Source organism: Sodalis praecaptivus, assembly GCF_000517425.1.
GTDB classification, from domain to species: domain Bacteria; phylum Pseudomonadota; class Gammaproteobacteria; order Enterobacterales; family Enterobacteriaceae; genus Sodalis_A; species Sodalis_A praecaptivus.
Map to the genome: position 1 here is coordinate 1,436,499 of NZ_CP006569.1, position 461,373 is coordinate 1,897,871.

Consider the following 461,373-nt stretch of genomic DNA (forward strand, 5'->3'; position numbering starts at 1 on the left):
ATTTTTTCCGCGAGCTGGAGCGCGCGATCCGTGAAAGTATTCCCACGCCCAAGATGATGATCCTTGGCTTTCCGTCGAACCCCACTGCGCAATGCGTTGAGCTGGACTTTTTCGAGCGCGTCGTGGCGCTGGCGCGTCAATATAATGTACTGGTGGTGCATGATTTGGCCTATGCCGATATCGTTTACGACGGCTGGAAGGCGCCATCCATCATGCAAGTCCCTGGCGCCAAAGATATTGCGGTAGAATTTTTCACGCTGTCGAAAAGCTACAATATGGCCGGCTGGCGTATCGGTTTTATGGTAGGGAACCCGGCACTGGTCAACGCTTTGGCGCGTATCAAAAGCTATCATGATTACGGCACCTTCACGCCGTTGCAGGTGGCGGCTATCGCCGCGCTGGAAGGCGACCAAGAATGTGTGCGCGCTATTGCCGAGCAGTACCGTCAGCGGCGAAATGTGCTGGTGCGCGGCCTGCACGAAGCGGGCTGGATGGTGGAAAACCCTAAAGCGTCGATGTACGTCTGGGCCAAAATCCCCGATCATTATGCCGCGTTGGGATCGCTGGAGTTCGCTAAAAAGTTGCTGGCCGAGGCAAAAGTGTGCGTATCGCCCGGGATCGGTTTCGGCGATTACGGCGATACTCATGTACGTTTCGCGCTAATTGAAAATCAGGATCGCATACGGCAGGCGGTGCGCGGCATCAAAGCCATGTTCCGCGCCGATGGGGTGCTTAAGGCGCAGGCGGTGAAGCAACCGGGCGCCGTAAAAACGGGTTAACGACGCTTCAGGTTAATGGTGCCTGAGGTGCGTAATCATCACCCCAGGCTCTCGGTGAGTCACTCGCGGCAACACGGTCTGCGGCGCCGCGAGTGTGCCGCTTATTCAAGCAATAGAAAGAAGGTACCTACCCACAAGCACAGCATAAATGAAATGCCCATCACAAAATATCTCACTGTACCAATTCCTTACTGATACCACGCAGGCTTTGATTCTGCTATGGCAGGGGTTGAAGGGACATCATCGACAGTTGCCCGCCCGCCGGCGCATCCTGTTCCGGGCGACGCGCTGAAAAAGCGCCACAGGATCGGCGCATAATGTACTCCCGACGCCAAGCAAAATTCAATAGATTCAGTCGGCTGCGGCCCGCAATTCGCAAAAAAAGATATTTGCGCGTCGCGCTTCGTTGCGCCATGTGATTATGCTGCCGCGGGCGCTAGCGCCGTTATTTCCTGTCAAATCGGCGTCGAGCGGGCCCCCCGACGTTATGGGGTAAAATATTTGAGCCCGGCAATACCGGCAATTAGCAGACACAGGCTGATAACCCGACCGGCGGTCACCGCTTCTCCCAGCAAACTCATGCCCACGAGCGCAGCGCCGACGGCGCCGATGCCGCTCCAGACGGCGTAAGCGGTACCCGCCGGCAAGGTTTTCATGGCCCACGATAACAGCAAGAAGCTGATACACAGGGCGCCAATGACAATGAGACTAGGGAAGGGGCGGGTGAAACCCTGGGTATATTTCAACCCGATGGCCCAAATCACTTCAAATAGGCCGGCGATAAATAATATGAACCAAGACATGGGACGCGTTCCGTTTCGGTCGGGTCGTCCCGTGGGGTAAGGCAGGAGGCTCAGGTCGTCCTGAGCGCCGTGATAACGATTGCAGATTAGCACAGTGGCAGTGGTTGCAGCAACGTGGGTTTTGACGCACTCAGCGCGAGCGAGGCTAAGAGGGGCAGAAGCACAGGACAATTGTTAATGAGGCCCAAGCGCGGGAGCAGGAAGGATAGGCAATATGACTTCGGTATCACCGAAGCGATGCTCTATGAACCTCGGGGAAAGCCCTAAAGCCATCAAAGATGGGATTTACACTAGCTTAAGGGAAAAGCTTAAGGAAAAGACCCATTCCGACATTAAGCGAAACCGGCCTGGGGTAAATTTCCATCGGAACCTGGGGTTCCATCGGAACCTGGGGTAAATTCTATCTGAACCCCGGTCTGCGGCGTCGGAACAAGCCGCACGCCGCCTGTATATTATTTTTCGCCTAAGTGGCTGACGGTCCCTCCAATTCATTGGCTATTAACGACCGCCGCACGGAAAATTAGACGAAAAAACCGAGTTTAGGAAACCGATAGGGCGATATTAAGAATTACGCCCACCGCTATGGCTGTGTTGCCCGCCTTTTTTACCCGCTTCAGATGCCTTTTGTGGATCATTTTTAAAATTGCCGCCGCTCGAGCTGCTGCTGCTTTGTCCACCTTTCCGACCGGCTTCGGATGCTTTCTGTTTATCTTCTGCGAAGTTGCCTGAACCGCCACGATGTTCTGCCATGGTTAATCTCCAACTTATATAAGAAAATCAAGAATTCATCGTATCCCAAAAAATTGCTGATAATAGTCTTTTTTTGGGATTCATATTGATGCGGTAATAAATCACTCAACATCAATGTTATTAATAGTAGGTAGGGGTAAGTAGGTTAGCAAATTCATGAAGTGCCTTTAAGAATAATCCCACTAAACATAGTAACCATTTGATTTTATGACAATTAAAATTGGCTGTCATAATTTATTCAGCGTAATCAGATAATTAAAAACGCAGAATTTTATTAATAAATTTTAATAAAACCTAACGTTTATTGAGCGAAATAAAAGACATTAACAAAAGGGGTAAAAGGATCCTCTGAAAAACAGCGGGTTAAAGGCAAGGGTAGGCGCGCCAGTTATATTTCAAGGTGTTTCACGCGCGAAAAATTTAGGGGCAAAAAGGCGGGTATTTAACGGCAGGATGCGTTGCTGCGATGGATTATCACGGCAAAAGTAGGGCTGCAAAACGGAGCTACTGATGTCAATAGGGCCTGCGGCCGAAGGTTTTATGGATCCTTTGGCTTACGGCTTAAGCTAAAGCACGCTTATCGACCTCTAATCATGACATTGATTAGTGAACACATCGCGGCCATGGGGACAAACATCGCCGGCGTTGGGTAAATTGAACAGGATCCCCCCCATGCCGCTGCAGCCCGTCAATAATAGAACGGTGAGTAGCAGCCAATATGCTTTCATCGGATCTCCTGTTGCCATCGTTTCCAGGAGCAGCATAACATGCGACGCTGGCCATTATGCTACTTTCATCGGCATTGTATCTCAACGGGACGCAGGGTTATTTGCTACAGATACCGTTTTTACCCGGTGTGAGGATATTGACCAACGCCCAAGCGGGGTAGAGGCTAATGGCTGAGCAAGAACCTGCATGGCGCGGCGGTGAGATAAACGCGCAAGCGTCAAAATAAATGGTTACGCTGTGAAAAGACTGCCCGATGATGCCGGGCAAAGGTCGTGCATAATTCCCAGGATGGAAGGGATGACTCAAGTTGTTATCTTACCCGCAACCCGGATGGGCGACTCTCAGGTATTTCGCCTATTTTCGGGCCTAGCGCATCACCGTGATGTTATCGTTACGGTTTTTCAGCGCTCGCTAGCTGACCGACCTGCCTAGCTTGCTGCTTGTGGTGTTCGAGTAACGATGCGACCTGCCGAGCAACGAAAGCGACAGGGATCGGTGCATATACAATTAAGAGATGACGGGAAAACGTCAGTTAACATCTTCACAGTAACCTGAATTAAACGTCGCGGCCGTCCGTGGCGTCATCGTCGCCGGAGAATTGATAAGACTCAAAAAAGGGATCGCTCCCATGGGGGCCAAAAAAGCCTATGGCACTGAGTTCATCGAAATTCATTGCCAGGGTGCCATTATCAAACAATAGGCTGGTTTGCCCTGTGGCCCGCAGTATTTTCACGAACGCTTTAGCCGTCACGCAATGTTTTTTTTTATTTCCTTGAGAGCCGCGCTCAGCAGCCGTTCTTTATAGACTTTCGCGTAAACAATCTTTGGCATAGTACCTCCTGTTGCGATGAATAAGGAGTGTACGATCCGTACAGGGATAGCGGCTTGCAGAATCCGCCGGCGTTCGCGCGTAATAACTGTTTTAACCAGATGTGACGCGTTATATATCGTGCCAGAGCGAGATAGTCGCACGGCGGCTCACCGAGCAGGCGTTAACAGCGTTTTAGCGGCACGGTTGTCTGCGCCGGCCGTGAACATCCACTTTAGGCGCGGGTAGTCTGGTGACGCAAGCACAAAAAAGCAACGCTCGCCCGCGCGGGTTTTGGCAGGCGAGGGGCACTTGTCCGATCCACGGCTTACCACAGAAAATTGACACCTGGTTTAAGGAGTTTTTTAGGAACATAACAATTAAGCCCCGTCTCATGGCAATACTCGATAAGGCCATTTAGAGAAGTTGCCTGGACTTTACGATAGATTTTACACAAGCTGTTTTCAATCGTACGATGAGAAACGAATAATTTTGCAGCGATTTTCTTTACACTCATTTTTTGGATTGCATAGAAAATAATACGGTGCTCTTTTTCTGTAAAGAGGGTGACGGGCGGCGTAAGGGTAATAATGGAGGGCTTGATAGGGTTGTGAAGCTCACCAAGAGAGATGAATTTAAACTTCTGTGCGTACCAAATATTTCCTAATATCTCTCCGCGCTTATCAAAAAGTGGAAATTTGATGATATGATAAGGTGCTAACTGGGCGTCCCGGCCATAATAGGAAGTTGCAATGATTTCCGCACCGGCGGGGCTCGTTTCGGCTTGGCGATCGTGGGCGGTAAATTCAGGCGCCAGCTCTGACCAAGGACAGGGACATTCGTCGTCGCTGCGCCCTGCAAAATCGAACCCGTCGGGAATATTGAGGAACGCCATACCGGCCTGATTGGTATAGAGATTGTGTGAGGTGCTATCGCGAATACCCCATGGCACATGACAACGCTCCATAAATGAAACCAACGGAATCGTGTTGAGCGAATCAAGAATTAATTTTTTTCGATTCGCGTCAGATTTTTGCACCATGCAATGCCTCCCGTTGCAATGATTTATTCAGATAATCAATTTTATCTTTACTGTGGGAGCAAAAATCACATATTTTCCACTTTTCGTAAAGACTATTTCGCCATGAAACGAGGAAGGTAATAATAATGCGGTAAGTATAAGAACAGGCGTCGGCGAGGGGGACTGGGTGAGAGACGGAGTTAATTACTTGCCGCCTGGCTTGATGAAGCGTTATGACCGCAATGGATGAATGATGTTTCGCACCGCGGATATCATGTTCAACCCACGGTTACGGCGTATAACCCTTGGCAAGTCGGGTTTTATTTCCTCGCCGCGCTGCGTGACAGCATCGTATAAAATAAAACGGTTTAGCAGATGCCGACTGCATGCGGCTAACAGAGCCTTTCATTTGTGTCTGAAAGGCCCTGAACATTATCAAACGTGACGGGTTACCTTGACCGCGATGACGGTCATCACCACAGCATAGGCGACGAAAGCAAATACTACAGCCATAATGACACCTCATAGAATGTGTATGCGTATTTTAGCGCTCTAACATTAGCGGCATTGAACAAAAGGTGTCACGGTTGCACCATAAATGTGATGCAGTTAATGAAACGATAAACGCTGCCGTCCCGATTCATCCTGGCGTTGCCTTCTGCCTTGTGCCTTGTGCCTTCTGCCGATGTGGCGATGGGGCCGTTGTGTTGACGATCGCGATTGTAGGGTGGCGGATCTTGAACGCGTGTTGGTGATATCAAGGCCCACGCGAGCTGAGCGGTGAGCGACTCTGTCGATCGGTTGCGGGCTTTCCCCTGCTCTGTATTAAACCCATTACACACGCCTAAGCATTTCATCTCCAGTGAAGGCAATGTCAGAGTGCTTCATTAGTTTTTATTTGGCCAACATCACGGAGGCGGATGGCCTCGAGGGGAAGTCATTACTATAGGGTGGTGCTTACAGGAGATATTCCGGCTTCAGGGGCGACCTCATCAACGCCGAGGAGGGACGCGATATTCACAACAAACTGGCGATAACGGCTGAATATTACGCGCTGGCGAGATCGAGCAACGTTCGCTCAGCGACAGTTTACGAGTAAGTAGAGAAGTGGTGTCATAACAACGATGCGGGCTGCAGAGAGTTTTCAGCGCCACATCAACCTTAGCCGCTAGTGGACTATTTCCAGCGCCAGCGGAGCGACGCTCAGGTCAGGACCCTTAGTGCACCTGACTTCTTTTCCATTATGGAAAATGAAATAATAAAAATTTGCGGAACTATCTGCGATCAGCGTGTCATGGTTAAGAAAGCGATATATCCGCTTTTTTCCATAGCTATCTTCTAGCACATTTGGCAATGGCGCAACGAAGAATTCATCATCCCACATTAATGTCGTAATTCTATAATGCGTGTGCATCACCGTCATCTCGTTGCGTCCGGGGCAAAGCAAGGTGTATTTTGATATGGCGTGAGCTGATAACGAAAAGAAATATAACAAGATGAGAAAATAGGCGGTTTTAATCATGTTGTCATCCTTGTATGTTTTTACCATAAAATAAAAATGAGAAGGTTTTGGTGTGATAAAATGTGTAGGGTATTTTATAATTCGTTATCGTAAAAAATAGCGTTAACGGTTTTTTCTGCCGCTATAGCGTTAAGGACGATAGAGTTGATGCATGATAACCTATTAGATCGAGAACGCAACGCGCTTCATTGACTTAATACTCGGTATTTACCCAGTATTAGTCCCCGTTAGTGATAAAAAGACCCGCTAGAGTAACTTGTATTATGTTACCCCTTCTTATTTTTATGTATTAATGAAAATCTTTCTAGAACGAGGTCATCGCGCATTTCATATAGGTGGCGATGGCCGTACTTAACCCGCAGGACCGACCCCTTTTCAAAGGGGTGGAGGAATGCTTTCTCTTTCTCAACTGTCGTTCTGGTTCGAGAGGGTCAGATCTCATTGCGCGGCATTAAAGGCGAGTCAGGTTCTAGAAAATACCACCGTTGAAAGTAAGCCCCACGTTGCTCAGTGCTTGTAACCTATGCTGCCATAGCGCGTTTCGACAATGGCGCCAAAGTCTTTACATTAGCTCTATTGCGGTCATGAGCACATCTGTCTTCGCCGCCAAATCCTTGACGCCTTGCTAAGACGAAAGCCCAACTCCCGGCCAGTGTTGTAGCTTTGATGATAACCGCTTATAAGCGCGCTAGACATGGCAATCATGCTGCACCCTAAGTTGAAATAGCATCATAGAGATCAATAGCTTGCCAGCCGGATCATGGGTGGAAAAGTGATATATATCTATGATTGCCGAAGGCACAGTCTTATTACCCATGTGTTCCCTTTTTTTGGCCAATTATGGAGATTGATAATGGTCTTCGGGTTAATATTAATCAATCCTCAAAAGCGGCTATCTGTTATGAATTACATTGATATCGAGAATATTGACCTCAATCTTTTAAGAGTTTTCGAGGCGCTCATCGAAGAGGGAGGAGCGGGCCGGGCAGCCATCCGCCTGGGTTTAACACAACCCGCAGTGAGCGCCGCTCTCGGGCGATTGAGGCGAATATACGCCGATCCGTTATTTGAACGGACGGGACGGGGGTTGCGCCCAACGGTGAGAGCAAGGGAACTTGCACCTCTCATTGAAGAAGCCCTGACCCAATGCCGGCAGGCACTGGCATTGAGCACCGTCGGCAAGGAGCGGAAGGGGCGTACCATGACCGTGGGATTATCGGATGACGGCGAAATAGCCTTTGGCCAAAAAATACTCAGCAGCGTAGAGAAAACGCTTCCGGGACTCCATATTATTTTCAGGCAAACTCACAGCGGCCTGGCCCAAGAGATGTTAATGCGCCATCAAATAGACATTTCCCTCACCGCCGGTGGCCTGGCTTCGCATAGGGTAATGAGTCAACGCTTAGGTAAAAGGAATTATTTATGTGTGGCAGATAAAAATACCCCCGTACCTGTAACGGTTGAAGACTATGCTCAACGTCCTCATTTGCTGGTATCCTCCGGCGGTTTTGTCGGTGTGGTCGACGAAGCGTTAAATGCTATAGGCTTTAAAAGAAGTATAAAGGTCTCCACGACGCATTTTGCAGCGGTGCCTTTTCTATTGCATGAGACAGCGCTGATTACGACTATCCCTTCACATGCGGCGCGAGCGATTGAGAGCAATACGCAGCTGAAAACATTTCCATGTCCCATAACCATGCCTTGCTATGAGCTGGAAATAGGGACGAGAATGGGCAGTAAGCATGATAGTGTGTTGCATGCGTTAAAAGCCATTCTCGTTGAGGTATGTGAAGCGCCAAATGTGTTGACATAAACCTCGTGTGTCTATTTTGCTTATACCAGGGCAAGCTCGCTTCGATTAAATTACTACCGTTACTCTTTATTATCTGCACTTGCACGTAGAGTAGCGACTGCAACGATTACGTCAAAAAGGGCAGTTGTGCGGTTTTTTTTTGAATTGACCTTACACCGCGTTGCGATATAAATCAGATTTATGGTAGTTATACTGAAATCGGTGTTGATTTATCGCGCTGTTGTTAGTTAGGCTGCTGTGCTTTGACTTAACGGGTCAAATACATGCACGCTATCTTCTATGTATGATTAGTGCTATGGCGTCATGTAAATAAAATCACTCGGTTCATAATAAGTAAGCAGGCGTAGTATGGAAGAATTGAAGGCAACAGAGTCCATTGGTAGCAAAAGGAAAAACAATAACAAGAAAAAACAAACGTTTTTCAAAAAAGCTCTATTAGTGCTGACTTGCCTGATGGCGTTAGCACTGATCTACTTGTTTGACTTAGCCAAGGATATTGATAATAAAATCAATGAAAAAATGCGTTACGGCTTTTGGGATTTGCCCGCCCAAGTCTATGGCAAATCCTATACCTTCACCGTCGGCGATAAGCTGAGTCAGGAAAAGCTCACTCGGATTTTGCAGGGAGCCCGCTATCGCAATACTCGCGCCTTACATAGCCCTGGCGATTTTAGCGTCGAGGGGAACCAGGTCTATATCTATTTACGCCAATTCTCCTATCCCAACGCCATTTCTGAAGAAAAAAAGGTTGAGATGACTTTTGCCGCGGGAACGATAACTCAGATCGTTGATGTGGAATTGAATTCGACGCTGGATGAGATGACCATCGAACCCCGGTTAATTGACGTTATTTACTCACCTAGTGATGAACAGAGGATATTTTTATCTCTGAAGTACTTCCCTGATGATATGGTAAAGATGCTTATTACCACAGAAGATAAAGATTTTCATCATCATTACGGAGTCAACCCGCTCTCTGTGGCGAGGGCCTTTTATAACAACATCAGAGCAGGAAGACGGGCGCAAGGCGGTAGCACCATCACCCAGCAGGTTATCAAAAATATGTTTCTATCACATGATAGAACAATCAGACGAAAGCTGATAGAAGCATTCATGGCGGTCATTTTAGAACTGAAGTTCAGTAAGAGTAAAATCTTAGAACTTTACCTTAATGAGATATACCTTGGACAGAATGGTTCCTACGGCATTTTTGGCTTTCCTCTTGCAAGCATCCATTACTTTGGGCGTCAGGTCAATGAGCTCTCTTTAGAACAGCAGGCGCTGCTGATAGGGATGGCAAAAGGTGCTTCATTATATAACCCGTGGTCAAAGCCCGCCGTGGCGAAAGCAAGAAGGGATCTGGTTTTGAAACTTGCAAAAGATAACCGGGTTATCACTCATAAGGACTATGCAGCCTCCATAGCAAAAGAGCTTAATGTGCAAGCAAAGGGCGCCGTATTCACTAAACATCCTGCGTTTATGAAAATGCTAAAAGAGGAAATCAGGCACAGTAACGCTATCGCCATGAGTGATTTATCAGGTGCCAAAATCTTTTCTACCCTAGACCCCGTATCACAAGAGGATGCAGAGCAGGTTATTTTGACAATGATGCCCATGCTTGAGAAAAAAACAGGTATTGAAGATCTGCAATCCGCTATGCTTGTTGTCGATAGAAAGAAAGGTCATCTTTTGGCCGTTATTGGCGACAAGAATGTTGACTACAATGGTTTCAATCGCGCATCAGATAGTAAGCGTCAGGTCGGCTCTCTCATTAAACCAGCCGTGTATCTGGCGGCGTTGAGTCATCCGCACTATTTTGGCCTAAATACCCTCGTTGAGGATGAGCCAATCAACGTCGATCTGGGTCAAAAAAAATCCTGGTCACCGAGAAACCCGACAAGAACTTATCAAGGGAGCGTGATGTTAATGGATGCGCTCGCTCACTCTATCAATGTTGCAACTGTCAATATTGGCATGTCAGTTGGTATTGATAAAGTAGCGGAAACCTTACGCCTTATTGGGATACCCGAACCAAGAATACAAAAAAATCCTTCTATGTTGTTAGGTACCTTGGACATGGCGCCAGTGGAGCTGACAGAGGCTATACAGACGATCGCTAATCTTGGTAAGCATACCGGTATCCATAGTTTACTTTCCATCCAAGATAAAGACGGCGAGGTGATTTATCAAAGAACCGAAAACACTGAACAAGTCGTCCCGCAACAGGCAGCGTGGCTGACACTGTATGCGATGCAAGAGTCGGTGCGTGCGGGCACTTCAAGGAAATTAGGCACAGGGTTTAAAAATGATGATCTTGCAGGTAAAACGGGATCCTCAAGTGGCTTACGCGATAGCTGGTTTAGCGGTATCGATGACAATAAAGTGGTGCTGACATGGATAGGTCGGGATAACAACCAAACAACGAAACTTTGGGGAGCCAGTGGCTCGTTAGTCTTGACTAAAGAATTCCTCAAAATCAATGGCGTCAAGAAGTTACAGATGACTAACCCTGAAGATATTTACCTGGTCGATGTGAGTTCTCGTGGTGATATTTTATGCAACAGCGAGGCTTTAGCCCAGCAAGAATCGGCCAGTTCCAAACGCCAAATCCCCATATGGGGGAAAGACATGACGACGATATGCCATACCCTGCCGCAATTTCTTCCTGTATCTACCAATAAGGCATACGCTCATGAAGTGTTGGACTCCCTTTTTTAGAGCGAGAGCTTATTAAGCTGTTGTGTTGGACGAGAGAGGCGCCTGGAGGGGCTATTGCAACCACAGGCTTACTGATATTGATAAGCGCCCCAGCGGGGAGGGGTATTGAGGCATAAAAGAGGGCTCATTGTTCTCATTGTCTCGTGCTCACATTGGCCAAGCTAAAAAGTTGTAAGTGCTACCTAATAGTGACTTATCTCGACGTGTGTGAAACGGGAAGTGATATTTCCCTTGCTGAAAACTACAGTTAGGTATGCATGTGCAGTCTTGCGGTGCAGAAATAGGTTCTGAATAAGGGCGCAGGGCGTCGCGTCGAATGCGCAGGTTAGCGCCAGTGCCGCAAGGTATTGCATTCGCTCAGGTTGCCGCATTGTCAGTGCCGGCATGAGAGCAGGGGCAGTGCGGGCGGTTGACTCACGGCCCCGCCTGTACTCTGCAAAGTCGCAATAACTGGAGTAAATGAGCGCTATGTGATGCGCCAGCGACTGCTACGCGAACGGCCAGCGCTAAACTATCTGGATAGGTTAATAGTTTGCTAGACGGAGAGTCAGTTAGAAAATGAACTGCTGGGAGGACATGCTGCGCATATCGGTGGGATCGCATACATCATCTACGACGCGAGGATAAAGAAACTTGATGCTAATCCGTGCAATAAGGAATTAGCCCGCTTAAAAATGGCGGGCTAACGGTGCATTAACTTTTTCATGGGCATTACCAACAAAAGTTTACGCCTTCTCTAAGGAGTTTTTTTGGTACGTATTTATCTAAACCTACATTATGGCAATACTCTATTAGGCCATGTATGGAATTCACGTCAATTTTTTCATAAATCCTTAGTAATCTATTCTCTACCGTTCTATGAGAAAGAAATAATTTGGTTGCTATTTCTTTAGCCGGCATGCGTTGTACAGCGAAAAATATTATCTCAAGCTCTCTCTCGGTAAAGATGTCAACAGGGGGGGTAAGCGTAATCACTGATGGCTTCATGTTTGAAAAGAAATCAAACACTGAAACAAAATTAAGTTTTTTTGCATAGTAGATAGTGCCTAATACTTCACCACAAGTATTGTATAAAGGAAATTTTGGACAAAAGTAGGGTTCCAACGTAGGGATCTTGCCATAATGACTGCAAGAGATAATTTCCGCGACACTCTTATCCTCTTCAGCCTTTCTATCCTGCGCCTTAAATTCCTCACTGAATTCAGACCATTTGCATGGAAATTCTTCATCCTTTTTATCTTCAAAGTTAAAACCTGACGGGATTGATAGGAAATCTTGGCAAGCCTCATTCATATAAACATGCTTTGATTCCGTGTCTTTTATGTTCCAGGGTAACGTTGACTTTTCAAGAAATGATATTATAGGTAGCTTGCTAAGTGATTCGAGCCTAAATGTCTTGGCTGAGGCCGTGATTTTATCGTCCATAGGGTCATCTCCTTTAACTACTCCGTTGAGTTTGAACAGCCAAGAGTAAAAGTCACATATTTAAGCACATGGGGAAAGAGTACATTTCCCCACTAATACAGGATGTTGATGTCAGATTATCAAGCTAAAAATTATCGTGGAAAGTTTTGGGACCCAGCTGGCTTGTGTGCCGGGGTGGGCTTACAGTTATGCGTGAAATGATGGAGCAGGGGGTTGATCTCAACGGGCTAGTCAGCGCCAGCGCTGCTGCTTACTACATGGGAGCGGGTGGCAGCTCTATCAATGCGGCCATCCGAGAAGGGGCGCTGTTGGTGGTTGATTGCTCTTTAACGCCGGTTTACGGCAGCATAGTGATAGCTGCTGTATATGGGCGCTACGTGATGCGCCAACTGCTACTGCGGAAGTTGCCGGCGCTGCAACACTTAGACAGGCTAAATGATTTGATAGACGCGGAATCATTAGAGAATGCGCAACAGGACGGAGATGCAGCAATTTTTGGCGTGATCATGTATATCATCAACGAGGCACAGACCCACGAGCTTGATATTGATCCTTGCATTTAAGACAAAAAATCTATAAAAAACTATTAACTGGTACATCGTGAAAAGGTCAAGCGTAGCGCGGCACCTATTGCTTCGGGTTTACTATCGATAGGAATGGTAATGTTATCAGCATCAGTAAAACCATCGCCATTCCAGTAGTCAAGTTTGACATGATGCGTTGGCATCATGATAATATTTTCATTTGTGGCTTCAATACTGCAATAATGCAGGTTTTTATAAATTTGTTTTTCGTTTTTGTAATTAAACTTAGACATAAGCATAGTGACCCATTCTAAGTAATTTTTTTTCATAATTGATTTGTCATATAACTCTTTGTCATATAAGGTATCTGGGTGTACCCAAACATCGTCACGCGGCTCAGGCAACACAAGACGACTGTAAGATAAAGCATCAACGATGCATTTCCCTAATTCCAAATTGGTATCGTCTAGAGATTTGATATGTTGGCTTCCATTTGGATCGCGCCTACTTGTTCTGTATCCTGAAAAGGTTTCAATACAAATAAAATCAGCGTTTTTAAGCGCGCGTGCCCAAGATTTTTTTTAAAACTGATGTCTTCAACCATATCATTTAACCTTCACTATTGTCACTTTAACCCCGTTATTAGCACCGTATTGAATTGCTTTGTCAATCTGCTCCCATTGCAACTCATTAGTTTTCTCAGGAATGGCTACCATAACTTCACGTGATGTTATCTGGTTTTTATTGAATTGAATATCATTTTTTGCATCAATTGGAATTTTATTGTATCATCAATGTTATTCTTGATTGAACTGTATATCCTCTTCGGATCGTTAATCTTGCTGTTTGACAAGGTATTTAAGGTCTTAACACTAACCGCCGAGCCGGTAGCTTCATCAAAATAATCAAATGTCTTAAACGTATCAGGTGTACGGGTGCTTTTAGAAAAATACTTGTTACCAACAAATTTCTCAAATGGATCACCTTGATCAAACTTGATGTTCCCTCCCCATTTCATGCTTATTTCTTCAATCTTAACGGTTGGGTATTGCGAAGACCAATGGGTGGACTTTTTCAGTATATTTTCACTTAGATTGATGCCAGCCTCTATAGCCTTGCTTCCAGCTTTTACCGCACTCGTACCACCCATGACGATGCTTGCTAGGTCTACTATGGGTGTCGCGCCCTCCAATCCCGCTTTAAAAAAACCTGCTGCGGTGCCCTGTTCTTGTGCTGTCGACATAGCGTCAAAATGTGAACGCCATGACTCCTTATAGGATTCAGCGATGTTTCCCAATATGTTGCCGCTATTAGCCAAATCCTTTAGCGCCTTCAGTGTGTTTTCATAATCCATACCGGCTTTGACTATGCTATCAACGGCGTTGTATAACGACACAGGAATGCTGGCAAGCATGCCACCGGCATAAGCCATGATTCGCATGGTTTCAATTGATGCCCAATGGGTTTGTGTTGCTATCTGTTGAGAAAGGGTAGGCGCGCTCGCCAATTCTTTTGCTTTCAAAGACAGTTGTGATGTACTGAGAAAGCGAAATTTATCTGACAATGAGTCCGTGGTTAATACAGGCTCAACGTTTTTGTTTGCAACAACATTTTGGGACATGAGCAAAGCCCTACGCGTTTCCTCATGCGCTTTGTCTTGACGTTCTTGGCGCACACGTGCCAACTTATTTTTGGCCGCATCATAAATAAAACGCGCCCTGTCCCGCTGCATAAGGCGATCATGGTAGATAATCTCGCTATTGGTTAAATCATCAATGGCGCGGGTCATTCTCGCTTCATCAATATGCTGCAACAGGCATAGCGAATGTTTATTCTCTTGATTAACGTGGATTTGATGCTTCCAGTGCTTCACGTCATGCTCAGCTTCGTGCGTAAGTACCGTGGCATGATTTAGCCAAAGGTGGGCCGCATGCTCAGGATCGTGAAGCATGGTCAATATCGATACATTGCGCGATGATCTGTTGGGAGAAAGGATGGGTTTTGCCCTGCTCGTCAAGTCGATTAATTTCCGCTACTTTCCGATTGTGTGCCGCAGTTTCTTGAGCGCGCACAGCCTTTTCGGCGGACTTGCGACGTTCACTCTCCCGCTGTTTTTCTCTTTGCTGTGCTTCTTTTAGGATCGCTGAGTGTATACGATGAGAATTATGATGAGGTATATTATGCACTGAATGAAATCGCGGAAAAGGCCGCCTAGAAACAACGTTATTCGTATAATGAGCAATGCAATGACCTGGCTCAGACCCATAGAAATTAGGAGCGCAAGTCCTCGTCAACCCGTTGCCAAGATAAGTAGAACTGCCGGGGAAATTATTCATGATTCAATCACGAAGTAATTATAAGTTAAAGATTACCAGTTATTATTATTTATTTTGGCTCTTCAGCATTAAACAGTAACTCAAGAATTGGCTAATACACGGAAATGTCTTATTAATCTTATCAATAATCGTTCGTGATTGATGAGTCTAATGAAAAGGTAACAGATTTACGAAATAAGTGTGTTTATGTATGGTGGATAAACAGTGCATTAATGTTTTTTTACCAGCAAAAATTAACGCCTTCTCTGAGGAGTTTTTTCGGTACGTAATTATTCAATCCGACATTATGACAATATTCAATTAGACTCTTTATCGAGTTTGCGCCGGCTTTTTCATATATCTTCAATAGTCTATTCTCAACCGTTCTATGAGAAATACATAGCATAGGTGCAATCTCTTTAGCGGGTATTTTTTGAATGGCATAGAAAATTATATCAAGCTCTCTTGCGGTGAAAATGTCCACTGGAGGATTAAAGGTTATTACCGACGGCTTGAGACTTTTGAAAAAATCAAAAACTGATATAAATGTGAATTTTCTGGCAAAAAATATAGTGCCGCTAGCATTTCCATCATCGCCATAAATGGGGAATTTGATACAGTACCACGGCTCTAGAACTGAATTGCGCGTATAGTAAGAGGTAGATATTATCTCGGCTCCTGACTTCATCGTTTCAGCTTTTCGGTCATGAGCTTTGTACTCTGCGGCCAATTCAGACCACGGGCATGGAAAATCCTCATCATACCTTCCTTCATAATCAAAATTATTAGGAACGTTATGAAAATCCTTAGATGCCTGGTTCATATATACAAAGCTGGATTTGTTGCACTTTATCCCCATTGCAGCATTTGAATGTTCCATGAAATTGAGCAGGGGTATTCCTGTAAGCAGGTTTGATTTTATAGTAAGGTCATCCATAATAATTCTCCGTTTAACAAAATTAGAGAGAAAAATCCAAGAGTTAGGATTACATTATTTTTTATTCAAGTAAAGAGTACATTCCCCCATTAATACAGGAAGTGAATACCTAATTATCAAGCTTAAAATTATCTCTAAATCTGTGGTATTGATTTTATTTGTCTATCAACTGCATCGAGCCGGCTCGCTTGCAGAGGTGGCAGGGGTCAATGGTTTGTTGGAGAAAAAGAAAAATATCACGATCGTGATGATGACACGCTGGAGTGAAGTGCTATTCAGCCCATCAAGATAATCAGCATACCATTGCATCAATTCTCTTCGCTTATCGAGATATTGTGCAGGGTTGTATATGCCTCGGATGTTGTTGCTTTCTGAGTGAGCTAACTGGCGCTCAATGGCATCTTTAGGCCATCCATTCTCGTTTAGTAGCGTGCTGAGTAGGAGTCGGAAAACATGCCCGCTTGCAATCCCTTAATAACCTAAAGGACGAATAACAAGCAAAACGGCATTTCCGCTGATAGATTTCTTCTTATCGTTCTTACCAGGAAACACTAATGCCGAAATTTCTGTTATTGGTCTCAATATTTTCAGAATCGCAATAACCTGAGCTGACATGGGTACGACGTGTCTACGTCACCCCTTCATGACTTCGGCATCGATAGTCATCATCCTGTTGGTAAAATCGACGTAGCCCCATTTCATACTGCGCAATTCATTAATACGCAAAACGGTATAGTGAAGCACTTGTGTAGCTGACCTTGAAACTGTGCTACCCAAATAGGGCGATAATGCTTTGTTGAAATCAGGATTTGTTTTACTTGCAAAAAGGAATAATTACTTTTCCGGTAACCCTTCATTGCGTCAGCCAGATCGGGGGCAGGATGGTATTTGGCTCTGCCCGTAATAACTGCATACCTAAAAACTTCCCCGCATCTTCTCCTGGCCTTAGTTGCCCTCTCCATTGCGCCACGGTCCTCGAACCTACGGATCACCCTTAGCAAAACTAAAGGATCAATCCCGTTATGCGCATATGGGCTATGGATGGGAGAATGTCATCAGTGAACATGCACTTTAGCTCAAGAGCAAAGCCATATGACCATACCCGCATCTTATGCTCATACCATTCTTGATATATCGAAGCAAAATTCTCTTTTTCGGCAACATCCTTTTTTTCTTGATATCTGGCTGATGCCTGCGCACAAATCTCGCTTTGCCTGAAAAGCTGCGCCCCTTGTTTCAGACGAACTGACTTCAGGATACTTACTTACAGTATAAGTTTTTTCTCTGCCACCCAGTTGATAAAGCAGCTGTCAGACTTTGTTACCGCTAGCCGGCACGTAGAGATAGAGACTGCTACCATCTCAAATCCGGTAGGGCTTCTCTTTAGGTTTGGCCGTTTCAATCTGTTTGATGGTGAGCATTGGGTAAAAATCATTTACCCAAAACTAAGCGTGGCGGTCAACGAACGGTAGTGAACTGTTGCAAACGATAAGTTGCGGCGTAAGCGCGATAGAGGGAGGCTTTGGGGACTGTTACGTACTTTTGCGGGCTGTGTAATGGTGTCCCCGACAGGAATCGAACCTGTAACTAGCCCTTAGGAGGGGCTTGTTATATCCGTTTAACTACGGAGACACGTCGAGCGGCGGCCAGTATAGCCTATCTGGACCCGGAAATAAGCACCCGGCGGCGCGTTTGCTCAATTCATGGTCAAAGCGCGGCGTTACCCGCCTCATGGCGAGAAACCTGTAAGCTTGCGACGGTATCCAGGCCGCTGGCGCGGGGGAAACCGCGACGACGTAGCGCTGAACGCAGCGGCGTGTTATCGCAACACGCGCCAGAGAGGGGCTGACGTTGACGCGCGACGCGTGCCTCAGCCGGCCGAGGGGCATCGCGCGCGCTGCGCGACTCAAGCCGTGGGCGTCACGCGAAGGGCCTGCCGCGGTGCCGAGGGGGCAGGGGCTAATCTTGCTTGGCGGAGGCTGTTTTATTGCCGCTGGCGGCAGATGTCCGCCGGTGATGGCTCAAGTCGTTGCGTATTTGGGCGTGGCTTATCAACGCGAAAATAAATGTACCGCCAACGATATTGCCCGCCAGCGTGGGCAGTGCGAACGGATAGAAAAATTGCCACCACGGGATATCGCCGTTGAAGACCAGATACAGGATTTCGACCGATCCCACCACGATATGGGTCAAATTGCCGATGCCCATTAAGTAGGTCATCAGGATAATGATGAGTAACTTATTGTGTTTTGCCGAGGGCATCATCCAGACCAGCGATGCGATGATCCAGCCGGAGATAATGGCGTTGCAAAACATCTCCCCAGGGGTGTTGGCCATCACCTCTTGGGAGAGCGAGACAAAAGCCGCGCGCGTAGCGCTGTCAAACACCGGCAGGTGAATAAAGGCGAAAGCCATCAACGCCGTGCCTATCAGGTTGCCTACCAGCACCACGCCCCAAAGCCGCATCAGAATAGCAAAATTATGGCGGGTCGGTTTGTGCATAAACGGCAGCACGGCGGTCAAGGTGTTCTCCGTGAATAGCTGCTGGCGCGCCATAATGACAATCACAAAACCAATGGTGTAGCCCAGATTTTCGACAAAAAAACCGATCGCGCCTTCAGGGAGCCGCGCATGAAAAATGCCTTTTGCCATTAGCGAGGCGCCCATCGACAGGCCGGCCGCCAGGGCGGACCACCCTAATGCCAGACTGTCACGTTCAAGCTCTTTCTCTCCTTCCTGGCGGATCTCTTCATGTACCGCGGCGGCGGGGGAAGGAAGGTTCTCCTCCTCCACCTCAATGTCGGTTCCTTCTTCATTCTCCTGGCTTTCGACTTCATGGTCTTTGCCGACGGCGTGGGAAAGCGCGTCGTCCCGATGCGGGCCAGGGGCATTTTGCTGAGGGGCGACAAGATTTTTTTCGCGTTTCTGGTGCATAAATGGGTCTCTTTAGCAGCGGCGAGGATAGCAAACCTCATAAGCGTAGCGGTTAGGGCGCAATCAGTCGCGTGCGTGCGGTGAGGGCGTCGAAAAAAATATGTCCCGCTATAATTTGGGGTTAATGAGTAACAAAATTTTAACGTTACTGGTTTTTCATGCGTTTTATTGATCTAATACAGGCTTTCGATAATAGGCAGGCGGGTAGCGTCGGCGACGGCCTTTTTCCTGTGGCGCCCCGTGTTATGATGCGGGCCATTGTTAATAAAGAGTTTAATTTCTAATGCTGGCAATCCACAATCTGGCCTGTGTCCGCGATGATCGCCCCTTATTTAGCGGATTGAACGATGAGATCGGTCCCGGTGATTGGGTGCAAATAGAGGGCGCGAACGGCGCCGGCAAAACATCGCTGCTGCGGATCCTGGCCGGTCTGGCGCCGCCGGATGACGGCGAGATCCGCTGGCGCCAGCGCCCGCTGCGTCAGTGCCGGAGCGACTATTATCGTGAGCTGCTATATATCGGCCATCAGGCGGGCATTAAGGCCGCCCTGACGCCGTGGGAAAATCTGCTATTTTATCAAGGCATCAATGGAGCGCGACATGACGCCGACATCGGGCGGGCGCTTGAGCAGGTTGGGTTGTTGGGCTATGAAGATGTGCGCGCGGCGGGGTTATCGGCGGGGCAGCAGCGGCGTATCGCCTTGGCTAGGCTATGGTTGACGCCGGGGACGCTTTGGATCCTGGATGAGCCGCTCACGGCGCTCGACCTTCAGGGGGCCAAGGCGTTGACCAGGCAGTTTGAGCAGCATTGCGCCGCGGGCGGCATGGTGATTCTGACCACCCATCAACCGTTGCCGCCCTCGGCGTGCCGGGTACGTAAGATAGCGTTGGACAGGGCGGAGACGGCGTCATGTTCTGGTTAGTGTTGCGCCGTGAGCTGCGGCTGGCGTGGCGCCATGGCAATGAGCTGGCGAATCCGCTGTGGTTCTTTCTTATTGTCATTACGTTATTTCCTTTGGGAATCGGGCCGGAGCCGGCGTTGCTCAAACGTATCGCGCCGGGCGTCATTTGGGTGGCGGCGCTATTGGCCTGTCTGCTCTCCCTTGAACGGTTGTTCCGCGACGATGCGCAGGACGGCTCGCTGGATCAATTGCTGTTATTGCCGGCGCCGTTGCCGCTTACGGTACTGGGTAAAGTCTGTGCCCATTGGCTGGTCACCGGCCTGCCTCTGTTGTTGATGTCTCCGCTGGCGGCGCTGTTGTTGTCGCTTGACCTGGCTACCTGGTGCGCCCTGGCGCTGTCGCTGCTCTTGGGGACGCCGACGCTGAGTTTGCTCGGCGCGATAGGGGTGGCGTTAACGCTGGGCGCGCGCCGCGGCGGGGTGTTGCTCAGTTTACTGCTGCTGCCGCTGTTTATCCCGGTGCTGATTTTTGCGACCGCCGCCGTGGACAATGCCGCGTCAGGGTTGCCCGTGGACGGCTATCTGGCGGTGCTGGGGGCGTTGCTTGCCGGCAGCGTAACCCTGGCGCCGTTCGCTACCGCCGCGGCGTTGCGGTTCGGCGCGCCGTGATGGCCGGCGGACCTTGCAAGTCACCTTATTATGCCGATACCCCGGACAAGGGGTTTGCCTTGTTAATTGTGAGCAATAATTATCATGTGGAAAGTGCTTCATCAGTGGGCCAAACCGGAACGGCTATACCAAATTTGCGGGTGGTGTCTGCCCGGGCTTGCCCTTGCCGCGGCCATCACGTTGCTGCTTGGCTGGGTCTGGGGCTTTGGCTTTGCGCCGCCAGATTATCAGCAGGGTGACAGCGTGCGTATTATGTATTTGCACGTGCCGGCCGCGATGGGATCGATGGGCATATATGTCGCTATGGCGATAGCCGCCTTTATCGGTCTGGTATGGCAAATGAAAATGGCCGATTTGGCGGCGGCGGCAATGGCGCCGGTGGGGGCGGTGTTTACCTTTATCGCGCTGGTAACGGGATCCGCCTGGGGCAAACCCATGTGGGGGGCCTGGTGGGTATGGGATGCGCGCCTTACCTCGGAGTTGGTGCTGCTGTTTTTGTATTTGGGCGTGATGGCGTTGTATCACGCCTTCGACGATCGCCGTACCGCCGGCCGCGCCGCCGGCATCCTGATCCTGGTCGGGGTCGTCAATATTCCCATCATTCATTTTTCGGTGCAGTGGTGGAATACCCTGCATCAGGGCTCCACCGACATGCAGCAAACCATTGATCCCAGCATGCGAACGCCGCTGCGTTGGGCCATTGTCGGCTATCTGTTGCTGTTCATTACCGTGACGCTGATGCGTTTACGCACGCTGATTTTATTCCAGGAGCGTAAACGTCCTTGGGCCATCGCGCTGGCGCATAAGGAGCGTAGGCGATGAACGCGGCATTTTCTTCCTGGCCGGCCTTTCTGGTGATGGGCGGCTACGCCTTTTACGTTTGGCTAGCGGTCGCCGTCACGCTGCTATCGCTGGCGGCGTTGCTGGGACATACCCTGGTGGCGCGCCGCCAACTGCTGCGCGCCATCCGTCGGCAGCAGGCGCGCGCCGAACGGAGGCGACAGGGCGCCCTGCGCGCTACGCCGGCGATCCCCCCGGAGAAAGTTCAGTGAACCCACGTCGTAAAAGCCGCCTCTATCTGGCGATGGTGGTCGTTTTCGGAGCGGCGGTGACGCTGGCTCTTACGCTGTACGCGCTGCGCGCCAATATTGATCTGTTTTATACGCCTAGCGAAATTCTCGGCGGTAAAGGGGAAGATCACCAGTTACCTCACGTCGGCCAGCGCTTGCGTATCGGCGGTATGGTCATGCCCGGCAGCGTAAAACGCGATCCGCAAACCTTGCAGGTGACCTTCAAAATTTATGATGCCGCCGGCGCCGTGGCGGTCAGCTATGTCGGTATTTTGCCCGATCTATTTCGTGAAGGGCAGGGGGTAGTGGCGCAGGGCATCCTGGCGCCGGGGAATAGGGTGGAGGCCCGGGAAGTGCTGGCGAAACATGATGAAAAATATACCCCGCCGGAAGTGGCCAGCGCCATGTCCCCGGCCCGTCGGCCGGCGGCGCTGTTGACGGCGGCCGCGCCGCCCGCCGCGAGGGACGCCAGCGGCGCCCCCCTTCGATCGCCGGCGCAGAGCGGGGAGCAGCCATGATCCCGGAACTCGGCAATTTTCTCCTGTGCCTCGGCACCGGCCTGGCGCTGCTGCTAAGCATCTATCCTCTGTGGGGCGCCAGCCGACAGGATGCGCGCATGATGGCGGTGGCGCGGCCTTTGACCTACGGCGTGTTTCTTTCCCTCGCCGGCGCCTTTGTCTGTCTGGTTCAGGCGTTCATCGTTAACGATTTTACCGTCGCCTATGTGGTGAACAACTCGAACAGCAGCCTGCCCCTTTACTACCGTATCGCCGCCACCTGGGGCGCGCATGAGGGTTCGCTGCTGTTGTGGGTGCTATTGCTGAGCGTCTGGATGCTGGCGGTGGCGCGGTTTAGCCGCAACATGCCGGCGGAAGCCGTTGCGCGGGTGCTGGCGGTAATGGGGATGATCGCCTGCGGTTTTCTCGCCTTTATTCTGCTGACTTCTAACCCGTTTCGCCGTACGCTGCCGGATTTTCCCATTGATGGGCACGACCTTAATCCCGTATTGCAGGACATCGGTCTGATTTTCCATCCACCTTTACTCTATATGGGCTACGTGGGGTTTTCAGTGGCGTTTGCCTTTGCCATCGCGTCATTGATTGCCGGCCGTTTAGACACGGCCTGGGCGCGCTGGTCGCGCCCCTGGACGCTGGCGGCATGGATTTTCCTCACCATCGGCATCGTACTCGGCTCCGCCTGGGCCTATTATGAACTCGGCTGGGGCGGCTGGTGGTTTTGGGATCCGGTGGAGAATGCCTCGCTGATGCCCTGGTTGACCGGTACCGCCCTGTTGCACTCGCTGGCGGTCACCGAAAAGCGCGGGACGTTTAAAGCCTGGACGGTACTGCTGGCCATTGCCGCCTTCTCTTTATGCTTACTGGGGACGTTCCTGGTGCGATCCGGGGTGTTGGTCTCAGTGCATGCTTTCGCGTCGGACCCGGCGCGCGGGATGGTGATTCTGGCCTTTTTGGTGTTGGTCATCGGCGGTTCACTGCTGCTGTACGCCATCAAAGGGGGGCAGGTTCGCAGCCGCGCGCAAAACGATGTGTTTTCACGCGAGACCTTCTTGCTGGGCAATAATATTTTGCTAATGGCCGCCATGCTGGTGGTGCTGCTCGGCACGCTGCTGCCGCTGGTGCATAAAGAGCTGGGCATGGGCAGTATCTCTATCGGCGAACCCTTTTTCAACAGGTTGTTTACCTGGCTTATGGCGCCGATGGCGCTCCTGCTCGGGATTGGCCCGCTGGTGCGCTGGCGGCGCGATGAGGCGCGAAAGCTGCTTAAACGTCTGCTGCTGGCGATGGTTGCCACCCTGATATTGTCCATCCTGCTGCCTTGGGCGCTAGAGGACGATATCCGCGGTATGACGGTGGTGGGACTGATGATGTCGCTCTGGGTGATTATCCTGACGCTGCTGGAGCTGCACGAGCGCGCCACCCATCGGCACGGTTTCTGGCGCGGTCTCAGGCATTTGACCCGCAGCCATTGGGGCATGGTGCTCGGCCATCTGGGCGTGGCGGTGACGGTAATCGGCATCGCCTTCAGCCAGAATTACAGCGTGGAGCGCGATGTGCGTATGCGTCCCGGCGACAGCGCGACTATCCGCGATTATCAGTTCGTTTTCCGCCGGTTGGAGACGCTGCGCGGGCCGAATTATACCGGTGCCGCGGCGGTCATTGACGTCAGCCGCCGCGGTCGGCCGGAAGGGACGCTACAGGCAGAGAAACGCTTTTATACCGTCGCGCGCGCCGTGATGACCGAAGCGGCGATAAGCGGCGGCATCACCCGCGATCTGTATGCGGCGTTGGGCGAGGAGCTTGACGGCGGGGCCTGGGCCGTGCGCCTCTATTACAAGCCGTTCGTGCGCTGGATTTGGCTGGGCGGATTATTTATGGTCGCCGGCGGTATTTGCTGTTTGTTGGACCCGCGCTATCGGGCGGGTAAAAAGGCCCGTCTGACGGGAAGCGGGGCGCCCGTATGAGCCGCAAGCTGCTGTTTGTGCCTTTAGCGCTGTTTTTGCTGTTGACGCTCGCTTTCACCGTGCAGCTGACGCGCAGCGCCCACGGCGACGATCCCACGCGCCTGGAGTCGGCGTTGATAGGAAAACCGCTACCGGCCATGACCCTGGCGTCTTTGGCAAACCCGAGTAAAACCTACGATCAAGCGCTGCTGCGCGACGGGCGTCCCTGGCTGCTTAATGTCTGGGCCACCTGGTGTCCCACCTGTCGCGCCGAGCATCAATTTCTTAACGGCCTCGCCGCGCGGGGCGTGCGGATCCTCGGCATCAATTACAAAGACAGTCGCCCGCAGGCCTTGGCCTGGCTGAACACGCTCGGCAACCCCTACACCCTAAACGTGATCGACGGCGACGGAATGCTTGGTCTGGATCTTGGGGTGTATGGCGCGCCAGAAACCTTTCTTATCGATGGGCAGGGGATTGTGCGCTATCGTCACGCCGGCGATATGAACGACCGGGTCTGGCGGCAGGAGGTTGCGCCGCTCTACCGCCAGTATGGCGGGGGAAAAGAATGATGCGCGCAGCAATTTTGGCGGTGTTGGGCGGCCTGCTGCTGAGCGCTTACGCTGCGGCGGCGGTTGATATTCATCAATTTAGCAGCGTGGCGCAAGAACAGCAGTACCGCGAGTTGATAGGCGAATTACGCTGTCCGAAATGCCAGAATACCAGCATCGCCGATTCAAATGCCGTCATCGCCGGCGATATGCGCGATAAAGTTTATCACTTGATGCTGCAAGGCCAGAGTAAGCAACAAATCATCGACTATATGGTGGCGCGCTACGGCCGTTTCGTCACCTATACGCCGCCGCTAAATCCGCTTACGCTCTTGCTGTGGCTGGTGCCGTTGCTGTTTGTGGCGGGAGGGGCGACGATAGTCATCGCTTCGGCCGCCCGCCGCAAGCCCGCCATCAGCGCGCTGTCGTCGGCGCAACGGCAGCGTTTGGCGCGATTAATTCCGCCTGCCGATAGGGATGCGCCATGATAGCTTTCCTTCTTCTGGCCGTCCTGCTATTGCTGCTGGCCTGCGCGCTTTTCGTGCTACCGGCGCTGCGCTATCGCGGTGAAACCGAAACCGTTAGCCGCGATCAACTCAACAAGCGCTTCTATCAGCGCCGGCTCCACGAGCTGGCCCACGACGAGCGCGAGGGGGTGGTGAGCGAACGGGCGCGACACATCGAGGATTTGCAGCGTGCGCTGCTAACGGATATTCCGGCGGCGGCGCCGCCGCCGCGGTCCCCGCTGCCGCGTTGGGTGCTTATCCCGGGGGTGGTGGTGCTGTTGGCGGTGGCGCTGGGGCTGCATGGCCTGACCGGCGGTGCGAGTCAGGTACTACGCTGGCGGCAGACGGTAAACGAATTTCCGGCGCTGCGCGCGCGGGTCTTAACTACCCAAGGGCCACCCTTAAGTGCCGAGGCGCTTAGCCGTTTCGCCGTCGGTCTGCGCGCCGAGCTGCAACAGCATCCGGCGAACAAACAGAACTGGCTGATCCTCGGCCGTCTCGGCGTGGTGCTCAATAACGCCGATATGGCGACCCAGGCGTTCGCTAAGGCCTGGCGCCTGGCGCCGGGGGATGATGCCATCGCGCTGGATTACGCCTCGGTGCTGACCCGTTCCGCTGATCCGGGGGACAACGGCGCGGGCAATCGGCTGCTGCGTGAGATTACCGCTAAACAACCGCATAACCTACAGGCGCTGGATTTACTGGCGCTGAATGAATATCAGCAAGGCCATGATGCCCAAGCGATCGCGCTGTGGCGCGAGGTGCTGGGGCGCCTGCCGGCCGCCGACCCTCGCGCTGACGCCCTCCGGCAGCACATTGAGCAGGCCAAGGCGCAGGGCGGGCTGGAGCAGGGCGCTTTGAGGGTTGTCGTTACCCTATCGCCGGCCGCCGCGGCCGCGTTGCCCCCCAGCGGGACGCTATTTATTTCCGTCAGCGATGGACAAAGTCCAATACCTGTAGCGGTAAAACCTTTGCCGATGAGTCGCTTTCCGTTATCGTTATCGCTCGACGATAGCAATGCCATGATCCCCGAACGTTTGCTTTCCGCCCAGCGGCAGGTAAAAGTACGGGTCCGACTGGCGCGCGACGGCACCGCACAACCGCAACGCGGTGACTGGTTCGGCGAAAGTACGACGCAGCCATTTAACGGTAACGGCCGGGTAGCGGTTGAGATAGACCAGCAGCTTCCCTAGCGATGGCATAAGAAAATACAACGGAGTTTTATAATGAATTTCCGCCTGTCAGGTGTGGCGTTTGCCAGCGTCCTGCTTCTGGGGTGCGCTACTCATCAAAATCAGGACGACCAAGGCCGGTCGGATCCTCTGGAGGGTTTCAACCGCAGCATGTTTAATTTCAACTATAACGTGCTGGATCCCTACGTGGTGCGCCCGGCGGCGGTGGCCTGGCGGGATTATGTGCCGAAGCCGGCGCGTAACGGGTTGAGCAATTTTTTCACCAACCTGGAAGAGCCCGCCACCATGGTCAACTACTTTGTCGAGGGCAAGCCCTACAAAGCGATGGTGCATTTCAACCGCTTTTTCCTTAATACCCTGCTTGGCATGGGGGGCTTAATCGATGTGGCCTCTATGGCGAACCCAAAACTGGCCAAAGAGGAGCCTCGGCGCTTCGGCAGTACGCTGGGTCATTATGGCGTCGGTTACGGCCCGTATGTGCAGTTGCCCGGCTACGGCAGTTTCACGCCCCGTGAGGACGTCGGCGGGCTGGTGGATGATCTCTACCCGCTGTTGAGCTACCTGACCTGGTGGATGTCCGCCGGCAAATGGGCGTTGGAAGGCCTGGAAACCCGCGCCCAACTGCTGGATTCGGACGGCCTGCTGCGCAATTCGCAGGATCCTTACGCCATGGTGCGCGCCGCCTATTTCCAGCGCCATGATTTCCTGGCCAGCGACGGCGTGTTGACGCCGCAGGAAAACCCGAACGCCGCCGCGATCCAAGGCGATCTTAACTCGATAGATGCCCAATAAATGGAGCTGCCCCCCGTGGTCGATGGGCTAACGCCCGGACGGCAGGGGGGACCGCGCGCCGGCCGGGGAGGGCGCGTGAACGAGGGCCGGGCCGACTGACGGGGTGACGACCCGCCGGGGGCGGTGATGTTAGCGCGGTGCGCAGGGTATGACGTTCCGTTTACGCGCTTGCTACATCGGTAACGCGCTGGAAATAGCGAGCGATTTCCGTTTACCTCGGGCGATAAAAACGCGTCTTTGACGGCCCTATTGTCCGCCGGATCGGCTGTTAACCCTGGCGCAAGGGGCGTATAATTGTTCCCTATAATGAGTAAGATTGATGACTAGCGCCACCCCGGATCGCCGGGCAAGGAGAACACAATGGCTAATTCACTGAACAAATGCAGCGCAAATGAAACGGCAGCCTGCTGCTGTGTTGACGTTGGCACCATCATTGATAATGAAGATTGTAAGGCGAGCTTTAGCCGCGAGTTTGCGGTTCGCCAGCAGGCGGAATCGATGTTGGCCACGCTGACGGAAAAAGCCCGCGCGGTGGAATCCGATCCTTGCCAAATCGATGCTAGGATTGAACCGCAGGACGACGGTTTCGTGCTGGACGCGGATTTTACTTTTTGCTGTCAGGCGGAAACGCTGATTTTCCAACTGGGTCTGCGTTAACGCCCGCGTCGAACCCCGCGGCTGAACGCTTACGGCGCGGCGGGGAACCGTTTTTGTTCCGCGTTGAGAATATTCCCACGGTGTTTATGCACCATTCGGCTAAAGTGTTGTCATAGCCTGATAGTCATCGTAAAGGCGCGGCGCGTTTTCACCCCGAAATCGCGGCTCGCGTGCGAATGACCCTGCGCGTGATATTGACTCCCGGGGTGGAGTTGATGTAAAAAACAGCGTTTTGGTCAGATGAGACTGCTCATCTGGCACGGTCGTTATACCGCCACCGCGGGTGGATGGCGGCACGACCCGTGCGTCAGTGGCAGGCTGTGGGCATTCCCCAGCCGACCGGGCGCGTTTTTCCCCAACAACAACGGTGCATTATGCAAGTTCTAATTATGCGGCATGGCGATGCTGTTTCCGAGGCCGCCAGCGATGCGGAAAGACCCCTGACCGATCGGGGCCGTGACGAATCCGGCCTGATGGCGCGCTGGCTTAGCGGCCAAGTGGCGGATATCGATCGGGTGTTGGTCAGTCCCTATTTGCGCGCTAGGCAGACGCTCGATACCCTGCAGGCATATCTGGTGTTGCCGGATGGACATGAAGTGTTGCCGGAGCTGACGCCGGGCGGGGATGCCGGACTGGTATGCTGCTATTTGCAGGCGCTGGCGAATGAAGGGCTGAACCGGGTGCTGGTCATCTCCCATTTGCCGTTGGTGGGATATCTGGTGGCGGATTTATGCCCCGAGGAGCAGCCGCCGATGTTCGCCACTTCCGCCGTGGCGGGCGTGGATCTGGACGCCGTCAGCGGCAGCGGCAAGCTGTGCTGGCAAGTAGGGCCAACGCAACTGCTGTCGAAAGTCTGAACACAGGGCGTGCGGGCGCGGCGGAGGTTGTCCCTGAGAAGTGGATTATGACCTTTCCCCCTGCTAGACGCGTCGCCGCGACGTTTTCGGACGCTGACGCCGCTAATCGACAATGCTATCACTAGGCTTACCTCGAACGGGTTTGCCGCGCTCTGCTTATCGGTTTACCGTCCTGTCGCGCCGGTGCAAGACCGAGTGGCGTTTTGGCTGAGATAGCCGCTTTCTGCGGCCGTTATCTTCCCCGACGCGGGTTAACAGGCCCGTCGTCAGCGTCAGGATCGGCAGCAGAAGTCTTATCTAGGCGGGACAGACCGCCCTTTTCTTACCGCTTACCGTATTTTGTGCGCCAGACTTGCCCCCCCCCCCTGCCGGTGCGTCTTCGTTCATCTTTTTAAGAAGCATTAACCCTCAAACCGTCCCCCCACAAAGCTCACCCCGAACGCGTTTTTGAGCAACCGTATTCGCGATAAAGCGCGGTTTGCGCGGTGAATCCGCGGGTGCCATCACCGCCGTGGTCAGGGGCAGGCCGTCGGTACCGTGCGGTCTAGGAAGGAGATGAGGGGGACGACTCACTTGAGCGAAACGATATCTGTACATATTCTCATTTATAACAGGAAAGTTAAATAAAAAGTATATAAATCATATCGTTAACAATGATTAATACAATCGTAAAGAGCGTGCAAATTTTGTGTGTATTTACAGATTAAATTAATTATAATGGTTTCTCATTGTCAAAGTTGCGAAGAAGAGATGACATTTTTGACAAGCGGGAAAACAGGGGTTTCAGGGGGATAAACTGAAAATTCAGGCAATCAAGCGCTGCGGACCGTTCCGTTTATTATCCCGTATTCCAGATAATTCGCTCACACAAACGGTAAAATTTTGTTTGGTCGGGTTACTCAATACCGCGCTGACAGCGGCGGTTATTTTCACCCTTATTCATGTTGGTACCAACATTTACCTGGCTAATTTCATCGGTTATGCGGTTGGTATAGTTTGCAGTTTCATTTTTAATTGTCTCTTTACCTTCTCAACCTCCCTTTCTTTTCGCCGTCTAGGCAAATTTTTAGTCACGTGTTTAGCCGCCTATCTTGTTAATGTCGGCGTTATCTGGTTAGTCGTGCATAGTAATTCGAGTTTGATTTATTCAAGCCAAATTGCCGGTATGGCATCCTATACCATAACAAGTTTTTTATTATCTAAATTATGGGCTATGAGATGAATCTTAGCACTCCACCTTTGTTAGCAATTGTCGTGCCTTGTTATAATGAAGAAGCGGCCTTTCCCTTTTGTTTACACTCCTTGATGGAAGTGGTGACGGGTTTACAACGCAGCAATAAGATCCAACAGGGTAGCCACCTGTTATTTGTTGACGACGGTAGTCGAGACAGTACATGGCAATTGATTTGCAGCGCGGCGGCAGAAAATAAAGCCGTGCACGGCTTAAAGTTATCGAGAAATTATGGCCATCAGGCCGCATTATTGGCGGGCCTTAACCTGGCCAACGCGGATGTTATCATCAGTATCGACGCAGATCTGCAAGACGATACCCAGTGTATCGAACAAATGATTGACTGCTATCTAAAAGGCAATGAAGTCGTCTACGGCGTGCGTTCGCGACGAGACAGCGACAGTTGGTTTAAGCGAACCTCCGCTACCCTGTTTTATCGGGTCATGGCCGCGATGGGGGTTGAGCAGATTCAAGATCATGCCGATTTCAGACTTCTCAGCCGGCGTGCATTAAAAGCATTACTGACATTAAAAGAGAAAAATATTTATCTGCGTGGCATGGTGCCGTTGGTTGGATTTAAAAGTGAAAAGGTCTTTTATTCACGTGCGGTGCGCGTGGCTGGCGATACGCATTATCCTCTGACCAAGATGATCTCTTTGGCGGTTAGAGGGATCACGTCTTCTTCCATCTATCCCTTGCGCATTATCTTCCACACCGGCTTTATCATCTGCCTGCTGTCAGCGTTGATGATTATCTATACCCTCTGTCAAAAAATAATCGGCAATACGGTTGAGGGATGGACATCGATATCGCTTGCTATTTTGTTTTTCGGCGGCGTGCAGTTACTTTGTCTCGGTGTGGTGGGGGAATACATCGGCAAAATATACACTGAAGTCAAAAACAGGCCGCTTTTCTTCGTAGAAGAAGAAATAAACTCTGAAGTTACTACCAAGGACAGTGAAGCAGCGCAGGCGGCTGATGCTCTCCAGGTAACGTATAATACTTTAAATAATAATGCTAAATAGAAGACGACCCGTAATGAGTAATCTTAATTCTTCCACAGCACCGAAGACACAATTACTGAACGGTAAGCTTGCCATGCTCATCGCCGTTTTGTTGATTGGGTTTGCTATCGGATTTATCCATCAGCATTACATCTATCCTATCTATTTTCATGGCGACTCCGCGGCTATGCAGGTGCTTGCGCGCGCTATCGTAGAAAAACATAGCCTGCTGCCGAAGGATTTTTCCTATGGCAATCAGATTATTTTCCTCCGTTCTAGTTATTTCATCGCGCTTGTCATGCTGCTGGGGATGTCTGGCTATAAAGCTTATATCGTCGGCTCTGCGCTCAGTATTGCCTTTTGGTTTGTTATTACTTACCTCGCTCTCTCCTCGGTGTTCCCGCGTCGTTCTAAAGCGCTGGCGCTCGCTGTGGCGTTGTTCATCCCGTTGGGTTACAACGATCTGGATATGGTATTAGGGCAACAATCGCATTTGGCAAATATTGTATTAGCGCTTGTCGCGGCGATTATGGCGTTTCAAGCATCGCAGCGCCCGTGCCGACGCTATTTGATTTTGAGTTTTTTGCCCATAGCGCTGATGGCTTTAGAAGCACCCATTAGAGGTGCATTGGTGGCACTGCCACTGATTGTGGTGTTATTCATTTGTTTCGGTGTCCGCAGAAGCATTTATCCTTCGGCGTTATCATTAGCGGGCATCATCGTCGGTTTTGTTGGCAACGCGCTATTGCTTAGACACACCGGCCCCCTCGAAGTAAATTATTTGCAGTCGTTAACGTTGTATAATTTGCCCGCTGTCATGGCTAACCTATCACAACTCGTGATTGTCCTGCTTAGCTCAACAATGGCCACGGATGTTTTTGCAGGGATGAAGATAGTCAGCGTGGGTTTCCTGCTGTATATCCTAAGCATCGGAATACTACTCTGTTACGTGGCCGCATTTATTTATGGCATCGTAAGGGCTACGGAAAGAGTGAGGGTAAAGCTAGCCGCCGTTAATGATAATGAGCCTAGTTTGCTGGACTTTTTCTTTATTCTCGCAGCGATAGGTATTGTCATCGGTTTATTCGCGGTGGCAAGCCTGAATCCTGACTCCCCCCGCCACGTGCAATGGGCTATGTCGCTGCTCAAAATAACGTTATTCCTGTGGCTTTATGAACAATTATCCCGCATTATCAAAACCAAAAGCACGCTGGCGATCATAACAATCATTGTTGCTCTCTTGACATCGTGCTGGTATCCCGTAGTCAGCAATAAACACCTTAGTCTCAGCATTCATATCACGTTCCATCGCAATCGCGATTTCAATCGTGAAATTCTCACGTTGATGCGCCAGAATAATATCTATCAAATTTATAGCGCAGACTTTTGGGGGATATTACCGCTGAATGCGATTGATAATCGGGTAAACGCCGGTGAACTTGCCATGAATGGCGACAACTTTGTTCCTCGACATTGGCTGTCGCGCCCAAGTTGGTTCTGCGCCACGGGGGAGGTGTTTTACTATTTAAACCAGGATGTCGAAGCAGACAGGTTGATAAAAGATCGGATAGTGAAGCGCCATGGCGAATTACTTCTCACAAAAGGGGATGTGTCGATTTGGAAAGGACCCGTGATTTGGGAAAACGACCGGCAATGCGTTAACTGACCCCCGATCGACTACGGGCGCAAACGCTAGCGCCCGAACCTCGCACCGGGTGGCTTCGCTATCGCAACCCTCATCTTTTAGGACGCCAGCTCCACCAGAATCAATAGCGCCGCGCTGCCGCCAAATTCCTTCGGCGCCTGATGAAAACCTTTTATATCAGGATGTTGCGCCAGCCAGAGGGGCGTCTGTTGCTTCAAAATATGTTTGCCGTGTCCATGCATGACGCAGGCGCAATACACATGTTCTCGCCGGCAGGCGGCGATAAGCGCGCCCAGTTCCTGTTTTGCCTCCGCCTGCGTGAGCCCGTGCAGATCCAAAAACAGCTCCGGCGTATAGTCACCGCGCCGCAGCTTTTTCACCTCATAGGGGCTCACGTCCGGGCGGACATAGCGCGGCGGCCCCTCTTCCTGAAGCAGCGGCTGGAATTCATCGGAAAAGTAAAAACTGGCGTCCACCTGCTCCTGAATCAATCGTCGCGGGGGCAGGGCGGATTTCGCGCGCCGCGGCGGGGGCGGTCTTACCCGGTCCTGGGGCAGCGGCTTGGCGCCTACCACCGTCTGCCTGAACAGCAGCAGATCATCCTCCGCCAGTGTAAATCGTTTCTTCATTGTTTCGCTCTGCGCCTAGCATTTATCTCAGTTTACCCTTTCCTTACCGTTGACGGCGAAAAAAGTGGCGCCGTTTCCCTCCAAGGCTTACTGGCTGCTGCTTTGTCCGTCACTTCATGGCACACTAGCGCTTGTTGAAGAAAGTGAAGGCCGCGGAGGGCAGATTGGACAAAATTTTTGTGGATGAAGCGGTAGCGGAGATGCATACCATACAGGATATGCTGCGCTGGACGGTCAGCCGGTTTAACGCCGCGCAGCTCTATTACGGCCACGGTACCGACAATCCCTGGGATGAAGCGTTACAGCTGGTGTTGCCCAGTTTGTTCCTGCCGCTGGATCTGCCGCCGGAGATGCACGGCGCGCGCCTGACCTCCAGCGAGCGTGCCCGCGTGGTTGAGCGGGTGATCCGCCGGGTCAATGAGCGCATACCCGTGCCGTACTTGACCAACAAGGCCTGGTTCTGCGGACTGGAATTTTATGTTGACGATCGCGTGCTGATCCCGCGTTCGCCCATTGGCGAACTGATTACCGATCGCTTTCGCGATCTGTTGCCCCATCCCCCGGCGCATATCCTTGATATGTGTACCGGTAGCGGTTGCATTGCCATCGCCTGCGCCTACGCCTACCCCGAGGCGGAGGTGGACGCGGTGGATATTGCCCCCGGCGTATTGGTGGTGGCGGAGCAAAATATCCAGGCGCACGGCGTTGAGCATCAGGTCACCCCGATTCGCTCTGATTTATTCCGTGACTTACCGCCGCTGGCCTATGACGTGATCGTGACCAATCCTCCCTATGTGGATGAAGAGGATATGAACGATTTGCCGGCGGAGTTTCATGCTGAACCGGTGCTGGGCCTGGCCGCCGGCAGCGATGGCCTCAAGCTGGTGCGGCGTATTCTGGCCTGTGCGCCCGATTATCTTGCCGAGAATGGCGTGTTGATTTGCGAAGTGGGCAACAGCATGGTGCATTTGATGGCGCAATACCCGCAGGTGCCGTTCCGCTGGCTGGAGTTCGCCCAAGGTGGCGACGGTGTATTCATGTTGACGCGGCAACAGTTGATCGCCTGCGGCGAACTTTTCAAGCTGTACCGTGATTAAAACCCCTGGCCCGGCCGCAGAACTCGCGTGCGGCCGTGGCGTGTCTGTTTTATATATCAGGAATTGGTAAGGAGTCCCGATGGCAGGGAACAGTATTGGACAATTTTTCCGCGTTACCACCTTCGGCGAATCCCACGGGCCGGCCCTGGGCGGGATCGTCGACGGCGTACCGCCGGGTATCCCGCTTAGCGAGGAGGATCTGCAGCGCGATCTCGACCGCCGGCGGCCCGGCACGTCGCGCTATACCACGCAGCGGCGCGAGCCGGACCGCGTGAAGATCCTCTCCGGCGTATTCGAGGGTGTCACTACCGGCACCAGCATCGGGCTGCTTATTGAGAATACCGATCAGCGCTCGCAGGATTACAGCGCTATCAAAGATCTCTACCGTCCAGGCCACGCCGATTACAGCTACGAACAGAAGTATGGCCTGCGGGATTATCGCGGCGGCGGTCGTTCATCGGCGCGGGAAACGGCGATGCGCGTCGCCGCCGGCGCCATCGCCAAGAAATATCTAGCGCAACACTGCGGCGTGCAGGTGCGCGGTTTTCTGGCGCAAATGGGCGCTATTCGCTGCGATCTCAAAGATTGGGCTCAGGTGGAACAAAATCCCTTCTTCTGCCCGGATGTCGACCGTCTGGAGGCGCTCGATGCGCTGATGCGCGATTTGAAAAAAGCCGGGGATTCCATTGGCGCCAAGGTTACGGTCGTAGCAGAGAATTTGCCCGCCGGCCTGGGTGAGCCGGTGTTCGATCGCCTTGATGCCGATCTGGCCCACGCGCTGATGAGCATTAACGCGGTGAAAGGGGTCGAGATAGGCGATGGCTTCGCGGTCATCGGCAAGCGCGGCAGCGAAAACCGCGACGAGATTACCCCCGAAGGTTTTCAAAGCAATCACGCCGGCGGCATTCTTGGCGGCATCAGCAGCGGCCAGCCGGTTATCGCTCATCTCGCCCTGAAGCCCACCTCCAGTATCACGGTGCCCGGTCGGACGGTGAACCGCAGCGGCGAGGCGGTGGAAATGGTGACCCGCGGTCGTCACGATCCCTGCGTCGGCATTCGCGCGGTGCCGATCGCCGAGGCCATGATGGCGATCGTGTTGATGGATCATCTGTTGCGCCAGCGTGCGCAGTGCGCGGACGTTGTTGCGGCGGCGCCGATATGGTGACCATGATGCGTAGGCTAATCCCGGTCTGGCTGGCGCTGGCGGCATTCGGCGCGGGCGCCGCGCAGACGCCGTGGCAAAAAATCGAGCATCCCATCGCCGGCGCGCCCAGCGCCATCGGCAGCTTCGCCAACGGCTGTATTATCGGCGCCCAGCCGTTGCCGCTGGAGGCGGGGAATTATCAGGTGTTACGGCCGGATCAGCGGCGCTACTTCGGCCATCCGGATCTGCTGTTGTTCATCCAGCGCCTGAGTAATCAGGTGAAACATTTGGGGCTGGGAGAGGTGCTGGTCGGTGATATGGCGATGCCGGCCGGCGGCCGGTTCAGCAGCGGGCACGCCAGCCACCAGTCGGGACTGGATGCGGATATCTGGCTACAGACGCCGCGTCAGCGCTGGAGCGCCTCCCAACTGCTGAAACCCCAGCCGCTGGATCTGGTGTCGGCCAACGGCCGCGGCGTAGTGCCGCGCCTGTGGCAGCCGCAAACCGCCGCGCTGATTAAACTGGCGGCGGAGGATGACCAGGTCACCCGTATTTTTGTCAATCCGGCCATTAAAAAGCAGCTGTGCCTGGATGCGGGCAGCGATCGCGACTGGCTGCGCAAGGTCCGGCCCTGGTTCGGTCACCGGGCCCATATGCACGTTCGGCTGCGCTGTCCGCCGGGCAGCCGCGACTGCGTCGATCAGCCGGCACCGCCGCCGGGCGACGGTTGCGGCGCCGAACTGGAGAGCTGGTTTCTGCCGGCCAAACCCGGCACCGGCGCACCGGTGAAAAAAACGCCGCCGCCGCTGCCTGCCGCCTGTCAGGCGCTGCTCGACCAACATCGGGTATTGCCCTGAAAAGTAGGCCGCCGCGCCAGCGTCGCCGGGGCCAGTGATGGCCCCGCGCTACCGTCATTAGGGAATTGAGTATGGATTGGTTCGTGGTTTCGCCCTGGCTGCTGGCGGGGCTGTTTTTGGTCGCGGTACTGGCCGGGTTTATCGATACGCTGGCCGGCGGCGGCGGGCTTATCACCATCCCGGCGCTGCTGGCCGCGGGGCTGCCCCCAACGCAGGCGCTGGCGACCAATAAATTACAAAGCGTGGGCGGCAGCTTCTCCGCCAGCCTGTATTTTGTGCGTCGCGGGACGGTGAAGCTCGCCGATCAGAAACGCAATATCGCCATGACTCTGCTGGGAGCGGCGGCGGGCGCCGTTCTTATTCAACATGTGCGCGCCGATTTGCTGCGCCAACTGCTGCCGCTGCTGGTGATAGCGATAGGTCTCTATTTCCTGCTGATGCCGCGTATCGGCGCCGAAGATCGGCAACGCCGGTTATCCGGCTGGCCCTTCGCCCTGGCGGCCGGCGGCTGCGTGGGGTTTTACGATGGCTTTTTTGGGCCCGGCGCCGGCTCATTTTACGCTCTGGCTTTTGTTATGCTAAGCGGCTATAACCTCGCCACCGCCACCGCACATGCCAAGGTGCTGAATTTTACCTCCAATTTCGGCGGTCTGATGCTGTTTGTCCTTTCGGGCAAAGTGATATGGGCGGTCGGTCTGGTGATGCTGGCGGGACAAATTCTGGGCGCACGGCTTGGCGCCCGCATGGTGCTGGCGAGAGGGCAGCAGCTGATCCGGCCGATGATCGTGGCGGTGTCGCTGTTGATGAGTATCAAACTGATTTATGACAATCACGGCGCCGCTATTGCGCACTGGCTGACCGTGTGGCTGTAAAGGTAAAGCATGTCCGTACAAACCCATCATTATCAACAGTTGATTGACGCCTTCGACGGCTGTTTTGCCGACACGTTGAATACGCGGTTAATTAAAGGCGACGAAGAGCCCCTCTATTTGCCAGCCGACGAGGCGGCGCCCTATCATCGCATTATCTTCGCCCACGGCTATTATGCCAGCGCGCTGCACGAAATCGCCCACTGGTGTATCGCGGGCGCTCGCCGCCGGCTTTTGGTCGATTTCGGCTACTGGTATTGCCCCGACGGGCGCGATGCCGACACGCAGGCGCAGTTTGAACGCGCCGAAATCAAACCGCAGGCGCTGGAGTGGATGTTTTGCATCGCCGCCGGCTTCCCCTTTCATGTCAGCTGCGATAATCTCAATGGAGATTGTGAGCCTGATCGCATTTTATTCCAGCGGCAGGTGCATGCGCAGGTCATGTTGAATCTGGAAAACGGGGTAGGGCCACGCCCGGCGGCGTTTATACAGGCGCTGCATCGCTATTATCAAACGCCGCCGCTGGCGCAACAGCAGTTCCCTTTGCCATCAGAGCTAAACGAATAGCATTACAACATCATCAAGAGGATGAGTATGATCGCGGATTTTGAAGCGCGCATTCTGGCGCAGATCGATGAAATGGTCGAGCATGCCAGTGACGATGAACTGTTCGCCGGCGGCTATCTGCGCGGTCATCTGACGCTGGCGGTCGCGGAAACCGAACAGAACGGCGAGCATACCCTGGAGGCGCTGCATAGCCGAGTGCAGGAAAGTCTTGAGCGCGCCATCAGTAAAGGGGAGCTGTCGCCGCCGGATCAGATTTTGGTCAAAACCATGTGGCAAACGCTCTATCAGCGCGCCGCGGGCTGAGTCGCGCCACCGTGACGCTGACCCGCCCCCGGTTTCGCGTCGCATGGGACGGCGGTGGAGCAGTAGCGCGGTTTCGCGCCGCGCAGGACGCCGATGGACGTCGATGGGGCAGTAGCGCGGTTACGCGTCGCGCGGGGCGCCGATGGACGGCAGTGGAGCAGTAGCGCGGTTTCGCGCCGCGCGGGGCGCCCATGGACGGCGGCGGGGGAGTAGCGCGGTTTCACGTCGCGCAGGACGCCGATGGACGGCGGTGGGGCAGTAGCGCGGTTTCGCGCGGCAATCAGCGGCGGTAGCGGACGTCCAAGGTTCAGCCGTCCCGCGCAGCGGCTTACAACAACGGCTGTTCAGTAGGAGAGGGTGAATGTAGCCCTCCTTGCGCCCAGCGCCTGCTTCACCCGCTTATGAGTCCTCTGCGCGCGGGGAGGTAGGCCGCCGCTGGACGATCTCTCTCCCCTTCAATAATTTGCGTATCCAGAAACGGTTGGGATTCAAGGCCTGTGCCACGGTGCGGTTAACCGGCAAGGGCTCGCCGAATATCTGGGCCGCCACGATTTCCGCCGCCAGCGGCGCGCTGCACAGGCCGCGGGAACCCAATCCCCCCAGCATGAATAAATTGGCATACCCCGGGGCCGCCGGCAGCGGCGCACGGTCCGGTGGCTGCTGCGCCAGGTTAGCGTAGGCGCGCAAGGTCGCCTCGAAATCCGGCACGTTGCCCACTAACGGCAAATGGTCGCGGACCGCGCTGCGAACGCCGCAACGCGCCTGCTGGCCGCTGATATCCACCGCGTCCAGCCAAGGCGCCTCCGGCAGGCAATCCCGCAATCGTTGCAGATTTTGCTGCTGTTCGCTTTCACGGTAATCCGTACCGGCGTCGCCGCGTTGATAGCTGGCCCCCAAGCAATGGCTTGCGTTGCCGGGGCTTTGCGGCGTGAGATAACCATCAAAACACAGGACCTGGCGCAGCGCCGCCAGCGGCGCCGTTGCCGGTATATGACTCACTTGACCGCGCGCCGCATAAAGCGGCAGCAACGCGGTAGGGGCCAGTGCGCTCATCCCCTGTCCGTTGGCCAACACGACCGTGGCGTGGCGCGCTTCGACTCCGTCGGCGAACCTCAGCCTCCAGCCGCCGCTGCCGTCGGCGCTTAGGCCGTTGACCGGCCTGCGGTAGTGTGTTTGCAGCCCCTGGCGCGCGGCAAGCTGTAGCGCGCCGGCGGTCAACTGCGCCGGATTGAGCCAGCCTCCCGCCGGATACATTAGGCCGTCCCGGCCGGTTTCTACCCCGACCAGAGCGGCCATGTCCTTACGCGCCACCGGCCGCACCAAGGTGGTTGGCCAGCCGGCGCCAAGGATCTGGGCAATTTTGGCGGCGCTTTTCTCGTCCCAGGCCAGCTGGGTGACACCGCACCAATGATGTTCAAAGACCAGGCCTTGCGCCGCCAGCTGTTGATAGCAGCGCAGCGCATAGGGAAAGGCGGTGGCGTAAAATTGGGCCAAGGCATCATACCGGTGATTGAGCAGCGGATAGAGTGCGCCCTGACGATTGCCGGACGCGCCTTGCGCCGGTTGACCGTCGGCGCAATAGAGCGTGACGCGGGCGCCGCGCCGTTGTATCGCCAGCGCGGTAAGCGCGCTGGCGATACCGCCGCCGATAATCGCTACATCGTCAGGAACCGCGGCCGCGGGACGGGCGTACCAGGGCGCCGCGCCGGGGACGGGACGCGGCAGGCGCGTGCCGGTAAGCATCTCCCGCTTACGGCCGAACCCGTTAACCTTCGTCACGGCGAATCCGGCCTGCTGAAGCCCGCGGCGAACAAAGCCGGCGGCGGTAAAGGTAGCGAAACTGCCGGTCGGCGCCGCTAACCGGGCCATGGCGGCAAACAGCGTTTCCTGCCACATGTCGGGGTTTTTCGCCGGCGCGAAGCCATCGAGAAACCAGGCGTCGACGCCACCGTTAAGGCTGGGATCCAGCGTCGGGATCAGCGCGTTTACATCGCCGAAGCCGATATCGAGAATCACTCGGCCTTGCGCCAGCTCCAGGCGATGATAGCCGGCCAGCGGCTGCGGCCAGAGGGTTTGCAGTTCGCGCGCCAGCGGCGCCAGTTCTTCCCAGGGCTCAAGCGCGCTGCGCAAATCCTCAGGAGCGAGGGGGAATTTCTCAAAGCTGATGAAGTGCAGGCGCCGCGCGCCCGTTATTAGCTGTTGCCGGCAATGTTGGTCAAAAGCATGCCATAACGCCAGAAAATTGAGGCCGGTGCCGAACCCGGTTTCCGCCACCCTGAAAACCGGGCGCGGATGATGGCTAAAGCGGGCGGGCAAGCCGTTTCCGTTGAGAAAAACATGGCGCGTTTCCGCCAGACCATCCTGATTGGAAAAGTAAACGTCATCAAATTTTTGGGATACAGGTGTACCCTGTTCGTTCCAGCGCACGACGGCGGGTACAATAGCGTGGCGGTTCACGGCAGCAGGCTCACGGCAGGGAAAGTGGCACGATTCTAACCACGCGGGCTTTCCGGTGCAAATTTTGCTAACATCCGCTGATCGGACTTGTTCAGCTTACATCTGTAAGCTAAAGTGCGTGACTGAAACTCAAATATTATTACAAGAGGTATTAAATGAAACGTGCTGTGATTACCGGCCTGGGGATCTTATCAAGTATCGGTAACGACCAAAAAGAAGTCCTGGCCTCGTTGCAACAAGGCCGCTCCGGGATTACCTTTTCCCAGGAATTGAAAGATTCCGGCATGCGTAGCCATGTCTGGGGCAATGTCAAACTCGATACTACCGGGCTGATTGATCGCAAAATGGCGCGCTTTATGAGTGATGCCTCTGTCTACGCCTTCCTGTCCATGGAGCAGGCGATTGCCGATTCCGGCCTAACCCCCGACATGGTCTCCAACGATCGTACCGGCCTTATCGTGGGCTCCGGCGGCGGCTCACCGCGCAATCAGGTTGCCGGATCCGACGGCATGCGCGCCCGCGGTTTGCGCGGCGTGGGGCCCTATATGGTCACCAAAGCCATGGCCTCCGGCGTATCGGCGTGTCTGGCGACGCCTTTTAAAATCCGCGGCGTCAATTATTCCATCAGTTCCGCCTGTTCGACCTCCGCGCACTGTATCGGCAATGCGGTGGAAATGATCCAGCTCGGCAAACAAGATGTGGTCTTCGCCGGCGGCGGTGAAGAGCTGTGCTGGGAAATGGCCTGTGAATTCGATGCCATGGGGGCGTTGTCCACCCGCTACAACGAAACGCCGCAGAAAGCGTCGCGCACCTATGACGTTAATCGCGACGGCTTTGTTATCGCCGGCGGCGGCGGTATCGTGGTCGTGGAAGAGCTGGAGCACGCCCTGGCCCGCGGCGCCCATATCTATGCCGAAATCATCGGTTATGGCGCGACCTCCGACGGCGCGGACATGGTAGCGCCGTCCGGCGAAGGCGCCATCCGTTGTATGCAGATGGCGCTGAAAGAGGTAGATACGCCGGTGGATTATCTTAACGTGCACGGCACCTCCACCCCGGTCGGCGACGTGAAAGAGCTGTGGGCGATTCGCGAAACCTTCGGCAGCCAGCATCCGGCGTTCTCCTCCACCAAAGCGATGACCGGCCACTCGCTGGGCGCAGCAGGGGTGCATGAGACGATCTTTACGCTGCTGATGTTGGAGCATGGTTTCATCGCCCCGAGCATCAATATTGACGAACTCGATCCGCAGGCGGAAGGGATGAATGTCATCACCGAGCCGACCCAGCGCACCTTGACTACCGTGATGAGCAACAGCTTTGGTTTCGGCGGCACCAACGCCACGCTGGTGATGCGGAAATACCGCTGAGCCGCGTCGGATGCGGACGCGCCGTGGGATAGCGGCCTTCGCGGCCCTTTTGCCGCACACCGGCGTAAGCCTTCACGCTAACCAACGCTTCCCTCTCTACCGTGACGGCCTCGGCAGGGAAAGGGCGTTGGTTTTTTTATGCTCTCTATGCCGTTAATTGTCAGGAGCAAGCCCGCACTATGCACGCTGAACCGACTACATTGGGCACCATTCCGGCGAATAAGACGCTGTTCTCGCTGTGTAGCGCGGTGTTTCTGTGTTATTTGACCGTGGCGTTGCCGCTACCGGTTATCCCGCTTTACGTCCATGACGAGCTGGGGCTCAGTAATACCCTGGTGGGCGTCGCGGTCGGTGTTCAGTTCCTGGCCACGGTACTGACCCGCAGTTACGCCGGCAGGCTCGCCGACCAGTTCGGCGCCAAGCGATCGGCGCTACAGGGGATGGCGGCATGCGGACTGGCCGGCGTGTTCTATCTGCTTTCCGCCCTGCTGCCGTTGCCGGTTTATCCGCGCTACGGGCTGCTGCTGATAGGGCGCGTGATGCTGGGTTTTGGTGAGAGCCAATTGCTGACCGGCACCCTAAGCTGGGGGTTCGGTTTACTGGGGCAGGCGCGGGCGGGTAAGGTCATGTCGTGGAACGGCGCCGCAATTTATGGCTCGCTGGCGGTGGGTGCGCCGGTCGGTCTGCTGCTCTATCACCGCTCCGGTGGTTTTATTACTCTCGGGTTAACGACGCTGCTATTGCCGCTGCTGGCCCTGGCCTGCAATGCCCGCGTTGCGTCGATTCGACCGCATCCCGGCAATCGGCCGTCCCTCAAAGCGGTGCTCAGATTGATTTGGCTGCCGGGGATGGCGCTGGCGCTGCAGGGGGTGGGTTTTGCCGCCATCGGGACCTTCGTTTCACTGTATTTCAATCTGCGGCATTGGGATCATGCCGGTTTCGCTTTCAGCGCCTTCGGTATTGCTTTCGTCGCCCTGCGCTTTTGGGGCAGCCATTGGCCGGATCGCTTAGGCGGCGTACGGCTGACGCTCATCTCGCTGGCGGTGGAGGCGCTCGGCCTCGCGCTGCTGTGGCTGGCGACCGATCCCGGTTTGGCGCTGCTGGGGGCGGGCTTGACCGGCGCCGGATGCTCATTGATATTCCCCGCCATGGGGGTGGAAGTGGTGAAACGAGTACCGGCGCAGGCGCATGCGACGGCGGTAGGCGGCTACAGCGCGTTTCAGGATGTCGCCTATGCCCTGACCGGACCGCTAACCGGCATGCTGGCGACCGCCTTCGGTTACGCCTCGGTATTTGGCGCCGCCATGCTATGCGCGCTGGTGGGCGTTGTCGTAACGCTGCTTTTCGCCCGGCAGCGATGGCTGGACAGCGGCGACTCCGGCCTTTGACCGGCACCTGGGCGCGCGCGTCAACGGCGCGCCGGCCTACCAGGGTAACGGCCTCCCGCGCGCCGCTCTGGCGCTTCGGCGCGCGGTGCTAACCGCGCAAAACCGCGTTTGCCGCAGCAAAAAGGCGTTGTCGCCCGCGTCGGCTCGCCGCAGGCCGGCGCGCGTTGCGCCCCGCGCAGTAACCCTCTCAGCCGCGCTCATCAGTCAATCTTTCCCCGCGCCTATCCTGTCGCACCGCGCCCGGCTATGAGCGGGCCAGCAGCCAGACAACCAGCAGCACCACGGCGACGAACACCCCGATCACCAGCGGCGAACGCGCCGCGCGGACGGGCCGCGGCTCGTGTTCCGTCGCGATGAGCGGATGGGTCACCGGCTGGAGCAGCCGGACATCGGGGGTTTGGTGCTGGCTTTGGGTGCGGCTCAGGCGATAAATAAACAGATACTGCATCACCGCGTTGACCTGGGCGCTGGTTAAGGGCGTCTGGCTGTCGGCGGCGAAATGTTGCCGGCAGTATTGTTCCACCGCCTGCTGCTCCTCGCCGTGAATGGGGTGCTTGAGCACCGCCGTGAGCGTCGCCAGCGTGGGATGCCCCTGCTGCGACAGCGTAAGATGGCTTTGTAAAAACTGGCTTAACAGCGGGAAATGGCGGGCGGGAATCGGATCGCCGGATTTCAGCCCCATCATGCGGTGCAGACTTTCCCAAAGCTCGGTCGGCGTTTCGCCGGTCAACGCCGCCAGCCTTGTAATGAGCTGACTGATGGCCTGGTGTTCCGCCGGCAGCAGGGTGCGATCGGTCATGGCGGCCTGCTGCGGCGCTGGAATATCCAATTGCCCGCTTTGCAGTAATTGCAGCACCTGACGCAGTTGGCCGGCGTCCAGTTGGCTTAATACGGTGTGGCCGAACTGGCTGCGAATATAGTCACTGACCGCCTGCCGATTATTGCCCTGGGGCAACAGATCGGTTAGCTGCTGCAACAGCTGTCGACCGGCGAGCGTCTCCTGCGCCGTCAACAATCGCCCCTGTAGCATCTGTTCGGCGGCGATGAAATGCCGCACCCGTAACTCGCCGTCGCCGGCAATGTGCAGATGATGGAACAGCGCGGCCCAAATTTCCGCGGGTTTACTGGGACTCAGGGCCAAGATGCGGGTAATCAGCCGCTCAAGCGTGGTGCGCTGGGCGGTGGTCAACGGCTGATCCGGGCCGGTTGGCGGCGGCGTCTGACCCCGTGGCGGCGTACCGGGACCGGTAACTGGTTGCATAGTACATGTCCTCTCGGGATGGCAGACGGTGAAAATCCGACGCGGCGGCGCGAACGCGCGCGGCTGTTGGGGGCTGATCATAGCAAGCCCCCGCCGGCAGCGGTAGCCTCTGGCGCCGAGATGGCATTTTCTGCCGGACTGGCATCATTAGACCGTGCCCCCGCAAGCTTAGCGGGTTGCGCCGGCGGCAATGGCAAAATGAAGCGTGATAGGGTTGGGATTCTTGTGCATTCGGTGGCAGAATATTCCCCCTTTAACGTTTGATGGCAGGGTTCTGCCGGAGCCTGATGTGAAAATCCTGGTGGATGAGAATATGCCCTACGCCGAGGCGTTGTTCGGTCGCTTGGGCGACGTACAGGCGGTAGCGGGCAGGGCTATTCCCGCGCCGGCGCTGGCGCAGGCCGACGCGCTAATGGTGCGTTCGGTGACCCGCGTCGACGGCGCCCTGCTCGACGGCAGCCGGGTCGCGTTCGTCGGTACCGCCACCGCCGGCACCGATCATGTGGATGAGGATTGGCTGGCGCAGGCGGGAATTGGTTTTTCCGCGGCCCCGGGCTGCAATGCGATTGCGGTAGTGGAGTATGTTTTTTCCGCGCTGCTGTGGCTGGCCCAGCGCGATGGTTTCGCCTTGCGCGATAAGACCGTCGGCATTGTCGGCGCCGGTAACGTCGGCGGCCGTTTACAGCGGCGGCTGAATGCGTTCGGCGTGCGTACCCTGTTGTGCGATCCGCCGCTGGCGGAAGCGGGGGCGCCGGGCGACTGGCAGCCGCTGGAAAAGCTAGTGGCTGAGGCGGATGTGCTGACTTTCCACACGCCGCTCACCCGCGCCGGCCGGCATGCGACCTGGCATCTGGTCGACGAGACGCTGCTGGCGGCGCTGCCGGCCGGCCGTATTATCATTAATGCCTGCCGCGGCGCGGTTGTGGATAACGCCGCTCTGCTGCACGCGCTGGAGCAGGGTAAGCCTCTGGGTGTGGTGCTGGACGTCTGGGAGCCGGAGCCGGCGTTGTCGCTGCCGCTACTGGCCCGCGTTGATATCGGTACCGCTCATATCGCCGGCTATACGCTGGAGGGCAAGGCGCGCGGCACGACGCAGGTCTTCGATGCCTACAGCGCCTTCGTTGGCAGCGACGCGCGCGCGAGCCTGGCGGCGCTGTTGCCGCCGCCGGCGGTGGAGCGTATCCGTCTGCGCGGCGCCATTGACGAAGAAGCGCTGCGCCTGTTGGCGCATCTGGTCTATGATGTGCGGCGTGATGATATGCAGTTGCGTCGCGCGGCCGGTCTGCCGGGCGAGTTTGATCGCTTGCGTAAACACTATTATCAGCGTCGGGAGTGGTCGTCGCTCTGCGTAGAGACCGACGACGACGCCGGCGCGGATACCCTGCGGCAACTGGGATTCCAGGCCCGGCCGGTCGTCGGTTAAGGCTGCGCAGGGCGCAGGAGGCCTTTGCCGTCGGTTCAGGCCGCGCAACGCCCCTGAGGCCTTTGCTGCCGGTTAAGGGCGTGCAACGTACAGGACGCCTTTGCTGCCGGTTAAGGACGCGCAACGCCCAGGACGCCTTTGCTGCCGGTTAAGGGCGCGCAAGGCCCAGGACGCCTTTGCTGCCGGTTAAGGGCGTGCAACGTACAGGACGCCTTTGCTGCCGGTTAAGGGCGCGCAAGCCACAGGACGCCTTTGCTGCCGGTTAAGGCCGCGCAACGCCCAGGACGCCTTTGCCGTCGGTTAAGGCCGTGCAAGGCACAGGACGCCTTTGCTGCCGAGTGAGACCGCGAGGCGCCGGCGCGCCCGTACCCGCCCGTGCATCCTCGGGCCCGTGGCGGGCGGCGCATGCGCCAAGGGTGTCCCACCACATTTTGATGACGGATGCCGCCGCCGCAGAGCGCCGCGGGGCATCCCAATAACGGGAGATGAGATGATGTCTGACGGCTGGAATATCGCCCTTCTTGGGGCAACAGGCGCAGTCGGTACGGCGCTGCTGGATATTATGCAGGAGCGCCAATTCCCGTTCGGGGAACTTTTTTTATTGTCCAGCGAGCGTAGCGCCGGTGAGACGGTGCGGGTCAACGGGCAAAGTTTCCAGGTCAGCGAAGCGGCGCAATTCGACTGGTCGCAGGCGCAGTTGGCGTTTTTTGTCGCCGGCGCTCAGGCCTCGGCGCTGTACGCGGCTGATGCCGCCGCCGCCGGCTGTCTGGTTGTGGATGTCAGCGGCCTGTTCGCCCTGGAGCCGGACGTCCCGCTCGTGGTGCCGGGGGTCAATGACGATGTGCTGGCCGATTACCGCAACCGTAACCTGGTGGCGGTGGCGGATGCCTTGACCAGCCAATTACTGCTGGCGGTAAAACCCCTTACCGATTTGGCGGGCCTGAGCCATCTGCACGTCAGCACGATGCTGTCCGCGTCCACCCACGGTAAGGCGGCGGTAGACGATTTGGCGGGCCAGAGCGCGCGCCTGCTGAATGGTTTGGCCGCTGAGCCCGGTTTCTTTCCGCGTCAGCTGGCGTTCAATTTGCTGCCGCTGCTGCCCGATGACGCGGGATCGGTGCGCAGCGAGCGCCGTCTGGTAGACGAAGTGCGCAAAATCCTGCGCGATGAGGGGTTACCGATTTCGGTCAGCAGCGTGCAGGCGCCGATATTCTACGGCCATGCACAGCTGGTGCATCTGGAAACGCTGCGGCCGATGGCTGCGGAAGAGGCCCGCGTGGCGCTGGCGGCCTGCGAGGGGCTGACCCTGAGCGACGAGCTGGACTACCCGACGCCGGTGGAAGATGCCTCGGGGAACGTCGCGCTGAAGATTGGCTGTTTGCGTAACGATTATGGCATGCCCGATTTACTGCAATTCTGGTCAGTGGCGGACAATGTTCGCTTCGGCGGCGCGCTGATGGCGGTACTCACCGCGGAAAAACTGATGGCCGAGGCCAGCGCATGGTAACGGCGCAAACGGCGCCGCTCCCCGAGGTGGACGAAGCGATGCCGGCGGCGGCCAACGATGGCGCGATGAGGCTGGCGCTCGGGATTGAGTATGACGGCAGTGCGTACTACGGCTGGCAGCGGCAGCAGGAAGTGCCCAGCGTGCAGGCGTGCCTTGAGCGTGCGCTCTCGACGGTCGCCGACCAGCCTGTCGCGGTCCACTGTGCCGGCCGTACCGATGCCGGCGTGCACGCGACGGGGCAGGTGGTCCATTTCGACACCCGGGCGCGCCGGCCGGACGCCGCCTGGACGCTGGGCGTCAACGCCAATCTGCCCGCCGATATCGCCGTGCGCTGGGTGGCGCCGGTGGCGGACGATTTTCATGCGCGTTTCAGCGCCACCGCCCGGCGCTACCGCTATATTATTTATAACCATCGCCTGCGTCCGGCGCTGCTCGGCCGCGGGCTGACGCACTATTACCACCCCCTTGATGCGCCATCGATGGCGCGCGCGGGCCAATGTTTGCTGGGGGAGAACGATTTCACCTCTTTTCGCGCCCTGCAGTGCCAATCGCGCACTCCCTGGCGCAACCTGCACCATTTGCACGTCACGCGCCAGGGGCAATATGTGGTGGTGGATATCAAAGCGAATGCTTTTGTTCATCATATGGTTCGTAATATTGTAGGCAGTCTGCTGGAGGTAGGTTGCGGCAACCGGCCGGAAAGCTGGATAGCCGAACTGCTGGCGTGCCGCGACCGGACGCAGGCCGGCGCTACCGCCCCGGCGGAGGGGCTTTATCTGGTGGCGGTGGAGTATCCATCGCGTTTCGCCCTGCCTGCGCCGCCGCCGGGGCCGTTATTTCTAGCGGAGTGACCGCTAATGTCTATCGCGTTGCGTTACCGGGATAACTGAATGGAATATATAAAATTTACTATCGATTTTATTTTACATATCGATGTCCACCTGGCAGAACTGGTGGCGCAGTACGGTGTTTGGGTGTATGCCTTTTTGTTTCTGATTCTGTTTTGCGAAACCGGTCTGGTGGTCACGCCTTTCCTGCCGGGGGACTCGCTGCTGTTTGTCGCCGGCGCGCTGGCGGCTTTACCGAGTAACGGGCTTGATATTCATGTAATGGTGCTTTTGATGGTCCTGGCGGCGATCGCCGGCGATGCGGTCAATTATACCATTGGCCGCCTGTTCGGCGAAAAGCTGTTCAGCCGCCCCGACTCGAAAATATTCCGCCGAAGCTATTTGGAAAAAACCCACCAGTTCTACGCCCGCCACGGCGGTAAAACGATTATCCTGGCGCGTTTTGTGCCTATCGTGCGGACTTTCGCGCCGTTCGTGGCCGGCATGGGACATATGCGCTACCGCCATTTCGCGCTGTATAATGTCGCCGGCGGCCTGCTGTGGGTTCTACTGTTCAGCTATGCCGGCTATTTCTTTGGCAATATGCCGATGGTGCAGCAGAATCTGAAGTGGCTTATCGTGGCGATTATCCTGCTCTCGGTGCTGCCGGGCGTAGTGGAAGTGTGGCGCCAGCGCCGACTGGCCGCCAACGGTAAAAGTGAGTAATTTCCCGATGCCGGCGGGCAAAATGTGTACAAAGTACAGAGTTTTCTGTGCCAAGTCGCTGGCCGTTATGGTTTAATGGGCAACCTTTGGCGCGCCATCCCCGGCGGGGAGCGCGCAAAACGGCGGCCTTCTCGCCGCGGTAAAAGGTCAAGTAGATATAGCGGACTGGCGGATGCCAGGTTCAAACAGAAAGGTTATCGATGAGCTGGATTGAACGAATTCTCAATAAGAGCACTATCACCCCGGCGCGCAGGGCGAACATTCCCGAGGGCGTATGGACCAAATGTGATAGCTGCGGCCAGGTGCTGTACCGCGCGGAGCTGGAGCGCAATCTGGAGGTCTGCCCCAAGTGCGATCACCACATGCGTATGACCGCGCGCGCGCGCCTGCACGCTTTCCTGGATAAAGGAAGCGAGTCAGAACTCGGTAGCGAGCTGGAGCCGAAAGATATCCTGAAGTTCAGGGACTCGAAGAAGTATAAGGATCGCCTGGCGGCGGCCCAGAAGGCCACCGACGAGAAAGACGCGCTGGTGGTGATGAAAGGCACGCTGTACGGCATGCCGGTGGTCGCCGCGTCCTTTGAATTTGCCTTTATCGGCGGGTCGATGTCCTCGGTGGTCGGCGCGCGTTTTGTGCGCGCGGTGGAGCAGGCGATGGCGGACGACTGTCCGCTGGTATGCTTTTCCGCCAGCGGCGGCGCCCGCATGCAGGAAGCGCTGATGTCGCTGATGCAGATGGCCAAGACCAGCGCCGCGCTGGCGCGGCTGCGCGAACGGCGGTTGCCCTACATTTCGGTGCTGACCGATCCCACCATGGGGGGCGTTTCGGCCAGTCTGGCAATGCTGGGGGATTTGAACGTCGCCGAGCCGAAAGCGCTGATTGGCTTTGCCGGTCCGCGCGTGATTGAACAGACGGTGCGTGAAAAACTGCCGGCCGGCTTTCAGCGCAGTGAATTTCTGCTGGAAAAGGGCGCCATTGATCTCATCGTGCGTCGCCCGGAAATGCGTCTGCGCCTTGCCAGCCTGCTGGCGAAACTGACCAATCGGCCGCAGCCGCAGGATCCATTGCCGCACGAACCGCGCCCTGATGCGGTCCCGGAGGATCATCAGGACGGGGCCTAAACGGGCGGCGCAAGCCTGCCCGTGGCCATCTGCCGGGGCGGGGCAGGCTTAGTGAGAACCCAGCATAAGCCAATGAACGGACGTATGGAAAATCTGCCTATCCCTCAAGCCACGTCGCCACTGGCCGCGTGGCTTCATTATCTTGAACGTCTGCATGCCAAACCCATCGATCTGGGCCTGGAGCGGGTAAGCCATGTGGCTACCGGCCTGAATCTGCTGCGCCCGGCGCCCTGGGTCATTACCGTCGGCGGCACCAACGGCAAAGGCACCACCTGCCGGCTGCTGGAAGCCATCTTGCTGGCCAGCGGCATGCGGGTCGGGGTCTATAGTTCGCCGCATTTACTGCGCTACACCGAACGGGTGCGTATCCAGGGCGACGAATTGCCGGAAGCCGCCCATAGCGAGGCGATGGCGGTTATCGAAACCGGCCGCGGCGCTACCTCCCTCAGCTATTTCGAGTTCGGCACGCTCGCGGCGCTACAGCTATTCCGGCAAGCGTCGCTGGATGTGGTGATCCTGGAGGTCGGGCTGGGGGGACGGCTGGACGCCACCAATATCGTTGACGCCGACGTCGCCGTGATTACCTCCATTGCCCTCGATCATACCGATTGGCTGGGGCCGGATCGCGCCAGCATCGCGCGGGAAAAAGCCGGCATCTTCCGGCGCGGCAGGCCGGCGATTGTGGGTGAGCCCGATCGGCCGGCGACGCTCGACGCCGCCGCGGCCGATAGCGGCGCCGTCTTGTATGCCCGCGACCGCGATTGGTGGTGGCACCAGGACGGCCAGCACTGGCGCTGGTGGGACGGCTTGCGCGAGCTCACGGCGCTGCCGCTGCCTGCCATTCCCCTGGAAAATGCCGCCACCGCGGTGGCCGCCGTCGGCCGCCTGCCGTTCGCGGTGTCGGAGGCGGCGGTGCGCCAGGGGTTGCGCGAGGCCGCGCTGCCGGGACGTTTCCAGTGTATCGGCCGAGCGCCGCTAACGATACTGGACGTGGCGCACAATCCCCACGCCGCCGGCTACCTGGCCCGGCGTCTGGCGGCGCTGCCCCGCACCGGCAAGGTGCGGGCGGTGGTTGGCATGCTGGCGGATAAAGATATCGCCGGCACGCTCGCCTGTCTGCGCGGGCAGGTGGATGTCTGGTATTGCGCCTCCCTCGATGGGCCGCGCGCCGCCAGCGCCGCACAGCTGGCCGCCCATCTTGACAGCGACGCGCAACGGTTCGAGGATGTGCTAAGCGCCTGGCATCAGGCAATAGCGGACGCCGCGCCGGAGGATTGTGTGCTGGTTTTCGGCTCTTTCCATACCGTGGCACCGGTCATGGCGCTGGCTGATAGGGAGAAATATTGTGGCGAGTAAATTTCAGAACCGCCTGGTGGGGACCATTATCCTTGTCGCCCTCGGCGTCATTATTTTGCCCGGCCTGCTAGACGGTAAAAAGAAACACTATCAGGACGAGTTCGCCGCCATTCCGCTGGTGCCGAAGCCCGGCGACAGCGATGAGCTTGATGCAACGCCGCCGGCCAGCCAGCAACTGCCGAGCCAGCCGCCGGAAGGGGCGGGGGAGGCGGTAGAACAATCCAGCCGGCCGGCCAACAGCGGTCAGCCAGCGGCGCCGCTGCCTGATGCCGCCAGCGGTTCCCGCCAGCCGGAAACGCTGGCGCCGCCGGAGATGAAAACCACGCCGCCCGCGCCGGTTAAACCCGAGCCCAAACCGGTCGCGCGGCCTGAGAGCAAACCGCTAGCCAAACCGCAGGCGCCGAAGGTTGAGGCGCCCAAAACGCCGGCGCCGAAGCCCGACAATGGGCCGGCCGCCGAGCAGGCGCCGAAAGGGCAGGCGTGGGTGGTGCAGTTGGGCGCGCTGAAAAACGCCGATAAAGTGTCGGAGATTGTGGCTAAGCTGCGGCTGTCGGGCTACCGCGTTTATACCTCGCCGTCGGCGCCGGTTCAGGGGCAGATTACGCGGATATTTGTCGGCCCGGATGCATCCAAGGAAAAACTGCAATCCGCGCTCGGCGAATTGAATCAGTTGAGCGGCCTTAACGGCCAATTGCGGCCCTATAGCGTACGCTAGACTTTTGCCGTTCCTAATCGCGGGTGCGGCCCGATGCCTGCGACCGATATAAAGCGCTGCTCTGGCGCGGCAGGATGCTCAGCCTTCCACGGGGGGCGCTGGGCGTCTGGCCGGTGAATCGCTTCGCGCTATCTCATTGCGGCGATTGGCTTTTTTTAATCGCCGTTATTTATTTAAACGGGGGGGATAAATCCCCTACGCAAACGTTTTCTTTTTCTGTTAGAATTCGCCGCGAACCAGCTGACCGGGCGAATGATCAAGGGATGCATGCATGATCTGGGTTGATTACGTCATTATCGGCATCATTGTTTTTTCCGCTTTGGTGAGTCTGATTCGCGGGTTCGTGCGCGAGGCATTATCTTTAGTCACCTGGGCCTGTGCATTTTTTGTCGCCAGCCATTACTATAGTTACCTTGCGATATACTTCACCCGTTTTGAAGAGCAGATGGTACGCAACGGCATTGCGATTGCCCTGCTGTTCGTGGCGACCCTGATTGTTGGGGCGATCGTCAATTATGTGATTAGCTCACTGGTGGAGCGGACCGGTTTATCCGGCACCGACCGGGTCCTTGGCGTCTGCTTCGGCGCGCTGCGGGGCGTTCTAATCGTGTCGGCGGCGCTGTTCTTTCTTGACACCTTCACCGGTTTCTCCCACAGCCAGGAGTGGCAGCAGTCCCAGCTGATACCGCAGTTCAGCGGTATCATCAGATGGTTTTTTGACTATCTGCAAAGCACGTCGAGTTTCTTACCGAGGCAGTAGTTGTCCCGGTAACGCTGATGAGGAAATGACCACATGTGCGGTATTGTCGGAATCGCCGGTTTTATGCCGGTAAACCAGTCTATCTATGATGCATTAACGGTGCTGCAGCACCGTGGGCAGGATGCGGCAGGCATTGTTACCATCGATGCATTAAATTGCTTTCGCCTGCGTAAAGCCAATGGACTGGTTAAGGATGTTTTCGAGGCCCGGCATATGCAACGCTTGCAGGGCAATATGGGGGTGGGCCATGTCCGCTACCCGACCGCCGGCAGCTCCAGCGCCTCCGAGGCGCAGCCGTTTTACGTCAACTCCCCGTTCGGCATCACCCTGGCGCACAACGGTAACCTGACCAACGCCCACGAATTGCGTAAAAAGCTGTTTGAAAACGGGCGGCGCCATGTCAATACCACGTCCGACTCGGAAATTCTGCTTAACGTTTTCGCCGCTGAGCTGGATCGTTTCCCGGATTACCCGCTGGAAGCGGACAACATCTTCGCGGCGGTGGCGGCGACCCATCAGCAAATTCGCGGCGCCTACGCCTGCGTCGGCATGATAATCGGCCACGGCCTGTTTGCGTTTCGCGATCCCAACGGCATCCGCCCTCTGGTTATCGGTAAACGCACGCTGGCGGACGGGCGCAATGAGTATATCGTGGCCTCCGAAAGCGTGGCGCTGGATACGCTGGGCTTCGATTTCCTGCGCGACATCGCGCCGGGCGAGGCGGTGTACGTCACGGCAAAAGGGCAGCTGTTTACCCGGCAGTGCGCCGAGAACCCCCGGCACCATCCGTGCCTGTTCGAGTATGTCTATTTCGCCCGGCCTGATTCGTTCATCGATAAAATTTCGGTCTACAGCGCCCGCGTGCGCATGGGCCAGATGCTGGGCGAAAAAATCGCCCGCGAGTGGGAAGATCTCGATATCGATGTGGTGATCCCGATTCCAGAAACCTCCTGCGATATCGCGCTGGAGATCGCCCGCATCCTGAATAAGCCGTATCGTCAGGGATTTGTGAAAAACCGCTACGTCGGCCGCACCTTTATCATGCCCGGTCAGCAGGTTCGCCGGCAGTCGGTGCGCCGGAAGCTTAACGCCAACCGCGCCGAATTCCGCGACAAAAATGTGCTGTTGGTGGACGACTCCATCGTGCGCGGTACGACCTCGGAGCAAATCGTTGAAATGGCGCGCGAGGCGGGCGCCCGTCACGTTTACCTGGCTTCCGCCGCGCCGGAAATCCGCTTCCCGAACGTCTACGGCATCGATATGCCCAGCGCGTCAGAGCTCATTGCCCACGGTCGCGAGGTCGACGAAATCCGGCAGCTTATCGGCGCTGATGCGCTGATATTCCAGGATTTGGCCGATTTGGAACAGGCGGTGCGGGAAGATAATCCCGACGTGGAACAATTTGAATCCTCGGTCTTTAACGGTATTTACGTCACGCGTGACGTGGATCAGCGCTATCTTGATTATTTGGAGTCGCTGCGCAACGACGATTCCAAAGCTCTGCGCGCCCAGACCGAGGTCGAAAACCTGGAAATGCATAACGAAGGTTGATCGCTAGCGCGCGGGTGCAGTAGGCTGTGCCGCTGTACCCGCGCTTGACGGCAATTGGTCATCTCTACCCGGGCGGTCAAACGCGCCGGGTTTTTTTTTCGTCTTTCCTACTGGCGGGAGTTGAGGTATGAAACGTCTGATTGTTGGTATCAGCGGCGCCAGCGGCGCCGTGTATGGCGTCCGCCTGCTACAGGTGCTGAGCACGCTGCCGGAGATCGAAACCCATCTGGTCATGAGCCCGGCCGCGCGGCAAACCCTGGCGCTGGAGACGACTTATAGCCTGCGCGAAGTGCAGGCGCTGGCGGATGTGGTGCATGATTCCCGCGACATTGCCGCCAGCATCAGCTCTGGTTCATTCCAGACCCTCGGGATGGTTATCCTGCCCTGTTCGATGAAAACCCTCTCCGGTATCGTCAATAGCTACAGCGATGGGCTGCTGACGCGCGCGGCGGATGTGGTGCTAAAGGAGCGGCGCCGGTTGGTGCTCGGGGTGCGTGAAACGCCGCTGCATCTGGGCCACCTGCGCCTGATGACCCTGGCGGCCGAGCTCGGCGCGGTCATCATGCCCCCGGTCCCGGCCTTTTATCATCGGCCCGCCCACATCAGCGACATCATTGACCAAACGGTCAACCGCACGCTGGATCAATTCGATCTGGTGCTGCCGCAAGATCTGTTCCAGCGCTGGCAGGGCGGCTGACGCCTGCGGCCAGCCATATATTCAATTAAATAATTATTCGCATGATAATGGTGCATGAAAATAACATTGCACCAATAATGAACATGCTGGGTAAATGGATGGTGCAGCGTCGCCGACGGCGGCCGTGCGCGGCGGGTGGCGTGCCTGATGCAGCACGCGATCGCGGCGCAAAGGGGTGGGTTACGGCGGGTCTCGCCGCGTTCAGCGCCATGCGCCCAGACAGCGCGATACATGGCATGAAATGTGCAATGGTTCCGGCGGAAAAGGACACACGCTATGCCGGGCAACGAATAATTATACTGAGGGTCATTTATGAAAAAGCTGGTAAAAGTTCTTCCTTTAGTGGCGGCGCTGGCTTACGCGGGCAGCGCGTTTGCCGCAGTACCCAAAAACATCAAAATTGGCACCGATCCGACCTATGCCCCTTTTGAATCGAAAAACGCCAGCGGCGAGCTGGTCGGTTTCGACATCGATTTGGCCAAAGATCTGTGTAAACGTATTGAGGCCAAGTGTACCTTCGTCGAAAGCGATTTCGATGCGCTGATCCCGTCGCTGAAGGCGAAAAAAATCGACGCGATTATCTCCTCGTTGTCGATCACCGAAAAACGCCAGCAGGAGATCGATTTTACCGATAAGCTTTACGCCGCCAACGCGCGCCTGATCGCCAAAGCCGGCAGCCCGATTACTCCGACGCTGGACTCTCTGCGCGGCAAACGCGTGGGCGTTCTACAGGGGTCGACCCAGGAAGCCTACGCCAATGCCATGTGGCAGCCGAAGGGCGTGGATGTGGTCGCTTATCAAAACCAGGATCTGATCTACGCCGATTTGACCTCCGGCCGTATCGATGCGGCATTTCAAGACGAGGTCGCCGGCAGCGAAGGCTTCCTGAAACAGTCCGCGGGCAAAGGTTATAGTTTCGCCGGTCCAGCGGTGAAAGACGACAAATTCTTCGGCGTCGGTACCGGCATGGGGTTGCGTAAAGACGAAACCGATTTGAAAGCGGCGCTGAATAAAGCCTTTGCCGACATGCGCAAGGATGGGACTTACGAGAAATACGCTAAACAATACTTTGATTTTGACGTCTACGGTGGTTAACCCTGTCATAGAGCAACGGCCCGTGGTCTCACGGGCTACGCCGGTATTTCTCCTCCGCCAGGACAGGTATGATCGATGCTTTTTGGTTATTCGCAATTAATTATCAACGGCGCGCTGGTGACGCTTGAGCTGGCGCTCAGTTCCGTTTTACTGTCGGTGGTGATCGGTCTTATCGGCGCCGGCGCCAAACTTTCCCGCAGCCGCGTGCTGGCGGGCTGCTTTGAAGGCTATACCACTCTGATTCGCGGCGTGCCCGACCTGGTGCTCATGCTGCTGATTTTTTACGGTTTGCAAATCGCTCTGAACAGCCTGACGGAAGCCGTCGGATGGGATCAGATCGATATCGACCCGATGAGCGCGGGTATTATCACACTGGGCTTTATCTACGGGGCCTATTTCACGGAAACCTTCCGCGGGGCGTTTTTGGCGGTGCCGCGCGGGCAGATCGAAGCGGCTACCGCGTTTGGCTTCAGCGGCGTGCAGACCTTCAGGCGCATTCTGTTTCCCGCCATGATGCGCTTCGCGCTGCCCGGTATCGGCAATAATTGGCAGGTCATTTTAAAGGCCACCGCGCTGGTGTCGTTGCTCGGGCTGAATGATGTGGTGAAGGCCACCCAACTGGCGGGCAAGGGTACTTATCAACCGTTTTATTTCGCCATCGTCGCCGGCGTGGTGTATTTGTTGTTCACCACCCTCTCCAACGGCGTACTGCTGTGGCTGGCGCGGCGCTATTCGTTGGGCGTGAAGAAGGCGGAATTATGACGGAAATTCTGCAACAATACTGGCATGCGCTGCTGTGGAGCGATGGCTACCGTTTCACCGGGCTGGCGGTTACCCTGTGGCTGCTGATTATTTCTGTCGCGCTGGGCGGTCTGCTGGCGGTACTGCTGGCGGTGGCGCGGGTTTCGCCGCGGCGCTGGATAAGTTTGCCGGTGTGGCTGTTTACCTATATTTTTCGCGGCACGCCGCTGTATGTACAGCTGCTGGTATTCTACTCCGGGATGTACAGCCTGGAAATCGTGCGCGGCACCGATCTGTTAAACGCGTTTTTCCGCAGCGGCATGAACTGTACCCTGCTGGCGCTGACCCTGAATACCTGCGCCTACACCACCGAGATTTTCGCCGGCGCCATCCGCGCGGTACCCCACGGGGAGATCGAGGCGGCGCGCGCCTACGGTTTCACTCCGTTCAAACTCTACCGCGCCATCATTTTGCCCTCCGCGCTGCGCACGGCGCTGCCGGCCTACAGCAATGAAGTGATTTTAATGCTGCACTCCACCGCGCTGGCGTTCACCGCCACGGTGCCGGATATATTGAAAATAGCCCGCGATATCAACTCGGCGACCTATCAGCCGTTTTATGCCTTTGGCATTGCCGCGGTGATGTATCTGATGATCTCTTTTGTTTTGATTAAGCTGTTTAAACAGGCGGAAAAGCGCTGGCTGCGCCATGTCAAACCGCAATAACCCACGTGCAGGATACGTTTATGCCAGAAATCAAATTGTCGATCCAGGAGCTGCACAAACGCTATGGCGACCATGAAGTATTGAAAGGCGTGTCGCTGGAAGCGCGCGCCGGCGATGTGATCAGTATTATCGGATCCTCCGGGTCGGGCAAAAGTACCTTTTTGCGCTGCATCAACTTCCTGGAAAAGCCCAGCGAAGGATCGATTGCCGTGAATAACGAAAATATTCATATGGTGCGCGATCATGACGGTCAGCTAAAAGTGTTCGACAAGAAACAGTTGCAGCTGCTGCGCACGCGGCTGACGATGGTCTTTCAGCATTTTAATCTCTGGAGCCATATGACCGTGCTGGAAAACGTCATGGAAGCGCCGGTGCAGGTGCTGGGCCTCAGCAAAAACGACGCGCGCGAGCGCGCGGTGCGCTATTTGGACAAAGTCGGTATCGATGAACGGGCGCGCGCCAAATATCCCATCAACCTCTCCGGCGGGCAGCAGCAGCGCGTTTCCATCGCGCGCGCGCTGGCAATGGAGCCGGAAGTGCTGTTGTTTGATGAACCCACCTCGGCGCTGGACCCGGAGCTGGTCGGCGAAGTGCTGCGTATCATGCAAAAGCTGGCCGAAGAGGGCAAGACCATGGTGGTGGTGACGCACGAAATGGAGTTCGCCCGCCATGTTTCCAATCACGTCATCTTCCTGCATCAGGGGGTTATCGAAGAGCAGGGGCCGCCGTCGGCGGTATTCGGCAGCCCGAAGAGCCCGCGGTTGCAGCAGTTCCTCTCCGGGGCCCTCAAGTAACCGCGCCGATGGTTATACGGCGTTGACGATTTCCGTCAGCGCCGCTTCCAGTTCGCTGAAACAAAAAGTGAAACCGGCCTCGGTCAGCCGCCGCGGCATTGCCCGTTGGCCGCCGAGAATCAGCGAGGCGCCTTCGCCGAGAAACAACTGCACCGCCCGCGCCGGCACGCGGGTGAAGGCGGGCCGGTGCAGGACCCCCGCCAGTACGCTGCTAAAATGTTCATTGCGCACCGGATAAGGCGAGCAGACGTTAAACGGGCCCGCCAGGCCGTCGGTGGTCAGCATGAACAGCAGCGCGTTGACGATATCGTCGATGTGGATCCAGGACATAAACTGGGTGCCGTCGCCGATGGGGCCACCCAGCCCGACTTTGTACAGCGGCAAGAGCCTGCCCAGCAGGCCGCCGTCGGCGGCCAGCACCACGCCGGTGCGCGACAGACACACGCGGGTTTTCTCGCTGCGCGCCCGTAGCGCCAAATCCTCCCAGCGCGCGCATAGTGTGTGGGCGAAATCGATAATCGGCGGTTCATCCTCGTCCACCAGCGCATCATCCTGATCGCCATAATAGCCGGTGGCGGAGCCGGAAATGAACACCGACGGCGGATTGTCGCTCTGGCGTATCAGCAGGCTCAATTGGCCGGTAACGTCCCAGCGGCTCTGGCATAGCTTGTTTTTTTGCTCGTCGGTCCAGCGGCGCTCGGCGATAGGCTCGCCGGCAAGGTTTATCACCGCATCGAACTCGTTGAGGTGCGACAGCGGCGCCAGCGTCGTCATGGTGGCAATCTCCGGCCCCAGCGTCTGCTGCGCGCGCTGGGCGTCGCGGGTCAACACGGTAACATGGTGCGATAAGGTCTGTAGTCTCATAACCAGGTGCCGGCCAATCAGCCCGGTCCCGCCGGTCACTAAAATTTTCATGGTGGTGTTCTCCGCCCGACGTTAATCGCTGCGTGCGGACCGCGGGCGGCCGTGGGCAGCGATAGCAAAACTCCATTCTGCCTAAAGCATAGGCCACGGCGGCGGTAAATGCCCAAAGCGGACGCAGCGTCGGGATCTGCGCCCGCTACCGCCGGGCCGGCAGGGTTTAGCCGTTGGCTCGCCGCCAGGCGCGCTCCACCGCCGGACGGGTGCGAGTCTCGTTAAACCAGCGCTGTACCGCGGGATAGTCCGCCAGGTTGATATCTTGTTTCTCATGGGACACCGCCCAGGGGTAAGTGGCGATATCGGCAATGCTGTACTGCTCACCCGCGATATAGCGATGGTCCTGCAACTGCTTGTCCAACACGCCGTACAGCCGTGCGGTTTCGGTACGGTAGCGATTGATGGCGTAAGGCACTTTCTCCGGGGCGTACTGGCTGAAGTGGTGGTTTTGGCCAAGCATCGGACCGAACCCCGCCATTTGCCAGAAGAGCCATTGCAGGGTGGTGTGCCGTTCACGCAGTTCATGCGACAGCAGCTGGCCGGTTTTTTCCGCCAAATAGAGCAGAATGGCGCCCGATTCAAACAGGCTAAACGGCGCGCCGCCGTCCGCCGGCTGGTTGTCGACAATCGCCGGGATTTTGTTATTCGGCGAGATGGCCAGGAAGGCCGGCTTGAATTGATCGCCGGCGCTGATATCCAGGCGGTGAAGCTGATAAGGCACCCCGGTCTCTTCTAAAAACAGCGTAATTTTATGGCCGTTGGGCGTGGGCGCATAATAAACGTCGATCATAAAGCCTCCTCTAGGATAACGCGAGTGGCTTAACTGTAGTGCAAAAGCGCAGGGGATAAAAGCGAATAAGCGGCGGGGTGTGAGCGGGCTTTATGGCGCAATAACGCCGCAATCGGCCGCCGGCGACGGGATAGCGCTGACGCAGACGGGGTGAAGTTTGTTAAGCTTGGGCTGCTGCGCCGTCTGTGCGGGCGGCGGGCCGACACGCGCAACAGGAGAAGAGAATGAGATTGATGATAGCGTCAGATATTCATGGTTCGCTGGCCGCCACGCGCCGGCTGCTGGCCGCGTTTGACGTAAGCGGCGCCCGCTGGCTGGTGCTGCTGGGCGATTTTCTGAATCACGGTCCGCGCAATCCGCTGCCCGAGGACTATCGACCGGCGGACGTCGCCGCCGCGCTTAACGCTTATCGCCAGCGCATTATCGCGGTACGCGGCAATTGCGACAGCGAAGTGGATGAAATGCTGCTCGACTTTCCCTCTAGCGCGCCCTGGCAGCAGGTTCTGCTGGGGGAGACGCGGCGGCTGTTTTTAACCCACGGGCATCTCTATCATCCGGCGCATCTGCCGCCGCTGGCGCCCGGCGACGCGTTCTTGTACGGCCATACCCATATTCCGCAGGCGGAGCGAGCGGGGGAGCATATTCTGTTCAATCCGGGGTCGGTCAGCTTGCCCAAAGGCGGCTTTCCGGCGAGCTACGGTCTACTGGCGGACGGCCGGTTACAGGTACTGTCATTAGATGGCGGGGAAACTATTGCGCAAGTCGCAATAACCTTCTAAGTTATGACAAAATACGTCAGTGGGTTTTTCCGTTTAACCATACCGCGCGGGCAGCCCGCGCCATTGCATAAGGGTGTCATAGGATGGAGCAACAGAGTCAGTCTGCCGGTGAGGAATGGGTCGACATTGTCAATGAAAACAATGAAGTCATCGCCCAGGCCAGCCGCCAGCAGATGCGCGCGGAACGTCTGCGTCACCGCGCCAGTTATATTGTGGTGCATGATGGTGCGGGCAATATTCTGGTTCAGCGTCGTACCGCCAGCAAAGACTTCTATCCGGGCTATCTGGATGCGACCGCCGGCGGCGTGGTGCAAAGCGGTGAGGGGATGCTCGATTCCGCCCGCCGTGAGGCGGAAGAAGAGCTGGGCATCGCGGATGTGCCGTTCGCTGAACACGGGCAATTTTATTTCGAGAATGACGCCTGCCGGGTGTGGGGATCGCTGTTTAGTTGCGTGACCCATGGCCCGTTCGCGCTACAGGAGAGCGAGGTGGAGGCGGTCAATTGGCTGACGCCGGAGGAAATTACCGGCCGCTGCGACGAATTCACCCCAGACTCCCTGAAAGCGTTGTCGCTGTGGCTGAGCCGCAATAATGCCCAGAGCTTTGGTAAGCCCCTGGCCGCGCAGACGTCGGACGATAGCGCGGCACCGTAGCCAGCGAGGGGGGCAACCTTCGCGCACGGGCTAAATGTAGGCGGGCGTAGCGGCGGTAGCGCACGGGCTGAGCCGGCGCAAGCGCTTGGTAAAGCCTAACTCCCCGATGGGGTTGAACCGGCGCAAGCGCTTGGCGAAGGCCGGACTTTCATTGGTTCTGAGCAGGCGCAAGCGCTGGGGAAGGGTGAGTCGGTCCGCGCAGGGCAAAAAAAACGCCGGCCTCAGGCCGGCGTGGTCATATCTGGCGCCGCAAACGCGGAATTAGCCTTCCGCCTGTTTCGACTGAATGGCGGTCAGCGCGACCGTATAAACGATATCGTCCACCAGCGCGCCGCGCGAGAGGTCGTTGACCGGCTTACGCATCCCTTGCAGCATCGGGCCGATTGAGATCAGGTCCGCCGAACGCTGTACCGCTTTATAGGTGGTATTACCGGTGTTCAAATCCGGGAAGATAAAGACCGTCGCCTGACCCGCTACCGGCGAGTTGGGTGCTTTCGACAGCGCGACATCGGCCATAATGGCGGCGTCATACTGCAGCGGACCGTCGATGACCAGATCCGGGCGCTTTTCCTGCGCCAGGCGCGTAGCTTCACGCACTTTCTCGACGTCGCTGCCGGCGCCGGAGTTGCCCGTCGAGTAAGAGATCATCGCTACGCGCGGCTCAATACCGAAGGCGGCGGCGGAGTCGGCCGACTGAATGGCGATTTCCGCCAGCTGCTCGGAGGTCGGATCCGGGTTGATGGCGCAGTCGCCGTACACCAGCACTTGCTCAGGCAGCAGCATGAAGAACACCGACGACACCAGCGAACTTCCCGGCGCAGTCTTGATGAGCTGTAGCGGCGGGCGGATGGTATTAGCGGTGGTATGCACCGCCCCTGACACCAGGCCGTCCACCTCGCCCTGCTCCAGCATCAGCGTGCCCAGCACCACGTTATCTTCCAGCTGTTCGCGCGCCACCACTTCGGTCATGCCCTTGCTTTTGCGCAGCTCGACCAGGCGCGCGACATACTTCTCGCGCGCCACTTCCGGATCGATGATTTCGATGCCGTCGCCGAGCGTAACGCCCTGTACCGCGGCCACGCGCTGAATTTCATCGGGGTTGCCCAACAGCACGCAGTGGGCAATACCGCGCTCGGCGCAAATGGATGCCGCTTTGACGGTGCGCGGCTCGTCGCCTTCCGGCAGCACGATGCGTTTACCGGCCTGACGCGCCAGTTCGGTCAACTGATAGCGGAACGCCGGCGGCGACAGGCGGCGCGGACGTTCGGAGCTGGCGGACAGGGATTCGATCCAGGCATTATCGATATGGCCCGCGACATAGTTTTGCAGTTTTTCCACCCGGCTATGGTCGTCGGCCGGCACTTCCAGGCTGAAGCTCTGTAGGCTAAGCGAGGTCTGCCAGGTATTGGTCTGCACGGTAAACATCGGCAGACCGGTCTGGAAGGCGCGTTCACATAACTGCTGAATGCGCGGATCGATGTCATAGCCGCCGGTCAGCAGCACCGCGCCGATTTCCACGCCGTTCATCGCGGCGAGGCAGGCGGCGACCAGCACATCGGGACGGTCGGCGGAGGTCACCAGCAGCGAACCGGGGCGGAAATGCTCCAGCATGTTCGGCAGGCTGCGCGCGCAGAAGGTGACGGATTTCACGCGGCGGGTCTGAATTTCCCCTTCGTGGATAATGGTGGCGCCCAAATGGCGGGCCATGTCGATAGCGCGGGTGGCGATGAGATCGAAATTCCACGGGATGCAGCCCAGCACCGGCAGCGGGCTGTTTTCAAACAGCAGGCTCGGATCCACGTTGGCAACGCTGGCCTTGCTGGAATCGTCGAAAATTTCCGACAGATCCGGACGGGTGCGGCCTTGTTCATCCACCGGCGCGTTCAATTTATTGACGATAACGCCGGTAATGTTTTTATTTTTGCTGCCGCCGAAGCTTGAGCGTACCAGCTCGATGCGTTCTTTCAATTGGTCCGGCGAGTCGTTGCCCAGCGAGAGCACGAAAACGATTTCGGCGTTCAGCGTGCGGGCGATTTCATAGTTCAGCGCGGTGGCGAACTGATGTTTACGCGTGGGCACCAATCCTTCCACCAGCACCACTTCCGCTTCTTGGGTGTTGGCATGATAGCGGGCAATGATCTCTTCCATCAGCACGTCTTGCTGGTTGGAGCCCAGCAGGGATTCCACATAGCTCATGGCCAGGGGTTCGGCGGAGGGAATAGTGGAATTGGCGCGGATAATACGGGTGGTGGCGTCGAGGGTGTCCTCACCGGATCGGGGCTGCGCGATGGGTTTGAACACGCTTAGGCTCACGCCTTTTTGCTCCATGGCGCGGATCACGCCGAGGCTGACGCTGGTCAGACCGACGCTGGTGCCGGTTGGGATCAACATGATTGTACGGGACACGGCTAAACCTCTTTCAACGGTTGCTCGTTAGTCAAAAACAGCCCCGCCGGACAAAGCCGGCGGGGAGATGAGAATTACGCGGTCAGACGCGCGGCGTCCTGGGCGATGACCAACTCCTCGTTGGTCGGGATGACGATAGCCGGGCGGCTGGCGTCGGTGGTGATCACGCCGGCGTGGCCAAAACGCGCGGCCAGGTTGCGTTCATGATCTACCTCGAAGCCCAGCAGCGCCAGTTTTTTCAGCGACAGCTCGCGCACCATCGCGGCGTTCTCGCCGATGCCGCCGGTGAAGATCACCGCATCCAGCCGTCCGTCCATTAGCGCGCTATAGGAGCCGATGTACTTGGCCAGACGGTGGCAGTAAACATCCATGGCGCGGCGGGCGTCGGCTTTATCGCGGTAGTTGTCCTCGACATAGCGACAGTCGCTGGTCACGCCGGTCAGGCCCAGCAGACCGGACTCTTTGGTCAACAGGGTGTTGATACGGGCGACGGACATGCCTAATGCATCGTGTAAATGGAACACGATAGCCGGGTCGATATCGCCGCTGCGGGTACCCATCACCAGGCCTTCCAGCGGCGTCAGTCCCATGGACGTATCCACGCACTGTCCGTTGCGGATGGCGGAAACGGAGCCGCCGTTGCCCAAATGGCAGGTAATCACATTAAGCTGGTCAACCGGCTTGTTAAGCATCTTGGCCGCTTCGCGGCTGACATAAAAGTGGCTGGTGCCGTGGGCGCCGTAGCGGCGGATAGCATGTTCTTGATATAAAGAGTAGGGCAGGGCATAAAGATACGATTCTTCCGGCATTGTCTGATGGAAAGCAGTATCAAAAACCGCTACGTTCTTTTGTGCCAGCTGCGGAAACTCTTTCAGGGCTTCGCGGATACCGATAAGATGCGCCGGATTATGCAGCGGCGCGAACGGGATGGAATCCTCGATGCCTTTTAATACATCGTCATTGATAATGGCGGACTGGGTGAACCGTTCGCCACCGTGTACGATGCGGTGACCGATGGCGGTTAATTGTGCGGACAGTTCCGGTTTTTGTGCCAAAATAGTATTAACGATAAAGTGCAGCGCTTCACTGTGCGCGCTGCCGGCACCCAACGCCGCTTCTTGCTTGGCGCCGTCCATCTTCCATTTGATACGCGCTTCCGGCAGATTGAAGCACTCGGCGAGACCGGAGATATGTTCTTCACCGTTGGCGGCATCGATAATGGCGAATTTCAGAGATGAACTGCCACAGTTAAGAACCAGTACTAGCTTACTCGACATGGAAGTACCTACTTGTTATGCGTGGTTAATAATTCGTCAAACAGGCTTTAATCGTAGCGCATTCCGCCGCTGACATTTATGATTAACATCATGGATGCGGTGAATTCGCGGTTATGATGTCGGCAATGCGCTCACGCGGCCCTGATACGTTAGCCCTAGGCGGCTTTGCCCCTGGCTGTCGCGGTCGACCTGAACGCGGGCGGCGGCGCATGCTAAGCCCCGCAGCGCGGAATAGGATAACGAGAGACCGCGGTAAAGACAAAATATATTTAAATGTTATAAAATGCTTAGTGAAATTGCGCGAAAATTTTAATCATTGCTCATAAAGTTGAGGTCCGCTATGTCGACACTCCCTTCCGGTTCGGTAAGTTGGTACAAAATTTTCCAGCGCGGACAACACTATATGAAGGCCTGGCCCGCCGAAAAAAGCCTGGCGCCTATCTTCCCTGAACACCGTGTGGTTCGCGCCACCCGTTTCGGCGTGCGCTACATGCCGGCGGTCGCGGTCTTTACCCTGAGCTGGCAAATCGCCCTCGGAGGGCAGCTCGGTCCCGCGGTGGCGACCGCCATCTTTGCCTGCAGCCTGCCGATGCAAGGCCTGTGGTGGCTCGGCAAGCGGTCGATTACGCCGCTGCCGCCTTCGTTACTGAACTGGTTCCACGAGGTGCGGCAAAAGCTCAACGAGGCCGGCCAGGCGCTGGCGCCGGTGGAAGGGGTACCGACCTATCAGATGTTGGCCGAGGTGTTAAAAAGGGCGTTTAAGCTGCTCGATAAAGCGTTTCTGGATGACTTGTAAAGTCTAAAGGCCGCATTTGTACCCGCCGCCATAAATATTTCATCCGGTCATGGTTTACATCAAACAAAGCGGGGTTTGCACTACCCCGGCGTCCAGCGCTATGCCATGCTGACGCCTGCGAACTTTCCTGGCGCGGCCAGGCTTTTAACACCAGGAGTGCTTTATGGACATGACCAACGCCCAACGGCTTATCTTGTCAAATCAGTACAAAATGATGACCCTGCTTGACCCCGACAACAGCGAGCGCTATCGCCGGTTGCAAACCATCGTCGAGCGCGGCTACGGTCTGCAAATGCGCGAGCTGGACCGCGATTTCGGCGCCTTGAGCGAAGACGTTTGCCGCAGCATTATCGATATCATGGAAATGCATCACGCCATGCAGGTGTCCTGGTCCAATTTGAAGGACCGCCAGGACATCGACGAACGCCGCCTGGCGTTTCTCGGCTTTGATGCCGCCACGGAAGCCCGCTATCTTGGCTATGTCCGTTTCATGGTATTTACCGAAGGGCGCTACACCCACTTCGACTCCGGTACCCACGGTTTCAACGCCCAGACAAAAATGTGGGATAAATATCTGCGTATGCTGGCGGTCTGGCAGGCCTGCCCGCGTCAATATCACCTGAGCGCGGTGGAAATTTCGCAAATCATCAACGCCTGAAGACGAAGTTAAGGAGCGGCTTGTGCGCGGTTTAGGCTTTTTGTTTGACCTGGATGGGACTTTGATCGATTCGTTGCCGGTGGTGGAACTGGCCTGGGGCAACTGGGCGCGGCGCCACGGCGTGCCGGAGGCAGAGGTGTTGGATTTCATCCACGGCAAACAGGCGATTACCTCATTGCGCCACTTTATGCCGGGGCAAAGCGAAGAGACGATACAGCATGAATATCGTCTGCTGGAACGCTTTGAAGCCGAAACCATCGACGGCGTAAGCGCGCTGCCGGGCGCCCGCGAGCTGTTGAACGACCTTAACCGCCTACAGCTACCCTGGGCGATTGTGACCTCCGGATCGCTGCCGGTCGCCTCCGCCCGGGTGCGCGCGGGGCGGCTGCCAACGCCGCCGGTGCTTATCACCGCGGAGCAGGTGCCGCGCGGCAAACCGCAGCCGGATCCTTACCTGCTCGGCGCCAAGACGCTGGGCCTGCGGCCTGCGGAGTGTATTGTGGTAGAGGACGCCATCGCCGGCATCCAGTCTGGGCTGGCGGCGGGTTGTCCGGTGATAGCCGTTAATCCGCCGCCGGAAACGCCGCAAAAAGAGGCGGTGGGCATGCTTATCGATTCGCTGCACCAATTAGCGGTGACCCGGGAAGGGGACTACGCCCTGGTGAGTCGCCGCGAGGCCGCCTGATCGCGCAAAAAAATGGTTTGAACCCCGCCTCGCCGGGGTTTTTTTATGGCATGCTGTGGACGAAATGTCTGCTATCAGGACTGGGATGTTGGCATGAACGACGAACTCCTTTGGGTGCTTGGCCTGCTGCTGGCGGCGGTGGTGCTGTTTATCACTGGGAAAGTGCGCATGGATGTGGTGGCGCTCTTGGTCATTGTCGCCTTTGTGCTGAGCGGGACGCTGACCCTGGCTGAAGCCACCGCCGGTTTCAGCGACCCTAACGTACTGCTTATCGCCGCGCTGTTCGTCATCGGCGACGGGTTGGTGCGTACCGGTATTGCGCTGTCGGTGGGGGACTGGCTGGTACGGATGGCGGGCAACAGCGAGCTGCGCATGCTGTTGCTATTGATGGTCACGGTGTCCGCGCTGGGCGCGTTTATGAGCTCAACCGGCGTGGTAGCCATTTTTATTCCGGTCGTGCTCAGCGTCGCGCAGCGCATGAAAACCCCGCCGGGACGGCTGATGATGCCGCTCAGTTTCGCCGGGCTTATCAGCGGCATGATGACGCTGGTGGCGACGCCGCCCAATATGGTGGTCAATAGCGAACTGTTGCGCAACGATCTGCCGGCGTTCGGCTTTTTCGCGGTGACGCCGATAGGCTGCCTGGTGCTGGTGCTGGGCATCGGTTATATGGCGGTGGCCCGTTTCTGGCTGACGGCGCCTGATGACGGCCGCGCCGGCGAAACCTGGCAGCGCCGCACTTTCCGCGATCTTATCCGCGATTACCGACTGGCGGGACGCGCCAGGCGCCTGGCGCTGCGCGCCGGCTCGCCGCTTATCGGTCGCCGGCTGGATGATTTGCGCCTGCGCGATCGCTATGGCGCCAACGTGGTGGGCATTGAACGCTGGCGTAAGTTCCGCCGGGTGATGGTCAGCGCCGGCGGTAATACCGAGCTGCGCCCGCGTGATGTACTGCTGATCGACATGTCCGCCGCCGAAATGGATTTGCGTCAGTTTTGCAGCGAACAGCAACTGGAGCCGATGGTGCTGCGCGGCGAATATTTTTCCAGCCAGGCGCGCGACGTGGGAATGGCGGAGGTCAGCCTGATCCCGGATTCCGCCCTGTTGGGCCATAGCCTAAGAGAGGTGGCGTTTCGCAGCCGCTACGGACTGAATGTGGCGGGCATCCGCCGCAACGGCGAGGCGCTGCCGGGGGTGCTGATCGACGAGCCGTTACAGCTGGGGGATATCCTGCTGGTGATAGGCGACTGGAAACGCATCCGGCAGTTGCAGTCGCGCACGCGCGATTTCATCCTGCTCAATCTGCCGGCCGAAGTGGACCAGGTCGCGCCGGCGGCCAGTCAGGCGCCCCATGCGCTGTTGGCGCTGGTGCTCATGGTCGGCATGATGATAACCGATCATATTCCTAATCCTATCGCCGCCCTCATCGCCTGTCTGCTGATGGGCAAGTTCCGCTGTATCGATATGAACAGCGCCTATAAAGCGATCCACTGGCCGAGCCTCATTCTGATTGTCGGCATGATGCCGTTTGCGCTGGCGCTGGAGAAGACCGGCGGCGTGGATGTCGTAGTGCGCCTGCTCATGCGCCTGTCGGGCGGGGCGGGGGCGCATATGATGCTGCTGAGTCTGTTTATTCTGTGCGCGGTGACCGGGCTGTTTATTTCCAATACCGCCACCGCGGTGTTGATGGCGCCCATCGCGCTCGGCGCGGCGCATCAGATGGGCGTCTCACCGTATCCGTTCGCCATGATTGTCGCCGTCGCCGCCTCGGCGGCGTTCATGACGCCGGTCTCCTCGCCGGTGAACACGCTGGTGCTGGGGCCGGGGGGCTACAAGTTCAGCGACTTTGTTCGTATCGGCGTGCCGTTCACCCTGCTGGTGATGGCCGCCAGCGTGCTGGTAGTGCCGCTGCTCTACCCTTTCTGACGGGCCAGCGGCGGGTCATCGCTTCAGGCGAAGGCGCGTTTTAGCAGGGTGACGCTACAGCGGCGAATCCTGGCTAATTTCGTCCAGCGACAGGCTGAAGCTTGGGATAAACACCGCCTGGAAATAGTCCATCGCGGGGCTGCGCCGCTCGTTCAGCGTTTTTTCCAGGCGCGCCATCGCTAGGGTAAATTCGGTATTGCCGGCGGAAATCTCCTCCAGACACTTGAGATAGGCGCACAGCGCATCGGCCTGCTTGACGACGGCTTTCTCCGCCGGCAGGTAGTGTTGCTCGTCGATGAGCAGACGAAAATCCTCGCGCAGGGCTTCCGGGACCATATCTATCAGCTTTTGCTGAGCGATTTTTTCAATGTTTTTGTACTCGTGGGCGATTTGGGCGTTGTAATACTTAATGGGCGTCGGCATATCGCCGGTCAGCACTTCGCTGGCGTCGTGATACATTGCCAGCAGCGCGATACGCTCGGCATTCAGGTCGGCGCCGAACAGGCGATTATTGATGAGCGCCAGAACGTGGGCGACAAACGCCACCTGCAGACTGTGCTCCGAGACATTTTCGGTACGCACATTGCGCATCAGCGGCCAGCGGTTAATCAGTTTTAGGCGTGACAGATGGGCGAAGAAGTGGCTTTGGGTCATATACGTTTCCAGAAAGACGCGACAACGGAAACGCTATTGTGCGCACCCAGCGGCGGATATGCAAATCTCCCGATGCCAATGCCAATGCCGATGCCGATGCCAATGCCAATGCCAATGCCAATGCCAATGCCAATGCCAATGCCAATGCCGATACCAATGCTGATGGCGGGTAATAGGGATGCCAATGCCGATACCAATGCTGATGGCGGGTAATAGGGATGCCGATGCCGATGCTAATGCTAATGCCAATGTCGATATCAATGCCGATGGCGGGTAATAGGGATGCCAATGCAGGGCGGCGCTGCCTGCTCCACGACGCCGGAGACAACATTGGGCATGCAGCATGCCTGGCACCAGCGCGGTCAGGCAAAGCGTATTCGCCGGCGCGCAGCCCTAACGCCCGGCGCAGACCCGCGGCAGCCCTAGGTGTCTTCGCCGCTGCGGCATCGGCAGCACGCAGCCCTAACGCCCGGCGGCGACCCGCAGCAGCCCTAGGTGTCTTCGCCGCTGCGGCGTCGGCAGCACGCAGCCATAACCGCCGGCGCCGACCCGCGGCAGCCCTAGGTGTCTTCGCCGCTGCGGCATCGGCAGCACGCAGCCCTAACGCCCGGCGGCGACCCGCAGCAGCCCTAGGTGTCTTCGCCGCTGCGGCATCGGCAGCACGCAGCCCTAACCCCCGACGCCGACCCGCGGCAGCCCTAGGTGTCTTCGCCGCTGCGGCGTCGGCAGCACGCATCTCTAACGCCCGGCGCCGAGCCGCAGCAGCCCTAAGTGTCTTCGCCGCTGCGGCATCGGCAGCGCGCAGCCCTAACGCCCGGCGCCGACCCGCGGCAGCCCTAGGTGTCTTCGCCGCTGCGGCATCGGCAGCACGCAGCTCTAACGCCCAGCGCCGAGGCGCGGCAGCCCTAGGTATCTCCGCCGCTGCGGTATCACCGGTTGGGCGCTATATCGGCTTGCCGTGGGCTTATTGGTGATAATGCTGCATAAAGCGGCCAAATTTGCCGATGGCGGTTTCCAACTCGTCTACCCGCGGCAATGTGACGATGCGCAAGTGATCCGGCCAGGGCCAGTTAAAAGCGCTACCCTGAACCAGCAGTACTTTTTCCTGTAACAGCAGATCGAGCACCAGCTTTTGATCGTCATGGATATTGAAGCGTTTGGCATCATAGCGCGGGAACATATACAGCGCGCCGCTCGGCTTTACGCAGGAGACGCCGGGGATGTCGTTGATAAGCTCCCAGGCCCGGTTGCGCTGCTCATAGAGCCGCCCGCCGGGTTGAATAAACTCGCTGATGCTCTGATAACCGCCCAGGGCGGTCTGGATCGCATGCTGCATCGGCACATTGGCGCACAGGCGCATCGATGCCAGCATCTCCAGCCCTTCGATATAGCCTTTGGCGTGTTTCTTCGGGCCATTGAGTACCATCCAGCCTTGCCGGAAACCGGCGACGCGGTAGGTCTTCGACAGGCCGTTGAACGTGACGGTCAGGAGATCCGGCGCCAGCGCCGCGATAGAGTGATGTTCCGCGGCGTCGTAGAGAATTTTGTCGTAAATCTCGTCCGAGAAGATAATCAGATTATGCTGTCGGGCGATTTCAACCAGCGACATCAGCATGTCTTTACTGTAAACCGCACCGGTCGGATTATTCGGGTTGATAATTACCAGCCCGCGCGTGCGGGGCGTTATTTTGCGGCGGATATCGTCCAGGTCGGGAAACCAGCCCGCTTCCTCATCGCACAGATAATGCACCGCGTTGCCGCCCGACAGCGCAACCGACGCCGTCCACAGCGGGTAATCCGGCGCCGGGATCAGCATTTCATCGCCGCTGTTGAGCAATGCCTGCATGGATTGCTGAATCAATTCCGAGACGCCGTTGCCGATATAGACATCCTCTACGGTGAGATCCAGCATCTCGCGCGCCTGGTAATGTTGCATAATGGCCTTGCGCGCGGAATACAGCCCCTTGGAGTCGCTATAGCCCTGGGCGGTGGGCAGATTGCGAATCACGTCCACCAGGATCTCGTCCGGCGCTTCAAAACCGAACGGGGCCGGGTTGCCGATATTCAACTTAATGACTTTGTTGCCTTCTTCTTCCAGGCGTTTCGCCTCTTTCAGCACGGGGCCACGAATGTCATAACAAACGTTTTCCAGTTTGCTGGATTTTTCTACGGGTGCGACCACGATATTAACCCTTCTGCCAGATAGCGTATTCCCACCATGGATACGCATGATCTGCTTAATGTACTCTTGTCCCGCGCGCTTTTGAAGGATGAAACCGCGCGGCGCGGGGGATTTGCGCGCCGCCGGCGACGAAAATGTAAGAAGGGGTATCCCTATTTAAAATAACCCTTATAAAATGCGGGATAATAATTCTCCAGAATAATGCAAGCTGCGGCCCGCGCGATGAAATTAAACGCCGGGATCGCTCGTTTTTTATACAATCTTACCCACGAATAGGTTATGGTGTGAAGCAAAAGCCGGGCCTCAGCGGCGATACGCGGCCAGTAAGGGCGAAAAGCCGCGATTGTGCCGTTGCCGATCGGCGGGTGGCGTGAATGCGGTCGCGGTGGTCCGCCTAAGCTATTGGGCAGGCAAATGCCGAAATCGCCGCCTCGTTGAGGAAGCATTTCATTTAGTTCGTCGTCTAGCGCACGAGGCGAAATTTAACTTCTTGACCGTCGCGGGGTTATTTATGGTATACCTTTACAGGCGGCCACATTTAGAAAAGAAGAACACTTTTTTTCGTTTAAACAACAGTTAAGAGAAATTTATGTAAATAAGCGGCGCCGTAAGATAAAAATAACGCTTAATCATTAATATCTAACATTTATTGTCATTGCTGACCCAGCGTTTAATTAATTAAATTAACGTTTGTTGTAAGCCACCAGCTTATTTTGTTTTATACATCAAGGGGAACAAATGTTATCCTTAAGAAAGCAAATGTATTGACCGCATTGGTGCTTAGTTTCAGTTTCGCGGCAGTCTTTTATTTAAGTGGTAGCGTGATTGTTGAAGAATGAACCATCCGGCACAAATAGTGCATATCGTTCGAGGCGCCTGGCCTTACGGACGGCACGATATGCTCATGGCCGGTTTTGACAATACGATGGAGTTACCACCTTTTGCAACGCCAGGACAGTAGTTTGTAATTAGAATTCAAACAGTGAAGACAATATATGACCAATGCAAATCGTCCCGTACTCAATCTTGATCTCGATCTGTTGAGAACGTTTGTTGCCGTCGCCGATCTTAACACCTTCGCTGCGGCAGCGGCCTCAGTTTGCCGCACGCAGTCTGCGGTTAGCCAGCAAATGCAGCGATTGGAACAGCTTGTGGGGAAAGAGCTTTTCGCCCGTCATGGTCGTAATAAGCTTTTAACTGAACATGGAATTCAACTGCTTGGCTATGCCCGCAAGATTTTACTGTACAATGACGAAGCCTGTACCTCCCTTATGTTCAGCAATATCCAGGGTGTGCTGACCATAGGCGCGTCCGATGATACGGCCGACACCATCCTGCCCTACCTGCTTAACCGCGTTACCCGAATTTATCCCAAACTGTCCGTGGATGTCTGCGTGAAGCGCGGTCCGCAAATGGTGGAAATGCTCAACAACGGCGAAGTGGATTTGGCCATCAGCACCCAGAGCGATCGCTACGCCTTCGCCCATCCTGCCGTGACGCTGCGCACCTCGCCCACGCTTTGGTATTGCGCGGCGGATTATCGCTTCACGCCCGGCGAGGTGGTCCCGCTGGTGGTGCTGGACGAGCCTAGCCCGTTTCGCACGCTGGCCGTGGAAAGCCTTGATACGGCGGGAGTGCCGTGGCGTATCGCCTACATCGCCTCGACGCTCGCCGCCGTGCGCGCGGCGGTCAAAGCCGGCATGGGCATCACCCTGCGGCCGGTGGAGATGATGAGCCCCGAGTTACGCGTGCTGGGGGTGAGCGACGGTCTGCCCGAGCTGCCCGCCACGCGCTACGCGCTGTGTAAAAATCCCCACGGTGAAAACGAGTTGGCGTTGGCGATTTTCAATGCCCTGCAGTCGGGCAGCGATACCTATACGCCCAAACCCCCGCCGTCGCTGGAAGGGGAAGGGGAAAGCCCTTCACTGGAAGATGAATGATTGTTACGACTTAAAATAAGCTCCTGATCAGGGAGCTTATTTTTTGCAAATAAGATAATAACCTCTGTTTCCCGCTTTTTAGGCTTTCAACCCGTTAAAACCCGCTCTTTACCTCCCCGGTGCCTCCTGGATATTTCCTCGTGGCTTACGCCCGCGCTCGCTGTCTATTTAACGGGCATATCAATAAATTAGAAACACCATTTCAAATCTAGTCCCTGCAAAAAGGTGGTTATTTGCACAATAAAACCCTAGAAAATCTGTTGAAATGTGTCCTGGATCATAAAAAGGGTTTACCACAAACGTCGATCCATAGGATTTTTTGCGAAAATGGTATAATTGAGCGCAGCTTTTCCTAACAACAGGTCCGCAGGCCGAAATCCCGTTTTACTGACTGACACGATTTAGCTCATTTCTTGCGCATCCTATGTTAAGCGGCTATTGCAGGTGTAAATTAACATGGAGTTCATGATGTCTAAGTTGACAAAAGGTTATAAAAAGGAGTAAAAAACCCCACACAATGGCTGTGTATCTCATTACCACACGGCTTTTACGGTTTCTTACTTCCTTCCCGTAAATCGATGTGATGCGTAAAACTGCCTATGTCTAAGAGCAGCCTGCAAATCGCCACTTTTGATGAGTAGCATAGAGAATGTCGATAACCACTGAAATTACCGCTCATTATTGGGCTTTCGCCGTATTCCTCCTGGGTGCGCTGGGACTGTGCGCCTTTATGCTCACCGGCGGCTTCCTGCTGGGCGGCCGCGCCCGCGCGCGCTCGAAAAACGTGCCGTTTGAATCCGGGATCGATCCGGTGGGCACCGCAAGACTGCGCCTTTCAGCTAAATTTTACCTGGTGGCGATGTTTTTCGTCATTTTCGACGTTGAAGCCCTCTATTTATACGCCTGGGCCACCGCCATCCGCGAAGCGGGCTGGGTAGGCTTCATCGAGGCAACCATTTTCATTCTTATCCTGTTGGCGGGTTTGGTTTACCTGGTGCGCATTGGCGCGCTTGACTGGACGCCGGAACGCTCCCGGCGTTTGCGCCGGGCAGGCCCGATTGGCGAAACCCCCCGTCATCAAGAGTAACAGCGAGGCAGCAAAATGGATTATACCCTCACCCGCGCGGAGCCGGACGGCGACAACGAGCGGTATCCCCTGCAAAAACAGGAAATCGTGGCGGATCCGCTGGAGCAGCATGTCCATCGCAGTGTTTATCTCGGCAAGCTTGAGAGCGCGCTGCACAATGCGGTGAACTGGGGACGCGGCAATTCGCTTTGGCCCTACAACTTCGGCCTCTCCTGCTGCTATGTTGAAATGACCACCTCGTTTACCGCCGTGCACGACGTGGCGCGGTTCGGGTCGGAAGTCATCCGTGCCTCACCGCGCCAGGCGGATTTCATGGTGGTGGCGGGCACGCCTTTCACCAAGATGGCCCCCGTCATCCAGCGGCTGTACGACCAGATGCTGGAGCCGAAATGGGTTATCTCCATGGGGGCCTGCGCCAATTCCGGCGGCATGTACGATATTTATTCCGTGGTGCAGGGGGTCGATAAATTCCTGCCGGTGGACGTCTACATTCCCGGCTGTCCGCCGCGCCCTGAGGCCTACATCCAGGCGCTGCTGCTGCTCAAGGAGTCTATCGGCAAAGAACGCCGTCCGCTCTCCTGGGTCGTGGGCGATCAGGGCGTCTATCGCGCCAATATGGAGTCGGAACGTCAACGTAAGCACGGTGAACGCATCGCGGTCACCCATCTGCGCACGCCCGACGAAATTTAACGCGCGGATACGCATGCCGGCCGCGGCGGATAAGCGCGGCGGCATGCGCCGGCACAGCCAAATGTGGTGAAGATAACTATGACAGAGTTGATGACGCAGAATTCCGCCCTGCCGGCCTGGCAAACCCAGGATCATCTTGATGATCCGGTGATTGGCGAGTTGCGTAACCATTTCGGCCCGGACGCGTTCAGCGTGCAGCCGACCCGCACCGGAATTCCGGTCGTGTGGGTGAAGCGCGAGCAGATCCTCGAGGTGCTGACCTTCTTGAAAAAGCTGCCGAAGCCCTATGTGATGCTCTATGACCTGCACGGGGTGGACGAGCGCCTGCGTACCCACCGCCAGGGCCTGCCGGCGGCGGATTTTACCGTTTTCTACCATCTGATTTCCATCGATCGCAATCGCGATATCATGTTGAAAGTGGCGCTGCTGGAAAAAGATCTGCGCCTGCCCACCTGTACCCGCATCTTCCCCAACGCCAACTGGTATGAGCGCGAAACCTGGGAAATGTTCGGCATGACCTTCGACGGCCACCCGCACCTGACCCGCATCATGATGCCGAAGAGCTGGGAAGGGCATCCGCTGCGCAAAGATTATCCGGCGCGCGCCACGGAATTCGATCCTTTCGTCCTCACCAAGCAAAAAGAAGACTTGGAGATGGAAGGGCTGACCTTCAAGCCGGAAGAGTGGGGCATGAAGCGCGGCACGGAAAACGAGGACTTCATGTTCCTCAACCTGGGGCCGAACCACCCCTCCGCCCACGGCGCCTTCCGCATCATCCTGCAGCTCGACGGTGAAGAGATCGTCGATTGCGTGCCCGATATCGGTTATCACCACCGCGGCGCCGAAAAGATGGGCGAGCGCCAGTCCTGGCATAGCTATATCCCCTATACCGACCGCGTCGAATATCTCGGCGGCTGCGTCAACGAGATGCCTTATGTGCTGGCGGTAGAAAAGCTGGCCGGCATCGTGGTGCCCGATCGCGTCAACGTGATCCGGGTGATGCTGTCGGAGCTGTTCCGCATCAATAGCCACCTGCTGTACATCAGTACCTATATTCAGGACATCGGCGGTATGACGCCGGTGTTCCTGGCGTTTACCGACCGGCAGAAAATTTATGATGTCGTCGAGGCGATTACCGGTTTTCGCATGCATCCCGCCTGGTTCCGCATCGGCGGTGTGGCGCACGATCTGCCGCGCGGCTGGGAAGGGCTGCTGCGGGAATTCCTCGACTGGCTGCCGAAGCGTCTGGACAGCTATGTCAAAGCGGCGCTGCGCAACAGCGTGCTGCGCGCACGCGCCGAGGGCGTGGCCGCCTATGGCGCGAAAGAGGCGCTGGACTGGGGCGTGACCGGCGCGGCGCTGCGCGCCACCGGCATCGATTTCGACGTGCGTAAATGGCGTCCCTATTCCGGTTATGAAAACTTCGACTTCGAGGTGCCGGTAGGCGATGGCGTGAGCGACTGCTACAGCCGCGTGATGCTAAAAGTGGAAGAGATGCGTCAAAGCCTGCGCATCCTTGAGCAGTGCCTGAACAATATGCCGGCGGGGCCGTTTAAGGCCGACCATCCGTTGACCACGCCGCCGCCGAAAGAGCGCACCCTGCAGCATATCGAGACGCTAATCACGCACTTCCTGCAGGTTTCCTGGGGACCGGTGATGCCGGCCAACGAATCATTCCAGATGATCGAGGCCACCAAGGGCATCAACAGCTATTACCTGACCAGCGATGGCAGCACGATGAGTTACCGGACGCGCATCCGCACGCCCAGTTTCCCTCATTTGCAGCAGATCCCCTCGGTTATTCGCGGCAGCCTGGTATCGGATTTGATCGTATATCTGGGCAGTATTGATTTCGTTATGTCAGATGTGGACCGCTAATTATGCAGCAACAGCAAGATACCCCCAAGCATGCGGCGGCGGCGGGGCTGGACGCCGCCACCGAAACGTTCGAGCTGAGTCGCGAGGAGCGCGAAGCCATCGAGCATGAGAAGCACCATTACGAGGATGCGCGCGCCGCCTCGATCGAAGCGCTGAAAATCGTGCAGAAGAACCGCGGTTGGGTGCCGGACGGGGCTATCGCGGCCATCGCCCAGGTGCTGGGCATTCCCGGCAGCGATGTCGAAGGGGTGGCCACGTTCTACAGCCAGATTTTCCGCCAGCCGGTAGGTCGCCACGTTATCCGCTATTGCGACAGCGTGGTCTGCCATATTACCGGTTATCAGGGAATTCAGGCCGCCCTTGAGCAGTCGCTGAATATCAAGCCGGGCCAGACAACGCCCGATGGCCGGTTCACCCTGCTGCCCACCTGCTGTTTGGGCAATTGTGACAAGGGGCCGACCATGATGGTGGATGACGATACCCACGTGCATCTGACGCCGGAAGGCATTGGTCCGCTGCTGGAGCAATATCGATGACCAAAACCATTGTCCGCTTGGCGGAAACGCACCCGCTGACCTGGCGGTTGCGTGATGACCATCAGCCCGTGTGGCTGGATGAATATCAGAGCAAAAACGGCTATGCCGGCGCGCGTAAGGCTTTAAGCGGCATGGCGCAGGACGATATCGTCACGCTGGTGAAAGACGCCGGCCTGAAAGGACGCGGCGGCGCCGGCTTTTCCACCGGCCTGAAGTGGAGCCTGATGCCGAAAGATCCCGCCATGAACATTCGCTATTTGCTGTGCAATGCCGATGAAATGGAGCCGGGGACCTATAAAGACCGTCTGCTGATGGAGCAATTGCCCCATTTGCTGGTGGAGGGGATGCTGATCGCCGCCTTCGCGCTGAAAGCCTATCGCGGCTATATCTTCCTGCGCGGCGAATATATCGAGGCGGCGGCGAACCTGCGCCGCGCGATAGCCGAGGCCACCGAGGCCGGCTGGTTGGGCAAAAATATTCTGGGCAGTGGTTTTGACTTTGAGCTTATCGTCCACACCGGCGCCGGCCGCTACATCTGCGGCGAAGAGACGGCGCTGATTAATTCGCTGGAAGGCCGCCGCGCCAATCCGCGCTCAAAACCACCGTTTCCCGCCAGCGCCGGCGCCTGGGGTAAACCCACCTGCGTCAATAACGTCGAAACCTTGTGCAACGTGCCGGCTATCCTTGAGCATGGCGTGGATTGGTATCAGGGCATCACCGCCGGCAAAAGCAACGACGCCGGCACCAAGCTGATGGGCTTCTCCGGCCGGGTGAAGAACCCCGGCCTCTGGGAGCTGCCGTTCGGTATTACCGCGCGCGAGATCCTCGAGGATTACGCCGGCGGTATGCGCGATGGCTTGACTTTGAAAGCCTGGCAGCCCGGCGGCGCCGGCACCGATTTCCTGACCCAGGATCATCTGGATCTGCCGATGGACTTTGAGAATATCGGCAAAGCGGGCAGCCGGCTCGGTACCGCGCTGGCGATGGCGGTAGACAACGAAATCAACATGGTGTCGTTAACGCGCAATTTGGAAGAGTTTTTTGCCCGGGAATCCTGCGGCTGGTGTACGCCGTGTCGCGACGGCCTGCCGTGGAGCGTCAAACTGCTGCGCGCGCTGGAAAGCGGTCAGGGCCAGCCGGGGGATATTGAGACCCTGGAGCAGCTGTGTCGCTTCCTTGGCCCCGGTAAAACTTTCTGCGCGCATGCGCCGGGGGCGGTGGAGCCGCTGCAAAGCGCGATTAAGTATTTCCGCTCCGAGTTTGAGGCGGGCATCAGCGCCGAGTTACTGGGCAATACCCGCGCCATTGCCGGCGTGCAGCCCAACTTATTAAAAGCGCGCTGGTAATTGTCCATGCGGCACGAGCGGGTCAGGCGGGCGCACGCGCTTTGCACCCTGAACGCATTTTTGATTAACGCCCGTCTTTGGCGGGCCTCACCTGAGCATGCTGACTATGGCTACCATTCATGTAGACGGCAAAGAGTACGAGGTTAACGGGTCTGACAACCTGCTGGAAGCCTGTCTGTCCCTCGGCCTGGATATTCCTTACTTTTGCTGGCATCCGGCGCTCGGCAGCGTCGGCGCTTGCCGCCAGTGCGCGGTCAAGCAATACCAAAACGCCGAGGATACCCGCGGCCGGCTGGTGATGTCCTGTATGACGCCCGCCGCCGACGGGACCTTCATCTCTATCGCCGACGATGAAGCTAAACAGTTCCGTCAAAGCGTGGTGGAGTGGCTGATGACCAACCACCCGCACGATTGCCCGGTGTGCGAAGAGGGCGGCAACTGCCACCTACAGGATATGACGGTCATGACCGGCCAGAATTTCCGCCGCTACCGCTTTACCAAGCGTACCCACCGCAATCAGTATCTCGGGCCGTTTATTTCCCATGAAATGAACCGCTGCATCGCCTGCTACCGCTGCGTCCGCTACTACAAAGATTACGCCGACGGCGGCGATCTCGGGGTGTATGGCGCCCATGATAACGTCTATTTCGGCCGTCCTGAGGATGGGGTGCTGGAGAGCGAGTTTTCCGGCAATTTGGTGGAGATCTGCCCGACCGGCGTGTTCACCGATAAAACCCACTCCGAGCGCTATAACCGTAAATGGGATATGCAATTCGCCCCCAGCGTCTGTCAGCAGTGCAGCATCGGCTGCAACACCAGCCCCGGCGAACGCTATGGCGAACTGCGCCGCATAGAAAACCGCTACAACGGCAGCGTCAACCATTACTTCTTGTGCGACCGCGGCCGCTTCGGCTACGGCTACGTCAACCTGAAAGATCGCCCGCGCCAGCCGCTGCAGCGCCGCGGCGACGATTGGATCGCGCTGAACGCCGATCAGGCGATGCAGGGGGCCGCCGATGCGCTGCGCCATGCGCGCAAAATGATCGGCATCGGCTCACCGCGCGCCAGCGTCGAGAGCAATTTCGCTCTGCGTGAACTGGTGGGCGCCGAGAATTTCTACACCGGGATCGCCGGCGGCGAACAGGACCGGCTGGCGCTGATGCTCAATGTCCTGCGCAACGGCGGTATCCGCACGCCCTCGCTGCGCGAAATGGAAAGTTACGACGCCGTGCTGGTGCTGGGGGAGGATTTGACCCAGACCGGGGCGCGTATTGCGCTGGCGGTGCGTCAGGCCGTGAAGGGCAAGGCGCGCGAAATGGCCGCGGCGCAGAAAGTGGCCGATTGGCAGATAGCCGCCATCATGAACATCGGCCAGCACGCCAAACACCCGCTGTTCGTCACCAACGTTGACCGCACGCGTCTGGATGATATCGCCGCCTGGAGCTACTGCGCACCGGTGGATGATCAGGCGCGGCTGGGTTTCGCCATCGCCCATGCGCTGGACGAGACGGCGCCGGCGGTAACCGGCCTTGATGAGTCGCTCAAGGGTAAGATTGACGTGGTGGTGCAGGCGCTGGCCGGCGCCCGCAAGCCGCTTATCATCTCCGGCAGCAATGCCGGCAGCGAGGCGGTGATCGCCGCCGCCGCTAACGTCGCCCGCGCTCTGAAGGGGCGGGGGAGCGATGTGGGGATTAGCTTTATCGCCGCCGGCGCCAACAGCATGGGGCTGGCGATGATGGGGGGCGGCAGCCTGGACGATGCGCTGGACGCGCTGGAGCAGGGGGCTGCGGATAGCGTGATTGTGCTGGAAAACGACCTTTACCGCCATGCGCCGGCCGCGCGCATCGATGCCGCGCTGGCCAACGTCAATAACCTTATCGTGCTCGACCACCAGCGCACCGCCCTACAGGAGAAGGCCAATCTTATCCTGTCGGCGGCGAGCTTCGCCGAAAGCGACGGCACCCTCATCAACCAGGAGGGCCGCGCGCAGCGCTTCTTCCAGGTCTATGATCCCGCCTACTACGATGATCAGGTCGTCATGCTGGAAAGCTGGCGCTGGCTGCATTCGCTGCACTCCACCTATTTGAACCGCCAGGTGGATTGGACCCAGCTTGACCATATTATCGATGCCGCGGCCGCGGCGCTGCCGCAGCTGGCGGGGATCAAGCACGCCGCGCCGGACGCCGGTTTTCGTATTCACGGCCAGAAACTGGCGCGCGAGCCGCACCGCTACAGCGGACGCACCGCGATGCGCGCCAACATCAATGTGCATGAACCGCGCGTGCCGCAGGACCAGGACACCATGTTCGCCTTCTCCATGGAGGGCAACAATGCGCCCCAGGCGCCGCGCCAGCAGGTGGCGTTCGCTTGGGCGCCGGGCTGGAACTCCCCCCAGGCCTGGAATAAGTTCCAGGATGAGGTAGGCGGCCATTTGCGCCACGGCGACCCCGGGGTGCGGCTTCTGGAAGCGGGTGAGGGCCGGCTGGATTATTTCAGCGCGATTCCACCCGCGTTCGCGCAGCCCGAGGACGGCAGCTGGCGGATCGCGCCCTATTGGCACCTGTTCGGCAGCGAGGAGACCTCGCAGCGCTCTCCGGTCATCCAGGAGCGGATGCCGGCGCCCTATGTGGCGGTGAGCCAGGCGGACGCCGCCCGGCTGGGCGTCAACAGCGGTACGCTGCTCGCCTTCACCTGCGCGGGTCTGGAGCTGCGTCTGCCGGTGCGGTTCAGCGATAGCCTGAGCCCGGGACAGGTGGGGCTGCCGCTGGGTTTGCCGGGCATTCCGCCGATGCTTGCGGGACAGAGCGTTGTTAATTTGCGGGAGGCCGCGCTATGAGTTGGTTGACACCGGAGGTCATCGATATCCTCCTGACGGTGGTGAAGGCGGTGGTTATCCTGCTGGTGGTGGTCACCTGCGGCGCCTATATGAGTTTTGCCGAACGGCGCCTGTTGGGGCTGTTCCAAAACCGCTACGGACCCAACCGCGTAGGCTGGGGCGGATCGCTGCAACTGCTGGCCGACGTGTTGAAGATGATGTTTAAAGAGGACTGGATCCCGCCGTTCGCCGATCGGGGTATTTTCACCCTGGCGCCGGTTATCGCCTTTACCTCATTGCTGATTACCTTTGCCATTGTGCCGGTGAGCCCGACCTGGGTGGTGGCCGATTTCAATATCGGCGTCCTGTTCTTTTTGATGATGGCCGGGCTGGCGGTTTACGCGGTGCTGTTCGCCGGCTGGTCGAGCAACAATAAATACTCCCTGTTGGGCGCCATGCGCGCCTCGGCGCAGACGCTGAGCTATGAAGTGTTCCTCGGTTTATCGTTGATGGGGGTGGTGGCGCAGGCCGGCTCGTTTAATCTTGGCGCGATCGTCGAGTCGCAGGCGCACCTGTGGAACGTGGTGCCGCAATTCTTCGGCTTTGTCACCTTTGCTCTGGCGGGGGTCGCGGTATGTCACCGCCACCCCTTCGATCAGCCGGAAGCCGAGCAGGAGCTGGCCGACGGTTACCATATTGAATACTCGGGGATGAAGTTCGGCCTGTTTTTCGTCGGCGAATACGTCGGCATCGTGACCATTTCGGCGCTGATGGTGACGCTGTTCTTCGGCGGCTGGCAGGGGCCGTGGTTGCCGCCGTTTATCTGGTTTGCCATAAAAACCGCTTTCTTTATGATGATGTTCATCCTGATCCGCGCGGCGCTGCCCCGTCCGCGCTACGACCAGGTGATGGCGCTGGGCTGGAAAATCTGCCTGCCGCTGACGCTGCTCAACCTGTTGGCGACCGCAGCGGTCATCTTGTACAACGCGCATTAAGGGGTGGATGAATCATGACGTTAAAAGAGTTAGCGATTGGCTGCGGGACCACGCTGCGCAGCATCTGGATGATAGGCATGCAGGCGTTCAACAAGCGCGAAACCCGCATGTACCCGGACGTACCGGTCAATCCGCCGCCCCGTTTCCGCGGCCGTATCGTGCTGACGCGCGACCCTGACGGCGATGAGCGCTGCGTAGCCTGTAACCTGTGCGCGGTCGCCTGCCCGGTGGGCTGCATTTCGCTGCAGAAAGCGGAGACCAAAGATGGCCGTTGGTATCCGGAATTCTTTCGCATCAATTTCTCGCGCTGTATTTTCTGCGGCCTGTGCGAAGAGGCGTGTCCTACCACCGCCATCCAGCTCACCCCGGATTTCGAGATGGGCGAGTTCAAGCGCCAGGATCTGGTGTATGAAAAAGAGGATTTGCTGATTTCGGGGCCGGGTAAATATCCCGAATACAACTTCTACCGCATGGCCGGTATGGCGATCGCCGGCAAGGATAAAGGCGAGGCGGAAAACGAAGCCAAACCCATCGACGTAAAAGGCTTGCTGCCCTAAGGAGACTGGCATGGAACTGGCGTTTTATCTTTCCGGCCTGGTGGCGGTGCTGGCGACGTTACGCGTCATCACCCATACCCAACCGGTACATGCGCTGCTGTACCTGATTATTTCGCTACTGGCCATCGCCTGCGTATTCTTTTCGCTGGGGGCCTACTTCGCCGGCGCGTTGGAGATTATCGTTTACGCCGGCGCCATCATGGTGTTGTTCGTGTTCGTGGTGATGATGCTCAACATGAGCGTCGGCCGCGATAAACAAGAACGCGCCTGGTTGCGTCCCCGGGTCTGGATCGGGCCGTCGCTGTTGTCGCTGGTGCTGCTGGCGGTGCTGGTGCGCGCGCTGGCCGGCGCGGGCGATCACGGCATCGCGGGGGATCTTATCGCGGCTAAAACCGTCGGCATCGCGCTGTTCGGTCCTTATGTGTTGGCGGTGGAGCTGGCCTCCATGCTGCTGCTGGCGGGGCTGGTGGTCGCGTTCCATCTGGGCCGCGACGAGCGCGACAGTGTCGATGCGCTTTATAAGGGGCCGAAGATGACCGACGCCATCAAGAGAAGAGGGGAGGAGCAAGCATGATCCCGTTATCACACGGTCTCATCCTGGCCGCTATCTTGTTTGTGCTGGGCCTGACGGGGATGATGATCCGCCGCAATCTGCTGTTTATGCTCTTGGGGCTTGAGATCATGATTAACGCCTCGGCGCTGGCGTTCATTGTGGCCGGCAGCTATTGGGGCCAGGCGGACGGGCAGGTGATGTATATCCTGGCGGTTACCCTGGCCGCCGCCGAGGCCAGTATCGGCCTGGCGTTGCTGCTGCAATTGCACCGTCGCCGCCGGACCCTAGATATCGACACTGTCAGCGAGATGCACGGATGAACCTACTCTATTTAACCCTAGTATTCCCCTTGGCGGGTTTCCTGCTGCTGGCGTTCTCCCGCGGTCGCTGGTCTGAAAACCTGGCGGCGACGGTGGGCGTTGGCAGCGTTGGGCTGTCGGCGTTGACCACCGTTTGGGTGGCGCTGGATTTCTTCGGCGCGCGCGGCGACGGCGCGGCGGTGTTTACCCAAACGCTGTGGCACTGGATGGCGGTGGGCGATTTTCAAATTCCCATCACCCTCAGCCTGGACGGCCTGTCGCTGACGATGCTGTCGGTGGTCACCGGCGTCGGCTTTTTCATTCATCTCTACGCCTCGTGGTACATGCGTGGGGAAGAGGGCTATTCGCGCTTTTTTGCCTATACCAATCTGTTTATCGCCAGCATGCTGGTGCTGGTGCTGGCGGACAACCTGCTGCTGATGTATCTCGGCTGGGAAGGGGTGGGGCTTTGCAGCTACCTGCTGATCGGCTTCTATTACAGCGAGTCGAAAAACGGCGCCGCGGCAATGAAGGCGTTTATCGTCACCCGCGTGGGGGATGTGCTGTTGGCGTTCGCGCTGTTTATCCTTTATGACCAGCTCGGAACGCTGAATTTCCACGATCTGATGGTGCTGGCGCCGCAAAAACTGGCGGAAGGCTCCCCGGCCATCACCTGGGCGACCCTGATGCTGCTGGGCGGCGCGGTGGGGAAATCGGCGCAACTGCCGCTGCAAACCTGGCTGGCGGACGCTATGGCCGGTCCGACGCCGGTGTCGGCGCTGATTCACGCCGCCACCATGGTGACCGCCGGCGTGTATCTTATCGCCCGCACCCACGGCCTGTTCCTGATGGCGCCGGAGGTGTTGCATCTGGTGGGGATCGTCGGCGCGGTGACGCTGGTGCTGGCGGGGTTCGCCGCGCTGGTGCAGACCGATATCAAACGGGTGCTGGCCTATTCCACCATGAGCCAGATAGGCTATATGTTCCTGGCCCTGGGCGTTCAGGCCTGGGACGCGGCCATTTTTCACCTGATGACCCACGCGTTTTTCAAAGCGCTGCTGTTCTTGTCCTCCGGTTCGGTGATCCTCGCCTGCCACCACGAGCAAAACATCTTCAAAATGGGCGGCCTGAGAAAGTCGATTCCGCTGGTGTATATTTGCTTTTTGGTGGGCGGCGCGGCGCTGTCGGCGCTGCCGCTGGTGACCGCCGGCTTCTATTCCAAGGATGAAATCCTCTGGGGAGCGCTGGCCAATGGCCATAGCGTACTGATGCTGGCCGGCCTGATGGGGGCGTTCCTCACCTCGGTGTATACCTTCCGCATGATCTTTATCGTGTTCCACGGCAAGGCGCAAATCCAGGCTCACGCCTGCCGCGGCATCAGCCATCATCTGCCGCTGGTGGTACTGATGGTGTTGTCCACCTTCATCGGTGCCTGGATTACGCCGCCGCTGGCGGGCGTCCTGCCGGCCGGGGAGTTCGGTCATGACGGTAAACTGGCGCTGGAAATCACCTCGGGCGCGGTCGCCATCATCGGTATTGGCCTGGCGGCGGCACTGTGGCTCGGCCAGCGCCGTTGGGTCAACGCCGTGGCCGCCAGCGCGCCGGGACGTTTCTTCTCGGTCTGGTGGTTCCACGCCTGGGGATTCGACTGGCTTTACGACAAGGTCTTCGTCAAACCCTACCTGGCCATCGCACGGCTGCTGGCGCGCGATCCCCTTAACGCGGTGATGAATCTTCCCGCGCTGCTGGCGCGCTGGGCCGGACGCGGCCTGACGGTGAGCGAAAACGGGCAGTTGCGCTGGTATGCGACGTCGTTGGGTTTGGGTGCGGTTGTCGTGGTGGCGCTGTTGGTATTCGTTTAAATACCCCGAGCTTCGTTTCCGGCTTAGGGCGGGGCGGCGGGCAGAATGCCGCTCCGCTGATACGCAAGTTTATTGATTTTACAATTAGGGACGCAAAACGCCATGCTACTACCTTGGCTAATTCTTATCCCCTTTATCGGCGGTCTGCTGTGTTGGCAATGTGAGCGTTTCGGTACCCGGGTACCGCGCTGGATAGCCTTGATTGCCATGGGGCTGACACTGGCGCTTTCATTGCTGTTGTGGCAGCAGGGCGGATACACCCTGGCGATGGCCCAGGGGTTGCCGCAATGGCAGGTGGAGTATCTGCTCCCCTGGATCCCGCGCTTCGGTATTAGCATCCATCTGGCGCTGGACGGCCTGTCGCTGCTGATGGTGGTGCTGACCGGGCTGCTCGGGGTGCTGGCTATCCTCTGCTCCTGGCGGGAAATTCAGCGCTACCAGGGCTTCTTCCACCTTAACTTGCTGTGGATCCTGGGCGGCGTTATCGGCGTGTTCTTGGCCATCGACATGTTTCTCTTCTTTTTCTTCTGGGAAATGATGTTGGTGCCGATGTATTTTCTCATCGCGCTCTGGGGGCATAAAGCCTCCGACGGCAAGACCCGTATTACCGCCGCGACCAAATTCTTTATTTATACCCAGGCAAGCGGCCTGGTGATGCTGGTGGCGATACTCGGCCTGGTGCTGGTGCACTATAACGCCACCGGCGTCTGGACCTTCAATTATGAAGACCTGCTGCGCACGCCGATGTCGGAACGGCTGGAATACCTGCTGATGCTCGGGTTCTTTTTGGCCTTCGCGGTCAAAATGCCGGTGGTGCCGCTGCATGGCTGGCTGCCGGACGCCCACAGTCAGGCGCCCACCGCCGGTTCGGTGGACCTGGCGGGGATATTGCTGAAAACCGCGGCCTACGGGATGCTGCGCTTTAGCCTGCCGCTGTTTCCTCACGCCTCGCACCAGTTCGCCCCCATCGCCATGTGGCTTGGGGTGGTGGGCATCTTTTACGGCGCCTGGATGGCGTTCTCGCAGACCGATATCAAGCGCCTCATCGCCTATACCAGCGTGTCCCACATGGGCTTTGTGTTGATTGCCATCTACAGCGGCAGCCAGCTGGCCTATCAGGGCGCGGTGGTACAGATGATCGCCCACGGTCTGTCGGCCGCCGGCATGTTCATTATATGCGGTCAGCTGTATGAGCGCCTGCACACCCGCGATATGCGGCAAATGGGCGGTCTGTGGGGCCGGCTGAGCTTTATTCCGGCGCTGTCGCTCTTTTTCGCCGTCGCGACCCTTGGCATGCCGGGCACCGGCAACTTTGTTGGCGAGATTACCATTTTGTTCGGCAGTTTCCCGGTGGTACCGGTGATTACGGTGATTTCCACGTTCGGTCTGGTGTTCGCATCGGTCTACTCGCTTATCATGATGCAGCGCGCGTATTACGGCCCGGCTAAATCCACCGAGCCGCTGCCGGGTATGACGCTGCGCGAACGGCTGATCATTTTGCTGCTGGTGGTGCTGCTGGTGCTGCTCGGGTTCTTCCCGCAGCCGATTATGGATACCTCGGCCGCCGCCATGAGCAATATCCAGCACTGGTTCGCCGCCGACGCCGGTTCCACTATTTCAACGACAAGGCCGTAATTCGCCATGACAATAACTCCTCAACAACTGATCGCATTATTACCGCTGTTGATCGTCGGATTGACGGTGGTGGTTGTGATGCTGTGCATTGCGTGGCGACGCAACCACTTTATCAACGCAACGCTGACGGTCATCGGGCTAAACCTGGCGCTGCTGTCGCTGTGGTTCGTGGCGCAGAATGGCCCGATGGACGTGACGCCGCTGATGCGCGTCGACGGTTACTCCATGCTCTACACCGGGCTGGTGCTGATGGCCAGCCTGGCGACCAGCACGCTGGCCTACGCCTGGCTGGCGGGCTATCCGGGCAACCGCGATGAATTTTATCTGCTGGTGCTGATTGCCGCGATGGGCGGGATCCTGCTCGCCTGCGCCAACCATTTGGCGGCGCTGTTCCTCGGTATTGAGCTGATTTCGCTGCCGCTGTTCGGGATGGTGGGTTATGCGTTCCGCCAAAAGCGCTCGCTGGAAGCCAGCATTAAGTACACGCTGCTGTCCGCGGCGGCGTCCTCCTTCTTGCTGTTCGGTATGGCGCTGGTGTATGCCAGCACCGGTCACCTGTCTTTCGCCGGCATTGGCCAAACACTAAACGACGGCATGTTGGCGCAACCGGTGCTGCTGGCGGGTTTGGGCATGATGATCGTCGGCGTCGGCTTCAAACTGTCGCTGGTGCCGTTCCACCTGTGGACGCCAGATGTTTACCAGGGCGCGCCCGCGCCGGTGTCCACCTTCCTGGCGACCGCCAGTAAAATCGCGATTTTCGCGGTGGTGATGCGCCTGTTCCTCTACGCGCCGGTGACCCATAATGAAGTGGTGCGGCTGGTGCTGGCTATCATTGCCTTCGCCTCCATGCTGTTCGGCAACCTGATGGCCCTGAGCCAAAGCAATATCAAGCGGGTGCTGGGCTATTCGTCCATTGCCCATCTGGGTTATTTATTGGTGGGATTGATTGCGGTGCAGGCCCACACGCTGGCGCTGGAAACCGTCGGCGTTTATCTGGCGGGTTATGTGTTCGCAAGCCTGGGGGCGTTCGGCGTCGTCAGCTTGATGTCCAGCCCCTACACCGGCGAGGATGCGGATTCGCTGTATTCCTACCGCGGTCTGTTTTGGCATAAGCCGCTGCTGTCGTCGGTGCTGACGGTGATGATGTTATCGCTGGCGGGCATCCCCATGACGCTCGGCTTTATCGGCAAGTTCTACGTCATCGCGCTCGGGGTGAATAGCCATCTGGGCTGGCTGACCGGCGCGGTGGTAGCCGGTAGCGCCATCGGGCTGTTTTACTACTTGCGTATCATGGTCAGCCTCTACCTGTCGCCGCCGGAAAACCTGCGGCGCGATACTCCTTCCAACTGGGCGCTGACCGCCGGCGGGGTTGTGGTACTGATCTCCTCGCTGCTGGTGCTGCTGCTCGGGCTGTATCCGCAGCCGCTCATCACGCTGGTGCAGTTGGCGCAGCCCATTCTCTAACCTAGCGCCGCGGGGCGTTTCCTCGCGGCCTCCCCCTGCCAAGTGCGACATCAGCGATACGCGCGTTTTTTCGGATTGCTCCGGCGAGAATAGTCCTCCGGCGGGGGCATTTTTTGCCTATAGTTAGTCTGACGCCTTTCATCAGAACACGGAGAATAGTGATGACTACACCTAACGATCCCCTTCAGCCGCACGAAACGCATGTCGACGATGACGTGCAGCTCCTGTCCGAAACGCTGGAAGAGGTGCTGGCTTATTCCGGCGATAAAACCGATCAAAAGTATGTCGAGCTGAAGACCCGCGCGCAGCAGGCCCTGGATGATGTTAAAACGCGGGTGAGCCAGGCGTCCGACACCTACTATCTGAAAGCCCGGCAGGCGGTGAGCGCCGCGGATGACTATGTGCAGGAAAACCCCTGGCATGGCGTTGGCATTGGCGCCTCGGTTGGGCTGGTGGTGGGGCTGCTGTTGGCGCGCCGATAACCGCGGACGGCTTGGCGGCAGCGCTAAGGCACTACGGCCGCGGCGCCGTCGATCCCGCATTTCAGCCTGAATGCGCGCAGCGTCACATGTTCGTGACCTGCGCGTTTTTTTTATGTGCGCCGCACAGGGTTGGTCACACATCGCACTTTGCGTAGTCTCAAGGCGCGCAGCGTCACCTGCCCGTGACCTGCGCGTTTTTTATGTCCGCCGCGGCGCACGGCGGGTTTGGTAATCGCTGGCGCCATACGTATAATCCCTCTCATTATTCCGGTATTGAAATAAACGGCCCGCTATGCTGTCACTGCTTGTTTCCACCCTGCTTCAACACCTCGATGCCGGTTCGCTGCCGGCGGCGCCCGGCGTTCGGCAAGTGATGCTGCCTTGGGCGGACGGCGCGGCGGCGCCGATGCTGGATTGGCTCAACGCGTGGCCGCTGTATCCGCAATGCTATTGGCAGCACCGCGACGGTCATGAAGAGGTGGCGAGCTGCGGAGCGGTGCGCCATTTCTCGCGCCTTGGCGATGCGCAGCGCTTCCTGGCCGCGCAGCCGGCGGTAAGGGATTTGCGGATTTGGGGGCTCAATGCCTTTGGTGCCGACGCCGGTGAGCCGGAAAGCGCACTGTTTCTGCCGCGCCTGAGCTGGCGGCGTCTGCGGGATCGGTATCAGATAATAATGACGTTTTACAGCGAGACGTCGCTGGCCGCCGACGCCGCCGATTTTCTCGCCTGGCTTGAGGCCCACGGCGCCGACGCGCCGGCGCCCCTTCCGCCGCTGACGGCCACGGTGACCGGCGTGACGCATCTCCCCGAGCTGCCGGCGTGGCGACGCCTTGTCGCGCAGGCGCTGGAACAATTCCGCCAGGGCGGGCTGGAGAAAGTGGTGCTGGCCCGGCGCTCCACGCTGCGCGTGGATATGCCCCCTTCGCCGCTGGCGCTGATGGCGGCCAGCCGCCAGGTAAACCACCGGTGTTTCCATTACCTGATGGCCTGGTCGGCCCATGAGGCCTTTTTGGGATCCAGCCCGGAGCGGCTTTATCACCGCGAGGATCGCAGTCTTAATACCGAAGCCCTCGCCGGCACCGTCGCCTGCGATCCGGATCCCCGGCAGGCCGCCGAGCAGGCGGCGTGGCTGATGGCGGACGAAAAAAATCAGCGCGAGAATCTGCTGGTGGTAGACGATATTTGCCAACGATTGCGGCAGGCCGCGCGGGCGCTGGATGTCAGCGGCCCGGAAATCATCCCCCTGCGCACCGTACAGCATTTGCGACGGGGGATTCAGGGAGATTTGCAGCACGCCGACGACAGCCTCTGCCTGGCGCTGCTGCAACCGACGGCGGCGGTGGCCGGCCTCCCGCGGCAGCCGGCGGCGGCGTTTATCCAGCGTCACGAACCCTTCGCCCGCCGCTGGTACGCCGGGTCGGCAGGCTACCTGACCCTTGATGAGAGCGAGTTTTGCGTGGCGTTGCGCTGTGCCCGGGTGTCAAGTCACCAGATCTGGCTTTATGCCGGCGCCGGTATTGTGCCGGGATCCGATGCCGATCAAGAATGGCAGGAAGTCGAAAATAAAGCCGCCGGTCTGCAATCGTTATTTACCGGTGCGGCGCGGGAGTAGCAAACGCCGCAAATCGGTGTTTACATCAATATCCGCTCCCGCAGAGGACTTACAATAGGGTGTCACCCTCACCACCTAAGCGCCAGGCCCATCATGTCCCGTATTGTGTTTAACCGTCGCTGGGCGACGTTACTGCTGGAAACCCTGACCCGACACGGCGTAGGGCATGTTTGTATCGCCCCCGGTTCGCGTTCAACGCCGCTGACGCTCGCCGCAGCCGCCCATCCGCGCCTGACCCTCCATACCCATTTCGATGAGCGCGGGCTCGGACATCTGGCGCTCGGTCTGGCGAAAGCCAGCGGCCAGCCGGTGGCGGTGATTGTCACCTCGGGCACCGCCGCCGCCAATCTCTACCCCGCTTTGATAGAAGCCAGCCTGACCGGCGAGCGGCTGGTGCTGCTTACCGCGGACAGGCCGGCCGAACTTATTGACTGCGGCGCCAATCAGGCGATCCGCCAGCCCGGTATGTTTGCCGGTTTTGCCGTTCGCGCGCTGGATTTGCCGCGACCGACGCCGGCTATTCCGGCGCGCTGGTTGGTCAGCGCCGTGGATGCGCTGCTAGACGAGGTCGCCCACGGCGGCGTGCATATCAATTGTCCGTTCGCCGAGCCGCTGTACGGCGCGCAACAGGAGCAAGCGGACGATTGGTCGCAGGCGCTCGGCGACTGGTGGCAGAGCGAGCAGCCTTGGCTGACGGCCGCGACGTCGCCGGTGCTGCGGGCCGAGGCGGATTGGCCGGACTGGCGCCAGCGCCGCGGCGTGGTGATCGCCGGCCGGACCGGAGCGGCGCAAGGGGAGGCGATTGCGCGCTGGGCGCGGACGCTCGGCTGGCCGCTGCTCGGCGATGTGCTCTCCCATACCGGCCAGCCGTTGCCCCATGCCGATCTTTGGCTTAACGCTTCGGCGGCGCAGGAGATACTTGCCCGTACCGAGTTGGTGGTGCAGTTTGGCAGTAGTCTGACCGGCAAGCGTCTGCTGGCCTGGCAGGCCGATTGTCCGGCGCAAATGCTGTGGCTCGTGGATCCGCTGCCCGGCCGGCGCGATCCGGGCCACCACCGCGGGCGGCGTATTTTCGCCGATGTCGCGCCCTGGCTGGCGCGCCATCCGGCCGTGGTCAATCCCCCCTGGGCGCCTGCCCTAGATGACCTGGCCGCCGCCGCGGCGCGGCGGGTGCGTCAGGCGCTGCTGCCGGCGGCCGCGGCCCGGTCCGTCGTCGGCGTTGACCCGGCTTATTGCGCCGCTGGCGAGGGGCAACGCGGCGCTGAGTCGGTGTATCCTGGCGCGAGCAGGGGGGCGATTCACGCCGGATCGGCTGGCGGGGCCGCTACCGCATCGGCGGCCTGGGAGACGGCGCCGGTCTGCGAGGCTCGGCTGGCCTATGGGTTGCCGGCGCTGTTGCCCGCGAAGGGAGGGGTCTTCCTCGGCAATAGCCTGACTGTACGATTAGCGGATGCGTTAGCGCAACTGCCGGCCGGCTATCCGGTCTGGGGCAACCGCGGCGCCAGCGGGATTGACGGTTTGCTGGCGACCGCCGCCGGCGTCGCGCGGGCCACCGCCCGGCCGCTGCTCGCGTTACTGGGGGACCTTTCGGCGCTGTACGATGTTAATTCGCTGGCGCTGTTCCGCCATTGCCCGGCGCCGGTGGTGATCCTGGTGGTGAATAATAACGGCGGTCAAATCTTCTCGCTGCTGCCGACCCCGGAGACGGTACGCCAGACCTATTATGTCATGCCGCAGCAGGTGGACTTCCGCCACGCGGCGGCGCTGTTCGGTTTAGACTATCAGCGGCCGCGCGATATGGGCGCGCTGCGGACGGCCCTGGATACCGCCTGGCGCAGGCAGCCGGCGGCGGGGGCGGCGACCCTGGTCGAGCTGGTGGTGCCGGCGGAGCAGGGCGCTTCCCTGCTGCGCGAGCTGGTGGCGGAGATGGCGCGATGACACCCTGGGCGGTGCGGCACAGGCAACCGGGCAGCCGTCGGCGGCCTTGTCTGGTCTGGCTGCACGGCCTGCTCGGCTCGGGCGACGACTGGTTGCCCGTTCTGCCGTATTTTGCCGGCTGGCCGCAGGTGACGCTGGATCTACCGGGCCACGGCGACAGCGCCGCACTGCCGCCGCAGCCGTTTGCCGCGCTGTCGACGGCGCTCAGCCAGACCCTGCGCGCCCTGGACATTGGTGAGTATATCGCGATCGGCTATTCCCTCGGCGGGCGTATTGCGCTTTATCACGCCTGCCATGGCCAAGATCCCTTTCTGCGCGGGGTGTTTGTCGAAGGCGCGCATCCCGGTCTGACGGAGGCAACGGCGCGCCGGCAGCGGCTGCGGCACGATACGGCCTGGGCGCGCCGCTTTGCCGGCGAGCCGCTGACGACGGTGTTGGCCGATTGGTACCGCCAACCGGTATTTAGCGATTTAACCCCGTCGCAGCGCGCGGAGGTGATCCGGCTGCGCGCCGGTAATCGCGGCGCAAGCGTGGCGGCAATGTTGATCGCCGGCTCGCTGGGCCGCCAGCCGGATCTTCTGGCGCCGTTGCGCCGTTTACCTTTGCCGTTCGGTTATCTGTGCGGCGCCCAAGACGCCAAGTTCTCGGCGCTGGCCGAGCAGGCGGGCCTCCCCTGGTGGCCGGTAGCGGCGGCAGGGCATAACGCCCATCGCGGCAACCCGCGGGCGTTTGCTGAACGACTTCACTCTTTGCTGGCTCCGTTTGAATAAAGGAATGCATGATGCTTGAACCTAATGAAGACTCCTGGTATGCCCCCGTCGACTGGCGTGATTGCAGCGGCGACTTCACCGACATTCGCTATCACAAATCCGCGGACGGGATCGCCAAAATTACCCTTAACCGTCCGCAGGTGCGTAATGCCTTCCGGCCGTTAACGGTCAAGGAGATGATGCTGGCGTTGAGCGATGCGCGCTACGATGAGGGCATCGGCGTGATCATTCTCACCGGGGAGGGGGAAAAGGCCTTCTGTTCCGGCGGCGATCAAAAAGTGCGCGGCGATTATGGCGGTTATCAGGACGACGGCGGCGTGCATCATCTGAACGTGCTCGATTTTCAGCGCCAGATCCGCACCTGCCCCAAGCCGGTGGTGGCAATGGTCGCCGGCTACGCCATCGGCGGCGGCCACGTACTGCATATGATGTGCGATTTAACGCTGGCGGCGGACAATGCGGTCTTCGGCCAGACCGGACCGAAAGTCGGCTCGTTTGACGGCGGCTGGGGCGCGTCCTATATGGCGCGCATTGTCGGCCAAAAGAAAGCGCGGGAAATCTGGTTTCTGTGCCGCCAGTACCATGCCGAGCAGGCGCTGGAAATGGGGCTGGTGAATGCCGTCGTGCCGTTGGCGCGCCTGGAAATCGAGACCGTGCGCTGGTGTCGAGAGATGCTGGCCAATAGCCCCATCGCGTTACGTTGCCTGAAGGCGGCGCTCAACGCGGATTGCGATGGTCAGGCCGGTCTGCAGGAGCTGGCGGGGAATGCGACCATGCTGTTTTACATGACCGACGAGGGGCAAGAAGGCCGCAATGCCTTTGTCGAAAAGCGCCAGCCGGACTTCAGCCAATTCAAGCGTAATCCGTGATGCGCCGGGCGACGCTGTACCGCTATCGTCTCCCTATGCAGCCCGGTGTGGTATTGGGAAACCAGCGTTTTGCGGAGCGCGAGGGGCTGCTGGTCGCTCTGGATGACGCGGGACGGCGCGGCGTGGGCGAAATCGCGCCGCTGCCGGGGTTTAGCCGCGAGAGCCTGGCGGATGCCGGCGCGGCGGCGCAGCGCTGGCTGGCGCGCTGGACGGCGGGGGAGGCGTCGGCGTCGACGCTCGACGCCGCCCCGCCCTCGGTCGGTTTTGGCATCAGCTGCGCGCTGGCGGAGCTGACGGACGCGCTGCCGCCGCAGGCGGACTATCGCAGCGTGCCGCTGTGTACCGGCGACCCCGACGAGGCGCTGGCGCATCTGGCGGCGATGCCAGGCGCGCGGGTGGCCAAGCTTAAGGTGGGGCTGTATGAGGCGATCCGGGACAGCCTGACGGTGAATATGCTGTTATCGGCCTTGCCCGATTTGCGCCTGCGGCTGGATGCTAACCGCCGCTGGACGCGCGATCGCGCCTTGCAGTTCGCCCGCTATCTGGCGCCGGACTGCCTGTCCCGCATCGATTTTCTTGAAGAGCCCTGCGGCCGCCCTGACGATTCGCTGGCTTTCGCGGCGCAAACCGGCATCCCCATCGCCTGGGACGAGAGCGCGCGCGAGCCGGGCTTTACCCTGCATGCCGCTCCCGGGGTGGCTGCGTTAGTGGTGAAGCCCAGCCTGACGGGGACGCTGGCGCGCTGCCGCCAGACGCTGGAGTGCGCCCGGGCGCTTGGTTTGACGGCGGTTATCAGCTCCGGCGTGGAATCGAGTCTGGCGCTGACCCAGCTTTCACGCCTGGCGCAGTGGCTAACGCCCGCGGTGACGCCGGGGCTGGATACGCTGTCGTTGATGCAGGCGCAATTGGTGCGGCCCTGGCCGGGCTGTGATTTACCGCTGCTGTCTTGGGCGCAGTTGGAGCCCATCGGGACAATGCCATGAGCCAAGGCCACGGGAGCGCGATCGATGCCTGAGCATTTTGATGATTGGCCCTGGCGCCAATGGGCGCAACGTTATCCGCATGCGATCGCCCTGCACGGGCCGCAAGGGGAGCTGAGCTGGCGGCAGGTGGCGGCGGCCGTGCAGCGGCAGGCGGCGAGCTGGCGGCGGGCGGGCGTGGTCGAGGGTTGCGGCGTGGCGCTGAGGGGGCATAATTCCCTGGCGCTGCTGTTCGCCTATCTGGCGGCGCTAGAATGCGGGGCGCGGGTGGCGCCGCTTAATCCCCGCCTGCCGGCGGAGCTGTTGGCTCGCCGGCTGCCGACGCTCGATCTGGCCTTTGGCTGGAGCAGCGAGCCCGCGGCGTGGCCGTCAGGCATGGTGCCGCTCGAGGTCGACGTTGCGCGGCTGCTGTTGTCAGACCCGTCCGCCGCCGAGACGCAGCCGCCGCTACCGCCGGCGGACACGCCATGGGATCCTAAGCGGCTGGCTACCCTGACGCTGACCTCGGGGTCGAGCGGGATGCCCAAGGCGGCGGCGCACCGCTATGCCGCCCATTTATGCAGCGCGGCCGGGGTGGTCACGCTGCTGGATTTCCAGCGCGCGGGCTGCTGGCTATTGTCGCTGCCGCTGTATCATGTTTCCGGTCAGGGCATCGTCTGGCGCTGGCTGTATGCCGGCGCGCGCCTGGCGGTGCAAGACGGCGTGCCGTTGGCGCAGGCGCTGGCGGGGTGCAGCCATGCTTCCCTGGTGCCGACGCAGCTATGGCGGCTGCTGGACGGATCCCCTACGTCGCTCACGCTCAGCGATGTCCTGCTCGGCGGCGCGATGATCCCCGCCGAGCTCACTACGCGGGCCGAGGCGCAGGGCATCCGATGCTGGTGCGGATACGGACTGACCGAGTTCGCCTCCACCGTTTGCGCCAGACGCGCGGACGGCGCGGGGGGCGTCGGTCTGCCGCTGGCTGGACGCAGTTTGCGGCTAGTACAGGGCGAGATTTGGCTGCGCGGGGCCAGTCAGGCGGCGGGTTATTGGCATCAGGGCACGTTGCTGCCGCTTGATGAGGGCGACGGCTGGTTTCACACCCGCGATCGCGGCACGCTGCACGCTGGTGAATTGCGCATCGCCGGCCGGCTGGACAATTTGTTTTTTTGCGGCGGCGAAGGCGTGCAGCCCGAGGATATCGAACGCCTGCTCGCCCGCCATGACGGCGTGCGCCAGGCGTTTATTGCGCCGCTGGCTGACCCGGAATATGGCCAGAGGCCGGTGGCGGTGGTGGATTCCGACGTCCCGCTTGCGGCGCTGCGCGCCTGGCTCGAGCCGCAGCTGTCACCGTGGCAGCGTCCCGTCGCTTGGTATTACTTACCGCCAACGCTCAATCAGGGCGGCATAAAAATCCCGCGGGGCGCTATCCACGCTTGGCTGGCGCAAACCCCTGCGCCGTAAGCGTGGGACGGCGTGTTTTGTTCCGCGTCGTTCTCAGGCAATTATCGCATTTCGTGAAAATCCCTTGAACAGGTGTTGTGTTTGTCGATGCCGCTTTTTAAAGTGGCGGTACAGGATCACAGGAGAAGAGCATGCTTAGGGTAGAAATGCTGTGCACGGGCGATGAAGTGTTGCACGGGCAGATTGTCGACACCAACGCCGCCTGGCTGGCGAACTATCTGTTCGAGCAGGGGATGCCGATGTCGTCGCGCATGACCGTAGGCGACAATCTGTCGGCGCTGGTGGCGGCGATGACCGAGCGCAGCCTGCGGGCGGATGTGTTGATCGTCAATGGCGGCCTGGGTCCGACCAGCGACGACCTCAGCGCGCTGGCCGCCGCCACCGCCGCCGGCGATGAACTGGTGGAGCATGCGGAGTGGCTGGCGAAAATGGCGGCCTATTTCGCCGAACGCGGCCGCGACATGGCGCCCAGTAACCGCAAACAGGCGCTGATTCCCGCCAGCGCCGAGCTTATCGATAATCCGGTCGGCACCGCCTGCGGTTTTGCGCTACAGCTCAACCGCTGTTTGCTGTTTTTTACCCCGGGCGTGCCCTCGGAATTCAAGGTCATGGTGGAGCGCGAAATCGTGCCGCGGCTGCGCGAGCGGTTCGATTTGCCGGATCCGCCGCTTTGCCTGCGCATGACCACGTTTGGCCGCGGCGAAAGCGATCTGGCCAATGAGCTCGACGGCCTGCCGCTGCCGGAGGAGGTGGTGCTCGGCTACCGCTCCTCGATGCCGATCATTGAATTGAAGCTGACCGGCCCGGCCCACGAACGCGAGGCGATGGAGCAGGTATGGCAGCAGATTCGCGCCGTGGCCGGCGACAGCCAGCTTTATGAGGGGACCGACGATTTGCCGACCCGGCTGGGGCATCAGTTGCCGCAACGGGGGTTGACCCTGGCGCTGGCGGAGCAGTTCACCGCTGGGATGGTCACCTGGCAGTGCCGGAGCGCCGGCGTGCCGGTGACGGGCGGCGAATGGTGGCCTGAAGCAGCTCAGAGCGCTGGGCCGAGCGTCGATTTAGCGGCGCTGGCGCAGCAGGCCGCGCAGCTGGCGCAGCGTCACGGCGCCTCGCTGGGGCTGGTGGTAGGCGCTTTGGCGCAGGATCATTTCAGTGTGGCGCTGCATACGCCGGGGCGGGATTATGCGCAAACTATCGTTCTGCGCAATAATTTGGCGCGCCACCCGCTGCGCGCCCGCCAGGAGGTGGTGGCGCTGATGGCGTTAACGATGCTGCAACGCTGGCTGCTGGGGCGGGAGGTCTATGTAGAATATGGCTGGGTGCGCCTTGCCGCCACGCTTTAGAACGCGCTGGGACCTGCGGCGCCACGGGGCGGTCACGGCGCCGCCAAGGCGTTTACATCCTAATAAATAAAAGGGGGCAATCGTCCGGCGACGCCCCCTTATGCATCCTAATGCGTCCTACCGTGCAAGCTTAATCTACAATGCCGTAATAACCCTTGGTGCGGGCTTAACCCTTGGCGCGGGTCTAAACCATGGCGCAGACTTAAGCCGCGGCGCGGGCTTAATCCTCAGCGGGGGCTTAACCCTTGGCGCAGGCTTAAGCCACGGCGCAGGCTCAACCCTGGGCGCGGGTTTAAGCCATGGCGCGGGCTTAACCCCCCGCGTAGGTCAATTCCTTCGCAATGACTTATCCCGCAGCGGCGGTGGACGGCGACGCGAAATCTTCCGCATCCACATCATAGCCCGACGGCTCCCAGCGAAGGGTCAGCAAGGCAAGTAGGCCCGCCAGCGGCGCCAGCGCAATTACCCAGAAAACGCCGGTGCCGAGCAGCGCCGTGAGTACCGGGAACAAAAACAGCGACAGCGTTGAACTGGCACGCATCAGCGTCTGGTTAAAGCCGACACCCACGCCGCGCAGCGAGGTGGGGTAGCTTAGCGAGGCGAACGTCATGCTGTGCGAACCGGGGCCGACCCCTTGTCCGAACAGGAACAACGCCAGCATGGCGATGGCGAGACCGGCCTGAATGCCATCGTGGGGACGGCCGATAAGCGCCAGCCCGATGAGCGACAATAGCTGTAGAGCATAGCCCAGCACGGTCATGGGCCAGGCGCCGAAGCGGGGGACAAAACGCACCGCAAGCAGCCCGCCGACAAACGCGAACAGGAGATTCAGCGCCAGCGAGAACAGAATGGTGCTCAGCATGGACTGCTCGAGGAAACTGCTGAGGATGACCGGTAGACCAAACGCCACCGCATTATAAGCAAACGAGGAGGCCACGGCGATAAGGGTGGCAAGCACCGTCCGCCGCAGGTAAACGCCACGCAGCAGCGCGGCGTAATTGCGCAAACCGGCTTTGGCGCGGCGGTTGATCTGCGGCGCCGGTGCGTCCGTTGCCACCTCGGCATTGATTCCGTAGGAATGGCGCAAGATTTTCGCCGCCCCGGCCAAATCGCCCTGGTTAGCGGCCCAGACGGGCGATTCGCTCATATAGCGGCTACGGATGGCGATAATCACCAGCGCCGGTACGGCGCCGAAGCCGAGGATCAGCCGCCATAGCCAAGCGGTATGCCCTTCCGGCAGTACCCCGTACAGCAACAACACCAGAAGATAGGAAACGCTGATAGCGGCATACCAGGTGGGGCACCACATGGCAATGCTGGCGGCTTTGTTACCCCGTCCGCGCAGGCGGGAAAACTCTGCCAAAAACGCCATCGCCACCGGCAAATCAATCCCCACGCCCAGGCCCATCACAAAGCGTGCCGCGGTGAGTACCCATTCATTGGGGGCGAAGGCGCAGGCCAGCGCCGCCAGCACAAAAAACAGCATGTCCGCCATGAATACCCGATAGCGGCCAATTTTATCGGTCAGATAACCGCCGAAGAACGCGCCGACGATAGCGCCAAACGTAATGGCCGATGCCACCATGCCGGTGGCGGCCGGAGTCAGGTTGAACTCTCGCGCCACGTCCTTGATGCCGAACGCCAGCGCACCGAGATCGTAGGCATCGAGAAACACGCCGCCGAGCGCGATGGCAATAATGATGGAGGCATGGGAACGATTATCGGTGTGATGATTGACCAGGCTAGAAACATCGCTGGCGCTGCGAATCACATGCCGCTCGCCGGTGGCGCTATGGCCATCGGCCAACGTGGCGACATGCGCCGTAGTGAGAAGTAAAGACATAGACGTGAAGGCTTAGCTAATAAGTTTGCGGTAGCCAAGCATACCGATTGGCGCAGGGAAAACCAATTCCGTTACGGAATAAGTTACAACTAACGGTTTAATCGGTCCTTTCGTCGCCCTTTATGTCAGGAGCGTGATGTCGGGAGAAAGCTGCTTCAGCCACGTCGGCAGCGGATGGGATGGATTGGGGGTGATGATCAAAAGCGACAGGTCGGGAAGCCGCGCAAAATCCTCCGTTGACGCGTGCTGGATAAGTTTCGCAGACACCCGCAGGGTATGGAGGCTGGGCGGCAGCCCCCGTGGCCATTGAGTAAAGCCGTCACCCGTCAACGCTAAGCTGGTTAACGCCGGCAGGTGTTCTTGGAGATTGTCCAGACTTGCAGGCGACATCGGGGCATGCTGGGAAAGGCTGACGTGCGTCAGCGTTTTGGGTAATTGCTGAGGTAAGCGCGGCATGTCACAGCCTTTGAGGCTGAGATGGATGTCACAGCCTTTGAGGCTGAGATCGGCCAAATGAGGGGTTCGCGCCGCCAGATTGTCGAGCGCGTTGTCCGCTAATTGCGGCGAATCAATGATGCCGAGCGTCGCCAGCGCGGGCGGAAAATGGTCGGGAAGACGCTGAATGCGCGTTGCTTGAAAGACTTCTACGGTCTGGGGAACCTCACCTTCACACTGCACGTCAGGATAGCCGCGGACGTTAAGTGCGATAAGCGCTTCCCGCGGATTGACCGAGCATAACAGAGGATTCGGCATCGGCTCGAGAGGTGTCTCGGGCGTGAGCGGCGTCGTACGCCGCGGCGTAACACGCAAGCGGTGTGCGGGCGGTTGGGTTGCGGTGACGCTCTCGCCTTCCGGCTGGCGGAGCAGGGCGTGCGCTTTGTCTTTGTCACCGGCTTGCGGCGTGGTTTCAGTAAGGTGCGGGGGCGTATGGAAAGGGAACGTCTTTTCATAAGCATAATCGGCGTCCTCCTGGTAATCCGCCTGCACGGTATAACACGCTTTTTGCAAGTTCAGCGATAACACCGGTTTAAAGTCTTTATCGGTTAGGGTGAACTTCAAATCATTTACTTGGGTAAAATGAAGCCTGTCGCCGCAATTTGCCATCCCCTGCAATTGTTCAAAATAGATTTTGATGTCGCGTTTTGTGATGTCGGCGGGGGGATGACAGAGTTCATTTAAGATGAAGAGACATTTTTGGGTGTCGCCGTTAAAGAAAAAGTCTTTGATCTTTTCCCAGAGGGTCATCGTCGGTAATGACTCACCGTTATTTTCCATAATTTTCCCAATGCGCGCCGCGCTGAGGGTATTTGCAAAAAAAGCATTTCCGATACTTATTGCCATAACGCACCCCTACTGGTCTATCAGTTTGATGAAAATGACTGCCGGCATTTTCATGCATTTCTAATCATTCGCTAATACGGTGTTTTGCGTATCATGGCGCTGCGCGCAGCGGGAAAATCAATTTCATGGCGCATTTATCCCGTGCAATGGCGGCAGGCGCATTGGGGCTGGGCGGGAAGAAGGAGAAGCCTGTGGGGGAAGGGGAAGACGTCGGAGGAAAAGGGGGAGACGTTAAGGGAAGGGAAGACGTCGGAGGGGAAGAGGGAGACGCGGGAGGGAGACGTTAACGGAAAAGTGAGATGTTTAGGGGCAGGGGGAGACGTTGAGGGTGATAGGGAAGCCGGAGGGAAAATAAGGGCCTCCGGCCCTGCGGCCGGGACTACAACTCCAGCTCGATATCGTCGACCGGCAGGCAGCAGCAGGGCAGAATTTCCCCGCGGCCGACAAACGCCAGCGGCTCCTGGTGGTATTTCACTTCTCCCGCCAGCAGGCGCAGGCGACAGGCGCCGCAGTAGCCGGAGCGGCACTGGAATTCCACCGGCACCTGATGCGCCTCCAGCGCGTCCAGCAGCGAACGATGCGCCCCGCCGCAGGAAAGCGCTGAGCCGTGTTGGCGCAGGTGGATAACAGGCTGGGCCATGTTACAGCTGGAAGTCGCTGAGGTCGTCGCTATTAACTTCGGCATCAATCTGCCCCACCAGATAAGAGCTGACTTCCACCTCCTGCGGCGCCACCTGAACGTTATCCGACACCAGCCAGGAGTTAATCCACGGAATCGGGTTGGAGCGGGTGGTAAAGGGCAGATCGAGACCCACCGCCTGCATGCGGATATTGGTGATGTATTCCACATACTGACACAGAATATCTTTGTTCAAGCCGATCATCGACCCGTCGCGGAACAGATAGCTCGCCCAGTCTTTCTCCTGTTGCGCCGCCAGCAAGAACAGATCATAGCTTTCCTGCTGACATTCGCGCGCAATCTCGGCCATTTCGGGATCGTCCTCGCCGGAGCGCATCAGGTTAAGCATATGCTGGGTGCCGGTCAGGTGCAGCGCTTCGTCGCGGGCGATGAGGCGAATGATTTTGGCGTTGCCCTCCATCAATTCGCGCTCGGCGAAGGCGAACGAGCAGGCAAAACTGACGTAGAATCGGATCGCCTCCAGCGCGTTGACGCTCATCAGGCACAAATAGAGCTTTTTCTTAAGCTCATGCAGATTTACCACCACCGTTTTGCCGTTGACCTGGTGCGTGCCTTCCCCCAGCAGATGATAATAGCTGGTCAGCTCGATAAGACCGTCGTAATAGCCGGAAATATCCTTGGCGCGTTTCAGGATCTCCTCATTGGTGACGATATCGTCGAACACCAGCGACGGATCGTTGACGATGTTGCGGATAATGTGGGTGTAGGAGCGTGAATGGATAGTTTCTGAAAACGCCCAGGTTTCCACCCAGGTTTCCAATTCCGGTATTGAAATCAGCGGCAGCAGCGCGACATTGGGGCTGCGGCCCTGGATGGAATCCAGCAGCGTCTGGTACTTGAGATTGCTGATAAAAATATGTTTTTCGTGCTCCGGCAGCGCTTGATAGTCGATGCGATCGCGCGATACATCCACTTCTTCCGGACGCCAGAAGAACGACAATTGTTTCTCAATCAGCTTCTCAAAAATGTCGTATTTCTGCTGATCGAAACGGGCGACATTCACCGACTGACCGAAAAACATCGGCTCCAGCAGTTGGTTATTTTTAATTTGTGAAAACGTGGTATAGGCCATGGGGACTCCCGTTACACGCGGGCGGCATCGTTACCGCCCGCGTCCATGTTCAAATCTTGCAGGCGCCGCTTTCGCAATCGTCCTGCTGCGTCGACTGCATGTCTTCCTGAGCGTCTTCCGCCCCGTCGCGGGTATTCTGGTAATACAGAGTCTTCACCCCGAACTTGTACGCGGTCAGCAAATCCTTTAATAGCTGCTTCATCGGGACTTTACCGGCCGGGAACCGGGACGGGTCATAATTGGTATTGGCGGAGATGGCCTGATCGACGAATTTCTGCATCACGCCCACCAAGTGCAGATAACCATCGTTGCTCGGCATTTCCCACAGCAGCTCATAGGCTTCCTGCAAACGGATGGACTCCGGCACCACCTGGCGCAGAATACCGTCTTTAGAGGCTTTAATGCTCACCAGGCCGCGCGGCGGCTCGATACCGTTGGTGGCGTTGGAAATCTGCGAAGACGTTTCCGAGGGCATCAGCGCCGACAGGGTAGAGTTACGCAAGCCGTGCTGCTTGATATCCGCGCGCAGCGCTTCCCAATCGTAATGCAGCGGTTCGCTGACGATGCTGTCGAGATCTTTTTTGTAGGTGTCCACGGGCAGGATACCCTGCGCATAGGTGGTCTCATTAAACCACGGGCAGGCGCCGCGCTCACGGGCCAGATCATTTGAGGCTTTTAACAGGTAGTACTGAATGGCTTCAAACGTACGGTGAGTCAGGTTATTGGCGCTGCCGTCGGAGTAGCGTACGCCATGCTTGGCCAGATAGTACGCAAAGTTAATCACCCCCACGCCGAGGGTGCGGCGACCCATGGCGCCGCGCTTGGCCGCCGGGATCGGATAGTCCTGATAGTCGAGCAACGCATCGAGGGCGCGCACCGCGAGCGTCGCCAGTTCGCCCAAATCATCCAGGCTATCGATTGCCCCGAGGTTGAAGGCCGACAGAGTACACAGGGCGATTTCGCCGCTGTCGTCATTAACATCCTCAAGCGGCTTGGTGGGCAGGGCGATTTCCAGGCACAGGTTGGACTGGCGGATCGGCGCCACCGCGGCGTCGAACGGGCTGTGGGTGTTGCAATGATCCACATTCTGCACATAGATACGGCCGGTAGAAGCGCGCTCTTGCATCATCAGCGAGAACAGTTCCACCGCCTTGATGCGGCGCTGACGGATGCTGCTGTCCTGTTCATACTGGGTGTACAGCCGCTCGAACTCATCCTGATCGGCGAAAAAGGCGTCATACAGCCCCGGGACGTCGGAGGGGCTAAACAGCGTAATGTCCTCACCCTTGACCAGGCGCTGGTACATCAGTTTGTTAAGCTGGACGCCGTAATCCATATGGCGCACCCGGTTGGCTTCCACGCCGCGGTTGTTTTTCAGCACCAGCAGGCTTTCCACTTCCAGATGCCACATGGGGTAGAACAAAGTGGCCGCGCCGCCGCGCACGCCGCCCTGCGAGCAGGATTTGACCGCGGTCTGGAAATGTTTATAAAACGGAATACAGCCGGTGTGGAAAGCCTCGCCGCCGCGGATCGGGCTGCCCAGCGCGCGGATGCGGCCGGCGTTAATGCCAATCCCCGCACGCTGGGAAACGTATTTCACAATCGCGCTGGAGGTGGCGTTAATGGAGTCGAGGCTATCGCCGCATTCAATGAGCACGCAGGAACTGAACTGACGGGTCGGGGTGCGTACGCCGGACATAATCGGCGTCGGCAGCGAAATTTTAAACGTCGACACCGCGTCGTAGAACCTTTTGACGTAGTCGAGGCGGGTCGCGCGCGGGTAGCCGGAAAACAGGCAGGCGGCCACCAGCATATAGAGAAACTGCGCGCTCTCGTAAATCTCGCCGGTTACCCGGTTTTGCGCCAGATACTTCCCTTCAAGCTGTTTGACGGCGGCATAGGAGAAGTTCATATCGCGCCAGTGATCGATAAACCCGTCCATCTGCTCGAATTCGTCGGCGCTGTAGTCCGTTAGCAAATGTTTATCGTATTTGCCCATCTCGACCAGACGCGAGACGTGATCGTAGAGTTTCGGCGGCTCAAATCGGCCGTAGGCTTTTTTGCGCAAATGGAACACCGCCAGCCGGGCGGCGAGATACTGGTAGTCGGGCGCCTCGCGCGAAATCAGATCCGCCGCGGCTTTGATAATGGTTTCGTGGATATCGGCGGTTTTGATGCCGTCGTAGAACTGGATATGGGAACGTAATTCCACCTGGGAAACGGAAACGTTTTCCAACCCTTCGGCCGCCCAGTCGATGACCCGGTGGATTTTATCGAGGTTAATGGTTTCTTTACGTCCGTCGCGCTTGGTGACTAGCAGACTCTGGTTCATGCGGCTTTATACCTGTCTGTGTGACCCGCAGACGCCCTGCTGGCGCGCAGGCAAAATAGTGCCTTGCCAGGGGCAAATCACTATATATGGGGTCTTTTCGTTAGTTTGGTAACAAGATAGTGACAAAGCCACCGCAATGCAAGTGAGTAACTTGCCAACTTTTGTGGATAACGTTGGGGAGAAACGGTCAGCAAACGGGTAAGCCGCTATTGTGCCTGCGCTTCGCGCTTGTCAATTACGGGGGATAAATTTTTCTAAAATAATGCGATCGTTGCTTAATTGAACGCCGTCTGTTTTTGACGGCGCCGCACGCGGGCGCCAACGGCCCGGCAGTTGACGGATCCCGGGGAGAAACGGCAGCTCCAGACGCGTTAGGCGGCCCAACAGGGAGGATTACGTCGTCGTCGTCGTGACGGGCCTCCCCGGGAGGCGGTCAACGCCCTCGACCTGACGAAGACGTCTGAAGGAAGCGCGCGCGCCTGTGCCGCGGCGGCCTGCGCCTTACGCTTGCCGGCGCGTATGCAGCATATAATTCACATCCACGTTACCGCCCAAATAGAAACGATCCCGCAGCGGATTGTAATGTAAACCGATAATATGCTGCTCGCGCAGCGGGGTGTCGTCCACCCAACCCAGTAGCTCGGCGGGTTTGATGAATTTATTGATATCGTGCGTACCCCGCGGCACCAGGCGCAGCACATATTCGGCGCCGACGATGGCCATAAGCCAGGCCTTCGGATTACGGTTCAGCGTCGAAAAAAACACCTCGCCGCCCGGTTTCACCAACCGCGCGCAGGCGCGGACGATAGACGCCGGATCCGGCACATGCTCCAGCATTTCCATACAGGTCACCACATCATAGGCGCCGGGATGCGCCTCGGCGTGCGCCTCGACCGTCTCTTGGCGATAATCCAGGGCCACGCCGCTTTCCAGGGCGTGCAGCCGGGCCACCGCCAGCGGTTCTGCGCCCATATCCAGACCGGTCACCTTCGCCCCTTCGCGCGCCATGCTTTCCGCCAGAATGCCGCCCCCGCAGCCGACGTCCAGCACGTTTTTTCCAAACAGCCCGCCGGCGCGTTCGAGAATATAATCCAAGCGCAGGGGATTGATGCGGTGCAGCGGCTTGAATTCGCCGTCAAGATCCCACCAGCGGGCGGCGACGGCGTCGAATTTGGCGATTTCGCCCGGATCGACATTTTCCTGACGGGGCGGGGCGTTATGGTCCGCTTCTTTACTTACTTCGGGGGTCATGTAAAAGCTCCTTATACATATATCGGCTAAGTATACGCGCAACCGGGCCGTACGGCAGCCCGTTTGCCCGCAAAAGCCTGCATTAGCGGCGCGCGGGGAGCGTCGGCGGCTGCCGGTGGGGACATGAGATGATTCCGCTACGCCTTTCAACGGTGACTGTGCCCTTTCACAGAAAAAAGATGGTATACTTTGACACCTTTAAATCCGGGTAGAAGCTTCATTTAGTAGAGGGATAGCGGCTCCATGAGCGACCTTGCCAGAGAAATTACACCGGTCAATATCGAAGAAGAGCTGAAACGTTCTTATCTGGATTACGCCATGTCCGTCATCGTCGGACGCGCGTTGCCGGATGTGCGGGACGGACTCAAACCCGTACACCGTCGCGTGCTGTTTGCGATGAGCGTGCTCGGTAATGACTGGAATAAACCTTATAAAAAATCGGCGCGCGTTGTCGGCGACGTCATCGGTAAATATCACCCCCACGGGGATACCGCTGTCTACGACACCATCGTGCGTATGGCACAGCCGTTCTCGCTGCGTTACATGTTGGTGGATGGCCAGGGCAACTTTGGTTCCGTTGACGGCGACTCCGCCGCGGCGATGCGTTATACCGAAGTGCGCATGGCGAAAATTGCTCACGAATTGCTGGCGGATCTGGAAAAAGAGACCGTCGATTACGTGCCCAACTATGACGGCACCGAGCAAATTCCCGATGTCATGCCCACCAGGATCCCCAACCTGCTGGTCAACGGCTCTTCCGGCATCGCGGTGGGGATGGCCACCAACATTCCGCCGCACAACCTCGCGGAAGTCATCGACGGCTGCCTGGCCTATATCGACGATGAGAACATCAGCGTCGAGGGCCTGATGGAGCATATCCCCGGTCCCGATTTTCCCACCGCCGCCATCATCAATGGCCGGCGCGGCATCGAAGAGGCATACCGCACCGGGCGCGGCAAAATCTACATCCGCGCGCGCGCCGAGGTAGAAACGGACGGCAAAACCGGCCGCGAAACCATCATCGTGCATGAAATTCCCTATCAGGTGAATAAAGCGCGCCTGATTGAGAAAATCGCCGAGCTGGTCAAAGAAAAGCGCGTCGAGGGCATCAGCGGCCTGCGCGATGAATCCGACAAAGACGGTATGCGCATCGTCATTGAAATCAAACGTGACGCGGTTGGGGAGGTGGTGCTTAACAATCTGTACTCCCTGACCCAACTGCAGGTGTCGTTCGGTATCAATATGGTGGCGCTGCATCAGGGGCAGCCGAAAATCCTGCCGCTGAAGGACATTTTATCCGCCTTTGTGCGCCATCGCCGTGAAGTGGTGACCCGCCGCACTATTTTTGAGCTGCGCAAGGCCCGCGAGCGTGCCCATATACTGGAAGCGCTGGCGGTGGCGCTGGCGAACATCGACCCGATTATCGAACTGATCCGCCAGGCGCCGACGCCGGCGGAAGCGAAAGCCGCCCTGGTGGCGCGTTCGTGGGCGCTGGGCACCGTCTCCGCCATGCTGGAGCGCGCCGGCGACGACGCCGCCCGGCCCGAGTGGCTGGAGCCGCAGTACGGCATTCGCGACGGCCAATATTATCTGACCGAGCAGCAGGCCCAGGCGATTTTGGATCTGCGACTGCAAAAACTGACCGGTCTGGAACACGAAAAACTGCTTGATGAATATAAGGAGCTGCTGACCCAGATAGCGGAACTTATCCGCATCCTGCAGAATCCGGACCGCCTGATGGAAGTGATCCGCGAAGAGCTTGTCGCCATTAAAGAGCAGTATAGCGATCCGCGCCGCACCGAGATTACCGCCAATACTTCGGATATCAATATCGAAGACCTGATTAATCAGGAAGATGTGGTCGTCACTCTGTCTCATCAGGGTTACGTGAAGTATCAGCCGTTGACGGACTATGAAGCGCAGCGCCGCGGCGGAAAAGGCAAGTCGGCGGCCAGCATCAAGGAAGAGGACTTTATCGACCGGCTGCTGGTGGCGAACACCCACGACACCATCTTGCTGTTCTCCAGCCGGGGACGGATGTATTGGATGAAGGTCTATCAGTTGCCGGAAGCCAGCCGCGGCGCCCGCGGCCGGCCGATAGTCAATCTGCTGCCGCTGGAGTCCAACGAACGTATCACCGCCATTTTGCCGGTGCGTGATTATGAAGAAGGACGCCACGTCTTTATGGCGACCGCCAGCGGCACCGTGAAGAAAACCTCGCTTATCGAGTTCAGCCGCCCGCGCAGCGCCGGGATTATCGCCGTTAATCTTAACGATGGCGATGAGCTGATCGGGGTGGATCTGACCGACGGCAGCAACGAAGTCATGCTGTTCTCCGCCTATGGCAAAGTGGTGCGTTTCCCGGAAAATCAGGTGCGCAGCATGGGGCGGACCGCGACCGGCGTCCGGGGGATCAATCTGGCGGACGGCGACCGGGTGGTGTCCCTGATCGTGCCGCGCGGCGAGGGGCCAATATTGACGGTCACCCAGCACGGCTATGGCAAGCGTACCGCGCAGGCCGAATACCCGACCAAGTCCCGCGCGACCCAAGGCGTTATCTCCATTAAGGTGAGCGAACGCAACGGCGAAGTGGTGGGGGCGGTGCAGGTGGATGACTGCGACCAGATCATGATGATAACGGACGCCGGCACGCTGGTGCGCACGCGGGTTTCCGAGGTGAGCATCGTCGGGCGCAACACCCAGGGCGTGACGCTTATCCGCACCGCGCAGGATGAGCACGTGGTGGGGCTGCAGCGCGTCGCCGAGCCGGTGGACGATGAGGATTTGGATTCGGTGGCGATCCCGGATGCGGCGCCTGAAGACGACCTCATGGATGCCGATGAAGCGGATGACGGCGTAAGCGATGACGATGATGTCGACGGTGAACGCGAATAACACCCTTGACCGGCGACGCGCCGGTGCGTAAAGGTGACAAACAAGTGCCAGCGCGGTTGCGCTGGCCTTTTTGATTCTGGCTGGTTTTCTTTATCTGAACGGTACGGGTTTGAAATATCTCACTTCGTTTCGCACTACGGTCAAAATCTCCCGCTACCTGTTCAGGACGCTGGCGCTAATGCTGTGGGCGCTCGGCGCGCTATTATCCTTCCTTTATTTTGTCAGTCTGCTGCATCAGCGGGAATCCGTGCTGCGGCAGGAATACGACAATAGCTACGAGCAGGCGCAGAATTATATCCGGCACTCGGCGGATATCACGCGCCAGCTGAGATACATGGCGGAAAACCGGCTGACCGGCAGCCTGGGCGGGCTGGATAGGCTGGACGCCAACGCCGGCGGCAAACTCACCCAGCCGCGCTACAGCGCGCTAATCCCCAATGGTGATTGCGCCAAAGAAACGCCGCGTTTTCATGCCGCGGTCAGCGCGCTGACCTATTTTCTTAGCTATTGGAAAGACAATTTTTCCGATGCCTACGATCTCAACCGGGTGTTTTATATCGGCGGGGAGAGCCTGTGCCTGGCCGATTTCAGCATGCGCAGCGTAGAGAACGGCAACGACGCCGTGCCGAAAAGCCTGGTGCGCCAGGTCATCAAATTTCGCAATGCGCGGCTCAGCGACCGGCAGGGCACGCAATATTGGGTTGCCCCCGGTAACCGACACGACAGCGGCAGCTATTATGTGCTTATCCCCCTTTATAGCGGCAATAAGCTGGAAGCGCTTATCGGCATCGAGCAAACAATAAGGCTGGAGGATTTTGCCAGCGCCAGTAATCTGCCTATCGGCATTACGCTGCTGGACCAAAACAATCTGCCGCTGCTGAGCCTGACCAGCGGCGAACGCAGCGCCGCGGCGCTGGGTATCTTTCCGTCGCAGCCGGCGTTTTTTGGCTATAACCATGGTTTTGCCAATCTGGTGATGAAAAAACCGCTGTCGCAAACCGCGCTGAGCATGGCGTTTTCGCTGCCGCGCAGCGCGGTGATAGACAATCTCAACATGCTGCTGTTTAAACTGGGGCTGCTGAATCTCTTTTCCGCTGCGGCGCTGATGTGTTTAACCTGGCTGTTTGAGCGCAGGATGCTGGCGCCGGCGGAAAAGAACGTTTATCAGTTGGAAGAGAATGAACAGTTTAACCGCAAAATCGTCGCCTCTGCGCCGGTGGGCATCTCCATTCTGCGCATCAGCGACGGCGCCAATCTCATTAGTAATGAGTTAGCGCATAATTATTTAAGCATGCTCACCCATGAGGATCGCCAGCGCATTACCCATATCATCAGCGGGCAGCAGGTTAATTTTGTCGATGTCATTACCAGCAACAATACCAACTTGCAAATCAGCTTCGTCCATTCCCGCTATCGTAACCAGAACGTCGCTATTTGTGTGCTGGTGGACGTCAGCGCCCGCGTGCGAATGGAGGAGTCGCTGCAGGATATGGCGGCGGCCGCCGAGCAGGCCAGCCAGGCCAAATCGATGTTCCTGGCGACCGTGAGCCACGAGCTGCGCACGCCGCTGTATGGCATTATTGGCAACCTGGATCTGTTAAAAACCAAGGTGCTGCCGGACGGCGTCGACAGGCTGGTCATGGCGATGAGTAACTCCTCGGCGCTGCTGCTCAACATCATTAGCGACATCCTTGATTTCTCCAAAATCGAATCAGAGCAGCTGAAGATTGAACCGAAAGACTACTCCCCCCGCGAGACGGTGAGCTATATCGTTGGCAATTACCTGTCGCTGGTGGTGAAAAAGCGCCTGGGATTGTACTGCTTTATCGACCCCGACGTGCCGGACAGCCTGCGCGGCGATCCGGTGCGTTTGCAGCAGGTACTGTCCAATTTATTGAATAATGCCATTAAATTTACCCGCAGCGGCAGTATCGTGGTGGCGGTGTACTGTCGGGACGGCTATTTGCAGTTTAGCGTGCGCGATACCGGCGTCGGCATGCAGCCGCGGGAAGTGATGCGCCTTTTCGATCCGTTTGTGCAATTGGGCGACGGCGGCCAGCGCCCGACCCAGGGTACCGGCCTGGGGCTGGCAATTTGTGAAAAACTGGTCAATTTAATGGACGGTGATATCGCCGTGGAGTCCGAACGCGGCATCGGCAGCCGTTTCACCATCCGGCTGCCGCTTTATCAGGCGGTCACCCGGCCGGCACAGACACAGGATGCCGCTGGGCACACCTGCTGGTTGGCGGTGCGCAATAGCGCCATGGGACGCTATTTGCAGCTGTTATTGCGTCATCAGGGGCTGACGGTGCTGGACTATCATGACGAAGCGTTAAGCGTCGACGATATTTTCCTGTGCGATGACCCGCAGCAGCCGGAAGGGACGGCGCGCGCCACGATTTGCTTCTCCAACGAGCATATTGGTCCGGCGGAGGAGATCCGCCCCGGCTATTGGCACGTCAGTCCGGCGTTCACCGGGGATCTGCCGCTGTTGCTCAACTACCTCTATCGCAGCGAACAGGCGGTATGTCCAGCGTTGCCGGCGCCGCAGGTGATGCTACCCGCGAGCGTTGACAACGACGATATCCTGATTTTGGTGGTGGACGATCACCCCATCAACCGTCGGCTGCTGGCGGATCAGCTGGGTTCGCTGGGCTATCAGGTCATAACCGCCAACGACGGGCTGGATGCGCTGAATGTCATAAGCCGGCAGGCGGTGGACATTATTTTGAGCGACGTCAATATGCCGAACATGGACGGGTATCAATTTGCCCGCGCGCTGCGTACCCAGGGCAGGGTGACGCCGGTAGTCGGCGTCACCGCCAACGCGCTGGCGGAGGAAAAACAGCGCTGTCTGGATGCGGGTATGGACAACTGCCTATCAAAACCGGTGACGCTGGAGGTGCTACAGCCGGTGCTTACGGCCTACAGCCAAAAGGTACGCCAGGCGCGAAAACCGGCTGAGGATTGAGGGCGAAAGTTGCCGCGGGCGGTATAAAACCCGCCGCGCACGCAGCGGTCGAGAGCGGAGCGCTCCCAGGAGCGATGGTCGGTCAAGGTGGATGCGAAAGTGTGCTGTGTCGCTGTGCTGCATCATCTGGCGCAAGTAACGTGAAGACGCTTATGCCGCATCATCTGGCGCGGGTAGCCTGAAGATGGCTATGCCGGATAACGCGAGGCGGGTGCGATGGGCGCCCGTGGCGACGCCCCTTAAGGCGGCGCGGCGGCAGGCTATGCCGCGCGTCCGAAAAGGGGGATTACTCTTTATCCACCGGAGCCATGCTTACCGACGAGAGGTAATTCAACAGGCCGATATCGTTTTCCACGCCCAGTTTGAGCATGGCCGATTTCTTCTGGCTGCTAATGGTTTTGATGCTACGGTTCAGTTTTTTGGCGATTTCAGTCACCAGAAAACCCTCGGCAAACAGCCGCAGCACTTCGCTTTCTTTGGGTGACAGGCGTTTGTCGCCGTAACCGCCGGCGCTGATGCGTTCCAGAAGCTTCGCGACGCTCTCGGGCGTGTATTTCTTGCCTTTTTGCAGCGATGCCAATGCCTTGGGCAGGTCGGTAGGCGCGCCCTGCTTCAGCACGATACCGTCGATATCCAGCTCCAGCACCGCGCTCAAAATCGCCGGGTTGTTATTCATGGTCAGGACAATGATCGCCAGGTGCGGATAATGGCGTTTGATGTATTTGATTAACGTGATGCCATCACCGTACTTTTCTCCCGGCATGGAGAGATCCGTCACTAAGACATTCGCATCCAATTTGCCAAGACTATTAATAAGGGCGGTGGAGTCCTCGAATTCGCCAACAACGTTGACCCATTCGATTTGCTCAAGGGATTTCCGAATGCCGAACAAGACGATCGGATGGTCATCGGCAATGATGACATTAAGGTTATTCATAGTTAAGGCTACCTTGCATGCTGCAGCATTTTAGTGACAAAAACATCAATCTGATGGATTTCTGATCCCATCTTCGCTATATCTTGTTGTTTAATATATAACTCAAGTGACTCACAGGCACGTTTGCCAGGCTCTAGGCCGAGCATCGCGAAAACCCCTTTCAAACGATGAGCGGTTTGCGCCAGCGCGTTCAGATCGCCGCTTTCCGCTTCAGTATACAACCTCTTTACGTCGTCGGGTACTGTCTCAACAAACAGGGCATAATAGTCGCTGTCCTGTAACCGGTTTTGGTAACCGCCGGCGCTCATCGGCTCGCCGGTCGCCTGATCCCGCTCGTCCTCCGGCTCCCCCAGCCGCTGCTCTATCAGCTGCAAAATCGCCTCAAGCATCGGTGCGCTAAAATTGTAATTTACCTTGATACGCCGGGTGGTGAGCGCCATGACACCCTGAGCGTCGCCGTCCAGCAGCAGCGCATAATCCTCCATGCGCGCCGGGTCGTCCGTCATCAGTAAATCATGTTCCTGGCCGAGATGGTGTTCATCGACGTAGACGCATTCGGCGCCCCATTGTTCCAGCATGCCGCTCACGATAGCGCGTATTTCTTCGTTGCGAATGTCCAGTAAGACTAATGTATCTTCCAGCAACTTCTCGGCTTCGTCTCCGGCGTCGCCCTCCAGCGGGGCCAGCGGCAAGCTGAGGGTATAACGCGTGCCGATATCCACCCGACTTTGTATCGCCAGCCGGCCGCCCATGCGGCGGCAGAGCTGATCGCACAAGAACCAGGTCAATCCGGAACCGCGCTGATACCGGTCCTGCTGCGCCGCGCTGACAAACGGCTGGCTGAGGTTGGCCAGCTCTTGCTCGCCGATGCCGCTGCCGGTGTCGCTGAGGGCAAAGGTAATCGCGCCGCCGGCGTCATCGCCGCTCACCCGCAAGGTGATTTTGCCGAAATGGGTGGTGGTGATGGCGTAATCGAGAATTAGCGCTATCACTTTGCTCACCGCCTGCGCGTCCCCCGTATAGTGCCGGTCGAACGGCAGCAGGTAGTGATGAAACAGCCCCAGCCCTTTTTGACTCAGCAGCGGTAACCGGTCCCGCAGCACATCGTCGCACAGCTGATGCAGATTGACAGGCGCGCTCGCCGGTTGCCACTCCTGCAGCTCCAGACGGGTAAGCAGCTGTAGATTATCCGTGAGCCCCATCAGGCGTGAAGACTCCTGGCGCAGCTGCGCCAATAACGCCACCTGCTGCTCCTCCTGGCTGGCGGTGATACGATCCACCAGCAGCCCAATCGCGGCCAGTGGCGCGTTCAGTTCCTGCTGAATGTTGTTGAGTATCGCCTGCCGCGCCTCATGATTTTTATCCAATTCCCGCTGGGCCTGCTGCAACTTTTTATTGACCAACACCTCTTTGTCCTGATCAAGCAATTGGAACAGCCAGGTCTGCGGGGCGATCTGGCTCTTGAACATCCGAATTTCATACACTTCGTTGTTCACCGTGGCCTGGATCACGCCCTGATGGCCTTCGGCCAGATTAGCGATTTTCTGTAAACTCAGATGGGGTAGAAGGTGATCGGCGATTTTATTACTCGCCACCAGGGTGTTGTCGCTGAAATTATAAATCAGCAGGCCCAGCGGCAGATTGGCGATCACTTCCTGTCCCAGCGTTTGATGGGATTTTAGCTGCTGTACCATATCCGTGTTGGGGCGTAATAAGTTTTTGCGCACCAGATAAATGCCGAGCAGCGCGAAGGCCATTAACACCAGGTCGATAAGCACCAGCCACAGATTATTATGCAGCAGGTCAAGCGCCAGACTGATAAGCGAAACCCGGTAGGTTATGGAGAGCGGCGCATTGGATAACGGCGCGGTTATTTCGAGCATGGCGCCGCTCATTCGGCTGTAAACGCGCGGCGTCTGGGCGTCATCGATATCGTCATCGTCCGCCTCGCTGTCCGTGGCGTTTCTGTCGGGGGTGCGATTGAGAGCGAAATTGGCGCGCGCCATATTCAGCGGGATAATATCGTTGATGGGCAAATCGAAGGCGATAATGGTCGCCAGATGGCCTGGCTGATTGAATATCATGCGCTGCGTGAAATAGTAGTCGTTGAGAAAACGGTATTTGCGCAGGGGAGAGAAACTTTCGCGTTCATCCAGGATGTTGGCCTGCTGCAGCATTTCGCCGCGGCGCGAATCCACCAGCGAGCCGATATAGCTGTCGCGAAAGCGAGGATTCGTGTCGCGCAGCGGCTGCGTGGAGATGAGTGTCAGGCTGTTGTCGCTGCCGTTGAGGTAGTACAGGGTGAAGCTGTTATTCTCGGCCCCCCACAGAACGTCAAGATAGCGCGACATCGCCAGCGCGCGGGTGTAGGTCGCGCTTTCATGGCTGCCGAAAATCATCGCGTCGGTTTTCTTATGGGGTTTATCCACAAAATAGACGTCTGGACGCAGCCGCACCTCCTGAGCGCCGTTGGGCTGCAGCGCCTGCGGGTCGTTTTTGCCGGTAGCGTCATAAAGCTGATAGGCCGCGACGCGATATTTGTCGATGCGTTTTTGCATGGAGCCGGCAATGGTGCTCAGACTATGCTGCTTTTCCACCACATAGGTACTGAACACCTGATAACCCAGGACCCATAGCGATAGCAATAATAAGAGGATAAATACCAGAAAACCGCGCAGCAGCGCAGTCGAGGTTAACGCGATTTTTTTAATTTGCATAACGGCCCGGCTCGGATTGTCCTTTAATGGGTCACGCGGCGCGCGCTGGCGCTGACCAGCAGTAATAATACCGCTACACAGCCAAAAGCGACATACAGGCTGGTTAATTGGGCGATGAAACCAATCAGCGCGGGACCGGTCAACAAACCGGCATAACCGACCCCGGAAACGGCCGCCAGCGCCAGGTGAGGCGGCATGGCCCGCTGGTCGCTCGCCGCGCTGAACAGCAGCGGCACCAGATTGGCGGCGCCGAAGCCCAGCAGTAGAAAGCTTAGCAGCGTCACCGCCGGCACGTCGATGGCGATAGCCAGCAATAACCCCATTGCGGCGCACAGGCTGCCGCCCATTAGCATGCGAAAGCGGCCGATGCGGTTGATCAGCCGATCGCCACAAAGCCGACCGAGGGTCATACTGATGCAGAACAAGGCGTAACCCAGCCCGCCGGACGCGCTGTCCATGCCCCGTTCATGGGTAAGGAACAGAGCGCTCCAGTCCAACATGGCGCCTTCGGTTAAAAACAGCACGAAGCACAGCAAACCGATGGCCAGCACCCGTCCGTGGGGACGGACGAACAGCGGCGCGCTCGGGTTGTCGCCCGCGACGGTCACGAGGTGACCGGCGGCCATTGTCAGCAAAATGACCAGCGCCGCCACGACCACCAGTACGCTCGCAAGCGGCGTCAGGCCGCACGCCAGGAGCGCGCTGACCAGACCGGCGCCGGCAATGCCGCCGATGCTGAAAAAGCCGTGAAAGCCGGACATCATGGCGCGGCCGCTGGCTTTCTCCACCGCTACCGCTTGAATGTTCATCGTGATATCCAGCGTGCCCAAACCGGCGCCGAACAGCAGCAGCGCCAGCGCCAGCAGCGGCGCACTTTCCAGCCATGCCAGCATCGGCAGCGTCACGCCCAGCACGCAGACCGCCGCGACGATCGGCCGTTTGCAGCCCAGCCGGTGCGCCCAGGGCGCCGCCAGGGGCATCGCCAGCAGCGAGCCGATACCCAGACAGAGCAGCAGCAGGCCGAGGGAGGCATCGTTAATCGCCAGCCGCGCTTTGGCGAAGGGCACCAGCGGCGCCCAGGCCGACATGGCGAAGCCGGCGATAAAAAACACCACGCGGGTGGCGACACGCACCGGATAGGTGGCGTGAAGTTCGGGGGGGAGGGCAATGGTCATCATAATGGGCCGCGAGAATGAGTCCTGGTTAGAAACGCGGCCAATGCGGGCCGCAATCGAATATTTGCTGCTTACTGCGACGGCATCAATCCTCCTTTGGCCGCCGTAGCGTGGGCGTTTCCCCGTAGGGAGCGGGCGCGTGCCGCCATCAATTGCCGTCGCGCCCGGCACGGCGCGAACCGACGCTGCTGTTGCCGGGCGGAATCGTCGCGGCCGGCTTGGCGCCCGCCGTTGCTGAGCCTGCCGCGGTGGCTCGCGCTTATGTCGCGCCGCCGCGGCGTTCCAGCCATAGCGCGATCATCGCCACGATAAAGGCCTGCTGCGCCGCGGTAAGCGCCACGCCGCGCGGTATGCCGTACCATTTCTCAAGACAGCCGCGGCAACAGGTGGCGGTGGCGTGCTGGGCGACAAACACCGGATGACCCCGCCACGGCGTTTGCTTACCGTCTTTGGCCGGCAGCGCCGGCGCCAGCCGGCTGGCGATAAAATCCCGCGCATGGCTTAGCACGACCGCCATACCCTTGGCGCGCAGATAAGCGTCATCGCGCGGGTTTAAGGCGAAACGGCGCCGAAAGGCTGATTGCTGTAGGCGTTGCCACAGCTGTTCTTGATTCCTTTCGTCTTGCATCATCGTTTTACCTTGCTCCGACTGGCTCCGTTTGGTATGCGCAGGGCGCACAGTGTAGCACGCCGTACGCCGGCAAACGATGGAGGGCAGTCAGACAATTTACGCTACCCCTCTCGCCCCTCGCGCGATAATGCGGCGTGAGGGGCGCAGCAAAACGCTGGCAGGAATGACCATTGCCGGAAAACAGGCGGCGGCAGGGCGGAATTATGGAGTAGTGGCTCTATTTATTTTATTATGCACTATTGATTTTAAATATAATTCCACTTACCTCACTTTTACAATCCAAAGCATCGTTGATGCTCGGCATGGTATTCTCGATCTCTCTCACACTCTCGCTAAAAATTAACGACGAATACCATCATGAAAAGCGGTTTGTTTATTTCGATTGCCGAGAATTTTATTGCGATCATCACGTAAAGTTTGAGAATGTTTATTTGTTAAAGTTATGTTTTTATAGATTTTTTTAATTTTACCTTCGCTATTTATTAGCCGATTAATAGGGTGCTTTTAGTATTTATTATTTTTATCATTATGATGTATAACGGTTATTTGTTGCCCTCCAATGGCTTGAAAGGTCAAAAACCATCGAGTATGATTCTGCGGTCAGTTCAATATCCGATCTATCAATGACATCAAGATCTGTTGAATGCTCGTTTTTATTTGAGCCTCTGCGGATATCAAATTATTAGTGGCAAAATATAATAAATATAGAGGGTATCAACATGAAACTACAGTATCTGTCTGTACTCGTTTCGGCTATGGTGATGGCCGGCAGTGCCGGGGCCGCCGAAGTGTATAATAAAGACGGCAATAAACTGGATCTGTACGGCAAACTCAACGGCATGCGTTATATGTCCGGCGATGATGATAAAAACGGCGATCGTTCTTTCATTCGTTATGGTTTCCGTGGGGAAACCCAGCTTAGCGACGGGCTTATCGGATTCGGTACCTGGGAGCATGAAGTCGGGCTGCGCCACGCCGAAAGCGAAGGCGCGAAAAGTACCTTTACCCGCCTGGGTTTCGCCGGGATTAAGTTCGACGACGCGGGCAGCATTGACTACGGCCGGAACTACGGCGTGTTGTATGACGTCGGCGCCTGGACCGATGTGATGCCGGAATTCGGCGGCGATACCACCGTTACCGATAATTTCCTTTCCGGCCGCGCTAACGGCGTGCTCACCTATCGCAATACCAATTTCTTCGGGATGATGGATGGCCTGAACTTCGCGCTGCAATACCAGGGCAAAAACGACAGCAAGGAGGGGGATACCACCGGCCGCGGCCTCCAGGAGGCCAATGGCGATGGCTATGGCCTGTCCGTCACCTACGATTTGGGTAACGGCGTGTCCGCCGGTGCCGCCGTTAGCAGCAGCAACCGCACTCTGTCTCAGCGATCGCCGACGGTCGCGCGTAATCAGGGCAAAAAGGCTGAGGCCTACGCCTTCGGCCTGAAATATGACGCCTATAACCTCTACCTGGCCGCGCTGTACAGCGAAACCCGCAATATGACGCCCTACGGCAACTTCTCGAGCGGTTTACACGGCTTCGCTGAAAAGGCGCACAATCTCGAATTGGTGGCGCAATATCAGTTTGATTTTGGCCTGCGTCCCTCCCTCGGCTATCTGCAATCGCGCATTGACGGCGACCAAGACGGTAAGAGCCACGATATCAAAAAATACCTCGAGGTGGGCGCCAGCTACAACTTCAATAAGAACATGCTGACCTTCATCGATTACCGCATCAATCTGCTGTCTAAGGACGACTTTACCCGTGCCGCGCAGATCTCTACCGACAATATTGTCGCATTGGGTATGACCTATATGTTCTAACGAATCCGCCGCGACAAATTATAGGGTTCGTAATAAACGGGGTGTGCGGTGTGACCGCACGCCCCGCTGTTTGAGACCAGCCCGCCGTCGCCTCCGCCCGGTGCGAGTGGGGAGACCTGCGGCTAAGGGATACCGGCGAGCAGGATTGCCTCGCGGAGGTGAGGGGCGTGGTGGGGAGGTGAGGCACTAACGATGGCGCTGATTAATCAGCGCTTTTTTGCGCATCTGTCTGACCGCTTTAATCAGCGAAAATACGGCAAAGCCGAGCAAGACGGCTATGAGAATCAGATTCATCATCTCTTTGCTCTCCTTCTATCCTGAAAGGCGCCTATTATCGGCACAGAGGTGGATGAGGGTAATAGGATGATTCCGCAAGCGGGCGTTGCAACGCCTGATACTTTCGCCGTGCTAATGGGTATGGCGTTTTAGGCTTTTGGTTTGCCAATCGGTATGGCGCCTTGGGTTTTCAGCAATGCCGATCGGTATTGCGCTGGCTTCCGGCGTTGCCCATCGCCCTAGCGTTTTCGGTTACCGGCTTGCCAATCGGCATGGCGCTTTAGGCTTGCGGTGTCGTCAATCATTACGGCGCCTCATGTTTTCGATGTTAACGACCGCAACGGCGTGTCGGGTTTTCGCCGCGCCGGGGGGAGGCCCGTCTCATGTTTCAGCAACGGCCCCGCCAGCGTTCGAGGTGTTTTCTGCCGCCTCGGGAATGTGATTGTCTTTTGGCTAAACAATACTTTATTCTATTTACATTCCCCTCTTTGCCGACAGGATGCCCCTATGTACCGATTAAGAACGTCTCCGGCTTCGCCGTTTGGTCGCAAAGTTGCTTTGGCGGCGGCGGCAACCGGCCTTGCCGATCGGCTGGTTATCGAGCCGGCGGACGTCAATGATCCCAACGATAGCCTGCTTGAGCAAAATCCGTTGGGCAAAATTCCGACGCTCATCACGCCGGAGGGGCAGACGCTGTTTGACTCGCGCGTCATCATCGAATTCCTGGATGACAAAGCCGGCGGCGGCGTGGTAATTCCGCGCGACGATTCCCGCTGGGCGATTTTACGTCAGCAGGCGCTGGCGGACGGCCTGATGGATGCGGCGCTGCTGGTGGTCTATGAGGAGCGTTACCGCCCGGCTGAGGAACGTTCGCCGGGATGGGTCGCGCGCCAGCAGGAAAGGATGGCGCGCGCGCTCGATTACGCCGAATTACATTATACTCTTGCGCCGGGCGCCAAAACGCCGCACGTGGGGGAGATTGCCCTTGCCGCCGCGCTGGGCTACCTGGATTTGCGCTTTGACGGCGCCTGGCGCCAGCGCTATCCCAAGTTGCTCTCCTGGCTCAATCTGTTTCGTCAGGCGCTACCGGCCTATGACGCCACCGGCGGCAAAACGTCGGTGTGAGTATCAGCGCCTGTCAGCGGGCGCTGCCCGACTAAAGGCGCAGCGGCGTGCCCGGCCGCCGGGCGTGTCATGTTCCCGTTGCAAACAAGGATAATAGGTTATGTCGAACCGTTGGCTGTCGAAAGGCGCGGCGCTTGCCGTCGCCGCGGCAATGTGGATGGGATGGCTTTGCGCGCCGGCGTTTGCCGCCCCGGCGCCGGTAAAAGTCACCTTTGTACAGGAATGGCCGGTGGCGGATGGTTTTTGGATCCCCTGGACATTGGGGATCGGTAAGGGGTTCTACCGCGACGAGGGCATCGATCTGAACGTGGTGGCGCCGCCGACCGTGGCCGATACCATGAAATTCCTCGGCACCGGCCGGGCGGATGTGGCGTTTACCACCGTCATGGACATCATCTTTGCGAAAGAGCAGGGGGCGCCGGTCATTTCCATCGGTCGCTACGGCACCGGCAATAACTGGGGCATTTTTACGCCCGAGGGACAATCGGTGACGCTTGCACAGTTAAAAGGCAAGCGCATCGGCATTTATAACGACGCCTGGACCAAAGCACAGCTCTCGCTGATGTTAAAAAGCGCCGGTATGACGTTGGACGACATTCAGATGGTCGCCGCCGCCGACGATACCGTGCCGCTGCTATTGCAAAAACGGGTGGACGCAACGACCGGGATTACCAACGCCGAAGGGACGGAAATTGCGGTGGCTGGCAAGCAGACGCCGGAATTTATGCCCGCGACACGCCATGGCGTGCCGGATACGCCGATATTTATGTTCGCCGGCAATCAACGCTGGCTGGAAAAGAATCCTCAACTGGCGAAGGCGTTTATGCGCGCGACCGCGCGCAGTCTGCGCTATGCCATCGAGCACCCCGATGAAGCCACCGCCGCCTTCGCCGCTAAGTACAGCAAGTCTTATGACGAGAATTTCGTCAAACGCCAATGGCGCGACACAATGCAAGTGCTGGGCGCGCCCGGCGACGATCAACTAAAGCAAAATGATAAAGCCTGGCGTGATGTACTGGATGCAGCGACCTCGCTCGGGATTGTGAAAAGCGTCCTGCCGGTAGAGGAGTACTATACCAACGCCTATTTAGCGCAGGGGCAATGAGAGTAACGACCCGCGCCTGAAACCCCGCGGCAGCGCGCTCCGTCGCCGCTGCCGTCCTCCTTTCGGCCACCCGGCGTTAAGCGCGCTGGTTATGCGTTCACCGCATCGACAAAGCCATTTTTTTGCTTAGCATTAAAATGTATAACTTACCGCTTTTTTTTATTTGTCGATTATATGTAACGCTTGTAGAACTGTAACTCCGAAGGAAAATTAAGGAGTGAACAGGCGTGAACTTTCAGCAACTGCGTATTATCCGCGAGTCAGCCCGCTGCAACTATAATCTGACCGACGTTGCGAGCATGCTGTTCACTTCGCAATCGGGCGTTAGCCGTCATATTCGTGAACTCGAAGATGAACTTGGGGTGGAAATCTTTATTCGCCGCGGCAAGCGGCTGATTGGTATGACGGAGCCGGGCAAGACGCTGCTGTCGGTAGCCGAACGCATTCTTAACGAGGCCAATAATATTCGCCGGATTGCCGATGTGTTTGCCAATAAAGATTCCGGCGAACTGTCCATCGTCACCACCCATACCCAGGCGCGCTACAGTCTGCCGGGCGTTATTAAGCAGTTTCGCGAACTGTATCCGCGGGTGCGGTTGGTGCTTAACCAGGGCAGCCCCGAGGAAATCGTTGCCATGCTGCAATCCGGCGATGCCGATGTCGGTATCGCCAGCGAGAAACTGATGACCGAAGAGCAATTGGCGGCATTTCCCTATTACCACTGGCATCACGCGGTGCTGGTGCCAGAAAATCATGAGCTGACCCGAGCGCCGCAGCTTACCCTTGAGACCCTGAGCCGCTACCCGCTTATTACTTATCGGCACGGCATTACCGGCCGATCGCGAATCGATGTGGCTTTTCAGGCGGCAGGGCTGCATCCCGAGGTGGTAATAAGCGCGCAGGATTCAGACGTTATCAAGACCTATGTCGAACTCGGGCTGGGGGTGGGTCTGCTGGCGGATATGTCTTATAACCGCGAAAGGGATACCGGCCTGGTCAGCCTGAGCGTGGAGCATTTGTTTGAGGCTAACACCGTCTGGCTGGGGGTAAAACGGGGTCAGTTGCAGCGTAAATACGCCTGGCGGTTCATCCAACTGTGCAACCCGCAACTGTCGTTGACCGAAATAGAAGAGGCGGTGTTTGCCACCGCCGCGCCCGCTGCCGCGCTCGATTATCAGATTTAGCGCGTTTCACCCGCGGGTTGGGCCTGCGGTAAACGGTGTTATCGGAGGCGGGCAGGGATCACCGGTATTGTGATAATTATCACTGTAAGTAAACTCGGACTAATCCTATAATCGCACATCCTTTACAGAGCTAACGCCATGGGCCCCCTCATGAGTGCCGGAGATAAGCGCCGGAAAGGATAAACGCAGTATGCCCCACACGATGGGGCTTTTTTTCAGCAGAAAAGCGCATCGGCAACTTACCTCCTCGCGAGAGGGAGTACAGCAAAGGTCGTCGGTGCGCTTCTCTGTCACGCCCTGTCACAACCTGCGCCGTTAAGCATACATCACCGATACGAAGCCGATGATGGTCAGCGCCAGTCCAATCAAAAAAGCAATATCGTTGGTATGCATAATATCACCTCCGCACTATCACTTTCGTTTCCTTATCAATATCATGGACCCGGCCTGCGCTTGAGGCTGTGATGGGCTTTCCATTTTGATTAAAAGCTGCGCACTTTATCCCCCACGGGGTGAGAACGCTCAGTGACCTACCCAGCGGGGGGCGCTGTTCTCCGCCGCCATAGGGGAGCCGTTTTCACCTTCACCGCTGTCCTTTTGATGAGGTGGCCGCGTTGTTTCCTTCGGCCCGCGGCAATGATTCAGTGCATCGGGCGTATTCCGTTGGCGGCCATGATGTTCCTTTACGTCTGTTAAAGGGTACCCTTGCCTTGGGACGCACCCGGTAAAGCGTGGGCCCCGGGGCGCGCCTGTCATTCGTTGCGATGAACCGCGCTCGAAGCGCGGCGCCTTAAAATTAAGCGCGAACCGGGGCATCCTCTGGCTCGATTTTCCAGGCATAGGATCGTCGTCGCCGCGCGGTTTACATGCCGTTTTGGTTAGCATAGATATAATGCGTTCCTTTATTTTTTCTCTGGTAGTGATTTGCCTTAACTATGCTGAAAAAGACGATGCATTAAAAAAGTCAGTAAGGAGTGGGTTGTGCGGTTGCTTTATCAACGTATTATTGTGTTAATCAGTCTGTGTGCTTTGTTTTCTGCGGCATCGGCATCGGCATCGGCAGCGACGTCGGCGAACGACAGCCAGCCGGCGCCGTCTACGGGTCTTTGGCAGCAATTTTCGCAGAATGTGGCCGAGACCTGGCGTAACTCCCCCCATCAGGATCTCTACGTGCCGGCCATTACCTGGCATAACCGTTTCACTTATGACGACGAACATATTCGCCGCTACAATGAACGCCCCTGGGGCGCCGGCTATGGTATCTCGCGCTATGACGAGAAAGGAAATTGGCACGCCCTCTACGTGATGGCGTTCAAGGATTCATTTAATAAGTGGGAGCCGTTCGGCGGCTATGCCTGGGAAAAACAGTGGCATCCGTTTGACCGCTATCAGGATATCCACTTTGGCGCCGGTTTTACCGCCGGGATAACGGCGCGGGATAATTGGAAATACATCCCCGTACCGGCGCTGCTGCCGCTGGCATCGGTCGGTTATAAGCAACTGACGTTCCAGGCCACCTATATCCCCGGCACCTATAACAATGGCAACGTATTCTTTGCCTGGCTGCGTTATCGTTTCTGACGCGGGTCCCACCGTGTTGCCCTCGCGATAAAAAGCGGTTGATCCCGCACGGCGGCTTTGTATACTCGGACAAGGTTGCCGCCCGCGGCGCAACCGAACGCATCGCGCCTGACGAGCCGCCGTGGCGGGCTGGGCCAGGCCGGTCGACCTGTCAGGGTAATCACTTGCGGGGAGCAGGCTATGGCTAAAACACGCGTCGGGGTGGTATTCGGCGGTCGCTCGGCGGAGCACGAAGTGTCCCTCCAGTCGGCCAAAAATATTGTCGATGCTATCGACCGGCAACGATTTGACGTCGTGCTGCTGGGCATCGATAAACAGGGGTGCTGGCATCTTCATGATGCCGCCGATTATCTTCTGCACGGTGATGATCCCGCCCGTATCGCGCTGAATAACAGCACGCGGGAAATTGCCTTGTTGCCCGGCCGCCGTCAGCATCAGTTGATGCAGGCCGACCGCCCCGACGCGCTGTTTCAACTCGACGTCATTTTCCCTATCATCCACGGCACGCTGGGCGAAGATGGCTCGCTACAGGGACTGCTGAGGATGGCCAATATGCCCTACGTCGGCTCGGACGTGTTGGGCTCGGCCATCAGCATGGATAAAGATATCGCCAAGCGATTGTTACGCGATGCCGGTTTGTCGGTGGCGCCATTTCTGACCTTGTCCCGCGCCCAGCGCGCGCGCTGCCGCTTCGAGGAAATAACCGCTGCCCTCGGGCTACCGCTGTTTGTCAAACCGGCCAATCAGGGATCGTCGGTGGGCGTTTCCAGGGTTACCGACCGGGAAAGCTTTGAGCAGGCGCTGATGCTGGCATTCAGCTTCGATCACAAAGTGTTGGTGGAAACCGCCATCGTCGGCCGCGAGCTGGAATGTGCCGTATTGGGCAACGAGACGCCCGAGGCGAGTCTGTGCGGCGAAGTGGTGCTAAGCGACGTTTTTTATTCCTATCACACCAAATACATTAACGAAACGGGCGCGCAGGTGGTGGTACCGGCCGACATCAGCCAGGCCGCCAGCGATGAAATCCGGCGTATCGCGCTACAGGCGTTCACCGCCCTTAACTGCGCCGGCATGGCGCGGGTGGATGTTTTCTTGACCTCTGACGGTAAGGTGGTGGTCAATGAGGTGAATACGCTACCGGGTTTTACCAATATCAGTATGTACCCAAAATTGTGGCAGGCGAGCGGCCTGAGTTATACCGACCTCATCACCCGCCTGATTGAATTGGCGCTGGCGCGCTACCGGCAGGATCAGACGCTTACCAGCTCGCTGAACCTAAGTGGCCCGGGCACGCCCCGATAAAGCGCCGCCGTGGCCGAGGGCTATTTTCCGTTAGAGGCACCGACCATGAGAGGCTACTGACGGCCCCCGAGCGCCAATTTGCAGGCCAGGCCGGCATACACCGAGGCCAACAAATAGCGCGGCCACTGCGGCGCGCGGCGATGGGGGGACTGCAGGCTGCGACCAAGACGGCTGGCGGTAAGGATCACGGCCCCGTTCACCATGAAGCCGATGGCATTGAGCACCGTGGCCATCAGCAAAATCTGTAGCGCCACCGACCCCGCCTGCGGCTGCACAAACTGCGGAAACAGCGCCAGAACAAATAACGCCATCTTGGGATTGAGCAGGTTGGTCATCAGGCCCTGACGGAATATCGTCCCCAGCGGCCGGCGGCGGGCGACCGCCACCGACGCCGCACCTTCGCGACGCCAGAGTATTTTCCACGCCAGATAGAGCAGATAGACCGCCCCGGCGCCCCGCACCAGCTGGTAGGCCAGCGGCGCCGCCAGAAACAGCTGCGACAGCCCAAACGCTGCCGCCAGGGCATGGCAATAAGTCCCGGCCATAATCCCGCCGAGCGTGGCGAAACCGGCTCCGCGCCCCTGGCTGAGGCTGCGCGATGCAATGAGCAACATATCAGGCCCCGGCGTCAACGTGAGCGCCAGGCAGGCGGCGGAAAATAACAGCAGTGAAGAGGTGAGTAACATCCCGTGCTCTCGCCAAACAGAAGAGAGCACCAGCATAAAAGCGCCGGCGGCGCAGCACAAGCCGTTTTTAGCCGCAAGCGAAGCGCCCCGTGCCGCTTGGTCATCCCGCAGGCCGCGCCGGCGTTCAGTGAAATAGCCGGTGCGCCAGTTCGAGCAATTGTGCGATAAATTCCAATAGCAGCATCCGCTCCCCCGAGCTGGCGCGCAACATTAGATTACCGGGTCGGTAATCGGCCGAATCAGTTGCGCGCTGTCATTGTAGATATTGCTGACCGCGGAGGAAACCGGGTGCCAAACAAAGGCCGTGGGCGGTAGCGCGCCCGCCTCCGCCAGCGCGCAGGCGTCATCCCTATCGAGCGCGGGATCGAGCCATTGCCGCGCGCTTTCTCCGGTAAACACCAGCGGCGGCCGGCTCTGCGTATCCACCGGTCCGCGTTCACCCGGCCCGGTCAACAAAACGACACCGTCACCGTCATGGTCGGCAGGGGAGGCAGAGTCAAAACGGCCGATGGCGGCAAAAAACAGCGGACGCCGCGCGATGTGGTAAATAAAGTAGGGCTGCTTACGCGTCGTATGACGGGGATCGGTGCGCCACTCATACCAGCCGTCGGCCGGAATCAGCGCGCGACCGCGGCGCCAGAGGGGTTTGAACAGCCTGCTATAGGGTGCGGTCTGCGAGCGGGTGCTGACCATGGCGGGCTGATGGTTCTCTTTCGCCCACTGAGGATGATAGCCCCACGTCACCGCATCGAGGTGCAGCTCCGCGTCGCGCCGATGCAATAATAACACCCGGCTTCCCGGCGAGATGTTGTAGCGCCCGATAGGTATTTCAGTCTCCGCAGCCTGGCACGCCAGCGGAGAATTCAGCGCGGCAAGATAGTCCGAACGCGCTTCATATTGGACAAAACGTCCGCACATAGTGTGCCTCCTGTTTCGTGCTTACAACAGTAATGAGTATAGATGAGTCCGGCTAAAAAAAGGAAAGCGGTTCCAATTATGGGAAACGAGACCCGTTAGCCCGCGACCTCAGTGCGGCGCAAGGCACACTGCCGCGGACCTTGGCGGCATGACGTTGAGCGTGAGTCGGGTGGCGACCCCCATCGTCCCCTTGCTGAGCCGTGATGACCTCACCGCAGAGCCACCATGCTTTCACCAGTACATTCGTCAATAAAAACTTTTCTTTAATCCGTTATATTTCAATATGTTGAAGTATTTATCGTGAACGTTATCACAAATCGAGCACGGATGTATTGTCCGTTTTAAAAATCTCTAATAGATTGCTGCTTCGAGTTAGCAAAAATTAAATAAATCTTCGTTTACCCATTGCGCATTTCAAGTCCCGTTTTTGACTGTGATGTAACAGCTTAAGTTACTGTTTGCCGTGAAGCTTTGTGACGCACCGGCGAGGGAGGGCAGGCTTTCCCAACGCTTTGTTCAGTCCATATCAAGCTAATGGAGAAAATCATGTCGCAGAAAATCAAAAAAATAGCGGTACATCTGGTTTCCCTGCCTGTTGCCGCCGGCCTGGCGGATGCTACACGCAAAGTAGAATCGGTGGGTTACACCGTGGTGAGAATTACCACCGACCAGGGGCTTGAGGGGATGGGGCTGACCTACCATGAGGTGGGCGGCGAAGCCACCAAAGCCCTCATTCTGAACAATTTCGTCCCCAAACTCCTCGATTGCGACCCCTTTGCCACCGAGGCGCTATGGGAGCAATTTTTTCATTATCTGCGCGGCGTGGGGCGTAAAGGCCTCACTTTTGGCGCCTTGAGCGCTGTCGACATCGCCCTGTGGGATCTCAAAGGCAAGATCCTGGGCCTGCCGCTGTTTCGTTTGCTCGGCGGCAACAAAACGTCGGTGCCGGTCTATGCCAGCGGAGGATGGACATCCTACAGCGACGACCAATTGGTGCAGGAAGCGCAATCAATGGTGGCGCAAGGGTATCAGAAAATAAAGGTTAAACTGGGCGTGGAAGGGGGCACCAAACCTCGGCGCGATATTGAACGAATGCGGAAAGTGCGTGAGGCCATCGGACCCGAGATTGATTTACTGGTGGATGCCAATAATTGTTGGGATGCCGCGACAGCGATACAAGTTGCCAATAATATTCGTGAATATGATATTTATTTGTTTGAAGAGCCCGTGTTTGCCGATGACATTACCGGCCTAGCCAAATTCAAACGCGGTACCGATATCCCGCTGGGTACCGGCGAGCATGAATATACCAAATTTGGCGTTCGGGATTTAGTCATGAATAATGCTGTGGATATCGTACAGGTGGATGTGGCGCGCGTAGGTGGCTACACGGAGATAATAAAAGCGGCCGCTATTACCCAAGCGTGGAATTTAAAATTTGCCCCGCACGCTATGGAGCATATGCATAGCCACCTCGTGAGCGCGTTACCCAATGCGCTGTTTCTCGAAAGGCTGATGATGTTTGAGGAAATCACCAATAATCTCTTTATCGATCCGCCCATGCCGACTAAGGGTTTTCTGGCGGTCCCCGAGGCGCCGGGCTTGGGGCTGCGGCTGAATATGGACTTTATCCACGACCATGAGGCGTAGCCGTTTCGGCCGTTCGGGCTAAACCCGATCTCCTGCGGCAAGCCTTCGCCGGCCTCCGGGGGCTTTTCCCTTTCATCGCGCGCATGGCGGTCGGCGCTGTCCCTGCCGAGCTAAGGTATGCGGCAGCATTAACGTGGGCAGCGCAGTAGTTGTACAAGTATGACATGAGAACGCTGAGGTGAAATGACCTTAATGACGAGGCTTTTTTTGCTAATAAGCGCAATACCGCCGGGTGAATCCCTATTAGCGTAGGCCAGTGTCAGTATCAGAGAAGGGTTGCGTCCATCATTCTTTGCCGTCGGAAGAGTGACATTATAGCGATAATAGAGGAATGCATAATGAATACATTAGCTTCTGTTGCCGGTAAACGCTCTGATGATATAGAAAGCAAGGTTGTTAAAAAAATAATGTTAAGGATATTGCCTTTTTTGATGCTGGGCTATTTTATTGCCTTTATGGACCGCGTGAATATTGGTTTCGCCGCAGTACAAATGAATGCGTCGTTAGGTTTTACCTCGGCGGTATACGGGGTGGGGGCCGGTATCTTCTTCATCGGATATTTTCTATTTGAAGTCCCCAGCAATCTGGCGATGCACCGCTTTGGCGCTCGCGTCTGGATTGCCCGAATCATGATAACCTGGGGATTAATCTCCGGTCTGACCGCCTTTGTCAGGGGCGAGTACTCTTTCTTCATCATCCGATTTCTTTTGGGCATGGCCGAAGCGGGGTTCTTTCCCGGCGTCGTCTACTATTTCTCCTATTGGCTACCGGCTAAAAACCGGGCCAAGGTGCTCAGCGTATTTTACCTTGCGGTTCCGTTTGCCGTGGTTTTCGGCTCCCTCATCTCGGCGCCTTTGCTAATGATGCATGGCCTCGGGGGATTGGAAGGCTGGCAATGGTTGTTCATTATCGAAGCCCTGCCCGCCGTCATTTTGGGTGTCTATCTCTTTTTCCGCTTAAAGGACAAACCGGAACAGGCCACCTGGCTGGACGATGAAGAAAAAGCCTGGTTGACCGAGACGCTCAGTAACGAAAAGGCCAATCTGGCCACCCCCGGCCAGCATCGCTTGGGCCAGGTATTTTCCGATCCTCGCGTCATCAAACTGAGTCTTGTCTATTTCGGCATGAATTTCGCCGGCGTCGGCCTAATTATGTTTTTACCGCAAATAGTCGCGGGTTTTGGTTCGGCCCTCTCCTGGGTCGGGGTGATCGCCGCCATACCTTACTTTGTCGCCGCGGTATTACTGCCTTTCATCGGACGTTATTCCGACAGGCATCCCGGCAGCCGTGCGGTTCACTCCGGTTGCAGCGCCGCGGCGGTGGCTATCGGTTTGGCTCTATGCGTCTTTATCAGCCATCCGGTTGCGATGCTGCTGCTTATTTGTCTTGCCGCGGTGGGCATCTATGCGTTTGCGCCGCCTTTCTGGGCATTATGCTCCAATCTGTTTGCCGGTTCCGCCTCGGCGGCGGCCATCGCGGTCATTAATTCCGTCGGTAATTTAAGCGGATTTGCCGGCCCGTTTGTTATGGGGTGGCTGCGGGATACCACGGGCAGTTTTGCCTTTTCCCTGTTGGCCATTGCGGCGGGACCGGCGTTAGCGGCTATCGGATTGGTTCTCATGAAGCGGCGCAATACCGCCGCCTAGCGCGACGCTCACTCTGGGAGGGCTGCTGATAATGCTGGGGGGGCGTGTCGGTAAAAAGCTAACTCGACGCAGCCAGTGATGTTTTGCATGTGCTAGGTGGCATTGAGCAGGTAGCGACATCAAAACAGGCCCGCGCCCGACGGGATTAAGGCCGGGGGCAAATCGGTTTTTCAATCAATAACGCACTCGCGCGTTAGGGTCCGGCAGAGGGCAAGGACGGCCGCCCGATCACGACGCGCGCCGGGCATTATCACGGGCGCTTGCGCGTCGGCGTGATAATGGAACGCAACACCAAAAGCAACATTGGCACACCCTGTAAGGAGAAGTGGATGAAGCGCCATTCTTGGCGAGCGCCCATCCGGTGGCGTTAAGGCCCACGAATGAACGCCCAACGGATAGGCGCTATCAGAACTCAACACTTTTCATCTACCTCCCTACAGAGGGTTAACGGGAGTTTATATGTCTCAGTACGTCAATATCGAGGGGTTGATTCTTGCCGCCAAAAAACGGCTGGATTTACAGGAGGCCCCCGGCTCTACCCGGGCAGGATGGTTAATGATCACCGCGCTGCTTATCGAGTCGTGGGACATCTATTCCATGGCGTTTATCATCTACGCCCTGAAAGACATCTACCATCCCAGCAGTTGGTTATTGGGTTTTACCGCTGCCGGCACCCAGTTTGGCGCCATTATCGGCGCCATGCTCGGGGGATGGTTGACCGACCGCTTTGGCCGCCGCAAGATTTTCCTCGCGTCCATGCTGCTTTTCGCGGTATTTGCCATCCTGCAGGGGTTGGCGCCCAATATCGTCTGGTTGGCGATTATCCGCTGCTTTGCCGGTATTCCGGTGGGCGCGGACGTGGCCAACGGTTTTACCTACATCATGGAGGTGATGCCGAAGGGGAAACGGGAAGTGATGGCCAACCGCTGGCAGTTTATGTTTTCTCTCGGCATCATCGCCGCCATTCTGTTGGTAACCGTGTTGGTGGTGCTGGGGGTAGAGAAGGATCATCTCTGGCGTATCGTTTTGGCGGTGCCGGCTATTCCGGCTGTCCTTTTGCTGCTTATGCGGCGCGAATTGCCTGAAACCCCCGTCTGGTTTGTGGAGCGCGGCAGATTCATTGAAGCACGCCAGGCCGCGCGCCAGTATTACGGCGATCATGATGGGCGGCTGCTTGACGACCTGTTGCCGCAGCATAATGTGACCATTGAACCGACGAGCGTCGGTGAAGCGCTTAGGGATCTGTTTAGCCGCAGTTTCTCGCGCCGGACCACGCTCTTTGGCTGGATTTCCTGCGCGGTTCAGTCGTTTGAAAACTACGCCTTCTCCTTCTACTTACCGTTGATCTTGGCAACGATAGGTATTTCCGGCCAGATACAAAACAACCTGGCGCTGCTGGCGGTGAACTGTGTCGCGGCCTTGTCCGCCTTTGTCGGCCCCCTGCTGCTAAACCGCCTGGGGCATCGCGGGTTGAGTCAATACGGCTTCCTGTTTGTCACCTTGGGCATACTGATTGCCGCTTATGGCGTGTATTCCCTCAACTATCTGATGATTACCAGCGGCGCCGCTCTGATGCTCTGGGGTCATTACTGGGACGCGGAAAGCGGCATGACCGTTGTGTCGCTGGTGGCCAAGCCCAAATACCGCGGTGTGGCGTCCGGCATCGGCTATACCATTGTGAAAATCACCGCCTTCCTGACCACCCTGGTTTTTCCGCCGCTGTTCGATGCACTCGGCGTGCCGTTGGCCTCGGCGCTTATCGCCATTGCGCCGTTCCTGGCCTTTCTTGCCGCGACGTTCCTGCTTCCCGAAGTTTTCGGCCATGTCGCCGGCGACAATGAACACGACGATGCCGGGCACGCGGCTGCCGGTTCGGCACCGGGTTTCGTACACCCCGACCTTATGAATGAAATGAAGAAAGAGGATTGATCATGACTATCACCAAAATGCCCATTATTGAACATATCGAGTTAATCACCGCGCGCGTGCCGCTGCCGGAAGGGCCCTGGGGGGATCAAATCCATCACGTTACCGATATAGAGGTGGCGATTGTCGATGTGCATGCCTCCAACGGTCTGATGGGAACCGGTTTCAGCCATACCTCCGGCTGGTGTGGCGCCACCATTTCGGCTCTGATTAAAGAAATTATTCCTGATGTTATCGGACAGCGCCTGTCGCCGCGCGCGCTGTGGGACCGCAGTTATAAATATATTCATGATGTTGGTGGGGCGGGTGTGACCACCCATGCGCTGTCCGCGCTGGATATTGCCTATTGGGATTTATTAGGAAAAACGCTGAATGTACCGATTGTCGATCTCCTCGGCAGGGTGCGCGATCGCGTACCGCTGTACGGTAGCGGTATCAACCTGCATATGTCGGTGGAGGAGGTTATCGATCAGGTGCGTCGCTGGAAAGCGAAAGGCTACCTCGCAGCCAAGGTCAAAGTAGGGAAACCCGATCTGGAAGAGGATGTGGAACGTTTACGCAAAATTCAGCAGGCGGTGCCGGGCTTTCCGCTGGCGGTGGATGCCAACCAGGGATGGAATTTCCCGCAGGCCTTACGCGCATTCAAATTGTTTGAGCCGCTGAACCTGCTCTGGATTGAAGAACCTCTGCCGTCGGACAATATCGCAGGCCATAAACAGCTGCGTGAAAGAACCAATACCCCGATTGCCTTGGGGGAAAATGTCTATAACTTAAGCCAGTTTACCCACTATATCGAAAGCGGTGCGGCTGATTTTATCCAGGCTGATTTAGGCCGCGTGGGTGGTATTACCGGTTATATGGATGTGGCGACGGTCGCCCGTGCGCACAATCTGCCCATGACGCCGCATTTTGTGCTGGAACTCAGCGCGAGTTTATTAGCGGCGGTGCCGAATGTGTCTTATGCGGAGGTGACCGACGGCGGCCGCTGGCAAGATTTGCGTATCGTCTTATCCGCCGGTGAAGAGGTTGATGGTTATTACGTTCCCAGCGACCAGCCCGGCCACGGAATTATTCTGGATAGAGACTATCTTCAGGCCCACATAATATAAGCATCGCGAGCGGTAGCGGAGAAGCAAAATGGAAGATACCTTATTTTCTGTTAAAGATAAAATCATCATCGTCACCGGCGGCCTCGGCCAACTGGGTGCCCAATATGTGCAATCGCTCCATGCGCGGGGGGCCAAAGTGGCGGTCTTTGCCCAAAACATCAATCAGGAAAAACGCGAGAAAGCGCTTGGCGACTGCAATCACTCCCCGCGGTTGGCGTTCTACCCGGTGGATATTACCGACGGGGATAGCGTCAATCGGGCGCTTGACGATATCGAGCAAAAGTGGGGGACGCCGGACGGTCTGGTCAATAATGCCGGTATTGATACGCAGCCCAGCGCGCCGCCGGAAGTGTCCGGGCCGTTTGAGCACTTCCCGTTAGACGTTTTCCGCAAGGTGGTCGAGGTCAATTTGGTGGGCACCTTTCTCATGACCCAACAGGTGGGTGGGCGGATGAAAGCGGCGGGAAAACAAGGGTCAATCATCAATATCGGATCTATTTATGGCGTGGTGTCGCCGGTGCAGGACATTTATAGCTATAAAAAAGAGGACACCGGGGTGCCTTTTATCAAGCCAGTGGCCTATTGTGCCGCTAAATCGGGTATTTATAACTTTACCCGCTATTGTGCGACCTATTGGGGGCGGGACGGGATTCGGGTAAATACCCTGACGATTTCCGGCGTGGCGCGGGAAGATCAGGATCCGCGATTCCAGAAAAATTATACCGCCCGCATGCCGATCGGCCGTATGGCCCACGAGGATGAATATAACGGGACGGTGATATTTCTCCTTTCCGACGCCTCGGTCTATATGACCGGCGCTAATGTGGTCGTGGACGGAGGGTGGACAGCATGGTGAAGCAGGGTAAGTGGGATGAATATCGGGGGATCATCTCGGCCCTCGTTACCCCGATGCATGATGATGAGTCCCTCAACGTCGACGCGTTGGCAACCGTAGTCGAGAATCAATTGCAGCGTGGCGTGGAAGGTTTTTATTGCTGCGGCTCGTCTGGTGAAGGCCCGCTCCTGAGCCTGGAGGAAAGACAACGCATCTTACGTACACTGGTGGGGCAGGTTAACGGTAAGGTTCCCGTGATTTCTCATGTGGGCGCCGTCAGGACCGCCGATGCGGTTTATTTGGCGCAGCATGCGGAACTGGATGGCGCGGACGCCGTGTCGCTGGTGCCGCCGTACTATTACAAATTCTCCAAAGCGGAAATCATTGCCTATTATCGCAAAGTGCTATCCGCGATATCAATACCGGTCATTATCTACAATATTCCCCAATTTACCGCGGTGGAGCTTGATGCGGAAATTGCCGGCGCGTTATTAACCGATGAGCAGGTTCTCGGCGTGAAGCATACGTCGCACAATCTTTATTCCCTGGAACGTATGGTGGCGCAATACCCGGAGAAAGTGTTTTTCAACGGTTTTGATGAAATCTATTTGTCGGCGTTATCCGCCGGTGCCACCGCCACGATTGGCACCACGGTCAATTTACAGCCCGAGCGCTTTATCGCCGTGCGCGATGCCTTTCGGCGGGGTGACTTTGCCTTGGCAAGGGCGTTACAGCAAATGATAAATGACGCGGTGGCGTTTATGGTCGAACGCGGGATCTTTCAGTCCGCAAAATACCTGGCGGGACGTCATCTGACCGATCTTGGACCGGTGCGAGCGCCGTTCACCCCTCTGACGCCGGCGCAAAAAAAGGCGCTGGACGCGCTCGACGACACCATCAGGGAGACTATTGCCCATGGCAAAGGATAGCGATGCTTTTAGCGCCCGCTCGACGCTTAATGATAAAGCGGCGCTCAGGACCGTCACCGATCTGATTGAGTCCACGTCGGCAAACCCCGACACCACCGGGCTGGCGGTGGCGATTGTGGGCGTTTACGGCGAACTGGTGGCCTTCGGCGCACATCACACCTGCCCGCCGTTGCCGCGGCTGCTGGCCCAGCGCAAAGCCTATACGGCGCTCATGCTGCGGCGGAGCACCCGCCTGGTGTCCGAAGAGGTCCAGCGCGGTTCTCTGACTCTCGGTGTATTGAATGACGCGCAGCTATTGCCGATGCCGGGCGGTATGCCCATTCGCCTGCAGGGTCGGGTCGTGGGCGCCATTGGCATCAGCGGGCTACCGGTTGAGCAGGATATCGCGCTGGCGGAGTATTGGGCGGAACGGTTCGGCTGACAGCGGCGAATGACCGTCACGTCGCCGCACCCTGGCGACACCTTTACGCCAGGCAAAAAAAAACCAATCACAAGTGATTGGTTTTTCTCGGGATAGATTGGTCGGCATGAGAGGATTCGAACCTCCGACCCCCGACACCCCATGACGGTGCGCTACCAGGCTGCGCTACATGCCGAACTCATGGGCGCTTATACTACCCGTTCCTGCTATGAATGCAATAGCCGACCCTAACGACTGCTTTAGTTTTAAGCGTTTAGTTAGCAATAAAGCGTTTTTCATTGGTTAGCACCTGCAACAGCAGCGTCAGCTGCGGTTTTTGCTGCGGCAGCGCCTTGCCGTTGACGTCAAAAGTGCGATAACTGCCGTTATTGTCCAGCAATAGCGTTTCGTTTGCCGTGGTGATGGCCAACTGATGTCTATCCGCGCTCAGGACCCAATCATTTCGGCGGCGCGGGGCGAAAAGATCCTCTCCCTGTGCATAGTCGCTGGCGCGGTTGCTGACATGCAGCAGACGCTGCATAAGCGTCACGGTCACGTCGTTGTGATTGGTGAGTTTCGCCACCACCTGCGCCGGCGTGCCGGGCCAATGCACCACCAGCGGCACTTGCAACTGCGCGCGGTTGAAACGGGTGCCGCTCTCGCGCCGCACGCGGCCGTCGTCGTCCAATTCCAGCCCGGTAGCGGCGGTGATAATGACCACGGTGTGGTCCAAATCGCCGCGATCGCGCAATGTAGCTAACATTTGCGCCAGACTATTATCCAGGCGCTGCGCCCCTTGCTGATAGCGACGTGTGATATCCGACGTGTTAGCCAAGTCGGCGCTGACGCGGGTGCCGTTGAACGAAACATAAGAAAACCAGGGCGAGGTGCCGCTGTAGCCGTCTCGCCATTGCTGCCATTGTTTGGCGGTTTGCGCATCGCTCTGGCTGACGGGTTCAGGGAGCGTAAAGTCGGCGAGCAACGCCTGGCGGTAGAGCGGATCGCGAAAACCGTCGGAGGGGAACAGGCTGAGCTGATAGCCCTGTTTGTTGAGGGCGTCCAAGAGCACCGAAGATTTACGCGTCGCCAGAATCCCGTCCAGATAAGAAGCCGAAATGCCGTAGAACAGCCCGAATAACCCCGTGTCCACCTGATTGCCGGTGCTAAAATGCTGCGTGAAGCGGATGTTTTGTTGGGCGAAGCGCTTCAGGGCCGGCATTTGCTGGTCCAGGGTGTCATTACGTAGCATGCCGGTGGTAATAATAAGCAGATTGAGGCCGCTGCCCTTGTCGTTAAAGCTTATTGGACTCAAGGGATACTCTACCGCCGCCGCTTCCGGGTTGCCCTGCTGGACCAGCCGCCGCTCGAAGTCCTGAGCGTCAAGCAGGCCATGGCGCTCCAGAAAACGGCGCGCGGTCATCGGATAGGACAGCGGCAAATTGGCGCGCTGCATTGTGATGGGGCGGTAAAAATTCGCATCGGCCCAAATATAAGCCACATGCGAGGCGCAAAAGGCGGCGATAAACAGGGTGCTAATGGGTTTACCGATGCGATAGCGATTAAGGCTGCGCAGTTTTTGCCAGCTCCAGGTGCCAAACAGCATCTCCACCAGGAAGATTACCGGAATACCGATAAACATCAATTGCCAGTCGCGCGCCAGCTCTGTCTGGTCCGGGTTTATCACCAACTCCCAGACCATGGGGTTCAAATGCTGATGAAAACGGATAAAAACTTCGGTATCCACCAGCAGCAGCGTCAATCCGGCGGTGGCGATAATGGCCGACAGAAAGCGCAACAGCCGCTGCGACATCACCACGAAGGTGAGGGGAAACACCACCAGCAGATACAGCGTGAAGCCGAGAAAGCTGAAATGGCCGAGCCAGCTGGCAAACGCGTACAGCCGGCCCGCCAGCGAGCCGGGCCAGTCCGCAATGAACAAATAGCGACTGCCAAGCCCCAAGCTGAGCAGGATATTGAAAAGGGCGAACCAGTGACCCCAACTGATCATTTGGGATACTTTGTCACGGTAGCGCTGACTATTTGTCACCATAGCTCTGTCTTGGCTTGTGCTTAATGCGTGTCGGGAAGCGGCACCGAAGCATGCAGGGCATCGGTGAACGATTTTACCAGCGTGCCGCGCATCTCCGGCGCGACGCGGGTGCTAATCACATGGGTAACCATATTCCCCAGGACCATCAGCGCGAGATCGGTCGGCGTACGATGTTTTTCCAGTACCGCTGCCAGCTCGGCAAGCAGGACCTCTATCTGTTCGTCACTGTAACGGGATGCTTGTGGCATAATATCATCTATGTGGCCTGTCAAAGTCCGGTATCTTACCGTATCAACTCCCCTTTTTCCGCACTTTTATCGTTTCTAACCCTTGTAGCGTTTCAGGCTCAGTTCGCGGCGGCGGCAACGGAGTTGCAGCGGCGGGCTATTCGGTGTTTGAATACGCACCTGACCAGAATGGAGAATAGATCATGAGTCTGGATATTGACCAGATTGCCCTGCATCAAATGATTAAGCGCGATGAACAGACGCTGGAACTGGTGCTGCGCGAATCACCGCTCGAGGTTTCGCCGGCGGTGCAAGACATGATGGCCGAACTGCACCGCGTCTATAGCGCCAAAAGCAAAGCTTATGGCTTTTTTACGCCGCAAAGCGAACTGGCGGACGCGGTACGCGGCTGCCGCAAGGGGAATGACGACTTTCTCGGTTTCAGCCGCGCCGCGACGGGGCGACTGCGCGATGAGTTGGCGAAATACCCTTTTGCCGAAGGGGGGATCGTCCTGTTTTGCCAATATCGTTATCTGGCGGTGGAGTATCTGATTATTGCGGTACTTGGCACCTGCCACAGTATGCGGGTGAATGAACAGCTGGATATCAGCAGTACCCACTATCTGGATATCCATCATGCCGATATTGTGGCGCGCATCGATTTGACCGAATGGGAAACCCAGCCGGACTCGACACGCTATTTGACGTTTTTGAAAGGGCGCGTCGGACGTAAAGTCTCCGATTTCTTTATGGACTTTCTCGCGGCCGTCGAAGGGTTGGACACCAAGGCGCAAAACCGCGGGCTGCTACAGGCGGTGGATGATTATTGTACCGAGGCCCATCTCGATAACCACCAACGGCAAGATGTTCGCCAGCAGGTACATAGTTACTGTAAAGAGCAGTTACAGGCCGGCGAAGAGATCGCGCTGGCGGGGCTTTCCGCGACCCTTGCGCCGGTAGGGGAAAAGACTTTCCAGGCTTTCTCCAGCGAACAGGGCTATGCGCTGGAGGAAACGTTCCCGGCCGATCGCAGCACGCTGCGCCAGCTAACCAAATACGCCGGCAGCGGCGGCGGGGTTACCCTGAATTTCGATGCACACTTGCTCGGCGAGCGTATATTCTGGGATGCCGCGACGGACACCTTGACCATAAAAGGAACACCGCCGAATTTGCGCGACCAACTGACCCGTCGGCGTAACGGCAACTAACGCCAATAAACCTTAAACCACCGCCCAATATTTGGCGATGGTTTAAGGTGGCTATTTCACACCTCTGATCGTTAGGGGGACGTCCATCATTGGCGTAAATTTGCCTTAGGCACCCAAGTCTCTTCTTACCTCTTTCTGGCGGGTGCGTTTTTGTTGCAATGTCGACTGACGCTATGCTACCTTTCTGAAAAAATAACATTAGCCCAGTCCTGGCAACTATTATAATGAATTCAATATATGTCTGGTGATGTGATGGTCTTTTGTCGTTGGTTATTGAATGCTTGCCAGAATCTTATTTTCCTCTTTATGTAATATCATCCGCCAAGTGTTCTGCGCTTTATTCTTCCGAATACAGAATGGGACCTAAATAGCACAGGAGGTTTATGATGCCCATATCATCTGTTGCATTGCAAAACAACCTAGTCGGTAAATATTATAATGCGCGTCACGATAAGAATAAAAAAATATTTGCCGCAAACCGCAGAGACCGGATTTTACTTGCAAACCCGGCAGGGGATAATAACGCCGCTGGCCGACGAATTTTCGGCTTCATCAATGGCAGAAATGAAATGAATGACGGCCCCCCTAGGTTAAAGCAGAGCAAAATCGCAAACCTGCTCACACTCTTGTCGCTTCTCCACCAAACCCGTGTCATTGACAATTTGCCTCCTGCGGCAGCCCATGTGGGCATGGACTCAACCGCACTGACCCTTGAGGGATCACCGCTGGCGACGGCTGCCCCTTTGGCCGGCCTTTATCTTCCCGCGCAAAGTAACGTCTCTCAGCATAATCGGCGAGGGTTGTCTCTGGGTAACCTCAGGACCAAACGGTCGGCGGATACGGCTTTACATGAACGCATGGATGACATCTTGATTTTGAAAACGGCGGAAAACTCATATCCTACCGCCGTCAATGCGTTGAACAGGTTATACCACTCAATAGCGATGATTAGAAATGAAACGATAGCCAATGAATCTTATGGGCTGTTGATTGTTGCCAAACGGATGTGTAAACAGGCCGAAAATCTCCTTGAGGCCGCCCGATTGGTAAAACACGTTCTCGATAAGCAGGAAAGCCATATTAAAGAAAACAATTTTTCACCGCCCCACATACTCATGATGAAAAATATCTCCGAGGATTTACGCAATGACGCCGTCAAAAAGGCGTGGAATGCCTACCAGTCATTTCGGATTTGCTATACGATTGCCTGTTCTGAAGAGAAATTCCAGATATTATCGAGGAGAATCAGTAAGACCTATGCGTCACAGCAAGAGGTGGCGGTCGCCGTGGTGGAAGAGGAGTTAAGTAAAAACAGTCATGTTCTCGGATTGAGCGATGAGAAATTAAATCACATCCTCGATGATATTAAAAACGCCATTAAAGCGTATGCTAAGCTGGACAAAGCGCCTTATTACCAATCATTAATAAATCAGGGCTATCCTGGCATTGCGGTGCTGTCGATTGCGAATAAACACTTTCCGCTCACTTCCTCATTGACGGGGATAGATAACCAAACGTCTACGCCATCCTTAATGGATAAAGCTAACCAGGAATTCATCGCTCGCTATGTTATGCCCTGTGAGGAGAAGGCCAAACTCGAGGCCCAGAAAAATCAAACCCTTCCTCATACCCTTAGTGCAGCCGGCGGTGGCGCCGCTGGTGCAGTGGGGGTAGGCGGAGGCGCCTACTACTTGTTTAACAGAAAAAAGCACACTGGCTCGCCCACCGACGTGGCCACTGAAATGCAACAGGTTAACGGTGGCGCCGCTATCTCCCCGGAGGAAGATCTTGGCGCAGACATCGCTGAGGGGAGGGTTATGGAACCCCCAGCGGAAACGGTTGCACAGATCGAAGCGGATGAGGTCATGGCATCGGCGGAGCAAGCGGATAGCCGAGCCGGCGCGGCGGGGGAAATGGCATCGGCAGCGCGAGGGGATATCCAAGCCGATGCGGGTTGGATCCGGGAGCCGGCTGGGGGTACGGTTATAGAGGTTGACGCCGAGGTGGCATTGGCACCCGCTGCGGAAACGACATTGGCAGAGGACATCGAGATAGTCGCGGAAGCCATGGAGGAGCTAGCCGTTGAAAATCTTGAGATTGGTGCCGAGGAAATAGGGACGGCGGTCGCGGGGTCGGCTGGCGCCGTTGCCGCGGTGGCGGCCTATGAAGCGGTTAAAGAAGTGGGCACTGCCTTCGTCGAAACTTTAGCCGAATCGGCGGCAGAATCGTTAAGCGAAGCGATGCAAGAAGCGGTGAGTGCGGTGTTCAAATCGGCGGCCGGGGCCATGTTGGACGAATCTACGGTTGATGCCGTGGGCGTAACGGCGGGCGAGGCGATGATAGAGTCGGCGGTGGATAAAATAAACGCCAAGATAGAAAGCAGGCTGGCGAACAAACTCAAACAACCGCTGCGAATGCGCTAAATACCACACGGGTGACCGTGCGCAGGCTCCGGTGGTCGCAGCGATTCCCCCGGCGGTCAATGCCACGGCCGGCGCCGAAAGCGCAGCGCTCCCCTGATGCCACAGTCTGAAAGGGGGCGGTTTACCGGCAGGGTTAAAAAAAAACGCCGCAGAATGCGGCGTTTTCTCACGAGGTAATTCGCTTAAGCGCGAACGAAGTCGATATGGGTCAGTTTCGGTTTGAACGGATGACGCTGCACCGCCTGTACCTTCACTTTGCTTTCTTTACCGTCGATGACCAGGGCCAGAACGTCAGTGTAAAAGCCTTCTTTGGTCTGGGTGTTCAAAACGATATCATGATCCAGCTCGATGGCGACCGGTGCTTCAGCACCGCCGTAAACGATGGCCGGGAACTTGTTCGCGAGACGCAGGCGGCGGCTCGCACCCTTGCCCTGGTCTTTGCGGATTTCAGCGTTGATAGTTAACATAATTTTTCTCAAAACCTGGAATTGAACCTGCTACAGGCGACCCAGCAGCAGGCAGGATAAACGTGCTTGTGAGTAAGCGGGCAGGATTTTACCGGAATTACCGGCGCGGGGCAAACAAAACCCGGTCAGCCGTGTAATTCATGGGCGCGGCGGAAGCGGCCCTGGTAGTCGAAGACCTTCTCGCGCACCTGCCAAAAGTGGCCGCGCCGGCGGGCGACGACAAAATCCGGCGCCCGGAGTTTATCCGCCGCCGCCTCGATATCCGCCGCGCCGCGCCAGGCAAAAGGCATTCCCGCGGCGCGCAGGTGTAAGGGCAGAAACCGCAGCGCAAACAGCCGTCGCTGTGCCGGCGTGTGTAGGCGGAAACGCTCGCCGACGTCGGCGCCGTCCTCATCAAAATAGGTGACCTGTAGCCATTCCCCCTTCTCATCCTGGCCCGCGCGCAGCGACATGCCGCTACAGCGCAGCACCAGCGCATCTTTCAAACGCAGCGCGGCCTTCAGCATATCGTCCGGGTCCAGCAAAATCCGCTGGCAATGATGGCAGCGGCGGGCGGCGATATCGTTCTGGGCGTCGCAATCGGGACACTGTTTAAAACGAAAACGATAATCGCACTGCTGGCGCGCACCGCTTTCGTCCTCGAGCCAGCCCTGGCAGCGACGGCCATAATGTTCGATAACCGTGCCGTCGCCGGCGGTTTTGCCCCAAAACAGATTGGCGAAACCGCAGGCGGGACAGAAGACCTGGACCGGTTGGCTCCCTGCGGCCGGTTTTGTCTGCCCGACTTCCGGCGAATAGAGATCGTGTCCATTCCCGGCATAATCCAGGATCAGGCACCCGGTTTTGCCGGGATAAAGGCGCAAGCCACGGCCGACGATCTGTTGATATAGGCTTACCGATTCCGTCGGGCGCAGGATGGCGATGACGTCAACGTGCGGCGCATCGAAACCGGTAGTGAGCACCGACACATTGACCAGGTAACGCAGGCGCTGCGCGCGGAAGGCATCAATGAGGCGATCGCGCTCGGCGGCGGGCGTCTCGGCGCTGACCAGCGCCGCCTGATCCGGCGGCAGCAGGCTGAGAATTTCGCCGGCGTGCTCGACGGTCGCGGCAAAGATCATCACCCCCCGGCTGGCGGCGCCGTAATCGCGGATCTGCGCGACAATCAGCGGCGTGATGCGGCGCTGGCGCTGCAATTCGCCGTTGAGGTCGACCGCGGGATAGTCGCCCAGCGCGTTGGGGGAGAGGCGGCTGAAATCGTAATGGCGCACCGGCATATCCAACCGTTCGGGCGGCACCAGATAGCCATGCTTCACCATGTAGTGCAGCGGCAGTTCAAAGATGCAGTCGCGAAAGAAACAATGCTCATCGCCGCCTACCCTCCCGTGGTAATGGAAATGATAAATCCATCCCTTGCCCAACCGGTAAGGTGTTGCGGTAAGACCGAGAACGCGCAGCCCCGGATCCACCTCGCTCAGATGGCGGATCACCTGCTGATATTGGCTGTCGTCGTCGTCCCCGAGGCGGTGGCATTCATCGATAATCAGCAGCGAGAAAGGGGTGGTGAACGCAGCCAGATTGCGCGCGACGGATTGTACGCTGCCGAAAACCACCTTGCCGGCGCTGTCGCGCAGCTTCAGGCCGGCGGCGAAGATTGCCGCATCTAGCCCCAGGGCGCGGTATTTTTGCGCATTTTGCGCCACCAGCTCTTTCACGTGCGCCAACACTAGGACACGGCCGCGCGCCAGGCGCGCCAGCTCGGCGATGACCAGGCTTTTGCCGGCGCCGGTGGGCAGTACAATCAGCGCCGGCGTGCTGTGGCGGCGAAAGTGCTCAACGGTGGCTTTGACCGCTTCTTGCTGATAGGGGCGAAGCGTCAGTGCCATCAGCGCCGAACCGTTAATGGAAGCGGAGAGGGGAAATTGATCCTGATAATCGCTGTCTTCATAATGAAATAGGATGGAAGCTAATAATTCAAGTGGATGCCTGCTAGGCGCGGCGGGCAAGCCCCGGTATACTCATAGCATAAACAGCAACGGCTGTTCCGCCTGCGCGAGGGGCTGAGGTTTTTTCAGCCGCGACGGCTCCCCAGCGAGGGTGTCGCAATCGCCAGGCGCTTCCCAAGATTACAGGCAAAACAACGTTAATGCGACTGGACAAATTTTTATCTCAACAACTGGGCATCAGCCGGGCCCTGGTGGCGCGCGAGCTGCGCGCCAAACGCGTCACCGTGGATGACGAGGTGATTCGGCAAGGGGCGTTCCAGCTGCTGCCTGAACACCAGGTGCGCTTTGACGGTAATGTGCTGCAGCAGATTCTGACCGCGCGCTATTTCATGCTGCACAAGCCCCAGGGTTATGTCTGTTCCACGGACGATCCCGATCATCCCACTCTCTTGTATTTCATTGATGAACCGGTGCCGGATAAGCTGCACGCCGCCGGCCGGCTGGACATTGATACCACCGGTCTGGTGCTGCTGACCGATGACGGGCAATGGTCGCACCGGCTAACGTCGCCGCGGCATCATTGCGAGAAAGACTATTTAGTGACGCTGGAACAGCCGCTGGCGGCGGAGACCGCCGAACGTTTCGCCGCCGGGATAATGCTGCGCGGCGAAAAGCTGCCTACCCGTCCCGCCCGTTTGGAAGCGCTTTCGCCGCAGCGGGTCCGTCTGACCCTCAGCGAGGGTCGCTATCACCAGGTTAAACGCATGTTCGCCGCGCTCGGCAATCGGGTGATAGCGCTGCATCGCGAGCGAATCGGCGCCATTGTGCTGGATGCGCATCTTCAGCCGGGGGAATACCGCGCGCTGACCGCCGACGAGATCGCCAGTGTAGGTCTGCCGACGGATTGAATCATTGAAACACTGAATCAGGCTGATGAAAGGAGTATGGAGAGTGCATCCCGAACGTAAAAAACATATCGGTATTGTGGTGATACTGGGACTGTTGTCCATGCTAATGCCGCTCGCTATCGATATGTATCTGCCCGCATTGCCGATTATCGCGGCGGAGTATGGCGTCAGCGCCGGCAGCGTGCAGATGACGTTGAGCGCCTATGTGCTCGGCTTCGCTATCGGCCAGCTGTTCTATGGCCCGATGGCTGACTGTCTTGGTCGCAAACCGGTCATTATGTTCGGCACATTCTGCTTTGCGCTGGCCGCGGCCGCCTGCGCGCTGTCGCAATCGGTCGAGATGTTGATTTATATGCGCCTGTTGCATGGCCTGGCCGCCGCCGCCGCAAGCGTGGTCATCAATGCGCTGATGCGCGACATGTTCACCAAGGATGATTTCTCGCGCATGATGTCTTTCGTGGTACTCGTCATGACCGTGGCGCCCTTGCTGGCGCCGATTATCGGCGGCGGCCTGCTGGTGTTATTGAGCTGGCACGCGATTTTCTGGACCATCGGCCTGGCGGCGCTGGTGGCGACGATATTGGTGCTGGTGTTTATTCGCGAAACGCTGCCGCGCGAACGGCGGCAGAAGTTTCGCCTCAGCACTACCATCGGTAATTTCGGCTCGCTGTTTCGCCACAAGCGGGTGTTCAGTTACATGCTAGCCAGCGGTTTCTCGTTCGCCGGCATGTTTTCCTTTCTCAGCGCCGGGCCGTTTGTCTATATTGACCTCAACGGCGTGTCGCCGCAGAACTTCGGCTACTACTTTGCGCTCAACGTCGTATTCTTGTTCATCCTGACGCTTATCAATAGCCGCTTTGTCGCGCGTTTCGGGGCGCAAAGCATGTTCCGGCTGGGCCTGACGATCCAGTTTGGCACCGGTCTTTGGATGATAGCGGTGCTGGCGCTGCATCTCGGTTTCATTCCACTGGTAGTTGGCGTGGCGCTGTTTGTAGGCTGTGTGGCTATGGTGACCTCGAACGGGATGGCGGTGATCCTGGAAGATTTTCCGCATATGGCCGGCACGGCGTCGTCGCTGGCGGGCACGCTGCGTTTCGGCGTCGGGGCGGTCATCGGCGCGTTGCTGTCGCTGGCGACGTTCGATAGCGCCTGGCCGATGGTGCTTTCCATGGCGGTTTGCAGCAGCGTCGCGCTGCTGTGCTATTTGTACGCCAGCCGTCCGCGCAAGAGCAAAGTGCGGCCTTCGCTGGGCTAATCGACGCCTTCGGCTGGCGCCCCACGTCAAGCCGGCCTGTGCGCTTGCTCTGCCGGCTGCCCCCCACATCAAGCTGGCCTGCGCGCTTGCTCTGCCGGCTGGCGCCCCGCGCCAAGCTGGCCTGTGCGCCGTGCGTTGCCGCTTCGCGTCCCCTATCACGCTGACTTACGCCGTGTTCGGTTAATTCCTGTTTATGCCGGCCTGAACGGGTCGCGATGGGCGGCTAAGGCGCGCTTTTCCCAGCGCTAAACCGGTTGCGCTCCGCCTGACGCGGCGGCGCTGTCCAGCGCGTTGCCCTTGACTCACAAGGGAGTGCTATCCGCCTCGCCCGGGCCCCATCCGGGCGCTAAACCGGTTGCGCTTCGCCTGACGCGGCGGCGCTGTCCAGTGCGTTGCCCTTGACCCACAAGGGAGCGCTATCCGCCTCGTCCGGGCCCCATCCGGGCGCTAAACCGATTGCGCTTCGCCTGACGCGGCGGCGCTGTCCAGCGCGTTGCCCTTGACCCACAAGGGAGCGCTATCCGCCTCGCCCGGGCCCCATCCCGGCGCTAAACCGGTTGCGCTCCGCCTGACGCGGCAGCGCTATCCAGCGCGTTGCCCTTGACTCACAAGGGAGCGCTATCCGCCTCGCCCGGGCCCCATCCCGGCGCATAGCCGGCCCGCGCGGCCGCCGCCTCTGCCGTCATTTCCGCTGTTTTTCCTTACTTTCCGTAGGGATTGAGCGCGGTAGCAAAGTTGCAATTTTGCCGTCGATCACCTTGTTTTTCTTCCTAGGTAATGATAATCAATATCGTTCTTATTGACGTTTATTTACAATGGTCTGCCCTGGAGGCGGATGAGGATAAATGATGTTTGTACCGTTTCTTATCATGTTCAGGGAAGGGCTTGAAGCGGCGCTGATTGTTAGTCTCATCGCGGGTTACCTGAAAAAAACCGGACGCGGTCAATGGTTGACAAGGGTGTGGCTCGGTGCCATCACCGCGGCGCTGTTGTGCCTGGCGCTGGGGCTGGCGATTAACGCCACCACCGGTGAATTTCCGCAAAAGGAACAGGAGCTGTTCGAGGGCATCGTAGCGGTTATCGCCGTCGCCGTATTGACCTGGATGGTACTGTGGATGCGCAAAATGTCCCGTTCGGTGAAAAATCAGCTGGAAATGGCGGTGGACCAGGCCCTGGCGCAATCCCAGCGTCAGGGATGGGCGCTCACCGGCATGGTGTTTTTTGCCGTGGCGCGTGAAGGCCTGGAGTCGGTGTTCTTCTTGCTGGCGGCGTTCAGCCAGGATGTGGGCATCGCCGCGCCGATCGGCGCGGTATTGGGTTTGGCCTGCGCCATCGCGCTGGGCATGGTGATGTACTGGACCGGTATCCGGCTGCCGCTGGCGGCCTTTTTCAAATGGACTAGCGTGTTTATTTTGTTTGTCGCCGCCGGGCTTGCCGCCGGCGCGATCCGCGCGTTCCATGAAGCCGGGTTGTGGAACGGCTACCAATCAATCGCCTTTGATTGGAGTCAGGTGCTGTCGACGCATACGCTATTCGGCACGCTTTTGGAAGGCCTGTTAGGCTACCAGGAAACACCGACGGTTAGCGAGGTGGCGGTATATTTGCTTTACCTGGTACCGGCGCTGATTTTGTTTTTCCTGCCGTCCCGGCACTCCCGGGCGGCGACGCTCGCCAAATAAGAAATTTTTCATCAGCCGCAAAACATCAGGATAATGTTATATGTCAACCCAACAACGTTTTGGCCGTCGCCTGGCGCCGGCGATGCTGTTCGCTCTGCCGGTATTCACGACAGCCAGCCTGCCCGCGCGAGCGGCGGATATCCCGGAAGTCAAGATCACCGTCAACGATAAACAATGTGAGCCGATGGCCTTGACCGTCAACGCGGGGAAAACCCGTTTCGTGGTCCATAATACCAGCCAGAAAGGGCTGGAATGGGAAATATTGAAAGGGGTGATGGTGGTGGAGGAGCGCGAAAATATCGCGCCGGGCTTTACCCAAAAAATGACCGCCAACCTGGAGCCGGGGGAGTATGACATGACCTGCGGGCTGTTAAGTAATCCCCGCGGTAAGCTGACGGTCACCGCCGACGGCAGCCAGAGCGGCACGCAACCGGATGCCATGGCGCTGGTGGGCCCCATCGCCGACTATAAAGTCTACGTCATCGGCGAGGTCGCGGAACTGGTCAAGGGCACCAAGGCCTTCACCGAGGCGATTAACCGCGGCGATTTGGCCACCGCCCAGCGTTTGTATGCGCCAACCCGCCAACATTATGAGCGCATCGAACCCATCGCCGAACTGTTCTCCGATTTGGACGAGAGTATCGACGCGCGGGAAGATGATTACGAGAAAAAGGCCGACGACCCGAAATTTACCGGCTTCCACCGGCTGGAAAAAACGCTGTTCGCTGATAAAACCACCGACGCGATGACGCCCTTCGCCGATAAGCTTTACCGCGATGTGCTGGAGTTGCAAAAACGCATCGGCGCACTGACCTTCCCGCCCAGTAAAGTCGTCGGTGGGGCCGCCGGCTTGATTGAGGAAGTGGCTTCGAGCAAAATCAGCGGTGAAGAGGATCGCTACAGCCGCACCGACCTGTGGGACTTCCAGGCCAATATCGACGGCGCGCAAAAAATTGTCAATCTGCTGCGCCCGCTGTTGACCAAAGCCAACGCGCCGTTACTGAGCAAAATTGACGGCAATTTCAGCAAAGTCGACACGGTGCTGGCAAAATACCGTACGGCGCAAGGTTTTGAATCCTATGAAAAACTGACCGAAGCCGATCGCAATGCGTTGAAGGGGCCGATCACCACGCTGGCGGAAGATCTTGCGCAGCTGCGCGGCGTGTTGGGGCTTGACTAGGGCAATGAGATTGATGCGTCGCAGTCACAAGAAGTCAGCCCGCCGGGACGGCACACCGTCCGCCACCCGTCGGCGTTTGTTACTCGGTCTGGGCGCCGCCGGCGGCGCGCTGGCGCTGAAGGCGGGCGCCGGCGAACCGGCGGTCAATGTGCCGCAGGCCGCAGAGGGCGCGTCGCCGGGAACGCTGTCGCCGGATGAGCGTTGGGAACGGCAGCCGTGCTTCGGCCTGCATCAGGCGGGCATCGTGACGCCCCAACAGGCGGCGATGATGCTGGTCGCCTTTGATGTGCTGGCGGACAACCGCCAGGATCTCGAGCGCTTGTTCCGGCTGTTGACCGCGCGTATCGCGTTTCTCACTACCGGCGGGCAGGCGCCGGCGGTGAATGAACGATTACCCCCTATGGATTCCGGCATACTCGGCGCGTCGATTTATCCTGATAACCTGACGATGACGGTCTCGGTGGGAGATTCGTTGTTCGATCAGCGCTTTGGCCTGACGGCACATAAACCGCTACGTTTGCAGCTGATGCGCCGGTTTCCCAATGACGCGCTTGACGCCGCGCTGTGCCACGGCGATCTGTTGCTGCAGATCTGTGCCAACAACAGCGACACGGTGATCCATGCGCTGCGGGATATTATCAAACATACGCCGGATCTGCTTGGCGTACGCTGGAAGCGGGAAGGGTTTATCTCCTCGCACGCCGCGCGCAGTAAAGGGCGCGAGACGCCCATCAACCTGCTGGGGTTCAAGGATGGCACCGCCAATCCTTCTACGGCCGATCAACCACTGATGGATAAGGTGATTTGGGTCGGCAAGCCGCCGGGCGAACCGGCCTGGACCTATGGCGGCAGTTACCAGGCGGTGCGGATTATCCGTTTTCGCGTGGAGTTTTGGGATCGCACCCCGCTGCACGAGCAGCAGCAAATTTTCGGCCGCGATAAGCGCACCGGGGCGCCGCTGGGTATGAAAAAGGAGCATGATGTACCCAATTTCCAGCAAGATCCTCAAGGGGCCATTATTCCGCTGGACGCCCATATTCGCCTGGCCAACCCCCGTCGGCCGGAAGATGTGGCCAGTACCATGCTGCGCCGCGGCTACAGCTACTCGTTGGGGATATCCAACGCCGGCCAGTTGGACATGGGGCTGTTATTTGTCAGCTATCAGCACGACCTCGAACAGGGATTTCTCACCGTTCAGCGTCGCCTCAACGGCGAGGCGCTGGAAGAGTATATTCAGCCCGTCGGCGGCGGCTATTTTTTCGTCTTGCCCGGCGTCCCCGACCAGGATCATTATTTGGCACAAGGGCTACTGGAGGCGTAACGCCCCTAAAGCGTCGACGTCGTTGCTCGCCCGCGCGAACCGGCGCGCAACGACGGACCGGTAGCGCGTTTGTCCGGGGGGATTTTATGGCAAGTCCGCTGAGACGGCCTCGGCCGTCACATCGCCGCTACCTCCCCAACATTTCACGCGAGAACACCCTCTATTTTCGCCTCCGCCCCGGCGTCAATCGGTCACGATGAGCCGACATTGCCTCACTTCCCGCCATCATTGATGCTCCTACATGATGTAACAGCTATGCATAAAAAAAGTTGTATTGCGTAGCCAAAAAAGGTTACATAGTGGTTAAAATGTCGATCTTTATCACACTTTAGACGCTAATAACGACCGGAATGTGACGTTTCTTATGCAGATGTCACGCTAACATTATGCTTATGTGATAAAATTGTTATGTGATGGCGCTTCTGGGGAGAGGCAGTGACGAATTTACAATTATCCGTGGTACACCGGTTACCGCATCACTACCGCTGGCTACAGGGGTATACCGGCGTCAAGGTCGAGCCGATCATCGCCGCCAGTCATGATGACAATGTTCTGATTGGTTTGACGCTGTTGAGCCACGGCGATGATACGGCCTGGCAGGTGATGCGCGAGCTTGCCCGGACGCTGGCCGAGATCGAAGTCAGTTGCTCCATCGTGGAATGCGAAGGCAAGCCCTGCCTGTTTTTGCATCGTGAAGACGAATGCGCCGGGTTGTGTCGCATAAAAAATATTGGCGTCGCGGTAGCTGAACCTGCGGCAGCGCCGTATATCGCCTCAGTATGAGGCTTTAGCCCATCAACGCCCGGCGCCCATGATTTCTGGCCTCTGTTCCCCCAGCGCCGACGTCGCAAACCTCACCTTTGTGCCGCCCCTTAAGCCCCTTGCCTATCGGGGCTACCGGGTCTATGCCGATGCGCCGCCATCGGGCTACCCCCCCGTGACCGCCAGGCGTCCGGCCGCCATTAACTCGCGGGTATAAGCTGCCCGCGGCGTGTGGAACAGCGCGTCGGCGCTGCCCTGTTCGATCACCTGTCCTTGCCGCAGTACCACAACCTGATGGCATATCGCGCGCACTACCTGCAAATCATGACTGATAAACACATAGGCCAGCCGGTGTTTTTGCTGCAACGTTTGCAGCAATGACAATATCTGGGCCTGAACCGAGCGATCCAGAGAGGATGTCGGCTCATCGAGGATAACCAATTCGGGCTTAAGAATCAACGCGCGCGCGATGGCGATACGTTGGCGCTGTCCGCCGGAGAATTCGCCCGGGTAGCGATGACGGCTATCGGCATCCAGACCGACCTCCTCAAGCGCGGCAATGACCCGCTGCTCCACGGCTTGAGCGCTAAGCTGTTGGTGGACCAGCAGACCCTCCGCGACGATTTCCGCCATTGATAACCGGGGATTTAACGCCGAGTAGGGATCTTGAAATACCACCTGTATGCGCCGGCGCAGCGGCAGCATCTGCCGGCGGTTGAAGCGATGCACAGGCAAGTCGTCAAACCAGATTTCCCCCTCGCTGGCGATGAGCCGCAGTAGCGCCAGCGCGGTGGTACTTTTACCGGAGCCGGATTCCCCCACCAAACCCAGACTTTCGCCGCGCCGCAGCGAAAAGCTAAGACTATGTAGCGCGGTTTTAGGCGCTTGGCGCCGCGTAAATAAGGCGCCCTTGCCGCCATAGCTGACGCCCAAGGCGTTTACCCGCAACAGGGTGGCGGCATCCTGCGCCACCGCCGCCGGTTGGCCCGACGGTTCGGCGGCCAGCAATCGCTGCGTATAGGGATGCGCCGGCGCGCTGAACAAGGTGTCGCAACGATTGGTTTCCACGCAGCGACCGTTTTGCATCACCGCGACGCGGTCCGCCAGCCGGCGCACAATATTCAGGTCGTGAGTAATAAACAGGAGCGCCATATTCAACTCCCGGCGCAGGTCCGCCAGTAATTGCAGGATCTGCGCCTGTACCGTCACATCGAGCGCGGTGGTGGGTTCGTCGGCAATCAACAGCTTCGGCCGCGTCAGTAGCGCCATCGCGATCATGACCCGCTGGCGCTCACCGCCCGATAGTTGATGGGGATAATCCCGCAGCCGGCTCGCCGGATGATGAATACCCACCCGCTCAAGGGCGGCCTGCGCCTCGGCGCGCGCGGTTTTGCCCCGCATACCGCGATGCAGCAGCAACACTTCGCTCAACTGCTTCTCCAGGGTATGCAGCGGATTAAGCGACGACATCGGCTCTTGAAAAATCATGGCAATGTCATTGCCGCGAATACGCCGCAGTACGGCCTCGTCGGCGGTCAGCAGGTTTTGCCCGTTAAACAGGATCTCGCCGCCGGGGTACGCTACCGGCGGCGCGGGCAGCAGGCGCAGCACCGATAGCGCGGTAACGCTCTTGCCGGAGCCGGATTCGCCCACCAGCGCCAGCGTTTCGCCCGCATCCAACGTCAGCGATACGTCTTCGACGACGCGGCGCGCCGAGCTTCCCTGGTGGAACGCCACGCTTAAGTGATTAATGGCCAATAGCGGAGTGCGGTTCATCTCAGTACGCCTTCCCCGGATCAAAGGCGTCGCGCACCGCTTCGCCGATAAAAATCAATAACGACAGCACCAACGCCAGCGTGATAAAGGCGGTAATACCGAGCCATGGCGCCTGTAAATTGTTTTTCCCTTCCAGCAGCAGGTTCCCCAGCGAGGGCGAACCGAGCGGCAGACCAAAGCCGAGGAAGTCCAGCGAGGTCAGCGTGGTTATCGAGCCGCAAAGAATGAACGGCAGAAAAGTGAGCGTCGCCACCATCGCATTGGGCAGCATATGACGTAGCATAATGCGCCGGTCGCTGACCCCCATCGCCTGCGCGGCGCGGATATAGTCAAAATTGCGGGTGCGCAGGAATTCCGCCCGCACCACGCCGACCAAGCTCATCCAGCCGAACAGCACGGTAATGCCCAATAGCCACCAAAAATTGGGCGGCACCACGCTTGACAGCAAAATGATCAGAAACAGCGTCGGCATACCGGACCACACTTCGATAACGCGCTGACCCCACAAATCCAGACGGCCGCCGTAATAGCCTTGGGTCGCGCCGACCAGGATACCTATCAGGCTCGACAGAAGCGTCAGCGCCAGCCCGAACAGCATCGACAGTCGGAAGCCATAAAGCAAATTGGCCAGAACATCGCGGCCGTTGCTGTCGGTGCCGAGCCAATTACCCGCGCTGGGCGGCGCCGGGAATGGCAGGGGGGAGGCGTAATTAATCGTGCGGTAGTTGAATCGCACCGGCGCCCACAGCGCCCAGCCTTGCTCGTCCAGCCGCTTCTCAAGCCACGGGTCGCGATAATCCGCCCGGCTGGCCAGCGGGCCGCCGAAATCGGCTTCGCTGTAATCATGAAATAACGGCCAATAGAATTGGCCCTGATAGCGCACCAGCAGGGGCCGGTCGTTGGCGATAAGCTCAGAGCCTAGACTGAGGACAAACAGCAGGATAAATAACCAAAGCGACCAATAGCCGCGGCGGTTGTGCCGAAAGCGCGCCCAGCGCGCCTGATTAACCGGCGACAAGGATTTCAATGGCGCCTCCCGAAATCGATTCTGGGATCAACCAGCGTATAGGTGATATCGCTGATGATGTTCAGCAATAGCCCGATAAGCGTAAAGATGTACAGCGTGCCGAACATGACCGGATAATCGCGCGATAGCGTGGCGTCATAACCGAGCAGGCCCAGGCCGTTCAGTGAGAACATCACCTCGATGAGCAGCGAGCCGGTAAAAAACATGCTGATGAAGGTGGCGGGAAAGCCGGCGATAACCAGCAACATCGCGTTGCGAAAGACGTGGCGATAGAGGATGGCGCTTTCCCCAAGACCCTTGGCGCGGGCGGTGACGACGTACTGTTTGCGGATCTCGTCGAGAAAAGCGTTTTTGGTGAGCATGGTCAACGTCGCGAAACCGCCAATCACCATCGCCAGCACCGGCAACGTGAGATGCCAGAAATAATCGGCTATTTTGCCGTACCAGGGCAGGGTAGCGAAATTGGCGGACACCAGGCCGCGCAGCGGAAACCAATCGAGATAGCTGCCGCCGGCAAACAGCACAATGAGCAGGACGGCGAACAAAAAAGCCGGGATAGCATAGCCGATAATGATAAGGGAGCTGCTCCAGGTGTCGAACGCGCTGCCGCTGCGCACCGCCTTTTTGATGCCAAGCGGAATCGATACCAGATAAATAATCAGCGTACTCCACACGCCGAGCGACACCGATACCGGCAGGCTGCCTTTAATCAGCTGCATTACGGAGGCGCCGCGGAACAGGCTGTCGCCAAAGTCAAAGCGAACATATTGCCACAGCAGGGTGAAATAACGCTCGTGCAGCGGTTTATCAAAGCCGTAGCGGCGGGTAATTTCGGCGATGACCTCCGGATCCAGCCCGCGCGCGCCGCGATATTGATTATCCCCCAATTGGCCGCCGTGCAAGGTCTGCGTGCGGGACAGGGGATCGCCGTGGCTGCCGCCAAAGCCGGCCGTTTGTCCCAGCTCGATGGCGGCAATCGCCTGATCCACCGGCCCGCCCGGCGCAATCTGTACGATAAAGAAATTGAGCGTGATAATGGCCCACAGCGTGGGGATTATCAACAGCAGGCGTTTTAATACATAGGATGTCAAGCCCGTCCTCCTCGTCAGCGCCGCTGGGCGGGCAATTGCGCCGCCTTATTGACATCATACCACCAGCTGTCGAATCCCAGGTCATATGTGGGGCGCTGGGCGGGCATGGCGAATTTGTCCCAATAGGCCAGGCGGATGTGGTGCGAATACCACAGCGGGATCATGAAATAATTCCAGGTCAGCACCCGGTCCAGCGCCCGTCCCAGCGGCAGCAGCGCCGCTTTATCGCCCTGGTGGCGCACGATTTGGTTAATCAACTGGTCGATAGCGGGGTCTTTGACCCCGGGACGGTTGTAGCTGGAATCCACATACGCCGACCCCCAGATGATTTGCAAATCGCTGCTGGGGAACGCATACGCGCCGTAGGAGGAAGGGATCATATCGAAGTCCCGTTTGCGCAGGCGGTTGGTGAACTGGGCGCTGTCCACTTCCCGCACCGTCATGGTGATCCCAAGGCGCGCCAGACTATGCTGAAAGGGCAGGATGTACTGGTTATTGCCGCCGCTCATCACCAATAGCTCAAAGCGGAACGGTTTCCCCTGGGCGTCCACCAGACGCTTATCGCGCAGCGTCCAGCCGGCCTGTTTAAGCAACGCCAGCGCCTTGAGCAGATTGCCGCGGTCATAGCCGCTGCCGTCGGATACCGGCGGCTGATAGATAGCGTTGAACACCTCCGCCGGCACCTGATTTTTCAGCGGCGCCAGTATCGTCAGCTCGGCGGCGTCCGGGTAGGCGCGCGCGGCATAATCGGTATTCATAAAGTAGCTGTTAACGCGCTGATAGCCATTATAAAACAGCGCCTTATTCATCCATTCAAAATCAAACGCCAGCGACAGCGCCTCTCTGATCCGACGGTCGGCGAACAGCGGTCGCTGAATGTTGAAACTCAGCCAGGGCGTGGATACCGGGGCGTTGTTCGCCACCTCGCGATGCACAATAAAACCGCGGTCGAAATTACCGCCGCGGTACTGGGTCGCCCATTTTTTGGGGGAGCCTTCGATGCGCAGATCGAACGCCCCGGCTTTGAACGCCTCCATGGCGACATTATCATCAAGATAGTAGTCATAGCGCAGGGTATCAAAGTTGTAGCGCCCAACATTGACCGGCAGCGTGGCCGCCCAATAATCCTTCACCCGGCTAAAGGTGACGGACTGGCCCGTGCGCCAGGCGGTTAGCCGATAAGGGCCGCTGGCGGGCGGCGGAAACGTGAGGGGATCGCTCAGTTTATGCTGCGACCAAAAACTTTCCGGCAGCACCGGCAGCGTGAGCAGCCCAAGTAAGACATCTTTGTTCGGCTCGGGGAATTCGTAGCGCACCGTCAGTCGGGAGATGGCTTTCACTTTCACCCCTTTATAGAACACCCGAAATTGGGGGACCCCTTCGGTCATAAATTTGTTGAAAGTAAACGCCACATCGGCGGCGGTAATCGGCTGGTGGTTATGATAGCGGGCGCGTGGATTAAGCGTGATTTCCGCCCAGGCATAGTTGGCGGGATAGCGTGCCGACTCGGCGATTAACGGATAATAACTGCCCACTTCGTCATCGGAGGTGACATACAAGCTGTCGTAAAGCTGTTCGGTGCGCGCCGCCGCCGTGCCGCGCGACGCGTAACGGTTAAAATTGTCGAACGTGCCGATAGCGGCCATGGTCACGCTGCCGCCCTTGGGCGCGGCCGGATTGACATAGTCGAAATGGGTGAAGTCGGGTGGATAGCGCGGCTCGCCCAGTAGCGCGAAAGCATAGCCGTCGCGCAGGGGCTCAGCCTGGGCGCACAGGCAAATCACGCTGAAAAGCAGCGCCAGCCAAACACGTGGAAACATCCGCTTATGCTCCTAGCTCGTCCGATATCCGCCGACGGGAATAAACAGATTCATCAGCGCCCGTTGGTGACTATAACGATTTTTTACCATAATTATTAGAACAATCAATCATGTCCCCGCCGTAGGCGGGTTGTCAGGAGAAAGACGATGCGTAAGGCTATCGCCACCGTCGCGCTATCGGGCACGCTACCGGAAAAACTTGAGGCCATCGCGCGCGCGGGCTTTGCTGCCGTGGAGATTTTTGCCGACGATCTGGAGGCCTTTCCCGGCAGCGCGCGGGACGTTCGTCGCTTGACCGACGCGTTGGATCTGGAGGTGGTGTTGCTACAACCCCTGCGCAATTACGTGGGCGCGCCAGCCGAACGTCGCGCCGAGGCCAATGAAAGCGCCCGGCGGTTGCTGGAAAACATGAACCAGCTCGGTTGTCGGTTACTGCTGGCCTGTAGCGCAACCGACGCGGCGTCATCCCCCGAGCCCGCGGCGCAAATTGAGGATCTTCGTCGCCTGGCGGACCTGGCGCAGCAGCACGGCTGCGCTGTGGCCTTTGAAGCACTGGCCTGGGGTAAGTACGTGAATCGTCTTAGTCAGGCGTGGGATCGGGTGCGCGCCGCCGCTCATCCTCATCTGGGCGTGATGCTGGACAGTTTTCACGTTTTGGCGCAAGGGGAGGGGGCGCGTGAAATCATGGCCATCCCGGCCGACAAGCTCTACTTTATTCAAATGGCGGATGCCGCCGCCCGGCCCTCGCCGACCATGCCGGTCGATCAATGGAGCCGGCACCACCGCTGTTTCCCCGGCAAAGGCACGCTGGCGGTGGCGGCGTTTGCCGCAGCGGCGCGGCGGGCCGGGTATCAGGGCGTCTGGTCGCTGGAGATTTTCAATGATCGTTACCGGCAGTCAGCGCCGGCGTCGGTGGCCGCGGAAGGTTTTGCGTCTTTACAGTGGTTGCAGCGGCAGGTAGAGGCCCTGGACTAACGCGATGCCCGCGCCTGTCGCCCTTACTGGTAAAACTGTTTTTTATAGGGTTATTCCGTTTGAAACCGGTAACACCGCCGCAGCGGTGCACCGCTGAGCATCGCGTCAAGATTTCACGCGGGCGCCGTAGGCGCCAGGCATCGGTGCGCCCGGCGGCAAGTTTGAACCACCTGGCTAATATCCTGGTCCGGCGGGGTAAATGCGCGTTTTTCGCGTCCCGCGCTGGCGCTAACCCGGCGAATTATTCTGTTTAGCCCTGCGGATAATGTCGGCCAGGCGGCGAAAAACGTTTGGCTTTATTCAGACGGAAGAGGGGATAACGCAGCGTTTTTTGCAACAATGACCAAACAATTAATCTACAGGGCGGCGATATAGCCAATAAGGAAAGTATTAATTAATTAACAGTCATTAATTGAATTGTAAATATCGAATTCAATTATTTTACATATTCATTAATTCATCATGGGGATGATTAAGGATAAAAAAAAGCCGCTTTTGCGCGGCTTTTTTTCTCTCATTGGGCAGTTCGGACGTTCAATAAATAACCAAATTAACTCTGCGCGCCGTTGGGAAGCACTCGGCGGGCTTCGCGGTAGCGGGTCTTCCAGTAACTTTCATTCAGACTAGATATCATTACGCCGCTGCTGGTGGACGCATGAACAAATTGATCGTTACCCAGATAAATGCCCACGTGGCGACCCGTTGAGCCGGCGCGGAACAGCACCAAATCGCCCGGACGCAGCTTACCGCGTTGAATTTTGGAACCTATTTCCCGCTGATCCAGCGTGGAACGCGGCAGGTCAAGGCCAAACTGTTCGCGGAACGTCATCTGCACGAAGCCAGAGCAATCAATGCCGCGTTTAGTACTGCCGCCGAGGCGGTAACGCACGCCTTTCCAATCGGCATATTGATCCATAATTTTGGATTTAATATCCACATTACGAACCATTTCTTCAAATTCATCCTGAGAGGCTTGCAGTAAAAAATGATTTGAATCGTTTACTGCACGCATGTCAGCGGTTTGTTTCGGACTATGAGAAGTACTGCAGGCGGATAGCATGGCCGCAACCGCCACTGCGGGGATGAGCCGCAGAACATATCTCAAGATAGGCTGAGATTTGACCATTATATGTGTTATCCCTTGAAGTCCTTAACGACAATGTCGTTATAAAATGCCAAACAATGAGAGTTAAGCGCGCGTCCTAATTGACCAGATTTCGTTCAGCAAATGTGTGGTATTACTCACACAATCGTTTCAAAGACCGAAAAATAACGGGCAGGACGTCGAGCGAATTCGAGGTTACCGTAATGAATAAAGGAAAGCGAGGATTTTTAGCCGTAATCTTATAACTTTTAATGATGTAATTATTTGTCAGCGTGCAGAGAATAACGTGGTGGAAATAATCGGCAGGGTTAGGCGAAATCGGCGCCGGCGCAGAGCGGTGGCGCGTGCGGCTGCATTTATCGGGGCGCAGCGTCGCGCCAGGCCGGTTGTTGGCGCGGCTGACACCCCTCGGCGGCGGATAATATTTTCTTATCCGTGCGGCTGGCGACGCCTGTTGAACTTCGCCGCGCGCGGCAGGTAGCGCTCAAGCCGCTTCACCAGCGCATCACAACCGCCGCCGGGCAGCCACAGCCCCAAGCCCACCAGAACAATGGACAGTGAACCGACCGCCACATCGGTGAACCAGTGCGCGCCGATAAGGATCCTCGGCGTCGAGAAGAGAAGTACAATCAGTACGCCCTGCAAAAACCCCTTACGGTCAAAGAAGTGCAGCATGAAGGCGGCGAAAATCATCAGCAGCATGCCGTGATCGCCCGGGAAGCTGTCGCTCGAATATTCTTTGGTGGGAATTTGCGTCAGTTCGGCGATGCTGACGACGCCGGGCGTGGCCTTGAAATAGCGCGACGGACTGACATGCGTCACCGGCACCAGATGGCCCAACTGGTTGAGCACCAGGGCGGTGATGATCATGGCCAGGCCAATGGCCAGCATGCGGCGGCGTCCGGCGGCATCGGCGCGCAGATAGTAACGCAAATAGACGATGCCCATCGCCAGCAATGAGCACAGATCAAACACGCGGTTGTTGGTAATAGCCAACAAATCGGCAAACAGCGGATGACGTACCGCCTGATGATTTACCGCATGATAGATGCCGCTGTCGAGTGCGAACCAGAAACCGTGATGCGCGGGCAGAAACCAGGAAAAAAACAACGCCACGCCGAGCAAGCTCAGCATCGCCATGGCCGGGAGGCGAGACATGGACCAAACCTTTCGCTAAACGAATAATCTTATTCAAATATAAGCGAGCTAACTTAAACGGAGTTTCAACAATGTACTCTGAAAGCGATTCCAGTCCGCGGCCTGGGGATGAATAAGCTCTATCCGGCTGTCCCTCGGCGGCTGCGGCAAGGTTTCGGTGTACAAATCATTACCCTGGCGGTTTATCCGCAGCGTGCCTTCGCTCACCCGCAGCACCCCTTTGATGCGTTCCACCGGCGCCAGACGCGTCCATTCCAACAGCCCCAAAGTGTCGAATTGGGTTTCACTATCAAATATCCAGCCACAGGCATAATAGCCCTCCCCCTGATTCAGCGCGCGGCGCCAGCCGTGATTGCCCGGCAGACGGAGCGCGGCCAGTCCGCTACGGGGGGCGGCGTGCTGATGTGCATGACCGGCGCCGGGCGCCGGCGCGCGCAGAATGGTCCTGGCGCGATCCAAAAGTGTCACCGGCACCTGTCCGCGGCTGACGGTGAACAGGTCTCGATCGTTCGCGCTGGCGCGGCGCCACGCCGCCAGCGTCTCCCGGTCCGCGTCGGTATAGGTTTCCTGCTTGTTGGCGATAATGATATCGGCCGCGGTCAACTGATCGCGGAAGTTGTCGTTGTCGCGATAGCGCGGCTGACTCAACTGTCGGGCGTCAAGCAGGCAGAGCGTGGCCCGCAGCGTAAGCCAGTTCTGATAGGTGTCCGAGGCCAGTAGGGCGAGGATTTGCGCGGGGTGGCCCAGACCGGTGGGCTCAATGAGTAGCCGATCGGGCCGGTTTCGCGTCAGCAGGGTATTGAGGCCGATTTGCAACGGCAGGCCGTTAACGCAGCACAGGCAGCCGCCGGGGATCTCTTTCAGCGTCGCGCCGCTGTCGGCGAGCAGGGCGCCGTCCACGCCGATTTCGCCGAACTCGTTGACCAGAATAGCCCACTTCTCGCCGCTGGGTTTCTGGCTAAGCAGATGCAATAACGTCGTGGTTTTCCCGCTGCCGAGAAAACCGGTTACCAAGGTGGTTTGGGTGGTCATGGCGGTTCCGCGTTAGTCGTTAAGAAGACCGGCGACCGTCGCCAGCGCACCGTGCTGCATCAGCGATCGGTAAGCCTCGGTGACCGCGGCGACAAATGTCGGATTTTCCGGCAGATCCTGGCCGAAAACGTTTCGCAACGCAAGCCATGCCCGCACCCGCCCCGGACCGTCTTCATGCCGGGCTGCGATGTCCGCCAGAGCGCTTTGCAGCGGGTCGCGGATATCGATAGGCTGCCCCCGCTCGTCAGTCCCGCCGGCATAGCGCATCCAGCCCGCCACCGCCAGCGTAAGCAGCGGGGCGCTGCTGCCGTGCCGTAAATGCCAACGCAGCGGATCGAGAATGCGCTGCGGCAGTTTTTGGCTACTGTCCATCGCGATTTGCCAGGTGCGATGCTTCAGGGCGGGGTTGGCAAAGCGCGTCAGCAACTGCCGGGCGTAGTCACCCGTGTCCACTCCCTCGATAGCCCGCAGGGTGGGCGCCTGTTCGTTGATCATCAATTTCTCGACCGCGGCGCGCAGCGTAGCGTCATTCATGCAGTCGCTGATATGGGGGTAGCCGGACAGATAGCCCAGCCAGGCGAGAAACGAATGGCTGCCGTTCAGCATCCGCAGCTTCATTTCTTCAAAGGGGGCCACATCGTCGACCAACTGGGCACCCGCCCGCTCCCACTGCGGGCGGCCGGCGACAAAGTGATCTTCAATCACCCATTGGATGAAGGGCTCACAGGCGATGGCGCACGGATCGCGCACGCCGAGCATCGCCGCCACGTCCGCCAGCACCTCCTCGCTGGCGGCGGGCACGATACGATCCACCATGGTGGCCGGGAAGGACGCGTGATCGGCTATCCAGCGGCCCAGCGCCGCATCCCGCGCCTGCGCTAACCCCAATACCGACGCGCGCACCACCTGGCCGTTGCCGGGGATGTTATCGCAGGAGAGAACGGTAAAAGGCGCCAGACCGCGGCGATAGCGCAGGTTAAGCGCTTCCACCAGAATGCCGGGCACCGTACCAGGCGCGTGTGGCGCCGCCAAATCCGCGATCACCCCCGGGTGCGTGCGGTCGAGTTGACCGCTGCCTGGTTCAATGCAATAGCCTTTCTCGGTAATGGTCAGCGACACGATAGCCACCTGCGGCTCGGCCAGCTTCGCCAGCAGAGCGTCGATACCCTGTTCGGCAACGACCAGCGAGTCGCATACGGCGCCTATCACCCGCGCGCGCGCTCCGTCGGGGCCCTTGACCAGCACGGTGTAGAGATGATCCTGACGACGCAGCGCCTGCAACAGATCGGCGCTGTGCAGGCTAACCTCGCATATCCCCCAATCGCCGCCGTGCCGATTAAGCACCCGGTCGGTCATCACGCCCTGATGGGCGCGGTGGAACGCGCCAAAACCAATATGGACGATTCGTCCAGCAAGGCGATGACGATCGTAGCCCGGTTGCTGCACCTGTTCCGGTAGCGACACTGAGGCGATAGTTGGCATGGGGTGTCCTTAGTAGAGGGGCGCTCCCGGCAACGGCAGGGCCGAGGCGAAAGTGACTTTTTTGTTAACAGAGTAAACATGAAAAGTTAATGCTGCAAGCCGGACCGTTTAAAACCGCTCAATTGGTCAGGATAACGACGGCGTAAAGGGCAATAGGCGGTTAACCCGTCGCCCGGCAAGTTTAACCGCTATCAGAAGCGCGGGCCGGCGCGCTCTTTCGCCAAAGTTAATCGCGTGGCCGGGGGCAGGCCAATGTGCAGCGAAGGGTCGAGGTGGCGGGCGGGCCAATGTGCAGCGGAGGGGCGAGGTGGCGGGCGGGCCAATGCGCAGCGAAGGGGGACGAATCGCGAGCTCAGCCCTTACGCCAAGGCTAGCCGCCATAGCGTGCTTGACCGACGCGTTGTGCCAAGCCGGCGAACCGCGTTAATCTCATGCGTCGCGGTTTGCCGGCGCGGTCGGGTTAACCGATGCGGTCCGGTTAATCGGCGCGTCCCATGTAGCGGCGTTCCGCCACGTGGATCCGAATACGCTCGCCGCTGCTGAGGTATTCCGGCACCTGGATTACCAGACCGGTCGTCAGGGTGGCGGGTTTGGTGCGCGCGCTGGCGGAAGCCCCTTTAATGCCCGGCGTGGTATCGACGATATCCAGATCCACGGTCTGCGGCAGCTCCAGCGCCAGCACCGCACCCTCCATCGTCAGCACCTGCATGCCGGGAATACCGCCCTCAGGGATAAACAGCAGCTCATCTTCAATCTGATCTTTTTTGAAGATGTAGGGGGTGTAATCCTCGTCGTCCATAAAGATATATTCGTCGCCGTCCACATAGGAGAACGTCACCGAGCGCCGGGTCAAGGTGATGGTATCAAGGATGTCATCGCCTTTAAAACGCTCTTCAACCTTCAAACCGGTACGGACATCGGCGAAACGCATTTTATATAGCGTACTGGCGCCGCGCGCGCTGGGGCTTTGGATGTCGATATCTTTAACCAGCAATAATTTACCATTGTAATTTATCGCCATACCGCGCTTTATTTCATTAGCTCTAGCCATTAACAAGGACCTGTAGTGTATGTCGTGATCATGGCGACACCTTACCGTTGCCGTCGGCGCCGGGCAGAGGGGACTGAAGAGTGTCGCGGGGCTGCGGCGAATCTACATCACGAATGCGCCACATGCAATATCCGGCGCCGGCAATCATCAGCAACGACAGCGAAAAGACACTGTGAAATTGGCCGATTTCCGCGACCAGACCCGCCAGCGAGCCGGCGATAATCCAGCCCACCCGCCCGCTGTTGGTAAACAACGTTGTGGCGGCGCCGGCCTGACCGGGCATCAAATCCTGAAAATAGATCATGCCGATGCCGGCAAGAATGCCGATAAAGAGGGCATTCAGCCACTGCAACATCAGTAGCGCCGTGGGATCGCGCATTGTCAGCATGCCCAGGTAAAACAGCGCCCCGGCCACCACCGCCAGGCGCATCAAACGCCGCTTCCCCCAGCGCCGGCTCAGCCAACCGGCCAGCAGCATGGTGGGGATTTCCAGACCGGCGGCGGTGCCCATCATCACCCCGGCGGTTTTCTCCGGCAGATGCAGTTCGTGCAGGATGTACAGCGGCATATTGATCAGATACATGCAATTGCAGGTCCACATTAATGTACAGGCGCTGAACAGCCGTAGCGTATCCTGCCGGTTGCGGCGCGGCGCCTCCAGTACTTCGCGGGCCTGCCGCTGCGTTTTTCGCATAGAAGGCAACATCAGCCAGACTAGGGCGCCGCAGAGCAGAAACGTCGCGCCGGCCATCAGATACATGGTTTTGAAGCCGAATCCCATCACCAGCGCGAACGCCAGCGGCGGACCGATGACCCAGGCCAGCGAAACCTGCGCGCGCAGCACCGAACTGAACATGACCGCTTCACGGCCGGTATTATCCGCATGTTCGCGTGCCAGGGCGAAAAGCTGCGGGTTGGCGGTGGAGCCAAAGCTGGTCAGCAGCACGCCCAGGCCCAGCAGCAGATAATAGTTGCGATCGTAAGCGAACAGCACGCAACCCAGCGCGCCCAGCAAGCAGCAATTAAAAATCAAAATCTTGCGATCGCCATGTTTGTCGGAATGGACGGCAAGGAATTGGCTGACGAAAATACCGATTACGGCGCTGCCGGTATAAAACAGGCCGACCATAAACGGACGGGCCTCAACTTCCTGCGATAAAAATAGGCTAAGCGTAGGGAGCTGGAGCGCACCGGCAATTCCGGTGAGAAAGGCTATCGCCAGAAAGGCCGCAGAGGTCATATCCGGCCGGCGTCGCGCCAGGGCGACAGAGGTAGGTATCATGAATAACGTTCGGGTAAAGGACGGGGACGGGCGCATCATACGCCGATGGCGGCAAAACAAAATAGCGCCAGAAAAAAAAGGTCGGGGCAACCTCGGTCGGTCGACGAGATACGGTGGGAAAAAAACGAGAGGCGTTTTTCTCCTTCAGCGCGGCTTCAGCCGACGCGTCAAATAACGGGCCGCCGTGAAGCAAAATGTGCGGGGCATCAAAGATTCATCATGAAATAGACGCGAACCCTTGCATTAAGCATCAACTGGTTTCACACTTCCTTGAAACGTTTCAGCGTGGCTTTTCGGTAGATAAACCAGAAGTCACGCGTTTTTTAACTCAATTAGCTGAAACGATTCAACTTCAGCCATTCAGCAGGTGAGGAGAACTATGTTCGAGCTGTCATTAAATGACATCCATCCCGGCGCCAAGGCCGAGAATAAAGAGCAGGCCATTCGTCAGGCCGCGGACGCGCTGACGCAGGCGGGTTGCGTTAGCGATGGCTATCTGGCGGGCATGTTGGAGCGGGAAACCCAAACGTCGACCTTTCTGGGAAACGGTATCGCTATTCCCCACGGCACCACGGCGACCCGCCATCTGGTACAAAATACCGGTGTGCAGGTCTTTCAGTATCCGCAGGGGATTGACTGGGGTGAAGGACAGACGGCCTATGTGGTCATCGGTATTGCCGCGCGTTCCGACGAGCATCTTGCCCTGCTGCGGCAGTTGACCCATGTGCTAAGCGATGAATCCCTGGCGGCGCGTCTGGCGAAAACCAACTCGGCCGAGGAATTGCGCAGCGTACTGATGGGCGAGCAGCAGCCCGCGGCGTTTTTGTTTGACAGCTCAACCTTACTATTAGATATCGCCGCCGGCGATCTGATGACGCTGAAAGCGCTTAACGCCGGTTTGCTTCAGCGCCTCGGCGCCGTGGAGCCCCGTTTTGTCAGCAACGTTATCGCCAGCCCGCCGCTTCATCTGGGACAGGGCGTTTGGCTGGACGATAGTGCGCAGGGCAATGTTATCAGCGCCGTCGCCATTAGCCGTCCGGCAAGTGCTTTCCAGCAGGATGGCGTGCCGGTCATGATGCTGATAACCGTGGCGGTGGCGGACGACCAACCGCTGCCGGTGCTGGACTACCTTGCCGCGCTACTGCGCCAGCAGCGCGCCGCTAGGCTGGCCGACGCCGACGCGCCGACGCTGCTGGCGCTGCTAACCAGCGAGGTGCCGGAGCAGGCGAATCAGCTGACCGCTGAATTCGTGGTGCGTAACGAGCACGGGCTCCATGCTCGGCCGGGCACGGCACTGGTGAGCGTGATTAAACAGTTCGACAGCGCCGTTACCGTCACCAATCTCGATGGCAGCGGCAAGCCCGCCAATGGGCGCAGTTTGATGAAAGTAGTGGCGCTCGGCGTCAAAAAAGGTCACAAATTACGCTTTACCGCTGAAGGCAATGATGCCGAACAGGCGCTGCAGGCAATAGGCGAGGCCATTGCCTCGGGTCTCGGGGAGGGAGAGGCATGAGCAGACGCGTAGCAACGATTACGCTAAATCCGGCTTACGATTTGGTGGGTTTTTGCCCGGAAATCGAGCGTGGCGAAGTCAACCTGGTACAAACCACCGGGCTGCACGCCGCGGGCAAAGGGATTAACGTCGCTAAAGTTCTGAAAGATCTGGGCATCGACGTGACCGTTGGCGGTTTTTTGGGGAAAGAAAATCAGGACGGCTTCCAACTGCTGTTTAGCGATCTGGGCATTGCCAATCGGTTTCAGGTAGTGCAGGGCCGGACGCGTATCAATGTCAAATTGACCGAAAAAGACGGCGATGTTACCGACTTTAATTTCTCGGGGTTCACGGTCACGCCGCAGGATTGGGATCGATTTGTCAACGACTCGCTCACCTGGCTGGGCCAGTTCGATATGGTGGCGGTCAGCGGCAGTCTGCCCGCCGGCGTGGCGCCGGCGGCCTTCACCGACTGGATGGTGAAGCTGCGCAGCCATTGCCCATGCATTATTTTTGACAGCAGCCGCGAAGCGCTGGTGGCCGGGCTGAAAGCGTCACCCTGGCTGGTGAAACCCAATCGACGGGAATTGGAAATCTGGGCCGGGCGCCCATTGCCGGCGCTCAGCGACGTCGTTGAGGCCGCCCATGCCCTGCGCGAACAGGGGATCGCCCATGTGGTCATCTCGCTCGGCGCCGAAGGGGCGCTGTGGGTAAATGCCTCCGGCGCCTGGCTGGCCAAACCGCCGGCCTGTGAGGTGGTCAGTACCGTCGGCGCCGGTGATTCGATGGTGGGTGGTTTGATTTATGGCCTGCTGATGCGCGAGTCAAGCGAGCATACGCTCCGGCTGGCGACGGCCGTGGCGGCGCTGGCGGTCAGCCAAAGCAATGTGGGCGTGACCGACCGTCCGCAACTGGCGGCCATGATGGCCCGTGTCGATTTGAAACCTTTTAATTAAGCGGGAGTGAGGATGAAAACACGTCTGATTCTGGACAGTGCATTGGGCCAGGCCCGCAGCCATATATTGCGGACAGTATTGGCTGATGCGGCGGGGAAAAGCGGGCTGCAGCTGGTCAACGACGACCCGGACGCCGAACTGTGGGTACTGGTGGGCGCAGAGGCCGGCGATGCGACGCTGAGCGGCAAGATGGCTTTTCAGGGAACGGTAGTGGACGCCGCCAACGACCCTGACGCCTTTTTGCAGCGCGCCCGCGCGCAGGCCGCGCCGTATCGGGCATCGGCCGCAGCACCTTCCTCCTCCGTCGCGGCGGCGTCGTCCGGTCCGAAGCGGGTTGTGGCGGTGACGGCTTGTCCCACCGGCGTTGCGCATACCTTCATGGCGGCCGAGGCTATTGAAGCCGAGGCGAAAAAACGCGGCTGGTGGGTAAAGGTCGAAACCCGCGGGTCGGTCGGCGCCGGCAATGCCATCACGCCAGAGGAGGTACAGGAGGCGGATCTGGTGATTGTGGCGGCGGATATTGAAGTGGATCTCGCTAAATTCGCCGGCAAACCCATGTACCGGACCAGTACCGGGCTGGCGCTGAAAAAAACCGCCCAAACGCTGGATAATGCAGTGGCGCAAGCCCAGGTCTTCCAGCCTGCCGGACAGGGGGCGGCCACCGAGGAGAAAAAGGGATCGCCGGGCGCTTACCGCCATCTGCTCACCGGTGTCTCCTATATGCTGCCGATGGTGGTGGCGGGGGGCCTTTGCATCGCGCTGTCGTTCGTGTTCGGCATTCATGCCGCCGACGAGCCGGGCACCCTGGCCGCGGCGCTGATGCAGATTGGCAGCAAATCCGCCCTGGCGCTGATGGTGCCGGTACTGGCGGGGTTCATCGCCTTTTCTATCGCCGATCGTCCGGGTCTGACGCCGGGGCTGGTCGGGGGGATGTTGGCGGTCAGCACCGGCGCGGGTTTTATCGGTGGCATTATCGCCGGTTTCCTGGCGGGCTATGTCGCCAAGCTTATCAGCAATAAACTGCCCCTGCCGCAAAGTATGGCGGCGCTAAAGCCCATCCTTATCATTCCGCTTATCGCGACCTTGGTGACCGGATTGGTGATGATTTATGTGGTGGGTACGCCGGTCGCCAAAATCCTGACCGCGCTGACGCACTGGCTCCAGGTCATGGGAACCGCTAACGCGGTGCTGCTGGGGGCTATTCTCGGTGCGATGATGTGCAGCGACATGGGTGGCCCCATCAACAAAGCCGCCTACGCTTTTGGCGTCGCGCTGCTCAGCACCCAGACCTATGGCCCGATGGCGGCCATTATGGCCGCGGGTATGGTGCCGCCGTTGGGCATCGCGGTGGCCACGCTTATTGGACGCCGTAAGTTCGATGACACCCAGCGTGAAGCCGGCAAAGCCGCGTTTGTGCTTGGCCTGTGTTTTATTTCGGAAGGCGCGATCCCCTTCGCCGCTCGCGATCCAATGCGCGTTATCCCGCTTAGCATGGTGGCGGGCGCGCTGACCGGCGCCTTGTCGATGATGTTTGGCGCTACGCTGATGGCGCCGCACGGCGGGTTGTTCGTGCTGCTGATCCCGGGCGCTATCTCGCCGGTGACCGGCTATATCATCGCAATTGCCGCCGGTACTCTGTTGCTGGGCGTGCTGTACAGTCTGCTGAAACGTCCTGACGTAGTGGGGGCGCCGGCCTGACTTTCGCTATCCCAATACCGGGAGAGCGAAAGCGCGCGGGTGAGGTAAACATGCCTAGCGGGCCTTTGCCGATGCTCTCATGCCGGCATTAAGAGGCGTGTGGGCGCAAACGTCCTGACGCGCCGGGCGAAGGGGGATTGACCCGTTCGCCCGCCGGTGCATCATCGCCCGCGAGGGCAGTGACGCTTAAAACGTCCTAACCGCGTGGCGCGATGGGACGCATTACGGCCCGCAAGGTTATCCTGCGGGCCGTTGTCGTTGGCGCTTAGCTTTCGGCCGGCGTTGCGGCGGTGTTGTCGCCGGCGGCCAATGCGTTCAGCCAGGCGATTTCCTGCGGCCAGATATCCGGATTCACCGTTTCCAGAATCATCGGAATGCCGTCAAAGCGTTTATCGGCCATGATCCAAGCAAAGGCGGTTTTTCCTATTTTGCCCAGGGCGAGGCTGTGGTGGCGATCGACCCGGCTACCGCAGTCGGTTTTGGCATCGTTAAGATGCATCCCGCGCAGATAGTGGAAGCCAACGATATCGGCGAACGCCTTAAAGGTGTCGGCGCAGGCCGAGGCCGTGCGCAGATCATAACCGGCGGCAAAGGCGTGGCAGGTATCGATGCAGACGCCGACACGGTTTTTATCGTCAACGCGATCGATAATCGCCGCCAGTTGCTCAAAACGAAAACCCAGGTTGCTGCCCTGGCCGGCGGTGTTTTCGATAACAGCGGTAACGCCTTGGGTTTTCTCCAGCGCCAGATTAATAGAATCGGCGATGCGCGCGAGGCATTCATCTTCCGCGATCTGCTGTAAATGGCTGCCGGGATGAAAATTAAGCAGGCTGAGCCCCAATTGCTCGCAGCGCTGCATTTCATCGATGAAGGCTTCGCGCGATTTCTCGAGCCCATCGCGCGTAGGATGGCCGAGATTAATCAGGTAGCTGTCATGGGGAAGGATTTGGCGGGAAGCATAGCCATAGCGCTCGCAGGCGGCGCGGAAATTATCGATAGTCTCGGTGGTCAGCGCCGCCGCTTTCCATTGCCGCTGGTTTTTGGTGAAAAGTGCGAACGCTGTCGCCTTAAGGTCGTGGGCGCGCGCCACCGCCCGATCGACGCCTCCCGCTACGCTAACGTGCGCGCCGATAAACTTGTTTTCGCTCATCCTGGCTAGGCTCCCGGTTAAAGTGATGAAGAGAAGAAAAGAAATGATTATAGTTGGTTATCTCGTTGAAATGTTGGATTACTAAAGCTATGGCCATTACCCTGCGCCAGCTGGAAGTCTTTGCCGAAGTGCTGAAAAGCGGTTCGACCACCCAGGCCTCACAGATATTATCGTTGTCGCAGTCGGCGGTCAGCGCGGCGCTGACCGATCTGGAACAGCAGTTAAAAGTAAAATTGTTTGACCGCGTGGGCAAACGGCTGGTGCTCAATGAGCATGGGCGATTGCTCTATCCGCGCGCCGTTGCGCTGCTGGAGCAGGCGGGAGAGATAGGCACACTGTTCTCCCAGGGCAATGGCGCGTTGCGGCTGTTTGCCAGCAGTACCATCGGTAATTATATTTTGCCGGAGCTGATTGCCGGTTACCGGCGCGCGGTGCCCGATACGCCGCTGTCGCTGCAGGTGGGCAATAGTCAGGAGGTGATAAACGCCGTGGCGGATTTCCGCGTCGATCTGGGGCTGATTGAAGGACCAAGCCACCACCCGGATCTGGTGACCCGCCCCTGGCTCAACGACGAACTGGTGATTTTTGCCGCCCCCGACCACCCGCTGGCGGGGCGCCGGCTGGAATTGCCCGCGCTGGCGGACGCCCCCTGGATTTTGCGCGAGCGGGGCTCTGGCACCCGCGATATCGTTGACCACCTGCTGCTCTCGCGCTTGCCGCACTTTCATTTAGAAATGGAACTCGGCAATTCCGAGGCCATCAAACATGCGGTACGCCACGGATTGGGTATTAGCTGCCTGTCGCGCCGAGTGGTGGCAGAGGCGCTGGCGCTCGGCACTCTGGTGACCCTGGCGCCGCCGCTGCCGCCGCTTTATCGCACGCTGTATGTGGTGCATCACCGGCAGAAACACCTCTCCCACGCCCTGCAGCGGTTTATCGACTATTGTCAGCACGCCGCCGGCGCGGACGCCCGCTAACCGCCTCCTTCCCCAGGGGGTAAAAGGTGAGCCACGTCTCCTTTATGGCGATAATCAACGGCAACGGCGCGGCGCAGCGGTGTAAAAAACGCCAAATTTGTCATATGGAGCTTATAATTGACCGTGCATTATGAAGCTGTCTTATAATTCGACTACTTGAGGGTGCGCGGCGGGAACGATTTGCTACAATCCCGCCTCGATTTTTGCAGAGACCCGTCAAACGCCATGTTTCACAAAACAACCCCTCCTTTGCCCAGCAGCGGCCTGCGCCGCGAATTAAAAGCGCGCCATTTGACCATGATCGCCATCGGCGGCTCCATCGGCACCGGCCTCTTTGTTGCCTCCGGCGCAACCATTTCCCAGGCGGGGCCGGGGGGGGCGCTGCTCTCGTATGCGTTGATTGGTCTGATGGTGTATTTCCTGATGACCAGCCTCGGCGAGCTGGCGGCCTATATGCCGGTGTCCGGCTCGTTTGCCACCTATGGCGCGCGCTATGTGGAAGAGGGCTTCGGCTTCGCCCTCGGCTGGAATTATTGGTACAACTGGGCGGTCACCATCGCGGTGGATCTGGTGGCGTCGCAGTTGGTCATGAGCTATTGGTTTCCAACGGTCCCGGGCTGGATTTGGAGCGCGCTGTTCCTGGGCATCATGTTTCTGCTCAACGTCATTTCGGTGAAAGGATTTGGCGAAGCGGAATACTGGTTTTCGCTGATAAAAGTCGTCACCGTGGTGGTGTTCATCGCGGTAGGCGTGCTGATGATTTTCGGCATTCTGCGCGGCGGCGAGCAGGCAGGCTGGCACAACTGGACGGTGGGCGACGCGCCTTTTGCCGGCGGCTTCGCCTCAATGATTGGCGTCGCGATGATTGTCGGCTTCTCCTTTCAGGGTACCGAACTTATTGGTATTGCCGCCGGCGAATCGGCGGATCCGGCCAAGAATATCCCGCGGGCGGTGCGGCAGGTGTTCTGGCGAATCCTGCTATTTTATGTGCTGGCGATTCTTATTATTAGCCTGATTATTCCCTATACCAGCCCCGACCTGCTGCGCAATGAGGTGAAAGACATCGCCGTTAGCCCGTTTACGCTGGTATTTCGCAACGCCGGGCTGTTGTCGGCCGCGGCGGTGATGAACAGCGTTATCCTGACGGCGGTCCTGTCGGCCGGCAATTCCGGCATGTACGCCTCGACGCGCATGCTCTATACCCTGGCGGTGGAAGGCAAAGCGCCTAAGATCTTTGCGCGCCTGTCGCAAGGCGGGGTGCCCCGTTACGCGTTGGCCATGACGACCCTGGTCGCGGCGCTGTGCTTTCTCTCTTCTTTATATTCCAACCAAAAAGTGTACCTGTGGCTGCTTAACACCTCAGGTATGACGGGATTCATCGCCTGGCTGGGGATCGCGGTCAGCCACTACCGATTCCGACGCGGCTACGAGAAGCAGGGGCGTAATCTTGCCGCGCTGCCCTATCGGGCTGGACTGTTTCCGCTGGGGCCGGTACTGGCGTTTATTTTGTGCCTGCTGATTACGCTTGGGCAAAACTATCAGGCGTTTTTGGCACAGACCATTGATTGGAATGGCGTTATCGCGACCTATATCGGTATTCCGCTGTTCCTGCTTATTTGGTTGGGCTACCGTTGGCGCCGCGGCAGCCGGCTGGTCCGTTATGAAGACATGGCATTTCCCGATAGCCGAGACAACTAGTGATCGCGCGCCACCGGCACGGTCTGGATGTGAGCTGCGGCGTGGCTGATCGGCGCCGTGGCGCTACCGCTATCCGGTAAAGGCTTAATATGATTGATAAAGCTTATTATTTGCTTTATCGTTAACGCCTCATGACTGCCGCCCTGTCCGGCCCTCGCGCCTTTTCCGGCCGCGAGCCGGCGTGCGTCGCGTCCGACATTTGCCCTGACGCCGCTGATAGCGGACCGCGCCGGCACGACAGCCCTAAATCAGCCTTTCAGATAGAGCGATGTGTATGACCTCCGAATCGACGCCCGCGGCGCCAAACATTCCGCAAACCGCCACGATGGGGCAGTATCGGCGTCTTTTGCGCCGGCGCCTGCTGCTGCTGGCGGCGCTGGTAGCGGCAATTATCGCCTGCGTGCTGGTGGATTTCACCTTGGGCCCGTCGGGGCTGGGGGTGGACGTTTTGTTGAAAACGCTGCTTCATCCGCAGTTGGCGGACGGCGGTACGCGGGTGATCGTCTGGGATATCCGCCTGCCGTATGCGTTGATGGCGGTGGCGGTGGGCCTGTCACTGGGACTGGCCGGCGCGGAAATGCAGACTATCCTCAATAACCCTCTCGCCAGCCCCTTTACCTTGGGCGTGTCGTCAGCGGCGGCGTTCGGCGCCGCGCTGGCGATTATCCTGGGCATTGGCCTGCCCGGTTTGCCCGAGACCTGGTTTATTGCCTTAAATGCGTTTGTTTTCGCCCTGCTGGCGGCGCTGTTGCTGGATGCCGTAACGCGCTGGACTCGGGTGGCGACCTCCGGCGTAGTGCTGTTCGGTATCGCGCTGGTGTTTACCTTTAACGCGTTGGTGTCGATGATGCAGTTTATTGCCAGCGAAGATACGTTACAGGGGCTGGTGTTCTGGACCATGGGCAGCCTGGCGCGCGCGTCCTGGCCGAAATTGCTGATAATGAGCGCGGCGTTTGCGCTGCTGCTGCCCTGGTCGCTGCACAGCGCCTGGAAGCTGACCGCGCTGCGGTTGGGCGAGGATCGGGCGATAAGCTTTGGTATCGACGTCAAGCGCTTGCGCCTGGGGACGCTGTTGCGTATCAGCCTCCTGTCGGCGCTGGCGGTGGCGTTCGTCGGGCCTATCGGTTTTATCGGACTGGTGGCACCCCATATTGCGCGGCTGATGTTCGGCGAAGATCACCGCTTTTATCTGCCCGCCAGCGCGCTGCTGGGGGCGCTGGTTTTGTCGATGGCGTCGGTGGCGTCTAAAAATATCGTGCCGGGCACGCTGATTCCCGTCGGTATCGTGACCTCGCTGGTCGGGGTGCCCTTTTTCCTTAGTATCATCTTGCGCCACCGGGGGAATTTGTGACCACGGGACTGCGTATCGCCGGCTTTTGCGCCGGTTATCCGAAACGTCGGGTGATCGACCATCTCGATGTTCCCTGCCTGCCGCGCGGTCAAATCAGCGTGCTTTTAGGGCCTAACGGCTGCGGTAAATCCACGCTGCTGCGATCGCTGGCCGGTTTGAATCCGGCGCGCGGCCAACTTTGGCTGGGGGATGAGGATCTGATGCAATTGCCGTTTGCCCGGCGAGCGGAGAAGGTGGTGTATCTGCCGCAGAGTCTGCCCGCCGGCGTCCATTTGCAGGTGCTGGAATCGGTCATCGTGGCGCAGCGCGCCTCCGGCGGCCGCGCCCACCAGGCTGATGAACACCAGGTCATGGCATTGCTGGCGCGGTTGGGCATCGCGCATTTGGCGCTCCACTATCTGGACAAGCTTTCCGGCGGCCAGAAGCAATTGGTGGGACTGGCGCAATCGCTGATACGCCAGCCGGCGCTGTTGTTGCTCGACGAACCCCTTAGCGCGTTGGATCTTAATTATCAATATCATGTTATGTCGCTCATCGGTAGCGAGACCCGGCGGCGGAATATGGTCACTCTGATGGTGGTGCATGATATCAATATCGCGCTGCGCCACGGTCACCATGCGCTGATGCTGCGCGATGGCAGCTTGTTGGCGGATGGCGCGCCTGAACGGGTGATTACTCCGGCAAGCCTTGCCAGCGTGTATGGCGTTAGAGGGCGTATCGAACGTTGTTCGCAAGGGCGGCCGCAGGTGTTGATTGACGGTCTGGTCAATCCGCCGGAGCCGATGTAGAAGATGAGATGCGGCGCGCCGAACGCGCGGCGCAAAACAGCCTTTTGGCGGCAAAAGAAACTCAGACGCCGCCGTGGAACCGCATCCATTACGGTTTTACTCCGCCGTCTTTCCTTTGTAGTCAAGCGATAGGCCGCCAAAGGCCCATTATAACGGCGTGTTGTTTCCTTAAGGCCGGGCGCTAACGCCTATCGCGCTGGCGTTAACGCTCCCTCTTCCTCTCGGAGCCTCCCTTTAGGGCAACGCGGCGGCGCTCGCCCCTTTATCAGGCATGCACGGCAGCGCCTTCGCCACCGCGAGAAAAACCGTACTCCCCTTTCTTTCACTACCGCCCGGGCGCACTTATAAGCGTAAGCGCTTTGGTGTCGCGAGCCCTTTGCGTTGCACGCCCATCGCGCGATCGCTAAACGCGCCGCAAAATCACGGGGCGCAACCGCTTTCCATTAAAGCAAATAGTTATGATAATGAGAGTGATTTTTATTTACATAAATAAGTATTTTCTTACAATGGCTCACGCAATTAAGGCAAAGTGGCAACACCATAAGGAAATTTTGTCATGCGTAACAGAGTCACGTCCCGAGCCATGCTCCTGTCGATGGCGACCTTAACCCCCTCGCTGGCCGGCGCAGCCCAGTCAGAACCGACCACGGACACCGTGGTAGTCACCGCCGCCGGCTTCCAACAAAAAATCGAGGATTCCGCCGCCTCAATTTCGGTTATTTCGCGTGAAACCCTGGAAAATAAGGCCTATACCGATGTCACCGACGCGCTGAAGGATGTCCCGGGCGTGGTGGTTACCGGCGGTGGTAGCCGCAGCGACATTAGCATTCGCGGTATGGCCGCCAAGTACACGCTGATCCTGGTGGACGGCAAACGCGTCGACACCCGCGGCACGCGTCCCAATAGCGATGGTCCCGGCATTGAACAAGGCTGGCTGCCCCCGCTGGCGGCGATTGAGCGAATCGAGGTGGTGCGCGGTCCGATGTCCTCATTGTATGGTTCCGACGCCATGGGCGGGGTGATTAATATCATCACCCGTAAGGTCGGCAAATCCTGGCAAACCTCCGTGCGTAGCGAAGCCATATGGCAAGAAGACCGTCGTTCCGGGGATATTTATCAATCCAATCTTTATACCGCCGGGCCGCTGATTGATGGCTTGCTGGGGGTCAAACTCAACGGCCAACTGTCGCGCCGCGGCGAGGATCGCATTATCGAAGGGTACAATGGCCAGCGTATGAAAAGCGGCGGCGTCACCTTCACACTGACGCCGGACGACGCTAACAGTTTCGATCTGGATCTGGGGCATTATGTTCAGGATCGAAACGGGTCTCCCGGTAAATCTCTCTCCCCCGGCAACCCTCCTAGCGATGCGCGCTATACGCGTAACAACTACGCACTCACGCATTACGGTAACTATGACGGCGGCATGACCACCAGTTATTTGCAGCGGAAGGAAACCCGCAATCCGTCTCGGAAAATGGAAACGGCTAACACCCTGCTGAATACCCAAAATGCGTTCTATCTTGGCAATCATACCCTCAGCGTTGGCGCACAATATCGTTACGAGACCCTAAAAGATCAAGGCAACCAATTAGCCTCTGCCCGTAGCCTCAACGAATTGAACCGCTGGAGCTGGGCGCTGTCCGCCGAGGATGAATGGCTGATGACCCAGGACTTTGCGCTGACCACCGGCTTGCGCATCAACCGCGACGAAAATTACGGTAGCCACTGGACGCCTCGGCTGTACGGCGTCTGGCATTTGACCGAAACATGGACGCTGAAGGGCGGCGTCTCCGGCGGCTACCGCTCGCCGGAGTTGCGTCAGGCCGTGGCGGAGTGGGGGCAGATCACCGGCGGGGGCGGCACGCCGGCCATCATTATCGGCAACCCCAATCTGAAACCGGAAAAAAGCCTCAATCAGGAAATCGCGCTGTTATGGGATAACCACCGCTATTTAAATGCCGGCGTCACGGTGTTTAACACCGATTACCGCGATAAAATTACCGAAGTACGCAGCTGCACCGATCCCAGCGGCACGGCCTCCGGCGCCTGCACCATTGGTGGCACTCAATATAAATTTATCAGCCACCGGGTCAACGTGGATAAAGCCCGGGTTCGCGGCGTCGAGGCGACCTTTAACTGGACGATAACGCCGGCGTGGTCGCTGGCCTCCAGTTACACCTTCACTGAAACCGAACAGCAGAGCGGCGAATTCAGCGGTAAACCGTTAAATGAAATGCCGAAGCATATGATTAACGCCACGCTGAATTGGCAAACCACCCCTGATATCGCCAGTTGGCTGCGGGTCAATCACCGCGGACAAAGTTCGGCTTATCTTAGTCGTACCAGCATGAGTGAAGGCCGGCCATCCTATACTTTTGTCGATGTGGGCGCCAGTTGGCGGGTGATGAAACAGCTGCAACTGCAGGCGGGGGTGTATAACCTGCTGGACAAGCGCGTGGATTATGTCACCTACGGTCGCGTACTGGACGGTAGACGCTACCTGCTCGGCGCCAATATCGACTTTTGATCGACAGCGCCGGGTGCGGGAGCGCGGCAAAGGGAAAGCCGGTGGGTAAACCGGCAGGGCGATGGCCCGGCGGCCCACCGCTCGCGGCCGGCGGTTTTCCTTCCACCGGGCGGAGCGGCCTCCATCGGGTTAGGCGTGCAGATAGCCGGCGTGAAAACGCAAATGATCGTCGATAAAGCTGGCGATAAAGAAATAGCTATGGTCATAGCCCGGCTGGATGCGCAACGTCAGCGGCCATTGGCGCTGGCGCGCCAGCGCGGCCCATTTTTCCGGCTGTAGCTGTTCCGGTAAAAACGGGTCGGCATCGCCTTGGTCAATCAACACCGGCAGCGGCTGCACGTCGTCGCCGGCAAGCAGCCGGCAGCTGTCCCATTGCCGCCACTGTGCCTCGTCCTGGCCCAGATACTCGCCGAACGCTTTGCGGCCCCAGGGCACCTCGCTGGGGTTGACGATCGGCGCAAAGGCCGACGCCGAGCAATACCGTCCCGGATGACGCAGCGCCATCAACAGCGCGCCGTGGCCGCCCATCGAATGCCCCATAATGGACTGCCGATCGCCCGTCCTGAACTGCTGGCGGATGAGCGCCGGCAGTTCGTCGCTGAGATAGTCGAACATGCGGTAATGGGATGACCAGGGCGGGATCGTGGCGTTGAGATAAAAACCCGCGCCTTGACCCAAATCGTACGCCTCATCATCCGCCACCGCCTCACCGCGCGGGCTGGTATCGGGCATTACCAGCAGCAAATTCAACTCGGCGGCAAGGCGTTGCGCGCCCGCTTTGGTGGTGAAGTTTTCATCGTTGCAGGTCAGCCCGGACAACCAGAATATCACCTGCGGTGGCCGTTTATCCGCGGCCTCCGGCGGCACAAAGACGCTATAAGTCATCGGGACGCCGGTTGCCTGCGACGGGTGCCGATAGCGATATTGCCATCCGCCGTGCAGGCGGTGGGCGGCAATGCGTTCGACGCTTGCGCTCATCGCACTCTCCTTTGGTCAATGGTCAAAATGGATGACGGAGCGGATTGATTTACCTTCATGCATGAGGCTGAACGCGTCATTAATCGCCTCAAGCCCCATGGTGTGGGTGATAAAATCGTTGAGCTGAAATTCGCCTTTCAGGTAGCGTTCGACGATGCCGGGCAACTGCGAGCGGCCTTTCACGCCGCCGAAAGCGGAACCGCGCCAAACGCGACCGGTCACCAATTGGAACGGCCGGGTGGCGATTTCCTCCCCGGCGCCGGCCACCCCGATGATGACCGATTCGCCCCAGCCCTTATGGCAGCACTCCAGCGCCGAACGCATCACATTGACGTTGCCGATACATTCAAAGGAAAAGTCGACGCCGCCGTCGGTCAGTTCAACAATCACCTCCTGGATCGGACGATCGTAATCCCGCGGATTAATCAGGTCGGTGGCGCCAAGCTTGCGGGCCAAATCGAATTTACTGGTATTGATATCGATACCGATAATCCTGCCGGCGCCGGCCATGTGGGCGCCGATAATCGCCGATAGGCCGATGCCGCCCAGGCCAAAAATGGCGACGGAATTACCCGGCTGGACTTTGGCGGTATTCATCACCGCGCCCATGCCGGTGGTTACGCCGCATCCCAGCAGACACACTTCCTCCAGCGGCGCGGCTTTATTGATTTTCGCCAGCGAAATTTCCGGGATCACGGTATATTCCGAGAACGTCGAGGTACCCATGTAGTGAAAGATGGGCTTGCCGTCCTTGAAAAACCGCGTAGTGCCGTCCGGCATCAATCCCTTGCCCTGTGTGGCGCGAATAGCCTGGCAGAGATTGGTTTTCCCGGAGCGGCAAAATTTGCATTCGCCGCACTCAGGCGTGTAGAGCGGGATGACATGATCGCCGACCGCCACGCTGGTCACGCCTTCACCCACCGCTTCCACCACGCCGCCGCCTTCATGACCCAGAATGGCCGGGAACACGCCTTCGGGATCCTTGCCTGATAGCGTATAGGCGTCGGTATGGCAGACGCCGCTGGCAACGATGCGTACCAGAACTTCGCCTTTTTGCGGCGGCATCAGATCGACTTCGGTGACCGCCAGAGGCTGGTTCGGCCCCCAGGCGACGGCGGCGCGGGTTTTTATCATTTGCATGGTGAAGCTCCTAAAGCAGAGTGAAAGACGGGCGCGTCGGCGGTGCGCGCCCCTTCGGTAACGCCCGTGCCGCGGCCGCTAGCGGGCGGCGGCACGGGAAAAGACGGCGACGGCGCTGCGTCAGCGTCGTCGGTGGTGGCATCGTGCCATTCGATGATAAGCTGTTTTAATGCCTCCACGTTGGGCCCGAAAGCGTCGCGACGCCAAATGAGCCAGGTCGCGGCGTCGGCGATGTGGCGCGGCAGAGGGTGTACTTTGACTCGCTCGCGGCCGGGCAATTGTTCCAGCACCGACAAGGGCAGCAGCGCTACCCCGGCGCCGCTGGCCACGCAGGCCTGCATCGCATGATAGGATTGAATTTCCATCACCGCGCCGGGATTGACGCCATCAGCGTAAAACCAGCTTTCCAATTTTTGCCGATATGAGCAACTGTGGCGGAACGCAAACACCGTCTGACCGGCGATGTCCCTGGCGGAGGCGATGTCGTCTTGATCCGGGCTTGAGATCAACCCCAGCGTTTCGCGAAAGCTGACGCAACCGTGGATATCGTCATACTCCACCGGGCCGTCAACCAGCGCCGCCGCCAGCGTACCGGCGCGCACTCCGGCGACAATCTCGCCGGAGGTGCCGGTAATCAGCGACAAGGAGACCTGGGGAAACCGTTGGTGGTACGCGGCCAGCAACCCCGGCAGCCGGGTGGCGGCGGTGCTCTCCATCGACCCCAGCGGGAAGCGCCCGCCCGGTTCGCCCGCTCGGCTCATCGCGATGGCCTCCTCGCTTAACGCCAGGATACGGGTGGCGTAGCACAGGAAATTATGCCCCATCGGCGACAGCCGCAGCCGCTGTTTCTCGCGGATAAACAGATCGGTGCCCAGTTCGTCTTCCAACTGACGCAGCCGGGTGGTCAAGTTGGAGGGGACCCGGTGAAGCTGCTCGGCGGCACGGGCCAGGGAACCGGTTTCAGCGACGCTGCAAAACATTTTCAGTTGGGTAAGGTCCATATCTTCTCATTTCGTCATCAACTTGGTCTGAATTATTCATTTTCCGTGATTGTAGCGATCGGGCATTCTTTTGGCAACAACAATGGGTAGTCACGGAGTTAAGATGGCCATAAAGGTGGCATTAAGCGGTTTTCTGGCGTTGCTAGTGGCCATGGGGATAGGGCGTTTTGCTTTCACGCCGCAGGTGCCGCTCATGATAGCGGACGGTCAGCTTACCCTGACCAGCGCGGCGCTGGTGGCGGCCTTCAATTATCTTGGGTATTTGCTGGGGGCCTTTGATGCAATGCGTGCCCGGCGCGGTTTGGAAAAACGGCTGTGGTTCGGGGTCTGGGGGGCGGTAGCCTTGACGGTGTTGTCCGCCTGCGCGCATCAGCTCTGGAGCCATGCCGCGCTGCGGCTTATCATCGGTTGGGCCAGCGGTTGGGCGATGGTGCTGGTGGCGGCCTGGACCAACGATCAACTGCTGCGCCTGCGCCGTCCGGCGTTAAGCGCGGCGGTGTTTGCCGGGCCCGGCGCGGGTATTTTTGTCAGCGGCATGCTGGCGATGTTGCTGCACTATTGTCGCGTGGACGCGGCGACCGCCTGGCTCGTCTACGGCGCCGTCGCCGCGGTGCTTATCGCTATCATTAGCCGTAATTTACCCCGAAGCGGCACGCTGGTGCATCCTACCCAAGCGGTAAGCTTGCCGACGCTGAGCCTGCCGTTAAAAAAACTGGTATGGAGCTATTCTCTGGCGGGCTTCGGCTATATCCTGCCCGCCACCTTCCTATCGCAGATGGCGGCGCAGCGCTTTCCCGGCAGCGCCTTTGGCCAATGGGTATGGCCGGTATTTGGCGCCGCCAGCGTTGCCGGCATCGTACTCGGTATCCTCACCCGCCACCGTTTGTCCGCCGGCCGCCGCCTGGCGCTGACGCTGTGGGCGCAGGGTCTCGGGGTTTTGCTGATGATTAGCTTGCCCGGTATCGGTAGCCTGATTGTCGGTGCGCTGCTGACCGGCGGCGGCTTTCTCAGCGTCGTGCAACTCACGCTCGAATGTAGCCGCCGACAGGCGCCGGACCACCTGCGCTACATGGCGGGTCTGCTGACCTGCGGCTATGCCTTAGGGCAACTGGCGGGCCCCGTGCTGTCCGCGGTGTCCACCTGGCTGACCGGGCGCCTTGAACCGGCGCTGCTGGCCTCGATGCTGGCGCTGGCCGTTGCCGGCATATTGGCGTGGCGCCAACCATAGCAGGCTAAGTTGTCCCGATTCAGCTATCATGAAACACATTCACTGGATTATCCCCGCGCACTCCACTAGAGTGTTGCCCATTCTGCGGTTAACCCCGCGGGAGCGAATCGCCTGCTGGAGAAGAATGAATATGGTAACGCTGACAAAAGAGGCCTCGCAGGTACGCGAAGCTTTACTGGCCCGAGGACTCGAAACACCGCTGCGGGGCGAGGTGCTGGACAACGAAGTGCGCAAACGTCTTATCGCCGAGCATATGACGGAAATTATGACGCTGCTTAACCTCGACTTGACCGATGACAGCCTGGCGGAAACGCCGCATCGCATCGCCAAGATGTACGTAGAAGAGGTGTTCGCCGGCCTGGATTACGCCAATTTCCCCAAAATCACGGTCATCGAAAACAAGATGAAAGTGGATGAAATGGTCACGGTGCGTGATATTACGCTGACCAGCACCTGTGAACATCACTTTGTGATTATCGACGGCAAAGCGACGGTCTCGTATATTCCCAAACACTGCGTCATTGGGCTGTCGAAAATCAATCGTATCGTGCAGTTCTTTGCCCAACGGCCGCAGGTGCAGGAGCGGCTGACGCAGCAGATCCTGCTGGCGCTGCAAACGCTGCTCGGCACCAATAACGTGGCGGTCTCCATTGATGCCGTGCATTATTGCGTCAAAGCGCGGGGGATCCGCGACGCCACCAGCACCACCACTACCACATCGCTGGGCGGACTGTTTAAATCCAGTCAAAATACCCGCCAGGAATTTTTGCGTGCTGTCACGCATCATAACGGTTAATCTGTTGTTAACCCTCAATTGCGGCGTCGCTGGCGCCGTCTGACAGAAGAGATTAGCCATGCGGCAGCGCATCGCGATGTTGGATTGCGCGCGCGGGATTGCCATTTTGGGCATCCTGCTGATGAACATCACCGCCTTTGGACTGCCGAAAGCGGCTTACCTCAATCCCGCCTATGCCGGCAGCATTACCCGCAGCGAAGCCTGGACCTGGGCCGTGCTGGATATGGTGGCGCAGGTGAAATTCCTCACCTTGTTCGCCCTTTTGTTTGGCGGTGGGCTGGTGCTGTTGTTACCGCGCGGAACGCGCTGGATCCGCGCACGGCTGTTCTGGTTAATGGGTTTTGGTCTCCTTCACGCCATCTTCTTTTGGGATGGCGATATTCTGCTGGATTACGGCCTGGTGGGCCTGCTGTGTTTGGGGCTGATTCGCCAGGCGCCCAGCGATCGCAATGTGATCGCCACCGGTATCGTGTTGTATCTATTAGGGGTCGTGTTACTACTGGTTTTTCAGCTGTTGCTGGGCTCTCAGCCTCCCGGCCGCTTCTGGCTGCCCGATATTGCCAACCGCGTCTATGAACATTATTGGCAAACCGTCGGCGGCCCGGAAGCCTGGCGTGAGCGGGTCAACCTGCTGCACGGCAGTCTGCTGGCGATGGCGTCGCAATATGGCTGGCAGCTGGCCGGCGCAATGTTGATTGGCGCGGGGCTCATGCGTAACGGTTGGCTGGCCGGCCGTCGTGCGCCGGCGCATTACCGACGAATGGCGCTGTGGCTTATCCCCACGGGCCTGATTATTAACCTGCCGGCGGTGGTGGCCCAGTGGCAACTGGGTTGGGATTATCGCTGGTGCGGCTTTCTATTGCAGATGCCGCGGGAAATGAGTGCACCGTTTCAGGCGTTAGGCTATGTCGCCCTGCTGTATGGATTCTGGCCGCGATTGGCCGATAAAACGGTGATCCGTCTCCTGAGCAATGTCGGAAGAATGGCGTTGACCAATTATCTGCTGCAAACCCTCCTCTGTACGCTATTGTTTAATCAGTTGGGGCTCTTCATGGCCTATGACCGGCTGCAATTGATGATGTTTGTGCCGGCGGTTTGGCTGGTGAATATGGCGGTATCCGCCCTGTGGTTGAGGCATTTTCGTCAGGGGCCCATGGAGAGCGTATGGCGCCATTTAACGCGGTTGACCGGCGGCGCGCCGCAGCCGAACGTGTCGTCCTGAGCGCGTGTTACCGTGCGCTGTCGACACCCCGGCGCGGCGCGAATGCTCCGGCCGCCGTGGGGCATGTCGCGGCAGCCGTCCGCGCCATCGTCCCCTGACGTTTTACCGAAGAATGCGCTTGCCGCCCGCTTTCGCGGCCAGGCTACCGGTTCGGTTGAACATGCCGGTCAAAATGCGGTCTATTACCCTCATCGACCCGCTATAACCGTGGCGACCCGGCGTGTTTCGTCACGCGCTGGCCTGCGCCGGTTAGCCGGTCGATGACACGGGCACCCGCAGGGGTGCCGAACGGATGACCTCTTGGTTACTGGGATCGCGGGTAATGAAAATTTTAGTGATTGAGGACGATAAACTCCTGCGGGAAGGGTTGCGGCAGGCGCTGGAGCAGGAGCGTTTCGCCTGTGAGTGCGCCACCGACTTGCGTCAAAGCGAGTCGCTATTGGGCGCCACGTCATATAGCTTGATTATTCTCGATTTAGGTTTGCCGGACGGCGATGGGATGACCCTGCTGGAAAAACTTCGCCGGCGGGGGAACGACGTGCCGGTATTGATACTGACCGCGCGCGACGCGATTGATGAGCGGGTACGCGGCCTGGATTTTGGCGCAGATGACTATCTCATCAAACCTTTTGCGTTAAGTGAATTGCTGGCTCGCGCCCGGGCCATTATTCGCCGCCATCAGGGCGTAAGTTCTAACGTTATCCGGGTCGACACGCTTTCGCTGGACTTAACCAACCATGATGTCACCGTTGACGGCAAATCGGTGAGTCTGACCCCGAAAGAGTTCGCGATCCTGTCCCGACTGATGCTGCGGGCAGGGCAACATATTCATCGTGAAATTTTGCACCAGGATTTGTACCGTTGGGATGATGATCCCTCCTCCAACTCGCTTGAAGTGCATATTCACCATCTGCGACAGAAAATTGGCCGTGATCGTATCCGTACGATGCGCGGTTTTGGTTATCTGCTCACCACCGCGGGTAAACCATGAGCGGCCCGCTTATTCGTACCGGCCGTTTTTATAGCCTGCGCTGGCGGCTTATTATTGTCCTCGGCGCAATTATGCTGGTCTGCCAGCTCATAAGCGTGTTGTGGTTATGGCATGAAAGCAAAGAGCAAATTGATCTGCTGGTTGATAAAACGCTCGCGGAAGCCGTGCGCAATCAACACGTCAATACCGAAATACATGAGGCGATCGCCTCTTTGAGCGTGCCGTCTTTGTTGATGATCCTGGTGACGCTGTTTTTTTGCTTCCAGGCGGTGAAATGGATCACCCGACCGCTATCGCAGCTGCAAACGCATCTGCAAAACCGCAGCGCTGAAGACTTTCAACCGCTGCCGGAGTCCGGGGATATCAACGAGGTGCTCGCCGTCACCCGCGCTTTGAATCACCTGTTGGCGCGCCTGAATACCACTTTGCAGCAAGACAGGCAATTTACCGCCGACGTGGCGCATGAACTCCGCACCCCGCTGGCGGGAATTCGACTGCATCTGGAACTGCATGAGAAGCGGCATCAGATTGATTGCCAGCCGCTGATTGAGCGGGTGGACAATATGGCGTTCACCGTGGAACAGCTGCTGATGCTGGCCCGTATCCGACATGACTTCTCATCGGGACAATATCAAGCGGTGCGGCTGGTGGCAGATGTGGTGCTGCCCCAGCAAGGGGAGTTGGAAGAGATGGCGGCGGCGCGCGGACAACGGCTGGATTGGCAACTGCCGGCGGTGGATCCGGTGATTCAGGGCAATGCGGTGCTGTTGCGTCTGTTGTTGCGCAATTTGGTGGAAAATGCCCATCGCTACTGTCCGGACGGGAGCACCATTACGGTCATCCTGCATCAGGAGAATACCTCGTCGGGGCGTCGCTGTATTTTGCAGGTGATGGATGAGGGGCCCGGTATTGACGAGGCGCGGGCAGGGGAGTTAACCCAACAATTCGTTAGAATGGACCAGCGTTATAACGGCATTGGCCTGGGGCTGAGTATTGTTACCCGTATCGCGCAATTACATCTTGGCCGCTTCAGCCTGGGAAATCGTCAAGATAGGCGGGGTACCCTGGCACGGCTCGAGCTTGACGGCTGATACAGCCCGCTATCAGTACACCCCCGTCAGGGGTGTTACCCGCCTGGGGCGGTGGGGCCAACGCGATGCTGATACCGGCAATCGTCGTTAGGCTGTCCTGCATAGCCATTTCGGCAGACAGGTGCCGGCCACGCAGCGAACCAGTAAAAACGTGGCTGAAAGCGCGTGCATTGACAGCCAAGAAGAAGTACGGCCAAATGCGCATAGGTCAATTGGCCAGGAAAAGTTTGGCCGTGGTGGTGCGCTTTTCGGCCAAGGAAAAGCTTGGCCGTGGTGGTGGGCTTTTCGGCCAGTGAAAGTTTGGCCGTGGTGGTGTGCTTTTCGGCCAAAGAAACCTTTGGCCTAATGTGCGTGCGGATATTGGCCAGGAATCAGCTTGGCCGTGTTGTTGGGCTTTATCGGCCCAGAATCAGCTTGACCGTATTGCGAATACTCTGTTGCAGAGGCGGGCGAATGGGATCAAGCAATGCTGAATTGACCACATAGTCCTGCTTACCGTCATCAAACAGCAATTTGCTGGAATCCACCACGCGATTTTCCCATTTCTGGTGAGTTTGTACCTGGCCTTGCTCGCGACTGATTCGCTTCGAGCTGTCAATGCGCTGTTCCCAATCCGCGCGAATTTCATGGCGGAATTGATTGTTGGCCGCTTTGGCGGTACGCAAATCTAGACGATGCTGGATCTGCTCAGGATAGCGATATTGGAAATGTTTTAACCGTATATGATGAGGCCAGATGAGGTTGGGGAACTTGCCGACCGGCCATAGGCTGTCTTCTTTCCACTCGCGGTTTCTATGCTTAACGAACCGCGCCTCGGAACTGTTACAGGCGAAAAATTTAAGTGCATCGATCGACGCACCATCACGATAGCGTTCCGGATGGAGCTGATATTCCTCAACATCTTTCTCGGTGAAATAATATTGAAAACTGGCACATTGAACAATATCGTATTGCTTGCCGACCTTGGCGAGAAATTCGCGCGGATCATCAATATAGAATTCATCAGAGTCCAGCCGGCACCACCAATCGCCATCCTGCGCCTGTTCACGAAATTGATTATAGGCGCGCGATCGTAGCCCGTCGGTAAATTCATCGGTGATCTGGCCGTAGACTTCCACTTTCTCCCAATGGCGGAATTTCTGATCGATAAGCTCCCAGGTTCCATCCGTGCTGGCATGATCAATCAGAAAAATTTTATCGACCCAGGGCAGCGCGGCGAGTAGCGCTCTTTCCAGGACGTCGATTTCATCTTTCACCATACAAATTGCGAATATTTTCATTTATATTTACACCAGTTGGCCGGACCGCTAAACAAGCCTAATCAGCACTAAGTCCGTTTCAAAGTAAAATCAATGAGTTGCAGTCAATAAATCCATTAAAAATTTCAGTATCCATTACGTTTCGTTATTGCTGGACCAAGTTTGGTATTGCGCATCACGCTACAGACTTTGTTACGACGCAATACGCATGTCGTTCATTGAAAATTATCACTTTTTGAGTATAACTTTTTGTCTTCAGGCACAACAGACGCGACCGGCAAAATCAGATTTTTCTTTGGCTTAGGTGTCAAGCAGAGCATGGGGGCATCGATAGCGGTGGCGTGATATTTTGGATTTCCCGCTGCACGGCGAAACTGGCCACGCATGATGGCGTGTGTCCTACATGACGCTCGGTCATGCTGACCCGCTTGAGATGAGGCGCGATATATCCCCGTGGCGGCGGCCTTTCCGCATCCGTTGCGCAATAGAGCCGTCGGTACACGCTTTCCGCATTTGGCGCGGAATACAACCCTGCGCGCGGACAATCGCAAGCCAACGCGCTATATCCGCAAAAGGGCTTTTCTTGTTGTCGCGCGATATACCCGCCTAGGTACTGCCTCTATCGGCCGGGCGTCATCGGCAATGCCCTGCGCTATCCCCTCCCAGCGCTCCACTTTAGCAATCAAGGGATAGGGTAATCAAAGGGAAATAGTTACAACATACTGTAACGTTTCATTTTTATCTTCTTTCTCCTGCTTGAAGCGGTCAGATAGCTGGCTTTAGTGATGTAAGCGTTTTCGGTCCTGTGAGCTGATTCACGCTGCGTTTAATTTAAACCCGTTAGGATAGGTGTAGATGTTTCGTAATTGTTATCACAAGGAGTGAGAAACATGAGGGAAGAGCTGATTGTATGACAACTATTCGTGATGTGGCCCGCCTGGCGGGTGTGTCAGTGGCAACCGTTTCTCGGGTGTTAAATGACAGCGCGTCTGCCAGTAAGCAGGCGAGGGAGCGCGTTCTCTCAGCGGTATCCCAATTGGGCTACCGACCTAACGCCAATGCGCAGGCGCTGGCTAATCAGAGCAGCGATACCATCGGGGTGGTGGTCATGGACGTCTCCGACCCCTTCTTTGGCGCGTTGGTCAAAGCGGTGGATGATGTGGCGCAGCGGCACCGCAAAAACGTCCTGATCAGCAACAGCTATCATCAGGCGGATAAAGAGCGCCACGCCATTGAGGTTTTGATTCGCCAGCGCTGCAGCGCCCTGGTGGTGCATGCCAAAATGCTCAGCGACGAGGAACTTATCGCTTTTATGCAAAGCGAGCCGGGGATGGTATTGGTCAATCGTATCGTGCCCGGTTATGAGCACCGCTGCGTCGGTCTGGACAATGTGGCCGGCGCATTGATGGCGACGCGGATGCTGCTTAAGCAAGGGCACCGCAATATTGGCTATATCGGCTCTAATCATGATATCGAAGACCAGCACCAGCGGCGCCAGGGTTATCTGCTGGCGATGAATGAGGCGGGCATTAAGCCGCAGCAAAGCTGGCAGGTCAGGGTGGATCCTTATCTCCACGGCGGCGAACAGGCGATGGTGGAGCTCTTGGGTCGGAACCAGCAGCTAAGCGCGGTATTTGTCTATAACGACAGTATGGCGGTAGGGGCGCTGGCGACTCTGAAAGAAAACGGTATCACCGTACCGGCGCACTTTTCCGTCATCGGTTTTGACGACCTTCCCATGTCCCGCTACACCAGTCCGCATTTGACTACGGTGCGTTATCCCGTGTGCATGATGGCGGTAGCGGCGACAGAACTGGCGTTGAAAGGGACCGCCGGGCAACTTGATCAGAGCCAAACCCATCTCTATATGCCGACGCTGGTACGTCGCCATTCGGTGGCGCCGCGTCAAACTGTGACGGCGATCGCTGCTTCGTCACAAGATGAAATGTAACCGGTTTCAAAGTGTGAGAACATTCACATTATATTAACATCCCTCCCGATATGCTGTAGCCGTTCTCCCGTCAGACATGGATAAACGCGTCGTTCGGAATGACTCCGGGTGGCGCGACTGCAACGGTCCGTGATGCCGTCTGGCGGGGCTATCCGGCCTGGCCCCTTTATTTGCCATGACCTGAAAGCATTGTGAGAGACTCACTGAGTGCTACCCTACTGATATCCGGAGAGACCAATGAATAAGAAGGCATTTTCCCTTACCGCTCTGGCAGCCGGCCTGATGTTTTCCATGGCCGCGCAGGCCGCCAACGTCCGTATTGGCGTGACTATCTATAAGTATGACGATAACTTTATGTCGGTGGTACGCAAAGCGCTTGAAAAAGACGCCAAAGACAGTTCAGGCGTGACGCTCTTGATGAATGACTCCCAGAACGATCAGTCCAAACAGAACGACCAAATTGATGTGCTGATTGCCAAAGGGGTCAAAGCGTTGGCTGTCAACCTGGTGGATCCCGCGGCCGCGCCTGTCGTGATTCAGAAGGCGCGCGGCAATGACATTCCCGTGGTGTTCTACAACAAAGAGCCGAGCCGCAAAGATTTGGACAGCTACGACAAGGCCTACTATGTCGGCACCGATTCTAAAGAATCCGGCATTATTCAAGGTGAGCTGATCGCCAAACATTGGAAAGCCCACCCCGATTGGGATCTGAACAAAGACGGCGTCATCCAGTATGTCATGCTGAAAGGCGAACCGGGTCATCCGGATGCGGAGGCGCGCACAAGCTACGTCATCAAAACCCTGAACGATCAGGAAAAATTAAAGACTCAGCAGTTGCAGCTGGATACCGCCATGTGGGACACCGCCCAGGCGAAGGACAAAGTTGACGCTTGGCTCTCCGGGCCTAACGCCAACAAGATTGAAGTGGTGATTGCCAATAACGACGCCATGGCCATGGGCGCCGTAGAAGCCCTCAAAGCCCATAATAAGAGCAGTATCCCGGTATTTGGCGTAGACGGGCTGCCGGAAGCCCTGGCGCTGGTTAAATCGGGCGCGATGGCCGGTACCGTGCTTAACGACGCCGACAACCAGGCGAAAGCGACGTTCGATCTGGCGAAAAACTTGGCGGAAGGCAAAGGCGCCGCCGACGGCACTCAATGGAAGCTGGACAATAAAGTTGTCCGTATCCCTTATGTTGGCATCGATAAAGACAACTTGGCGCAATTTAAAAAATAAAACCTGATACCCCCGCCGACCCCGGCGGGGGAATGAAAATTGTCTATTTTGAGCTGGTGTAACTATGGCCGACATTACGACCGAACAGCATCGCGAATGGTTGCTGGAAATGAAAAATATCAGCAAATCATTTCCTGGCGTGAAGGCGTTGGATAACGTTAATCTCAATGTCCGTCCCCATTCTATTCATGCCCTGATGGGGGAAAATGGTGCGGGCAAATCGACGTTATTAAAATGCCTCTTCGGTATTTACAGCAAAGATGCGGGAAGCATCATTTTTCAGGGACAGGAAGTTAATTTCAAAAACTCGAAAGAAGCGCTGGAGCAAGGGGTTTCCATGGTGCATCAGGAGCTGAACCTGGTGCTGCAGCGTACCGTGATGGACAATATGTGGCTTGGTCGCTACCCCCGCAAAGGGCTATTCGTCGACCATAAGAAAATGTATCAGGACACCAAGACTATTTTTGAAGAGTTGGACATCGATATCGATCCACGTGATAAAGTCGCCACCCTGTCCGTGTCCCAGATGCAGATGATCGAGATAGCCAAGGCGTTTTCCTACGACGCTAAAATCGTCATTATGGACGAGCCCACCTCGTCGCTGACCGAAAAAGAAGTCAATCATCTCTTCAGTATCATTCGCAAATTGAAAGCGCGCGGCTGCGGGATTGTTTATATCTCTCATAAAATGGAAGAGATTTTTCAGCTGTGCGACGAAATCACCATTTTGCGCGATGGACAATGGATTGCTACTCAGCCGGTGGAAGGGCTGAGCATGGACCAAATTATTGCCATGATGGTAGGCCGTTCACTGAGCCAACGTTTCCCCGATCGTATTAGTGCGCCGGGAGAGGTGATGCTCGAAGTGCGCAACCTCACATCGTTGCGCCAGCCTTCGATCCGCGATATTTCGTTTGATCTGCACCAGGGCGAAATTCTCGGTATCGCCGGCCTGGTGGGCGCGCGGCGCACGGATATTGTCGAAACGTTATTCGGTATTCGTGAAAAGTCCGCCGGTACTATCCGTCTGCACGGCAAAACTATCAAAAATAACTGCGCCAACGAAGCTATCAGCCACGGTTTCGCGCTAGTGACCGAAGAGCGGCGCGCCACCGGCATTTATGCTTTCCTCGATGTCGGCTTCAATTCGCTCATTTCCAATATTCGCAGCTATAAGAACAAGATGGGCCTGCTGAATAATACCCGCATGAAGAGCGATATTCAGTGGGTCATCGATGCTATGCGGGTGAAAACGCCGGGGCACGGCACCCATATAGGGTCGCTTTCGGGCGGTAATCAGCAAAAAGTTATCATCGGCCGCTGGCTGCTCACACAGCCGGAAATTTTGATGCTGGACGAGCCTACCCGCGGCATCGATGTCGGGGCCAAATTCGAGATATATCAGCTGATGACCGAACTGGCGAAGCGGGGTAAAGGTATTATCATCATCTCTTCCGAGATGCCGGAACTTCTCGGCATTACCGATCGCATTCTGGTTATGAGCAACGGTCAAATGGCGGGGATCGTCAACACCAAAGAAACCTCGCAGAATGAAATTTTGCGTCTTGCTTCCCTGTATCTCTAATTTGTAAGGGTTTAACGATGAATGCGCTGAAAAAGAAAAGCATGCTCACCTATTTGAAAGAGGGCGGCATCTATGTGGTTTTGTTGGTGCTATTGGCCATTATTATTTTCCAGGATCCGACTTTTTTAAGCCTAATGAACCTAAGTAACATCCTGACCCAATCCTCGGTGCGGATTATCATTGCCCTCGGGGTGGCGGGATTGATTGTCACTCAGGGAACCGACCTGTCGGCGGGGCGTCAGGTCGGTTTGGCGGCGGTGGTGGCGGCGACCTTACTGCAATCCATGGATAATGTTAATAAAGTTTTCCCTGATATGCACAGCCTGCCCATTCCGGTGGTTATCTTGATTGTTTGCGCCATCGGCGCCGTTATCGGTTTGGTTAACGGTTTGGTTATCGCTTATTTGAACGTGACGCCGTTTATTACCACTTTAGGCACCATGATTATCGTTTATGGCATCAACTCGCTTTATTACGATGTGGTGGGCGCCTCGCCGATAGCCGGTTTTGAATCAAACTTCTCGAGTTTTGCACAAGGGTTTATTCGTTTCGGCGATTTTAAACTGTCGTATATCACCTTCTACGCGCTGATCGCCATTATCTTTGTTTGGATACTTTGGACCAAAACCCGTTTTGGTAAAAATATCTTCGCCATCGGCGGCAACCCGGAAGCGGCCAAGGTCTCCGGCGTCAATGTGCCGCTAAACCTGATTATGATTTATGCCCTGTCCGGGGTCTTCTACGCCTTCGGCGGTATGCTCGAGGCGGGGCGTATCGGCAGCGCCACCAATAACCTCGGTTTTATGTATGAACTGGATGCCATTGCGGCCTGCGTTGTCGGTGGCGTGTCCTTTGCCGGCGGGGTCGGTACGGTATTGGGGGTTGTCACCGGGGTTATTATCTTTACGGTCATCAACTATGGCCTGACCTATATCGGCGTGAATCCCTACTGGCAATATATTATCAAAGGCGCAATCATTATTTTCGCCGTTGCGCTCGATTCATTGAAATACGCGAAGAAAAAGTAGCCTCTGCCCTACGCCTGGCCCGCGCAATCGTGTGGGCCAGGCGAGGGCGAGTCCCGGTGCGCGGTAATGTGCGCCTGCGCCGGGGCCCGCGTTTTGCGCCATGATCCGCCTCCCGCGCCGCGTTCCACCTAGATCCAGTGCAAGCTTTGCGACATTGGCGGAAAACGCCGGGGCAACGCTCACGGCTCGCCCCCTTATACCGCTTTCACCGGCGTGACCGCTGCTACCGCGGGCCGCTTTCGCCCGCCTCTCCCGTCGCGTCAATAACCTGTCGTTTGGCCGTACCGGGGGGGGCCGGTTTATCGTCATGGGGCTGCTTTTGTTGCATTTCCAACAGTTGTTCCGGTGACACCGCCGGATAACCCTGTGCTCCCTGCGGAATGTCGTGACGGGCGGGAATGGGAATCAAGGGGCCAAGAAAACGCGGTTCCCGCTTCATGAGATACAGATCGGACAGCGCGCCGAGCCGAGCGCCAATTTCCCGGACCCGGACCGACAGCATGTTTTTCGGCGAAGGCACCGCATAACATTGCGCCTGTATGCCCATGTTCAGCGCGATAAACAGCGCCCGTTCACAGTGAAAGCGCTGGGTGATGATCGTGAAATCGTTGGTATCAAAAACTTTCCGTGTGCGGATAATCGAATCGAGCGTGCGAAAACCGGCAAAATCCAGCACGATATCGGCGGCGGGCATGCCCTGGGCTATCAGATCGCGGCGCATGGTAACCGGTTCATTGTAGCTTTGCAGTGCGTTATCGCCGCTTAGCAGCAGGTAACTTACTTTGCCGCTGTTGTAGGCGTTGAGCGCGCCCTGAATGCGATAGAGATAATACTGATTGATAACCCCGGTGCGGTAATACTTGGCGGTGCCCAGCACCACCCCTACCTGACGGTGCGGCAGGGCGGTCAGATCGTCATAAATAAAGGGCGCGGTTTTCCAACTGATCCAGCGGTCAAGGCCCACCGCCGCCAGTACCAGAACGCCTGCGATAATTAACAGGGTTAAAATCAGGCGTTTCAACATGCTATAGCCTTTGCCGGTTCCCGCGAAAGTGTCATGGCTCCAAGGCTACTTTACCTGCCAAGCTGAAGCAAGGTGTGCAAGGGGCAAGTCAGGCCAATGCCGCAAAATTGCCCGTTTACCGGCCGGGTTTCCCCGACCGGTTGATGGCGGGTTTAAAATGAGGTGCGGCGATAATCGCGATACTGCGGCTGCCAGAAGTTATGCTCGATGGCAAGAGAAAGCGTCTCCTCGGAGGTCACCAGCGCCACCCCGTGCACCTGCGCCGCCTTGGCGACCGCCATGGCAATGACCCGTGAGACCGCCTGGATGTCGTTGATATCCGGCAACAGCGCGCCGCCGTCACCGTTGGCCAGCGGCGAGCAATCCGCCAGCGCACGACTGGCCGCAATTAGCATGGTGTCCGTAATCTGGCTTGCGCCCGAGGCCAATACGCCCAACCCGATACCCGGGAAGATATAGGCGTTATTGCACTGGGCAATCGGGTAGGTTTTACTCTCAAGCTTCACCGGCGTAAAGGGGCTGCCGGTCGCGACCAGCGCCGCGCCGTCGGTCCAGCGTAAAATGTCTTCCGGCGTTGCTTCCACGCGCGATGTGGGATTAGATAGCGGCATCACAATGGGACGCTCGCAGTGTTGGTGCATCTCCCGGATAATCTCTTCGGTAAACAGCCCCGGCTGGCCGGAGACGCCGATCAATACCGTGGGTCTGGCGTTGCGTACCACATCTTGCAGCGAAATGGTGTCGCTCTCCAGCTGCCAATCGCTAATACTCTCACTGGATTGGACTAGGCGACTCTGAAAATCCAACAGATTCGCCAGTTTGTCGGTCAGCAGGCCAAAGCGATCGACCATCAGGACGCGGCCGCGGGCCTCGTCTTCACTGAGACCTTCGGTGCGCATTTCCGCGATAATCTGTTCGGCGATACCGCAACCGGCGGAGCCTGCGCCGAGAAACACCACCTTTTGATCGCGCAAGCGTTTACCCGCGGCGCGGCTGGCCGCCAGTAGACAGCCCAGCGTTACCGCGGCGGTACCCTGAATATCATCATTGAAGCAACACAATTCGCTGCGATAGCGGTTTAGCAACGGCGTCGCGTTTTTCTGGGCGAAATCTTCAAATTGCAGCAGCACATTCGGCCAGCGGCGCTTCACCGCCTGAATAAAGGCGTCGACGAAATCGTCATATTGTTCACCGGTAATGCGCGGATGGCGCCAGCCCATATACAACGGGTCGTTGAGTAGTTGCTGATTATTGGTGCCGGCATCCAGCACCACCGGCAGGGTATAGGCGGGGCTGATGCCGCCGCAGGCGGTATAAAGCGACAGTTTCCCGATGGGAATGCCCATGCCGCCGATCCCCTGATCCCCCAGACCTAAGATGCGTTCACCGTCGGTCACAACGATGACTTTGACATTTTGCTTGGTAGCGTTTTGCAGCATATCCTCAATTTTGTCGCGGTTATTATAGGAAATAAACACGCCACGCGCGCGACGATAAATATCGGAAAACCGCTCGCAGGCATCGCCGACGGTCGGGGTATAAATAATCGGCAGCATTTCGGCCAGGTGGGCCGCAAGCAACCGATAAAAAAGCGTTTCATTGGTATCTTGAATATTGCGCAGGTAAATGTGGCGATCGATATTGGTGCGGAAATCCTGGTATTGGCGCCAGGCGCGTTCCGCCTGCTCCTCAATGGTTTCCACCGTATCCGGCAGCAAACCCTGCAAATTGAAATTGTCACGCTCTTCCAGGGAAAAGGCGCTGCCTTTATTCAGCAGCGGGAATTCCAACAGAATGGGGCCGGCATGGGGGATATACAGGGGACGTTTGCTTTCGTATTCCAGTTCCATTTTCTTCACTCATCGTTACTGATAATGTTGGCTGTAGGAACAGCATAAGAGATCACGGCGGTGATTGTCCGGCCGGAGTTGTAATATATTTTTCACCCCGCGCCGACAAGCCCATCCGTTAGGGACTTACGACGCGCCTCGAATCAAAGAGAGATTGCTAAATGATGCACCTCGTGGCAGCCCAGCGCGGCAAGAGTAGCGGCGGTGGCCGGCCATTGGGTTATCGGCGCATTTTGCCGCTCGGCCAACACCGCCCGCGTTATCTGACGGCTATCGTCGCCGCTGGCGTTCATTAAGATTAAAGCGCTTTGCAGCGGCGGCAGGCTAGGATTAAAGGCGGCGTTTTCCGCATAACGTCCCGCATAGATGCGGCCATCCCGCGTCTGTAGCGCGACACCGCTATGGCTTTGGCTGTAGGGTGCATGGCTCTGGCTGGCCGCACTTAGGGCCGCGTTGACCAAAGGCGCGTTATCGGCGGGTGAGGCCGCTTGCAGCCCATGGTCTAACCATGTCACGGCGGCGAAATGATGGTCTATCTCATCGAGTAGCAGGCTTTGAATGGCGAGATCACGCGGACCGAACGCGTCGGGAAGATAACTCGCAAGCGTTGCGGCGGGGCGCTCGGGCAGACAAAGAATCAAATCGGTGCCGCTGTTCAACTCATTCATGAACTGCCGGCAATGGCCGCAGGGGGTATAATTGACCGTCACTGCCCGCAGACGTTTCTCACCCCGCAGCCAGGCGTGGGCGATGGCGCTTTGTTCCGCATGCACCGTTTGCTGCAGCGGCGCGGCGTGAAATTCCATATTGGCGCCGAAATACAGATTGCCGCTGATGCCGCGTGCGATAGCGCCCACATTAAAATGGGAAAGCGGGGTGACGGCACAGGCGGCAGCGAGCGGCAGCAGCGAGAAACATAATGCGTCTTCGTCAAGGTCGCAGACCTGTAGAAGATCCTTGACCTGACCGGCGCTCAGCCAGCCGGCGAAGTCGTTATGATCGAGCAACGGCGCCAGCGCATCCCGTAAAGGTGGGTCGATCGCGGTCAGCGCCGGAGCAAAACGAGCAATCATAGGGGGTCCCTGTTCTTTAAGCAGACGATCATTGTAAACAGGGATAACGCGATTAACTACGATCGATATCTTATCGTTAACAATTAACCGAATAATTTAAGTAATAATGGAAACACAAAGGGGGCGATAAGGGACGTAATAATGCCGCAGATAACTAATGCCAGCGAACTGAATGCCCCTTCTTGAAAATCCAGCTCGGCGCAGCGGGCGGTGCCCAAAGCGTGAGACGCGGTGCCCATTGCCAGCCCACGCGACGCCCGCGTAGAGATCCGCAGCAGCTTGAACACGCTGTGGCCGAAAACCGCCCCAAGAATCCCGACGAAAATGACGCACACCGCCGTCACGGCGGGAATGCCACCAATGGATTGAGACACCGCCATGGCGATGGGGGTGGTGACCGATTTCGGCAATATCGATGCGGCCATTTCAGGCGAAACCCCCATCCACAGCGCAATGGCGGCGCCGCTTATCATGGCGGTCAGGCTGCCTGCAAAGCAAATGCTGATAATGGATTTCCAGCGGGCGCGAATTTGGTGCAACTGCTCATACAACGGATACGCCAGCGCGACCACCGCCGGCTGGAGAAGATCGTTGAGCACCTTGCTGCCGGCGAAATAACGGTTATAGGGGATGCCGGTGGCCAGCAGTAGCGTAATAATCACCACCATGGAAACCAGCAGCGGATTTAGTAGCGGCATGCGCACCCGACCGGCAAGACGGCGGGAAGCGAAAAAGACTCCCAGCGTTAACGGCAGCGACCACCACATATTTTGCAGCATTAACGATCTCCAACATCCTGCGGCTGGCCGGCGATGGGGCGCTCGCGATGCACATAATGGGAGCTGAGCCCTACCACTACCATCACCATGAGGGTACTGACGGCGCAGGAGACGACGATCGCCCCCAACTGGGCGGCAAGCTGCTGATAATAATTCATCACCCCGACGCCGATAGGAACAAATAACAGCGCCATGTAGCGGATTAATACATAGCAGCCGGGTTTCAGCCACAGCGGCGGCACCAGCTGAAAAGAGAGCAACAGAAAAAGCAGCAACATTCCGATAATGCTGCCGGGAATGGCGATCGGCAGCAGCGCGGATAAGAAGATACCGGCGTATAAACAGAGATAAATAAGGATAAATGCCCGGACAAAGGCCCAAGCGTTAGTCAAAATCTTGCGCATAGTAGCCATCCTAACGATGATGCATTTATCATACAATTAAACCTTAACCTATGCCAGCCTTCAAGGACGGTCGGCTAAGGCGGCCAGCGTAGCGGCGGTTTACGCCGCCGCTATGGTGATGCTCGGCCCTGACACGACGCCAGGGTGACCCCCGTACTGACGACAAAGGTACCCAGGTTGAGACGGGAACGCCAGGGGGCTATCGCTTGATCTCTGCCGTCGGGAGTCAGCATCGGAGCCTTTAGCGGTTATCGTCGATGCAGTGGTGAGGTAAAACATACCAAGCCCGACCGACGACTTGACCCTCGCTATAGTCGCGTATCATCAACATTAACCAGTCCGCGCTCGTCATCAAAAGCGCGTCTTTCACCTCGGCGTGGCGTTGGATAAACGCATTGACCTCCTGCTCTAGGGGCGGAGCTAAGTGCATGTTCTCGGCGTAGTGAGACAAATTGCCTAACAGGCCGTCGTGGTATTGCATGGCAAGCGGGGCGAGGTTCGCGCCCGGGTCCGCGGAACAGATCTTCGGCACCGGGGATCCGATATCGTGGCGTATGGAGATAAAACGGTTAGTCGGTGAAGAAAGCAGGATAATTTGCTTGAGCAATTCATCATGTACCAGAAGTTGCCGTTTATTCGCATCGCGGCAGCCGGAGCAGTTTAAAAGATGGAATAGGGAATCCGTGATAACCACCAGGCCCTTAACGTAAGCATCCTGGGCCGCGTAAAATGGCGGCGTTTTTTTCAGCATGGTCGGCGTTAGCCGCGTGATATTCGCCCTACGTTTACCGTCCCCCGTACCCACCATGGCGACATTGGTATAATTTAACTTACTGATAATCTCAAGAAAGTCGATGGCGCGCTGCACCACGGCATTGAAGGACGCCACATTATGGGCGAGCGCGCTAACATCGGACTGCTTGAGAAACAGGTTTAGAAACGCCGCAACGGCGGTTTCGTTCGTCGCGATATGGTGTTGTAACTGGCGTAAATGGACTTTGATGCCCCCCAAATACAAACCGGTATACTTCCGCGCCTCGCTAAATTCATGCGGTGTGGCCGTTACGTCCTGCGGCGACAAGCGGCGTATCAACAGTTTGTCGTTTTCCTCGCCCAGCAAGGGTTCATAAAACCTCGCTTTCTGAATACGGGGTTCCCATGCCATGGCTTGAGCATTGAGCTGGGCTTGCTGCTGCTCTTGGCGATGGGCGGGGGTACGTCCCGCTATGCCCGCGATTTTTTCCAAATTGCTGGCCATATCGCCCCAATAGAAAAACCGCTTGCTGTCGCTTTTATTGTCCAGCTCGTCGTAATAGGTACGCGCGGTGCAGGCCGGTGTGGCGTCACTGGCGATGGTGCAGGCCATCTGCAATTGCTCGAGCGTCAAACCGCGGGTCACGCCCAGCCAAAATACCGGCGGCAACCGGGCGTCGGCATCAACGATCACCCATGCGCTTTCCCGGCGCGTTAACCCGACTATCGCGGCTGTGCGTGCCGCCAATACCGAGCGCAATCCGGATGACGCGTTATAAACCCGCGCCTTGTCGCCGAGGCGGTGAAACAGCACAACGCCCTGTATCACCTGCTCAGGGCAAAGTTCCTCTATCATGGCCCGGCTGGGACAATCGGCGGGCGTCCTACAGGCAAGCGGCACCTTGTGGAGGCAGGTCGTATTAGCGCCGGCGGGCGGCGAGCCTAAAGAGGGGGGGGCCGGGGTAGCACAATGGCCCAAGGATACCCTAACGTCATTGAGGCTGAACGGATACCGCCAGTCCCGCAGCAGAGCCTCCAACGCGTCGGGGGAAATGACCGGGCTCCCGCTGGTGCCATTGCTTTTGACATAGACCAAGGTCGGTAACACTTGGAGATAGACCAACAATGCGGCAAAGCGCAGATCGAAGTCGAGAGCATGGGGATTGCCGATAAGTTTGCGGTATATTTCATACTGGCTCAGGTTGTAGTACTCATTTAAATGACGTTGTTTTTTTTTGAGAACCGGCCGTAGTGCTTCTAACGCGGTATAGAGCCCTTCGGCGGAATGAAACAGCGCTCGTTCCATAAAAGCGTTACGGGGGTGTCGGGCGCTTTTTATAGTCAACAGCCATGAAAGCGGGTAGAAAAACAATGTTGAAAGCATAGAGGAGCGTTCAACATTGTCCTGGACCGTATTCTGTAGGTATACCTCCAATTCGCACTTCAACGTCTCCGGGATAATACGCCCTAATTCTTCCTGATAATTATCCCGAAGGTCAGATAGTTTCATCGCACCAAACGAATAATCCCACAAAATACTGTGCTGCGGGTCGTTATCTGCTGCCGTGGTTTCGATCACCTCCCCCCAATCACGGCGCATGGCGAGAGAGAGGTTGTGCAATTGAAGAAGATACTGCCTTATCTCGTACGTTGATGCGATGTCAGCGCTCTGAATCTCCCTGACTTCAATCATTAATTTCTGATAAAGGCTCTGCAAGAAACGGCTCAAAAGCAATGGGTCGTCTTTCATTTCTTTATCTTTGGCCAGCGCTTCCATCATGAGGGGGTGAAAAATGCGGTTGAAAAAATCCCGGGAAACGTAAGCGCCAATGAATTCCGCCAATAACGGAACTTTGTGCACTTCAACGATGCCGGTATAGGTGAGTTGTGCGCGGTACAGCGGGTAGTCAATCAATTGCTTACGGGTCCAAATACGCGCTGGCGCGGTAGTGGCATCGGCGGTAAATGATTGCAGCGCGGCGGGAGAGGGGGGCGCCAGCTTCCTGTCGTCAACGTCTGGCGGGGAGTTGTCGGTCTCGCTATGGCTTGAGGTAATGCCGCGTTCGGCGCGAACGCCCGCGGCGGATAAGGACATACCCGCCAGCAGCAGCATTTTTTGCGGCCAACTGCCGCAGGGTTGAATGACCATACCCACGGCCGCCGTTAGCAGCGTATTTATGGCGCTCGACGGGTGCACGTCGCCGTGCGGGAGGCGCTCTCCGGCGTCGGGGGCGCGCGTGAGAAGCGCTGTGCAGCCTGGCGTAAGCGCGACATCATCGCGGTTGCTGTCGCTGGGGAAACGGGCCGCCGGCAGGTCCCTTTTCGCCCACGCCTGCCGCTTGTGCGGCGGCGAGATGGGGCAATTTTCCCTTGGTGACGGCCACGGCCGCGACCCTCCCGGCGGCGCGTTTTCCGCCGTTGGCCTAGAAGCAGCGCGGGCGTTGCCCTTTGGAACGTGAGTCAGTTGCGCCCTATAGGGTTCGGCTTGCCAATTGATTTCCTTTGCGGGCAGGGCGATATTGCCCAGCAACGACCAATAAACCCGTGCTTTGGCGAAAAGCTGACTTACGCCGAGCGGTAATTGCAGCCAGGGACGCTCGGGCAGAGACGGCGTGGACGGTAAGTGCGAATCCAGCGCTACGACCAGACAGGCAAGTGCCAGAAAAGTCGGATCCAGATTCTCCTCGTGATGTTCCTCATCGAATAAGCGAGTTAACAAATTATCCCCCAAGGCGTCGGCCACGACGTATTTGAGATAACTGGCAAGTACCGCCAGCGGATTGTTGGTTGCACACCAGTGATTAGAGGTCAGCGCAAGCCCTTCCATTATCGCCACAGCGATATCACGACGCTCGGTGATGGAAACATATATCGCCTGCGCCAAAGAAATAATCTGCAGCGGTAAAATAACGCGGGTATTGGCCAAGGCCTGGAACAGTAAGTACGATTTCTGTAATCCGGCAAATTGCTTAAACAGATGAAGCAAACAGCGACGACCGTCTTCCGTCAGCGATACTCGCTCGTCCGCAAGGGGGGGCCGGGGTTGTTCGACGCGTAACGCGCCGGGGATGGACCTCTCTCCATGGCCGCAGCAAGCGGGAACCTCGCTCGGCGCGGACGAGGAAAAAAGACGGGGGAATAAAGTCGAAACCAAACACGCGGGTCGATAAGGAGTAATCATAATATCATCCTTGATTGAATGAATAACAATAACGACAATCGTTGTTGGTACGTTAAAAGCCTAACTACTTTATTAACCGGGTTAAAAGCGCAAAGAATGATAATTCAATTCTCGCCATGCTTTTGAGCGATAATGAATGCCAAATAAGGTCTTGGATTTAATCTGCGTTGCAGTGCGGGCTCAAACAAAATGATGAACGTGACGGCCAAAACTGTAAAGAGGCCGTCTGGATTAGGGGCGTGGGGTGGGAATAATTATGGAAGCTGTTAAGCCTATGATGACCCAGCTTCATCGTGCTCTAGGCGAATTCCCGTTCGGGCTGGCCGGATAGCGATAATGACCACGCGGGAGCAGTGTAATGACCCGCGCCGAGCGCGCGGCGGGGGGCCGAAGCGCTGCGGGCGGCGCCGACGCCGGCGCCGGTAGTGCCGCTCGGGAAAGCGGTCGTATCACTGACGCCAAACCTACTTGATATCTCAACGGCGATGCAGAGAATCTCACCGTCGCGCCCTCAGCCGGCGGCGCTGCGCTGCGCCAGACGATACCCCCGGTAAAACAGCCCCAGGCTTAACAGTGTCGCCAACATCATTACACCGAAGATGGTCACCGGCGGCGTATAGGTTAATAACAATCCGGTCAATAACGGGTTGACTGCGCCGCCCAGGCTACTTAAGTTTTGCATGCCATAATAACTGCCTTTGAGGTGCGGCGGGGCGATGAAATCGACAAACATGTATTCTACGGGAATAATAATAATTTCGCCCAAAGAAAATAGAGCAACGGCCAGCACCCAAAGCGGCAACATGCGCTGTGCGAAAATAATCCCCGCCAGGCCCAGCAGAAAAAAAACACTGCCGACGGTCAGCCATTTCATGAGCGCGCCGCGCGTGATGTGGCGGCTTACCAGATATTGCAATGTCACGACAATGGTCGCGTTGACCGGCAAAATGATCCCCACGACTTTATAGGCAAAGTCGGGATTGAAGGCCACCATCAGATATTGGGAAATACAGCTGGCGAACTGACTGCCCACCAGGCTGCCCAAGGTACCGCCCAGGGTAAACCAGATGAGCCGCCGATCCTGGCGTAAAATGGTCAGAGTTTGACGGAAATTAGGCGTCTGGCGCTCCGTGGGGGGCCGCTGGTCGTCACTATTCGCCGGCGGCGGCCCGAAGCCCGGCATCGCTTTTCCCAATAGCAATGTGGCCAACAGGCTCAATATGCCGGCCAACAAAAAGGGGGATAAGGGATGCGTGCTGGCCATGGCTACACTCAGCGGCGGTCCGATAGCCCAACCGACATTGACCAGCGTATAGTTAGCGGAGAACGCCTTAATGCGCTCGCTCACCGGCAGCCACTCCGCCAGCGTAGCCTTGAGGGTCAGGCTGAACAGCGAATAGGCAAAATTAATCATACCCATTAAAACGATAAGCAATATGACTGACGCGGTAAACGGTAATAAGAAAAAGCTGACCGCAAAGCTTGTCATGGCGCACAGAATCAGCCGCTGCTTATTGAAGCGATCCACCCAATAGCCGCCATAAAGGCTTAACACTATGGCCAGCATAAGACTCATCCCCAGCACCAGTCCCGTCTGGCCGGGCGTCATGCCGCGCTGCTGCGAGAGGAAAATGGCCAGAAACGGCAGCGTGAGTCCGCGTCCGACGGTTAATATTAGCGATGTAAGCAGAAGCGCTTTGATAAGCGGCGGAGATCCCTTCATGACAACACACATCCATGATTATTTTGCATCGGCATTCAGAATAACGACTTTCCGGTAAACTGAACAGCGGCGGGCAGGAATAAGATTTGGGAAATGAGCGCGCGCGGGACGGCGGTGGAAACGAGGGGAGATTGACTGAACGAAAATGCCCGAGCGGCGGCGAAAACCACCGCCGCCCGAGTTAGCGCGGCGCGCGTTATTTTACCGGCATGCCGGGCAGCGCCCCGGCATCCGGGCTGAGCAGGAAGATATCCTTGCCGCCGGGGCCGGCGGCCATCACCATGCCTTCCGATACGCCAAAGCGCATCTTACGCGGCGCCAGATTGGCTACCATTATCGTCAGGCGCCCTTCCAGCGCTTGAGGATCGGGGTAAGCGGCGCGGATACCGGAGAACACCTGACGGCTTGAACCGCCGAGATCAAGCGTGAGCTTCAGCAGCTTATCGGAACCTTCCACGTGCTCGGCGCGCTTAATCAGCGCTACGCGCATATCCACTTTGGCGAAATCATCAAACGCAATTGTGGCGGCGATGGGGGGCTCGGTTTGCGCGATTTTCGGCTCTGCCGCCGGCGCGCCGGCCGCCGCCGCTTCCTGGCGCGATGCCTCGACAACGGCCTCCACTTGCGCCGGTTCGATTCGGCTAAACAGCGCCTTGAACGGACTGATGCGGTGGGACACCAGCGGTGTGGGCACCGCATCCCAGCTGAGCGGTGAAGCGAGGAACGCTTCCGCCCGCGCCGCCAGCGAGGGGAGTACCGGTTTCAAATAAGTCATCAGCACTCGAAACAGTTGGATCCCCATCGAACAGATAGCCTGCAGATCTGCCTCACGGCCCTCCTGTTTCGCCACTACCCAGGGTGCTTGTTCGTCTACATAGCGATTAGCCAGATCCGCCAGCGCCATGATTTCGCGAATGGCGCGGCTGGTTTCACGGCTGTTGAATGCTTCGCCAATCGACGTCGCGGCATTGACAAAGGTGGCATACAGCGCCGGATCGGCTACCGTGGCCGCCAACTGACCATCAAAACGTTTATTGATAAAGCCGGCGTTACGTGAGGCCAGGTTGACCACTTTATTCACAATGTCGGCGTTGACCCGCTGAATAAAGTCTTCCAGATTCAGGTCGATATCATCGATGCGCGACGACAATTTGGCGGCATAGTAATAACGCAGGCAGTCCGCATCCAGGTGCGCCAGATAGGTGCTGGCCTTGATAAACGTGCCGCGGGATTTAGACATCTTGGCGCCGTTGACGGTGACATAGCCGTGGACAAATAAATTGGTCGGCTTGCGGAACTGACTGCCTTCCAGCATGGCCGGCCAGAACAGGCTGTGAAAATAGACAATGTCCTTGCCGATGAAATGGTAAAGATCGGTTTGGGAATTGACCTCCCAGAACTCGTCAAAGCGAAGGTCGCTACGCTTTTGGCAAAGATTTTTGAATGCGCCCATATAGCCGATGGGCGCATCCAGCCAGACATAAAAATATTTGCCGGGCGCGTCCGGGACTTCAAAGCCAAAATAGGGCGCGTCGCGGGAAATGTCCCACTGTTGCAATCCTGACTCGAACCACTCCTGCATCTTATTGGCCACCTGCTCTTGCAGCGCGCCGGAGCGTGTCCAGGCGCGCAGCATGTCGCTAAAGGCGGGCAAATCGAAGAAAAAGTGTTCCGATTCCCGCATCACCGGCGTTGCGCCCGACACCGCCGATTTTGGATTGATGAGATCCGTCGGGTTGTAGGTGGCGCCGCAAACCTCGCAATTGTCGCCGTACTGATCGGGCGAATGGCATTTGGGACAACTGCCTTTCACAAAACGATCGGGCAGGAACATGGCTTTTTCGGGATCGAACAACTGAGAAATGGTCCGCGACTTAATATAACCGTTTTCTTTCAGCCGCTGATAAATCAGCGTCGACAATTGGCGATTCTCCTCGCTATGGGTCGAATGGTAGTTGTCATAGCTGATGCCAAAGCCGGCAAAATCCGTCTGATGCTCCAGATTCATTTCGTTAATCATCTCTTCCGGCGCCATACCCAATTGCTGCGCCTTAAGCATGATCGGCGTGCCGTGAGCGTCATCGGCACAGATAAAATAAACCTGATGGCCGCGCATTCGCTGATAACGGACCCAGATATCCGCCTGTATATGCTCAAGCATATGGCCGAGATGGATAGAACCGTTAGCGTACGGTAACGCACAGGTTACCAATATTTTTTTCGCGACTTGAGTCATGGTAGGAGTTGGCTTTCGTTAAGTGTCATAAGGGCAGTCGATGGTAACCGATAGCGATACCTCACGTAAACAAGAGGCATGCGCGCCCGCCGCCGGCGAACTTTTTTCCGCTGCGGCCGATGAGCCCTGTTATGCTAAGGCTAATGGTTACTCATCCTCTAAACAGAACCCAAAGGAGCCGGGATGAACCCTTTTGCGCAACAAACCACCCCAGAGGCACTGCGCGAGCAGATAAACCGCGTGCTGAGCGCCTTCAAACACCCGACGCTGAAACGCGATTTAACCGTGTTGAAAGCATTGCATCATAGCGCGCTGCTCGACGGTACGCTGCATATTGAGCTGGTGATGCCGTTTGCCTGGCAAAGCGGTTTCGCGGAGCTGCAGGAAAGCGCCAGCGCCGAACTGCTGCGTCTGACCGGCGCCACCGCCATCGACTGGAAGTTGTTACATAATATCGCCACGATGAAACGGGTCAAGGATCAGGCGGGCGTTAATGGCGTACGTAATTTAATTGCCGTAAGCTCCGGCAAAGGCGGCGTAGGCAAATCCAGCACCGCCGTCAATCTCGCGCTGGCGCTGGCGGCAGAAGGGGGACGCGTCGGACTGCTGGACGCCGATATTTACGGCCCCTCGATTCCCACCATGCTGGGCACCACCCACGAGCGCCCGACGTCGCCGGATGGGCAGCATATGGCGCCGATTATGGCCCACGGTCTGGCCACCAACTCCATTGGCTATATGGTCACCGAGGACAACGCCATGGTCTGGCGCGGCCCCATGGCCAGCAAAGCCCTTTTACAGCTGCTCACCGATACGCTGTGGCCGGAGCTGGATTATCTAATACTGGATATGCCCCCAGGCACCGGCGATATCCAACTGACGCTGGCGCAAAATATTCCGGTGACCGGCGCGCTGGTGGTGACAACGCCGCAAGACATTGCGCTGGCCGACGCGCGCAAGGGCATTGTGATGTTTGCCAAGGTCGGCGTGCCGGTACTGGGTATCGTGGAAAACATGAGCATGCATATCTGTAGTCATTGCGGCCATCTGGAAGCCATTTTCGGCTCCGGCGGCGCGGAAAAGCTCGCGGAACAGTACCAGTGCGCGCTGCTTGGCCAACTGCCGTTGCACATCAGCCTGCGCGAGGATCTGGATCGCGGCGAGCCGACGGTGGTGAGCCGCCCCGAGAGCGAATTTACCGAAATCTATCGCCAGCTGGCGGGGCAGGTAGCGGCGCAACTTTATTGGCAGGGAGAGGTCATTCCGACGGAGATTGCCATCAAAGCCGTTTAAAAACGTTCCCGCCGGGGGAACATGCGGGCTTTTTGTCGCGGCCTTGTCCCCTCTCAGCGCCGAGGCAAGCGTTGAGCTTGCCGGTGGCGGCATCGCCCCTTTGACCAGCGCCAGCCTCGGGAGATATTGAGCCTGCTGGCGCCGGCTTTGCTGGCAACGCCCGCGTAAGCGTTAGAAGCGTTGAGCTTGCCGCTTTGGCGAGCGCAAGCCTTGAGGGGCGTTTAGCTTGCCGGCGCCGGCCGCAAAGCGCGATCCGGCGTTAACGCCGGGCGTGCGCGATGCAAATCCTCGCGGGTATAGACTTTGGTAACCGGCGCCACGCTGAGGGCTATCTGTTCCAGCAAATTCTGGGTCGGCGCTTTTTTGCCCTGCGCCACCAGCAACAGCGGTAAAATAAGCATCGCCACGATCTGACCGTTGCTCAGAAAACGGATATGCGTATGCCGGCTATACTGCAACAGCAGGAAAGAACTGCTTATCAAGTAACCCAACGCCAGTCCGGACACGACTTCAGACAGCGAATGCGCCTGAATTACCAACCGTGAAACGCCAATCGCCAGCGCCAGCAGATAGCCGCCCACCACTGCCGCAACGCGCAGCGCCGGACGCGCGCGGCTAAACAGGATCCAAATCATGACCGGCCAGATACTGGCCGATAGCGCCGAATGACCGCTAAATCCCGTAAAATCATAAGCGCGGCTGCCGATACCCCAGCCCATAAAAGCCAATTTCGAGGCGCAAACGACGCCGCCGGCGAGGCAGAACAGCAGCAGCCATTGCCAGCAGGCCTGACGGGTATCCGCTTTCAGCAGTAAAACCACGACGATCAATCCCGCGCAAGGCAGTAACAGCATGCTGTCGCCAAAAAAAGTAAACCAGTGCCAACTCATGGAATCCCTCATAAGATACGGCCGGCCGACGGCCGTGGCCACGACGGGCAACTTTACCCGTATGACTTTAGCAGCTCCAGTATGAATAGTCTTAAACTGGGCGGCGCATACGCGCCCCGGCGGTAAAAAAATCCCCGCCCGAGCGTCTCGCGGCCCGGTAATGCTGGCGTGCGATTGCCCCGCACCCTATAATTGCCGCGTAAATTGCAGCCTCACCGCCGAGGCATTCTTATATTATCAGGCCCTTGATTGTATGACTGACAAGCCCCACCAGTGCGTTATTATCGGCATTGCCGGCGCATCCGCCTCAGGAAAAAGTCTTATCGCCAGCACGCTTTACCGGGAGTTGTGCGACCAGGTTGGCGATGAGCATATCGGCATCATTCCCGAAGACAGCTATTATAAAGATCAAAGCGGCATGACCATGCCGGAACGGGTCAAAACCAATTACGACCACCCGAGCGCTATGGATCATAGCCTGCTGTTTCAACATATCCAGATGCTGAAGGCGGGCTTGGCGATCGAGATGCCGGTCTACAGTTACGTAGAACATACCCGCCGTCCTGAAACCCTTCACCTGCGCCCCAAAAAAGTCATTATCCTGGAAGGGATATTGTTGTTGACCGATTTACGCCTGCGCCAGGAGATGAATTTCTCTATTTTTGTGGATACGCCGCTGGATATTTGTCTGATGCGCCGTATGAAACGCGACGTCAATGAACGCGGACGTTCAATGGACTCCGTCATAGAGCAATATCAGCGTACCGTCCGTCCGATGTTTTTGCAGTTTATTGAACCGTCGAAGCAATACGCTGACATCATTGTCCCGCGCGGCGGTAAGAACCGGATTGCCATCGATATTTTAAAAGCGAAGATCAGTCAGTTTTTCGAATAATTCCCGTGTAATATTTGAGACCTGACCGGCTGCCGCCGTGGCGGCAACCCCACATTCACGCCCTTATGGAGAGACAAGCGATGAGACTGTGCGACCGTGATATAGAGATCTGGCTGGATGAAGGCCGACTGGCCATCTCGCCGCGCCCGCCGCAAGAAAGGATTAACGGGGCCACGATGGATGTCCGGCTGGGTAACCAGTTCCGGGTCTTTCGGGGCCATACCGCGGCGTATATCGATCTCAGCGGGCCCAAAGATGAAGTAGCCGCGGCGCTGGATCGGGTGATGAGCGACGAAATTCAACTGGCCGAAGGCGAAGCCTTTTTTCTGCATCCGGGCGAGCTGGCGCTGGCGGCGACCCTGGAATCGGTCACATTGCCCGATGATCTGGTTGGCTGGCTGGACGGGCGCTCCTCGCTGGCGCGCCTGGGCCTGATGGTTCACGTGACCGCGCACCGAATCGATCCCGGCTGGCAGGGTAGAATTGTGCTGGAGTTCTATAATTCAGGTAAGTTGCCGCTGGCGTTGCGTCCCGGCATGCTGATAGGCGCCTTGAGTTTTGAACCCCTGAGCGGTCCCGCGGCCCGCCCCTATAATAGGCGTGAAGATGCCAAATACCGCAATCAGCAGGGCGCCGTGGCCAGTCGGATCGACAAGGACTGAATCGTCAGAGGCCTGTGGCATCGGGTAATAACGAAAGAGGACCGCATGAGAAGATTACTGACGACGCTGTTCATTTTGCTGGTGGTGGTGGTGGCCGGGCTGACGGCCATGGTGGCGCTAATCAATCCCAACGATTTTCGCAGCTATATGATCACCCAGGTGGAACAGCGCAGCGGCTATCATTTGGCGCTAGAGGGAGATTTGCGCTGGCATGCCTGGCCGCAATTGAGCATTCTCGCGGGACGTATGAAACTCACCGCCCCCGGTGCGAAGCTTCCGCTGGTCAGCGCGGAGAATATGCGCCTGGACGTGGCGCTGTGGCCGCTGCTGTCCCATCAATTGTCGGTAAAACAGGTGATGTTGAAGGGGGCGGTCATCACCTTGACCCCGGACAGCGCGGCCCGTCGTCCCGAGAATGCCCCCATCGCGCCGGCGGGTACGCCGGAGCCGGAAGAGGGCAGCGGCTGGTCCTGGAATATCGGCAGCCTGCAGGTCGCTGACAGCTTACTTATCTGGCAGCGCGATGATAATGAACAACTCAATTTGCGCGATCTGAATTTGCAAATGAAGCAGGACGACGCACGCAAAGCGAGTATCGAATTTTCCGGTCGTCTCAATCGCGATCAACGCGATCTGACGGTCTCCCTCAACGGTAGCCTGGATCTCAGTCAATACCCGCGCCAGCTTAGCGCCCATATGGATAAATTCAGCTATCGGCTACGCGCCAATGGTTTGCCGGAGCAGGGCATTGAAGGCGAAGGCGCCTTCAATGCCGATTATTCCGCCGTCAATCAGTCGTTAACGCTCGGTGAATTGACCTTCAGCGCCAACGACAGTGAGTTAAGTGGGCAGATAAGCGCCCGGCTGGGGGATGCGCCGGTATATCAACTGGATTTGGCGGCGAAGACCCTGAATCTGGACACTTTGCTGGGGCTGCAGCCGCCTGCCGACGGCAACGACGCGCGGGCGCAGAATCAAAGCGCCACCACGGGGCGACCGGTGATAGCCAACAGCGCCCTCACGGATAACGCGCTGTCCAATCTTAATGATTTTAGCGGTCAGCTTAGTCTACGCGCGCAAAACGTCATTTATCACGGTTTGACAATGACCGATTTCAACGTGCAGGCGGACAACCGCCGTGGACAGCTGAGCCTGAACACATTTACCGGCAAACTTGGCGAAGGGGAGTTTAATTTACCCGGCACGCTGGATGCCACCGGGAAACAGCCCCTGTTCCATTTGCATCCGCAATTTTCCCGCGTCGCGCTCGGCCCGCTGCTGAAAGCGTTTGCATTGCCCCAGACGCTGACCGGCCAACTTTCTTTGCAAGGAGAGGTGTGGGGACATAATTTCACCGCGATGGATTTTGCCCGCGGTTGGCAGGGTTCGGCCGCCGTGACGTTGGATAACGCCAAACTGGAAGGGCTGAACATTTCGCAGTTAATTCAAAGGGCGGTAACGCGCACCAACGGCAGTGTGGCGGCCGAGGAACGCGACGAGCGTTATTCACAAGTGCGCCAGCTTACCGCCAATGCCACCCTTAATCAGGGCAACCTGCGGCTTGACGATTTGGCGGGAGATTCCGAACTGCTGGCGCTTACCGGCAACGGTACCCTGAATCTACCGGAGCGCCAATGCGACGTGAATCTACAGATACGGGTATTGCAGGGCTGGAAAGGGGATCCGCAGCTGGTGAGCATGCTTACCTCCACCGCGATTCCATTGCGGGTGTATGGTCCTTGGGAGGGGCTGAATTATCAGCTCAATGTGGATCAACTCCTGCGTAAGCGCCTGGAGGATGAAGTGAAAAAAAGGCTTAAGGAATGGGAACGTCAAACCAGAGAAAGGTGAGACGCCCTAACGATGATGGCGTCGATGGCTACCCAGTGCGGCCAAGCGTTCGTTGCCGCGTTACAATTAGCGGTGAAAGAAAAGAGCGCGCGAGGCCGTGAGCGAAGAAACGAAGGGGTCATCTTGATGTAGATCATCATTTTGCCCACGGCCGGCCGGAAAGGAACAAGGAAGATAGGTCGGCCATCAAAAAAAACGCTGCCCGTCGGCAGCGTTTGAAGGTTACAAGCTGATATAAAGTTGATAGTGATTGATTAGAAAGATAATCAAAGTAACGACAATGGTTGTCGGCAACCAGTTACGTAAGTAGGGTAAAAGCCCCACATCCACAATAGGTTTGATGAAAAAGGGATAAACCAAGAACGAGATGGTTACCTGGGAAATGGACAATGCAGAGGCAATGACGAGAATATTTTTGCTCAGCAGGGCCAACGCCAAGATCCCGAGCATGACGACGCCGGCAATGATATTCCAATAAAATTCAATGTGGGTTTTACCGTTTGCCTGCGTGATTGCCCCCGTCAAACCCCCCATGGGTCTTAGGACGCCAAGCAGCAACATGTAAGGTATCAGTACCGCAACCTGCTCATGGTGAGCGCCATAGAGAATTCTCACGACCGTCGGCGCAAAGATGCCGATGATGAGAAACAGCAGTGCGCTAGAGGAGCAAATAGCGAACGTAGAATTAAGATAAATCTTTTTCAGTTCGCTTTCTGAACTTTGTTTCTCAGCGAAGCGGGGAAGGGCCAGACGATTTATTACTGGCGTCAGCAGTTTCAAAGGTTGCAGAACCAAATCTTTTGCCAGTGAGTATATCCCCAGCACTTCTGGCCCGAGGAATTTTGCCAGCAATAAAGAATCCGCCTGGGTGCGAAATTGATTGATTATCTGTGATCCTAATTGAAAGCTGCCATATTTCAACGCCGCTTTAAACGTGTCACCTGAAAATTCAAAGGTTGGATGCCAGCTCTTCTCGCTGAAATAAAGCATGCAAATGAGTTTAATCAACGCATTAGTAAATAATCCGAGAATGACTGCTGCCGGACGTAACGGCGTAAAATACAACAGCGCCACCGTCAACATAAACGCTATCAGCTTGGAGAACATCTCGATGCGCACCAGTAAAACCACTTTCTTGATTTTAATGAAGTGGGCTTGATATTGAGATAAGCCGCCTAAGATCAAGAAATTGAGGCTGGTTAATGCTATCAGACCGGTTAATTCAGGAATTTTGTAAAATAATGCTAGCGGATAGGCCATTAGCACTAATAAACCGGCGGTCATAGCGCCTAACATGGCGTTGACCCAGAAAATCGTGCTCTGTTCCTTGCGCGTTATTTGCTGGCGATGGATAAGATAGCTGCTCATACCCATATCTTGTAACACCATTGCAATAGCAAGGATGGAATTTATGATGGCAATAATCCCTAGCTCCCGGGCCCCTGTGGTCCTCGCCAGGACAGACAATTGCAGTATTTGCATAAGCGCAGCAAAACATGTGCCGCTAAAGAGCCAAATGGCCTGTTTCTTGATATCGCGCACTGAAGATTAACTCCCAATTGGCCGCATGAACATCTTGCCTGCTTACATTTTCATTGCCGTTAAACTAAACGCTACCTATAAAATGTAAATAAATCGCAAGCATCGTATCATAACCGGTTTGCACTGCGGCAAACCGGTCACAGGCATGACTTAAGCAGAAATCTTATTGATGAGATCTTGGTTGATAATTCTGCCTTTATCCTGCTCCTGCTCGACGGCGTTTTTAACCTGCAGTTCCAGAGAGGAAATGTTTTCTATCAGATTCTGATATTTTACAATGAGTTGACCGTTAATCAATTCATTGATATCGGCAGCTAATTCCGGCAAACCTAACTGCTGCATAATCCCCAGAGATTTATGCTCATAGTTGATGGCAATAGCCGGCGTGCCAAAGTTCATTGAAATAATGGCCGAATGGAGCCGGGTGCCGATAGTCATTTTACAATGTGAAAGTAAATCCCCCAGTTCCAGGTCATTAAACTCATCCATAATGACGTGAAATTTATCGGGACTTTCGACAATATCTTTCATCTGCAGCGCTATCATGCGGTCGTCATTGTGATAGCTATCAATGCCGGTACAGGTGGAAAAAGCGATAACCTGTTTGCCTGAACGGGTGATTTCGTTGATTAAATTGGCAAAAGCCGCCATATACTCCTGTTGGGTGATGCCGAGACGTTTGTCGAAAGGCGCCAATTTACGGAATGTCATGGCAATGCTGTCGTTGGCTTTTATCACTTCCCGCCAATGATCGAGGGCATAAGCGGCATGACTCTCGCTCAATCCCGGCTTGACCAGCCATGCGGTATCGATGCCCGCGATGACCTTATCCGTAGGAATGTGACTCTTTTTCATGACCTCTAGGCTGACACTTTCTCGCAAAATGAGCGCATCAACATTTTTAAACACATAGCGGGCGACATCGTTAAAGTTTTGTTTTTGGAAAGGGCCAACGCTATGACCCACCATAAAGATAGGCTTATTGGCCAAAAAAGCGCATAACGCATGGTCAAACTGATGGGTACCGTAAAGATCGACGAAAAACGAACCGCCGACTTGGATAATGGCATCATAGCGTCTGATATCATTGACGAATTCTTGATAAATAGGCGGGATTTTGAAGTTTTTGTAAACGCCTTTTTTCTCTATATGCGATATGATTATTTTATGGGTGAATCGGTTGGCGATCTTTTTGATGATTTTATGTACCAGGCCACCATTGCCGCTGCGCCCTGCCGCGCTGAGATTGTCTTTTTTAATGTCCCTTCCCATAAGGTAGCGGGAGCTTTGTGCATAGCGACTGACAATGTCAATCTGCGTGCCGGGCGCCAGTTCTTCTAATGATTGCACGATACCGCGCAGAATGGCGCTGTCTCCCCTATTGCCGCAGGTGTGATTACCAACTAAAAGTAATTTCATTTCTACCTCATTGAAAAATATCAGAAATCGAGCGCAAAAATTGTTTAACAGTCCACCAATATAAGCGTTAATGGCATAGCCATGAACAAAAGTGTTAATAAATGTGACAATGAAAATTTGGGCAACGTCAATATCATACTGAACGGCCGCGCCTTGACGCTAAGCGGCTATCCCTACCGCTTGTTCAAGGGGAAGATGTCGCGGGGAACCTGTTCACTTGAGCAACTCCGCCATGAAATTCCTCTAAGAATATCTAACTTGATGAATTTTGCTAATTTTCCCTTTGAATCTTTCAGGATTCAAGCGTTACGGCGCGTCAGAGGGGGTTTTTCAGATTATTACCCGCCTGATGTCCAGCGCGCGTTTATGGCGTTTACTTAACAGCCCGCGCCAGTAATAACGATCTTGGGAAGTGGCTTAGTTAACCTACTTACTTTGGCGTAGTACCTTGTTAACGGGATAACATAATAACCGGGCAATCTGACATTTAATTAACGTCAGAGGGAGCCGGTCTGCTGCCGTGACCGGCTTTAATGACTAAAACCCATCAAAAAGGTTAATGCGCCTTTTTCTTTTCCACCTGCGCCCGTTAGGCAACAGACGCTTCCTTTACTGACCAACGCCTGCATTACGTTTGCCTGCGCTTAGGCTAGAGATGGGGCGCGCTAATAGCGGCTTGTCCTGGGGGGATCGCATCTGTCTGCCATCGCGTGAAACGGCTTGGTCAAGGCGGCGTTTTCCCCTGCAATGAAAAGCGGGGGTAATGCGCGGACCGCGCGCATTGGGTCGGGCGTTGGTAAGACGCGACACGCTGGTGACCCGGCAATCATTGTCAGCAGGTGGCCGACTTAGGTAAAGGCTCAAGCTTGACTCCCTTCGTTCAACTACTTAAGCGATTACCTGCCAGGGCGGGAGGCGCGTAAAACACAAAAAGCCACCAGCAGCCGAATTCACGTGAATTTCACTTTTATCCCATGCGATGATGTTATTTTATTCTATGGTCACGGTTAAGTTCGACCGTTTTGCGTGACGCTTGATAGGGTATGACGGTGGATTGAGAACCAACAATGCACCGTCAGCGCAGAGGCCCTATCGGCTATTCGGGGGTGAAGAGAAACCCTAGCCGACATCGCTGACGACACTGGCAAATGGCGCGAGGCTTTATTCCGATCGTCGCTAAAATGACATACAGACTTTTGTCGTGACGAAAGAGTGGAATTTTTCAGATATTTTATACTTATAAGCTGAACACCGGCTATGCTTGCTAAATAATCTTCTAAACAACATTGTCGAATGATTCTACTCAGGAAGTGAGTTTATGCTAAATCGAGGAAAAAACGACCAGCACCGAGCAAAAACCAATTACCCGTGCTGTGCCGACGACCGCGCGAGCGTAGAAACAGGCCCAACGTCCTACTGATTAGGATAAAGACTCAAATACAAAAAAATCAATAAGTTATCTTATGTCAATCGGCCAATGTCCTTAGTGTGAGTTATATAACATAACGGAGGATGGACCCTCGCCTAGTCTTAATCCTAAAACGGGCGGGCGAAGCCAGCAATTTCTTGTAAAGATACAATTAACAATTAGTATAGCGATGATAAGATGCTTCAACGGTATCGCGGTGTTTGATGTCCTTTGGTTTTTTCCTTCGTTGTAGTGGAACAGAGGAAACATCGAGAACCCAGTAACGACATTGGTGGTGGGTGTTTAGCACATTGGTAGCTATGAACCAAGGGCGGTAGCGTGTTAATTGCGGCGCATGAAGAGGGTTGGGCATCAGGGGTGGATAGGATTTTCTTATCTCCTGGGCTTAACCGCTTATTTCAGCTCGGCCATCGGGCGATGCGCAAATTTTGACCCTAGCATAACCGCCGTTTATCTCTTTCCTTCGCATGGAATAATAACGGCGCTGTGTATAACAACCCCATTTTTTTGAAAAACGTATGTATTGATAAAAATGGCTCGGGCAAGGCAGAAAAGCCGATTTTATTGGAATTATCTCATTAAACCATTCAAAAAAAGTTGTCATTTTTCTTGTGAGCCTATGTTCAAGAAATTGACGGTGGTTTTAAATCACTTGTCTGGCACAATTCATGGCTTAATGAATTTTCCAACGTTTAATGTGAAGTGCCAACTCTCCTTTAATCGGACATGTTGAATAAAGAATGGTTCTTCGTGTTATTATTAACTTACTGGCTATTAGACTACATTATAGGACTTACCATATGCAAAAGAACGGGAATCAATGAGATAAGTGACAAAAAAATTAGGCTCGCACCTATTTTAGGGTATTAGTCCGCCGTGACGTGCGTGGCGAAGCGGATTAAAAGACGACATTTTATAATTTAATTGTGACAGTGATGATAACTCAATGATTAAAGCGAAATTAAAATTGGTACCGTCCATGTTGTTGTCGATCAGTGTCCTGAGTGGCTGTACGGTCGTACCAGGAACACATTTACCAACGGGCGATAAAACCATAATTAAATCGGATGATGCTGATTTTGATATCGGCAAATATGTAAATGTATTTGCCCTGACGCCATCCGTTATTGACCAATTGCGTGATAAGCCCACTATTGCTCAGCCGAATTCCTTACTGGAAAGAGAACTGCAAAATTATGAGTATCGTGTCGGCATCGGCGATGTTTTAAGCATCACCGTTTATGACCATCCTGAATTAACTACACCGGCGGGGACCTACCGTAGCGCTAGCGATTCAGGTAACTGGGTGCAGTCAGATGGTACCATATTCTACCCCTATATCGGTCGCGTTAGGGTGGCGGGCAAAACCGTGTCTCAGATCCGTAGCGATATCTCCGGGCGTTTAGCACAATATATCGAGTCGCCGCAAATTGATGTCAGCATTGCGAATTTCCGCTCGCAAAAAGTCTACGTGACCGGGGAAGTCGCGAAATCCGGCGAACAGGAAATTTCAAATGTGCCTTTAACCGTGCTGGATGCCGTTAACAAAGCCGGGGGGTTAACCTCTGATGCCGATTGGAGCAATGTCGTTTTGACCCATAACGGACGCGGTCAGAAAATCTCATTACAGGCGTTGATGCAAAATGGCGATTTGCAGCAAAACCGTTTGCTTTACCCTGGTGATATTCTGTTCATCCCACGTAATGACGATTTAAAAGTCTTTGTGATGGGTGAAGTTACCAAACAGGCAACGTTGAAAATGGATCGAAGCGGCATGACGTTGACCGAAGCGCTGGGCAATGCGGAAGGTATCAATCAGACCACCTCCGATGCCACGGGCATCTTTGTTATTCGACCCAATCCTGATAAGACGCCGGGATCCAAACTGGCTAATGTTTATCAATTAGATCTTTCAGACGCGACGTCTCTGATCCTGGCGACGGAATTCAGATTAAAGCCTTATGATATTGTTTATGTTACCACGGCGCCGATTACACGTTGGAACCGCGTTATCAGTCAATTGCTGCCCACCATCAGCGGCAGTCGGTCGATTTATTCTACTGGACATGATTCTGGTTGGTAATGGCAATGTTTAACAAAATTCTGGTCGTCTGTGTCGGCAATATCTGCCGTTCGCCCACCGGGGCCTGGCTTTTAAAGAAATACATTCCAGATAAGACCATCGATTCTGCCGGTATCAACGCGCTCGTTGGCAATGGTGCAGATGCCAAGGCAGTAGCGGTGGCACAAAAAAACCAGCTTGACATCATCGGGCATCAGGCCAGGCAATTAAACCGGCGGTTGTGCAAAGATTACGATCTCATCCTGGTCATGGAGAAGGGGCATATCGATGCGGTATGCCAAATTGCTCCTGAAGCGAGAGGAAAGGTCATGCTTTATGGGCATTGGATCGCGAAAGAGATCCCCGATCCTTACCGCAAAAGCCTTGAGGCTTTCGAGGCGACCTACTTGCTGCTTAAACAAGCTGCTCGTGAATGGGCGAGTAAACTGAGTTGAATAAGGATTGGAATGTTGAATAAAAATAATTTTTCCGTAGCCAAAGAGGATAGCAATGAGGTTGATTTGGGCAGAATTTTCGGCTCCATTATCGACTATAAGTGGCTAATTTTCTCCATCACATCATTGGCCGCCATTCTGGGCATCCTTTATACGCTTTTTGCTACCCCTATCTATCAAGCCGACGCCTTGGTACAGGTTGAGTCCACGACCGGCAGCCAGATTATTCAAAACATGAATAGCCTGTCGCTGGAGGCGAAACCCGTCTCCATGACGGAAATCGAACTCATCGAGTCCCGCATGGTGCTGGGTAAAACGGTCGATGATTTGGGGTTGGACGTTACACTGCAGCAAAAATACTTTCCGGTGCTTGGCAAAGGCTGGGCGCGATTGACCGGCAAAGAGCCTGGACGCATCGCGCTATCCCGTCTGCGCGTGCCGTCAGCTATGTATAACGTCCCCATGACCTTGGTCATCACCGATAAACAACACTATCAACTGAAAAATGATGATGGCGATGTTTTGTTAGAAGGGCAGGTGGACCAATTCGTCAATAAGGGCGAATACGGGTTATTGGTGAGCGGCATTGATGCCGAACCGGGTTCGGAATTCGAGGTTGTTAAACATCCGACGCTCGGGGTTATCAACAACATTGCCAATAACTTGCTTGTGGAAGATAAAGGCAAGGATACCGGCGTCTTGTCGATGACGTATACCGGGCCGGATAAAGAGCTTATACGCAAGACGCTCGATAGCATCACACAGAATTATTTATTGCAGAATATCGAGAGAAAATCGGCTGAAGCGGAAAAGAGCCTGAATTTCCTGCAAACGCAAATTCCAAAAGTCCGGGCAACGTTGGATGATGCGGAGAACAAGCTCAATACATTCCGCCAGCAAAATGACTCGGTGGACCTTTCCCTGGAAGCGCGTTCCGTGCTGGATAGCTTGGTCAATATCGATGCACAACTTAACCAGCTGACGTTTAAAGAAGCAGAAATCTCCAAGCTCTACACCAAGGAGCATCCTGCTTACCGCACTTTGCTGGAAAACAGAAAAACGCTGGAAAACGAAAAGTCGGAACTGTCAAAGCAAGTCAGCGCATTGCCGAAAACGCAGCAGGAAATATTGCGTTTAACGCGTGATGTTGATGCTAATCAGGCCGTCTATATGCAATTGCTTAACCGCCAGCAGGAGCTGAATATTACCCGCGCAAGTACCGTGGGCAACGTGCGTATTGTCGATCCCGCCGTAACGCTTCCGGGTCAAATCGCACCTAAGAGCGCGCTTATCATTCTCGGGTCCGTGGTGTTGGGATTGGTGTTATCCCTGATATTCATCATCCTTCGTACCATATTGCATCGCGGCGTCGAAAGTCCTGCGGAATTGGAAGAAGCGGGTATCAATGTTTACGCTAGCGTACCGCTGTCCGAATGGCAGCAAAAAGTCGACCGGGAGTTCACGCAAAGCGGCAGCAGAAAGCGTCACAGCGAGACGCTATTGGCGCTGAATAATCCGAGCGATCCGGCCATCGAGGCCGTGCGAAGCCTGCGCACCAGTTTGCATTTTGCGATGCTGGAAGCCAGAAATAACATTTTGATGATTTCCGGCGCCAGCCCATCCATCGGTAAAACGTTTATCAGTTCCAATCTGGCGGCGTTGATTGCTCAGGCCGGGCAACGTGTGCTGCTGATAGACGGCGATCTGCGCAAAGGCTATGTGCATGAAATGCTCGGTCTTAATAATCAGAAAGGGCTTACCGAGTTACTTTCTAACCAGACGACGCTTGAGGCCAGTATTCAGAATTCGGGCGTCAATCATTTTGATATTATTACCCGTGGCCAGGTACCGCCTAATCCTTCCGAGCTATTGATGGGAAATAAGTTGGAGGAGATCTTGGCGAAAGCTTCCACCCTGTATGATATGGTATTGATTGATACCCCTCCCATTTTGGCCGTAACGGACGCGGCGGTCATTGGGCACCATGTCGGCACTTCTCTGCTGGTAGCGCGCTATGGGGTCAATACGCTCAAGGAAATCGAAATCAGTATCAACCGCTTTGCTCAGAATGGTACTGAAGTCAAAGGGGTAATTCTGAACTCGGTATTCAAAAATGCGCGTAATGCTTACAGCAGTTACGGCTATTATGAGTACGAATACAAATCGGAAGAGAAATAATACTAATAGATTAGGCCCTATCACTTTCGATAGGGCCATGATGCGCTAACGGTGAGCGGACCGGGCAAACAAGTTGTTAATCCGCACAATAAATTTAAGTATGATAATAAACTTTTGATCGAGTGATTGTTGGTTTTTATTATTAAGGGAGATGATCATTGAAAGTTACTTTTTTCCTCGGCCGGTTTCCTATTCCCTCAGAAACCTTTGTCCTCAACCAAATCACATCGCTCATTGATTTAGGCCATGAAGTCAATATTGTTGCGGTATGGCCCGGCGCAAATGATTATAAGCACAAAAAATATTTTGATTATAATTTAAAAGACAAAACGCATTATCTACTGCCTGATGAAAAAAAAGGGACTTTGGCAAAAACGTTAAATCGCCTGTTGAGCATTGTGGGCCACATAGGCCGCAAACAGGTTCGGACGGCGATGGACAGCAAGCGATTCGGTGTGCATGCTAAGTCATTACTGTTGCCAGCGGTTATCGCCAAAAATACGCATCCGGTACAATCGGATGTGGTCATCGCCCACTTCGGTACAGAAGGGGTCCTGGCGATGAAATTACGCGAGCTGGGTTTGCTTAAGGGAGCCATTTGCACCGTCTTTCATGGTATAGATATATCGCAAAAGGAAATTTTGCAGCGCTATCAGGCGGACTACAGACGTTTGTTTAAAGAAACAGAATTGCTCATGCCCATCAGCTACTTATGGAAAAGCAAACTTGAAAAGATGGGTTGCCCGGCGGATAAGGTGGAAGTTTTTCGCATGGGTGTCAATGTTGATGACTATAACTATCAGCCACGCACATTAGCCCATGAGCGCTTGGAACTCATAAGCGTGGCGAGGCTGATGGAAAAGAAAGGTCTTGATGTCGCCATCAAAGCTTGTGCCCTGCTGAAAGATCGCAACGTTGATTTCCGTTATCGCATTATAGGGCATGGCCCTTTGACGGAGAAAATGCGCGCTCTGGTTGATGAATTAAACCTTAATGACCATGTTTCTCTTCTGGGCTTTCAGCCGCAGCACAAAGTCAAAGAATTTCTCGCGGAGTCCGATATTTTTATGTTGCCCTCCGTAACGGGTGCCGATGGTGATATGGAAGGCATTCCGGTCGCGCTCATGGAAGCGATGGCCGTGGGATTGCCGGTGGTGTCCACCTTCCATAGCGGTATTCCTGAGCTGATCGAACATCAAAAAAGTGGCTGGCTGGCGCCAGAGTATGATAGTGAGGCGTTGGCTGATATTATAGTCAATATCATTAATAATAAAGACTCACTGCGCCAGACGCTTGATAATGCACGTTTTAAAATTGAAACCGAATTTAATGAAGACATCGCTAATAAAAAATTGAGCCAATCATTAGCACGCAGCTTTACCTGACGTCGCTGACAGGTCATAGACAACAGTACAGATGGTTAAAATAAATCTCGTGTTTCTGCTTGCCAAGAGGTTTGACATGATTCCCCCAAGAAAGACTATGTCAGTAGTTGTGCCTATTTACAACAGTTCGTCCTATATTGAGCAGACGCTCAAAAGCATTGAAGATTCATGCGAAGGGTATGACATAGAGGCGATCCTGGTCGATGATAAATCCAACGATATCGAAGCAGTAAAAAACATACTCAAAAAATTCCCTTTCGCGCGACTCATTGAGAAAGAGGAAAAATCCAACGCTGCCCATTCGCGCAATATTGGATTTGAACATAGCCAATACGAAAAGGTTTTTTTCCTCGATTCCGATGACTGCTTTACGCCACAATATATATTGAATCGTAATCTTTTAATGGATGAAAACGAGTTTGGTGTCTATTTTGGCGGCTACACAACAGTCGTAAATAATCGTAAAATCATCAGTCCAAGGCCTGTGTATCAGAATGATGATATGCGAGATTATCTTTTTCTCCAGCGCGGTGATTTTCGGACGTCGACGGTTTCTATTGATAAAAAATACCATAAAGGCACCGTGTTTGATCCGGAAATGAAAAAACATCAAGACTGGGGCCTAGGTATACGGTGTTATGATGCGCAGGAAAAAATCTATTATGATGATTCAACCTATATGATCATTCACGAAGGGCGAAATGATCAAATGAGCGCGTCCATGAATATCGAGGCAAGTGAATATTTTGTGCAAAACTACCTCAGCGATAAAAAACACCTCTTGAATTTCGTAGAAGTTCATATCATTCGCGCTATATGTAATAAAGATTATAAAGCGTTAAAATTCTTTTTCCGACTGATAGATGAGATTTCACTATCGGGTAAAAAGAAGCTTATTTTTGATGTGCTTCGCTTGGGTTCCCAAAAAGGCATAATTCAAGTCACTTCGCCCGCGCTTTATTTATTACGACGGTTAAAAAAAGCGCTTCAATAAAAAAGAACAACCAGGTAGCATATGATGTATCGGAAAGGAAATAAAGTTGTCTACGTAATCAATGCTTTAAACCCAGGCGGTGCGGAAATGGGGTTGGAGTTATTACTGGATAATGGCTTGTTTGATGACACCGACCTGCATATCATTTGCCTGAGCCGAAGCCACTCTGATTTAGAAGAACGAATAGTCAATAAGTCGAAGCAGGCCGTTATCTTCCTTAGTGATACTCCCGTTAATAACAAAAAGTTATTTTACTATGCATTAAAACTTCACAAGTATCTACAGCAGCTGAAACCATCAGTCGTGATTACCTCATTATCGCAATCTGTGTTAGCGATAAGAATGATTAAGGCCTTCCATCACTTCCAGCATATTACTTTTGAGCATAACACCCAGTTCAAGAACCGTAGTGCCTGGCATTTGCTAAAGCTTACAGATCGCTTGTCCGACAGATTTTGGTGCGATTCTGTGGCGACACAAAAAGCGTTACTGGCAAGAGCGCCAGGCGTGGAAAACCAGATCGTCCCCCTATTTTATGTTAACGATACGGCAGCGGTAAAAAACGGCTACGTTGCGGGTGAGCCGTTTAGGCTAATGGCCGTTGGCCGATTAATGGCGCAGAAAAACTATCCTTTGCTCATTCAGGTCGTTAAGGCGTTGCATGAGCAGGGGGTGAGTATTGCGCTGGATATTTTTGGCGAGGGCGAACTCGCTGCCGAACTGCGCGCGCAAGCGCAGGGGTTAACCACTGTCGTCACCTTTAGAGGTTTCGTTAGAGATTGGCAGTCCGAGGCGCACCACTATGATGCTTATATACTGTTAAGCGACTTTGAAGGATTAAGCATCGCGACGCTTGAGGCCATGAGCGTGGGCTTGCCCTGCATTGTCAAGCCGGTAGGGGAACTTGAGAATTACATCGTTGATCGCGTTAATGGACTTAGGGTCCATACACGTGAAGACGCAGTTAATGCCGTATCGGAACTCCTCAATGATGCCGATCTGCGGATGACCTTGGGCAGCAATGCCAAAAGCTATGTCGCGACGCATTATGCTGAAAACGCGTTTCAAGCGCTCATCGAACAGGCAAAACGTACTTTGGAATAACCCTATGAGACCTACAAGATTTAAAATTACCTTTAATAAGGCTCAAAGTTACCTGTTAGATGCCCATTTGTCTTTTTTTATATGGGTTTGTGTTTTTCTTTTCTTCCCCGTTGTGGCTGAATTTAAACAAAACATTTTTCCTCCTTATTATTTTTGGGATGCCAATACCATAAATAATTTCATAATGGTAAAAAGCGGCTTCACAAAAGGGGATTCGTATGCCAGCACGGCGGCATTTTATCAGCTGATAAATGTAGGTAAAGGCTCGGCGATTTTTCCTATCGTCTCTTCACTCATTATCAGCGGCTTCTTCTTTTTGATGCTCAAAAAAGCCCGTGCGGATAAAATGACGGTGCTTGATTTTGCTATGTTGTTGTATTGCATGCTGTTAGCCAATGTTTATATGACGTTGCTGAGTAAAGATTTCATCGTCATGTTACTGATAATCCCCTTCGTCTTTCTGGCCAGTCGCGGGTTGATGGGATTGATTATTTGGAGTTTATTGGTATTTGCCTATGCCTACTATTTTCGAGTTTATTATATTTTGATCCTCTGTTTGTTCTGGGGGCTCTATATATTGTTTTCAAAAGTAAGAAAACCCTTAACCATCATTGTGATGATATTTCTTTTCCTTTTCTGTTTGTCCGTCGCGTTCAAAGCGGGATTAGGCGTAGATTTGGATAACTACCGGAATATGGTTAATGATGTCAGATCGGAAGCGTCGTCGTTTAAGGTGAATACGATGATTGTCAGTTATATTCCCGGCGGCGGCTTGATTATTGGTTGGTTGAATGTATTTGTAGTATGGTTATGCATGATGGTACCGATTCCTCTCATATTAACCTTTTCGCCATTCTATTTAATTATTGCTTTCTTTATCAGCATGTTGTTTTATCGCGTTTGGAAAGCCACCGCAGTAGAGTTGAAAAATAAGAATAATCCCCTTATGAAATCCATGCTTTGTTTCATACTAGCATTCACAACAATACAAAGTGTGTTTGAGCCAGATTACGGAAGCTATGTTCGGCATCTTTCACCGCTCTATCCTTTGTTCTTTTATGTGTTATTCGTCGCGCGGCGGCAGAATAATCCTAAACAGGTTATGGATAATTTAAATGAAAGTATTTCACGCGTCTGAAACGATTAAGGGAGGAGTTGCCACCGTACAAAAGCAGCTCGCTCAGGCCCAGATACTCTCAACGGCCGTCACCCAGGTTACCTGTTTGGTCCCTGAGGATCAGGTTTCAGAAATCGACGAAATTGATGCCGGCCACCTTCTGACCTTCCGTCGCACCGGCAGAGATGTGGGGTCTTTTTGGCGATTTTTAACAGCTTTTTGCGGCTATGTCTGGCGTGAAAATCCCGATATCGTTCATCTCCATAGTACGTTTGCGGGGGTGTTGGGGCGCTTGGCGCTGGTCGCTTTAAGGCCGCTGCGGAAACCTAAAGTCGTGTATTGCCCGCATGCGTTTGCTTTTTTGATGGATAACTCCCCGACCAAACGCAAGTTATATGTTTGGGTAGAGAAATTACTGCTGCCGATGACCGACAAGATAATCTGCGTAAGCGACTATGAAAAAACCAGTGCGGTCCAGCTGACGTTATCGGCGGAGAAGATGGTGGTTGTGCATAACGGTGTGCCGGACCGCGGTCATCCTCCTGAAGCATTGCGCGCCCATGATGAACTAAACCTGCTTTTTGTTGGCCGGCTCGATTTTCAAAAAGGCTATGACATCATCATCGATGCGATGCGCCAACTTCAGGGGAATCCTATTCATTTAACCATCGTAGGTGATAGCGTTAATGGGCAGCAGGAAAAGATTGCGCTACCGAATATCACCTATACCGGGTGGCTGCGGTCGCAGGAACTGGAGAAGTATTTTTTAGCGGCGGACGCGTTAGTGATTCCCAGCCGCTGGGAAGGTTTCGCGATGGTACCGTTAGAAGCCATGAGCTATGGCTTGGCTATCGTGGCGAGTGATTCCACTTCGTTGCCTGAGGTGGTCATCGACGGTAAAACGGGACGATTATTCAAAAATGGCAATGCCAATGATTTGAAGGATAAAATTCTAACATTACAGCATGCCGAGTTCAGAGAAATGGGAAGTGCGGGTTATAAATTATACAAAAGCAGCTTTACGTCTGAGCTAATGATTTCAAAGACATTTCAGGTATACGACGAGCTGTGGAAGAAATGTTGAAAGTTAAAAAAAGCAACCGTGAAGTCAAAACATTCCTCCCTTTTAAATTTTGGTAATTCTCATGCATCAGGTACCAGCTATGAACAGCATAATTTCTCATCGAACATCGACAAATGCGTCACTCATTTCGGTGATTCAACGTTTCTCTGACATTTTTATTATGTTTTTCGCGCTGTTTGCGATTTGTCAGGTTAACGGCACTCAAATGACCAATATGCATTTCTTTATCGTATTGGTGGCGCTGGTTGTTTTCCAAATGATAGGCGGAATCACCGATTTCTATCGTTCCTGGCGCGGTGTGAAGATAAGAACTGAACTGCTGCTTATCCTGCAAAACTGGACGCTGAGCTTGATTATCACCGCGGGGATTATCTCCTTTGTCGAGGTGATCAATATTACCTTTATGGTGTATGCCGAATGGTACGTGCTGGCGTCACTCGGGCTGGTTTTTTGCCGGCTATTGATTCGCCATATCATCGGCATGGTGCGCCATCGCGGCTACAATACGCGCAACGTCGCGATCGTCGGCAATTCACCCGTCGGGGTGGAGCTGGCGACCAGCCTGCTGGATGCCCCGTGGCTCGGTTTCAATATTGTGGGTATCTATAGCGATAATCCCGTGGAAGTCGATCAGCGCCTCAACTATATCAATAAGTATCGTCAGGTTATTGAGGATGCCAAAACGGGAAAAATTGAGCGTATCTATATTGCTATGCCGATGACGGAAGAGGCCAAAATTAAAGATCTTGTCGATGAGCTTTGCGATACGACGTGTTCAATCATGTTGATTCCCGACATTTTTACCTTCAGCATCCTACGTTCACGCTCAGAGGATATCAACGGACTGCCGGTTTTATCCATTGCCGACACGCCCTTGAACGGTATCAACATGGTGCTTAAGCGCATCGAAGATATCATCTTGTCTCTGATGATATTAATGTTTATCACACCGGTGCTGTTGGTGATTTCACTGATGGTGAAGTTCACCTCTCCTGGCCCGATTATTTTTAGACAAAAACGGTATGGCATTGATGGTAAACCCATTCTTGTGTGGAAATTCCGTTCGATGAACGTGATGGATGATGGCGATACCATTGTCCAGGCCAAGCGGGGAGACTCACGTTTGACGCCTATCGGCGGCTTTTTACGCCGTACATCCCTTGACGAGCTGCCGCAATTTATCAACGTGCTGAAAGGGGATATGTCCATAGTGGGACCCAGGCCGCATGCCGTTGCCCATAATGAGCAATATCGCAGCCTGATTAAAGGCTACATGCTGCGGCACAAAGTCAAACCGGGTATTACCGGTTGGGCCCAGGTCAACGGTTGGCGAGGGGAAACGGATTCCATCGAGAAAATGCAGCGCCGTGTCGACTTTGATTTGGAATATATTCGTGGATGGAGCATTTGGATGGATCTGAAGATTATTTTCTTCACTATTTTTAAAGGATTTATCGGTAAAAGCGCCTATTGAGCATCGATTCCTTGCCAGGGCGTTTGTAAGTAAAATCATTGCGCTTTGAGTTAAGAGGGCTTATGAAATTTTTTTTCCCGAAGATAGCAAAAAAAAAATCGTCGTCGTCTAGCAAACGACGAGCTTTTTTAATCCGAAGCGTCGTTGCTTTACCGCTGTTACCGTTATTGCTGAACTCGAAAGAAGGTAAGGCCGCCGAAAGAGCGGCCTCGCCACCTCCCACACCTCTTCCTCCCACATCCACACCCCCGACAGAGGCCACATCTTCTTCCGCGGGATTTATCCAATCCATTTTCAACAAGCTCTCCGCCGCCGATGGCGCGCAATATGTTGGTCGCTGTCCCGACCTTGAGACGCTGCGTCAGACCTTGCCCAGCCACGAGGGGCAAAAAATTGTTTTGGCCGGTCGGGAATCTGCGCCAGCCGGACAAAAATCGGTTGGCGGGGGCGAGCTTTACGCGTTAAGGAACAGTGAGCTCAAGGACGATGACGGCATCGTCTTTCGCGTTAATGCCGATTGGTGCTGGCAGCGGCCGGCGCAGCACAATATCGATGCGCAATGGTTTGGCGTCTATAACGATGGACGGGCGTGTGGCGATGCCTTTTCTCGTGCGCTGGACTATGTCGTGGCGCAGGGGGGAACGCTATTATTGCCGTTCGGCATCGTTAACCTCGGCACCCTGCGCAAGACGATCAAATGGTTTGACGGCATCAAGAAATTCGCTATCCGCGGTCAGGGGAAGAATACGGTTGTTACCTTTGATAATATCGACCCTCCCGAGCGTCCCAACAAAAAAAATTGGGTGTCTGAGCCGTACCTTTTTTCTTTTCTGGGGGCGAACGCCACACAATACATTGACTCGCTTGTGCTGGAGGATTTTTGCATTGATTATGCGCGTCAGCGTAATCAGGGCGGCACCAGCCTCGATACCCTTGGCGAATGTCATCCCACGCCACACTCCACCGGAGCCATCGCGCTGTACCTTAATTATTGCCTGAATCCCGTTATTAGAAATGTTTCGTTCTCTAATATCTACGGCAGCGGGATTTACTGCCGGCGAAGCTACTACCCGGTTTGTGAAAACCTATCATTTTTCAATGTCTCCGCCAATCAGATTGTGGCGCGCGATAAACGCATGGACCGTGATAATAGTGGCGGCGCTATCTTTTATTGGTCATGTTTTGGTGGGTTGATCCAAAGCTGCATTGCTTGGAATACCCGTAAATATACGGTGGATTACCTTTCGCCAGATAACAAACAACAAATCAACGGCACGTTGTGCGGTTACATCGGATTTTGGAGCGAGTTTAGCTTCCTGAGCAAAACGCGAGATAACGTCGGGCCGCCGCTAGTGGATTGGACTCCGCATACCGATAAAGATGCCGATACCGCTTCTCGCGGCGTGCAGATCAGTAATTGCATTGTCAGCGGCTATGTTATGGGAATCAAGGGGGAAACCCATACCGACATCTCTATTCTCAATAACATCGTTCTTAACTGCTATTTGCCTATTAACTGTAGCGGTGTCCGGGGCGTGGTGCAGCGAAACTATACCAATATGCTGCATTGCGAGGATATAAAATGTCCCCAAGGCGGGCTGGAACGCAAACGCTCTCATCTAGGCGGTATGACTTTCGCTAAAGAGGAGAACTATAATCTGAGTTTGGAAATTTCCAATAACTATGTCCGAACCCGCAAATATCCGCCGATAACCGTTGACAGGATAAATCTCAAGTTTCTTTATAATTATGTCGAAATGGGCGGTGTGGCCAATATCTTTAAATCTACCGGCCAGGGTAGGGTCTTCGGGCTGGAAATTCGTGGTAATACCTACTATTTCAACAAGCGCTCAAAGCCGCAGGAATCTATTTTAGCCCATAACGCCAACGCGCGTATCGCTGGCAATACCTTTATTATCAATACCTCGGAGCCGCCGGTATTGCGGTTTCTTGATACACAGGATGCGCAGTGTATCGATTTCATCGACAATACGGTGATGGGACCGATGACCATTTATGCCAACATCCGTAGTAACTTCACCGCCAACTACTTCAGCGCTCGTCAGCCGGTGCAGACCCTGTTATCGCTTAATGCGGCTAACGGCAGCGTGGAGAAAAATACGTTTGAGGTGCCGCGCGATTTCGCTAAAGCTGCGGTGACGGTGAAAGGAGAGCAATGGCGCATCAAAGACAACATTTTCAAGATAACCATGACGTCGCGCAGCAAAGGCAAGGCCCGATCGTTTATTGCCGTGCGTCAAGACTCCTCATTCATACACATCGCGGATAATACGCTATCCGGCAACGAGGATGATGTGGCGTTGCTCTCTGCCGAGGCGTGTGGCGTGGTGTCGTTATGTCATAATGTCTCCGATGGTAAAGCGCCTTTGGTGGCTACGTTGTCGCCGCTCAAAGGTCCCATTACCCTGCGCGGTAACAGTTTTGCCGGCGGGCTATCCCGCGCCGCGCCGGGTGAGGAGCCCAATCGCGCGGCCAACCTGGCCCCGCAATTCAAGCCGCTACCCGGTGAGCGGCTCTATTATTTGTTACCTGATGCCGGCGGCAAAGAAGGTATTGTCATGACAACGCAGGGCTGGAGAGAATTCGGCGCTATCAGCGCCAATACCTGATTCCGCCACGTGATCACCCATGTCGCCTTCACGCTGACCGGCGTGAAGGCGGGGCGTATCAGGGGGAAACGGCATTCGCTTTTCTAGCAGCGAGAGTGATTTTGATGCGTTTGTTGAGCGGCAGCTCAATATAGCGATAGCATAGCCAGCCGCTTATCACGGCGGAAAGGAGCAGGAACAGGCAAAATAGTAGCGGATAGCGGGTGAGATGCAATTTGTGGGCAATCATTGCGCATGGGCTGAGGATAAAACCGTGCACCAGATAGAGCGAATAAGAGGCATCTCCCATAGTTTCCAGTAAGTTAAGCAGCCTGCTGCGGAACTGCTGAATGCGCTGCTCAAAGCTTACCAGACCAAGGAAAACCAGCAACATCGGTAAGCCTGCATACAGCGTGCGGCTAAGAGGGGTGCTGATACTGCCGTTAAAATTTTCCCATACCAACATGCCGATACCCGCCGCCAACATGACTAACGCCACCGGCGCGGAAAGGGGTTTTTTTCGCAAAATGTCAAAAGCCAGGATGCCAAGAGCGAATTCGACCAGAATGATGTTGGTGATGAATTTGAGATAAGGGCTGCTGGGGTGCAAACTGAGTCCTACTGCGGCCAGTGCCAAGATAATGGCGACGATGATAGGTTTTTTATGGTGTCTGGATAAAAATAGCCCAAAGCCAAAAATAAAATAAAACAAAAACTCATAACTTAGCGTCCAGCCATTATTGACGAGAAAGCGCGTGCCGTCGGGAAGAAGGAAAAACGACGCGATAACGCTCGTCGTACCCCCTGAACTGTTCACAACGCTTGGCTTCACGATGAAAATGGCCAGCGCAAAGACCGTCATCAGCCAATAAAGGGGAAGGATACGTGTGCAGCGAGCGGAAATGAAACGGCCGAAGGTCACCTCTCTTTGCTCGGTGGTGGTGCACATGATATAAGCTGATATGATGAAAAAAAGGTCTACGCCATAATAGCCTATGTGAAACCAGGATAAAGAAGGAATGTCATACTGGCGCCCCTTGATGACCACATGATGCATGACCACCATCAGCGCGGCTATCGCGCGCAAGTATTGTACGGATTTGATCATCGTTCGTTCTCGTAAAGCAAATGTAATGGTTGCGAGTTCGGGTGAGAATAAAAAATCGTCTGCCTATTTTGTAAAACGAAATGACATTCCTTCAGGTAATACTATGAAAATCTTATGCATGCGCCACGTGTGAACGACGCGGCTTTGAACACTTGGCGTTAGCGACGTTTGCTTTGATAAAACACGCTCTTTTCGTCGTTTTTTCGATGCTTGCTCATACTAACAAAATTATAAATTTAGGCAATCCGATTCCTCTTGTTTACCTCTCTGGCCTGAAATTGCGGGCGCTTAGCATCGATTTGACTTTTCTAACGCGCGGGGTATATCAAAAAAAGGCTAATTTTCAATAGATAAGACAGGGTGAGTGCGGGAGTGGGATTTATCTTAAAATGCGGTATTTTTACCTGCTCATGTTGCGGCTGACACCGCCAGACGGTATACCAATGCCATATTTAAGAAAATGATTATACTCCCCGCATTGATGGCTATGATATTTTAGCAATGTGATTTATGACATAACCGATATGTGGGTGTCGCGCTGGCCGTGTTTTTGTTTTTTGGGATTTCGTCGTCGCAGTGCCATTTTAGATTTTGGAGAAGAACAATTGAAACTGTATTATTATAAGTCAGCTCTTGGGAATTTTGGCGATGATTTAAATGGTTGGTTATGGGAGACATTATTGCCTGGTTTTTTTGACGAAGATGACAGCGTCAGATTTTCCGGGATTGGTACCATCATTAACACGGAAATGCCCAGCGCAAAGAAATGGATAGTTTTCGGCAGCGGCATTGGTTACGGATACCCGCCGGCAGGCTTTGGTGATGCCGATTGGAATATCATTTGCGTCCGAGGACCTTTGAGCGCCCGGGTGTTGGGGCTGAACGAGAGTCAATTTATTACCGATGGCGCGGCCTTTCTTAATACATTAGCTGAGTTCAAACCCTTGGCTGAGCATGAGCGTGCGGGAACCATTTTTATTCCCCACCATAATGCGCTTAAGCAAGGGGATTGGGAAAAAAGCTGCCAGCAGGCGGGTATTACGATGGTGAGCCCGCGGGAAGAGGCACGTGCGGTGATACAGAAGATCCGTCATGCCAAGCTGGTCCTGGCCGATGCCATGCATGCGGCTATTATCGCCGACGCCATGCGGGTTCCTTGGGTTCCGATGGTCACTTCCTCGCAAATCAACACCTTCAAATGGCTTGATTGGACGCAAACTATTCGTTGTCCTTATATTCCGACCGTATTGGGTGCGGACTTCCTAAGCGATATCCTAAAAGCCAACGCCGTGCAATTGCCTGGCGCCCCCGCGATTCAACCGGGTGCCGATGTGGAAAAAGCGTTTGCGGTATTCAAAAAGCAGCAACAGCTTTCCGCGACGGGCGAAGGGAATCGGCATCTTAGACGATTGTTGAACTTACGCTATAAAGTGCCTAATAAGTTGATTCGGATGCGTGAAGAGCGCCACGCGCGCGGCTGGAACGAGCAAAGCGTGGCCAAAGTGGCGCAACGTATGCAAGTGGCGCAACAATCGGGTGGTTACCTCAGCGAAGACAACATTTTTCAGCATAATCTTGCGCGCCTACTGGAAGGGCTTGAGCGCGTGAAAACGTTACCGACGCGCTGATCGCTTTGCGATGGCCGAAATTGTACAGGTCGCGCGGGCGGCGGCCGTGTCGTCGCGCCGCGCATTGCTGACAGCCATTTCATCGCCTACGATTATGATTATCACTACTTAAACCCGGGTCAGTCACGGCCTGGAGAGATCCGCGCGCGTTTGCCCGGTCCGTATACTCTCATTGCGCTTTAATTCAAGTTAAGGTTGGTAAAATGAAAAATCTTAAGGCCGTTATTCCCGTCGCCGGGCTCGGTATGCATCTGTTGCCCGCGACCAAAGCAATCCCGAAAGAAATGTTGCCGATTGTCGATAAGCCGATGATCCAATATATTGTTGACGAGTGCGCCGCCGCGGGCGTTACGGAAATCATTTTGGTTACTCACGCCTCTAAAAACTCGGTGGAAAACCATTTCGACACCACGTTCGAGCTGGAGGCGCTGCTGGAATCGCGCAAGAAAAATGCGCTGCTGGAAGAAGTGCAAAAAATCTGTCCGCAGGGCATGACCGTCATGAACGTGCGTCAAGGCGAGCCGTTGGGATTGGGGCATGCGGTGCTCTCCGCCAAACCCATCATCGGCGATGCGCCGTTTGTCGTGGTGTTGCCCGATGTGTTGCTGGACGATAGCACCTACGATCGCGGCAGTGATAATCTGGCTTCAATGATCCAACGCTATCAAGAAACCGGGCATAGTCAAGTGTTGGTGCAATCCTTACCCCGCGATGAACTGCCCAATTATTCGGTGATAAGCTGCAATGAAGACGTTAGCCGGCCCGGCGATGCGGCTCTGGTGCAATCATTTATCGAGAAACCGCAGGATATTTCACAAATCGATTCTGACCTGGCGGCCGTTGGCCGGTATGTTTTGTCCGCGGACGTATGGCCTTTGCTCGAGAAAACCGAACCCGGTGCCTGGGGTCGTATTCAGCTCACCGATGCGATTGCGGCGTTGGTTAATCAACAGCCGGTGGATGCGGTCTATTTAACCGGCAGAAGTTTCAACTGCGGCCTCAAAATGGGCTATATGCAGGCCTTTGTTAGCTATGGATTGCGCAATAAGAAATTGGGTGCGGATTTCCGTACCGGAATTGAACGTCTTTTAGCTAAGTAAAGTTCAGGGCCACCGTTTATATCATAAGGAGAGACAATGGCTGTATTGGTCACCGGCGGGGCAGGATATATCGGCTCGCATACGGTTTTGGCGTTATTGGCGCGTGATGAAGAGGTGGTGGTGCTCGACAATCTCGCCAACGCGTCTGAGGTTTCTCTTGACCGGGTGTCTGAGTTGGCCGATAAAGACCTGATTTTCTATCAGGGGGATGTGCAGGATCCGCAGGTTTTGCAGCAGATTTTCGACGAGCATGAGATCAGCGCCGTGATTCATTTTGCCGGTCTTAAAGCGGTGGGTGAATCCACCCGGCTGCCGCTGCAATATTACCAAAATAATGTGAACGGCACCTTGGTGCTGCTGGACGAAATGCGCCGCGCGGGGGTACATCATTTCATCTTTAGTTCGTCGGCGACCGTGTATGGCCAGCACGCGCCGGTACCCTACATTGAAACATTCCCGATCGGCGGTACCGCCAGCCCTTACGGTACCTCAAAATTGATGGTTGAGCAGATCCTGGCCGACTTCGCTAAAGCGGAGCCGCAGTTTTCAATCATTGCTCTGCGCTATTTTAACCCGGTCGGCGCGCATGAGTCCGGGCTTATCGGCGAAGATCCCAATGGTATTCCCAACAATCTCTTACCTTTTATCGCCCAGGTTGCGGTGGGGCGTCAGCCGTCGTTGAAAATCTTCGGCAACGATTATCCCACCGAGGATGGGACCTGCGTACGGGACTATATACACGTTATGGATCTGGCGGAGGGACATCTGCAAGCGATGGATCATCTGGCCGGCAATGTCGGTTATAAAGCCTATAATCTCGGCGCGGGCGTGGGGTATTCTGTTTTGCAAATGGTGAACGCCTTTGAAAAGGCTTCTGGCAAAACCATACCTTATGAAATCGCTCCGCGCCGTGAAGGTGATTTGGCCGCTTTTTGGGCCGATGCAACGCTGGCGCAGCGTGAACTTGGGTGGACCGCTAAACGCGATCTCGACAGTATGATGCGCGATACCTGGCGCTGGCAAAGCCAGAATCCCAATGGCTATCGCCAGCCGTAGCCCGCTTAATCGGCCGTCGCGGCCCTGGACGAACCCATCCTCACCGGATGGGTTTTTTTTTGCCTGCCGCCGGCGCTTTTAGCGGTTAATTGCCATCGACACCGCGCCTTTTAGCGGCACGCTTATGGCAAGGGGAATCACGCTTATGGCAAGGGGAATAATGCAAGACGGGTAAAGTCACCGGGGTGCAAAAATTTCTTCACAATTATTTAATAATCGCCGTTTGCTATCGCCGAATCTGATCCTATATTCTATAGGGGAAACTTATCAGACAGTAACAGAAACAACTCTTTTTTTGTGGCAATGAAAGGGATATTGCGGCGATCTGCTTTTGTTTTTAATGCGCGGCAAGGCAGAAAACCGGCTTTCTCCGTAGTTAAGTTTTCTGAATGGCGTGTTTGATGACAAGTTTGTCGTCGCGCCTGCCGGATGACGTCTATAAATATTTTTTGGACCGGGATGATATGAACAAAGAAAGTCCTTCACGGACGATTGTAATAATTACCGCACTGTTCGCCGCGTTATGCGGGCTCTATCTGCTAGGCGGCGGCATTTGGCTGGCGTCGCTCGGCGGTTCGCTCTATTACATTATTACCGGCGTTTTGATGCTGGCGGTGTCCTGGCTGCTTTTTCGCCGTTCCGCCGCGGCGTTATGGCTTTATGCGCTGGTGCTTATCGGCTCGATGATCTGGGCCGTTTGGGAAGTCGGTTTCGACTTCTGGGCGCTTACGCCGCGTTGCGATGTGCTGGTGTTTTTTGGTATCTGGCTGTTGCTGCCGTTCGTTTACCGCGGGATCCTTCGCCGGCTACCGCTGGCGCGCGCCGCGTTGGCCGCCAGCCTGGTTATCGCCGGTGCGGTGTTATTGGTGGCGATTGTGCAAGATCCCCAAGACATCAGCGGGACTCTGAATAACGCGGCGGACGTGCCGGCGGCATCGTCGGTCCCCCCCGGGGATTGGCCGGCCTATGGGCGTACCCAGGCCGGCGAGCGCTATTCGCCGCTGCGCCAGATTAACGATAAAAATGTCGATAAGCTGAAGGTGGCGTGGCAATTTCGTACCGGCGATATGAAAGGCCCCAACGATCCCACGGAAATTACCGATGAAGTGACGCCGATTAAAATACGCGACACGCTTTATCTTTGCTCGCCGCATCAGATATTGTTTGCCCTTGACGCCGCGACCGGTAAAGAGAAATGGAAATTTGATCCGCAGCTGAAGCCCGATCCGACTTTTCAACACGTAACGTGCCGCGGCGTCTCTTATCATGAAATGCCGGCGGCGAGCGCGGCGCAGGATGGCCAGAGCCCGGCGCAGGATTGTCCGCGCCGTATTATTCTGCCGGTCAACAACGGCCATCTGTATGCGCTGAATGCCGATACCGGCGCCCGGTGCGACAGCTTCGCCGACAAAGGCGATTTGAATTTACAGGCGAATATGCCGGTGACCACCGCCGGGGAGTATGAGCCGACTTCGCCGCCCGTCGTCACCGATAAGGTGATTATCGTCGCGGGCGCGGTGACGGATAACTACTCCGATCATGAACCGTCGGGCGTCATTCGCGGCTTTGATGTCGCGACGGGGGCGCTATTATGGGCATTTGATCCGGGTAATGCCGAGCCAAACGCTATTCCCGCCGACGGTAAAAATTATGTTGCCAATTCCCCCAACTCTTGGGCGCCGGCCGCCTACGATCCACAGTTGGATATCGTCTATCTGCCGATAGGCGTCGCTACGCCCGATATTTGGGGCGGCAACCGCACCCCTGAGATGGAGCGCTTTGCCAGCGGGATCCTGGCGCTGAACGCCACCACCGGCAAGTTGGTCTGGTTCTATCAAACCGTTCACCATGATTTATGGGATATGGATGTGCCCGCCCAGCCGACGTTGGTTGATATTACCAATCAGCAGGGGGAAAAGGTTCCGGCAATCTATGCGCCGGCCAAGACGGGTAATATTTTCGTGCTGGATAGACGTACCGGTACGCCGATTGTTCCGGCGCCGGAGCGGCCGGTTCCGCAAGGGGCGGCCAAGGGGGATCATGTTTCACCGACGCAGCCTTTCTCTGATTTGACCTTCCGGCCGAAAAAGGATTTAACCGGCGCCGATATGTGGGGCGCGACGATGTTTGATCAACTCGTTTGCCGGGTAATGTTCCATAAGCTGCGTTATGAGGGGATTTTTACCCCGCCATCCGAGCAGGGGACGCTGGTTTTCCCGGGGAACCTCGGCATGTTTGAATGGGGTGGGGTGGCGGTGGATCCCCATCGCCAGGTCATGATCGCCAATCCCATGGCGCTGCCTTTCGTGTCGCGCTTGATACCCCGTAGCGCCAGCAATCCGATTCAGCCGGAAAAAGGCAAAAGCAGCAGCTCCGGTTCCGAGGCGGGTTTGCAACCCCAGTACGGGGTCCCCTATGGCGTAACCCTAGAGGCCTTTTTATCGCCCTTCGGTTTACCCTGCAAGCAGCCCGCCTGGGGCTATATCGCCGGTGTGGATCTGAAGACCCATACTATTGCCTGGAAGCACCGTATCGGCACGGTACGCGACAGTTCTCCGCTGCCGCTGCCTTTTAAAATGGGGATGCCGATGCTGGGCGGCCCGATCGCCACCGCCGGTAATCTGTTGTTTATCACCGCAACGGCGGACAATTACATCCGCGCGTTTGATGTCACCAGCGGTAAACCGCTGTGGCAAGACCGTTTGCCGGCCGGCGGCCAGTCCACGCCAATGACCTATGAGGTCAACGGTAAGCAATATGTCGTCACCGCCGCGGGGGGACACGGTTCTTTCGGCACCAAGCTGGGGGACTATATCATCGCCTACGCGCTGCCAGACGAGAAATAAGCGCCTGCCTAAGCCAGTGAAAACACCGGGCCGATAGCGATATCGGCCCTTTTTTCATCTGTAAAGGCACAAGTCGCCGGCGTGCGCACTGCCCCGCTGCACCGTGGCGGTGGCCGGCACGGCATGCCGGTCCTTGCGCCTTCTGAGGCGCACCCGGCACGCGCGTTGCAGGTTTTGCACGCGCAGGCCGGACCTTTCACCCGTCCTGGTGCCGATTTTCCGGCCGCGTAGGGCAGCAGGTTGCAAAAATCGCTTACGCTGCCCGAGACGCGCCACGCCCTCGTCCTACGCGCGTCCCGTCGTGGATTATAGTTAAAGGAATCAGCGGGTGAACCGGCGGGCGATGCCTGACGGCGGAACACCTTATGTCGCGCGATACCGCGCAAAAAGCGCAAGGGTACCCTGGCGTCTGGCGCTATTGGGCCTACGACCCGCGCCGCGCGCCCCGGCCGTAGCGGTATAGGCAATTGATCGTGGCGGTGTGCGAGTGTATGCTCAGGGCAATTTTTTTACCGTAACTCTTTTGGCTTGCCTCAAAGATGAGGGCAGCTCGATTTAGGCGCGCAACGTATGCCGATCGCGACGTTAGCCTGACGAGCCTCGTCCATCCTATGGCGAAAAGGAAATGTATGTTACTTCCCGTTATTATGGCCGGTGGAACCGGCAGCCGTCTGTGGCCGATGTCACGCGAGCTTTATCCCAAGCAGTTTCTCACCCTGCATGGCGATCATTCCATGTTGCAGGAAACGGTGCTGCGCCTGGAAGGGCTTAAAACCCGTCAGCCGCTGGTGATTTGTAATGAGGAACACCGTTTTCTGGTGGCGGAACAGCTGCGGCAAATCGACAAGCTGTCGCAAAATATCATCTTGGAACCGGTGGGGCGCAATACGGCCCCGGCCATCGCGTTGGCCGCTTTGAGCGCCATCGTCGACGGTGATGATCCGCTGCTATTAGTGCTGGCGGCCGATCACGTGATTGAGGATGAAAAGGCGTTTCATCGCGCTATTCAGCAGGCGCTCCCTTACGCCCGCAACGGCAATCTGGTGACGTTCGGTATCGTGCCCAGCGCGCCGGAGACAGGATACGGTTACATTCAGCGCGGTGAGGCACAAAACGATGCGGCGGTGTTCCAGGTGCATCGGTTCGTGGAGAAACCGGATCGGGCGACGGCGGAAGGTTATATCGCCAGCGGCGAATATTACTGGAATAGCGGCATGTTCCTGTTTCGCGCTAAAAAATACCTCAGCGAGCTCGGTAAATTCCGCCCAGATATTCTCGCTGCCTGTGAAAAAGCTATCGAATCGCCGCAGGCGGACAGCAATCAGGAGTTTATTCGCGTCGACAAAGACGAATTCATCACCTGTCCCGATGATTCGGTGGATTATGCGGTGATGGAAAAAACCGCCGACGCCATGGTGGTACCGCTGGATGCCGGTTGGAGCGATGTGGGATCCTGGTCGGCGCTGTGGGAAGTTAATCAAAAGGACGACAGGCAGAATGCCCTTACCGGCGATGTTTTCCTGCACAATACCGCCAATTGCTACATCAATACCGATGAGAAAATGGTGGCGGCCATCGGCGTGAACAACTTGGTGATTGTGAACACCAAAGATGCGGTGTTGGTCGTCGATAAGGATAAGGTGCAGGACGTCAAGAAAGTGGTGGAATATCTCAAAACCCACGCCCGCAGCGAATATCGCCGTCATCGCGAGTCCTATCGCCCGTGGGGACGCAATGACACCGTGGTCAATGAAGCCCGCTACAACGTCAATCGCATTACCGTCAAACCGGGCGGGATGTTTTCACTACAGATGCATCATCACCGCACCGAGCACTGGGTAGTGCTATCCGGCACGGCACGGGTGACGGTGGAGGACAAGTCTTATTTACTGACCGAGAACCAATCCACCTTCATTCCCGTCGGGTCGGTACACAGTTTGGAAAACCCGGGCAAAATTCCGCTGGAACTTCTGGAGATCCAATCCGGCTCCTATCTGGGTGAAGACGATATCATCCGTCTGCGCGATCCTTATGGCCGCTGCTGATTGCAGGCGCCGCGGCGGCGACGGCGGATTTCAGGATTAATCTGCTGTCAGGCCGGGGCGCCCTGTTTTACCCTCGCGCCTGCGGAGCCACGGAGCCACGGAGCCACGGAGCCACGGAGCCACGGAGCCACGGAGCCACGGAGCCACGGAGCCACGGAGCCACGGAGCCACGGAGCCACGGAGCCACGGAGCCACGGAGCCACGGAGCCACGGAGCCACGGAGCCACGGAGCCACGGAGCCACGGAGCCACGGAGCCGATAGCGGCAATGTCCTGATAAAAGAAATGCCGTATCTCTTTCCTGCGTATTGAGGGAACTATCTCGCCGTTCATGCCCGCGGCGTTCGGGCGATTCGCGCGCGGGCGGCAGGGGGGCGACTCGGTGAGGGCAGGGACGAGAAATCGACGTCGATAAAGACGCCGTCCGGCGGGCAGCAAGAAATCCCATCTGGTGACGCTGTCGCGGTAGATGATAGAATTGATTGAATGATACTGCTGTCGAAAACATTTTGAGGGAAACATGGCTGTTTTATCCTGCTTCAAGGCCTATGACATTCGGGGAAGATTGGGTGCAGAGCTCAATGAGGATATTGCTTATCGCATCGGCCGCGCCTACGGCGAGCTGCTCAAGCCGCGCAGTATGGTCATCGGCGGCGATGTGCGCTTGACCAGCGAGGGTCTAAAACAGGCCCTGGCGCGCGGATTGAACGATGCCGGCGCGGACGTCCTGGATATCGGCATGAGCGGTACGGAAGAGATTTATTTCGCCACCTCCCATTTGGGGGTGGACGGCGGCATTGAGGTGACGGCCAGCCATAATCCGATGGACTATAACGGCATGAAGCTGGTGCGCGCGCAGTCCCGTCCCATCAGCGGCGATACCGGCCTGCGCGATATCCAGCGTCTGGCCGAAGAGAACGCGTTCGGGACGGTGGCGCAGGTGCGCGGCAGCCTGCGTCGCGTCGATGTGCTGTCGGCCTATGTCGATCACCTGCTGGGGTTTATTGACCTCGCCCGGTTTCGTCGCCCGATGACGTTGGTCATTAACTCGGGCAATGGCGCCGCGGGGCATGTGGTGGACGCGCTGGAGGCGCGGTTCCAGGCCGCGGGCGCGCCGGTGTCCTTTGTGAAACTGCATCACCAGCCGGACGGTCATTTTCCCAACGGCATTCCCAATCCGCTGCTGCCTGAATGCCGCCAGGATACCACCGACGCCGTGAACGCCGCTGGCGCCGATATGGGCATTGCCTTCGACGGCGATTTCGATCGTTGCTTTTTATTCGATGAGCAGGGGGGGTTTGTTGAAGGCTATTACATCGTCGGTCTGCTGGCGGAAGCCTTTTTACACAAACATCCCGACAGCAAGATTATCCACGATCCCCGCCTGACCTGGAACACCGAGGATATCGTTACCCGCGCCGGCGGTACGCCGGTGATGTCGAAAACCGGCCATGCGTTTATTAAGGAACGCATGCGCGCGGAGAATGCAATTTACGGCGGGGAAATGAGCGCCCACCACTATTTCCGCGATTTCTTTTATTGCGACAGCGGGATGATCCCGTGGCTGCTGGTGGCGGAGCTGATGGCGGTGCGGGAACAATCTCTGAGCCAACTGGTGGGCGAACGTATGCGCGCCTACCCGGCTTCGGGTGAAATCAATCGCCAGTTGGTCGATGCGCCGGCGGCGATTGCCGCGGTGCTGGATCATTACCGTGATGCGGCACTGGCAATCGATCGCACCGATGGTATCAGCGTGGTGTTTGCCGACTGGCGTTTTAATCTGCGCAGTTCCAATACCGAACCGGTGGTACGGCTGAACGTCGAGTCGCGGGGCGATACTGCCCTGATGAAGGATAAAACCCGGGAAATTCTTGCCATACTGACTGGAACGCACTGATGCTCAATGCCCTATTCGGTAGCATTTCCCGCTACCGCGGCTTTATTATTGATAGTATCCGCCGGGATTTTCAGTCTCGCTATCAAAGCAGCTTTCTCGGTGCGCTATGGCTGATTTTGCAGCCGGTGGCCATGATTTCGGTGTATACGCTGGTGTTTTCTTCACTGATGCGCGCGCGTATGCCCGATATGAATACCCCTTTCGCCTACAGTATTTACCTGTGCTCGGGCGTGCTGACCTGGGGATTGTTTACCGAGACGTTAAACGGCTTGGTGAATGTGTTTCTCAATAATGCCAACATCCTTAAGAAACTCAATTTTCCACGTATATGCCTGCCGATCATCGTGTCGGTATCGTCGTTAATCAATTTTTTGATTATCTTCGCCCTTTTCGTGCTGTTTATGGTGGTTTCCGGCACGTTTCCCGGCTGGATCTTCTTTGCCATTATTCCCGTGCTGTTGGTACAGATGATGTTTACCGTGGGTTTGGGAATTATATTAGGCGTGATGAATGTGTTTGTGCGCGACGTGGGGCAGTTTGTCGTCATTTTGCTGCAGTTCTGGTTTTGGTTCACGCCCATCGTTTACGCCGCGCGTACGCTTCCGGAATGGGCCCGCGCCGCGATGCGCTTCAATCCGATGGCGACCCTGGTGGAGTCATATCAAAATGTCCTGCTTTATCATCATATGCCTGACTGGTTGGCGCTGGCGCCGGTTACGGCTGTCGCCCTGGTGTTGTTTGCCATCGGCTGGCGGATGTTTCAGCGACATGCGGCCGATATTGTGGATGAGATTTAATGACCCGTATTGAAGTCACTCAGGTCGGCAAGGCCTATAAATACTACGCCTCAAAATGGCATCGGTTAGTGGAAAAACTGGGGCCGCTTTCCGTCGAGCGCCATAGCAAAAAATGGGTGCTGAAAGATATCTCCTTTACCGTACAGGCCGGCGAGTCGGTAGGTATCGTCGGCGTTAATGGCGCCGGCAAAAGCACGTTGCTGAAGCTGCTCACCGGCACCACGAAACCCACTACCGGCAAAATTACCCTGCACGGGCGTGTCGCGGCGCTGCTGGAATTGGGGATGGGGTTTCATCCCGATTTCTCCGGCCGGCAAAATGTCTATATGTCCGGTTTAATGATGGGCTATAGCCGCGAAATGATAACGAGCCTGATGGCGGATATCGAGAAATTCGCCGATATTGGCGACTATATCGATCGGCCGGTGCGCATCTACTCCAGCGGTATGCAGATGCGGCTGGCGTTCGCGGTAGCCACCGCGTCGCGGCCGGATATACTTATTGTCGATGAGGCCCTGTCGGTCGGGGATTCTCGCTTCCAAGCCAAATGTTTTGCCCGGATCGCCGACTTTAAGCGTCAAGGCACCACGCTGTTGCTGGTTTCCCATAGCGCCGGCGATATCGTCAAGCACTGCGACCGCGCTATTTTTCTCAAAAATGGCGCCATCGAGCTTGACGGCTCAGCCCGTGATGTCACCAACCGCTATTTGGATGAGCTGTTCGGCAAACAAGCCGACGCAGCGGCGGAACCGGTACCGGCGGACAGTCCGCTGGGATTGACGTTGACCGACCAAGGCGATCTCTTCGCCAGCCGCCGCGGTTATCGCGCGGAAGAGTATCGCTGGGGGCAGGGGGGCGCGAAAATCATCGATTTCGATATTCAGGCGGGCGGCGAACATTACCCCGCCGCCATCGATAGCACTAGCCAGACGGATTTACATGTCAAAGTGTTGTTTGAGCGGGACTTTGACAGCGTAGTGCCGGGTATGCTGATAAAAAGTCTTGAAGGGCTATTCTTATACGGCACGAATTCATTTCTTTGCTCTCAGGGCCGAGAGCATATTTCGGTGAAAGCAGGGGAAGTCAGAGTGTTCACTTTTAGTTTCCTGATGAATCTCAATCAGGGCGACTATTTACTCTCTTGCGGGATCTCTGCCGGTAATCCCCTCGGCGAGATGGTGCCATTAGATCGGCGTTATGACGCGATCATGTTGCACGTCAGCCGCAAGGTGGAATTCTGGGGTCTTATCGATCTGGCATCGACATTTAAAAGTCATTCATAAAAAGGCTATGTGAAAGCAATGAGTAAAAATGTGCAGCAGCTGGTGGCGGAACTGCCTGAGGTGTATCAGACCATTTATGGGCATCCGGAATGGGCGCAGGCGGCGTCGCGGGACTGCTATGATCGCATTGATACCCTTGGCGCCATCTATGATCAATTGGCCGCGAAGCTCGGCCGACCCTTGCGGGTGCTGGATCTGGGCTGTGCCCAGGGCTTCTTTTGTTTGAGCCTGGCCGAGCGCGGCGCCACCGTCAAAGGCGTGGATTTCCAAGAGGAAAATATCGCGGTATGCCGCGCGCTGGCCGATGAAAACCCACAATTGGACGCCTCTTTCGCCACCGGCCGCATTGAGGAGGTCATCGATGCGCTGGAGCCCGGTCAATATGATCTGGCTATCGGCCTGAGCGTGTTCCATCATATCGTTCATCTCCACGGCGTGACGCGGACGCAGCGCTGGCTGGCCCGTCTCGCATCCTGCACCGAAGCCATGATCCTGGAGCTGGCGCTACGCGGGGAGCCGCTATATTGGGGACCTTCTCAGCCGGCGGACCCGCGCGAGTTGCTGCGCGATTGTGCTTTCTTTCACGAAATCGCGCGTTTTAACACGCATCTCTCCGCTATTTATCGCCCGCTGTACGTGGTCAGTCAACATTGGCTGCTGCTAGAGGGACATTGTGAGGTCATCGAGCAGTGGCGTGATGCGCCTTATACCGAGGCCCAGGAGGCCCACCACGGCAGCCGCCGCTACTATTTTGGCAAAAACTATTTCTGTAAGGTTATCAATTTCAACCTGGCGGACGGTAGCCTGCTGGAGGCGGAAAACCAACGTAATCAGGACGAACTGCGGCGCGAATGCGCTTTTCTTGGCGCACCGCCGTCGGGCTTCGTTGCGCCGGCTTTGCTCGGGCATGGCATAAGCGACAGCGAAGGATGGCTGATAACGGAACGGCTGGAGGGCGAATTACTGCGGGACCGGTTATTGCGCGAAGACGGGCTGGATAGGGCGCGCATCATCGGCGAGCTGCTGGAGCAACTGACGCTTTTGGAGCAGGCCGGTCTTTATCATGACGATTTGCGCAGTTGGAATGTCCTTATCAATCGTAATGACGCGGTGCGCCTCATCGATTACGGCTCGATTGGCGCCGAAAAAACCGATTGTGTCTGGCCGTACGATCTTTTTCAGTCCTGGTCTATTTTTGTCAACGAACTGTTCAATCCGCCAGCGACAAAACTTGACCTGCTTCGCCCCTTTGCCCTTAGCCCGTTCAATGTGCCGGAACCCTTTCGCCGCTGGCTGTTTGCCGCCTGGCGTCAGCCGGCGCAGACCTTAACCTTCGCCAAGCTACAGGCGCTATTTGCGCAGCGCGAACGGTTGCCGGCCTGTGCAGAGAACGAGACCGGCATGGAGCGCTGGGTGGCGGCCATGGAATCAGGTCTACAACAACTGCAACTGCATGTGCATCATCTGCCGGGTGAACGCGTGGCGCCGCCGCCAAGCAGCGATGTGGACGCCCCTTTTGCAGACCTGTTGCGCCGTACCGAGAGCCTCGAACAGCAAATGGCCGAGCAGCTTGAGCGCCAGCGGGACAGCGACGATCGGCTGGCGGCCGTTTTGCGCAGCCGATCCTGGCGTTTGATGGCCCCATATCGCTATGCGGGGTTGCAGTACCATTTGCTACGCCAGCACGGTGTCAAAGGCCGCGCCCGCCATGCCGCCAAACGGGCGTTACGAGCGGGTTACGCGCAGATTCACCGGCGTCCGGCACTGAAATCTTGGGTCATCAATACCCTCCATAAAAGCGGATACTACCCGCAGGCGCGGCAGCTTTTTCAGCGTTTATTTCCACTCTCTCATTCCGTAGAGGAAGGGATGCAGCAGGCAACACACGATGCCCAACGCGCGCGCTTATCGGCGCAATTGAACGAGATGGACAGCGTGCCCGAAGAGGTGCGAAATATTTATCAGCAGCTGAAAAAATAAAAGGTAACATCAGTGCACATTCTTATTGACGTCCAGGGTTTGCAGTCGGCAAGTAAATATCGCGGTATCGGCCGGAGCACGTTGGCGATGAGCCGAGCCATCATCCGCAATGCCGGCGAGCATCGGGTAAGTATTCTGCTCAATGGCATGTTCTCTCTGGATAATATCCGCGAAGTGCGTCAGGCATATCACGATGTGCTGCCGGCCAGTGAAATTTTTACCTTTGCCGCGCAGGGACCGGTGGCGGCCTGCGATGTCGCCAACGCAGAACGCAACCGCGCCGCGCATATCAGCCGCGATGTCGCTATTGCCCATATCAACCCTGATGTCGTGTTCGTCATCAGTTTTTTTGAGGGGCACGTGGATGAATATATCGTATCGATCCCCGACTATCCGGTGACATGGCGCACGGTTTGCGTCTGCCACGATTTGATCCCGCTATTGAATCCGGAAACCTATCTGGCTGATATCAATTTCCGCCAATTCTATACCCACAAGCTGCATGAATATGAACGCGCCGACGCGATTTTCGCCATTTCCGCCTCGGCGGCTGAGGAGGTGAAAGAATACACCGCTATCGATCCGTCGCGGGTAATCAATATCTCCTCCGCCGTAGAGCCGGAGTTTCGCGTGCTTTCGCTTACGCCAGAGCAAAAGCAGGCTTTCCGCCAGCGTTATCGCTTGCCGGATAGGTTTATGATGACGTTGGCCATGATCGAGCCGCGCAAAAACATTGAGGCGCTGATTGAAGCCTATAGTCAATTACCCGAACCGTTGCGCAATGACTGCCCCTTGGTGCTGGCCTGTAAAATCCGTCCGGCCGAACTGGCTCAGATTCAACGGCTGTGCGCGAAATGTGGGCTGACGTCCGAACAGGTGTTGTTTACCGGTTATGTGCCCGACAGTGATTTAATCACCCTGTATAACCTTTGTAAGCTGTTTATTTTCCCTTCACTCCATGAAGGTTTTGGTTTGCCGCCGCTGGAGGCGATGAGCTGCGGCGCGCCGACGCTTTCGTCGAATGCGACCAGCCTGCCGGAAGTGATTGGTTGGCCGGAAGCGATGTTTGACCCGACGAGTCGCCAAGCTATGCGCGATAGCATGCTACGTGCGCTTGAAGATGAGGATTTTTATCAGCGGTTGCAGGATCATGCCCTGACGCAGTCGGCAAAATTCTCCTGGGACCGCACCGCCCAACTGGCACTGGCGGGATTTGAACAGGTCATGACGCGCCAGGTACCGACGCCGGCGGCGGACGCCAGGCAATTTACCGCCGAAGCCATCCGCCGTTTAGCGCAAACGGTAACCCTGAACCCAGAGACCGACCGCTTGGGCCTAGCTTGGGCGCTGGCGCAGAATGCCTTCAGTGAGCAAACGCCACGGCTGTGGGTTGATGCCACCACGCTGATGACGCCGGGCGATACGGCGGCGACAGCCCAGACGCACCGGCTGATATCGGCATTGCTGGCGACAGAACCGTCGGATTACTCGGTACACGTCGTCTATTGCCTGCACAATAGCGGCTATCGACATGCCGTGGTCAACCCGGACGGCGGCCTGGCTCCCGCCCGTGCGCAAGATGTGCCGGTGCTTTTCACCCAGCAGGATGTGCTGCTGGTGGCCGAACCACAGGATCCTGTGAGCGCCAGGCAGCAGGCGGAGCTGGATGCGCTCATCAGGGCAGGAACGCAAGTGGTGTTCTGGCTTCCCGATGATGCATTTGCCGCGGCGTGGCTCGCGGCCCCGCAAGAGGCATGTCCGCCGGAGGGGGCAGGGCTACGCGCGATGCTCCGCTATGCCGACACTATTTTTTGCCCTTCAGACGCTATTGCGGCGGAACTGGAGCGCCGCAGGGCGCAATGGGCGAACGAGATTGCCCTGAACGCGACGCTCAAGATTGACAGTCTGGAGGCTGACGCTATCCCCGCCGCCGGAGACGACATCCATCGGTTGATTGCTCGGTTACCGCTTGCTGCCCCGAGGAAATAAGTGCGGGCGCACGACGGCCGGCGCGGCAGGTAAAACGATTGCTGGGACAACGAAACCAGCCCGGCGCCGATCGCTTTCAGGATTAGGATCTCACGCATGAAGATAATGTTTGCTACCGATGCGATAAAATATCCGTTAACCGGGATTGGCCGTTATGCATTGGAGCTTGTGCACCAGCTAGAGCGTATGCCGGAAGTGGAAGAACTGCGGTTTTTTAACCGACTGCAGGTTCAGACTTCCCTGCCGGACTACTCACCTGCGTTGGCTTCACCTTCCCGGCCTTGGCAACAATGGCTTCAGCGCCGTAGCGCGTTGATAGAAATGTACCGGCTCGTGTTTCCGCTAGGCCAAAGAGTGGGGTTGCGCAATTATCGCGATTACATTTACCACAGCCCTAACTATTATCTGCCGGTGGGCATGCCGCGTTCGCTTACCACTTTCCATGATATTTCTATTTTTACCTGTCCTGAATACCACCCGCCAGAACGGGTGCGGTATTTACGTAAAGCGATGCTATCCAGTCTGCGGCGCGCCAGCCGGGTGATTACCGTCTCCGACTTCTCCAAAAATGAACTGGCGGCGTATTTTAATTACCCGATCGAAAAAATTGATGTTACGCCCTTGGCCTGCGGCACGTCGTTTTATCCTCGCGTCGAGGATGCGGTGGCGCCGCTCTTGTCGCGATTGGGAATAGGATATCGTGGGTATACTTTATTTACCGGCACCATTGAACCACGCAAAAATCTATCGGTGCTGCTCAATGCCTATGAGCAGCTTCCGCTAACGCTGCGGCAGCGTTTTCCGCTGGTGATAAGCGGTTATAAAGGCTGGGGCAGCGACGCTCTCCATCAGCGCTTTGAACGCGGCAGCCGCGAAGGTTGGGTTAACTATCTGGGTTATGTGGCGCAAGAGGAACTGCCGATTTTATTTGCCGCCGCCCGCTTGTTTGTGTTTCCCTCATTGTATGAAGGATTCGGCTTACCGGTATTGGAGGCCATGGCGTCGGGCGTGCCGGTGGTCTGTTCCAGCGCCGCATCGCTGCCGGAGGTGGCGAATGATGCGGCGTTGATCTGCGATCCGCGGGATGTCGACGCCTTAAGCGCGGGGATCGCGCGGGGGTTGCAAGACGAGGCGTGGCGTGCGGAGGCCGTGAGCGCCGGTCTGGCGCGCGCGCAAATGTTCTCCTGGCAGCGCTGCGCTCAGGATACGATTAAAGCTTATCTTAAGGTTTAATGTGGTCTATGCTGAAAGTCTTACATTTTTATAAAACCTACTATCCCGACTCTTACGGCGGCATTGAGCAGGTGATTTTTCAGCTGTGCGAAGGCGGTCCGGCGTACGGTATCGATTCCACCGTGCTGGCGTTGAGCCCGCGCGGTCACTGTGAACCCAGGCCGCTGGGGCAGCATCATACCGCCTACAGCGCCGTCAATTTTGAATTTGCCTCGACGCCGTTTTCATTTGGCGCTATCGCGCGCTTTCGCCAGCTGGCGGCCGAAGCCGATGTGGTCCATTTCCATTTTCCCTATCCTTTCATGGATATGGTGCATTTTTTGGCGGCGAATAATAAACCGACCGTGGTCACCTACCATTCGGATATAGTAAAACAAAAATTTATCCTGCGGATGTATACTCCGCTGATGCGCCATTTTCTCGGCGATGTCGATCGTATCGTCGCCTCGTCGCCGAATTATGTCGCCACCAGCCCCATTTTGCAGCGCTACCTGGCCAAAGTGTCGGTGATCCCGTTTGGTCTCGACCGCGCATCCTATCCGCCGGCAGACAAGGCGCGCGAGGCGCAGTGGCGCAACCGGTTCGGCGAGCGTTTTTTTCTGTTCATCGGCGCGTTTCGCTACTACAAAGGATTGCATACGCTGATCGAAGCGGCGCGCAGCGCGCCTTATCCTATAGTTTTGATTGGCGTGGGGCCGATGGAGGCCGAGCTGAAAAAACGCAGCGCCGAATTGGGGCTGAATAATATCCATTTTCTCGGCGCCTTACCGGACGTGGACAAAGCCGCGTTGCTGGAGAGTTGTTATAGCGTGGTATTCCCGTCCCATTTACGGTCCGAGGCGTTTGGCATCACGCTCTTGGAGGGGGCGATGTACGGTAAGCCGCTGATTAGCTGTGAAATCGGCACCGGCACCACCTATGTCAATATTCATCGGCAAACCGGCCTGGTGGTGCCGCCGGCGTCGCCGGCGGAGCTGGCCGATGCCATGCGTCAGCTTTGGCAAAATCCCGCCCAGGCGCGGCGCTATGGCGAACAGGCGCTCGAGCGTTTCAACGCCTTATTTACTTCAACGCGGATGGTCAGTAGCTATGCTGATATCTACCGCGAGCTGGCGGGCCACGACAAAGGATAGCGTTCCTATCGCACCAATCACTACCCGCGAGACACTCGCTTAGGTTAACATATAATATACATATAGACCTGTCCGCCGCGCGGCGGCGGCAGGGGATCATCCTTACTACAGGAGTTGCTTAATGTCCACACAACAGATAGGCGTCGTCGGTATGGCGGTCATGGGGCGCAACCTGGCGCTTAACATCGAAAGCCGCGGTTACAGCGTATCCATTTTCAACCGGTCGCGCGAAAAGACCGATGAAGTGATCGCTGAAAACCCGGGGAAAAAGCTGGTGCCCTATTATAGCGTTGAGGAATTTGTTAATTCGCTTGAGAAACCGCGACGTATCCTGTTGATGGTCAAAGCCGGGGAAGGCACTGATAAAACTATCGAGTCGCTAAAACCGTTCTTGGAAAAAGGCGACATCCTTATCGATGGCGGCAACACCTTCTATAAAGACACCATCCGCCGCAACCGCGAGCTGTCGGAGGAAGGGTTTAACTTTATCGGCACCGGCGTTTCCGGCGGTGAAGAGGGCGCGCTGAAAGGGCCGTCGATTATGCCGGGCGGACAGAAACACGCCTATGAGCTGGTGGCCCCCATTCTGGAGAAAATCGCCGCGCGCGCCGATGGCGAAGCCTGTGTGACCTATATCGGTCCCGATGGCGCCGGCCATTATGTCAAAATGGTGCATAACGGTATCGAATACGGCGACATGCAGCTGATTGCTGAAGCCTATGCGCTGCTGAAGAATGCGCTGGGTCTGAGCAATGAGCAGCTTGCCAGCACCTTTAGCGAATGGAATAAAGGCGAGCTGAGCAGCTACTTGATTGATATCACAAAAGATATCTTCACCAAGAAGGATGAGCAGGGCCAATTCCTGGTGGACGTCATTCTTGATGAGGCGGCTAACAAAGGCACCGGCAAATGGACCAGCCAGAGCTCGCTGGATTTAGGCGAGCCGCTGAGTCTGATTACTGAATCGGTGTTTGCCCGCTACCTGTCATCCCTGAAGCAGCAACGCGTGGCGGCGTCCAAGGTGCTTACCGGTCCGCAAACGGAAGCGTTCAGTGGCGATAAAGCGGACTTTATCGAGAAAGTGCGCCGTGCGCTCTATTTAGGCAAAATAGTTTCCTATGCGCAGGGCTTTTCCCAGTTGAAGGCCGCCTCGGATGAAAACCAGTGGGATTTGAATTACGGCGAAATCGCGAAGATTTTCCGCGCCGGCTGCATTATCCGGGCGCAGTTCTTGCAAAAAATTACCGATGCCTATGCTCAAGATCCGGCGATCGCTAATCTGTTGCTGGCGCCGTACTTTAAGAAGATTGCCGATGACTATCAACAGGCGCTGCGCGATGTTGTGGCCTATGCGGTTCAGCACGGCATTCCGACGCCGACCTTCTCCGCCGCTATCGCTTACTATGATAGCTATCGTTCCGCCGTGCTGCCGGCCAACCTGATCCAGGCCCAGCGCGACTATTTTGGCGCCCATACCTACAAGCGTATCGATAAGGAAGGGGTGTTCCATACGGAATGGCTGGAATAAGGGCAACCGGCGCTACGCAGGCATGATAAGCGACTAACGAACGAAGCCAGGGCAGGGGATAATCCCTTGCCTGGCGGCATCTTGAACAGTGACACCGGCCGGTTATTCCGGCCGGTTTTTTTTTGCCGCGACGGCCGCGAAGGTGAATTGAAACGAGTCAATTAAGGTGAAACCGTGATATTTAAGGTCAACAGCCCTGGCTATACTGCCCGCCTTGGCCTGGAAAGGCCTTTCACAGAAAGGAATCATGCATGCTTAGCTCGTTTTTAACTTACCGCGGCGGCGCTCGGCATCACGCCGCACCCAGTGGCAGTGGGCCGGCAGAGCGTAGCGGCGGGGGCGCCGTTATCACCGCGCACGCTGGAGAAAAAAAACCACAAATCAGTACGCTACGGGCTTTATCGTTCATGCTCAGCGGCCATATCCGGCGCGTTGAACAGGGCAGCGCGGCGAGCGCTAGCGCGGGCGGTCACTTTCAGCGTGTAGCAGAGGGGCGAGCGGCGAGCGAGGCGCCGCTCGCTGAACGCGGCGGCCCGGCAGAAAGGGCGGCGGTTCGGCCATGGTCGCCGCAGGGGGAACGATCCGCTGACGCGCCTGCGCTGCCGGACAGGCGCATGGCTGACGGGGTTAGACGTCGCCCCCGGCTTATCCGGCAGGCCGACGCAGACGCCGGGCCAAAGGGGCCTGCGCCCGCATCGGCTAGCGCGAAGAGCGGCGACATAGCCGGCCGTGGCACCGCCAACGCGCTGCTGGCAAAGGTGGCGTCCGTAGCGGGCCGCTCGGCCTCTCTGCCGACCCAGGGCACCTTCTGCGGTGACCGCGCGGCCATTGCGTCGGCCGGGGGGGCGGTGCTGGGGGAGCGCGCGATTTCCCTGCCGGCCCACGGCGACGCTTTGTCGGGTCGCCCCATGCCATCGTCGAGCAACGCCGCTTTCCTCACCCGCCCGGTAAGGTTTTCACCCGCCGTTAGCGGCGGGATCTCCCCGCCGGCAGATGCGCTGGGCCACCCTCAGGAGGCATTCGCCACTACCCTGAACTGGATGTTTCCCCGTGCCGGTAGCGTCGCATCGCCGGCGCCGGCACGACGCGCGACCGCCGGCGATGTGCCACCGCCGCTGCCGCCAAAGCAGCGTAACCGCGCCGGCGTTTCCGCCCGGCCAGGGCGTGCTGCGCCATCGGCCGCCGCAAGGGCCAGCGGCGCGGCGCGATTCAGCGACGTGATGGCCTGGCTCGGTCGGGAGGGACATCGCGGCGCGGCATATCGGCTGTCCCCCGAACAACAGCATGCGGCGGTCGGGACGATGATGGGACAGGTTTTTCACGGACTCGATGGCCGGCAGGCGTCTGAGCTATATGATGCGCTGCTGGGCCTGATTGACCGCTGGCCGCATCATCTGCAGGCGGGAATATTGCGGGAATTGAGCGTGCAGGCCTTTCACGCCCTCCCTGAGCAGCGGTTGGCGGAGCATTGTCAGCGCTGGCTTAATCGGTTACCCGGATTCGCGCCGGCGGCCTATGATGATCTACTCGAGCATATCGCCACCTATTTTGCCGCCGTCCCCGCCGACGATGGTCTGGTTGTGTTCCAGCGGGTGGTGGCGCTCAGCCGCGCGTCAGAACGGCCGATTCTGAGCCTGCTGGCGCGGCGGTTGGGGACATTGACCACCGAGCTGCGCGGCCTGGCCTGGCAAATTCTGCTCGGCTGTCCGCATTTGCCCGCCGAGATGCGCACGGAACTTTCCGCTGCGCTGCGTGCGGCGGAGGAAGCGCAAGGCGGCGCGGCGGCTGGCGACGTCAACGCCGCGACCCGCGCCGCTTAAGCCCTGCGAGGCCCGAACGGCAGCCGCAAGAGCGGTGTATCGGCGGCGGTTCCCCGCCGCTTTCAACGCCTATCATCAGCGCTATCCCGCCGCGATGACGGGGACCTCCGCCCTCGCGCCGCCGTCCCCGGCCCGTCGCGTCGAGCGGGGTTTAGCGGTGACGTTCGCGCAGGCGGCCAATCACCCGGCTTAAATCGAGCTCTTGATCCTGCAACAGCACCAGCAGATGATAGACCAAATCCGCCGCCTCATTGGTCAGCTCCTCTTGGTCGTGTACCGTGGCGGCCAAGGCGGTTTCCACCCCCTCTTCGCCGACCTTCTGGGCGATGCGTTTGGTGCCGCTGGCGTACAGGCTGGCGGTATAGGAACTGTGTGGATCGGCGTTTTTACGCTCGCCGAGCAGCGTCTCCAGCGTATAGAGAAACCCCCAATCGCTGCTGGCTGGAGCAAAACAGCTGCTGGTCCCGTTATGGCAGGTCGGGCCTTTTGGATGAGCCAAAATCAGCAGGGTATCGTTGTCGCAGTCCGGGTGAAGGCTGACCAGGTGCAAAACGTGACCGGAACTTTCGCCTTTGGTCCACAAACGTTGTTTGCTGCGCGAATAAAATGTCACCTTGCCGGATTGTTCGGTTGCCTGTAGCGCGTCGGCGTTCATATAGCCCAGCATCAAAACCTCGCCCGAGACGGCATGCTGGACGATGGCGGGCAGCAGGCCGCCGTTTTTCTGCCAATCCAACTGCTGGCGCTGTTGTTCGGTTAACATAATCTGATTTCCACTCCCTCTGCCGCCAAAAACTGCTTCAACTCACCGATATTGATGATCTGCTTATGAAACACCGACGCCGCCAGGGCGCCGTCCACGTGCGCGTCGCGAAACGCCGCCAAAAAATGCGCCATCGCGCCGGCGCCGCCGGAAGCGATAAGCGGGACGTGGCAGCGTTCACGTACCTGCCGCAGTTGCTCCAAATCATAACCGTTACGTACGCCGTCCTGATTCATCATGTTCAGCACGATTTCCCCCGCGCCGCGCCGTTGCACCTCGTCTACCCAATCCAGGGTTTGCCAGGGGGTGATGCGGGTCCGGGTTTCGTCGCCGGTATATTGATTGACCTGATAACGCCGGTTGGCGGCGTCGAACCAGGTATCGATGCCGACGACAATACACTGCACGCCAAAGCGATCCGCCAGGCGGCTGATAAGCGTCGGGTCCGCCAGCGCCGGTGAATTAATGGAAATCTTATCGGCGCCGTAGGAGAGAATCTCCCCGGCTTGCTCGATGCTTTGGATACCGCCCGCCACGCAGAAGGGGATGTCGATGACTTCGGCGACCTCGGCTATCCAGCGTTTGTCCACCACCCGGCCGTCGGCGGAGGCGGTAATATCATAAAAGACCAGTTCGTCGGCCCCTTCCTCGGCATAACGGCGCGCCAGAGGCACGATATCACCGATAATCTCGTGATGGCGAAATTGCACCCCTTTGACTACCTGACCCTGCCGGACATCCAGGCAGGGAATTATGCGTTTTGCCAACATGTTAGCGCCTCCGCGACGGTAAATTTATTTTCCAGCAGCGCGCGGCCGACGATGACGCCCTGCACGCCGCTGTGGCGTAGCGCGGCGATATCCGCCAGGCTGCCGATGCCGCCGGAGGATTGAAAGGCAATATCGGGCCAGGTGTCGCACAGCGATTGATAAAGCGACAGGTTGCTGCCCGCCAGCGTGCCGTCGCGGGAAATATCGGTACACAGCACGTGTTTCAGACCCAACGGACGATAGTGCGCGATCACCTGTTCCAGCGTCGCGCCGGAGTCTTCTTGCCAGCCGCTTATCGCTACCCGCCGTTCGCCGTCGCCGTCGATGCGCACATCCAGCGCCAGCACCAGCGCGTCGGGGCCGAATCGCTCAAACCAGCGCCGCACCTCCTGCGGCTGCCTTACCGCGGTGGAGCCGACCACCACGCGGGTGGCGCCCGCCTCCAGCAGCGCCTCGACGTCCGCCGCGCTGCGAACGCCGCCGCCGACCTGCACCAGGGCCGGCGCCACTCCTGCCAGCAGCCGTGTCAACAGCGATATCTGGCGCGCTTGCGGGTCGCGCGCGCCGGATAAATCCACCAGGTGCAGCACCTCGGCCCCCTGGCGCAGGTAATCCTCAAGGCGCGGTAGCGGATCGGCGCCATAGCTGCGCTGTGTCTGATAATCGCCTTGATGCAGCCGCACCACGGCGCCGTCAATCAAGTCCAAAGCGGGTATAATCACCGGTTACATCTCCAAAAAGTTTTTCAGCAGTTGGCGGCCGGCGGCGCCGGAGCGCTCGGGATGAAACTGCACGCCGAAGAAGTTATCCTGCTCCACCGCGGCGGTGAACGGCGCGCCATAGCTGGCCTGGGCGATGGTGGCGGCGCACAGCGGCATGGCGTAGCCGTGAACGAAATAAAAGTAACTGCCGTCGTCTATGCCGCGAAACAGGCGATTGCCGGCCTGCGCCGTCACCTGGTTCCAGCCCATATGGGGCAGGGGCAGGCCGACGTCCGCCATGCGCGTCACCGGTGCGTCGATAATGCCGAGGGTGTTGACGCCGCCATTTTCATCGCTGGCGGCGCCCAGCAGCTGCATACCGAGGCAAATACCCAATACCGGCTGGGTGCAGGCTTTCACCAGCGCAATAAGTCCCCGCTCTTGCAACTGGTCCATGGCCGCCTGGGCGGTGCCGACGCCGGGCAGAAACAGTTTGTCCGCCTGCAATACCACCTCGGCGTCGCGGCTGACAATCGGTTGATAGCCCAGACGGCGCACCGCGGCGGTGACCGAGAACAGATTGGCGCAGCCGGTATCCAGGACAACCACGTTCATTACAGCACTCCTTTTGAGCTTGGCAGGGTATCACCCTCTACGCGGATGGCCTGGCGCAGCGTGCGGCCGAAGGCCTTGAACAGACTCTCTACCCGATGGTGGTCATTCTTGCCTTTAGTGCGCAGGTGCAGCGTGCAGGCCATGGCATACGAGAGGGAGCGGAAGAAATGCTCTACCATTTCGGTACTGAGATCGCCCACGCGCTGAAAACTGTATTCGGCTTTATATTCCAGATGCGGACGCCCGGAGATATCCAGCGCGCAGCGCGCCAAGCATTCGTCCATCGGCAGCACGAACCCGAAACGGCCTATGCCGCGTTTGTCCCCCAGCGCCTTATTCAGCGCTTCCCCCAGCGCCAGGGCGGTATCTTCCACCGTGTGGTGATCGTCGATATGCAAATCCCCCTGCACGGCAATATTCATGCGCAACCCGCCATGGGTCGCTATTTGATCGAGCATATGATCGAAAAAGCCGATGCCGGTGTTGATACGGCTGCCGCCTTCTCTGTCGAGCCAGACCTCGACGTCGATGGCGGTTTCCCGCGTCACGCGGTTGACGCGCGCATGGCGATCGCGGCGGGTGAGCTGCTCGCCGATAGCCTGCCAGTTGAGCGTCTCGCGTTGATAACGCAGCCCGCGAATACCCATATTGGCCGCAAGGGTCATATCGGTTTCCCGGTCGCCGATGACATAACTGTGGGCGTTATCCAACGCGCCCTGCTGTAGCCACGGCGTGACCAGCGCGGTCAGCGGTTTACGGCACGCGCAGCCGTCGGCGGGCAGATGCGGGCAAATCAACACCTCATCAAAAACGATGCCTTGCGACGTGAAAATGGCCATCATCAAATTATGCGGGCCATCGAAATCCGCCTGCGGGAAACTGGCGGTGCCCAGGCCGTCCTGGTTGGTAATCATCACCAGTCGGTAGCCGGTTTTTTGCAGCGCCAGCAGCGCCGGGATCACATCGGGCTCCAGCGCCAGCTTGTCCATACGGTCAACCTGGAAATCCTCCGGGGGTTCGCTGATAAGCGTGCCATCGCGATCGATAAACAGGACTTTCTGATTCACAGGGACTCCTTGCTGGATGAGGATGCGGGGGCCAGCGCCTTTAACGCCGCGACCACGCTTTGGCACTCCGCCTCGGTGCCGATGGTAATACGCAGACAGTCGGCCAATCCCGGCTGTTTGCTCTGATCGCGTAAAATCGTACCCTGATCCCACAGGGTTTTGAACACCTGATAGGCCGGATCGCAGCGGACCAGCAAGTAATTGCTGACGCTGGGATACACCGCGCGGATGCAGGGGCACTGCGCCAACTCGCGCGCCAGCGTTTCGCGATTAGCATTGATCTGCGCCACCCGCGTCCGCGTTTGCCGCAACCCGTCGGCAGACAGGGCCTGTTCGGCGATATCCGCTACCGGCAGCGCCAGGGGGTAGGGGGCAATAACTTTTAACAACAGCTGAACCACTTCAGCGTTGGCCAGCACAAAACCGCAGCGCAGTCCGGCCAAGGCGAAAGCCTTAGACAACGTGCGCAGGATGACCAGGTGCGGATACGCGGCAAGCCAACTCACCACGCTCGCCTGTGGGCAGAAATCGATATAGGCCTCGTCCACCACCAGCAACGCGCGATCGCGGGTCATTTCCAGCAGCGCGCGCAGGGTCTCGGGTTCGATAAGATTGCCGGTGGGATTGTTCGGACTGCAAATGTACAAAAGCTTCACGCCGTCGAGCCGCGCGTGAATGGCCGGCAGATCAAGCTGCCAGTCTTCGCGGGCCGCGACCGTGCGGCGCGCAATACCAAAGGTCTCGGCGCTGACGCTATACATGCCATACGTGGGCGGGCAAAACAGAATGGCATCGGCGCCCGGTTCGCAAAAGGCGCGGATCAGCAGCTCAATGCCCTCGTCGGCCCCGCGGCAGACCACCACGTTTTCCGCCCCCACACCCGCATAGTTCGCGTAACCGGTGATAACGCCCGCCGGCTGGCAGGCCGGGTAGCGGTTCAGATCGCCGCCGCGCAGATCGTAAACCGGCGGCAGCGGGTACTCGTTGGCGTTCAGCCAGATATCCCCCTGGCCGCCCAGCCGGCGCGCCGACAGATAGGGCTCCAGCGCCAGCACGTTGGCGCGGGCTAAGTGACTAATACTCATTGCTGCTCCTTGAGCGCGGCGACGCGCAGGCTGATGGCGTTTTTATGGGCGGTAAGCCGCTCGGCCTGCGCCAGGGTTTCGACGGTCGGCGCCAGCGCCAGCAGGCCGGCGGGCGTGAGTTCCTGGACCGTCATGCGTTTTTGGAAATCCGCCAGACCCAGGCTTGAACAGGTGGCGGTATAGCCGTAGGTGGGCAGGACATGGTTGGTGCCGGAGGCGTAATCGCCCGCGGATTCCGGTGACCAGTCGCCGAGGAAAATGGAGCCGGCGCTGGTAATTTCTTCCACCCAGCGCTCGGCATCGCGGGTTTGAATTATCAAGTGCTCCGGCCCGTAACGGTTGCTGATGGCCACGCACTCGGCCAGATCGGCGGTGATGATAAGGCGGCTACTGGCCAGCGCCTGGCGGGCGATAGCGGCGCGGGAGAGTGATTGTAATTGGCGTTCGGTTTCCAGCGCCACACGCTGTGCCAGAGAGGCGTCGGGGGTCAGCAGGATCACCTGGGAATCGGGGCCGTGTTCGGCCTGCGACAGCAGATCGGCGGCGACAAACGCGGGATTGGCCTGCGCATCGGCGATAACCAGCACTTCGGACGGCCCGGCGGGCATATCGATGGCGGCGCCGTCCAGACGCTGGCTGACCTGCCGTTTCGCTTCGGTGACCCAGGCATTGCCCGGGCCAAAAATTTTGTCCACTTTCGCGATGGACTCGGTGCCGAACGCCATGGCGGCAATGGCCTGCGCGCCGCCGACCTGGTAGATGTCTGCGACCCCGCATAGCGACGCCGCATACAGGATTTCATCGGCGATCGGCGGCGGCGAGCACAGGATCACCCGCCGGCAGCCGGCGATGCGCGCCGGCGTCGCCAGCATTAGCACCGTCGAAGGCAGCGGCGCGGAGCCGCCCGGGATGTAGAGCCCCACCGAAGCCACCGGCCGGGTCACTTGACGGCAGCGCACGCCCGGCATCGTTTCCACATCGACCTCCGGCAATTGCTGGGCGCGGTGAAAACGCTCGATGTTTGCCACCGCCACCGTCATCGCGCGTTTGATTTCCGGCGACAGCCGGCGGGCAGCCTGATCAACGGCCGCTTGCGTGACGCGCAGCTCGGGCGTCTCGGTGCAGTCAAAGCGGGCGTTAAGCGCGCGCAGCGCGTTGTCACCTTCCTGGCGAACCTGTTGCAGAATCGCGCCGACGGTGGCGCTGACGTCTGCCTGGGCATCGACCGCCGGGCGGGTCAACAGCCGCGCCTGCCCGGCGGCATCGCAATCGCGCCAGCGTATCGGTTGGGAAAAAACAGTGGCGGTCATGGCGTTACTCCATCATTTTTTCAATGGGCAGCACCAGTATTGAGCTGGCGCCGAGGGCCTTCAGGTTTTCCATGGTTTCCCAAAACAGGGTTTCGGTGCTGACCATATGCATCGCCACGCGGTGCTGATCGCCCGCCAGCGGCAGGACCGTCGGACGTTCGGCGCCAGGCAATAGGCTGATGATTTGATCCAACCGCTCGGTGGGGGCGTGCAGCATGATGTATTTCGATTCACGGGCTTGAATGACCCCCTGAATACGGATCAAAAGCTTATCCACCAGCGATTGCTTGGCCACCGACAGTTCGCCATCGCGCTGAATGAGGCAAGCCTTCGAGCGATAAATGACTTCCACCTCGCGCAGACCGTTAGCCTCGAGGGTGGCGCCTGTGGATACCAGATCGCAGATGGCATCGGCCAGGCCGGCCCGCGGCGCGACTTCCACCGAGCCGTTCAGCAGGCAAGATTTGAAAGTGATGTCGAGTTTATCCAGATATTGCTTGAGCAAATGCGGGTAGGAGGTGGCGATACGTTTACCGCGCAGGCATTCGGGACCGGTCCAGGGGACGTCGAGCGGCAGCGCCATCGACAACCGGCAGCCGCCGAAATCCAGCCTGCGCAGGGTGAAATAGCGGGGATCTTCCCCTTGTGCGCGCCGGGTCAGCAATTCCTCCTCCAGCACGTTTTCGCCGATGATGCCGAGATCCACCACGCCATCCATCACCAGGCCCGGAATATCGTCGTCGCGTACCCGCATGATATCAATCGGCATATTTTCAGCAAACGCCAGCAGGCGCTGCTGTTGCAGATTGATCTTTATGCCGCATTGCTCCAGCAACTGCTGCGATTCTTTGCTTAACCGGCCCGATTTCTGCATTGCTATCCGTAACCGTGTTTTGTCCAACATGATGTCCTCTGCCGTCTCTGAATTATTTATCCAAGCCAAAAAAAAACCCTCGGAAGATATCTTCCGAGGGCTCTCTCTGACATTCTGCGCCGCTGGAAGATTAGAACGTCTTCCAGCACTCATCGCCTGAAAGACTAGTCAGGGTGATGGTGATGATGATGGTTGATCAGAATGTTTGTCATTGCCTGTTCCACACGTCGCGTTACTGAATTTTCAGTAAACAATGCCGATAACCTAACCATGTTTGATGCAGAGTGCAACACTTTTTTGTGTCGCTACCCGGCGCTTTCGCCGCCGCAACGCGTTAAGCTTATCGTAAGCGGGAGAACAAAAGGGGAGCGGGCGCGATGAAAAAAGTGGCGATTGTCGGATTGGGCTGGCTGGGCATGCCGTTGGCGCTTTCTTTACTGGCCCGAGGTTATCAGGTGGTGGGGAGCAAAACGCGGCCGGACGGCGTCGAGGCGGCGCGCATGAGCGGGATAGAGTGTTATCAACTGAACTTGACGCCGCTGCCGGAGGCCGATCCGGACGATCTGGCGGCGCTGTTCCAGGCGGACGCCCTGATCATCACCTTGCCGGCTAGCCGCACGGTGGAGGGAGCGGACAATTATTTCCTGGCGGTCCAGCAGGTGGTGGACAGCGCGCTGGCGGCCGCGGTGCCGCGCATTATTTTCACCAGCTCGACGTCGGTGTATGGCGAAGGTTCCGGCGTGAAGCGCGAGGAAAGTCCGACCGCGCCGTGCTCGCCGGCGGGCATGTGTTTGGTTGAGCTGGAAAACTGGCTGCATCAATTGCCCCACACGTCGGTGGATATTCTGCGGCTGGCGGGGCTGGTGGGGCCGGGCCGCCACCCGGGGCGTTTCCTGGCGGGTAAACAGGGGCTGCCGGGCGGTGGGCAGGGCGTCAATCTGGTGCATCTGGCGGACGTTATCAGCGCCATTACCCTGTTGCTGCAACTGCCCCGCGGCGGTCATCGCTACAATTTATGCGCGCCGGGACATCCCGCAAAGCGTGATTATTACCCGGCGATGGCGCGCGCGTTAGGTCTCGCATCCCCCGTTTATCTGGCGGACGCCGGCGACGTCGAGGGGAAGATCATTGACGGCAGCCGGATTTGCAAAGAGCTGGGGTTCGACTATCTCTATCCCGATCCCGCCATGATGCCGATGGCCTGACGCGTCGTCTTCCGGCGCAGATTTGCCAGCCGGCGGCCTTACCGCTATGGTTGATGAGGGGCGTGGTTTTTTGTTGCGCCGCGCTCGGTTCGCGTTCGCGCGACGGCCACAGGCCTCTGAGGTAACCTATGGAAAATCTGGCAGATAGCCCGGCGGTTTTCGACCCCGGACCGACAGTGAGTCGAACCAGCGCGTTCCAGCGCGAAGTCGAGGCGTATCTGGAACGCTATCCCCATACCCGGCAGGTGGATCTCCTGCTGACGGATCTTAACGGTAGTTTTCGCGGTAAACGTGTTGCCCTCTCCAGCGTGCGCCATCTGCGGCGCGGTTTTTATTTCCCCGCTTCGGTGTATGCCATGACCGTGACCGGCAAGACGGTCGCAACGGCGGGCCTGGCCGGCGAGGACGGCGAACCTGACCTGCTGTGCCTGCCGCTCGCCGGCACCCTCACACCCTCCGCCGCCGATCCCACGCACTGCGCGCAGTTACAGCTAACCATGCGCGATCGTGACGGGAAGCCCTATGACGTCGAACCGCGCAACGTGCTAAATCGCCTCTGGCAACAGCTGCGTGTGCGCGGCATCTTTCCGGTGGTGGCGGCGGAGCTGGAATTTTATCTGGTAGACCGGCGGCGTAACGGGGCGCAGATGCCGCAACCGCCCCGCCAACCCGACGGCCGGCAGCGGGAAAATCAGCGCCAGGTTTACTCCCTGGACCGCCTGGACCACTATGGGGCAGTCCTTGACGATATCGCCCGGCTGGCGCGCCTTCAGGGACTGCCGACAGAGGGCGCGGTGGCGGAGTCCGCCCCGGGTCAGTTCGAGATTAACCTCGCCCATAGTGACCAGGTGCTACACGCCTGCGATCAGGCGCTACAGTTGAAACGGCTGGTGCGCCGGGTGGCGGAGCAGCACCGCCTGACCGCCACCTTTATGGCCAAACCCTATGAAGCCTGGACCGGCAGCGGCCTGCACATTCACCTCAGTTTGCGGGATGCCGCGGGCAACAACGGTTTACTGGACTCCCTGGGACGCCCGTCGCCGCTGATGGCGCGCGCTATCGCCGGGGTGCTGGATCTGCTGCCCGCGTCGATGGCGCTGCTGGCGCCCAACGTCAACGCCTTCCGGCGCTTTCAGCCGGGCGGCTATGTCCCGCTGCGCGCCAATTGGGGCGTTAACAATCGGACGGTGGCCGTGCGTATCCCCTGTAGCGATGCCGAGAATTATCGCCTGGAATATCGCGTCGCCGGGGCGGACGCCAACCCGTATCTGGTGGTGGCGGCCTTGCTGGCCGGTATAGTGCACGGGCTGGACGGCAATGCGCCGCTGCCGGCGAGGGTGCGCGGCGACGGCGCGCTGGCGGGGGGCACGCCGCTGCCGCTGCGCCAATGCGAAGCCCTGGCCCTGTTCGCCGACGATGTTCGCCTGCCCGCCCTGCTTGGTGAGCGTTTTTGCCGACTCTTCCATACCTGCAAAACCGCCGAACTGAGCGAGTTCGAGCGACGGGTGACGGCCACCGAAATCGATTGGATGCTGAACAACGCCTGATACGGCGCGTATTGCCATCTTGCCATCGCTGTAGCAAAATACCGCCCGCAAAAACAACCGGCGCCGAAAGGTGCCGGTTTTTTCATCGCTGTTACGCGCAAAGGTTGCATGCGCACGACATGACCGTCACCCGATGAGGCACCCTCGCGCGTGCATGAGGACGTAAATGAGTATGGGGCAGAAAGTTATGGCAGGGCAGGCGTCAGGCCAACGCGCTACGTTGAGAAAAACCCTGACCCTGTTTCAGGTGGTGATGATAGGCCTGGCCTACCTGCAGCCGATGACGTTGTTTGATACCTTCGGCATTGTCTCCGGCCTGACCGATGGACATGTGGCCACCGCCTATGCGGTGGCGCTTTGCGCCGTTCTCTTTACCGCGCTCAGCTACGGTAAACTGGTGCGCCGCTTCCCCTCGGCCGGGTCGGCGTATACTTATGCCCAGAAAGCCATCAGCCCAGGCGTAGGGTTTATGGTGGGCTGGTCGTCGCTGCTCGATTATCTCTTCATGCCGATGATCAACATCCTGTTGGCGAAAATTTACCTTCAGGCACTCTTCCCGTCGGTGCCGGCCTGGATATTCGTCGCCGGGCTGGTGGCGATGATGACGCTGTTCAATTTACGCGGCATCCGCTTGGTCGCCCATTTCAACAGCCTGATCGTGGTGCTGCAGGTGGCGATTATGGTGGTATTCCTGGGCCTGGTGATCCACGGGGTAATGCAGGGGGAAGGCCGCGGCACTTTAGTGAGCATCGCACCGTTTTGGTCTGAAAATGCGCATGTTATTCCCATGATTACCGGCGCCACGATCCTGTGCTTCTCGTTCCTGGGATTTGACGGCATCAGCTCATTGTCCGAAGAAACGCCGGATGCCGGACGGGTGATCCCACGGGCGATTTTCCTCACCGCGCTGATAGGCGGCGTGATTTTTATTATCGTCTCCTACTTTTTGCAGCTGTTCTTCCCGGATATCACGCGCTTCCAGCATCCAGACGCATCGCAGCCGGAAATTATGCTGTACGTCGCGGGTAAACTGTTTCAGTCGGTGGTGCTGTGTTTCTCCTGCGTCACGGTGCTGGCTTCCGGTATGGCCTCCCATGCGGGGGTGTCGCGTTTATTGTACGTCATGGGGCGCGACGGCGTTTTTCCGGTGCGATTTTTTGGTTTCGTGCATCCCACCTGGCGTACGCCGGCCCTCAACGTGCTGCTGGTCGGCCTGATTGCCCTGTCGGCGGTGTCGTTTGACCTGGTGACCGCGACCGCGCTGATTAATTTTGGCGCGTTGGTGGCATTCAGTTTCGTTAACCTGTCGGTCATCGCTCAATTCTGGTTGCGGGAGCAGCGGCGGCGCCGGTTACGCGATCACCTGCACTACTTGCTGCTGCCGCTGGTCGGCGTGCTGACGGTCGGCTTGCTGTGGCTCAACCTGGAGGCCAGCTCCATGAGGCTCGGGCTCTGTTGGGGCGCCGCGGGCGTGGCGTATCTGCTGTTGATGACGCGCGGTTTCCGCCGGGCGGTGCCGCAGTACCGTGAAGAGCTGGCGGGGTAGCGTTTCGCCCCCGCCTTGCCGTTACAACGTTTGCAAATAGTCAAACAGCGCGCGCAGCAGCCGCGCTTTTCGCTCATCCCCTTCATGGGCCTGATACAGCGTCTCCAATTGCTGTACATAGGCCGCCAGCCGCGGCTCGGTAAAGCGGGTCTTGCGGTGCTCCAGCCAGCGTAACTGCTCATCGTGATCCAAGGTGTGGGGGAAATTGCGCGCGCGGTAGCGAAACAGCAGCGGCTTAAGACGCGAGTCGACAAAGCTGATATCCAACGCCGGCAGGTTTTCCGGGGCGGTGGCTTGGATAATATTCATCGCGGCGCGATCGGCATCGCTAAAAAAACCGTCATACAACTGCGCATCCACGTCGTCCGAAGGAGGAAAGGGCGCGCTTTCGGCAAACAGCGCCACCACTTTTTCCCTGACTTCCGGACGGCGCCGCAGCCAGGTAAGGTTATCGAGACAGCGCTGGCGCTGGATGCCAAGCCGTTCAGCATCCAGCGGCCGCAGGGTGTTGGCGGGCGCCAGCACCGGGCATTTATTGAGATGTACCAGTTTGAGCGGTACCGCGGCATCTTCCCCCAGCGCGTCGCGCCGCGTGTACAGCCGGGTGCGCAACGCATCGCTGTCCAGATCCTCAAACACCTGCAAATCGCCGCTGAGATCGCAGACGATGAGGGCGTTGGGGTTATCGGGATGCCAGGCCAGGGGCGCAATCCAGGCGGTATTGCCCCGGGCGGCGCCGAACATACCAGACACATGGACCAGCGGTTTCATTGTGGCAATGTCCACCAGCGTCTTTAACTGATGCTTGCCGCGGTGGCGGTAAAGATATTCAAACAGCTTCGGCTGCGCCTGGCGCAGCAATTTGGCCATCGCCAGGGTCGCGTAGACATCGGCCATGGCGTCATGGGCATTGGCATGTTCAATCCCGTTGGCGCGGGTCAAATGCTCCAGGCGAAAGCTGGGCAGACCCTGGTCATTCAACGGCCATTCAATGCCGTCGGGACGCAGGGCGTAGCAGGCGCGCACGACATCCAGTAGGTCCCAGCGGGAATTCCCCTGCTGCCAGCTCCAGCCGTAAGGATCGTAAAAGTTGCGGTAAAACAGGTTGCGGCTGACTTCATCGTCGAAGCGCACATTGTTATAACCCAGTATGCAGGTAGCGGGCACGCTAAATAATTGGTGGATACGACGGGCAAATTCCGCTTCGGTGACACCGTCACGCAACGCCTGCTGAGGCGTGATCCCGGTAATGAGCACCGCCTCCGGCTCCGGTAGATAATCGTCGGCCGGGCGGCAAAAAAACACTTCCGGCTCGCCTAAGGTCTCGAACTGGCTATCGGCGCGAATACCTGCGAACTGCGCCGGACGGTCTAGGGCGGGGTGTTTACCGAACGTTTCATAATCGTGGACCAGAAATGTGGGCTGTGCTAACGGATTAGCCATGGCGTGGTCCCCTCCTTTTAGGGTAGTGGCTTCCTTCATCGGTCATGTTTAAGACGTCCAGTATGTACACGGGGTTCCCTGTCGCGTGGTGTTGATGTTGAGATCATTGCGCCTCCCGGACCCGGTCACCAGGGCTACCATCGACGGGGGGCAAGGCGGTTATCACCGTGATCTTCCGTCATGGTAACGCATCTTTGGTGATGGCTGAAACGTTGACTCGCGTCCCGCAGTCGCCCAGCTTCTCGCTGTAGGGATTAACTTCTGTCGGTACGCCGGGAGGGAGGGCTTAACAGCACAGAGAGGCCCGTATTACCTTTTGCGAGGCCATCGGACAATGTTTTCCCCGCGATTTTAATTTAATCAGTCTGTTGTCGCGGCGTACCGGGTGGATTCACCCGCAGGACAACTTACATTAACCCGATTTATGCCGGCGCCAGCTTCATCCCCGGGCATTTACTTTATAGTTAATAGACGGTCTTCGGTAGCTTAGGTCCCAGAGCGGGACGGGTGCTGGCCGGAGCACGATAACTACAGTGCGCCCGGAAGGAACCGCAGGAAATAAAACAACGCGTCAGCATAAAAACGGAATATTACCTGTTCTTCAACCGATTTGGACGCGAGATGCCCGTGTCCGCTGCTAAATAAAGGGTGATAGTGATGACGTTTGAACAATTATTACAGGTGCTCTCTGTGGAAACCCATTTAAATCTCGACGAAGCGATTGACAGCGGGGGTTGCACGTTGGAATTCGATAAGCATATCCGGGTGACGTTGGAGCATCATAATGGCTGCGTCTATATTTTCTCGCCGGTCATGGCAATCACCGGTGAATTGTCGGGGGAGTTTTTCGCCTCTTTGTTACAGGTACAGCTATTTGGTATTGCCACGCACCGCTGTTGGTTTGGTTATGATGTGGGCGGCCAGCGTATTATCCTGTTTTTCCTGATGGATTTAGCTTACAACAGCGCGCAAAGCGCGCTGGAAAATATCGAGAATCTGATCGACCAATCCCATTACTGGCTCAAAACCTTGCCGGATATCGCTTGCCATCTTGGTGCTCAAGGTGGCGCTCCGCGGCCGGCAAACCACTTTGCACCGAGGTAAGTATGGAACCTGTCTCCCGCGCCGGTTTTGTTCTGCGCACCGCCACCTATGCCCTACTGGATAAGGCGACTTGGCTGGATACGTTGGCGAGCCGTATCTCGCGCGGTAGCATGAACCGAGATCGCCTGGCTTCTCGCTTGGTTGCCGACATGATGCATCTGGGCGGCGCTGCACTACACCAAACCCCCACGTTTAGAGATTACGACGCCGAGCTGGTCGCGTTCGGTCGCTCGGCCTTGTTGGCTGAAACCCACCAGCAATTTAAAGATGGCGCGGCGAATTTCGTGCGGCGTCTGCTGGCGTCCCGCGACTGTCAACCTTGGCTCCAGACGGTGGCCGCCTCCCTCACCGAGCTGCTGCCGCCGGAGGTGGCGGATCATCCCTTGGAACGGGTTCTAACGGCGTTGAGCCGCCAGGAGAACGGCGAGGCGGTGCTCAGAATGGGACTGCGCAATGCGTTGGCGGGGGTGGTCGGCGGGCGCCTGCTCACCGCGCCGTTAATGTCGGCGTTAAAGCGGGCAATACTGGATAATGGCAAGTATCCGCCCACGTTTTATGGCCATCATGCGGCCGCCTGGTATTTACGCCGGTTGCTGGCGCCTGACGATCATAGTCCGTTGAGCCCGCCCGTCAGCGCCTGGCTTATCGCGTCGGGGGGAGACTTATTCCGTTCGCTGTATCGACAAAAGGGCCTCCTCTATCAGCGTCTGGGCATCCAGCCGGCGGCGAGCGATATCGGGACTCTGTTTGTCCAAGGCTTCCCCTGCACGATCAAAGCCACCGCCGACATGACGCCGGCGGCGCTGACCCGTTTGGTGCTGAAAGCCTATGTGAGCGGCCGTTTGCCGGCGCTTGAGACGTCGTTGGCCACGCTGCCGACGTCGGTCGGCCAGGCTTTCCGCCAGCAGCGGGACACTCTCTTGGCGTTCATCGGCCGTTTGCCGGACGCGGAAATTACCGCCACCGCCGGCCTGCCGGATGAAATCACCGCGGTGACCGCCACTTTAGCGCGGGAAATCGCGCCGGCAGATAAACGTCCCCTTGATAAACACTGCGGCTTCCCGCTGCCGGTAAAACATCCGGTCATGCGCGGCAAATGGGCGGTGGATCCCGGTTTCGACCGGGCGTGGGATGAGGGTATGACGCTGGTCATCCGCCCGGCGGAGCATGAGCTGCGGCTGTGGGTGCAAAAGGGCGTGCGGGCGTGGCACAGCGCCTGGCAAGGCGCCGGCGGCGCCAAGGTCGCCCCAAACTGTGACGACGCGCTGGCGCGATTGTCCGCGCTGGTGCAAGGCAATGCGCTGGGGTTATTGGCCGTTACCCGCTTGCTTAATCCTGCGGGCATCGTGCAGGCGTTGGGGCAGCGCATTTTGTCGCCATTCGATGGCGGCCAGCCCGACCGGATATGTTACCAGGGGTTGTGGTTACAGTTGGCGAAGCCGACGGTAAGCTTTGAGGTGAGTTCGGAGGAGGGCGTCAATATCGACGCGACGCTGAGCTGGCCTATTGTGCGCTATGGCCCCCGTTCCCGCTGTGATATCACGCCGCTGGAGACGGGGGGAGCGGCAACGCTGTCCAGTACCGTACAGATACACCTGGCGGTGACAGCACGCGGAATCGAACAACCCAGCGTCACGCTGGGGCCCGTGCGGCTGCTGATCCGGGAAATCTGGCGCAACAGTGCGCCGCAAGCACCCCATGCCGCCGCCGCGCTGCCGGAATCGGGCAGCCCGCTGGTCAAAATGATGGGCGAGATCGATTAAGGCCCGTCCGCGTAACGGAACCACTACTGCGATGCCGACTGCGCCGCGCTACCGACGGGGAATCAGACCCTGTCGATACAGGAGGCGACATCGGATAGAGAGCGGAATTGAGCCGATATTAATAGCCGCGGCCGAGTGCTAAAGAAAAGCCTGATGATATCCATTAAGGGTACGGGTTACCGCGGCGCTTTGCAAATAAGTGCTTGATTTCAGGCCAGCCAGCGGAGGATAAGAGCAACAACAATAATCCAAAATAATAAACAGATAATAAATACCCCCCGCCAAGCAATATAGCGGGTCATTAAGATTCTATTCCGTAATTTATGTATGGGGTGCATAACAACTTAAACCAAAATGAAATGTCCTATGCCGGAAATACGGCTTACAGGTCGACATCATAAACATACCGACTTAAACCGCAGTTGAATATCAAATAACAATCCTGAAAAGCGACGATTAAAATAGACAAGGTGAAAAGATGAAGATGATAGCCCATCCGCCGGGCAATGACGGTTCCCCATGAAACGATAAAGATTTTTATCGCGGGAGAGGCTATTATTAAACTGACTTGGCGACCTTTTGACAATGGCTGTTTACGTTAAAGTTATTTTTCCCCAGAGAGAAAACGGCATCATCGTGGTCGTTGTTAACAGCGATGGGCTTTTTATCATTAAAGGGCATAACCGGTGCCAGCAGACACGTTACTTTTGCCCGTACTCATCCCACCGTCTAACCGTACCCATCCCACCGCCCAACCGTTATCCTCTTCACTTTCTCAGCGCGGCCGCCTTGCTTGGTGGCCGAACGCCGCGCAAAAGACGTTTGACGGCGCGTTGGCGCTGTGCTTTTGGCCACCCGGCGCAACCTTTGCTTCCCATTGCGGTGCCAGTTTGTCGTAGGCCGTCGCCCCCGCTGTTGCAGGCCGCGGTTAACACGGCGGCCTCAGGCTGTTGCAGGCTACCGTTCCCGCGATTAAAGGTTACCGTCCCACGGTGGCGCCTGCCTGTGGCAGGCTATCATCTCTACAGCGGTTTTCCCCTGTCGCGCTGCGGGTTAAGGCGGATCCCGCCGGCGGGTCACTCCTTTCCGACCCGGCGGCTTCCGTCCCGCAGGTGTGTAGATGGATAGGCGGATGGGTACATAGGCTGATAGGTGAATAGGTTGGCACTATAATTAGTTTGATAAATGATTTCGTGATTATTGATGTCAATGGTATTTAAATTGACTAAAATAGACCTTTCCCTGGTTCCTGGTTACTCCGGCGTGCGTCTCGACAAAAAAATCTCTCCTCTTGAATACCGTATCTACCAGCATTACCGTCTCGCCCATGGCCTGCGTATCAGCCTGGCGTTTGTGCTTACCTTCCTGATCGTGCGCCTGCTGGCGTTGCCGGAAGGCACATGGCCGCTGATTACTCTGGTCGTGGTCATGGGGCCTATCTCATTTTGGGGCAATGTATTACAGCGGGCGCTACAGCGCATTGCCGGCACGGTTTTCGGCGCGGCGTCGGGGCTTATCGCCCTGCGTCTTGAACTGTTTTCCTTGCCGGTGATGCTGGCCTGGTGCGGTTTGGTGATGTTTATCTGCGGCTATCTCACTCTGGGCAAACGCCCTTATATGGCGCTTTTGATCGGCATCACGCTGGCCGTGGTATGCGGCGCGGGCGCGGGCGATATGCGCACCGCCCTGTGGCGCAGCGGGGATGTGGTAATAGGGTCGCTGCTGGCGTTGCTGTTTACCAGCATCTACCCGCAGCGGGCGTTTATCCATTGGCGCATGCAAATGCGCTTTAGCCTGCTGGCCATCAGTAAAATTTACGCGGCCTATATCTCCCCCAACGTCATAGAGCGGCCGCGGCTGGAAGGCCGGCTGAAGACCGTGCTGAATGATGTCGTCAAAATTCGCGCGCTGCTGACGCCGGCAAGCAAGGAAACCGGCTTGCCGAAACCGGTAATGGAATCCATTCAAACGCTGAGCCGCAATATGGTCTGCGTCCTGGAGCTGCAAATCGAGGCGTGGTGGGCATCGCGCGAGAGTCATTTTCTGTTGCTGAACGCCACGTCTTTGCGCCATACGCAAATCAGGACCCTGCGAACGCTGGCGACGCTGGCGGAAGCGCTACGCGAGGGAAATCCAGAGCCTATCGTCGCCAACAGCGAGGAGTTGGCCTCCATCGCGGCGGAGCTGCATCAAATGCGGGAAAGTATCAATCAGCGTCATCAGATCGAGGCGCCTATCTACGGCTATGTATGGCTGAGTCTGAAACTGGCGCAACAGCTCGAAGAGCTGGCGCAGCTTCTATGTATCGCGTTACGCCGGCCAATGCCCTAACCGCGGTCGCGCGCCAGAGGGAGCGCGCCGAGCCGCGCGCGCGTGCAGATTTTTGCCAGCGCCAAAAAGCGGGTAGAATGGGAGCATGCCAAAGTGGTGCATAGCTGCTACTCTGTTAACACGCAGCATTGCAAAGAATTTAACGTATCAGCTAAGCAAGGAAACTGAAATGGATCACATTAAGCCTTCATTCCACGATGTCCTGGAATTCGTGCGCATGTTTCGCCGCAAGAACAAGCTGCAGCGCGAGATTGCCGACAATGAGAAGAAAATCCGCGACAACCAGAAGCGCGTGCTGCTGCTGGACAACCTGAGCGACTACATCAAATCGGGTATGTCCATTGAAGAAATCCAGGCGATTATTAGCAATATGCGTACCGATTACGAAGATCGCGTCGATGACTACATCATTAAAAACGCCGAGTTGTCGAAAGAGCGGCGCGAGCTGTCGAAAAAACTGAAGGCGATTGGGGAAGTCAAAGCCCTCAATTCCGTTGCCGATAGGCAGCCCTAACCGCGGCGCCTGCCGCATAGAATGCTGAGAAAGCGCGCGCTGGCCGGGGTTTCCCCGGCCTTTTTTTTCTGAAAATATAGCTTATGACATATTATGATTATTAATTGTTGATCATTAAATATATATAGCTGATGCAGATAAATAAAATAACGCCGCGGCGAAAATGATGATAGCATTATCACCTTGCCTGTTAGTTTAATCACTACCCAGGCGTCAGGGCAGAGAATAATGGGACTAAGCCACTGAATTAAATTATTGATTTATTATGAATCTCATTACTATTTTTTGTATTGATGACCGGGGCAAATGGAAGTTTCTGAGCCTGACAGGATTTTTACCGGTAAAAAAGGGCGTCAGCGGCGGCCTGGGTTCAAGGCGGATAAGTTCTCTCATGACCGTATATAAATATGATCCCGGTATAATATTACGTCCGGTTGTATTAATATTTTTATTGGTGGTATTACTCTATTGGTTAGGCAAATTGCCTGGCACATTTTCCCCTGCGGAAAAAAAAGGGGGAGGGGTATGTGATACGGCCGAAGCCCTCCCGACCGCACCGCACCGCGCCCTTGATCACGGTGCGGCGGCAACGGGGGCGATGCTGTCCGCAGCGGATCCGATCTATTCTCCGATACCGAACGCTTCGCAGGGCAATGGGCAGGCCACCGGCTGGCCTCGGGCAAAATTCACCCTCGTCAGCGTATGCTGTCAAAAGCTGTATTGTCGGATAAAGCAGAAGAAGATAATTTTTTTCAGCCATATGAAAAAAATACTAAAACGCGAAATCAGGCAGTTACTCAAATCAACTCGGCCAATTAAAGAAAATTAAAACGGCGTGTCGAATTAATTCTCAACCTTGGCGTTAATATAAAACCGCCCGCCACGGCATTATTATTGCCAAGAGGTTTTCCCGGTACGCTGTAAAGGTTGACGGCCATGACGGCCATGACGGCCCCGGCTTAGGGGCGAGTGACGCTGCGCCGAAAGCGGTCCGCAGGTAACGGCCGGCGTGCGGAGGCCGGCCGCCGTTGGCCGCAGCTCAATGGTGCTTCACCGCCAGCCGCCGGATGTGTTGCTCAATGACCGCCGCGGATGTCTCAAATTGGCGCCGCTCCTGCGGCGTGAAATCCAGCTCGATAATTTGCGCTACGCCGTCTTGCGACATCACCGCCGGTACGCCGATGGCCAGACCGCGCTGGCCGTATTCGCCATCCAGTACGCAGGAGACCGTTAGGGCGCGGTGACTGCCGGTTAGCAGGTTGCGGCAAATCTCGGCGATGGTGCCGGCGACGCCATATTCCGTGCAGCCCTTCTGGGCATAAATGTCGAAGCCGGTTTTGCGGGTACGTTCCGCCAGCGCGGCGAAATCCAGCGTTTGACCGTTCTTGCCGCGGCTGAATTCCTCCAGGGGCATACCGTATACCGCGCAATGGGACCAGACCGGAAATTGACTGTCGCCATGTTCCCCCACAATAAACGCGTCGATACTTTGCGGCGCGATATCCAACTGCTCCGCCAACAGGCGGCGCAGCCGGGTGGTATCCAGCCAAACGCCGGTGCCCAGGACGCGATGGCGGGGCAATCCCGACAGTTTCCATACCTGATAGGTAATAATATCGCAGGGATTGGTGGCGATGAGGAAAATACCGTTAAAGCCGCCCGCCATCATTTGCGGCACAATCTGCCCGACGATGCCGGCGGTGGCGTCCAGCTCATCCAGCCGGGTCTGGCCCGGTTTCAGACTGCCTCCTGACACGGTAATGACGGCGATATCGACATCGGCGCAATCCGCCGCGCTGCGGCTGCTGACCGTCACCCGGCTTGGCATATAGGCCGCCGCGTCGGCCAGATCTTTGCGCTGGCCTTCCAGCCGCGCCTGATTGATGTCCACCAGAATCAGTTCTTCGCCGATTTGCTGGTTCAACAGAGCATAGGCGGCGGACGCGCCGACATTGCCGGTACCGATGATCATGACCTTGCGTGGTTTCATAAAACGTCCTCTTGTCAAAAATGCCGGCGGTAGCCAGGCCACGCGCCGTCTAACCCTGACATAGTAAATGAATAATATCACTATTAACAAAATGATATGATTATCGCGGCATCTACTGCCATGACGTGAGCGCGAGGGGATCATGACGGCAATGTTTTTCGAGTACGGCAGCAAAGAAACCGATTGGCTGGCCAGGCGGGATAAGCGCATGGCGCAGGCCATTGCACATTTTGGCATACTCCGGCGGGGGATGATGCCGGATTTGTTTGCCGCGCTGGTCAGAAATATTGTCGACCAGCAAATATCCACCAAGGCGGGCCTGACGGTCAACGCCCGTCTCCTGGCGTTGGCCGGCTCGGTGACGCCGCAACGGCTGGAAGCGCTGCCGGCGCAGGCGATCCAAGGCTGCGGAATGTCGATGAAAAAGGCGTTATATATCAAGGGCGCCGCCAGTGCCGCCATGAGCGGCGAGCTGGATTTGAGCGCCATTCATCAGGCCAGCGATGAGCAGGTGATCGCCACCTTATCCCGCCTGCCGGGCATTGGCGTCTGGACGGCGGAGATGTTGATGATTTTCTCCCTGGGCAGGCCTGATGTGCTGAGCTGGGGAGATTTAGCCATCCGGCGCGGCATGATGCATCTTTATCGCCACAAAACGCTGCCGCGGGATCGATTCGAGCGGTATCGCCGCCGCTACGCCCCCTATGGCAGCATCGCGTCGTTTTATCTGTGGGCCATGTCTACGCCGGATTATGCGGCGGGGCTGGCGGCAGTCAAACCCGCGCCGCTCTAAACTTCGCCGGGGGCCGGCGCCAGATCATGGCCGCGTGGCGTCTTATCATCATTGAATGCGACGCTGACCCGCGGCACCGGTTGCCGCGATAGCGGGCTATGCCGCCGCAGGCGTCGCTTATCCGCGCAGCGGACCTCGTTTAGCATGCAGTCTTGGCCCGGGTAATGCGGCCCGTAGCGGTCTTTGAAAGGGGGAAAGGACGTCGCGGCAACCGCGGGGGTATTGGCGGTGAACGGGCCGCGCCGGCGATCGCCGGGCGGTCCGTAAACGGCATTAGGCGCTGAGCCAGCCCAGCTTGATGACAAACAGAATCGACAGCACAATCAGCGCCACGTTCAGATCGCGATAACGACCGGTCAGCAGTTTTACCAGCGTCCAGGTAATGAAACCGAAGGCGATGCCGTTGGCAATCGAGTAGGTCAGCGGCATGGTCAGAGCGGTAACGGTGACCGGGGCCGACACGGTGATATCTCTCCAGTCTATTTCCGCCAGCCCGGAGGTCATTAGCACCGCCACAAACAGCAGCGCCGGCGCGGTAGCGAACGCGGGGACGCTTGAGGCCAGCGGCGCGAAAAACAGGCTGAGCAGGAACAGGATACCGACAACGATCGCCGTAAGACCCGTGCGGCCGCCGGCGCTGACGCCCGCGGCGGATTCGACATAGCTGGTGGTGGTGGAGGTACCCAACAGCGAGCCAAAAAGCGCCGCGGCGCTGTCGGCCACCAGCGCTTTGCCCATTTTAGGGATATTGCCCTGTTCATCCGCCAGCCCTGCGCGTTTGGTCACGCCGATAAGCGTGCCGGAGTTATCAAACACGTCCACAAACAGGAAGGCGAAAATGACGCTCACCAGCGAGATATCCAAAGCGCCGCGGATGTCCAGTTGCAGGAAGGTCGGGGCGATTGACGGCGGCATGGAGACGACGCCGGCAAACGGGCTGATGCCCACCGCGATGGACAGAAAAGTAATCGCCAGAATACCGATTAACACCGCGCCCGGCACGCGCCGCGCTTCCAGCACCACGATAACAATGAAGCCCAGCATGGCAAACAGCGGTCCCGGCCGGGTGAGATCGCCCAGGCCGACCAGCGTCGCCGGATTATCCACCACGATGCCGGCGCCCTGTAGCGCGATGATAGCCAGGAATAAACCGATACCGGCGGCAATACCCGAACGCAGCGGCAGGGGAATGCTGGTGATGATCCATTCGCGGATTTTAAAGATCGACAGCGCAAAGAAAATTAACGCCGACAGGAACACCGCACCCAGCGCGATTTGCCAGGTATACCCCATATGCAACACCACGGTGTAGGTGAAAAAGGCGTTCAGCCCCATGCCGGGTGCCAGGGCGATCGGGTAGTTGGCGATAAACCCCATCAACATAGAGCCGATTGCCGCCGCAAGACAGGTCGCAACAAACACCGAGCCTTTGTCCATACCGGTGGCGCTGAGGATAGTCGGGTTGACAAACAAGATATAAGCCATTGCCAAAAAGGTCGTCAGGCCCGCGACAATCTCGGTACGTACCGTGGTGCGGTGGGCCGTCAATTTAAATAGTTTTTCCAACATGTGTTTTTAATCTCTGAGAAGATGTCTGCACTGCCCAAGCAATCGTTATGCCACTCTTCGGACACCGGCGCAGGACAGAAAAAAACCCGATTAAGCGTGATTAATCAGGTTCTCAACGGGCATATCGGTCCCGCAGGCATTAACGCTGCGCGCTGTTGCGATAATGCGGTGCGGCATTTTCACCATTCTGGTGCCAAAGCACCAAATGAGTGCGAACGTCCTCAGCCGGGCCGATGTGGCGGCGTCGGGTGACTGACATGCCGGAGCGGCCACATCATATCGCCGGTAACGCTCAACGTCGATCATATTCGTCTCTGCGCGATAACAGACCGCGCCTGCCGACCCAGCACAGCGAAACAACGCAGGGTCGGGCGGCGCCGGCGGCTATTCAGCGATAAATCCCAGCAGCAGGGCGGATTCGGGCTCCAGCACCGGCATCGCCAGGCCGACTTCGCCGAGCCATTCGCCGCTGAGGGTCAGGGTCTGCGTTAGCCAGGCGGGATAGCGTTTCATCGCGCTGTTGCGCGGTTGGCATAGGCTGTCGGGCTTATCCCAGACCTTAACCCGATACCGGCGCGCGGGGGTCAGCCCGGGAACGCGCAGTTGCCCACACAACGCATATTCCGGCAATGTCGGCTGGCTTATCAGCACTACCGCTGTCGAGGCGTCTTCCGCTACCACCCCGTGAATCAGCTGCCCCGGCTGCTCTGCATCAATACGGAACGCACGACCGTGATGCAGTAGCGGGCGCAGCTGTTTATACAGCGCGATATAGTGGGCAAAGCCGGCCTGCTGTTCGGCGTCGGCCCGCACCGGATCAAGTTCAATGCCCATATGGCCAAACAGTGCGGTCAGGGCGCGGAACTGCAACGTGTGTCGCCGGCCGGTGGCATGACACGGTGAATCGCCGATATGCGTGCCGAGCACCTCGGGGGGAAAGAAATAGCTGGCGCCGCGCTGAATCTGTTGTCGGTCCAGCGCATCATTGCTGTCTGAGGGCCAAAAACGGCAGCAGCGTTTCAGCATGGCGTAGTCCATCCGCCCGCCGCCCGAGGCGCAGGATTCAAACTCCACCTGCCCAAAACGCTGGTTCAACTCATCAAACAGGCGATACATCTGCCGGGTCTGACGGGTCATGCTGGCCTGTCCGCCATGGGCGGGCTGCACCACCTCGCGGTTGAAGTCCCATTTTACATAGCGGATATCGTGCTCGCCCAAAAGCCAACTCAGGCGCGCCAACAGGTAGCGATACACCGCTTCGTTGCACAAATCCAGCACCCATTGATTCCGTCCGAGCGGCCGGGGATAGGACGCCAGTCCCAGCACCCAGTCCGGGTGTTTGCGGAACAACAACGAGTCCTGGCTTATCATTTCCGGCTCTACCCAAATGCCGAACTGCATACCGGTGCGCTTGACCGCGTCGATGACCGGCGTCAGGCCCTGCGGGTATTTTTCCGGGTCGGTATACCAATCCCCCAGCGCCGTCGTGTCGCTGTTGCGGCCGCGAAACCAGCCATCATCGATAATGAATCGCTCTACGCCCAGCGCTGCCGCCCGTTGCGCCATTTGTTCAATATAGTCCGGCTGATGATCGAAATAGATCCCCTCCCAGGTATTGAGATGCACCGGGCGTGGCGTCGCCACCGCCGCCGGGAGGCGCGATTGGCGCAAGTAGCGATGAAAGGCCGCGCTCATACCGTTAAGACCCTCTCCCGACCACGTGGCGTAGACCCAGGGTGTGCTGAGGGATTCATCGGGCGCCAGAACGATTTCGCCCGGGAAATAGAGCGCTTCGGCCTGCACCTGCCGGCGTCCGTCGCTTTTACAATCCGCCCGCAGGCGGTGATTGCCGCTCCAGGCCAAATGCAGGCCCCAGAGCTCGCCTTGCTGTTCGCTAAAACCCGGCTGGCCTATCACCAGGGCCGGAAAGTATTCATGGGAGGTCCGTCCGCGGCGGTTTTCCTGTACAAAGCCGCCGTGCGCCAGGTTCAGACGATGGCGGCGGAATTCGCTTATCCAGCGCCCGTGGAACGCCATCACCTCGCGGGCGCGATCGGGTAAGGTCAAGGTGACCGCAAGGCGATTAACCCAGTAGTCTTCCTCGCCGCCGTTGGTCAGCAGCTGGCGAGTGCGCAGCACGCCGGTTTGTTTGCACAAGGTCAATTCGATGCGCAGCGTCAGTCGGGCGTGGGGATCCTCGCAAACTAGCGTCAGCGTTTGGCCTGTGTGTTGATAGGTCCGCGTCGTGAACACCGGCGACCAGTCCTGGCCCTGGCGGTGGCCTTCCAGCCCCGGCACGCTAAAGAGGCCACGCCCGTTCTCAGGACTCAGCGACACAGGGGCGTCCTCGTCGATGCGGCTATTGGGTATCGGGCGATCCAGCGCCGCGACCATCGCTGCATCGCCGTGGGCGAGTGAGCGCCCCCAGTAAATTAATTCCGGAAACGGCAGGCAACGGATGATGACCGTCACGCGGGGGCTTTGCAATTGGACCAGCGACTTTTCCATAACGGGCTCCTTAGTGAACGCGGTGGCGGCCAGACGCCTCGGTAGCGGCGGAACGGCCGTTGAGAGAAAAGGCGGCGATAAGGGTAAAGGTCAACACCACGCCCCCCAATATCAGGTAGGTGGATCGAAAACCGATAAGATCGTACAGACGGCCGGCGAAATAGGACATGAAGATCATCGACAGCTGTTTACTAAAACAGAAGCCGATAAGATAAACGGTGGCCGAGAAACGCACCTCAAACACGCGGGTAATATATTTAAATGATCCCACCAATAAAAAGGGGACCTCAAACATATGCAGCATCTTCAGGAGGATAACTTCGACAGCGCTCGTGGCGAAGGCTGAGCCAATGATACGAAACGCCATAATCCCGCCCGCCAGCAATAGGGCATTTTTACTGCCGATTTTGCCGATAATAAACGGGGTAAAAAACATAATCAGGGCGTTAAGCACTTCGCCGCCGGTGGTGACAAAACCGAAAATTTGCGTGCCGCGCTGGTGCGTGGTGAAAAACGAGGTAAAAAAGTTGGCGAACTGCTGATCGAAAACATCATAGACGCAGGGGACGCCGATTATATAAAGCATGAACCACCAAGCGTCTGGCTTTTTCAGCAGATCGGCGGCGGTTTTCAGGCTAAACGCTGGAGTAGGGTGGGAGGGCGTCGGCGCAGGGTTGACCCCGGCCGGGGCATGATCCGGCCTGGCAAGCCAAAGCAGCACCACCAGGATCAGCGCACAACCCGACGCCAGCCAGAACACCCATTGGCAATTAACGCTGAACAACAGGCCGACCACCGATGCGCACAGCGCCCAACCCAAACAACCGAAGAGCCGTGCCTTGCCATACTCGAATCCACAGTGGCGACTGACTTTTTCCACATAGGCTTCTAAAGCGTGCGATCCGCCGGTAAAGACAAAGCCCAAATAGGCGCCGCCGACCAGCGCCCCGAGTTTGATATTCTTGTGCAGCAGCGGGCTGAAAACATAAATAAAAAACGGTGCGGATAACACCAGCAAGCCCACGATGATGGCGATGAGCGTTTTGCGCAGCCCTAATTTATCCGAAAGGGGCCCCATAATCGGTTGGAACGCCAGTGCAAACAGGGCAATGCTGCCGAAGACCAGACCCGTATCGGATTTACTTAACTGATTGATGTCGAGCAGCCACAAGGGAAAAAAAGGGTAATAAGCCGCCATGATAAAAAAATAGCCGAACAGAAACAGGGCAAATAGCCAGAACGCGCCATTACGCAAATGGCTAACCTGAAGCGGTACCTGCATGATGACGACCTCGAAAAGGTGACGACTTGACGTGATAAAAAGGTGTGTAAAAGATAGAACCGAAACGTTTCGGATGTAGCGGAAACGTTTCGGAATTGTGATCTGGTTAAAAGTTATACCCTTTGCCCGACGCTCTCGTGCCGCGAATGCGCGCGCGCTTAAATTGGTCGGCGCCGCGGCTAGCGTTTGTTATGGAAATCTTTTAGATTGACGTTCTTATCTCCGTTCACCCTTACGGAACGCCATGTCGCTGAAAGCCATTGCCAAAACGCTCGGGTTATCCGTCACCACCGTCAGCCGCGCTATTAACGGTTATAGCGATGTCTCTGCCACCACGCGCGAGCGGGTGCTGGCGGAAGCGAACCGCTTGGAATACCGACCCAACGCGCTCGCCAGGCGGCTGAAGATGGGGAGGACCGAGGCGGTGGGGTTGGTGTATCCGCTACAGCCGCGGGTATTGAATAATGCCGCCTTTCTGGAAATGATAGGCTCCATTAGCTGCGAGCTGGCGCACGGCAATATCGATCTGCTCTTGGTGTCCGACAAATGCGAGACGCAGCCGCCGGCCTATATCCGGCTTATCGAAAGTCAGCGAGTGGATGCGCTTATCGTGGCGCATACCCTTGAGCAAGACGAGCGGTTGAGCCACCTGCGGCAACATGCTCTGCCGTTTTTGGCGCTGGGGCGCAGCGGTCAAGCGAGCCAGCATGCCTGGTTCGATTTCGACAATTACCAGGGCGGCGTGCTCGCGGTGGAACATTTGGCACGGCTGGGGCACCGGCGTATCGCCTGGCTGGGCAGCAGTAACCGCCAGATGTACGTTCAGCAGCGGCTCGAGGGCTACCTGGCGGCGATGCGCCAGGCCGGGCTGCCGTGCCCGGCGGAGTATCAGCGCCGGGTAGAGGCCAATCGCCGGGCCGGCTTTCTGGCCACCCGTGAACTACTGGCGTTGCCCGCGCCGCCGACCGCGATCATTACCGACTGCGATGCGCTGGGCGACGGCGCGGCCAACGCGCTGCAACAGGCGGGGCTGCTGGCGCGTGTGTCTCTTATCGTCTATGACGGCCTGCCGGTGGACACAGTGATCCCGTGCCACGTGACGGCGGTGGTGCAGGCGACGCGCGCCGAGGTGGGTAGACAGATAGCCGTGATGACCCGCGCTTTGATGGCCGGCACGCCGGCGACAGAGCTGCAAGTGTTATGGCAACCGACGTTGGAGGAAGGAGAGACCACCCGAGCGCCGTGGGCGCCCTGACCGGCGCGCCGCGGCAGCGTACGCCTTCAAAGCTACCAGCGCAGTTTATCGCGTGAATGAGGGATAGCGCGGGCGCCGGCTGTCATACCTGCCTTGCGCCGACGCCGCATGCCGTGCACCACAGGATATCGCTACAGCATCTCGGGTTTGAATTGGCCGCGCCGGCTGATGATGTCGCCTGCCACCATAAACACCCCCTCGCCGGTATAGTGCAGCGTTTGCGGATGCCGCGGCCGCGCGGCGACATGGGCTTTGACTATCTCGAAAATAAAGAAGTTGTAGCGGTCCACCAGTTGGTCATCGTAGAGGCGACACTCGAAGTTGGCGTGACATTCGGCAATCAGCGGCGCGCTGACCTTCGTTGCCTTGACCGGCGTCAGGCCATTTTCACGAAATTTATCGACGCTGGCGCCGCTGGTATTGCCTATCGCCACGACCTTATCGGTCAAGTCGGTGGTGGGCAGATTAATGACGCACTCGCCGCTGTCCCGCACCAGGGAGAAACTGTGATTGCCGGCGGCAATGACGCAGCCGAGTAGCGATGGCGAAAATTCCAACATCGTATGCCAACCTAACGTCATGATATTGTTTTGCCCGCGCCGGTGCGAGGAGAGCAGCACAATAGGGCCTGGCTCCAGGTATTGACGCGCCTTTTCGGTGGGGAAATCCCGTTTGCGGCTGTTCATGGGCTGTGCCTCCGGCTCGGTGAGCGTCACCGCGCGCCGGTCCGCCGGCGCTAAACCGGGCGCCGAGGCGCGCGATGACGTTTATTCGGCGATTATGGCCTCGTTCAAGACCCGACTCAACGCTTGGTATGCCGGCTGTTGCAGCGCGGCTTTATCCGTTATCAGCAGCGCGATATCGGCGGGCGGGGCGTAAACCGCGCGGCTGGTCACGCCGAGCTTGCCGTGGTCCGCCAGGATCACCAGTCTGGCCGCGCGCTGGGTCATTGCCCGCGCCACTTCGGCTTCCTGATGATCATAGCTGCTGGCGCCGTCGTTAGCGTCGATACCGACCGGGGAGAGCATGGCGAAATCCGCCCGGTAGCGATAAATGTTGGCGATCGCGGCGGCGCCGATTAGCGCATGGCCGCCGGGGGCAAGTTCACCGCCTATCACGATCACCTGATGTGCCCCGGGCGTCTGCTCGCTGGCCGCCGCCAGCTTGCGCGCGGCATCCAGACTGTTGGTGAAAATGGTTAAACCGGCCATGGCGCTCAACTCTTCCGCCAGCATCGTGGTGGTGCTGCCGGCGTCGAGAAAAACCGTTTGCCCTGGCTGCATCAGTCGCGCCGCGGCGCGGGCGATGGCGCGTTTTTCCCTAGCGCGCACCGCGCTGCGCACCGCCAGTGGCGGCTCGGATGTTGGTTTGACCGCCACCGCGCCGCCGTGTACCCGGCGCAACACGCCGAGCGCCTCCAGCGCGATGATATCCCGCCGCGCGGTCTCGCGGGAAATACCCAGCGCTTCACTGATGCGGCCGGTGGTCACGCGATCGAGCGTCGCCAGCAGCGCGCTTATCCGATGTAGACGGGTTTCCTGAAGCATAGTCAACCTTAAACCGATGGCGGCCCGCGCCATGACCTGCGCAATCCAACCGGACGCCGGTGCGTAGGGGACCGCGACCATTATGACAAACTTGCCCTCATGGGCATAGCCGTGATGTGCGTTTGGTTGCGTTTGTGGATTTTATTGCATTTTACCGCAAAGCGTTCATCATGAGAGGCATCATGACCGTCCGGTGACCCGAAGGCGAATGTCTTCAGCGCGGGCGATGCCGGCAAAAGGTTAACAGCGTTCAGGGGAAAGCATTATGGCGTCACGTTCTACCATCATGGATACGAACAGTTTTCGTGCGGAGCATGCGGCGGGTCTGGATGACGACGCCCGGCGGTTGACCGAGCGGCGCGGCAGGTTGCTGGGAGGATCCTACCGGCTGTTTTATCGCAAGCCGGTGCATTTGGTGCGCGGCAAGGGGCAATATTTGTGGGATGCCGCCGGACATCAATATCTGGATGCGTACAACAATGTCGCCAGTATCGGCCACTGTCATCCGGCGGTTATCGACGCCGTCCAGCGGCAGATGAGCCAGTTGAATACCCATACCCGCTATCTGCATGAAACCATCCTCGATTATAGCGAACGGCTGCTGGCCACTCTGCCGGCGGAAATCGACCGCGCCATGTACATGTGTACCGGCTCCGAAGCCAACGACCTGGCCATCCGGGTCGCCCGCGCTTGGAGCGGCGGCACGGGGATTATCGTCAGCCAGGAAGCCTACCATGGCACCAGCGATCTCACCTCTGGCGCGTCCCCGGCGCTGGGCAGCGGTCAGCCGCTGGCGCCGACCACCCGGCTGGTAGCGCCGCCGGATCGTTATCGCGTCGAGACGTCGGATTTAGGCGCCTGGTTCGCCAATGAAATTCAGCGGCAAATCGACGATATGGCGGCGCACGGCATTAAATTCGCCGGGCTGCTGGCGGATTCCATCTTCTCCTCGGACGGCGTCATGGTCGGACCGCGCGGATTCTTGCAGCCGGCGGTGGAGGTGGTGCATAACAATGGCGGCGTATTTATCGCCGATGAAGTTCAGCCCGGTTTTGCCCGCACCGGCGAAGCCTTCTGGGGATTCGCCCGCCACGGCGTGGTGCCGGATATTGTCACCGTCGGCAAGCCCATGGGCAATGGCATGCCCGTTTCCGGCCTGCTGGCCAAAAGTGAGGTGCTGGCTGCATTCAGCGATCGCATTCCGTATTTCAATACTTTTGGCGGCAATCCGGTATCGATGGCGGCGGCAGAGGCGGTGCTGGACGTCATTGCGCGCGAAGATCTCCAGGCCCATAGCCTTCGCGTCGGCAACCGGCTGCAGGAGGAACTGCGGGGGCTGGCGGCAAAATACTCTTGCGTGGGCGACGTGCGCGGCGCCGGGTTGTTTATCGGTTTTGAACTGGTGAGCGATCGCGAGCGCAAAACGCCGGATAAAGCGTTGGCGCTGGATGTCATTGAAAAATTGCGCGATCGCTTCGTGCTGACGTCTGTGGCCGGCCCATACGGCAACGTATTGAAATTGCGTCCGCCGCTGGCGTTTCAGCCAGGGGATATCGACTGGTTGGTGGGCGCGCTGGACGGCGCGCTGGCTGAGAGCGTGCAAAACGCCCGGCAAGGCTAACCCTGCGGCTGAACCGCTTGCGCCGGCGATAGCGGCGCCGGCGGTTATCATGCGGACCGTCTGGCGCCGTGTGAGCGGGAGGAGGCCCCAAGCCATTTGCAGCGACAATAGCGGGCTTGCCCCTGCGAAGATGTCACTCCATGCCGTGCGGGGCGAACAGCGCCCCGTCGGCAACGCTCTGGATTAGCGGCGGGGGGCCCGGCGCTCTCGGCAGAAGCATTCGGCGCTGTGATCGTTCACTATTCCGACGGCCTGCATCCAGGCGTAAACAATCGTCGGCCCTACAAATTTAAAGCCGCGTTTTTTCAGCTCAGAGGAAATCCGCGTTGAAAGCGGCGTCGAGGCGACCTGCGTGACGCCGTCGCCTTTCAGCACCTCCCCGCCGGTGAAATGCCAGCAAAAGTCGCTGAATGATTCCCCGTGGTCCGCCATGTGGCAATAGAGGCGGGCGCCGGCGATCGTCGCCTCAATTTTCGCGCGAGCGCGGATAATACCCGCATCGGCCAGCAGGCGTTGTACGTCCTGCTCGGTGAACGCGGCCACCTGGCGTGGGTCAAAGCCGCAAAACGCTTCGCGGAAAGCCGCGCGTTTTCGCAGCACGGTAATCCAGGACAACCCGGCTTGAAAGCCTTCCAGCATCAGCATTTCCCACAGCATACGGCCGTCATGCTGCGGCACGCCCCATTCCGTGTCGTGATAATCGCGCATGAGGGCATCATTACGTGCCCATATGCAGCGCGGGAGCGCCGGATCCCATGCCGTCATTTTCGCCTCCAGGGTGGATACAGTCCTGGGGCATCATAACCTGAAAGACGCGGGAGGGGCGAGCGCCAGCGCCGGGTCTATCGCCAGATTGCGATCAAGCTGCCAAGAATGACGGAGCGAAGCGATTATTGGTAAAGCAAGGCGTCGCCGTGTAGCCGATTTTTTCCGGTGGTGGCGATAATTACATAATATTTTGCGCCGGCCCGATCCGCTTTTTGCGCGATATTGCGCTCTAATTCATCTAAATTCGCGGCGCCGGTGACGGAGATGGTGCCCAAGGCCTGTTTATTGACGGCGTCCTGCCGCGTAATAGGCTGGGCGCCGAAAGCGGAAAGAGTCATGCCGGCCAACAATAGCGGCGTCATCAATAACAAAGATCTTTTCATGGGGTATTAACCTTATAGTATGTTTATATTGACGGCGTGATGCAGCGATCGCCGAAAGTGTTATAGCGTAATATTGTCAATACGACATTAATTACCGATTAAATGACAGGGGGATGCAATAAAGCCGCGTTCCTCGCCACCGTCCATTGCGCGCGCCGCCGTGGCAAAGCCGAACAGCGTAGCCGCACAGATTAGGCGGCGGGTAATAGCGTGCGTTAGCGCACTGATTGGGTTATTTACTCCTCCGGCAGCGGAGAATGATCCCGCTGTCGTTCAGCGTGGCGTAAAAATCATTATCGCCAAGGCCCTGTTGAGGCAAGAATACCTTTTTTTTCAACTGCTGCTTAAAACATTCCTAAAATTAAGTAAATAATTTGTCTGTAACGGTAACGGATATTGTCCAAAGCCGTATTAACGGCGGAAATAAAAACCGTGTGCACTCATTTAATGGCTGCGTTTATTTTTTTGTTGGTTTATTTATCCGTGCTTTTATTTCCTTTGTTAGCATAAGAAATTAATAAGCTATTTAACCAACGACAGTGCTGGCTGATAATCGCGAAGACGATCGCTAAAGGGCGCGCGCCAGGGCTAAACGGGTGGCCTCTGATTACTCAGCCGCCACCAACGTGCGTTTTCCCGCAGCAGACGCTGGTGGTAGCGCAGCAGCGTTTGGGGGCTGAGGGCCGTTGCCGCCTGCACCAGTCGCGCGTGGCGCTGCCGCCCATCCTGGTGCCAATCTGCCTTGGCCTGGGCGAGATTATCCGCCGGCGGCTGGCCCAGCGACTGCGTCAGCGAAGCGTTGAGAGCCGCCAGCTCGGCGGCGGGCAGCGTGGCCAGCGTTGCGGACATGTCCGTCAAAAAGGCGAGAAGATGGGCGTAGAGCGCCGCTGCGCTGCACCGTGGCGATTGCAGAATAAACAGTATGCCGTCCTGTTCCGCGGCGGTATAGAACCGGCAGCTAACAATATAGCCAATCTGCTGGTCCACCCGCAGGCGCTGGAAAAAACGCGGCTGATACAGCAGCGCCAGTAGCCGCCAGGCGGCGTTTGCCGGCACCGACCGCGCCGGCGCCGGGCAAAACAGCAGCAGCGCCGCTTCGCGATTGGCGGTGTTCACCTCAAGCCAGGAGGCCGGCGGCCGCGGCGCCGGGGTCGGACGGGCAGGCGGGACCACGCTGCCGGGAAACCTGGCGAGCAGACGCGCCACAGGGTCCAACTCGCCGCCGTAGAGCAGCGCTTCCCAGCGCATGGCGTCGATGCTGATAGTTTCCGGCGTGAGCGGACGCTCATCGGCCGCCGGCAAAGGCGCGTTCAGCCACAGCGACAGCGCATGCAGCAATGCCCGTGCCGGTATTTCCGCCTCCATGTGTTGCCGGTGCGCCTGCCGGCGCCAAAGCCCCTGTTGGATATCATACGCCGTCAACGACCGCAGACGGTCAATGGTATGCGCCAGTGCGGTCGGCATCTGCGCCGGCGTCGCGCTGAGCAGCAGCGTCCAGCGGCCCGCTTCAGGCTGGAACGACAGCAGCCCTCCCCGATGCGCCAGCGCGCCCGCTGCCGGTCGCAGGGCGCACTGCATACCGTAGACCAGGCGCTCGTCCCAGTGTCCTGCCGTCTGCGGGCGCAGCAACAGCACGGCGCGCCGGCGCGGTGCCGGGCGATAACGCAGCCTGACTGCGCGGTCGGGCTGTAGGTCAGGCGCTTTGGGTGCCGGGAAGGGGAAAAAACGAAAGGCGGGGTCGGGAGGCGGGGGTGATTCGGTCTTTAGACCTGCCGCTGCCGCGTGTGAATGCCCTGACGGCGCGCCAAAAGGGGGGGCCGACGGTGTAGCGCCGTCGTCACCCAGCCGCAGCGAGAAGCCCTGGCTTATTACCGTTCTGCCGGGCAGATCGGCGGCGATGCTCAGTTGCAGCGGCGCGCGGGCGTCCAGTTGTGCCAGCCAGCGCGCCCACGGCGCCGACGGGCAGGCCTGCGACGATAACGCCGGCGTCGCAGGCGGGATCAACGCCTCGGCACGCGCGCGCAACTGCTGCATCGGCGCTAAGCGAGCGAGCGCCGCGTCCGCCAATCCGGCGTAGTGCCGCAGCGAGCGGGGCGGTAATTCGCGCAGCGCGGCCAGCCAGCGCAGCAGTAGCGCGGCAATCTCTCCCTCACGCGTTACGCCGCCCGGCAGTAAAGAGAACTCCAGCGCCACGATCCCTTGATCGGCGTTCTGATAGCAAGGCAGCAGTCGCACTCCGTCGCATAACCCGCGCACGCGCAAGTGATCCAGCAGGCTGCCGGCGGCCTCATCCTGCAACAATTGCCTAAACAGCGGCAGCGGCGCGGGTGCCCCTGCGGCCATGTCCGTCACCGCAAAAGCCAGCACCAGGCGCGGCATGCCGGGACAACGGAGCGTCAGCGGGCCGGCCAGGCGCCAATTCAAGGGCGGCGGACCGGCTGGGGGGGGGCCTGCGGGACGCACTGCAAGCGTCGGGGCGCAGGCGACGGCGATAGCGCGCAGGGCTTGCTCGCTCTGCGGTCCCTGCAACCACAGCGTCATGTTGGCGGCATGAAAACAGCGCTGATGATAGGCGCGCAGCGCGCGCTGCAGCGCCGCAGGGCAGGCGCCCAACGCATCCCGGTTACCGGCGCAAAAACGGTGCAGCGGATGTCCCTCGGCCACCGCCCATGCCAGCGCCGCTTCGGTAAGAGTGTCACCGTCGCGGCCGCGGGCGCGGTATTCTGCATCAATCACCGCCACTTCCCGCATCGTGGCCTCTGTCGACAATGCTGGCAACGCCAGCATTGCCACCAGCCGACGGACGCCCTCCGCCAGCGCCGCTGCCGGCACCTCAAAGAAAAACTGCGTGCTGGCCGCCTCGGTGCTGGCATTGACCTGGCCGCCGGCGGCTTCCGTCCAGGGCATCAAACGCTCGGCACCGCGGTACTGCTGGCTGTCACCGAACAGGACATGCTCCAGGAGATGCGCGAGACCGGGCCACGCCTGCGGTTCGTTATGGCTGCCGGCCGCCACGGACAGCAGGGCGGCGGCGCGCGGCTTCCCCGGCGTGCTGAGCACCCGTACCGCCAGGCCGTTGGGCAATTGCCAGGCGGTACAGACCGCGTCACGGGAGACAGACGCACTCATGACGAGGCGCTCACGGCTTGGCAAACAGCTGCGACGTGGAGCGGTTGCGGAAATTCAGTTCGCCAATACGAATTTTGGTGGTGTAGGCTTCCTCGCGCGCGGCCAGGATTTTGTCGTGATGGGGCGATTTGGCGCAGACCGGATCGGCATTGGCGGCATCGCCCGTGAGAAGAAATGCCTGGCAGCGACAGCCGCCGAAATCCTTCTCTTTTTCATCGCAGGATCGGCACGGCTCGGGCATCCAGTCCTGGCCGCGATAGCGGTTGAAGCCGAACGAGTGATACCAGATATGGCGTAAGTCATGTTCGCGCACCGAGGGGAACCGAACCGGGAGCTGTCTGGCGCTATGGCAGGGCAGGGCGGTGCCGTCGGGCGTTACGCACATAAACAGCGCGCCCCAGCCGCCCATGCAGCCTTTGGGACGCTCTTCATAATAGTCCGGGGTCACAAACAGCAGCCGGGTCAAATTGCCTTCGGCTTTCATGCGCGTACGATAACGATTGACCACCTGTTCAGCCCGTTCGATTTGCTCGCGGGTGGGCAGCAGGCCGGCGCGATTGAGTTTGGCCCAGCCGTAAAATTGACAGGTCGCCAGCTCGACATCGTCGGCCTCCAATTGCAGGCAGAGTTCAATAATGCGATCGATCTGATCGATATTGTGTCGATGCAGTACAAAATTGAGCACCATCGGATAGCCATGGGCTTTTACGGCGCGCGCCATCGCCAGTTTTTGTTGGAACGCCTTTGCCGATCCCGCCAGCGCGGCGTTAAGCGTCTCGTCGCTGGCCTGGAAACTGAGTTGAATATGATCCAGCCCGGCGCGAGCGAAACGGGCGATCTTTTTCTCGCTCAGGCCGATGCCGGAGGTCAGCAAATTGGTGTAAAACCCCATTTGCGACGCCGCGCCGATGAGTTCGCCCAAGTCCTGGCGCACCAGCGGCTCCCCGCCGGAAAAGCCGAGCTGGACGCTGCCTAGCTCGCGTGCCTGGCGAAAAACCTCGATCCACTGCCCGGTGGTTAGCTCTTGATCCTGCTGGGCGAAATCCAGCGGATTGGAACAATAGGGGCACTGTAGCGGACAGCGAAAGGTCAGTTCCGCCAGCAACCACAGCGGTGGATTTACCTGTGCGGCCGCCTCAGTCGTCAAAGCGGATCCATTTTTGTTCATACGCCCTCTGCATAAATTCGTCGATGTCGGCGCCAATATCGCCCGCCGCCGGGAAACGGGCGGCAAGCTGGTCGATTATCTCGCTAATACGCCGTTCGCCATCCACCAGCAGCAGAATGGCGGCGGCGCTGTCGTTGAGCTTGACCATGCCCTCCGGGTACAGCACCACATGGCAATTCTGTACCGCTTCCCACTGCAGGCGAAAGCCGCGGCGAAAAGCGGGCACAGCCTCCCGACCCACCGGTTTCATACCAGCCCTCCGTGGTGCCAAACCGGTTGTGCGGTTACCGTGTGGTAGGGGGGGCGATGGAGTTCATAGGCCATGCTCATGGCATCAAGCATGCTCCAGAGAATGTCCAGCTTGAACTGCAGGATCTGCAGCATCCGCTGTTGCGATTCGTAGGTACGGAAGTACGTCAGCGCCAGCTGCAGACCGTGCTCCACATCGCGATTCGCCTGGCTCAGGCGGTTGCGGAAATAATCGTAGCCGGCGCCGTCAATCCAGGGATAGTGCTGCGGCCAACTGTCTAGGCGCGACTGATGGATATGCGGCGCGAACAGTTCGGTCAACGAGCTGCAGGCCGCTTCTTGCCAGCAGGCGCGGCGGGCAAAATTGACATAGGCGTCCACCGCGAAACGCACCCCTGGCAACACCCGCCGCTGCGACAGCAGCTCCTCCGGCGCCAGACCGACCGCCTCGCCCAGCCGTAGCCAGGCATCCATGCCGCCTTCCTGGCCCTCGCGGCCGTCGTGATCCAAAATGCGCTGGATCCATTGCCGACGCACCGCAGGGTCGGGGCAATTGGCCATAATGGCGGCGTCTTTCAGGGGGATCGAAACCTGATAATAAAAGCGGTTTGCCACCCACCCCTGGATCTGCGCCCGTGTAGCCTGACCGTTGTGCATCGCAATATGGTAAGGATGGTGGATGTGATAGTAGGCCCCTTTATCCCTTAACGCCTGTTCAAAGGCAGCAGGGGAAAGCGGGGCGGCTAGGGTCTGGTCCATGGGCAATTCCTATAATTCGATGTGCATACCGTCCCAGCTCACCTCGATGCCCTGCTGCATAAGCCGCCGGCGCTCCGGCGAAGCATCGTCAAGGATGGGGTTGGTATTGTTAATATGAATAACGATTTTGCGCTCGGCGGGCATCTCGCTGAACATCGCCAGCAAGCCTTGTTCGCCGCCGAGCGCCAAATGCCCCATCTCCTGACCGCGATGGGTGCCCACGCCGGCGGTCTGCATTTCATCGTCCGTCCACAGCGTGCCGTCCAGCAGTAGGCAATCGGCGTGACGCATCCAGGCAAGTAAGGCGGGCGTCGGTTCGCCGAGCCCGGGGGCATAAAACAGCCGTTTGCCGCTGCGGCTGTCTTCCACCAGCAAGGCGATATTGTGGCCCGGCAGCGGCCGGTCGCGATAACGCGAGTAGGGCGGCGCGTTGCTCAGTAGCGGAATGGCGGTAAATCGGAGTGCCGGGCACACCTTGACGGTAAACGGCTGCTCTGGCGTTAAGGCATGGTGACGCAGGCCGCCGTTCCAGTGTTGCAAAAGGGTGAATACCGGAAAACCCTCGGTTAAATCGTCGTACACCTCGGGCGTACACCAGACATCGTGCGGACACCCTTCGCGCAGGCTGAGCAGCCCGGCGCAGTGATCGATCTGGCTATCGGTGAGAATAATGGCGCCAATGGCCGTGCCGCGCAGTACGCTATCATTGCGCAGGGCCGGGTTGGCGGCAATCTGCTGGGCAATATCCGGCGACACGTTACACACCACCCAGTCACGCCCATCGTCGCTGACGGCAATAGAAGATTGGGTGCGGGACGGGACATTCAGTTCTCCGCTGCGCTGGCGGCGGCAATTGCGGCAGTTGCAGTTCCACTGGGGAAATCCACCGCCGGCCGCGGTACCCAGTATGCGAATCTGCATGGCAGACTCCCTGTGAGAGGAAAAAAAAGTCCACAGGGGCGCTGTGGACCTGAGCGATTAGCGGTTGGACATGTACAGCGTCACTTCCAGGCCAATGCGTAGATCGATAAAGTCAGGTTTGGTCCACTTCATACTCTTTCCTCCTGTCGGTAGTGGATAACGTCAGCCTTACTGGCCAACAGAAGTATAACCACAATACTTTCGATGATCATTAATGGTGTTATTACAAAATATCTCGTTCGTTAACATTTCCAGGTGCGCTCCAGCACCCGCAACCAGTTACCGTAGGCAATTTTCTCCTGTAGCGCGCGATCATAACCCTGGCGCGCCAGCGCCTGAGCCAATAACGGCAGTCCCGCTACATCCGCCATCTCCCCCGGCACATTAACACCGTCAAAATCGGAGCCTAGCCCGACGCCATCCTCTCCCACTTTATGGAGTAAGTAATCGATGTGACGCACGATTTCATCCACGCCGGTGTCGGGGGTGCGCTTGCCGTCGGCGCGTAAAAACGCGGTGCCGAAATTAACGCCGACAAAACCGCCGCTCTGGCGGATGGCCGCCAGCTGCGCATCCGTGAGATTGCGCGGCTGCGGGCAGAGCGCATAGGCGTTGGAATGGGTGGCGACCAGCGGCGCGCCCCCCAGCTCGGCGGTTTGCCAGAAACCGGTTGCATCCATATGGGAGACATCCACCATGATGCGAAGCTGAAGGCAACGCTGTATCAAACGTTTACCGGCAGGCGTCAAGCCGGCACCGGCGGCGGGAGGTTCGGGAAAGCGTCCCTGGATGCCGGTGCCGAAGGCATTACGCCGATTCCAAACCGGGCCGAGGCTGCGCAACCCGGCGGTGTGCCACTCTTCCAGCAGCGACAGGGACGTGTCCAGCGCGTCGGCGCCTTCCAGGTGCATGACCATGGCAATCGTGCCTTGGGCCATACAGCGGCGAATGTCCGCCACGCTGCGACACAGGCGGGCGCGGGCGCCGGAGACGACCTCAATACGGCGCAGGATGGCCAACTGGGCGAGCGTGATGGCGCGGGACTCCGCCGGCGTGGGCAGATCATCGCTCCGCTCGGGCAGCGCTTGCGCCGGGGCGTGGCGGGCGAGGTAGCTGGGGGGCGGGACGAAGGCGGCAAACAGCCCGCCGGCGAAACCGCCGCGCAAACAGCGCGGTAAATCCAGATGGCCATCTGGCGTACCCTGCACGAAAGCGGCGGCGGGATCGCCGGCACCGTTAAGCCATAGGCGCAGCAACGCGTCGTTATGACCATCGAACATCGGCAGGGAGGGGGAGATGGAAGTTGTCATGGCTATGGGTCAATGTCCTGTCATGCGTCTCAGCGGCGTGCCCGTGCCCGCCGTTACATTTTTCTTTTCGCGCCCGCGTAGGCTGCGCCCGCGCGCCATCAGGCGTGGCCTCATCAGGACGGCGCGGGCGCGCGCCTGTCGGCTGACCTCGTCACGGTGCAACGGGCCATTGCGCTCGGGCGCCGAAAGCGTTTACTGGAAAGCGTTTTCCGTGTGCGGCCTATGATGCCCTAATTTTACGCTAAAGCGTAACTCCCCTCTCCTACGCTTCCTCTTCCCCTGCGAGAAGTGGGCGTCGTAAACCATACCGCGCAGGCCCTCCGGGTCGATAGCTCATCTAAAAAAGGGGGAAATGCGCGCAGCGTCCCCCTGTGCCTCGGCGGGGTTCAACCGCCTCGAAGCCGGCATAACGTGAAAATCAAAAGGCAGAATAATTCATTGTGAAAGATATATCTTTCAAACTGTGACCAATTTCTGATAAAGAACAATTTAAACAGGATATATTTCCTCTCGGTTCATTAGCGTTTTCGCCAGGTATGGCTTTCACACACCCGTGCAGAGAGGAGCAAGCAATGATTGACGTGATTACCCATGGGGCCGAGTGGTTTATCGGTCTCTTTCAAAAAGGGGGGACGGTTTTCGTCGGCATGGTGACCGGCATTTTGCCGCTGCTTATCAGTTTATTGGTCATCATGAACGCCCTTATCGTCTTTGTTGGCCAGGCGCGTATTGAACGCCTGGCGCAGCGCTGCGCGGGTAATCCGCTATCGCGCTATCTGTTGTTACCGCTTATCGGCACTTTCGTCTTTTGTAACCCGATGACGCTGAGTTTAGGGCGCTTTATGCCGGAGAAATATAAGCCCAGCTATTATGCGGCGGCTTCCTACAGCTGCCACTCCATGAATGGTCTGTTTCCCCATATCAACCCCGGCGAACTGTTCGTTTATCTGGGTATCGCCAACGGCCTGACGACGCTCGGGCTGCCGCTGGGGCCGCTGGCCGTCAGCTATCTGTTGGTCGGTTTGTGCAGTAATTTTTTCCGCGGTTGGATAACCGATCTGACCACGTCCATTTTTGAACGCAAGATGGGCATTCAGCTTGACCGTCAGGTCAGGCTTTGATTTAGGAGAGCACCATGAGCAGCGTGATACGCATTGTCAGAGGCGAGGGGGGCTGGGGCGGTCCCTTACTCCTTGAGGCAACCCCGGGAAAAAAAGTTGTCTATATCACTGCCGGCACGAGGCCGGCGATTGTCGACCGCATTAGCGAATTGACCGGTTGGCCGGCGGTCGATGGATTTAAAGAAGGGGAACCGCCGGCGCAGGAGATAGGCGTGGTGGTGATTGATTGCGGCGGGACATTGCGATGCGGCATTTATCCCAAACGCCGCATACCCACCGTGAATATTCACGGCACCGGCCAATCCGGCCCGCTGGCAAAATACATCGTGGCCGACATTTACGTTTCGGGCGTGCGGGAAAAGGATATTCAGCCCGTGGTCGCTAACAGGGCGCCCGGCGCGACGTCGGCGGCCCGTGGCGCGGGAGCGCGCGCGCGCGCTGAAACCGCCGGCGCGGCCTCGCCGCACGCCGCCGGTCCTGACGGATTTTCTCATGGCGCCGACGCTGGGTGCGTGGCGCAAACCGCCCCAGACACAGCGGTTTCGCGCGCCGTTGCCGCAACCGAGGAGCGGCCCGCAGCCGCCTTCGGGGCAACACCGGCGTTGGATACTGCCGGCTCGGGGGAGGGGCGGACCGCTGGCGCAGCGGCGTCTCAGCCAGGCGGCGCGGCGAAAGGCCGGCGCCCGGGCGAGGGGCCGTCTTCCCCCGGACGTGATTATGATAGCAGCCGTAAAATTACTGAACAAAGCGACGGCGTGCTGGCGAAAATCGGCATGGGGATGGGGTCTGTTGTGGCCGTCTTCTTCCAGGCGGGGCGCGATACCATCGACACCGTGCTGAAAACCATCTTGCCGTTCATGGCTTTCGTTTCTGCGCTTATCGGCATCATCATGGCGTCTGGGCTGGGGGATTTCATCGCCCACGGACTGACGCCCCTGGCCAACAGCGCGATTGGGCTGGTGACGCTGGCGTTGATTTGCTCATTTCCATTGTTATCTCCCTTCCTTGGCCCAGGAGCGGTAATTGCCCAGGTTATCGGCGTGCTGGTAGGGGTACAAATCGGGCTCGGGCACATTCCACCGCATCTGGCCCTGCCGGCGCTGTTTGCCATCAACGCCCAGGCCGCCTGCGATTTTATCCCGGTGGGCCTGTCGCTGGCGGAGGCGAAGCAGGATACCGTCCGGGTCGGCGTGCCTTCGGTACTGGTGGGGCGTTTTCTCACCGGTGCGCCCACGGTGCTGTTGGCCTGGGCCGCCTCGAGTTTTATTTACTGATGAGGGCTTGAACAGCCCTTTACCGAGCAGGGTTTTAATCAAGGAGTTGGCATGAAAACGGTTTATCACACCACCTTTACCCGCATCGGGGAAAACGCCCGGGAATCGCTGGCGGAAAATATGGTGATTCTGTTCCGCGAAGGCGCACCTGAGGATATTGAGGCGTTTTGCTTTATTCATCGCCACGGCGAAACCGTCGGCGAGCTGCGGGCCGGTGGGGCGATGATTCTAGGGGATCGCACCTTTCCCATTACGGCGGTGGGGGCGGTCGCGACGCAGAATCTGCGCGAACTGGGGCATATCACGGTCCGTTTTGACGGCGCCGGTCAGGCTGAATTTCCTGGCTCGGTGCATGTCGCAGGGCTCATACCTTCGGATATTGCAATCGGCAGTGAACTGACTATACAGGCATAAATGTCATCATACGGGAGGTAGTAATGGGACAGGTAGCGGTAGTAGTAGGTGGTGGGCAGACCCTTGGCGCTTTTTTAAGTCAGGGATTGGCCCACGCCGGATATCGCGTCGCGGTGGCCGACCTGCATGGGGAGCATGCGCGGCAGGTTGCCGAGGAACTGGACGAACAGGGGACGGGAGAGGTTGCCCGCGGCTGGCAGGTAGATGCCACTAACGAGCAGAGCGTCATCTCTCTGGCGCAGCAGGTGGATAAGGCCTGGGGGAGGGTAGATTTGCTGGTCTACAGCGCCGGCGTGGCGAAAGCCGCGCCGATTACCCAATTCAGACTGAACGATTTCGATATGTCGCTACAGGTCAATCTGGTGGGGTATTTTCTGTGCGCGCGTGAATTTTCCCGCCTGATGATCCGCGATAAAACCGCCGGTCGTATTATTCAAATCAACTCGAAATCGGGGAAAGTCGGCAGCAAACATAACGCCGGCTATAGCGCCGCCAAGTTCGGTGGGGTGGGGTTGACGCAGTCGTTGGCGCTGGATTTGGCGGAACATGGTATTACGGTGCACTCCCTGATGTTGGGCAATTTACTGAAATCGCCGATGTTTCAGTCGTTGCTGCCGCAATACGCCGAGAAGCTGGGTATCCCGGTCGAACAGGTGGAGCAATATTATATCGATAAAGTGCCGTTAAAACGGGGCTGCGACTATCAGGACGTCCTGAATACGCTGCTGTTTTACGCCAGCGATAAGGCCTCGTATTGCACGGGGCAATCCATCAACATTACCGGCGGTCAGGTGATGTTTTAAGGCGCCCTCCCCGACGGGCGTCGGGGAGGGCGTTGCCAAGGAGAGAAAACATGAGTTCGAGCTCGGTATTGATTATGTTTGCTCTGCTCGCCTGGTCCGGTCAGATTTTGCTAGGCTGGCGCCAGGTGCGGCGCTTTAATCAGGCGCTGATGCAATTACAGCGGCTGGGATGCGTCGGCGTCGGCCGCTCATCGGGGCGTTTTCGATCGCGGGTGGTGATGGCGCTGGCGTTTGACGGCCAGGGCAGCGTCCGCGGCGGGTTCGTTTTACGCGGGATGACGGTGTTTGCGCGGCCGCAACCGTTAACGCAGCTGATAGGTTTGCAGCGGGAACAGCTCAATCCGATTGTGATCTATCCTAAGGAACCGGCATGTCAAACCGCCCTGGCATTAGCGATTGAACCGAAATCATGATATTTTCATTTTAAAACATTCTTGCTTTCATTCGTCCGCCGCCGTTGGCGGCGGCCTGGCGGCAAGGGCATACTTCGTTTGGAAGAATATCATGATGAAACCCAGGCAGCGTCAGGCCGCGATAATCGACTATCTTCAGCTCCACGGCAAAACCTCCGTCGAGGATCTTGCCGGGCATTTCGCCCTCACCGGCACTACTATCCGCAAAGATCTGACCCAGTTGGAAGAGGAAGGGGCGGTGATACGCACCTATGGCGGCGTCGTGCTCAGTCGTGAAGAGGGCGACCAACCCATCGATCGCAAAACCCATATCAATACCGCCAAAAAGCGGCAGATTGCCCGGCGCGCGGCATTGCTGATCAAAGATGGCGAATCGCTGATATTCGACGCCGGCAGCACGGTGTTGCAAATGGTGCCCTGGCTGGCGCAATTTAACAATATTACCGTCATGACCAATAGCCTGAGCATCGTTAACGAGCTGGTCGAACTGGATAACGATCAGGTGATCTTGATGCCGGGGGGCACCTATCGGAAAAATTCCGCCTCTTTCCACGGCACGCTGGCAGAGGCGGCATTTTCCCATTTCAATTTCGATAAATTGTTCATCGGCGCCGACGGCGTCGATTTGACCGCCGGCGTGACCACGTTCAATGAATTGCATGCGGTCAGCCAGGCGATGTGCCGGGCCGCACAGCAGCGTATTTTGCTGGTGGATTCGTCGAAGTTCGGCCGTAAAAGTCCCAATATCGTCTGCGCGCTTAGCGCGGTGGACATTTTAATTACCGACAACGGTATCCCGCCGGCCACGCTCCAGGCATTGCGCGATAGCGGTATCGAGGTCGTCGTGGTGGATAACGAAGATGAGTGATGAACGGTTATTGGCCTTCGCCCGGGAGACGTTGGACATTGAAATCAGCGAGGTGCAGCGGATGCGCGATCGCCTCGACGGTAGTATTGTCACCGCCTGCCGATTGCTGCTGGCCTGCGAAGGGAAAGTGATTGTCGCCGGCATGGGTAAATCCGGCCATATCGGCAAGAAAATTGCCGCGTCGCTGGCCAGTACCGGCACGCCGGCCTTTTTTGTCCACCCGGCAGAAGCCCTGCATGGGGATTTGGGCATGATCGATGCCCGCGATGTGGTGCTGTTTATTTCCTATTCTGGCCGCGCGCGCGAGCTGGACACCTTGCTGCCGCTTTTGGCGGAAAGCCAGATTCCGGTGATTGCGCTGACCGGCAATCTGACGTCGCCGCTGGCCCAGGGCGCCGCCTGCGTGCTTAACATCAGCGTCGAGCGTGAAGCCTGTCCGATGGGGCTAGCGCCGACCTCCAGCGCGGTAAACACGCTGATGATGGGGGACGCGCTGGCGATGGCGCTGATGCGCCAGCGGGACTTCGGGCCGGAGCAGTTCGCCCGGTCACACCCTGGCGGCAGCCTGGGGGCGCAATTGCTCAACCGCGTGCATCATGTGATGCGCCGTGGCGAGCGTATTCCGCGCATCGCCGTGCAGGGTACGGTTATGGACGCGATGTTTGAACTCAGCCGCACCGGGCTCGGTCTGACCGCGGTCTGCGGCCCCGCGGATCGTGTAGTGGGGGTGTTTACCGACGGCGATCTCCGGCGCTGGCTGGTAAAAGGACGGGCGCTGACCGCGCCGATCGCTGATGCGATGACCACCCCCGGGTATCGGCTCCCCCTCGACTGGCGTGCCGGCGCAGCGCTTGAAGCCCTGCATCAGCAGCAAATCACCGCGGCGCCGGTGGTCGATGCCGATGGTGACTTGGTGGGGGCCATTAATATGCACGATCTGCATCAGGCGGGTATCGGCTAAGCGATATTGCCGAACCGTGGCGGATCCGGCTGCCGAACGCGCTTGCGCGGGTTGGGCCACCGCCGTGGCCCTGGGGGCCGTTAGCGGCATAGGTAGGTGGCTGCCCGGGGTGCCGAACGCGCTTGCGCGGGTCGAGCCGCCGCCGTGACCTTGGGGGCCGTGTTCCGGCGTGCGTAGGGTATGGCGTTGTCCGGGCTGCTGAGCGGCTCTTGCGCGGGATAGGCGCACCGTGGCATCGGGGACCGCTTGCGGCGTTCGGATGGCGTGTCCGCCGCCGCCGAGGGGCCTGCGCGGGCTGGGGCGCCGCGGCGGCCCTATGGCGTTAGCGTTGCGGCGTGCCGATCGTCTGTTGGCCGAAGGCCTGTTCCCACTCCGTTTTGAATTGCGCCACCGCGGCATCGACCGCCGGGCTTTGCAGTAATTGCTCAGCAATGTCGACCGCTAATGTCACATGGCGACACCCTGCCAGCATACAATCCAGCACCTGCCGCGGCGATTTGAAGCTGGCGGCCAGCATTTGGCAATCGGGGGCATGCTGACTCAGCAAGGATTGAAGCTCGCGCACACATTGCAAGCCGCTGCCGCCTTGGGCATCTATCCGGTTGACATACGGGGCGACATAGGCCGCTCCCGCCAGCGCCGCCAGCAGCCCCTGTATCGGCGCATACACGGCCGTCCCAAGCGTTGGAATACCGCTGCCGCGCAGTAGGCCGATAGCGGCGAGTCCCTCACGGGTGACCGGGATTTTGACCACCGTTGCGCGATCGCGCGCATACAGCGCGCGTGCTTCATGCACCATTTCCTCCGCCGTCTCCGCGAGTACTTGGGCAAACAGCGGTTTGTCCGGGCCAATCGCCACGCGAAGCTGCGTCAGGCATGTCTCGGGGGCCAACTTCCCGCGGGCGAGAATACTGGGGTTGGTCGTGACGCCGGCGATAGGCAGACTATACGACACGCGTTGCACCGCGGCGCTATCGCCGCTGTCGAGATAAATATTCATATCGATTCCTTTTGACTTCACGATTGACTCGCGTTTAACACTATTCGCGTGGCCGGCAAGGGCCAGGCACGCGACGACGCGGCACAGAGCCGCATCGTTAAGCAAGCAACGTCGTCCCAAGCAGCGCCTTGGCGCTCGGCCATCGAGGCCCTGCGTGTCAGGTGACGTCCGCGCTGAGCACTTCAGGGGTACTTTACGCGTAACGGAAAGCCGTGAACTTGCGGAGGCTCACAAACAAAATATAAATAAATCAAAATGAAATGTATTTGGTTTATTTTGATTAGTTTCATCTTCGCAATGATGATAATCGAACGGAGGAACGGAGGAACGGAGGAACGGAGGAATGGAGGAACGGAGGAGCAGCGGGGCAGAGGAACAGAGGAACAGAGGAACAGAGGAACAGAGGAACAGCGGGGCAGAGGAGCAGAGGAGCAGAGAAACAGAGGAAAAGTGGAACAGTGAGATAGCGGGATGGAATAATGGAATTTGGCAAGAAGAGAACTGATAATGGGAGAGAAAATGCAAAGAGGCAAAAGCCGTTCAATCGCCAAGGCAATGTCAGAGCGAAAGGGGAGAGGGGCAACAGTTGACGAGGACGCGACGTTTTAACCAAAGACCTTCAATCCGGTGAATGGCAAGGCGTAGCAATCGGGCTGGCGGCTTTGCGGGAGCCGCGCCTCAAATTAGAAGAGGGAGGGTTAGGAATTCAGGGTCATTGCCGTGAAATAGAATTAAATAGAAATGACGCCTGTGCCAACCTTTCGATTTTGACCAAGCGCTTAAGGCACTTCTGTCCGGCCAGGCATTAACCGGCCCCTTTTTATTAGGAAGCGAGAATATTGTAATCACGTTCATGTATTAGCTTCTCCTGTTTTTTGATGTTAATGGCAATGAGAACGTTTTGTCTGCCTACCCTCTATTACCTGTCGTTCGGAAGACAACGCTATTGCGCCCTCTGATCGCGTTGATAAACCTTAGGCGATGACACCCTCAAAATCTATTCGGTCCTCTGTCGATATAGATAAATCAAGGTACCAATATATTTTACAATCGGCTTGTCTTTAAGTATATTCCGCGGCCAGAAACAGCCAATAAGAAATAGGAAAAATCATGGTAACGCTATCAGGTTCAACAATAAATTATTATCCTCTACATAAAACCACTACACAACCAAGCAGTGTTTATGACCCATTACAGGATAAGCTAACTATTATAAAACGTTTCTTTTCAGAGGCAAATGTCGATGTCACCAACAATCCAGAGGCCTATTCGTTGCAAGAAGCCTTAAAGCATGCACTTATCTGTTCCGCGGAGGCTGAAAATATAGGTGTTCCGACGACAGTGATAATTGATGACTTCAAAGGACTTTTTGTCGAGTTTACGCGTTCGGAGCGCACGCATCCTCAAAAATCGGTGGCAATAACACTACTTTCGTTAAAATGTCCCTTGGTAGTCATAACCGCCTCGATTGAAGACACGCTGTACTCAGAAAAAATTATTAATCTTCTTGAAGAGGAGAGGCAAGCCATAAGGAAGAGATATAGAACAGAAGTGGAAAGTATGCATTACGCCGCCCTCCGCGCATTGGAAAGAAAAAAAACCGCATTGACTGCCCTGCGTAAGGACAAAAGCATTGAAGGATGGCGCGAGTATATAAGAGATGAATTACATCATTTCGATATAGAGGTGAGAGTTAATAATCTAGTGGAGTATAAGAGGGTATATAATTTACCTAATGTCTATCGCTATTTTTTTGACTTTAAAGTAATGGATTTTAATGACTTTATCTGCAAGCTAATGAAAAGCTACGATTTTGGCTCCCGTTACGAACATTATTATGACACGCAAACTTATGATGTTGACCAAAGGGAGTTTGCGGTAGTGCCTAAGGGAAGAGCGCTGGGGACGACGAATATCCGGCAATGTGTAGCGGTGATAATCAAAGGGAATAAAAGTACTGCTTTGGCGCATGTTGATTTGCATACGCTGCAACAGTCGCTTGAAAAAGCAATCATAGCAGCATTTCCCGATGATGATACATTGCAAGTTAGGGTTTATGGACCTACAGATAGGGTTAAAAAGGATGAAAAACCAGAAAGACTCAGCCGTCTGCAAAAGATCGCCAATGAAAATATCAGAACGGTATTGGAGAGCATCAAATCGCTGCGTTGTCAGGGGCGCAATGTTAACATCGCGTCGATACAGACGAACGTCAGTATAGAGGAAAAGCTTTTAAAGCAACTTGAATTTGAAAATCCACTGTTACCTGCCGACTGGACAGACATCATCACCACGGGTGACGACATTTATCAGGATGTCAATCCACCGACGCTCAATCCCTCAATCGCTCTGAGAAAAATGATTCGTTTCAATTCTAATGACTGGAAAATGTTTGATAAACCAGAAAGAAGTTCAAATTTGTTTAGATATAATATAAACAACTTTACTTGTATCGATGAATTCATAAAGGATAATCCGCAACATCATTTCTCTTTGTCGGCGGAAGATCTAACAAGCATTTTTTTATTAATGACCGACATCATGCTCGAAGATGTGAGCGAGCAGGATAATTATGACAAACTCGCGAATGGATTAACTCCCGCTTATATTGCTTATTTAATGACACAAAAAATGTTATAGGTGAGCGAGAGGGTAAAGCTAACCTAACGCCTGCTAACTTTCTGACTATCGTGCGTCAGGGAAGTCATTCAACCTGAAAATCTGGGTTGCCCTCCCTTAAATTTGGGCAAATGCCCGTTGCCAAACTGCGGCGGGCTGCTTAGCGTGCAGCAATGCCCCGAGAAATAGGCGGGGTGTATCAACATCGACCAACGTCTTATCTCCTATAACAACAAGAGAGGCTTACGATGATCACTCTGTCCCCTGCACGACGTTTTGCGCTGTCAGCGGCGCTCATTGCCGTCGGCACGCCCGCGCTGGCACAAACCTATGCCTATGTCTCCAACGCCGATTCCGGCACCATCACCCGTTATAAGCTCGATACCCAGACGGGAAAACTAACGCTGCTCGGCGCGACACCGGCGGCGGCGAAAGTGATGCCGATGGCGCTGAGCCCCGATCGTCAGCACTTATACAGCGCGGAGCGCACGCAGCCCTGGTCGGTCATCACCTGGCAGATCGACCGCCAAACGGGCGATTTACAGCAACAGGCGGTTACGCCGGTCGCGGCCAGTTTTCCCTACATCGCGGTGGATAAATCGGGCCGATATCTATTGGGCGCCTCCTATGACAGCGATATCGTCACCAGCAATCGCATTGATGCGCAAGGCAAGGTGACGGCGCTGGTGACCGGCTCTTATCACACCGGTCCGCATGCGCACTCCGTCATCCCCGATAACACCAACCGCGTATTATTCGTGGGCAATTTGGGCAGCGATCGGGTCTTGCAGCTGCGCCTTGCCGATAATGGCGCCATCAGCGCGCTCGGCGACGGTTACGTGCAGGATGAGAAAAACAGCGGCCCGCGGCATTCTGTCGTGTCACCGGACAACCGCTATTTATATAACCTGGCGGAAATGGCCGGCACCATCACGCAATATCGTCTCGGCGAGGAGGGGGCATTAAGCCGGGTTCAACGTTGGCCTAACGCCGTGGCGGCGCAATATCACCTGCAGCACGGCAAAGAACGCTCGGGAAACTATACCGATCCCACGCCGCGCATCTGGTCGGCGGATATTAAAATGACGCCCAACGGCCATTTTCTTTACGTCTCCGAACGGACCTCCAGCACGGTTAGCGGCTATCGTGTTGACGGGCAAAGCGGCGCCTTGACCTTGATCGGCAGTTGGGCGGTGGAACAGCAGCCGCGCGGCATCGCCGTGGACGACAGCGGTAAATGGCTGGTGGTGTCCGGTGAGAAAAGCCCGGTGGTCGGCAGTTATGCTATCGATCCACGCACGGGCGCCCTCGCGCGCGTTTCGGAGGCGCCGTGCGGCAAGGATGCCAATTGGGTGACCCTGGTCAGCGTGACGCTGTGATTTCGCCGAGAAAACGCGTTTTCTCCACTCGGTGCGTCAACAAGCCGCGGCTAGGATCCTGCTGGTGCACGGGGATACGGCTGCGGCTACACGCCTTGCTTACAAGCCAAACAGTGACGAGCCGCCGCTGGGTAGCGGCAGAAAAAGCCCTAACAACAAAGGCGGCTTGAACCCTCCCTACAGCGGACTGTCGGGGGGCGGCGGCCGTCATTTCCCGGTCGGGACGTTAGGACGGCGATTAAACGGTTTATGCTAAGTGTTGCAGCTGGCTGTTTTTTTGTGATTTATTGCGGGAAAGGAATTCGATGACGCTAAACTGCATCCGCAGCACGAGGGTATGACATGCTGTTGCGCAACCCTCGGTGCGCCTTACAGCCGCTTTTGGCCCACCAGGTTATTGGCGAGCACTTCAAACGCCTGTCTTACCAGTGCGCTGCCCATGCCGGGGCGTATCCACAGATAAAACTGGGTGTCCGGCAAACGCGGCAGGCCGTCGTTTTCCCCCAGTACCCGCATATCGGGGTCCAGCATTTCGATACTGCGCGCGGTTACGCCAAGCCGGGCCTTGATGGCGGCCTTGATGCCGAGCAAATTGGAGGTGGTATAGGCCAGGCGCCAGCGCACCTGAGCGGCGTCCAGCGCTGCCACCGCCACGCGGCGATAAATGCTGGGGTGGTCGGCGAGAATGAGGGGGATAGGCTCCTCTGGCAGATGCACGTAGTGCGCCGAGCAGATCCACACCGTCGGGGAGGTGCGTAGCAGCAACCCTTCGAGGGTGGGATCTTGCCGGGTCGAGAGGGTCATATTGATTTCCCCGCGGTGCAGTGCGTCCATTAAAAACCGGCTGCGGCCCACCTCCAGCTCCAGATTTAAACGGGGCGCCCAGCGGGCAATTTGACTCAATAAATGCGGCAACAGGGTTTCCGAGACGTCGTGAGGGGATCCGATACGCAGTACGCCGGAAAAACGGTTGTCCTGAAGAGAACGAAAGGCATCGTCGTTTAGCGTCAACAAATCCCGCGCGTAACTAAGCAGTTGGCGCCCCTGCTGCGTCAGTTGCTTGTTGCGGCCTTCTTTTTGAAAAAGGGCTATCCCCACCAGATTTTCCAGCCGCTGCATCTGCTGGCTGATAGCCCCCTGCGTACGGCCTATTTGCGCGCCCGCCCGGGCAAAGCTGCGCAGATCGGCTACCGCGACAAAGGTTCTCAGAAGTTCGATATCAAGGTTATCGGTATGGATCATGATTCTCTGCCGTAGGCCTGAACGCGGCTTTCCGCCGGTGACGGCGCAGCCCCCTATTGCATCTGCATCGGGGAGCGCCGGCTCGTTCTGCGGGCATGGAGCCATGCAGCAAGGCGTGCCGCCCACCGCGCGGCGATGAGGGCGAGGCGTGCGGCCCAGAGGTGACGCCGGGGTAGGTTAATGGTTAACCATCATAGCGGACTTTGTTACCCGGGCCAACATCACGATGCGCCGCGCGGAGGACCACAGCCGTCGGCCCGTTGACCATGGGTGAGCCGAGGCCGTTCGCTGATGGCGCCGCGACGGCGGCGACGGGCGGGCGACGCGTCCTTCGCCACCGGGCGGTGTGACCGAAGCCGTTAACGCCACCGCGAGGTGGGAGGTCTCTGCCGCGGCGGCATCAGCCCGTGCTGCGGTCGTCATAGGTCTCCTGAGCATCCAGTAAGTCGGGGCCGTGCTGATTCGCCCAGGCGATGAGCGTCGTAAAGGGGGTCTGTAACGTTTTGCCCAGCGGGGTAATGGCGTACTCCACGGCGACCGGTGAAGACGCGATAACGTGGCGGCTGACCAACCCGTTACGTTCCAGCCGGCGCAGCGCTTCGGTGAGCGCCTTATGGGTGATGGGATCCAGCCGGCGCTTAATGGCATTGAATCGGGCAGGCTGGGAACACACCACGGTGAGGATCAGCACCGACCATTTATTGGCGATCTGTTCCAAAATGGGGCGGGTGGCGTTGACGTCGTTGAGCATGGTCTCGAGGGCGGTGGGCATAGCGGTTACCTTGTGGATATCTAGGATAGATAAAGTGCGTAATTGACACTAGATATACAGAGTGTATCGTCTGACGTCAACGTCAATCACAAAACACCAGGAAAATAAGATGCAGGCATTACAAGGTAAAACCGCGGTGATCACCGGGGGGAATAGCGGTATTGGTCTGGCTATCGCGCGGCGTTTCGCCAGCGAAGGCGCTTATGTTTTTATCACCGGCAGGCGCCAGGGGGAGTTGGACAACGCCGTCGCCGCCATCGGCGCAAACGTGGAAGCGGTCGCGGGGGATATCACCGAGGAGGCCAATCTGGCCCGACTTTTTGCGGCGGTGCAAGCCCGGCGTGCGGGGCTGGATATCCTCGTGACCAACGCCGGCGTAGCCGAATACGCACCGCTGGAGGACATTACGCCGCAACATTTCGAGCGCACTTTCGGGTTGAACGCCCGCGCTACGCTTTTCACCGTGCAGGGCGCGCTGCCGCTCATGACCCGCGGCGGGGCGATCGTGCTGCTGGGCTCCATCGCCGGCACCACGGGCACCGCGGGCTACACCACCTACGGTGCGTCCAAAGCGGCGATTCGCGCGTTTGCGCGTACCTGGACGCGCGAGCTGGCCGGAAGGGGCATCCGGGTCAACACCCTCAGTCCAGGCCCGATTGATACACCGATGTTCGAGGGGGCTTCCGACGCGCTGCGGGAAAGCCTGGTGAGCCAGATCCCGCTTGGGCGCATGGGTCAACCGGAGGAGGTCGCTGCCGCCGCGCTGTTCCTCGCCTCGGATGAAAGCCGCTACATTGCCGGCGCGGAGCTTTGCATCGACGGCGGCCTGGCGCAGGTTTAGCGTATTGGGCGTTGTTCGGCGGCGGGGGAGCGACGTGATGCCAGACGGAGTAGAGCAGCGCGCCGCGCCGTAGGCAGGCGTGAAATGCTCGCAAAAGGTGCAATAACTGCACCTTTTTTGTTCGTTAAAGCAGCTAAATGAAGGATAACCCGGCGTTAATGGCTGTCTTCCACTTGGTAATCGATATGGAAATCCGGCCGGTAGTAAGATTCGCCGCAGACCAGCGGCTGACGATTATCGCCGGTTAGCACATAGTCGCGCACCAGCAGCGCGCTGCCTTCCTGCACCGCCATTTCCCGCGCGAGTCCTCCGTCCGCCAGGCAAGCGCGGATCTTCCCTTCCACCCGCCGCACCGGCAGAGCCAGCCCGGCAAGAATCTGATGAACTGATTGATTTTGCAGCATTTCAACCGTCATGCGCTGGCCAAGTGCCGCCGGGAGGATCCGCACTTCAAGACTCATTCTGCGCTGGGACACGATGCGCAAGCGGCGCAGCTGATAAACCGGGTCGCCGGTGCCGATGTGTAGCAAATGCGCCCATATCTCGCTGGCCGCCAGGGCGGAAAAGGCCAGAATGTGGTAATCAATCTGCGCGCCTTCGGCCGACAATTTATCCTCAAAAGAGTAGACGCGCGTGAGCTGTAGCGGGGCGGTAATCGCGCGGGTAGAAACGAAGCTGCCGCTGCCGGGCCGGCGTACGATCACGCCTTCATACACCAGCTGCTGTATCGCCCGCGCCACGGTCGCCCGTGAGGTGGCGAAGTGCCGTGCCAGCGTCAGCTCTGTCGCGATGCGATCCCCTTCTTGCAGTCGGCCGCTTTGGATCTGCTGGCGGATAAACTGCTGAATGCGAATATAAATTGGCGTATGACTGGCGTCGGACATCATTCCCTCGCTTAAATGCATAGTCAATATAAAATACACCTCTCCCGACCGGAACGCTAACCGTCTCGAACCCGCCGCTATCTTCGCTGCTGCCTGAAACGAACACAATCCTTTTTTTGCTGAAAATGTGAACGTTGGCGCGTTAAATGCATAGTCAATTAGTCATTATCGTTTTTCTAACGCATGATGAATAAGCAAGACGGGATCCACCTTGGCAAAATGAGGACGTCATGACACAGGCAGTAGACGATTTTACCCGACGAGGACCGCGTGACCGCCTCCGCTTGCTGTGCGGACAACGGCGCTATGGCTTGATCTACCTGGTTTCGATATTGGCGGGAATGATGATTTGGCTGGCGATATCGCGCCATTTCGCCGGTTTTATCCTGGCGCCGCCGCATAAAGTGATCGAACGACTATGGGAGTTGACCCTCTCGGCGCGGCTGCCGCTGGCGCTGCTGGACGCGAGCAGGCATATGCTGTTGGGGTTTGCCATTGCGCTGGTCATCGCGCTGCCGCTTGGCATGCTAATGGGCCGTCATCGCGTTATCCACGATGTGTTTGACCCGCTGGTCACGCTGATTTACGCCGTGCCGAGCGTCGCCTGGGCGCCTTTTATCATGATTTGGTTCGGCCTGTATTTTGAGGCGCGGGTGGCGCTGGTGGTGATCATGTGCCTGTTCGACATGCTGATCATTATCGACGCCGGCACCCGCAACGTCGATCGCCGTTTGCTCGACGTCGGCCGCGCCTTCAATGCCACGCGCCGACAGCAGATCCGCCTGATCCTCATCCCGGAATCGCTGCCGTTTTTGTTTACCGCGCTGCGCATCGGCGCGGTGCGGGCCGTCAATGCCATGATTACCGCCGAGCTGTTCCTGGCGACCGTTAATCTCGGCGCCATTATGAAGCAGTCCGCCGCGCGCTTCGACAGCGCCGGCGTGTTGGGCGTGCTGTTCGTGCTCTGCGTGCTGGGTCTGCTGCTACAGGAAATATTGCTGATTCTTGAACGTCGGGTTTGCCGCTGGCTGCCGCGGGAGGCGCAATGAGACTGACCTACTCTCCTTTATTGATGAATCTGACGGGCTGCGCTCTGGCGCTGCTGGCCTGGCAGCTTGGCGGTATGGGGCTCGGCGATGCGCTGCTGGCAACGCCGGGAGCGGTGGCCCTCTCCTGGCTGGCGCTGCTGGGGGACGCCGTTTTTTGGCGCGCGCTGGTCACCATGCTGATGCAAATGCTGGCCGGTTATCTGCTGGCGCTGGCGGTGGGGATCCCGCTGGGTATCGCCATGGGCCGTTCCCGCTGGGTCATGGCGGCGGTGAAACCTTGGGCGTCGATGTTTATCGTTGTCTCCGCCGCCGCGCTGGTGCCGCTGTTCATCCTGCTGCTGGGGCGCGGCATGCTGATGTGTATCGCCATCGTATTTGTCGCTACCCTCTGGTACGTGGTGATGACGATGCAGCAGGCCGCCCGCGACCTACCGGCGCGCTACATGAACGTCGCGCTGTCGTTTGGCGCCAGCCGGCATCAGCGTTTCCGGCTGGTGATGCTGCCCGCGCTGTTTCCTTATTTGCTGGTGGCGGCGCGCATCGGCCTCACGCACTCCCTGCGCGCCATGGTGACCGCTGAAATGTTTATCAGTACCGATTTCGGCGGCCTGCTTAACGATGCCGGGCTGGAGCTTTCTACCGCGCCGCTGTTTGCCCTGATCGTCATGCTGATGCTGATAAGCGTGACCGCCACCGGGCTGCTGCGCTGGCTCGCCGGCCGGGTGGCGCCCTGGTATGCCAGCCGTACCGAACATTAATGGTCCATTTTCCCCACATTGCGAGGAGCTGAGAAATGTTACATGACATCAATCGCCGGCAGGCATTGCGCTTGGGCCTGGGCGCCATCGGCGCGCTGGCGCTGAATCCGCTGCGCTTGGCGCAGGCCGCGGAGGGCCGGGTGCTGAAAATCAACTCCCTGGCCTCGGCGGCGGCGGTAAACGTGCCGCTGCAGGCGGCGCTGCGCAGCATTCTGCCCACGCTGCCGGGCTACGGTCAGCCCGCCATGCAGCCGACCGCCAAAATCAACCAGATCGTGCAGGAGGTGGTAACGGGCGGCGCGGATCTGGGGGATGCGGATATCGCCTCGACGCTGACCGCCGCGGAGGCCGGCGCCGATGTGCGCATTATCGGTCTCTCCTACAGTAATACCTCCCAGGTGATTGTCGCCAACCTCGATCGGATCAAAACGCTGGCGGATTTGGGCGGCGAAGGGGTCTCGGTGGCGGTGAACAGCATCGGCGATTTCATGTATGTCATGTTGCAGGGCGTATTGGCCAAGCACGGTATCGACGCCGGGAAAATCAACTTTATCGAGATGGGCAGCTCCGGCGATCGCATGCGGGCGCTGCTGGCGGGCAGGGTAGACGCGGTGCCCATGCACGTAGAGCAGGCCGAGCAGTTAAAAACCGTTAAAGGGCGCGGCACCTTCGGCATTTTGGTGCGCCCCTGGCAGGAGTACGACAATTGGTTCAGCGCGGTTATCGTCACTACCGCCAGTTGGCTGAAGAGCAAAGAAAACCAGGACGCGGCGGTGGCGGTGCTCAAATCCATCCTGACCGCCTTCCGCCGGACCAACAGCGATTACGCCTGGTATAAGTCCCAGGTCGGGCAATGGGCCTCGTCGAAAGACTTAAAGGCGGCCGGCGATGATTTTCTTAAGCCGGTATGGCAGACGCTGACCACCGGCATCAACGCGTTTCCCGCCGATATGGGATCGCTGACGGTAGAACAGGTGGCGAAAGTGATCCCCGTCTATCAGCGCGCGGGGGCGCTCAAGGGGACGGTGGATTTGCAGACCCTCATCGATCGCACCTGGCTGGATCGCGCGTTGAAAGAGCTGGGGGCGGCATGACCCATCTTACCGTCACCGGCATCGATAAATCCTTTGGTGGCACGCCGGTGTTGTCCGGTCAGTCGCTGGAGGTAGCGGCGGGGGAGTTTGTCGCGCTGTTGGGGCCTTCCGGCTGCGGCAAATCCACCCTGCTGCAAATCATTAACGGCCTGCTGCCCGCCGACGCCGGTTCGGTCGTGCTTAACGGTGAGGATATCACCGGCCGACCGGGCAAAGGGCGCGGCATGGTTTTCCAGGGCTCGGATTTGCTGCCCTGGCGTTCGGCGCTGGAAAACGTGGCTTTCGGTCTGGAGCTGATGGGCGTGGGTAAAAAAGCGCGGCTGGCGCGCGCGCGCGACTATCTCAACATGGTGGGTCTACAGGGCTTCGCCGATGCCTGGCCGCATCAGCTTTCCGGCGGGATGCAGCAGCGCGTCGGTATCGCGCGCGCCTTTTGTATCCAGCCCTCGCTGCTGATGATGGACGAACCTTTTGGCGCGCTCGACGTGCAAACCCGTGATCTGCTGCAAGACGAGCTGCTCGGCATTTGGGAAGCGGAACCGAAAATGGTGCTGTTCGTCACCCACGGTATCGAAGAGGCGCTGTACCTGGCCGACCGCATCCTGGTCTACAGCAAGCGTCCGGCCCGGGTGCTCGAAGAAATTCGCGTTCCGTTTGAGCGGCCGCGGCGCGACGCCATGAAATGGGATCCGCACTTTGTGCAGTTGCGCCAGCATATCAGCGAACTGCTGCGTCATGACCGTATTGACTAAGAGGCTTGAAGCGTTATGGAATCACAATGGCCGTCCTGCGGACGGACGCTGGCGACACGGCTCGCCGCGCTAGATTATGAGCAACTGCCCGCGTCGGTGGTAGACAACGTCAAGCTGTTTACGCTCGACACCTTTGGCGTGATTGCCGCCAGCGCCCGCGCGCCGGGTATGGATGCGTTGATGGCGGCGCTTACCGAATGGGAAAGCGGCGGCTGCGCCACGCTGCTATTGAACGGGCGCCAGGTCAATCCGGTCAGCGCGGCGCTGGCCAACGGCGCCGCGGCCCACAGCCTGGATTTTGACGATCAGCATGATCCGGCGCGCGTCCATGCCTTTTGCGTCATTTTACCGACGGTACTCGCGGCGGCGCAAGCCCACGGCCACGTCAGCGGTAAAACCGCCCTGACCGCCCTGGCCGTAGGCGTCGAGCTGTTCTGCCGTCTGGGCCTGACCTGTTACAACTCGTTGGGCAAAGGCTGGCATCCCACCACCGCGCTGGGGTGTATCAGCGCCGCGGCGGCGGCGGCCAAAGTGTTCGGTCTCGACGCCGAGCAAACACTCAATGCCATGGGCCTTGCCTATGTGCAGATGAGCGGTACGACCCAATTTATCGCCGATGGCGTGCTGGCGAAACGCGTCGGCCCCGGCTTCGCGGCGCGCTCCGGGCTTCAAGCCGCCCAATTGGCGCGCCATGGTATTACCGGACCGGCACGCTTTCTGGAAGGGAAAGCCGGCCTGTTTACGCTCTATGAGCGCGGCGAAGTGTCGCCGGAGATCCTGCTCGATGGATGGGGGGAGCGCTGGCATTTGCTGGATCTCAGCATGAAACCGTGGCCCTGCTGCCGCTGCACCCACACCGCCATTCAATTGGCCCTGGCGCTGCGCGCCGAGGGTATCCGCCCGGAGCACATTGAGAGCGGCGTCATCGCGCTGGGACAGGTGAATCACCAGATTGTGGGGGCGCCGTTTTTGCAACAGCATCCGACGCCGACGGTGCATGCGCAGTTCAACGCCGCCTATGCGTTTGCGGCGGCCTTGACCGACGGTCAGGTGGGCATTGATAGCTTCACGCCGCAGCAGGTCAGGCGCGACGCGACCGCCTGGGCCAGCCGTCTGCGCTGCGAGGTGGCGGCGGATTTCCCCGCAACCGCGGTGCCGCCGGCCCGCGTCCGTTTGCAGATGACCGACGGCGCCACCCGGGAGATCACCAGTTTGACCATGAAAGGCGCGCCGGACGATCCCCTCAGTACCGAAGAGGTGCTGACGAAGTTCCGCGCCAATCTGGCCCACGGCTGGCGTACGCCGTCGGCTCGCGTGGGCGTGCTGGAAAAGGTGCTGCTGTCGCTGGAGCAGCAAGACAGCATGACGCTGGTCATGAGTTTATTCGTCGCCTGTCAACCCGGCGGGCAGTCATCATGAGCGCGGCGTCGAAGCTGATAGGCCAGCCGCTGTCGGCGCTGGACACGCCCGCCCTGGTGGTGGAGATGCCGGTGATGATGCGCAATTTGGCGCGTATCGCCGACGCCTGCCGCGCCGCCGGCGTGCAGTGGCGGCCGCATTGTAAAACCCATAAGTCACCGGCTATTGCGCTGATGCAGTTGTCCCACGGCGCCTGCGGTATTACCTGCGCCAAACTGGCCGAGGCCGAAGTGATGGTGGCCGCCGGCATTACCGATATCCTGATCGCCAATCAAATCGTCGGACCGCTGAAAATTGCGCGCCTGCTGGCCCTGCGCCAGGCCGGCGCCACGCTGGCGGTGGCGGTGGACAACGCCGGTAATGTGACGGACCTGGCGCAGGCGGCGGCGGCGGCGGGCGTCACCCTGGAGGTGATGATCGAGGTGGATACCGGCACCCAAAGAGCCGGCGTGGAACCCGGCGAGCCGGTGCTGCGCCTGGCGCGCCATATCGCCGACAGCCCCGCGCTGCGGCTGCGCGGCGTAATGACCTGGGAAGGGCACACCACCCGTATCGCCGATGCGCAACAAAAACGCGCCGCCATCACCGCGGCCGTGGCGTTATTGACCGACAGCGCCGATCTGTGTCGGCGCCACGGCATCGCGGTCCCCGAGGTGAGCTGCGGAGGGACCGGCACTTACCGCACCGCGGCGACGCTGCCGGGCGTGACGGAAATCCAGGCCGGCGGCGGCATTTTCGGCGATGTGCATTACCGCGAGCTCTACCACGTGCCGGTGGAATACGCCTTAACGTTGCTTACCACCATCACCAGCCGGCCCACGCCGACGCGCATCATCTGCGACGCCGGCAAAAAGGCGTTGAGCTGCGATGCGGGGATACCGATCCCCCTTGAGCTACCGCTGGTGCAAAGCGTGGGCTTCTCCGCCGAGCACGGCAAGGTGGAACTGGCGGCGCCCTCCGCGCTGCCGGCGGTAGGCGATAGGCTGCGCTGGGTGGTGGGCTACGGCGATACCAGCGTGCATCTGCACGACAGGATTTACGGCATTCAGGACGGCGTGATTGTCACCGAATGGGCGATACCCTCCGGGTCACGGTTACGCTGATGCGCCACAACGTTCATTCCAAGCTAAAGAGAAAATTATGACACAGCCAGTTTATCGTTTAGGGGTGGATATCGGCGGCACCTTCACCGATGTGGTGCTTATCGCCGACGACGGGACCATCTTCAGTAAGAAAGTGCTCTCCACGCCGCAGGATTACAGCCAGGGCATAGAGAATGGCGTCGCGGCGCTGCTTCAGTCGCTAAATATTCCGGGTAGCGCCATTAGCGAATTCGTCCACGCTACCACCGTGGCGACCAATACCATCATCGAACGCAAAGGGGCGCGGGTCGGACTGGTTACCACCCGCGGCTTTCGCGACGTGCTGGAGATAGGGCGCTTTCGCACGCCGCGGCTTTACGACATTGATTATAAGAAACCGGACCCGCTGGTGCCGCGCCAGCTGCGCTGCGAGGTAACCGAGCGTATCGACGCGCACGGCGAGGTGGTCACGCCGCTGGATTACGCCTGCCTGGACGCGGCGGTGGCAACGTTCCGCCAGGCCGGCGTGGAGGCGGTGGCGGTAACGCTGGTGAACTCTTACGTCAATCCCGACCATGAACGGGCGGCGGCGGCCTATATCGCCGAACGCCTGCCGGCGATTACCGTGACCGCTTCGGTGGATTTGCTGCCGCAGCTTGGCGAGTACGAACGCACCAGCACCACGGTGGTCAACGCCTATATCCGTCCGGTGGTGGGCCGCTATGTCGATGCGTTAAAAATGCGCCTGGCCCGCCTCGGTATTGAAGCGCCGCTGATGATCATGCAGTCCAGCGGCGGTATCTCGCCGGGCGAGGTGGTGGCGCGCCAGCCTATCGACATCATCGAGAGCGGCCCGGCCGCCGGCGTGCTGGGCAGCGCCCGGTTGGGTCGGCATATCGGCGAAGGCGAGATGATCGTGTTCGATATGGGCGGCACGACGGCCAAAGCCACCATCATTGAGGATTTTGCCTACGCGCTCTGCCCGGAGACCGAAGTCGGCGGCGGCGCCGCGCTGGGCACCCGCATGATTAAAGGCGCCGGTTACCCGGTGCAGGTGCCCACCATCGATATCGCCGAAGTGGGCGCCGGGGGCGGCAGCATCGCCGCCAGCGACAGCGCTGGCGGTTTGCAGGTCGGGCCGCGCAGCGCCGGCGCCGAGCCGGGGCCGGTGGCCTACGGCCGCGGCGGCACCCAGGCGACGGTGACCGATGCCAATTTACTGTTAGGCTACCTGAATCCCGCGGCGTTGGTCAGCGGTGAGCTGGCGCTGGACAGCGACGGCGCGCGTCAGGTGATGACGGCGCTCGGTGAGAGGATCGGATTGTCGGTGACCGAAACCGCCGCCGGCATCCATAACATCGCCGATGCCACCATGTTGCGCGCGCTGCGCGGCGTGTCGTCCGAGAAGGGCCGCGACCCGTCGCAGTACACCATGCTCGCCATCGGCGGCAACGGGCCGGTGCATGCCTGCTCGCTGGCGGAAGCCTCGGGGATGCAGCGTATCATCATCCCCCCGGTCGCCGGCTTATTCAGCGCGCTCGGCATGTTGTTCGCCGACGTGGAGCACCAACTGGTCACGGCGTTTTACCATCGCCTGGACGCGGTGGACGCGGCCAAACTGGCGGCGGCGTTCGATCCGCTATTGACCCGCGGTCTCGGCATGCTGCACAACGAAGGCTACCGGCAGCCGGCGCAGCAAACCCTGACGCGCTTCGCCGATTTGCGTTATCTCGGCCAGACTTCGCCGCTCACCGTGGAAATCCCCCCCGGCGAAGTGGATTTGGCGGCGTTGGCGGCCACCTTCCACCGCGAGCATCAGCACGTTTTCGGCTACGCGTCTCCTCATGAAGCGCTGCAATTGGTGTCGCTGAAATTGGTTTGCCGCGGCGTCCCAAACCGGCAGCGTATGCCCGAGCACGTTCAGCGGCACGGCGAAAAAGGGGTGGCCACCACCCGGCGACAGGCCTATTTCGACGCGGCGGGCTGGTTGGACACCCCCGTTATCTCGCGTGCGGCGTTATCGGCTACGCCGATGGCCGGTCCGCTGATCGTGGAAGAATACGACACGACGATTGTGGTGCGGCCCGGCTGGCAAGCGGTGCGCGATGACTGGAACAACGTTCTGTTAACTACCGGACAGGCATAATATGAAACCTATAACGATCGATCCCATTAAACGTGAACTGCTGAAAAACGCGCTGGTCACCACTGCGGACAATACCCTGGTGCGCATGATCCGCACTGCCCGTACCTCGAATGTCAAAAACAGCATGGATTTCTCCGCCGCGATTTGCGATGGACAAGGGCGCCTGGTCGCGCAGGGCCTGGCGGTACCGGTGCATCTCGGCGTGGTGATGCCGGCGCTAGAAGCCTGTCTGGCGCACTTCGGCGACGATATTCAGCCGGGAGATGTGCTGGCCAGCAACGATCCCTATTCGGGATGCAGCCATTTAAACGACATCTTTACCTTCCGGCCGGTGTACGTAGAAGGGCGGCGCGTGGCCTTCGTGAGCCTGATTTTGCATCACAGCGATTTGGGCGGCCGGGTGCCGGGCGGAAATGCCGCCGACAGTATGGAAATCTTTGAGGAGGGGTTACGGCTGCCGCCGATAAAGCTGGTGCGCGGCGGCCGCGCGGACCCGGATTTAATGCGCATTATCGAATTCAATACCCGAGTGCCCGAGCGGGTGATGGGGGATGTGCGCGCGCAGCTGGCGGCGCTGGAGCAGGCGGCGTTGGAAGTCGAGAAAATGGGCGAGCAGTGGGGGGCGGTGACCTTCGACGCCTATCTTGACGATCTGATCGATTATGCCGAGAAACTCACGCGCGATAGTCTGGCGCAGTTGCCGGACGGCGAGGTGGAGTTTGAAGAGTGGAATGATGATGACGGCGTCGGTCACGGGCCGATACGTATCCATCTGAAGTTGAAAAAGCAGGGCAGCGAGATCCTCGCCGATTTCAGCGCCACCGATGATGATCTGGGCGGCGCCGTACATTGCAACCGCGCTTTCACCGTGTCATGTACCTATGCCGCGATCCGCACGGTACTGGCGGAGGCGATCCCCAATAACGCCGGGCTGTACCGCGCCATCACCGTCATTACCCGCCCCGGCACCTTTGTCGATGTCAGTTTCCCGGCGGCGGTCGGTTCGCGCGGACAGGTGGGTTTTCGCCTGCGCTCCATCGTGCTCGGCGCGCTGGCGAAGCTGATTCCGGATCGTCTGCCCGCCTGCGCCGGCGGCTCGGAATTCGCCATCGCCGCATCGGGCAACGATCGCCAGGGCCAGCGCTTTTTGCATCTCGAATTCCATAACAATACCGGCCTGGGCGGCGGTCCGCGGGGCGATGGACAGGACGCCGGCCCCTATTGTATCGGCAATCTGGCCAACGTCCCGGTGGAGCTTATCGAGGCGGAGAATCCGCTGCGTATCGAGGAGTACGGCTTCTTGCCGGACACCGGCGGCGTAGGACGCTACCGCGGCGCGCTCGGGATGGTGCGTCAGTATCGCTTCCTGGTGGATAATGTGAATGTACAGATCCGGTCCGACCGATTCACCTCGCGCCCCTGGGGCTTAGCCGGCGGCGGCCCGGGCGGCGGCGCGCGCAACGTGCTCAATCCGGGGCAGGACAGCGAGCAGGACTTACCGTCGAAATTTATCCGTCTGTTCAACCAGGGCGAGGTGCTGCGTGCGGAAATGGCCGGCGCAGGCGGTTACGGCGATCCGCGGCTGCGCGACCCGGCGGCGCTGGCGCGGGATCGGGAGGAAGGCAAAATCACGCCAGCCCACGCCCGCAAAGGCTATGGCGCGGCATAAAGCCGTCGCCGCGATCCTCGCCTTAGCTTTAACGCCGGCGGCGCCGGCGTGCTGCACAGGGTACCGCCGTGCCGTTAACGGCGTTGCCTTGCGCGCGCTTTTGGTCCTGACGCCGGCGGCGCCGACGTGCTGCAAAGGGTACCGCCGTGCCGTTAACGGCGTTGCCTTGCGCGCGCTTTTGGTCCTGACGCCGCCGACGCCGACGTGCTGCAAAGGGTACCGCCGTGCCGTTAACGGCGTTGCCTTGCGCGCGATTTTGGTCCTGACGCCGGCGGCGCCGACGTGCTGCACAGGGTACCGCCGTGCCGTTAACGGCGTTGCCGCGCTCCCGCCATTGCTCCTGAGGCCGACGTGATAATCACCACGCCGCCGCGTTTGCTGCTGACGCCGGTTTGGGTTTAACGGCGCCGCTGGGCGCAGATCGCCAGCCGCGACAGCGCCACATTGATGGCGATATACACCACCGCCATCAGGGTGTAAACCGGCAGGGAATAACTATTGCCGAGATATTCCACCGCGCTGCGCGCGTTGCGCAAAAACTCGGTGTAACCGACGATAAATCCCAGCGATGTCTCTTTCAGCAGCACCACCATTTGGCTTATCAGGGCAGGCAACATGGCCCGTACGGCCTGCGGAAATTGAATGGTGAAAAATATCGCCGATCGGCTAAGGCCGATAGCGGCGCCGGCTTCCGCCTGGCCTTTGGGCAGCGCCTGCACGCCGGCCGCTACGATCACCGCGATCACCGCGCTGTTATAAAGCGCGATGCCAACGGTCAACGACCAGAAGGTGGACAACGCCAGGCCCGCCGCCGGCGCGCCAAAGTACACGAAATAAATCAGCAGCAGCAGGGGCAGGCAGCGAAAGATATCCACCCACAGGCGCAGTAGCCCTCGCCCGAGTTTACCCCTGAGCAAAATTAGACCGGCGGCGATAACCGCGCCAGCCAACAGCGACACCGTTCCGGCGGTGAGCGCTACCTGTAGGGTCGCCAATAGCCCGCGGCCGAGCAGCGCCAGCAGATCGCCATTGAACAGTACGCGCCATTTTTCCGCCGTCAACAGACCCGCGCGCCCCAGGAGCGCGAGCGCCCACAGCAGGCCGCCGCAGGCAATCAACACCAGCAGGCCGGTTAAGCGGCGCAGCCTGCGGCGGCCGCGCGGGCCGGGCGGATCGTAGAATCCCGGGTTCATGGCGTCATCCCCAACCGGCGTTCTACCGCGGTGGCGATAAACGCCAGCGGCAGGGTGATGAAGAGATACAGTAAGCAGGTGACCAGCAAAATGGTGAACACCGCGTCCCCTTCGCGCAGGACCAGCAGCTCCATCGTTGAGACGCTCTCCGCCACGCCGAACGCCGAGGCGATGGCGGTGCTTTTTATCAGCGCAATCACCACGTTCACCAGCGGAGCAAACGCGTAGCGCAGCGCCTGGGGCAAAATAATCTCGTGCAACATGGCGCCAAACGGCAACCCAATCGCCCGCGCCGCTTCAATCTGACCGCGCGGCACTAAATTCATGCCCGCGCGCACGGCTTCACAGAAAAAGGCGCTGTAGTAAACCACCAGCGCAATGACGGCATAAGTGAAATAAGAGAAAGTCATCCCCAGCGTCGGCAGCACGAAGGCGGAAAAGAAAAACAGCACCGTCAGCGGGGTGTTGCGAAAGATATCCACATAGAGCCCTCCGGCGGCGCGCAGTCCGCGGCCCGGCGCGGAACGCATCACCGCCAGTACCGTACCGATTGGCAATGCGAACAGCAGCGATGCGCCGGTCAGGGCAAGCACCATCAGTATGCCGTCAATCAACACGCCGCCATTATCCATCAGCACCGTCATCGCTTTCACGTATCAGGCACCCGTGGTGGGGCAGGGATCAAGCGGCGGTAATTTGCCCTCGCCGCCTAGCCAAGGCTTAACATGCCGGGCGTAAATAGCGGCGTAGCTGCCGTCGGCGTCGGCCGCGCGCAGCACATCCAGCACGAATTGGCATAAATCTACCGCCTGACGGCTCATGCCCACGCCGATAGGTTCGCTAAGAAAGGGAACGCCCACCATCTCCACGCCGTCAGGATCCGCCTTCACCAGACCGGCCAACACGTGATTGGGGCTAACGATAGCGTCGACTGAGCCGTTTTTCAGCGCCTCAAAGCATTTCGACACCACATCGAACGGCACCAGCGTGGCGGAGGGATAGTGGGTCATCATGTAGTTCTGGCCCGTCGATCCGCTGAGCACGCAGGCTTTTTTATTCACCAGATCCTGCGGGCCGGTCAACCGTTGCGGGTTGCCTTTCTTCACCATCAGCACTTGCCCGCCCACCAAATAGGGGCCGGCTTGATTCACGACCTTGCGGCGTTTCTCGGTAATGGTATAGGTGGCGATAACCAGGTCGACACGATTTTGCTGTAAAAAAGGCTCACGGTTGGGGGCGGAGGTTTCAACCCAGGTGATTTTGTCCGGTGGAAAGCCCAGCTTGCCGGCGATAAGGGTGGCCAGATCGATATCGAATCCTTCGGGCTGGCCGGAGAGGTTACGCATACCGAACAGCGGCTGATCGTATTTCACGCCGATACGCAGGGTAGGCGCTTTGGCCAGTCGAGCCATCGTGGAGCCGGCGGGGAAATCGGCGGCGTAAGCCCCTTGAGCCGCTGCGGCAACGGTCAGGCAAAGGGCGAGGAGCAGGGAAAAAAATCGAACCGTCATAGTGTGTTGACCTTATGCATGAGGAAGCACTTTGGAAAGGAAATCCCTGGCCCGCTGGCTTTTCGGCAAGGAGAAAAAATTCTCGGGGCGGTCTTGTTCCACAATCCGCCCCTGATCCATGAAAATGACCCGATCTGCGGCCTGTTTAGCAAAACCCATTTCATGGGTGACCACCAGCATGGTGATACCGGATTGCGCCAGGCTGCGCATGACATCCAGCACTTCGCTGACCATTTCCGGATCCAGCGCCGAGGTCGGTTCGTCAAACAAAATAACCTCCGGAGCCATCGCCAGCGCCCGGGCGATGGCCACGCGCTGCTGCTGGCCCCCCGACAGCTCGGCGGGATACTTCTCGGCTTGTTCCTTGACCCCAACCTGGGCCAAGAGCGTCAACGCCTGCTGCCGCGCCTGGGCCGGCGACAGACGCCGGACCCGAATCGGACCCAGGCACAGGTTTTCCAAAATGGTTTTGTGGGAAAAGAGATTGAAGGATTGGAACACCATGCCCACGCGCGATCGCAGCGCCGCCAGCGCGCGACCTTCTTCAGGCAGCGGCTCGCCGTCGATGGTTATTTTGCCGCCGTCCAGCGTTTCAAGACGGTTAATCACCCGGCATAACGTGGATTTGCCGGAGCCGGAGGGGCCAATGACCACCACCACTTCGCCGCGCGCGATGCTGAGATCGATATTATCCAGCGCCAGAAAGCGGCCAAAACGTTTTACCGCGCCTTCGATGCGAATGATTTCATTCAGGGACATGCTCCGCCTCTTTGTCGGTTGGCCGTCAGCCGCTGCGTCAGCGGTGAAAAAATATCTATACTACATGACTAGTCAAGATCATACCCGTTTGCTGTTGTTATAGGAAAACCCTATGAAACCCGCCGGGTGATCCTTTGACGATAGCCGGATAACCCTCATGGCTGACTAGTCAGCTGAAAGGATCACGGGGACGGCGGTATCCACGGGCGCGGTGCGAAGTTGTCCTTCACTCGCCCCGGTCGCTGTGCGACAATGCCGGCCATTACCGGCGGCCGGGTCGCCATCATCACCGAACGGTAGGGAATGTTAACCGCGCTTATGAGCACGAAAGGTACGCCCCTCTACGCACAAATCCATCAGCACCTCCTGGATGAGATCGCCAGCGGCCGCTACGCGTCCGGCGCTAAGCTACCTTCCGAATCGGTGTTGGCCCAGCAGTTCGGCACCACTCGCTCTACCGTTGTGCGGGCGTTACAGCAGTTGGCGTTTGAAGGGGTCATAAGCCGAGAAAAAGGTCGTGGAACCTTCGCTCGGGCGCCCAGCCTGGCCACGACGCTGGATATGTCGCGCATCCGCGCCTTTGAGGATGAAATCGCTGAGAAGGGCGGCGCAATCGAGTACCGCCTGCTGTCGTTTAACCGCATCAAAACGCCGGCGGCGGTGGCCGCGCGGCTCGGTCTCGGCGAACAGCCAGAGCTGTACCGCCTGCTGCGCCTGCGTTTGGTTAACGGCATACCGGCGGTGTTGGAAAACCGCTATATTCCCCTCGATATCGGCTCCCGGTTGACTATTGATGCCCTGACGCACCATTCGATGTATTCGATTCTGGAGCATCAAATTGGCCTGCCGGTGACCGACGTGGACGGCCTGATTCGCGTCATGGGCGCCGAGAAAACCATCGCCGGGCATCTACAGATCAAGCCAGGCACGCCGGTGCTGGTGCGTGATTACCTGTTGAGCGGCAGCGGCCAGCGGCCGTTGATTTGCGGCGAGGCCTATTTCCGTGAACAGTACCCGATCCGCTACCATATCAACGCGCCGCGCTAGCCGTTGCGCCCAGGATCAGCCGGGCTATTGACGCCACCGGTGCGTCTGAAATTCAGGCCGGCGGCGCATCCTGCTTATCGCCATAACCGTAATTGGCCAGGGCGTGGGCGGGAGAGATGTAGCCGTTGGCGATATCGGCCTCGATACGCCAGGGGGCGCGCTTGGCGGGATTGCCATAGCCGCCGCCGCCCGCCGACAGGCACACCAAGCGATCGCCGCTATCGATGGCGATACCGCTCTCGCGTCCACTCAGCGTCAGCCGTTCCCCGCCGGCGCGCTCAATGACACAGACATGTCCCGCGGCGGCATGGCCATCCATGAGGCCGTAGGGCAGTACATCGGTGCCGGCGCCGGCCACGTTCACCACGCCGCGCTGGTTCCCCAAGTAGTGAATGACGATTTTGCCGCCCAATCCCCCGCGCTGCTCTCCCGCGCCGCAGGAGTCCTGGCGCAGGCTGTACTCTTCGATACGCAGCGGGTAGGTGGCTTCGGTGCGCTCGATGCCCGGCGAAGGTGTGCCGCCGGGGTTATGGATCCCCCCCAAATTCGGCCAGCCGTCGTAATGGGCGTTGGCGCCGGCGCCGCCACGGTTGTAGAACGAGTGCCAGATAAACGCGTCGCCGCCGGCGTCCTGGCTGGCGATGGCGAAACGAAAGCGGCGAGCGAAGCCGGCCAAGACGTTGCCGGGTAGCGATAACGCCATCGCCTGTAGTACCGCCTCGATAATCGCGCTGGCGGTCAGCGACGTGCAGGCCGCCACCGGCGCCGGTTCGACCGGATCCACCAGACTGCCCTTGCGGGTGTGCAGCGTTATCGCGCGCGCGCTGCCGTCGTTGAGCTGTTGTTCGTCGTCGCACAGATACAAAAAGGCGACGTTGACCGCCGCACGGGTATTGGCTATCGGGCTGTTGAGGAAATTCGTCACCTGATCCGGGCAGCGGGTCAAGTCGACGCTGGCCTGGCCGTCGCGGATTTCCACCGTCACCGGTAGCGGCAGCCAGCCTTCGCCCCCCTCGTTTTCCAAATAACTCATCCCCTCGAACACGCCTTGCGTGCAGCGCTGTAACATGGCGCGCAAACCTCGCTCGCCGGCGTCAAGAATGCCGGTAACGCAGCGGCCAATCTCGTCGGCGCCGTAATGCGCCAGCAGTGACGCCAGGCGCTGTGCACCGATATTGACCGCGGCGATCTGCGCCAGAATATCCCCCTTTAAATCGCCGGGTTTGCGCGAGTTGAGGGCGATAAAATCCAGTATATCGTGTTGCACCTCATCGCGGCGTACCAGCCTGACCGGCGAGATGCGCAGGCCCTCATGCCATATTTCCCGGGCGGCGGGGCTGTAGCCGCCGGCCGAGATACCGCCGATATCCCCTTGATGGGCGCGGATTGACACCCACAGGCATAATTTGCCGTCGCAAAACACCGGCTTGGACATGGTGATATCCGGCAGATGGCTACCGCCGGCGAAGGGATCGTTGGCGATGACAATGTCCCCCGGCCGCAGATCGTCGCCGAAGCGCCGCAGCATCTCTTTCAGCGCCCACGACATGGCGCCCATGTGAATCGGCACCCGTTCGGCCTGCGCGATGGTGCTGCCGTCGGCGTCGGCGATAACCGTCGAAAAGTCCTGGTTTTGATTGAGAATGGGGGAAAAACAGGTGTGGGTCATGGTTTCCGCCATCTCTTCGGCGATCGCCTGCAATTTATGGCGCACCACGGAAAGCGTAAGCGGGTTGATGTCCTGGGGCTGCGTCATGGTTATGCTCTCCGGAAAAGATGTAAACAGCCAAGCTCGTCCACCCGCGCGCTATCGCCGGGGTGCAGCAGAACCGTGGTTGAGGCGGAATCGATTATTGCCGGACCGGACAGCTCGGCGCCGGCGCCCAGGCTCTCACAGCGGTACACGGGGCAGGAGATAGCGCCGTCCAGATAGACGCGTCGGTAAGACTGCGGCGCGGGCTGGCCGCGCTGTGCGGCGACGCGCGGTGGCGCCAGCCGCGGCAGAACGCCGTAGGCGGCGACGCGCAGCTGATCGATAATCGCCGGCTCGCGCGCGTGCCGATGGTGATAAAGGGCCATATAGGCCGCCTCGAAGGCCTGCTGAATGCGCTCAGTCAGGCCGGCGACGGGCCAGTCCATCGCGAGTGTGACCGGGATGCTGTGGATTTGCCGCGCGTAGCGGCAATCCGCCACCAGATGCAGCGTCATGGTGTCCGCGCTAAAGCCCTGTCGCGCCAGCCCGCGCCGGGCATCCTCGCTCATGGTTTCACAAAGCGCATGCAGCGCGGTATCGGTAAGCCGGGTGATTGGCTGGCCCAGGGCCCGCTGACTGTCGTGGCGCACGTCGGCCGCCAGAAATCCCAGCGCCGACAAGACCGACGCCTGACGAGGAATGATCGCTTCGGGAATTTGCAGCTCGCGGGCGACGGCGCCGGTATGGATGCCGCCGGCCCCGCCGAACGACAGCAGCGCATAGTCGCGCGGATCGCAGCCGCGGCGCACGGTGGCCAGCCGGATACCTTCGGTTATCTTGGACGTGGCCAGATTATGAATGGCCAGCGCCGCGTCTTCGACCGTCAGACCGAGCGGACGGGCGATGTGCTCGGAGACGGCGGCAACGGCGGCCGGCAGCGATAGCGCCATTCTGCCGCCAAGAAACGTATCAGCACCAATATAGCCGAGCACCAGATTGGCGTCGGTGAGCGTCGGGCGCGTGCCGCCACGCTGAAAACAGGCGGGGCCGGGAGACGCGCCGGCGCTGGCGGGGCCGAGAGTCAATATGCCGCCGCCGTCGATGGCGGCGAGGCTGCCGCCGCCCACCGCCAGGGGGTTGATGTCGATAGCCGGTACGGCTATTTTCATATCGGCGAGGTGTTTCGCCTGGATTTCCACCGGCCGCCCCGCTTCGATAACGCAGATATCGGTGCTGGTGCCGCCGGTATCGTAGGCTACCACCCGCTCGAACCCGTATTGCCCGGCGAACAGCGCACCCGCCATGGCGCCGCCGGCGGGACCGCTGGTGACCGCGCCCACCGCGCGTAACCCCGCCTCCGCCGCCGGCAACACGCCGCCGTTGGACTGCATGATCATTAGCGGCGTGCGGATGCCTTTCGCCGCCAGCGTGCCGGCCAGACGCATTAAATAACCGTTCAGACCCGGGCCCACATAGGCGTTGACCACCGCCGTCGACAGGCGATCGTATTCCCCCTCGCGGGACAACACTTCATGCGACAGCGAAATATAGGGCGTCCAGCCGCTGGCCGCGATAAGGTCGCGCACTTGCCGTTCATGCTGCGGATTACGGTGGGCGTGCAGAAAGCAGACCACCACCGCTTCAACCTGCGCTTCACGCAGGGCGCTAATCGCCGCCTGCGCCTGTTCGCTATCCAGCGGCGTGATGATCTCGCCGTCGTGATTGACGCGTTCATCCACTTCCAAACGCAGCGGCCTGTCTATCAAGGGGGAGGGGAATTCATCGCGCAGACGGTAGCGGTGGCGTTTCGTTCCTTCGCGCAGCTCCAGCAGGTCGCGAAAGCCGGCGGTGGTGATGAGCCCGACCCGGGCGCCGTTGCGCTGCACTAAAATATTGGTCGCCACCGTAGTGCCGTGAATAAACACCTGGGTGTCGGCGAGCAGCGCCGACAGACTTAGCCCGCGTTCCTGAGCCAGCAGCACCAGCCCGTCCAGCACGCCCTGCGCCGGATCCGCCGGCACCGAGGGGGTTTTCACGAAACATAATCCCGCCGCGGGATCAAGCGTAACGACATCGGTAAAGGTACCGCCCACATCCACCCCAATACGCATTTTTACCTCATCCGTAGGGTCGTCTAAGAAAAAATCACTATACATGACTAGTCAGGTGTGTCAAGGCGGCCATTGACCGCACCGGCGGCAACGACGCCAGGTCCCGGAAATTCCATCGCGATGAAAATGACCCTAGCGAGTATGGTGGCGGCTAACCCACCGCGGATATGGCGCGCCGGGTCACAGGAGGAGGGTGGCAGAGGCAGTTTCTCGCCGCGGCCGCTATCGTGCCTGTATCAAAAAAACATGACTAGTCATGATGGCGCTCGTTAAGGTGACGCAGGCAGACGGCGGGCCACCCGCGCCGACCGCCACAGGCGATGTTGCGCCATCCATAAGCCGTGGTTATCACCTCAAAAAGTTTCTGTCTTATCCCGCATGGCCGCCAATCGCTAGAGTCACCGATGTCCGCTGCCGCCGGCGGCAAGCGGGCTGTGCCTGCCCCCGACCGTATGCTTTTTGCGATGGCGCCGCGCCGTGCGGCCGCCGGGCGGGTAACGGCTTTATGCCTATCATTACGCTTGTGAGGATGCAATGACGTCACTTGATGAAAGATTCAGCCAGTTGGCGACGGACCATGCCCCCGGACAGGAAGTCCGGCAAACCTGCAGCGATTTGGCTTCGTTGGCTATCGGTTCGGCGCTGCCCGGCCGTGCGGTCGATTTTTCCCACGGCGATGTGGATGCCTTCACCCCAGCGCCCGGCGCTTTTGACGATTTCGTTAACGGTGTCCAGATGGGCGGTAAACGGGCCTATACCGAATACCGTGGCGACGCGTCGATCCGCCTACAGCTGGCCGCCCGGCTGGCGTCATTTATCGGCGCACCCGTGACGGGCGATGACGATATGATCATCACCCCCGGCTCTCAGGGCGCGTTATTTCTGGCGCTGGCCGCGACGGTGGGCGCGGGGGATAAGGTGGCGATCGTGCAGCCGGATTATTTTGCCAACCGCAAACTGGTGCAGTTCCTGGATGCGCAGGTCGTGCCGGTGCGGCTGGACTATCTACACGGCGATCCCGCCGCGGGCCTCGACCTGCCCGCGCTGGAACACGCTTTTCGCACCGGGGTGAAGGTGTTTGTGTTTTCCAATCCCAATAATCCGACCGGCGTGGTGTATAGCCAGGCTGAAATCGCCCGTATCGGCGAACTGGCGCAGCGGTACGGCGTGACGGTGATTGTCGACCAACTGTATGCCCGACTGTGCTATTCCGGCACCACCTATACGCATCTGCGCGCCGTCGCGCGGGCGGATCATCCCATTATCACTCTGATGGGGCCGTCAAAAACGGAATCGCTGAGCGGTTACCGGCTGGGCGTGGCGCTAGCGCCGCCGGCCATCATCACCCGTATGGAACAATTGCAGGCTATTGTTTCCCTGCGCGCGGCCGGCTATTGCCAATCCGTGCTGCAAGGCTGGTTTGCCGAGCCGGAGGGGTGGATGGCGCAGCGCATCGCGCTGCACCAGGCGATACGAGATCGACTGTATCGCCAATTTAGCGATGCCGGTATCAAGACCCGACTGCCGCAGGCGGGAAGCTATCTGTTTTTGACCCTACCGCCGCTGCGCGTTGCCCCGGTGGATTTTGTCCGCCTGCTGCGCTACCAGGCGCAGGTTATCGTCACCCCCGGTAGCGAATTTAGTCCGCACGCCGGCGACAGCGTCCGGCTTAATTTTTCGCAGGATCACGACGCGGCGCAGAACGCCGCTTCGCGCCTGATAGCGATGATTGCGCGGTACCGCCAATGAACGCGCCTGTAACCGGCGCATCAGCGCGTCCCCAGGGCAATTATGTGGCCGCCAAACGGCACGCCGACGTGATCTATACCGCGGGCATGACCCCGCGGCGGGCGGGAGTGCTGCTGTTGCAGGGGCCAGTCCGCGCCGATAGCCCTCTGGAGGATTACCGGGAAGCCGTGACGCTGGCCTGCGCCAACGCATTGCATGCGGCAAGGGCGCGGCTGACACGCGGCGAAGATATCGACGGCGTGCTGAGTTTGACGGTGTTTATTTGGGCGGCGAAGGCATTCAGCGCCCATTCGCGCCTGGCGGATTTTGCCTCGAATTACCTTGCCGCCGAGCTGGGCACGGCCGGAATCGGCGCCCGCGCCGCCGTGGGGGTCGCCTCCTTGCCGGGCAACGCGCCGGTGGAAATTCAGCTTATCGCAACGGTGTCCCGGCGGGAATAAGGCCCGCCGGTCGCGTCGCGTGGGCCTGCGCGCCGCGCATTTCCTGCCGCATTCTTACGCTCAACGCATGCTGCGTGACGATATCCAGAATGGTCTGTTTAACCGCCTGCGCGGGCAGCGACAGCGACAGGGATTTGGACTCGCACAGCGCGAGCGGCGTCAGCAGCACCGGCTTGATACGCGCGTGGTGCAACGCCGGCGAGGTATCGCTCAATTGCAACGCCACCGACGCCGGCAAAATCGTGGAGCCGATCCCCGCGATGACCGCCTCATTGAGCGTGACATGGGTGGATATTTCCGCCACCACCCGCGGCGTACTGCCGAACTGAATAAAGGCATCGTCAACGGTTTTGCGCAGGAAGTGGTTGCGGTTGGGCAAGATCAGCGCCCTATCGATGATGTCTTCCAGACCGATTTGCGCTTTATCTGCCGCGAGACGGCTGCTGACGAAATATAACTCCTCTTCCAGCAGGGTTGAAAAGCGGATGCCGTGGGGCATAGCAGTGCCGTAAAGACTGGTGCCCAACAGCGCCAGATCCAGGTTGCCGTTCATCACCAATTCACTTTGCCGTACGCCGGAATTCTGGTTCAAATTCAGCGAAATGTCGGGATAGGCCTCGCGCACCGCCTTAAGCAGCGGGATGGCCAAATGCTCCGCCATGGAACATTGCGCCAACCCGATGCTGACGCTACCGGACAGATTCTGACCGGCGGTTTGGACTTCCTCATGCGCCTGCTCGCACAAATGCAGAATCAATTGGGCTTTACGATAGAGGACTTTCCCTGCCTCGGTGGGCTGCACGCCGCGTTTGTTGCGGATGAGCAACGTCTGTTTTAACTCGTTTTCCAATACCGATAGCTGCTGGCTCAGGGCGGGCTGGGCGACAAATAACACCTCGGCCGCCTGCGTAAGGCTGCCAATTTCGATGCTTTTAACAAAGTATTTCAACCGACGCAAATTCATGTTGTTTCCTTGGTAAAAGGGACATCTTGACCCTAGCCGCAAATGCGATAGCAACCGTCTTGCATATTGCGTGCCATTACCGCACGCGCGTCGGTGGCGCCTTTGCCGGAAGCGGGTTTCTATAAACGGCGATTATTACCTCAGAGACAATCTGTCTTACCGTGCCTTGGGTCGGGCCGATATATTCAACCTCACCGGCCAGCCTCAATAACGACCCCTTACCCGTAAGCAAGGAGACGGCGACATTATGGATCAGCAGCGAATCAATGCGTTGATTGAACTGATGGCCAGCAACGATCTGGTTGAACTCGACATTTGTGAGCACGACTGCCACTTGAAATTATACCGCGATGGCGCCGCCGCGCCCGCCACGGCGGCTGCGCCTAACGCTTTCGCCGCCACGCCCGCCGCGACGTCACCGCCGCCGGCGAGCGGTGCAACCATTGCATCGCCACCGCCGGCGAGCGGCACAACAATTGCATCGCCGGTGCCGGTCGATGAGGAGCCGCAGCAGGGCGGTGAGGTGGTGTGCGCCCCCTTTTATGGCGTACTGCACCTGACGCCGGCGCCGGATCAACCGCCGTTCGTGCGCGTCGGCGATACGATTGAAGCGGGGCAAACCCTGGGGCTGCTTGAAGCGATGAAAATGTTCCATTCCATCACCGCGGCGTGTCGCGGCACGCTACAGGCCATTTTAAGCGAACCGGGACAGGAGGTGGAGACCGATCAACCGCTGTTCCGGATCCATTAGGGCGTGGTGCCCCCCGTTTACTGAGGCAATCTATGTTTGACACCGTATTCATCGCCAACCGCGGCGAAATCGCGTTGCGTATTCTACGCGCCTGCCGCGGTTTAGGGCTGAAAACCATCGTCGCGCATTCCGACAGCGATGCCGAAGCGGACTATGTTCGCCAGGCCGACCGGGCCATTTGTATCGGTCCCGCCGCGCCGGGGGCAAGTTATTTGAACCAGGCGGCGTTACTGCTGGCGGCCAGGGCCAGCGGCGCCGGGGCCGTCCACCCCGGCTATGGCTTTCTGTCGGAAAACGCGGCATTCGCCGAACGCGTTAACGCGGCCGGCCTGACCTTTATCGGGCCCGATGCGGCCTGCTTACGCACCATGGGCGATAAAATCGCCGCCAAAACGGCGATGCGCGCCGCGGGCATGCCGTGCGTGCCGGGGTATGATAAATCGCTACCGGACGATCCCGGGCAACTGGCGGCGATTGCCGCAGAGATCGGTTATCCGGTCATCATCAAAGCCGCGGGCGGCGGGGGCGGGCGCGGCATGCGGGTTGTGCCTGCCGCCGAGGCATTACCGGACGCGGTGCGCCTGACGCGCGAGGAAGCGCGGCACGCCTTCAACAATCCGACCCTGTATATCGAGAAATTTCTCGCCCATCCGCGCCACATTGAGATCCAAGTGCTGTGCGATAACCACGGTAATGCACTATGGCTGGGCAGCCGGGATTGCTCCTTGCAGCGCCGCCATCAGAAGGTGATCGAAGAGGCCCCGGCACCCGGCATCGCCCCGCAGCGGATAGCCAAAATAGGCGAGCGCTGCGTGACGGCCTGCCGGCAAATCGGCTACAGCGGCGTCGGTACCTTTGAATTCCTGTATCAGGATGATGCGTTCTTTTTTATCGAGATGAATACGCGCTTGCAGGTGGAACATCCGGTCACCGAAATGATTACCGGTATCGATATTGTGCAGCAGCAAATTCGCGTGGCGCGCGGCGAGCGGCTCGGTTTCACGCAGGCCGAGGTGCGCAGCGTCGGGCACGCGGTGGAGTGCCGCATCAACGCCGAAAACCCGCACAGTTTCCTGCCGACGCCCGGCGTGGTAACGCGCTGGCAGCCGCCCGGCGGTTTTGGCGTGCGCGTCGATAGTCATATGACCACCGGCTATCGGGTGCCGCCTTACTATGACTCGATGATCGCCAAACTCATCACCCACGGCGCCCACCGAGAAGACGCCCTGGCGCGTATGCGCCAGGCGCTGCGCGAAACACGGGTGGAAGGCATTGACAGTAATCTTGCCTTGCACCAACAACTGTTAATCGATCCGGGGTTTAGCGCCGGCGGCGTCGATATTCATCATTTGGAACGCTGGCTGGCCGACCGCGCCGCCGCCGAGAGTGTTCCCCCGTTGAGGAGTCCCCATGGAGATTCAGGTGTTACAACACTGGCTGAACTTGATGGCGCAAGCGCATCTCAGTCGGCTTGAATTCACTGGCCCGGATCTGAGGCTGCGCGTGGTGCGCCGCGCCGGCCACGGCGCCCGGCGGCCGGACGGCGCGGCGGCTTCCGCTTCCGCGGCGGCGTCCCCTCCGGCCGCCGTCTCCGTTCACGGGACTGATGCGGCGGCGGGGGGGGCGCACCACCGCCTGCGCGCACGCGCCGTCGGGGTGTTTCTTGACCAGCATCCGCTTCAGGAAACGGCCTTGACGGCGCCGGGCCAGCGCGTGCGCCGCGGCGAGACCGTGGCGCTGCTGGCTATCGATACGCTGTATTTACCGGTGGTCGCCGACCGCGAGGGCATTATCGGTGAACGGCTGCTAGAACCCGGTGCGCAGGTGGATTTCGGCCGCGACCTTTTCACCTTCGTCCCGCAGACATAAACGGCGGTCACCCACGCGGGCCCCCTTTCGCGGCGAGAGCGGCATCGATCGCCATCGCTGAATCCGCCAATGTCAGGAGACCGACAATGAGCACCCATTTTGATCTCGCGCCGATATTAACCGGTGATTACGGCAGACAGATACTTCAGGGTATCGAAATGACGCTGCAGCTCACGGCATGGACCTGGGTGCTGGCCATGTTTATCGCGCTGATATTGGTCACCCTGCGCCTGTGCGGCAACGTTATCGTCAGCCGGGCCGTCGCGGTGTATGTGTCCTATCATCGCAATGTGCCCACGCTGGTCCAGTTGATGCTGTGGTATTTCGCCATACCCATGGTGCTGCCGGCGGGGCTACAGGCGTGGCTCGCCGATTTCGGCGCCGAATTTATTTTCTCGATGATTGCGCTAGGGCTCTGTGAAGCCGCTTTTTTTTCCGAGGATCTGCGCAGCGGCCTGCGCGCCATCCCGCACGGGCAAATGGAAGCGTCCCGCGCGCTCGGACTCAGTTATATCCGCGCCATTCGCTATGTGATCATGCCGCAGGCTGTACGCAACAGTTTGCCGGCGCTCATTAACCACACCGTGACGCTATTCAAAAATACCAGTCTGGCGATGGCCATCGGGCTGGGTGAACTTACCTATGCGACGCGGGAAGTGGAAAATTACACCTACCGCACTTTTGAGACCTATTTGGTCGCCACCGTCGTTTATCTGTTTTTTTCATTGACGTTGATGGGGGCTGGCGCGCTGCTCGCCCGACATTTTCACACCCAGAATGCGAGATAAGCCACTATGTTCGATGTATTGCAAATTGTGCGCGATAACTGGGCGCTGTTTCTGGTCGGGCAATACCCCAACGGTCCGCTGGGCGGTCTCGCCTGTACGCTGCTGTTGTCCCTGTGCGCGTTGGTGATTGCTTTTCCCTCCAGCCTGCTGATGGCCATCGGGCGTATCTCGCCGTTCAGGCTTATTCGCTATCCTGTCACGGTGTGGGTTTATTTCATGCGCGGCATCCCGTTAATCATGGTGATTTTCTGGACCTATTTTCTGGTGCCGCTGCTTATCGGTCACAACATCAGCGCTTTCACCACCATGCTCTGTACGCTGGTGATCTATCAAAGCGCCTATTTGTGCGAAGTGGTCCGCGCGGGGATCCAGGCCCTGCCGCAGGGGCAAATGGAAGCGGCGCGGGCCCTTGGTATGGGGTATTTCCGCACTACGCTGTGCGTGATTTTACCCCAGGCGCTGTACAATTCGTTGCCGAGTCTGGTGAGTCAGTTCATCGCCATTATTAAGGAAACCACGCTCGGCTATATTATCAATTTGCAGGAAATGACGTTTGCCGCCAACCAGGTCAATAATCAATTGCTGACTAAGCCTTTCCAGGTGTTCGCGATTCTGGCGTTGACCTATTATGTATTGTGTTATGGCCTGACGCAGCTTACCGGCTGGCTGGAGCGGCGCATTGAACGTAAGCGGCGGGGCGGCGCGACCTTGACCTCGGCGTATGTTCCGGCGGCGCCGCGTCAACAATAAGCACAGGCGCCGCGTCAACCGCAAGGGTGGCGGCCGCGCCAGGAAGACGGGCGTTCCTGACGGGTGCCGGATACCGCGCCGGCGTCGGCCATGCCGGCGTGCCATCGGGTGTAACGGCGGGAATGATCCCCGCGGCTGCCGGTCGTGCCGGCAGACCTGAAGCGTGGGGGGCGCGGGGATTATCTCTGCTCGCGCAACTGCGTCCGGTACTCGCGCGCGCGGCGGACATAGTTAGCGCTGGTGGCGATCATCTCCAGGCGTTGCGCCTCGCTCACCTCGCGTATCACCCGCGCCGGCGAGCCGAACACCACGCAATGATCCGGGATCACCTTGCCTTCGGTAATCAGCGTGTTCGCGCCTATCAGACAGTGGCGGCCGATTTTTGCGCCGTTGAGGATCACCGCGTTAATTCCTATCAAACTGTAGTCGCCTATGGTGCAGCCGTGCAGCATCGCCTGATGCCCGACCGTAACGCCGCGACCCAGCGTGAGCGGCGCGCCGGGATCGGCATGCAACACCGCCCCCTCTTGAATGTTGCTCTGCGGGCCGATGTCGATGCGATCGTTATCGCCGCGTATTACGGCATGAAACCAGACGCTGGCGTCGGCCGCCAGCCGTACCTGGCCGACCACAACGGCGCCGGGGGCTATCCAGCACTCCGCGTCGGCGTCGACCTGGTGAGTACCTAAAGCATACAGCATGATGACTCCTGTTGTGCGTCAACGGGCCGCAGGGCGCCGCGAGCGTAATAGCGCGCATCACGCGCGGGGCGGCGCTTGCGGGGCATCGGCGCCGTGGGGATTGAGCTCGATGGCGGGCAAGCGCTGCAAAATCATCAAGGCGGCCGCCGCCAGGGCCACCACCAGCAGCAGGCTCAACGACACCGCCTGCATCAGCGCCAGCCGCGCCAGGGGCAACCACTGGGCCAGCGCCTCGCCGGCGTGGGTTTGCATCAGCACCTGCGGATCGAGATACGCACCGGCGTGAGCGGACAGCCCGCGCGCGCGGAACAGGCGCAACAGCGAGAAGTGGTAACAGCCCTTTACCATCGCGCCCACCACCGCCGTGGCGATAAGGGCCCCCACCAGCCGCAGCGATTTTTGCAGCGCGGTGGCGATCCCTATATGCTCGCGCCGCGCCAGCGCTTGGGTAAACAGCGTCAAATTGATCATGGTAAAGCCCAAGCCGCAGCCGGCCATGATGGTAAGCGTTAACAATGTGGCAAAACCCGCCCGCGCGCCGACCAGCGCATAGCCGAGACTAGCCAGCAGCAATAAACTGAAGCCGATAAACGGCATCAGCGCCGGGTTGGACAGCCGGGTCACAATACGACCATTCACGATCGCCCCCAGCGTCATACACAGCGCCAGCGGGGTAATCAACACGCCGGCATCCGCCGGGCTGAAACCGTAGCCGCCTTGGAACAGCAGGGGAAGATAGATAAGCAGCGAGAACATGGCGCCCCCCGCCAGCAGCGCCAGCCAGTAGAGCTTTTGCAGCGCGGGGTGGGTGAAAAGCGCGCCGGGCAGCAGGGGATCGGCCGCGCGCCGCTCCCGACGCAGCAGGCCTGCTGCCGAGACCAGCAACAGGAGCATCAGCAGGAGGCTCAGGCCGTGGTTGCCCAGCGGTAAATGCTCCACCAGCAACTGAAGTGAAATCAGGCTGGTGGCCACCAGCACCGCCCCGGGCCAGTCGACCTGCGGCGGACCGCTGGTCGGCGGCGCGAAAGCCGGTAAAAAGCGCCAGGCGAAAAACAGCGCCACGCCCCCCAGCGGCACGTTCAAATAAAACACGTAGCGCCAGCCATAATGGCTACTGAGGTAACCGCCGAGTACCGGCCCCAGCGCGTTGGCGACGCTTGAAATCATACTCAGAATGATTTGCCAGCGCAGTCGCCGGCGGGTATCGGGGAACAGTTCGGGAATACAGGCGAACGCGCTGCCTATCACCATACCGCCGCCGATGCCCTGCAGCCCGCGGGCCACCACCAGCTCCAGCATGCTGGTGGACAGGCCGCACCACACCGATCCCAGGGTAAACACTACCGTTGAGGCCAACACAAACGGTTTACGGCCAAAGTAGTCCCCCAGACGGCCGGTAATGGGGATCGCCACCATGTTGGCCAAGAGATAACCGGTGGCGACCCAGGCATACAGACTGAAACCCTGCAGGTCGCTGACGATACTCGGCAGCGCGTTGCCGACGATGGTCTGCTCCAGGGACGACAGCAACATCACCAGCGAAATCCCGAGCATCGCGAGCAGCGAGGAACGGAAACTGTCCGGCTGACCGCTCATCGTCCCTGATGGCGTGGCGGAGAAAGACATAGGCGATGATTCCGTTATATTAACTGCGATAGCGCCCGCGCGATGCGTGCGATACCGGTTTCAATGGTGTCGAGATCGGTAGCGATGGAGATCCTGAAATAGGGCGACAGCCCGTAAGCGGCGCCGGCCACCAGCGCCACCTCGGCGTTCTCCAGCAAATACAGCACCACGTCCCCGTCGCTTTCGAGCGTGGCGCCGTCCGGTTTGCGCTTACCTATTACGCCGCCGCAGTTGACGTACAGGTAAAACGCCCCTGCGGGCGGCAGGCAGGATAAGCCGTCGATGACGTTGATAAGCGCCAGCGCCGCAGACTGCCGCGTACGGTAGGTTTCCCGGTTGGCGGCCAGACTGGACTGATCTCCTTCGTAGGCCGCAACCGCCGCCGCCTGGCTGATGGAGCAGGTGGCGCCGGACGTCTGGGATTTCACCACGGCGATGGCCTTTATCACATCGGGTGGGCCGGCGACGAACCCTATCCGCCAACCGGTCATGGCATAGCTTTTTGATACGCCGTTGACGATAAGCGTCCGTTCGCGCAGCGCGGGGGCGATGGCGAGAAGATGGGGATTCTCCTGGTCGCCGAACCGGATGTGCTCATAAATTTCATCGGTCATGATCATCACCTGCGGGTGGTCAATCAATACCGCCGCCAGCGCGCGGTATTCATCGGCGGTATAACAGGCGCCGGTGGGATTGCTCGGCGAGTTGATAACCAACCAGCGGGTGCGCGGCGTAATGGCCTGCGCCAGCCGTGCGGGGGTCAGTTTGAAGCCGTCGGTTTCCGGACAAGGTACAATGACCGGCTCCCCTTCGCACAGTTTCACCATGTCCGGATAAGACACCCAATAGGGTGCAGGGATAATCACTTCATCGCCGGGGTTCAGCGTGGCGGCGAGCGCCAGGTATACCGCGCTTTTGGCGCCCGGCGTGACGATAATGTCATTGATCGTGTAGCTGACGCCGTTTTCCCGCTTGAGCTTGGCGACGATGGCTTCACGCAGGGCCGGGGTGCCGGCGTTATGGGTATAGCGCGTATCGCCGCGCTCCATGGCATCCCAGGCCGCCTGCCGGATATGCGCCGGCGTGGCGAAATCCGGCTCGCCGACCACCAGGCTGATGATGGCTTTCCCCTGGCGCTTGAGTTCATGGGCGCGATCGGCGGCTGCGCCGCTGGGGGATTGTTTGATGCGCTGAACGCGCGCTGCTGCGCGGGTGGTACTCATGGTTAACTCCTTAACGGTTAATCGGGTAAAGTGGATAGGGACGGCGCGTGTCTCGGCGGCCTGTCACGTCGCGGCTCAAATGGCCCCCTTGGCGCGCAGCGCCGCAATGCGCTCGGACGGGTAGCCCAGCTCCCGCAATACTCGCTCGGTATGCTCCCCCCGGTCCGGCGCGGCGGTGCGCAGCTGGCTCGGCGTCCGGCTCAGGCTGAACGGTTGTCCCACAACGTCGATATCCCCCAGCCGCGGATGCCGCAACGGTTGCGCCACCCCTAGATGCTGCACCTGAGGATCGGCGAAGACCTCGTTGATTTTGTTGATGGGGCCGGCAGCCACCGACGCCCGCTCGAAAGCGGCAATCCAGGCGCTTGTGCTGCGGGTGCGGATAATCGCCGACAGCACGTCGTTGAGCGCCCGGCGATTTTGCGAGCGTAGCGCCTCGGAGTTGAACTCGGGGTGTTCCACCAGATCCGGCCTATCCAGCGCCAGGCACAGCCGCCGATACATCGCCTGCTCACCGGCGGCGATATTGATGTAGCCGTCCGCGGTGGGATAGACCCCGGTGGGAATGGAGGTGGGATGATCGTTACCGCTTTGCCCGGGGATCTCGTGTAAGAACAGCCAGCGCGCCGCCTGGAAATCCAGCATGGCAATCATGGTTTGCAGCAACGAGATCTGGACCCATTGGCCCAACCCCGAGGTTTGCCGCTCAATCAGCGCGGTCAGGATAGCCATGGCGCAGTACATGCCGGCGCCGACATCGGCCACCGCGAAACCGGCGCGCATCGGCCCGTGGGCGGGGTCGCCGTTGACCGACATCAGCCCGGCCATGCCCTGCACGATATGATCGAACCCCGGCCGTTTGGCATAGGGGCCGTCCTGGCCGAATCCGGAAATGCTGGCGTAAACGAGGCGCGGATTGATTTTCGCCAGCGTGTCATAATCGATGCCCAGGCGGAATTTCACATCGGGTCTGAAGTTCTCGGCCACCACGTCCGCCTCGGCCACCAACTGATAAAACACCGCCAGACCGTCCGGGTCTTTCAAATTGAGCGTGAGCGAGCGCTTGTTGCGGTGCAGATTCTGAAAGTCGGGCCCGTCGCGCAGCCCGCCCCAGCCGTCGCTGACCTCCATATAATCCGGGCTTTCAATCTTAATGACGTCGGCGCCCCAATCGGCGAATTGGCGCACGCACGCCGGCCCGGCCCGCACGCGGGTCAGATCGAGCACTTTCACGGCGGCGAGCGGGCCGCGGCGCGGAGTCTGCGTGGACATGGCTACTCCCCCTTGAACTGCGGCTGACGTTTCTGGGCAAAGGCGGCGCGTCCCTCGCGATAGTCATCGCTTTTGAAACAGGCGTCGATCAACGCCTGCGCCGCGGCCATATCGCGCCGGCTTTCGTCGTGCTCCAGTTCGATAAAAACCCGTTTGATGGCGGCCAGCGTCATCGGGGCGTTTTGCGCCACCCGATTGCCGTATTCCGTTACCCGGTCTGCCAAATGCGCCGCAGGGATGATCTCGTGTACCAGCCCCATGGTCAGCGCTTCCTGCGCGCTGTAATGCCGGCCGGTAAAGAAAATGTCCCGCCCGCGGCTCGGGCCGACGATACGATTCAGGCGAATTTGGCCTTCGTAGCCGTAACCGAGTCCCAGGCGAACCGCCGGGATGGCGAATACCGCACTGTCCGAGCACAGCCGGATATCGCAGCTGGTAGCAAAATCCAGGCCGCCGCCGATACAATAGCCGTGGATCATGGCGATGGTCGGCTTGGCGCAATAATAAACGGCGTTATAGGCGGACTCATTAATGTGGTGATAGTGATGATTCTGCTCGGCATTGCCGCGCACGCTGTCGAACGAAGAGATATTAGAGCCGGCGGCGAAAGCTTTTTCCCCCGCGCCGCGCACCACGATAACGCGAATGGCCGTATCCTGCTCGAAAGCGCGGATAATATCCGGCACCGCCTGCGCCATTGCCATGGAAATGGCATTATGCTTGCCGGGATCGTTAAAAGTTATCCAGCCTATCGGCCCCGTGGTCGACGCTAAGATGGTGGCGTTTTCTGTTGTCATAGCTAGGTTGTCTCATTGAATGACCGGTAGAATAAGCGACGTAAAAAGGGCGCCGCGCGGGTACCCCTCGCGGAAAAAATGATTGGCAGACCCTTAATTACTCGAGGTTAACGGGCGGCCGTCGGTCCGCCCGCTAATAACGTTAAAACGTCCTATTATTTCTCTCGTGCTGCACCAAAGAGCGGTGAAAAGTTAATTTACCCTTAGGGTAAAGGCTCAAAATGAATATCCGACATGGACTGGACTTTATCCTTGCGCGGCATGTCATAAATCGTTCCCGGACCTATCCATTTATTCCAAATGGCGTTAAGTGTGCCTTCATTTTCCAATTCATCGAGGATGCTATTTATTTTCTCATACAATTTGGGCTCGCCGTGGCGCATGCCGACGCTCACCGGCTCCAGCGCCATGGGTTCGGCTATCATGGCGAGCTTAATACCGCTTTCACCGGCTTTACTGATAAATTGCTTGGCGGTCATTTCATTGTTGACGAAGCCGATGGTCTTACGCTGGATCGTGGCCAGATAGGCGGAGCCGGCATCTTGGAACGTGACCGGAATGGCCTTTTGCAGGCGCGTCGCCAGTTCGGAGGTGGAGCCTTTACTGGACCCTATCCGTTTACCCTTGAAATCCTTCAAGGTTTTATTGCCGTTCTCCGCCAGCACCACCAGCATTTCGCGGGTGATGTAATAAGGATGACTAAATTGGATCTGCTCCCCCCGTGAACGGGTATAGGCCAAGTTCATAATGCCAATATCCACATGGCCGAGTTTGATTTCAGGCACTTTGGCTTCCGTGGAGACCGGTTTTATCGCCACCTCGACCCCCAACTTGTCGGCGATGGCGTGGCAAAGATCCACATCGTGGCCGACCTGCTGGCGGGTTTGCGGATCGGGGAAGCCGAAGGGCGGGGTGCTGGCCTGTACGCCGCAAATCATTTTCTTATTGGCCAGAATGGTATCGAGCTGGTCGGCCTGGGCCAGCCGCGGTGCGGCGGCGGCAAGAAACAGCAGAGCGGTAACGGTGAGTAAACGCATGGTTAAACATCCTTCTGGCTGAGGGGGGATAATTGGGACAAGGGCAAGACCCGGCCACCGAGCCGCTCGACTTCGTCCCGGATCGCGCGCGCCAGCGTCACCGCCTCGGCGTTGTCGCCGTGGACCAGGATGGAACGGGCGGGGATTGGGATGTCGTTACCGGCAATCGTGGTGGCGGTGCCGTGACGCAGGAACTGGCTGACGCGCGCCATCACCTGCTGTCTGTCGTGGATCACCGCGCCGGGGCGTTTTCTCGACACCAGCAAGCCTTCGGCGTCATAAGCGCGATCGGCGTGAAACACCGTCTCCACCTGGACGCCGCCGCATTTCGCCGCTGCATTGCGAATGCAAGGGCTAATGGATGACTTGATAATCAGCGATGGGTTGAACGCGGCCACCGCCGCCACCAGCGGCGTGGCCAGCGCCTCGTCTTCCGCGATCATATTGCCCAGGGCGCCGTGGAAGCTCATCAGTTTGATGGGATGTCCTATCATCTCGGCCAGGCCGGAGATAGCGGCAAGCTGATACAGCACTAAATCGCACAGCTCTTGCGCCTCGATCTGCATGCGACGACGGCCGAAGCCCACCAGATCGGGAAAGCCGACGTGGGCGCCCGCGTCGATCCCCAGCGCTTTTGCCCGGATAAGGGTAGCGCGCATGATACTCGGGTCGCCGGCATGAAAACCGCAGGCGATATTGGCCGAAGAAATCAGCGACATCAGCGTTTCGTCATCGCCCATTTTCCAACGGCCCAAGCCTTCGCCCAGATCGGCGTTGATATCTACTTCCAGCATGGTTAACTCCTTAAAAGCCTCAGGCGGGGGTCGCTGATAAGCGGGCAATGGCCACCATCTCCCGCACCCGCGTTAAGTAGCGCTCGACCTCGTCAAGCGCGGCGATCCCCTGTGCATAATCCACTTCGATAAAACGTACCGACCGGCCGATGGGGATCTGGCTCAGGCGCCAAAGATCCGCCTCGATTACCGTGCCGAATTTGGGGTAGCCGCCCATCGGTTGGGCGTCGCGCATTTGGATAATCGGCTGCCCGCCGTGCGGCACCTGGATCACGCCCGCGACGATGCCGTGCGAGCGCATCTCCAGCGGTCGCTCCGGCAACAACGGCGTGCCCGCCAGCCGATAGCCGTAACGGTTGCTCTGAGAGGTCACTTTCCAGGGTTCGCGCCAAAAAGCCTCGCGGCAGGCCGGCGGGAACAGGGGATACTCCGCGGCGGGGATCACCCGCACCGCCGGCAGGCCGGCGCACGTCAGCGGCATCGCGGTCGGCGGCGGTTGAATGCCGAAGCCCCCCGGGCCCGCATCGGCGTCCGCCGCCAACGGCAGTTGATCGCCCTGTTGCAGCGTCCGCCCCGCCAGACCGCCGAAGCCACCGCGCAGCTGCGTGCTGCGCGAGCCCAGCACCGGCGCGACCTGGATGCCGCCGGCGACGGTCAAATAGGCGCGCACGCCGTAGCGCGGTCGATGAAAGGTCAAGGTCTGGCCGGCATCGGCGCGCGCGCACCACCAAGGCAACATCGGCGTATCGTCCAGCGTCGCTCCAGCATCCGCGCCGGTGAGGGCGAAGGTGCAGGCGCGGTGAAAACGCAACCGCAGCGGGAAAAAGGGGATCTCTATTCCGGCGGCGGTCGGCGGATTGGCGAGCATCAGATTGCCGGCGCACAGCGCGGGCTTATCCATGGCGCCGGAAATGCCGACGCCGTGGTGCAGATGGCCGAAGCGCCCCAAATCCTGCACGCTGACCAGGTGGCTGGGGGAGAGTATCTCGATCATAAAATCACCTTGTCAGGGCAAAAACGGATTTTGTCTCCGGGCGCCATCACCGCCGGCGGTGTCCGGGTAGGGTCAAAAAACGTCATGCGGGTAAGGCCAATCTGGTTCCAGCCGCTGGGGCCGGCGGAGGCCGACACGCTGGTTTGCATCCCGCCTATCGCAACAGACCCAGCGGGATTGTTCAGTATCGGTACCTGGCGTCGCGGCGTGGCGAGACGAGCGTCGAGCCCCTCCAGGTAACAGTGCCCCGGATGGCTGCCCAGTCCATAGACGGTATAGAGTACCGAACTGTGTCGCTCTACCACCGCATCGACGCTCAGACCGGTATGTTCGCAGACGTGCTCCATGCGCGGGCCGTACTCGCCGCCGTAATCCACCCGCAAATCGACGATCTTGCCCTCCAGCGACAGCCGTTCCCCTTTTTGCCATTGATTGAGCAGCTTATCGCGCAGCGGGGCGATATCCCGCGGCGGCGCGTCGGCAAAGTAGAGCAGCAAATTGTTCAGGCAGGGCACCGCTTCGCGGATTTCCGGCCATGCCGCGGCGGCCTGGCCGAGTGCCCAGATGCGCTGCTGTTGCGACAGCGACAGGGTGCCGCCCGGATCGAATAACAGAGCGCTGGTACCCAGGCAGCTAACGGCGGGCAGATCATTCATTGCGGTGTGCTCCGACAGGCTTTGGTTGACCTCAGACTAATGGCATGCGGGGTAACACAAAAATACCGATGCGGTATGTTGTGATAAACAGCGCTTATAAGTCTGCGCCGCCGGCGGACGCGATGGCGTAAGCGAACGGCCGGCGACTGCGCCCGCAAGAGACGACGTAAGCCGATGGGACGCCACGCTGAGCACGGCAGGGAAGCTTGATTGGCCAGGCGGCGCCGCGCGACCGCTCCGCTTGGCAATGCTATAAGCGCCGTTTATCGCATCAAACGCTTTTTGTCTTATGCCGGTGCGCCGATGCTGGGTAGAGTCAACCTCAGGTCGTGTTGCGAAGAGCGCGTCGGCGGCGCCCGACCGGGCCGCGGCCGACGGCGGGAAATGCCGCCGCGCAGGTATGGCGACGCCGGGCCCGTACGGCGCTCGGCCCGCCTGGCAACCTACGCCGAGCGGGTTTAGCCAACGTCAACAGCAAGGGGCGCAGACATGAGATCCATGATTATCTTCAACCAGGTCAACAAATGGTACGGCGACTACCAGGCGCTCACCGATTTGAGCGCGGAGATCAAAAGCGGTGAAGTGGTGGTGGTGTGCGGGCCGTCGGGCTCGGGAAAATCCACGCTGATTCGTACCGTTAACCGGCTGGAACCTATTGAGCAGGGACAGATATTATTCGACGGTATGGATATTCACGGTAGCAGCACCCGCCTTAATCAGTTGCGCACCCGCATCGGTTTTGTTTTTCAGAGTTTCAATCTTTTTCCCCATTTGTCGGTGGCCGACAATATCATGCTGTCGCCGGTGAAAGTGCTGGGATTGAAACGCAGCGAGGCGCGCCGGCAGGCGGGGCAGTTGCTGGAGCGCGTTGGCCTGTCGCATAAAGCCAATGCGTATCCCGCTCAGCTGTCCGGCGGCCAGCAGCAGCGGGTGGCGATTGCCCGGGCGCTGGCGATGAAACCGCCGGTCATGCTATTCGATGAACCTACCTCGGCGCTGGATCCGGAAATGGTCGGCGAGGTGCTGAATGTGATGCGCGATTTGGCGCAGGAAGGCATGACCATGATGTGCGTCACCCATGAAATGAATTTCGCCCATGACGTGGCCGATACCATCTGGTTTATGGATCAGGGCAAAATTCTGGAAAAAGCCACGCCGCAGGCGTTTTTCTCCGCACCGCGACATCCGCGGGCGCAGCGTTTTCTGAGCGATATGCGCCAGCACTGAACGAGAGGCGTCAACGGCGTTCTATTGGCGTTGAAACCCGCGCGGAAAGGCGATGACATTTCCCAAAGCCGGGCGGTATCTGGCATGATAGCCTCTGCACGGCAGTAACCGGCGCGACGTCGGCGGGGCCGCCGTATTAGTCGTAGCGTGCAGGGCGGGCGTCATCGGGCGGCAGGCAAGTACTGGCGCGGCGCCCGGGCGGGTCTTTTGGTTTTTTTGTGCAGGATGACATGCAACAACGCAGTTTCACCGCGGCGATGGCCGCAGATCCGCTACCGCGCCGCGTTCGGCCGCGGCGCACCGCGCCTCAGTGGGTGTCGGAGGGCAGTCGCTATGCAGCGTTCCGTTGAAGTCTGCCTGACGCATTTGACCAAGCATTACGGTAGCACCGTGGCGGTCGATGATCTGTCGTTAACCGTGCCGGCGGGGGAAATCCTTGTGCTGCTCGGCCCCAGCGGCTGCGGTAAAACCACCTGTTTGCGCATGGTGGCAGGTTTGGATACGCCTACGCGCGGCGATATTCGCGTCGACGGTCGCTCGATCGCCCGCACGGCGGTGCACCAGCGTAACGTGGGCATGTTATTGCAGAATTACGCGCTCTTTCCTCATCTTACCGTCGCTGAGAATATCGCCTTCGGCCTGAAAATGCGCGGTCTGTCGCGCGCTGACATAAGCGATAAGGTCAATGCGGCGCTCGATAGAGTGCGTCTCGCGCATCTGCACGACCGTTTACCCGAACAACTGAGCGGCGGCCAGCAGCAGCGCGTTTCGCTGGCCCGCGCGCTGGTCATTGAACCCGATATCCTGCTGCTTGACGAGCCGCTGGGGGCTTTAGATAAAGGGTTGCGGGAAAGTTTGCAGTGGGAAATTCGCCAATTGCAGCAGCGGCTAGGGCTGACCACGCTGTTGGTGACGCACGATCAGGATGAAGCGTTAACGCTGGCAGATACGATTGCCGTGATGCACAACGGGCGCCTCGAACAGTGCGCCCGCGCCGCCGACATTTACCAAAAGCCCGCCACGGCCTTTGTCGCCGGTTTTCTCGGCGCGTCCAATTTCTTGACCGCCCGCGTGGTCGCCCGCGGGGCGGACCATGTCCAGTTGGCCGCAGACGCCGGTCTGACGCTGACCGTTGCCGCCTGTCCCTCCGAGGCGCAGCGAGTGACGGTGACCCTACGGCCAGAGGCCATTCGGTTGGCGCCGCTGCCCTCGCCGGCGCCGATCGGTGAAGCCAATAGCGCTACCGGTCGGATAGCGCAGGTCGTCTATCGCGGTTACATGCTGCATTTTTACGTTACCCTCGACGGCGGGACGCAGATGCAGGTATGGATGCAGTCATCGGGGGACGGCGCTCCGCCCGCATTTCAGGTCGGTGAACCGGTGATGCTTCGCTGGCCCCGGGAAAGTAATCACGTCCTTCCCGCTTGAGCCCGCGGGCGCGGCCGGCCGGCGTGGCGGGCTGCACGGGGTATGCCGCGGATAAGCTGCCGCCTGCCCTGCCTTTTACCACTTAATGCCGCTGGCTCAGCGCAGATGTCACCGCCGACTGCGGCCCGTCGAGCGAGGCCTGTCATCGCTGGCCGGTCATCTCCCTGGGTCCGCGCGCGCAACGCTGCGGCGCGCAGCCAGCCACTGCACCAGCATCACCAGCGCCAATCCCAGCACCGACACCAGCGTCATCAGCGTGGAAACCGCGGCGATGGTGGGATCGATAAATTGCTGCACGTTCACCCAGATTTGCCGGGGCAGGGTGGGTTGGGTCAATTGGGACAAAAACAGGCTGAGAATGATATCGTCGAACGAGGCGATAAAGGAAAACAGCGTGGCGCTAATGATGGCCGGGCGCAACACCGGCCAACTCACATACCAGATCACCTTGCGCGTGGAAGCGCCGAGGCTTCTTGCCGCCCATTCCAGCCGGCGATCGAAACCGTACAGCGCGGCGGTCATGATCATCACCACATAGGGTACGGCGATAAGGGTATGGGCGATCACCAGGCCCAGAGCGGTGCCGAGCAGACGCAGATGCATATACAGGAAATAAAGTCCCACCGCAGTGATGATCTTCGGCACGATGAGCGGCCCCATTAACAGGGCGCGCAGCAGGTTTTTGCCGGGGAATGCGCCGCGCACCAGGCCGACCGACACCATCGTCCCCAGCAGCAGCGAGCACAGCGCCGTGATAACGGCCACCACCACACTGACATGGGTGGCGTTCATCCAGTTGATATCATTGAAGTAGTGTTGGTACCAGCGCAGCGACAGTCCCTGCGGCGGGAAGATGATCATCTCGCCGGGGCTGAAGGACACCGCGATGATAATCAGGATCGGCGCAATCAGAAACGACAATACCAGCAGCGAAAAGGCCGCCAGTAGGTAGTGCGCGGCGCCGCGCTTGTTGACCGTCGTCATCGCGCGCCTCCCCATAAGGTGTCCAGATTAACAAACCGCCCCGCCAGCCATTGCAACAGCAACGTCAGCGTGAGCAGAATGACCGACATGGCGGCCGCCAATGACCAATCCAGCGCCTCGTCAATTTGCAGCGCAATCATTAACGGCAGCGTGGTCTGGTGGGGGCCGCCCAATAGCGCCGGGGTGATATACATACCCACGGCCAGCATAAATACCAGGAAGCAGCCGGTGAACACCCCGGGGTGCGTCAGGGGCACAAACACGTGGCGAAAAGCCGCCGCGGGCGAGGCGCCCAAATTGCGCGCCGCCAGCATCAGATTACGATCGATATTGTTCATCACGCTATAAAGCGACAGGATCATATAGGGCAACAAATAGTACACCAGGCCGGTGATGACCGCGGTATGGGTGCCGAGAAAAGGAAACGGGGTTTTTAGCCACCCCCAGCCCATCAGCAGGTTATTGACAATGCCTTCCCGCCCCAGGATCACAATCCAGGCGTAGGTGCGCACCAGGCCGCTGCTCCAAAACGGGATAAGGACCAGGCCCATCAACAAAACCGCATAACGGCGGTCGATGCACACCAGCCAATAGGCAACCGGATAGGCGACGACCAGCACCAGTAGCATCGTGCCGCCCCCCAGCACCAGCGTGTAGCCCAGCATCCACCAATAGGCGCTTTCGCTGGCAAAAGCCAGATAGCCGCTTAGGGTAAAACCCTCGGACCACAGGCTTTGCCAAATCATCTGGGCCAGCGGACAGCCGAAAAAGATAAGATAAAATACCGCGGCCGGGGCAATCAGCCAGGGGAAACGGCGCTTGTGCGCCGTGTGCCGGACCGGACGGGCATCCGGGGTCGTGCGCAGGTCATCGGTCATCGAAAGTCTCGACATCTTTATTCTCCGTTTCGCGGCCGTGCTTAGCGTAAACTCATGCGCGCCCAGCGCCGGGCGATTTCCGGTCTGGCGTCGCTCAGCCATTGCGCGTCAGCCATGCGCCCCAGCGCTGCGGTCTGCGGATTGCCCGGCAACAGCTTGGCCACCTCCGGCGAAATGTAGCGGTAGGCATCGCGATTGATCGGACCATAATTTGTCGGTTCCGCCAGCCGCGCCAGCGTTTGCGGCCGGCACACCCAGGCGAGAAACCGCATGGCGTTCTCTCGGTGGGCGGCGCCTTTGGGAATCGCGAAAAAGCTGGGGAAGTTCAAATGCTGATGCCAGTTGATGCTGACAGGCAACCCGCTGGCGAGCAGCGGCGTGATGCGGCCGTTGGGGATGATGACCATGTCCGCTTCGCCGGAGGCCAGATTTTGCGCGACCTGGGCATAGCCTTCGGCGTACACCATGTCCGGGCCCAGACTTTTCAGTTTGGCGAAGGCGCTATCCAAGTCGATGGGATACAGTTTGCTCATATCGCCATTGATTGCCAGCGCCGCTTGCTCCACCGGCGGCCGGGTCGCGCCGATTGAGCTGCGTTTACCCGGGAAATCGCGGGTGTTCCAGAAATCGGCCCAGCTTTGCGGCGCTTTGCCCGCCGGAAACTTCTGGTTGTTGTAGGCCATCACCATCGCCCATTGGATGGTAGGGAACGCGCTATCCCATTTCATGTCGGCGGGAATGCCGCTTTGGCACTCGGCGGGGATTGCCGACCAGTCGATTTTTTCCAAGAGCCCGTCTTTGGCGAGCGCGGTGACGGTATCGGCGGAAACATCAATAATATCCGCTTCGACATTGCCCGACTGAATCATGATCTTCAGCTTGGCATAGTTATAGCCGGCGCCCTCTTTCACCTCGACGCCGGACGCCTGAGCGAACGGTTTGAACCAGTATTGGCTCTGGGCTTCCTGATATTTGCCGCCGAGCGACAAAATAACCAGCGAACCGGCCGAACCCGGCGCCGGGTCGGCGGCGGTAGCTTTAACGGTGAACATCATCAAAAGACACGCGGCGACGGCCGCGGTGCGGGCATAGCCCGGTAACGGTGAACGGTGCTGGCGCATAATTTCTCCTGGTGAAGGCAACATCAATAAACGCCGATCGACGGCGGTGGTGAAAAGCGTCCGGGCCGGTCAATGACGCAGTAAAATGCCGTCATCGATTTGCCAGCCGACATAGCAGCGATCCCCCGGCTGCACCGGCAAACCGATCCCGCGGTTGGGGCGTTTGACGCGCACTTCCTGACCGCCGGCAAGCCGGACGCGATAAAGCGAGGCATCCCCCAGATAAATCTCGCCGAGCACCTGTACCGGAAGTTTGTTTTGATAATGATCGCTATCCTGGCAAAGGTGCATGCGCTCGGGGCGGATGAAAATCACATTCTCTTCGCCCGCGCGGGCCGCCGGCTGGCGATCGCGCATCAGGACCTGCACTTCGCTTTCCGGCGCCACCGCCACCACCGCCCGATCCTGCTCTTGGCGGCGCAGATCGCAGGGAATAAAATTGGACTCGCCGATGAAGCCGGCGACAAAACGGTTATTGGGCGCCTCATAAATCTCGCGCGGCGTGCCGTAGCAGGCGATACGGCCGTTTTCCATCACCGCCACCCGATCGGACATCGTCAGCGCTTCTTCCTGATCGTGGGTGACATACACCACCGTCAAGCCTAATTCGGTTTGCAGGTTTTTTATCTCTTCTTGCATCTGCAAGCGCAGGCGGCGGTCCAGGGCGCCGAGCGGTTCATCCATCAGCACCAGCGACGGGCTGAACACCAGCGCGCGCGCTAGCGCAACCCGTTGCTGCTGACCGCCGCTTAACTGGCTGGGATAGCGATGGCCAAAGCGCTCGAGTCCCACCCGCGCCACAAATTGCGCGGCGCGCGCGCGGCTCTCGGCACGGGCCACCCCGCGCATTTTTAGCGGAAAGGCGACGTTGTCGATGACGGTCATATGGGGGAACAGCGCATAATTCTGGAATACCATGCCGATATCCCGCTTATGGGCATCGGTATGGGTGACCGGTCGACCGTTTATCACTATCTCGCCGGCCGTGGGTTCAATAAAGCCGGCTATCATCATGAGCGTTGTGGTCTTGCCCGAGCCGCTGGGTCCCAGCAGCGTGAGAAACTGGCCGGCGTCCAACGACAGCGAAACGCCGCGCACCGCGCCGAAATTATCGTAATATCGCTGCAACTCTTTCAATTGCAGCGTGGCCCCTGAAGTCATAGTGAACGCTATCCTTTGATGAATAGGGCGGCGGTGGCCGCCTGGCTACCGGGTAACCCCCGGGGCGGACGCGAGGATCCGCCCGCGGGGAGTTCAGTGCGCAGGGGCCTCAAGGCCCAGTTCGCGCCAGGTGCTGGCTTTCACGGTCTGCGAGCCGTATTTTTGTTTCGGCGCGTAGTGGCCCGACACCACCGCATCCGCCACCAGCCGCAGTAGCTGGGATTCACGGGTGTGCAGAGACGCGGTGCGAATATCGCGCCAGAAGCGTTCCAGCGGCGCGGTGCGGAACAGCGCGCGCGTACCGACGATGTCAAACCCTTTGGTGGTCACCAGCAACGCGGTATCGCGGGCGGTATGATGGGCGCTGAGAGACGCTTGCGCGGCGTCGCCATAGCGCCGTTGCTCCCAGAGCATGTTGGCGTACAGGCAGGAGCCGCGGGCGGCCTGCACGCCGCTTTGCAGTTCTCCCAACAGCACCATCAGGCCCTCTTCATTTTGCAAAAACGGCCGGTCGCGCAGGACACCCACGATGTAGTCCAGCGCGCCCTGGGCCGAACCCAACAGCTGAAACGCCTGCGACAGTTCGAGCGTGTAGGGATCTTTATGCACAAAATCCGCCGGCTCTCCCAGCACGTTCTGCCAGGGAATAAAAACGTCGGTTAGCGTCGCGCTCCAGCTGACCGAACTGCGCAACCCGATAATCTCATCCCAGCCGTGCTCGTGGAACGCCAGCCCGGGGCTGTCTTTGGTGACGATCGACAGCGTCAACCCTTCGCCGCCGGAGCGGGCGCCGGGCGCCATGCTCCAATACAACAGGTAGTCCGCCACCGGGCCGTTCGAGCAGAAATGCTTGTTGGCGTTGACGCGAAAGCCGCCGTCTACCGGCGCCATGTCGGCCTGGAACACCAGTTTGCGCGAGGTGGTGCTGCTTGCCACCTGTTGACGGTGGTCCACTTCGCTGCCCAAAGACCCCATCAGCGCGCCGTTCTTCGCCACGTCGCCCAGGATGCGCGCCTTTTGTTCTTCATTGCCAAGCCGCGCCACCGCCCCGCACTGGTGGTAATGGATAATGAGATCCCAACCGGTCGCGGGGCAGGCGCGGGAAATTGCCTCGGTAACCAGGTAGGCGGTCAAATGCACATTGCCTTCCGGCGTACCGTGGCCGCCGTAGGCTTCCGGCACCGCCAGGCCCAATAGGCCCGACTCGGAGAGCAGAGTGAAAACGTCGTGCGGAAAACCCGCCTGTCGATCGTATTTTTCCGACAGGGCGGCAATCTTCCCCGCCAGTTTCTCGGCTACGCCGACCCAATGTCGCTGCTGCTCATTCATCGCGCTTATCATCCTCTGTCCCCTTGGGTGAATAGAATGTTTCAATAATGTTGAAAAAGTAAACAACTCATAAATGTATACTGCATACAGTATTTATGACGCAAGCAGTTTATTCACCGAGCGTTAACCGCCAGCTCTTCAAGCAGCTGTCCCCAGGCCAACTGCGCCCGCGCGAACTGCGCCAGGCGAAAAAACTCATTCGGCGCGTGAAAATTTTCGTCCGGCAAGCCAAAACCGAAAATGACCGTTGCCACCCCCAGAGTCTGCTCAAGCAGCGCCAGAATGGCGATGGAACCGCCCGATTTGGTGTAATACGGCTCGCGGCCATACAGACGGCGCAGCACGCGGGCGGCGGCCACGTTGCCCGGATGATCCAGTGCCATGCGGTAAGGTCGCGCGGCGTTGGGCAGTACGGTTACCGTTACGCGGACGCCGGCCGGTGCGCGCTGGCGCAGGGCGTCGGCGACCGCCTGGGCAATGGCGTCCGGCTGCTGGTCCGGCACCAGCCGGCAGGTTATTTTGGCGCTGGCGTGGGCCGGGATGATGGTCATAACGCCGGGACCGCGATAGCCGCCGGTGATGCCGTTCACCTCCAGCGTCGGTCGGGCGCCGATGCGCTCAAGGGCGCTGAAACCCGCTTCGCCGACCAAAGCGGGCGCCCCGGTGCGGGCGAGATAATCCGCGGCACTGAAGGGGATAGCCCGTAGCGCCGCCCGCTCGGCGGCCGTGAGTGGACGGACGTCACGATAAAAGCCCGGTACCCGCACCCGCCCCTCGGCATCATGCAAACCGGCAATAAGCGTCGCCAGCGCCTGTATCGGATTCGCCACCGCGCCGCCGTGGGACCCCGCGTGCAATTCTTGGCGCGGCCCCGTGACCGTCACCTCCAGCGCGCACAGGCCCCGCAGCCCGGTCCGCAGGTCGGCCTCGGTTTCGCTCCACTGCCAGCCATCGGCGCTGACCGCCAGATCGCAGGCCAAACGCGCTTGATGCCGGTGGATAAAGGCGGGCAGGTCCGGGCTTAATATTTCCTCTTGACCTTCCAGCAGCACTTTCACGTTCACCGGCAGACGGCCCAGGGTGCGCAGCATGGCTTCAATGGCCAGCACCGGTGCCAGCAGATTGCCCTTATCGTCCGACGCGCCGCGGCCGTATAGCCGGCCTTGTTCAATCCAGGGTTCAAAAGGCGGATGGCGCCACAGCTGCGCTTCCCCCGGCGGCTGTACATCGAAATGGCCGTAAATAAGGATGGTTGGCGCCCCCGCGGCGTGCAGCCATTCGCCGTACAGCATTGGGAAGTCGCCGGCGGGATCGACGCTAACGGCCTCCAGGCCTGCGTCGGTCAACCGCTGCGCCAGCCAGCGGGCGCAGCGCCAAACTTCCGGCCGCAAGGCAGGATCGGCGGAGACGCTGGGGATACGCAGCAGCGCGGTCAGCTGGGCGATAAATGCCGGCTGGTGCTGTTGCAGGTAGTCGGGCCAGTTCACTTTCAGGCGGCGCCGAGCTGTTTTAATAGCGCTAACGCGTCGCGTACCACCCAGCTTTCGCGGATTTTGCCGCCGTCAACGCGGTAGATGCCAATACCGGGAACGCTTATCGCCGCGCCGGTAGCGGCGATGCCGAGAAAGGTATCTTGATGGGTGCCCAGCATGGTGTAGCGGGCTACGACCTGATCCCCTTCGCTTAAGACGGCGTCCAGACGCATCGCCACATCGGGAAACGCCGCGAGCGTCGTGCGATAGTTGTGTTCAATACCGGCGGGGCCGCGCAGGGTGCCGCGCGCGCCGGCATGGTTAACATACTCCTCGGCGAACAATGACGGGATGGCCTCAGGGCAGCGCTGAGACCAGACCTTGTCGTAGTAATATTCGACCACCTCGCGCGGCGTCATGTTGTGCATTGCAATTCCTCCAGGCTAACGCGTTAACTCGGGGTGTCCCGGCGCCCGGCGGCGGGACGGATAAACATCTTGACAGAACATAACTTGCTCACCAGTATGTATTCTGTATACAAAATGTTGGTCATATTTTATTCGTATGTCAATAGGTGTTACCGCGCTGTTACCGACAGGAGAGAAATTATGTCGCGCAATCCCCCCGAGCCCACGCTGCGTCGGCAACGTCTGGCCGCAACGCTTTCAACCGAGAAGGTGGCAATGGCCCTGATAGGCCCCGGCGCCGATTTCGGTTATTTCACCGGCCGCCGGCCGATAGCGACCGAGCGTTTACTGGCGCTGCTGGTGAACGCCGAGGGGCGGGCGCTGATATTTGCGCCTTTGTTGCAGGCGCCGCTGTACGCAGACATTGACGGCGTCGACCTGATGACCTGGGTCGACGGTGACGATCCCGTGGCGCTGCTGGCGCACATAATGAGCCGCGACGGCGGCGGGCGTATTGCCGTCGACGAAGCGTTTTGGAGCGACTTCCTGTTAGGGCTTCAGCGCGCCGGCGTCGGGGAATTCATCAGCGGCCGCGGTATTATCGACAGCGCGCGCACCGTCAAACAGCCGGCGGAAATTGCCGGTCTCACCCGGGCGGCCCTGGCCATCGATCAGGTCTGGACGCGTTTTTGCGCCAGCTGCGGCGCCTTAACGGGGCAGACCGAATTTGCTCTGCGCGATCGCCTGCGCTATTTGATGCAGCAGGCGGGGTTTAGCGAGATCAGTTGGATCGACGTGGGAGCCGGGCCCAACGGCGCATCGTCGCTGCATCACGGCAGCGAGCGGGTTATTGGCGCCGGCGAGCCGGTGGTGTTCGATTTTGCGGGGTGTTTCGCAGGCTACTATGGCGATATCTGCCGCGTGGCCATCACCGGCGCCGTGCCGCCGGATTATCAGAGGCTGTACGACGTGGTCCTGGCGGCGCAGGACGCGGCGTTCCGGCAAATTAGGCCCGGGGTTGCGGCCGGCGCCGTGGACCAGGCGGCGCGGGACATTATCGCCGCCGCCGGCTACGGCGAGTATTTTACCCACCGTACCGGCCACGGTATCGGCCTGGCGGCGCACGAAAATCCCTATATCGTCAGCGGCAACGCGCGGCCGCTGCGCGAGGATATGGTGTTTTCCATTGAGCCGGGCGTCTATCTCCCGGGCCGTTTCGGCGTGCGTATCGAAGATATCGTGCTAGTCACCCCCGACGGCGCGCGGCGGCTTACGCAAAGCCCGCGCGCGCTTTGTGTTATCGATGCAACCGCGGAGCCCATACATTATGCTTATTGATACGCCCGCAACCGCCAGCGGCTGGGCGTTTCCCGCCGAGGAATATCTGGCGCGGGCAACCCGCCTGCGCGCCGTGATGCGCCAACATGGGGTGGAGCTGCTGATTATCGATCAGTTTGAACACCTGGCCTATTACACCGGCCACATTCCTACCGCCGCCATGTACCAGTGTTGCCTGTTTCCCCTGGAGGGCGAGCCGCTGATGATCGTGCGCAGCCTGGACGGGCCGATGCTGGCGGAAATGAGCTGGGTGCGGGAGCGCGTGCTGTTCGACGACAGCGACGAACCGCTAACGCGGGTGGTGTCGGAAATTGAACGCCGAGGCTGGCGGCGCCGGACTATCGGCGTGGAAACCGATTCACATTTTTTACTGCCCGCGCGGTTACAGCGGCTGCAGGCAAGCTTGCCCGAGGCGCGATTTATCGATTTTGCCGGCCATATGTGGACGCAGCGGCTGCTGAAATCCGCGTTGGAAATCGACTATCTGCGCCGTTGCAGCGCTATTTGCGATCAAGCCACGCTAGCCGGCGTCGCGGCGGCGGGGGTCGGCGTGAACGAACGCCGGGTGGCGGCGGAGATTTACCGCTGCGCGCTGGCGCACGGCGCGGATAACACCCGTTTGTTGTTGATGCAATCCGGCCCGCGCTCCAGCACGCTGCACGGCGCGCTGGGGGAGCGTATTTTGCAGCCGGGCGATACGGTGCATATTGAGATGGTGCCGCATTATCGCGGTTATAGCGCGCGTTCGATGCGGCCGGTGTGGGTGGGCGAGCCGGATGCCGCCGCGCTAAGCGTAGCTGAACGGCTGGTAGCCTGCCAGGATGCACAGTTTGCCGCCATGCGACCCGGGGCGGCGGCAAGCGCGGTGGACCAACTGCTGCGCGAGGCGGTGCTGCGGGAGGGACTGCGGGACAGTTACACCAATATCAGCGGCTACACGCTCGGGCTGGTGTGCATTCCCCGTACCAGCGATTTTACCCGGGTATTCCTGCCCGACAGCGACTGGCGGCTGGAAGCGGGCATGGTATTTCATATGTATGTCTGGGCGCAGGGTATGGCCTTTAGCGAAACGGTACTTATCACCCCCGACGGCGCCGAACGATTAACGCGGCTCGATCGGCGGCTGTTTATCGCCGGCGAGGAGGCAAAACGATGAGCGCCGCCGCCGAACAGCCGCTGCCGGTTTTCGCGCCGCAGGCATTGCGCCACGCACTGGGGCAGTTCGCCACCGGCGTGACCGTGGTCACCGCAGAGCAGGCGGATGGCGGTCTGCTGGGAATGACCGTCAGCTCGTTCAATACGTTGTCGCTGGATCCGCCGCTGATTCTGTTCAGCCTGGGGCGGCACTCGACCAGCGGTGTCGCACTCGAAGCGGTTGGCCGTTACGCGGTCAATATTTTGAGCCGCGAACAGGCGTCGTTATCCAATCAATTCGCCCGGCCCGGCGGCGATAAATGGTCCGGCGTCGGCTGGCGGCGGGGAGGGTATGGTGCGCCATTACTCGCCGGGGCGCTGGCCAGTTTTGAGTGCCAGACCCATCGCCTTTACGACGGCGGCGATCATATCATCCTGGTCGGTCGGGTCATGGCCTTTCATCTCGATCCGGGCGCCATGCCGCCGCTCATTTTCTTTCGCGGCGGCTACCATTACCTGGAAGGCGAGGGCAGCGGGCGCCATGAGGCCAAGGGCTGAGCTGGCCGCATCGCGCTTGGGCGGGCAGTGGTGTAACATAACACTATCAACGACGAACCATAGGTGACAGCATGGAAATGTTACAAATAGCCGATCGAGAGCCGGTGGTAAATCATATTTACCGCGAGTTGCGCCAGGCTATTTTACAAGGCCGTTTTCCTCCCGAGTCGCGCTTAATTGAAACCAAGCTGGCCGAACTGCTCAACGTGTCGCGTACCCCGGTGCGCGAAGCCGTTTTAAGGTTGGAAAGCGAGGGGCTGGTTAAGCGGGTACGCGGCAAAGGGCTGCGGGTGCAGGACACGCGCGCCAAAATTTCCGAAGTGGTGGTGATTCGCCAGGCGCTGGAAGGGGCCGCGGCGCGGCTGGCCTGCGCTAACGCCCGCGATGAAGAAATTGCCGCGCTGGTGGCCAGCTCGCACCAGGGGATGGCGGCAATCAGTCAGGGGGTATCGGTGAAAGACCGTTCGCAGCTGGATTGGCAGTTCCATATGCATCTGGCGCACGCTTCGCACAGCGAACGGCTCATCCGCCTCATCGAAGAATTCTATGCTTATTCGTTCAGCGAACTGGTGCCCGCCAGCCATCCTGACGAATCGGCTCTGCTCCAGCGCCAGCACATTGCGGTGGCGGACGCGCTGCAACAGCGCGACGCCGACGCCGCCGAACAGGCTATCCGGCAGCATCTGGATACCACGCTGCAATCCATCCGCGCTCGGATTGGCTGAACCCGGCCTGCAGGGCGGGTGGGTCGCCTTGTTTCGCGCCGCCGGCTCTGTTAATCGCGGCGACCGCCGCGCCGTCCGCACCCTCACCAGATGGGCGGAGCCCGGACAGCAGGGCCTGTGGGTCGCCTTACGCCGACTTGTTTCGCTCCCCTAGCTCTGTTAATCGCGGCGACCGCACCACCGTAAGGCGCCGGCTCACCATGATGGTGCGCATTGACCACAGGTCGTCTCCTCCGGCGCTGGCAACGCGGGCGCGACGTGACCGGCGTTGCGCCCGCCGCGATCCCCGCGACGTCGGGGGGAAAGAATAAAAATCGCGGCGTCCGTCATGGCGGGAAATAACTCTTTCCGCTACGCTTGTCGTCAAAGCGGCCTGTTTTGCCGGCGGCTGGCATAAGGTTTGCAGGATCCTGGCTGACTGCGCTACCGGAGCGGGTAGTCGTTACCTGAGGCAATTAAAGGGGTTGCTCAAGCCATGAGCTTCCTATTTAATGATAATTAGCGCGTCTTCTTTTTTTATTCATCCTTATTCCGTTTCACGTTTAGGAGGCCCCGTCACCCCCGAGAATAACCCTTAAGGAAATACCCAATGGACTGTCATGCGAGTTTACCGTGACGTGAAAGATTAATTGCCGGTAATGTGATTACCCTGGGGCGATATATGAGAGAGCTTAATCACTATTTTGATCCCGTGAGCTGTACCAGGCAGGCGATGCGCTGGATAGAAAAACCCGCGCTGACGCCTGAGGAAAGTGAAAGTCTTAACCGCGAAACGCTGCAAAACTTCAAAGAACACGTCAATCCAGCCTTCCTGGAATATCGAAAATCAGTGACCACCAGCGGGGATTACGGGGCCGTAGAATGGCGGGCCAATAGTTTAAATACCCTCCTCGATACGCGGGGAAATGAATACATCGACTGCCTGGGCGGCTTCGGTATATTCAATGTGGGGCACCGTAATCCAAGCGTTATTTCCGCTGTCGAACATCAATTAGCAAAACAACCGCTGCACAGCCAGGAATTATTGGATCCCCTGCGCGGCATGCTGGCCAAAACCCTGGCGCTGCTGACGCCCGGTCATCTGAAATACAGCTTTTTCAGCAATAGCGGAACGGAGTCTGTTGAAGCGGCGCTAAAACTCGCCAAGGCGTATCAGTCCAGGCACGGTAAATACACCTTCATCGCCACCAGCGGCGCTTTCCACGGCAAGTCGCTCGGGGCACTGTCGGCGACCGCCAAGTCCGCGTTCCGCCGCCCGTTTATGCCGCTGCTGCCCGGTTTTCATCACGTGCCGTTCGGCGATATCGACGCGATGCGTAGCCAGGTTTATCAATGCTGTAAAACCGGCGACGACGTGGCGGCGATCATTCTGGAACCGATCCAGGGCGAGGGCGGGGTGAATATCCCTCCCGCATCGTATCTGCCGCAGGTGCGGGAACTGTGCGATGAGGTGGGCGCGCTGCTGATCCTGGATGAGGTGCAAACCGGCATGGGGCGTACCGGTAAAATGTTCGCCTGCGAGCACGCCGGCGTGCAGCCGGATATCCTCTGTCTGGCCAAGGCGCTCGGGGGCGGGGTCATGCCGATTGGCGCCACGGTCGCCACCGAGGAGGTATTCTCGGTGATGCTCGACAATCCTTTCCTGCATACCACCACGTTCGGCGGTAATCCGCTGGCCTGCGCCGCGGCGCTGGCGACGATCAATGTGCTGCTGGAGCATGATTTACCGGCGCAGGCCGCCAGCCAGGGTGCGTTTTTGCTGGAGGGATTGAAAAAGCTGGCCGCCAGCCATCCGGAATCGATAGTCGAGGCGCGCGGGCGCGGTTTGCTGATTGCACTGGAATTTCGCGAAAATGTCATCGGCTACCGTTTTGCGCAGGAGATGTTCCGCCGCCAGATTCTGGTTGCCGGCACGCTGAATAACGCGCGCAGCATCCGTATCGAGCCGCCGTTGACCATCACCCGCGAGCTTTGCCAGCGCGTATTGGCGGTGGCGGGCGAAGTCCTGGTGAGTATGGGACAACCGGTGGCCGCCGCCTGAGAAACGCCCCTGCGCAGCGGTATAAAGGATCCGCCGCGCAGGCGTAAGGGTTTAGCACAAAGGAGCCTGGATGAACGACACATTACTTATCGGCGGCGCGGCCGTCATGGGCGGCGGCGCGCCATTGCCGGTGCTGAATCCCGCCACCGGCGAGGTCATCGTGACGCTGCGCCAGGCGAGCGTGGCGCAGGTGGACGCTGCGGTGACGGCGGCGGACGCGGCATTCGATCTCTGGGGTAAGACGACGCCGAAAACCCGCGCGGCTTGCCTGCTCCGTTTGGCGGACGCTATTGAGCAGCACGCCGAGACGCTGGCGAAGCTTGAGTCGCTCAACTGCGGCAAGCCTTATCATTGCGTGCTTGCGGATGAAATCCCGGCAATCGCGGACGTCTTCCGCTTTTTCGCCGGCGCCAGTCGCTGCCTGAACGGTAGCGCGGCCGGGGAGTATTTGGAGGACCATACGTCGTTTATCCGCCGCGATCCCATCGGGGTAATCGCTTCTATAACGCCCTGGAACTATCCGCTGATGATGGCGGCGTGGAAATTGGCGCCAGCGCTGGCCGCGGGCAATTGCGTCGTGCTAAAGCCCGCGGATCAAACGCCGCTGACCACCCTCTACCTGGCCACGCTGCTGGCGGAGATTTTCCCCGCCGGCGTGGTCAATATCGTCCTGGGCACCGCGGGCGGGGTGGGCGATGCGCTCACCGGCCATGAAAAGGTGCGCATGGTGTCGTTGACCGGCTCCATCGCCACCGGCGCCCATATCCTGGCGCACACCGCCGACGGCATCAAAAAGACCCACATGGAACTGGGGGGAAAAGCGCCGGTTATCGTGTTCGATGATGCCGATCTGGATGCGGTGGTGGAGGGGGTGCGTACCTTCGGCTTCTACAACGCCGGCCAAGATTGTACCGCGGCCTGCCGGCTCTACGTGCAGCGTGGAATTTACGACGCGCTGGTGAGCCGGCTCGGCGCGGCGGTGGCGACCCTGCGCGCCGGCTCCCCGGACGATGCCACCACCGAACTGGGGCCGCTTATCAGCGAAGCGCATCTGCACAAGGTGGCCGGTTTCGTCGAGCGCGCCAGGCAACTGCCCCATATTCGCGTCGTGACCGGCGGCAATAGGGTGGAGGGGAAGGGGTTCTACTTTCAGCCGACGGTGCTGGCGGACGCCCGGCACGATGATGAAATCGTCCGCCAGGAGGTGTTCGGCCCGGTGGTTAGCGTGACGCCGTTCGATGACGAGCAACAAGTGCTGCGCTGGGCTAACGATTCCCACTACGGGCTGGCGTCATCGGTTTGGACTCGGGACACCCAGTGCGCCCTGCGGGTGTCCGCCCGGTTGCAGTACGGCTGTACCTGGGTCAATACCCACTTTATGCTGGTCAGCGAGATGCCCCACGGCGGGCAAAAACTGTCCGGCTACGGCAAGGATATGTCGCTCTACGGGCTGGAAGATTATACCGCGATACGCCATATCATGATTAAGCATTAACGCGGCGGCGCCGGGCTGCCGCTTTATTCGAGGTGGCGCGATACCCACCGCGCGCTCACTTGCGGCGCGAAGCCGGCTCGCATATCCTGCGTGGCCTGCCTTTCTGCGGTTATGGCGCGCTGGCGACCCGCAGCGCCTGGTCGATGGCGTCGGGGATCACGCCGCCGTGATCTTTACCGGGAAAAAGAATGAAATGGCTGTTGACGCCGTCACGTTGCAGGTGTTCCGCCAGCGCCCTGGCGCGGGTTACCTGCTGGCGGCCACGCAGTTGCGATTGTCGGCCGCCGTCGGCGCTATGCCGTGGGTCCGGTTTTTCCTCATACTCCCCGACCGTTAACGTAACGGACGTCGGTGCCGCCGTCACCAGCGGCTGACGATGGGGCAGCACCGCGCCGTTGTTCCACCAAAGCGAGGGGCTTGCCGCGACGTAGCGCTGAAACGCCCGCGGATGGTTAAACAGAACGTACAGCGTAAACAGACCGCCGAAAGAGTGGCCGGCCAGCGTCATGCGCCGGCTGTCGACCGGATAGTGCGCGGCGATTAGCGGCTGGACCTGATCGTGCAGAAATTGGTAAAACTGCGCCGCGCCGCCGCCCGGTCCGCTGCCGCCGTCGGCTGGAGCAAAGGTGTAATCACGCGTGCGTTCCGCCAGCGGATAGGCGAGATCGCTCGGGTAACCGATAGCGACGATAAGCGGCGCCGGGCCGTTAGCCGGCCGGTATTGATTAACCGCCAGCGGGAAATGCGCATTGCCGTCCAGCAGATACAGTACCGGATAGCCCGCCGCCGGCGCCGGGCTCTTGGGGGTGGCAATGTACAAACGGTAGGCCTGCGCTGCAAACTGCAAATTGATTTGCGCAAAAGTGAAATGCCGCCGCGCGTCGTCGCTGATGGGGGTGATGTCCTGTCGGGGGCCGGCGGCCCGGCCGGCGCAGGCCATCAGCAGCGCAAGCGTAACGATGACGGGTTTTAACATGCGATTCTCCTGGCCGCGATCCTGCCGATCGCGGCCCGCCACAGGCGTAGTGATGCTCAGAAATGGGTATTCAGACTCATATAATAAGTGCGTCCGGGTTCGTTATAGGTAGCCGCGCCCGCGCCATACATATAGGCGTTGGTGGTGGCGTTACCGGTCGTCTGCGCATTGCCGGCGCGGAATTGCCGCTTATCAAACAGGTTGTCAATACCGGCGGTGACGCTAACGTTTTTGGTCACCTGATAGGTCCCGCTCATACCGACCAGCGCGTAGGGGCTAATCTCACGCGTTTCGCTGCCGGTGACTCGCTCACCTTTGTAGTTGTATTTCTTCGGTTTTTGCCGGCCATACCAGGTGAGTGTGCTCTGCAACGACAGATCGGCGGTTGTCTGCCAGCTAAGGGTGGAGTTCACGGTAAATTCCGGGATAATCGACAAGTAGTCGCCGGTCTGCTTGTTCTTACTTTCGATGATGTAGGTCGCGTTGTTGTTCCAGCTTACCGTTTCGCTCACCGGCACATTCAACGTCCCCTCCAGTCCCTGAACCACCGCTTTGGGGACATTTTCCCAGCGATAAACATCGGTGGTGCCGTTGACCGACGTCCCGGTGGGCAGATAGCCGGCCTCGATTTTATTGCGATAATCATTACGGAACCAGGTCACCCCGGCCTGGAAGCCGTTGCGCTTGAATTCCAGGCCGATTTCTTTGTTGATGCTGGTTTCGGCATCCAAATCCCGATTACCGAGCAGGTAACAGCCGCCGGTGCTGGCCGCGCAGCCCTGTCCCCGGCTGTAAAGCACATAATTGGGATTGGTCTGGAAGAGATTAGGCGCTTTGTAGGCGCGGGCAATGCCCATTTTCAGCGTAAAATCGTCGCCCAGCGCCTGAGAAAGGTTCAGCGACGGGCTCCAATTGTCGCCCACCAGCGAGTGATGGTCGAAACGCAGGCCGGGCACCAGCATGGTGCTGTCGGTGAGCTCAATGTTATCCTCGGCGAACACCGAAAAAATCTGCGCCGAAGAGTAGGGGCTGCGGTCGCTGGCGTCGATCCCCTCAATGGCGCCGCCGGAGAGGGCCTGGGTGTTGGAGGAGGGATCCTTCATTTTCTGCTGATTCCATTCGGTGCCGATCGTTGCGGTCTGGTAGAACAACAGGCTGAAAGGAATGCTGACCTCACTGTGGGCTCGATAGTCATTTAACTCGATGGTTTTAAATCCCTCATCGGAGAAAATACCTTCGGTGCCCCCCGCCAGCCCCTCATTCATCCGAGAGTTGCGGGTGTTTTCATATTGCAGCCAGTTAAGGGTGCTAACGCCGTTATCCCAGGCGCCGCGCCAGGTCATGGAGTAGGCCTGGCGATAGATGCGGTTGGTCTCTTTGCCGTATTGGCTTTTGACCAAATCGCTGGTGTTGGTATTTTGCGTATCGCCGGCGTACAAGTTGCCTTGGCGGCCGTTGGCGACTTCAAATTCCAACGATTGCATCGGGGCGAATTCCCAGCGCAGCAGGGCATCGATATTCTTGTCTATCACCCCTTCGCGGCCGGCGGGAAGCGTATCGGCATAGGTGCCGGTGCGTTCGGACTGATGGCCGGCGTTGATCGTTTGTGAATCCGCTTGGGTTTTGCTGTAGCCGCCGAACAACCGCAGGCTGAATCCTTCTCCCAGCGGGCCGGCCAGGCTGAAGTCGGTGCGGTGCGTCGAGCCCTCGGTTTTATGTTGCGGCACATTGTAATAGGCATTCCAAGCGCCGTGCCATTGGTTGGTCTGGCGCTTGGTAATAATGTTCACCACGCCGCCGGCGGCGCCGTTGCCGTAACGCGCCGCGGCGGGGCCGCGCAGGACGTCAATGCGCTCGATCATTTCTGGCGGTACCCAGGCTGAATCGCCGCGCGTATCCCGTTCGCCGCGCCAGCCCTGGCGGACGGCGTTGCGGCTGCTGACGGGCAGACCGTCGATGAGAATCAGGGTATTCTCCGGCCCCATGCCGCGGATATCAATTTGTCGATTGTTGCCGCGCTGGCCGCTGGTGGAATTGCCGGTGAGGTTGACGCCGGGCATGGTACGGATGAGTTCGGAAATATCGCGCGCCGGTGGACGTTTCGCTATTTCATCGGCGGTGATGGTCGAAACCCCCGGCGCCTGTAGGTTCTGCTGCGCGGCGGTGACGACAATGGTATCGCCGGCGTCCGCGGTTTTGCCGTTTTGTTGGGCGGTTTCGGCGTGACCTGCGTCCTCTGCCGCCGGTGCGGATGAGACGTTGGCTGCGGTGGCCGCCGCGGCCAGCGCGGCCGCGGGTAATCCCAGACTGACGCCAATCAGCGCGGCCTGTGAGAAATGATTGAACACTGTCTTCATTGTATTTCCTACCCTGGCGCCGCCCGGCGGCCGATAGGCGGAGAGCCTTAACGGCAGGACGACGTAGTCATCGTTATAAATAACCCATTCCCGTCCCATGGCGGGAGCGCAAACCCCGGCGGACATGCCTGGTCGCACGCCGATAGGGGAAGTCCTGACGGGCATGGGCAGCGCCATACCGCCCAGGCCCGCGACAAAACGTCAACACATTATTGCAAATGGAAATAATTATCAATCCTATTCCACTTACTATTTACAAAGCGTGTGCAAAGTATGACAAGATGAAACTGACGGCAATCTGACCTGGGGCGGGCGCCGCTGACGGGATAGGGAAGCGGTGCGTTGAGGGGAAAAGCGCCGTGCAGGGGAGCGGGCGCGATCTTGCGGGCGCTTTGCGTGACGCCGTATTATCACCCCCTGGGCGGGTTGCGGCGTCGTGGATGAGGCAGTCCGGGTGGACGATTAGGAACGTTACGGAGGTGCAATGGAAAAGTAGATGCCATGGCTGGACATCGATTTTCACTTCCTGTTCCTATCCAAGGGAGCGAGGGCTGAGCGGCACCTTCCGGCCACGGCGATGGCTGAGCTTGCCGGGGCGACAACGCCTGCACCCGCCACGAGCATTGCCGCTATGGCGCGCCGTCTCCCGCCGTAACCAAACGTCCGCGGCCCGGGACGACGGGTACCCAACGGCGCATCGGGGCGGGGCATCGCTGCCGATCGTTTCGTAGGGAGCGCTACCCTAGGCTGCGGCGACGCGTCCGCGACCTTGACGAGGGCGAAATCAACTGGCGGCGGCGCGCCCGGGAACGAAGTCGTTGGCGACCGCTTCCCCATGGGGCTGCGCCACCTGCGGTGACGGTACGTCCGGCACTTGCACATCGAGATGGGGAAACAGCAATTCGCTCACCCGGTACGCTTCTTCCAGATGGGGATAGCCCGATAGGATAAACGTGTCGATACCCAGTTCGGCATACTCCTGCATCCGCGCCGCCACGGTAGGGCCATCGCCCACCAGCGCCGTGCCCGCGCCGCTGCGCACCAGCCCCACGCCGGCCCACAGATTGGGGCTGATTTCGAGCTTGTCACGGCGACCGCCGTGTAATGCGGCCATGCGCCGTTGGCCAACGGAATCGGTGCGGGCAAATGCCTGCTGGGCTTTAGCGATGGTGGCGTCATCAACGCGGGCGATGAGCCGGTCGGCGGCGCGCCATGCTTCTTCGGTCGTCTCGCGCACGATAACATGTAAACGGATGCCGAAGCGGACTTGCCGGCCCTGAGCGGCGGCCAAGGCCCGTACGCGGTCGATTTTTTCTTTCACCAGCGCCGGCGGCTCGCCCCAGGTGAGATAGACATCTACCTGTTCCGCGGCCAGCGCCTGCGCCTCCTCTGACGAACCGCCGAACCACAGCGGCGGACGCGGTTGCTGTACCGGGCCAAACATCAGGCGCGCGCCGCGAACGTTGACATGACGGCCCTCGTAATCGACCGTTTCCCCCGCTAATACGCGTCGCCAAACGCGGGTAAATTCTGCGGATGCGACATAACGCTCGCGGTGGTCGAGAAACACGCCATCACCGGCCAATTCTTCCGGATCGCCGCCGGTAACCAGGTTGAACAGCGCGCGACCATGGGACAAACGATCCAGCGTGGCCGCCTGGCGCGCGGCCTGGGTGGGCGAAATGACGCCGGGGCGCAAGGCCACCAGAAAGCGCAGGCGCTGCGTCACCGGGATAAGCGAAGCCGCCACCAGCCAGGCGTCTTCGCAAGAGCGTCCGGTCGGGATCAACACGCCGCCAAAGCCCAGACGATCCGCCGCCTGGGCAATCTGTTGCAGATAGCCGTGATCGACCGGGCGCGCGCCGTCGGCGGTGCCGAGATAGTGGCCGTCGCCGTGGGTAGGCAGGAACCAGAATAGGGATAAGCTCATGTGTTTCTCCTCAATGATGGGCCGGCGGCGCGCCAGACCAGATTCGGCTGGCGATGGTGACCTTCACCGGCATCAGGTGATTGGCATAAAAAAGGTCGGCGGTCTGCTGCTGTCGCGCCGCCGTTTGCGCGCTAACGGGCGTTATCGTCATGGGCGGGCGATGGTCTAGAAACAGGGCGACTACCGGTCTGGGCAGTCCGAGGGTGGCGGCCAGCAAATCGATGCTGGCGTCGCGATCGCTGCGGGTAAGCTTATCCGCCTGGCTAAAGCGGGCGAGCACGTCGCTGACAAACGGGCCATAGGATTGCGTAAAGCTGCTCGGCGCCAGGTAGAAAGAGCCGGTCAGATTAAGATCGCGCCCGTCGGTCAACACCCGCACATTCCCCTGTAATAGGGCAGCGGAGTAGTAAGGATCCCAAATGGCCCAGGCATCGACATCACCTTGCTGGAAGGCGGCGCGGGCGTCCGCCGGCGTGAGATAAACGGGACGGATGTCGCGAAAGGATAATCCTGCGCTTTGTAGCGCGCGCAACAACAGATTGTGCGAGCTGGATCCTTTCTGAAACGCAACTTTACGGCCTTTCAAATCGGCTAATTGCTTTAGCGGGCTGTCTTTGGGAACCAGGATCACTTCCGCTTCGGGCTTGGGCGGTTCGGCGCCGACATACAGCAAATCGGCGCCCGCCGCCTGGGCGAAGAGCGGCGGAATGTCGCCGGTGCTGCCGAGATCGATACTGCCGACGTTAAGCGCCTCCAGCATTTGCGGCCCGGCGGGAAATTCAATCCACTGTATGCGGGTCGCGGGATAGCGTTGCTCCAGTAGACGGTGCGATTTTGCCAGTACCATACTGACCGACCCTTTCTGATAACCAATCCTGAAATTCGCCGGCGCTTCGGCGCCGACGGCGCTGCCTATCATCAGGAGGGAGAGCGCCGCCGCCCATAGCCTATGAGTCACCCCGCGGGATAGGGTTAGCGAAAGACCTCTGCCGAGCCGGCCCCGGCTTACGCGCGCAAAGGGGCCGGCGGCCTGCCGCGCGTGCCCGGTCGGGATACCGCTTCGGCTGATAATCATCCTCTCCATACTCCTCCTTAGGCTTGGTGGTGGCCCATCGACAGCCGACCGATGTCATGAACGGTTAGTGTGTCAGCCATGGCTTAGAGCGCTAAATAAAAAATGTGGCTATAGCTTGCCGCAATTAAGCTAAAGCCGATGAAGCCTTGCGCGCCGCGGCGGTAGGGCGGCGGCGCTAAGAGTTAATGCCGCGATGAGGGGCTGACGTTGATGCGCTTAAGGTGATAGCGCAGCGCCGGACGCGTAACCACAGGCGGGTCGCGGTGAACCGATGGCGCAGAAAAGGGCGTTGGGCACAGCGCCGATGGCGTTTGGCTAACGCTGAAGGCTACGGATGCATAACGCATGACGAATGGTCAAAGTGAGGGGAGAAGGGGGATAACCCATGACGAATGGTCAAGGTGAGGGGAGAAGGGGGATAACGCATGGCGAATGGTCAAGGTGAGGGGAGAAGGGGGATAACGCATGGCGAATGGTCAAGGTGAGGGGAGAAGGGGGATAACGCAGGGCGAATAGTCAAGGTGAGGGGGAAGGACGGATAACGCATAGCCAATAGCCGGGATGAGGAGAGAAGGGCGGTGAGCCGTCAGAAGAAGGCGGGCCGAGGCCCGCTGCGGCTGCGGCAGATCACTGACCGCCGCGGTGCCGGGCATGGGCATCAAAATAGGCGAAAAAGCTGACGATGCCGTCCGCAATGGCGCCAGCGATTTTCTGCCGGAAGGCGGTTGTGCCCAATAGCCGCTCCTCTTGCGGGTTGGTGATAAATGAAGTTTCCACCAATACCGAAGGAATGGACGGGGATTTCAATACGGCAAACGCCGCCTGCTCGGTGGTCTGACTATGCAAAGTGTGCACAGGCCGCAGGGTGTTCAGCAGGTGTTTTCCCAATAGAAGGCTGTTATTAATCGTATCGGTTTGGACCAGATCGAACAACGCCTGCTGAAGATAATGGTCGTCGGGGGCCGCGTGGTTGCCGCCCACGAGATCCGCGGCATTTTCCTTTTGCGACAAATAACGCGCCATTGCGCTGCTGGCTCCCCGGGTTGACAGCGCGAAAACCGACGCGCCATGGGCGGAAGGACGGATGTAGCCATCGGCATGGATAGACATGAACAGATCGGCGCCGTGCTGATGGGCAATATCCACCCGCTGCGCCAGCGGAATAAAGTAATCCGTTTCGCGGGTCAGGTGAACCTGGATATGCGGATACCGCGCCAGCAACGCGCGAATGTGGTGGGCAATTTCAAGCACCACATGTTTTTCCTCCGCTCCCGCCTGGCCGACCGCGCCGGAATCGATCCCGCCGTGGCCGGGGTCGAGCACCACCCGTTTGATCCCATCCGCCGGTCTGGGGGCCGCCGCGCCAAAGCGCGTGGCGTTTGTCACGCTTTGCGCCGCCGCGTTGGCTCTTTCCACGCCGAACAACGCCATTGCCATGCCCGTGAGCAATAACCGGCGGCGCGAGCCGCAAAAAGGGGGTTTATTAGCGGGGTTCATGCTATGTCCTGACGCGAACGAGAGAAATTGTCGTTATGTTATAACAATCTCTTGGCACAAAATGTTTCTATGTTTAAGCTGATTTGTCCGGGCTGCCTACGCTGATAGGATCCCGCGGCTGGCCGGGTGCCTCTCCCCCTTTGGGCTGCAACCGGCGCAGGTTTTGACGCCTAGAGCGCTGTTCCGCTGGCGTTACGAGGCGGCGCATCAGGCTCCCGTTCCTTGAGCGCCCGAGTCAGCGCGGCTTACTGTTCGCTAAGTTCCAGATCGGCGATGACAGGGAGATGGTCGCTGGCGGATGACCAAGTGAATGACGGGGAATTATGGGGAATGTCTATTTTTTTCACATTCCAACGCTGCCCTTTGAAGGTAAAGATATGGTCAATATCAATAGCGGGATTGACGGCGGGCCAGGTACGATAATCCGTTTCCTTTCCCTTAACCGGGTTAAAGAAATAGCTGATTTCTTGCAAAGGCTGCTCATCGCGGGTTGAATTAAAATCACCGGCGAGGATTTTGATAGCCGAAGCAATGTCTTTAAAATCAGATGGGGCATCGCCAATGCTGATATCCAGGATTTTACGTGCTTGCTGGATGCGAATAGTCGGATCTTTCTGCCAATCAAAATGTGTGGCGATAAACAGCACGGGGCTATCGAAGCCGGGGACAGCGATCTGCGCTATCAGCGCCACCCGCTGCTCTGCATCACCCGACGGTAAAGGGATCACCTGGGTTTTGGCAATCTTGTATTTTGATAAAATGCCCACACCGTATTCGCCGCCGTCAAAATCTATCGCTTTGCCAAAGGCATAGTGGTAGTGGTTGGCGTCCGCAATCGTTTTTAACTGATCAATGTTTTGGCTTCTTGCGGTCTTATTGTCCACCTCGGGTACGGCAATAATATCTGCCGCCATGTTTTTTATCGCTGCATTAAGCGCGGTAAAGTCAGCCACCTTGTCCGAAGCTTCGTTTTTGCCGATGTTATAGGTCGCTACGCGTAAATGTGGTTTCGTGTGGGTGTAAATTTTATCGGGCACCCCGCCTTTTTGTACCGCCAATATTTCGCTACCGGATAAGGTTTCACTGGCCAGGGCCGGTAAGGCAAAACAGGCAAAGGAGAGCAGGGTGAGCGGAAAGATATTTTTCATTAAAAAATTACTCCGTTGAAAGTGAATCTAATAACGATAATATCGATTGAAAGAGCTCTGTTCCGTGAGCTTTTGCACAGTCTTTAATTGCTTCGCGAATTAAGTGGAAAAACCCCTTTAGGGCGACGGTGATGCGGCCGCCAGCCTGACATCAAGTGTGACAAAAGCGGTTTGCACAAGCGGCGCTGATGGGTGCACCCGTCGGTGCTGTGTTCATCGGGGGAGCCAGTGGCTGGGCGAAGTGGCCCGTGTGGGCGCAGTATTTATCCCTTCTGCTGCCGGAAGGCCGGGCCGCCGGCGCCTCAAGGGGAGCAGAGTATGAGCGGGCAGACAAAAACTGACAAATACTGACGAACGATTTTGCCGGCTGGCGCAACGGAATAACTGCGGTTTATCCCTTCAGAAATAGTGGCTTACGGCTTGTTCCGATCGCGTATGTTACCGGTAAAGCAACAAGCCCCTTACATTAAGTAACATTTTCATAACTTGAAATGTCAGCGAATCCGCTTATTTTAACCCTATATTTTATAAAACTATTAACTATTAACTATTAACTATTAGCTACCTAAGTGACAGCTGGACTCCGTCACCCGGTATGCCTTTATCATAACACCCGATGGAAGACCTATGAGCAAGCATGACGATGAGGGGATCCCCTCAAGACGGCGTTTTTTGCAAAAAACGCTGTCGCTTATTCCTTTGGCCGCAGCGGGAAGCGGCGTTGCCGCCCTAGCCAGCCCAGATGCCCATTCAGCCGCGCAGAATGAAGGCGTTAGCGCCCACTATGTCCCCACCTTCTTTAATAACGACGAATGGCGCTTTTTGCTCGCCGCCACCGACCGCCTCATCCCTACGGATGAAAATGGCCCGGGCGCCGTAAGCGAAGGCGTACCGGTTTTCATCGATAAACAGATGGAACTGCCCTACGGTCACGGCCATTTGTGGTATATGCAACCGCCTTTTGCCGATGCCGTACCGGAGTTGGGGTATCAATCGTCGCTCGTGCCTCGTGAAACTTACCGTCGTGGGATCCGTGCCATAAACGACCATTGTCAGCGGCAATGGCAAAAGGTCTTCGCCGACCTGACGGCCGCGCAACAAGACGATCTGCTAAATCAACTGGAGAGCGGTAAATTGACCTTTGCAGAGGTGCCCGGCGTTCTCTTTTTTACCCAATTGCTGGATAACACCAAAGAAGGTTACCTGGCCGATCCCCTGCACGGCGGCAACCAAACGCTGGCGTCCTGGAAAATGATTGGTTTCCCAGGCGCCCGGGCCGATTACCCGCAGGCGATGGACGCGCCAAATAAACCTTACCCATTAGGACCCGTCAGTATTTCAGGGAAAAGGAGCGTTTGACGATGGCGTTAAAAAAAGAACCGGTGGACATCGTTATCGTCGGTTTCGGCTGGACAGGTGCCCTTATGGCAATGGAGCTGGCGGATACCGGCTTAAACATTCTGGCGCTGGAACGGGGCGAGCAGCGCGATACCTACCCTGACTTTGCCTATCCGCGTATCGCGGATGAGCTAACCTACGGCATCCGGCTGAAGCTGTTCCAAAACGCCGCGAAAGAGACGGTCACCGTGCGTCATACCCGCAGCGAAACGGCCTTACCCTATCGCCGGTTCGGCTCGTTCCTGCCGGGCGACGGCGTGGGCGGGGCGGGTGTGCATTGGAACGGCATGCTATGGCGTCCGCTTGAGGCCGATCTCAAGATGCGCAGCACCGTGGTTGAACGTTACGGTGCGGATTTCATTCCGCAGGATATGACGGTGCAAGATTACCCGTTCACCTATCAGGAAATGGAGCCGTTCTTCGACAAATTTGAAAAGATTTGCGGTGCCGCCGGGCAGGCCGGCAATCTCAAAGGCGAAAAAATTGCGGGCGGCAATCCTTTTGAAGCCCCGCGCGAGAACCCCTATCCCACCAGACCGCTCAAGCAGCAATATTCCGGTGTGCTGTTCAGCAAAGCCGCCTCTGAGCTGGGATATCATCCATTCCCGCTACCGGCGGCCAACTGCAGTGAGCCCTATACCAACGCCTATGGCGTCCAGTTGGGAGTGTGCAACTATTGCGGATTTTGCGAGCGCTTCGGCTGTTTTAACTACTCCAAGGCCTCGCCGCAAAGCTGTGTCTTGCCTGCGCTCTATCAGTATAAGAATTTCGAGCTGCGCACCCAGTCGCAGGTCCTGCGGGTCAATACCGACGCTGGCGGCACGCAAGCGATAGGCGTCACCTATATCGATGCCAATGGTCAAGAAGTGGAACAGCCGGCGAACCTGGTGATATTAAGCGCCTTCCAACTGCATAACGTGCGTTTGCTACTGCTGTCGAAAATAGGCAAACCCTACGATCCCGCCACCGGCGAAGGGGTGGTGGGCCGCAATTACGCTTATCAGATGAACGGCGGCATCAGTCTGTTTTTTGATGAAAAGAGCAACTTCAAGCCGTTTGCCGCCACCGGCGCTACCGGCATGTTTATCGATGATTTCAACGCGGAAAACTTTGACCATAGCGGCCTCGGTTTTGTCGGCGGCGCCACGATTTCCGCCACCATCACCGGCGGACGGCCGATACAGCAGCTCAGTATTCCCAAAGCCGCGCCGAAATGGGGCGCCGGGTGGAAAAAGGCCATCAAGGAGAGCTACCTGCACACCATGAGCGTGGGCTCCTCGGGATCGGTGATGCCCTATAAGCAGTGCTATCTCGACCTGGATCCCACCTATCGCGATCACCACGGCCAGCCTCTGCTGCGCATGACCTTCGACTGGCAGCAAAATGAACTGAAGATGACGAATTTTATCGCCGGCAAGGCGGAAGGTATTGTCAAGGCGATCGGTCCCAAGCATTACGAGATGGGCTTTAAGGGGATGCAGGCCCATTATGATGTGCGGCCCTATCAATCTACCCACACTACCGGCGGCGCGGTAATGGGCGATAACCCGACGACCAGCGTCGTCAATAAATATTTGCAAAGCTGGGACGTGCCCAATGTGTTCGTGCTGGGCGCCTGTTGCTTCCCGCAGAACCTGTCGTACAACCCGACCGGGATCGTCGGCGCCACCGCTTTATTCGCCGCCCACGCAATCCGTACGCAGTATTTGGCCAATCCCGGACCGCTGGTCCAGGCTTAACGGGAAGGAACTGACATGAACCTAAGATGGAATACGTTGCTTCCTTACGCGGCGCTGATACTGTTGCCGGGCGCCGTCGCGGCGGCGGAGGGCACAACCCAGGTCAGCCAGGGGCAATATTTGGCGACGGCCGGCGATTGCGTTGCCTGCCATACCGCCGCCGGCGGCAAGCCCTTTACCGGCGGTCTGAAAATGTCGACGCCCCTCGGTGCGATTTACTCCACTAACATCACGCCAGATAAAGAAACCGGCATCGGCAATTATAGCTACGACGATTTTGCTAAGGCGGTACGCCAAGGGGTGGCAAAAGACGGTCATCACCTTTATCCGGCAATGCCCTATACCGCGTTTGCCAAAATCAACGACGCCGACATGCATGCCCTGTATGACTTCTTCATGCATCAGGTGACGGCGGTGAGACAGCCCAACCGCGATAGCGATATCCCCTGGCCGCTCTCGATGCGTTGGCCGCTTGCCGTTTGGAACTGGGTGTTCCATGACGACCAGGTTTACACGCCGGACGATAAACAGAGCGCGCAGTGGAACCGCGGCGCCTATTTGGTCCAGGGTTTGGAGCATTGCGGCACTTGTCACACGCCGCGCGGTATCGCGTTTCAGGAAAAAGCGCTGGATCAGTCGGACAGCGCCTATTTGACCGGCGGAACGCTGGAAGGGTGGCATGCGCCGGATCTGACCGCTAACGCTAAAGAGGGCCTGGGAAGCTGGTCGGAAGGGGACATTGCCCAGTTCCTGAAAACCGGCCGCACCGACCGCAGCGCGGCGTTCGGCTCCATGACCGACGTCGTGGAACACAGTACCCAATATTTAACTGACGATGATCTTAAGGCCATGGCGGTCTATTTGCGTTCTCTAAAAGCGTCTGATGAGAAAGCGGCGGCGCCGAAGGCCGATAACGCGACGGTGCTGGCGCTGACCCAGGGGGATATGCGCAAACCGGGGGCGCAGGAGTATATGGACAACTGCGCCGCATGCCACCGTATTGATGGGGCAGGTTATGCCAAAACCTTCCCGGCGCTGGCGCATAATCCGGCGCTGCTTAGCGACGATCCGTCGTCGCTGGTGAGTATCGTGCTGCGCGGCGGCAAGATGGCGGTCACCAAAGATGCCGTCACCGGGTTGACCATGCCGGACTTCGCCTGGCGTCTTAACGACCAGCAGGTGGCCGATGTGGTCAGCTTCATTCGCAGCAGTTGGGGGAATCAGGCGTCGGCGGTCAGCGCGGATCAGGTGAAAGCCTTGCGCAAAGGGCTTTCCACGGTCGAGCGCAAAGAGCCCAACAAAGCCAATGAGCCCAACACCGATCGGCCGAATAGCGGTCAGTAACAACGCCGTTGCGATCGCCCCTCCCGCCTGCTGCGGCAAACGCCGCGCCGGGCGGGGCGTCGTGCACCCGGCTCCAGCGCGCCTGCCGGGCGCGCATTCTCTCCTCTAGGTTGTGACATAAACAATCAAGCACCGCTTTATCCCGCGGGCGGCGCGCTCTACAGTGGCGGTAACCGTTAATGAGGCACGGGTGAACGCCCAGGCGGGTAAACTGATGAGGAGAACGGCGGATATGGGGCTTTATCTGGTGCGGATGGACCACCCGCATGGGGAAGGGTGGGCGCAGTTTGTGGTAGAACATGTGCAGTATCTCAAGACCCTTATCGACCAGGGCACCTTGCTGGCCTCGGGGCCGCTGCAGGGCACGCCGCTGCGGGCGGGATTTTTGATTATCATGGCGGACAGCCAGCAGCAGGTCGAAGCGCTGGTTGCCGCCGATCCCTTCAGCCGTGAAGGATTGATTTGTCAGTTGCGTATTGAACAATGGGATCCGCTCTTCGGCGAGTGGGCCAATCGATCCAGCCAAACGTTACCGCCGGCGCTGGCCTCTTTGCTTGACTAACCGGTACCTTATTGGCTGACACCGACGATGAGGAGGGGCCTTGTTACTTGAATTAACACGCCTGTCCGTCGCGCCGCTGGCGCTGGCGGAGGTAGCGAGCGAATTGCGCGACTGGGCCCGGCAACCGGCGGCGGGGGGCGAGCCGCTGGGATTCTGGCGCAGCGAAATGGGCGAGCTTTTCCAACTGCTGATGCTGCGGGCATTCCCTTCCGAGCAGGCATTGCTTGACGCACGCCAGCGCGCGCGTCTTGACCCCGCGCCGCTGGGTATTCGCTCGTCCTCAGTTCGGCTTAGTATGGAAAGTTACATGCCTTTTCCGTTTTTACCCTTACCGCAATCACAATTGGCGAAGCCGGCACAGGTATATGAATTTAGAACGTATTGGTTAAAACCGGGCGGCCTCGGCCCGACGCTGGCGGGGTGGGAAAAAGCGGTGCCGCGGGCGCGAGACTATACTGCCCATCTCATCACCAATATGTATGCGCTGGACGGGCCGCCGCGCATTACCCACATCTGGGGATTTTCCAGCCTGGAGGAGCGGGCGCGTTTACGCGCGGAACATTATGCCGCCGGTCTCTGGCCTCCGGAGGGCGGCCCGCAGCAGATAGACACGGCGACGTCATTAATCTGCCTGGCCCAGACGTAAGCGCCCGCGGCCGTCTCTCGCCCGACCCATTGCCGCCTCTCGCGACCCATCGACGTCAGCGTGCGGACGCGCAACGTTTACATGGCCGGCTTTAACATCTTGCTTAAAACCAGCCCGGCCGCGCCCTTTAGCGCCACATGATCTTCGTTGCCGCGATTCATTACAATCTTTATCTGTTGGCTGGGCCGGGGCCGAGTAAAGGCTTCCACCTGTTGTTTGATGCGCATCGCCATCGCCTCGCCGCCGGCGGCGGCATCGCCGTGCAGGATGAAATCGTTCGGCGACATGGTTTGCTGCAAATTGGCGATACCGATCGCCAGATTGCGGGCATACAAATCCAGCAGCGGCTCGGCTTCGGTAATGCCGTTTTCCACCATCGTCAACAGCCGGCGGGTGGACAAGGTTTCCGGCGCCTCAAAACCGCGCGCCCGCGCTTCATTCCTCAGCCAGGACAGGGTGGCGACGGTTTCCCAACAGCCGTGATTGCCGCAGTTGCAGCGGCTGCCGTCGATTTGCACGATGGTATGGCCAAGCTCACCCCCTGACCCTGAAAGCCCGCGGTACACCTGACCATCCAGGTACAGTGCGCCGCCCAGCACCTCGCCGGTGTATACGGCGGCAAAGTTGTGCAGACTTCTGCCCAGGCCGAACCAGCGATCCCCCAGCAACAGCGCGCGCGGATGATGGTCAATGGTGGCCGGCAGGTTGAAACGCGCGGCCAAGCGATCGACCAGTGCCAGATTATTTAACGCCGGCGCCAGATTCACCGTGACTATCACGCCGCGATCGCTGTCCACCATGCCGCCCGCGGCGATGCCGATGCCAAAGGGGGGATGGCTGGCGGCGGCGAGGGTTTGGGCCAGCTGATCCTCGATAAGGCGCGTGACGTCCTCGGTGGTATCTGCCGGGCTGAAGGTGGTAGCGAAAAAAGCGGAAATGTCGCCGGTGAGCGTGACCAGGCAGGTGCAAATTTTGCCGGGGAGCAGCAATAGGGCGGCGATCGCCGGCGCGTCGGGATTAAAAAATAGCCGCCGTGCGGGTTTGCCGCCCAACATGGAAGGCGGCACCGCATCGCCTTCGACCAGCAGCCCATCCGCCAGCAGCGGCTGAACAATCCCGGTGATGGTGGTGCGATTGACATTGGCTTGCCGCGCCATTTCCACCCGGCTCATAGGGCCGAAATCATACAGCGCCTGCAAAATGCGCAGACGATTGGCCGAGCCAATCATGGACGGGGAGGCCAAGGCAATCGACCTGCCATCATCGCCATCCTGTTCCGTTTGCAGAGCGGCTCTCATCATTGTGGTTCTGTCGTTTTGCCAAGTAAGTTTCATAATTATTTTTTATACCACATAGCGCCCCGTCTGTGGTGGCATCCCATCCGCAACACCTTATCGGTAACGCCTGAAAGACACGGAATACGATAAACAAGATCTTTTTCGCATCTTTGTTAATGATGTGTTGACATATATCATATGTTTGTGCGAAATACAAACAAACCGGGTTAGAAACCAGACACAAAGTGATGAATAAAGCAGCATTTTAACCTTTCAGCTGCTGCCGGTAAGCGGTTATCCGGGCAGCGGCATCCTTGTCTCATCCGATTGATGGAGAAAGTATGAAAGCACATCGCTTGGCGGTATCGCGCCGCACCCTTATCAAGTCCCTCTCGGCCTCCGCGGTGCTGGGAGGAACACTGTTCTCGCCGTTGGCCGCCTTAGCCAATGTTCCTCCGAAAGCCAAAAACAGCATTCGCGTGCTGTCGGTGGAGGATCCGTTTTATTTCGCCATGCGGGCCATGATACCGGAATATGAAAAGCAGACCGGGATAAAAGTGGAACTCGAAAGTTTATCTTACGATGCCCTGCAAGCGCGGCTTGCCGGCGCCTTTCTGGCTAAAACGTCTGATGCCGATGTGATTACGGTTGACCAGATGTGGCTCGGTCAATATCTCGACAACGGTTGGATTACGCCGCTCAACGATAAATTGGCGCAGGATAAAGAGATCGATCTGGCCGATTTTATTCCAGAAGCGCTGTATTCCACCAATATCTGGAAGGGGCAAATCGGCACCTTACCGGTCGCCGCATATGCTCAGGGGGTGATGTACCGCAAAGATGTCTTCTCCTCCCTCGGCATAACTGCGCCGCCGGAAAATACCCGCGATGACTGGACGTGGGACGCCTACATGCGCACCCTACAGTCGCTTAAAGGGAAAACCTTTGACAATAAAACGTTATTTCCCACGGTGATTTGCGGCTCGCAGCCGTCGCCGATTATCCATATGTTCAGCCAGCTCTCCGCCAGTTTTGGCGCCAACTGGTTCGCTTCGTATCCGCAAGCGCCCTGGAATTTCCAACCGACCATGACCGGCGCCGTCTGGGAAAAGGCGGTGGATTATTATCGCCAGCTCTATCAGCTCTCGCCGAAAGAATCCATCAACTACGTCTGGTTTGACGCCGGGACCCGTTTTGCGCAGGGCGATATCGCAATGTACTATTGGTGGTCGCCGTACTTTTACCTGGTGAAAAACGCGGGTTATATGACCGGCAAAAAATCCATCGTTGCCGATCGCTATGGCGTTGCCGCGCTGCCGCGGGCCAGCGATGCGCCTCAACGTATCAGCATGGGCGGCTGGAGTCTGGGCATCGCCTCTACCTCGGATAATCAACAGGGCGCCTTTGATTTTATCAAATGGGCCACCTCGAAAGCCACGCAGAAAAAAATGGCGCTCTGGCCGGATCTCAATTACCAGTTCTCCGATTTTGCGCGCCAATCGCTTTATCAGGACGAGGAGCTGCAGCGGGTTTATCCTTATCTGCCGGTGCAGTACAACATGATGAAGCAGGGGAACGGTAAAGTCTCGCGCCCGCCGGTACCGGGCTATAGCGCGCTGGAAAATATGTTTGGTATGACGCTTAACCAATTATTGATAAGCCAAGACAGCGCCGCTGACGCGCTGGGGCGCATTAATGGCATGTTTGAAAGCGTACTGAAGGGCAACCGACTCATTCCTTATACCAAGCAGGATTACAACGACACGTTGGATGAAGCGAAAAAATTGATTACCCATCTTTCCAGCTAAGTTGTGCCGATGTGCTACGCCGATCGCGTTTATCGGCGGCCCGCGACGCTGGGCGCTATTCAGATATGCCGATAAGAATATGGAGAAGCCAACATTGTGAGTATTATTATTTCTGATGCCCATCGCCGTAAAGCGTCGAAGGGAGGGAGCATGTTTAAACGTTATTTGCCCTACATACTCATCGCCCCGTCGGTTATTATGCTATTGGCGTTAATTGCCTATCCGCTGTTGTTTTCTTTGCGCAGCAGTTTTTATTTCTGGAATTTGCAGATGGGCGCGGAGCCGCAGGCATTTGTCGGCTGGGATAATTATATCCAGGCGTTTCGTGGTTTTGATTTTTTCCCCGCCTTGAGGAATACGTTGTTCATCGCCTTCGCCGGGACGGCGATTGAATTTGTGCTGGGATTGGCTATTGCGCTGCTGCTGCTACGCGCGGTGCCGGGGATGAATGTGGTGCGGGCGCTGCTGATTTTGCCGACGACCATTGCGCCTATCGTGGCGGGATTTTTGTTCCGCTATATGTATAACCCCGAGGCGGGGATTATCACCTGGGTTATGCATGCGCTCGGTCTGCCGGTGCCGCCGGAAGGGCTTCTCGGCTCACCCGCTACCGCATTGTTGTCGGTAATGTTCGCCGATATCTGGCAGTGGACGCCGTTTTTCGCCATTGTGCTGTACGCCAGTCTGCTGGCGGTACCCGATGAAATCGTCGAGGCGGCACGGTTGGACCGCGCATCCGCCTGGACTATCTTGTGGCGAATAAAATTGCCGCTGATAAAGCGGACGGCAATTATCATTATCATGCTGCGCTTCATGCAATTATTCAATACTTTCGACACCGTTCTGGTATTAACGCGCGGTGGACCGGGAATGTCGTCCCGCACTATCGGTTATTCCTTATATGAACAAGGAATGGTGAACTTCAATATTGGCATGGTTAGCGCCATGACCTGGATTACCGTCATCATTATCAATGCCATTATCGGTCTCTATGTCTTTTTTGCCTTCCGTAATAAAGAGGATTGGTAATATGTCAGTCGCTAAAACGCCTTATCATTATCTCACCTGGTGCGCCGGCATTGCGCTGTTGTTATTCTTTATTGGTCCGATAATCTGGTTTATCGCGCTGGCGATCAGGCCGCCTGAGACCGCATTTACGCTGCCGCCAACCTTTATTTTCAAACCTACGCTGGATGCCTTTCGACATATTTTACTGTCACCGGGCACCAATGCGCCGCAGATTGTGAACAGTTTGGTGGTGGCCATTGGCGCGGTCATACTGAATATACCGTTCTCGGTTCCGGCGGCGTATGCGCTCTCGCGCTTTCCCCTGCGCGGCAAGAAACACATTATGTTGTGGTACCTGGGCCTGCTGATGGCGCCGCCCATCGCTTTTCTCATCCCCTATTTTATTCTGGTCACTCACCTGGGCCTGGCGGGGACCTATTTATCCATGATCCTGGTAATGCAGACCATGATTATTCCCTTTTCGGTTTGGTTGATGAAAAGCTTTATCGATGAGGTCCCGCCGGAGCTGGAGGAAGCGGCGCGCATGGACGGCGCCCGCTGGTACGTGATCATGTGGCGCATTGTGCTGCCCATTGTGCGCCCTGGCCTTATCGTCACTTCCATGTTCGCCTTCGTTTTTGCCTGGAATAACGCCGCTTTCCCGCTGGTGCTCAGCTCGCGCGCCACGGCAACGCTGCCTATCGGCACCCTGGGCTATTTCGCTACCAGCGGCGTCACCTGGAACTATATCGCCGCGGCGGCGGTGCTGGCGATGATTCCACCCATGCTGATTTTTATTATTTTCGATCGTTATGTCGTCCGAGGCCTGACCTTTGGCTCCGTCAAAGGTTAGGGACCAATATCTATGGAGAACTCTGTTATGTCTAAATTGAGGGTAGGCGTGGTCGGTGCGGGATTATGGGGAAATAACCACGCGCACGCGTTTAATGTATTACCGGAGACGGAATTGGTCGCGGTGTGCGATATCGATGAAGGCCGGGCGAAAAAGATGCAGCAGGCCACCGGCGCGCCGCTGGCGTTTACCGATTTCGAGGCGCTGGTGGCGCGGGATGATATCGATGCGGTAACCATCGCCACCCCGGATTTCACCCATACGGCCATTGTGCTCGCCGCGCTGAAAGCCGGTAAGCATGTGTTAAGCGAAAAACCGCTGGCGACCACCTATGACGAAGCCCGCCAGATAGCCGAGGTGGCCGATGCGGCGGCAGGCAAGTTAATGATTGATTTTCATAATCGCGTCAACCCGGTTTTCGTGCAAATGCGTGACATGGTGGCGCAAGGACGCATCGGCGCACCGCGCCACGGCATGGCCCGGTTATCCAATACCAGCTGGGTACCCTGCGAGATGTTGAGCTGGGGCGCCCGTTCATCGGCGTTGTGGTTCTTGGGCAGTCATTTGGTGGATTTATTGCGTTTCGTGCTCGATGACGAGGTCAGCCGCGTATACGCGGTGACCCGCAAAGGGGGGTTGGCCGCCATGGGGGTAGATACGCAGGATTTTCATACCAGTATTCTCGAATTCAGCCGTGGCGCGGTGTTTACCGTGGAAAACAGTTGGATACTGTCCCGCGATAATCCCTCGCTGGTGGATTTCAAAGTGGAAATGGTGGGCGACAAAGGGCAAATTCAGGCGGATCCCACCCATAACGGCGGTTTACGCCATGTAACCGACGGCAAACTGCAATATGCCGACTACATCGGTATCACGCCCACCGGCGCAAGCCGTATCGGCGGATTCGTGCTGGAATCCATTGCCCGTTTCGTCGACGCGGTGGTCTACGATGCCCCGCTGCTGGCCGATGCCCGCGATGGCCTGGCCAATACCCGCATACTGGCGGCGATTGAACGTTCGGCCGCCGAGGGGCAACCGGTAACGCTGGCCTAATCACTTGCGCCATGACGATGATTTTCGCCATGGCGATAGTTACGCGATCAGACGAGAAATTGACATGGCTACTCTGACTTTCGACAGCATCGGTAAAACTTTTCCCAACGGCACCACCGCGGTAGCCAACGTAAGTTTCACCTTACAGGACGGCGAATTCGTGGTGATGGTCGGGCCTTCGGGCTGCGGAAAATCCACGTTATTGCGTATGGCGGCCGGACTTGAGGCGTTAAACAGCGGCAGAATGATGCTCAACGGTCGCGATATTTCCCACGTCGAGCCACAAGATCGGGATATCGCCATGGTGTTCCAGAATTACGCCCTTTATCCCCACATGACGGTGTATGAAAACATGGCCTTTGGCCTGCAACAACGCGCCATGGCCAAAGATAAGATTGACCAATTGGTCCGCGGCGCGGCGGAAATGCTCGACTTGCTGCCGTATCTTAAACGCAAACCCGGTGCGCTCTCAGGCGGCCAGCGTCAGCGGGTCGCGATGGGGCGCGCCGTGGTGCGTCATCCCACCGCTTTCCTGATGGACGAGCCGTTGTCCAACTTGGACGCCAAACTGCGCGTTCAAATGCGCGGCGAGCTGAAATTACTGAACCAGCGGCTGGCGGTAACCACGCTGTATGTGACCCATGATCAGGTTGAGGCCATGACCATGGGGGATCGGGTCGCGGTGTTGAAACCGGTTAACAACGCCCGGGAAAGCAATCTACAGCAAATTGACACGCCACAGCGGTTGTATGACCGGCCGGTCAATATGTTTGTCGCGGGTTTTATCGGCTCGCCGGCGATGAATTTTGTCAAAGTGGCGCTGCGGCGCGGCGATAACGGCGTCTATGCCGCGGTACTCAATACCGAAATTCAAATTCCGGTGACGCCGGATGCGGCGCTGACGCGCTATCTGGGGCAGACGGTGGTGCTGGGCATCCGGCCAGAAGCGTTTCAACCCTGTAGCGCTCAGGCGCAACTGTTCAACTACCCCATTTCGGTCATTGAAGCCCTGGGCTCAGATACCTTTGTGTTCTTCGATGTCCCGACGCCGCAGGTGCTCCAGGCGGAAAACCTGGGTGAACACGGGCTGCTGGCGCCGGAATCGACGCACCGCCTGGTGGCCAGGATACCGCCCGCGGTCACGGTGGAGCGCGGCCGACCGCTGCCGCTGACGCTGTCGACTGAGCAATTGCACTGGTTTGACTGCGATACCGGACTGGCGATTCGTGCTTAAGGCGGGACCGCGGTCGGCAGCCGTTATCGCCGCGACGCGCGGTTGCCGTCGGCTGCGATTGAACGAAGCCGCACCCGACGCTCGCCGCCGGGTTCTGTTGCCTGCGGTAGCTCGTGGCGCTCGCCGCTGGGTTCTGTTGCCTGCGGTAGCTTGCGGCGTTCGCCGCCGGGCGTGGTTGCCTGCGGTAGCTAACGGCCTCCGCCGCCGGGTTTTACCGACTGCGATGGCCGAGCGGGGAGCAAAAGGGGGACGTGCGCCTGGCGTAGGCTGCTACCCATCAGGAAATTTTTTCAGGGGAAACCATGAATTACGATCGTAATCCTTATGCCGCCAGCGATGCCGATCGACATGCGCTGTGGGAGAGGGTGGTCCGCCAAGATATCGAGTGTTTTCTGCGCCAGGACTGGCAAAGCTATGCCGATGGCTTCACGGCAAGCACCTTTACCGGTCTGCACGCCAATGGGGTAAGCGATCCCGCACGTTGGACGCTGGCCTTTCCCTCGGTTGCGGCATATCAAAAAGCCTGGCTAGCGGACGCCCATCGGTCCGCCGTAACCGATTACGCCGAATCACGTCGTGACGCCTTATACCGCGCGGTGGTGCATACCGAGATCGCGCTGGCGGGCGAGCAGGCCATTTTTCGTAAAATCTTCGACGGCAACATCAAACTGACCCGCGGCGGGTGCGAGACATTGCAATGGCAGTCGGTGTTTTTTTGCGCGCGCACGCAAGGGGAATGGAAAATGACGGGGTTTGTCGGTTATCTGCCTTATCCGCCGGCGGCGTCTGCGGGGGCGACCGGTTAGCGTATTTGCGCGCGGGCGGGGAGGGATTTATGATGATCGGGGACGGTGCGGTGCGGCAGCGCTTGCCGTTCGTCAGCGCCACCCCCCGTTGGCGACGGCGGGGGTAGCCTCTACCGGCGTCATCACCCTTTGCTCGTCAGCCCTCTTACCATTGCAGGATACGGAGCTATGAAAAAAATCGGCTTTTTGTCGTTTGGCCACTGGGCGCCTTCTCCCCAGTCCGGTACCCGCACGGCCGCCGACGCGCTGTTGCAATCCATTGAGTTGGCGGTGGCCGCGGAGGCGCTTGGGGCGGATGGCGCCTATTTCCGGGTCCATCATTTCGCCCGCCAGCTCAGTTCTCCGTTGCCACTACTCGCCGCCATCGGCGCCAGGACCCGCCGCATTGAAATCGGTACCGGCGTTATCGATATGCGCTATGAAAATCCTTTTTATATGGCGGAGGAGGCCGGTGCGGCGGACTTGATTGCCGGTGGCCGGTTGCAGCTCGGCATTAGCCGCGGGTCGCCTGAGCAGGTTATCGACGGCTGGCGCCATTTTGGCTATCGCCCCGCCGCAGGTGAAAGCGATGCCGATATGGCCCGCCGCCAGACGGAGGTGTTGCTCGAGTTATTGCAGGGCGAAGGCTTCGCCACGCCCAACCCGACGCCGATGTTCCCCAATCCCCCGGGCTTGCTGCGTCTGGAGCCGTTTTCAGCCGGGTTGCGCGAGCGCATTTGGTGGGGCGCCGGCTCGAACGCCACGGCAGTGTGGGCCGCCGAGCGGGGGATGAACCTGCAAAGCTCGACGCTTAAAGACGACGAGACCGGCGAGCCGTTTCATATTCAGCAGGCGGGGCAGATCCGCGCCTACCGCAATGCCTGGGCGCAGGCGGGGCATGACCGGACGCCCCGCGTGTCGGTAAGCCGCAGTATCTTTGCTCTGGTCGACGATCGGGACCGCGCTTATTTTGGCCGCCGGGGGCAGGAGAGTGACCAAATTGGGTTCCTGGACGAGAAGACCCGCGCGATTTTTGGCCGCAGCTATGCCGCCGAGCCGGAGGCGCTCATCGCGCAGCTCTCGCAGGATGAGGCCATTGCCGAAGCCGACACGCTGTTGCTGACGCTGCCGAATCAATTGGGGGTTGATTACAATGTCCACGTCATGGAAACGCTGCTGACCGAGGTGGCTCCCGCGCTGGGCTGGCGCTGATGTCCCGCCGGCGCGGCAACCTCCCCGCGCCCCGGCACGCTACCCTTGGCCGCGCGTGATCCCCCGTGCTGACGTGCTGACTTTTATGACGACGTGGTAATTTGCGCGCTGGGGGGCTCGCCTTCGCGCTGGCGCACTTCCGCTGGCCGTCGTTCACCCGTGCCGCGCGCTCCCGCCCCGGCGCGCTACGCGTCACGCGTCAGGAGGGGCTTTCTCTTGATCCAGCGCCGCCAGTTCGCCAACGGTAATTGGCGTAAAGGGGGGGCGGATGTGGTAAAAGCCCGCTTGCGCCGGCGAAAGGTGGCGTTGCGTGGCGACAAGCTGAGCGACGGTGGGCGCGCACAACCGTCCCTGGCAGGGCCCCATGCCGGTGCGTAAAAACGCTTTCACCTGATTAGGGCCGCTCGCGCCTTGCCGCAGGGCGTCGCGCACGGCACCGCAGGACACTTCCTCACAGCGGCAAATGAGGGTCTGATCCGGCGGCGCCAGCACTTCGGGCGCGGTGGCATAGAGGCGATCGAGCAGCGGACGCGCCGCCAGATGACGCCGCCGCAGGCGGTCCGCCTGCCGGCACTCCTGTTCCATGGCCACCGCATCCAGCTTGCCTAGCCGATGCAGGATAACACTGGCGGCCAAGCGTCCCTCCGCCTCGGCCACGGCGTAGCCGCCAATGCCGCCGGCATCGCCGGCGATGAATACCCCGGCCGTCGAGCTTTCCAGTTGGGCGCTACGCCGCGGGATGAATGTGCTGGCAACGGCATCCCAGAGAAATTCGCAGCCGAGCGCGCGCGCGACATGCTGATCTGGAATAACGCCCTCATGTAAACCGATATGTTGCGCCCGGAACGTCCGCGTTTTCCCGCCGCTAACGCAGCGGAGCACCCGTTCGTCTCGCGACGCGTCCTGTTCAATGGCGATATCGTGCACGCCGCTAAAAAACGCCACCCGGCTCAAGCGTAACGCCGCCAGCAGTCCGGTGCCTTTGTAGAGATAACGGCTTCCCTCGCCGCCGAGCGCGCGGGGCAGGGCAACGGCCGCCCGTAACCAGTTGCGCCGCAACGCCGTGTCGAGCAGAGTCAGATCTTGCTTGCCCGCCTTAAGGCACTGCATGGCATAGAGGTAAAACAGCGGGCCGGTACCGGCCAGCAGCAGCGGCCCCGCCGGCAGGATGCCGTTTTTCTTGAGCAGGATCTGTAAACCGCCGATGGTGGTGATGCCCGGCAATGTCCAGCCGGGACGCGGCACCGGCCTCTCCATGGCGCCCACCGCCAACACCAGATGGGCACTCTGATGGCGTTCAATCCCCGCCGGCGTCTTGAGCCACACCGTGCCTTCGGGCTCGGCCCGCCAGAGCGTGGTATTGAGCGCCAGCGTCGCCTGGCTGGCGCGCAGCGCCGCGACGCGCTGTTTGCCGTACCGGTAATCGGGCCCGAGCAAGGCCAGGCGCTGCGCGGAAGCCGTTTCAACGCCGCGCCAGATTTGGCCGCCGGGAGCCGGATTTTCATCAATCACCAGCACGCGCGCGCCCCCCGCCGCCAGGCGGGTAGCGGCGGCGATCCCGGCTGGGCCTGCGCCCAACACTATGGCGTCCCAGGACGTCATGATGGCGACCCCGGCGCTAGCGCCGCATCGGCGCGCGCCCCTGACTGACGGCTGACCACCATTCCGTCCCTGGCCTGCACCTGACAGGCGCGCAGGTTGTCGACGCCGTTAATGTTGACCAAACAGTCATAACAGATCCCCATCAGGCAATAGGGGGCGCGAGGGGCGCCCGATACCGGCGAGGCGCGGAAGACAGCGATCCCGGCCACGAGCAGCGCGCTCGCCACCGTATCGCCGTCATGAAAAGGCAGCGCCCGTCCATCGAACAGCAAATGGCCGGCAACGGGCGCCGCTTCAGTCAGTTGAAAGCGCAAAACGCGTGCTCCTCATATCCGCGGGGGCGCAATGCCGCGTGTCCCGCACCAGCGATTCCCCCAGGCATAATGCGTGTACGCTGGCAAGCGTCACGCCGCTGTGGCAGGTGACCACATACGCGCCGGGATAGCGCGGCGCCTCGTCATAGACGGGCAAACCGTCCGGGGTCATAATGCGCGCCGCGCCCCAGGCGCGGATCACCCGAGCCTGACGCAGCGCGGGAAATACTTGGCAGCCGAGCCGGCACAGCCTGGCCAGGGTTTCAACGTCGGTCCCGGTGGAGAAACCGGCGTCGTCGTGCGAGCTCCCCAGCAACACCGTGCCTTCTTGCGTTTGCCGCACCAGATTGGACGGGCAGGGCAGAAAGGGGCGGATTCGGTCGGTGACGACGATCTGCCCGCGCTCAGGCCGTAAGGGAATATGCAGCCCCAAGGTGCGCGCCAGCGGGGGAATGCCCAGGCCGGCGCAAAGGATGATGCGTTTGCCGAAGTACGGCTCGCCGCTGGCGGTACGGACGGCAAAACCGGCTCCCGCACCTTGCGGCGTGATTTGCCGTACCGCCTGCCCCGCCTGCCGTACGCCGCGCCGCTGTTGAAAACCGACATGCAGGGCGCGCAACAGTAACAGCGGATTGACCTCGCCGTCCAGGTTGGACAAGGAGGCGCCGCAGACCTCGGGTCCCACCTGGGGCAGCCATTGTTTGAGCTCGCGGCGGGCCAGCAGACGGATGGCGATATCGCCTCCCTGATCGCGAGTTTGATCGATCAGGGCTTGCCGCTCGGCAAAGGCCTGCGCCGACAGGCAGAAATGCAGCCCGCCTCCGCCGCGCCATCCCACCGCGATACCGGTTTCCTCCTCAAGCGTCTTGGCGAACTGCGGCCACAGCCTGCCTGCCCGCAACGACCACTGCATATAGCTGGGCCGGCCGAGCCCTTTTCCCTGTAGCCAAACCAGGCCGAAATTGCCCAGCGAGGCGCGCAGCGCCACATCCCCTTCGTCCAGCATAAGCGTGCTGGCGCCGGCGCGGGCGGCACCCCAGGCGAGAGCGGAACCGGTTATCCCGCCGCCGATGACGATAACGTCAAACGGCGCGGTCATGGGGTATACCGTACCGGCGCCAGGGCGTTATGCATCCAGCGGATCAATGTCACGATGTCATAGACCGGCAGGCGAAAACGCTGCGCGATGGCGGCGGAAAAGGGAGGGAAATTCGCGCATTCGCACACGATTGCCCCGACCTCCGGGTGCGATGTCAGCAGCCGCTGCACGGCGGCCAGCACTTCTTGCTCCTGGGCGTCCCGGTCGGCCCCTGGCCGGTTCATGCGCATATGGCTCCGCAGCCCGCCGTCCACCGCCAGGCCGACCCGCGGCAGAGTCGGGCCGACACCAATGGGTGCCAGGTGTTCCTCGCGCAGCGCTTCGCCGTCGGAGAGCACGATGCCAACCCGCTGACCCGCGGGCAAGATGCGCTCGATAAGCGGGATTTGCAGCAGTGCGGAGGAGAGAAACGGCACTGGCGCATAGGCGCTTAGCGTCTGCTGAACCGCGGACAAAAAGCCGCAGCTGGTGGTAATGGCGCTGACCCCGAGCGCCACCAATTCGTCGATGGCGGTATAAAAGGCGGCTAACGAGGTGCGCGGATCGCCGGTAATCACGTCCGCCGGACTGACGCCGCGCACTACGCGAAACTGCACCGGAAACGGCCACGTGGAGGCGTGGGCGATGTCGCCCGGCAAGCGTTCAAAGCCGGTATCCAGCACGATAATGCCGATGAGCAGCCCATGCACCGGCCGGGTGACGCCACGGCCGGCGTTCACGGCGTCGCTCCCGCCTGCGCATGTAGCGCCTGGCGGGTAAGGGCAAGCGCATGTTGCACGGTGAGCATGCCCGCCCGGCTGACCACCCGATGCGTCTTTACCTGACACCGGCGCAATAAGGCCAGGGCGCGTACGCCGTACAGCGCGCCCGAGGCTCCCGAGATACCGACGATAAGCCGTTGCCGCTGCGACATCAGGCCTCCTTGAAGTAGTCCGATAGGCGCACCTCATCCACCATACGCAATCTCTTGCGCTGGAACTCCGCTTCGCGGCCCCAGGGTTTGGTGGCGTCTATCAGCAAACGGCCCCAATGATCTTTGGCCTCGTCACGGTAAAAAGAGGGGGTATCGGGGATGATCATCATATCTTTATCCGGCCGTGAACGGGTCAGAATGGCCCACATGACATCGTCCATATTGTTGATATCCACGTCGGTGTCCACCACGGTAATGATTTTGGACCAGATGGGTTCGGCGCCGATGGCCGCCAGCATGACCTGACGGGCGTGGCCTTCAAACTGGGGATCAATCTGAATAACGGCGTGATTAACGAACGGCTGGCAGGCGACATTTACGATGCCGGGCAAAGCGGCGTTCAGGCGCTGGAAAATATTCGCCGACACCGACAATTCCAGCGTCAGCACCTCTTCCGCCGAGCCGCAGAGGATGGAGTGAAATACCGCGTCTTTACGGGCGGTGACGCCCAGCACCTCAAATACCGCATTCGGCCCGACCGGCACGTAATAGCCCATAAACTCACCGAAGGGGCCCTCCGGGCGTCGTTCATTGGGTAAAAAGCGGCCTTCCACCACAATTTCCGTTTCCGCCGGCACCGCCAGGTCGATATGGCGGCATTGGCGCATCGGAATCGGCGCGCCGCGCAGTTGCTCGGCGACTTTGAGTTCATCGACGTCATAGGGCAACGGCGCCGCCGCGGTCAAGAAAGCCTGCGAGGGGGTGCCGATAAGCATTGCCGCTTCCAGCGGCTTGCCCATTTTCTCCGCTTTTTCATGATACAGGGTCAAATGATGGCGCGGTGCGAGACGACAACGCAATTCGCTATCGCTGATATACATCGCCCGGTGATAGGAGAGGTTGCCGATGCCGGTCTCCGGATCCTTGGCGATAAACATAGAGGAGGTGAAATAGGGCGCGCCGTCGCGATCGGAATAGGTAATCAGCGGCAAACTCGACAGCGCCACCTCAACGTATTCGATAGCCTCGGGGGCGGCGGGGGTCATGTCCGCTTTGGCCGCCGCCATAGACGCCAGATTACTCCATTGGCGGCAAAAGTCCCCGGCCTCAATGCCAATCACTTCAGCGAGTCGGTCGCGGCTACCGTAGACATTCGTCACCACGGGAAACGCGGTGCCCTTCACTTTTTTAAACAGGATGGGCTTGCCCCATTTTTTCTGCGCCTGTTGGGTGACGGCGGCCAATTCGTGAAACGGGTCAATCTCTTTTTCAACTACCAACAGATCACCGCGTTCTTCAAGTCGACGAATAAACTCCCTCATGGCTAGACCTTATCTGTTTTTGACATTGAACAAAGAAGACGTGATGCGGCTGGGCCGAGCTTCATGGGAACTGCGCAGGCGATAACGGTCTCCCGGATAGAGAAAACGGCTGCGGGTAACGGGAACGCCGTCACGCCAGGTGGATCGATCGAGTAGCAGACAGGGCTGCCCGGCATCGATTTGTAACAGCAGTTGGGCTTCATCGTTGGCCCGCACGGCGCGGATCATATTGTCCACCGTGGTCACCGTGGTGTTGCGCACCAAAAAACTGTGGGACGGCTGGGTCGTGAAATCCTGCTCCAGATAGCCCGGCGCTTCGGCGGCATTGACGAAACGGTCTTCCAACTGAATAGGCGTGCCGTCTTCGAGGTGCAACAGGCGTGAATGGTAAATGTCCTGGCCGGGGGGCAGAGGCAACATACTGCGCAACGGGCTCTCCGGCGGCAACGCCAGATGGGAAAGCACCTGACAATAGTGCACGCCGCCATTTTGGGCGATCTCTTCGGAAATATTGGACAGGGTAAACACCGCGCACTGCATACGCGGCCCCACCACAAAGGTCCCGCGCCCCTGAATGCGGATCAATACACCTTCCGCCTGCAGCTCGCGCAGCGCCCGCCTGACGGTCAAACGGGATACGCCAAACTCCTCGGCCAGCTGTTCCTCCGACGGGATTTGAAAATCGCTTGGCCACTCTTCAGCCTCGATACGACGGTCAATGGAAATTTTGATTTGCTCATACATCGGCTGGTCATTAGTCATTGTTTTACTTCTTAAGTGATATCAGTTTGAATAAGCTAAAAGGGTAAGGCTAGATTTAGTTTATAATCAGTCAATTAAAGGTATTTAACTGCATAATTAACCTGATTATAGCGTTCATTTCACGCCGCCGTCAGTCTTTTAACGATATTTTTTTCGTATAGTTATATCATTGACTGGATATAGTGATATCACTTATACCTGTCTGCATCCGCTTGTCCCATTGACTTTACATGCCCGATTTTTTCTCTGAAGGGGAGAACTATGTCCGCGAACGCGCTGCACACCTTGTCTATGTATATTGGTGGAGAATGGCTCCCGCCTTCATCTGGGCGCTATTTCGATACCGTTGATCCCTACACGGCCAAACCTTGGGCGCGGGTCCCCAGAGGAAATAAAGACGACGCGTGCCGGGCCGTTGAGGTCGCCCATCAGGCGTTTAAAAACGGCCCTTGGGGACGGATGCACCCGTCTGAACGCGGCCGCATTCTTTACCGTTTTGCCGACCTTATCGAAAGCCATGCCGATCGGCTGGCCGAGCTTGAAGTCAGGGACAACGGCCGCCTGCTGGAAGAGATGCGCCACCAAATTCGTTATATCCCGCACTGGTATCGCTATTACGCCGGGCTGGCCGACAAGATTGAAGGGGTGGTGCATCCTTGCGATAAACCGGCCCTGAGCCTGTCGCGCCACGAGCCCCTGGGGGTTTGCGTAGGTATCGTGCCCTGGAATGCGCCGCTGTTGCTGTTTTCACTGAAAGCCGCGCCGGCGCTGGCCGCGGGCAATACGCTGGTGATGAAACCGGCGGAACACACCTCGGCCAGCGCGCTGAAGTTGATGGAATTGGTGGCGCAGGCGGGATTTCCCCCCGGCGTCATCAATGTAGTTACCGGTTTTGGCGCGGAAGTCGGCGAGCCGCTGGTCACGCATCCGCTGACGCGCCATGTGGGCTTTACCGGTTCAACCCGCACCGGCGCACACCTTTACTCCTTGGCCGCGCGCGATATCAAGCGCGTCAGTCTGGAGCTGGGCGGCAAGTCGCCTAACATCATTTTTGCCGACGCGGATCTGGATAATGCGGTTCGCGGCGTGGTCGGCGGCATTTACGGCGCCACCGGACAGACCTGTATCGCCGGTTCGCGGCTGCTGGTGCACCGCAGTATCCAGGCGCCTTTTTTGGAAAAGTTGATGGCGTTTACGCGCCAGGCCCGCGTCGGCGATCCGCGTAACCCGGCCACCTGCATTGGCCCTATCGCCAATCAAATGCAGTATGACCGCATCTTGCAGTATATCGATATCGCCCGTCAGGAAGGCGCTGAGCTACTGATGGGCGGAAAACGGCCTGAGGCGGCGGAGTGCCGGGACGGCTATTTCATCGAGCCCACGCTGTATACCGGGGTCAACAATGGGATGCGCATCGCCCAAGAAGAGATTTTTGGCCCGGTGTTGGCCGCCATTCCTTTCGACGAGCCGGAAGAAGCCATTGCTATCGCCAACGACAGCGAATTTGGGCTGGCGGCGGGAATTTGGACTTCCAATATGCGTCTGGCGCTAAAAATGTCGGAACAATTGGAAGCGGGCAGCGTATGGATCAACACCTACCGCGACATTTCCTATACCACGCCGTTTGGCGGTTATAAGAAAAGCGGCATCGGGCGGGAGAATGGCGTAGCGGGTATCTACGAATACCTGCAAACCAAAGCGGTGTGGATCTCCACCGCCGACGAAATCGAAAACCCCTTTGTCATCGGCTAAGGCGAGGCGCGCGTCATGGACCAGAGAACAGGCAGCGACATCCTCGCCGATGAATTGCATATCCAGCAGGCCGAAATGATTTGGCATGTTCCCGGTGAAAGCTTCTTATCGGCGCTGGACGCGCTGGCGCTGCGGCATCCGGCGATAAAAACCGTCAGCTGCCGCCACGAAAACGGCGCCGCGCAGATGGCGGAGGCGTACGGTAAATTGACCGGCCGCCCGGGGGTGGCGTTTGTTACCCGCAGTCCGGGGGCGACCAACGCGGTAAACGGCATCCATACCGCCTATCAGGACGCCTCACCGGTGATCCTGATTATCGGGCAGGTCAAGCGCAGTATCCTGGAGCGGGAAGCCTTCATGTCCTATGACTTCCGCACCCTGTTTGCCCCCATGACCAAGTGGGTGGGGCAAATCGACAGCGCGGCGCGCATCCCCGAGTTTATCCAGCGCGCTTATCAAACCGCGATGTCCGGCCGCAAAGGGCCGGTGGTACTGGTTATCCCCGAAGACGTGCTTGAGGAGCGCTGCGAGGTGGCGGCGGGCGCGCGGCTCAGCCCCTCGCGCGCCGGCGCCGTCGCGCCGTCCGACATTGAGCGTATTGTCACGCTGCTCGCCGCAGCACAAAAACCGCTGCTCATCGTCGGCGGTAACGGCTGGAACGCCCACGCCCGTGACGCGATTCAGCGCTTCGCCATGCAAAATGCGCTGCCGGTGGTCACCACTTTCCGCCGGCGGGACATTATCGACCATCGCTTGCCCTGCTATGTCGGTGAGATCGGTATCGGGGCCAATCCGGCGCTGTTGCAGCATATTCGCGAGACGGACATGTTGTTGGTCTGCAATGACGCGTTAAGCGACGTCAATACCATCGGCGTGGGCTACATGGAAGGATTTACCCTGTTCTCACTGCCGTGTCCGCAGCAGAAAATCGTGCATGTGATGCCGGACCACGGCGATCTCAACCGGGTATTTCGCGCCGAGCTGGCGCTGGTGGCGGAGATGGACAGCTTCGCGCCTGCGCTGGCGGATGTTACGCCGATGGCCCAACCGCGGCACCGCGCCTGGATGCAGACGCTGCGCGCCACCTATTTGCAAGAGGTGACGCCGAAACCCTGTCCGGGCGCCCTGGATGTGCCTCATTTGATGGGGTGCTTAAGGGAACGTTTGCCGGAAAATGCCATCGTCACCAACGGCGTCGGCGCCTATGCCACCTGGAGCCAGCGCTATTTTCCCCACTATCAGTTGGGTACCCAACTGGGGCCTATCAGCGGCACGATGGGCTATTCGCTGCCGGCCGCCATTAGCGCCAAATTGCTGCACCCCGACCGACCGGTGGTGTGTTTCGTCGGCGACGGCTGTTTCCAGATGAGTAGCGAGGAGCTGGCCACCGCCGTTCAATACGGCGTCAATATTGTCATCATTGTGTTTAACAACAATTTGTACGGCACCATCCGCATCCACGAAGAGAACCGTCTGGCCGGCCGCGCGCACGGCACGGATTTAGTCAATCCGGATTTTTGCGCGTTGGCGCAGGCCTATGGCGCGCATGGGGAAGCGGTAACGGCTACCGCCGACTTTATGCCGGCGTTCGAGCGCTGCCTTGCGGCGGGCAAACCCGCCCTGCTGGAGTTGCGAGTCAGCCAGGAAGCGATTCACGCTCGCTATTCGCTAAGCGAATTGCGCGCCAGGAATCAGCGCTAAAGCGCTTTTACCGTCAGGCTGGCTGAGTTCCTTAGTGATTAAGGGAAAGATCGAAGGTTTTGTTTTCCGTGACATACCGTCATCCGAGGAGAGTAAAATGAAATCCCATGTAAGATCGCTTGCCGCATTATGCTGTATCACCGCCTTTACCGTCTTCAGCGCGGACGCCTGTGAGTTACGCGTCACCACCTGGGGCGGCAATTATCAAGCCACCTATGAATCGGTTGCGAAGAAATTCGAGAAAGAATATCAATGCGACATTCAGTGGGTTGTCGGCTCCAGCCCCGATCATCTTATTAAAGCGCGCCTCGGCCAGGTGGACGTCGTCACCAATACGTTGTTGAACTCGATTGCCGGCGAGAAAGAGGGGCTATGGCTACCGTTGGATAAAGCCGCTATTCCCAATATGGCGAATCTGTACGATAACGCCATTTATTCGCCCTACACCGTTTATGCCAACGTCGGGGATTACGTTCTCGCCTATAACAAGGACAAAATTTCCCAGGCGCCGACCAGCTGGAATGCGCTTTGGGACAAGCAGTATCGTGACCATGTGGTGATTTACGGCTTGGATAATATCCCTACCCTGAGTCTCACCGTGATGGAGGCGGAACAGCACGGCGGCAGCATCGACAATATCAATCCCGGCTTGAAACGCATGGCTGAACTCCTGAAAAGCGGCAACCTTATCGGCGCTCTCGATGTGGAAAGTCAAATGGTGTCGCTGTTTCAAACCGGTGACGCCTGGCTGGGCATGATGGCGACCGGACGCATGAAGGAATTGTATGAAAAAGGGGTCACCAACATCGCTTTTACCCGCCCCAGCGAAGGCACTTTCCCTCTGATTACTACGGTGAATATTACCAAATATGCCAAGGACGTGAAAATGGCGCAGGCGTTCGTCAATTATATTCTTAGCCCCGACGTCCAGCTCGCTTTTGCCACCCGCAACCTTTATGCGCCGACGGTGAAAAATGTCACCATCCCGGCCGATTTCAAATATGCCAATCTGCTGGTGAAAGACGACGCCTTCAAACGCCTGTATTTACCTGACCAACAGAAAATAACCGAACATAAAGCGCAATGGCAGCAGAGTATCAATGAAATGTCGACGCAATAGATTGTGCGCCGCGGGTCGGTAAGCGCGCGCTTTTCCGGTGAGTCCTGACGTTTACGGGCCGGGTATAACATGGCGAAATTAAATGTGAACAGCATGAGTGATAACGTAATTCAGGTGAAGGGCATCGTTAAGCGTTATGGACATGCCATGGCGGTCAATGGCGTCTCTTTTGACGTAAGACAAGGTGAATTTGTGTCTTTACTGGGGCCAAGCGGCTGCGGCAAGACCACCACATTACGCATGATAGCCGGATTTGTCGATCCGTCCGGCGGCACAATTCATGTCCATGGCCGCGATGTTACCCACCTGCCACCGGAGAAACGCAACGTCGGTTTCGTCTTCCAAAATTATGCTTTATGGCCGCACATGACCGTGGCGGAGAATGTGGCGTTCGGACTGCGGTTGCGGAAAAAACGACCGGCGTTTATCCGGCAGAAAATCGAGGAGTCCCTGGGGGTGGTGGGTTTGGCAGGCTATGAATCGCGCCTGCCCAGGCATCTCTCGGGGGGACAGCAGCAGCGCGTCGCCCTGGCGCGCGCGTTGGCGCTGGAGCCGGAGTTATTATTGATGGATGAGCCGCTGAGTAATCTGGATCGCGCGCTGCGCGTCACGATGCGGCGCGAACTCAAAGAGCTCCAAAGCAAGATGAAAATGACGACGCTATACGTCACGCACGATCAAGAAGAGGCGTTATCCTTGTCGAATCGCGTTGTCATTATGAATAAAGGCAATATCGAGCAAATCGCGGCGCCCCATGCGCTGTATGAAGCGCCATGCAGCCCTTTTGTGGCTGATTTCGTTGGTATTACCAATTTTCTCGACGGGTTTTTGGTCAGTCAGACCGCGGACGCGGTAACGCTGCAATTGCAGTCCGGATTGACCATCCGCAGCCGCCAGCCGGTATCGCTGCCGGAGGGGGCGCGTATTATGGCGCTGCTGCGACCGGAGCGGATTAAACTACTGACCGAACGGCCTCTCAATGAGGACAATATACTCAGCGGCGTGATCGTTTTTTCCGAATACTACGGCGCGGTGGTGCGCTACAGCGTGCAGCTTGCCCAAGGCAACGTGTTGCGCGCGGAAGTCCATAATTTTGATAAGGTTCACCACAATGGTTGCCCGGTTTGGCTGGGCATCGATCCGGACTATTTACGCATCATTCCATTTGACGGGGAGCGCTAGATGCTGCGAAAACTCTTACCCTCACTGTCACCGCTCCTGGTGATTCTGGCGATTTTCGCCGTTTTGCCGATGCTTTGGGTGATCCGCACCAGTTTCACTGGGCCCGCCGGTGGGTCAATGTCGGTTTCGGCCTACGGTTTCAGCCATTACGTGAAATTTCTCAGCAGCCAGTGGTATGTGATCAATACCCTGTGGTTCTCGCTGAAAATCGCGTTTCTCGCCACCGCGATTTCCGCCGTGTGCGGCTATCCTGTGGCGCTGTATATCGCCAGAAGCAGCGGCCTGCAGCGCAATATCTTACTGTCTTTTACGATTGCCCCTTTGCTCATTGGCCTGGTGACGCTGGTGTATGGCTGGATCGTTATTTTTCGCGGCGGCGGATTGCTTAATTCGTTGATGATTGCCTTACACGTCTATCAACAGCCGGTACGCTATATGTGGGATATCAAAGGGGTGGTGATTTTGCTGATTTATATCGGCATCCCCTATATGGTGTTATCGCTGGTGGATTCAATTGAAAAAATTAACCCGTTTTTGGAAGAGGCGGCCCGCAATGTCGGTGCGGGACCGTGGCAATCGTTTTGGAAAATTACCTTCCCGCTGACTATGCCGGGCCTGTACGCCGGTACGATAATGGTATTTGCGCTGAATTTCTCCGCCTTTTCGGTGCCGCTAATGATAGGCAACAGCAACACGCAGATGCTGGGGCTGGTCATTTACCGCGAGGCCTTGTTGAATAATGACCTGCCGTTTAGCTCGGCATTATCAGTCATTATGAGCCTGGTCAACGCCGCGGTGATTATCGGGCTGACTTTCCTGTTCAGCCGGCTGATTTTGCGCAAGCTGGAGACGGTGCGATGACACAGTTTGCTATACGGCGCTGCGGGTTGCAGCTCTTCACCTTCCTGGTCATGTTTTTCCTGGTATTTCCCATCATTATCACGCTGGTGGTGGCCATTAATCCCCGCGAGTTTATTCTGCCGCCGACCGGGATCACGTTACGCTGGTTCACGGCCGCCTGGACCTCTGGTACGTTTTTGCATGCGATGGGAGTGAGTTGTTGCCTGGCGATAGCGTCGGCGCTCTTGGCTAATGCGTTGGTGTTGCCCGCGGCCATTGCGTTTACCCGCTATCAGTTCGCCGGTAAAAAGTTGATCAATATGTTTATCATGTCGCCATTGCTGATCCCGACCACCATCTTTAGCCTGGCCCTGTATATCTATTTCGTCAAAATGGGCCTGGGGGCAGGGCTGCTGCCGTTATTAATCGGCCACACGTTGCACTTGATTCCGTATGCGTTCCGTATGCTATCGGCCAGCCTGCATCAATTCGACGCCTCATGCGAAGAGGCGGCGCGCAACGTGGGCGCAGGGCGGTTTAAAACGTTGATTCATATTACACTGCCGGCTATTCGCACCGGTATATTATCCAGTATGGTGCTGTGCTTTATCTTATCCTGGAACGATTTCCCCATTTCGGTGTTTCTGTCGCCGCCCGGTTGGACGCCGCTACCGGTCGAGCTCTATTCCTATATCAAATTTCAATATGACGCGGTGGCCGCGGCGCTAGCCAGCTCGCTTATCCTGATCTCCCTTATCGCGATGGTGATTATTGACCGGGTTGCCGGTTTGAGCCGCGTGTTTCGTCACTAACGGCGCTAACACCGCAACAGTCCTGAGGCGCCGGTGCGCGTGGCTAAGGTATCTCGAGCAGGGTGGCCGTTATCCAATGAGCCGGTGAGGCTCGCCGTGCCGACCGTTCGCCGCTGGAGGGCAAAATAACAGGGGCGCCGTGCATCGGCGCCCCTGGGATCTGATGACTAGGCTGTGAAGAAAGGCAAGGCGCCGGGCCAGTCTGACGCCTTTTGCCAGGCGTGGCGGCAACGTGCGAGTCTTGCGATTATCACCGCCGCGCTCTACGTCAGCGCCGAAGCCAGCCTCTTGCTGCTGCCGTAGTCAGCCTCTTGTTAGCGCCGCGCGACGGCAGCGCGTAAGCCAGTCTCTCTTCACCGTCGCGTTAGGGCAGGGCGTAAGCCAGAACATAATCACCGCTGCGCGTGCCAAGGCCCGCGTGGCCGCCTGCCGCAATAACAATGTATTGCTTGCCGTTAACCTGATACGACATCGGCGTCGCCTGTCCCCCTGCGGGCAGGCGCGCTTGCCATACCACTTTGCCGGTGCGTTCGTCGATGGCGCGCAGATAATCGTCCGCGGTAGCGCCGATAAAGACCAATCCGCCCTTCGTCACCATATTGCCGCCGATATTGAAGATACCGGTGGGCAACGGCAGGTTGGTATGGGTGCCGAACAACCCGGTATCGCGGGTGGTACCGATCGGGTGCTGCCAGATGATTTGATGTTTCACTAAATCTATCGCGGTCAGCGTGCCCCAGGGCGGCGCATTACAAGGCACGCCTAAAGGGTTAAGCCAGGGGTGGACCATACCGATGTAAGGCGTGCCGTATTGCGGCGAGAAATTGCCTTTTACCGGCGGCTCGTTGCCCTGGCCATTCCATTTTTGCACCAATCCCTGCTGCTCGGCCGGGGCACGGGGCGCCATGCTGATCATAAAGGGGATGTAATTCGCATTGGCCACCAGGATTTTATGCGTTGGGTCAATCGACGCACCGTGCCAATCGATAACGCCATCGAAAGCGGGATAGACGATGGTGCTTTTCAACTGCGGTGGCGTAAACTGGCCCTGGTAGTAGGCATTACGGAACTGAATGCGGCACATCATTTGATCTATCGGCGTCGCGCCCCACATACTGTGTTCCGTCAGATCCTGCGGCGCCAGCGACGGCATGCCCACGGAGAAAGGCTGCGTCGGCGAAGTATGATCCCCGGGCACCGCGCCTTGGGGAACCGGCTTCTCCTCCACCGGCGAGATCGGCTGCCCTGTCTCGCGATTGAGCACGAAAAATTCGCCGCGTTTGGTGGTCTGTACCAGCGCCGGCACCGTTTGACCGTCGGGGCCGGGTAAATCCACCAGCGAGGGACCGACCGGTACGTCGAAATCCCACAAGTCATGATGGACGTTCTGGAAGTGCCAGCGCGGCGCGCCGGTTTCTATATCCAGAGCGACGGTGGAACTGCTGTATTGATCGTCGAACGGCCGGCGTCTGCCGCCAAAATAATCGGGCGTCGCATTGCCGGTAGGCAAATACACCAGACCCAGCTTCGGATCGGCGGTGAAGACTCCCCAGGCATTTGGCGTGCCGCGGGTAAGCTGATCGTTGGGGCCCGGTTTCCAGTTTTGCGGATCATGGCCGATATCCCAGGCCCAAATCAGCTCCCCGCTCAGCGGATTGAAGGCGCGCACGGCGCCGGAGGGCTCGAAGGTGGCGCGGTTATCGTAAATCCAGCCGCCAAGAATTAACCGATCGTTGACCACCATCGGCGGCGAGGTGACGAAATGGTAGCCCGCCGGCACATTGCCCAGATATTGCTTCAGCGAGACATAGCCGTTATCGCCGAAATCACGGCAAAGCTGGCCCGTTTGCGCGTTAATCGCCATCATGCGCGCATCCAGCACCGGCGCGATAATGCGCTCGGGACAGTCGGTTGCCGTTCCCGCCGGCGCTTTGTAATAACTTACGCCGCGGCAGGCCAGATAGACATCGGCGCTGGTGTCGGCTTTAGGGTCGAATTTCCATTTCAGTTTGCCGGTACTGGCATCAATAGCTTCAACCCAACTGTGGCCGGTGCAGACATACACCGTGTCATCAACCTTGATCGGCGTATCCTCAAAGTTGAATTCGTGTCCGGCATCGGTACCCCCCTGATCTTCGCCGGGACGCATGGTGTCACCCGTACGCAGGCTCCAGGCCAATTTCAAATTCTGCACGTTGTCGGCATTGATTTGAGCCAAAGGAGAGTAGCGATCGCCATGGGCGGTGCGGCCGTAGTAAAGCCAGTCGCTATCGGGGACGGCGGTATCGTGGGCATCGGGTACCTGGGCGGTGAAATCCGCGCTGCCGGCAATGCCTACCTGCCGCGTCGCGGCAAAGGCCAGCACCGCCACCGTCGCCACTACCGCCACGGCCAATGTCAGATGAGCGGCCCGCGCCAGCGGAAACAGCTTTCGTCGCACCCAAGGCAACAGCAGCAGGATGCCGAGAACGGCAAGCATCACCAGACGAGGCTCCAATTGCCAGAAGTTTAAGCCCGCTTCGTAAAGCGACCAGAGCAGGGTAGCGATAAGGATCAGCGCCATGACCCACTGCGCCGAGCTGCGTCTGGCCCAGAGAAGACCCGCTGATAACAGCAGCGCCAGCCCGGCAATCAGATAATAGGCCGAGCCGCCCAGGGCGAGTAACCAGACTCCGCCGACGGTTAATGTCAGGCCGATGAGCAAAACAATAATGCAGGTGATCCAGGGGCGAGCGCCTGGCTGTATTTCATTTACCATATCTCGTTCCTTGCCATCATGAAAAAAGCAGGTGGCCTTCCCCCTTTATCGCTGCACGCGCTAACGGGCAGGCCATCTTGTTGTCGCACCCGTGTAGAACATGCGTCATGCAGGGCCTGCCGTGCTGAGCGGGGGCAATCATCGGCCACCGCGCCCGGGCGCGTATCCGTTAAGACCGCGGACTCAGGGCAAAGCGCTCAGCGACATGTTCAAAGTGCCTGAATATCAATATATTCTCTATTAAGCATTGCGCCGGGAATTTCTCGCGCTGAATGTGTAACACCGGTTGCGTTCGCAAACCGCCGGAAGCGGCAATAATGACTGCCGTGCATCGATTTTGATCTGGAAATGATGAAATAAACGGGCGAGTGACGAGTTAGCTTGATGAAAAATAAGCGTTTTTAGATGTTGTATTGTTGCCGGGGTTTATCACTTGATCAAAATGCAGGGAAAATATCGGCTCTCTTACTTGTGGACGGGCTGCAATTAAGTTTTACAGTTTTAGGTGCGCTGAAATATTTATCGTCACCCGGTGAGTATAACAAAATGAATAATCCGTACGTCCCGCGGGTTTCAGTGTCATTATACCACGCAGGTCGACGCGGATTAAAATGGCTGAGCGCAAGACGTCGCGCGATAAACCTCTGCGCACAGACGTACTTCGCGGGCGCAAGTGTGACGGCGGGGGGGGACAAACCCGCGGCCGCGTGAACGGGGGACATTTGGCTGCAATTATGCCCGGAGCAAGGCGACGATAAAAGCAGTGGCCCTGGAGTTTACCCGCCGCCGTTAGCCGGTCCATTAGCGCAAATCCTGGTGAGGCGGTATCGCCGCTTAATAGCGCAAGAATGGCGTCATGATTAAAGCGTTTCCCCTGTAAGAGGTCTTGGGGAGATGGCGCAATGCTGCAAAGCCTATTGACCAGCTCACGCCGTGCATAACTACCCTGGCAGGGAGGATCTTGAAAGCAATAAAAGCCACCGCTATTGCCCGGAAGAGTACCTCTCTTGACAATAACAGCGGCTTTTAATCAATGGAACATGACGTTATGTAGCGAGAAACGACAGAACGCTTAAAATGGATGCTAATAGGCATGATGCTGAAATAAGCCAGTCATGGTGATTAACAAGCACGATGATACGTATCATTCCTGTCATTCCTGTCATTCCTGTCATTCCTGTCAATCCAGTCATTACGCGATATAAGCGAGGCAACTCTCATCGCCATCCTTGGGAAAAAGCTTTGCTTTTCACTGAATCATTGCAGCGTTTTATAAAAAAGGATTCGTCGACTTGCCAGCCATTAGTGGGTTGACACTATCCCTTAGCTCGGTCTCCGCCATTCCGTTTGTAGAGTCGAGCTGTTGGTCATGACGAGTGCGGTTTACCTGCGCCGATGTCGACTTTACTGCGGCAGCTGCAAGGGTTTTATTCCCTTGTGCTCCGGCAATACCTTTTTCAGGGTGAAGAGAATTCAGGCTGGTATCACGTGATCGAAAGGGGTTTAAATCCTCAGTATTAATAGAGGGCGCAACGGACAGGTCTCCATGAGTCTGTCCACCCGCCAGGGACGTTGTCAAGGGTTGTTCGGTGGCCATCAATATCGCCTTTACACCTTTCTGTTCATCGACGCCACGGGCATTTACCGAATTGGGTAAGGTTGCCGCTGCATTGACGTTATGACTTGCCTGACGTTCAGCACCAGAACGTGACCCAAGGCGTGAACCGTTTTCATTGGCGGCTTGTCCTACTGCGATGTGGCTCGTTGTTAAGCCCTGGGTCGCGTGATTGGCAACCGCTGATGAGGACAACGTGATATAAGCTTGATGGTAGCCTTCTTTTTTCTGCTCTATTTTTTGCAATTGAGTAAAAAGAGAATTCAACGTGGATGACGTAAATTGACTTTCTCCCAATTCTTGCATAAATTGTTTACGATCGGCAGGATTAATATTGTTCAAGTACTTATCAAACTTGGCAAAGGGTTGGGCGTTGTTTGCGCTGAAATTTTGCCATCTATCAATAGTTTGTTTGTTGATAATCAGCTTTTCAATAAGTCGAGATATCTTGATTTCATCAGGACGCTCTTCATTGTGTGAAATTTTAAAAGGATGAGCCGATTTTGCCTTGTTGCTTGCAGGGATGTTGGGGTCATTTCTGCTTAACAGCTTTTCGAGTTTGATACTGATTTTGGCGTTTTCTTTCGTTAGCTTATTGATTTCTTTAGCAGCACGTGCACTGTGCTTGGCTGCGGTTTGTTGAATGTTTTTTACTATTTTATGGGTATACTGATTGGCTTTAAACTCAGCATTAGACATTTTGGCGGCGATAAGCTTTTGCGCAATATTCTTATGGCTTTTATTTGCATCGCTGTCGGTAAGGATTTCTTTTGTGCTATTGTGCGTATAAATTTTGTAAAGCAAAGGCGAATTGCTGAGTTTCATAAATCCTCTCTAGTTTTAAAGTGAATGTTGCATGATTTTCATTGCTATTATTCTTGATGGCGGCATTTGTCCTAACCTCACCCTGTCTAAAACGCCTTGGGTGAATTTTTTAATAGGCCACGTTGTTATTATCAAGTTAAGCATTGCTGATAAGCGTAATAGCCATAGGTTCATGTCGATATCAAATTTCGCAACCCAAAATAAGGCGCAGCGCTCTCAGGTGATTATTAATATTCATCAGTCATTTAATGAACCATAATGCTTCATCGCAACTTGTCAGTATTTATATTGAAATAGGATGGGAATGATATTATCAAACACCCACTAGCCAACGTCACACATTGATTTTGTTCTATTGTTGATAACGGTAATGAGAGGTGGCGCGGATAACTATGGCCCAATAGTGTTTAACACACTCAAGAGACGGCTTGCGTTGACGATAAAGGGGCGGCGTTATTGCGATTGAGAAGACATAGAGGTTGAATAAGGCGTAAACGCGAGCGTCGAGCGGTCATATTGTTCCTATGGGTGGCTAATTTCAGCAGGGTGTTGTTGGCGATGTCTCATTGCGACAAAGTGAGCTCAAGGCAGAGGATGGTTTTTTACTCTAGAAGCCCGGCTGAGACTTTTTTTTGGCACAGTGGCTCCTCAATCCACCAGCGCCCATGACACTATCGCTAAGCGATGAAACACTTATCAGCCGTAAACGCATAATCATGGTGGAGGACGATGACTGACGACAGCAATCATAAGGATGACGATGTCTGCCTACAGCAGCGAAGTCAGGTGAATATTACTCTATTGAAGCCGCCTATTGTGGCATGTGAGAATGTCTAGACTACCTCAACGAGATTTTGGGCAAAAGCAAACAGCTCTTGCCCGCCTGTCCTCTTGGCAGGGGAAGGGCGATAGGCGGCGTTTGATTTTCGCGGGAAAGCGTCTAGGGAAGGGCTTGCATAATTCCTATTTTTGGTGATTTTATCGTACAGGGAATCATTATGATTAAAATAGCATTAGCACAAATTGATACCGAGCTGGGTAACAAAAGAAAAAACCTGCGTTATATCGCTTCTTTATGCAAAGAGGCCGCTGATAATAAGGCTGATGTTATCTGTTTTCCTGAATTAGCGACGACAGGGTATACGCCTGACCTCTTAGGAACCCGATTATGGCAATTGAGCGAAAGCCGGGGCGAAGAGACCGACCGTTTACTGTCAGAATTGGCCGGGAAGCTGGGACTAATTATCATTGCCGGCTTTATTGAGCGCGGTGAAAGAACAGGCCAGGTGTATAACTCGGCAGGCGTGTGGACGCCCGAAGGTGAAAGCTGGCTGCACGCGCAGCGTAAGATTCATCTGTGGGCAGACGAGAAAAAATGGTTCAGCGAAGGCAACCGGTGTGAAATTATCAACACGCCCTTGGGCAAGCTCGGCGTCATGGTTTGCTATGATCTGGGGTTTCCGGAAGTCGCGCGCATTTTTGCGCTGCGTCAGGTCGACATTCTGTTTGTGATTGCCGCCTGGAGTGAGGCTGAAGCCTACATATGGGATATCAATTGCGCCGCGCGGGCGCTGGAAAACGGCGTTTTTCTGGTCGCGGTTAATCGTTGGGGCGAGGAGGGCGAACTTCACCTCTTTGGCGGCAGTCAGATCATGGCGCCTGACGGCCAGCGTGTTGTCCGGGCTACCGACAAAGGGGAAGCATTGATCTACGGCAATATTGATTTAACGCAGCTGGCAACCGTGAGAATGATCTTGCCGTACAGAAAAGACCTTAAAATCCCATTCTATCAACATCACTATAACGAGGATTAGGGGCAGGTGGAGGTTGGCTGGCCCGAGATCCCCGGTAAAACCTCTGCCGGGGATAAGGGTGATTATCCCCGCATGAAGTTCCGTGTTGCCAGGTTCTCCCACGGTGTCTCACCTTGTTTCGCGCCCTGATAGCGCCATTGTTGCTCCGGCGTACGATAATCTCATGGCATTGACGCCTAAGCGGGTCGCCGATTGCCAGCAAGGGTCAACGCCCCTTGATAAGCGAAATTTTCCTGTCATCCGCGGCTGCAAACCGTGGTGTTACGTACGGTATAACAGTTGCAGCGGTTAACGAAAAAGCCTCGCATCCAGCGTCCAGGCGCCGCCGCCCCTGGCCACAATGTAGAGCGCCAAAAATCCCATTAATACCGGAAATTCAATGCCGCGGTCGAACCAGGGCCAGGTCGGCCCGAGGGCATAGCTTATCCCCGCCATCTGAGCGGCAAACAGCAACGCCACGACGCGGGTACCAAAGCCGATTGCCAGCAGAATAGCGCCTCCCGTTTCCAATAGCATGATCATGAATGCCAATTGCGGGGCGAACGGTAAGCCCATGACGTTTTGCATGAGCGCTATCGATCCCGCCATAGGATTGGACATGGAGCCGTGGGCGGTGCCGAGAGCTTTGGGTAAGCCGTGCGTGAGCAGCACTAGGGCGAAAACGATGCGCAGCAAGGCGTAAAGTGCGGGCTCGGCCTCAAGCAGCAGGCCTGAAAATCGAGATAACCGCGATCGCGCGGTGGTGTCTTTCGTCAAATCAGTGGACATATTGGCTCCTGTTGTTCTGCTTCGCGATGGCGTTAGGTTCACGTGCGGCACCAGATTCCCCCTAGCGGTGCGCCGGGCTGGCAGCTTGCCGACGGCAGAGATCCGCCTCGAGCGCGCCTGCCGGTGACGTCCCGTTTACCGGTGGCGTCTCGTTTGTCGATGGCGTCTTGTTTGCCGATGGCGTCTCGTTTGCCGGGGGCGGCCTTGCCGTCCCTAACGGGAAACCGGTTACAAGCAACGATTGATGAGTGTACACGGCCGTAAAGACGCTCGGCGCTGAAGCGATTTACGCCTGATGCACATAATTAACCCGCCTCTGCCATAGGTGGGCGAGCGCGCCTGCAAGACTACCGATCGCGGTCGCCAGGGCCAAACTGGCGAACGTTGCCAGTGAGGGCGGTAAGTGCGAGGCGAAGTAGGCCATCAATCCCAGGAAGAAGCCCAGCAGATTATTAACGAGCGGCACTTTTGCCAGCGATAGCGCAATGGCGGTGACGATGATTACCACCGGCGTCAGCGCGTAGGCGCCAAGGAGCGGACTGAGCGCGGCGATGAGGTATGCGGCACCCATGCCCAGCGCCATGCCGATCAACACGCATACGAGGTTGATAAGTCCGCTACGCACATTCAGTCCCCGGGTAAAAAAGGCAATCCAACCCACAAACATCGCCCAGACGGGTAATTCCAACACCATGACGAAGGTGGCGGCCGAGGAGGCGACCGCAGATTCGCCGAGCACTACGGTAAGATGCTTACGCCAGGAATGAATCGCCATGGGATGCCTCCGTCAAGAAATGGCTTATCTGCAAACCGCATAGCGGGCGGGACGGCAGGGATGCCGTTGCAGCGCAGGCAGGGAGCGCGGCGACAAGCGGCGCGCCGGCACGCAGTGCATCAACCTCGTTCAAGCGGCCGGGTAGGGAAATGACGCGTTTCATGTAAGTCCTCCTGATGTGAGCAGATAAGCGAAGCCGCCGTTGGCCGCTTAATCGGGCCATGGTGCCACTGCGACCGCGCGAGCCACGGGCTAAGGTCATTGAATCATGCTGTCTGCTCTACCGGGCCCTGCGTTCTCCGTCTGGCCCGCGCCATGAAAGCGCCTCGCCCGTGGCAATCATTATGTTTGTTTACAACAGTGAGATAAATCCCGTTAAATGGGCATGACAATTCAACCGGAGTAAACAATCAGCCTTATGGATCGCTTTGACGCGCTACAGCTTTTTATCCGCATTGTAGAACTCGGCAGTTTCAGCCGGGCCGCGGCCGCACAGGCGATCCCGCGCGCCACCGCTTCGCTTGCCATCAAAGCGCTGGAAGCCAGATTAGGCACCCGGCTACTTGATCGCACCACGCGCCATGTGCGGCCGACGCTTGATGGTCAGGCGTTCTATACGCGGTGCGTGCAAGTGCTTAGTGAACTTGAAAGCGCCGAATCCTCGCTGCGCCATGTCGCCGCCAACCCGCGCGGTACGCTGCGTGTGGATATGCACGGTACCCATGCGACGAGAATCGTTTTGCCGCGCATAGACGACTTTCGCGCCCGCTATCCGCATATCGATCTGGTCGTCAGCAGCGGCGATAGGCTGGTGGATTTGGTACCTGAAGGGATTGATTGCGCCATACGTGCAGGCAACCCCCGCGACTCAACGTTGGTGGCCCGGCGCCTGGCCGTGATGCCGCAAGTCATATGCGCGAGTCCGGAATACCTCGCACGCTTTGGCACGCCGCGCCATCCCGATGACTTGCCGGCCCATCAGGTTGTGAAATTCTTCTCACGCAGTAGCGCCATGGACGATACCCTGGAACTCATCATTGAGGGGCGGGTGGTCGAGTTTGCACTGCCGGGATGGATGGCGGTCAACGACGCCGAGAATTACGTCGTTAGCGCTTTGCGCGGTTGCGGATTGATTCAACTGCCGCGCTTTCATGTGGAAGAGGCGCTGCGGAGCGGGCAATTGGTGGCAGTGCTGAGCGAGTGGCCCTGTCCGATGTTCCCGCTATCCGCGCTGTATCCATTTCACCGCCAGCTGTCCCCGCGGGTGCGCGTCTTTATCGACTGGCTGAGTGTCCTGTATGAAGAAAAATTTGGCCCCCTTACCGCCATGCCTTAATGTGTGTGCAATATCACAAATTAATCATGTTATCTTTGACCTTAAAGAAAATCGGCGCTAGCTTCACTGCAAGATGAAACGTTTCATTTTTGGCTGGGGAACATGGTTGCAACCATAAAAGACGTTGCCGTCAAGGCAGGGGTGTCGCTAGGTACCGTGTCAAAGGTCATTAATGGCGACCCGAGCGTCAGCGATAAACGCCGAGAACGCGTGATGGCGACCATTGCGGCGTTAGGTTATTCGCCTAATAGCATTGCGCAAAATTTGCGCACCGCCAACTCCAAAACCATCTCGGTGCTGCTGGCCAATATCACCAACCCGTTCCAAATGGCGCTGGCGAAAGGGATTGAGGAAGTTGCCGTGGCGCACAGCTATAACCTGACCATTAGCGCCACTAATGAGCAAAGTGCTAAAGAACTCGAAAGTCTGGCGATGTTCGAGCGAAATCGCAGTGAAGGGATCATCATTTGTAGTACGGGTAAAACCAAAGAAAAGATTTGCTCACTGATTGAAAAAAATATCCCGGTGGTGATGGTGGACCGTTTCGTTCCCGGCATTCCCTGTGACTACGTTGGGGATGATTTTTCCCACGCGATTGACATTGCGCTGCAACATTTACAGGCATTGGGACACAACCGCATTGGTATTATCCACGGCGACATGAATACCTATCACGGCGAGTACCGTCATGGCCTGGTGCTGAGCCAGATGCGCAAACTCGGGCTCTCCCAAGATAAAGATTTGCATAAGACCGGGCCTTATACCTACGAGCAGGGGGAGCAGGCGTTCAGGGAATTGCTGGCGATGTCGGTACCGCCGACGGCGATTCTGGCGGTCAATAACGTGTTGTGCGCGGGCGCTATCCATGCGGCAAACCAGAGCGGCGTCACTATCCCGGACGACGTCTCGCTTATTCTCATCAATGAAAACAACTTTATGTGGGATATCGTTTCGCCGGGTATCACCATGGTGACCCAGTCGCCGCTGACCATCGGGCGTCGCGCCGCGAATATCATTTTCGAGCGTCTGCGGAATAAAGAAAAAACGGCGTTTACCGCGACGCTATTGGCGCCGACCCTGGTCACTCGGGAATCGACGCGCAGCCTTTAATTTTTTTTAAGATAAAAATGAAACGTTTCATTTTTGCGATGATAGGCATAAAAGGCATATAAAATGCAAAACTCTGTAGTGCTTACCCTGGATATTGGGACGACGTCCTGCAAGCTGGTCCTTATCGATAAAAACGGCCATGAGCTGTTCTCTGACAAGGCCCACTATCCACTTTTGTTCCCGAAACCGGGTCAGGTTGAACAGGATCCGCAGGCGATCTGGTCGAGTATTCAAACCCTGCTCAAGCGTTTATCACGCGATGCCGGCGAAACCTACGACATCGAAGCGATGGCCATCAGCTCGCAGATCAGCGCGCATTTTCTGGTTGATGAGGCGGGGACGCCGCTGACCAATATCATCTCATGGATGGACAGCCGCGCGGCAGCACAAGCGCGTGACTTGGTCAGCGCTTATAGCAAAGCACAACTGCGCGACGCGTTGGGCATGGACATGCTGATAGGGCCGGCATTTAGCATACCCAAGCTTAAATGGCTGGCGACCCACGCCGCGCCAACGCTTGCGCGCGCGCGGTATCTGATACAAATAAAAGAATATGTTATCTGGCAGCTCACGGGAGAATGGCGTTCCGACCTGACCAGCCTGAAGGGGGTTGTCAACCAGCAAACCCGCCGCCTTTCCACCGAATTACTGCGCTGGGCGGGGGCGCCGGAGGGCATTATCCCTCCCTATGGCGACCCGTGGGAAATCGCCGGTTATACCAAAGCGGATGTGGCCGGCAACCTGAATATCCCGGTCGCCATGCCGGTGATTTTGGGCTGGAATGATTTAAACGCGGCCATTCTCGGTACGGTGGGGGTACCGCGTCATAACAGTGGCTTTGATATTACGGGGACATCGGAGCATATCGGTTTCGTCGGGGCGGAAGTGCTGGCGACGTCCCCGGAAGGGATCAACTGCCTGCCGTTCGTCGATGATGTAATGCTGTCCTACGGCGTGACCTCGTCGGGCGGACAGGCGCTACAGTGGTATATGAATAACATTGCGGTCAGCAAAAATTATGTCGATATCGAGCGCCATGTGCATCGGGTACCGCCCGGCGCGGAACAACTGCTATTTCTTCCTTACATCAACGGTGAGCGTAACCCCTGGTGGAACCCCAATGCGCAGGGGGTATTTTTTGGCCTGCGCGCGCACCATACCAAAGATCATATGACCCGTGCCGTGCTGGAAGGCGTCGGGTTTGCGCTAAAAGCGAATACCTCTCGCCTGGAGACGATGCCTGAGGCGTTCGTGATCTCCGGCGGCGCCAGCGCTCTCGACATCTGGAACCAGATCAAAGCGGATATCATGGGAGTGCCTTTTAAAAAGCTCAACACGACGGAGGCCGGATGTCTGGGAGTGGCTATTTTGGCCGCCAAAGCGCTCGGCTGGTACCGTTCTTTAACGGTCGCGTCCGAAAATATGATACGCACAGCGAAAGTCTATACGCCAAATAGTGAAAACCATCGACTGTATAACCAAAAATTCACCACCTATTTGCGCCTTTATGACGCGCTGAAGCCGGTATTCGACGTCAATGTTAATCAAGTTGAGGAAGTAGAATAATGAAAGCCATCATTTACGGCGCGGGGAAAATATCGCGCGGGTTTATCTCGCAATTAGTTTATCTGGCGGGATACGACATCGTGTATGTCGACATTAATGACAGCCTGTTGGCGCAATTAAGCACGCGGAAACAATTCACGGTCCATGTTATGGGCGCTAGCGAAAAAAATACGCTCATTACGGGTTTTAAATGCCTGTCGCTTACCGATACGGCGGCCGTCGCACGGGAGCTCCAAGCGGCGGATATCGTGTTCACCTCGGTCGGCGGGAAAAATTTACCCTCGCTTGGGGCGACGATTGCGGCGGCTTTTACCGAGGTTTTCGACGGCGGGGGACCAAAAGGCTTTCTCAACATTATAACCTGTGAAAACTGGAAAGATCCGGCCAGGGTATTGGCTGAAAGCATCCGCGGCCACCTGAGTGACGATCGGGCAAAACGGTTCGACACCTGCATTGGGGTAGCGCAAGCCGTGGTGATGCGTTCCGCCGTTGATGCGACGCCCGACATACTTAAACAGGATCCCCTGACGGTGCCGGTTCAGGATTTTTGGCAGCTGCCGGTCGATATCGACAGCATTAAGGGTCAACCGCCGGCGATCCCGGGCATTATCTATCAGGAAAACTTTGCGGGTTTTCTTGAGCGCAAAATCTACACCTACAATACCGGTAACGCGACCATCGCTTATCTCGGCTATTTAAAAAAAAGCTATGCGCTGGCGGACGCCGCTAACGACGATTTCATCGTTGCCGTCTTGGATCAGGTCTATCAGCAGACCAATAAAGCGCTCTCCCTGAAGCATAAATGTAGCCTCGAAGAACAGACGGCCTTTTCTGAACAAGCGAAACGAAAATATCAGGATTACGCCATCATTGATGATGTTCGTCGCCATGCCAATGACCCAATAAGAAAACTCGGCCCGGACGATCGTCTGATAGGCGCCGCCAGGCTAGTACAGGCGTACCACCTTCCCGTGGACGGTATCAGTATCGCCATTGCCGCGGCGCTTTATTATGACAACCCGCAAGATGCGCTTGCCGTTTCATTGCAGGCCCTGCGCGAGCAACGGGGTATTGATCATGTGCTGCAAACCGTTTGCCAGATTTCTCTCGACGGCGACTTAGCCAAAACGATCAAGGCAAAAATTGTTTATCTCAAAAAAATAGGACTTATCGATCATGAGTAACACACCGTCAGCAGTAATTATTGGCGCGGGTCAAACCGGACGCGGTTTTATTGCCCGATTTTTGGCGAAAAGCGGCTATCACCTGACCTTTATCGACAACAATGACAAGACAGTGCAATACCTACAGGAAGATAACTTCTTTACCATCCATTGTTTTGATGAAACGGTACGCCCGGTACATATTCATGATTTTACCGCCTATCGGGCCGGGACGCCTGAAGCATTGCGGGCTATCGCGGCGGCGGACGTGCTGTTTGTCTCGGTTGGCCAGCAGAATTTGCCGGTGATTGCAAAAGACATCGCTCTTGGGGTCAATGCCCGACGTAAATCGGGGCTGGCGCCGCTTAAGGTGCTTACCGCCGAAAACGGAGTCTCGCCAGGGCAAATTCTCGGCGATGCCCTGCGCCAAGATCTCGACGACCCTGAAAGCGTTGCGATATCGGAGGTGGCGATTTTCTGCACCACGAATGTGCTTAAGAAAACCCGTTTGGATATTGGGACTGAAAACTATAACCGCGTTCCCTACAACGCGCGGGCGTTGGGCGGCGAGCTGCCTATTAAAGGCTTTGTCGCCGAAGCAGACATGACCCAATTATTAAAACGCAAGATTTATACTTACAACTTTATCAGCGCGTGCGTGACGTACCTCGGCGCTTATAAAGGTATAGAGGATTACGCGACGTCGGCAAACGATCAAGAGGTGCGTGAACTTATCTTCCGCGTGGTGCCGGAGCTAAATAAAGCACTGTGCAAAGTATTGGCCGTGGATGCGGCCTCACAGGAGACATTCTCGGATAATGCGCTAAAGAAATTTAGCGATTATACGATTGAAGATTATGTCAGTAAAAATGCGCGCGAGGTGTCGCGCAAGCTGCGTCCTGACGACCGTATGATCGCACCGGCAAATATGATTATCGCCAACGCCGGCGATACCCACGCCATCGCTATCGTCATCGCTGCCGCACTCTTCTGGGGAGAGAAAAATGAAAAACTGTTGGCCACGTACGGCAGCGTTGACGCCGTTCTTACCTCGCTGAGTCAGGTGCCGGCGGATTCAGCGCTTTTTCGCCAGGTTAAAGACTGTTATGCGGCATTAAAACAAGGAACAACGATTACGCAACTGCTGAAATAACCAAGTAACCCAATCAAGGAACACACAGGCCAAAGGAAATTATTTGGCGTGTGTTTCCTGCATCTGAAATCCGAGCCCTACTACAATTATATTAGAGGTTGACATGAGTAATAATAAACCCACAAAAGTCAGGTTTTTCATTCTTTTTATGGTGTTTATTTCGGTAGTGATTAACTATATGGACAGGAGTAACCTTTCTATTGCCGGTCCGCACATTGCGCAAGAATTTGGGTTATCGACCATCAAGATGGGCTATATTTATTCCGCCTTCGGCTGGACCTATGCCTTATTGCAAATTCCCGGCGGCTTCATCGTGGATAAAGTGCTGCCGCGAATGCTTTATACCCTGATGCTGGTCGGCTGGTCGGCAATGACGCTGCTGATGGGTATCGCGCAAGGGTTTGGCGCGCTTTTTGGCCTGCGTCTCGCCATCGGCGTGTTTGAAGTGCCGGCATTCCCCACCAATAACAAAATCGTCACCGCCTGGTTCCCTGAGCATGAAAAAGGCAAAGCCATTGCCTGCTACACCTCCGGCCAGTTCGTGGGGGTGGCATTCCTGACGCCGGTGCTGGTGGCGATCCAGACCTGGTTGGGGTGGCAAGGTATGTTTATCCTGATGGGGGCAATTGGCATCGTGTGGGGATTGATTTGGTACGCGCTGTATCGTCAACCCGATGAACATCAAGGCGTCAATCAGGCGGAGATAGACTATATCAAGCAGGGCGGCGGCGTGATTTCCGCTACCACCGCGAATACGGCAAGCGGCAAACAGAAAATTGAATGGTCGCAGATCAAAATGGCGTTCTCGCGCCGTAAATTATGGGGCGTGTATATCGGTCAGTTCGCGTCAACCTCGATGCTTTGGTTCTTCCTGACCTGGTTTCCCACCTATCTGGTGCAGTATCGGGGACTGGATTTCATCAAGGTGGGTTTTCTCACCTCTATTCCTTTTCTGGCGGCCTTTGTCGGGGTGCTGTTGGGGGGCACGTTCTCAGACTGGCTTATCAAGCGCGGCCATAGCATAACCTTGGCGCGTAAGTTGCCCATCATCTTGGGCCTGTTACTTTCCACCTCCATTGTGGGCGCCAATTTTACCGATAACACCACCCTTATCGTGGTATTCATGACGATTGCGTTTTTCGGTAACGGCTTTTCTTCGATTACCTGGACGTTGGTATCGGCGATTGCGCCGGTTAAGGCTATTGGTATCACCGGCGGCACCTTTAACTTCATGGGTAACCTGTCATCGATTTTCATCCCGATAGTGATTGGCTATCTGGTGAGCGGCGGCAATTTTGCGCCGGCGTTGATTTTTGTTTCGCTCATCGCGCTCATTGGCGCGCTGTCGTATATTTTTATCGTCGGTAAAGTGGAACGGGTGTCGTTCTAACGCGGTCAATGCCGCGCGCCCAAGACCGACATCCACCTGGAGGTACACCGGTAACGGGCCCGTTTGCTGCCGGCGGGCCGCTTCGGTAATGGTGTCGACGCCGGTAAAGGTCGGCGGCAATGCAGGCGACGCGGGCCCGGTGCCGCGGGGCCTCAGCAGCAGCTCGCGCCCACCGCCTGCAAACCTCGGCCGGCGCTGAACGTCAGGTGGCGATCATCACCTGTACATTCGCCAGCTCCAGGGCGGTCGCGAGCACCGCAGGCGGCGCGCTGTCCGTTATCAGCAGGTCGATGTCCTGCCACTCGGCCACCTGCACCAGCGACATGTGTTGGAATTTCGCGGCGTCGCAGAGCAGCACTTTAAAGCCGGAACGACGAATTAAAACCCGTTTCATTTCGGTCTCATCCAGCGAGCTATCGTAAATGCCCTGGCTGGTGATGCCCGAGGCGCTGATAAAGGCGATATCAAACCAGAACTGCTGGAACTGCTCAATGGCCGATGGCCCGACGATCGCCATCTCATCGTCGCGCATCTTGCCGCCCGCCAGATAGACTTCCGGCGCCTGGGGATAGCGGCCAATCTCATGGGCGATACGCACGCTGTTGGTGAAGATTTTCAGTCGTTCATGTTGCACCAACGCCTCCGCCATCGCCAGGGTGGTGGTCCCGATATCGAGGGCGACACTCTGGTAGCGCCCCGCAACCTCGGCAGCCTGCCGGGCAATGCGCATTTTACTCTCGCGGTGCAACGCGAGGCGCGCCGCAAAGTGCGCCGGCAGCGGATCCATAATCGGCGGATTGAGCGTTTCCGTCAGCACCGCGCCGCCGTGGACCCGGCGCAGCTTGCCGTCCGTTTCCAGTTCGGCCAGGTCGCGGCGAACCGTCATTTCCGAAACCGCCAATTCCGCTGAGATCTCCACCACCGTCCCCCGCCCACGCTCGACCAGCATGCTAAGGATCCGTTTTTTTCGCTCCTGGGGAAGATAACGCGTTTGGGTCTCGGGTTTGGCTGGCATGACGTTGAACACTCTTTTCCGGGTTGATTGTGGGCTTAGGCTGTGATGATACGCTATAGCTCACAATATTAAGAGTCCTTGGGGCATTTGCAAACCGAATTTGTTCGAGTGTGTTCATTTCGTAGCGCGGGAAGTCCTTGCCCCGCGCGATCAGGGCCGTATCAGAACCAATCGAGGACGTGAGTCAGCGATAAGATGGCCGTTACCCCCTGCGCGGAGGAGGGCAAAGCGCCGTAGAAGGCAACGTGCATCCCGGCGGCCTGCGCCGAGAGCGCTCCGGTTTGGCTATCCTCAACCGCCAGCACGGCGGCGGCAGGTAACCCCAATGCGCTAAGCGCGTGCTGATAGGGTTCGGGCGCGGGTTTACCACGGTTGACATCATCCAGCGTCACCACCACATCCATGCACTCGCGCACGCCCAGCGCCCGCAGATTCGATTCGACGATAGCCCGACACGAATTGGATACACAGGCTTGTTTAATCCCTTTGGCGGCCAGCAGGCGGATGGTTTCCCGGCTGTCGGGGATGGCGTCCAACTCGCTGCTGTGGGCATGGTAGTGATCCTCGATTGCCCGCAACCATACCTCCCGTGGCAAATCCGCCGGCAGCTCTGCGCGCAGGGCTTGCCAGACATCGAAAACATGCACGCCGCAAAAACGTGACGCCGGCAGAGCGCTCAGATCGAGACCGAAACGGCGGCAGGCCGCCAGCAGCGCCCGGTGATGCAGTGGCTCACTGTCCACCAACGTTCCGTCGATGTCCCATGCAATGGCGTCAAATTTCATGGCGCCTCCTGCTGTGTCAGCGGGCGGCAGGCTTCATAGAGCTGGCGGAAGCGCTGATATCCTTGGCGATAAACGTCGGTATGGGCACGCTCAGGCGCAACACTGTCTTTCAAGGTGACCCAGGCGCGGGCCCCATTCCAATCCGTTGACGCCCCCACGCCTATCGCCGCCGTCCAGGCCGCGCCCAGGCAAGAGCCGGGGTGACCGACCAGGCGACTTAGCGGCTCGCCCAAGACATCGGCGACAATCTGCATCCATAGCGTGCTGGCCGATCCGCCATCGGAAACGACATAGCGGTTCACCGGGTAACCGATATCCAATAGCGTTTCAATATGGTGTTTGATGGCATACGCATAGGCTTCCAACAACGCTCGCCACACATGGCCCGCGTCGTGGGTAAGCGTCAAGCCAAAGAGCACGCCGCGGGCATCGGGATCGTGCAGCGGGGTTTTCTCCCCGAGAAAATAGGGCAGAAAAAGGAGTCCGTCACTGCCCGCCGGGCGCTGTTCCGCCAGCGTATCCAGATAGTGGTGAAGGCTCATCCCTTGTTCACGCGCCGCCGGTTCATGCTGCGCCGCGAAGTGCTGCACGAACCAGTTCAGTCCCGATCCGCCGGTGGACATACAGCCGTTCGGCATATATCGGCCCGGCACCAGGTGATAATCCAGATACAGGCGCGGGTCGGGGCGGGCGGTGTCCGTGACGGTGAGGATGTCTACGGAGCCACCGAACTTGAGCAGCACATCGCCGGGGGAGGTGACACCGGCCCCCAGGGCGGAGGCTATCATATCCGCCGCCCCGCCAATCACCGGGGTACCTGGGCTAAGCCCGGTCCAGGCGGCCGCCTGCGCGGTAACCGCGCCGATAATGTCATGGGAACGCGCCAGCGGCGGGACCACATGCCGGGGAAGATGGGCAAAGGCGATCAATTCGTCATCCAGCTTATGGCTGCCGATGTCGACAAAACCGGCCTCCAGGGCCCAGTTCTGTTCGATAACTTTCTCCCCCGTGAGCTTCCAGTTGATAAAGTCATACGAACCCAACACCGTATCGATGCGCGCAAAGACCGCAGGTTCATGATGCTCAAGCCAGCGGATTTTGGCCCCGACCAACTGTTGATTAATGCCGTTTCCGGCGCGTTGTAGAAAGTGCTGGGCGTCCATTTCGCCGCGCATCTGGAGTACTTCTGCGCCGCTGCGGCCATCGCTTTGCTGAATGCTCGGGCGCAGTAAACGGTCTTGGTTATCCAGCAAAACCACGGCGGGCAGCATCCCCGTCACGCCAATGCCGCCGATTTCGCTGGCCGCGATGCCGCTTTGCGCCAGTAATTGCCGGCAAATTTCGCCGACATTCTGCCACCACTGATCCGGTGATTCTTCCGTCCAGCCGCTGTGCGGGGCCGAGAGCGTGACCGGGCGGGAGGCCATACCGAGAACGTTGTCGGGCAGGCCAATCAGAATACCGATGGTAGAGGTCGTACCAATATCAATGCCTAACAAATACCGCATCATATCTTCCCGCTCCGACAACCGTGTTTAACGCAGTTTTTCGACCACATCCATGAAGCGTTTTACGCGGTCGCCATCCACCGGGTTCCAGGTGTGCCCTGCAACCTTGAAGTGCGTGCCAATAACCACGCCGCTGGCCACGCGCAAAATATCCGTTACGTTGTCAATATTGGTGCCGGTGTTAGCGAATACCGGTACGCCTTCCACCGCTTCACAGACTTTGCGCAAATTAGACTGCTCTGCCGGTTCGCCGGTAATCGGCCCGGAAACCAAAATAGCGTCAGCCAACGAAGAGAAAATGGCGCTGCGCGCGCGCAGTTCGATGGGCCGCGCATCCAGAGAGTGGGCGAATTCGGCGTTGATGTTGAAAAGCAACTTCATGTCTTCCCGACCCAGGTTGCGGCGCAGCCGGGACGCGCTGGCGCAATCCGGCTCCCAAATCCCCATATCGGAAGCAAACACGCCGGTAAAAATTTCACGCACGAAACTGGCGCCGGTGACGGCGCCGATGGCCACGCTGGCGTTGGGATCCCAAAGGTAGTTTACGCCAAAGGGAACCTTCAGCACCGATTTCGCCGCCTGTACTACCGCCGACATGGCGGAAACCCCTTCCAGCGAGGCTTTGAACACATAGGGACGGTCGTTTTCATTGCCAAACATGATCGCATCTACCCCCCCCGCCTGCAGCTTTTCCACGTCGCTAATCACATCGTCAATCAGCTTATTGAGACCGCCTTGGGCATCATAGAGCGGCGCCCCCGGCAGCGCACCAATGTGGGCCATTGCGATGACCGCTTTTTTCTTATTTCCCCAAAAATCAAAGATCATAGCTTTCTCCAGTGTTGGCTGGTATGTCATGGTGAAAAAGCGATCAGGCGTCTGGCGGTAGCGCCGGCGCAATGATCACCTCAATGTTTGCCGCGGCGATCATCGCCGACAGCGCAGGCGGTGGTGCCTGTTCGGTGATAAGGGTGTCGATTTGCTCGAGTGTCGCGAGATGAACCAGCGACATCCGCTGAAATTTGCTGGCGTCGCACAGCACCACTTTCTGACTGGAACGTTCAAGATAAAGGCGTTTGAGTTCCGCATCCTCGAAGGCATAGTCATAAATTCCCTCTCCCGTCAGGCCGGAGATGCCCACAAAGGCGATATCGAACCACAGACTGGAAAACTGGCGCAGCGCCGCCGAACCGCCGATTGACATTTCGTCCGGGCGCATCCGTCCGCCTGCCAGATAGATTTCAGCCTTCGCCGGGGCAATGTCATGCGCCACGCGAAGGCTATTGGTAAAAATCTTCAAGTGTGAATACTGGCTGAGATAGCGCGCGGCTAAGAATGTGGTGCTACCCACATCGAGCGCCAGCGTGCGGCACTGCTTCCCTAAATGCGCCGCCGCAAGCGCGATGCGCAGCTTGGCATCGTGATTCTGTAACAGCCGAGACGCGAAGCTGGGTTCAACCCGGTCCGTCACCACCGTGTTCCCGACCTGAGGCAAAACCGCGCCGCCATAGGGACGGCAAACCGTTCCGTTGCGCTCCATTTCCATCAGATCGCGACGAATGGTCATCTGGGATACCGAAAGCTTAACGGCTAGCTCCGGTACGGAAACGGTCCCCCCCTCAGAAAGTAGCTGTAAAACCTCAGCCTGACGCGATGCCGGCGACCGACGTAAACGCGCGCCGGTGGCGGAAGCGTTAAGGTGAACAGGTGCCGAATCCTGGTGCGTCATCGCCTAACCTCGAACATTGAAATTAACAAATACAAACATACAAAACAAAATTTGTGATCGCAATTGTTTTTATCATAAGAAAATTGTTTTGTTGTGTTCGTTATAATGGTGTAAAAAATAATCATCTACACAGAGGAAGAAAACATGAACGCAGTGTATTCGACATCCGGGCACTACCCGGACCTGCATGGCAAAACGGCGATTGTCACCGGCGGGGCAACCGGTATTGGCTATGCCATCTCCCGCAATCTGATTCGCCAGGGTATGCGCGTCGCTATCGGCGACATTAACGAAGACGCCGCACGGGCCGCGGCGAACGTGCTGGGCGCGGAAACGGTGGCATTTCACCTGGATGTGCGTTTACGTGAATCCGTCGAAAAGGGGTTTCGCTGGGTGGAAGACACGCTGGGGGATTATCATTTGTTGATCGCCAACGCGGGGGTATCAACCATGCAAAAAGCCCTGGCGCTGACGGATGACGAATGGAATTTCAATTTCGACGTCAACATCCGCGGGATCTTTCTGACCAACCAAATTGCCGCGCGCAAGTTTGTCGCGCGCCGGTCGGGCACCATCGTCAATACCGCCTCCCTGGCCGCTAAAGTGGGTGCGCCCTTATTGGCCCATTACTCGGCGAGTAAGTTTGCCGTACTGGGCTGGACACAGGCGCTGGCGCGGGAGTTGGCGGCGGACGGGATCCGCGTGAATGCCGTCTGCCCGGGGTTTGTCAAAACCGGCATGCAGAGCCGGGAGGTGCAGTGGGAAGCACAGCTGCGCAATATGACGCCGGAGCAGGTGATGGACGATTACATTCGCCAAACGCCGCTCGGCCGCCTGGAGACGCCGGACGATGTTGCCGAGGTGGTGGCCTTTTTGAGCTCCGACGCCGCGCGCTTTATGACCGGCCAGGGTGTCAATGTCACCGGCGGAGTGTACACGGGCTGACGGCCGTATCCGCCATGAACAGACCCGGTTTCTTTCAGCCCACGTCACAAGGGGACGTTACCCGCCCCTGGATGGGCAACACGCAGCAGAGGTAACCCATTATGGCCTCCATTGAATTACGGAACGTGTCGAAATCCTACAACGGCAATCAGCACAGCGTGCGTAACGTTAATTTGCATATTCGTGATGGCGAGTTCGTTATTTTCCTTGGCCCTTCCGGATGTGGAAAATCCACCACATTGCGCATGATTGCCGGGTTGGAGAGCATTACCGACGGCACCTTACTCATCGACGGGCAGGATGTGAGCCATGTCGCCCCCCGCGATCGTAACATTGCCGTGGTGTTCCAGAGCTATGCCCTCTACCCGCACATGACCGTGGCGGAAAACATGGCCTTCGGCCTGAAAATGCGCGGCGAGCCAGGCAGCGTTATTACCCGCAAAGTGGCGCAAAGCGCCGCGATGCTGGGGCTGGATAAACTGTTAAACCGTAAACCCGCCGCGCTGTCCGGTGGCCAGCGTCAGCGTGTCGCGCTGGGCCGGGCCATCGTGCGTGAACCGCAGGCGTTTTTGTTAGATGAGCCGCTATCGAACCTGGACGCCCAACTGCGCGGCGAGATGCGCGGTGAGCTTATCAAGCTCCATCGCCGCCTGGGAAAAACCATGGTCTATGTTACTCACGACCAGGTCGAAGCCATGACGATGGCGGATCGTATCTGCATCATGCGCGACGGCCATTTGATCCAATGCGGGACGCCGCTGGAGGTCTATCACTACCCGGTAAACACCTTTGTCGCCCGTTTCCTCTCTTCTCCGTCCATCAACCTGCTCTCCTGTCAGGTTCAGCAGACCGGCGCGCAGGTCAACCTGCAATTGCCCAATGGCCCGACGATCCCTGTCCCTGGCTGGATGGCCGGCGATTATCACCGCCTTGCGGGAAAAGAGATGCTACTCGGCGTGCGGCCCGAGGATTTTCATGCCCACCCGCGCCGGCCCGATTGGCTGCCCTTACAATTGGCGGTCACCGGGGTTGAAGCCCTGGGCGCTGAGAACATTGTCAACGGCACATTGGGCAATGTTCCGGTGATTATTCGCCTCGACCACCACACGCACCCCGCGGTGGGCCAAACGCTCAACATCTGGCTTGATCCCAACGCGCTGCATCTTTTCCACACGGAGAGCGGCGAGGTGGTCAAACGGCGCAAAACGCCAAGCAATACCGACACCGCTTTGGCGTGAGGAGCGAACATGCTACGAAAAATCGGACTTCATACCGGACTGGTCCTGGCCTGCCTCTCCATTTTGCTGCCCGTACTGTGGATTGTCAGAACCAGCCTGGTGCCGGAATCCATGGCCTATAGCAGCGATATTTTCCCGCGGCTCTCATGGGAGAATTTCCGCTCGCTGATTGCTAACAACGGTTTTTTACGTCACTACGCCAACAGTCTGATAGTTGCCTCGGGCTCTGTCATTCTCGCGCTGCCGTTCGCAGCCGCAACCGGCTATGCTTTTGCACGCTTTAAAACGGGCGGCAAAGCGGCGCGTTTTATCATGCTGGCCACCCAAATGCTGCCTGCCGTAGCCCTGGTGTTACCCGCCTTCGCCATGCTGCGCTCGGTGGGGCTGACCAATTCACTGCTCGGGCTCACGTTGGTTTATGCCGCATTAAACCTGCCGTTTCTGACGTGGATCTTGATGGGATTTTTTGACGGGATCCCGGTGGATTTGGAGTGGGCGGCGCTGACCGACGGCGCGACCGCCTGGGGGGCTTTCTGGCATGTGGTTCTGCCGGTCTCACTGCCGGGTCTTGCGGCCTCGGCGGTACTGGGGTTCATCCTCTCCTGGAATGAGTTTCTTTTTGCCCTGGTGCTTAGTGGGCCTGAGACCGCCACGGTCCCGGTGGCGCTAGCCGCACTGCAAACCTCGAACGGCGTACAGATAGGCAAGGTCTCGGCGGGTATTGTGCTGGCCATTTTGCCATTGATGGTCGCCTCACATTTTATTCAACGATACATCGTCAAAGGGCTCACTTTCGGCGGTGTGAAATAACGTTATGTCCAGCAGAAAATCGCGCCGTTAACACGCCGGCACCTTCACCAGGAGTTAATTATGTTGAACCGTAAGAAAATCACATTGTTATCGAGTCTGATGGTACTGAGCCTTTCAACATCAGTGCGTGCGGAAGATGTCGTGCTGCGTGCGCTGATGGAAGATGTGCCGGAAACGCAAATCATTGAAAAAATGCTGCCTGATTTCGAGAAACAGTACCACATCAAAGTCCAATTCGAGAAAATCGGCTATGGCGATATGCATGACAAGTTGGTATCACAGCTGATTCAGTCGCAAAGTTATTACAATCTGCTGGAAGTGGATTTTCTGTGGGCGGGGGAGTTTAGCAAAGCCGGATGGCTGACCGATCTGACGCCGGAAGTGAAAAAGTCCGGTTTTGATATGTCGGCATTTATTCCCGCTACCGTCTCGTTGATTAATGTCACCGCCGATAAAACCACATTGATCCCGATGTACAACTACTCCATGGGCCTGATTTACCGCACGGATGTCCTGCAGGATGAGAAATTGAAGAGCGCCTATCAGACCGAGTTCAAAAAACCGCTGGCGCAGCCGAAAACGCTGGAAGAGTACGTCGCGCTGGCCAAATTTATTAAAAAGAACGGCAACATGTCGGGTGCTGCGATGCAAGGGCAGCGCGGCGATCCCAACAGCATGGAATTTTCTAACTACCTTTTTGCCGTCGGCGGTGACTATGTTGACGCTCAAGGGAAATCCGCGCTAAACAGCCCCGCCGGCCACAAAGCGATGTCGCTTTATGCGGACGCCATTAAAAATGCCGCGCAAACCGGCGCGCTGTCCGCCACGCTCGACGATACCGTGCGCCTGATGTGCAGCGGCAAAGCGTTCAGTATGCTGACCTACTGGTGGATGTTGCCACAGTTGGATAACGCCACCGCCTGTCCGGCCGTTGCCGGTAAACTCGCACTGACCACCGTCCCCGGCGGACATGGGGAAAGCGGCGGCTGGGGATGGGGTATTCCAAAGAACGTCTCGGATAAAGAAAAGCAGGCCGCATGGACCTTTATACAATGGGTTCAGAGTAAAGACGTCGCCACAGCACGGGCGCTACAGGGGCATGCGCCCGTGCGTGCCGATGTCTATGACAATGCCGACGTGTTGAAAAAGTACCCTTACTATAAAGACGCGCTGAATATCGTGGCGTCCGGTAAATCCTTCCCGGTCTTTTCCTATTCCGCCCAGTATGAAGACGTCCTCGGGACACAATTGTCGTTGCTGGCGAGTGGCGAAAATAGCGTCGATAAATCATTGAAAAACGCCTCCGAGCAATTAGATAAGTTACTGGTGAAATGAGGAAAGGGGGCCGGCAGATGGCTTTAGCTGAGGATTTTATCGTGAAACCGACGTCCCGTTTGACCCTGGACAGATTCCGTGTAACGGGCTGGGCATTTGCCTCGCCCGGGTTATTGGCTCTGGCGATTGTGCTCGGCTTCCCCGTTATTTATTCCGTCGTACTGGCTTTTTCGTCGTATACGCTGCTGCATGTGGATCTCTTCCCCCTGGCGGGGCTGGATAATTTTATCAGCGTGCTGAGTAGCGACACTTTCTGGCACTCCGCCTGGCTCACCATCCGCTATTCATTGCTGACGGTAAGCGGCGAATTCATCGTCGGGTTAGGTATCGCATTAATGCTGAACCGGGTGGTAAAGACCCGGCCGCTGTATTTTGCGCTCCTGACTATCCCCATGGCGATGTCGCCCGTTAGCGTAGCGCTTATCTGGCGCATGCTATTACAGCCCAACCTGGGAATTATCAACCACATGTTGCAAAGCGTTGGCCTGCCGGGCATCGACTGGCTGGGAAACCCCACGCTGGCATTCTGGAGCATGGTGTGGATTGATATCTGGCAGCAGATGTCTTTTGTGGTGCTGATCCTGGCCGCGGGCCTGGCGTCATTACCCAAAGATCCCTTTGAGGCCGCCGAAATCGACGGGGCGAACAGCTTGCAGCAATTCTGGTATATCACGCTGCCGATGCTGCGGCCCGTCTCCGCTATTGCGATCGTTATTCAGTTGATTAATGAACTGCGCACCTACGACCTACCGTATATCTTGACCCGCGGCGGGCCGGGGAACGCCACCGAAGTGCTGAGCTTCTTCGCTTATCGCAGGGCATTTTTGGGGTTGTCGCTTAATGAAGGGGCCGCCGCTGCGCTGATTTTACTGCTCATTGTGCTGGTGATGACCATCGTCTATTTCGTGTTGCTGGAACGCCGCAGATAGCCGTGGGAACACCGTAACTTAATAAGCCAATACCCGTTTAATTGCCCTAAGCGGGTCGTTGCTATTCGGGCGCTGCGGACTGAACGTGAAGTGAGAGGTGGGTCATGACAACGCATCCACGTTAGCATGCCCAGGTGTGTGCCATTTGAGAACAGAGGCGAATCTGCCCTTGCATCTTGTGATGAACACCTTGAAACTGATACAGCACGCTGTTCACAACGATGTCTTATGCTGAACTTTCCGTACAAGACCGGAGCGCACTGATGGCCAGAATTGCTGTAGACATGGATGAAGTTATCGCTGATTTCAATAAGAAGTTTATCAACTCATTTAATCATCAATTCGGAAAGACTATTTCGTTAACGGATTTGCACGGACGATCGGCACAAAAACGCTGGCCGGAATTGGCCAGTGATATCGATCTGCTGATCGGACAGGCAGATTTTTTTTCAGACCTGCCGGTGATGCCGGACAGCCAGGAAGTTCTGGCGCGGATGAACGAAAAACATGAGATATTTATCACCACGGCGGCAATGGAATTCCCGCTTTCATTCAACGCAAAATTCGAGTGGTTGAAAACGCATTTCCCATTCATTAGCCCCATGAATATTGTCTTCTGCGGCAGTAAAAGTATCCTCAATGCAGATTATCTGATTGATGATAACTGCCGCCATTTCCGCGGGTTCTGCGGTGAGGGCATTCTTTTTACTGCCCCGCATAATATCCATATGGAAGGGTATAAACGCGTGCGTAACTGGCAGGAGGTGGGCGAGTTGTTTCTATAACATCTTGCGGGGGAACTATCGAAAGCCCCCCCAATTTCACATTAGACCGCTGCTTACCTTCGTGGACTTTGCGCCATGCCGCCGGATCGACAAACGGCAGTAACAATGCGAACATCGGCAACAGAAATTCAGATGTAGTAACACTTGTCATCGCTCATACCCCATGCTGTCCTGCTGATAACCGCCCCTAGCCAGAAGCTGACGTCGAAAGTTTGTATAAATCCAGACGGTGAGATAGGTCCATGTGTGATAAAAGGGAGAATCCGGGCCATTATGCCTGAAACCTGACGGAGCAGAAAATGAGAACGCAGAAGCGCTGCATGGGGTATGTGGCGGTTGTGGTTGATGACTACGATCGTGCCATTGCCTATTACACCGACAAACTCGGCTTTACCCTCGTTGAGGATACACCGCAGCCTGGGAAACGCTGGGTAGTGGTTACCCCGAACCCGGAAAGCGACTGCAACATTCTACTGGCACGCGCTGCAAACGAAATACAGGAAAGCTTTATCGGCAACCAGTGTGGCGGGCGAGTATTCTTGTTCCTTCAGACCGATAATTTCTGGCGCGACTACAACGCCATGAAAGCAAAAGGGGTTAAGTTTTGCCAGGAGCCACGGGAAGAGGAGTACGGTACGGTGGTGGTATTTGAAGACCTCTTTGGCAACCGCTGGGATCTCTACCAGAACAAACAAAATTAACAATCTTGCCGGCTGCGTCTTCAATGTGTAGCCGTGACAATTAAGCATGAGACGCCATCCCTTGCAACGCGTTAAAGCCTAAAGCGCGTACACGCTAGAGTGATATTCATGCGGCAACGCCCCCGGCATCAGTTGTTGCGACATCCGCTTTACGCTGTTTATCGAGGGTCAGATACCGGTGAAAGCAAAAAGCCCGCTCAGGTTTCCCTGAGCGGGCTTTTCTAAATATGGCTCCTCTGACTGGACTCGAACCAGTGACATACGGATTAACAGTCCGCCGTTCTACCGACTGAACTACAGAGGAATCGCGAGAACGGGGCGAATCATAGCGGGACACCGAAGGGGTGTCAACGGATAACATAATGAAATCGCGCAATTGCGCAAGGCTTAGCCGAATTGGTGATTTTCAGCGCCAGATTGCGGCAAAAGGCGCTGTTGAGACCTGACCATCGCGCCCATTGCACGGGTTTGCGCTGGCTTAATCCGGCGCCTGGGTCAGGCTGCGCGCCTCCTGCCTGCGACCGGCGCGCAAGGCGATGAGCCTTGAAAGCGGGTCCTGGCGGTAAAAGCGGACGAAACAGCCATAAAGATCGCCGAATCGCTCCGCCAGCAGTTCGGGAGAGCTGAAAAAGTATTCCGACAATACGGCAAAGCACTCCGCAGGGTCGCTTGCGGCATAGGCATCCATGCTGGCCGCGTCTTCCCCAACTAGCTCAACCTCATCCTGTAGGTCCGCCATGGCGCCATGGAGCAGCTGTTCCCAGCGGGCGACCTCCCGTAACGGGATAAGTGGCACGCCATTGACGACGCCCGCGTTACGTAAATCGAGTTTGTGAGCGGTTTCATGGATAACCAAATTGAAACCCGACAAATCAAAGGAATCCTGAATTTCGAGCCAGTTGAGGACCACCGGGCCTTGATCCCAGCTTTGCCCGGAATGAACCACCTCGCCCTGGTGTACCAGGCCAAAATCATCCTGCCAGCTATCGGCCACCACGAAGGGCGCCGGGTAGATCAATACTTCATGGAAGCCGTCCAACCATTCCAGCCCCAACTCAAGCACCGGTAAGGAAAATAACAGCGCAATGCGCGCCCGCTGCTGGGCATGCAATTCCAGTGTCTGCAAGGGAACGAGTTTCTTTTGCCGCAGAAATTTCTTTGCCAGCGCCACCAATTTTTGCTGCTCATTGACCGAGAGCGGGCTAAATAGCGGGATGGATAGCGCCTGATCCCAGTTCGTTTCATCTGAGCTGGCGGTATGCGTGCTTCGCCATGGCCATTTGATCATCATGTTGCTCGATAAGTCGTCACTTGAATCGTGAGGGCGGATTAATACTGTTAAAATGCCGCAAAACAGGGCATGATAGCAACCGCAAAAAAGGAGAGATGCCGGAGCGGCTGAACGGGACGGTCTCGAAAACCGTTAAGGGAGCAATCCCTTCCAGGGTTCAAATCCCTGTCTCTCCGCCACTTTTCAACGGGTTACAGACAATTCCTCTGGTCAACCTGTCACGCCCTGTAAATTCTGAGAAAATACGCTAAAAATCTTTGCTGCGGCAGGGTGCTAGCGCGCGCCTTATTCATCATAAAGACAAGCAAGAGGCAATTTCAGGCTGGTTGAAGCTAACGCTGCCTACCGTGTACTCTTACCACGTCGTCAAAAATCTGCTAGTAAGCCCCTGCGAGTCAGACCCTAATCGCAAAATACTTTCCCTAAATGACGTTCCATCGCTGCGCCACTCATTCTACAGTGATAGCAGGGGACAATCCTCTCACGCGCACACCCCCCCCGCGCGAGACTGTCCCGTGGCGTGCAGTCCGCGCCGGCACCATGGCCCCTGTAAAGAGAGGCATTTTTTATCGCTGTTTTACGATGGACAAAAAAGGCCGTACCAGCAGACCCCAAAGCAGATGTTTGCATTTAACCTTCCACGGCGCCCGCGCTTTTAATGATTGCCAAATGGCATTGCGCGCCGCGTCAGGTTTGGGGGTAATACTGATGTGTGACTGAGCTGCATGGATGCTATGCAAAATGACCGGCGGCACTACGGCACGTACCTGACAAAAGGCGTAATCCTGAAAAATGGAAAATTTGTCGGCCACCATCCATACCGGATAGAGGCCCGCCGCCATGTTGCGCGCGGCCGTGCGATTGATGATGTAACCGTGCGTCATCGCGGCATCAACTACCCTATGCAGACAGTGGGTCTTATCCAATGCCTGAATCGGTTTTTTTAGGTATTGACAGCTGGCGGTCAGCAGCGTTAACAGCGGCTTGCTGGGAATATCGCACAGCGCTAGTTGGGGGAGAAGCGAAATGGCTTCCGGGGTAAGCTTTGCGTCATCCTCAAGGATTAACGCCTGCTTAAGCCCACGCTCGCAAATGAGGCGATAGATATGGATGTGGCTAAGGGCGCAACCAATTTCACCCGGACGGGTGGCATAATTGATTCTACGTGTATGTTGCATAATGTCCTCGCCGCTAAGCAGATGGCCATTTATGGCTTCGATAAACTCATAATCAAGAGAGTAATGTTGGCACTGGTATTCAATACATTGACGGCGTTTGGGTGATGCCTTGAGATTGATGATGAAAACTTTCACGCCTTCTCCATTTGCGGATAATAAAAGGTGCGCGGCTCTATTTTGCTTTCAAGATTAAATGTGGAGTGTAAATTAATTATCTGTTTTAAATATCGCACATGCAAATATTGAGTTGCATTTACTTGTTCCCGTGGTTATTCTTGACGCTAAAAGCGTTGTGGATAATACCAGCAAAAGTTGCACCATGGCGAGAAAATCACAAACTATTTATCTGCGATTTTGCTGCTCAAGGTGCTATATTAACTGGATTGTAATTAAATTAAATATTATTGATTCAATTAAGCGAAGAGTATTCTCCTTTAGCCCGCAGGGACAGGGGGCTAATTCGAGCAGTGATGATGCGTTGTATCCGTGGTTGGCACTACCTTGCCCCGTTAGCCAGCGCTCCTTAAGGTGATATTGCTGGAAAGGGAGCGGCGTCCAATCGATTGTGGGAAGCAATTATGCCTAGGCTAGGGAAACGCGGCTGTAGCTCTACGCATTACGCGGGCGATGTCGAGACTTCCGCCAATAACAGGCTTACGGTCACTTCAACGGGGCAAGCATTTGCGCTACAAGGCATCCCGTTAACGGACTAAAAAATGAGCGCCGTGGTTGCTTGTCCGTGGCGCTTAATGTCGGGCGACAATTAAGCACGCATAGGGTGAAAATTATTTATTGAGATTAATATCTATGAAATTATATTCATCTTGGTGAGTATCTGACGCAGATGCAATAACGCCATTAAGACAATTCGATCAAATTAACACTTGCTAGAATAAAAGGATTTTTCTGATGGCGCTCAGATGATTCTTGTGGATAATATTGGGCCATCGGCCCCGAAGACAATTCTTTTAGAAATAAATCTTCAGGGTGGCGGGAAATCTATTGACAAGCGCCACATTACGTTTAATAGTTATTCTCTGACGATGGAAAAATGCTGGCCAGGTCACTTAATCTAGATAGGAATAGGCTGGCGTTTCCGGTAGTGCTGAATGATGATTTAAAATTATTTGCTTCAATTAATTAATAAAAATGATACGGTCTCTGTGTCAAATTTAATGGATGTTATCGCATAAGGTCGTTAAGGACCGCCCTCTTAACGCCTGAGCCGTCAGCGTTAACCTTATAAAAGAATCAAAAGTATTAATCGTTAGAATAGATAGTCTTCTCCAATGCGTAACGCATTTGCTATTAGCGATGGTTATTCAATCGCATTGAGGGTGCTTGCGGCGGGCAAACAACAAGGCTAGACGGGGGAATATTCGGAATTTTCTTTAGCAGTTTAACGTATTTGACATCGTAATGATTAGCGACACCGTGTCGAGTAAGCATTGCGGTAGGTATAAAACGGTGCGGCCGAATGACGACGGCACCAAAGCCAGGACAATACCATGAAAAAAATGATAACTTTGGCCGACGATAATGCTCAGAAAGCGAATGTCGCGCCTGAAATGAATAGTCAAGAATGGATGGAGGCGATAAATCGAGAGTTGACGACTATTGTCAAAAATGCGGGAATCAGCGTTGAGGACGAGAATGAAGAAGCGTTATACACAGCGTTAAGTAGACTGCTGCGTCGGGCAGGGGAGTAACAGATATCCCTCCGCCGCAAATCAAGCAGATGTTATGACGATGCGTAATACATTCGTATAAAAGTTACACGATGTCTCACCTGGCCTTCAGCAACGCAGTGCGATAGCGGCGTGCGGTATTTTTAGCGTCTTGAAGTAAGAAGCGATGACACTGGCGTGGGCGGCGGTATCGCGAAAAAAATGTTGCAAAATACGCCATATTTTCCGCGCCAGCACATAACGGAATGATATTTTTTTGCCGGCAATCGTCGTCGTGCGGCGGTCGTCGATTAATTTCATTGCCGTGCGGCCAGCGTGGCGACTTACTGCTTTAATGCCGATTGTGCTTCTTCAAGTTCTTGTTGAGCACGTGTGACTTTTTTCTGTTTTTTGCGAATCTTATCGCTATTACCTGTTTGCTGAGCTTGCGTTAGTTCGTGCTGCCGTTGCGCCAGCTTGTTTTTCTTGTCGGCAATGTGGCGCTCGCGGTCTGCCTGTAGCTGGTCATCGCGACAATGGGCGGTAATCTCAGCCAGCGCCTTTTCCAGACCTTCCGCCCGCGCCGCGTTGCCTTGAGCGCGGGCATGGGAAAGCTGTGTCTGCACAGACTGCTGTTTTGCCGCGCAACCGCTTGCCGCCAGCGCACGTTGTCCCGGTAATATCATCAAAGCGCCAATCATCGCCAGATAGGGGAGTATCGTTTTCACCGTTAATCCTTTTCAGTTAATCCTTTTCTAAGGAAAAGATAAATGTATACATAATAATTTCACCTTAATTTTATCAGAGTTTACGGCCGGGAGGAAATAGTGCGTCGCTCGATGGCAGCGCGAAACAGGTAATGTCCGTAAAGGGTTAACAATATAACATGATGGGCTGACCATGGGGGCGCAAGGTAAGGGCGGCCGTTTCGGCAAATCATGTCCAGAGTCATTAAAATGAGACTCTAATCATGTCGCGTGACAGACATTTATGCATCGGCTGAGCTTAGCGCGGTTTGGATTAATGCGCCGCGCCCGTGGCCGTATAGGTTAATCCAGCCGGGGCGACGCAAACGTGCGTAAAAAGATGAGAGTGAGTATTCCTACGCATCAAAGTCTCATCCTGGCACGGTTTAAACAACAAAAAGAGCCAATTTAAGCAGCCGGATTTTATCACGCTCGTGATAGGTGCTGATGCAACGTGTCAAATTCACGGTCGCAAGGCGCACTCGACGTTCCAGGTGCCGGAAATGGGCGGTAAGCGGCTTGAGCGCCTTTGGGGCGCTGAGCTTAAATCATCGATGTTAATAATGAATACGTGGTTATTCTATTGTTGTTCAGCGCAAAGGAGAACCGGCAAAGCGTTTATTTAGCGCTCACGCTTTATCCTGGGTGAAAAAAAGCTGTTTTTTTAATTCTCGAACCAACATAATAAACAGTTGAATTTAATTATTTTATAGCGTGTAGGGTAAATGATTATCATCTGGATAAAGCATTATGATTGCTAAGCTGCCTAAAAAACGCCTGACGCGTATCGCCTCGTTGGTGTCGCTTGGTGTGGCGTTAACGTTGGTTTGCATCAAAGTTTGGGCATGGCTAGAAACGGGCTCCATTGCATTACTGACCTCGGCGGCGGATGGTTTAGTCGATGTATTGGCGTCAATGGTCACGCTGGTGGGGGTATATTATGCACAGCGGCCTGCGGATCGCGGCCATCGTTTCGGCCACGGTAAAGCGGAAGCCATAGCCGCGTTTGTGCAGGCAATGCTGTTGGCGGCGGCCGGCGTCGCGCTCGGGATAGAGTCTGTCAGCCGACTCATTACCCCGCAGGCGCTTGCCGCGCAGGGATTGGGCATTATTGTGATTGTCGTCAGTACCCTCTGCGCTAGCTTGCTGGTGACCATGCAAACGCTGGTGGTGAAATACACCCAGTCGACGGCAATCGCCGCCGATCGCGCGCATTACATCACCGATATCGCGGTGAATATTGCGGTGCTCTGCGCGCTGGTCCTCGAGCATCAGTTTGGCTGGATCAGGGCAGACGCCAGCGGTGCGCTGGCCATTTCCTGCTACATGGTTTGGAATGCTCGCGGCATGATCCGTGCCGCTATGCTGCAATTGCTTGACCGCGAGCTTGATAGCGCCGATCGCCGTCGCATTACCGCCGCGGCACTGAGTTGTCCCGGAGTGGAAGGGGTTCATGACCTGCGTACCCGCAACGGCGGAGATCGGGTATTTGTCGAGCTGCATGTAGAAGTGGATGGGCAGTTGACCGTCGATGCGGGTCACGCCATTTGCGATAATGCGGAAGCGGCAGTCAGGGCACTGTTCAGCGTAGCGGAGGTTTCCGCACATCTTGAGCCGGCCGGGATTGCGGACGAACGACTCGATGATCTTATCAAATAGCGCCGAGGAGCACCCCTCGCGGCGGCGCTTGGCGCTCGCCGGCGGTAAAAAAAAAACACCCACCGAAAAAAACCGTGGGTGCCCAACATCACTTTCGCCATCACCGGAGCGGGATGACGTATTGAAACTATCATCTAACGGCAGTACGAACAAATGAGAAAGGCTAATTATTCGCCTTCAAATATTCATCGATATTATAGCCTTAGCCGCTAACGCAGAAATGAAGCGCATTTGCCCCGATGCAGCTTAATTTGTGACCCTGAGCGCCAGAGAAGAGCGAATTTACTGTACGCCGCCGATGGGTAAAGCCACGGTAAATATCTTGTTGGCCCGCAATGTCCCGAAATAATCCGCCGCTATACCCGCAAAAAGTTAGCGATACCGTGAGTTTGGGCTAAAATTATTGTATGTCTGATAAAAAGGAGTGGGTCATGAAGAAAGTATTCTCTATGTTATCAGTGGTAATTTTTTCGGCCTTTATCGCCGGTTGCTCAAGTAACTACGCTATGCACACCAACGATGGCAGAACTATCGTCAGCGATGGCAAGCCCAAGGTCGACGATCAGACCGGGATGATCAGTTATAAAGATGCCAACGGCACTAAACAGCAAATAGCCCGTACCGACGTGAAAGAAATGGTGGAAATCAAGTAACACCGGGTAAAGGTCTCGCTTTTCTCTTTCATCCCCGCCGCGGCGGGGCTTTTTTTTGGCATCAACACAAAGGGGCCAGTGTTAATCCCTATGGCGCGCAGGTCGCTCGCCGCCCTAAAAGAGTGTTCAGTCAAATTGCAATAAAATATGACCGAACGGTTAGGAATGCGTAATCACCGACTAAAAATGCGTAAAACGCCTTGCGTAACCGGACGATTAGCGCTTTTATTACTGTATTAATAGGGTAGATAGGTGCGATATGAGAAAATTACTGGTACTGCTGTTATCCGCCAGCCTGGTGGCGCCGGCGGCGGTGCTTGCCGGCCCTGGCGGTTACCATGGTGGCCCCGGTTTTGGCGGCCCTGGTTGGCATGGCGGTCCGGGGCCCGGGCGCGGAGCTCGCTTTCCCTTCCTGCCTGGCGCGGCGGAAACCGTGCTAATTGCCGGTTTGACCTATTATGTGCTCAACGGGATCTATTACCAGCGGCAAAACGATCAGTATGTGGTGGTCCAGCCGCCTCCCGCGCCACCAACCTATGTGGTGGCCGGTAACAATAGCAATATGACCGTGGTGGATATGAATGGCGAACGCTTTTACGTCAACCAAGGTCACTATTATCGGCGAACAATTAATGGCGATTATCTGGAAGTCCCTCGCCCTCCGGGCTTGTGATCTTCTCGCCATCTCGCTAAGGCCTGCCGCGGCAGGCCTTTTTGCTGCCCGTCTTACGGCGCCTTAAACATTTTGTTACCCGCCTGGCGCCGCCCTGAATATGCATTAAAATTACATAATAATTAAGAAGGGCATTAACCCCGAACTAACGCCTGTGCGTAACGGGGTATCTGGGAGGTCAGGTGAGGACATATAAAAAGTCTCGCCGTGAACGCTGGTTGAAAACCCGGCAAAAGGGGTTTCTTCACTATATCTTGGTTCGCAGCCTGTTGGGCTGGGGCGTGACCAGCGCGGTAGTGTTGTTGTTACTGGTTTATTGGCTATTTGATACGCCGGTGATTAATTTTGCCGGGCTGCTTACTTTTATTGTCTATGTCCTTATCAGCGTACTGCGCGGTTGCATTAAATGGGTCATGATGGAAAAAGAGCTGAAGTCAGGAACGAAGTGATCTGGGTATGCCTCCATGACGGCTCGCCGGGACAAAGGGTGGTTCCCGCAGGCAAAACCGATTATTATTCTTGCCGGCGTTGAGAAACGCCCCCACACCGGTGCCAGTCGCTATCCCCAAGGATGCCTTCATGTCTGATGCGATCGAAAGTCAGTTGATACAACGTTTTTTTCGCTACTTGGCGGTCACGTCGCAAAGTGATGCGACGTCCAGTCGGCTGCCCAGTACGCCAGGGCAACAGCAACTTGCCGACATGCTGGCGCAAGAATTATTTGCCCTCGGTCTGGATGACATCCTGGTTGACCAGCAGGCCACCGTCACCGCGGTCAAGCGCGGTAACTGCCCTGGCGCGCCGCGTATCGGTTTTATCGCGCATCTGGACACGGTGGATGTGGGGTTGTCGCCGGACATTCATCCTCAGCGGCTGCATTTCGCCGGTGAGGATCTATGCCTCAATCCGCGTCAGGATATCTGGATGCGGGTGGCGCAACATCCAGAGATCTTGCCTTATGCCGGCCAGGATATTCTATTCAGCGACGGCACCAGCGTGCTCGGCGCGGATAACAAAGCCGCTATCAGCGTCATTATGACCCTGTTGGCAACGCTTACGCCCACCACGCTCCATGGCGATATTGTCATCGCGTTTGTTCCCGATGAGGAGATCGGTCTGCGCGGCGCCAAAGCGCTGGATCTTGCTCGGTTTGCGGTCGATTTTGCCTACACCATCGATTGCTGTGAACAGGGCGAGGTGGTTTATGAAAACTTTAATGCCGCCGCCGCCACGGTTGTTTTCACCGGCGTTACCGCGCATCCTATGGCGGCCAAAGGCGTGATGGTCAATCCTATCCTGATGGCTCATGACTTTATCGGCTGCTTCGATCGCGCGCAGACGCCCGAAACTACGGCGTTGCGGGAGGGCTATTTTTGGGTCAACGCCATGAGCGCCAATGCACATCAGGCGACGCTAACGGTGGCGGTGCGTGATTTTGATCGGCAAGCTTTTAACGATCGAAAGCAACAGGTCCACGCCGCGGCGGCTGAAATAGGCCGACGCTATCCTAGCGGCGACATTGCGATAACCATGAGCGATATCTATAGCAATATCAGCAATGCGCTTGGGGAAGATCGGCGCGCCATTGATTTACTGCTAAACGCGCTGGATACGCTGGCGATCGCGCCCAAAATTATCCCCATGCGGGGCGGCACCGACGGTGCGGCGCTGTCCGCCAAAGGGTTATTCACGCCTAACTATTTCACCGGCGCCCACAATTTTCACTCACGCTTCGAGTTTTTACCCGTCAGCGCCTTTGTTAACAGTTATGCGCTGACCCGACAAATTTGTCTGCTTGCCGCCGCGGCAGGTTAACCGGTGGTTGGACAGCCGCCGGGATATCTCCGGCGGCGGCGTTGTCCAACAGGGAAAAGAGGAAACCCGTCCTATCATGCCAATGGTTTATTCGCGTAATGGCGCCACGCTGTTAGGCGGCGCGGCGATTTTACTTTGGAGCACCAGCGTCGCGCTGATGCGCGATATCAGTGAAACGTTAGGGGCAGCGGGTGGAGCCGCGATGCTGTATAGCGTGAGTACGGTGTTTTTATTATTACTGCTTGGCTGGCCGAAATTGCGCGGTTGTTCCCGCGGCTATTTGTGCTGGGGCGGGTTGCTGTTTGTTGTTTATGAAATCTGTCTGGCGCTGTCCCTGGGCTATGCCAGCGACCGTAGCCAAGCCATCGAATTGGGCATGATAAACTACCTCTGGCCCTGTTTGACCGTGATGCTGGCGATTGTGATGAACGGCCAACGCGCGGGACCTGCGGTCTATGCCGGGTTATTCCTGTCGCTTTTCGGCATCGGCTGGTTAATGTGCGGTGACGGCACTTGGACGCCGCGCCATATGCTGCACAATATCAGACAAAATCCCCTCAGTTATACTCTGGCGTTCAGTGGGGCGATCGTTTGGGCACTCTATTGTAACGTTACACGAAAGTACGCCGGCGGCAAGAATGGCGTGGCGATGTTCTTTTTGGCCACCTCTTTGCTGCTGTGGCTAAAATATGGACTCAGCCAAGACGCGACAATGCTATTCACCAGTCGGATCATTCTGCAACTTCTGGTGACCGGCGCCATCATGGGAACGGCTTACGCGGCGTGGAACATCGGTATTATTCAAGGCAATATGACGCTTTTAGCCACCGCCTCCTATTTTACCCCCGTGCTCTCGGCGGCGTTCGCCAGCCTGTGGCTGGGTGTCGCGTTAACCCCGGCTTTTTGGCAGGGCGTGGTGATGGTCTGCGCGGGATCGCTTATTTGTTGGTGGTTTACCCGACGAGCCTGATGAGTCCGGCAAAACGGGGTGGGGTAAGCGCCGCATGCCTGCTATTCCGTTTTCGGCGGATGAGGCGTCTCATCGCGGCGCGATTCTGGCGATAAGTTAATGATTAAAGGTTAATTATCGTCTAATCAATCGCATAGGACATTTACCGCCATCCCCGGCGTTTGGCCTTCTGGCGAAAGAGTGCACGGCTGACTACGCTTTCACCATTGATGACGCGATAGAACGCATTGTCAATATCAAAGCACAACACGGGTTGTTGCTAATGACACAATGTCATGTCCATCAATGGAGGCTATTATGGCTGAACATCGCAGCGGTTCCGGAAATTTTGCTGAAGATAAACAAAAAGCGTCTGAAGCGGGTAAAAAAGGGGGGCAACATAGCGGTAGCGGCGGCTTCAAAAATGACCCGCAAAAAGCCTCGGAAGCAGGAAAAAAAGGCGGCATGCATAAAGGGAAATAATGCCGCCCATCCCGGCGGACTGCGCCGAGTTTCCACAGGCAATAACACCGCCAGCAACGTCTGGCGGTGACACATTTTCACTCTTCTCTCCGCGGTTTAGGGCGTCACGTCGATGGCATCGCGTTATAGGAAATTCTGACAATCAGGAGTAGATATGGATTTCGTCAAAGTCATTTTCGCTATTATCTTACCGCCGGTCGGCGTTTTCATGGAAGTGGGATTGCGCGGCGCTTTCTGGCTCAATATTTTACTGACTTTGCTGGGCTATATTCCCGGTATAGTCCATGCGGTGTGGGTCATCGCCAGCCGCCGCTGATTACGCCTTAACCCGTCTTGAAAGCGTCTTGGCATCCCCGTCGTCTGTCGCACTTGATAACCTCCAGCGGTTCGCGCGCCACTATTGTCTATACTCATCCTAATCAGGCGCTAACCAGACAGGTACGCGCAACGCCGGCCCAGAGCGGCGGGGACTTTATTTGTCGGTGCAAACCGGCCTATGATTGGACTTAGCCTTAGGCGCTGTGGAGCCCGACGAAGACCCTATCGGACCGTTGCTGCCGACGCTGCCGGTGAAAGACCGCGATCGGTCGTTTTCACCCTCGACCGTGGAGCAAGCCATCGTAGTTTGGCTGTTTATTTGTCACGCAAGGGAAATCATTATGGCGAACGATCCCCACTATCAGGTCCTGCTGGACCGTATTGAAGCGCTCGAGGCGCGGGAACGTCAACTTACGGTGACGTCTCATGCCTATCAGGTGGTGTTGACCACCATCTTGGGTAATCTTGATGTCCAAACCCGCGATCGGATCATTACCATGGTGGATGAAGCACATGAAATCGCCTATTCCCAAGCGGTAAACCGCAGCGACCGGCACCTTTCGGAGGTCATCAAAGGCGCGGATGAGGTAGTACAACGCATGTTCAATTATGCTCAGGGCAATCCGCATTCAGGGCTCTGAGGTTCGTGGCGTTAATCCCTTTGACGCTGGCTACCCGGCGCACGGCTTCAGGCTAAAACACGCGGGGCTAAAGACGCCTTTATCCCGCCAAGTCGCCCCCGCTCGGGCATTCCTGCTGCCCGAAGCGCGTGTATAGGGCCGGGAGCGCTGCCGCGCGCCGCAGCCGGTCTGTCAATATTACCGACTTCTTATGCACTCAGGTCATGGCTTTTGCGCGTTGACTCAGGCAGCATATTGACCGTTTTTGCCGCCGGGTGAGTTTTCAGGCCGATGAGCGGCGTTGGGCGGCAATATTGGCCATTTAAGGATAGGTTATGACCAGATTTTCAGGGGTAGTGATGGCAACGTTAATGTTGCTCTGGGGATGCGACCGCGCGCCCACGATAGACCAGGCACAGCCCTGGCGTGCCGAAGGAAAAACCATGGGCACCTATTATCGCGTGCTGGTGGCGAACCCGCCCGCCGCGGCCTTGCCAGGTCTCAACGCAGCGATAGAACGGCAGTTGGCACAAGATAATCGTCAAATCTCGACCTGGCAAGATGACACAATTTTGTCTCGTTTTAACCGCTATCGGGGAACCGAGCCGCAGCCCATTACCGCGGGCATGGCGGATATTGTCTCCACCGCGCTGCGTATTGGCGCGAAAACCGGCGGCGCGATGGATATTACCATAGGGCCATTGGTCAACCTCTGGGGGTTTGGTCCAGAGAAACAGCCGTCAATCACCCCTGACGCCCGGCAAATCGAAAACGCGCGCGCGCGCGTTGGTTTGGAACATTTGCGGCTTATCGAAACCGACAAGGGACAGTGGCTGCAAAAAACGCTGCCAGACCTGTACGTCGATCTTTCCACCGTGGGCGAGGGGTATGCGACTGATCATCTGGCCGCCTTGCTGGAGCAGCGCGGTATTACCCGTTATCTGGTGTCGGTGGGGGGGGCGGTGTTGACCCGCGGTTTGTCGCCCAGCCAACAGCCCTGGCGGGTGGCCATACAGCACCCCACCGATGAAGCCGTGGCGGCGGAAGCCATCGTGGATTTGCAGGGACACGGCATCAGCACCTCTGGCAGTTATCGTAACTATTATGAGCTTAACGGCAAGCGCATCAGCCACATCATTGATCCCGTGACCGGCAGGCCGATAGATCACAAACTGGTGTCGGCGACGGTTATCGCCACCACGGCGCTGGAGGCGGACGGTTGGGATACCGGTTTAATGGTGCTTGGTACGGAAAAAGCCAAACAGCTGGCGTTGCGCGAAGGGTTGGCGGTGTTTTTGATTACCAAAAGCGACAACGGATTCACCACATGGATGTCGCCGCAATTTTCCTCTTTTATTATCTCGCGTAATGATAACGATGCCTAACCTCGTCGCGGTAGGTGCGGTAGGTCACGATAGGGATGCGACACCTGGCCTTGACAATAGCCTTGCGCTCGGTAAGCCTTAACAGGCTTACCCCTTAGGAAATGACACGTAAGGAAAATAGTATGCGTAAATTGCCTTTCTTCCCACTGCTAATGTTGATGATCCCCTTACTGGCCGGTGCCGCCGATACGCACCATGAGATGGCCGGGATGAATGAAGAAAATAACTCGGGAACGCTTTCCGCCGCCAGTAAAGCCTACCTGGATTCAATGAAAAACATGCATCAACAGATGGATGCCGGCGTTAGAGCCGACGATCCGGACGTGGCTTTCGCCCAAGGGATGATCCCGCACCACGAGGGGGCTATCCATATGGCTGAAGTGGAGCTCAAATACGGCAAAGATCCGGCGATGCGTAAGCTGGCTGAAAATGTCATCAGCGCGCAGAAGGCGGAAATTGCGACCATGCAACAGTGGTTAGCGGCGCACGGTCAGAAAAAATAGCGCCTGAAGGCGTGCAGGCCGTTGACGCTGGCTCGGCGGCCCTGCTTTCGGCCGTGGCGGGCTGACCCCGGCTTGCAATCCCGGCTGAGGTTTGGTAAGTCTAACCATGCCCGTGTATGATCGGGAATCTTTTGGTAACCCATCTTCCACCCACAAGTAAGCGAGGCGTTTATGAGCAGAGGTAAAGATAAAGCCGCCAAGAAGAAACCAGAGAAGACACTGAAGGAAAAACGTGCAGACAAAAAGAGCAAGAAGGAGCTCGATATTTGAGCCGTTTGTTCACTGCGGTCAACCCGGCGCGAAGCCGGGTTTTTTATTGCCGGCAAATCCTCTCCGCGAGGTGCTTTTATGGCCATAAAGCCCTGGGTGATAAAAATCAGTCTGGAAAACCGTTATACTGCCCTCATGATTTTCAGGAGATAGCGCGATGAACGACGATATATTTGAATTTGATATTGACGCCGAACTGGCCAAAGCCGAAAAAAACGCCGAAAAAAAAGCTGATGAAGTGCCGGAGCCGCTGTCGGCGGAAGACGATTGCGAAGGGTGTAAAATTTAATCAGCGGGGCGGCGGCATGGCCGCAGCGCCAAATGGCTGATGGTCTAAGGGTCTAAGGGTCTAAGGGTCTAAGGGTCTAAGGGTCTAAGGGTCTAAGGGTCTAAGGGTCTAATGGTCTAATGGTCTAATGGTCTAATGGTCTAATGGTCTAATGGTCCAGTATTCTGATGGCGAATGGCGAATGGCGAATGGCGAATGGCGAATGGCGAATGGCGAATGGCGAATGGCGAATGGTTGATAATTCATGCCTGCTGGGCTGACAGACCGGGCTTAAACTTTTGTTATCACGGCCGTCAGTTCGATGAGACCTCGGTGCCTGGATTGAGTGCGCCTAGGGGTCTTCCTGGCCTGCCGGTCATCATACGCTTACCGCTTGCCGACTATTCGTCCCCCTACACATACTCCAGGCGGTTACCGCCGCATGTTCTGCGCCCTCAGGCCTCGAACCTCTGCGGCTATTCTTTCCCGCCGCATCCGTCCCGTCCTGCTACTGCCCCTGCGGCCGTCGGTACCTGCATTATTGCGTAGCGTACCCACACCCGGCTGTTTGTGCGCCGCCTGCTAACCAGTCCGCTAAAATGGGGATGCTTTATCCGCGGTGGCTAAAGCGCGCACGGTTTTTGCCTTTGCCCCATCGCGCGCCGCAGTGTTATGTTTATTTTTATTAAACTTTTGCTTCATTTTTTTGGCAAGACATTCGCGGTTGCAAATAGGGACTCTGGGGCTGTCGCCACGCCGAAAGGCGCTAGCGGCCAAGATCAGGCCACGGGTCGTGGGGAAGGTAACGGGGTATGTTATGGCGGTTAGATGAGGAATAACACACTAATCTATTGTTATTACTCATTAAAAGCAGACGCGGTACCGAAGCGCAGTATCAAAAAAAGCCCGCCATTGACGGGCTAAAAGATCTCAAGTTACACCAGGGAAATTTTCTACTACTGGATTATAGTACGCTATTCGCCATCAAATGCTATTCATAAAAGTTCTTTTTTTATTCAATTATATCAATTTGTTTTAATGATTAAGAGAATGAAAACATTTGGCCCGGCGGTGAGGCTGAGCTAACGCGTGGGATGGTTGAGAGGCGGTATGTGCAGCGGCGGCGTGAGCCGCAAGGGCAGGGCGGGATCGTTGCGGCAGGCCTGCGGCGTGACGCCAAAATATTTTTTAAAGAGCGTGGTAAATTGCGATTGGGAATTAAATCCGTAGGATACCGCGATATCAAGAATGCGCTCGTCCGAATTTCGTAGCCGGAGTACGGCTTCGGTCAATTTACGTTCGCGGATATAGCGGCCAATGGCCATGCCGGTAGTGGCCCGAAAAATGCCCTGCATATGCCAGACGGAGTAGCCGGAGCGGGCGGCGATTTCCGGTAAAGCGATATCGCGATCCAGATGATCCTCAATCCAGTCTGCAAGGGCGGCCACCAGAGGTTCATTAGGTTTCAATTCGCGCATAGCGGGTCTAATCCGATTGACTGCCTGAGAGGCCGTCAGGGAAACGCTGCAGCGCATCCTGGCCGCAAGGATCCCTGCCGCCACCGGGGGTGCAGAGTTAACAAAAACGGCCGGGATCCCGGCCGGCGTCGCGGCGCTGAGCGTTAGACATTCCCTTTATTGTCTTCCTCGACCGCATCATAAATACGCTGCATGATATCCGGAAAGGCGGACTGCACGCGGCTCCAGCTTGGGATGAAAGGTTTATCGTTCGGCCGTTCGATAAACGCCTGCCCGGCGTCGAGTATGCACTGCATAAATAATTCCACCGCGGCTTCTTCACTGTGCTGGTCGAAACTCAAGCCGTTCATGATAGCATCATGATGATAAAAATCCAAAATATCCAATGCGTTACGATAATAGGTGGCTTTTAGCACGCGAAAAGAATCGCTGGTGAGGCTCACGCCCATCGTCGCCAGTTTACGATAGAGTGATTGGATAATATCGTTACTCATCCGTTTCAGACCGCCCGAACCATCCTCTTCCGCCAGCGGCTGATGTTTATGATCGTAATTATCGGCAATTTCAACCTGACAAATGTGATTGGGTGAGTAATTGCGGTAGATTTCCGACAACAGGCCGATCTCCAGTCCCCAATCACCGGGGATCTTCATATCGTGCATGACCCGGGTACGCATCGCGAATTCGCCGGACAACGGGTAACGAAAGCTGTTCAGGTAATCCAAATATTCCGATTGTCCATACACGTTCTCCAGCGAACGCAAAAGCGGCCCGACCAATAGGCGCACCACGCGGCCGTTCATCTTGCCATTGGCGACACGTGCGTAAAACCCTTTACAGAATTCATAGCTGAAACGGGGATGCACCACCGGATAGAGTAAGCGCGCCAGCATGCCGCGGTCATAGGTGACGATATCGCAGTCGTGCAGGGCAACCGCCAAGGTGCGATCCGAGGCCAGCGTGTAGCCGGTACAAAACCAGACATTGCGTCCCTTACCCGGTTCGGTGGGGGATAACCCCTCTTTTTCCAATTCGGCATCAATGGCTTTCAACCGCGGCCCATCATTCCATAAAATACGATGGTGCTGCGGCAAGCGAGAAAAAAATTCTCGGGCGTGAAGGAACTGTTCGCGGTCGGCGCGATCCAGACCGATGACAATTTCCTCCAGGTAAGGGACCCGCGCTAATTCGTCTATGATATGGGTGAGTGCCGGCCCCTCGAGTTCGGAAAATAGCGAAGGAAGGATAAGCCCCATTTTTCGTTTGCGGGAGAAGCCGATGAGTTCGGTCTCCAACTCTTCCACTTTCCGATCGGACAGGTTATGGAAATTGGCAATAATTCCGTTTTGGTGAAAATCGCTCATAAAACAACCCCCAATGGCTATGTTTTTTATTGAATTGTTATGGGTATGACCTCAATCACGCCTCGGTAATGAAATGGTTCAAACCTTCCACCCAACCTTCCGGTCCGTAGGCCTGGGTGCGATAAATGGACGGGTGCGCCGAGGACAGTACCACCGGCGTTTTACTGTATCCGCGGATAACCACGGCGTAATTTACCGCGTCGAGCATGGATTGGTCGTTTGGGCCGTCCCCCAGACCGAGGGTTTGCCAGCGCCGGCCGTCGTGCTGGCGGTATTGTTCAAGAAGCCAGCGCACCGCGGCGCCTTTGCCGCTGCCTCGCGACATGACGTGGTAAAATCTGCCGCCCTCGGTGATGGCCAAATCCTCCGCCGCCAGTTCGGCGGCGAAAGCGGCAAGTCTGTCGTCGGTGTCGCGCCAAATAAACGCCTCTGAGGCTTGGCGAGTTTTGGCCAGCTGTGCCTCTTTCACGCTAAGACCGGTCCATTCCGCGACTTCATTGGCGGTCACATCGCCAAAGCCAAAAAACTTGTAGCCCTGCGCCTCGCGCAGACGCGTCATGACGGCGCGCAGGGCGGTGTAATCCTTACCGGTAAAGCCGCCGGCCGATACCTGTGCGTTTGGCCACCGCGCGTCAAGCTGTAAAGCGGCGCCGTTTTCAGCAATAAACGGTGCCCCTACCAAACCCAGTTGCGTTTGCAATGTGACGATTTCAGCCGTGGTTTTACTCGAACAGATGACAATCGGTATGTCATTGGCTTTCAATTTCGCCAGCCAGGGCGCGGCGGGCTGCCAGCTATAGGTATGGTGATCTAGCAAAGAACCATCTAAATCGGTTATCACCAATAGGGGGTCGGTCAAGCTCGGCATGCTGTTCTCCGCCTCTTTTACATCGTGGCGTCCACCGGGCCGCCTCTCCAGCCAATCAGTATATACGATGGCTTATTGATCTATGGGAATAAATGGTTATTTGAACGGTTGTTGAGCGGACAAATGTTAACCTGAAACTAAAAGCCTGTTTATGGGTTATCGGAATGCTCCTAATTTAGCGCAAAGTGGATTCCCCTGTACTTGCTATGGTAATAACCGTCAGTCGATAAAAATAGTCATATTAAACAATTAGATATATATAGATACTGCCTTATGCGAACCACGTGCGGACGTAGAGGAGACCGCTGGAAACCAGCGCGGAAACAGAAACAAACGTAACGTGACTTGCCAATTATTAGGAGCTATATAATATGGAAAAGGTAATCTGATTTCCTAGTGTAACGAACTTTAAAATTCATCCCGCCAAGGCGGAATTTATGCTTCCCCGGTCTCCCCCGACCGGGGATTTTTTTGCGATCGCGCCCCGGCGCTCAATTATTCACCTCATTAACGGTAAAATCGCGGATATCCAGTTCATAAGCCTCGGCCAGCTCGCCGAAGGTAGTGTATTGCCGTCCCTGTACGGTCACCATGTGCGCCTCTTGGTTATCCTCATGCTCTTGCACCGTTTCGCCGGTGATGTCGGCCACCGCGTTCAGTAAAGCGTCGACGTCAATGCTGATTTCACGCTTCGTATGTTGATTATATTCTTTGGCGAAAGCCATGATCGTCTCCCCAGAAAAGAGTGAAAAAGACAAATTCAGTATAGTCGAGAATAGTCGCGCCCGAGCTATTCTCCGCCAGACGCCAGACGCCAGACGCCAGACGCCAGACGCTTGAAGCCAAGAACCCTGAGCCAGAGACCTGATGCCAGATACTTGAAACCAGATGCACGAGGAGAGCCGATGTCAGAAAAAGATGCTCAAACGGACGGGAAAGCCATTTGGGCGCAGCACGCCTTGCGGGGCGCGCCCTTGAATGGATCGCCAGGCGAAAGGACGCGGCGCTGGCCGTTGACGCGCGCAAGTTCGGCCGTCTTTCACACAATCTTGCTGGCGGCTGAGGGAAAAGTACATTTATACTACCCCTAAGTGAGTCGTAACGAGGAACGTCATGAAATTGCATGATCGAGTAACAGTTAAAACCGATGGCGGGCCGCGCCGGGAAGGGACCATTCTGGCGGTGGAGGAGTTTAGCGAGGGAGTTATGTATCTGGTCTCCCTTGACGATTATCCCACCGGCATTTGGTTTTTTAATGAGGTCAGTTCGTCGGACGGGATTTTTGTCGAGCCGCTTGTAGGTGAAGCGCAAACAAAATAAGCTATCGGCTATCGGCTATCGGCTATCGGCTATCGGCTATCGGCTATCGGCTATCGGCTATCGGCTATCGGCTATCGGCTATCGGCTATCGGCTATCGGCTATCGGCTATCGCTAGCCGTTTTGGCGGCGCCGGCAACAACACCGCTTTTAGCAACACGGTGCCGCGCCGGCGGAACGCACTATGCCGCCCCGTCAGCGCGCATTAACAAAAATACCCGAGGTGACGGTTTCCGTTAAACGCACGACGTGGTAAATCACCTGCTTATTGTGGGTCTTGATTTTGCGTTTGATATTGCCTTTATGGGACGAGACCGTTTTGGCTTTGATCTGCATACTGTCGGAAATCTGTATCGTGTCCTGTCCCGACATCCACATGCGCAGCATATGAGATTCGGTTTGACTCAGGCGCACGGGATTGATATCCAGACCCGTTAGATGCGTATGTTCGGTCACGCGATTTTTGCAGCATCCCGCAATGAGGGAATTGAGCGTAGCGGGCTTGATCGATTTCGATGTAATAATAAGATTTTTGCGAACAAACAGATAATCTTCAAAATGGATGTTCGTCATCGCCATAAAAATGAAAAAAAGCGTTTCGGGATGCGCTGTAATAACGCGTTTAATTCTTCCCGTCGCATCAGGTTCATGAATAAAGCACTCTTCGTTGATGAACACCACCGCCGGCTTAAGCTTATCGCATTTGGCCTGAAGTTGCGCAATGTCATTTACCGTATTGATATTTCGACGCTTTACCCCTGTTTCGGTCAAAAATCCCGTCAGCCCTAGTCGGGTATAACTGCATGAGTCCATAATAATCGTTGCCATAGCGTACCCTCACCTGAATTTGTTTATCCGTTTTACTCAACGATAAAATGCCCAAAAGCCTCACATTGCTTCTGTACTTCTAAATTATTTTTTTAGGTCCATAGCAAATGTTTTAACCATAATGTGTGATCTTAATCAACGATATTTTTTTTCGGACAACTCTTAAGGTGCACCATCAATCACCGTTTCTTAACAAATCGGCAAACCGCCGGGGTGCCAATCGCGTACAGAGCCGTCCAAAATTCCCCCGCTGGCGCGGGAGGCGGCACCTCTTCATCGTATGAGGTGACTAGTAATAAGCCTATTGATCATTTCAATGATAAAGCATATTTTGATAACTATACATAAGAAAAATTCATTAATTTGAACGAAGATTTTTTGGCCACACTGTAAGCATGGAAATAATTTGTAACGTTTTGGCGCTAAAGTTTTTTATGGCTATTTTTCATGGTGTTAAGCGTAATGTGGCTAAAATATAGACGGTTGAGAGTTGGATTTGCCGTTATTTTAGGCTAGCGAGGCTGCCCACCAGGGAGATTTGTAAATACTCAACCGGACGCGGCAGCTTTTTGGCTTAAGATTAATTGACCTGAGCCGGTGCGCCAACGCCTGCGCGTCCGGGTGGGAAAGGGCGTGAGGCGTTGGCGCTAGTCGACCGGCCGCGCCGTCATCGCCGCAAGCGGGCGTTAATGACCCCGCCTAGGGCGATGCCTGGACCGTCACCTTGGAGAGGTTTTGCAGGAAGAACGGATAAAATTGTAAGCCGTGCGTTGTTTTTATGTTAAAAATAAACGGGTGGACGCGGGAGTAGACCTTTAGCCGGGTTATGACAGAGTCGTTTTTCATGACTATACTTATTTTGCTATCACCGCCGCCCTGACTCAGGCGGTTCCAGAACCAGCCACGAGAAGACCACCGTTTCGCTGGTCGCTGGTACCGGAACAAAGAAAGCTGGGTGCTGGTAAAGCACATACCAAGGAGCATGACGAAAACCTGAATTCACTTCATATTCTTGCACTCCTTTGAACTCCGCTTTCAATCTTGACTGTCAGGGCTGCCAGACCAGACCATGGGCGTACGCAATGAAATGTTGGACGATGCGCCGTGAAGAGCGCGCGTGAGCGGGACATAATGAGGAACAAAAGGTATGACACCAAGTGATTCAATACCCCCGATAGTGTTGGCGGAAACCGCCTGCTTTTTTGATGTGGATGGAACGCTCGCCGGTATTGAAACGCGGCCTGAATGGGTCACCATCCCTGGCGACATCAAACAGGCGCTATGCGATCTGTCCGCCGCCGCCGGCGGTGCGCTGGCATTGGTTTCAGGCCGGCCCGTGGCTGAACTTGATAGCCTGAGCGCGCCGCTGCGCGGACCGGCCGCCGGTGTTCATGGCGCAGAGCGTCGTGACGCCCGCGGGGCGTTCCACCGCGTGGCATTGTCAGGGACTATCGCCACCGCGCTGGCGCGTGAACTCAAACAGGCCATCGCGGCGTTTGACGGCTGCCATGTGGAAGAGAAAGGGGTGGCGTTCGCTCTGCATTATCGCCAAGGGGAACACTATCGCGATCGGATCCTGGCGCTGGCGCAGGATATGGTCACACGGTATCCCGAACTGGTATTACAGCCCGGCAAATGCGTGGTCGAGCTTAAGCCGGCGGGCGTTGATAAAGGCGCGGCGATAGCGGCATTCATGCAAGAACCGCCGTTTGTCGGACGGACGCCGTTATTTATCGGCGACGACCTGACCGATGAAGCCGGTTTCAAACAGGTTAACGCTTTGCAGGGCATTTCGATTAAAGTCGGACCCGGCACGACGGTTGCCCGATACCATCTGGACGATGTGAGTCAGGTACACCGATGGATTCTGACATTGGCAAAACAACAAGAAAATCATTTTATTAAAACCAAAAACTCGGTTGGGGAGGGTTTATGAGTCGCCTAGTAGTAGTATCAAATAGAATAGCGGCTATTGAAGGTAAAAAGGAAAGCGCAGGGGGCCTGGCCGTCGGCATAATGGATTCACTTAAAGATCAGGGCGGATTGTGGTTTGGCTGGAATGGCAAAATAAGCGAAGAAGATGAGCCACTCGAAAAAAACCAGCAGGACAACATTACGTTTGCCGCATTTAGTCTAAAGCAAAGCGAATACGATCAATATTACCTCAATTTTTCCAATACCGTTATCTGGCCCGCCTTTCATTACCGTCTCGATTTGGTGCAATATCAGCGTGAAGATTATGACGGCTATTGCCGCGTCAATGAAATGCTGGCGGGGCGTCTTAAGCCGCTGGTAAACGAAGACGATATTCTTTGGATACACGATTATCATTTATTGCCGTTCGCCGCCGCCTGCCGTAAGTTGGGCATGAAAAACCGCATCGGTTTCTTTCTGCATATCCCATTTCCCACCTCGGAAATCTTCAATGCTTTACCGCCCCGCAAAGAGCTGTTAGAGAAGCTGTGCGAGTATGATTTATTGGGTTTTCAGGCGGAAAGCGATCGCCAGGCGTTCATTGAGAACCTGGCATTGGTCACCACCGTGGAAGATTTGGACGACGATCGTATTAAGGCTTACAATAAGCCGGTGACGGCACGGGTCTATCCCATCGGCGTCGAGCCGGAAAGTATCCGCGAACTGGCGGAAGGGCCATTACCGACCAAGCTTGCCCATTTGCGCGATAAGATGAACGGTCAGTTGATTATTAGCGTAGACCGGCTGGATTATTCTAAAGGGTTACCGGAGCGCTTTCAGGCCTACGAGACGCTACTGGAGAATTATCCACAGCATCGCGGCAATATTCGTTACTTCCAGATTGCGCCGACATCGCGGGGCGATGTGCAGGCGTATCAGGATATCCGGCATGAGCTTGAGACCGAAGCCGGCCGTATCAATGGCCACTTTTCCACATTAGAATGGACACCGCTGTTTTATCTCAATCAGCATTATGAACGCAGCCTGTTGATGAAAATTTTCCGCCACTGTGAGGTAGGGCTGGTCACGCCGCTGCGCGACGGGATGAATTTGGTTGCCAAGGAGTATGTCGCTTCACAAAATCCTGAGGATCCCGGCGTGCTGATCCTCTCCCATTTTGCCGGCGCCGCCAACGAGCTTACCTCGGCGCTGTTGGTTAATCCCTATGACCGCGACGGCGTCGCCGCCGCGTTGGATAAAGCCCTCAGCATGCCGCTCGGCGAGCGCAAGGCGCGCTTTCAGGAAATGATGGCGGTGATCAAAAAGAACGACATTGTGCATTGGCGGCAGTCTTTCTTGACCGATTTAAAAAAAATCCCTTCCAAAACTGCACAAGTCGGGCAGACCGTCTCTGGCGTGACGCGATAACCCGTACCGCCATCCTGGCGTAGACCAGGATGGCGGCTCCATGACGCCCGACACCGGGCCGCGAGACGTCAACGCCTGCCTAAGAGAATAATGGCGAAGGGCCTTCATCCTGTTCACCTCAGTGCCGCCCGCGGTAATCAATACCTTTTTAAGAGCAGCAATAGGGTCAAGTGACCCTGTCACGTTAGCGGAGCGAAAAAAAACCGGCCGCGCGGCAGGCGTGCCGGTTATCATTGCCGGGCGATGAGGCTTATCGACGGCTTGAGCCCAGAATTTTTGCCAACAGGAACCCTACGCCGCCGGCTATAAGCAGTGCAGGCACCGGATCTTTGCTGGTCTTTTCTTTAACGCTGTCGACATAATCATTAAAGGTATACGACGCCTGAGCGGCTTTTTGACGTATTTTCCCTTCAAGGGTGAGAGAATCATCGTCCGTTGCTTTGCCAAACGCTTCCTGGCCTTTCCCCGCGAATTCTTCAACTTTATCTTTGGCTTTATCGTACATAGTTCTCGTCCTTTGCAAGTGGAAACGTTTTAAATATAGACCAAAATGGCGGTTTTGCAGGAGCCAGGGCAAAGCGGCAAGCTAAAGGCGTCTCTCGTCCTGCGCCATCAGCGCTTGCGCCGGTAGATCCGATGCTCAACCATGGTGCCAATAACCCGGATAGGCAGGGTATCGGAACGCAGAATCGGATAATCGGTATTAAGCGGGACGAGTTCAAACACCTGCTCACCTTGGGCATTGAACGACACCGGCCGGTATTTCTTGAACGTGGCTTCATGATCGCCGTTTTTCGCCACCACGAACTCTCCCGGGTGCGGCTCGATGTCCGGGTCGATAATAACCACATCGCCGGTATGGAACGACGGCGCCATGGAATCGCCTTCGATTTTAAGGGCGAACGCCTCGTTGGACCAGTTCATATCGGTCAGCACATATTCAAAATCGCCATCAACGCCGGTGATGGGCGCTTTTTCGGCAAAGGCACCCGCCTGTACCACATTAATCAGCGGGATTTTCCGGCTGCCGACTTCGGCGCGGCTGAGCAGGGGGCCGCCATTCATTAACCAATCGGGGCTGCATTGTAGAGCACGGGCGATGCCGACGATGTTGCGCGGCTTGCTGGTTTTGCCCTCCTCGATACTGCCCCAGGATTGCTGGCGAATACCGGCAAGATCGGCCGCTTTTACTTGCGTCAGGCCCAGTTGCCGCCGTCGTTTTTTAACGCGTTCAGCTAAAGTCATCTTTGTCCTCCTGAGAGTATGATACCGCCAAAACTGTATTTGACAACCCCGCTTAGCGGGTTTTTAATACAGTTTAAACTGTATTTTGCGGCTATTATCAGGTTTTCCTGTTTTATGGCCGTGAGCGCGAGGTGGGTATGCTCAATACGCTAACTGAAGAAGAGTTCTTTTCCGGGCTGTATCAGGTGGTGCATCCCTCCACGCCGGTGGCCCAATCGCAGGGCCTATGCGGCCGCCAGCGGGAATGGCGTTTGCTTGAACAGGCGCTGAGCGCGCCGGGGCGCCATGCGCTGGTGTATGGTGCGGCCGGCATCGGAAAAACGTCGTTAGCCCATACGCTGGTGGCGCATCATGGGCTGCGCTGCCCGCCGGTCAAAATTAGCTGCGACCCGGATTCGACGCTATTAAGCCTGATGAAACATGCGCTTACGCTTGGCGATAGCGGTATGAGTCGGCGCCATGAATCGGTTTTCGGCGCTCGGTTTTCGCTGGCGGGCAGCGGCGTAAAATTTGAAAAGAAAGTTGTCGAGCAGCAAGGCGCGGCGGCCATTGAGGACAATGCGACGGTGGTGACGGCGCTGGAGGCGTGGGGAAAACGTTTGCAATCGCCTGTATGGTTGATTATCGACGATCTCGATAGGATGGCGCGTATCGAAGAGCGGCGCGGTTTTCTCACCCTGTTCAAGCAACTGGCGGACCGGGCATGCCCGGTGAAAATGATCCTGGTCGCCCGCGGGGAGCAGCCGGAAGGGGTGTTTGGCGCCGGTGAAGCGTTTACTCGTCATCTGTCGCCCGTCAAGCTGGCGCCGCTTACGCTTAAGAACGGCTATGAATTTATTTCTCTTTGTCTGGACTCCTTCGGACTTTTGCTGGTGGAACGGCTGAAATGGCGGGTGGCCCAGGCCTGCGCGGGGCATCCGCGCAAGCTGCATCAGGTGTGTGAGCGCCTGTTGATAAGCGCCTGGGAGCGGGGCGGGCGGCACATTACCCCCCAGCAGTGCCACTACGCCCTGCAGTGTGTGCGGTGCGTAGGGCCTGCGCCGGCGGGCGCGGGGGGGCACGACGCGTCACAATCGGGGGACGCACCCGTGGCTCGTCCAGAGGACGTTTAGGCACAGGACGCGTCCCTATGAGGCGCAGGCAACCATCCCCTTTAGCCGATAGTCATCAGTGTGGCATTGCCGCCCGCGGCGGCGGTATTGACGCTGATTGCGCGTTCGATTAACAACCGTTCCAACGCGATCTGGCCGTCGCCGCGTGCGTAACCTTGTACCGCTATCAACGGGCCAGGACGCGCGGCAAGCGTTTGTGCCAGACTTCGCAATTGATCGGAGTCACCATGGAACAGCACGGCATCCAGCGTGACGTTCTCCTGGCGCCAGTCCGTCAGCAGCGTGATACGCTGCTGGACAGGCTCGGGCAACGCGGCGAACAGCCGGCGGCACGGTGGCGACGACGCCCACAGCGCCCGGGCGCCAATGCTGGTGACCGCCGCCAGTTGCCTCAACAGGTCAGGCTCCTGGTCCGCGAGGCACAAAATGCGCTCGCGCGGCAGCAGCCGATAGCTGTTTTGTTCACCGGTGGGGCCGGTAAGCAAACGCACGCTGCCGGCCTGGGATAGTTCGCCCAGGCGCCGACAGGGCGCGGCAAGCGCCGGATGATGCGTTTCCAGCCAGGCGACCAGGGCAGGGTGTGCCTGCTGTAACCTTGCCCGTTGGCTGAAATCCGGTGCCTGTACCGCATCCAGCGCCTGCAGCGCGGGCAGTACCGCATCATCACGTCGCTGGGACAGTAAGCGGTACAGATACAGCGGGCCACCGGCCTTAGGACCGGTTCCCGATAACCCTTCGCCGCCAAACGGCTGAACGCCCACCACGGCGCCGACGATATTGCGATTGATGTAGCAATTGCCGACGCGCGCCCGCTCGGTCACGCGGTGGATAGTCTCATCTATACGGGTATGCAGCCCTAACGTGAGGCCGTAACCGCTGCCGTTAATTTTGTCGATGATGCTATCGAGCTCGCTGCGCCGATAACGCACCACATGCAGCACCGGCCCAAAGATCTCCTCGGTAAGTTCGTCGACGCTGTTAAGTTCTATCAGGGTCAAGGGCACAAAGGTGCCCTGGGCGCCACAGGCGGCATCGGGTGCATCGGTTTGCCAGACGGCGTGGCCCCGCTCGCGCAGAGCGGCGATGTGGTTATCGATGGTCGCTTTAGCGCTGGCGTCAATAACCGGGCCGACATCGGTGGCAAGGCGTTCCGGGTTGCCCTGCGTGCATTCAGCCATGGCGCCGCGCAGCATACGCAATGTCCGATCGGCGACATCTTCTTGAATACACAGCAACCGTAGCGCCGAACAGCGCTGGCCGGCGCTGTCGAAGGCCGAGGCCACGACGTCGGTGACAACCTGTTCCGTCAGCGCGGAAGAGTCCACCACCATGGCGTTAAGACCGCCGGTTTCGGCAATCAGGGGTATCGGTCGACCCTGCGGATCCAATCGCTCGGCAAGGGTATTTTGCAGCAGTCTGGCCACCTGCGTCGAGCCGGTGAACATGACCCCCCGAACGCGCGGGTCCGCCACCAGCGCGGCACCGACGGTTTCCCCCTCGCCGGGCAGCAGTTGCAGCACGCCTTCAGGCACGCCGGCCTCCAGCATCAGCGCTACCGCCCTGGCGGCGATCAGCGGCGTTTGCTCCGCCGGTTTGGCCAATACCGTATTTCCCGCCGCCAGCGCGGCGGCGATTTGGCCGGTAAAAATCGCCAACGGGAAATTCCAGGGGCTGATGCACACTACCGGCCCGAGCGGACGGTAGCTGTCGTTATCAAAATCCCGCGCTATCTGACAGGCGTAGTAGCGTAGGAAATCCACCGCTTCGCGCACCTCAGCCACGGCATTGCTAAAACTCTTGCCCGCCTCACGCACCAGCAGGCCGATGAGCGGCTGCATCTCCGCTTCCAGACGGTTAGCGGCCTCTTGCAGCACCGCGGCGCGTTCGGCGGGCGGGGTGGCGGACCAGAGCGCACCGTGATGAGCGGCGGCGGTCAGCGCCTGCGTCACCTCTTCACGCGTGGCGGGGCGGCATTCACCCACGACATCCCGACTGTCCGCCGGATTACGCACCGGATGCAGCGGCCCGTCGCTCGCCTCGCCGACGATGACCGGCGCGGCCCGCCAGGTTTGATGTTCACTATTAAGCAACGCGGCCGAGAGGGACGCCAGACGGTGCTCATTGGCCAGATCCAGGCCGGCGGCATTGCGCCGCTGCGGCCCATAGAGATCGCGCGGTAAAGGGATCTTCGGATGGGGCAGGCCCGCGCGTCCTTCTCGCGCCGCGAGCGCGGTCACCTCCTGCACCGGATCGGCGATGAGCTGCTCCAGCGGCACGGTGGTATCGGCGATGCGATTGACAAACGAGGTATTGGCGCCATTTTCCAGCAAACGCCGCACCAGGTAGGCCAGCAGCGTTTCATGCGTGCCGACGGGGGCGTATATCCGGCAGGGTCGGTTGAGTTTGCCATCGGCGATTTTGCCCACCACCTGCTCATAAAGCGGCTCGCCCATGCCGTGCAGACATTGAAACTCGTACTGGCCCGGGTAGTAATTTTGGCCGGCGAAATGGTAAATCGCCGCCAGGGTGTGGGCATTGTGGGTGGCGAACTGCGGATAAATATAGTGGGGCACGGAGAGCAATTTGCGCGCACAGGCAAGATAGGAAAGGTCGGTATAAACCTTGCGGGTAAATACCGGATAATCCTCTAACCCTTCTATTTGCGCGCGTTTAATTTCACTGTCCCAATAAGCGCCTTTTACCAGCCTTATCATCAGGCGGCGCTGGCTGCGCTTGGCGAGGTCAATCAGCTCATCGATCACTTGCGGGCAGCGTTTCTGGTAAGCCTGAATGACGAAGCCGATGCCGTTCCAGCCCGCCAGCTCCGGTTCAAAGCAAAGTTTGGCCAGTAAATCGAGGGAAATCTCCAGCCGGTCGGCTTCCTCGGCGTCGATATTCAGGCCGATATCGTATTGCCGCGCCAGCAGGGTAAGGCGCAACAGCCGCGGATAAAGCTCCGTCATCACACGTTCATATTGGGCACGACAGTAGCGCGGATGCAGCGCGGAAAGCTTGATAGAAATCCCCGGTCCCTCGTAAATACCGCGACCGCTGGAGGCCTTGCCGATGGCGTGGATCGCCTGCTGGTAGGAAAGCAGGTAGGCCTGGGCGTCTTCCTCCGTCAGTGCGGCTTCCCCCAACATGTCGTAGGAGTAGCGGAACCCCTGTTGTTCCAGGCGGTGCGCATTGGCCAGCGCCTCGCCGATGTGTTCGCCGGTCACGAACTGTTCGCCCATGAGCCGCATGGCCATATCGACGCCCTTACGGATGAGAGGCTCGCCGCTTTTGCCGATGATGCGATTGAGGGAGCGCGACAGGCTGGCTTCATTGTGGGTCGCAACCAACTTGCCGGTAAACAACAGCCCCCAGGTCGCGGCATTGACGAACAGCGACTGGCTGCGGCCCAGATGGGTTTGCCAGTTGCCGTTGCTGATTTTGTCCCGAATCAAGGCATCGCGCGTGGCTTTATCCGGGATACGCAACAGCGCCTCGGCCAGGCACATTAACGCGACGCCCTCCTGGGAGGAGAGGGAAAACTCCTGCAACAGATCCTGGACCATTCCCGCGCGGCCACCGCTGCGCTTTTGATGGCGCAACTGATGGGCCAGTTTGCCTGCCAGCGTCTGAATGGATTCCGCCATCGGCGCCGGGTGCCGCGCCTGCTCTAAGAGCCAGGGCACCGCCTCGGTTTCCGGTCGGCGCCAGGCGGCGGTGACGGCGGCCCGCGTTATCGACTGCGGCAGGATCTGCTCGGCCAGGTCGATAAACGGCTGGCGCGGCTCTTCGGTGTCTTTTGGCGCATCGTCCGCTTCCGCCTGCGCAGCCGCAAGCGGCAGGGCAAAGGTTGCACCTTGTTCCAACGCATCAAGGTAATGGAAAATGGCTTGCTTAATCAGCCAGTGTGGCGTGCGATCAAGTTGGCGCGCCGCCTGTTTGATGCGTTCACGCGCCGCATCGTCCAATTTCACGCCCATTGTGGTTGTACCCATACTCTTCCCGTTCCGCCTGTCAAATGTGACCATACTATCGCTAATGTTGCAACTTAGTGCAACCCTGTAAACAGAGGATTACTCGATGGTTAATGGCCGTTTTGCGCTGGTGATCACGCCTCACGGCGGGAACGACAGCCGAGCTTTACTGGATGCATTAGGGGCCTTAATCGGTAGCGCGGTGGGTGCTAACGGGAGCGCCGCCAATAATGACGCGCGGTTAACGGCAACTTAAATGAAAAAAAAGTTGCATTGGGACGGCAATCTGTAGCAATGTCATTATACTGAAGGCAACAAGCGGCGTTTCTACCGTGTCGTTGTCACGGTTACAATGGGGATCGCTAATGACAGTGTCCTGCTACGGGCTGAATACTGAACATCATTCCTTATCAATTACCCCCCGATGCATCGGCGGATACCGCTTCGAGACCCCTTTTCCCCCTTATTTCCCTTTCGTCATCTCGTTAGGATACCGGATCTGTTCCCTTTTACCCCCGGTGAAAGACCCACAGCGCCGTGCGTTTACCGGCGGTCGCGCAGGCCCATCACCTTCTCCATTGGCTCTCTATGGCTTGAAGGAAGCCGCAACCTCATCTGTATGTGAAGCGTAATCACATGGCCTGGTCCATGTGGAGAGTGAACAAACTGTAAGGTGCCACTATGGGAAGACAAAAAGCAGTGATCAAAGCTCGTCGTGAAGCAAAACGCGTCATTCGTCGCGAGTCACGCAACCACAAAATGCGTGAAGAGGACTCGGTCACTTCTCTTGTTCATATGAGCGGGATTGAATCAATCGGCATGGCGCGCGACAGCCGCGATACATCGGCGATAGAAGCGCGTAACGAGGTTCAGGAGCAGTACCTGACGGCCATTGAAACCAGACAGTTGATCTTCGCCACCGGTGAAGCCGGGTGCGGTAAAACTTTCCTAAGCGCCGCCAAAGCGGCGGAAGCGTTAATTCATAAAGAGGTTGAGCGGATAATCGTTACCCGGCCCGTGTTGCAGGCGGACGAGGATCTGGGGTTTCTTCCCGGCGATATCGCCGAGAAATTCGCCCCGTATTTCCGTCCGGTCTATGACATTTTGCTGCGGCGGCTAGGGTCGTCCTTTATGCAGTATTGTCTGCGTCCGGAAATCGGCAAGGTGGAAATCGCGCCCTTTGCCTACATGCGCGGCCGAACGTTTGAAAATGCGGTGGTCATTTTGGACGAAGCGCAGAATGTGACGGTCAATCAGATGAAGATGTTCCTAACCCGGTTGGGCGAGAATGTCACGGTCATCGTTAACGGCGACGTGACGCAATGCGATTTGCCGCGCGGGGTAAAATCCGGGCTGGCGGACGCGCTGGAACGGTTCCAGGAGGATGATGATATGATCGCTATCATTCGTTTCAGCCAGCAGGACTGCTTACGGTCAGCGCTGTGTCAGCGTACCCTGAGCGCCTACGGCTAACGGTGAGGTAAAGCGAAAAAAAGCCCGGGTTTGCACCCGGGCTTTCTTATTGTCATTCTGGCGGTGAGGGAGGGATTCGAACCCTCGATACACTTTCGCGTATACACACTTTCCAGGCGTGCTCCTTCAGCCACTCGGACACCTCACCACGCGTTAACCGCTGGGTCAACGGGGCGCTACTATAGGGATTCGCCCGTTTACGGTCAAGTATAATTTTGGCCACAAATACTGATTGCTCACGGCGTGAGCGTTTATTCGATTTATCATTGATGGCTATTGCCGCGCTCGCAATGGCTGCGCGATCCCGTCGGCAAATTGCCGGCCTTTACGCCATCAGGACGGCATCGTAATCTAGCAGCACGGGCAAAAGGCATTATTGCTTGCCGGGGCAAGATGGGGGAGTAAATCAACATTGAACCGCTTGAGGCTGCATGCTGGTTAAAAGAGGAAACCGCACTTGCGCTTTGAATAAATAGGCGAGTGATGCGGTTCCCGGTTGAACACGCCCGGAATAAGCGGCGAAGGCAGGATTGCGGCGTTTCACCGGCTGTTGGGCTGGCCCGTTAATCAATGAAAAAACTGCCCCACTTATGCTGTATTTCCTCTGGATAGATACGGCACAGCCCTCCGCCGGGGGTAAAGGTCAATTCACCGAAGTAGATTTTGTCGTTGGCCTCATAAAAGTCGATGCGCAGATATGAGAAATCTTTGGCTATCCGCTTGGCAAGCGAGGTCATGAGGGAAAGATGTTTCGGCTTCGCCATCGGCACCGGGCTATTTTGTAATCCCATACGAATATCGGTGCGCTGCCAGTTTTCGTCGAAAACGTCCCGGCGATGCGCGCCGAAACGATCGTAGTCAACCTGAATGAAGATATTCATCTCGCCCTGACGGTTAAAACAATGGAACTTGATATCGTTAGGCACATGCCCGTCAACCAGCAGCAGTTCCTCCACCAACAGACAGGGCTTAATGTTTTTATAGTGCTTTTCGCGCGACATTTTATAAAAACTGCTCTTGGTCCAAAACCGGGTAGTGGCGCTGAGTTCGGCAAAGGCGATCGCCGATTTATCATACACCACCTGGTTGAAGCCTGAACCGTGGTTGGCCTTGATAACAAAGGACGACGGCAGAGAGGCGAAAATGTCTTCCGTGAGCTCATCACAGCGGCAATATTGCTTGATCAAATACTCTTCACCGATGGTGGCGGCAATATAGTTTCTGACTTTGTGTTTATCCGCCAGTTCGGTGTAAATCGTTTTCGGCCATAGGTTCCGCAGCGTGATCTTTTCGCTAAACGTGGTAGGGTGAATCAAGTTTGGCCACTTTTTGAATACCCGTGAATATTTCAGCTGATGATATAATAGGTCAGGTAAAAACTTTGTAGCGGTCTTAGCGATTGGATTTAGCATAGTGTTTAACCTCAGAAATTAACAAAGGTATACTCTTGTAGGAAAAAAATATCTGGCTGGTGATAAGGCCTTTTCGGAAGAAGGCGTTGAGTATAAAAAGGGATGAAAATTCTGAAAGTAACGTGGCGAATGCTGCTCCTTCTATTCCATACAGGGGGATGAGATAACTATTAAGCGCAATGTTAAGCACGGCAATAAGCGGCATCTTTATCGCCACAAAACGAAATCCGGCATTCATGATGATCACTCGGTACGCCACGGTACCCATCACGCTAAAACAGGTAGTAACCGCGCCTATCAGCAGAATGCCGGCGGCGGCGTGGTATGCCTTCCCGTAAATCAGGTCGATAATCGGCCCGCTCATCAGGCTTACCAGTGCAAAGACGGGTATAAAGGTGCTGATGGCGATGACATAGAGTAAATGGATCAATTCATCGGCTTTACGGCTACTTTTCTCCCTGACAATGGTCGACATCATCGATGTCACCAGCGCCGAGGGAATAATTGCCCAGCCCTGGGTAATCGATTGGGCGGCACTGTAAAGGCCGACAGAATAACTGCCCAAATATTTCGCCAGCATAATTTG

The 461,373-nt window shown here is 57.4% G+C and carries 389 protein-coding genes, 5 tRNA genes, 6 pseudogenes and 1 other annotated feature (2 of these 401 running past the window's edge); of the genes and pseudogenes, 240 read left to right on the plus strand and 160 right to left on the minus strand.

Annotated elements, in window-relative coordinates:
• Nucleotides 1-779: the 3' portion of an alanine transaminase gene (gene alaC / locus SANT_RS06395; protein ID WP_025421466.1), read on the plus strand. It extends 466 nt beyond the left edge of the window; only the last 779 of its 1,245 coding nucleotides appear in the window; the start codon falls outside the window, past its left edge; it ends in the stop codon at nt 777-779.
• 101 nt (nt 780-880) lie between these two features.
• Here the strand turns inward: alaC and ypdK are convergent, their stop codons facing one another.
• From ypdK to SANT_RS06430, 7 genes are all read right to left on the minus strand, one after another.
• The gene (ypdK, locus tag SANT_RS24865; RefSeq protein WP_148296348.1) at nt 881-955 is read right to left on the minus strand and encodes a membrane protein YpdK; all 75 of its coding nucleotides are present in this window, start codon (nt 953-955) and stop codon (nt 881-883) included.
• A gap of 309 nt (nt 956-1,264) precedes the next feature.
• Nucleotides 1,265-1,582 carry a quaternary ammonium compound efflux SMR transporter SugE gene (sugE, locus tag SANT_RS06405; RefSeq protein ID WP_025421468.1) on the minus strand — a complete coding sequence of 106 codons (318 nt, stop codon included), beginning with the start codon at nt 1,580-1,582 and terminating at the stop codon, nt 1,265-1,267.
• A gap of 561 nt (nt 1,583-2,143) precedes the next feature.
• Entirely contained in the window at nt 2,144-2,332 is a 189-nt protein-coding gene (locus tag SANT_RS06415; protein ID WP_071882005.1) for a general stress protein, read from the minus strand.
• Nucleotides 2,333-2,919: 587 nt separating this feature from the next.
• Nucleotides 2,920-3,060 carry a hypothetical protein gene (locus SANT_RS24460; RefSeq protein WP_158500149.1) on the minus strand — a complete coding sequence of 47 codons (141 nt, stop codon included), beginning with the start codon at nt 3,058-3,060 and terminating at the stop codon, nt 2,920-2,922.
• A 557-nt stretch (nt 3,061-3,617) separates the two neighbouring features.
• Nucleotides 3,618-3,794 (minus strand): hypothetical protein, encoded by a 177-nt coding sequence (locus tag SANT_RS24465; RefSeq protein ID WP_158500150.1) that lies wholly within the window; start codon nt 3,792-3,794, stop codon nt 3,618-3,620.
• 403 nt (nt 3,795-4,197) lie between these two features.
• Nucleotides 4,198-4,911: a helix-turn-helix transcriptional regulator gene (locus SANT_RS06425; RefSeq protein WP_025421472.1), complete on the minus strand. Its 714-nt coding sequence runs from the start codon at nt 4,909-4,911 to the stop codon at nt 4,198-4,200.
• A 1,147-nt stretch (nt 4,912-6,058) separates the two neighbouring features.
• Nucleotides 6,059-6,412, minus strand: coding sequence for a hypothetical protein (locus tag SANT_RS06430; RefSeq protein WP_025421473.1), 354 nt, complete (start codon nt 6,410-6,412; stop codon nt 6,059-6,061).
• Between the two features lie 901 nt (nt 6,413-7,313).
• On the opposite strand from SANT_RS06430, the gene SANT_RS06435 reads away from it, so the two are divergent.
• Together SANT_RS06435 and mrcB are read left to right on the plus strand one after the other, a co-directional pair.
• On the plus strand, nt 7,314-8,225 hold the full coding sequence (locus tag SANT_RS06435) for a LysR family transcriptional regulator (protein WP_025421474.1): 912 nt from the start codon (nt 7,314-7,316) through the stop codon (nt 8,223-8,225).
• 348 nt (nt 8,226-8,573) lie between these two features.
• Nucleotides 8,574-10,943: a penicillin-binding protein 1B gene (mrcB, locus tag SANT_RS06440; protein ID WP_025421475.1), complete on the plus strand. Its 2,370-nt coding sequence runs from the start codon at nt 8,574-8,576 to the stop codon at nt 10,941-10,943.
• A 711-nt stretch (nt 10,944-11,654) separates the two neighbouring features.
• Here mrcB and SANT_RS06445 read toward each other — a convergent pair.
• Complete coding sequence (locus tag SANT_RS06445) at nt 11,655-12,368, minus strand: helix-turn-helix transcriptional regulator (RefSeq protein WP_025421476.1); 714 nt, start codon at nt 12,366-12,368, stop codon at nt 11,655-11,657.
• A gap of 188 nt (nt 12,369-12,556) precedes the next feature.
• Between SANT_RS06445 and SANT_RS06450 the strand changes: the two genes are divergently transcribed.
• Nucleotides 12,557-12,931: a S24 family peptidase gene (locus tag SANT_RS06450; RefSeq protein ID WP_025421477.1), complete on the plus strand. Its 375-nt coding sequence runs from the start codon at nt 12,557-12,559 to the stop codon at nt 12,929-12,931.
• A gap of 23 nt (nt 12,932-12,954) precedes the next feature.
• On the opposite strand, the pseudogene SANT_RS06455 reads toward SANT_RS06450, so the two are convergent.
• Together SANT_RS06455 and SANT_RS06460 are read right to left on the minus strand one after the other, a co-directional pair.
• Nucleotides 12,955-13,452: pseudogene (locus SANT_RS06455) on the minus strand (contact-dependent growth inhibition system immunity protein); the annotation flags it as partial.
• Between the two features lie 45 nt (nt 13,453-13,497).
• Nucleotides 13,498-14,843: pseudogene (locus SANT_RS06460) on the minus strand (hypothetical protein).
• On the opposite strand from SANT_RS06460, the gene SANT_RS06465 reads away from it, so the two are divergent.
• The gene (locus SANT_RS06465) at nt 14,842-15,030 is read left to right on the plus strand and encodes a hypothetical protein (protein ID WP_025421480.1); all 189 of its coding nucleotides are present in this window, start codon (nt 14,842-14,844) and stop codon (nt 15,028-15,030) included. The pseudogene SANT_RS06460 and the gene SANT_RS06465 overlap by 2 nt on opposite strands.
• A 418-nt stretch (nt 15,031-15,448) precedes the next feature.
• Here the strand turns inward: SANT_RS06465 and SANT_RS06470 are convergent, their stop codons facing one another.
• The 4 genes and pseudogenes from SANT_RS06470 to SANT_RS06480 all read right to left on the minus strand — a co-directional run bounded on the left by SANT_RS06470 (nt 15,449) and on the right by SANT_RS06480 (nt 19,078).
• A complete protein-coding gene (locus SANT_RS06470; RefSeq protein ID WP_025421481.1) occupies nt 15,449-16,144 on the minus strand; it encodes a helix-turn-helix transcriptional regulator in 696 nt (231 codons plus the stop codon).
• Nucleotides 16,145-16,426: 282 nt separating this feature from the next.
• A pseudogene (locus tag SANT_RS23800) lies at nt 16,427-17,565 on the minus strand (tyrosine-type recombinase/integrase); the annotation flags it as partial.
• A 136-nt stretch (nt 17,566-17,701) separates the two neighbouring features.
• Nucleotides 17,702-17,776: transfer RNA gene (locus SANT_RS06475), tRNA-Arg, on the minus strand.
• Between the two features lie 327 nt (nt 17,777-18,103).
• Nucleotides 18,104-19,078: a formate/nitrite transporter family protein gene (locus SANT_RS06480; RefSeq protein WP_025421482.1), complete on the minus strand. Its 975-nt coding sequence runs from the start codon at nt 19,076-19,078 to the stop codon at nt 18,104-18,106.
• 283 nt (nt 19,079-19,361) lie between these two features.
• Here SANT_RS06480 and ccmA point away from each other — a divergent pair, with 283 nt between their 5' ends.
• From ccmA to SANT_RS06555, 15 genes are all read left to right on the plus strand, one after another.
• Complete coding sequence (gene ccmA, locus SANT_RS06485) at nt 19,362-20,000, plus strand: cytochrome c biogenesis heme-transporting ATPase CcmA (RefSeq protein ID WP_025421483.1); 639 nt, start codon at nt 19,362-19,364, stop codon at nt 19,998-20,000.
• Nucleotides 19,988-20,647, plus strand: a complete 660-nt coding sequence (gene ccmB / locus SANT_RS06490) for a heme exporter protein CcmB (RefSeq protein WP_025421484.1) — start codon at nt 19,988-19,990, stop codon at nt 20,645-20,647. Before ccmA ends, ccmB begins: the two co-directional genes overlap by 13 nt.
• Nucleotides 20,648-20,731: 84 nt before the next feature.
• Nucleotides 20,732-21,469, plus strand: a complete 738-nt coding sequence (locus tag SANT_RS06495; protein WP_025421485.1) for a heme ABC transporter permease — start codon at nt 20,732-20,734, stop codon at nt 21,467-21,469.
• Nucleotides 21,466-21,699, plus strand: a complete 234-nt coding sequence (ccmD, locus tag SANT_RS06500) for a heme exporter protein CcmD (protein ID WP_025421486.1) — start codon at nt 21,466-21,468, stop codon at nt 21,697-21,699. Before SANT_RS06495 ends, ccmD begins: the two co-directional genes overlap by 4 nt.
• Nucleotides 21,696-22,235 carry a cytochrome c maturation protein CcmE gene (gene ccmE / locus SANT_RS06505; protein WP_025421487.1) on the plus strand — a complete coding sequence of 180 codons (540 nt, stop codon included), beginning with the start codon at nt 21,696-21,698 and terminating at the stop codon, nt 22,233-22,235. The genes ccmD and ccmE overlap by 4 nt, the downstream gene beginning before the upstream one ends.
• A complete protein-coding gene (locus tag SANT_RS06510; protein WP_025421488.1) occupies nt 22,232-24,199 on the plus strand; it encodes a heme lyase CcmF/NrfE family subunit in 1,968 nt (655 codons plus the stop codon). The genes ccmE and SANT_RS06510 overlap by 4 nt, the downstream gene beginning before the upstream one ends.
• Nucleotides 24,196-24,750: a DsbE family thiol:disulfide interchange protein gene (locus SANT_RS06515; protein WP_025421489.1), complete on the plus strand. Its 555-nt coding sequence runs from the start codon at nt 24,196-24,198 to the stop codon at nt 24,748-24,750. Before SANT_RS06510 ends, SANT_RS06515 begins: the two co-directional genes overlap by 4 nt.
• Entirely contained in the window at nt 24,747-25,217 is a 471-nt protein-coding gene (locus tag SANT_RS06520; protein WP_081730424.1) for a cytochrome c-type biogenesis protein, read from the plus strand. The genes SANT_RS06515 and SANT_RS06520 overlap by 4 nt, the downstream gene beginning before the upstream one ends.
• On the plus strand, nt 25,217-26,428 hold the full coding sequence (ccmI, locus tag SANT_RS06525) for a c-type cytochrome biogenesis protein CcmI (RefSeq protein WP_025421491.1): 1,212 nt from the start codon (nt 25,217-25,219) through the stop codon (nt 26,426-26,428). The genes SANT_RS06520 and ccmI overlap by 1 nt, the downstream gene beginning before the upstream one ends.
• A gap of 33 nt (nt 26,429-26,461) precedes the next feature.
• A complete protein-coding gene (mlaA, locus tag SANT_RS06530) occupies nt 26,462-27,220 on the plus strand; it encodes a phospholipid-binding lipoprotein MlaA (protein ID WP_025421492.1) in 759 nt (252 codons plus the stop codon).
• A gap of 360 nt (nt 27,221-27,580) precedes the next feature.
• Entirely contained in the window at nt 27,581-27,877 is a 297-nt protein-coding gene (locus tag SANT_RS06535; RefSeq protein ID WP_081730425.1) for a YfcZ/YiiS family protein, read from the plus strand.
• 374 nt (nt 27,878-28,251) lie between these two features.
• Complete coding sequence (sixA, locus tag SANT_RS06540; protein WP_025421494.1) at nt 28,252-28,734, plus strand: phosphohistidine phosphatase SixA; 483 nt, start codon at nt 28,252-28,254, stop codon at nt 28,732-28,734.
• An 886-nt stretch (nt 28,735-29,620) separates the two neighbouring features.
• The gene (locus tag SANT_RS06545; protein ID WP_237234660.1) at nt 29,621-29,956 is read left to right on the plus strand and encodes a GtrA family protein; all 336 of its coding nucleotides are present in this window, start codon (nt 29,621-29,623) and stop codon (nt 29,954-29,956) included.
• Nucleotides 29,941-30,990 (plus strand): glycosyltransferase family 2 protein, encoded by a 1,050-nt coding sequence (locus SANT_RS06550; RefSeq protein ID WP_025421496.1) that lies wholly within the window; start codon nt 29,941-29,943, stop codon nt 30,988-30,990. Before SANT_RS06545 ends, SANT_RS06550 begins: the two co-directional genes overlap by 16 nt.
• Nucleotides 30,991-31,003: 13 nt before the next feature.
• The gene (locus SANT_RS06555) at nt 31,004-32,635 is read left to right on the plus strand and encodes a hypothetical protein (RefSeq protein WP_148296247.1); all 1,632 of its coding nucleotides are present in this window, start codon (nt 31,004-31,006) and stop codon (nt 32,633-32,635) included.
• 77 nt (nt 32,636-32,712) lie between these two features.
• Here the strand turns inward: SANT_RS06555 and smrB are convergent, their stop codons facing one another.
• Nucleotides 32,713-33,243 carry an endonuclease SmrB gene (gene smrB, locus SANT_RS06560; protein ID WP_025421498.1) on the minus strand — a complete coding sequence of 177 codons (531 nt, stop codon included), beginning with the start codon at nt 33,241-33,243 and terminating at the stop codon, nt 32,713-32,715.
• A gap of 164 nt (nt 33,244-33,407) precedes the next feature.
• Between smrB and prmB the strand changes: the two genes are divergently transcribed.
• The 6 genes from prmB to SANT_RS06590 all read left to right on the plus strand — a co-directional run bounded on the left by prmB (nt 33,408) and on the right by SANT_RS06590 (nt 38,080).
• The gene (prmB, locus tag SANT_RS06565) at nt 33,408-34,340 is read left to right on the plus strand and encodes a 50S ribosomal protein L3 N(5)-glutamine methyltransferase (protein ID WP_025421499.1); all 933 of its coding nucleotides are present in this window, start codon (nt 33,408-33,410) and stop codon (nt 34,338-34,340) included.
• Nucleotides 34,341-34,419: 79 nt separating this feature from the next.
• Nucleotides 34,420-35,505 carry a chorismate synthase gene (gene aroC / locus SANT_RS06570; protein WP_025421500.1) on the plus strand — a complete coding sequence of 362 codons (1,086 nt, stop codon included), beginning with the start codon at nt 34,420-34,422 and terminating at the stop codon, nt 35,503-35,505.
• A 5-nt stretch (nt 35,506-35,510) separates the two neighbouring features.
• Nucleotides 35,511-36,341, plus strand: coding sequence for a penicillin-insensitive murein endopeptidase (mepA, locus tag SANT_RS06575; protein ID WP_025421501.1), 831 nt, complete (start codon nt 35,511-35,513; stop codon nt 36,339-36,341).
• 71 nt (nt 36,342-36,412) lie between these two features.
• A complete protein-coding gene (locus SANT_RS06580) occupies nt 36,413-37,213 on the plus strand; it encodes a sulfite exporter TauE/SafE family protein (protein ID WP_025421502.1) in 801 nt (266 codons plus the stop codon).
• A gap of 9 nt (nt 37,214-37,222) precedes the next feature.
• Nucleotides 37,223-37,777, plus strand: a complete 555-nt coding sequence (locus SANT_RS06585) for an elongation factor P hydroxylase (RefSeq protein WP_025421503.1) — start codon at nt 37,223-37,225, stop codon at nt 37,775-37,777.
• Nucleotides 37,778-37,804: 27 nt separating this feature from the next.
• The gene (locus SANT_RS06590; RefSeq protein ID WP_025246033.1) at nt 37,805-38,080 is read left to right on the plus strand and encodes a YfcL family protein; all 276 of its coding nucleotides are present in this window, start codon (nt 37,805-37,807) and stop codon (nt 38,078-38,080) included.
• 399 nt (nt 38,081-38,479) lie between these two features.
• On the opposite strand, the gene mnmC is transcribed toward SANT_RS06590, so the two are convergent.
• Nucleotides 38,480-40,537 carry a bifunctional tRNA (5-methylaminomethyl-2-thiouridine)(34)-methyltransferase MnmD/FAD-dependent 5-carboxymethylaminomethyl-2-thiouridine(34) oxidoreductase MnmC gene (mnmC, locus tag SANT_RS06595; RefSeq protein WP_025421504.1) on the minus strand — a complete coding sequence of 686 codons (2,058 nt, stop codon included), beginning with the start codon at nt 40,535-40,537 and terminating at the stop codon, nt 38,480-38,482.
• A 155-nt stretch (nt 40,538-40,692) separates the two neighbouring features.
• On the opposite strand from mnmC, the gene fabB reads away from it, so the two are divergent.
• Together fabB and SANT_RS06605 are read left to right on the plus strand one after the other, a co-directional pair.
• Nucleotides 40,693-41,904, plus strand: coding sequence for a beta-ketoacyl-ACP synthase I (gene fabB / locus SANT_RS06600; RefSeq protein ID WP_025421505.1), 1,212 nt, complete (start codon nt 40,693-40,695; stop codon nt 41,902-41,904).
• A gap of 179 nt (nt 41,905-42,083) precedes the next feature.
• Entirely contained in the window at nt 42,084-43,292 is a 1,209-nt protein-coding gene (locus SANT_RS06605; protein WP_025421506.1) for an MFS transporter, read from the plus strand.
• 244 nt (nt 43,293-43,536) lie between these two features.
• Here SANT_RS06605 and flk read toward each other — a convergent pair whose 3' ends face one another.
• Complete coding sequence (gene flk, locus SANT_RS06610; RefSeq protein WP_025421507.1) at nt 43,537-44,553, minus strand: flagella biosynthesis regulator Flk; 1,017 nt, start codon at nt 44,551-44,553, stop codon at nt 43,537-43,539.
• Nucleotides 44,554-44,842: 289 nt separating this feature from the next.
• On the opposite strand from flk, the gene pdxB reads away from it, so the two are divergent.
• From pdxB to hisP, 14 genes are all read left to right on the plus strand, one after another.
• Nucleotides 44,843-45,976: a 4-phosphoerythronate dehydrogenase PdxB gene (pdxB, locus tag SANT_RS06615; protein WP_025421508.1), complete on the plus strand. Its 1,134-nt coding sequence runs from the start codon at nt 44,843-44,845 to the stop codon at nt 45,974-45,976.
• A gap of 493 nt (nt 45,977-46,469) precedes the next feature.
• A complete protein-coding gene (locus SANT_RS06620; RefSeq protein ID WP_025421509.1) occupies nt 46,470-47,483 on the plus strand; it encodes an aspartate-semialdehyde dehydrogenase in 1,014 nt (337 codons plus the stop codon).
• A 38-nt stretch (nt 47,484-47,521) separates the two neighbouring features.
• Entirely contained in the window at nt 47,522-48,334 is an 813-nt protein-coding gene (gene truA, locus SANT_RS06625; RefSeq protein WP_025421510.1) for a tRNA pseudouridine(38-40) synthase TruA, read from the plus strand.
• 39 nt (nt 48,335-48,373) lie between these two features.
• Nucleotides 48,374-49,036, plus strand: a complete 663-nt coding sequence (locus SANT_RS06630; RefSeq protein WP_025421511.1) for a DedA family protein — start codon at nt 48,374-48,376, stop codon at nt 49,034-49,036.
• A gap of 200 nt (nt 49,037-49,236) precedes the next feature.
• Entirely contained in the window at nt 49,237-50,157 is a 921-nt protein-coding gene (gene accD, locus SANT_RS06635) for an acetyl-CoA carboxylase, carboxyltransferase subunit beta (RefSeq protein ID WP_025421512.1), read from the plus strand.
• Between the two features lie 84 nt (nt 50,158-50,241).
• Nucleotides 50,242-51,513, plus strand: coding sequence for a bifunctional tetrahydrofolate synthase/dihydrofolate synthase (folC, locus tag SANT_RS06640; RefSeq protein WP_025421513.1), 1,272 nt, complete (start codon nt 50,242-50,244; stop codon nt 51,511-51,513).
• Nucleotides 51,503-52,228, plus strand: a complete 726-nt coding sequence (dedD, locus tag SANT_RS06645) for a cell division protein DedD (RefSeq protein ID WP_025421514.1) — start codon at nt 51,503-51,505, stop codon at nt 52,226-52,228. Before folC ends, dedD begins: the two co-directional genes overlap by 11 nt.
• 271 nt (nt 52,229-52,499) lie before the next feature.
• The gene (cvpA, locus tag SANT_RS06650) at nt 52,500-52,988 is read left to right on the plus strand and encodes a colicin V production protein (RefSeq protein ID WP_025421515.1); all 489 of its coding nucleotides are present in this window, start codon (nt 52,500-52,502) and stop codon (nt 52,986-52,988) included.
• 33 nt (nt 52,989-53,021) lie between these two features.
• Nucleotides 53,022-54,539 carry an amidophosphoribosyltransferase gene (gene purF, locus SANT_RS06655; protein ID WP_025421516.1) on the plus strand — a complete coding sequence of 506 codons (1,518 nt, stop codon included), beginning with the start codon at nt 53,022-53,024 and terminating at the stop codon, nt 54,537-54,539.
• Nucleotides 54,540-54,666: 127 nt separating this feature from the next.
• On the plus strand, nt 54,667-55,236 hold the full coding sequence (locus SANT_RS06660) for a UbiX family flavin prenyltransferase (RefSeq protein ID WP_025421517.1): 570 nt from the start codon (nt 54,667-54,669) through the stop codon (nt 55,234-55,236).
• A gap of 312 nt (nt 55,237-55,548) precedes the next feature.
• Nucleotides 55,549-56,331, plus strand: a complete 783-nt coding sequence (locus SANT_RS06665; protein ID WP_025421518.1) for a lysine/arginine/ornithine ABC transporter substrate-binding protein — start codon at nt 55,549-55,551, stop codon at nt 56,329-56,331.
• Nucleotides 56,332-56,406: 75 nt separating this feature from the next.
• Entirely contained in the window at nt 56,407-57,093 is a 687-nt protein-coding gene (locus tag SANT_RS06670; protein WP_025421519.1) for a histidine ABC transporter permease HisQ, read from the plus strand.
• Nucleotides 57,090-57,797 carry an ABC transporter permease gene (locus SANT_RS06675; RefSeq protein WP_025421520.1) on the plus strand — a complete coding sequence of 236 codons (708 nt, stop codon included), beginning with the start codon at nt 57,090-57,092 and terminating at the stop codon, nt 57,795-57,797. Before SANT_RS06670 ends, SANT_RS06675 begins: the two co-directional genes overlap by 4 nt.
• Before the next feature lie 20 nt (nt 57,798-57,817).
• Entirely contained in the window at nt 57,818-58,591 is a 774-nt protein-coding gene (hisP, locus tag SANT_RS06680; RefSeq protein ID WP_038668329.1) for a histidine ABC transporter ATP-binding protein HisP, read from the plus strand.
• 12 nt (nt 58,592-58,603) lie between these two features.
• On the opposite strand, the gene SANT_RS06685 is transcribed toward hisP, so the two are convergent.
• Together SANT_RS06685 and SANT_RS06690 are read right to left on the minus strand one after the other, a co-directional pair.
• Entirely contained in the window at nt 58,604-59,506 is a 903-nt protein-coding gene (locus tag SANT_RS06685; protein ID WP_025421522.1) for a TIGR01777 family oxidoreductase, read from the minus strand.
• Nucleotides 59,507-59,672: 166 nt separating this feature from the next.
• Nucleotides 59,673-60,299: a glutathione binding-like protein gene (locus SANT_RS06690; RefSeq protein WP_025421523.1), complete on the minus strand. Its 627-nt coding sequence runs from the start codon at nt 60,297-60,299 to the stop codon at nt 59,673-59,675.
• Between the two features lie 224 nt (nt 60,300-60,523).
• On the opposite strand from SANT_RS06690, the gene yfcE reads away from it, so the two are divergent.
• Together yfcE and yfcD are read left to right on the plus strand one after the other, a co-directional pair.
• Nucleotides 60,524-61,078 (plus strand): phosphodiesterase, encoded by a 555-nt coding sequence (gene yfcE / locus SANT_RS06695; RefSeq protein ID WP_025421524.1) that lies wholly within the window; start codon nt 60,524-60,526, stop codon nt 61,076-61,078.
• An 83-nt stretch (nt 61,079-61,161) separates the two neighbouring features.
• A complete protein-coding gene (gene yfcD / locus SANT_RS06700) occupies nt 61,162-61,731 on the plus strand; it encodes an NUDIX hydrolase YfcD (protein ID WP_025421525.1) in 570 nt (189 codons plus the stop codon).
• A 261-nt stretch (nt 61,732-61,992) separates the two neighbouring features.
• Here yfcD and pta read toward each other — a convergent pair whose 3' ends face one another.
• Together pta and ackA are read right to left on the minus strand one after the other, a co-directional pair.
• The gene (gene pta / locus SANT_RS06705) at nt 61,993-64,137 is read right to left on the minus strand and encodes a phosphate acetyltransferase (protein ID WP_038668332.1); all 2,145 of its coding nucleotides are present in this window, start codon (nt 64,135-64,137) and stop codon (nt 61,993-61,995) included.
• Between the two features lie 74 nt (nt 64,138-64,211).
• Nucleotides 64,212-65,414, minus strand: coding sequence for an acetate kinase (gene ackA / locus SANT_RS06710; RefSeq protein ID WP_025421527.1), 1,203 nt, complete (start codon nt 65,412-65,414; stop codon nt 64,212-64,214).
• A gap of 340 nt (nt 65,415-65,754) precedes the next feature.
• Here ackA and yfbV point away from each other — a divergent pair, with 340 nt between their 5' ends.
• From yfbV to SANT_RS06730, 4 genes are all read left to right on the plus strand, one after another.
• Nucleotides 65,755-66,210 carry a terminus macrodomain insulation protein YfbV gene (gene yfbV, locus SANT_RS06715; RefSeq protein WP_025421528.1) on the plus strand — a complete coding sequence of 152 codons (456 nt, stop codon included), beginning with the start codon at nt 65,755-65,757 and terminating at the stop codon, nt 66,208-66,210.
• 163 nt (nt 66,211-66,373) lie between these two features.
• A complete protein-coding gene (locus SANT_RS06720) occupies nt 66,374-66,868 on the plus strand; it encodes a YfbU family protein (RefSeq protein ID WP_025421529.1) in 495 nt (164 codons plus the stop codon).
• A 22-nt stretch (nt 66,869-66,890) separates the two neighbouring features.
• Nucleotides 66,891-67,553, plus strand: a complete 663-nt coding sequence (locus tag SANT_RS06725; RefSeq protein ID WP_025421530.1) for a sugar phosphatase — start codon at nt 66,891-66,893, stop codon at nt 67,551-67,553.
• Between the two features lie 93 nt (nt 67,554-67,646).
• Nucleotides 67,647-69,479: an SLC13 family permease gene (locus tag SANT_RS06730; RefSeq protein WP_025421531.1), complete on the plus strand. Its 1,833-nt coding sequence runs from the start codon at nt 67,647-67,649 to the stop codon at nt 69,477-69,479.
• A gap of 54 nt (nt 69,480-69,533) precedes the next feature.
• Here SANT_RS06730 and yfbR read toward each other — a convergent pair whose 3' ends face one another.
• Nucleotides 69,534-70,133 carry a 5'-deoxynucleotidase gene (gene yfbR / locus SANT_RS06735; RefSeq protein ID WP_025421532.1) on the minus strand — a complete coding sequence of 200 codons (600 nt, stop codon included), beginning with the start codon at nt 70,131-70,133 and terminating at the stop codon, nt 69,534-69,536.
• A gap of 38 nt (nt 70,134-70,171) precedes the next feature.
• Between yfbR and SANT_RS24790 the strand changes: the two genes are divergently transcribed.
• On the plus strand, nt 70,172-70,306 hold the full coding sequence (locus SANT_RS24790) for a hypothetical protein (RefSeq protein ID WP_257720078.1): 135 nt from the start codon (nt 70,172-70,174) through the stop codon (nt 70,304-70,306).
• A 791-nt stretch (nt 70,307-71,097) separates the two neighbouring features.
• Here SANT_RS24790 and SANT_RS06740 read toward each other — a convergent pair.
• On the minus strand, nt 71,098-72,315 hold the full coding sequence (locus tag SANT_RS06740; protein WP_025421533.1) for a pyridoxal phosphate-dependent aminotransferase: 1,218 nt from the start codon (nt 72,313-72,315) through the stop codon (nt 71,098-71,100).
• Between the two features lie 995 nt (nt 72,316-73,310).
• Here SANT_RS06740 and lrhA point away from each other — a divergent pair.
• From lrhA to SANT_RS06855, 22 genes are all read left to right on the plus strand, one after another.
• Nucleotides 73,311-74,255, plus strand: coding sequence for a transcriptional regulator LrhA (gene lrhA, locus SANT_RS06750; RefSeq protein ID WP_025421535.1), 945 nt, complete (start codon nt 73,311-73,313; stop codon nt 74,253-74,255).
• A gap of 649 nt (nt 74,256-74,904) precedes the next feature.
• A complete protein-coding gene (locus SANT_RS06755) occupies nt 74,905-75,342 on the plus strand; it encodes an NADH-quinone oxidoreductase subunit A (RefSeq protein WP_025421536.1) in 438 nt (145 codons plus the stop codon).
• Between the two features lie 15 nt (nt 75,343-75,357).
• On the plus strand, nt 75,358-76,032 hold the full coding sequence (locus tag SANT_RS06760; RefSeq protein WP_025421537.1) for a NuoB/complex I 20 kDa subunit family protein: 675 nt from the start codon (nt 75,358-75,360) through the stop codon (nt 76,030-76,032).
• Nucleotides 76,033-76,110: 78 nt separating this feature from the next.
• Entirely contained in the window at nt 76,111-77,910 is a 1,800-nt protein-coding gene (gene nuoC, locus SANT_RS06765) for an NADH-quinone oxidoreductase subunit C/D (RefSeq protein WP_025421538.1), read from the plus strand.
• A gap of 2 nt (nt 77,911-77,912) precedes the next feature.
• Nucleotides 77,913-78,446 carry an NADH-quinone oxidoreductase subunit NuoE gene (gene nuoE / locus SANT_RS06770; protein ID WP_025421539.1) on the plus strand — a complete coding sequence of 178 codons (534 nt, stop codon included), beginning with the start codon at nt 77,913-77,915 and terminating at the stop codon, nt 78,444-78,446.
• A complete protein-coding gene (gene nuoF / locus SANT_RS06775) occupies nt 78,443-79,792 on the plus strand; it encodes an NADH-quinone oxidoreductase subunit NuoF (protein WP_025421540.1) in 1,350 nt (449 codons plus the stop codon). The genes nuoE and nuoF overlap by 4 nt, the downstream gene beginning before the upstream one ends.
• A gap of 106 nt (nt 79,793-79,898) precedes the next feature.
• Entirely contained in the window at nt 79,899-82,628 is a 2,730-nt protein-coding gene (gene nuoG, locus SANT_RS06780) for an NADH-quinone oxidoreductase subunit NuoG (RefSeq protein WP_025421541.1), read from the plus strand.
• Nucleotides 82,625-83,602 (plus strand): NADH-quinone oxidoreductase subunit NuoH, encoded by a 978-nt coding sequence (gene nuoH / locus SANT_RS06785; RefSeq protein ID WP_025245997.1) that lies wholly within the window; start codon nt 82,625-82,627, stop codon nt 83,600-83,602. The genes nuoG and nuoH overlap by 4 nt, the downstream gene beginning before the upstream one ends.
• Nucleotides 83,603-83,616: 14 nt before the next feature.
• Nucleotides 83,617-84,159: an NADH-quinone oxidoreductase subunit NuoI gene (nuoI, locus tag SANT_RS06790; RefSeq protein WP_025421542.1), complete on the plus strand. Its 543-nt coding sequence runs from the start codon at nt 83,617-83,619 to the stop codon at nt 84,157-84,159.
• Nucleotides 84,160-84,169: 10 nt separating this feature from the next.
• Entirely contained in the window at nt 84,170-84,733 is a 564-nt protein-coding gene (gene nuoJ, locus SANT_RS06795; RefSeq protein ID WP_025421543.1) for an NADH-quinone oxidoreductase subunit J, read from the plus strand.
• Nucleotides 84,730-85,032: an NADH-quinone oxidoreductase subunit NuoK gene (gene nuoK / locus SANT_RS06800; RefSeq protein WP_025245994.1), complete on the plus strand. Its 303-nt coding sequence runs from the start codon at nt 84,730-84,732 to the stop codon at nt 85,030-85,032. Before nuoJ ends, nuoK begins: the two co-directional genes overlap by 4 nt.
• Nucleotides 85,029-86,873 carry an NADH-quinone oxidoreductase subunit L gene (nuoL, locus tag SANT_RS06805; protein WP_025421544.1) on the plus strand — a complete coding sequence of 615 codons (1,845 nt, stop codon included), beginning with the start codon at nt 85,029-85,031 and terminating at the stop codon, nt 86,871-86,873. The genes nuoK and nuoL overlap by 4 nt, the downstream gene beginning before the upstream one ends.
• 102 nt (nt 86,874-86,975) lie before the next feature.
• Nucleotides 86,976-88,508, plus strand: a complete 1,533-nt coding sequence (nuoM, locus tag SANT_RS06810) for an NADH-quinone oxidoreductase subunit M (RefSeq protein ID WP_025421545.1) — start codon at nt 86,976-86,978, stop codon at nt 88,506-88,508.
• Between the two features lie 6 nt (nt 88,509-88,514).
• Nucleotides 88,515-89,972: an NADH-quinone oxidoreductase subunit NuoN gene (gene nuoN / locus SANT_RS06815; RefSeq protein ID WP_025245991.1), complete on the plus strand. Its 1,458-nt coding sequence runs from the start codon at nt 88,515-88,517 to the stop codon at nt 89,970-89,972.
• 161 nt (nt 89,973-90,133) lie between these two features.
• Nucleotides 90,134-90,454, plus strand: a complete 321-nt coding sequence (gene elaB, locus SANT_RS06820; RefSeq protein ID WP_025421546.1) for a stress response protein ElaB — start codon at nt 90,134-90,136, stop codon at nt 90,452-90,454.
• A 292-nt stretch (nt 90,455-90,746) separates the two neighbouring features.
• Nucleotides 90,747-92,066 (plus strand): isochorismate synthase MenF, encoded by a 1,320-nt coding sequence (gene menF / locus SANT_RS06825; protein ID WP_025421547.1) that lies wholly within the window; start codon nt 90,747-90,749, stop codon nt 92,064-92,066.
• Between the two features lie 93 nt (nt 92,067-92,159).
• Nucleotides 92,160-94,004, plus strand: a complete 1,845-nt coding sequence (menD, locus tag SANT_RS24685) for a 2-succinyl-5-enolpyruvyl-6-hydroxy-3-cyclohexene-1-carboxylic-acid synthase (RefSeq protein ID WP_025421548.1) — start codon at nt 92,160-92,162, stop codon at nt 94,002-94,004.
• Complete coding sequence (gene menH / locus SANT_RS06835) at nt 94,001-94,774, plus strand: 2-succinyl-6-hydroxy-2,4-cyclohexadiene-1-carboxylate synthase (RefSeq protein ID WP_025421549.1); 774 nt, start codon at nt 94,001-94,003, stop codon at nt 94,772-94,774. Before menD ends, menH begins: the two co-directional genes overlap by 4 nt.
• An 11-nt stretch (nt 94,775-94,785) precedes the next feature.
• Entirely contained in the window at nt 94,786-95,643 is an 858-nt protein-coding gene (gene menB, locus SANT_RS06840; protein WP_025421550.1) for a 1,4-dihydroxy-2-naphthoyl-CoA synthase, read from the plus strand.
• Nucleotides 95,643-96,626 carry an o-succinylbenzoate synthase gene (gene menC / locus SANT_RS06845; RefSeq protein WP_025421551.1) on the plus strand — a complete coding sequence of 328 codons (984 nt, stop codon included), beginning with the start codon at nt 95,643-95,645 and terminating at the stop codon, nt 96,624-96,626. The genes menB and menC overlap by 1 nt, the downstream gene beginning before the upstream one ends.
• Nucleotides 96,627-96,650: 24 nt before the next feature.
• A complete protein-coding gene (gene menE / locus SANT_RS06850) occupies nt 96,651-98,066 on the plus strand; it encodes an o-succinylbenzoate--CoA ligase (protein ID WP_025421552.1) in 1,416 nt (471 codons plus the stop codon).
• Between the two features lie 131 nt (nt 98,067-98,197).
• The gene (locus tag SANT_RS06855; protein WP_025421553.1) at nt 98,198-99,412 is read left to right on the plus strand and encodes a nicotinamide mononucleotide deamidase-related protein YfaY; all 1,215 of its coding nucleotides are present in this window, start codon (nt 98,198-98,200) and stop codon (nt 99,410-99,412) included.
• 346 nt (nt 99,413-99,758) lie between these two features.
• Here the strand turns inward: SANT_RS06855 and SANT_RS06860 are convergent, their stop codons facing one another.
• The 6 genes from SANT_RS06860 to ubiG all read right to left on the minus strand — a co-directional run bounded on the left by SANT_RS06860 (nt 99,759) and on the right by ubiG (nt 107,951).
• Nucleotides 99,759-101,255, minus strand: a complete 1,497-nt coding sequence (locus SANT_RS06860; protein ID WP_025421554.1) for an MFS transporter — start codon at nt 101,253-101,255, stop codon at nt 99,759-99,761.
• A gap of 120 nt (nt 101,256-101,375) precedes the next feature.
• A complete protein-coding gene (locus tag SANT_RS06865) occupies nt 101,376-102,530 on the minus strand; it encodes a hypothetical protein (protein ID WP_148296248.1) in 1,155 nt (384 codons plus the stop codon).
• Nucleotides 102,531-102,975: 445 nt separating this feature from the next.
• Entirely contained in the window at nt 102,976-103,236 is a 261-nt protein-coding gene (gene yfaE, locus SANT_RS06870) for a class I ribonucleotide reductase maintenance protein YfaE (protein WP_025421556.1), read from the minus strand.
• Nucleotide 103,237: 1 nt separating this feature from the next.
• The gene (nrdB, locus tag SANT_RS06875) at nt 103,238-104,368 is read right to left on the minus strand and encodes a class Ia ribonucleoside-diphosphate reductase subunit beta (protein WP_025421557.1); all 1,131 of its coding nucleotides are present in this window, start codon (nt 104,366-104,368) and stop codon (nt 103,238-103,240) included.
• A 49-nt stretch (nt 104,369-104,417) separates the two neighbouring features.
• Nucleotides 104,418-106,700: a class 1a ribonucleoside-diphosphate reductase subunit alpha gene (gene nrdA, locus SANT_RS06880; protein ID WP_025421558.1), complete on the minus strand. Its 2,283-nt coding sequence runs from the start codon at nt 106,698-106,700 to the stop codon at nt 104,418-104,420.
• A gap of 501 nt (nt 106,701-107,201) precedes the next feature.
• Nucleotides 107,202-107,951: a bifunctional 2-polyprenyl-6-hydroxyphenol methylase/3-demethylubiquinol 3-O-methyltransferase UbiG gene (gene ubiG, locus SANT_RS06885; RefSeq protein ID WP_025421559.1), complete on the minus strand. Its 750-nt coding sequence runs from the start codon at nt 107,949-107,951 to the stop codon at nt 107,202-107,204.
• 243 nt (nt 107,952-108,194) lie between these two features.
• On the opposite strand from ubiG, the gene gyrA reads away from it, so the two are divergent.
• Together gyrA and rcsC are read left to right on the plus strand one after the other, a co-directional pair.
• The gene (gyrA, locus tag SANT_RS06890) at nt 108,195-110,846 is read left to right on the plus strand and encodes a DNA topoisomerase (ATP-hydrolyzing) subunit A (RefSeq protein WP_025421560.1); all 2,652 of its coding nucleotides are present in this window, start codon (nt 108,195-108,197) and stop codon (nt 110,844-110,846) included.
• A gap of 109 nt (nt 110,847-110,955) precedes the next feature.
• Nucleotides 110,956-113,817 (plus strand): two-component system sensor histidine kinase RcsC, encoded by a 2,862-nt coding sequence (gene rcsC / locus SANT_RS06895; protein ID WP_025421561.1) that lies wholly within the window; start codon nt 110,956-110,958, stop codon nt 113,815-113,817.
• A gap of 286 nt (nt 113,818-114,103) precedes the next feature.
• On the opposite strand, the gene rcsB is transcribed toward rcsC, so the two are convergent.
• The 4 genes from rcsB to SANT_RS06915 form a co-directional block, all read right to left on the minus strand.
• Nucleotides 114,104-114,754, minus strand: coding sequence for a response regulator transcription factor RcsB (gene rcsB / locus SANT_RS06900; protein WP_025421562.1), 651 nt, complete (start codon nt 114,752-114,754; stop codon nt 114,104-114,106).
• A gap of 8 nt (nt 114,755-114,762) precedes the next feature.
• Nucleotides 114,763-117,471: a phosphotransferase RcsD gene (gene rcsD / locus SANT_RS06905; RefSeq protein ID WP_025421563.1), complete on the minus strand. Its 2,709-nt coding sequence runs from the start codon at nt 117,469-117,471 to the stop codon at nt 114,763-114,765.
• 23 nt (nt 117,472-117,494) lie between these two features.
• Complete coding sequence (locus tag SANT_RS06910) at nt 117,495-118,649, minus strand: MFS transporter (RefSeq protein WP_148296249.1); 1,155 nt, start codon at nt 118,647-118,649, stop codon at nt 117,495-117,497.
• A 256-nt stretch (nt 118,650-118,905) separates the two neighbouring features.
• Nucleotides 118,906-119,277: a DUF4186 domain-containing protein gene (locus SANT_RS06915; protein ID WP_025421565.1), complete on the minus strand. Its 372-nt coding sequence runs from the start codon at nt 119,275-119,277 to the stop codon at nt 118,906-118,908.
• 719 nt (nt 119,278-119,996) lie between these two features.
• Between SANT_RS06915 and ompC the strand changes: the two genes are divergently transcribed.
• The 6 genes from ompC to ddlA all read left to right on the plus strand — a co-directional run bounded on the left by ompC (nt 119,997) and on the right by ddlA (nt 127,676).
• Entirely contained in the window at nt 119,997-121,103 is a 1,107-nt protein-coding gene (gene ompC / locus SANT_RS06925) for a porin OmpC (protein WP_025421567.1), read from the plus strand.
• Nucleotides 121,104-121,886: 783 nt separating this feature from the next.
• On the plus strand, nt 121,887-122,504 hold the full coding sequence (locus SANT_RS06930) for a glutathione S-transferase family protein (protein ID WP_025421568.1): 618 nt from the start codon (nt 121,887-121,889) through the stop codon (nt 122,502-122,504).
• A 100-nt stretch (nt 122,505-122,604) separates the two neighbouring features.
• Entirely contained in the window at nt 122,605-123,609 is a 1,005-nt protein-coding gene (locus tag SANT_RS06935) for an ABC transporter substrate-binding protein (protein ID WP_025421569.1), read from the plus strand.
• A gap of 227 nt (nt 123,610-123,836) precedes the next feature.
• Nucleotides 123,837-124,793: an HTH-type transcriptional regulator Cbl gene (cbl, locus tag SANT_RS06940; RefSeq protein WP_025421570.1), complete on the plus strand. Its 957-nt coding sequence runs from the start codon at nt 123,837-123,839 to the stop codon at nt 124,791-124,793.
• A gap of 981 nt (nt 124,794-125,774) precedes the next feature.
• A complete protein-coding gene (gene pagP / locus SANT_RS06945; protein ID WP_081730426.1) occupies nt 125,775-126,374 on the plus strand; it encodes a lipid IV(A) palmitoyltransferase PagP in 600 nt (199 codons plus the stop codon).
• Between the two features lie 180 nt (nt 126,375-126,554).
• Nucleotides 126,555-127,676, plus strand: a complete 1,122-nt coding sequence (gene ddlA / locus SANT_RS06950) for a D-alanine--D-alanine ligase (RefSeq protein WP_025421572.1) — start codon at nt 126,555-126,557, stop codon at nt 127,674-127,676.
• A gap of 53 nt (nt 127,677-127,729) precedes the next feature.
• Here the strand turns inward: ddlA and SANT_RS06955 are convergent, their stop codons facing one another.
• Together SANT_RS06955 and SANT_RS06960 are read right to left on the minus strand one after the other, a co-directional pair.
• Nucleotides 127,730-128,362 (minus strand): LysE family translocator, encoded by a 633-nt coding sequence (locus SANT_RS06955; RefSeq protein ID WP_025421573.1) that lies wholly within the window; start codon nt 128,360-128,362, stop codon nt 127,730-127,732.
• A 210-nt stretch (nt 128,363-128,572) separates the two neighbouring features.
• A complete protein-coding gene (locus SANT_RS06960) occupies nt 128,573-129,280 on the minus strand; it encodes an SOS response-associated peptidase family protein (protein WP_025421574.1) in 708 nt (235 codons plus the stop codon).
• A 546-nt stretch (nt 129,281-129,826) separates the two neighbouring features.
• Between SANT_RS06960 and SANT_RS06965 the strand changes: the two genes are divergently transcribed.
• From SANT_RS06965 to SANT_RS06995, 7 genes are all read left to right on the plus strand, one after another.
• On the plus strand, nt 129,827-130,930 hold the full coding sequence (locus tag SANT_RS06965) for a mandelate racemase/muconate lactonizing enzyme family protein (RefSeq protein WP_025421575.1): 1,104 nt from the start codon (nt 129,827-129,829) through the stop codon (nt 130,928-130,930).
• Between the two features lie 338 nt (nt 130,931-131,268).
• Nucleotides 131,269-132,576, plus strand: coding sequence for an MFS transporter (locus SANT_RS06970; RefSeq protein ID WP_038668339.1), 1,308 nt, complete (start codon nt 131,269-131,271; stop codon nt 132,574-132,576).
• 459 nt (nt 132,577-133,035) lie between these two features.
• Nucleotides 133,036-134,505, plus strand: coding sequence for an MFS transporter (locus SANT_RS06975; protein WP_025421576.1), 1,470 nt, complete (start codon nt 133,036-133,038; stop codon nt 134,503-134,505).
• 2 nt (nt 134,506-134,507) lie between these two features.
• Entirely contained in the window at nt 134,508-135,611 is a 1,104-nt protein-coding gene (locus tag SANT_RS06980; RefSeq protein ID WP_025421577.1) for a mandelate racemase/muconate lactonizing enzyme family protein, read from the plus strand.
• A gap of 28 nt (nt 135,612-135,639) precedes the next feature.
• Nucleotides 135,640-136,467, plus strand: coding sequence for an SDR family oxidoreductase (locus SANT_RS06985; protein WP_025421578.1), 828 nt, complete (start codon nt 135,640-135,642; stop codon nt 136,465-136,467).
• Nucleotides 136,461-137,375, plus strand: a complete 915-nt coding sequence (locus SANT_RS06990; protein WP_025421579.1) for a dihydrodipicolinate synthase family protein — start codon at nt 136,461-136,463, stop codon at nt 137,373-137,375. The genes SANT_RS06985 and SANT_RS06990 overlap by 7 nt, the downstream gene beginning before the upstream one ends.
• Nucleotides 137,362-137,796, plus strand: coding sequence for a GlcG/HbpS family heme-binding protein (locus SANT_RS06995; protein ID WP_025421580.1), 435 nt, complete (start codon nt 137,362-137,364; stop codon nt 137,794-137,796). The genes SANT_RS06990 and SANT_RS06995 overlap by 14 nt, the downstream gene beginning before the upstream one ends.
• 98 nt (nt 137,797-137,894) lie before the next feature.
• Here the strand turns inward: SANT_RS06995 and SANT_RS07000 are convergent.
• From SANT_RS07000 to SANT_RS07010, 3 genes are all read right to left on the minus strand, one after another.
• Nucleotides 137,895-137,971, minus strand: a tRNA-Pro gene (locus SANT_RS07000).
• A 78-nt stretch (nt 137,972-138,049) separates the two neighbouring features.
• Nucleotides 138,050-139,825, minus strand: coding sequence for an LPS biosynthesis-modulating metalloenzyme YejM (gene yejM / locus SANT_RS07005; RefSeq protein ID WP_025421581.1), 1,776 nt, complete (start codon nt 139,823-139,825; stop codon nt 138,050-138,052).
• 20 nt (nt 139,826-139,845) lie between these two features.
• Nucleotides 139,846-140,073: a YejL family protein gene (locus SANT_RS07010; protein WP_025421582.1), complete on the minus strand. Its 228-nt coding sequence runs from the start codon at nt 140,071-140,073 to the stop codon at nt 139,846-139,848.
• A 182-nt stretch (nt 140,074-140,255) separates the two neighbouring features.
• Between SANT_RS07010 and yejK the strand changes: the two genes are divergently transcribed.
• Both yejK and SANT_RS07020 read left to right on the plus strand, forming a co-directional pair.
• On the plus strand, nt 140,256-141,260 hold the full coding sequence (yejK, locus tag SANT_RS07015) for a nucleoid-associated protein YejK (RefSeq protein WP_025421583.1): 1,005 nt from the start codon (nt 140,256-140,258) through the stop codon (nt 141,258-141,260).
• Between the two features lie 383 nt (nt 141,261-141,643).
• The gene (locus SANT_RS07020; RefSeq protein ID WP_025421584.1) at nt 141,644-143,683 is read left to right on the plus strand and encodes a hypothetical protein; all 2,040 of its coding nucleotides are present in this window, start codon (nt 141,644-141,646) and stop codon (nt 143,681-143,683) included.
• Nucleotides 143,684-143,865: 182 nt separating this feature from the next.
• Here the strand turns inward: SANT_RS07020 and rplY are convergent, their stop codons facing one another.
• Nucleotides 143,866-144,150 carry a 50S ribosomal protein L25 gene (gene rplY, locus SANT_RS07025; RefSeq protein ID WP_025245961.1) on the minus strand — a complete coding sequence of 95 codons (285 nt, stop codon included), beginning with the start codon at nt 144,148-144,150 and terminating at the stop codon, nt 143,866-143,868.
• Nucleotides 144,151-144,275: 125 nt separating this feature from the next.
• Entirely contained in the window at nt 144,276-146,036 is a 1,761-nt protein-coding gene (locus SANT_RS07030; RefSeq protein ID WP_025421585.1) for a DEAD/DEAH box helicase, read from the minus strand.
• Between the two features lie 260 nt (nt 146,037-146,296).
• Between SANT_RS07030 and rsuA the strand changes: the two genes are divergently transcribed.
• The 6 genes from rsuA (at nt 146,297) to SANT_RS07060 (ending at nt 153,222) form a co-directional block, all read left to right on the plus strand.
• Nucleotides 146,297-147,004, plus strand: a complete 708-nt coding sequence (rsuA, locus tag SANT_RS07035; RefSeq protein WP_025421586.1) for a 16S rRNA pseudouridine(516) synthase RsuA — start codon at nt 146,297-146,299, stop codon at nt 147,002-147,004.
• Between the two features lie 25 nt (nt 147,005-147,029).
• Nucleotides 147,030-148,259 (plus strand): Bcr/CflA family multidrug efflux MFS transporter, encoded by a 1,230-nt coding sequence (locus SANT_RS07040; RefSeq protein ID WP_051440129.1) that lies wholly within the window; start codon nt 147,030-147,032, stop codon nt 148,257-148,259.
• A gap of 848 nt (nt 148,260-149,107) precedes the next feature.
• The gene (gene efeU, locus SANT_RS07045) at nt 149,108-149,938 is read left to right on the plus strand and encodes an iron uptake transporter permease EfeU (RefSeq protein WP_025421588.1); all 831 of its coding nucleotides are present in this window, start codon (nt 149,108-149,110) and stop codon (nt 149,936-149,938) included.
• Between the two features lie 40 nt (nt 149,939-149,978).
• The gene (gene efeO, locus SANT_RS07050) at nt 149,979-151,118 is read left to right on the plus strand and encodes an iron uptake system protein EfeO (protein WP_025421589.1); all 1,140 of its coding nucleotides are present in this window, start codon (nt 149,979-149,981) and stop codon (nt 151,116-151,118) included.
• Nucleotides 151,119-151,131: 13 nt separating this feature from the next.
• Complete coding sequence (gene efeB / locus SANT_RS07055) at nt 151,132-152,439, plus strand: iron uptake transporter deferrochelatase/peroxidase subunit (RefSeq protein ID WP_025421590.1); 1,308 nt, start codon at nt 151,132-151,134, stop codon at nt 152,437-152,439.
• A gap of 435 nt (nt 152,440-152,874) precedes the next feature.
• Nucleotides 152,875-153,222 (plus strand): YejG family protein, encoded by a 348-nt coding sequence (locus tag SANT_RS07060; protein ID WP_025421591.1) that lies wholly within the window; start codon nt 152,875-152,877, stop codon nt 153,220-153,222.
• A 144-nt stretch (nt 153,223-153,366) separates the two neighbouring features.
• On the opposite strand, the gene yejF is transcribed toward SANT_RS07060, so the two are convergent.
• The 4 genes from yejF to SANT_RS07080 are packed head-to-tail and all read right to left on the minus strand — an operon-like array spanning nt 153,367 to nt 158,915.
• Nucleotides 153,367-154,977, minus strand: coding sequence for a microcin C ABC transporter ATP-binding protein YejF (gene yejF, locus SANT_RS07065; protein WP_025421592.1), 1,611 nt, complete (start codon nt 154,975-154,977; stop codon nt 153,367-153,369).
• A 1-nt stretch (nt 154,978) separates the two neighbouring features.
• Nucleotides 154,979-156,004 (minus strand): ABC transporter permease, encoded by a 1,026-nt coding sequence (locus SANT_RS07070; protein WP_025421593.1) that lies wholly within the window; start codon nt 156,002-156,004, stop codon nt 154,979-154,981.
• On the minus strand, nt 156,001-157,095 hold the full coding sequence (locus SANT_RS07075) for a microcin C ABC transporter permease YejB (protein ID WP_025421594.1): 1,095 nt from the start codon (nt 157,093-157,095) through the stop codon (nt 156,001-156,003). Before SANT_RS07075 ends, SANT_RS07070 begins: the two co-directional genes overlap by 4 nt.
• A 14-nt stretch (nt 157,096-157,109) precedes the next feature.
• Nucleotides 157,110-158,915: an extracellular solute-binding protein gene (locus SANT_RS07080; protein ID WP_025421595.1), complete on the minus strand. Its 1,806-nt coding sequence runs from the start codon at nt 158,913-158,915 to the stop codon at nt 157,110-157,112.
• 147 nt (nt 158,916-159,062) lie between these two features.
• Between SANT_RS07080 and SANT_RS07085 the strand changes: the two genes are divergently transcribed.
• Nucleotides 159,063-159,890: a sugar phosphate isomerase/epimerase family protein gene (locus tag SANT_RS07085; protein ID WP_038668344.1), complete on the plus strand. Its 828-nt coding sequence runs from the start codon at nt 159,063-159,065 to the stop codon at nt 159,888-159,890.
• 550 nt (nt 159,891-160,440) lie between these two features.
• Here the strand turns inward: SANT_RS07085 and mepS are convergent.
• The 6 genes from mepS to SANT_RS07115 form a co-directional block, all read right to left on the minus strand.
• Complete coding sequence (gene mepS / locus SANT_RS07090) at nt 160,441-161,016, minus strand: bifunctional murein DD-endopeptidase/murein LD-carboxypeptidase (protein ID WP_025421596.1); 576 nt, start codon at nt 161,014-161,016, stop codon at nt 160,441-160,443.
• A 408-nt stretch (nt 161,017-161,424) separates the two neighbouring features.
• Nucleotides 161,425-162,153, minus strand: a complete 729-nt coding sequence (locus SANT_RS07095; protein ID WP_025421597.1) for a phosphatase PAP2 family protein — start codon at nt 162,151-162,153, stop codon at nt 161,425-161,427.
• 48 nt (nt 162,154-162,201) lie between these two features.
• Nucleotides 162,202-163,185, minus strand: coding sequence for a CobW family GTP-binding protein (locus SANT_RS07100; protein ID WP_025421598.1), 984 nt, complete (start codon nt 163,183-163,185; stop codon nt 162,202-162,204).
• A 12-nt stretch (nt 163,186-163,197) separates the two neighbouring features.
• A complete protein-coding gene (locus tag SANT_RS07105) occupies nt 163,198-164,667 on the minus strand; it encodes a mannitol dehydrogenase family protein (protein ID WP_025421599.1) in 1,470 nt (489 codons plus the stop codon).
• Nucleotides 164,668-165,145: 478 nt separating this feature from the next.
• Complete coding sequence (yeiP, locus tag SANT_RS07110; RefSeq protein WP_025421600.1) at nt 165,146-165,718, minus strand: elongation factor P-like protein YeiP; 573 nt, start codon at nt 165,716-165,718, stop codon at nt 165,146-165,148.
• Between the two features lie 28 nt (nt 165,719-165,746).
• Nucleotides 165,747-167,000 (minus strand): sugar efflux transporter, encoded by a 1,254-nt coding sequence (locus SANT_RS07115; protein WP_025421601.1) that lies wholly within the window; start codon nt 166,998-167,000, stop codon nt 165,747-165,749.
• 379 nt (nt 167,001-167,379) lie between these two features.
• Here SANT_RS07115 and fruB point away from each other — a divergent pair, with 379 nt between their 5' ends.
• From fruB to fruA, 3 genes are read left to right on the plus strand one after another with little or no spacing between them, the layout of a single operon-like run.
• Nucleotides 167,380-168,513, plus strand: a complete 1,134-nt coding sequence (gene fruB, locus SANT_RS07120) for a fused PTS fructose transporter subunit IIA/HPr protein (protein ID WP_025421602.1) — start codon at nt 167,380-167,382, stop codon at nt 168,511-168,513.
• A complete protein-coding gene (fruK, locus tag SANT_RS07125) occupies nt 168,510-169,448 on the plus strand; it encodes a 1-phosphofructokinase (protein WP_025421603.1) in 939 nt (312 codons plus the stop codon). Before fruB ends, fruK begins: the two co-directional genes overlap by 4 nt.
• A 12-nt stretch (nt 169,449-169,460) precedes the next feature.
• The gene (gene fruA, locus SANT_RS07130; RefSeq protein ID WP_025421604.1) at nt 169,461-171,146 is read left to right on the plus strand and encodes a PTS fructose transporter subunit IIBC; all 1,686 of its coding nucleotides are present in this window, start codon (nt 169,461-169,463) and stop codon (nt 171,144-171,146) included.
• Between the two features lie 265 nt (nt 171,147-171,411).
• On the opposite strand, the gene nfo is transcribed toward fruA, so the two are convergent.
• Complete coding sequence (nfo, locus tag SANT_RS07135) at nt 171,412-172,296, minus strand: deoxyribonuclease IV (protein ID WP_025421605.1); 885 nt, start codon at nt 172,294-172,296, stop codon at nt 171,412-171,414.
• 89 nt (nt 172,297-172,385) lie between these two features.
• Between nfo and yieE the strand changes: the two genes are divergently transcribed.
• From yieE to SANT_RS07170, 5 genes are all read left to right on the plus strand, one after another.
• Nucleotides 172,386-173,273, plus strand: a complete 888-nt coding sequence (gene yieE / locus SANT_RS07140) for a DNA-binding transcriptional regulator YeiE (RefSeq protein ID WP_025421606.1) — start codon at nt 172,386-172,388, stop codon at nt 173,271-173,273.
• Between the two features lie 225 nt (nt 173,274-173,498).
• The gene (locus SANT_RS07145; protein ID WP_025421607.1) at nt 173,499-174,971 is read left to right on the plus strand and encodes an amino acid permease; all 1,473 of its coding nucleotides are present in this window, start codon (nt 173,499-173,501) and stop codon (nt 174,969-174,971) included.
• Between the two features lie 325 nt (nt 174,972-175,296).
• Nucleotides 175,297-176,322, plus strand: a complete 1,026-nt coding sequence (locus tag SANT_RS07155; RefSeq protein ID WP_420480355.1) for a FecCD family ABC transporter permease — start codon at nt 175,297-175,299, stop codon at nt 176,320-176,322.
• On the plus strand, nt 176,319-177,110 hold the full coding sequence (locus SANT_RS07160) for an ABC transporter ATP-binding protein (protein ID WP_025421610.1): 792 nt from the start codon (nt 176,319-176,321) through the stop codon (nt 177,108-177,110). Before SANT_RS07155 ends, SANT_RS07160 begins: the two co-directional genes overlap by 4 nt.
• 556 nt (nt 177,111-177,666) lie before the next feature.
• The gene (locus tag SANT_RS07170) at nt 177,667-179,640 is read left to right on the plus strand and encodes a ligand-gated channel protein (RefSeq protein ID WP_038668348.1); all 1,974 of its coding nucleotides are present in this window, start codon (nt 177,667-177,669) and stop codon (nt 179,638-179,640) included.
• A gap of 129 nt (nt 179,641-179,769) precedes the next feature.
• Here the strand turns inward: SANT_RS07170 and fghA are convergent, their stop codons facing one another.
• The 3 genes and pseudogenes from fghA to ptrR all read right to left on the minus strand — a co-directional run.
• Nucleotides 179,770-180,618: an S-formylglutathione hydrolase gene (fghA, locus tag SANT_RS07175; protein ID WP_025421613.1), complete on the minus strand. Its 849-nt coding sequence runs from the start codon at nt 180,616-180,618 to the stop codon at nt 179,770-179,772.
• Between the two features lie 15 nt (nt 180,619-180,633).
• Nucleotides 180,634-181,758 carry an S-(hydroxymethyl)glutathione dehydrogenase/class III alcohol dehydrogenase gene (locus tag SANT_RS07180; RefSeq protein WP_025421614.1) on the minus strand — a complete coding sequence of 375 codons (1,125 nt, stop codon included), beginning with the start codon at nt 181,756-181,758 and terminating at the stop codon, nt 180,634-180,636.
• Nucleotides 181,759-181,907: 149 nt separating this feature from the next.
• Nucleotides 181,908-182,759, minus strand: a pseudogene (gene ptrR / locus SANT_RS07185) (putrescine utilization regulator PtrR); the annotation flags it as partial.
• Between the two features lie 103 nt (nt 182,760-182,862).
• On the opposite strand from ptrR, the gene SANT_RS07190 reads away from it, so the two are divergent.
• The 5 genes from SANT_RS07190 to pmrB all read left to right on the plus strand — a co-directional run bounded on the left by SANT_RS07190 (nt 182,863) and on the right by pmrB (nt 188,087).
• Entirely contained in the window at nt 182,863-183,987 is a 1,125-nt protein-coding gene (locus SANT_RS07190; protein WP_038668350.1) for a YbfB/YjiJ family MFS transporter, read from the plus strand.
• A 130-nt stretch (nt 183,988-184,117) separates the two neighbouring features.
• The gene (gene folE, locus SANT_RS07195) at nt 184,118-184,783 is read left to right on the plus strand and encodes a GTP cyclohydrolase I FolE (protein WP_025421616.1); all 666 of its coding nucleotides are present in this window, start codon (nt 184,118-184,120) and stop codon (nt 184,781-184,783) included.
• A 58-nt stretch (nt 184,784-184,841) separates the two neighbouring features.
• The gene (yeiB, locus tag SANT_RS07200; RefSeq protein WP_025421617.1) at nt 184,842-186,005 is read left to right on the plus strand and encodes a DUF418 domain-containing protein YeiB; all 1,164 of its coding nucleotides are present in this window, start codon (nt 184,842-184,844) and stop codon (nt 186,003-186,005) included.
• A 322-nt stretch (nt 186,006-186,327) separates the two neighbouring features.
• Nucleotides 186,328-186,996 (plus strand): two-component system response regulator PmrA, encoded by a 669-nt coding sequence (gene pmrA, locus SANT_RS07205; RefSeq protein WP_025421618.1) that lies wholly within the window; start codon nt 186,328-186,330, stop codon nt 186,994-186,996.
• Nucleotides 186,993-188,087 carry a two-component system sensor histidine kinase PmrB gene (gene pmrB, locus SANT_RS07210; protein WP_025421619.1) on the plus strand — a complete coding sequence of 365 codons (1,095 nt, stop codon included), beginning with the start codon at nt 186,993-186,995 and terminating at the stop codon, nt 188,085-188,087. Before pmrA ends, pmrB begins: the two co-directional genes overlap by 4 nt.
• A 395-nt stretch (nt 188,088-188,482) precedes the next feature.
• Here pmrB and SANT_RS07220 read toward each other — a convergent pair whose 3' ends face one another.
• Together SANT_RS07220 and SANT_RS24470 are read right to left on the minus strand one after the other, a co-directional pair.
• Nucleotides 188,483-189,367: a glycosyltransferase family 2 protein gene (locus SANT_RS07220; protein WP_025421621.1), complete on the minus strand. Its 885-nt coding sequence runs from the start codon at nt 189,365-189,367 to the stop codon at nt 188,483-188,485.
• 194 nt (nt 189,368-189,561) lie between these two features.
• Entirely contained in the window at nt 189,562-189,732 is a 171-nt protein-coding gene (locus SANT_RS24470; protein ID WP_158500151.1) for a hypothetical protein, read from the minus strand.
• 524 nt (nt 189,733-190,256) lie between these two features.
• Between SANT_RS24470 and galS the strand changes: the two genes are divergently transcribed.
• From galS to mglC, 4 genes are all read left to right on the plus strand, one after another.
• On the plus strand, nt 190,257-191,297 hold the full coding sequence (gene galS, locus SANT_RS07225) for an HTH-type transcriptional regulator GalS (RefSeq protein WP_025421622.1): 1,041 nt from the start codon (nt 190,257-190,259) through the stop codon (nt 191,295-191,297).
• Nucleotides 191,298-191,534: 237 nt separating this feature from the next.
• Nucleotides 191,535-192,533, plus strand: coding sequence for a galactose/glucose ABC transporter substrate-binding protein MglB (mglB, locus tag SANT_RS07230; RefSeq protein ID WP_025421623.1), 999 nt, complete (start codon nt 191,535-191,537; stop codon nt 192,531-192,533).
• A gap of 64 nt (nt 192,534-192,597) precedes the next feature.
• Entirely contained in the window at nt 192,598-194,118 is a 1,521-nt protein-coding gene (gene mglA, locus SANT_RS07235; protein ID WP_025421624.1) for a galactose/methyl galactoside ABC transporter ATP-binding protein MglA, read from the plus strand.
• Between the two features lie 17 nt (nt 194,119-194,135).
• Complete coding sequence (gene mglC, locus SANT_RS07240; protein ID WP_025421625.1) at nt 194,136-195,146, plus strand: galactose/methyl galactoside ABC transporter permease MglC; 1,011 nt, start codon at nt 194,136-194,138, stop codon at nt 195,144-195,146.
• Nucleotides 195,147-195,369: 223 nt separating this feature from the next.
• Here the strand turns inward: mglC and sanA are convergent, their stop codons facing one another.
• The 8 genes from sanA to metG form a co-directional block, all read right to left on the minus strand.
• Entirely contained in the window at nt 195,370-196,170 is an 801-nt protein-coding gene (gene sanA, locus SANT_RS07245; RefSeq protein WP_025421626.1) for an outer membrane permeability protein SanA, read from the minus strand.
• 152 nt (nt 196,171-196,322) lie between these two features.
• Complete coding sequence (locus tag SANT_RS07250; RefSeq protein ID WP_025421627.1) at nt 196,323-198,020, minus strand: NAD-dependent malic enzyme; 1,698 nt, start codon at nt 198,018-198,020, stop codon at nt 196,323-196,325.
• A 143-nt stretch (nt 198,021-198,163) separates the two neighbouring features.
• On the minus strand, nt 198,164-199,093 hold the full coding sequence (gene cdd / locus SANT_RS07255; protein ID WP_025421628.1) for a cytidine deaminase: 930 nt from the start codon (nt 199,091-199,093) through the stop codon (nt 198,164-198,166).
• 83 nt (nt 199,094-199,176) lie between these two features.
• Entirely contained in the window at nt 199,177-199,872 is a 696-nt protein-coding gene (locus SANT_RS07260; protein WP_025421629.1) for a CidB/LrgB family autolysis modulator, read from the minus strand.
• Nucleotides 199,872-200,276 (minus strand): CidA/LrgA family protein, encoded by a 405-nt coding sequence (locus tag SANT_RS07265; RefSeq protein WP_025421630.1) that lies wholly within the window; start codon nt 200,274-200,276, stop codon nt 199,872-199,874. The genes SANT_RS07260 and SANT_RS07265 overlap by 1 nt, the downstream gene beginning before the upstream one ends.
• Before the next feature lie 241 nt (nt 200,277-200,517).
• Nucleotides 200,518-204,015 carry a hypothetical protein gene (locus tag SANT_RS07270; protein WP_025421631.1) on the minus strand — a complete coding sequence of 1,166 codons (3,498 nt, stop codon included), beginning with the start codon at nt 204,013-204,015 and terminating at the stop codon, nt 200,518-200,520.
• A gap of 706 nt (nt 204,016-204,721) precedes the next feature.
• Nucleotides 204,722-205,933, minus strand: a complete 1,212-nt coding sequence (locus tag SANT_RS07275) for an MFS transporter (protein ID WP_025421632.1) — start codon at nt 205,931-205,933, stop codon at nt 204,722-204,724.
• Nucleotides 205,934-206,129: 196 nt separating this feature from the next.
• Nucleotides 206,130-208,169, minus strand: a complete 2,040-nt coding sequence (gene metG / locus SANT_RS07280; protein WP_025421633.1) for a methionine--tRNA ligase — start codon at nt 208,167-208,169, stop codon at nt 206,130-206,132.
• Between the two features lie 183 nt (nt 208,170-208,352).
• Between metG and apbC the strand changes: the two genes are divergently transcribed.
• A complete protein-coding gene (gene apbC, locus SANT_RS07285) occupies nt 208,353-209,462 on the plus strand; it encodes an iron-sulfur cluster carrier protein ApbC (RefSeq protein ID WP_025421634.1) in 1,110 nt (369 codons plus the stop codon).
• Nucleotides 209,463-209,683: 221 nt separating this feature from the next.
• On the opposite strand, the gene SANT_RS07290 is transcribed toward apbC, so the two are convergent.
• Nucleotides 209,684-210,352, minus strand: coding sequence for a phosphatase PAP2 family protein (locus tag SANT_RS07290; protein WP_025421635.1), 669 nt, complete (start codon nt 210,350-210,352; stop codon nt 209,684-209,686).
• A 253-nt stretch (nt 210,353-210,605) separates the two neighbouring features.
• Between SANT_RS07290 and udk the strand changes: the two genes are divergently transcribed.
• From udk to asmA, 3 genes are all read left to right on the plus strand, one after another.
• Nucleotides 210,606-211,247: a uridine kinase gene (gene udk, locus SANT_RS07295; RefSeq protein WP_025421636.1), complete on the plus strand. Its 642-nt coding sequence runs from the start codon at nt 210,606-210,608 to the stop codon at nt 211,245-211,247.
• Nucleotides 211,248-211,327: 80 nt separating this feature from the next.
• Nucleotides 211,328-211,909, plus strand: coding sequence for a dCTP deaminase (gene dcd, locus SANT_RS07300; protein ID WP_025421637.1), 582 nt, complete (start codon nt 211,328-211,330; stop codon nt 211,907-211,909).
• Nucleotides 211,910-211,954: 45 nt separating this feature from the next.
• Nucleotides 211,955-213,760 (plus strand): outer membrane assembly protein AsmA, encoded by a 1,806-nt coding sequence (asmA, locus tag SANT_RS07305; protein WP_025421638.1) that lies wholly within the window; start codon nt 211,955-211,957, stop codon nt 213,758-213,760.
• Between the two features lie 222 nt (nt 213,761-213,982).
• On the opposite strand, the gene SANT_RS07310 is transcribed toward asmA, so the two are convergent.
• Nucleotides 213,983-215,302: a lipopolysaccharide biosynthesis protein gene (locus SANT_RS07310; RefSeq protein ID WP_038668355.1), complete on the minus strand. Its 1,320-nt coding sequence runs from the start codon at nt 215,300-215,302 to the stop codon at nt 213,983-213,985.
• A gap of 150 nt (nt 215,303-215,452) precedes the next feature.
• Nucleotides 215,453-216,721: a colanic acid biosynthesis pyruvyl transferase WcaK gene (wcaK, locus tag SANT_RS07315; RefSeq protein ID WP_025421640.1), complete on the minus strand. Its 1,269-nt coding sequence runs from the start codon at nt 216,719-216,721 to the stop codon at nt 215,453-215,455.
• Between the two features lie 81 nt (nt 216,722-216,802).
• On the opposite strand from wcaK, the gene SANT_RS07320 reads away from it, so the two are divergent.
• From SANT_RS07320 to wcaJ, 10 genes are all read left to right on the plus strand, one after another.
• Nucleotides 216,803-217,102 (plus strand): hypothetical protein, encoded by a 300-nt coding sequence (locus SANT_RS07320; protein WP_025421641.1) that lies wholly within the window; start codon nt 216,803-216,805, stop codon nt 217,100-217,102.
• Between the two features lie 1,994 nt (nt 217,103-219,096).
• Entirely contained in the window at nt 219,097-220,233 is a 1,137-nt protein-coding gene (locus SANT_RS07325; protein WP_025421642.1) for a polysaccharide export protein, read from the plus strand.
• A 5-nt stretch (nt 220,234-220,238) separates the two neighbouring features.
• On the plus strand, nt 220,239-220,667 hold the full coding sequence (locus SANT_RS07330) for a protein-tyrosine-phosphatase (RefSeq protein WP_025421643.1): 429 nt from the start codon (nt 220,239-220,241) through the stop codon (nt 220,665-220,667).
• Nucleotides 220,668-220,679: 12 nt separating this feature from the next.
• Nucleotides 220,680-222,845: a tyrosine-protein kinase Wzc gene (gene wzc, locus SANT_RS07335; RefSeq protein ID WP_025421644.1), complete on the plus strand. Its 2,166-nt coding sequence runs from the start codon at nt 220,680-220,682 to the stop codon at nt 222,843-222,845.
• Between the two features lie 158 nt (nt 222,846-223,003).
• Nucleotides 223,004-224,230 (plus strand): glycosyltransferase, encoded by a 1,227-nt coding sequence (locus tag SANT_RS07340; protein WP_025421645.1) that lies wholly within the window; start codon nt 223,004-223,006, stop codon nt 224,228-224,230.
• Between the two features lie 97 nt (nt 224,231-224,327).
• Entirely contained in the window at nt 224,328-225,224 is an 897-nt protein-coding gene (locus SANT_RS07345; protein ID WP_025421646.1) for a glycosyltransferase family 2 protein, read from the plus strand.
• Between the two features lie 21 nt (nt 225,225-225,245).
• On the plus strand, nt 225,246-226,328 hold the full coding sequence (locus tag SANT_RS07350) for a glycosyltransferase family 4 protein (protein WP_025421647.1): 1,083 nt from the start codon (nt 225,246-225,248) through the stop codon (nt 226,326-226,328).
• Nucleotides 226,329-226,332: 4 nt separating this feature from the next.
• Nucleotides 226,333-227,466, plus strand: a complete 1,134-nt coding sequence (locus SANT_RS07355) for a hypothetical protein (RefSeq protein ID WP_025421648.1) — start codon at nt 226,333-226,335, stop codon at nt 227,464-227,466.
• Complete coding sequence (locus SANT_RS07360; RefSeq protein ID WP_025421649.1) at nt 227,444-228,529, plus strand: glycosyltransferase; 1,086 nt, start codon at nt 227,444-227,446, stop codon at nt 228,527-228,529. The genes SANT_RS07355 and SANT_RS07360 overlap by 23 nt, the downstream gene beginning before the upstream one ends.
• Nucleotides 228,530-228,608: 79 nt before the next feature.
• Nucleotides 228,609-230,003: an undecaprenyl-phosphate glucose phosphotransferase gene (gene wcaJ / locus SANT_RS07365; RefSeq protein ID WP_025421650.1), complete on the plus strand. Its 1,395-nt coding sequence runs from the start codon at nt 228,609-228,611 to the stop codon at nt 230,001-230,003.
• Here wcaJ and SANT_RS07370 read toward each other — a convergent pair.
• On the minus strand, nt 229,981-230,301 hold the full coding sequence (locus tag SANT_RS07370) for a hypothetical protein (RefSeq protein ID WP_148296250.1): 321 nt from the start codon (nt 230,299-230,301) through the stop codon (nt 229,981-229,983). The two genes, wcaJ and SANT_RS07370, sit on opposite strands and share 23 nt — an antisense overlap.
• A 100-nt stretch (nt 230,302-230,401) precedes the next feature.
• On the opposite strand from SANT_RS07370, the gene SANT_RS07375 reads away from it, so the two are divergent.
• The gene (locus tag SANT_RS07375; RefSeq protein ID WP_148296251.1) at nt 230,402-232,633 is read left to right on the plus strand and encodes a hypothetical protein; all 2,232 of its coding nucleotides are present in this window, start codon (nt 230,402-230,404) and stop codon (nt 232,631-232,633) included.
• A gap of 58 nt (nt 232,634-232,691) precedes the next feature.
• Here the strand turns inward: SANT_RS07375 and SANT_RS07380 are convergent, their stop codons facing one another.
• Nucleotides 232,692-233,720 carry an acyltransferase family protein gene (locus tag SANT_RS07380; RefSeq protein ID WP_025421653.1) on the minus strand — a complete coding sequence of 343 codons (1,029 nt, stop codon included), beginning with the start codon at nt 233,718-233,720 and terminating at the stop codon, nt 232,692-232,694.
• A gap of 503 nt (nt 233,721-234,223) precedes the next feature.
• Between SANT_RS07380 and SANT_RS07385 the strand changes: the two genes are divergently transcribed.
• From SANT_RS07385 to SANT_RS07450, 14 genes are all read left to right on the plus strand, one after another.
• Nucleotides 234,224-235,348, plus strand: a complete 1,125-nt coding sequence (locus tag SANT_RS07385) for a polysaccharide pyruvyl transferase family protein (protein ID WP_237234663.1) — start codon at nt 234,224-234,226, stop codon at nt 235,346-235,348.
• Nucleotides 235,349-235,551: 203 nt separating this feature from the next.
• Nucleotides 235,552-236,448 carry a sugar phosphate nucleotidyltransferase gene (locus SANT_RS07390; RefSeq protein ID WP_025421655.1) on the plus strand — a complete coding sequence of 299 codons (897 nt, stop codon included), beginning with the start codon at nt 235,552-235,554 and terminating at the stop codon, nt 236,446-236,448.
• 36 nt (nt 236,449-236,484) lie between these two features.
• Nucleotides 236,485-237,504, plus strand: coding sequence for a UDP-glucose 4-epimerase GalE (galE, locus tag SANT_RS07395; RefSeq protein WP_025421656.1), 1,020 nt, complete (start codon nt 236,485-236,487; stop codon nt 237,502-237,504).
• 464 nt (nt 237,505-237,968) lie between these two features.
• On the plus strand, nt 237,969-240,350 hold the full coding sequence (locus SANT_RS07400) for a glucose/quinate/shikimate family membrane-bound PQQ-dependent dehydrogenase (RefSeq protein ID WP_025421657.1): 2,382 nt from the start codon (nt 237,969-237,971) through the stop codon (nt 240,348-240,350).
• A gap of 629 nt (nt 240,351-240,979) precedes the next feature.
• On the plus strand, nt 240,980-242,395 hold the full coding sequence (locus SANT_RS07405) for a mannose-1-phosphate guanylyltransferase/mannose-6-phosphate isomerase (protein ID WP_025421658.1): 1,416 nt from the start codon (nt 240,980-240,982) through the stop codon (nt 242,393-242,395).
• 519 nt (nt 242,396-242,914) lie between these two features.
• Nucleotides 242,915-244,291, plus strand: coding sequence for a phosphomannomutase CpsG (cpsG, locus tag SANT_RS07410; protein ID WP_025421659.1), 1,377 nt, complete (start codon nt 242,915-242,917; stop codon nt 244,289-244,291).
• On the plus strand, nt 244,291-245,088 hold the full coding sequence (locus SANT_RS07415; RefSeq protein WP_025421660.1) for an ABC transporter permease: 798 nt from the start codon (nt 244,291-244,293) through the stop codon (nt 245,086-245,088). The genes cpsG and SANT_RS07415 overlap by 1 nt, the downstream gene beginning before the upstream one ends.
• Complete coding sequence (locus SANT_RS07420) at nt 245,088-246,371, plus strand: ABC transporter ATP-binding protein (RefSeq protein WP_025421661.1); 1,284 nt, start codon at nt 245,088-245,090, stop codon at nt 246,369-246,371. Before SANT_RS07415 ends, SANT_RS07420 begins: the two co-directional genes overlap by 1 nt.
• Before the next feature lie 18 nt (nt 246,372-246,389).
• Nucleotides 246,390-248,351, plus strand: coding sequence for a methyltransferase domain-containing protein (locus SANT_RS07425; RefSeq protein ID WP_025421662.1), 1,962 nt, complete (start codon nt 246,390-246,392; stop codon nt 248,349-248,351).
• Between the two features lie 12 nt (nt 248,352-248,363).
• Nucleotides 248,364-250,340 carry a glycosyltransferase family 4 protein gene (locus SANT_RS07430; RefSeq protein ID WP_025421663.1) on the plus strand — a complete coding sequence of 659 codons (1,977 nt, stop codon included), beginning with the start codon at nt 248,364-248,366 and terminating at the stop codon, nt 250,338-250,340.
• Between the two features lie 96 nt (nt 250,341-250,436).
• The gene (locus SANT_RS07435) at nt 250,437-251,573 is read left to right on the plus strand and encodes a glycosyltransferase family 4 protein (protein WP_025421664.1); all 1,137 of its coding nucleotides are present in this window, start codon (nt 250,437-250,439) and stop codon (nt 251,571-251,573) included.
• Between the two features lie 8 nt (nt 251,574-251,581).
• On the plus strand, nt 251,582-252,706 hold the full coding sequence (locus SANT_RS07440; protein ID WP_025421665.1) for a glycosyltransferase family 4 protein: 1,125 nt from the start codon (nt 251,582-251,584) through the stop codon (nt 252,704-252,706).
• Between the two features lie 121 nt (nt 252,707-252,827).
• A complete protein-coding gene (gene gndA / locus SANT_RS07445) occupies nt 252,828-254,234 on the plus strand; it encodes an NADP-dependent phosphogluconate dehydrogenase (RefSeq protein ID WP_025421666.1) in 1,407 nt (468 codons plus the stop codon).
• Nucleotides 254,235-254,848: 614 nt separating this feature from the next.
• Nucleotides 254,849-256,054, plus strand: a complete 1,206-nt coding sequence (locus SANT_RS07450; protein WP_038668360.1) for a hypothetical protein — start codon at nt 254,849-254,851, stop codon at nt 256,052-256,054.
• 151 nt (nt 256,055-256,205) lie between these two features.
• Here the strand turns inward: SANT_RS07450 and hisIE are convergent, their stop codons facing one another.
• The 8 genes from hisIE to hisG are packed head-to-tail and all read right to left on the minus strand — an operon-like array spanning nt 256,206 to nt 263,269.
• Entirely contained in the window at nt 256,206-256,817 is a 612-nt protein-coding gene (hisIE, locus tag SANT_RS07455; protein ID WP_025421668.1) for a bifunctional phosphoribosyl-AMP cyclohydrolase/phosphoribosyl-ATP diphosphatase HisIE, read from the minus strand.
• A complete protein-coding gene (gene hisF, locus SANT_RS07460) occupies nt 256,811-257,587 on the minus strand; it encodes an imidazole glycerol phosphate synthase subunit HisF (protein WP_025421669.1) in 777 nt (258 codons plus the stop codon). Before hisF ends, hisIE begins: the two co-directional genes overlap by 7 nt.
• Nucleotides 257,569-258,309, minus strand: a complete 741-nt coding sequence (gene hisA, locus SANT_RS07465; RefSeq protein WP_025421670.1) for a 1-(5-phosphoribosyl)-5-[(5-phosphoribosylamino)methylideneamino]imidazole-4-carboxamide isomerase — start codon at nt 258,307-258,309, stop codon at nt 257,569-257,571. Before hisA ends, hisF begins: the two co-directional genes overlap by 19 nt.
• A gap of 3 nt (nt 258,310-258,312) precedes the next feature.
• On the minus strand, nt 258,313-258,903 hold the full coding sequence (gene hisH, locus SANT_RS07470) for an imidazole glycerol phosphate synthase subunit HisH (RefSeq protein ID WP_025421671.1): 591 nt from the start codon (nt 258,901-258,903) through the stop codon (nt 258,313-258,315).
• Nucleotides 258,903-259,970, minus strand: coding sequence for a bifunctional histidinol-phosphatase/imidazoleglycerol-phosphate dehydratase HisB (hisB, locus tag SANT_RS07475; protein WP_025421672.1), 1,068 nt, complete (start codon nt 259,968-259,970; stop codon nt 258,903-258,905). The genes hisH and hisB overlap by 1 nt, the downstream gene beginning before the upstream one ends.
• Nucleotides 259,967-261,055, minus strand: a complete 1,089-nt coding sequence (gene hisC, locus SANT_RS07480) for a histidinol-phosphate transaminase (RefSeq protein ID WP_025421673.1) — start codon at nt 261,053-261,055, stop codon at nt 259,967-259,969. Before hisC ends, hisB begins: the two co-directional genes overlap by 4 nt.
• Nucleotides 261,052-262,365, minus strand: coding sequence for a histidinol dehydrogenase (hisD, locus tag SANT_RS07485; RefSeq protein WP_025421674.1), 1,314 nt, complete (start codon nt 262,363-262,365; stop codon nt 261,052-261,054). Before hisD ends, hisC begins: the two co-directional genes overlap by 4 nt.
• Nucleotides 262,366-262,369: 4 nt before the next feature.
• Nucleotides 262,370-263,269, minus strand: coding sequence for an ATP phosphoribosyltransferase (hisG, locus tag SANT_RS07490; protein WP_025421675.1), 900 nt, complete (start codon nt 263,267-263,269; stop codon nt 262,370-262,372).
• Nucleotides 263,270-263,306: 37 nt separating this feature from the next.
• Nucleotides 263,307-263,428 (minus strand) — a sequence feature (His leader region).
• A gap of 188 nt (nt 263,429-263,616) precedes the next feature.
• On the opposite strand from hisG, the gene SANT_RS07495 reads away from it, so the two are divergent.
• The 3 genes from SANT_RS07495 to SANT_RS07505 all read left to right on the plus strand — a co-directional run bounded on the left by SANT_RS07495 (nt 263,617) and on the right by SANT_RS07505 (nt 267,537).
• The gene (locus tag SANT_RS07495; protein ID WP_025421676.1) at nt 263,617-264,444 is read left to right on the plus strand and encodes an SDR family oxidoreductase; all 828 of its coding nucleotides are present in this window, start codon (nt 263,617-263,619) and stop codon (nt 264,442-264,444) included.
• A 128-nt stretch (nt 264,445-264,572) separates the two neighbouring features.
• A complete protein-coding gene (locus SANT_RS07500) occupies nt 264,573-265,991 on the plus strand; it encodes a glutamine synthetase family protein (RefSeq protein ID WP_025421677.1) in 1,419 nt (472 codons plus the stop codon).
• Between the two features lie 172 nt (nt 265,992-266,163).
• On the plus strand, nt 266,164-267,537 hold the full coding sequence (locus SANT_RS07505) for an APC family permease (RefSeq protein ID WP_025421678.1): 1,374 nt from the start codon (nt 266,164-266,166) through the stop codon (nt 267,535-267,537).
• Nucleotides 267,538-267,558: 21 nt separating this feature from the next.
• Here the strand turns inward: SANT_RS07505 and sbcB are convergent, their stop codons facing one another.
• Nucleotides 267,559-268,980, minus strand: a complete 1,422-nt coding sequence (sbcB, locus tag SANT_RS07510; protein ID WP_025421679.1) for an exodeoxyribonuclease I — start codon at nt 268,978-268,980, stop codon at nt 267,559-267,561.
• 657 nt (nt 268,981-269,637) lie between these two features.
• Here sbcB and SANT_RS07515 point away from each other — a divergent pair.
• The 5 genes from SANT_RS07515 to SANT_RS07540 all read left to right on the plus strand — a co-directional run bounded on the left by SANT_RS07515 (nt 269,638) and on the right by SANT_RS07540 (nt 275,521).
• The gene (locus SANT_RS07515; protein WP_025421680.1) at nt 269,638-270,084 is read left to right on the plus strand and encodes a type III secretion system chaperone; all 447 of its coding nucleotides are present in this window, start codon (nt 269,638-269,640) and stop codon (nt 270,082-270,084) included.
• A gap of 2 nt (nt 270,085-270,086) precedes the next feature.
• Nucleotides 270,087-271,847, plus strand: coding sequence for a hypothetical protein (locus SANT_RS07520; protein ID WP_025421681.1), 1,761 nt, complete (start codon nt 270,087-270,089; stop codon nt 271,845-271,847).
• Nucleotides 271,848-273,110: 1,263 nt separating this feature from the next.
• Nucleotides 273,111-274,178, plus strand: coding sequence for an FUSC family protein (locus SANT_RS07525; protein ID WP_025421682.1), 1,068 nt, complete (start codon nt 273,111-273,113; stop codon nt 274,176-274,178).
• A 169-nt stretch (nt 274,179-274,347) separates the two neighbouring features.
• On the plus strand, nt 274,348-274,692 hold the full coding sequence (tmaR, locus tag SANT_RS07530; protein WP_025421683.1) for a PTS system regulator TmaR: 345 nt from the start codon (nt 274,348-274,350) through the stop codon (nt 274,690-274,692).
• A gap of 265 nt (nt 274,693-274,957) precedes the next feature.
• Complete coding sequence (locus SANT_RS07540) at nt 274,958-275,521, plus strand: hypothetical protein (protein WP_025421685.1); 564 nt, start codon at nt 274,958-274,960, stop codon at nt 275,519-275,521.
• Nucleotides 275,522-275,731: 210 nt separating this feature from the next.
• Here SANT_RS07540 and SANT_RS07545 read toward each other — a convergent pair whose 3' ends face one another.
• Nucleotides 275,732-276,682 carry an L-lactate dehydrogenase gene (locus SANT_RS07545; protein ID WP_025421686.1) on the minus strand — a complete coding sequence of 317 codons (951 nt, stop codon included), beginning with the start codon at nt 276,680-276,682 and terminating at the stop codon, nt 275,732-275,734.
• Nucleotides 276,683-276,833: 151 nt separating this feature from the next.
• Here SANT_RS07545 and SANT_RS07550 point away from each other — a divergent pair, with 151 nt between their 5' ends.
• Nucleotides 276,834-277,475: a DNA-3-methyladenine glycosylase family protein gene (locus SANT_RS07550; protein ID WP_025421687.1), complete on the plus strand. Its 642-nt coding sequence runs from the start codon at nt 276,834-276,836 to the stop codon at nt 277,473-277,475.
• Between the two features lie 273 nt (nt 277,476-277,748).
• On the opposite strand, the gene SANT_RS07560 is transcribed toward SANT_RS07550, so the two are convergent.
• The 3 genes from SANT_RS07560 to SANT_RS07575 form a co-directional block, all read right to left on the minus strand.
• Nucleotides 277,749-279,044 (minus strand): NCS2 family permease, encoded by a 1,296-nt coding sequence (locus tag SANT_RS07560; RefSeq protein ID WP_025421689.1) that lies wholly within the window; start codon nt 279,042-279,044, stop codon nt 277,749-277,751.
• A 384-nt stretch (nt 279,045-279,428) separates the two neighbouring features.
• Nucleotides 279,429-281,552, minus strand: coding sequence for an alpha-galactosidase (locus SANT_RS07570; RefSeq protein ID WP_025421691.1), 2,124 nt, complete (start codon nt 281,550-281,552; stop codon nt 279,429-279,431).
• A 10-nt stretch (nt 281,553-281,562) separates the two neighbouring features.
• Nucleotides 281,563-282,834 (minus strand): MFS transporter, encoded by a 1,272-nt coding sequence (locus tag SANT_RS07575; protein WP_051440131.1) that lies wholly within the window; start codon nt 282,832-282,834, stop codon nt 281,563-281,565.
• 244 nt (nt 282,835-283,078) lie between these two features.
• Between SANT_RS07575 and SANT_RS07580 the strand changes: the two genes are divergently transcribed.
• A complete protein-coding gene (locus SANT_RS07580) occupies nt 283,079-284,089 on the plus strand; it encodes a LacI family DNA-binding transcriptional regulator (protein ID WP_025421693.1) in 1,011 nt (336 codons plus the stop codon).
• A gap of 131 nt (nt 284,090-284,220) precedes the next feature.
• Here the strand turns inward: SANT_RS07580 and SANT_RS07585 are convergent, their stop codons facing one another.
• Entirely contained in the window at nt 284,221-284,775 is a 555-nt protein-coding gene (locus tag SANT_RS07585; RefSeq protein ID WP_025421694.1) for a flavin reductase family protein, read from the minus strand.
• A gap of 81 nt (nt 284,776-284,856) precedes the next feature.
• Nucleotides 284,857-285,636 (minus strand): DeoR/GlpR family DNA-binding transcription regulator, encoded by a 780-nt coding sequence (locus SANT_RS07590; protein WP_025421695.1) that lies wholly within the window; start codon nt 285,634-285,636, stop codon nt 284,857-284,859.
• Between the two features lie 265 nt (nt 285,637-285,901).
• On the opposite strand from SANT_RS07590, the gene SANT_RS07595 reads away from it, so the two are divergent.
• Complete coding sequence (locus SANT_RS07595; protein WP_025421696.1) at nt 285,902-287,257, plus strand: aspartate aminotransferase family protein; 1,356 nt, start codon at nt 285,902-285,904, stop codon at nt 287,255-287,257.
• Nucleotides 287,258-287,440: 183 nt separating this feature from the next.
• On the opposite strand, the gene SANT_RS07600 is transcribed toward SANT_RS07595, so the two are convergent.
• The 9 genes from SANT_RS07600 to SANT_RS07635 all read right to left on the minus strand — a co-directional run bounded on the left by SANT_RS07600 (nt 287,441) and on the right by SANT_RS07635 (nt 295,944).
• Nucleotides 287,441-288,022 (minus strand): DNA-3-methyladenine glycosylase I, encoded by a 582-nt coding sequence (locus SANT_RS07600; RefSeq protein ID WP_025421697.1) that lies wholly within the window; start codon nt 288,020-288,022, stop codon nt 287,441-287,443.
• Nucleotides 288,023-288,147: 125 nt separating this feature from the next.
• A complete protein-coding gene (locus SANT_RS07605) occupies nt 288,148-288,408 on the minus strand; it encodes a DUF1471 domain-containing protein (RefSeq protein WP_025421698.1) in 261 nt (86 codons plus the stop codon).
• Nucleotides 288,409-288,996: 588 nt separating this feature from the next.
• Nucleotides 288,997-291,537, minus strand: coding sequence for a pyrroloquinoline quinone biosynthesis protein PqqF (gene pqqF, locus SANT_RS07610; RefSeq protein WP_025421699.1), 2,541 nt, complete (start codon nt 291,535-291,537; stop codon nt 288,997-288,999).
• A gap of 10 nt (nt 291,538-291,547) precedes the next feature.
• Nucleotides 291,548-292,684, minus strand: coding sequence for a pyrroloquinoline quinone biosynthesis protein PqqE (gene pqqE, locus SANT_RS07615; RefSeq protein ID WP_237234664.1), 1,137 nt, complete (start codon nt 292,682-292,684; stop codon nt 291,548-291,550).
• A complete protein-coding gene (pqqD, locus tag SANT_RS07620; RefSeq protein WP_025421701.1) occupies nt 292,674-292,946 on the minus strand; it encodes a pyrroloquinoline quinone biosynthesis peptide chaperone PqqD in 273 nt (90 codons plus the stop codon). Before pqqD ends, pqqE begins: the two co-directional genes overlap by 11 nt.
• Nucleotides 292,947-292,951: 5 nt before the next feature.
• Nucleotides 292,952-293,713 (minus strand): pyrroloquinoline-quinone synthase PqqC, encoded by a 762-nt coding sequence (pqqC, locus tag SANT_RS07625; protein ID WP_025421702.1) that lies wholly within the window; start codon nt 293,711-293,713, stop codon nt 292,952-292,954.
• Nucleotides 293,714-293,722: 9 nt separating this feature from the next.
• On the minus strand, nt 293,723-294,634 hold the full coding sequence (pqqB, locus tag SANT_RS07630; RefSeq protein ID WP_025421703.1) for a pyrroloquinoline quinone biosynthesis protein PqqB: 912 nt from the start codon (nt 294,632-294,634) through the stop codon (nt 293,723-293,725).
• 57 nt (nt 294,635-294,691) lie between these two features.
• The gene (gene pqqA, locus SANT_RS23290; protein ID WP_071882068.1) at nt 294,692-294,766 is read right to left on the minus strand and encodes a pyrroloquinoline quinone precursor peptide PqqA; all 75 of its coding nucleotides are present in this window, start codon (nt 294,764-294,766) and stop codon (nt 294,692-294,694) included.
• 110 nt (nt 294,767-294,876) lie between these two features.
• Nucleotides 294,877-295,944: a dipeptidase gene (locus tag SANT_RS07635; protein ID WP_025421704.1), complete on the minus strand. Its 1,068-nt coding sequence runs from the start codon at nt 295,942-295,944 to the stop codon at nt 294,877-294,879.
• A gap of 572 nt (nt 295,945-296,516) precedes the next feature.
• Between SANT_RS07635 and srlA the strand changes: the two genes are divergently transcribed.
• The 8 genes and pseudogenes from srlA to gutQ all read left to right on the plus strand — a co-directional run bounded on the left by srlA (nt 296,517) and on the right by gutQ (nt 301,798).
• A complete protein-coding gene (gene srlA / locus SANT_RS07640) occupies nt 296,517-297,065 on the plus strand; it encodes a PTS glucitol/sorbitol transporter subunit IIC (RefSeq protein WP_025421705.1) in 549 nt (182 codons plus the stop codon).
• A gap of 14 nt (nt 297,066-297,079) precedes the next feature.
• A pseudogene (srlE, locus tag SANT_RS07645) lies at nt 297,080-297,424 on the plus strand (PTS glucitol/sorbitol transporter subunit IIB); the annotation flags it as partial.
• A 15-nt stretch (nt 297,425-297,439) separates the two neighbouring features.
• A complete protein-coding gene (locus tag SANT_RS24870) occupies nt 297,440-298,339 on the plus strand; it encodes a hypothetical protein (protein WP_420480356.1) in 900 nt (299 codons plus the stop codon).
• Nucleotides 298,340-298,390: 51 nt separating this feature from the next.
• Entirely contained in the window at nt 298,391-298,753 is a 363-nt protein-coding gene (gene srlB, locus SANT_RS07655) for a PTS glucitol/sorbitol transporter subunit IIA (protein WP_025421707.1), read from the plus strand.
• A gap of 23 nt (nt 298,754-298,776) precedes the next feature.
• Nucleotides 298,777-299,556: a sorbitol-6-phosphate dehydrogenase gene (srlD, locus tag SANT_RS07660; protein ID WP_025421708.1), complete on the plus strand. Its 780-nt coding sequence runs from the start codon at nt 298,777-298,779 to the stop codon at nt 299,554-299,556.
• A 50-nt stretch (nt 299,557-299,606) separates the two neighbouring features.
• The gene (locus SANT_RS07665; protein ID WP_025421709.1) at nt 299,607-299,969 is read left to right on the plus strand and encodes a transcriptional regulator GutM; all 363 of its coding nucleotides are present in this window, start codon (nt 299,607-299,609) and stop codon (nt 299,967-299,969) included.
• Nucleotides 299,970-300,063: 94 nt separating this feature from the next.
• Nucleotides 300,064-300,837 (plus strand): glucitol operon DNA-binding transcriptional repressor SrlR, encoded by a 774-nt coding sequence (gene srlR, locus SANT_RS07670; RefSeq protein ID WP_025421710.1) that lies wholly within the window; start codon nt 300,064-300,066, stop codon nt 300,835-300,837.
• Nucleotides 300,830-301,798 carry an arabinose-5-phosphate isomerase GutQ gene (gene gutQ, locus SANT_RS07675; RefSeq protein ID WP_025421711.1) on the plus strand — a complete coding sequence of 323 codons (969 nt, stop codon included), beginning with the start codon at nt 300,830-300,832 and terminating at the stop codon, nt 301,796-301,798. Before srlR ends, gutQ begins: the two co-directional genes overlap by 8 nt.
• A 322-nt stretch (nt 301,799-302,120) precedes the next feature.
• On the opposite strand, the gene SANT_RS07680 is transcribed toward gutQ, so the two are convergent.
• Nucleotides 302,121-302,798, minus strand: a complete 678-nt coding sequence (locus SANT_RS07680; protein WP_025421712.1) for a fructose-6-phosphate aldolase — start codon at nt 302,796-302,798, stop codon at nt 302,121-302,123.
• A 1,110-nt stretch (nt 302,799-303,908) separates the two neighbouring features.
• On the opposite strand from SANT_RS07680, the gene SANT_RS07685 reads away from it, so the two are divergent.
• On the plus strand, nt 303,909-305,438 hold the full coding sequence (locus SANT_RS07685; protein ID WP_025421713.1) for a hypothetical protein: 1,530 nt from the start codon (nt 303,909-303,911) through the stop codon (nt 305,436-305,438).
• Between the two features lie 227 nt (nt 305,439-305,665).
• Entirely contained in the window at nt 305,666-306,796 is a 1,131-nt protein-coding gene (locus SANT_RS07690; protein ID WP_025421714.1) for a lactonase family protein, read from the plus strand.
• Between the two features lie 369 nt (nt 306,797-307,165).
• Here SANT_RS07690 and SANT_RS07695 read toward each other — a convergent pair whose 3' ends face one another.
• Nucleotides 307,166-308,038 carry a LysR substrate-binding domain-containing protein gene (locus SANT_RS07695; RefSeq protein WP_025421715.1) on the minus strand — a complete coding sequence of 291 codons (873 nt, stop codon included), beginning with the start codon at nt 308,036-308,038 and terminating at the stop codon, nt 307,166-307,168.
• A 400-nt stretch (nt 308,039-308,438) separates the two neighbouring features.
• Nucleotides 308,439-308,810, minus strand: coding sequence for a winged helix-turn-helix transcriptional regulator (locus SANT_RS07700; RefSeq protein ID WP_025421716.1), 372 nt, complete (start codon nt 308,808-308,810; stop codon nt 308,439-308,441).
• A 109-nt stretch (nt 308,811-308,919) separates the two neighbouring features.
• Between SANT_RS07700 and SANT_RS07705 the strand changes: the two genes are divergently transcribed.
• Complete coding sequence (locus tag SANT_RS07705) at nt 308,920-309,651, plus strand: SDR family NAD(P)-dependent oxidoreductase (RefSeq protein ID WP_025421717.1); 732 nt, start codon at nt 308,920-308,922, stop codon at nt 309,649-309,651.
• Between the two features lie 155 nt (nt 309,652-309,806).
• Here the strand turns inward: SANT_RS07705 and SANT_RS07710 are convergent, their stop codons facing one another.
• Nucleotides 309,807-310,556 (minus strand): GntR family transcriptional regulator, encoded by a 750-nt coding sequence (locus tag SANT_RS07710; protein WP_025421718.1) that lies wholly within the window; start codon nt 310,554-310,556, stop codon nt 309,807-309,809.
• A gap of 209 nt (nt 310,557-310,765) precedes the next feature.
• Here SANT_RS07710 and SANT_RS07715 point away from each other — a divergent pair, with 209 nt between their 5' ends.
• The 8 genes from SANT_RS07715 to SANT_RS07750 are packed head-to-tail and all read left to right on the plus strand — an operon-like array spanning nt 310,766 to nt 320,504.
• Complete coding sequence (locus SANT_RS07715) at nt 310,766-311,584, plus strand: ABC transporter permease (RefSeq protein WP_025421719.1); 819 nt, start codon at nt 310,766-310,768, stop codon at nt 311,582-311,584.
• Nucleotides 311,581-312,342, plus strand: coding sequence for an ABC transporter permease (locus SANT_RS07720; RefSeq protein WP_025421720.1), 762 nt, complete (start codon nt 311,581-311,583; stop codon nt 312,340-312,342). Before SANT_RS07715 ends, SANT_RS07720 begins: the two co-directional genes overlap by 4 nt.
• A 35-nt stretch (nt 312,343-312,377) precedes the next feature.
• Nucleotides 312,378-313,436, plus strand: a complete 1,059-nt coding sequence (locus SANT_RS07725) for an ABC transporter substrate-binding protein (protein WP_025421721.1) — start codon at nt 312,378-312,380, stop codon at nt 313,434-313,436.
• Nucleotides 313,433-314,188, plus strand: coding sequence for an ABC transporter ATP-binding protein (locus SANT_RS07730; protein WP_025421722.1), 756 nt, complete (start codon nt 313,433-313,435; stop codon nt 314,186-314,188). Before SANT_RS07725 ends, SANT_RS07730 begins: the two co-directional genes overlap by 4 nt.
• 15 nt (nt 314,189-314,203) lie before the next feature.
• Nucleotides 314,204-315,607: an MmgE/PrpD family protein gene (locus SANT_RS07735; RefSeq protein ID WP_025421723.1), complete on the plus strand. Its 1,404-nt coding sequence runs from the start codon at nt 314,204-314,206 to the stop codon at nt 315,605-315,607.
• Nucleotides 315,604-316,710 (plus strand): DSD1 family PLP-dependent enzyme, encoded by a 1,107-nt coding sequence (locus SANT_RS07740; protein ID WP_025421724.1) that lies wholly within the window; start codon nt 315,604-315,606, stop codon nt 316,708-316,710. Before SANT_RS07735 ends, SANT_RS07740 begins: the two co-directional genes overlap by 4 nt.
• 37 nt (nt 316,711-316,747) lie before the next feature.
• A complete protein-coding gene (locus tag SANT_RS07745; RefSeq protein WP_025421725.1) occupies nt 316,748-318,835 on the plus strand; it encodes a hydantoinase/oxoprolinase family protein in 2,088 nt (695 codons plus the stop codon).
• A 1-nt stretch (nt 318,836) separates the two neighbouring features.
• Nucleotides 318,837-320,504, plus strand: coding sequence for a hydantoinase B/oxoprolinase family protein (locus tag SANT_RS07750; protein ID WP_025421726.1), 1,668 nt, complete (start codon nt 318,837-318,839; stop codon nt 320,502-320,504).
• Nucleotides 320,505-320,902: 398 nt separating this feature from the next.
• Here SANT_RS07750 and SANT_RS07760 read toward each other — a convergent pair whose 3' ends face one another.
• Genes SANT_RS07760 through SANT_RS07775 form a run of 4 tightly spaced genes read right to left on the minus strand, consistent with a single transcriptional unit; the run spans nt 320,903 to nt 323,967 of the window.
• Nucleotides 320,903-321,697: an amino acid ABC transporter permease gene (locus tag SANT_RS07760; RefSeq protein WP_025421728.1), complete on the minus strand. Its 795-nt coding sequence runs from the start codon at nt 321,695-321,697 to the stop codon at nt 320,903-320,905.
• The gene (locus SANT_RS07765) at nt 321,694-322,341 is read right to left on the minus strand and encodes an amino acid ABC transporter permease (RefSeq protein WP_025421729.1); all 648 of its coding nucleotides are present in this window, start codon (nt 322,339-322,341) and stop codon (nt 321,694-321,696) included. Before SANT_RS07765 ends, SANT_RS07760 begins: the two co-directional genes overlap by 4 nt.
• Before the next feature lie 12 nt (nt 322,342-322,353).
• Complete coding sequence (locus SANT_RS07770) at nt 322,354-323,208, minus strand: glutamate ABC transporter substrate-binding protein (protein WP_025421730.1); 855 nt, start codon at nt 323,206-323,208, stop codon at nt 322,354-322,356.
• A 12-nt stretch (nt 323,209-323,220) separates the two neighbouring features.
• The gene (locus SANT_RS07775; protein ID WP_025421731.1) at nt 323,221-323,967 is read right to left on the minus strand and encodes an amino acid ABC transporter ATP-binding protein; all 747 of its coding nucleotides are present in this window, start codon (nt 323,965-323,967) and stop codon (nt 323,221-323,223) included.
• A gap of 318 nt (nt 323,968-324,285) precedes the next feature.
• Between SANT_RS07775 and SANT_RS07780 the strand changes: the two genes are divergently transcribed.
• Nucleotides 324,286-325,014, plus strand: coding sequence for a GntR family transcriptional regulator (locus tag SANT_RS07780; RefSeq protein WP_158500152.1), 729 nt, complete (start codon nt 324,286-324,288; stop codon nt 325,012-325,014).
• 52 nt (nt 325,015-325,066) lie between these two features.
• On the opposite strand, the gene SANT_RS07785 is transcribed toward SANT_RS07780, so the two are convergent.
• Both SANT_RS07785 and SANT_RS07790 read right to left on the minus strand, forming a co-directional pair.
• A complete protein-coding gene (locus tag SANT_RS07785) occupies nt 325,067-326,770 on the minus strand; it encodes a hydantoinase B/oxoprolinase family protein (protein WP_025421733.1) in 1,704 nt (567 codons plus the stop codon).
• A 2-nt stretch (nt 326,771-326,772) separates the two neighbouring features.
• A complete protein-coding gene (locus tag SANT_RS07790; RefSeq protein ID WP_025421734.1) occupies nt 326,773-328,818 on the minus strand; it encodes a hydantoinase/oxoprolinase family protein in 2,046 nt (681 codons plus the stop codon).
• Between the two features lie 534 nt (nt 328,819-329,352).
• Here SANT_RS07790 and SANT_RS07795 point away from each other — a divergent pair.
• Nucleotides 329,353-330,567 carry a pyridoxal phosphate-dependent aminotransferase gene (locus SANT_RS07795; RefSeq protein ID WP_025421735.1) on the plus strand — a complete coding sequence of 405 codons (1,215 nt, stop codon included), beginning with the start codon at nt 329,353-329,355 and terminating at the stop codon, nt 330,565-330,567.
• A complete protein-coding gene (locus SANT_RS07800) occupies nt 330,564-331,007 on the plus strand; it encodes a RidA family protein (protein ID WP_025421736.1) in 444 nt (147 codons plus the stop codon). The genes SANT_RS07795 and SANT_RS07800 overlap by 4 nt, the downstream gene beginning before the upstream one ends.
• Here SANT_RS07800 and nac read toward each other — a convergent pair.
• A complete protein-coding gene (gene nac, locus SANT_RS07805) occupies nt 330,979-331,971 on the minus strand; it encodes a nitrogen assimilation transcriptional regulator NAC (RefSeq protein WP_025421737.1) in 993 nt (330 codons plus the stop codon). The genes SANT_RS07800 and nac overlap by 29 nt on opposite strands.
• Nucleotides 331,972-332,218: 247 nt before the next feature.
• Here nac and SANT_RS07810 point away from each other — a divergent pair, with 247 nt between their 5' ends.
• From SANT_RS07810 to SANT_RS07830, 5 genes and pseudogenes are all read left to right on the plus strand, one after another.
• Nucleotides 332,219-332,722, plus strand: a complete 504-nt coding sequence (locus SANT_RS07810) for an acetyl-CoA carboxylase biotin carboxyl carrier protein (RefSeq protein WP_025421738.1) — start codon at nt 332,219-332,221, stop codon at nt 332,720-332,722.
• A 32-nt stretch (nt 332,723-332,754) separates the two neighbouring features.
• Nucleotides 332,755-334,086, plus strand: a pseudogene (gene accC, locus SANT_RS07815) (acetyl-CoA carboxylase biotin carboxylase subunit); the annotation flags it as partial.
• Nucleotides 334,087-334,132: 46 nt separating this feature from the next.
• The gene (locus SANT_RS07820; RefSeq protein ID WP_148296255.1) at nt 334,133-334,591 is read left to right on the plus strand and encodes an acetyl-CoA carboxylase biotin carboxyl carrier protein; all 459 of its coding nucleotides are present in this window, start codon (nt 334,133-334,135) and stop codon (nt 334,589-334,591) included.
• An 86-nt stretch (nt 334,592-334,677) separates the two neighbouring features.
• On the plus strand, nt 334,678-335,379 hold the full coding sequence (locus tag SANT_RS07825) for an amino acid ABC transporter permease (protein WP_025421741.1): 702 nt from the start codon (nt 334,678-334,680) through the stop codon (nt 335,377-335,379).
• Between the two features lie 6 nt (nt 335,380-335,385).
• Complete coding sequence (locus tag SANT_RS07830; protein WP_025421742.1) at nt 335,386-336,129, plus strand: amino acid ABC transporter permease; 744 nt, start codon at nt 335,386-335,388, stop codon at nt 336,127-336,129.
• A 179-nt stretch (nt 336,130-336,308) separates the two neighbouring features.
• On the opposite strand, the gene SANT_RS07835 is transcribed toward SANT_RS07830, so the two are convergent.
• The 9 genes from SANT_RS07835 to pxpB all read right to left on the minus strand — a co-directional run bounded on the left by SANT_RS07835 (nt 336,309) and on the right by pxpB (nt 345,229).
• Complete coding sequence (locus SANT_RS07835; RefSeq protein ID WP_025421743.1) at nt 336,309-336,830, minus strand: gamma carbonic anhydrase family protein; 522 nt, start codon at nt 336,828-336,830, stop codon at nt 336,309-336,311.
• 57 nt (nt 336,831-336,887) lie between these two features.
• The gene (locus SANT_RS07840; RefSeq protein ID WP_051440134.1) at nt 336,888-338,456 is read right to left on the minus strand and encodes an MFS transporter; all 1,569 of its coding nucleotides are present in this window, start codon (nt 338,454-338,456) and stop codon (nt 336,888-336,890) included.
• A gap of 14 nt (nt 338,457-338,470) precedes the next feature.
• Nucleotides 338,471-339,679: an aspartate transaminase gene (locus tag SANT_RS07845; RefSeq protein WP_025421745.1), complete on the minus strand. Its 1,209-nt coding sequence runs from the start codon at nt 339,677-339,679 to the stop codon at nt 338,471-338,473.
• Between the two features lie 75 nt (nt 339,680-339,754).
• A complete protein-coding gene (locus tag SANT_RS07850) occupies nt 339,755-340,951 on the minus strand; it encodes a CaiB/BaiF CoA transferase family protein (RefSeq protein ID WP_025421746.1) in 1,197 nt (398 codons plus the stop codon).
• Nucleotides 340,952-340,953: 2 nt separating this feature from the next.
• Nucleotides 340,954-341,748, minus strand: coding sequence for an enoyl-CoA hydratase (locus SANT_RS07855; protein ID WP_025421747.1), 795 nt, complete (start codon nt 341,746-341,748; stop codon nt 340,954-340,956).
• Between the two features lie 203 nt (nt 341,749-341,951).
• A complete protein-coding gene (locus SANT_RS07860) occupies nt 341,952-342,785 on the minus strand; it encodes a transporter substrate-binding domain-containing protein (RefSeq protein ID WP_025421748.1) in 834 nt (277 codons plus the stop codon).
• Nucleotides 342,786-342,787: 2 nt separating this feature from the next.
• Complete coding sequence (locus SANT_RS07865) at nt 342,788-343,579, minus strand: 5-oxoprolinase subunit PxpA (protein ID WP_200867281.1); 792 nt, start codon at nt 343,577-343,579, stop codon at nt 342,788-342,790.
• Nucleotides 343,580-343,598: 19 nt separating this feature from the next.
• Nucleotides 343,599-344,573 (minus strand): biotin-dependent carboxyltransferase family protein, encoded by a 975-nt coding sequence (locus SANT_RS07870; RefSeq protein ID WP_025421750.1) that lies wholly within the window; start codon nt 344,571-344,573, stop codon nt 343,599-343,601.
• The gene (gene pxpB, locus SANT_RS07875) at nt 344,570-345,229 is read right to left on the minus strand and encodes a 5-oxoprolinase subunit PxpB (protein WP_038668373.1); all 660 of its coding nucleotides are present in this window, start codon (nt 345,227-345,229) and stop codon (nt 344,570-344,572) included. Before pxpB ends, SANT_RS07870 begins: the two co-directional genes overlap by 4 nt.
• 489 nt (nt 345,230-345,718) lie before the next feature.
• Here pxpB and SANT_RS07885 point away from each other — a divergent pair, with 489 nt between their 5' ends.
• Both SANT_RS07885 and SANT_RS07890 read left to right on the plus strand, forming a co-directional pair.
• Entirely contained in the window at nt 345,719-346,456 is a 738-nt protein-coding gene (locus SANT_RS07885) for an amino acid ABC transporter ATP-binding protein (RefSeq protein WP_025421753.1), read from the plus strand.
• A 333-nt stretch (nt 346,457-346,789) separates the two neighbouring features.
• Nucleotides 346,790-347,884, plus strand: a complete 1,095-nt coding sequence (locus SANT_RS07890) for an ABC transporter ATP-binding protein (RefSeq protein ID WP_025421754.1) — start codon at nt 346,790-346,792, stop codon at nt 347,882-347,884.
• Between the two features lie 156 nt (nt 347,885-348,040).
• Here SANT_RS07890 and SANT_RS07895 read toward each other — a convergent pair whose 3' ends face one another.
• The 7 genes from SANT_RS07895 to SANT_RS22890 all read right to left on the minus strand — a co-directional run bounded on the left by SANT_RS07895 (nt 348,041) and on the right by SANT_RS22890 (nt 355,257).
• Nucleotides 348,041-348,868 carry an ABC transporter permease gene (locus tag SANT_RS07895; RefSeq protein WP_025421755.1) on the minus strand — a complete coding sequence of 276 codons (828 nt, stop codon included), beginning with the start codon at nt 348,866-348,868 and terminating at the stop codon, nt 348,041-348,043.
• Nucleotides 348,865-349,761 carry an ABC transporter permease gene (locus SANT_RS07900; protein ID WP_158500153.1) on the minus strand — a complete coding sequence of 299 codons (897 nt, stop codon included), beginning with the start codon at nt 349,759-349,761 and terminating at the stop codon, nt 348,865-348,867. Before SANT_RS07900 ends, SANT_RS07895 begins: the two co-directional genes overlap by 4 nt.
• Before the next feature lie 26 nt (nt 349,762-349,787).
• Nucleotides 349,788-350,867, minus strand: a complete 1,080-nt coding sequence (locus SANT_RS07905; protein WP_025421757.1) for an ABC transporter substrate-binding protein — start codon at nt 350,865-350,867, stop codon at nt 349,788-349,790.
• 69 nt (nt 350,868-350,936) lie between these two features.
• Nucleotides 350,937-352,028: an ABC transporter ATP-binding protein gene (locus SANT_RS07910; RefSeq protein ID WP_025421758.1), complete on the minus strand. Its 1,092-nt coding sequence runs from the start codon at nt 352,026-352,028 to the stop codon at nt 350,937-350,939.
• A 93-nt stretch (nt 352,029-352,121) separates the two neighbouring features.
• The gene (locus SANT_RS07915; RefSeq protein WP_025421759.1) at nt 352,122-353,369 is read right to left on the minus strand and encodes an acyl-CoA dehydrogenase family protein; all 1,248 of its coding nucleotides are present in this window, start codon (nt 353,367-353,369) and stop codon (nt 352,122-352,124) included.
• A 101-nt stretch (nt 353,370-353,470) separates the two neighbouring features.
• Complete coding sequence (locus SANT_RS07920) at nt 353,471-354,844, minus strand: dipeptidase (RefSeq protein WP_025421760.1); 1,374 nt, start codon at nt 354,842-354,844, stop codon at nt 353,471-353,473.
• A gap of 2 nt (nt 354,845-354,846) precedes the next feature.
• Nucleotides 354,847-355,257, minus strand: a complete 411-nt coding sequence (locus SANT_RS22890; protein WP_025421761.1) for an ester cyclase — start codon at nt 355,255-355,257, stop codon at nt 354,847-354,849.
• Nucleotides 355,258-355,437: 180 nt separating this feature from the next.
• Between SANT_RS22890 and SANT_RS07930 the strand changes: the two genes are divergently transcribed.
• The 6 genes from SANT_RS07930 to SANT_RS07955 all read left to right on the plus strand — a co-directional run bounded on the left by SANT_RS07930 (nt 355,438) and on the right by SANT_RS07955 (nt 362,527).
• Entirely contained in the window at nt 355,438-356,574 is a 1,137-nt protein-coding gene (locus SANT_RS07930; protein ID WP_025421762.1) for a M24 family metallopeptidase, read from the plus strand.
• Nucleotides 356,564-357,730 (plus strand): M24 family metallopeptidase, encoded by a 1,167-nt coding sequence (locus SANT_RS07935; protein WP_025421763.1) that lies wholly within the window; start codon nt 356,564-356,566, stop codon nt 357,728-357,730. Before SANT_RS07930 ends, SANT_RS07935 begins: the two co-directional genes overlap by 11 nt.
• A complete protein-coding gene (locus SANT_RS07940; protein ID WP_025421764.1) occupies nt 357,727-358,266 on the plus strand; it encodes a flavin reductase family protein in 540 nt (179 codons plus the stop codon). Before SANT_RS07935 ends, SANT_RS07940 begins: the two co-directional genes overlap by 4 nt.
• A gap of 71 nt (nt 358,267-358,337) precedes the next feature.
• Nucleotides 358,338-358,991 carry a GntR family transcriptional regulator gene (locus SANT_RS07945; protein ID WP_025421765.1) on the plus strand — a complete coding sequence of 218 codons (654 nt, stop codon included), beginning with the start codon at nt 358,338-358,340 and terminating at the stop codon, nt 358,989-358,991.
• Between the two features lie 661 nt (nt 358,992-359,652).
• Nucleotides 359,653-361,032, plus strand: coding sequence for a putrescine aminotransferase (gene ygjG, locus SANT_RS07950; protein WP_025421766.1), 1,380 nt, complete (start codon nt 359,653-359,655; stop codon nt 361,030-361,032).
• A 70-nt stretch (nt 361,033-361,102) separates the two neighbouring features.
• Nucleotides 361,103-362,527 carry a gamma-aminobutyraldehyde dehydrogenase gene (locus SANT_RS07955; protein WP_025421767.1) on the plus strand — a complete coding sequence of 475 codons (1,425 nt, stop codon included), beginning with the start codon at nt 361,103-361,105 and terminating at the stop codon, nt 362,525-362,527.
• A 109-nt stretch (nt 362,528-362,636) separates the two neighbouring features.
• Here SANT_RS07955 and SANT_RS07960 read toward each other — a convergent pair whose 3' ends face one another.
• The 6 genes from SANT_RS07960 to SANT_RS07985 form a co-directional block, all read right to left on the minus strand.
• On the minus strand, nt 362,637-363,503 hold the full coding sequence (locus SANT_RS07960) for an alpha/beta hydrolase (RefSeq protein WP_025421768.1): 867 nt from the start codon (nt 363,501-363,503) through the stop codon (nt 362,637-362,639).
• A gap of 56 nt (nt 363,504-363,559) precedes the next feature.
• A complete protein-coding gene (locus SANT_RS07965; RefSeq protein WP_025421769.1) occupies nt 363,560-365,860 on the minus strand; it encodes a TonB-dependent siderophore receptor in 2,301 nt (766 codons plus the stop codon).
• Nucleotides 365,861-366,644: 784 nt separating this feature from the next.
• Nucleotides 366,645-367,790 carry an FMNH2-dependent alkanesulfonate monooxygenase gene (gene ssuD / locus SANT_RS07970; RefSeq protein WP_025421770.1) on the minus strand — a complete coding sequence of 382 codons (1,146 nt, stop codon included), beginning with the start codon at nt 367,788-367,790 and terminating at the stop codon, nt 366,645-366,647.
• A 10-nt stretch (nt 367,791-367,800) separates the two neighbouring features.
• A complete protein-coding gene (locus tag SANT_RS07975; RefSeq protein WP_051440220.1) occupies nt 367,801-368,709 on the minus strand; it encodes a sulfonate ABC transporter substrate-binding protein in 909 nt (302 codons plus the stop codon).
• A gap of 783 nt (nt 368,710-369,492) precedes the next feature.
• Complete coding sequence (gene amiA / locus SANT_RS07980) at nt 369,493-370,362, minus strand: N-acetylmuramoyl-L-alanine amidase AmiA (RefSeq protein ID WP_025421772.1); 870 nt, start codon at nt 370,360-370,362, stop codon at nt 369,493-369,495.
• 245 nt (nt 370,363-370,607) lie between these two features.
• Complete coding sequence (locus SANT_RS07985) at nt 370,608-371,510, minus strand: endonuclease/exonuclease/phosphatase family protein (protein WP_025421773.1); 903 nt, start codon at nt 371,508-371,510, stop codon at nt 370,608-370,610.
• 627 nt (nt 371,511-372,137) lie between these two features.
• Here SANT_RS07985 and SANT_RS07990 point away from each other — a divergent pair.
• The 5 genes from SANT_RS07990 to SANT_RS08010 all read left to right on the plus strand — a co-directional run bounded on the left by SANT_RS07990 (nt 372,138) and on the right by SANT_RS08010 (nt 377,199).
• The gene (locus SANT_RS07990; protein WP_025421774.1) at nt 372,138-372,869 is read left to right on the plus strand and encodes a gluconate 2-dehydrogenase subunit 3 family protein; all 732 of its coding nucleotides are present in this window, start codon (nt 372,138-372,140) and stop codon (nt 372,867-372,869) included.
• Nucleotides 372,870-372,871: 2 nt separating this feature from the next.
• Complete coding sequence (locus SANT_RS07995; RefSeq protein WP_025421775.1) at nt 372,872-374,647, plus strand: GMC family oxidoreductase; 1,776 nt, start codon at nt 372,872-372,874, stop codon at nt 374,645-374,647.
• 15 nt (nt 374,648-374,662) lie between these two features.
• Nucleotides 374,663-375,991 carry a c-type cytochrome gene (locus SANT_RS08000; RefSeq protein ID WP_025421776.1) on the plus strand — a complete coding sequence of 443 codons (1,329 nt, stop codon included), beginning with the start codon at nt 374,663-374,665 and terminating at the stop codon, nt 375,989-375,991.
• A 214-nt stretch (nt 375,992-376,205) separates the two neighbouring features.
• Entirely contained in the window at nt 376,206-376,553 is a 348-nt protein-coding gene (locus SANT_RS08005; protein ID WP_237234665.1) for a YciI family protein, read from the plus strand.
• Nucleotides 376,554-376,593: 40 nt separating this feature from the next.
• The gene (locus SANT_RS08010) at nt 376,594-377,199 is read left to right on the plus strand and encodes an NIPSNAP family protein (protein WP_038668380.1); all 606 of its coding nucleotides are present in this window, start codon (nt 376,594-376,596) and stop codon (nt 377,197-377,199) included.
• 77 nt (nt 377,200-377,276) lie between these two features.
• On the opposite strand, the gene SANT_RS08015 is transcribed toward SANT_RS08010, so the two are convergent.
• The gene (locus SANT_RS08015; RefSeq protein ID WP_025421778.1) at nt 377,277-378,500 is read right to left on the minus strand and encodes an ROK family transcriptional regulator; all 1,224 of its coding nucleotides are present in this window, start codon (nt 378,498-378,500) and stop codon (nt 377,277-377,279) included.
• A 317-nt stretch (nt 378,501-378,817) separates the two neighbouring features.
• On the opposite strand from SANT_RS08015, the gene SANT_RS08020 reads away from it, so the two are divergent.
• The 7 genes from SANT_RS08020 (at nt 378,818) to SANT_RS08050 (ending at nt 386,429) form a co-directional block, all read left to right on the plus strand.
• A complete protein-coding gene (locus SANT_RS08020; protein WP_025421779.1) occupies nt 378,818-380,284 on the plus strand; it encodes an ABC transporter substrate-binding protein in 1,467 nt (488 codons plus the stop codon).
• A gap of 150 nt (nt 380,285-380,434) precedes the next feature.
• Nucleotides 380,435-381,313 (plus strand): carbohydrate ABC transporter permease, encoded by an 879-nt coding sequence (locus SANT_RS08025; RefSeq protein ID WP_051440136.1) that lies wholly within the window; start codon nt 380,435-380,437, stop codon nt 381,311-381,313.
• Between the two features lies 1 nt (nt 381,314).
• Complete coding sequence (locus SANT_RS08030) at nt 381,315-382,145, plus strand: carbohydrate ABC transporter permease (RefSeq protein WP_025421781.1); 831 nt, start codon at nt 381,315-381,317, stop codon at nt 382,143-382,145.
• A 27-nt stretch (nt 382,146-382,172) separates the two neighbouring features.
• Nucleotides 382,173-383,198: a Gfo/Idh/MocA family protein gene (locus SANT_RS08035; RefSeq protein WP_025421782.1), complete on the plus strand. Its 1,026-nt coding sequence runs from the start codon at nt 382,173-382,175 to the stop codon at nt 383,196-383,198.
• A 64-nt stretch (nt 383,199-383,262) separates the two neighbouring features.
• A complete protein-coding gene (locus SANT_RS08040) occupies nt 383,263-384,432 on the plus strand; it encodes an ABC transporter ATP-binding protein (RefSeq protein ID WP_025421783.1) in 1,170 nt (389 codons plus the stop codon).
• A gap of 302 nt (nt 384,433-384,734) precedes the next feature.
• Complete coding sequence (locus SANT_RS08045; protein WP_025421784.1) at nt 384,735-385,238, plus strand: hypothetical protein; 504 nt, start codon at nt 384,735-384,737, stop codon at nt 385,236-385,238.
• Nucleotides 385,239-385,406: 168 nt separating this feature from the next.
• Nucleotides 385,407-386,429, plus strand: a complete 1,023-nt coding sequence (locus tag SANT_RS08050; protein ID WP_025421785.1) for an LLM class flavin-dependent oxidoreductase — start codon at nt 385,407-385,409, stop codon at nt 386,427-386,429.
• Between the two features lie 192 nt (nt 386,430-386,621).
• On the opposite strand, the gene SANT_RS08055 is transcribed toward SANT_RS08050, so the two are convergent.
• Genes SANT_RS08055 through hutC form a run of 7 tightly spaced genes read right to left on the minus strand, consistent with a single transcriptional unit; the run spans nt 386,622 to nt 392,441 of the window.
• Nucleotides 386,622-388,031 carry an NAD(P)/FAD-dependent oxidoreductase gene (locus SANT_RS08055; RefSeq protein ID WP_025421786.1) on the minus strand — a complete coding sequence of 470 codons (1,410 nt, stop codon included), beginning with the start codon at nt 388,029-388,031 and terminating at the stop codon, nt 386,622-386,624.
• Nucleotides 388,028-388,345 (minus strand): (2Fe-2S)-binding protein, encoded by a 318-nt coding sequence (locus SANT_RS08060; protein WP_025421787.1) that lies wholly within the window; start codon nt 388,343-388,345, stop codon nt 388,028-388,030. Before SANT_RS08060 ends, SANT_RS08055 begins: the two co-directional genes overlap by 4 nt.
• Nucleotides 388,326-389,444, minus strand: coding sequence for an NAD(P)/FAD-dependent oxidoreductase (locus tag SANT_RS08065; protein ID WP_025421788.1), 1,119 nt, complete (start codon nt 389,442-389,444; stop codon nt 388,326-388,328). Before SANT_RS08065 ends, SANT_RS08060 begins: the two co-directional genes overlap by 20 nt.
• On the minus strand, nt 389,441-390,163 hold the full coding sequence (locus SANT_RS08070) for an aspartate/glutamate racemase family protein (RefSeq protein WP_025421789.1): 723 nt from the start codon (nt 390,161-390,163) through the stop codon (nt 389,441-389,443). The genes SANT_RS08065 and SANT_RS08070 overlap by 4 nt, the downstream gene beginning before the upstream one ends.
• The gene (locus SANT_RS24795; RefSeq protein ID WP_025421790.1) at nt 390,160-390,357 is read right to left on the minus strand and encodes a flavoprotein; all 198 of its coding nucleotides are present in this window, start codon (nt 390,355-390,357) and stop codon (nt 390,160-390,162) included. The genes SANT_RS08070 and SANT_RS24795 overlap by 4 nt, the downstream gene beginning before the upstream one ends.
• The gene (locus tag SANT_RS08080; protein WP_025421791.1) at nt 390,357-391,679 is read right to left on the minus strand and encodes a UbiD family decarboxylase; all 1,323 of its coding nucleotides are present in this window, start codon (nt 391,677-391,679) and stop codon (nt 390,357-390,359) included. Before SANT_RS08080 ends, SANT_RS24795 begins: the two co-directional genes overlap by 1 nt.
• A 9-nt stretch (nt 391,680-391,688) precedes the next feature.
• Nucleotides 391,689-392,441: a histidine utilization repressor gene (gene hutC, locus SANT_RS08085; protein ID WP_025421792.1), complete on the minus strand. Its 753-nt coding sequence runs from the start codon at nt 392,439-392,441 to the stop codon at nt 391,689-391,691.
• 261 nt (nt 392,442-392,702) lie between these two features.
• On the opposite strand from hutC, the gene SANT_RS08090 reads away from it, so the two are divergent.
• From SANT_RS08090 to SANT_RS24800, 7 genes are all read left to right on the plus strand, one after another.
• Nucleotides 392,703-394,193 carry an aldehyde dehydrogenase gene (locus tag SANT_RS08090; RefSeq protein WP_025421793.1) on the plus strand — a complete coding sequence of 497 codons (1,491 nt, stop codon included), beginning with the start codon at nt 392,703-392,705 and terminating at the stop codon, nt 394,191-394,193.
• A 15-nt stretch (nt 394,194-394,208) separates the two neighbouring features.
• Nucleotides 394,209-395,894: a thiamine pyrophosphate-binding protein gene (locus SANT_RS08095; RefSeq protein WP_025421794.1), complete on the plus strand. Its 1,686-nt coding sequence runs from the start codon at nt 394,209-394,211 to the stop codon at nt 395,892-395,894.
• A 97-nt stretch (nt 395,895-395,991) separates the two neighbouring features.
• Nucleotides 395,992-397,014: an ABC transporter substrate-binding protein gene (locus SANT_RS08100; RefSeq protein ID WP_025421795.1), complete on the plus strand. Its 1,023-nt coding sequence runs from the start codon at nt 395,992-395,994 to the stop codon at nt 397,012-397,014.
• Between the two features lie 93 nt (nt 397,015-397,107).
• Nucleotides 397,108-398,196 (plus strand): ABC transporter ATP-binding protein, encoded by a 1,089-nt coding sequence (locus SANT_RS08105; RefSeq protein ID WP_025421796.1) that lies wholly within the window; start codon nt 397,108-397,110, stop codon nt 398,194-398,196.
• The gene (locus tag SANT_RS08110) at nt 398,197-399,057 is read left to right on the plus strand and encodes an ABC transporter permease (protein WP_025421797.1); all 861 of its coding nucleotides are present in this window, start codon (nt 398,197-398,199) and stop codon (nt 399,055-399,057) included.
• Nucleotides 399,054-399,848, plus strand: coding sequence for an ABC transporter permease (locus SANT_RS08115; protein WP_025421798.1), 795 nt, complete (start codon nt 399,054-399,056; stop codon nt 399,846-399,848). The genes SANT_RS08110 and SANT_RS08115 overlap by 4 nt, the downstream gene beginning before the upstream one ends.
• Nucleotides 399,849-400,022: 174 nt before the next feature.
• Nucleotides 400,023-400,151, plus strand: coding sequence for a hypothetical protein (locus SANT_RS24800; protein WP_257720081.1), 129 nt, complete (start codon nt 400,023-400,025; stop codon nt 400,149-400,151).
• Between the two features lie 61 nt (nt 400,152-400,212).
• On the opposite strand, the gene SANT_RS08120 is transcribed toward SANT_RS24800, so the two are convergent.
• Together SANT_RS08120 and SANT_RS08125 are read right to left on the minus strand one after the other, a co-directional pair.
• Entirely contained in the window at nt 400,213-402,606 is a 2,394-nt protein-coding gene (locus SANT_RS08120) for a membrane-bound PQQ-dependent dehydrogenase, glucose/quinate/shikimate family (RefSeq protein ID WP_051440138.1), read from the minus strand.
• Nucleotides 402,607-403,876: 1,270 nt separating this feature from the next.
• A complete protein-coding gene (locus tag SANT_RS08125; RefSeq protein ID WP_025421799.1) occupies nt 403,877-405,046 on the minus strand; it encodes a hypothetical protein in 1,170 nt (389 codons plus the stop codon).
• A gap of 31 nt (nt 405,047-405,077) precedes the next feature.
• Here SANT_RS08125 and SANT_RS08130 point away from each other — a divergent pair, with 31 nt between their 5' ends.
• Entirely contained in the window at nt 405,078-405,305 is a 228-nt protein-coding gene (locus tag SANT_RS08130; protein WP_025421800.1) for a hypothetical protein, read from the plus strand.
• A 739-nt stretch (nt 405,306-406,044) separates the two neighbouring features.
• A complete protein-coding gene (locus tag SANT_RS08135) occupies nt 406,045-406,860 on the plus strand; it encodes a nitrilase-related carbon-nitrogen hydrolase (RefSeq protein WP_025421801.1) in 816 nt (271 codons plus the stop codon).
• Between the two features lie 288 nt (nt 406,861-407,148).
• Here SANT_RS08135 and SANT_RS08140 read toward each other — a convergent pair whose 3' ends face one another.
• The 3 genes from SANT_RS08140 to SANT_RS24475 all read right to left on the minus strand — a co-directional run bounded on the left by SANT_RS08140 (nt 407,149) and on the right by SANT_RS24475 (nt 408,566).
• Nucleotides 407,149-407,628, minus strand: a complete 480-nt coding sequence (locus SANT_RS08140) for a DoxX family protein (protein ID WP_025421802.1) — start codon at nt 407,626-407,628, stop codon at nt 407,149-407,151.
• Between the two features lie 286 nt (nt 407,629-407,914).
• On the minus strand, nt 407,915-408,403 hold the full coding sequence (locus tag SANT_RS08145; RefSeq protein WP_025421803.1) for a DUF1097 domain-containing protein: 489 nt from the start codon (nt 408,401-408,403) through the stop codon (nt 407,915-407,917).
• Nucleotides 408,381-408,566 (minus strand): hypothetical protein, encoded by a 186-nt coding sequence (locus SANT_RS24475; RefSeq protein WP_025421804.1) that lies wholly within the window; start codon nt 408,564-408,566, stop codon nt 408,381-408,383. The genes SANT_RS08145 and SANT_RS24475 overlap by 23 nt, the downstream gene beginning before the upstream one ends.
• Nucleotides 408,567-408,821: 255 nt before the next feature.
• Between SANT_RS24475 and SANT_RS08155 the strand changes: the two genes are divergently transcribed.
• The 6 genes from SANT_RS08155 (at nt 408,822) to SANT_RS08180 (ending at nt 416,121) form a co-directional block, all read left to right on the plus strand.
• The gene (locus tag SANT_RS08155) at nt 408,822-409,739 is read left to right on the plus strand and encodes a LysR family transcriptional regulator (RefSeq protein ID WP_025421805.1); all 918 of its coding nucleotides are present in this window, start codon (nt 408,822-408,824) and stop codon (nt 409,737-409,739) included.
• 102 nt (nt 409,740-409,841) lie between these two features.
• Nucleotides 409,842-410,849, plus strand: coding sequence for a LacI family DNA-binding transcriptional regulator (locus SANT_RS08160; RefSeq protein WP_025421806.1), 1,008 nt, complete (start codon nt 409,842-409,844; stop codon nt 410,847-410,849).
• 63 nt (nt 410,850-410,912) lie between these two features.
• Nucleotides 410,913-412,415, plus strand: coding sequence for a xylulokinase (locus tag SANT_RS08165; RefSeq protein ID WP_025421807.1), 1,503 nt, complete (start codon nt 410,913-410,915; stop codon nt 412,413-412,415).
• Entirely contained in the window at nt 412,415-413,599 is a 1,185-nt protein-coding gene (locus SANT_RS08170; RefSeq protein ID WP_025421808.1) for a hypothetical protein, read from the plus strand. Before SANT_RS08165 ends, SANT_RS08170 begins: the two co-directional genes overlap by 1 nt.
• Entirely contained in the window at nt 413,592-414,731 is a 1,140-nt protein-coding gene (locus SANT_RS08175; RefSeq protein WP_025421809.1) for a 2-dehydropantoate 2-reductase N-terminal domain-containing protein, read from the plus strand. The genes SANT_RS08170 and SANT_RS08175 overlap by 8 nt, the downstream gene beginning before the upstream one ends.
• 103 nt (nt 414,732-414,834) lie before the next feature.
• Nucleotides 414,835-416,121 (plus strand): MFS transporter, encoded by a 1,287-nt coding sequence (locus tag SANT_RS08180; protein ID WP_025421810.1) that lies wholly within the window; start codon nt 414,835-414,837, stop codon nt 416,119-416,121.
• A 202-nt stretch (nt 416,122-416,323) separates the two neighbouring features.
• Here the strand turns inward: SANT_RS08180 and SANT_RS08185 are convergent, their stop codons facing one another.
• The 5 genes from SANT_RS08185 to SANT_RS08205 form a co-directional block, all read right to left on the minus strand.
• The gene (locus SANT_RS08185) at nt 416,324-417,136 is read right to left on the minus strand and encodes a DeoR/GlpR family DNA-binding transcription regulator (RefSeq protein ID WP_025421811.1); all 813 of its coding nucleotides are present in this window, start codon (nt 417,134-417,136) and stop codon (nt 416,324-416,326) included.
• A 161-nt stretch (nt 417,137-417,297) separates the two neighbouring features.
• Complete coding sequence (locus SANT_RS08190; protein ID WP_025421812.1) at nt 417,298-417,921, minus strand: HAD family hydrolase; 624 nt, start codon at nt 417,919-417,921, stop codon at nt 417,298-417,300.
• The gene (locus SANT_RS08195) at nt 417,918-419,432 is read right to left on the minus strand and encodes an FGGY-family carbohydrate kinase (RefSeq protein ID WP_200867282.1); all 1,515 of its coding nucleotides are present in this window, start codon (nt 419,430-419,432) and stop codon (nt 417,918-417,920) included. The genes SANT_RS08190 and SANT_RS08195 overlap by 4 nt, the downstream gene beginning before the upstream one ends.
• 24 nt (nt 419,433-419,456) lie before the next feature.
• The gene (locus tag SANT_RS08200) at nt 419,457-420,257 is read right to left on the minus strand and encodes a BtpA/SgcQ family protein (protein ID WP_025421814.1); all 801 of its coding nucleotides are present in this window, start codon (nt 420,255-420,257) and stop codon (nt 419,457-419,459) included.
• A gap of 43 nt (nt 420,258-420,300) precedes the next feature.
• Nucleotides 420,301-421,158, minus strand: a complete 858-nt coding sequence (locus SANT_RS08205; protein WP_025421815.1) for a DeoR/GlpR family DNA-binding transcription regulator — start codon at nt 421,156-421,158, stop codon at nt 420,301-420,303.
• Nucleotides 421,159-421,302: 144 nt separating this feature from the next.
• Here SANT_RS08205 and SANT_RS08210 point away from each other — a divergent pair, with 144 nt between their 5' ends.
• The 7 genes from SANT_RS08210 (at nt 421,303) to SANT_RS08240 (ending at nt 427,901) form a co-directional block, all read left to right on the plus strand.
• A complete protein-coding gene (locus tag SANT_RS08210) occupies nt 421,303-422,103 on the plus strand; it encodes an SDR family NAD(P)-dependent oxidoreductase (protein ID WP_025421816.1) in 801 nt (266 codons plus the stop codon).
• 101 nt (nt 422,104-422,204) lie between these two features.
• A complete protein-coding gene (locus tag SANT_RS08215; protein ID WP_025421817.1) occupies nt 422,205-423,341 on the plus strand; it encodes an ABC transporter ATP-binding protein in 1,137 nt (378 codons plus the stop codon).
• 9 nt (nt 423,342-423,350) lie between these two features.
• Nucleotides 423,351-424,151, plus strand: a complete 801-nt coding sequence (locus tag SANT_RS08220; RefSeq protein ID WP_025421818.1) for a carbohydrate ABC transporter permease — start codon at nt 423,351-423,353, stop codon at nt 424,149-424,151.
• A 60-nt stretch (nt 424,152-424,211) separates the two neighbouring features.
• On the plus strand, nt 424,212-425,486 hold the full coding sequence (locus tag SANT_RS08225) for an extracellular solute-binding protein (RefSeq protein ID WP_025421819.1): 1,275 nt from the start codon (nt 424,212-424,214) through the stop codon (nt 425,484-425,486).
• Between the two features lie 17 nt (nt 425,487-425,503).
• Complete coding sequence (locus tag SANT_RS08230) at nt 425,504-426,415, plus strand: carbohydrate ABC transporter permease (protein ID WP_025421820.1); 912 nt, start codon at nt 425,504-425,506, stop codon at nt 426,413-426,415.
• Between the two features lie 263 nt (nt 426,416-426,678).
• Nucleotides 426,679-427,200, plus strand: coding sequence for a 5' nucleotidase, NT5C type (locus SANT_RS08235; RefSeq protein ID WP_025421821.1), 522 nt, complete (start codon nt 426,679-426,681; stop codon nt 427,198-427,200).
• A 299-nt stretch (nt 427,201-427,499) separates the two neighbouring features.
• Nucleotides 427,500-427,901 carry a VOC family protein gene (locus SANT_RS08240; RefSeq protein WP_025421822.1) on the plus strand — a complete coding sequence of 134 codons (402 nt, stop codon included), beginning with the start codon at nt 427,500-427,502 and terminating at the stop codon, nt 427,899-427,901.
• Nucleotides 427,902-428,129: 228 nt separating this feature from the next.
• On the opposite strand, the gene SANT_RS08245 is transcribed toward SANT_RS08240, so the two are convergent.
• Nucleotides 428,130-428,205, minus strand: a tRNA-Asn gene (locus SANT_RS08245).
• Nucleotides 428,206-428,379: 174 nt separating this feature from the next.
• Complete coding sequence (mtfA, locus tag SANT_RS08250; protein WP_025421823.1) at nt 428,380-429,189, minus strand: DgsA anti-repressor MtfA; 810 nt, start codon at nt 429,187-429,189, stop codon at nt 428,380-428,382.
• A 92-nt stretch (nt 429,190-429,281) separates the two neighbouring features.
• On the opposite strand from mtfA, the gene SANT_RS08255 reads away from it, so the two are divergent.
• A tRNA-Ser gene (locus tag SANT_RS08255) sits at nt 429,282-429,371 on the plus strand.
• Nucleotides 429,372-429,758: 387 nt separating this feature from the next.
• Here the strand turns inward: SANT_RS08255 and SANT_RS08260 are convergent.
• On the minus strand, nt 429,759-430,505 hold the full coding sequence (locus tag SANT_RS08260) for a glycosyltransferase family 25 protein (RefSeq protein WP_025421824.1): 747 nt from the start codon (nt 430,503-430,505) through the stop codon (nt 429,759-429,761).
• A 1,373-nt stretch (nt 430,506-431,878) separates the two neighbouring features.
• Between SANT_RS08260 and SANT_RS08265 the strand changes: the two genes are divergently transcribed.
• Nucleotides 431,879-432,079, plus strand: a complete 201-nt coding sequence (locus SANT_RS08265; RefSeq protein WP_025421825.1) for a hypothetical protein — start codon at nt 431,879-431,881, stop codon at nt 432,077-432,079.
• Between the two features lie 87 nt (nt 432,080-432,166).
• Here SANT_RS08265 and SANT_RS24480 read toward each other — a convergent pair whose 3' ends face one another.
• Nucleotides 432,167-432,358 carry a hypothetical protein gene (locus SANT_RS24480; protein WP_025421826.1) on the minus strand — a complete coding sequence of 64 codons (192 nt, stop codon included), beginning with the start codon at nt 432,356-432,358 and terminating at the stop codon, nt 432,167-432,169.
• Between the two features lie 23 nt (nt 432,359-432,381).
• The gene (locus SANT_RS08275; RefSeq protein WP_025421827.1) at nt 432,382-432,765 is read right to left on the minus strand and encodes a DUF1090 domain-containing protein; all 384 of its coding nucleotides are present in this window, start codon (nt 432,763-432,765) and stop codon (nt 432,382-432,384) included.
• A 768-nt stretch (nt 432,766-433,533) separates the two neighbouring features.
• Here SANT_RS08275 and SANT_RS08280 point away from each other — a divergent pair.
• From SANT_RS08280 to SANT_RS24805, 12 genes are all read left to right on the plus strand, one after another.
• Nucleotides 433,534-434,442, plus strand: coding sequence for a cation diffusion facilitator family transporter (locus tag SANT_RS08280; protein WP_025421828.1), 909 nt, complete (start codon nt 433,534-433,536; stop codon nt 434,440-434,442).
• Nucleotides 434,443-434,873: 431 nt separating this feature from the next.
• Entirely contained in the window at nt 434,874-435,095 is a 222-nt protein-coding gene (locus SANT_RS08285; protein WP_025421829.1) for a YgdI/YgdR family lipoprotein, read from the plus strand.
• A gap of 259 nt (nt 435,096-435,354) precedes the next feature.
• Nucleotides 435,355-435,768, plus strand: coding sequence for a DUF6515 family protein (locus SANT_RS08290; RefSeq protein ID WP_025421830.1), 414 nt, complete (start codon nt 435,355-435,357; stop codon nt 435,766-435,768).
• A gap of 182 nt (nt 435,769-435,950) precedes the next feature.
• Nucleotides 435,951-436,217, plus strand: a complete 267-nt coding sequence (locus tag SANT_RS08295) for a hypothetical protein (protein WP_025421831.1) — start codon at nt 435,951-435,953, stop codon at nt 436,215-436,217.
• 130 nt (nt 436,218-436,347) lie between these two features.
• Nucleotides 436,348-437,583 (plus strand): peptidase T, encoded by a 1,236-nt coding sequence (gene pepT, locus SANT_RS08300; RefSeq protein ID WP_025421832.1) that lies wholly within the window; start codon nt 436,348-436,350, stop codon nt 437,581-437,583.
• A gap of 76 nt (nt 437,584-437,659) precedes the next feature.
• On the plus strand, nt 437,660-438,553 hold the full coding sequence (gene yddG / locus SANT_RS08305) for an aromatic amino acid DMT transporter YddG (RefSeq protein ID WP_025421833.1): 894 nt from the start codon (nt 437,660-437,662) through the stop codon (nt 438,551-438,553).
• Nucleotides 438,554-438,850: 297 nt separating this feature from the next.
• Complete coding sequence (locus SANT_RS23295) at nt 438,851-439,015, plus strand: general stress protein (RefSeq protein WP_071882009.1); 165 nt, start codon at nt 438,851-438,853, stop codon at nt 439,013-439,015.
• 154 nt (nt 439,016-439,169) lie between these two features.
• The gene (locus SANT_RS23300) at nt 439,170-439,331 is read left to right on the plus strand and encodes a YqaE/Pmp3 family membrane protein (RefSeq protein ID WP_038668390.1); all 162 of its coding nucleotides are present in this window, start codon (nt 439,170-439,172) and stop codon (nt 439,329-439,331) included.
• A gap of 205 nt (nt 439,332-439,536) precedes the next feature.
• The gene (locus SANT_RS08315) at nt 439,537-439,974 is read left to right on the plus strand and encodes a hypothetical protein (protein WP_335328938.1); all 438 of its coding nucleotides are present in this window, start codon (nt 439,537-439,539) and stop codon (nt 439,972-439,974) included.
• Between the two features lie 314 nt (nt 439,975-440,288).
• A complete protein-coding gene (gene apbE, locus SANT_RS08320) occupies nt 440,289-441,338 on the plus strand; it encodes an FAD:protein FMN transferase ApbE (RefSeq protein WP_025421835.1) in 1,050 nt (349 codons plus the stop codon).
• Between the two features lie 122 nt (nt 441,339-441,460).
• Nucleotides 441,461-441,841, plus strand: coding sequence for a DUF305 domain-containing protein (locus SANT_RS08325; protein ID WP_025421836.1), 381 nt, complete (start codon nt 441,461-441,463; stop codon nt 441,839-441,841).
• A 427-nt stretch (nt 441,842-442,268) separates the two neighbouring features.
• Nucleotides 442,269-442,400 carry a hypothetical protein gene (locus SANT_RS24805; protein WP_257720082.1) on the plus strand — a complete coding sequence of 44 codons (132 nt, stop codon included), beginning with the start codon at nt 442,269-442,271 and terminating at the stop codon, nt 442,398-442,400.
• Nucleotides 442,401-443,461: 1,061 nt separating this feature from the next.
• On the opposite strand, the gene SANT_RS08330 is transcribed toward SANT_RS24805, so the two are convergent.
• From SANT_RS08330 to SANT_RS08345, 4 genes are all read right to left on the minus strand, one after another.
• Nucleotides 443,462-443,857 carry a helix-turn-helix domain-containing protein gene (locus SANT_RS08330; protein WP_025421837.1) on the minus strand — a complete coding sequence of 132 codons (396 nt, stop codon included), beginning with the start codon at nt 443,855-443,857 and terminating at the stop codon, nt 443,462-443,464.
• A 143-nt stretch (nt 443,858-444,000) separates the two neighbouring features.
• Nucleotides 444,001-445,221 carry a glycosyl transferase gene (locus SANT_RS08335; protein WP_025421838.1) on the minus strand — a complete coding sequence of 407 codons (1,221 nt, stop codon included), beginning with the start codon at nt 445,219-445,221 and terminating at the stop codon, nt 444,001-444,003.
• 55 nt (nt 445,222-445,276) lie between these two features.
• Nucleotides 445,277-446,089 carry a mannosyl-3-phosphoglycerate phosphatase-related protein gene (locus SANT_RS08340; RefSeq protein ID WP_025421839.1) on the minus strand — a complete coding sequence of 271 codons (813 nt, stop codon included), beginning with the start codon at nt 446,087-446,089 and terminating at the stop codon, nt 445,277-445,279.
• A 491-nt stretch (nt 446,090-446,580) separates the two neighbouring features.
• Nucleotides 446,581-446,814 carry a YodD family protein gene (locus SANT_RS08345; protein ID WP_025421840.1) on the minus strand — a complete coding sequence of 78 codons (234 nt, stop codon included), beginning with the start codon at nt 446,812-446,814 and terminating at the stop codon, nt 446,581-446,583.
• A gap of 388 nt (nt 446,815-447,202) precedes the next feature.
• Here SANT_RS08345 and dsrB point away from each other — a divergent pair, with 388 nt between their 5' ends.
• Nucleotides 447,203-447,409: a protein DsrB gene (gene dsrB / locus SANT_RS08355; protein ID WP_025245827.1), complete on the plus strand. Its 207-nt coding sequence runs from the start codon at nt 447,203-447,205 to the stop codon at nt 447,407-447,409.
• A gap of 193 nt (nt 447,410-447,602) precedes the next feature.
• On the opposite strand, the gene rcsA is transcribed toward dsrB, so the two are convergent.
• Complete coding sequence (rcsA, locus tag SANT_RS08360; RefSeq protein WP_025421842.1) at nt 447,603-448,235, minus strand: transcriptional regulator RcsA; 633 nt, start codon at nt 448,233-448,235, stop codon at nt 447,603-447,605.
• 1,147 nt (nt 448,236-449,382) lie between these two features.
• On the opposite strand from rcsA, the gene otsB reads away from it, so the two are divergent.
• Together otsB and otsA are read left to right on the plus strand one after the other, a co-directional pair.
• Nucleotides 449,383-450,171, plus strand: a complete 789-nt coding sequence (gene otsB / locus SANT_RS08370; RefSeq protein ID WP_025421844.1) for a trehalose-phosphatase — start codon at nt 449,383-449,385, stop codon at nt 450,169-450,171.
• Complete coding sequence (otsA, locus tag SANT_RS08375) at nt 450,168-451,577, plus strand: alpha,alpha-trehalose-phosphate synthase (RefSeq protein WP_025421845.1); 1,410 nt, start codon at nt 450,168-450,170, stop codon at nt 451,575-451,577. The genes otsB and otsA overlap by 4 nt, the downstream gene beginning before the upstream one ends.
• A 250-nt stretch (nt 451,578-451,827) precedes the next feature.
• On the opposite strand, the gene SANT_RS08380 is transcribed toward otsA, so the two are convergent.
• Nucleotides 451,828-452,082: a CsbD family protein gene (locus tag SANT_RS08380; RefSeq protein ID WP_025245791.1), complete on the minus strand. Its 255-nt coding sequence runs from the start codon at nt 452,080-452,082 to the stop codon at nt 451,828-451,830.
• 107 nt (nt 452,083-452,189) lie between these two features.
• Complete coding sequence (locus SANT_RS08385) at nt 452,190-452,822, minus strand: LexA family protein (RefSeq protein WP_025421846.1); 633 nt, start codon at nt 452,820-452,822, stop codon at nt 452,190-452,192.
• 137 nt (nt 452,823-452,959) lie between these two features.
• Here SANT_RS08385 and SANT_RS08390 point away from each other — a divergent pair, with 137 nt between their 5' ends.
• Nucleotides 452,960-453,934, plus strand: a complete 975-nt coding sequence (locus SANT_RS08390; protein WP_025421847.1) for an ATP-binding protein — start codon at nt 452,960-452,962, stop codon at nt 453,932-453,934.
• Between the two features lie 41 nt (nt 453,935-453,975).
• On the opposite strand, the gene putA is transcribed toward SANT_RS08390, so the two are convergent.
• Nucleotides 453,976-457,923 carry a trifunctional transcriptional regulator/proline dehydrogenase/L-glutamate gamma-semialdehyde dehydrogenase gene (putA, locus tag SANT_RS08395; RefSeq protein WP_025421848.1) on the minus strand — a complete coding sequence of 1,316 codons (3,948 nt, stop codon included), beginning with the start codon at nt 457,921-457,923 and terminating at the stop codon, nt 453,976-453,978.
• A gap of 660 nt (nt 457,924-458,583) precedes the next feature.
• Between putA and phoH the strand changes: the two genes are divergently transcribed.
• Nucleotides 458,584-459,375: a phosphate starvation-inducible protein PhoH gene (gene phoH / locus SANT_RS08400; protein WP_025421849.1), complete on the plus strand. Its 792-nt coding sequence runs from the start codon at nt 458,584-458,586 to the stop codon at nt 459,373-459,375.
• Nucleotides 459,376-459,433: 58 nt separating this feature from the next.
• Here the strand turns inward: phoH and SANT_RS08405 are convergent.
• From SANT_RS08405 to SANT_RS08415, 3 genes are all read right to left on the minus strand, one after another.
• Nucleotides 459,434-459,523: transfer RNA gene (locus SANT_RS08405), tRNA-Ser, on the minus strand.
• A gap of 415 nt (nt 459,524-459,938) precedes the next feature.
• Nucleotides 459,939-460,691, minus strand: a complete 753-nt coding sequence (locus tag SANT_RS08410) for an ATP-grasp fold amidoligase family protein (protein WP_335328939.1) — start codon at nt 460,689-460,691, stop codon at nt 459,939-459,941.
• Between the two features lie 76 nt (nt 460,692-460,767).
• Nucleotides 460,768-461,373 carry the final stretch of a flippase gene (locus SANT_RS08415; RefSeq protein WP_025421851.1) on the minus strand. It continues 708 nt past the right edge of the window, so 606 of the gene's 1,314 nt are visible here — the last part of the coding sequence; the start codon falls outside the window, past its right edge — the gene reads right to left on this strand; it ends in the stop codon at nt 460,768-460,770.

Excerpts from the sequence above, each read along its gene's own strand:
- SANT_RS07820 (WP_148296255.1), top strand. The coding sequence starts at position 334,133 with ATGGAGATTCAGGTGTTACAACACTGGCTGAACTTGATGGCGCAAGCG.
- ccmD (WP_025421486.1), top strand. The coding sequence starts at position 21,466 with ATGAACGCGGCATTTTCTTCCTGGCCGGCCTTTCTGGTGATGGGCGGC.
- hisP (WP_038668329.1), top strand. The coding sequence starts at position 57,818 with ATGCCAGAAATCAAATTGTCGATCCAGGAGCTGCACAAACGCTATGGC.
- asmA (WP_025421638.1), top strand. The coding sequence starts at position 211,955 with ATGAGAAGATTACTGACGACGCTGTTCATTTTGCTGGTGGTGGTGGTG.
- SANT_RS07100 (WP_025421598.1), bottom strand. The coding sequence starts at position 163,185 with ATGACCACCCAAACCACCTTGGTAACCGGTTTTCTCGGCAGCGGGAAA.
- nrdB (WP_025421557.1), bottom strand. The coding sequence starts at position 104,368 with ATGGCCTATACCACGTTTTCACAAATTAAAAATAACCAACTGCTGGAG.
- SANT_RS06520 (WP_081730424.1), top strand. The coding sequence starts at position 24,747 with ATGATGCGCGCAGCAATTTTGGCGGTGTTGGGCGGCCTGCTGCTGAGC.
- SANT_RS07590 (WP_025421695.1), bottom strand. The coding sequence starts at position 285,636 with ATGCTTCAGGAAACCCGTCTACATCGGATAAGCGCGCTGCTGGCGACG.
- SANT_RS07965 (WP_025421769.1), bottom strand. The coding sequence starts at position 365,860 with ATGAAGACAGTGTTCAATCATTTCTCACAGGCCGCGCTGATTGGCGTC.
- SANT_RS07355 (WP_025421648.1), top strand. The coding sequence starts at position 226,333 with ATGAGACCTACAAGATTTAAAATTACCTTTAATAAGGCTCAAAGTTAC.
- SANT_RS06470 (WP_025421481.1), bottom strand. The coding sequence starts at position 16,144 with ATGGATGACCTTACTATAAAATCAAACCTGCTTACAGGAATACCCCTG.
- SANT_RS08235 (WP_025421821.1), top strand. The coding sequence starts at position 426,679 with ATGGCCAGAATTGCTGTAGACATGGATGAAGTTATCGCTGATTTCAAT.
- SANT_RS08090 (WP_025421793.1), top strand. The coding sequence starts at position 392,703 with ATGTCCGCGAACGCGCTGCACACCTTGTCTATGTATATTGGTGGAGAA.
- SANT_RS06590 (WP_025246033.1), top strand. The coding sequence starts at position 37,805 with ATGATCGCGGATTTTGAAGCGCGCATTCTGGCGCAGATCGATGAAATG.
- SANT_RS07910 (WP_025421758.1), bottom strand. The coding sequence starts at position 352,028 with ATGACTTCAGGGGCCACGCTGCAATTGAAAGAGTTGCAGCGATATTAC.
- SANT_RS07860 (WP_025421748.1), bottom strand. The coding sequence starts at position 342,785 with ATGCGTTTACTCACCGTTACCGCTCTGCTGTTTCTTGCCGCCGCCGCA.
- pmrA (WP_025421618.1), top strand. The coding sequence starts at position 186,328 with ATGAAAATTTTAGTGATTGAGGACGATAAACTCCTGCGGGAAGGGTTG.
- SANT_RS08160 (WP_025421806.1), top strand. The coding sequence starts at position 409,842 with ATGGTTGCAACCATAAAAGACGTTGCCGTCAAGGCAGGGGTGTCGCTA.
- SANT_RS06990 (WP_025421579.1), top strand. The coding sequence starts at position 136,461 with ATGGTGAAGCAGGGTAAGTGGGATGAATATCGGGGGATCATCTCGGCC.
- apbE (WP_025421835.1), top strand. The coding sequence starts at position 440,289 with ATGACCAGATTTTCAGGGGTAGTGATGGCAACGTTAATGTTGCTCTGG.
- mlaA (WP_025421492.1), top strand. The coding sequence starts at position 26,462 with ATGAATTTCCGCCTGTCAGGTGTGGCGTTTGCCAGCGTCCTGCTTCTG.
- SANT_RS06865 (WP_148296248.1), bottom strand. The coding sequence starts at position 102,530 with ATGGAAAATAACGGTGAGTCATTACCGACGATGACCCTCTGGGAAAAG.
- wzc (WP_025421644.1), top strand. The coding sequence starts at position 220,680 with ATGTTGAATAAAAATAATTTTTCCGTAGCCAAAGAGGATAGCAATGAG.
- SANT_RS24470 (WP_158500151.1), bottom strand. The coding sequence starts at position 189,732 with ATGCGTGGCCAGTTTCGCCGTGCAGCGGGAAATCCAAAATATCACGCC.
- SANT_RS07275 (WP_025421632.1), bottom strand. The coding sequence starts at position 205,933 with ATGAAGGGATCTCCGCCGCTTATCAAAGCGCTTCTGCTTACATCGCTA.
- ssuD (WP_025421770.1), bottom strand. The coding sequence starts at position 367,790 with ATGAGCTTATCCCTATTCTGGTTCCTGCCTACCCACGGCGACGGCCAC.
- SANT_RS07850 (WP_025421746.1), bottom strand. The coding sequence starts at position 340,951 with ATGTCCACGCAGACTCCGCGCCGCGGCCCGCTCGCCGCCGTGAAAGTG.
- SANT_RS07390 (WP_025421655.1), top strand. The coding sequence starts at position 235,552 with ATGAAAAATCTTAAGGCCGTTATTCCCGTCGCCGGGCTCGGTATGCAT.
- phoH (WP_025421849.1), top strand. The coding sequence starts at position 458,584 with ATGGGAAGACAAAAAGCAGTGATCAAAGCTCGTCGTGAAGCAAAACGC.
- SANT_RS24480 (WP_025421826.1), bottom strand. The coding sequence starts at position 432,358 with ATGAAATTAATCGACGACCGCCGCACGACGACGATTGCCGGCAAAAAA.
- SANT_RS08165 (WP_025421807.1), top strand. The coding sequence starts at position 410,913 with ATGCAAAACTCTGTAGTGCTTACCCTGGATATTGGGACGACGTCCTGC.
- SANT_RS06510 (WP_025421488.1), top strand. The coding sequence starts at position 22,232 with ATGATCCCGGAACTCGGCAATTTTCTCCTGTGCCTCGGCACCGGCCTG.
- SANT_RS06585 (WP_025421503.1), top strand. The coding sequence starts at position 37,223 with ATGTCCGTACAAACCCATCATTATCAACAGTTGATTGACGCCTTCGAC.
- SANT_RS07830 (WP_025421742.1), top strand. The coding sequence starts at position 335,386 with ATGTTCGATGTATTGCAAATTGTGCGCGATAACTGGGCGCTGTTTCTG.
- SANT_RS07870 (WP_025421750.1), bottom strand. The coding sequence starts at position 344,573 with ATGATCGAGATACTCTCCCCCAGCCACCTGGTCAGCGTGCAGGATTTG.
- purF (WP_025421516.1), top strand. The coding sequence starts at position 53,022 with ATGTGCGGTATTGTCGGAATCGCCGGTTTTATGCCGGTAAACCAGTCT.
- SANT_RS08130 (WP_025421800.1), top strand. The coding sequence starts at position 405,078 with ATGATTTTCATTGCTATTATTCTTGATGGCGGCATTTGTCCTAACCTC.
- mtfA (WP_025421823.1), bottom strand. The coding sequence starts at position 429,189 with ATGATCAAATGGCCATGGCGAAGCACGCATACCGCCAGCTCAGATGAA.
- yeiB (WP_025421617.1), top strand. The coding sequence starts at position 184,842 with ATGCGGCAGCGCATCGCGATGTTGGATTGCGCGCGCGGGATTGCCATT.
- menC (WP_025421551.1), top strand. The coding sequence starts at position 95,643 with ATGCGCCGGGCGACGCTGTACCGCTATCGTCTCCCTATGCAGCCCGGT.
- SANT_RS07600 (WP_025421697.1), bottom strand. The coding sequence starts at position 288,022 with ATGACGGCATGGGATCCGGCGCTCCCGCGCTGCATATGGGCACGTAAT.
- SANT_RS07425 (WP_025421662.1), top strand. The coding sequence starts at position 246,390 with ATGAGTAAAAATGTGCAGCAGCTGGTGGCGGAACTGCCTGAGGTGTAT.
- SANT_RS08135 (WP_025421801.1), top strand. The coding sequence starts at position 406,045 with ATGATTAAAATAGCATTAGCACAAATTGATACCGAGCTGGGTAACAAA.
- SANT_RS07785 (WP_025421733.1), bottom strand. The coding sequence starts at position 326,770 with ATGACGCAGCCCCAGGACATCAACCCGCTTACGCTTTCCGTGGTGCGC.
- SANT_RS06605 (WP_025421506.1), top strand. The coding sequence starts at position 42,084 with ATGCACGCTGAACCGACTACATTGGGCACCATTCCGGCGAATAAGACG.
- putA (WP_025421848.1), bottom strand. The coding sequence starts at position 457,923 with ATGGGTACAACCACAATGGGCGTGAAATTGGACGATGCGGCGCGTGAA.
- lrhA (WP_025421535.1), top strand. The coding sequence starts at position 73,311 with ATGACCAATGCAAATCGTCCCGTACTCAATCTTGATCTCGATCTGTTG.
- SANT_RS07745 (WP_025421725.1), top strand. The coding sequence starts at position 316,748 with ATGACACAGCCAGTTTATCGTTTAGGGGTGGATATCGGCGGCACCTTC.
- galE (WP_025421656.1), top strand. The coding sequence starts at position 236,485 with ATGGCTGTATTGGTCACCGGCGGGGCAGGATATATCGGCTCGCATACG.
- nuoN (WP_025245991.1), top strand. The coding sequence starts at position 88,515 with ATGACAATAACTCCTCAACAACTGATCGCATTATTACCGCTGTTGATC.
- SANT_RS07155 (WP_420480355.1), top strand. The coding sequence starts at position 175,297 with ATGGGGCAGTATCGGCGTCTTTTGCGCCGGCGCCTGCTGCTGCTGGCG.
- yfbV (WP_025421528.1), top strand. The coding sequence starts at position 65,755 with ATGTCGACACTCCCTTCCGGTTCGGTAAGTTGGTACAAAATTTTCCAG.
- nuoH (WP_025245997.1), top strand. The coding sequence starts at position 82,625 with ATGAGTTGGTTGACACCGGAGGTCATCGATATCCTCCTGACGGTGGTG.
- gndA (WP_025421666.1), top strand. The coding sequence starts at position 252,828 with ATGTCCACACAACAGATAGGCGTCGTCGGTATGGCGGTCATGGGGCGC.
- wcaJ (WP_025421650.1), top strand. The coding sequence starts at position 228,609 with ATGAACAGCATAATTTCTCATCGAACATCGACAAATGCGTCACTCATT.
- rcsA (WP_025421842.1), bottom strand. The coding sequence starts at position 448,235 with ATGGCAACGATTATTATGGACTCATGCAGTTATACCCGACTAGGGCTG.
- SANT_RS07180 (WP_025421614.1), bottom strand. The coding sequence starts at position 181,758 with ATGCAAATGATAAAAACCCGCGCCGCCGTCGCCTGGGGGCCGAACCAG.
- SANT_RS07040 (WP_051440129.1), top strand. The coding sequence starts at position 147,030 with ATGAAAGGAGTATGGAGAGTGCATCCCGAACGTAAAAAACATATCGGT.
- SANT_RS06690 (WP_025421523.1), bottom strand. The coding sequence starts at position 60,299 with ATGATCGACGTTTATTATGCGCCCACGCCCAACGGCCATAAAATTACG.
- SANT_RS08170 (WP_025421808.1), top strand. The coding sequence starts at position 412,415 with ATGAAAGCCATCATTTACGGCGCGGGGAAAATATCGCGCGGGTTTATC.
- yejM (WP_025421581.1), bottom strand. The coding sequence starts at position 139,825 with ATGGTGACAAATAGTCAGCGCTACCGTGACAAAGTATCCCAAATGATC.
- SANT_RS07030 (WP_025421585.1), bottom strand. The coding sequence starts at position 146,036 with ATGGCACTGACGCTTCGCCCCTATCAGCAAGAAGCGGTCAAAGCCACC.
- SANT_RS07895 (WP_025421755.1), bottom strand. The coding sequence starts at position 348,868 with ATGACGACGGTCAACAAGCGCGGCGCCGCGCACTACCTACTGGCGGCC.
- nuoC (WP_025421538.1), top strand. The coding sequence starts at position 76,111 with ATGACAGAGTTGATGACGCAGAATTCCGCCCTGCCGGCCTGGCAAACC.
- SANT_RS08045 (WP_025421784.1), top strand. The coding sequence starts at position 384,735 with ATGAATTACGATCGTAATCCTTATGCCGCCAGCGATGCCGATCGACAT.
- SANT_RS24805 (WP_257720082.1), top strand. The coding sequence starts at position 442,269 with ATGAACGACGATATATTTGAATTTGATATTGACGCCGAACTGGCCAAA.
- SANT_RS07495 (WP_025421676.1), top strand. The coding sequence starts at position 263,617 with ATGAAAAAAGTGGCGATTGTCGGATTGGGCTGGCTGGGCATGCCGTTG.
- menB (WP_025421550.1), top strand. The coding sequence starts at position 94,786 with ATGCTTGAACCTAATGAAGACTCCTGGTATGCCCCCGTCGACTGGCGT.
- SANT_RS07690 (WP_025421714.1), top strand. The coding sequence starts at position 305,666 with ATGATCACTCTGTCCCCTGCACGACGTTTTGCGCTGTCAGCGGCGCTC.
- SANT_RS08390 (WP_025421847.1), top strand. The coding sequence starts at position 452,960 with ATGCTCAATACGCTAACTGAAGAAGAGTTCTTTTCCGGGCTGTATCAG.
- yddG (WP_025421833.1), top strand. The coding sequence starts at position 437,660 with ATGCCAATGGTTTATTCGCGTAATGGCGCCACGCTGTTAGGCGGCGCG.
- folC (WP_025421513.1), top strand. The coding sequence starts at position 50,242 with ATGGAAAATCTGCCTATCCCTCAAGCCACGTCGCCACTGGCCGCGTGG.
- apbC (WP_025421634.1), top strand. The coding sequence starts at position 208,353 with ATGAACCCTTTTGCGCAACAAACCACCCCAGAGGCACTGCGCGAGCAG.
- SANT_RS07890 (WP_025421754.1), top strand. The coding sequence starts at position 346,790 with ATGCAGCGTTCCGTTGAAGTCTGCCTGACGCATTTGACCAAGCATTAC.
- SANT_RS07415 (WP_025421660.1), top strand. The coding sequence starts at position 244,291 with ATGCTCAATGCCCTATTCGGTAGCATTTCCCGCTACCGCGGCTTTATT.
- SANT_RS06620 (WP_025421509.1), top strand. The coding sequence starts at position 46,470 with ATGTCTGACGGCTGGAATATCGCCCTTCTTGGGGCAACAGGCGCAGTC.
- ompC (WP_025421567.1), top strand. The coding sequence starts at position 119,997 with ATGAAACTACAGTATCTGTCTGTACTCGTTTCGGCTATGGTGATGGCC.
- SANT_RS06760 (WP_025421537.1), top strand. The coding sequence starts at position 75,358 with ATGGATTATACCCTCACCCGCGCGGAGCCGGACGGCGACAACGAGCGG.
- yejK (WP_025421583.1), top strand. The coding sequence starts at position 140,256 with ATGAGTCTGGATATTGACCAGATTGCCCTGCATCAAATGATTAAGCGC.
- sbcB (WP_025421679.1), bottom strand. The coding sequence starts at position 268,980 with ATGGCTAATCCGTTAGCACAGCCCACATTTCTGGTCCACGATTATGAA.
- SANT_RS06435 (WP_025421474.1), top strand. The coding sequence starts at position 7,314 with ATGAATTACATTGATATCGAGAATATTGACCTCAATCTTTTAAGAGTT.
- sixA (WP_025421494.1), top strand. The coding sequence starts at position 28,252 with ATGCAAGTTCTAATTATGCGGCATGGCGATGCTGTTTCCGAGGCCGCC.
- fruK (WP_025421603.1), top strand. The coding sequence starts at position 168,510 with ATGAGCAGACGCGTAGCAACGATTACGCTAAATCCGGCTTACGATTTG.
- SANT_RS06415 (WP_071882005.1), bottom strand. The coding sequence starts at position 2,332 with ATGGCAGAACATCGTGGCGGTTCAGGCAACTTCGCAGAAGATAAACAG.
- SANT_RS08065 (WP_025421788.1), bottom strand. The coding sequence starts at position 389,444 with ATGACCGCGCCGTTTGACGTTATCGTCATCGGCGGCGGGATAACCGGT.
- SANT_RS07715 (WP_025421719.1), top strand. The coding sequence starts at position 310,766 with ATGACACAGGCAGTAGACGATTTTACCCGACGAGGACCGCGTGACCGC.
- SANT_RS07705 (WP_025421717.1), top strand. The coding sequence starts at position 308,920 with ATGCAGGCATTACAAGGTAAAACCGCGGTGATCACCGGGGGGAATAGC.
- mrcB (WP_025421475.1), top strand. The coding sequence starts at position 8,574 with ATGGAAGAATTGAAGGCAACAGAGTCCATTGGTAGCAAAAGGAAAAAC.
- folE (WP_025421616.1), top strand. The coding sequence starts at position 184,118 with ATGGTAACGCTGACAAAAGAGGCCTCGCAGGTACGCGAAGCTTTACTG.
- SANT_RS08050 (WP_025421785.1), top strand. The coding sequence starts at position 385,407 with ATGAAAAAAATCGGCTTTTTGTCGTTTGGCCACTGGGCGCCTTCTCCC.
- SANT_RS08285 (WP_025421829.1), top strand. The coding sequence starts at position 434,874 with ATGAAGAAAGTATTCTCTATGTTATCAGTGGTAATTTTTTCGGCCTTT.
- nuoK (WP_025245994.1), top strand. The coding sequence starts at position 84,730 with ATGATCCCGTTATCACACGGTCTCATCCTGGCCGCTATCTTGTTTGTG.
- ddlA (WP_025421572.1), top strand. The coding sequence starts at position 126,555 with ATGGCTAAAACACGCGTCGGGGTGGTATTCGGCGGTCGCTCGGCGGAG.
- SANT_RS08015 (WP_025421778.1), bottom strand. The coding sequence starts at position 378,500 with ATGATGAGAGCCGCTCTGCAAACGGAACAGGATGGCGATGATGGCAGG.
- SANT_RS07515 (WP_025421680.1), top strand. The coding sequence starts at position 269,638 with ATGACGTTTGAACAATTATTACAGGTGCTCTCTGTGGAAACCCATTTA.
- SANT_RS07985 (WP_025421773.1), bottom strand. The coding sequence starts at position 371,510 with ATGAAAAATATCTTTCCGCTCACCCTGCTCTCCTTTGCCTGTTTTGCC.
- SANT_RS08175 (WP_025421809.1), top strand. The coding sequence starts at position 413,592 with ATGAGTAACACACCGTCAGCAGTAATTATTGGCGCGGGTCAAACCGGA.
- SANT_RS07780 (WP_158500152.1), top strand. The coding sequence starts at position 324,286 with ATGAGCACGAAAGGTACGCCCCTCTACGCACAAATCCATCAGCACCTC.
- truA (WP_025421510.1), top strand. The coding sequence starts at position 47,522 with ATGCCGGCGGCGGCCAACGATGGCGCGATGAGGCTGGCGCTCGGGATT.
- SANT_RS06660 (WP_025421517.1), top strand. The coding sequence starts at position 54,667 with ATGAAACGTCTGATTGTTGGTATCAGCGGCGCCAGCGGCGCCGTGTAT.
- pmrB (WP_025421619.1), top strand. The coding sequence starts at position 186,993 with ATGAGCGGCCCGCTTATTCGTACCGGCCGTTTTTATAGCCTGCGCTGG.
- SANT_RS07905 (WP_025421757.1), bottom strand. The coding sequence starts at position 350,867 with ATGCGCCAGCACCGTTCACCGTTACCGGGCTATGCCCGCACCGCGGCC.
- pxpB (WP_038668373.1), bottom strand. The coding sequence starts at position 345,229 with ATGAATGATCTGCCCGCCGTTAGCTGCCTGGGTACCAGCGCTCTGTTA.
- SANT_RS07995 (WP_025421775.1), top strand. The coding sequence starts at position 372,872 with ATGGCGTTAAAAAAAGAACCGGTGGACATCGTTATCGTCGGTTTCGGC.
- SANT_RS07085 (WP_038668344.1), top strand. The coding sequence starts at position 159,063 with ATGCGTAAGGCTATCGCCACCGTCGCGCTATCGGGCACGCTACCGGAA.
- SANT_RS07975 (WP_051440220.1), bottom strand. The coding sequence starts at position 368,709 with ATGATAGGCAGCGCCGTCGGCGCCGAAGCGCCGGCGAATTTCAGGATT.
- efeO (WP_025421589.1), top strand. The coding sequence starts at position 149,979 with ATGTCAACCCAACAACGTTTTGGCCGTCGCCTGGCGCCGGCGATGCTG.
- SANT_RS06555 (WP_148296247.1), top strand. The coding sequence starts at position 31,004 with ATGAGTAATCTTAATTCTTCCACAGCACCGAAGACACAATTACTGAAC.
- cdd (WP_025421628.1), bottom strand. The coding sequence starts at position 199,093 with ATGATTGCTCGTTTTGCTCCGGCGCTGACCGCGATCGACCCACCTTTA.
- nuoM (WP_025421545.1), top strand. The coding sequence starts at position 86,976 with ATGCTACTACCTTGGCTAATTCTTATCCCCTTTATCGGCGGTCTGCTG.
- SANT_RS07380 (WP_025421653.1), bottom strand. The coding sequence starts at position 233,720 with ATGATCAAATCCGTACAATACTTGCGCGCGATAGCCGCGCTGATGGTG.
- SANT_RS06425 (WP_025421472.1), bottom strand. The coding sequence starts at position 4,911 with ATGGTGCAAAAATCTGACGCGAATCGAAAAAAATTAATTCTTGATTCG.
- nuoI (WP_025421542.1), top strand. The coding sequence starts at position 83,617 with ATGACGTTAAAAGAGTTAGCGATTGGCTGCGGGACCACGCTGCGCAGC.
- SANT_RS08155 (WP_025421805.1), top strand. The coding sequence starts at position 408,822 with ATGGATCGCTTTGACGCGCTACAGCTTTTTATCCGCATTGTAGAACTC.
- menH (WP_025421549.1), top strand. The coding sequence starts at position 94,001 with ATGACACCCTGGGCGGTGCGGCACAGGCAACCGGGCAGCCGTCGGCGG.
- SANT_RS06720 (WP_025421529.1), top strand. The coding sequence starts at position 66,374 with ATGGACATGACCAACGCCCAACGGCTTATCTTGTCAAATCAGTACAAA.
- hisC (WP_025421673.1), bottom strand. The coding sequence starts at position 261,055 with ATGAGTATTAGTCACTTAGCCCGCGCCAACGTGCTGGCGCTGGAGCCC.
- menD (WP_025421548.1), top strand. The coding sequence starts at position 92,160 with ATGTCCCGTATTGTGTTTAACCGTCGCTGGGCGACGTTACTGCTGGAA.
- srlB (WP_025421707.1), top strand. The coding sequence starts at position 298,391 with ATGAAAACGGTTTATCACACCACCTTTACCCGCATCGGGGAAAACGCC.
- SANT_RS08280 (WP_025421828.1), top strand. The coding sequence starts at position 433,534 with ATGATTGCTAAGCTGCCTAAAAAACGCCTGACGCGTATCGCCTCGTTG.
- mglC (WP_025421625.1), top strand. The coding sequence starts at position 194,136 with ATGAATGCGCTGAAAAAGAAAAGCATGCTCACCTATTTGAAAGAGGGC.
- SANT_RS23300 (WP_038668390.1), top strand. The coding sequence starts at position 439,170 with ATGGATTTCGTCAAAGTCATTTTCGCTATTATCTTACCGCCGGTCGGC.
- SANT_RS07345 (WP_025421646.1), top strand. The coding sequence starts at position 224,328 with ATGTCAGTAGTTGTGCCTATTTACAACAGTTCGTCCTATATTGAGCAG.
- accD (WP_025421512.1), top strand. The coding sequence starts at position 49,237 with ATGAGCTGGATTGAACGAATTCTCAATAAGAGCACTATCACCCCGGCG.
- SANT_RS07725 (WP_025421721.1), top strand. The coding sequence starts at position 312,378 with ATGTTACATGACATCAATCGCCGGCAGGCATTGCGCTTGGGCCTGGGC.
- SANT_RS07835 (WP_025421743.1), bottom strand. The coding sequence starts at position 336,830 with ATGCTGTATGCTTTAGGTACTCACCAGGTCGACGCCGACGCGGAGTGC.
- mglA (WP_025421624.1), top strand. The coding sequence starts at position 192,598 with ATGGCCGACATTACGACCGAACAGCATCGCGAATGGTTGCTGGAAATG.
- SANT_RS06995 (WP_025421580.1), top strand. The coding sequence starts at position 137,362 with ATGGCAAAGGATAGCGATGCTTTTAGCGCCCGCTCGACGCTTAATGAT.
- srlD (WP_025421708.1), top strand. The coding sequence starts at position 298,777 with ATGGGACAGGTAGCGGTAGTAGTAGGTGGTGGGCAGACCCTTGGCGCT.
- SANT_RS07775 (WP_025421731.1), bottom strand. The coding sequence starts at position 323,967 with ATGTCCCTGAATGAAATCATTCGCATCGAAGGCGCGGTAAAACGTTTT.
- mepA (WP_025421501.1), top strand. The coding sequence starts at position 35,511 with ATGCGTAGGCTAATCCCGGTCTGGCTGGCGCTGGCGGCATTCGGCGCG.
- udk (WP_025421636.1), top strand. The coding sequence starts at position 210,606 with ATGACTGACAAGCCCCACCAGTGCGTTATTATCGGCATTGCCGGCGCA.
- SANT_RS07710 (WP_025421718.1), bottom strand. The coding sequence starts at position 310,556 with ATGCATTTAAGCGAGGGAATGATGTCCGACGCCAGTCATACGCCAATT.
- nuoF (WP_025421540.1), top strand. The coding sequence starts at position 78,443 with ATGACCAAAACCATTGTCCGCTTGGCGGAAACGCACCCGCTGACCTGG.
- srlR (WP_025421710.1), top strand. The coding sequence starts at position 300,064 with ATGAAACCCAGGCAGCGTCAGGCCGCGATAATCGACTATCTTCAGCTC.
- yejF (WP_025421592.1), bottom strand. The coding sequence starts at position 154,977 with ATGAACCGCACTCCGCTATTGGCCATTAATCACTTAAGCGTGGCGTTC.
- ygjG (WP_025421766.1), top strand. The coding sequence starts at position 359,653 with ATGAGAGAGCTTAATCACTATTTTGATCCCGTGAGCTGTACCAGGCAG.
- SANT_RS07680 (WP_025421712.1), bottom strand. The coding sequence starts at position 302,798 with ATGAATATTTATCTCGACAGCGGCGATAGCGCCGCGGTGCAACGCGTG.
- SANT_RS06980 (WP_025421577.1), top strand. The coding sequence starts at position 134,508 with ATGACTATCACCAAAATGCCCATTATTGAACATATCGAGTTAATCACC.
- aroC (WP_025421500.1), top strand. The coding sequence starts at position 34,420 with ATGGCAGGGAACAGTATTGGACAATTTTTCCGCGTTACCACCTTCGGC.
- SANT_RS24475 (WP_025421804.1), bottom strand. The coding sequence starts at position 408,566 with ATGAAACGCGTCATTTCCCTACCCGGCCGCTTGAACGAGGTTGATGCA.
- SANT_RS06935 (WP_025421569.1), top strand. The coding sequence starts at position 122,605 with ATGTCGAACCGTTGGCTGTCGAAAGGCGCGGCGCTTGCCGTCGCCGCG.
- SANT_RS06430 (WP_025421473.1), bottom strand. The coding sequence starts at position 6,412 with ATGATTAAAACCGCCTATTTTCTCATCTTGTTATATTTCTTTTCGTTA.
- SANT_RS07400 (WP_025421657.1), top strand. The coding sequence starts at position 237,969 with ATGAACAAAGAAAGTCCTTCACGGACGATTGTAATAATTACCGCACTG.
- SANT_RS07325 (WP_025421642.1), top strand. The coding sequence starts at position 219,097 with ATGATTAAAGCGAAATTAAAATTGGTACCGTCCATGTTGTTGTCGATC.
- SANT_RS08190 (WP_025421812.1), bottom strand. The coding sequence starts at position 417,921 with ATGAAATTTGACGCCATTGCATGGGACATCGACGGAACGTTGGTGGAC.
- SANT_RS08330 (WP_025421837.1), bottom strand. The coding sequence starts at position 443,857 with ATGCGCGAATTGAAACCTAATGAACCTCTGGTGGCCGCCCTTGCAGAC.
- SANT_RS08340 (WP_025421839.1), bottom strand. The coding sequence starts at position 446,089 with ATGCCGAGCTTGACCGACCCCCTATTGGTGATAACCGATTTAGATGGT.
- ccmB (WP_025421484.1), top strand. The coding sequence starts at position 19,988 with ATGTTCTGGTTAGTGTTGCGCCGTGAGCTGCGGCTGGCGTGGCGCCAT.
- SANT_RS24795 (WP_025421790.1), bottom strand. The coding sequence starts at position 390,357 with ATGTCGCAGCGGCAACGGCTTATCGTCGGTATCTCGGGAGCCTCGGGC.
- hisG (WP_025421675.1), bottom strand. The coding sequence starts at position 263,269 with ATGTTGGACAAAACACGGTTACGGATAGCAATGCAGAAATCGGGCCGG.
- SANT_RS08080 (WP_025421791.1), bottom strand. The coding sequence starts at position 391,679 with ATGAGGGAGTTTATTCGTCGACTTGAAGAACGCGGTGATCTGTTGGTA.
- nuoJ (WP_025421543.1), top strand. The coding sequence starts at position 84,170 with ATGGAACTGGCGTTTTATCTTTCCGGCCTGGTGGCGGTGCTGGCGACG.
- flk (WP_025421507.1), bottom strand. The coding sequence starts at position 44,553 with ATGCAACCAGTTACCGGTCCCGGTACGCCGCCACGGGGTCAGACGCCG.
- SANT_RS08005 (WP_237234665.1), top strand. The coding sequence starts at position 376,206 with ATGAGGAGAACGGCGGATATGGGGCTTTATCTGGTGCGGATGGACCAC.
- SANT_RS07540 (WP_025421685.1), top strand. The coding sequence starts at position 274,958 with ATGAATCTCATTACTATTTTTTGTATTGATGACCGGGGCAAATGGAAG.
- rcsD (WP_025421563.1), bottom strand. The coding sequence starts at position 117,471 with ATGCAAATTAAAAAAATCGCGTTAACCTCGACTGCGCTGCTGCGCGGT.
- fruB (WP_025421602.1), top strand. The coding sequence starts at position 167,380 with ATGTTCGAGCTGTCATTAAATGACATCCATCCCGGCGCCAAGGCCGAG.
- SANT_RS07420 (WP_025421661.1), top strand. The coding sequence starts at position 245,088 with ATGACCCGTATTGAAGTCACTCAGGTCGGCAAGGCCTATAAATACTAC.
- SANT_RS07605 (WP_025421698.1), bottom strand. The coding sequence starts at position 288,408 with ATGAAAAGATCTTTGTTATTGATGACGCCGCTATTGTTGGCCGGCATG.
- SANT_RS06580 (WP_025421502.1), top strand. The coding sequence starts at position 36,413 with ATGGATTGGTTCGTGGTTTCGCCCTGGCTGCTGGCGGGGCTGTTTTTG.
- SANT_RS07095 (WP_025421597.1), bottom strand. The coding sequence starts at position 162,153 with ATGTCTCGCCTCCCGGCCATGGCGATGCTGAGCTTGCTCGGCGTGGCG.
- SANT_RS07855 (WP_025421747.1), bottom strand. The coding sequence starts at position 341,748 with ATGACAACAGAAAACGCCACCATCTTAGCGTCGACCACGGGGCCGATA.
- SANT_RS07930 (WP_025421762.1), top strand. The coding sequence starts at position 355,438 with ATGTCGCGCAATCCCCCCGAGCCCACGCTGCGTCGGCAACGTCTGGCC.
- otsB (WP_025421844.1), top strand. The coding sequence starts at position 449,383 with ATGACACCAAGTGATTCAATACCCCCGATAGTGTTGGCGGAAACCGCC.
- rsuA (WP_025421586.1), top strand. The coding sequence starts at position 146,297 with ATGCGACTGGACAAATTTTTATCTCAACAACTGGGCATCAGCCGGGCC.
- mepS (WP_025421596.1), bottom strand. The coding sequence starts at position 161,016 with ATGGTCAAATCTCAGCCTATCTTGAGATATGTTCTGCGGCTCATCCCC.
- SANT_RS07145 (WP_025421607.1), top strand. The coding sequence starts at position 173,499 with ATGTTTCACAAAACAACCCCTCCTTTGCCCAGCAGCGGCCTGCGCCGC.
- SANT_RS08215 (WP_025421817.1), top strand. The coding sequence starts at position 422,205 with ATGGCCTCCATTGAATTACGGAACGTGTCGAAATCCTACAACGGCAAT.
- efeU (WP_025421588.1), top strand. The coding sequence starts at position 149,108 with ATGTTTGTACCGTTTCTTATCATGTTCAGGGAAGGGCTTGAAGCGGCG.
- SANT_RS07960 (WP_025421768.1), bottom strand. The coding sequence starts at position 363,503 with ATGTTAAAACCCGTCATCGTTACGCTTGCGCTGCTGATGGCCTGCGCC.
- SANT_RS07350 (WP_025421647.1), top strand. The coding sequence starts at position 225,246 with ATGATGTATCGGAAAGGAAATAAAGTTGTCTACGTAATCAATGCTTTA.
- yfcD (WP_025421525.1), top strand. The coding sequence starts at position 61,162 with ATGGAGCAACAGAGTCAGTCTGCCGGTGAGGAATGGGTCGACATTGTC.
- SANT_RS06665 (WP_025421518.1), top strand. The coding sequence starts at position 55,549 with ATGAAAAAGCTGGTAAAAGTTCTTCCTTTAGTGGCGGCGCTGGCTTAC.
- nuoL (WP_025421544.1), top strand. The coding sequence starts at position 85,029 with ATGAACCTACTCTATTTAACCCTAGTATTCCCCTTGGCGGGTTTCCTG.
- SANT_RS07580 (WP_025421693.1), top strand. The coding sequence starts at position 283,079 with ATGTCGCTGAAAGCCATTGCCAAAACGCTCGGGTTATCCGTCACCACC.
- SANT_RS07990 (WP_025421774.1), top strand. The coding sequence starts at position 372,138 with ATGAGCAAGCATGACGATGAGGGGATCCCCTCAAGACGGCGTTTTTTG.
- SANT_RS08120 (WP_051440138.1), bottom strand. The coding sequence starts at position 402,606 with ATGGTAAATGAAATACAGCCAGGCGCTCGCCCCTGGATCACCTGCATT.
- SANT_RS06915 (WP_025421565.1), bottom strand. The coding sequence starts at position 119,277 with ATGATGCAAGACGAAAGGAATCAAGAACAGCTGTGGCAACGCCTACAG.
- SANT_RS06515 (WP_025421489.1), top strand. The coding sequence starts at position 24,196 with ATGAGCCGCAAGCTGCTGTTTGTGCCTTTAGCGCTGTTTTTGCTGTTG.
- SANT_RS07250 (WP_025421627.1), bottom strand. The coding sequence starts at position 198,020 with ATGGAACTGGAATACGAAAGCAAACGTCCCCTGTATATCCCCCATGCC.
- SANT_RS06685 (WP_025421522.1), bottom strand. The coding sequence starts at position 59,506 with ATGAAAATTTTAGTGACCGGCGGGACCGGGCTGATTGGCCGGCACCTG.
- srlA (WP_025421705.1), top strand. The coding sequence starts at position 296,517 with ATGATTGACGTGATTACCCATGGGGCCGAGTGGTTTATCGGTCTCTTT.
- SANT_RS07520 (WP_025421681.1), top strand. The coding sequence starts at position 270,087 with ATGGAACCTGTCTCCCGCGCCGGTTTTGTTCTGCGCACCGCCACCTAT.
- ccmA (WP_025421483.1), top strand. The coding sequence starts at position 19,362 with ATGCTGGCAATCCACAATCTGGCCTGTGTCCGCGATGATCGCCCCTTA.
- SANT_RS07840 (WP_051440134.1), bottom strand. The coding sequence starts at position 338,456 with ATGTCTTTCTCCGCCACGCCATCAGGGACGATGAGCGGTCAGCCGGAC.
- hutC (WP_025421792.1), bottom strand. The coding sequence starts at position 392,441 with ATGACTAATGACCAGCCGATGTATGAGCAAATCAAAATTTCCATTGAC.
- SANT_RS08180 (WP_025421810.1), top strand. The coding sequence starts at position 414,835 with ATGAGTAATAATAAACCCACAAAAGTCAGGTTTTTCATTCTTTTTATG.
- SANT_RS08000 (WP_025421776.1), top strand. The coding sequence starts at position 374,663 with ATGAACCTAAGATGGAATACGTTGCTTCCTTACGCGGCGCTGATACTG.
- SANT_RS08240 (WP_025421822.1), top strand. The coding sequence starts at position 427,500 with ATGAGAACGCAGAAGCGCTGCATGGGGTATGTGGCGGTTGTGGTTGAT.
- SANT_RS06730 (WP_025421531.1), top strand. The coding sequence starts at position 67,647 with ATGAACGACGAACTCCTTTGGGTGCTTGGCCTGCTGCTGGCGGCGGTG.
- gyrA (WP_025421560.1), top strand. The coding sequence starts at position 108,195 with ATGAGCGACCTTGCCAGAGAAATTACACCGGTCAATATCGAAGAAGAG.
- nfo (WP_025421605.1), bottom strand. The coding sequence starts at position 172,296 with ATGAGCGAAAACAAGTTTATCGGCGCGCACGTTAGCGTAGCGGGAGGC.
- SANT_RS06480 (WP_025421482.1), bottom strand. The coding sequence starts at position 19,078 with ATGCACCAGAAACGCGAAAAAAATCTTGTCGCCCCTCAGCAAAATGCC.
- dcd (WP_025421637.1), top strand. The coding sequence starts at position 211,328 with ATGAGACTGTGCGACCGTGATATAGAGATCTGGCTGGATGAAGGCCGA.
- SANT_RS06675 (WP_025421520.1), top strand. The coding sequence starts at position 57,090 with ATGACGGAAATTCTGCAACAATACTGGCATGCGCTGCTGTGGAGCGAT.
- SANT_RS07570 (WP_025421691.1), bottom strand. The coding sequence starts at position 281,552 with ATGGAAAAGTCGCTGGTCCAATTGCAAAGCCCCCGCGTGACGGTCATC.
- yfaE (WP_025421556.1), bottom strand. The coding sequence starts at position 103,236 with ATGGCCCAGCCTGTTATCCACCTGCGCCAACACGGCTCAGCGCTTTCC.
- pqqB (WP_025421703.1), bottom strand. The coding sequence starts at position 294,634 with ATGCAGATTCGCATACTGGGTACCGCGGCCGGCGGTGGATTTCCCCAG.
- SANT_RS07760 (WP_025421728.1), bottom strand. The coding sequence starts at position 321,697 with ATGAACCCGGGATTCTACGATCCGCCCGGCCCGCGCGGCCGCCGCAGG.
- rcsB (WP_025421562.1), bottom strand. The coding sequence starts at position 114,754 with ATGAATAACCTTAATGTCATCATTGCCGATGACCATCCGATCGTCTTG.
- SANT_RS06960 (WP_025421574.1), bottom strand. The coding sequence starts at position 129,280 with ATGTGCGGACGTTTTGTCCAATATGAAGCGCGTTCGGACTATCTTGCC.
- amiA (WP_025421772.1), bottom strand. The coding sequence starts at position 370,362 with ATGAACCCCGCTAATAAACCCCCTTTTTGCGGCTCGCGCCGCCGGTTA.
- SANT_RS07750 (WP_025421726.1), top strand. The coding sequence starts at position 318,837 with ATGAAACCTATAACGATCGATCCCATTAAACGTGAACTGCTGAAAAAC.
- SANT_RS07450 (WP_038668360.1), top strand. The coding sequence starts at position 254,849 with ATGGCTGACGGGGTTAGACGTCGCCCCCGGCTTATCCGGCAGGCCGAC.
- SANT_RS06970 (WP_038668339.1), top strand. The coding sequence starts at position 131,269 with ATGAATACATTAGCTTCTGTTGCCGGTAAACGCTCTGATGATATAGAA.
- SANT_RS07560 (WP_025421689.1), bottom strand. The coding sequence starts at position 279,044 with ATGTTGGAAAAACTATTTAAATTGACGGCCCACCGCACCACGGTACGT.
- yfbR (WP_025421532.1), bottom strand. The coding sequence starts at position 70,133 with ATGACCCAAAGCCACTTCTTCGCCCATCTGTCACGCCTAAAACTGATT.
- SANT_RS22890 (WP_025421761.1), bottom strand. The coding sequence starts at position 355,257 with ATGCACAACATGACGCCGCGCGAGGTGGTCGAATATTACTACGACAAG.
- fabB (WP_025421505.1), top strand. The coding sequence starts at position 40,693 with ATGAAACGTGCTGTGATTACCGGCCTGGGGATCTTATCAAGTATCGGT.
- SANT_RS07770 (WP_025421730.1), bottom strand. The coding sequence starts at position 323,208 with ATGACGGTTCGATTTTTTTCCCTGCTCCTCGCCCTTTGCCTGACCGTT.
- SANT_RS07665 (WP_025421709.1), top strand. The coding sequence starts at position 299,607 with ATGAGTTCGAGCTCGGTATTGATTATGTTTGCTCTGCTCGCCTGGTCC.
- SANT_RS07730 (WP_025421722.1), top strand. The coding sequence starts at position 313,433 with ATGACCCATCTTACCGTCACCGGCATCGATAAATCCTTTGGTGGCACG.
- menF (WP_025421547.1), top strand. The coding sequence starts at position 90,747 with ATGCTGTCACTGCTTGTTTCCACCCTGCTTCAACACCTCGATGCCGGT.
- wcaK (WP_025421640.1), bottom strand. The coding sequence starts at position 216,721 with ATGAAATTACTTTTAGTTGGTAATCACACCTGCGGCAATAGGGGAGAC.
- tmaR (WP_025421683.1), top strand. The coding sequence starts at position 274,348 with ATGGATCACATTAAGCCTTCATTCCACGATGTCCTGGAATTCGTGCGC.
- mglB (WP_025421623.1), top strand. The coding sequence starts at position 191,535 with ATGAATAAGAAGGCATTTTCCCTTACCGCTCTGGCAGCCGGCCTGATG.
- metG (WP_025421633.1), bottom strand. The coding sequence starts at position 208,169 with ATGACTCAAGTCGCGAAAAAAATATTGGTAACCTGTGCGTTACCGTAC.
- sugE (WP_025421468.1), bottom strand. The coding sequence starts at position 1,582 with ATGTCTTGGTTCATATTATTTATCGCCGGCCTATTTGAAGTGATTTGG.
- dsrB (WP_025245827.1), top strand. The coding sequence starts at position 447,203 with ATGAAATTGCATGATCGAGTAACAGTTAAAACCGATGGCGGGCCGCGC.
- ackA (WP_025421527.1), bottom strand. The coding sequence starts at position 65,414 with ATGTCGAGTAAGCTAGTACTGGTTCTTAACTGTGGCAGTTCATCTCTG.
- SANT_RS07105 (WP_025421599.1), bottom strand. The coding sequence starts at position 164,667 with ATGCCAACTATCGCCTCAGTGTCGCTACCGGAACAGGTGCAGCAACCG.
- SANT_RS07935 (WP_025421763.1), top strand. The coding sequence starts at position 356,564 with ATGCTTATTGATACGCCCGCAACCGCCAGCGGCTGGGCGTTTCCCGCC.
- SANT_RS07010 (WP_025421582.1), bottom strand. The coding sequence starts at position 140,073 with ATGCCACAAGCATCCCGTTACAGTGACGAACAGATAGAGGTCCTGCTT.
- SANT_RS07940 (WP_025421764.1), top strand. The coding sequence starts at position 357,727 with ATGAGCGCCGCCGCCGAACAGCCGCTGCCGGTTTTCGCGCCGCAGGCA.
- SANT_RS07810 (WP_025421738.1), top strand. The coding sequence starts at position 332,219 with ATGGATCAGCAGCGAATCAATGCGTTGATTGAACTGATGGCCAGCAAC.
- SANT_RS08185 (WP_025421811.1), bottom strand. The coding sequence starts at position 417,136 with ATGCCAGCCAAACCCGAGACCCAAACGCGTTATCTTCCCCAGGAGCGA.
- SANT_RS08095 (WP_025421794.1), top strand. The coding sequence starts at position 394,209 with ATGGACCAGAGAACAGGCAGCGACATCCTCGCCGATGAATTGCATATC.
- SANT_RS07320 (WP_025421641.1), top strand. The coding sequence starts at position 216,803 with ATGAACAAAAGTGTTAATAAATGTGACAATGAAAATTTGGGCAACGTC.
- hisIE (WP_025421668.1), bottom strand. The coding sequence starts at position 256,817 with ATGTTAACCGAACAACAGCGCCAGCAGTTGGATTGGCAGAAAAACGGC.
- cpsG (WP_025421659.1), top strand. The coding sequence starts at position 242,915 with ATGGCTGTTTTATCCTGCTTCAAGGCCTATGACATTCGGGGAAGATTG.
- SANT_RS07865 (WP_200867281.1), bottom strand. The coding sequence starts at position 343,579 with ATGCTGGAAGTAGATATCAACGCCGATCTGGGCGAAGGCTTGGGCCGT.
- yeiP (WP_025421600.1), bottom strand. The coding sequence starts at position 165,718 with ATGGCTAGAGCTAATGAAATAAAGCGCGGTATGGCGATAAATTACAAT.
- SANT_RS24460 (WP_158500149.1), bottom strand. The coding sequence starts at position 3,060 with ATGAAAGCATATTGGCTGCTACTCACCGTTCTATTATTGACGGGCTGC.
- SANT_RS08225 (WP_025421819.1), top strand. The coding sequence starts at position 424,212 with ATGTTGAACCGTAAGAAAATCACATTGTTATCGAGTCTGATGGTACTG.
- SANT_RS07435 (WP_025421664.1), top strand. The coding sequence starts at position 250,437 with ATGAAGATAATGTTTGCTACCGATGCGATAAAATATCCGTTAACCGGG.
- SANT_RS07900 (WP_158500153.1), bottom strand. The coding sequence starts at position 349,761 with ATGTCGAGACTTTCGATGACCGATGACCTGCGCACGACCCCGGATGCC.
- SANT_RS08140 (WP_025421802.1), bottom strand. The coding sequence starts at position 407,628 with ATGTCCACTGATTTGACGAAAGACACCACCGCGCGATCGCGGTTATCT.
- SANT_RS06965 (WP_025421575.1), top strand. The coding sequence starts at position 129,827 with ATGTCGCAGAAAATCAAAAAAATAGCGGTACATCTGGTTTCCCTGCCT.
- SANT_RS06535 (WP_081730425.1), top strand. The coding sequence starts at position 27,581 with ATGGCTAATTCACTGAACAAATGCAGCGCAAATGAAACGGCAGCCTGC.
- SANT_RS07825 (WP_025421741.1), top strand. The coding sequence starts at position 334,678 with ATGAGCACCCATTTTGATCTCGCGCCGATATTAACCGGTGATTACGGC.
- sanA (WP_025421626.1), bottom strand. The coding sequence starts at position 196,170 with ATGTTGAAACGCCTGATTTTAACCCTGTTAATTATCGCAGGCGTTCTG.
- rplY (WP_025245961.1), bottom strand. The coding sequence starts at position 144,150 with ATGTTAACTATCAACGCTGAAATCCGCAAAGACCAGGGCAAGGGTGCG.
- SANT_RS07885 (WP_025421753.1), top strand. The coding sequence starts at position 345,719 with ATGAGATCCATGATTATCTTCAACCAGGTCAACAAATGGTACGGCGAC.
- SANT_RS08030 (WP_025421781.1), top strand. The coding sequence starts at position 381,315 with ATGTCAGTCGCTAAAACGCCTTATCATTATCTCACCTGGTGCGCCGGC.
- SANT_RS07575 (WP_051440131.1), bottom strand. The coding sequence starts at position 282,834 with ATGCAGGTACCGCTTCAGGTTAGCCATTTGCGTAATGGCGCGTTCTGG.
- SANT_RS07695 (WP_025421715.1), bottom strand. The coding sequence starts at position 308,038 with ATGATCCATACCGATAACCTTGATATCGAACTTCTGAGAACCTTTGTC.
- hisF (WP_025421669.1), bottom strand. The coding sequence starts at position 257,587 with ATGTTGGCAAAACGCATAATTCCCTGCCTGGATGTCCGGCAGGGTCAG.
- pqqF (WP_025421699.1), bottom strand. The coding sequence starts at position 291,537 with ATGAGTGCGTCTGTCTCCCGTGACGCGGTCTGTACCGCCTGGCAATTG.
- SANT_RS06495 (WP_025421485.1), top strand. The coding sequence starts at position 20,732 with ATGTGGAAAGTGCTTCATCAGTGGGCCAAACCGGAACGGCTATACCAA.
- SANT_RS06910 (WP_148296249.1), bottom strand. The coding sequence starts at position 118,649 with ATGATGACCATTGCCCTCCCCCCCGAACTTCACGCCACCTATCCGGTG.
- SANT_RS08200 (WP_025421814.1), bottom strand. The coding sequence starts at position 420,257 with ATGATCTTTGATTTTTGGGGAAATAAGAAAAAAGCGGTCATCGCAATG.
- SANT_RS08125 (WP_025421799.1), bottom strand. The coding sequence starts at position 405,046 with ATGAAACTCAGCAATTCGCCTTTGCTTTACAAAATTTATACGCACAAT.
- SANT_RS07635 (WP_025421704.1), bottom strand. The coding sequence starts at position 295,944 with ATGACAACTTCCATCTCCCCCTCCCTGCCGATGTTCGATGGTCATAAC.
- hisH (WP_025421671.1), bottom strand. The coding sequence starts at position 258,903 with ATGAACGTGGTTGTCCTGGATACCGGCTGCGCCAATCTGTTCTCGGTC.
- SANT_RS08335 (WP_025421838.1), bottom strand. The coding sequence starts at position 445,221 with ATGAGCGATTTTCACCAAAACGGAATTATTGCCAATTTCCATAACCTG.
- SANT_RS07405 (WP_025421658.1), top strand. The coding sequence starts at position 240,980 with ATGTTACTTCCCGTTATTATGGCCGGTGGAACCGGCAGCCGTCTGTGG.
- SANT_RS08100 (WP_025421795.1), top strand. The coding sequence starts at position 395,992 with ATGAAATCCCATGTAAGATCGCTTGCCGCATTATGCTGTATCACCGCC.
- SANT_RS06975 (WP_025421576.1), top strand. The coding sequence starts at position 133,036 with ATGTCTCAGTACGTCAATATCGAGGGGTTGATTCTTGCCGCCAAAAAA.
- SANT_RS08195 (WP_200867282.1), bottom strand. The coding sequence starts at position 419,432 with ATGATGCGGTATTTGTTAGGCATTGATATTGGTACGACCTCTACCATC.
- SANT_RS07260 (WP_025421629.1), bottom strand. The coding sequence starts at position 199,872 with ATGCTGCAAAATATGTGGTGGTCGCTGCCGTTAACGCTGGGAGTCTTT.
- SANT_RS07220 (WP_025421621.1), bottom strand. The coding sequence starts at position 189,367 with ATGAAAATATTCGCAATTTGTATGGTGAAAGATGAAATCGACGTCCTG.
- SANT_RS06450 (WP_025421477.1), top strand. The coding sequence starts at position 12,557 with ATGCGTGAAATGATGGAGCAGGGGGTTGATCTCAACGGGCTAGTCAGC.
- menE (WP_025421552.1), top strand. The coding sequence starts at position 96,651 with ATGCCTGAGCATTTTGATGATTGGCCCTGGCGCCAATGGGCGCAACGT.
- SANT_RS07585 (WP_025421694.1), bottom strand. The coding sequence starts at position 284,775 with ATGAACAGCCGCAAACGGGATTTCCCCACCGAAAAGGCGCGTCAATAC.
- cvpA (WP_025421515.1), top strand. The coding sequence starts at position 52,500 with ATGATCTGGGTTGATTACGTCATTATCGGCATCATTGTTTTTTCCGCT.
- SANT_RS07080 (WP_025421595.1), bottom strand. The coding sequence starts at position 158,915 with ATGTTTCCACGTGTTTGGCTGGCGCTGCTTTTCAGCGTGATTTGCCTG.
- ubiG (WP_025421559.1), bottom strand. The coding sequence starts at position 107,951 with ATGACCCCCGAAGTAAGTAAAGAAGCGGACCATAACGCCCCGCCCCGT.
- SANT_RS08205 (WP_025421815.1), bottom strand. The coding sequence starts at position 421,158 with ATGACGCACCAGGATTCGGCACCTGTTCACCTTAACGCTTCCGCCACC.
- SANT_RS08265 (WP_025421825.1), top strand. The coding sequence starts at position 431,879 with ATGAAAAAAATGATAACTTTGGCCGACGATAATGCTCAGAAAGCGAAT.
- SANT_RS08055 (WP_025421786.1), bottom strand. The coding sequence starts at position 388,031 with ATGACGTCCTGGGACGCCATAGTGTTGGGCGCAGGCCCAGCCGGGATC.
- fghA (WP_025421613.1), bottom strand. The coding sequence starts at position 180,618 with ATGAGCGCAAGCGTCGAACGCATTGCCGCCCACCGCCTGCACGGCGGA.
- SANT_RS07170 (WP_038668348.1), top strand. The coding sequence starts at position 177,667 with ATGCGTAACAGAGTCACGTCCCGAGCCATGCTCCTGTCGATGGCGACC.
- SANT_RS06755 (WP_025421536.1), top strand. The coding sequence starts at position 74,905 with ATGTCGATAACCACTGAAATTACCGCTCATTATTGGGCTTTCGCCGTA.
- SANT_RS07545 (WP_025421686.1), bottom strand. The coding sequence starts at position 276,682 with ATGAAACCACGCAAGGTCATGATCATCGGTACCGGCAATGTCGGCGCG.
- SANT_RS07330 (WP_025421643.1), top strand. The coding sequence starts at position 220,239 with ATGTTTAACAAAATTCTGGTCGTCTGTGTCGGCAATATCTGCCGTTCG.
- SANT_RS06930 (WP_025421568.1), top strand. The coding sequence starts at position 121,887 with ATGTACCGATTAAGAACGTCTCCGGCTTCGCCGTTTGGTCGCAAAGTT.
- SANT_RS07845 (WP_025421745.1), bottom strand. The coding sequence starts at position 339,679 with ATGAGTACCACCCGCGCAGCAGCGCGCGTTCAGCGCATCAAACAATCC.
- SANT_RS06855 (WP_025421553.1), top strand. The coding sequence starts at position 98,198 with ATGCTTAGGGTAGAAATGCTGTGCACGGGCGATGAAGTGTTGCACGGG.
- SANT_RS07360 (WP_025421649.1), top strand. The coding sequence starts at position 227,444 with ATGAAAGTATTTCACGCGTCTGAAACGATTAAGGGAGGAGTTGCCACC.
- SANT_RS07800 (WP_025421736.1), top strand. The coding sequence starts at position 330,564 with ATGAACGCGCCTGTAACCGGCGCATCAGCGCGTCCCCAGGGCAATTAT.
- SANT_RS07190 (WP_038668350.1), top strand. The coding sequence starts at position 182,863 with ATGGCCATAAAGGTGGCATTAAGCGGTTTTCTGGCGTTGCTAGTGGCC.
- SANT_RS23295 (WP_071882009.1), top strand. The coding sequence starts at position 438,851 with ATGGCTGAACATCGCAGCGGTTCCGGAAATTTTGCTGAAGATAAACAA.
- hisD (WP_025421674.1), bottom strand. The coding sequence starts at position 262,365 with ATGACCGCCACTGTTTTTTCCCAACCGATACGCTGGCGCGATTGCGAT.
- SANT_RS08035 (WP_025421782.1), top strand. The coding sequence starts at position 382,173 with ATGTCTAAATTGAGGGTAGGCGTGGTCGGTGCGGGATTATGGGGAAAT.
- SANT_RS07720 (WP_025421720.1), top strand. The coding sequence starts at position 311,581 with ATGAGACTGACCTACTCTCCTTTATTGATGAATCTGACGGGCTGCGCT.
- SANT_RS06465 (WP_025421480.1), top strand. The coding sequence starts at position 14,842 with ATGGTCAATATCGATACATTGCGCGATGATCTGTTGGGAGAAAGGATG.
- SANT_RS06985 (WP_025421578.1), top strand. The coding sequence starts at position 135,640 with ATGGAAGATACCTTATTTTCTGTTAAAGATAAAATCATCATCGTCACC.
- SANT_RS08385 (WP_025421846.1), bottom strand. The coding sequence starts at position 452,822 with ATGACTTTAGCTGAACGCGTTAAAAAACGACGGCGGCAACTGGGCCTG.
- SANT_RS07115 (WP_025421601.1), bottom strand. The coding sequence starts at position 167,000 with ATGATACCTACCTCTGTCGCCCTGGCGCGACGCCGGCCGGATATGACC.
- SANT_RS08105 (WP_025421796.1), top strand. The coding sequence starts at position 397,108 with ATGAGTGATAACGTAATTCAGGTGAAGGGCATCGTTAAGCGTTATGGA.
- smrB (WP_025421498.1), bottom strand. The coding sequence starts at position 33,243 with ATGAAGAAACGATTTACACTGGCGGAGGATGATCTGCTGCTGTTCAGG.
- SANT_RS07550 (WP_025421687.1), top strand. The coding sequence starts at position 276,834 with ATGTTTTTCGAGTACGGCAGCAAAGAAACCGATTGGCTGGCCAGGCGG.
- SANT_RS07505 (WP_025421678.1), top strand. The coding sequence starts at position 266,164 with ATGGGGCAGAAAGTTATGGCAGGGCAGGCGTCAGGCCAACGCGCTACG.
- otsA (WP_025421845.1), top strand. The coding sequence starts at position 450,168 with ATGAGTCGCCTAGTAGTAGTATCAAATAGAATAGCGGCTATTGAAGGT.
- SANT_RS08025 (WP_051440136.1), top strand. The coding sequence starts at position 380,435 with ATGTTTAAACGTTATTTGCCCTACATACTCATCGCCCCGTCGGTTATT.
- SANT_RS08115 (WP_025421798.1), top strand. The coding sequence starts at position 399,054 with ATGACACAGTTTGCTATACGGCGCTGCGGGTTGCAGCTCTTCACCTTC.
- SANT_RS07915 (WP_025421759.1), bottom strand. The coding sequence starts at position 353,369 with ATGATAAGCGCGATGAATGAGCAGCAGCGACATTGGGTCGGCGTAGCC.
- SANT_RS07265 (WP_025421630.1), bottom strand. The coding sequence starts at position 200,276 with ATGCGCAAGATTTTGACTAACGCTTGGGCCTTTGTCCGGGCATTTATC.
- SANT_RS07440 (WP_025421665.1), top strand. The coding sequence starts at position 251,582 with ATGCTGAAAGTCTTACATTTTTATAAAACCTACTATCCCGACTCTTAC.
- SANT_RS07595 (WP_025421696.1), top strand. The coding sequence starts at position 285,902 with ATGGCGTCACGTTCTACCATCATGGATACGAACAGTTTTCGTGCGGAG.
- SANT_RS06630 (WP_025421511.1), top strand. The coding sequence starts at position 48,374 with ATGGAATATATAAAATTTACTATCGATTTTATTTTACATATCGATGTC.
- nuoE (WP_025421539.1), top strand. The coding sequence starts at position 77,913 with ATGCAGCAACAGCAAGATACCCCCAAGCATGCGGCGGCGGCGGGGCTG.
- SANT_RS06445 (WP_025421476.1), bottom strand. The coding sequence starts at position 12,368 with ATGGACGATAAAATCACGGCCTCAGCCAAGACATTTAGGCTCGAATCA.
- SANT_RS08325 (WP_025421836.1), top strand. The coding sequence starts at position 441,461 with ATGCGTAAATTGCCTTTCTTCCCACTGCTAATGTTGATGATCCCCTTA.
- SANT_RS07290 (WP_025421635.1), bottom strand. The coding sequence starts at position 210,352 with ATGAGTTGGCACTGGTTTACTTTTTTTGGCGACAGCATGCTGTTACTG.
- SANT_RS06860 (WP_025421554.1), bottom strand. The coding sequence starts at position 101,255 with ATGTCTTTACTTCTCACTACGGCGCATGTCGCCACGTTGGCCGATGGC.
- SANT_RS08145 (WP_025421803.1), bottom strand. The coding sequence starts at position 408,403 with ATGGCGATTCATTCCTGGCGTAAGCATCTTACCGTAGTGCTCGGCGAA.
- SANT_RS07955 (WP_025421767.1), top strand. The coding sequence starts at position 361,103 with ATGAACGACACATTACTTATCGGCGGCGCGGCCGTCATGGGCGGCGGC.
- pqqC (WP_025421702.1), bottom strand. The coding sequence starts at position 293,713 with ATGGACCAGACCCTAGCCGCCCCGCTTTCCCCTGCTGCCTTTGAACAG.
- SANT_RS07700 (WP_025421716.1), bottom strand. The coding sequence starts at position 308,810 with ATGCCCACCGCCCTCGAGACCATGCTCAACGACGTCAACGCCACCCGC.
- SANT_RS08380 (WP_025245791.1), bottom strand. The coding sequence starts at position 452,082 with ATGTACGATAAAGCCAAAGATAAAGTTGAAGAATTCGCGGGGAAAGGC.
- SANT_RS07685 (WP_025421713.1), top strand. The coding sequence starts at position 303,909 with ATGGTAACGCTATCAGGTTCAACAATAAATTATTATCCTCTACATAAA.
- SANT_RS07795 (WP_025421735.1), top strand. The coding sequence starts at position 329,353 with ATGACGTCACTTGATGAAAGATTCAGCCAGTTGGCGACGGACCATGCC.
- SANT_RS07740 (WP_025421724.1), top strand. The coding sequence starts at position 315,604 with ATGAGCGCGGCGTCGAAGCTGATAGGCCAGCCGCTGTCGGCGCTGGAC.
- galS (WP_025421622.1), top strand. The coding sequence starts at position 190,257 with ATGACAACTATTCGTGATGTGGCCCGCCTGGCGGGTGTGTCAGTGGCA.
- gutQ (WP_025421711.1), top strand. The coding sequence starts at position 300,830 with ATGAGTGATGAACGGTTATTGGCCTTCGCCCGGGAGACGTTGGACATT.
- nuoG (WP_025421541.1), top strand. The coding sequence starts at position 79,899 with ATGGCTACCATTCATGTAGACGGCAAAGAGTACGAGGTTAACGGGTCT.
- SANT_RS07765 (WP_025421729.1), bottom strand. The coding sequence starts at position 322,341 with ATGACGGTGCTGATGGATAATGGCGGCGTGTTGATTGACGGCATACTG.
- SANT_RS08220 (WP_025421818.1), top strand. The coding sequence starts at position 423,351 with ATGCTACGAAAAATCGGACTTCATACCGGACTGGTCCTGGCCTGCCTC.
- SANT_RS08040 (WP_025421783.1), top strand. The coding sequence starts at position 383,263 with ATGGCTACTCTGACTTTCGACAGCATCGGTAAAACTTTTCCCAACGGC.
- SANT_RS08020 (WP_025421779.1), top strand. The coding sequence starts at position 378,818 with ATGAAAGCACATCGCTTGGCGGTATCGCGCCGCACCCTTATCAAGTCC.
- SANT_RS08345 (WP_025421840.1), bottom strand. The coding sequence starts at position 446,814 with ATGGCTTTCGCCAAAGAATATAATCAACATACGAAGCGTGAAATCAGC.
- SANT_RS07020 (WP_025421584.1), top strand. The coding sequence starts at position 141,644 with ATGATGCCCATATCATCTGTTGCATTGCAAAACAACCTAGTCGGTAAA.
- SANT_RS06955 (WP_025421573.1), bottom strand. The coding sequence starts at position 128,362 with ATGTTACTCACCTCTTCACTGCTGTTATTTTCCGCCGCCTGCCTGGCG.
- elaB (WP_025421546.1), top strand. The coding sequence starts at position 90,134 with ATGACTACACCTAACGATCCCCTTCAGCCGCACGAAACGCATGTCGAC.
- SANT_RS07735 (WP_025421723.1), top strand. The coding sequence starts at position 314,204 with ATGGAATCACAATGGCCGTCCTGCGGACGGACGCTGGCGACACGGCTC.
- SANT_RS08210 (WP_025421816.1), top strand. The coding sequence starts at position 421,303 with ATGAACGCAGTGTATTCGACATCCGGGCACTACCCGGACCTGCATGGC.
- yfcE (WP_025421524.1), top strand. The coding sequence starts at position 60,524 with ATGAGATTGATGATAGCGTCAGATATTCATGGTTCGCTGGCCGCCACG.
- pepT (WP_025421832.1), top strand. The coding sequence starts at position 436,348 with ATGTCTGATGCGATCGAAAGTCAGTTGATACAACGTTTTTTTCGCTAC.
- nac (WP_025421737.1), bottom strand. The coding sequence starts at position 331,971 with ATGAATTTGCGTCGGTTGAAATACTTTGTTAAAAGCATCGAAATTGGC.
- SANT_RS08110 (WP_025421797.1), top strand. The coding sequence starts at position 398,197 with ATGCTGCGAAAACTCTTACCCTCACTGTCACCGCTCCTGGTGATTCTG.
- efeB (WP_025421590.1), top strand. The coding sequence starts at position 151,132 with ATGCGTCGCAGTCACAAGAAGTCAGCCCGCCGGGACGGCACACCGTCC.
- SANT_RS06670 (WP_025421519.1), top strand. The coding sequence starts at position 56,407 with ATGCTTTTTGGTTATTCGCAATTAATTATCAACGGCGCGCTGGTGACG.
- SANT_RS06550 (WP_025421496.1), top strand. The coding sequence starts at position 29,941 with ATGGGCTATGAGATGAATCTTAGCACTCCACCTTTGTTAGCAATTGTC.
- SANT_RS08230 (WP_025421820.1), top strand. The coding sequence starts at position 425,504 with ATGGCTTTAGCTGAGGATTTTATCGTGAAACCGACGTCCCGTTTGACC.
- SANT_RS07945 (WP_025421765.1), top strand. The coding sequence starts at position 358,338 with ATGGAAATGTTACAAATAGCCGATCGAGAGCCGGTGGTAAATCATATT.
- fruA (WP_025421604.1), top strand. The coding sequence starts at position 169,461 with ATGAAAACACGTCTGATTCTGGACAGTGCATTGGGCCAGGCCCGCAGC.
- SANT_RS07790 (WP_025421734.1), bottom strand. The coding sequence starts at position 328,818 with ATGCGTATTGGGGTGGATGTGGGCGGTACCTTTACCGATGTCGTTACG.
- yieE (WP_025421606.1), top strand. The coding sequence starts at position 172,386 with ATGGCCATTACCCTGCGCCAGCTGGAAGTCTTTGCCGAAGTGCTGAAA.
- SANT_RS08290 (WP_025421830.1), top strand. The coding sequence starts at position 435,355 with ATGAGAAAATTACTGGTACTGCTGTTATCCGCCAGCCTGGTGGCGCCG.
- SANT_RS07500 (WP_025421677.1), top strand. The coding sequence starts at position 264,573 with ATGGAAAATCTGGCAGATAGCCCGGCGGTTTTCGACCCCGGACCGACA.
- nrdA (WP_025421558.1), bottom strand. The coding sequence starts at position 106,700 with ATGAACCAGAGTCTGCTAGTCACCAAGCGCGACGGACGTAAAGAAACC.